This window comes from Haloarcula halophila, assembly GCF_029278565.1.
GTDB classification, from domain to species: domain Archaea; phylum Halobacteriota; class Halobacteria; order Halobacteriales; family Haloarculaceae; genus Haloarcula; species Haloarcula halophila.
In genome coordinates this window covers 614,277-1,068,326 of the sequence record NZ_CP119559.1, presented here as the reverse complement: position 1 = coordinate 1,068,326, position 454,050 = coordinate 614,277, and the positions used below count along the sequence as shown (strand labels likewise).

Here is a 454,050-nt window from a genome sequence, read left to right as displayed (position 1 = left end):
CAACTCCGCGAGCGTCTTCCGACCCTCAGATCGCTCCTCCTGGCCCCCGTTCGTCCCCGACCGTACCTCCGAGCACTGTATCTCTTCGTCGCCTTTCCGCTGGGAACCGTCTACTTCGTCGTGCTGGTGACGGGCGTGACGGCGGCCGTCCCGACGGTGCTCGTTCTCGTCGGCGTCCCGTTGTGCGTTGGCGTCCTGTTGCTCGCCCGCGGACTCGGACTGGTCGAGCGACACCTCGTCACCGCACTCCTCGGTGTCGACGTTCCGGCCCCGGCCTACGGCTTCCTGGATGGGTCGGTCCGCGAACGCGTGGTCGCACTCGTGGTCGATCGGTTTACCTGGACCGAACTGCTCTACCTGTTCAGCGTGTTCGCGTTCGGGATGGGATCGTTCGTCTTCTTGGTCAGCTCCCTCGCGATGTCCCTGACCTTCGTGGCGACGCCGCTGTACTACGACAGCGCTCCGGGACGGGTCGGTATCTTTCCCGGGGAGCCGATCGGACTCACACAGTCGCTGTATATCCCCTGGGGTGACCTCCTGGTCGGTGCGGAAGTCGGGCTCACGATGAGCGAGTGGGCTGTCGACTCGCTTCCCGACGCGATGGCGATGTCGCTCGTCGGGTTCGCCCTGTTGTTCGTGACGCTCACCCTCGTCGATGGGATCGGGTGGCTCTGGGGACAGTACGCACGGCTGATGCTCTCGGACGATCTCCGGCCGCTCGCCCGGCTCCGTGATCACCTCGACGACGTTGGAAACACAACAAATAGGTGAGGAGACGCCGATATCTCGACCCATGAGCCCTCCTACCAACAGCCCAGCGGTCCCCAGCGACGCACGCGCAGTCGCCGATCGGTACCTCCGGCGCGAACGCCTGCTCAGTGGGACGATGGCGATCTCGGTCGGCCTCCTCGGGGCCGTCGCAGTGTTGTTGTTGCCGTTGCTCCGGGCGCTCGGCGTCGTCGTCCTCCTGCTCGTAGTGTTTCGGTTCCCGGTGTTCCGGACCGCGGGGACGGCCACGCTGTCGACCGAGGCTGAGCCGGCCGCTGTGCGTGCGGCGTTCGCCGGTCCGACACCGCCCGTGCTCCCCTTCCAGTGGGGGATCGCCGACACCGTCCGGACGATCGACGGCGGGGCCGCCTACGACGTCTCCTATCTCTTCGGACTCCGGTCAGTAACGATGACCGTCGAGACGGCGGTGACGGGCGAGGACACGCTCGAACTCGTGGTTACCGCCGGGGAGCAGGATTGGGCGACCTACGACGTCACGATCCACGAGACCGAGGACGGGACGACCGTCGACGTCGAGTGGTCGGCGGACAGACGGTTCGCCCTCCGACGGCTTCCGCAGACACTGCTTGCGGGCCGATACCGCGAGCAGGCCCTGGCCGCACAGGGGTACACGACCGTCGAGTGGGACACGTCGCTGTCCCTGTGATCGACGGGCGGTTTTTGTCCACCGAGAAGTTCGATCCGGCCTGAGCCGGCCGAAGACTTTTGCGCCGACGTGTGGTAACCGCGGATATGGTCCGCCTCCCGTGGCGCGACGACCCGGACGAACCCACCGAGAGCGGTGGTCCCGGCGGGTCCGTCGGGAGCCACGACGCTCACCCCGATGCGGTCGTCGTCTGCTCGTTTCAGGACGGGACACTGGCCGTCTACGAAGACGATGTAGTGATCGAGCGCGTCGAGCGCTCGCGGTTCGACGACACGACGGTTCCGCTGGCGGACATCCGGGGTGTCGACCACGAGCGTGGCATCACCATCGGCTACGTCCAACTCGAAGTCGTCGGCGTCGAACCGGACGCGGGCGGCCTGTTCAGCGACCCGGTCAACGCGTACACGGTCCACTTCGGTCGGGATGGCCGGGACTGCGCACAGCAGGCCCGGGACGCGATTCTCGAACGGATGTCGGGCTGACCGTCACAGCGACTTCTCGAAGTGGAGGAGTTCGTACTCGCCCTCGATCGATTCGCTGACGTTCTCGTACCCCTCTTCGTGGTAGAACTCGACCGCTGCGGCCTGTCGCCGTGCCGTCGTCGCCAGGAGCAACTCGTACCCGTCCTCGGCGGCGCGGGCCTCCAGTCGGTGGAGGAGTTCCCGGCCGACGCCGCGTCGCTGACAGGGGGGAGCGACCCGCATCCGGTGGAGTTCGACGGCACCGGGGACCCTCCGCTCGTCTGGGTGACCGACCTCGTTGGGGAGGTAGCCGCCGATGGCGGCGACCCGGCCGTCGACTGTCCGCGGGAGGTCCGACTCGGCGGTCTCGCCTGTGAGAACACCGACCAGAAACTCGCCGCCGGTGTCGAGATACCGGCCCTCGACGTCTCTGAGGTCGTCGGTCCCGGGTACGTCTGCCGGCTCGGTCCCCGCGGCCCGCATCGCCCACTCGTGGAGCTTCCACACGGCGTCGGCGTCTTCACGGCGATACCGGCGGAACTGGACGGCTGCCATCTGCCGGGGTTCGGACTGGCAACGGCTTCAGGGTGTCGGCTTCCCGCCGATCCGTCGGCCACACCGGTCACGCCCGCCGGACACACTCCCGAACGATGTTGTAGACGCGTTCGGGGTTCTCGACGTTCTCCAGTCGGATGCTCCCGAGGCCGAGGTTCATCGTGATGGTCCCGAACCCCAGGGCATTCTGGAAGCGGTTCTGGTTCAGCCGGTGGCTCCGGACCTGCTCGAAACGGACACCCTTCGTCCGGGTCCGGAAGAGGAACTGGTACTCCCGTTCGACCCGGTCGCGGGTCACGACGTAGGTCGTCTTGACGAGGACGACAGTCCGGACCAGCAGTCTGAGCGCGACCAACACGGTCACGAGCAGGACCACGAGCCCGACGGTGTTCGTCACCTCCGGATCGCCGAGCAGTTCCGGCCGTTGCTGGAGGGCGACAACGACTGCGAGCCCCAGTAGCAGAAACACCGCTAGCCTGAGCAGCGTCGGTTTCGTGGTCGGGTTCGTCCGCAGTAGCTCCCCGTCCCCGCTCTGTTCTCCGCCGTCGGTTCTGATAGCAGTTCGTTGCATGTCAGATCAGCCCCATCGTCGTCGCGACGACCGATCCGGCGACGTACAGCACCGGCGAGAGCGCCACGGCGACGACCGTGGTCGCCGCGTCGGTTCTGCCGGTCCGGTGGTTGATTCGCGCACCGAGATACAGCGACAGGAGGTAATACAGCGTCGTGACACACAGCAGTGCCAGTACCCACCGACCCTGTGTCGTCAGCGGCCCGGCGACCAGCGAATCGGGCCGGCCCCCGGGCAGTTCCAGGCTCGACCCCAGCAGGTCGATGACCCAGTAGACGAACGCCGCCTGGACGTTCCGGACGAGCGCGCGCGCCGCCGCCAGCCCGTCGGTGTTGGTGAGATACCAGACGCCGGAGAACAGCGCTACGAGGTACGCGCTGGTCGTATAGACAACGGTGTGGACACTCTGGACGAGGCCGCGTGCACCGCCTGTCGCGACGACGCCCAGGTGGAAGGTCAACAGCGTGATCCCCGTCGCGACGGTGATAAACGCACAGTTCTGGACGAACGCCACGGCGATCGCCCAGCCCGCGGCCGGATCACCGAGCAGTGGTGCCGCGACCGCGACGAAGACAGCGGGAGGCGACCCCGCTTGCTGAAGCCCGACACCGGCGACGGTCAGCGGCAGGGCGTACAACACGAGGTTGACGAGATAGACGACCACCAGTGACGCCAGCTGTCGGGCGGTCGCGGTCAGCGAGTCGCCGTAGGCACTCTGCTGGAACGCGACGAACCGGCGGGGTCGAACCACCGCGTCGAAGGCCGCCCGGACGACCGGTCCCACACCCCTCGCGACCATACGTGGTTGTTTTCGAAGACGTATTTAGCCGTTTGTGTCGCGGCATCGTGGGGCGCTTTTTTATCGGAACGGGGCAAACAGTCCCGACAGTCGTCACTATGGCAGATCGATCAGACACGCCGCTCGTTGCCGTGACCGTGCTGTCGACGCTGTGGCTGGACGGACTCGCCGTCGGCTTTCTCCTCGACCTCGCGACCCCGATACAACTGCTGGCCGCCTGCTGGACGCTCTCCTTTCCGCTCGTCCCGCTCGTCGTCGCGGACGGCGAGGGGACAGGCGCGCTCTCCTGGCCGTTGATCGTCGCCCTGGAACTCCCGGTGGTGAACGTCCTGGCGGGGCTCGGCTACGCGATCGGCCGTCATCGGGCAGTCAGACCCTCGAAAGACGGGTTGTTGGGACACGGTGGCTTGTACGGGCTGGGCATCGCCGCCGCCGCCCTCTCGCTGGTCGTGGCCCCGTTTCTGACGGGACCGATCGCGCTGGGCTGTGGCTACCGGGTCCGGTCGGCGTATCACCGCCGGCAGGGCTCGCTACTGCTCGCCGTCGCCGGCGTGTTGATGCTGGCGGGGCTCGTCGTGAACGTGGTGATCTTCCTGTTTCTCCGCCCTGGACCGATCCTCTGAGTGGACTGATCGACAGCAGGCGCAACCGTCGTCCCTGGCTCGCTCGCCCGCGACCGCGACCAGAACGTTCAGTACTGTGTGTCCCCACGTGCGGGTATGTACGATCGGCTCTCCGGGACAGTGCGGCCGCCGCCAGCGGCCCTCGTCCCGTCACAGTCGACGTGGGACGGTGAGCGATGACCGACCCGTCGAACGTCGTCCTCGTCACGGTGGACTCGCTGCGGGCGGACGCACTGAATGCGGGGGCGTCACCGACCCTCGATCGCCTGGCCGACGACGGCGTCGTCTTCGAAGACGCTATCGCACACGGGAACTGGACGCCGTTTTCCTTCCCGTCGATCCTCGGCTCACGGCCGGTGTTCGACGAGGGACCCTCGATCGGGGTCGCGTCGTCCCCGACCCTGGCCGAGCGGCTCTCCGACGCCGGGTTCGCTACGGGGGGGTTCAACGCCGCCAACGGCTTTCTCACCGACCACTGGGGGTACGACCGCGGGTTCGACGAGTTCGAACCGTTCGTCGACAGTAGCGGGTACAGCAAGTACCTGGCAGCACATCCGACCGTCCAGGCGTGGGTCCAACTCGGCCTCTCACCGTTCCGGCGGGCGGCGACGAAACTCCGGGGCGGTGACGACGACCGCCCCTTCGCCGACGTGTCGCGACTGACCGACGTTGAGGACCACGCCAAGTCGTTCGTCGGACGGACGGACGACCGCTTCTTCCTGTGGGTCCACTACATGGACACCCACACGCCGTACGTCCCGGCACCACGGCACCTCCGTGAAGTCTCGGACAACCGACTCGGCGTCGCACGGATGCTCGGCTCACACCTCCGGACCGGGCTGGGCTGGGACGTCGACGAGGGCCGGCTCGCGACGCTGCGGACGCTGTACGACGGCACCGTTCGCCAGGTCGACGAGAGCGTCAGCCGCATCCTCGACGCGCTGGCGGCCGAGGGAGTCGCCGACGAGACGGCCATCGTCGTCGCGGGGGACCACGGCGAGGAGTTCCTCGAACACGGGCACCTCGCTCACTACCCGAAACTCTATCGCGAACTCCTCGAAGTCCCGTACTTCGTCTCCGTCCCCGGCGGACCGAGCCGTCGGGTGAGGGAACCGGTCGGACTCGACACCGTTGCGCCGACAGTGTGTGACCTCCTCGGTGTCGATCCCGCACCGGAGTGGGCGGGCCAGTCAGTCGTTCCTGCCTTCGAGGGCGAGCCGATCGACGACAGTCCCGTCGTCTCGGTCGCCGTGCGGGGCGAGTCGGTCACGAGCCAGCCGATCCCGCGCCGCCGTGACGACGGGGAGCTACTCGTCGGCGTCCGGGACGAGCGCTGGACTTACATCGAGCACACGGAGTCGGATCACCACGAGTTGTACGACCGTCGGACCGACCCCGGCGAACAGACCGATATCTCCGAGGCCGAACACGACGGGGTGGATACCACCGACGTCGTCGACCGCCTCTCGGCCGTCGTCTCGGACCACGTCGGGGCGCTCGGCGACGGTTCGACCGACGACGAACTGGAAGAGAGCGACGAGATAGCGGCACGCTTACAAGCCTTGGGCTACCAATAGTCTCCGATGGCGCTCGCCGAAGGATCGCTCGTCCGGAACCCACGGCTGATCCGGTTTTTTCTCGTCGGCCTCACCGCGGCGTCGATCCAGACGGTCCTGCTGTGGTTGTTCATCGAGTTCGGCGGCCTGAACTACCTCGTGGGTGCGGCTATCGCGATCGAGATCACGATCCTGCTCCAGTACGTCCTCAACAACGCCTGGACGTTCAGCCACGACAGGCACACGTCCCGCTGGGAGTATCTGGTCGGGATGAGCAAGACCAACCTGGTCCGCGGGTCGGCGATCCCGCTCCAGCTCGGACTCCTGTATGCCTTCGTCAACTGGGCCGCTGCGGTCCCGCTCCTCGCAAACGGCGGTGCGATCGCGCTGACGGGCATCTACCGGTACGTCCTCGATGCCCGGTGGACCTGGGGCTGAGCCGAGCACGACCGTTTTAAGAGTCGGCGCCCTCGACTGTCGGTATGAACGAGACGGTCCGGCTGGGCGTCGACGTCGGCGGGACCTTCACCGATGTCGTCCTCGCCACGGATCGCGGTCTCACGACGGCGAAAGTTCCTTCGACGGTCCCACAACACGAAGGCGTTCTCGACGGTATCAGCGTAGCGCTGGACGCCGCTGACACTGATCCGGCGGACGTGGGTCAGTTCCGGCACGCGACGACGGTCGCGACGAACGCGTTGCTGGAGGGGACGGGCGCAGAGACGGCGCTCGTCACGACCGAGGGGTTCGCCGACGCGCTGGCGATCGGCCGACAGGACCGGCCGTCGCTGTACGACCAGCGTGCCGAGCGTCCCGACCCCCTCGTCCCGGCCGAGCGGCGATACGAGGTGGACGAGCGAGCGACTACCGGAGGGATCGAGCGGGACATCGACACGGCGGAGATCCGGGCGTTGGCCGAGTCGATCGAGGCGGAGGCCGTCGCGGTCGCGTTCCTCCACGCCTACGCACACCCGGAGAACGAGCGAACGGCGGCGGAAACGTTGCGGGCGGAACTGGACGTGCCGGTGTCGGCGAGTCACGAGGTGCTGGGGGAGTTCCGCGAGTACGAGCGGACCGCGACGACCGTCGCCGACGCCGTCCTGACACCGGTCATCGACGACTACGTCGGGCGACTGGTAGCCGGTGCGACCGAGCGCGGACTGCCGGCCCCGCGGATCATGCAGTCAAACGGCGGGATCACCGACGCCGAGACCGTCCGGGACAACGCCGTGACGACGGCGCTGTCGGGACCGGCGGCGGGCGTCGTCGGGGCCAGTGCGTTCGAACCCGACGGCGTCGACGGCCTGATCACCTTCGACATGGGTGGGACCTCCAGTGACGTTTCGCTGGTTCGGGAGGGGACGGTCGAGCGGACGACCGAGGCTGACGTGGGCAGCCGGCCGGTCCGCGTGCCGATGGTCGACGTGGAGACGGTCGGAGCCGGCGGCGGATCGATCGCGTGGGTCGACGCCGGCGGCGCGCTCCGGGTCGGCCCCCGGTCGGCCGGTGCGGAGCCGGGTCCGGCCTGTTACGGCAAGGGTGGGGCCGACCCGACGGTGACCGACGCCGCGTTGGTACTGGGCTATCTCGGGGCCGACACCACACTGGGCGAGGACCTGGCCCTCGACGTCGACGCGGCGACCGACGCGCTCGCGGCGCTGGCCGAGGAGGCGGCCCTGGACGGTCCGGTCGAGGCCGCTCAGGGTGTCTACGAGGTCGCTAACGCGGCGATGACACGGGCGGTCCGGAGCGTGACTGTCGAGCGGGGCCACGACCCTCGCGAGTTCGCGCTTGCTGCCTTCGGTGGCGCGGGGCCGATGCACGCCGCCGCGCTCGCCGACGGACTCGACGTCTCGACGGTCGTCGTCCCCCGAGCGAGTGGTGTCCTCTCGGCGCGCGGACTGCTGGCTGCCGACGAGCGCCACGACGCTGCCCGGACGTACCGGGCCGAACTGGGGACGGTCGATCCGGACGCGGTCCGCGACGTGCTCGCGGACCTCGAATCGACGGTGCTCGCGGACACGAGCGACCCCGAGGCAGCGACGGTCACGTTCCGGGCGGACTGTCGCTACGCCGGCCAGAGCTACGAACTCGGTGTCGGCCTGGCGGAGTTCGACCGAGCCAGCGTAGCCGCCCGGTTCCACGCCGTCCACGATCAGGCTCGTGGGTACAACCTGCCCGAACAGCCGGTGGAACTGGTGACGCTCAGAGCGACGGCGACGGTCTCCCACGAGATGCCGACCGCGAGACACCACGCCGAGGGCGACCCCGTCAGCGGCCGTCGGGAGGTCCATTTCGACTCTCCCCGGGAGACGCCAGTTCTGGACTGGGACGCGCTCGGCCCCGGACACAGCAGGTCGGGACCGGCGATCGTCGAGGGCGGCGAGAGCACCGTCGTCGTCCCGCCCGCGTGGCGACTGACGGTCGACGCCCAGGGGACGCTCACGATGGAGGCAGATCGATGACAGACGGGGACACACGGACGGCGGACGCCGATCTCGACGCCGTCGAACTGGAGATACTGCGGACCCAACTGGAGAGCGTCGCCGAGGAGATGGGACAGGTCCTGATCCGCGGGGCGTTCTCGCCGAACATCACCGAGCGCCGGGACTGCTCGACGGCGCTGTTCGACGCCGACGGCGACCTCGTCGCACAGGCCGAACACATCCCGGTCCACCTGGGGGCGATGCCGGAGGCCGTCGACGCGGTGCTGGCACACGATCCACGACCGGGCGACGTGTTCGTCCTGAACGACCCCTTCGAGGGTGGGACCCACCTCCCGGACGTAACGCTGGTCTCGCCGATCACCGACGACGGCGACATCGTCGGCTACACCGTCTCGCGGGCACACCACGCCGATGTCGGTGGGATGGCACCGGGAAGTATGCCGGCCGGTGCCCGGGAGATCCACCAGGAGGGCGTCCGTATCCCGCCGACGCGACTCGTCTCCGACGGCGAGATACGCGATGATATCCTGGAGCTGTTGCTGGCGAACGTCCGCAACCCGGCACAGCGACGCGCCGACCTCCGTGCCCAGCGAGGGGCGAACCAGCGCGGACGGGAGCGTGTGGGCGACCTCCTCTCGGACCACGGCGACCGCCTGCTCGGGGCCTTCGAGGCCGTCCAGAACTACTCGCGCAAGCGTGTCGAGGCGGAGCTGACGGCGATGCCGGACGGCACCTACACCGCCCGCGATCTCATGGAGGGCGACGGCGTCGTCGATACGGACATCCCGATCGAGGTTTCCGTCACGATCGACGGGGCTCATCTGGACGTGGACTTCGCCGGGACCGCGCCCCAGGTCGACGGCAACGTCAACGCGCCGCTGTCGGTCGCCAAGAGCGCCGTCTACTTCGTCGTCCGGTCGGTCACCGATCCCGACGTACCGCCCAACGAGGGCTGTTACGACCCCGTCTCGGTCCACGCACCGCCCGGATCGCTGGTCAACCCCGAACCGCCGGCCGCGGTCGTCGGCGGCAACGTCGAGACGAGCCAGCGGATCGCCGACGTGGTCTTCCGTGCGCTGGCGGAGGCGGTCCCCGAACGGGTGCCGGCGGCCGGCCAGGGGACGATGAACAACGTCGTCGTCGGTGCGCCCGACTTCAGCTACTACGAGACGGTCGGCGGCGGGATGGGCGCGAGCAGCGACACCGACGGTCTCTCGGGTGTCCAGGTCGGGATGACGAACACGCTGAACACCCCTGTCGAGGCCCTGGAGGCGGCCTATCCGATCCGGGTCGACGAGTACAGCCTGCGGGCCGACAGCGGTGGCGTCGGCCGACACCGCGGCGGTGACGGACTGGTCCGCGCGTTCACCGTCGAGACCGACGCAACCGTCTCACTGGTGACCGAACGGCGACGCCACGCTCCCTGGGGGCTCGACGGCGGCGGGGACGGGTCAACGGGTCACAACTACATCGACGGCGAGTCGGTTCCGGCGAAGGTCACACGCGACGTTCCGGCGGGGACGACCGTCCGTATCGAGACGCCGGGCGGTGGCGGTCACGGCGAACCGGAGCAGTGAGGAGGGTTCTCTCCAGAACAGGCCACACCGGTTGGACGTATGGTATCATATATCAAATGATTGGTCTAAATTCTGAAATCCGGAATCTGAATGGTCCGAGACCAACGATAACGATTTATATGGATTAATACAGTGAAAAATCTTTAGTCACGGCCCCCCATTTGCCACAGTACGGCACCACTGCTGGGGCCGAGGATTTCACTATGACAGATAACGAATTAATCTGGCGAATCGCAGGTGGTTCCGGTGACGGGATCGACTCGACGAGCCAGAACTTCGCGAAGGCCCTGATGCGATCGGGACTTCACGTGTTCACACATCGCCACTACCCGTCGCGCATCCGGGGCGGCCACACCTACGTAGAGGTACGGGCGAAAGACGAACCGGTACAGTCACGCGGTGACGGCTACAACTTCCTGCTCGCGCTGGGGGACTCGTTCGCACGGAACCCACAGGAAGAAGCCTACTACGGTAAAGAAGAGCTGAAACCGCTGTACGAGAACTTCGACGACCTCCGTGAGGGCGGCGTTCTGCTGTACGACGAGGGCCTGCTCGATCAGGAAGACGTCGACGAGACGGATCTCGAAGCCGCCGCCGAGGAGAACGGCTGGCACGTCGTTCCGATGGACCTGCGTGGTATCGCCAAGGAACACGGCCGCGAGATCATGCGCAACACCGCCGGGATCGGTGCGACCGCTGCTATCCTCGACATCGGGACCGAGGAGTTCGAGGAACTGATCAAGCAGAACATGTCCGGGGACATGCAGGAGGCAAACCTCAACGTCCTGCAGGACGCTTACGACGCGGCCGCCGAACTCGACATCGACCACGACATCGAGGTCCCAGAGAGTTCCCACGAGGAAGAGCAGGTCATCCTCTCGGGGTCGAACGCGATCTCCTACGGTGCGCTCGACGAGGGTTGTCGGTTCATCTCCGGGTATCCGATGACGCCTTGGACCGACGTCTTCACGATCATGTCCCAACACCTGCCGGAGTTCGGCGGGATCTCCGAGCAGGTCGAGGACGAGATCGCCGCGGCGGCGCTGGCGCTGGGGGCGTCCCACGCCGGAGTGAAGGCCATGTCCGGTTCCTCCGGCGGTGGCTTCGCGCTGATGTCCGAACCGCTCGGTCTGGCCGAGATGACCGAGACGCCGCTCGTGCTGGTCGAAGCGATGCGTGCCGGCCCGTCGACCGGGATGCCGACCAAACCCGAGCAGGCCGACCTCGAACACGTCCTGTACACCTCACAGGGGGACTCGGCCCGCGTCGTCTTCGCTCCGGCGAACATCCGCGAGTGTTACACCCAGACCCGGGCCGCCTTCCGGATCGCCTACGAGTACCAGATCCCGGCGATCGTCGTCTACGACCAGAAGATCCAGGGCGAACTCCGGAACCTGCCGGCCAGCCACTTCGACGAGGAGCCAAACGCCGACCCCGGTTCGGTGCTGACCGAAGACGAGATCCAGGACGCGGCCCACCACTCCTCGGGCAAGTTCCAGCGGTTCCTCCACGAACCGGAGGACGGCTCGAACGTCAGCCCGCGGTCGGTGCCCGGCCAGAAGGACGGTCGCTACCTCGCGACCGGGAACGAGCACAACCCTTCGGGACACATCAGCGAGGACCCACAGAACCGCATCGCACAGATGAACCGTCGGCTCGGCAAGCTCGACGACATCCGTGCGGACTTAGACGAGAACGCGAGCCACCAGACCTACTACGGCCCGGAAGACGCCGACTACGGTATCCTCGTCTGGGGGAGCCAGCAGGACACCGTCTTCGAGGCCGTCGACCGGCTCAACGAGAACGGGCATAGCGTCAAAGCCCTGGGCGTCTCGGATATGATGCCCTACCCCGTCGAAGCCGTCAGCGAGTGGCTCGACTCCGTCGACGAGGCACTGGTCGTCGAGATGAACGCGACGGCCCAGTTCCGCGGGCTGACCCAGAAGGAGATCGGCAAGTACGGCGACAAGCTGTCGAGCCTCCTGAAGTACAACGGCAACCCCTTCGAACCCGCCGAGATCGTCGACGGGTTCGAATCCAGTATCAACGGCGAGGACCTCGCCGCTTCCAACATGAAATTCCTCCCCGCAGCAGGTGACTAACCATGAGTGCATTCAGTGCAATCGGCGACGACCGCGAGATCGACCGAGACGAGTTCACACCCGGGATCGAACCCCAGGCGACCTGGTGTCCCGGCTGTGGTGACTTCGGCGTCCTCAAGGCGCTGAAACAGGCCATGCCGGAAGTCGGGCGCAACCCCGACGAAGTCGCGCTGTTTACCGGGATCGGCTGTTCCGGCAAGCTCAACAGCTACTTCAACAGCTACGGCTTCCACACCATCCACGGCCGCTCGCTGCCCGTCGCCCGGGCCGCGAAGCTGGCCAACCCCGAACTGGAAGTCATCGCCGCCGGCGGCGACGGCGACGGCTACGGGATCGGTGGGAACCATCTGATCCACACGGCTCGTGAGAACCACGACATGACCTACATCGTGTTCAACAACGAGATCTTCGGGCTCACCAAGGGCCAGACGTCGCCGACCTCGCCGAAGGGCCACAAGTCCAAGACGCAACCTCACGGCTCGGCGAAGTCGCCGATCCGTCCGCTGAGCCAGTCGCTCAACGCGGGCGCGACCTACGTCGCCCGGACCGCGGCGGTCAACCCCAACCAGGCGAAGGAGATCATCGCCGAAGCGATCGAGCACGACGGCTTCGCGCACATCGACTTCCTGACCCAGTGTCCGACCTGGAACAAGGACGCGAAACACTACGTCCCGTACACGGACGTCCAGCAGTCCGACGACTACGACTTCGACGTCTCGGACCGCAAAGAGGCGGCCGAGATGATGCGACAGACCGAGGAGAAGCTCTACGAGGGTGAGGTGCTCACCGGTCGTATGTACGTCGAGGACGCCCGTCCCTCCTACGGCGAGGAGAAGCGCCAGATCGGCGAGATGCCCGACGAACCGCTGGCCGAGCGGTACTTCGACGAAGACGCCGAGTGGGAGCGGACCTACGACAAGCTGCTCCAGCATCACAAGTAAGCTCCCGACAACGCCGACAGGGCCTAACTCGGGTTTGTGGTTCGGAAGATATTTTTTTATGCACCCGAAACAATCATCTATGAGCGCTGAGTCTACGGAGCGTCGAATCCTCTCGGTTCTGGAGGACGACGCACAGGCCTCCTACGCCGAGATCGCACAACGGGCAGACGTCTCGAAGCCCACTGTGCGAAAGTATATCAAGAAACTCGAAGAAGAGGGTGTCATCGTCGGCTATTCGGCGGACATCGACCCGAAGAAACTCGCCGGGCAGTCGATCGCGATGGTCGGGATCGACGTCGCCAGCGACTGCTACGTCGAGGCGACTCGGCAACTCAAAGAGATCCCCGGCTTGGAGGAGCTCTACACCTCAAGCGGGGACCACATGCTGATGGCGGAACTCCGCGCGAGCGACGGGGACTCGCTGGCTGCCGCTATCGAGGACGAGATTCTCAGTATCGACGGTGTCACGGCCGCACACCCCTCGTTCCTCCAGGAACGGTTGAAGTGATCGACATAGCGGGTTTTTAGACGCTCCGGTGCCGACAGACTGCTATGCGTTCTCGGCTGGTGTTGGGCTCCGGGTCGATCGGTCTCCCGCTTCTCGCGGAGATTCGATCCGACAGTGACGAGTTAGTTGTCGTTACCGACAACGACCACCAGGCGTCGGCACTCCGGGAGGACGGGATCGCAGTCGAGATCCAGGACCCGACCGATCGGTCGATGCTGGACGGACTGGACATCGATCCCGATACCGTCGCAGTTACCAGCGACGATCCGGCTCGGAACCTCGCGGCGACGATCGCAGCAGTCGAGCGGTTCCCGGCCGCGTTCGTACTGGCGTACGCGGGAGCCGATCCCACAGCGGCACAGCTACGCGAACTCTCGTCGGTCGCAGATCGGGTCGTCGATCCGGCCGCCGCGATCACCGATCGGCTCACACAGGTCGTCGGCGGCGAGAGTTCGCGGGTCCGACAGCTCCAGCGTGTCCTGCGTGACCTGGAGACGATGGCGATCGTCACCCACGACAATCCGGACCCGGACGCGATCGCCAGCGCCGTCGCGCTGGGGCTGCTCGCCGAGCGGGCGGGCTGTGAGACCACGTTGTGCTACTACGGATCGATCTCCCACCAAGAGAACCGCGCGTTCGTCAACTTACTCGACTACGATCTCGTCGAACTCGATCCCGACGAGCCGGCCGCCCTCGACGCCTTCGAGGGCTTCGCACTGGTCGATCACTCCCGACCCGGCGTCAACGATCAGCTTCCGTCGGACCTAGATATCGACATCGTGATCGACCACCATCCACCGCGAGCCCCCGTGGAAGCCCGGTTCGTCGACCTCCGGAGTGGAGTCGGCGCGACCAGTACCCTCCTCGTGGACTATCTCCGGCAGTTCGGCGTCGACATTCCGGAAGCAGTCGCGACGGGGCTTCTGTTCGGAATCCGGGTCGATACCAAGGATTTCCAGCGGGAAGTCTCTGCTGCGGATTTCGAGGCGGCGGCACATCTCGTTTCGCGAACCGACATGGATCTCCTGCAGCGGATCGAGGACCCCAGCATCAGCGCCGAGACGTTCTCGGTGATCGCCCGCGCGATCAGCAACCGGACGATGGAGGGGTCGGTCCTGTTAAGCTGTGTGGGTAAACTCTCCGACCGGGACGCGTTGGCCCAGGCTGCCGATCGGCTACTGGATATGGAGGACGTCCACGCGACACTCGTTTACGGCGTCCTCGATGGCACCATCTACGCCTCCGCACGCGCTCGGGGAACCGACATCGATCTCGGGGAAGTGCTCCGGGACGCGTTCGGCCAGATCGGCTCGGCCGGCGGCCACGCGGACATGGCCGGCGCACAGATCGCGTTGGGCGTGTTGGATTCGATCGACGACCGCGAGGAATCGCTCCACGACATCGTCACCTCGGTCGTCACCGATCGTTTCCTCGATGCCATCGAGTCCCGCTCGCATCGGTTGCTCGGGACGGTCTACGGCGATTCGGCGTACGGCCCGGAGGCGCTCGTCGGCCCGCTCGTCGAATCGTCGGAGGGTGATGACCCGACCGGTGACGACGTGGACGCGACGTCCGGGACCGACTCCACGTAGGCGAGAGTTTTAGTCCACGCGTGGCTAGCGTCCGGTGAATGGGAAACTCCGGTAAGCCCACCGTCCGGGAGTACATGACACGTGACGTCTCGACGGTCGAGTTAGACGATACCGTCGAGACTGTCTCCCGCCGGATCGCCGAGAGCGACGGGTTCAGCGGGTTCCCGGTCACCGACGGTCGCCACGTCGAGGGGTTCGTCAGCGCCAGGGACCTCCTGCTCGCCGAGGAGTACGAGCCGATGTTCCGCGTGATGAGCGAGGACATCGTCGTCGCACACCCGGACATGGCGATCCAGGACGCGGCGCGCGTGATCCTCCGGTCGGGACTCCAGAAACTCCCCGTCGTCGACGACGCCGGCCACCTGGTCGGGATCATCTCGAACGCCGACGTGGTCCGCTCACAGATCGAGCGGGCGACTCCCGACAAGGTCGACAACCTCACACAGACCCTCGAACGAATCCACGGCGTCGACGCCCACGAGGAACGCCGCGAGGTTTCCCTCGCCGATCTGACTCCCACACAGACGACGGTGTACGCCGACGAACTCGAAGGTAGGAAGTACGAACTGGAACGCGGGCTGGCGGAACCACTGGTCGTCATCGACAACCACGGCCAACTCCTGCTGGCGGACGGACACCACCGTGTGAAGGCCGCCCAGCGGGCCGGTATCGAGGAGATGGACGCCTACGTCATCGTCCTCGATGAGCCAGTCTCGCTGGGGATGGCGGAGACGGCCGCCGAGTCCGGACTGGAGCGGATCGACGACATCGACGTGGTCGACTACGCCCATCACCCGCTCGTCGAGACGACCCACCGGCTCCAAGAGGAGTGATCAGGGCAGGTCGACCGATCGGAACAGCGAGTAGCCCAGCCAGGGGGCGACGACAAACCATCCCACCAGAGCCAGCACCGCGAACAGCGCTGTCGTCGTCGCGTACCCGAGCGGCTCGTTCGGAGCCGCGAGCGGGATGACCGTCCCTTCCCCGAACGTCCCGAACACGAGCCGTGTGTAGGCCACCCCGGGGTTCAACTGCCCGATCGCGTAGTACCACGAGGGTTTGGGCGGCCGGGGGTACTCCAGGAACTCGGTCGGGTGGACGATCAGCGCGAAGTGCTGTGCCAGCGGCCAGAGGATTCCGAACAGCAGCATGCTCGCGGCGATACCGGCGACGGCCCGGGTCTCGGTCTTGACACTCGCCGAGATCGTCAGCCCGATCCCGACGGCGATGACGGTGTAGACCAGCGACCAGCCCAACACGGCGAGAAACCCGACGAGTTCGAGGCCGTCGAAGACGGCGACCGAGAACAGCCACGCGGCGGCCAGACAGATCGTGAAGGGCGCTGCGACCAGTAGCGTCCGACTGACCAGTTTCCCGAGGTAGGCGTCGAACCGGGAGTTGGGCAGTCCCAACAGGAACCGGACGCTCCCGGTCTTGCGCTCGGTGACGATGGCACCGTAGCTCCCGACCAGCGCCACCAGCGGGAGCAAGACGACCTGGATCGCCGCGATGAACAGCAGGACGACCCGCACCTCGGGGATCGAGCCCCCACCCAGCGTCATGAGAAACGCCGTCACGGCGACGCCGACGGTCGAGAGTAGCATGAGTCCGGCGACGGTCCAGCCCATCTTCGAGCGCCGCAGGTGCAACAGGTCCCCGCGGGCCACGTCGCGCCAGGTCACGCCGACCCCTCCGTGGCCGCCGAGAAGACGTCTCCCAGGGAGGGCTCCCTGACGGCGAAGTCGTCGAACCCGACGCCGCCACGGGCCACGCGGTCGAGCACCGAGACCTTCGTCTGGCCGCCGCTGCAGGTGACGGTCAGTTCACCCTCGCCGGCAGTCACCGCCGAGACGCCGTCGATCGTCCGGAGATCGCCGACCAACTCCTCGGGAGTCGCCTCGACGTAGATGCTCAGCGTCGTGTCGGCGTCGAGTTCCTGCCGGAGCTGCGAGACGGGACCTTCCTGGACGAGCCGACCGTGCTGGAGGATCCCGACGCGGTCGGCGACGGCCTCGACCTGTGCCATGATGTGACTGGAGAACAGCACCGTCGCGCCGCGGTCGGCCTCCTCGCGGACGACCCGGCGCAACATCCGGGCGCCGTTGGGGTCCAGCCCGGTCGTCGGTTCGTCCAGCACGAGCAGCCGTGGGTCGCCGACGAGTGCCATCGCCAGCGCCAGGCGCTGACGGAGTCCCTTCGAGAGGTCGCCCGCCGCGCGGTCGCGGGCCTCGACCTCCAGTTCGACTCTGTCGAGCAACCGCTCCGGATCGTCGGTCGCTTCCTTGGTCCGTATCGCCTGGTTCAGGTGCTCGTAGGGGGTGAGCTGTTCGTAGACGCCGTAGCCTTCCAGCAGCGTCCCGGTCTCCTGACGGATCGCGACGCTGTGTTCCTGTGCGTCTAGATCGAACACGGAGACGGTCCCGCTGGTTGGCCGCATGAACCCCAGGAGCATGTTGATCGTCGTCGATTTCCCCGCGCCGTTGGGGCCGAGGAAGCCGTACACTTCGCCGTCGTCGACCGAGAGGGTGAGGCCGTCGACGGCGGTCACGTCGTCGAACTGTTTGGTCAGGTCGTGGAGCTGTAGGAGGGTCATACCGACAGGGCGTTACTCACAACTATCCTGTCCGCCGAATTAAAGCTACTGACGCGGACCGGTGTCACGGACCTCGGTCTCCGTCCGCCGGGAGACGAACACGACCAGTCCCAGCAGGACACCCAGTCCTACCCCGATGGTCACGACGCCGTAGATGGCGACACCCAGCGGCGTCGGCGGGAGCGCGATCACACCGAACAGCTCGGGTTCGAGGTCCTCCGGACGGATCGACCCCAGGACGAAGCCCATGAGGCCGGCCAGAGCGACGATGGCGACGTACAACCACACGACGACCCGTTCCCCGGACCGGCCGGCCGGCTCCTCTGTCATGCTCGTGTGTAGGAAACCAGGACGATTAGCCTTTTTCACTTCCGTCCCGTAGGCGTGGTATGTCCCAGAAGGAACTGTTGTTCGTCGTACTCTCGGGCATCGCGGTGATGATGTTTCTGACTGCGATCGTCCTGGTCGCCGGGGCCGGATAACGGAGCGCCGCGAACACGAACCGGATCGCCGCGAAAACAGTACCGAGCTTACTCTTCGGCGTCGTCGACGGGTTCGCCGCCGTCGGTCCGCACGTCGCCCTGTTCCTGGCCGCCGTCCATGATCGCCGTGTCGAGCTGGTCGTCGAACCACTGGAACTCGCGGTCGAGCATGCCGTCACGTTCGAGGTTCCAGGGGTCGCCGTCGGTGACCCGCGGCCCTTCGAGCCAGGACTGGACGAGGTTCCAGACGAAGATGAGCTGTCCGACCATCAGGATCACGGCGCCGACCGTCGCCAGCAGGTGGAACGTCTCGACCTGCGCGAGCGGCGCGATGGCACCGTTGAACTCGTAGGTCGCGTACCGGCGGGGCATGCCGAGATAGCCCAGCGCCAGCATCGCGAAGAACGTCAGGTTGGTCCCGACCATCGAGAGCCAGAAGTGTGCCTTCCCGAGGGTCCGCTGGTACATCCGGCCGGTGAAGATCGGGAACCAGTAGTAGATCCCGGCGAAGACCGCAAAGCCGATCGCACCCATCACGACGTAGTGGAAGTGCCCGACGACGTAGTAGGTGTCGTGGAGGATCAGGTCGACCGGCACTGCGGCGAGGAAGACGCCGGTGACACCGCCGATGATGAAGTTCGAGACGAAGCCGATACAGAACAGCATCGGGGCCGTCAGCCGCAGACGGCCGTTCCACATCGTCGTGATCCAGTTGAACGTCTTGACCGCACTGGGGATCGCGATAGCCAGCGAGACGGCCATGAAGGAGGCCCGCAGTCGTGGGTCCATGCCCGTCGAGAACATGTGGTGGGCCCAGACGCCAAAGGAGAGGACCCCGATGGCGAGCGTGGAGTAGACGACGAACTTGAACCCGAACAGTTTCCGACCCGAGAACTTCGGCAAGATCAGACTCACCAGCCCCATCGGCGGGAGGACGAGGATGTACACTTCGGGGTGACCGAAGAACCAGAAGAGGTGTTGCCACAGCAGCGGGCCACCGCCCTCGACGGCGAAGAACGTCGTCGCGAGGTTCCGATCGAGCAGGAGCATGATGAGTGCGCTCCCCAGCAGCGGGAACGCGAACAGGATGAGCGCCGACTGAGTGAGGATCGTCCACGAGAAGATGTCGAGGTTCGCCCAGGAGACGTCCTCGTCACGCTCGGTGAAGATGGTCGCGATGAAGTTGATCGCCCCCATCGTCGTCGCGACCCCGGAAAGGTGCAGACCGAGCAACATCAGGTCCACGCCGGGGTTGGTCTGCTCGACTGACAGCGGCGCGTACATCGTCCAGGCCGTCTGTGCCGGTTCGATCATGTTCTCGGTGACCGGCGCGAGGAAGAAGCCCGCCCAGATGAGCAAGGCAGCGGGAGGAAGCAGCCAGAACGCGATCGCGTTGATCCGCGGGAACGCCATGTCGTCGGCGCCGATCAACAGCGGGATGAAGTAGTTCGCGAAGGCCGCGATGATCGGCGTCCCGAACAGGAACAGCATCGTGATACCGTGACTCGTCAGGATGGAGTTGTAGGCGCTCGCCCCCAGCAAAGCGCCCGACGGCGTCACGAGCTGGAGCCGGATGAGCATCGCCATGATGCCACCGACCGCGAAGGCGATGATCGCGAACAGCCCGTAGAGGATGCCGATATCCTTGTGGTCGACTGTCGTCAGCCAGCGGATGATGCCGGCCGGTTTCTCTCGGCGAACGACACTGATATCCTCGCCGGTGGCTGTCCCCCCGGCCAGTGGCGTGTACGAGCGCCAGTTTTCGATGCGCGTCAAGAGCGCGGCGATGCCGACGAGGAGGACGGCCATCATCCCCGTCAGCACTAGATCTCCTGCTGCCATACTGGCCCCTCAGGACTGGGTGCTAATGAAAGGGACGATTCCTTTCAAAGTCTACCCGAATATGTCGGGGACAGGGCGGCAACGGGGACCGATATCTCTCCGGACGAGGACGGGAGAAACGGCCTGCCGTCGCTGGGCAGCGACCGACGACCGGGACGTGTGAGAAGTGAGACCGAGAGCTACGCCTCTTCCTCGCCGGCCTGTTCGGCCTTCTCGGCGTCCTCGACGGCTTTGCCGGCGTAGTAGGTCAGTACCGCCAGGAGGAGGAACATCGTGATCATCAGCGCGAACTGGAGTCCCGAGAACACCGGGTCGGTGCCGAAGGCCGGCACGACGGCGAACGCGACGATGAAGAACCCGAGGATGCCCAGCGGGATGACGTTGACCGTGAGATCGAGTAGGGTGTCCTTTTCGAACCCGAACAATGCCATATCTGGATGGAGATTAGCGAAGGCCGGTAAATAGACTGTTGGTTTCGCTCAAACGGTGCTCTGTTCCATGATCGAGCCGACGCCGCCCATCGCGGCCATCACGCCACCCGCGATGACGACGGCGACGAGTCGGGTGAACAACGGTCCCTCGCCGATGTTCGAGACGACCAGTTCTGCGGCCGGGAGCTGGAGGACGGCGATAGCGGCCGCGATAGCTGCGAGGGTCACGCCGACGCCGACCAGCGTCGGCCACGGCCGCTCGACGTAGCCTGATTCGGTGAGGATACCGGCGACACTCCCGCCAAAGAGGATGAGGCCGAAGACGGCGACCGGGAACAGGCCGACGAACACCCCGACCTCCGAGAGCGCCAGCCCGAGTGCGACGAACAGTGGCCACGGACTCGCGGTCGGATACTGGTCGCTCAACCCTGGTTCCTCGTCCATACCCGGAGTTACGGCTCACAGGACATATGTGCATCGGACCTCGCGTGCGTGGGAGCGCGAGCCATCCCGCCACGGCCGTCCGGGAACGGGGGCACAAACTATTTGTCGGTAATGTGGCTTGGTAGGGTAATGAGTAGCCGTACTGTCGACCAGGTCGACGAGTGGGAGCCGGTCTCCGTTCGCGGTGGGTACGAGGGGCTCCGAACGCTCGCCGACCGGGAGTTCTCCGGCGCCGTCGTCGCTGGGCCGGCCCGTCTGTTCATGCTCAACGGGACTGTCATCGGGATCGTCGACGGCGACATCGAGGACTACGAGGACGCCGAGGGAACCGCCCGCGAGGCACCCCACGAATCCCTCCCGTTGCTGGCAGTGATGCAGGCACAGGGCCAGGAGTCACAGGGGCAGTACTACACCGAAGACACCTCGATCTCGGATGTCGATGCGACGCTCTCCGACGGCAACTTCACCGGCTACGTCGAACTCTCCGAGAACGTCCTCTCGGGGGACTACTACGTCGTCTATCACCAGGGGCGATCGATGAGCGTCGCCTGGGTCGGGACATCCGAACAGTTGGTCACCGGTGACGAGGCCTTCCAGCAGGCCGACGACGAGGTCGGCATCTACGAGGTGTTCCCCGCCGACATCGAGCCGATCGAGATACCCGGATCGCCGACGACGCAGGGGGCGCCGGGTGGCGACACCTCCCACGGTGGTGGGGACCCGCAGCCGACGAGCGACGCCGCCTCCGAGGGGGCCGACGACGCCACGAGCGGTGCCAGGACCGATCGGTCCGCGGGCCAGGGAAGAGAGACGCGCGGGGACCCGTCGACGACCGCCGGCGCGGAGTCACGCGACCAGTCGCGGACGACGGTCGAACAGTCCCCGGACGAGTGGGCACGGTCGGCGGGCGAGCGGACTGAAGCGCCCTCAGACGAGGCCGGAACAGCCGCCAGCGACGAGCCCTCGGATGCAGGACAGCGTGGCTCCCGTTCTACAGGCGGCCCGCCAGGATCGAAGAGCGTCGGCGGTCGGGAGCCAGTCTCCAACGAACCCGAGCCGCGGCAGTCCGACGCCGGCCGAGGGGACTCCCCGGAGACAGCCGACGAGCGAGAGGATACCGAGCGGACACCGTCCGCCGAGGACTCGTCGTCGGATCTCGACGACACCCCGACCGCCCGTAGGACTTCCGAGGACACGGATGAAGATCGGTCGACACGGTCCGACGAGCCACAGTCTCCGACGACCGCTGAGTCCCAGGCCAGCGATCCCGAACCGGGCGACTCGTCACGACAGCAGTCCACCGGGTCAGCCGCTCCGGAACCAAGCCAGGAACGGTCGGAGCCGTCGGCGACCCGCTCCGAGAGCGACACGGCGATCCCGGACTTCGAGACGCGATCGATCCCGTCGCTCGACCCGGAGCGGTCCACCCAACTAAGCGATTCGACGCCCGACGAGGACGGCCCCGGAGCCGGCGACGAGCAGGCAGAGACGACAGCCCGTTCGACGCCGCATCGGGACGCGGATCCATCGGACACGACGGGTACCCGAGGAACACAGCGCCGGGAGTCGACACAGACCCCACAGCGACACGACCAGGAGTCGCAGCCACGACAGTCCGAGTCAGCATCCACGCGGGCTGGGGGAACCCACGGCGAACCGTCTGCCTCGTCCACAGAGCCGACGCAGTCGACACCGGACGCTTCACAGTCAGGACGTGCCGACGAGCGCGTCAGGGAACTGCGTGCCGAACTCGACGAACGGACGGCGACAGTCGATCAACTAGAGACGGAGATCGCAGACCTGGAGGCAGAAAACACTGATCTCAGAGGAGAAAACGAGGATCTCAGGGCCGAGCGCGAGCGGCTGGAAGCACAACTCCGCGAAGCGAACCAGCAGGTCGCACAGCTGGAAGACCGGGTGTCGTCGCTGCGAAACCAGCTTCCCGAGCACGTGACTGGCACCGACCCAAGCCAACGGCTCGCTCCGGAGGAGGCACTGGACGGGACGAACCTCTTCGTCAGATACAACTCCAAGAGCGACCCGACGTTGGCCGACGCACGGGACGGCAGTGCCGCTCCCGAGGACGTCGACGCGAACCTCCGCATCCAGTATCACACCCAGTTCGAGGCCGAGTCGGTCACCGTCGACGGTCGTCCCTTCCACGAGTTCCTGACGGACTGTCTGCCGTATCGGTTCGTCAGTTGGCTCGTCACGAAACTGCTCTACGAGATCCGCGACACGGGTCACGCGACCGAGATGGAGGTCCTGTACGACGCGCTCCCGGAGATCGACCGGGTCGAACTCAACGGACAGGTGTCGATCACCTACGTCGAAAACGGTGACGAACACCGCGAGCAGGAGCGATACGACGTGGTCGTGCGCGACCGGATGGGTAATCCGCTCATCGTCGCCAACATCAACGACCGCAAGGAGCCAGCCACCGAGGAGCAGATGAGCGATCTGCTCACGACCACCGAACGGCTCGGCAACACCAGTTCGTCGCTGGCGGCCGCGTTCCTGGTGACCGAGAGCTTCTTCGCTCCCGAGGCGCTCGAAACGGCCGAAGAGGCGACGGCGAGCGGACTGTTCAGCAGGAGCAAGCGGGCGAGTTTCGTCAGCCTCTCCCGGTCCGACGGCTACCACCTCTGTCTGCTCGAAGCGCGGGAAGGAGAGTTCAATATGGCCGTCCCGGAACTGTAGTTCGAGAACCGGACAGAACGCGTTTCGGCGTGTATCGAAGCTATCCTTCGATCTCGGCCGCGTCTTCGATCTTCATCCCTTCGAGCTTCTCGATGATCTCGTCGATCTTCTCGTCTAAGTCGTCGACGAACTCACCGGTCTGCTCGGTCGTGATCGCTCCCTGACTGGAGGGCTCGATGAGGTTCTCCTCTTCGAGAACCCGCAGCGAGTAGCGAACCTTGTGGTGGGGGTAGCCGGTCTCGTTGGACATCTTCACGATCCCGATAGGCTCGTTCTCGATGACCATCCGGAGCACCTGTAAGTGGCGCTCCAGCATGTCGACTTCCTTCTCAAGCCTGTCTATCATGGCAATTGTTAACTTGTGGTAGCGGGATTTAAAAGTTACCCTCGGACGGCCTGCTTTGCCGGGTTTTCCGCTTCACACGCCCCTGTCTTAAACCCGTCGTAACGGTTCACATGGGAGACGCCACCATTTCGGGGACGGGCCACACGGATCGGGAGGGACCGTAATCGGTTTATCACGGAGGATAAAACGTCCGAGCGATGACCGTAACCATCGTCGGCTCGCAACTCGGCGACGAGGGGAAAGGCGGCATCGTCGACCTGTACGGTGACGACGCGGACGTCGTCGCGCGCTACCAGGGCGGCGACAACGCCGGCCACACCGTCGTCCACGAGGGCGAGGAGTACAAGCTCTCGCTCGTGCCGAGTGGAGCCATCCGCGGCAAGGTCGGCGTACTCGGCAACGGGTGCGTCGTCAACCCGCGGACGCTGTTCGACGAGATCGACACGCTACAGGACCGCGGCCTCGACCCCGACGTGCGCGTCGCCGAACGTGCTCACGTCATCCTCCCCTACCACCGTATCCTCGACGGTATCGAGGAGGAGATCAAGAGCGAAGACGACGACGAGATCGGGACGACCGGCCGCGGGATCGGCCCGACCTACGAGGACAAGGCCGGCCGGCGCGGGGTCCGGGTGGGCGACCTGCTCGATCCCGACGTGCTCCGTGAACGACTGGAGTACGTCGTCCCGCAGAAACGCGCGGTCGTCGAGGACGTCTACGGGCTCGACATCGAGGAGTTAGAGGACCCCGACGCGTTCGACGTCGACGCGCTGTTCGAGGAGTTCCGCGAGTTCGGCCGTCGCTTCGAGGCGGAGGAGATGACTGTCAACGCCGGGGCCTTCCTCGCTGCGGCCAGAGAGGAGGGTCAGAACGTCATGATCGAAGGCGCACAGGGGACCATCATCGACATCGACCACGGCAACTACCCCTACGTCACCTCCTCGAACCCGACCGCGGGCGGCGCGGCGACCGGGACGGGCCTGAGCCCCGGCGTCGTCGGTGGCGGGGAAGTCGTCGGTATCGTCAAGGCCTACCTCACCCGCGTCGGGAGCGGCCCGCTTCCGACTGAACTGGGCGGTGTCGCCGGCGACACGCCCGGCTACGACGAACAGGGCGAGGGCGAGAACGAGGAGCTGGCGACCTACATCCGCGAGGAGGGCGGCGAGTACGGCACCGTCACCGGCCGACCGCGCCGTGTCGGCTGGCTCGACATGCCGATGTTGCGCCACGCCGCGAGAGTCTCCGGGTTCACCGGGCTCGCACTCAACCACCTGGACGTACTCGCCGGACTGGACGAGGTGAAGGTCGGGCACACGTACACGCTCGACGGCGAGGAACTCGCCGCGATGCCCGCCACTACCGAGCAATGGAGTCGCTGTGAGGCGAACTTCCGGACCTTCGAGGGGTGGCCCGAGGTCGACTGGGCCGGGGTCGCCGCCGAGGGGTACGAAGCGCTTCCCGAGAACGCGAAGGGCTACGTCGAATACATCGAGGCCGAACTCGACACGCCGGTGTACGCGATCGGTGTCGGCCCCGGTCGTGGCGAGACCATCGTCCGCGAACACCCCTTCTGATTCTCAGCGGTTCAACACGTCGTCTTCGAGGTCGGCGACCGCCGATAGCACCGCCTCTCTGTCCTCGTCCGCGACGCCCGCTGCCGCCAGCGCGTCGTCGAGGTGGCCGGCGACGGCCGCGAAGTCGGCTCCGTCGAGGTCGAGGTGCGCGTGTGCGGTTCGCATGTCCGCGCCGTCGTACTCGGTCGGGCCGCCGGTTACCATCGTGATGAACTCCCGCTGGTGCTCGCGGAGTTCGGCCATGTCGGTGTCCGCGAAGTACTCGACGAGCGAGTCGTCGTCGAGCACCCGGTCGTAGAAGTCCTCGACGACGGCTTCGATCCCATCGGCACCGCCGAGTCGGTCGTAGAGCGTCTCGCTCATACGTTGTGAGGGCTGGCCCGGCGACAAAAAGCCCGCGGTCGTCGGGGTAGCGGCACGCTTTTGGGGCCGCCGGACCGACCCGATACCATGAAAGAGGATCTGATGGAGATCATCTGCTGTCCGCTCGACAAGCACGACCTCGAACTCGATGTCGACGAGCGGGACGGCGAGGAGATCCTGGCCGGGACGCTGGTCTGTACCGAGTGTGGCGAGCGGTTCCCGATCGAGGACGGTATCCCGAACCTGCTGCCGCCGGATATGCGCGACGAAGCACCGGCCTGAACCTTTTTCTTGCGTCCGCGCGCAGTCGTAACTGTGCCCGATCCGTTGCCGATCCACATCAACCGCGAGGAGATCCACGGGCTGGAGGTCCCGGCGGACTACGAGTCGACGGGTGGGTTCGACATCCGGCTGATCAACCACGGCGAGCCAACCCACGTCCATCTCCACCTCGACAGTGACCTCTCGTCGGTTGCGTCGCTGGCCGCGACGAACCACTACGTCGACCGCGAGGGGGACCGGCTCGTTCGCGTCGAGGTGACCGGCGACGGGTCGGTTCGGGGGAACCTCAAGGTCGTCAGTGGCTACGGCGCACAGACCCGTCTGGTCGATGTCGCGCTCGTCGAGCCCGACGAGACGGAGGAGACCGTCGAGGTGGGGGACGACCTCTCGACACCGGCACCGAAACCCGAGCCGGACTCCCCGGAGCTCCCGGGCTCGATCGGGACGCTCCCGGTGATGGTGCTGGCGACGGTCGCGTTGCTCACTGCGCTGGGTGCCGTCGCCGTGTTCCAGAACACCGCCGTCTTCGTCGGCGCCGCGGTCGTCGTCGTCGGCGTGTTGGTCGCGCTGTACAGCCTGCTGGCTTAGTCCTCGGTCGGGACGCCGTCGAAGTTACCTTCGTCGTCGAACAGCTTCGCACGAAGGAACCTGGCTCGGTACCGGTTCGCCCCGTCGTAGATGTCGGCCTCGCGGATGTCGTCGACCCGGCCGTCGGCGACGGCGTCGACGATCTCCTCGACCTGCTCTTTCTCGCTGGGCGTCAACTCGAACTCGTAGGTCCGGGGCTGTTCGGACTCGATCTTCGTCCACTGGCGGGCGGCCGTGATGACGACCGAGCACGGTTCCCGGCAGGGGAACTCGCCGTCGCCCCCGTCGACGTCGAGGTCGGTCTCCCCGTCGTACTCCCACTCGCGGCGCTTGAGACACTGGGAGTCGTCACAGCAGGCCTCGGCGACCCAGTTGACGTGTTCGTACCCCTCGCCGCGGTCCCAGGTCTTGACGACGCCGTAGATCCCGGTCTGGCGCTGGGTGGTCTCGTGCCAGTGGGTCACGTCGAGGTCACCCTGCCGTTCCCGGTACCAGTTCTGGACGGTCGCCGGGTAGAACGCGTGGACGGTCTCGACCAGCGCGGCGGGGTCCAGTTCGGGGAACACCCATCCCGTCTGTAGGGTCGGGGCCGTCTTGAGCGGCCGATACCGGTCCCGCTCGTCGTGTTTCGCGAGTTCGCGGGCGGCGACAGGGTCGTCGTAGCGGTCCAGGTCGTCGGCGTCGACACCGCGGTCGGCCTCGTGGCGCAGGTCGTAGACGCGGTCGCCGTCCGCATCGAGTTCGACGGTGACGGCCAGTTCCCCCCAGGTGGTCGTCACCCCGCCGTCGAGGCGGTCGTACCGCTCGGGGACCGCGTGCTCGTCGGCGCCTTCGAGCCACCGGAGAAACGCCCACCGCGGTTCGGCTTGTGGGGCCGTCGCGTGCCAGAAGTACCAGTTCGTCACGTAGCGCTCGACGGCGGGGTCCACGTCGGCGAGGGCCGCGACCGACCCCTCGGCAGTGGTCCCGTCGGCCGTCGAGAGCGTGTAGCTGTCGCCCTCGACCTGCGCCTCGATGCCGTCGAAGTCGACGCCGTCGGCGGCGGCGTCGGCGAACGCCTCGACGCGGGTGTCGTCCATGCCTCCGGGTTGGAGGCCGATCGCAAAAAGCCGCCCGTTCCACTGCGATACCGGTGCCCGACGCGCTCTTTCAGTCCCCGGTCGCGGGGTCGGCACCGCGGGTCCGGTCCCGGACCTGATCGATCGCGCCCGAGACGTCCGCGCCGGCGTCGGCGGCCCGCTCCAACACTACGTCCGCCATCAGCGGTTCGGTGCCGACGGCACCGGCGTACCAGATATCGTGGCCGTCGACCTCGGTCGGCACGTCGTACCCCTCGCGGTAGTCCTCACAGAGCCCCATGTCCTCGGGGATGTCCTCTTGGGTGTGGTAGCCGTCGGCGATGAACAGCGGGACCACGACGATATCCTCCGATTCGAAGAAGTCGGTCACGTCGTCGACCTCGGGGTCCTCGTCCATGAACAGCGCCTGCACCTCGTCGAAACGGTCCATCTCCCGGATGCGGTCGGCGTGGTATTCGATCGCCTTCGCGGAGTTCTCGTTGCGTTCGGTGCCGTGGCCGACCACCGCGAGGCCGAACCCCTCGCCCACGTCCGGGTCGCCGGTGACGGACTTGGCGCGCTGGACGATGACATCGCTCATCGAGTCGTGGGTCCCGACCGGACCACAGTAGTGGACCGTCTGCCCGGTGTCGCCGGCGGTCAGGCTCGCGTCGCTCGCGCTGGTGCCGTCCGACTCCCAGAGGTCGGGGTCCCACCCCTCCAGGCGGAACTCCCGGGGGATGACCTGCTCGGTGAAATACCCCTCCGAGACGAACAGGGGAACCAGATACACTTCCTCGGCGTCGACGGTCCGCAGCCCCTCCCGGAAGGCCGGTTCCTCCTTCCAGAAGGACTCGCGGACCTCGCTGAACGCGCCGGTCGCGCGGATCGTATCGGCGTGGCTGAACGTCGGGGTGCTCGACTCGGCGTTGAGATGCGACCCGTGGGCCGCGATGACGAGCGCTGGCTTCATAGTTCGGCGTTAGGTCGAACCGGTCTTAGGAGCTTCGCCACGACGGCGAGACACGCTTTTGACTGTCCGGAACGGCGACGTAGGTATGTCACTCGCAGCTCAGACACGTGACGCAGCCAGGGCGCGGCCGTTCCTCTACGACGCGCTCCGGGCGGGTGTGGTCAACTACACCGCCGCCGCGCGAACCCTCGACGTCGACGGCGACACGGAGGCCGTCGCGACGGCGCTTCGCCGCTTCGCCGAGGAGTTGGACGACTACGACCCTCCGTCCGGGGACGCCCGTGTCTCCATGCGGAGCGGACTCGGCCCGGCCGACGGCGACCCGCTCGTGACGGTCGGCGACCGGTCGCTGGCTGCTGGCGGTGGCTCGCTCACCGGCATCGTCGCCACGGGCGATGTCTCCCCCCGGCTGTTGGGCGACGTACTCGGCCGTCTCCGGGCGACCGATATCGAGGTCGAGGTGGCGGCTGCCGACAGGGACTCCTTGATCGTCGCCGTCGGGCGGCGGGACGGCCCGGACGCACTCAGAGTGGTCGAAGCGGTCGTGAGCTAACCCGACCACTCGGCCAGTGTGACGTTCGTCCCCGCCTTTTGCCACCGGAGTTCGACGCTGTCGTCGGCCAGCGCGGCGACGGTGAACGAGTCCCCCGCGCTCAACTGGCTCCCCAGTCCCGTACAACGGTCGGTCAACGCGAGGCCCCCACCGGTTGGCGTCGCGCCGGTCAGGCGGAGTTCGTCGGTCGGGACGGTGCTCCCGGCCTCGTGGCTGATCCGCAACAACGTCGTCTCCATCGTCGGGTGACAGTCCGCACTCCGACTGGGCTCTGTCGCCGTGGTGATCGTCACCGACGCGGTCGGCTCGCTGCCGTCGAGCGACTCCCCGATGTCGAAGGCGAACATCGAAAGCCCGGCGGCGAAGACGATCACGACCACGACGAGCAGCAGGTTTCCCAGTACTGGCGCGGACGCTCTCCCGGTTCTCCCACGGTTCACGGCAGTCTGTTTGTCGATGTCGTACATATCGGTTGGGCAATCGAGCCGTTCCGACGGCTTGAAACGAACGGGCGGAGTGGACACGGGTAATGACGCTTCGCGTGACGAACACGCTGACCGGCGAGAAAGAACGCTTCGAACCGTCGGACCCCGACTCTGTCTTGCTCTACTACTGCGGACTGACGACTTCGGACCCACCTCACCTGGGCCACGCCCGCGGCTGGGTCCACGTCGACGTGATGTGTCGCTGGCTGGAGCAGGTCGGCTACGACGTCCGCCACGTCGAGAACTTCACCGACGTCAACGAGAAGATCGTCGCCCGAGTCGGCGAGGACGGCGACAGCGAGGCCGACGTGGCACGCCACTACGTCCGGCAGGTCATCGAGGACATGCGCTCGCTGAACCTCGACCGGGCCGAGGTCTACCCGCGCGTCTCCGAACACGTCCCCGAGATCGTCGACCTGGTCGAACGCCTCGTCGAGGGCGGCCACGCCTACGAGGCCAACGGGTCGGTGTACTTCGACGTGACGAGTTTCGAGGCGTACGGCGAACTCTCGAACCAGACTGTCGAGGACATCGAGGCACAGGGGACCGACGCCGAGTCCGAGAAGCGCCACCCGGCGGATTTCGCCCTCTGGAAGGCCGGCGGCGTCGGCCCCGAGGATATCGCCGAGCACCGACACCCCGAAGCCGACCCCGCCGAGGAGGCCTGCGAGACCGCCCAGACGTGGGATTCCCCCTGGGGCGAAGGGCGTCCAGGCTGGCACATCGAGTGTTCGGCGATGTCGATGACCCACCTCGACGAGACCATCGACGTCCACGTCGGGGGCCAGGACCTCGTCTTCCCCCACCACGAGAACGAGATCGCCCAGAGCGAGGCCGCGACCGGCCAGCAGTTCGCCAACTACTGGCTCCACGTCCGCCTGCTGGAGACCGACGACGAGAAGATGTCCTCCTCGCTGGGGAACTATTTCACCGTCAGCGAGGCCGTCGCGGAGTTCGGTCCCGACGTACTCCGGACCTTCCTGCTGTCGACGGCGTACACCTCGCGGGCCACCTACAGCGACGAGACTATCACGGAGGCCCAGGAACGCTGGGACCGACTGGAACGGGGCTACGAGCGGGCCGTCGAGGCCTGTGACAGCGTCGACGCCTACGCGACGGTCACCGACGAGACGCTGCGGTCGGCGGTCGAGACGGCTACCGACGCGTTCGCCGCGGCGATGAACGACGACTTCAACACCCGGGAGGCGACGACTGCCCTGCTGGACCTGACGGCGGCGGTCAACACTCACGTCGACGACCACGAGGCATACGACTACCGGGGACTCCGGCAAGCTATCGCGGCCTTTGAGACGTTCGGCGGCGAGGTGCTTGGACTCGGGTTCGGGACCGAGCAGGACAGCGACGTCACTGTCGCCGGCGACCTCGTGGAACTCGTCTTGAACGTCCGCGAACAGGAGCGGGCGGCCGGCAACTACGAGCGCGCCGACGAACTCCGTGACGAACTCGAAGCAATCGGTGTGGAAGTTCAGGACACCGACGACGGACCGACCTACCGGCTGTAAGCGGCCTGTGGTCGGTGGTCTCTCGTCGTGTCCGGGACCGATGGACGCCTGTTACAGACCACCGGATCTCCGCGCCGGGGGTACGTTTTTTTTACGGGCGGCGCGAGGTGTGGCCCATGCATCCCGCCGCCATCGCCGGGGCCGTGCTGACGCTCGTGGGCGTCGCCGGATACGTCGCGGGCGTGGTCGTCCCCTACCCCGGCCGTGCGTTCTCGATAACTGCCGTCATGGTCGGACTCACGGTCCTCTCGATCGGGCGAGTCCCGGGCGAGGAGGAAGCGTGATCTCCGCGGTCGTCTACGCCGACGGCCAGCCCGTCGAGTACGACGACCTCACGGCGGCGCGACAAGCGACCGGGACGACCTGGGTTCACGCCGCCGAGGCGACGGTCGAGGAACTCGACAGCGTCCGGTCGGCGTTCGATCTGCACCCGCTCACCATCGAGGACATCCAGAGCCAGGTCCGGGCCAAGACCGAGGAGTTCCCGACCTACACCTTCGTGTTGCTGAAGACCGCGACGCTCACGCCTGGGGAGACGACCTTCGAGAAGGAGGTCGCGACCAGTCCCGTCGGGGTGTTCATCGGGAACGATTGGGTCGTCACCGTCGCGACAGGACCGGCCCAGCCAGTCCAGCGAGTCCTCGACGCCGTCGCCCGCGGCGACGAACGCCTCCTCCACCGCGGGCCGGATTTCACCGCCTACCGGGTCATCGACCTCATCGTCGACGGCTACTTCGATCTGCTCGACGGCATCGAGACCGACATCGAGGAGATCGAGGAGGAGGTGACCGTCTCGACGGAGATCGAGACCTTAGAGAAGATCAACGACGTCCGCCGGGACCTCCTCTCGTTCCGGAAGGTCGCCTGGCCGACACGGGAGGCCGTGGGAGTCCTGGCCCGCGGTGATCCGGACCAGATCCAGCAGGAGACGGAGAAGTACTTCCGTGACGTCTACGACCACCTCGTCCAGGTGGTCGATCTCACCGAGACCTACCGCGACCTGGTCGCGGCGCTCGGGACATCTACCTCAACACGCTCTCGCAGTCGACCAACGAGGTGATGAAGGTGTTGACGGTGGTCGCGACGATCTTCATCCCGCTGACGTTCGTCGTCGGGGTCTACGGTATGAACTTCGCCGATAGCCCGTACAACATGCCCGAACTGAGCTGGACGTTCGGCTACCCGGCGACGATGGTCGGCATGGTGTTCATCGTCGTCGTCATGCTCGTCCACTTCCGCCAGCGGGGCTACTTATAACGCCAACGGGACGAGCAACACCCCCATGAGCGTCGCGCGCCGAGCGCCGAAATACGGCGGGAGGTGACCGACAGCCGTGGCCAGCCCGAACGCGCCGACGCCGACCCCACCGGCGAAGACGTACGACAGCACGAGCAGGCCGACGAGTACCGACACCGAGAGGGCGGCCGGATCGAGCCGGCCGACCGTCCGCAGGTAGCGGTCCCCGAGGAGGGGGACGAGGACGGCACCGGAGAGCGCGGCGACGGCGACGGCCGTGAGCAGCCAGGGCAGCGCCAGCGGCGGACCGACCTGGTCGAGCGCGACCAGCACGCCGGTTCTGGGAGTCCCGAGCGCGACGAGGGCGAACAGGGCGAAGACGGCCGTCGCCGTGTTGACGCCGCTGGTCGTCACGGTGAACGCCCGCGGGCCGCGCCCGCTCGTCAGTCCGAGCGCCAGGGTCGCCGCGACGGCGCTGGAGACTCCCGGGAGATAGCCGACGACGGCGCCACAGAGCGTCCCGACGGCCGCCAGTCGTGCTACCGTGTTCCGCGGGACGGTCACCGTGGTCCCCGACTGTGGCGGGACGCCGTCCCCGTCGATGGCCGAGAGCAACACCGGCGCACCGAACAGCCCCGAGAACAGCGGGACGAGCACGTCTGCCACCGGGAGCACCGCCGAGACGGACGCATCGAGCAGCCAGCCGCCCAGCGCGCCGCTCGCGGCGAGCGAACAGCAGGCGCCGACCGCTGCTCGCCGGTCCTGTTCGGTCACGACCAGCAGTGCCGCGATAGCGCCCAGCACCAGCGGGAGCCGTTCCGCGACGAGCGGGTACGCTCGCTGCATCACGAGCGTCACTGGGACGGCGAGGGGCACTGCAAACGCCACGGCCAGTCCACTGCCCAGCGCCGAGAGCCGCAACGCCTCCCGGCCGCGACCCTGGATCACCAGCCGGTGTCCGGGAAGGGCGTTGGCCGCCATCGCCGGATCGGGGACGCCCAGTGCCAGCGCCGGGACGATATCGAGGAAGGTGTGTGTCACGCCGGCGGCCAGCATCGCCGCGCCGACGGCGACCGCCGAACCAGGGACCGCTCCCGCGACCGCTGCCAGCAGCAGCGCGAACGTGTTGGCGTGCAGCCCCGGGACGAGGCCGCTGACGGTCCCGAGGCCGACACCGGCCACGATGGCGACGAGCAACGGCAGGGTCGGCGTCGACAGCCCGACGGCGGGAAGCCCGAACACGCCCGGGCCTGGCCCCGTGCCGGTACTTGAACGTCAGGGCGGCCCGGTGTCGGGAACGCAGTCGCTACCCGGTCGCGTCGCGCAAAGAAAGGTGTGTGTCGTCGTCGACTTAGCCGAAGAGTTCGCCGAGACCTTCACCGCTGGCCTCGTCGTCCTCGTCGTCGTCGCCGTCGTCGCCGCCCTCGTCGGCAGCTTCTTCGGCCTCGTCGTCACCGTCGTCGGCGTCGTCGTCGGTGTCGTCAGCAGCGGGTGCCGCGGCGCCACCGCTTGCCGGGACCGGTGCGGCCGACGCCTGCTCGACGGCCTCCTCGATATCGACGTCTTCCAGCGCGGCGATGAGTGCCTTGACGCGGGATTCCTCGACGTCGACACCGGCGGCTTCGAGCACGTCGGTGAGGTTGCTCTGGTTGATCTCTTCGCCCGATTCGTTCAGGATGAGTGCAGCGTAAACGTATTCCATTGTTGTCGTTGTGAGTTAGAACATCGCTCCGAGCGCGTCGCCGGCGTCTTCGTCGTCGTCATCATCGTCGTCCTCGGCCTCCTCGGCCGCGGCGTCCTCGTCGGCGGGCTCGTCGGATGCGGTGTCGTCTTGGTCGTCAGCCGGTTCCTCTGTGGCTGCCTCGGCCTCCACGTCCTGGAGTTCCTCGGGCAGCGCCTCCGGATCGTCGATCTGCGCGGCGAGCGAGCGGACCTGTGCGTCGGCCTTGCTCACGAGGTCGGGGACGACCTCGGGGTCCTCGATGGCTGCCTGGAGCGCGAGGCTCTTGGCGTCGGCGCGGGCCGACTGCAGCAGCGTCGGGGCCGTCGTCGCGGTCGGGTACTCGGCGTTGACCGAGAGGTTGAACGCCCGCCCGGCGGCCGCCTTGATGTCGCTCTCGTAGGCCTCGACGTCCAGTTCGAGTTCGTCGGGTTCGAACAGGACGCCGTCGGCGAACACCGCACGGAGATCGAGCCCGACTTCCTTGGGCTCGATCCCGAGCTCGTTCAGTACGTTCGCGAGCTCCTGGGAGACCTCCTCGCCGGCGTCGAGCACGGTCGAGTCCGAGAGGACCTGGATCGATCCTTCCTGGATGCGTGCGTCGGCACCGACACTCTGGAGTTCACCGACGAACGGACCCGGATCGACGCCCGTGTCCCCTTCGGGGATCACGATGTCGTTGGGCGCGATCTCGCCGGCACCGATCGGTGCGGGCGTCTTCGACGCTTCGAGAGACTGGAACAGCGAGAACGGGTTGTCGTTCGTCCCGATGAGACCGACCTGTCCGGCCACGTAGTCGGTGAGCTGTTCGAGACCGTCGTCGACCTCCTCGACCGCACGCGAGAGGAGCGTGTTCCGGGCGACCCGAAGCTCCGCGGTGCCGTGCAGGTCACGACGCATGTCCTGGAGCTGGCGGGACGGAATCCCCGCGATGTTGACGACGCCGACGCTCTCGTAGGATTCGATCATCCCGACGATGTCGTCGACCTCGTCCTGTTTCCACTGCGGGATCGTCTCGGTCTTTCGCTCTCCTTCGGCGCTCATCTCAGGCCACCTCCACGGCGGGGCCCATCGTGGTCTTGACGAAGACCGTGTCGATGTTCATCGGCCCCTTTTCGAGGTCCGCGTGCAGACGGCGCAGGATGACGTCGATGTTGTCGGCGATGTCCTCGGCGGACATGTCCTGTGCACCGACGCGCGTGTGGAACGTTCGCCGCTCCCCGCTGCGCAGCTGGACGGTGTTTTTCATGCGGTTGATGACCTCGACGACGTCGTCGTCGGGATCGAGTGGTTCCGGCATCTTCCCGCGTGGGCCCAGGACGGTCCCGAGGTATCGGCCGATGTCCTGCATGAGTCCCTTCTCCGCGATGAAGAAGTCGGTGTCATCGGCGAGGTCCTTGGCGGCGTCGTCGTCGTCGCCAAGCTCTTCGAGATCGTCGTGGTCGAGTACGTCGTCGGCTGCCTCCTCGGCACGGAGGGCTGTCTCACCCTCGGCGAAGACCACAATCGTGGTCTCCTGACCGGTGCCGGAAGGCAGAACGACGGACTCGTCGACGCGGTTCGACGGGTCGTTAAGATCTAGGTCGCGCAGGTTGATCGCGAGGTCCACCGTTTCACGGAAATTCCGCTGGGGTGCGTCCTCGAGTGCGCGAGAGACTGCTTGCTCTATTTCTTGATCTGCCATTGTTCACCTCCGTAGTACGCCAAGTGGCTTCTACGGGTCAGTGAAACAGGCGGATGCCTGTCTCGTCCGAGTAGATGCCAATGCGACACTTAAAAGCGTCGAACCCACCTTCCCGATCGATTTATGCTTCGATGGCTTCACTACACGACAATGCACCTGCGGACGACGTTTCTCCTGACGCTCGCCGCAGTCGCGCTTGTCCTCTCCGGGGTCGTCTTCGCCGGGTTTTCCCTCCACAAACAGGAGGTCACACAACAGGAGCGAACGAGGCTCAACACGTCCGCAGAGACAGTCGCCCACGATATCGACACGAGACTGGGGGAGAAACAGTCGACGGTCGCACTCTGGGCCACCAACGACGACATCGCGGCCCACGGAGCACCCGCACAGCGAGGAGCTCTCGCCACCTTTCGAGCCCAGACGGCGTTCGAGGGGGTGTCGGTCGTCGCCGCAAACGGGACGATGGTCGCGATCGACTCGGCGGGGCTCTCCGCCGAGCGACGGGACGAACTAACCGGGACCGACTTCAGTACCAGACCGTACGTCCAGGAAGCGCTCGACGGGAAGCAGTACATTAGCGCCCCGTTCGAAGCCGAAAGCGGACATTTCATCGTCACGATCTCGGCACCGATCAGACAACAGGGGACCGTCGTCGGGACGCTCAACGGCGCGTTCCACCTCACGGCGACGAACTTCTTCGAGTCCTCGACGACGCTACTGCCCCCGGAACAGGCGTTGACCGTCCGCTCGGTCGACGACACGCGACTCTACTCGGACCCGCCCCCGAGCGGTGAGCGGTTCACTGCGACCGCCCCCGTCGATCGGACTGGCTGGACGGTCACCGTCGCCGTCGACAGGGCGGCCGTCGCACAACCGATCCGGCGGGCGAGCACCTACCAGTTCGGTGCGCTCGCTCTGACACTGTTTGCCGTTGCCGTCCTTGGAATCTGGGCGTCGCGGTTGACGATCCGACAGATCGACGAACTCGTCGCTGGTTTCGACGCGCTCGAGTCGGGGAACTACGGGACGACCGTCGATCTGGGGACGACGACGGAGTGGCAACGGATCTCACACCGGTTCAGCGAACTGGCCGCGACACTGGACCGCCGGACATCCCAGATGCTCGTGTTCAATCGCGTGTTCCGCCACAACCTCCGGAACGATATGTCCGTGATCCTGTTGTCCGCCGAGCGGATCCTCGACACCGACGGCGTCCCCGAGCCGGTCGAGCGCTCGGCGGAACGCATCCAGGCCAGGGCCGAGTCGTTCATGGAGATGAGCGAGCACGCACGCACGATCCAAAACGAACTGTGGAGCGGCAACCCGACCGGGATCGACCGTATCGACGCGACACGTGCGATCGACGAGATCGCCGAGACGCTCCGTGAAGAGTACCCCGAGGCGGCGATCGAAACCGACCTCGGCGAGGCGGTCCCGGTCTACGCGGCCCGGGTCCTCTTCCCACTCGTCACGGAACTCGGACGGAACGCGCTCGAACACAACGACCTGCCCGCTTCGGACCGCAGCGTGACGTTTCGCGTGTCCTGCCAGGCCGACACTGCGGCCATCACCGTCGCCGACAACGGCCCGGGCATTCCGGACCTCGAAACGGAACTGCTCGCCGGAACCCGCGACGAGACACCGACCTCACACGGGAACGGACTGGGGCTGTGGCTCGTGAAGTGGTTGGTCGACTCACTCGGCGGCGAGATATCAGTCGCTACCGGGACACAGCGCGGAACGGCGATCACGATCACGCTGCCCGGGGCCGAGGCTACCGAGGAGCGCGCCTAAAGAACCGCAGTACAGACGGGTTATGCCGACGCTTCCGCCGCGAACACGTCGTCGTACTCGCCGGCGTCGATCTTCGCTTTGAACTCGCGAGGGTTCTCGCCCTCGATGGTGACGCCCAGCGAAGTACAGGTCCCGACGACCTCCTTCGCTGCGTTCTTCAGGTCGTAGGAGAGCAGGTCGGGGTGTTTCTGCTCCGCGATCTGCTTGATCTGATCGACGGAGAGGTCGGCGACGAACTCCTCGTGGGGTTCGCCGCTTCCGGTGTCGAAGCCGGCCTCGTCTTTGATGAGTTCGGCCGTCGGCGGGACACCGACTTCGATGGTGAACGAGCCGTCGTCCTCGTATTCGATCGTGACCGGGACCTCGGTCCCGTCGAACGCTTCCGTCTGGTCGTTGATCTCCTGGACGACTGCCTGTACGTCCACCGGTGTCGGGCCGAGTTCCGGACCGAGCGGCGGGCCGGGATTGGCCTCTCCACCGGGAACGAGTACTTCGATAGTTCCAGCCATGTATGGGTCATTTCTCCCGGCGGCTTAAAGGATTGCGCTTCACCGGCACCCGCGTGACCGCCACACATGGCTGTTTTCGTCGGTACCGCCGGCTTCCAGCAAACCGCTCGATCCGGCACGGCGTCGCGATCACGCGAAGGCCACGCCGTTCATCGCGAGGAAGTCGCCGGCGTCCTTGATCTCGACTGGCGAACCGATGATCCGGACCTGGTTCCCCTCCTCCCGGACCGTGAGGGTGAACTGTTGTTCGAGTTCCTCGCGGACGCCGTCGAGTGCACCCGCTGGCAACAGGATCTGCGTACTGTCGCGGAACCGGTTCGCGTCTGCCATTGTCGGTTTTTGATGGTGGGCGCCGTATAGGTGTATCGAATTACATGTGTGATTGTTCGGGATAGTCCGCCGTCGCCACGCGTCGCGACCCAGGGAAGAAAGTCTTATTCGGTGTGAGGGGCCGACGTACACACGATGGGGCTCGAAGAGGAGATCCAGGAACTGGAGGACGAAATCGCCAGTACGCCCTACAACAAGTCCACGGAGGCACACATCGGCCGGTTGAAGTCGAAACTCGCCGAAAAAAAGGAGAAACTCGAACAACAGCAGTCCTCCTCCGGTGGCGGTGGTGGCTACGGTGTCGAGAAACACGGGGACGCGACCGTCGCGCTCGTGGGCTTTCCCAGCGTCGGGAAATCGACGCTGTTGAACGCGTTGACCAACGCCGACTCAGAGACGGGCGCCTACGAGTTCACGACTCTCGACGTGTACCCGGGAATGCTCAAACACAAGGGTGCCAACATCCAGATTCTCGACGTTCCGGGACTCATCGAGGGGGCCGCCGGCGGCCGCGGGGACGGGCAGGAAGTCCTCTCGGTGGTTCGGACTGCGGATCTCATCGTCTTCCTGGTCTCCGTCTTCGAGATCGACCAGTACGACCGACTCTCCGAGGAACTCTACAAGAACAAGATCCGTCTCGACCAAGAGCCCCCGCGGGTCAACATCCGCAAGAAAGCCAAAGACGGGCTCAGAGTCAACAGCTCGGTCGATCTGGACCTCGACGAGGAGACGATCAAGTCCGTGTTGCGCGAACACGGCTACGTCAACGCCGACGTGACGATCGGTGAGCAGGTCGATCTCGACCGGCTGATCGACGGCGTGATGGACAACCGCGTCTATCTGCCCTCGATCACCGTCGTGAACAAGGCCGACCTCATCGAGCCCGACTACCTCCCGACGGTCGAGAGCGAACTAGAGGACCGCGACATCGACCCCGACGATGCGATCTTCATCAGCGCCGAGGAGGAGCGGGGACTCGACGGACTCACCGAACGGATCTGGGACGAACTCGGCCTGATCCGGATCTACATGGACAAACCCGGCCGCGGCGTCGACTACGAGGAGCCACTGATCCTCCGCGAGGGCGATACCGTCGGTGCGGCCTGCGAGAAGCTGGGCGGGAGTTTCGACGACCGGTTCCGCTTCGCCCGTGTCTCCGGTCCCAGTGCGAAACACGACGAACAACAGGTCGGCCGCGACCACGAACTCGCCGACGAGGACGTGCTCCGGATCATCGCCAGGAAGTGAGCGGCCGATTACCCTCACTTCGTCCGAGCTATCTGTGTCTTCTCTTGCGGTCTCGCGTGCACCCGCGAGCGCGCGTCCGTGAGTGATATACCGCTCCACCACTGGCTACCGGTATGGGACAGGGTCCGCGCCGACGCCTGATCGCCGTCCTCGCCGTCGGGGTTCTCCCGTGGACGGTTCTGGTTATCGGCGGTGAGTTGACGGTGCTGTTCACCTTCGGGCTGTTCAACACGAACCCGCCGGCCGTGGTCTCGATCTACGACTACTTCTATCGGTTCACTCAGGGACTCCCTGCGTTCATCGAAGCCTGGCGGAGCGGCGTCGTCCTCTATCTCCTCGCGCTCGCGAGCGCGGTGTCGGGTGTCGTCTGGCGCGAGGACGAGCGGATCACTGCGCTCGCACTCGTCGGTGCCGGACTCACACAGGTGAGCGTGTTCCTGGGATTCAACCGCCGGATCGGCTACGTCGCGCTCCCGGTCGGGACCGTTCTGTTGTTGGCCGTCGCGTGGTGGTACTACTGGCCGCTCGTCGCCCCTGCCAGCGGTGGCCGCTCCCGGTAGTCTTTTCGCCCCGCCGGCCTTCGATCCGGATATGCTGACACTGGATCATACGATGATGCGCGTCGAGGATCTGGACGCCGCGCTCGACTGGTACCAGACCTTCCTCGACTACGAGGAGAAGGGACGCTGGGAGGCGGAGACGTTCACGAACGTCTTCCTCGGCCCCGAGGACGTCCACGATCAGGGGGCGCTTCTGGAGCTGACGTACAATCACGACGGGCGCACGTACACGATGGGGGACGCCTGGGGGCACATCGCCGTCCGCTGTGAGGACGTCTACGAGGCCTACGAGGAACTGATGGACGCCGGCGTGGAGGACTACCGCGATCCGGACTCCTGTGGTGGCTCCTACGCCTTCGTCAAAGATCCCGACGGCCACGAGGTCGAGATCGTCGAGCGCGACCACGGCGCGAAGTGGTCGCTGGATCACACGATGCTCCGTGTCGAGGACGCCGACGAGGCGATCGGCTGGTACGTCCGCAAACTGGACTACGACCTCACCCGGCGGGAGGAGTTCGACGACTTCGCGCTGTACTTCGTCGAGCCCGGCGACGCACCGCCGGAGGCGATGTCGGTCGAGTTGACCTACAACTACGACGGGCGGTCCTACGAGTTGGGCGACGCCTGGGGACACCTCGCGGTCCGGACCGACGACCTCCACGAGACGTGGGGGACACTCATGGATCGCCACGCCGAGGAGTACCGCGACCCGGCGAGTTGCGACGACCGGTACGCGTTCACCAAAGACCTCGACGGCCACGAGATCGAGGTCGTGACCAACTGAGTCCCGACTAGCTCGGGCAAAGTACCACGAGCAGGCCGAAATTTACACTTTTTCTACAGGTGTCTGACGAAGCGATGACACGCGGCTGATACAAAATCGAACCGGCGTTGAACGCGGCCGTATCGTCTCTACTGCCCGTTTTCTGGTGTGTTACACTCTCTCATCCCTGTTCACTGACCACAAAGCATTTATAACATCCAACGTTGGTTTAGACCGTACCCCTACCCATGGTGATGGCAGTGAGTACGATCGTTCAGACCGGTACGCGGGTCGCGTCTGCGATCGAGGAAAGCTCCCGTCGCCGACTGAAATAACATACAACCAAACATGACAGACACAAACGAAAAACTCCGTAGTCTGTTCCTCGCGGCGCTGATGGTATTCTCCGTATTCGGAGGGACCGTCGCGCTCTCAGGGAACGCGGCTGCGGCAAACCAGAACCTGGACTCGGGTGGCGTATCCACCAGTTCAGCTGCAGCTGGTAATACTGGGACATATACGTTCCAGGTTTCACCAACGTCCGATGAGGACGCACAGGATTATCGAATAGAATTCGGAAGTGAGTTTGACCTCAGCAACGTCGACGAGAGCTCCATAGCCACACTTGGTACGGGCTCGGAGAACTTCCTCGACTCTGGGTCAAACGCACAGGGTATCGACTCATCGACTTTCACCGTTGACAACAACAACGGTGTAGTGGAGTTCAGTACCGAAAGCTCCGCCACGGTCGATGGTGGTCAAGATACTCTCACACTGGAAATCGAGGATGTCGGAAACCCGACTAGTGCGGGTGAATACCCGGTTAGCTTCATAGTTAACCCGGGTAGTACGACCCAACTCGATACTACCGTCACCATCACTGCTGCGGACGCGGACCTTGAAGCCCGTGCTCCGGGGCTTGCCACCGAGGGAACGAGTATCACCGTTACCGGTGAACTCACGAACAACGGTGCGAGTGAGATCACGCGTGACGTGTCGTACAGTGATACCGGCTCCGTTGGAGCGACCGCAGCCACCAGTACGAAGAGCGTGACTGTGCCAGCGGGTGAGAGTCGGAACGTCTCGTTCTCGGTCTCCATCCCTAACGGTGTAGCTCCGGACACGGTTGAGTCTGAGCTCACTACCACGGACGCCAACGGCAACACCGAGGACACTGCCACTGTCGACACTGATGTCACAGCCGAAGACGATACGGCGTTCATTACTGGTGACCTCCGTGACCAGAACGGTAACCGGATTGACAACGCCAGTGATGTCGAGCTGATCGTCGAAACCGACGGCGATGCAGACGGCACTATCAGTGGTGACGTTCGTGAGGTCGAAGCCTCGCCGGCATTCGTCAGCGGTTCGAACGACGAATACACCGTTGAAGTCCCGGTCCCTGATCCTGGTACTTTCCCCGACGGCATCGACTACCGGGTTCGGATCGATACGAGTCAGGTCGAAAACGCAACTGGCACCCAGTATGAGTCGTTCGCCCGTACGGCCTTGGTCGAAGCAGGCTCTACTGAACGCTTCGACGTCCGTCTCCAGCGTGTCGTGAACGCGGACGACATCGAGATTGTCGCTAGTGACGGTACCGCAATCGCCGATTCGACTGACGAAGCTAGCTTCACGGCTCAGGTCACGACTAACGATCTTGCTAGTCCTGACCAGCCCCTTGAGGGTGAGGACGTGACAGTGAGCTTCGCTAACCCCAGTGATGTCGATGGCACTGTTGACCTGGATCCGGATACGGCTGGTACCCAGACCAGTGTCACTACCTCGACCAACGCAGATGGTGAGGTCACGTTCACGGCTACCTCGGACACAGTGCAGGACGTCCTGCTCGAATTCGAGACCTCGAACGGCCTCACGACCCAGGCGACGGCCTCCTTCATCCCCGAAGACGGTGAAGGCGTCTTCGTCGCACAGGTCAAGGACAAGGACACCGCCGCTGAGCTTGAGGGTGCCACTGTTTACGCAGTGGAAACGGATCGGTTCCTCAACAACCAGATCGACGCGAACAACGAAACCAACGTGGATACCGGCGATCAGGCACTATTCCGTGTCATCAACGAAGACACCGGTGCTGTCGTCGACAATGATGACTACGACATCACGTACGACGACAGTTCGGACTTCGTCCGCAACGACACGCTGAACCAGTCCGACGACAGTGTCGGATCTGGATTCCTTGCTACCGCCGGTGACGGTGGCAACACGGCACTGGGCCCCAGCTTCCAGTTCAACATCGTCCCGATCGAACCTGGCAACTACACCGTCCAGTCGACGGAAACCGGTGACATCGACAACCCCGGCAACGCTAACTTCACGAACGTTAGCGGCGCCGTGGATGTCGAAGTCACTGAGAACCTGACCGCTGCCGGTGTCGAAGACCGCGCGAGCAATACGGATGCTAACCCGGTTGCGACCACCAACGAAAACGGGCAGGCAACCCTGACCAACCTGCGTGCTGACGGCAAAAACGGTGTCGACTACACCGTGATGGCCGAGCGTGCTGACTACGCACGACAGTACCAGGATGCCACTATCACGTCCTACGATACGGATCGTGACGTGGTCGAGCGGACCTTCCTGCTCGAAGAGAAGGAAGTCGAACCTGACTCGGTGAACATCACGCAGGTCGGTGTCCACCCGGCGATCGACGACCTCAGTGATGTCAGCACTGACGATATCACTGCGTTCGACGATCAGAGCGACGACACCTACCAGCCGGTCGCACGTGACGGAACCATCGACGTGATCGAAGTTAACGCGACCGCGACTAACTTCCAGGGCGAAGTCGTTGACGACCTTGACACCAACGTCACGGTCGGCCTCAACGACGACTTCGACGGACAGTTCCTCCCGACTGCGATCGGTGGGACTGTCGTCAACGTTGACAACTCGTCGTCCTCGCCGACTGTCACCGTCTCCACGGACGGCGACAGCGAGGCGACTGTCCTGCTGGAAACCGTCCAGAACGACACGACGCTTCGGACCAACAAGACGGCGACGCTCGAAGCCGACTCGTCGATCACCGACGAGTCGAACGTCACCTTCGTTGGAACGACCGTGTTCGAAACTGGCTCGGTCTCCGGTATCGTGACCAACGAGGACAACGAGCCGATCATCGGCTCCGTTGTCTACACTGAAGAGTTCGTCTCGCAGAACGGGACGGTCTTCACTATCGAAGCGGAAGACGATCTGACCGACCGGACCCGATCTGAGGTCCTCGACGCGGAGTTCACTGTCACCAACACTGACAGCGGCGAAAACGTCACTGTCACTGGTGAGACGCTCCAAGCGTACGAGATCGCTAACGGAACCGGGAACGGCTTCGACACCGTCACGCTCCAGAACGCGACGTCGGTGACGCTGCTGACCTTCCCGTCCGAGCAGCAGGGTCAGGCTCAGTACACGCTCCCGCGTGTGCCGGCCCAAGACCCTGACGGCGTCGACTACACGCGTGTCGCCGGTATCGAGCTCGACTCCGGAACCGAGGGTGTCGGTGACACCGACAGCCCGGTCAAGATCGACTTCACCCAGGAAGCGAACGTTGTCATCGTCGGCGCGGAGCCGACCGACGGCAACTTCGAGGTGAGCGGCCTGTCCGCACCGACGACTGTCGGTGCCGAAGAGGAATTCACCGCTAGCGCCACGATCGAGAACACCGCTCCGGTCTCGGACACGAAGACTGTCGAGTTCCGCGTTGGAACCGGTCTTCTCACCGAGAACACGACGGTCGCCAGCCAGGAAGTCACGCTGGAAGCTGGCGAATCGCAGACTGTGGAATTCGACGGCCTCAGCCTCGCTAACACCGGCAACTACACGCACGGTGTCTTCACGGACGACGGCAGCCAAACGGCTGAGATCACTGTCACCAACGACACCAGCAGTGGTGGCGTTGAGCGGTTCGACACCAACAACAACGGCGAGATCGACTTCCCGGAAGTCATCGCTGCGATTCAGGCGAGTAACGACGACTCGCAGATCGGCGGTCAGCCTGTTGGCTTCCAGGATGTCCTCGCCGTCATCGAAGCGTACAACCAAGCTAACTGATCGAATCACAAAACAAGCTAACAACACATGACACGTAACCACAATTCAGTAAAGGCACTGGGCCTGGCAGCGCTTATGGTGCTGTCCGTCGTTGCCCTGTCGATGCCTGTTGCTGCAGCCCCGCAGGCCGATCTGTCGGCCTCCGATCCGGGGACGGCGACGCAGGGATCGACATTCGACGTGACGTATACACTGACGAACGATGGAGACGAGACTGCATCCGCCGGCGGTCTTGAACTCGGTGACCTGCCTGACGGCGTTACCGCAGTCTCGGCTTCAGGAGACGGCCAAACCGGCAACTTCGGCGGGGATGCTGTCTTCTACACCAGCCAGCTCGCTGCTGGTGACTCCTTCGAGACCACTATCACCTACGAGGTCGCGGACGACGCATCGACTGGTGACAGTGGACCGATCGAGGTCTCTGGCTTCGTCGGATCGGAAAGCTCGTCGACCGTGACCTCCTCGGTCACGATCGAGGAAGCTGGAACCGAACCGCCGAACGAAGGTGACTCCGAGCCCGGAGCACCTGAGCTGCGCAAAGCAACGCACTACGTCGACTCCGAAGAGGGTACCATCCTCGAACTGGCGTTCAACGAGGACGTCTTCGAGGACAACCCTGAAGTCACGATCCACCTCAGCAACGACGACGACATCTCCGTCGACGACTCGCAGATCCAGTCGCCCGACAACGGGCGCGTCGTGGTGGACACTGACCAGACCTACAACCGCATCGACGAGGTCACCGTCTCCGGCTACGAAGATACGGACGGTAACAGCCTCGACGAAGTCACGGAAGAAGCGAAGTTCGCACCGGCTACGGTCAACACGCTCACGAACGACGACGTTGAAGCCTACCAGGGCTCCAACGTCACGTTCGAGGGCAACGTCGGTGACCAGTTCCAGATCAACACGGACGGCGACGATGACCTGACGTTCTCCGCCACGCGTGGTACTGGCGCGAACAGCCAGGTCTACGTCTTCGACACCGACAACCGCGACGTTGGCGACTACAACATCGAGAACGACAACGCGGGCACCAACAGCTCGCTGCAGCTCGAAGACCTCGGCCTCTCGGTCGAGGCTGACGAGGACACGTTCGAGGACGACGAGAACGTGACTGCGACTGTCGAGTCCAACGACATCGACCGCGAGGTCGACGCCGATCTCCTCGACTCCAACGGTGACGAGGAAGTCGAGCGAACGGTCACGATCGACAACGACGGTGAGGCCGAGGTCGACTTCGGTGAAGTCGACACCGGCAACTACACCGTCGAAATCTCCGACGTCAACACGCAGGTCAGCGCAAACAGCGACGAGTTCGAAGTCGTCGAAGCTGGCGACGCTGAAGCCGGCTTCGAAGCCGACGGTGTCTTCATCGAGGAACGCGGTGACGTTGTGAACGTCACGGTCAACCTCGAAAACACCGACACTGCGATGCTGAACATCGGTGACGAGTCCGACGACAACTACAACCTGCTGCTGAACCTGACGGACGACAGTGACGACGGGCAGGTCACTGTTCAGTTCAACAGCTACTCCGCGGGCGCGGTCCCGATGGACGAGGTCAACCCCGGCGTCGTCACCGTCGCTGACGACGACGACGAGCTGGAAGTCATCGAGCGGAACGGTGGCTTCGTCGACACCGACCGTGAAGTCGGAGAGGATCTCCTCGACTCCACGGACTACACGATGAACATCACCGGTGAGAACGACAACGATGTCACCGGCGACAACGAGCAGGACGTCGGAACGATCTCCCTGCAGGACCGGTCGACCGAGAACCTGCAGAACTGGGTCGCTCCGGAAGACAGCTTCAGTGACATCGAGGACCTCGACAACGACGAGGTCGGCGATGTCTACCAGCTGATCCAGGACGGCGAGCTGACGCAGTCCGAAGAGCTCGCGACGCAGGACACGCTCGTCGCTCAGGTCGAGGCCTCCGGCCTCGAAGGTCTGTACACGTACCACTCGGAAGTGAACGATCTCTCCGAGGCCGAAGCGCTGCAGACGCACACGGAGAACTTCCAGGACGCGGACACGGGCCACATCTCGTTCCTCTTCGAGGACGAGGACCCCGGCGCTAACGTCGAGGAATCCGACATCTCCATCGACGACCTCGGCACCAGCAACGTCCACGTCCTCGTCGACGAGGACAACAACACGCAGTTCGTTGCCGTCGACAGTCAGGCACTCCTCGACGAGGGTGCCGAAGACGGTGACGCGTACACGACCAACTTCAGTGTTGCCGGCGACGATGCCACTGAACTGGGTACTGACGAAGACGCGCAGGACGTCAACGGTACCTTCGATGTCCTGGACCGCGACGACGGTACCAGCCTGAACAACGATGACGATGTCGTTGTTCGCGCTGCCGAAGGCCAGAACATCTCTGGCGAGAGTGTCGTCGCACCTGGTACGGAACTCACGGTGTTCCTCCGGAGTTCCGACTCCAGCGCTCCGTTCCTGAAGCAGCCGACCGCGATCGTCCAGCCGGACGGGACCTTCACGGCCACGGCTGACTTCAGCGACGAGCAGCCCGGTGCCAACTTCACTGGTCAGGTTCGCCTGAGCGGTGACGAACTGGGCGAAGAGATTGACGGTCGCGTCGCAGCCGCACCGGTTGCATCCGTCAATATCAGCGACCAGGAATCCGACGGCGAGACTGTCACTGTTGACAGCGCGTCGCTGTCCGACGGTGGCTTCGTCGTCATCCACGATGGCACGCTCCTCGACGGCGAAGTCGCGGGCAGTGTCATCGGGAACTCCGACTACCTCGACTCCGGTAGCCACGAGGACATCGAGGTCTCCGTGGACGCCCAGGAAGAGGACTTCACGGCGATCGCGATGCCGCACCTCGACACTAACGGAAACGAGGAGTACGACTTCCCGGACGCTGACGGTCCCTACACCGAGGACGGCTCGGCAGTGACCGACAGCGCGAACGTGACGGTCGTCACCTCGACGCCGACGCCGACGCCGACGCCGACGGACGAGCCGACGGCAACGCCGACGCCGACGCCGACCGAGGAGCCGACCGAGATGAGCACGCCGACTGACGCACCGACCACCACGTCCGGAGACGGTCCCGGCTTCACCGCTGTGATCGCTCTGGTCGCGCTGGTCGCCGCGGCGCTGCTCGCAGTCCGCCGTAACAACTAACCGGAGTAACTCCGGTCCCTGAAACTCGCCTTTTTTATGCGCTAGCCCGGTAGCGACAGCTGTCGCCGTCGGTCTCGCTCGACCGCTGCACGCGGGCGTAACGGCAAAGCATATACGCCGGATTTGCCAATATACGACCAATGATGGCGACAGTCCTGCAGTCCCGTGTCACGTTCGCTGGACTGTCGTTTGACCCGCTCGTTCTCTCGGAGCCGCTGATGTGGCTCGTCCTCGCGAGCTTTCTCGGAAGTGCGCTCCTCCACCACAGAGACGAGCAGTGGGCCAGAATCACGGCAGTCACGGGGTGGGGACTGTTCGGCGCGTTCTGGTTCGTGCTGATCCCCCATTTCGTCCTGACACAGAAGAGTTTCGTCGAGGGGATCGGCAGCGTGGCCGCGGTCCCGCTGTCGCTGTATGCCGGCTACCTGTTGTGGAACGGGCGGGACTCGCTGTTCGTCTTGACCCGAGCGGTCGGGACGATGGGAATCGTCTACGTCCCCTTCCTCACGATCGAGCCGCTCCGGCAGTTCCTGGTCGAGGTTGTCACCGACCAGACCGGCTTTCTGATGGCGCTTTTGGGCGTCGATCCCGTCGTCGTCGACGGCTTCTCACACAACGGGATCGAGATCGTCACCAAGCAGTACCCCTACGAGAGCACGTTCTGGTTCGACCACGAGGAGGGGCCGGTCACCTACAACATCCTGCTTGCCTGTACCGGGATCGGGAGTATCTCGATCTTCGCCGGTGCCATCCTGGCGGTGTCGGCCCCGTGGCGGCGCAAGCTCAGGGCGCTGGCGGCGACGGCGGCGGTGATCTACGTCCTGAACCTGTTCCGGAACGTCTTCATCGCCATCTCGTTTGGCCGCCAGCGGATGCAGGTCTTCGAGGGGCCAATCATGTCGCTGTTCGGGATCTCGGACCCACGGATGGTGTCGTACTATCTCGCGGATCGGATTCTCGCACAGGTCGGCTCGGTCGTCGTCCTCGTCGGACTCACGTGGATACTGGTCCGGGAGCTTCCGGAGATGACGGTACTGGTCGAGGACCTGCTGTTCATGCTGACCGGCAACGAGTACGATCTCGAAGCGGCGTTTCACACGCCCGACGCCGAGACGAGCGCGACACCCGGTGACGACTAACGCTTCTCGGGGAGTCCGGCGAGTTCGGTTAGCGCGTCTTCTTCGATCGGGTGGAGGTCGGCTGGAACGACGAGCAGATGCAGCGGTGCCCCGAACTCCCGTTCTGAGAGCGCTGTGAGCGTGTCGGCGACGACGGTCGGGTCCGGGCTTCCGGCGCGGGCGACGACGACACCGAGTTGCTCGGGGAAGCGATCGGCGAGCTGCTCGGCGGCGTGGTCCGCGGTCATGTAGGTGTCGTCGCTGTCGTCCCAGTGGGGATCGTCGACCTTGATATCGAGGTAGACCAGCGTATGCAGGTCGCGGGCCTGGTTGGCTTCGATCGTCGAGACGACGCTGTCGGGGACGCCGTCACCACCGTGGGCGTCCTCGAACGGGAGAGTCGTGGCCTTCCCGAAGCGGTAGTTCTGGAGTCCGGTCAGCGACCCGGCGGCGGTCTGTGCCGTCGTCCCGTGGATCACGCGCGTCTCGATCCCACGGTTCTCGGCCCGGAGGCGCAGATCGGTGTGTGTCGTCGAGACCATCGTATCGCCCGCGGTCAGGAAGGCGACGGCTTCGGTCTCGGCGGCGGCCAGAACCGGTTCGGGGTCCCGTTCGACGCCAGCGCGGTCACGGACTTCGATGTCGGTACCGTGGGTGGCTTCCAGGGATTCGAGGTCGGTTCCGACGAGCCGACTGGTGTAGAACTCCGCGAACACGCGGTCGGCCGCCTCGATCGCGTCCCGACCGGCCAGTGTGACAGAGCGCTCGTCGTAGAGTCCGAGGCCGACGAAGGTGAGCATATCGCCACTCGGTCGCGGGAGTGGATAAAGGGCGCGAAGCGTCAGGCTTACCGCAGACGGCCGGCGAACGGTTGTATGGGCGTTCCCTGCGTTCGCGTGGCACGCGAGGACGGTGAGGCCACCCGCGGCCGGCTGGCCGAGGCCGGACTCGTCGACGACGGCTACGACATCACCGTTCAGGACGGCTCACTGTACATCCCGGTGACCGATCCGGAAGCGGTCCCCGACGCGTTCACTGTCGTCGAGTTCGACACGCCGGCCCGCGAGGGACAGACGATGCCGGCCGACCTGCTGTCGTTCGACCCCAGCTACGAACGGATCGGGGAGACCGTCATCGTCGACGAGGACGACCCCGACCGAGCAGAGGAGATCGCCGACGCCATCATCGAATCCGATCTCCCCGTGACGACAGTCCTCAACCGTGCTTCGAAGATCAAGGGAACACAACGGGTCAGAGACTGGGATCTCCTGGCCGGCGAGAACACGGAGGTGCTCCACCGGGAGTACGGCTCGGAGTTCCTGCTCGATCTGGCCGAGGTGTATTTCTCCCCCCGGCTGGCCACCGAGCGCCACCGGGTCGTCGAACAGGTCCGGTCGGGCGAACACGCCTTCGATATGTTCGCCGGTGTCGGTCCGTTCGTGATCCCGTTCGCGCGACGGGGTGCCGTCTGTGTGGGGACGGACATCAACGAGACGGCGATCGAGTACCTCCGGGAGAACGCCCGCCGGAACGGTGTCGAGGAACGGGTCACCGCGATCAGTGGCGACGTCCGGGACGCCGCGACAGAGTACGCGGGATGGGCCGATCGGATCGTGATGAACCTCCCCCACAGCGCCGACGAGTTCCTGGAGACGGCCGTGACACTCGCCGGCGAGGACTGTTGGCTCCACTACTACGACATCCAACACGAGGACGATCCGTACGGGCCGGGCGAGCGGGCGATCAGGGACGCGGCACAACCGACCTACGACGTCAGCGTCGAGACGCGCCATACGGTCCGCTCGTACGCACCGCACGAGCACAACGTCGTTCTGGACGTTCACCTGACGAGGTGAGCCCAACAATTATGATGACCCGCGTGATGGTCGAAACCACCGACGGATGGGTGTGAGCGTGGCCGACGACATCGACGTACGCGACATCTCGCCGACCGCGTGGCGGTTGTTGCGGGTCGCGGCCGGGTTCGGACAGCGGGAGGTCGAGTCGGAGGTGGAAGACATCATGCAAGCGCACATCTCGATGCTGGAAAGCGACACACGGGGCCTCTCGGAGGCGCGACTGGAAGAGCTGTTCAGCCTCTACCGGGACGAACTGGACGACGAACAGGTCTGCGTGCTCGTCGAGCACTTCTAACATGGCACCGAACCAACTCCGGAGGCGATCGGGATGACCTGGGGCGGCCTGCAGACACCACGCCGAACCGCCGGCGCTCTCGTCGTCGCGGTCACGCTGACCGCCGTCGTCGCCGCCGTCCCGACGCCGTCGGGGCTCGCTCTGGCCGGACAGTACGCCCTGGCGACGATGGTGTTGGCCGCGACGCTGTGGGTCACGACGGCGCTTCCGCTCCCCGTGACTGCGCTGCTCATCCCGGTCGCACTGACGGTATTTGGCGTCTACGACGAGATGCAGGCCGCACTGTCCGGCTTTGCGGACCCGTTGATCTTCCTGTTTATCGCGGGGTTCATGCTCGCCGAGACGCTGCAGACCCACAACATCGATCGGCGACTCGCGCTCTATCTCATCAACCGACTCGGCCGATCCCCTCGATTGCTCATTCTGGCGATCATGATCGCGACGGCGGGACTCTCGATGTGGGTCTCGAACACCGCGACGACGGCGATGATGACGCCGGTCGCACTCGGCGTCCTCGCGGAGGTAGTCGGTCGGGAAGCGACCGAGGACGGCGTCTCGAACATGCGGGTCGCGACGTTGCTGGGGACGGCGTACGCGGCAAGTGTCGGCGGCGTCGGGACGCTGATCGGGACCCCACCCAACGTCGTCGCCGTGGCCTTTCTCGACCGGCTCGTCGGCGTCGAGATCTCCTTCGCACAGTGGCTCGCGGTCGGCGTTCCGATCGTCGTCGTCACGCTCCCGCTGACCTGGTACGTCCTGACGTTCTGGCTGTACCCGCCAGAGATCGACGACGTCGACGACGCGCGAGCCCAGGCTGGCGAGTACCTCCAGGAGGAGGGACCGCTCTCGCCGGCCGGTCGCCGGGCGGCCTACATCTTCGCCGGGACCGCCGGACTGTGGATTCTCGGGGGGCTGGGTGTCCTCTTCCAGGGCGTGCTTCCCGACCCGTGGTTCGTGACGCTGTTCGGTGGCGAGGGCCAGACGATATTCGGACTGACTGGCCACCGTGGCGTCCTCTACTTCGTCGTCGTCGGCTTGCTTGCGATCCCGGCGCTGGTCCTTTCGGGTGCCGACGAGTGGGAGAACCTCGTCGACATCGACTGGGGGACGATCATCCTCTTCGGCGGTGGCATCTCCCTCGCCGACGCGCTGGCCGACACCGACGCGACTGAGTGGCTCGCTCGCTCGGTGTTCGACGCCGTGGTCGGCGCGCCGCTCGTGCTCGTGGTGTTGGCCGTCATCGTCTTCACCGTCCTCGTGACGGAGTTGTCCTCGAACACGGCGACGACGACGATTCTCGCGCCAGTGCTCATCGGGCTCGGGAGCGTCCTGGCGGGGACACTCGGGGTCGATCCGGTCCCGGCCGCCGTCTTCCTCACTGTCACCGGCGCGCTCGCGGCGAGTTTCGCCTTCGCGCTGCCGGTGGCGACCCCACCCAACGCCATCGTCTTCGGGAGCGGCCACCTCCGCCAGCGGGACATGATCCGTGCTGGAGTCGTGTTGAACGTCTTGATGACGCTCGTGCTCACCGCGCTGGTGGTCGTCTTCTTCGCGACGATCTGGCCAGCGGTTCTTTGGTGAGGCACTCGTCCCCGGCTGTCGTATTAGTGCCCTGGTAGGACAGAACTATCCTCAATGTTTATTAATGTGGATCACAACGTCCCGTATAGGGCGTGTATCACTGATACACGCACGTACCGAAGCTATGACCCGAGAACACGACCGACGGAAGTTCCTCAAGATTGCTGGTAGCACAGGCGTGATCGGACTGACTGGCCTCTCCGGCTGCTCCGGGGACGGCGGTAGTGGCGGCGATGGCGGGAGTGGCGACGGCAGTAGCGGCGACGGCGGAAGCGGTGACGGCGGCGACGGCGGTGACGGTGGATCGACAGACGGGAGCGGTAGCGGTTCGGACGTGCTCACGCTGGGCGGATCGATGAGTCTGTCCGGGGACAACGCCGATCTCGGCCAGTTGTACAAGGACGCTTACGAACTCACGATCCAGCGGATCAACGAGAACGGCGGCGTCGAGGCCGGTGACGGCAACACCTACGAACTGGAGATGATCCTCCGGGACGACGGGACCGACGCGTCGACCTCGAAATCCATCTATCAGGAGTTGATCGACCGTGAGAACGTCGACTACCTCCTCGGACCGTACTCCAGTACGGTGACGCTTCCGGCCAGTGCTGTCGCCGCACAGAACCAGAAGCCGATGGTCGAGGGCGGCGGTGCGAGCCCGGAGATCTTCGCGCAGGGTAACGAGTGGATCTTCGGCCTCCTGCCGACGGCCAACAAGTACGCCAAGTCGTTCATCGACATGTGTCTCGCGCAGGACGAGACGCCCGAATCCATCGCGATCCTCGCGGAGGACGGGACGTTCAGCCAGTCCACGGCGGAAGGCGCCAGACAGAAGATCGACCAGACCGACCTCGAACTGGTCGTCGACCAGACGTTCCCCTCGAACACCTCGGACCTCTCGACGAACCTCGGGCGGGTCCGGGACAACGACGCCGATATCCTGCTGTTGTGTGCCCACCAGAAACACAACATCATCCTGGCCAACCAGATGGAGACCCAGAGTGTCAACGTCGACGCCGCGATGGGCACCGTCGGCAGCCTCAACGACTCGTTCAAGGAGGAGGTCGGCGCCAACGGGGACTACATGTACGGCCCGTCCTCGTGGGCAGTCAACGCGAACTTCGACGATCCGGTGTACGGCAAGACCGGCGACTTCGTCTCCGCCATCGAGGAGAACTACGGCTACACGCCGGACTACCACAGCGCCGCCGGCGAGGCCGTCATCCTGACGTTCATGAACGCGTTCCAGAACGTCGACGAGGTCGCGCCGACCCCGGTCCGCGACGAGATCCGCAACTCCGACTTCTCGTCGGTGTACGGCGGCATCGCCTTCGACGACAGCGGAGTCATCGACAAGAACATGCTGGTCTACCAGTGGCAGCCCGACCCCGGCCTCCAGATCACCTATCCCGAGAACGTCGCGCAGTCCGACCCCGTCTACCCGATGCCGGACTGGAGTGAACGCTAAGACGATGGCGGCGACACAGTTTGTCGTCAACGGCCTGCTCGTCGGGGCGCTGTTCGCGGCGGTCGCCGTCGGCTTCGCCCTCATCTGGGGCGTCGTCGACATCATCAACCTCGCCCACGGCGAGATGGTGATGCTGGGGGGGTACACCTCCTACTGGGTCCTCTCGCTGGTGACCGGCAACGCCGAGGGCTCGCCGTTGCTGTTCCTGGCGACGGTCCCGGTCGCGATCGGCGTGCTGTTCGTCGTCGGCTACGCGCTCCAGCGGACGCTCGTCTCCCGGGTCATCGGGACGGACATCTTCCTGACGCTGCTCGTGACCTTCGGAGCGAGCATCGCCATCCAGCAACTGGCGTTGCAGGCCTGGTCGGCCAACCCGCGGTCGATCCAGGTCTCCTTCGCCGACCCCTCTCTGGCGATCGCGGGCGTCGTCGTCCCGAAGATGAAACTCGTCGCCTTCGCCGGGGCGCTGGTCCTGACGGCGGTGCTGTTCGTCTTCCTCAAACGGACCCGGACTGGACGTGCGATCCGCGCGGTCGCACAGAACCCGGAGGCTGCTGCCCTCGTGGGTATCGACGTCGAACACACCCGCGCGGTGACGTTCGGGCTCTCGTCGGCCATCGCGGGCGGCGTGGGGTCGTTCATCGCCGTCATCCTCAACATCCAGCCACAGATGGGACTGATCTACACGCTGAAGAGCTTCGTCATCGTCGTCTTCGGCGGCGTCGGCTCGATCCCCGGCGCGCTCGTCGGTGGCCTGTTGCTCGGCTCCGTCGAGGAGTTGGTCGCCGGATTCATCTCCTCGCAGTGGACGCTGGCGGTGAGTTTCTCGCTGCTGATCGTCCTGCTGGTCGTCAAGCCAAAGGGCCTGTTCGGTGAGGGGGTGGGAGAATGAGCACGGAGACGGACGACTCCGGAACGCTCAAGTCGATCTTCCCGCCGGATCAGGTCGATCGCGTGTTTCGGACCTGTGACGACCACGGCTGGAAGCTTCTGATCGCCAGTGCCGTCGTCGGTGCACTCCCGCCGGTGCTGGGCCTCCAGTCGGGGTACTACATGACGGTCCTGACCGAGATGTACCTCTTTGCCATCCTGGCACTGTCCTGGGACATCGTCGGCGGCCAGACCGGCTACCCGAGCTTCGGGAACATGGCCTTCTTCGGGATCGGCGCGTATACGACGGCGATCCTGGTCAAGGACTTCGCGGTCGCGTTCCCGGCGGCGTTTCTCGTCGCCGGACTGGTCGCGACGGTGTTCGCGCTGGTCATCGGGATCATCGTCCTGCGCCTGCGGGGCCACTACTTCGCCATCGCGACGCTGGGCGTCCTGCTCGCGGCCCAGCAGGTCTCGCGGAACCTCGACATCACCGGCGGTGCCAGCGGGAAGATCCTGCTGGAGACGCCCTCGGGAACGGAGTTCTACTACCTGTTCCTGGGCGTGCTGGTCGCCGAGGCAGCGGTCGTCTACTACCTCTCCAGTACCCGCTTCGGGTTCGTCCTCAACGCCATCCGGGACGACGAGGGGAAGGCTACCGCGATGGGGTTCAACACGACCTACTACAAGACCGCCGCGTGGATGCTGGCGGCGCTGTTTACCGGCTTCGCCGGCGGTGCCTACAGCCTGTTCAACACGTTTATCGATCCCCAGACTGCCTACAACGGTGCCTGGAACGTGGAACTGATCGCGATGGCGCTGCTGGGCGGTTCCGGCACTGTCGCCGGGCCGATCATCGGTGCGTTCGGCCTCCATACGGTCATCGAGATCGTCGAGTCCTACGCGGTCGGCTGGCAGCTCGTCTTGCTGGGCCTGGCGGTTATCGTGACTGTCATCGCTATCCCGGAGGGGCTTGTCGGCTCGCTACGGCAGTATGCCAGTCAGATGGAGTACTACAAACACGGCGGGATGGCCGCCGCCGACGGTGAGGCAGATGCGGACGAAGAGAACCCGCCTTCGGGAGGTGACTCTCCGTGAGTCGAGCCACTGACACGCCGGCGACCGACACCCAGGGAGATCGTGCAGTCCTGCGGACCGACGGTGTCACCAAGCGGTTCGGCGGGCTGACTGCCGTCGACAGCGTCGATATCGAGGTCAACCAGGGCGAGATCGTCGGCCTCATCGGTCCCAACGGTGCCGGGAAGTCGACGCTGTTCAACTGCATCACGGGCTCTCTCGATGCCGACGAAGGCAACGTCTACCTCCAGGGTGAGGACGTCACGGACTGGCCCGAGTACAAGATCGCTCGGGCCGGGTTGGGACGGATGTTTCAGGAGACGCGCATCTTCGGGGATATGACCGTCAGGAAGAACCTCCTGATCGCCGCACAGGAAGGGGGTGCCGACGTGGGGAACCTGCTGCGACGGCCCGACGACTCGTTGCTGGGGCGTGCCAACGAACTGCTGGAGTACGTCGACCTCGGTGGACTGGCGGACGTGCGGGCCGGCCGACTGAGCTTCGGCCAGCAGAAGCTCATCGAATTCAGCATGGCACTCATGGCTGAACCCGAGATTCTGCTGATGGACGAACCGGCCGGCGGGATCAACCCCTCGATGATCGGAAAGCTCATCGAGTACATCCGTACGGCAAACACCGACGAGGAGGCGACGATCTTCCTGATCGAACACAATATGGACTTCGTCATGGAGATCGCTGACCGGATCTACGTACTGGCCCACGGTGAGCGCATCGCCGAGGGAACGCCAGAAGCGATCCAGAACGACCAGCGCGTCCTCGACGCGTACCTTGGGAGGGAATGAGATGGCAACGACAGACACATCCACGACGACTGACGACGCGTTGTTGTCGATGACCGACGTGACGTCGGGCTACGGCAACACGACCGTCCTCCACGACGTGAACATCAGCGTTCGGGAGGGTGAGATCGGCTGCCTCATCGGCCCGAACGGGTCGGGGAAGTCGACACTGATGAAGAGCATCTACGGCTTCGCCGACGTCCAGTCGGGGACCGTCCAGTTCCGTGGGGAGGAGATCACCGGCCGCTCGCCCCAGGAGAACCTCGCCGGCGGGATGAGCTACGTCCTCCAGGACGCCAGCGTCTTCCCCCGGATGAGCGTCCACGAGAACATGCTGATGGGCGGGTACGTCTTCGACGACGACGACCGCGCCGCCGAGCGCGCCGAGGAACTGTACGACGAGTTCCCGATACTCGGTGACATCAGGGGCCAGAAGGCCGGGACGCTCTCGGGCGGCCAGCGGCGCCTGCTCGAACTGGCCCGTGCGCTGATGGTCGATCCCGACGTGATGATGCTCGACGAGCCCTCGATCGGACTCGAACCGCGGTTCATCGACGACGTCTTCGAGCGGATCGAACAGCTCAACGACCTCGGGACGACGATCCTCCTGGTCGAACAGAACGCCGAGAAGGGGCTCTCCGTCGCCGACCGCGGGTTCGTCCTGGCAAGCGGCGAGATCAAGTTCACCGGCTCCGGGACCGAACTCCTCAACAACGAGGAGGTCGGCCGGCTCTACCTGGGGGGATAAGATGTACCGTGTACTCGTTCCCGTCGACGACGACCCGGATCGCGCCCGCGGACAGGCCGCCTTCGTCGCGGACCTCCCTGGCGGAACCGACGAGGTCGAAGCGATCGTCACCCACGCCCTGACGCCCGAACAGGCAGAGGCACCCGAGGATCTCAAATCCGTCGACCGCGTCGAGACGGTCCGCTTGGTTCGGGACACCCTCGACGAACGCGGTATCGACTACCAACTCGCCGAGGCCCGGACACCACCCGCCGACGGTATTCTCGACCTGGCCGCCGAGTTCGATGTCGACCAGATCGTCATGGGGTCGCGCAAGCGCTCCCCGACCGGGAAGGTCGTCTTCGGCAGCGTCGCCCAGCAGGTTCTCCTGGAGGGCGACGTTCCGGTCACGGTCGTCGGTGCTCACGAGGCGTGAGAACCCCTCGCGGGCCGGCACCGATTCGCAATCCTTATTGCGGTTATCGGCACAACACAGAGTGTACACGGACGGCGTGTGCCGGTGTAGCTCAGACTGGCAGAGCGAATCCTTCGTAAGGATTAGGCCGAGGGTTCAAATCCCTCCACCGGCTTACACCCTCTCTTCTACAATCCCACCGTATAACGCTTTCTGGGGGTTCGAAAACTGTCGAGTCCACGGGCGACCGCTCACCCGCGCTTGAGGCGTTCGCGGGTGCGGTCGAGTTCGGGCGGCTACGCGGTTCGGCCGCGACGGGACCGGAACCGTCGTCTATATCCGTACCGACACGCTCCCCGAGTGGGTGCCCGTCGCCGGTGAGGGCCGCGTTCTCACGACGTGGTCGCCGGGGACGCGTGAAGTCATCGAGGCCACGGCCGATCTTGAGGCATGGCGCACGGACGAGATCGCCGATAGTGTTTCCATCACCGAACGGCAGGTACGTGAGCACCTTCATACGCTCCAGAACCGAGGTCACCACGAGGGGCGCGGGGTCACCTGGCGTGTGCCGGACGCCACCGTGTGAGCGATCACGGGGACGTCCATTTGGAGCCTGTCGGTGTCGCGGATCTGAGCAGGACGGAAGTTGCGGAAGCGGCGCGTCATAGTACCGATACGTGGGAAGTCCGCAACTCTCAATCCGAGCATGATGGCGATACCCGTAGCAGTCACCCGAACGGGAGTGGTGCTGTCGTGGGAGTTGGTCGAGAGCCCGAAAGGGGTGAGCTACCCCCTGCAACAGCGTGAGAACAGCGTCTATCCGCAGCCTCAATGCGCGACTGCGCTCTCACATCCTAGAGTCGGTGGATCTCGTTGGGCGTGACGTACCGGCTCCCCTTCGAGACCGGCAGCAACGAGAGGACCGTTCCCACCGCTTGGGAAAATGTTATATAGATAACACCAAAAAGAATCAAATAATTAAAACAACCGATGCCCCAGGGAGTCCAACCCGAGAACCCGACCGAGGGCGGTCGGGTGTACAAACACCTCTCGATCAGCGAGCTACAGAACCGGGCCAGCGACACGCCCAGCGGGTACCAGGTCGCGGAGGCCATCCGCGCTCAGGTCGAAAGCACGCTCACGGACGCAGCCGTCACGCAGCTTGCGAACGCGGAGATAGACGGCTTCGGGTTCGAGGTAGAGGTGGACGCTCAGGCCGGTAACAGCGCCCCGTTCGGATCACTGAACGGCGCTATCGGCATCTCCCTGGTCTGGCTGGTCGGGGCCGACGACGGGGCAGACCGGGGGCCACACGTCACGCTCTTCGCGAACTACAGCGAGGACGGGGCCGGTACCGGCGGGGCCGAGCCCATCGCCGACGCGCCGAACCCCGCCCAGACCGTCGAGGGGTCGTTCTTCGTGGCGCACTTCGGCGACGGCTCGGTCTCGCTCGACCGCTCGCAGTTCGACCGCGCCATGGGCACGGTCGGCGTCGACGCTGGCGGCGGAAGTGGCATCCTCTCCGGCGAGACCACCATGTACGGTGCCGACGGCTCGGTGTTCGTGTGGGACGACCGCGACGTCTGGCACACGTTCGCGGCCGACCTCTCCCTCGGGAGCGACGCGCTGGCCCCGACCATCACGGCGTCGCGCTACCGGCACGACGAGTGGCTGCTCGGCCAGCTCGGGTTCGTCGACGGGATATCCGGTAGCTCGTGGAATCCGCCCGAGCACCCCTTCTGGCAGAACGGCGACACGCTCGTCCCCGAGTGGGGTGGCGAGGGTGGCAGTGGGGGCGGCGGGGGCGGTGGGGACCCCCTCAGCGACGTCGCCGGCCTGGGCGAGTACGGGGGCTCGGAGCTCTACTACGAGGTCACCGTCGGCAACGCCGGTCGCGAGGACCACGTGAAACAGCTCCAGTCGGACCTCTGGGAACTCGGGTTCTGGTTCCGTGGGATGGTCGCGTCCGGCCAGCGGAGCAACTACAGCTTCGAGCCCGGCAGCCAGTCGACCCTCACGACCGGGGACGCGAGCGGGGACTTCCGTGCCGTGACCGAGTGGGCCGTTCGGGAGTTCCAGATACACGCACAGCGCGAGACGGTCGCCCACCACACCGGCAGCGGCAACGACCGCTACGTCGAGAACCTCGAAGCGGTCGCGAACGACGCCACCTACGACGGGGACGTTTCGGGGGTCCTGAACGAGGAGACGGCCAAACGCATCCAGTACTGGCTCGACAACGACTGGCGGTGTCCGGTGGTGATGGAGAAGATAACGGACGAGGACACCGTGCGGACCGAGACCCACAACGCGGTGAGCAACGGCAACGAGACGGACTACCAAAACGCCTTCACCGACTCCAGCGGCAACAGCAGGGTCGTCTTCCAGAACTTCTGGCAGCGGCTCGACCTGGAGCACGCGTCGAACCCCACCGACGACTCGGTGTTCGTGACCGACTTCTCGGAGTACTACGGCGCATCGGCGACCGCGGTCGACGTCCCGGCCATCGACACCGGGAACCTGACCCGCCCGGCGGCGTACGTGGTCGGGCACTACGAGCGGGACACGATGGCGAACACCTCCAGCGGTTACAGGGAGACGTACGGCGGGCCTTACGCCGACCCCGACTACGACCAGACGTGGCCCCGGACCGGGGAGGTGCTGCCGGAGAACATCGTCGGCACCAACGTCAACCTGACGCCACTCGAAACTGGCGGCTCCGGGACCGACACGCTCTCGACGTTCAAGATCGTCCGCGCCTCCTCCGAACTGGAGTGTGAAGGGTACCTCGACGACGTCAACTCCTGGGACACGGCCATCGTGTCCATCGGTCCGTGTCACTGGACCCTGGCACTCAGGGCGGCCGGCCGGAACCCCAGTCAGGAGTTCGGTAGTTGGGGCTACAACCGATGGCGGAACGAGATCAAGCGACCGACCCAGGAGCTCTACGGGCAGGGCGGGCCGGCCTCGGGCCACGCCGACGACGAGCTGCGGGAGGGCGAGCTACCGGCGTACATCAGCTACCTCGAATCGAGCAACCAGAACGCCTTCGACGAGGCGTTCGGCCACTTCGGCGTCGAGACCGACACCGCGTGGGGGAACAACGGGAGCGACCTGTTCAACCACGGCCTCCGGAACTACACCGACAAGCTGACGTTGGCCTACCGCGGGAGCGGGGGCAACGTGAGCCGGGAGCCGGTCCACCGCCGGGACGGCGACTACTTCCGGGGCTGGCACTGGTTTTCCCGGTTCGTGATGGCCGGTCGAACCGTCGACGGGTACCGAGAGGGGATGTGGGACATGACCCGTTTCCGCATCCGCGACATCCGGAACACGCTGTGGCCACCGGGGGTCTCCCACCTCCCGAACGACGGCGGCGATCCGGCAACTATCGGCGACGTGGTCACCTCCGAGCGGGGCATCGCGCTCGTCCTGCGGTGGCACATCAAGAGCCCAGCCCACGTCATCGACACCGGCGGCAACACGCTCGGGGACGCCGTCGACAACGCGTGGAACGGGTGGAACCAGGACCTCTCGACCAACGACTGGAGTGGCAACAGCGGCGACCAGCACGAGGCGGACATGGTCGACGACATCGCGACCGAGATGACGAACGACGGTATCGGCCGGATCGACGTCGTCAGGTACTGGCCCCACTGGATCGGGTGGCAGACCGACCCGAACCACGAGAGCCGCTATCGGCTGTTCTCGGCGACCGATCTCGCCGACGGCGTCACGCCGGATCGGAGCGGCGCCGCCGACGACCTCCTCTCGGAGGACCGCGACTCCTTCGACTTCGACGCGCCCCAGTCGAGCACGCCGACTCACGTGATACAGAGCAGTCAGGCGTGGCTTCGGGACCCCAACAACGGGTACGCGCCCGTCACGGGGGCGAACCCGCTGCACAACAACTGGAACACCCTCGCGTACGTCAACCAAGGCCCCAACACGTGGGAGGTAGACCAGGGAACGCCGGTCACGGTCACCGATCGTGACAGCTACACGTCTGGTGGGAACCGCGTCGCTATCATCGAGATAGAGCACGCCAGCGACGGAACCCGCATCGGCTGGACCAACATGGGGAACCTCTACTGACCCGGGCGAAGCGCCCCTGGACGACGAACCTCTCGACCCTCGTGTTCGACTGCGGGGGGAGGGCCGACTCGTCGTCTGCCCAACGCTTAAGTTGTCAACGCTCCAACACCAGGAGTGATTACCTCCACTCATGGCTCAGGACACGAAACCCGAGACGCCGACCGAAGGGGGGAGGGTCTTCCGGGAGTTCCCCGTCGGACGGCTCGAGGGCGAGTCTGCCGTCGGCCCCGCCGGATACCAGAACGCGAACGCGATACGGAAGCAAGTCGAGAACGTGGTCGACGCCGACGCGTTCGGGAAGCTGGCGGACGCTGGCATCAGCGCCTTCGGCTTCGAGCTGGAGGTCAGCACGACGGCGAATCACCTCCTGCCGCCGTTCATGGACCTCAGCGGCGCCATCGGCCTCTCGATGATCTGGATCACGAAGGTCGAAAGCGTGCCGGCCCACGGCCCCCACATGTACATCTTCGCCAGGCAAGGCGAGAACGGCCCGGAACCACTCGGCGACGAGCCGACCTCGGGGAAGACGGCCGGGTGCTTCTTCGCCGCGCACTTCGCCACCGAGGAGCCGCTGACGCCCAAGCAGTGGGAGAAGGCGTTCGGTAATATCGGCGTCGACGCGGGCGGGGGCCGGGGGCTGCTCTCCGGCGAGGTCACCCTCCACCCGACGAGCGACGCGGCGCTGGTGTGGAAAAAGAACGATGTGCTCTGGCGAGCATTCGTCGTTGACCTCCTGATCAACGGCACGAGCGGGAACATCGCCGTCGAGCAGACGAGCTACGAGCACTACGAGTGGCTGCTGGGCCAGCTTGGGTTCGTATCGACGACGGGCGGCGCGTCATGGGAGCCACCCGAGCACTCCTTCTGGCAGAAGGGGAGCTTGCGTATCCCCGAGTGGGGTGGCGGGAGTGCGGGCGGCGGTGGCGGGACGGCCGAGGAGGTCACGTTCCCGAGCGGGGCGACGCTGCCCGTGGTAGGGGGGGCCGACGCGCGGGACGACAACCAGTGGCCACTGAGCGAACAGCACTGGGACCCCAATTACAGCGGCAACCCCCTGCTGGATACGAGTGGGGACCACCGCGAGAAGCAACTGTCCGAGCACTTCACCGTCGGCGAGTACGCACAGAGCGGCAACACCGAGTTCACACGGGCCCGCATCGACCCCGCGTTCGTCCGCTACCTGGAGCAGCTACGCGAGCACGTCAACGACGAACAAGCCGCCGCCGACGAAGAGTACTCACTCAGGATCGGATCGGGGTACCGGCACTGGGAGTACAACCGGGAGGGCGACACGTACGACTGGCCGGACGACGAGAGCACCATCGACAGCATGGAGCCCGGGCCACACAGCGTCGACACGGACGGCGACGGCGACACAGAGGACTACGAGTGGAAACTGACCCTCTCGGACCAGTCGGACCCGGTCTACAAGGACCTGACGCGGAGCGAGCACTGCTCCGGGCGCGGGGCGGACATCGACTTCGCGTCGACGACGTACCAGGTGATCGATAACGACAAGGCGTACCTCCGGGACCCCGACGCGGACCCCGCGTACGACACGTTCACCCAGGACATCGTGAACGTTTCGGCGTACAGTAACTGGTACGGGGACAGCCCTCCCGGATCGGTCACCCAACACACTGATACCGACATCTGGAAGATAACGAAGGGGACCGAGGTCGAGGAGACAGGGGACAGCGCCACGAACCCGGACGGGGACTCGGTGGTCAAGGTCCAGGACCGGAGCGGCAACGTGCTCGGGTGGACGAACGAGGCCAACCTCTCCCCGGACCGGAATCCGGGGTTCGACCAGGTCGAGCTGGCGAAGATGGCGCTTCACGCCCTCGTCGACGAGAACTACAACGACATCAGCCCCGAAGGCGTCAACCCCTGCGACCCCCGGACCGGTGTGGGCGGCCAGTGGAACAACTTCCACGTCGACATCAAGCCGTACCCGTGGATCGGAGACGCCGGGGACGCGTGGGCGTACAGCGACGCACCGGAGGACGCGAAAGCGGACGCGAACGAACACCACAACGACTTCCGGGGACTGAGTCCGGACGACGAGCAGCCAGCCGAGTACTTCGAGAACTGTCCAACCGCCCCGGCTGAAGCCGGGACCGAGGTCGAGGGTGGCATCTACGGCGTGGACAGCCGCGCCGCGTGGCTCCGGGAGCCGAAGCCGGACACGCCGGATGAGGACCTGCAGCCCGCGACTGACGAGAGCAACCCGCTGCGGTCCTTCTGGGAGGACAGCGTGGACGTTCATTACGCGGAGAGTGACGACGACGACGTAGACGGGTACTGGGAGCTGAGCTGGGGCATATACGTCCAGTACAAGGAGGCGCGGAACGGTCCCGACGGGTCCAAGATAGCCAAGGTCGCCACGCCGGGCGATCAGCTCATCGGCTGGACCTCCTTCAGTAACCTCGTGTACACCGGTACCTCCGTGTGACGACGGCGGTGCCCCTCCCTGCCTTGGACTCACCGTTCGGACGGGGAAGCGGTGGCCCGGGGCCCGCCACAACCCCCCAGTTCCGACGATATTCCGATGAATCGGACCGTCTTCCGGACTAAACTCAACGACGCGCCGTTGCTCAACGGACCGGGATCAACCTTGGAAAGAATTAAGTTCATTCTCTTTGAGTAACAGGTATGCCAGTCGATAACGTCGAACGGGCGTGGTGGTCGCCAGGGAGGACGGACGTTTTCGGCTTCGGTGCCGAGCAGTCGGCCGATTCTCGATCCGACCACCGGCCCTCCGAGGGGCAGCGAGGAGGGACCCGTGACCGATTCTACTGAGCGGAACCGGCGAGGTCCCGGACGGAGGTTCGACGGCCCCCGACGTCGACGGGGGCCAGCATGAGCGGCTCCGACGGCGAGCAGCCGGACACCACCGAACTGCTCGCGCGGGAACTCGGACGGACGGTCGAACCCATCGCGAACGCGGCCGAGGAGGGGCCCGAAGGGGTCGCCGACTTCCTCTCCGAGGCGGGGTTCGACGAGGCCGTCGCGGGCGAGGAGGCCGACAAGCTGGCTTCCGCGCTCGATTCGGCCATCGCCGAACCGGCGGGAGTCCTCGCGAAGACAGTGCTGGCCGACGAGCCGTCCGTCGACGACCTCCCGGCGGTCATCGAGGCCGTCGCGAGCGTCTTCGAGGGCCTGCGGACCCTCGACGACATCCAGTTCCAGAACGTCGAGGTCGAGGTCGACAAGCTGGGCAAGCTACTGCTGGACCACCTGCTGGTCACCTACCTCCAGAACTACCACCGGAGCGTCCACAGCTACATGTCGCTCCTCGGGGTCATCGAGCAGAGCGACGGACCCGGCGCGGGCGACCTCGATCTCTCTATCTTCCCCATGGCGGCGAAGAACCCCGCGAAGGTACCCAAGGAGGTCTTCAACTGGGGTTCGGACCAGGAGGACTTCCTCGCGTTCGTGGTGCTGTACTACCTCAAGGAGGCGTTCTGGGACCTCGGCGTGCCGGCGTCCATCGAGGGGCCGCCGTCCGGGCAGGTCGAACAGCTCACCGGCGTGAACGACATCGCGAACCTGTCGGTCGAGAGTGAGGCGGACCTCGACCCGCAGCTGCGGGTGCCCATCATCTCATACTCGGAGAACGGGACCCGCATCGTCGCGGGGTTCAAGCTCGTGCCGCTGCCGGCGAAGACCGACGCGCTCCCGGGGGTGGCCATCGTCCCGTTCGGTCGCGTCGGCTCCGGCACGGAAGTACCACTCGGGAGTTTCACGTTCAACGTCTCCGGCTCGGGCGAGATCGGCAACCGCGGGTTCGGCGTCCAGCCCACGAGCGGCGGCTCGCTGAACACCCGCATGGTGAACCTCGACTCGGGCTCCCCGCCCGCGAAGCTCCACGGTGAGGCCGGGCTGGAGTACACCGGCTCGGGCGACGGCTCGACGACCCTCCTGGGCAAGCCCGACGGGACGCGCCTCGACATGCTGTCGGCGGGGGCGAACGCCGTCGTCGACTACAAGGGCGAGGACGTGATCTTCAAGGTGGAGCTGCCGACCTCCGGGCGGTTCGTCGTCTCGCCGTCCGGGGGCTTCCTCGAGAAGGTTCTCACGGACGATGTCGAGTTCGACTTCGGCGCGACGGTCGGGTACTCGACGAAGGACAGCCTGTACTTCGAGGGTGGGGGGGCCATCGAGGCGACTATCCCGATGCAGTTGGACCTCGGGTTCGCGAGCATCTCGGAGCTGTACCTCGCGGTCGACCCGACGAGCGAGGACAGCGACGTCGCCGTCGAGGCGGCCACCTCGCCGTCGATCACGCTGGGCCCGCTTGCGGGCAACGTCAAGCGGATGGGCGTCCAGGCCGACCTCTCCTTCCCGGAGGGCCAGGACGGCAACCTCGGCCCAGTCGACGTCGAACTCGGCTTCCGCCCGCCGGACGGTATCGGCCTCTCGATCGACGCCGGGCCGGTCTCGGGCGGCGGCTTCCTGCTATTCGAGCCCGAGAAGCACCGCTACGCCGGCGGCCTCGAACTCCAGTTCAGCAACTGGGGGCTGAAGGTCATCGGCCTGCTGAAGACGAAGGTCCCCGGGACCGACGGTTACTCGCTGCTGTTGCTCGTGACGGCGGACTTACCGCCCGTCCAGCTCGGCTTCGGCTTCGTGATGACGGGTATCGGCGGGCTGGCCGGCGTCCACCGGGGGTTCAAGAAGAAGCCACTCGGCAAGGCGGTCCGGTCGGGCAATCTCGACTCGGTACTGTTCCCGGAGAACGTCGTCGAGAACTCCGACCAGATCATCACGGACCTGCGGACCATCTTCCCGCCGAAGGCCGACCGCCACGTCTTCGGCCCGATGATCCGCCTCGGCTGGGGCACGCCGGTCATCGTGAAGGCTGAACTCGGGGTCCTCGTCGCCGTCCCGTCGTGGAAGATCGCACTGCTCGGGAAGTTCATGCTCGACCTGCCCGACGAGGAGGTCGCGCTCATCGACATCAACCTCGCCGTCGTGGGCGTTCTCGACATCCCGAACAAGCAACTGGCCATCGACGCCTCCCTCTACGACTCCCGGCTGGTGATGTGGACGCTGTCCGGCGACATGGCCATGCGGGCCTCGTGGGGCGACGACTCGCGGTTCATGCTCTCGGTCGGCGGGTTCCACCCGCGGTACTCGCCGCCGAAGGGGTTCCCGAAACTCGACCGCGTGAAGGCGTCGCTGTCGCCACCCGGCGGCAACCCCCGGCTGGAGTACACCGGCTACGTCGCGGTGACGCCGAACACCTTCCAGGTCGGCGCCGGCGCACTGCTCCACGGCGAGTTCGGGCCGGCGACGGTCCACGGGGAGCTGAGCTTCGACGCGCTGTTCAAGTTCAACCCCTTCAAGTTCGTCGTCGACTTCTACGCGAAGATCTCGGTGACGATCAAGGGCAAGGGGCTGGGACTCGAACTCGACGGGACCCTCAAAGGGCCACAGCCCTACCGCGTCCGGGGCAAACTCAGCATCGACATCCTGTTCATCTCGGTCACGGTAACGGTCGACGCCAAGTTCGGCTCCTCGGGTGGCTCGGAGGAGCTCCCGACTGCCGACGTCCTGACCGAACTCGCGGACGAACTGGAGAAGCCGGCGAACTGGAGCGTCCAGAAACCCGAGGGCGGTCGCCACCTCGTGACCCTGCGCGACCCGAACGCCGGGAGCGACGACGGCGGCGGTCCCCAGGGCTCCGGGCCCCTGCTCGCTCACCCCCTCGGGAAGATGGGCGTTCGACAGCAGGTCGTCCCGCTCGGGGTGCCCATCGAGAAGTACGGCAACGCGAAGCCCAAGCACCAGCGGTTCGCCCTCTCGGACCTCGATGTCACGGGCTCGGGGGAGAACCTGTCGAGCCAGACGGAACTCAGGGAGAAGTTCGCGCCGGCGAAGTTCGAGAAGATGTCGGATTCGGAGAAGCTGGAGTCGAAAGCCTTCGAGATGCTCCCGGCGGGCCGGACCGTCGAGAACGGCATCGTCCACTACGCCGGGTCGGACGACGGCTCGCTGCTGTCGTGGGCGACCCTCGAGTACGAGGCGTCGGTGGTCGACGAGGAGAACGAGGACTACTGGACCGACATCGACGCGATAGACGACTCCTGGGACACCCGGCTGGATCTCGCGGTCAGCAACGAACTCGCCGAGCAGAGCGCGGTGGCGACGGCTCCAACCCGCACCAGCGGCGAGGCGGCCTACAGGACCGACGACACGTCCAAGCAGGTCGGCGTCGACGACCAGCAGTTCGTCGTCGTCAAGCGGTCCGATCTGAGCCGCGTCGACTTCGACGGCAACCCCGAGTCGGGGCAGACGCGGGTCGAGGCGAGAGACGCCATGCGCCAGTACGCCGCCACCACCAACGACGTCGCCCGCGACGACCTGCAGGTGGTCGGCGTCCAGGAAGTCGGCGGCACCGGGGGAGGTGGGTCCTGATGCCCGAGGACTTCGACCCCCAGGACGCCTCGACGGACTCGGACACAAAGTACCGGTTCTTCCCGGTGGTCCGGCGTGGCTACCCGCCCACCCAGAACTACTCGGCCGACGACGCACAGGGCAAGCCGGCGATCACGGCTGGCGGGTCGCTGACGGTGAACTTCGACGTGGAGACCCCCGACGCCCCGGGGACGCCGGCCGAGGAGCGAAACGTCTCCATCGACATGTACGGCCCCGAGCACGTCGACGGCATCGACCAGAACCAGGTCGTGCGCCGCGAGCCCGAGGAGGACACCACGAACTACCCGCCGAACTACCTCGCGACGGTGGAGTTCGACGCCCCGGATCTCCCGTGGGTGTTCAGCCCGGTGGCCGACGACACCCAGACCACCCAGAACGGCGGCGGCAGCAGTTCGGACCCGAAGGGTCGTGGCCTGCCCTGGCTCTGTCTGGTCGTCGTCGAGCGGACCGAGGAGACCCGCATCGAACCCGCCGGCCAGAAGCCCCTGCCGTCCATCGAGGCGCCGGTGGCGGAGCTCCCGCCCCTCGACGAGGCGTGGGCGTGGGCTCACGCCCAGACGGTCGGCAGCCCGGACGCGAAGGCCAGGGCGGAGTCCGAGGAGAGCGACGGTCGGACACTGGAGGAGGCGTTCGGCTCGGAGTCGACGCTCACGCGCTCGCGGCTCGTCTCGCCCCGGAACCTGCAGGGGAGCACGAAGTACGTCGCGGCCGTCGTCCCCGTCTTCGAGGCCGGTCGGATGGCGGGCCTCGGCAAGGAGGTCCCGGAACGGGACGACGGGAAGATGGCGCTCTCGTGGGATCCCACGAAGACGAGCGTCAACGGCGGCAGTGGCGACGAGACCGTCACGCTGCCGGTGTACCACCATTGGACGTTCACGACGGGGCAGACGGGCGACTTCGAGTCCCTCGCCCGCAAGCTGGAGCCCCGGAACCTGAACGACGGCGAGGAGTACGACATCGGGTTCGAGAAGGTCGACGCCACCGACCCCGGCCCCGACTCGCTGGGGCTCTGGGGCCTGCCCGACGACGACCGGACGGTCAGGCTCGGCGGGGCGCTCCGTCAGGAGGACAGCTCCGCCGGCAGCTACGCCACCGAAGAGACGCGGGCGAAGCTCCGGGAGCTCCTCAACGCGCCCGCAGCCCTCCAGGAGTTCACGGACGAGGACTACGACGTGGTCGGCCCACAGATCTACGGCGGTCGACACGCCGAGACGACGACGCTGCCCGACACCCCGCCGAGCAACGAGCAGTGGCTCTCGACGCTCAACCTCCACCCCGGCCACCGGCTCGCGGCGGCCGTGGGCACCTCCATCGTACGGGACAACCAGGAGCAGCTGATGGCCTCCGCCTGGGACCAGGTCGGCGAGATTCGCGAGGCTAACCGGCTGCTCGCGGCGGCCCAGCTCTCGCGGGCGGCGATGGAGACCAAGGTCCGCAGCCTCGAGAACACCCCGGCGGGGTGGACCGCGCAGTTCACCGGCCCGGCTCACGACCGCGTGCTGGCCCCCGACGGCCGGACGGTCGGCGCCTACCTCGAGGACTCGTCGGTCCCCCGCGCGCTGACCTCGGCCCCGTTCCGGCGGCTCACCAGCGGGTCCGGCCGGCTCGCCGGGCGCCTCGACAGGACCGTCGACGCGGGGCGCATCCTCGAAACCGTCGTGAACGGCCGGACGTCCGTCGTGTCGTCCGACGACGGTCCCGGCGGAATCACCGCCCAGAAGGACGACGTCGAACTCGCGGAACTCTGTGCCAGCCTGGAGAGCCAGCGCGACGACGACGACCAGCAGGACGACGAGGACCGGCCGCAGGTGGACGAGGTCCTGAAACGGCTCTCGAAGACGGAGGGCGTCTGCGAGGACATCCTCAACCTGCTCGCCAAGCTACTCGGCGGGGAACTCGACCGGGACGAGGCCGCCGAACTCGCTTCGAGGGCGGAGAACAGGTGGAACGACGTCTGGATCTTCCTTGACGCGCTGGAACCCCTGATGGTGGCGGTAGCCGAGGCGGAAGCCGACCACAACCTGCCGGGTGTCTCGGACGAGTTCACGGAACAGCTGGCTCAGCAGCTGTACGAGCGCCTCGCGGCCATCGCGGAGCGGGACCTCATCGACCCCGGCGAGGACGACCGGTACGGTCCGGACGACGCACGGGAGGCCCAGACGGACGTCCTCGACCTGCTCGTCGCCATCGCCGACGTCAGGGACTACCTCGACGTCGCCACGGGGTCGGACGACGACTACAGTGCCGGCCTCGTCTGCGATCCCGACGTCGGGACCGGCGACGCCCAGCGACCGGACCTCGGGTCGGTCGCCGACGCCGTCGACCCGGTCACGTCCCTGCGGGAGCGGGCCGAGAGCCGCCTCGGTGGCCTCACCTTGGCGGGCCGGCGTGATCCCTTCGACCGGGTCATGGCCTACCCCGAGTTCCCGGACCCGATGTTCCGGGACCTGAAGGAGGTCTCCGAGGACTACCTGCTGCCGGGAGTCGAGGAGATTCCGCGGGAGACGTTCGGCGCTCTCTCGACCAACCCGCAGTTCATCGAGTCGTTCATGACCGGCCTCAACCACGAGATGGCCGACGAACTGCTCTGGCGGGGCTTCCCCACCGACCGCCGGGGGTCGTACTTCCGCCAGTTCTGGGACCCCAGCGCGCGCATCCCCAAGCCCGACGACCCCGACGACCTCAAGGACATCACCGAGATACACACGTGGGACGAGAAGCCCACGAGCAAGCTGGGGTCGAACATCATGACCGGTGCCGGCGGGGGTGGCTCACAGCATCCCGGGCAGGGCTCCGAGCCGACCACAAACGTGGTCGTCGTGATTCGCGGGGAACTGCTGCGGCGGTACCCCCAGACGACCATCTACGCCACGAAGGCGAAGTGCGTCGACCGGACGAACGGGAGCGGCAGCGAGCGGGTACCCGAGTGGGCGTCCCAGCAGGAGACCGACGACGCGGTCGACACCGACTATCACCGGTTCCCCGTCTTCCGCGGCGAACTCGACCCGGACGTGAACTTCCTCGGGTTCGACCTCACGCCGGACGAGGCGAAGGGGGCAGAGCCCACGAAGTCGCTCGGCGAGTCGGGCGACAGCTGGGTCACCGGGACCGAGAACGGCGACCCCGTCGACGAACTCGGCTGGTTCTTCGTGATGGAGGAGGCCCCCGGCGAGGTCCGGTTCGGACTGGACGTCAACCAGGGCGACATCGGCGAGCGGCCAAACGGCGTCTCGTACGACGATCCGGACGACGGCTCCGGGGTCGCGGACACCGACAAGCCGAACGAGAACCCCGAACACGGCTGGAGCGGCATGTCGTGGGGCCACCTCGTGGAGAGCAAGTCGGCCCTCGACAGCAAGGACAACATCTCCGTCTACAAGGACGTGCCCGGTCAGGAGGGCTGGGAGACGAAGAAGACCAACCAGTGGGTCACCGACAGCGCGACGGATGCGGTCCAGGATCCAACGCTCGACAAGGAGGACGAGGCCACCTGGGGCCTGAACAGCGCGCACATGGCGTACATCACGTGGCAGCGCCCGGTGCGAATCGCCATCCACGCCGACGACCTGCTCCCCGGTACCGGGGGAGTCCACTGTAACGACTCGACGTCCGGTAACGGGGTGAGCAACTGACGATGTCCAGCGAACCCGATCTCACACAGACGCGAACGGAAGTACAGAAGCTCCGCGACGAACTCGACCGTCGCGAACGGACTGCCGTGGACCTGCGGATGGTGCAGTCGACCTTGCGGACCCGTGTCGAGCGTGTGGTCCGGGGGGCCGAGCGCGAGCGGTCCGACGAACAGCTCGAATCCCACCTCGCGCGGCTCCTGCGCCGTCACACCCAGGGCCGCCGCAGCCTCGCCTACCTCGGGCGGGCGTACGACGGGGCCGATGTCGAGGCGCTCCTGCGAGAGCGCCTCCGACAGCTCGAACTGCCGGACGTCGACGTGACGTCTCCCGATCAGCTCCAGTTCGAGGACGGCGGCCTGCCCGACGAACTCCTGTCGTTCGTCGAGGAGGCGGTCGACGGAACCGCGGACGAGGAGGAGGCCGATGGGGTCGTCCGGGCGTACGACGAGCTGCTCGACGACGACGATCGACAGGCCCACGTCCGGGCGCTCATCGTCGTCGGCGTGCTGGTCGACCTCGCCCACCTCGCGGTCGCCGGGACCCGGGAGCTCGAACGACCGGAGGACGAGGACCAGCCGCTGTCGGCCATCGTCGACGTCGACGGCACGAAGCAGAAGCTAGAGCAGTCGGTCGGTCGGCACGTCGCGGCCCTCGCGGACGCCGACGCCGCGCTGGTCGACGACGGCGAGACCGATGCCCTCGTCGAGCTCGACTGGAGTGCCCCCATCGCGATGCTCCCCGTCCGCCTCGAGACGCGGTTCGACGGCGACGAGCTACTGGTGCGGGTCTACCCCGAGCAGCTGCACGTCGACACCCACGAGGACCAGCTCACCGAGGACGAGTACGCGTGGGGACGGGAGTACTGGGTCAAGCTCTGGGTCGCCGGCATCGTCCCCGCCGAGGCCCTCGTGGACGCGGACGGGAGCTTCGAGTCCCCGAGTGCCCTCCCGGACGAGCACTCCGTCGAGGCGGCGGAGTCGATCGTCGAGCAGTTCGAAGCCGGCGAGTTCTCCGAAGACCCGGGCCAGCGGTACGAGGAGGTCCGCGAGCGCGTCTGGGCACAGGGCGTCGAGCGGTTCGGCGAGGAGCGGGCTGCCTACGTCGTCGAGGCGCTGTCGCCTCACAAGGTCGGCGACGACGAGGACCTCGAGCGGGCGCTCCGCGAGGGATTCGACGAGGGTGACCCGCCCCTCAAGACCGTCGACCCAATCGACTTTCCCGACGTGGACCTCCGGCCCGAATCGTGGACGAGGACGCCACGCGCTGAGCTGCTCCCCGACCGGTTCGTCGCGCTCGCCTACTGGGAGGCCGACGACGACCAGGAGGTCGAGACAGGGTGGAGCGACTCCGGGAACGGGTATCTCGAGCGCCGGGCCGGAACCGAGCACGTCCGGCGCGTGACGGGCCCGCCCGTCACGGAGCCACTCGCCGTCGGCCCGAGCCCCGAGACGGTGGCCCGGGACGGCGACGCCACCCGGGAGATGGAGTGGATGACCGAGTTCCCCGAGGCCGAGCGGGCCGGGATGGGGCTACGGGTCCCGCTGCCGGACGAGGACTTCGAGGCGACCGGCGACGGCTTCTCGAAGCTGGTCGTCCTCGGGCTCAAGACGTCGATGGACGGCGAGGCGGCTACGGAGGCGCTGTCGGACCTCCTCGCCGCCACCAACCACACCGACGGCCTCGAACTGCTCGATCCAGGGACGCCGACGAACAACGCCGACGAGCCTTCGGCACGGTCGGAGACCCGGGACCCGGCCGCGAGCCTCGACACTGCGACCGGGCCGGGACTGGCCGGGTCGGGCACCGACGGGTGGCGGCTGGCGGAGGCGCTCGGCGTCGACCCGGCGACGTTCGACCACGTCGGCGGCGCGGGCGACACCCGCGACACCGACGCCCGGGCGATGAACCGGGCGCTCTGGCCCGCCACCATCGGCTACTACGTCCGGAACCTGCTGGTGCCACTGGGCGGCGAGAACGACGACGAGCACGACGAGGACGAGGACGAACACGCCACACCGCCGATGCTCGGGACCGGCCGGAGCGACTCGGTCGAGGGGCCGCCACGGCTGCTCCGGTGGCTGGAGACCTACCGGGACCACTTCGTCGAGTACGTGCGCGCTGGCGGGCCGTACAAGACCCTCCGGGCGGGGGCCCAGCCCTATGGCCTGCTGCCGGTTTCGCCCGTCGACGTCGGGAGTGACGACCGCTCGCCCCTCGAATGGGAGGAGTCCGAGACGGGCACCGACGGGTCGAGTGCCGGCTACACCCCGCCGGAGGTGAAACACATTCCCGACGAGACGTTCGGTCCGGAGCTGTTGACCCGGTTGTGGTGGCTGCGCGACGACTGGCTTGACTGGGCCGGGGACGTTCCCGCGGTGACCGACGACGCCGCGCTGTCCGACGACCGGCTGCTGGACATGCTGTCGATGGAGGCGACGGCCGCGACCTACCGGCGGCGGCTGTGGCTGCTCGGGGAGGACAACCCCTTGAACGACCCGGACGCCCCGCAGCTCCGCCAGCAACTGGTACAGGACACCAGCACTGCCCTTGACGACGCCGGGCTGTCGGGCTTTCTCCCCCGCATGGCGCGGCTCCTGTTCCTCGGCGCGTCGCTGACCGCCGAGGACCTGCCCGTCACCGATGCGGACGTGACGACGTTCCTCGACACCGTCGGCGACGTGTTCGAGTCGCCGTGGCCGGACGTCGCGCTACGCATCCTCGGCACGGACCCCGACGAGGACGTCTCGCTGTCGCCGTCGTCCTCGGCGTCCATCCCCCGGAGCGTCATCGCGGCGCTCGACCCGACGACCGACTCCGCGGACTACGACCCGACGGCGTCGCTACTGCGACAGGCAATCCTGTTCGCGGGGTTCCAGGCCGCCGTGGCGTCGCGTGTCCGTCTCGGCGCCATCTACTACCACGACAAGCCCGACGTGCCCGCCGAGCCGACCTCCTACGACCCCGGTGACGGGACGATTTTCGACCGGTTCACCGACACGGTCCCGTCCGGATCGGCGGCACACGTCGGTGACCCGTACGCCGACCACCCGAAGCTGACCGGGAACTCGGACTTCAGGGACGTCGTCGAGACGACTGCCCTGTCCGCCTCGAACAGCTACCCGCCGGTCGACCCGGCGCTCGCCGGCTTCCTCGACTCGGTGTCGCACCTCGCGACGGTCGACTCCGAGCGGCTGGGCCGGCTGACGAGGGAGACGATGGACCTCGCAAGCCACCGCCTCGACGCGTGGTGGACCTCGGTCGCGACTCGTCGGCTGGAGGAGCTCCGGGGCGCCGGCGTCGACGCGTCCGACGAGGTCCACGTCGGCGCCTTCGGCTTCGTCGAGAACCTCGCGAAGGAGTCTGGTCCCGACGCCGAGTACCTGCTCGCGCCGTCGCTGGACCAGGCGACTACCGCCTCGGTGCTGCGCAGTGCCCACAAGGCCCGCACCGACGACAGCGCCGGGGGCGGGACCAGCCCGGCGGACGCTCTCGCGGTCGACTGCTCGCCCGAGCAGGTCCGGCTGGCCCGCCCGCTGTTGGCGGGGATCCGCGCCGGCCTGGACCTCCCGGAGATGCTGGGCTACCGCTTCGAGCGGGGCCTCCGCGAGGTCGGCACCCAGGCCTCGACGCCCGACCTCGAGACGTACATCGCGGACTTCCGGGCGCTCGCGCCGGCCGTCGAGGGGAAACTCGACCGCGGCGGGACGTCCGACGAGTCGAAGCAGAGTGACGTCGTGGACGGCATGCGCGTCTACCGGCTCTGGAAGAAGGGGACGCTGTGGTCGGACCTGCAGTCCGAGGTGGGCACGACTTTCCCCCAGGGCGAGGAGTCGGCCATCAAGGACGCCATCGGCGGGTCGGGGCCCGACGACCCGGCGGCGCCGGGCAGCATCCTGGGCGATATCGACGCCGCGATGGAGGCCGTCCACGACCTGCTGCTCGCGGAGGGTGTCCACCACCTCGCCCACGGCCGGCCCGAGCGCGCGGCTGCGGCCCTCGAAGGCCTCTCGCGGGTCGAGGCGCCGCCCGAGCCGACGGCCCTCGACACACCGCGCTCCGAGACCGGCGTCAGCCACCGACTGTTGCTGGCCTTCGGCAACGCGACGTCCTACGAGCCCCCGAACGTGTGGGACCCGTCCGAGCGGGACCTCCTCGACCCCGAAGATCTGCCGGGCGTGTCCGACACCGGCAACTCGACCGGGGAAGAGCGCATCCAGGTGCGCCACGAGGCAGAGCCCAACCTCGACGCGTGGGCCGGCGACCTGCTGCCCGACCCCGCCCGTATCGGCGGGACCGGCCGGTTCATCTGGGAGCGCGACCGGGAGTTCGCCGTCGGGAGCTTCGAGACCCCGCCGACGGCGGGGCCGGTCACCGTCGACGTCGGGTTCAAGCCCGACGTCGTCCTGTTCGCGGCCGTCACCGGGGCGACCGGCGACGGCGCGGCGGCGACCGACACGACCGGTTGGAGCCACGGCGTCTTCCGCCGGGCAGCCGGGGGCTCCTACCCCGAGGTCCAGCGCGCGACGACGGCCAGCGTCACCGCCGCGGGCGATGTGACCCGGGCCACGTCGACGACACGGGCCGTTGACGTCGACTTCGCCGGCTCGCAGGCCACCATCGAGGGCCAGGTCGTCGCGACCACCGAGGACGGCTTCGAGGTGTCGTTCACCGACGTGTCGCCCCCGAGTGACGGCCCGGATCAGGTCACCGTCACCTACCGGGCGCTGAAGCTGGCCGACCCGACCAGCGTCCGCGTCGGCGAGTACACGACGCCCCAGCAGGCCGGCGACCTCGACCAGGTGGACCTCACCGGCGACGGCGCGCCGGCCGACGACTTCGTTCCGGACCACGTGCTGTTCTCCGCGGCGCTCCCCGTCGACGCGGACGGCGACGGGACGCCGGACGCGCTCGGGTTCGCCCGCGGCGAGGCCCTCGCGCGGTCGGACGACCGCGACGCGTTCGACCAGCACGCGGTCGGCGTGACGGTCGCGCCCGGGGGCGACCATCGCGTCTCGGCGCGCGACGACGCCGCACTCGACATCGACGCGGGCGACGGCGACGCCGGCCTCCGCCTCGACGTCGAGTCCGTCGACGCCTCCGGTGCGAGCGTCCACGTCGGTGCCCCGAGTGACACCACCTACGCGGGCGCGGTGCCCGTCACCTACGTCGCGGTCGAGTCCCCCCGGCCGGAGACCCCGACCGGCCACCACACCCACCGCCCGGCCGTCGGCCACGTCGCGTCGACGTCCGGGACCGAGACGGCCGTCGACGTTGGCTTCCGGCCCGGGCTGGTCGAGGTCGAGGTCGTGGCGGGCGTGACCGGCGAGTCCGACGGGTTGCCGGTCTCGTCGTCGGTGTCGGCGGTCGACACCGTGCTCTCGCTCGGCGCCGCCACCAGCACCGGGATCCAGCGGTCGCTGGCGACCGGCGCGACCGCGAGCGGCGGCGCAACGAACGCGACCGACGACGTCGCGCAATTGGTGACCGCCGGCACCGACGGACCGACGGCGGGCGCGACCGTCTCGGTCGCGGCCGTCACCGACGACGGGTTCGATCTGGAGTTCTCCGACCTCCCGTCCGGGGGCGGGCCGGTCGTGTTCTACCGCGCGTGGCCCGCCCGCCCGGACTCCCAGGAGTTCTCGGCGGCCTTCGAGGACGGATTGGCCCTCGAGGACCTCGATCTGACGCCCCTCGACGCCGTCTGGCTCACGCAGGGCGTCGAGGCGGCCGGCGACTCTCAGATCGAGCGTCGCTTCGGCTACTGGGCGTTCCGCAACCGACCGTCGAACCGACCGCCGGTCCCCGACGACGCGACGCTCGACATCGAGTTCGGGGAGACGACGGCGGCCCACGACGTCAGTCTCGCCGAGTACATCGAGGTGTCCCGATCGATCCGTGACCTCGTGGGCGAGGCCCGCCCGGCGAACGCCACGGATTTCACCCACCCCGGCGACGCCGCCGGGGAGGGCTTCCTCCCAGCCAGCGGCCGGCTCCAGACCGACGCCGAGTTGCTGGAGAAGCGGCTGACCGACGTGCGGGACCTCCTGAAGCACCGCACGGACGTCCTCGCCGCCGACCCGAACGTCTGTGACCGGATGGCGGCCGTCGACGACGCGCTCGGGCGCTTCCGGCGGACCGCACCGGTCCAGCAGGTCCTCGACGTCACCGACCGCCTCGACAGCCAGGTGGCGAGCGACGTCTACGACGAGTTGCGGACCGTCACCGACCACGTCGCGGTCGGGCCGGCGAAGTCCGCCGGCGTCGACGTCGTCTTCGACGACGCGACCGGCCAGACGGTCGCCGGGCAGGCCGACGTCGACCGCGCGACCGACCTGGCGGTCACCGCGTACCCACACTCCGACGCGGTCCGGTTCGCGCCGAAGACGGACGACGACGTCACGACCGACGCCGACGGGACCTTCACCGCGACCTTCGACTTCTCGGACGTGGAGCCGGGGACGGCGTTCGCACTCGCCGCGACCCCGGACGAGTCGGAGACGAGCACCGAGGGCGAGGAGCTGCTGGCGCGATCCTTCGAGGACCCCGAGCCAGACGACTGGGAGTTCGTCGACGAACCCCCGCTGTCGAAGCGATCCTCGAACTGGGTGTTCGACGACGAGACGGGCGTACTCCGCCAGACGAGCAACCTCTACGGCTTCGAGGGGCCGCCCATCAACGCGCCGGGGGCCGTCGCGGTGATCGGCGACGAGGAGTGGGCCGACTACCGGACGACGGTCGAGCTCTCCGCCGAGGACGACGACGCCATCGGCGTCCTCGTCCGGGCGCAGGACCCGGACAACTTCTACCGGTTCTCGATGGACGCCCAGCGGGAGTACCGCCGGCTGGTCCGCAAGGTCGAGGGCGAGCCCGAACTGCTCTGGGCGGACGAGACGGGCTACGAGGTCGGCGAGACCTACGAGGTCACCGTCGAGGCCGCCGGGGACCGCATCCGGGGCTTCCTCGACGGCGACCTGCTGTTCGACGTGGAAGACGGGGCCATCGGGGAAGGTGCAGTCGGGCTGTACTGCCGGGCCAACCGCGGCGCCGTCTTCCACGGCATCCGCGTAACCTCTATCGAGGGGCCGCTGACCGGCATCCCGGGCGGGACCGTCTACGCGGCGAACGGTCGGGTCGTCGACGCCGCCGAGTCCGCCGGCGGCCCCGGCCTCGCGTCGGTGGTCGCCGACCAGACCTACCTGCCGCTGTTGCTGTGGCTCGATCAGGTCGCGCCGACGCTCGACCCGGGAGCGGAGCCGTGGCCCGAACCGCCGGCCGACCCGGAGACGACGCCGCCGGCCCGGGCGCTGATGGCCGCCGTCGACCCGCCCGACTGGTCGCCGTGGGACGCGGCCAGCGACGAGAAGGCGCTGATGGACCACGTGTCGACCCTCCTCGGCGGGTCGAGTCCCCAGCCGTTCACGAGCGACGACCGCGACGCCGTGGAGGCCCTGCTCGACCTCCAGTCTCTCGACCTCGCCTCCCTCGTGACGTTCGTCCGGGAGGCCGTCGGCCCGGTCGCGTGGACCGGGCTGACCGAACTGCTCGGGACGACCGGCGACCGGGGCCGCCCCGACGAGCAGGACGTCTGGCGGTCGAACCCGACCGACTTGGAGACTGTCGTCGACAAGCACCGCGAGGGCGAGGTCCGGGCGCGCCTGGAGCGCCTCGACGAGCTGCCCGACATCCGCGCCCCGTCGGCGTTCGGGGCCTACAGCCCGCCGATCCGGACCCTCGTCCGCGAGGACGAGTTGGACGCCGAGGATCTCGCCGCGATCGAGGAGTTCCTCGCAGATCCCGCGGCGATCATGGGTGCCTTCGGCCACCTCGTCCCGGACCTCGACCAACTACTCGTGGACCTCCACGACCTGTTGCACCACGTCGACGAGTTCGTGGCCGACCGGACCGTCGCCGACCTCCGGACCGAGGTGACCGACCTTCGGCAGGCCATCGCGGCAGCCGACAGGGAGGGAACCGTCGAGAACCTCCTCGGGGAGCCCGACCACGTCTGGGACGTCTTCGCCGACCACGGCGACGACATCGAGGGGGCCGTGAGCGACTACCGGTCGAACCCCTCGTCGGCGGCCGACGCGGAGGACCGGTACGAGACGGCGCTCGACGCCGTCGGACCGGCCGCGGCTCTCAATCTCGACGAGTACGTCCTCGACGCCACGGCCTACCCGGACCTGTCGGCCTCGTTCCGCGCGGGCGCGCTCGAGTCGGTCCGGCGCGCGCTCTTGCAGGCCTCGTATTTCGGCATCTACGGGAGCGTCCCGGCTTCGGCTGCCGGCGGCGCGCCCGAGGACCAGTCGACTCTGGTCGACCAGGCGACGCGGGTCCGCGAGGAGGCACAGGCCCGCATCGACGCCGCGGACGGCCACGCACCGGACCCGTCGAACGACGAGCCCACGGTCGACGGACAAACCGAGCGCATCCAGGCGATGCTCGGCGACGAGTTCGTCGTGCTACCGCCCTTCGCCCCGGACAACGTCGCGGAGCTCCGGGCGACCCTCGCGGACGACGACCTGTTAGACGACCCCTACGCGACCGACACGTGGCTCCAGCGCGCCGCCCGGTTGCGCGAGCTACCGGCGTCGTTCCGGCAGGTCCGCACCTACGCCGACGCTCTGGGGATGGGCCACGGCACCGGTCCCGGGCTGCGACGGACGCTCACGGTCGGACAGCTGCCACACGTGTCGGGCCAGGACTGGCTCGGTCGGGACGGGATAACGCCCGACGGCGGCGAGCTGTCACTCGCCGTCGACTTCGCGAGCGAGGCCCCCGCCGGCCCGACCCTCGACGCGCCCATCGCGCCCGACCCGTCGAACTCCGGCCCACCGGTGGCGGGCCTGCTGGTCGACGAGTGGGTCGAGCGCGTCCCCGACGAGGAGGAGTCCATCGGGCTCGGCCTGCAGTACGACGATCCGAGCACCCGGGCGCCACAGACCATCCTGCTGGCGACGCCGCCGGACTGGCAACGGGCGAGTGGTTCCGAGGCGTTCGGTTTCGACGCCGAGCACGCCGGGCCGACGAAGTGGACGGACGCGCTGGTCCGCCAGTCGGTCGCGGAGACGATGGACCTCGTGTCGATGCGGTCGGTCGACCTCGAGGCGATGGACGCGTACGGCCACCTGCTACCCATGCTCTGCTTCGCGTACAACCGCACGACGCTGTTCGACACGAGCAACGCTCTTGAGGACGCTCCGTCCGTCGACTTCAACGAGCTCCCGGGGTGGTTCTGAGATGGCCGACGAGCGCTCGCACACGGTGTGGGAACGGCTCGAACCGGTCGCCCGGAACGAGGACCTCCAGGGGACACTCCGCGGGGAGCTTGCCGACCCGCTCTGGCTGCTTTCCCGCCAGCGCCAGTTCGGCGAGTTCGCCGGCGAGGACGCCGGGTCGCCGGTCGAGGTGGCCGTCGAGTACTACCACGACCACGTCGACCACGTCGAGGTCGGCTCTGCCACGGACCCCTACGACCCGAAGACCGACCCGCCGGTGGAGACACTGGTCGAGCGCGAGCCTGTGGCCGCCGAGGCCGACGACGGCCGGGAGGCCCCGAACCACGCGCTCCGCGCCGAGGCCGGGATGAACGTCCTCGACCGCCTCCGGCGGGCCGTCGACGCCGACTCGGGTCCCCCGCTCCCGGAGCCCGACTGGTTCGAGGCGGCGTACCACCTGGACAGACCCGACGTGGCGGACGGCCCGGCCCGCCGGTTCGCGGACGTCTTCGACGGCGAGGACGACCCCGCGACGCCCCGCGGCCTCGACGGCCACGCTGTGTACGGGAAGCTGACCGAGGCGGCACCCGGTGTCGCGGACTCCGGGACGACGACCGACTGGTTGGGCGTGTCTGACCCGGTCGACGTCCTTTTCACCGACGGCGCACCCGACGTTGCGAAGTCCCTCTTCAAGGGCGTGGCGAAGGGGTTCGCGGAGTGGTACGCGGGGCTCTTCGACGAGCCGAGCGAGACCGAGGACGCGTGGGACCCCGCGCGGATGGAGTACTCGGCGGCCGTGTCGGCGGGCACCGGCACCGGCCGGACCACCCTCGAAGCACGCGAGTACGAGGGCGGCCGCCTCGACTGGTACGACTTCGAGTCCACGAACCGGAGCCTCGTGGACGAGGACGGCGACTCGACTGACTCGGGGAGCGAGAACCCCCACAGCCTCTCGGAGCTCCCGACGAACACCCGGTTCCGGGGGATGCCGGCCAGCCGCCTGTGGGAGATGGAGGACGCGGACGTCGACCTCGCGTCGATGACCGCCGCCGGCGACGACCTCTCGCGGCTGTTCATGCTGGAGTTCGCCCTCATCGCCGGCGACGACTGGTTCTCGCTGCCAATCGAGGCACCCGTCGGGTCGGTCACCCGCGTCTCGACCCTGTCGGTCACGGACACGTTCGACAAGACGACGGCGGACATCCCGGCGACGGTCAACCGGTCGGACGCCGCCGAGTGGGACATGTTCACCTTCGACTTACCGAACCACGACGAGCCCGGGCTGTTCCTCCCGCCGGTGCTTGGCACCTCCCAGTCCGGCGAGGTGATCGAGGAGGTGCTGTACGGTCGCGACGAGATGGCGAACCTCGTATTCGGCCTGGAGTCCACCGTCGAGGGGGCGCTGGGCGACCCGCTGGACCGCGAGGAGTTCCGCGCCCCGTCGCTGGGCATCGAAGAGCTACACACCGCCGACGACGCGCTCTCCGGTCAGGCGGCCGCCGACGATGAGGCCGTCGTCCTCGCCAACGAGGGCGACGACGTCCTCGTGGTCGGGACCGGGGGCGACGCCGACTCCCACTGGGAGCTCCGGGTCGAGGACCCCGACGCCGCGAACGGCACCACGACGGTCGATATCCCGCCGCTCACCATCCCGGCGGAGGGGTCGGTGCGCGTGGTGAGCGGGACCGGCGTCGACACCGACGAGGAGGTCCACCTCGACCGCTCGGCACCTCTCCTCGGCGACGGCGACGTCGTCTCCGTCTACAAGCCCGTTCCCGCCGACGAGGGGTCGTCCTCGAACGGCGACTCCGGCCCGGAGATGGGCCTCGTGGCCGTCGAGCCGGTCGACCCGGAGACGCTGGGCGATCTCAGGCAGTACAAGCTCGCCAACGAGGTGGCCGACCACTGGTTCCCGTACCTGCCGGTGAACGATGGCCTCCCTCAGCGGCTCGAGCTGGGTCTGCTGCTCGACGCAGACGCCCTCTCAGGGACCCTCGACATGGTCCCCGAGCCGATGGGTCGCATCCTCAACCCCGAGGCGTCCATCTACGCCGAGGAGGTCTCGCGGACCGGTCGCCGGGTGACGCGGTCGTTCCAGGCCAGCGCGTGGCTAGACGGCAGGAGTCACGTCTGGTCCAGCCGGGAAGTGGGACCGGGCCGCGGCGAGGTGTCGAGCGGGTTGCGGTTCGACTTCCTCGAGGACGAGGAGGCGTAGCCGTTCGCGTTACGGAACCCCCCGTTCTTCGAACGATCGAACGCGGAGGGGGAACGGTTCTTTCGCTCTCTCATTCCGAGAGGGTACAGCGCGTGATCGACGGATCGAAGCCGTTCATGAAGTCGAGAAGCGGCTCACCTCCTGGAACCCAGGAAGTAGCTGACCGTGTCGGACTGAGCCACCAGCCGGTCGACCACCGGCTTCAGCAGACTGGGGACCGTAACGCGAATCCGTGGGTGTAGTCGAAGAAAACCGGGCCGACGAGGGATTTGAATCAGGGGAGAGCTGTGCTCCGACCGTGGTTCATACTCCTCTCAACCGGCGCTTTCCTGCAGAACCCAGCAAACGAGCAGATAGCGCTATGTCCGCTTACTGATCCAGACACGATTGATGTTACTCCCCGTCTGGGTCGTCGGAATCGGCGATGGCCTCCAGTACCGTCCCGCGTTCCTCGAAGTACGCCGGGGCGTCCCGGTCGCGTTCGAACTCGGCGATGCGGGTGAGCACGGCCTGGATGTCCTCACGCGTTGCGTCGAGATCGTCGGCCAGGTCGGCGTAGGCCGTCGCCAGGTCTTCGAAGGCGTCCCGGCGTGCCCGTTTCGCTTCCGCGAGGGCCTGTTTCTCTTCGAGGTCACGCTCCCGTGCTTCCAGATCGGCGACGCTCTGGTCGGGAGCCGTCGGGGAGGGCGTGTCGGCCGACTCCGCAACCGGTCGCTCGTGTGCGGCGACGCTGTCCTGGAGATCGGTGAGTTCGTCGTCGAGTTCGTCAAGCAGCGTCTCGGTCTCCTCGGTGAGTGTTTCGACGCGGCCCCAGAGGAACCGCGCTTGGGTTCGACAGTAGTCGGCCAGCTCTTGGACTGTGAGGCTGTCGTCGTTCATTGTCGGTCTATCGTCGCCCCGGCAGAAGACAGTTGGCACACTCAGGGGGTAACCAGCGTCCGTGCCTGTTCGACCAGTTCCGACTGCGCGATGTCACCGTGGTCGGTGATCGCCACGTGATCCTGTGGCTGGTCGTACTCGACGAGGTCGGCGGCGACCAGACACGGGACGTGGCTGTGATAGAGGTCGAAGTACAACTCGGTGACGGACTCGGGATCGATCTCGGTGAGTGGACGCCCGTACTCGATCTCCGCGAGTTCGTCCGCGAGGTCCGGGAGCGCCAACTCCCCGTGGGTCGCCAGACACGACAGCGCCGCACGGCGACGGCTGTCTGCCAGCGCCCGGAATAACTCGTCGACGGAACCCGCGTCGGCCATACACGCGGGAAGTGAGGGCCGAGATATAGAACCTTCCGGTACGGACTCAGTGGGTCAACAGGAGGAGCTCTTGTTCGGTCCTGGCGAGACAGAACCTGCTCCCGGGATCGCCGAAGGTGTTGGTCCGTCGCTCGCTGACGAACAGACGTTCGAAGGGGTCGCCACAGGCCGGACAGGCGAACCCGTCGCGGTTGGCGAGCGTCATCGTCCCCCGGTCCTGTTTGAGGAGCTTCAGCCCGTGGCGGTAGTCGTGGACGTCGAAGCCGTCGCTGATATCGAGCTGTTCCATACGGCAACGAGGTGACTGGTGGTAAAAAGCGTTAGACTAGGTTCGCGCCCATGTACAGGACGACGACCAGGAACACCCACACGACGTCGACGAAGTGCCAGTACATCGAAGCCGTCGAGACGGAGGTATGGCGTTCCGCGGAGTACTGGCCGTAGTAGCCCCGGACGAAGACGATCCCCAGCAACACCGCACCGAGCGAGACGTGCAGGCCGTGGAGGCCGGTCAGCCCGTAGAAGGCCGAGGCGTACGCGCCGCCGGTGATGGTAAAGCCCTCGTGGACGATGAACTCGTAGTACTCGTAGATCTGGCCGCCGATGAAGACGACGCCCAAGAGAAGCGTCACGGCGAGCCACTGGAGGAACCGTTCGTGGTTGCCCTTCCGGAGCGCGACGTGGCTGAAGTGGAGCGTCCCGGAACTGATCAGCAGGATGACGGTGTTGACGATGACCAGTGAGCCGAACACTTCCGGAATCGCCATCGACGTCCAGACGTCGGTCCCGCGGACGATGAAGTAGTAGACGAAGCCGGCGCCGAAGGTCGCGACCTCCGACCCGAGGAACAACAGCATCGCGAACTTCAGCGTCCGCCCGGAGTGGTGATTGGTTCCGCGGTCCCAGAAGTCCGAGACGAACGCGTGGTACAGCCAGCCGTAGATGCCGGCCAGGAAGAGGCCGACGCTGCCGACCGTCGCGGCGGCACCGATCGTCGTACTGATGAGCGGTTCATCGCCGAGCGAGAGGACGAACAGCGCGGCGCCGACGTAGATGCCGGCGGCGCCGATGGCCGTGACGAACGGCCACCAGCTGGCCTCACCGAAGCCCCGGGGCCAGTCCTCCGTCGCCGGGAGGTGGTGGTCCCCGTGCCCGTGGCCACCGTCCGTCTGTTCATCGGATAAGCTCATACTGGCCCCTTACGAGTCGATTACTAAAAGCCCATCCACTTCGCCGTGCGATGTCGGAAGCCATAGGGGGCCCAACGACCAACGGCCGGTGATGAGTGTGTCCCGACACCGGGCACTCGCTGTCGTCGCGACGGGGCTGGCCGCGCTCTCGATCGCTGGCACTGCGAGCGCACACGGCGGGAGTCTGGCAGCCGGCGGGCGCGAGTCGCTGACGATCCCGACCTGGCTGTTCCTTTCGACCGGCGGCGCTGCCGTCGGCGCGTCGTTCCTGCTCGCGTCGTTCGTCACCGATCGCGTCTTCGTCGAGCGACTCCACGACTGGGGGATCGATCTCGCGGGTGGCGGGGACCGATCCCTCCGGACGATCGGGCGGGTGATCGGCCTCCTCGGGCTCCTCGCGGTCCTCGTGGTCGGGTTCGTCGGCCCCGAGACGCCGCGGACGAACCTCGCGATCCTGCTCGTCTGGGCCGGCTGGTGGGCCGGGCTGGTGATCGTGACCTATCTGTTGGGCAACGTCTGGAGCGGACTGAACCCGTTCAAGACCCTCGCGTCGCTGCTTCCCTCGCTTGAGTCGGCCTATCCCGAGCGGCTGGGTGCCTGGCCCAGCGTCGTCGGCTTGCTTCTGTTGATCTGGGTCGAGGTGGTGAGTCCGCTGGCCGACCAGTCACGGTTGCTGGCGACGGTCGTCGCGGTCTACGGGGTCGTCACACTGGCCGGCGCTGTCGTCTTCGGCTCCGAGACGTGGTTCCAGCGCGTCGACCCCGTCGAGCGGGTCTTCCGGTACTACGGTCGGTTCGCACCGATCACCCACGGTCCGGACGGGTTCCGGCTCCGGCTCCCGGCGATGGACCTCTCGACGCCGCGGCTCGTCGACGGCCCCGACGAGGTGGCCTTCGTCGTTGCCCTGTTGTGGGGGACGACCTACGACGGGTTCGTGACGACGGCACTGTGGCGGGACCTCTCGACGCCGATCGTCTCCGCAGGGGTCCCCGCACACGTGCTCTACCCCGTCGCGCTCGCGCTCGGTTTCGCGCTGTTTCTCGGGGCGTACTGGGTCGCCGCTCGGTTGGCCCGCCGGAGCGCGAAGACGTATCTCGGGACCGACGCCCTCGCGGTCCGGTTCGCACCGCCGTTGCTCGCCATCGCGGTCGGCTACCACTTCGCGCACTATCTGGGCTATTTCCTCTTTCTGGCTCCGGCGCTGGCCGTCGCCGTCCTCTCGCCGCTGTCCTCGCCGGCGGCGGTTCCGGTGTATCAGCTCCCGGACTGGTTCGGCGCGGTCGGCATCATCTCGGTCGTCGTCGGCCACCTGCTGGCGATCTGGGTGGCCCACGCGGCGGCCTACGAACTCTTCCCCAGCCGTCTGCAGGCGGTCCGCTCGCAGTACCCCTTTATCGCCGTGATGGTCGCATACACGATGATCAGCCTCTGGATCGTCTCCCGACCGGAGGTGCCACTCCCACACCTATGACCGACGCGACACGGACCCAGCGTGACGGACAGTCCCTCTCGTTCGACGTCCCCGAGGGCGACGAGCCGGTGATCTGTGACTACTGCGGGCAACCCTACGCCCGCGAGAAGTGGCTGGCACTCCACCACGGCCGCGCACATCCGGCCGAACTCACCGACGAGGAGATCGAGGCGTTCCGTGCGGCCCACGGGAGCGAGGAGACGGAGATCCGCGAGTTCCGCTTGCGCGCGCTGGGCGGGCTCGTGGCGATCTACTTCGTCCTCCTCATGATCTACGCGCTGGTGTGAGGCCGGTCTCCGGCGGGAAGCGACACGTTGATGGGTGCCAGTCGACCAAACAACCCTATGGACCTCCGCGTCATCGACAAGTCCGACACGGAACTCTCTATCGAGATCGCCGGCGAGGATCACACGTTCATGAACGTCCTCAAGGGGGCGCTGCTGGAGACCGAGGGCGTCACCGCGGCGACCTACGACATGAACCCCGAACAGTCCGGTGGGCAGACCGACCCGGTCCTGACCATCAAGTCCGAGGCGGGTGTCGACGCGCTGGATGCCCTCGAAGACGGGACCGACCGCGTCGTCGCGAAAGCCGACGGCTTCACCGAGGCGTTCGAAGCGGCCTAACAGAGGACGTGGGTGACGAACACGCGCCCGTCGGGGGCGACGTGGATATCGACGCCGATCGTTCCGGCCGTCGCACTCCGGTAGGGTGCGCCACGCTCGACGTATCTATCCGCGAGCGCCGAGCCCAGCGCGCTTTCGTCCGCGAACGACGACAGGGCGGTCCCCGTCCGGTCGTAGGCGACCTGGTAGCCGACGACGGTCGGCCGCTCACAGGCCAGCGGGAACCGATCGAACGCCTCCCTGCTCGGCGGATCGCCGTCGCCGTACCGTGCGTCGACGGTCGCCTTGTTGTAGTACGCCGCGGCACGGTCGACGCTTCCGTTGCGCGTGAGTTCGCCAGCCCCGCCGCCGACTCGTCGCTCGTTGTACGTCGCGGTGTAGGCGTCCTCGACGGCCGCGATGTCCAGCCCGTCGACACTGTCACCGGCTCCCGGCGCGTCGGGGATCGCCGGCGGCGGCCCGTCCGCCGTCTGTCCGCCGGCCCCCGGCAGGGAGACGACGCCGAGAAACCCGAGGACGAGGACGCCGACGAGCAGCGCCACGACGGCGTAGCCGACGACGTACTTCGGTTCGACGACGTCGCGCCACCCCGTCCCGATCTCGTCTAACGGGTCGGTGTCGGCGACGGCCTCCCGCTCGAAGTCCGCGCCGCCACAGCGCCGGCAGGGCGGGGAGTTACGCTGGTGTTGGCGACCACAGTCCTGACAGACCCAGACCGATCCCCCCGGCGTCGACTCCTCGTCGGTCCGTTCGGGACCCATCGGCTTGACGGCTTTCTCGAAGGTCCCGTGACCGCAGTTGTCACAGGGCGGATCGTTCTCCTCTTGGGGTTTGCCACACCACTCACACCGCCATTTCATCGGGGAAGCTAGGTCGTGGAGCTACAAAGGCTGCGCGGACTCGGCCGGTGTCTCCGGGTTCGACCTACAGCCGAACGGGGATGCCCTTGCTGTCGAGGTACTCCTTCGTCTCCTCGATGGAGTACTCGCCGAAGTGGAAGATCGAGGCCGCCAGCCCGGCGTCGGCGCCGGCCTCGACGAACACCTCCTCCATGTCCTCCGGACCGCCACAGCCCGAGGAGGCGATAACTGGGGTCGAGACGCTGTCACAGACGGCTTTCATCAGCGGGATGTCGTAGCCGTCCTTGGTCCCGTCGGCGTCGATGGAGTTGACGAAGATCTCGCCGGCCCCACGCTCTTCGGCTTCCATGGCCCACTCGACGGCGTCCAGGCCGGTCCCCTCGCGGCCGCCTTTGACCGTACACTCGAACCAACAGGACTCCCCGTCGACCCGTGCGTAGTGTTCGCCCGCCTCGTCGAAGCGCCGCCGGGCATCCAGCGAGATGACGATACACTGGCTGCCGAAAGCTGCGGCGCCCTCGCCGATGAGATCGGGCTCGGCGATGGCCCCGGAGTTGATCGAGACCTTGTCGGCGCCGGCCCGCAGCGTCTCCTTGATGTCCTCGCGAGTCCGGATGCCGCCACCGACCGTCAGCGGGATGAACACCTCGTCGGCGACCGCGGAGACGGTTTCGAGCATCGTCTCCCGGCCCTCGGCGGAGGCGGTGATGTCCAGGAAGACGAACTCGTCGGCCCCGGACTCGTTGTAGGCTTTGGCCATCTCGACGGGGTCACCGGTGTACTCCAGATCCTCGAAGTTGACACCGGTGTAGACGGCGGCGTCCCCGTTCTCGTCGACGTCGACGTCGATACAGGGGATGATGCGCTTCGTGAGTGTCATTCGATACCCGACGGTTCGCCACAGGGCCGTTTGATCGTTTCGGCTGGCGCAACTACCCCATCGCGGTCGAGATCACGCGGATCTCCTCCTCGCCGAAGGCAGTGTAGTAGAGCCGGATCTCGTAGATCTCGCCGTCCAGTGTCTGTGAGTTGCCGTTGGGAGCGTCCGCGCCGATCACCAGATCACCCATATTGACAGCCGAATCGTAGCTATCACTCCCGACACGGTCTCCGTCGACGTACAACTCGTAGGTCGAGCCGTCGAAGGTCCCGACGGCGACGTGGCGCTGGCCGGTGGTGTAGGTCGATCCGGAACTGATGGAAGTGCTGGGGAAGTTGACCGCGAACTCCGTCCTGTACTGGTTCCCACTCGCTCCCGGGTTCTCCAGGAACCACTCGTTGCCCCCGTTGTAGTGTTCGACGAGCTGGTTGACACGGTCGGAGGAGCCGTCCTGTCGGTACGCGACGGCGACGGTAAACTCCGAAACCGTCCGTCCTGGCACTGCGAGGTTCCTGACGTCGACGTGGTCGTTGCCGCCGAACTGCAGCGAGTTCCCGGTCCACGTTGGCGATCCCGACAGCGTCCCGTCGTTGCCGTTCCCCGATCGATCGACGAGTTCGGAGCCACTCGTCGAGTCGAACGTGTAGTACGCGATGAAGTCACCGACCTCCGAACGATCGTCGACTGTCGTGTCGACCAACACCGTCTGTTCGCCGTCCCGGGAGACGGCGGTGATCCGATCTCCCGGTGCCGTCGGGAGCAACACCGTCCGCCCGGCGGCGTCCTCACTGAACGTCGCAACGCGTTTGCCGTTGAGCTGAACGTCGACGGCCGTCGAGAGCGCCTTGGGCGTCATCTCTAGACCAGCCGGCGTCCGTTCGTAGGTGAAATCCGCGGTCGCTGTCGGCGCACCGACCCCATCGAGATAGGCAAACGAGCCGATCGCAAGGACCGCTCCGAGAAAGACGACTGTTGCCACCAGCAAGAGATTGCCGACGATACTCGTCATTCCACGACTGTCCCTCCCACCACCTGACTCCCCAACCATACGCCGGGATTCTCGCTACACGGGGAAAACGCTACTGTCAGTATCGACAACTGAGGGCTGCAGTATCGACCCGCGACACCTCGTGGCCCCACGTCTCCTCCGAAGACGATTGGACCGCTCGAATCCGACAGCTACAGGTAGTCCCTGACAGAACGCACGGGTATGTCCGACGATCACCACGAGGAGGACCGTCCGGAGTTCGATCCCCAGAACGTCGACCTCCCCGCCAAGGAGCCGCCGCTGCGATCGACGGCCCCCCAGAGCGACTTCACGATGTCGCAGGTTTCGACCGGGGCTGTCGTGGCGCTTGTCGGTCTCGCGCTCACGTTCGGTATCGCGTTCGCGCTCGTCTGAGAGGCTGTCCTCAGAGGTGTCGTGCCAGTGTCGGTGCCTTCCAGAGATCGGCAAGCCGGAACGGGTATAGCTCCAGCAGGTCCGGGATCGTCAGCTCGTAGCGTTGGAGCCGGTCGAGTTGTGTCGGCGACATCCCACCGGCTGCACGGACGAACCGGTCTTGCTGGGTGGCCGTGAAGTCGTACAGTAACTCGCCGACGGCCCGCTGGAGCTTCCAGGCGCCGCCCTTCTCGTCGTTCCACTGTCGTTCGTAGGCAGCCAGCCGTGAACGAGCGGTATCACCGGCCCGCAGCGCGTCGATCGCCACGTCGGCGGCCATCTCCGCCGACTCCATCCCCGGTCGGATCCCTTCGCCGAACAGAGGGTTGATGCTGGAGACGGCGTCGCCGACGGCGAGCAGGCCGTCGATCGCCCGCGTGTTGATCGAGTTGTTCGAGTACACCCGCCCGGCGTGGGTTTCGCGGACGGAGTCGACGGTCCATCGATCGTCGTGCTCGGCCCAGCGCTCGACGTAGTCGTCGATCTGGCGGCTCGCGTCGGTCCGATGACGCTCGTAGAAATCGTCGATCCAGCAGAGACCGACCTTGAACACGCCGTCACCGGCGGGGAACGTCCAGGCGTACCCGCCGGGGGCGTCGAAGTGATCGAACCGGAACAGCATCTCGTCTCGCTCGAACTCGCCGACGGCCTCGTACTCCTTGCCGATCCCCCGCTGTGCGCTGTCGCGGTCGAACATCCCGAGTTGCTCTGTCAACACGGCCGAGTCGCCGGTCGCGTCGACGACGAGGTCGGCCGAGACCGTCCGTTCGGCCCCGTCACGCAGACAGTTGACGCCGGCGATACTGCCACGTTCGGACACCGGCTCTGTGACCCGAACGCCGGTGTGGACTTCGCCGCCGTTGGCTTCGATATCCTCCCCGAGAAACTCCAGGAACGCCGGGAAATCGAGGACGTAGCCCGGGATATCGAGCCGCTCGGAGGTGCTCGGTCCCTCGAAGATCACACCCGAACTGTCGGCCATCACGACCGAGTCGGGAACGTCGTACCCCTGGATGACCTGCTCGAAGGTCCCACCGGTCGATTTGTCGTTGTCGGCCAGTTCCGCGTGGGCTTCGAGGACGGCGACCGAGAACTCCGTACGGTCGGTGAGTTCGCGTGCGAACTGGAGACCGGAGGGCCCGCCGCCGGCGACGACCACGTCGTACGTCTCCTGCATGGGTCGGTCTCCGAACGGCGCGTAAAAAACCCTTCCGCGCTCGGCCAGCACGTCGGGACACTCCGCTCGGTTGGACCGTCGCAAAACGGCTCTGTGGGTGTTGTCCGACGTGGCGGCACGCTCGACGCGATACCGACGCCAGTATATAAGTTCCTGTAGCGGGATGGTTCGAGCGTGTCGTCCGAACAGTCTCCGGGAACGGTCGTCGCGACCGGAACGTCGATAGCCGACGCGGGTGAGCAGGCCGGCCGTGAGGCTACGAGCGCGGCACGCACCGCGCTAGACGCGGACCGGGTCGACTTCTGTCAAGTGTTCGCTGATGCCGCGTTCGACCCCGAACGCGTTCTCGCCGGCGTCAGGGCGGCCGTCGACGAGGACACCGCCGTCGTCGGCTGTACCGCCGCGGGAACGTTCACCGAGGAGCGGACCATGGATCGGGGTGTCGCGGTCGGCGTCGTCACCAGCGATTCCTTCCAGTTCGACACCGCTATCGCGAGCGGACTCGGCGAGAATATCCAGGGAACGGTCAGAGAGGCCGCACGGTCGTTGCCCGACGACGTCGACTATCCCTACCAGTCCGCGCTCGTTCTCCACGACGGACTCTCCGGCATCGGCGAGCGGTTGTCCCTCGCGATCCAGCGCCGACTCGGCCCACACGTCGGGTTCGCCGGCGGGGCCGCCTCGGACAACTTCCGGATGGAGTCGACGCCCGTCTTCTGTGGCGAGACCGTCGCCGAGGACGCGCTCGTGTTGGTCCTGGTCTCCGGGGAGGACCGGGCGGTCATCTCCGTCGACCACGGGCACGAACCGATCTCGGAACCACACGAAGTGACCGACGTGGACGGCAACCTGGTCAGGGAAATCGACGGCGAGCCCGCCTTCGAGGTCTGGAAAGACACGGTCCGGGACCACGTCTCGGAGACGTTCGGGCTCGACGTCGATTCCTCCCAAGTCGACGCGCCGCAACTGCAGCGGCTGATGGGTGCATACGAGTTCGGTATCGACCAGGGGGACGGCTACAAGATCCGGTGGCCACGGACCGCCGTCGGCGAAAGCGGCAGTCTCCGGTTCGCCGTCGACATCCCCGAAGGGACGGTCCTCCGTGTGATGCACGGGAGCCCGGAGAGCCAGATCGAGTCGGCCGGCCGGGCCGCCAGCGAGGCCGTCGAGTTGGCTGACGGCGAAATCGCGGGCGGGTTCGTCTACGACTGTGCCTGTCGGGAGATCATCCTCCAGGACGAGTATCCGGCCGCCGTCGACGCCCTGGCCGAGGTGTTCGACACGCCGTTTGCCGGCTTCGAGACGTACGGTGAACTGTGTATGCAGATGGGGCAACTCAGTGGCTTCCACAACACGACGACAGTCGTGTTCGTCTTCCCGGAGTGACCGATGGACAGGAACGAACTCGTCTCGAAGTTCGCGGAGACGGTCGGCGTCGAGAAAGCCCAGTCCGTCGTCGGTGCCGCGATCGACGCCGTCGGTATCGAGGACGATACGTCGATGACGAACACCGACGCACGCGACGTCTGTGAGGTCATCCAGCACGAACACGACGGATACCTCGCGCTCGTGGCGGGCGAACTTCGCGTCCACCTCGAAGCACAGGAGCGGTTCGGCGCGCTCCTGGGGAACATCCCGGACCCCGCCGTCGTCGTCGAGTTCGACAAACGGGAGCCACGAGTCACGTCGGTCAACGAGGCCTTCGAGACAGCGTTCGGCTACGACCGTAGCGAAGCAGTCGGGAGCCTCCTTTCGGAGCTCGTCGCCGCTCCGGGACAGACGGCAGGAGATATCGCCGAGAACTGGTTACAGGACAGCGCACACTCCGAACAGGAAGTCGAACGGGCGACCGCGAGCGGGGCGGTTCGGACCTTCCTCTTCCGGAGCGTCGTCGTCACGCGAGAGGGCGGCGGTGTCGAAGGGTACGGTGTCTATACGGATATCACGGAGCGCAAACGCCGCGAACAGCAACTCGAACACCAAAACGAGCGACTCGACGAGTTCGTCAGCATCGTCAGCCACGACCTCCGGAACCCGCTGAGTGTCGCCGCCGGCCACACCGAACAGTTGCGCGCTGTCGTCGACGATCCGGCGGCGAACGACCACCTCGACGCGCTGGACCGGGCACACGACCGGATGGGCGCGCTCCTCGAAGACCTGCTGGAACTGGCCAGACAGGGGCAGGTCGTCGGCCAGCCGGAGCCTGTCGACCTCCGATCGCTCGCGACCGAGGCCTGGGAGCAGGTCGATACCGACGGAGTGACACTCTCGGTCGACGCGACGACGACCGTCGAGGCCGATCCCGAGCGCCTCCAACAGCTCTTCGAGAACCTGTTTCGCAACGCCGTCGAACACGGCGTTCCCGACGAGTCCACCGAACCGGACGGGCCGGAGATAACGGTCACGGTCGGGACGCTGGGACCGACCGGCACTGACGGGTTCTACGTCGCCGACGACGGTCCGGGTCTGCCGGAGGGAGATCACGAGCAGGTGTTCGAACACGGCTACTCGACCAATCCCGACGGGACGGGCTTCGGGCTCTCCATCGTCCAGAACATCGCGGAGGCACACGGCTGGCACGTCACCGCGACCGAGAGCGAGCGCGGCGGCGCTCGGTTCGAGATCCGCTGGTAGTCAGGCCAGTTCGTCCTCGATCGTCGACCGGAGGTCGGTGATCTCCTCGGCGTGGTACTGTAGCCGCTCGTCGTTGACCGTCAGGTCGAGGTGGTTCGAGCCGTTCGCCTCGCCCAGTTCCGTCACCGGGGCGATACCGTCGAAGGCCTCCCGTACCGCCGCCGGATCGGTCGTCTCGAAGACGACGCGGCCGGGCTGTTCGCCGAACAGGAGGCGCTTGCGGGTCCCGCGCTCGACGGTCTCGATCTCGACGTCGGCACCGGCGTCCTCGTGGACCATCTCGGCAAGCGTCACGGCCAGTCCGCCGTGGCTCACGTCGTGGGACGCCAGAACGTGCTCCTCGTCGGCCACGTCGGCGATGGTGCTGATCAGACTCTCGGGGTCGGCCGGCAGTTCGGGGAACCGGTCGGTGCCGCCGAAGACGGCGGTGTACTCCGAGCCGCCCAGCCGCGGGTCGGACTCCCCTTCGAGGGCACGGTCGCCGACGACGACCAGGGTGCCCTCGCCGGATAGCGACAGCGGTGGGGCGTCGTACCCCTCCTTCACGCCGACGAGCGCGAGCGTCGGCGTCGGGGGGATGGGACCGGCCGCCGAGTCGTTGTACAGCGAGACGTTGCCGCCGACGACCGGCACGTCTAGGTCGCGACACATGTCGGCCAGACCGTCGACGATACCCTTGAAGCCGCCGTAGACGGCGGGATTCTCCGGATTGCCGCCGTTCAGGCAGTCGACGGCGGCGTGGGGTGTCGCACCTTTGGCGGCGACGTTGGTCGCGTTCTCTAACGCGACAGCGCGAGCCCCTTCGTACGGGGCGGCGTCGGTCCAGTTGGGGTCGGCGCCGGCCGAGAACGCCAGGCCGGTGCCGGCCTCGCGGATCGCCAGCAGCGCGGCGTCGTCGCCCGGCAGGACGCTCGTCCGGACCTGGACCTCGTGGTCGTACTGGCGGTAGACCCACCGCTTGGAGGCGGTGTTGGGGCTGGCGACGACCTGCCGGAACGCCTCCTCCATGTTGACCGTCGGGAGGTCCCGTTCCTGCTCGGGCGGGGCCGTGCTCGGGAGGTCGTTCATCGGCGCGCCCTCCCCGAGGAAGTGGGCGTCGACGTCGACGACGGTCTCGCCGTCTCGCGGGCCTTGCCCGCTCGACTCGTCCGAGGCTGTCGCCTCGCCCTCGAACGTACAGACGTAGTTCGTGCCGGGTTCGGTGAGTTCGCCGATGACCGAACAGCCCAGGTCGTACCGGTCGGCCAGTTCGGCCACCCGATCGACGTTCTCCGGGCGGACCTCGTAGACCATCCGCTCCTGGCTCTCGGCCAGCAGGATCTCCATGGCGTTCATGTTCGGTTCGCGCTGGTGGACCCGGTCGAGTTCGATGCGTGCGCCCAGGCCGCCCTTGGCGACCAGTTCCGAGGAGGCCCCACCCAGTCCCGCAGCGCCGAGGTCCCGCGCGGACTCGATCAGGTCCTCGTCCAGCAGCGCCTCGTTGCACTCGATGAGCAACTTCTCCGTGTAGGGGTCCCCGACCTGGACGGCCGGTCGGTCCTCGGTCTCGGCGTCCTCCGCGAGGTCCTCGCTGGCGAAGGAGGCCCCGCCCAGGCCGTCACGGCCCGTCGAGTTCCCGACGAGGACGAGTTTGTTCCCGGGTTCCTGTGCCTCTGCGGTGATGGTCCGTTCGGGTTCCAGCAGGCCGATACAGGAGACGTTGACCAGTGGGTTCCCCTCGTAGTCGTCGTGGAAGGCGACCGATCCCGCCACAGTCGGGACGCCGATACAGTTCCCGTAGTGGGAGATGCCCTCGACGACGCCCTCGAAGAGGTACCGGGAGTGTTCCCGGTCGAAGTCCCCGAAGTACAGGGAATCCGCCAGCGCGATGGGGTAGGCGCCCATCGAGAGGGTGTCGCGGACGATCCCGCCGACGCCGGTGGCGGCGCCGTCGAAGGGGTCGACGTAGGAGGGGTGGTTGTGGGATTCGACGCCCATCGTGATGTACATCTCCTCGCCGTCGCCGTGAGTCGGGAGCGAGACGACGGCGGCGTCGTCGCCGGGGCCGATGACGACCTGGTCGCCCTCGGAGTCGAAGGCCGACAGGAGCGGTCGGGAGGAGCGGTACGCGCAGTGCTCGCTCCAGAGGTTCTCGAAGAGAGCGGCCTCTGCGCGTGTCGGCTCCCGACCGATCTCGTCGACCACGATGTCGTGGTCCGCGTCGGACAGGCTCATTACCTCCCCGTGGCTCCCCGCCGGCTAAATCGCTTTCCATGCGCCCCCGAGGCGGCCGTCGCTCCGTGCGTGTGACCCGCCCTCGCGCCGACGCAGCGATCGGGCCTTACTAGTTTGGGAACTAGTCTACGCTCTCGGAAGGTAACGATAGATGTACGATGACGCGACTGACGGTCGACACCCTCACGGACGAGACGAACAGCGAACTCAAGCGTGCGGTCGACGGGACACCCAGCGTCGAACTGGCCGACGGCTCCGGGACCTCGCTGACGATCAGCGGCGACGACGCCGGTGTCGAACAACTGGAACGGACACTGTGGACCCGTGAACTCTCGGCGCGTCAACACGGACAGGACTCGCTGGCCGACGCGGATCAGACGGCACGGGAGTGTCTTCGGGCGGCCCGCTGACTCAGACGACGTACGAGCGGTGTTGGCCGCGACTCTCGGTGTCGACGAACCGGTAGCGCTGGCAGTCCTCGAACTGCCCCGCGAAGGCGGCGTCCGCGGCACCGTCGACGTCGTACACCTCGTCGGCACCGGCGAAGCCGTCGGCCGTCAGCCGCTCCCGAACCGCAGTCGGAATCGGTTCTCCGGGGGCCGTCTCGACGACGAGCAACTGATCGGTGAAGCTCTTTGCCGTCCAGGCGTCGCGGACGCCGTCGTGTGTGGCTACGTCCGCTGCTAGCTCTCGGGCGGTCTGTGCGCGCTCACTCATCCCCTAGTCGTACGCTCCCCGCCTCGAAGGGCCTGACCGCGAAGGTGTTCGGTTACTCCTCCTCGCCGCCGTCGGTCAGCGCCGGGAGCTTCTCGTCGGCGAACCAGGCGAACTCGCGGGTGTACTGGTCCGTCTCCGCGAGATCCCAGGGGTCCCGGTCGGTGACTCGGGGACCTTCGAGCCAGGACTGGACGATGTTCCAGAGGAAGATCAGTTGGCCGACGACCAGCAGGACGACCCCGAGGGTCGCGAGCTGGTGCAACAGGGTAAACAGGTCGACCGGCCCGGCGGTGACGCTGTAGGTCGCATAGCGACGGGGCATCCCCGCGTAGCCGAGCAACACCATGGGGAAGAACGTGACGTTGGTGCCCAGCATCGTCAGCCAGAAGTGCCACTTCGCGAGGCTGCGCTGGTACCACCGGCCGGTGTACAGCGGGAACCAGTAGTAGATGCCGGCGAAGACGGCGAAGGCGATGCCACCCATGATGACGTAGTGGAAGTGCGCGACGACGTGGTAGGTGTCGTGGAGGATCAGGTCGACGGGGATGGCCGCCTCGAAGACGCCGGTGACCCCGCCGATGATGAAGTTCCCGACGAAGCCGACACAGAACAGGAACGGTGCGGTGAGCCGCAGGCTCCCGTTCCACATCGTCGCCATCCAGTTGAACGTCTTGACCGCACTAGGGATCGCGATGGCGATGGAGACCGCCATGAAAGAGGCCCGGAGCCGCGGGTCCATCCCGGTCGCGAACATGTGGTGGGCCCAGACGCCGAAGGAGAGGACTCCCAGCGCGAGCGTGGAGTAGACGACGAACTTGAAGCCGAACAGCTTCCGGCCGGTGAACTTCGGCAGGATGTAGCTGATCAGCCCCATCGGCGGGAGCACGAGGATGTACACCTCGGGGTGGCCGAAGAACCAGAAGAGGTGTTGCCACAGCAGCGGACCGCCGCCGTCGGTCGTGAAGAACGTCGTCCCGAGGTTCCGATCCAGCAGGAGCATGACGAGTGCGCTCCCCAGCAGCGGGAACGCGAAGAGGATCTGGCCGGACTGGACCAGCACCGTCCAGGAGAAGATGTCGAGGTTCGCCCAGGTGACGTCGTCGCCGCGTTCGGTGAAGATGGTCGCGATGAAGTTGATCGCCCCCATCGTCGCGGCGACCCCCGAGAGATGCAGTCCCAGCAACATGAGGTCGACGCCGGGGTTGGTCTGCTCGACAGATAGCGGCGCGTACATCGTCCAGGCAGTCTGTGCGGGTTCGACGCCTTCCAGGAACGGTGCGCCGATGAGTCCGCCCCAGATGAGCAGGGCGGCTGGGGGGAGCAACCAGAACGCGATGGCGTTGATCCGTGGGAACGCCATGTCGTCGGCCCCGATCAGCAGCGGGATGAAGTAGTTCGAGAACGCCGCCAGGATCGGCGTCCCGAACAGGAACAGCATCGTGATGCCGTGGGTCGTCAATAGACCGTTGTAGAGGTTCGCACCGATGAAATCCTCCGCGGGGAAGAGCAACTCGAAGCGCATGAGGACGACGGCGACGCCGCCCCAGGCGAACGCCAGGACCGCGAACGCCCCGTAGAGGATGCCGATGTCCTTGTGATCGACCGTCGTCAGCCAGCGGACGATCCCACCAGGTTTCTCGTGTGTCGTCTCGGAGACGGTCCCCCCGCCCCCGACCGTCGGGGCGTAGGACCGCCAGTTCTCGACGCGGGTGAGCGCGGCCATCACGCCCACCAGCAGCGCCGCCATCAGTACCGTCGTGACGAGTGTACCGACTACCATTTGGCTGCCGTTCCGGCTCTCGCTACCTGGGTCTTGGCGGGAATATGTTCGCCCGCCGTTTCTACCGGATGCGAGCGGTCAGAACGGCGTCTCGACGTCCGTCTCGGGCTGGCGATCCTTGTCGTCGCTCGCTCCGATCTGTTCGGGGATCTCACCGGTCTCCCGATAGGTCTCCGCCAGCTGTTCGAGTTTCCCGTTGATAGCGACGCTCTCGTGGTGCATCGGGCCGACACGCACCCGGACCAGGTCGTACTCGTGGCGTTGGGAGAGCCCGTTCCAGGCCCGAAAAGCGCCGACGGTGAGCGTATCGCTCTGTGGGCAAAACTCGGTCGTCGGGGTAAATTCGGCCCGCAGGACCGCCGGATCGTCCGGCTCGCGGGCGTACCGGAAGCCCGCCTCGGGGTGGCGGTGGTCGAGGTTCAACCGTGCGAGGTTGTAGCCGAAGGTCATGTCGTAGACGCCCCGCTCGGCGAACAACGCCATCGTCAGCCGGTGGAAGGCGGCGTGGTCCGCCCCGGTCAACACCGCACAGCCGTCGAGGAACTGCCCCGGTTCGGGGACGTGTTCGGGCGCGAACGTGTCGTAGTCGTCGAAGCCGGCGTCCGTCTTCTGGCCGCGGAGTTCGGAGAGAAAGCCCATACACGACGTTCGTGGCGCCGTCACACAGGGGGTTGTCCCGAATATGTTCGTCCGAACCCCCACCGTCGGTCGGCCCCGATCGTCCGACGATGGTCGCGACCAGTTTCGACGACGAGCGAGCCTACGACGACGCACAGTTCTCGGCACAGACGATCCACGAGACCGACCGCCAGAAAGTGGTGTTGGGCTACTTCGAGCCCGGACAGTTCATCCCCGTCCACGCGCCGGGCAGCGACGTGGCGATCACGGTCCGCTCCGGGACCGGCGTCGTCCGCGACGGCGACGAGGAACACGAGGTCGAACCGGGCGACGTGATCGCGGTCCCCGCCGACCAGGACCGCGGCGTCCGGGCGGCCGGGGAGCGCCTCGAAGCGACGCTGGTGACCGCACCGCCGCCGACCGACGCCGAACACGACCCCGTCCGCCGTGGCCTCCGCGAGGGGACGTTCGATCCGGAGTGAGCCGAACATATTCGGCGACATACCCTGGCCTGTCGGCAGCGAAGGTCGAAGTGATGCCAGCAACCGAACTCGATCTCCGAGAGATGCCGCCGCCGGAACGCCACCCGAAGATCCACTCGGCCTTCGACGATCTGGATGCCGGCGAGGTGTTACGGATCGTCAACGATCACGAGCCCAAACCGTTGTTCTACGAGATGCAAGCCGAAGTCGAGACCTTCGACGCGGAGGGCTACGACTGCCGGAAAGTCGAGGACGGGAAATACGTCGCGGACCTCCCGAAGGAAGCATGACCCAGTCTGGCGACACCACGACCGAAACCGAGCGTATCGCGCTGTCAGAACTCGACGGGGACGGCCGGACACCGCTGTTCGAGGGCGAGCCCCGGACCGTCAGGCTGGCCCTCGACGCCGGGGAGTCGGTCCCGGCACACCAACACCCCGGTCGACAGATCGTCTTCCAGGTCCTCGACGGGGAGTTCGAGCTCGAACTGGGGGCGGAGACGCTGTCGCTGTCGGCGGGGGAGATCGCCCGGTTCGACGGCGCACAGGACATCTCGCCGACGGCGGTCACCGACGCCGAGGCGCTGCTCGTGCTCGCAGCGGCCGAGTAGTCAACCGAACAACTCCATCGCCGTCTCGACCGCGTCTTCCTCACCGCGGTTCGCTGCCTCACGCAGCGTCTCTTCGGGGAGTGCAAGCAGCCGATCGACCAGTCGCTCGCTCAACTGTTCGAGGGCGGCGACCTGTTCCGCCGAGAGCTCCCCGTCCGCCCGTAGTCGGGTGAGTGCTCGGTTGAGTTGCTCGGCCCGGACTTCCGCACCGCGGGCGGCGAGCTGTCCGAGCGCCTGTTCTACGTCCGGTGTCGGTTCCGTCGTGTCGTCGTTCACGCTCATGGCGTCCAGATGATCGTCACGGTCGCGTCGTCGGTCTCGACGGTCTCGTAGTCGTAGCCACGGTCGTCGAGTTTCGGATAGAGGTGCTGGGGTGCGCGGTCGTTCGCCTGGACGAGGACGGTCCCGTCGTCCAGTTCCGCGAGCGTCTCCAGTGTCTGTCGGAGCGGTTCCGGCGGCCCGAGTTCACGCACGTCCAGCCGTTCGGTCGGGGCGTCGGTCGGTGCGTCCGTCTCGGAACGCAGTGACGCGGGTTCCATGTTCGACGGTACGGTCCCACCCTCGCCGTCGGTTTCCCCGAACATGTTCGGAGACAGCGCCAGCAGGACGTGGACCGAACGTCCCGGATATGAGCGCGCTCCCCGGAGATATCGACGCTGAGGCCGGCCCGCCGATGACGGTTCCGCTGCGACACTTCGCCGTCGCGCTGGGGTTTCTCGTCGCCGGCGTCGTCGTCGGCGTCGTCAGCGGTCGCGCGGGTCATCTCGCACAGATCCACCTCCTGCTCGCGGGCTGGGTCTGTCTCACTATCCTCGGTGCGATGACGCAGTTCGTCCCGGTCTGGGCGGGCGTCGAGTTGCACTCCCGTCGGCTCGCAGCCCTGCAGTTGCCCCTGGCCGCGGTCGGGTTCGCCGGACTGGCTGTCGGATTCCTGAGCCGTGCGGAGGCGCTCCTGCCGGTCGCCGGCGGACTCGCAGTGCTGGGCGTCTGGGTGTTCTGTTACAACCTCGCCCGAACGCTGTGGCACGCCGACCTGGACGTGACCACCGGGCTGTTCGGAGTCGCGCTCGGTTTCTTCTTCCTCGTCACGGTCGCGGGCGTGGGACTGGCGCTCGATCGGACCGTCGGCCTGTTGCCCGTCGCCGGTGTCTCCCGGACGACGCTGCTCACCGGGCACGCGACGCTTGCGGTCTTCGGCGCCGTGTTGACTACCGTCGTCGGCGCGCTCGCACAGCTCGTCCCGATGTTCACCCAGGCCGATACCGGTCGTCTGGTGACCGTCACGGAGCGAGCCGCCGCGGTCGGCTATCCCGTCGGTGTCGTGTTGCTCGCCGGCGGACGGCTGTCCGCCCACCCGACCGTCGCACGCGCGGGCGGACTGCTCGTCGTGGCCGGTCTGGCGACCGTCGGACTCGTCCTGGCCCGGCGACTGCTCGGTGCGACCGTCGACTGGTCGCCGATGCTGACCCGGTACGCCGTCGTCGCCGTCTCGGTCGTCTGCTGGGCGCCCCTGGCCGCGCTCACGTGGTGGCGTGACCCGCTGGGCTACGCCGGACTGTTCGGCCACTCCACGACCGGGAGCCTGCTGCTGGTCGGCGTCGTCGGTTTCGTCGTCCTCGGGACGCTGTATCACGTCGTCCCCTTCATCGTCTGGGTCCACCGCTACAGCGACCGGCTGGGTTTCGAGGATGTCCCGATGATCGACGACCTCTACGACGGCCGGGTGGCGGCCGGCGACGCGACCGCGCTCGCGGCCGCTGGTAGCCTCGCTCTCGGTCACGAGACGGGTGTACTGCCGGGGATTGCGGCGACTGCTGCGGGAACGGTGGCGGCCGTCGGTGCAGTCCTGTTCGCGGCGAACCTCGTCTCGGTGCTGCTCACTCACGGTCCACAGTCGATGCCGGAACTCCTCGGTGGACGCCTCGCTCACGCGTGGGACCGATAGCGGAACCATCAGTCCGACGGCTGTTCGGTGTACAGCGAGTACGTGAGGACGGCGAAGCCGGCTGCGGTGAACGTGCTCTCGACGGTGATGCTGGTCGCGACCGGGAAATCCAGCATCTGGTGGAGGCTCCCGGCGAAGATACTGCCGACAGTTACGAGTCCGATCCCGACGAACAGGGCACGCATCGCGGGGGAATCGGTCCGTCGGTACGCACGATAGGTCAACGCCGTCAACACCGCGCCACACACCAGTGTCACCGTCTTGGCGGCGATCAGCAGGACTGCACTGAGCCCGATCATGGTACCGACTCCTGGAACGGAACGTCCAATATAAATTACAGGGTGTTTTCAGGGCGCGGGAAGCCCCGTCGGTGAGAGCGCTACCGAACGTATAGCGAGTACAGGATGATTCCCAGCCCGATAGCGGTCAGCCCGCTGGAGACGAACACGCTCGTATAGATGAGGTCGACGCTGTAGATCCTGCTGATGACGATGTCCAACACGCCACCCAATACCGCTCCCAACGTGACCACCCCGAACCCGTAGGTCAGCCACTTGTGCTGTGGGGCCTCGGTCCGCCGGTAGGCTTGATACGAGTAGTAGGTGATCAACCCCCCGATGATGAGGATGAGCGTCTTCGAGACGACGATACCGATCTGTGAGCTTGGGATGTGTGGCATGGTACTACGTCTCCTTGCGGACCTCCGACCAGAGGTTCTCCAGGCGCTGGTCCGGCGAGCGCGCACGGTGTGAGATGTCGACCGCGAGGTTGCGGTCCTCGTCCAGGGCGATGACGACCTCCTCGAAGTCGACCGCGTACCGGCTGGCGTGCTGGCCGTCCGGTCGCACTTCGACACCTTCGTACAGCAGCGACGACTCGGTCAGTAGTTCCAGCTTACGGTACGCCGTCGACAGCGGAACCCCGCTCTCGTCCGATATCTCGCTGGCCGTCATCGGCTCGTCGAGGACACTGACGATGGCTCGACAGTCCTCGTCGTCGAGCGCGTCGAGTACCGTCTCCAACTCCGGTGTCTCGTCGTCAGCGAACGGGTCCCGGACCATCTTGCTCTGACGTGCTCTCTCGACACGGTTAAGATTCCCGAATCCAGCCGAAACCTACCGAGGGCGGCGGGTTTCTGGCCGAATCGACCCCTGAAACTTGGGGTAGTCTTATGAAAGCCGCTCGGGCGTTCTCACTGGCCGGGAACGGTTCTACTCTCTCGGGAACACGCTCAAGGGGGTTTATACAGAGGGTCCATCTTCCGAATTGCACATGACTGATCCAATCGGTGCACCCGGCTCGGGAATCTCTCGTCGCGACTTCGTGAAGGCATCCGGCGTCGGCGGGGCGCTCGCTATCGCGGGCTGTTCTGCACCGGGTGACCCAAAGGAGACGGTCGAGACGGCCACGGACACGGCGGCCACGGCCGCGAACCAGTCGAGCGACCTCCCGACGACCTCGCCGCCGGAGGTCGTCAACGTCGACGAACAGGGCGGCGAGGTCACGCTCTCGTCGGTCCCTGCTCGCCACGACGCCCACCCCGGCGAGACGATGGGCGGTCCGGTCGAACTCCCGCAGGTCTGGGCGTTCAAGGCCGACGACGGCGAGCCGAGCGTCCCCGGGCCGATCCTCCGGACGACCGAGGGATCGCCCATGGAAGTCACGTTCGACAACTCCGACGGCATGCGCCCGCACACGGTCCACTTCCACGCCGTCCAGAAGCAGTGGGAGGACGACGGGGTTCCGACCACGACGGGCATCCGGATCGACCCCGGCGAGTCACACACGTACACGATTCCGGCGAACGTCCCGGGCACCCACCTCTACCACTGCCACTACCAGACCCATCGGCACATCGACATGGGGATGTACGGCATCTTCCGCGTCGACCCGGAGGGGTACGAGCCGGCCGACAAGGAGTACTTCATGACGCTGAAGGAGTGGGACTCCCGACTCAACCGCCAGATGGCCGGGATGGACGCCACCTACGACGTTCGGAACCGTCGCCCGGACACGTTCACGATCAACGGCAAGTCCGCGCCGCGGACGCTCCACCCCGAAGATGGCTCGCCGATCATCGTCGAACAGGGCGATACGGTTCGCATCCACATGTGTAACAACGGGTACATGGACCACCCGATGCACATCCACAACCACCGGTTCCAGGTCACCCACAAGGACGGCGGGAAGATCCCGGAAGCCGCCCGCCACGACCAGGACATCACCAGTATCCCACCGGCTGGACGACACACCATCGAATTCGAGGCCGACGCCGATCCCGGCATCTACCTCGCGCACTGTCACAAGGTGAGCCACGCGATGAACGGGACCTCCTATCCCGGTGGGATGGTCACCGGCGTCGTCTACAAGGACGCGATGGACACCGATATCTTCAAGCAGCTGATGGAGTACGCGGGGTATGAGGGGTGAGCAACGCGAAGCCCTCATACAAAAACGAACGGGGAGCGTAGCGACCCGTGAGTCACGAAGCCTGAGCGAAGCCTTCGAACCGAGCGAGCGGGCAGAGCGAGGCGCGGAGCGCCTCGCTATCGAGCGGTAGAACCGCAAGTCGACGCCACCCGCGAGCAGTGGGGGTTGAGCGAAGCGAGACTCTCGTGGTAGGCGAACGGCAAACAGCGTGCGCCGTCCTTTGGATATCACCCGACGGGAATCGCTCGGGGGACACCGTGACCGCCGTCGCTCACTCCTGAAACCGAACGGCAACCGTCGTCCCGCCGTCCTCGTGTTCCACGACGCGGATCGACGGGAGCGACAGCCGTCCGGGCGCGATCGCCGCCAGGAGCCGGGACAGCTCCCCGAGCCGCTTTCGCGACAGCGTGTACACCGCCGAAAACGCTAGCACGCCCCACAGCACCGACGCCACAGCCCCCGGTGTCGCCGGTGCGGCGATGGCGACCAGGCCCGCGCCGAGACCGAGCAGGAAGTCCTCCGGTGCCCCAGAGTACCTGACGTATCGACGGGGGCGATGCCAGCGGCCGAGTAGGTGATTGAACACCGCCCGTTCGACCGTCGGGTTCCACGGCTCTGGCTCCGGACTGCCGCCGAAGACGTCCGAGAGGGCGTGCAGTGCGGCAGTGCCGAGTCCGGCGGCCACCAGGACCGTCGTCGTCGACGGCGCGAGGGCGACGCCAGCGGTAGCAGCCGCTGCCAGTCCCGTGTAGCCGACCGGGAAGTGCATCGTCTTCCGGTGGTGGCCGAAAACGTCGATATCAGGTGCCAGCCCGCCACAGAACGCCGCAGCGAGGACCAGCGGGGCTCCGACGTGCTCGCCCACCAGCGGGTACGAGAGGGCAGCCACCGCGACGCCCAACAGGGCGTGTGTCGTCGCCATCATCCCGAGTCCGTTCCTCTCGGTACGGCTCAATAGGAATAAAGAGTCGGGTCCGACCGGGGAGTCAGGACCCCTGTCCCACCTGGCGGAGGATGCGGTCTTTCAGCAGCAGGACGACCACCGAGACCACTGTCAACCCCGCAAGCATGACGGCGAAGGTTCCGAGCCGGCCCGCAGCGAACTCCTCTCCGGCGTAGGCGACTGCGAGGAACGAGGGTGCGCGACCGACCACCACGAGCACGAGAAACGTCCGCAGGCGGAGTTCCGAGAGCCCGGCGACGAGACAGAGGAGGTCGTCGGGGAACGTCGGGAGGAGAAAGAGGACGAAGAGGCCGGCCACGCCCCCTCGCTCGACGAAGCCGTCCCAGCGGTCGAGCGCGGCCGGATCGAGCACTCGCTCGACGTACGGGCGACCGTAGCGCCGTGCGAGGCCGAACACGATCGCGCTCCCGACGGTCACGCCGAGGAGACTGTAGGCGGTGCCCGCGAGCGTTCCGAAGAGGTACCCGCCGACGCCGCCCAGGACCTGGCCGGGGATCGGTGCCAGGATCACCTGGACCGTCTGGAGCGTGACGAACGCCAGCGGAGCGTAGATGCCCAACCCGGACAACCGCTGTCGGAGCCAGATCGGGTCGGTGAGTTCGGGGACCAGGACGTAGAGCGCCGCCGTGATCCCGAGGAGAGCGAGCAACAGCACGACCGAACGGAGGGCGGCGTCACGTCGCGCCCGCCGCGAGTCGAACACCCTGGGGCCGTCATCTGCAGTCTCTGTCGCGTTGTCGTCCGCCACGGTCACAGGAGCGAGAACGTCTTTCGTTTGGCGTTCTCGACGACCTTCGTGAGGAACTGCCAGCGGGAGGAGCGCCGCCAGACGGCGGCCGTCCGTCCGGCACGCATCCCCGCCAGTATCGTCTCGGCCGAGAGGGTGGCCTCCGGAAGTTCGACGGCCGTCGCCGCGTGGCCGATCCCGGCCACACGGTGAGCGTCGCTCCCGCCGTAGGCCGGATACTCCCGGACGGACGCGAACCGTTCGGCCTGTCGGTTCCGGATGTTGGTCAGCGTGTGGGCGTTGTACACTTCGATACCGTCGACGGCCGTGATCGCGTCGGCACTCGCACCGTGGCGGGACCGCTGGAACGGGTGAGGAACCACGGCAACACCGCCCTCCTGCTGGACTGCTCTCGCTGTCTCGGCCAACGGTCGGCCCGGGTCAGGTGGGTCGTCGACGCCGATCGCCAGGAGGTGACCGCCGGCCGTCGAGATCTCACAGCCGACGACCCCGACGAGATCGTACTCGGGAGCCAGATCGGCGACGATGCGTGCGCCTTCGACGGTGTCGTGGTCGGTAACGACGACCGCGTCCAGCCCGACCTCACGGGCACGGGCTAGCAGCGTCTCGGGCATCGTCTGTGCGTCGTAGGACGCGACAGTGTGGAGGTGCGGATCGACGCGGACGGTCCGGCTACTGCCCTCCGGTCCGGGACCGCTCATACGTACCCGAATTCCAGCGCCAGCGCGAGTCCGGCCGCGATCCCGGCCCCGAGTGCGGCCAGCAGATGGCTCACGTCGGTCTTGTAGGCCTTGTAGTCGGAGACCATCAGCGGGCAGACGGCGGTGACGACGAGTCCGGCGAGCCAGCCGTTCCAACCGGGGACCAGCGCCCAGAGGAAGTAGTTCGTGACGACGACGAGGTTCGTGTGGACCACCGTCGTCCCGTGGTAGTAACTCGCATCACCGTCCGAACCAAAGCCCTCGCTGTTGTGCCGGACGAGACGGAGGCCGCCGAAGGCGAACACGAGGAACCCGACGAGCAGGCTGGCTACGTCGTTCGGTGCCAACACCGTATGATACAGCAGGACGGCGGGCACCAGGTAGGCGAAGATGTCGATGAAGGAGTCGACCTGTCGGCCGAACGGCGAGGAGGTGCCAGTTCGTCTGGCGTACCAGCCGTCGGCCTTGTCGAGCGCGAAGGCCCCGAACATGGCGAGCAACGCCAGGTTCGGCTCGTCCCGGACGAACAGGAGCGCGCTCCCCCAGCCGACCAGCAGCGCGGCCAGGCTGATGTAGTCGGCCCCGGTGAGTTGGTCGACGACGTTCGTTCGATCCGCCGTGTTCGTCACGCGACGGTCGGCCCAGACGCCCCGGATCGCCTCTCTGAGTTCCCCGGTCATCCGCTCGTGTGGAGTCACGCCGCCTCAAAGTATAAATCTGGCCCGTCAATTATTTACTCAATTCTAATCTATATAGCTACCGACCACTCGGTAGCCGTCCGGACCGCTTTTCAGACCTCGGTGACCGCTCGATGGGAGAACGGGCCGATCCTGACGTACCGTCGCTTGTGGGTCGGTTCGAACCCGTGGCGCTCGAACAGCGACCGGGAGGGGACGTTGTCTATGGCGACGAGAGCCGTCACGCTGTCGACACCCGCCGAACGCGCCCGTCGGAGTGCGGTCTCGACCATCGCCGTCGCGACCCCGCGGTTCCGATGGGCGGGATCGACGAACACCCGCCGGACGTACCCTCCACCGAACGCCAGCGTCCGCTCTAGAGGACGGATGTTATGGCGTGTATCGACCGAGAGGAAGAGGTAGCCGACGGGAGTATTCCCGTCGAGGGCGGCGATGACGGTCTCGTCGCCGAGCAGTTCCGTCGTCGGGGCATCGAGCGACGCGACACGGTCTGGCTGAACCTGCTCGACTGTGAGTTCGTTCCCGTCCCTGGGTGTCTCGTCCTGTTCGCCCTCCAACGTGGCGACGTACTCGATCATCGACGTCGCAGTGACACCCAGCCGTCCCAGTGCCTCGTAGGCCGCGCGCCCGTACCGGTTCCGGGTGAGCCGCCAGAGTTGCATCCGTCCGGTTCTCCGCGAGGAGTCGGCATAAATGACCGTGTGTCGGCCGTTCCCACCGGCTGGGAACGGGCTGGACCCGTTTTTTGTGGGGACACCAAGGCACAGATATGGGACAACTGGACCACGAGGTCGACGCTCCGCGGGGCGCGACGAGCCGGGAGTGGGAGGTGTTCGTCCGCGAGGACGCCACGGAGCCACTCACCCACGCCGGCAGTGTCAGTGCGCCTGCTGAGGAGGTCGCCCACGAGCAGGCGACGAAACTGTTCGGCCACGCCGCCGTGGCGCTGTGGCTGTGTCCGGCCGACGAGACCCGGCGGTATCAGGACGAGTCGCTGGCGCTGGACCCTGGGGAAAGCGACGGGGACGCCACGATGGACGAGTCCGAGATGCGCGCCGAGACGCTGCGGGGTGAGGACGCGTGATCTCCGTTTCGAAGTTGCTCTGTGACTTAGACGCAGAGGGCGACGGCCTGCGCTACGACGCGGCCGACGACTCGACGAAGGCCCAGATCCGCGAGGAAAAGCAACGCCGCCCCGTCGTCGTCTGGAATGTCACCAAGCAGTGTAATCTCTACTGTGATCACTGTTACGCGGCCGCTGACACCGACATCGCCGACGGCGAACTCTCGACGGCCGAGGGGAAAGCGCTACTCTCTGATCTCGCCGACTACGGCGCACCGGTCGTCCTCTTTTCCGGTGGCGAACCGCTCGTGCGCCAGGACCTCGAAGAGCTGGTCGCCTACGCCAACGAGGTCGGAGTCCGGCCGGTGCTCTCGACCAACGGGACGCTCATCACCGAGGAACGGGCGGAGTCGCTGAAAGCCGCCGGACTGAAGTACGCCGGCGTCTCCGTCGACGGCCTCCCCGAAGCCAACGACGACTTCCGCGGGATGGAGGGTGCTTTCGACGGGGCGATCCAGGGCATCGAGCACTGTCTCGACGCCGGCCTCAAGACCGGCCTCCGGTACACGATCACCGACCGGAACGCGCCGGATCTGGAGGGAGTCGTCGACCTCTTGACCGACGTGGGTGTCGACCGGTTCTGTTTCTATCACCTGGACTACGGCGGTCGCGGGACCGAGATCGTCGACGCCGACCTCACGCCCGTCGAGCGCCGGGACGCCGTCGAGCGCGTCTGTGACATGACTCGCGACTACCACGACCGGGGCGAGGAGATCGAGACGCTGCTCGTCGGCAACTACACCGACGCCGCGTACCTCGTCGAGTACGCCCGCGAACACCTCGGGGAGGCACAGGCCCGCCGTGTCTACGAGTACCTCCAGATAAACGGCGGCGATCCCACCGGCGAACGGGTCGCGGACGTCGACTACCAGGGTAACGTCCATCCCACCCAGTTCTGGCAGGGGTACACGCTCGGGAACGTCCGTGACCGACCCTTCGGTGCGATCTGGGAGGACGAGTCCAACCCGCTACTTCGGGGACTGCGAGAGCGTGAAGAGCACCTCACCGGGAACTGTGCGGACTGCCGATACGCGGAGATCTGTCGTGGAGCCTCTCGACTCCGTGCGCTCACCGTCGAAAACGACCTGTTCGCACCGGACCCGCAGTGTTACCTCGAAGACAGCGAGATCCACGGTCCGGAACCGTTCGCCGACACCGGTCCCACGGGGACGGCGGACTGAGCGAGTCCCCTCCCCCTACTTCAATGGCCTCTGCAAGAAGGGCTGGGACGTAGTAGGTTTCGTCCCGAACATCTACGTGCGGCCGTGAGAGACCGGCCGTGCAGGTAGCTGTCGTGCTCCGGCATGGGAGCACCGACTCGCTCATACGGGTCGCGGTCGTCCGGTGGGCTCGGACGACCCGATCGGATGACACCAGTGGACCACCTGCGTCATGGGGCACCCGTCTCGGGCGCCGGGATCGCTCGTCTCACCTCGTTTCCCGGCTTTCACTGTCGGATCGACCCGGCAGAACGGTCTGTCGACTGCGTACCGAGGTGTTTTTGCCCTGTCCTCGTCTACTCACGAGCGTGCTGTCGGTCGAGCTTCATACACACTCGTCGCTCTCCTACGACGGTCGGGACCCCGTCGAGTTGCTCCTAGAGCAGGCCGCGGCCGTCGGGTTGGACGCGCTCGCGGTCACTGATCACGACGAGATCGACGCGAGCCTCCGGGCGGCCGAACTCGCCCCCGAGTACGGTCTGGTCGGGATCACCGGCATGGAGGTGACCTGCGCCGCCGGTCACGTGTTGGCGCTGGGTATCACCGAGGCGATCCCCAAGGGGTTACCGTTCGACGAGACGCTCGACCGCATCCGCGACCAGGGTGGGACCGCCGTCGTTCCCCACCCCTTCCAGGAGTCCCGACACGGGGTACTCGAACACATCTCGAAGGACGAACTCGCGACGGCCGACGCCATCGAGGTGTACAACTCCCGGCTGCTGACCGGTCGGTCGAACCGACAGGCAGAGCGCTTTGCCAGACGCCGTGGCCTGCCGATGACCGCCGGTAGCGACGCCCATATCGCCGAGATGGTCGGCCAGGCGGTCACCAACGTCGACGCCGACGACCGCACACAGGAGGCGATTCTCGCAGCGATCAAGGAGGGTCGAACGACCGTCGAGGGCGAGCGGACCCCCTGGCGGATCAGCTTCCGGCAGGCCGCCGGTGGGGCGAAACGCCGCGTGAAGAACCGTCTCCGAGGATTCTTGAGCTGATGGCTCTCCAAGGTGCATCACGGGCAGCGGTCGCGGCGGCACTCGACAGCGGCGACCCACTGCCGGGCACCGCCGGGTTCGCTGGCGAGATCGACGGCCGACTCGTTCGGGACGTCCTCGGTCGGTACCCGCTGTTCGTCGAGAGAGACGGCGACGGAGGGGGAGAGTGGAGCGCCGACCCGGCCGACCTCGTCGATCCGGTGTCGTTCCCGGCCGGTCACGTCCGCACCGAGGCGGGCACACGCCAGGTCTTCTCGCTGCCGGACCCGACACCGATCGACGACGACGAGCGGGCCGTCGCGACCGTCCGTGAAGCCGTCGAGACGAGCGTCGACGCCGTCGGGACCGACGGCCTCGCGATCGCCTTCTCGGGTGGCGTCGACTCGGCGCTGCTTGCGGCCCGACTCGACGCGCCGCTGTACGTCGCCGGCTTCCCCGACAGCCACGACGTCGAGGCGGCCCGCTCGGCGGCCGACCTGCTCGGTCGGGACCTGCGCGTCGTCGAACTGACTCACGACGCCATCGAGCGGGCAGTCCCCGAAATCGTCGCCGCGACCGGGCGGACCAACGCGATGGCCGTCCAGATCGCACTTCCGTTGTCTCTCACGGCCGAGCGCGTCGCCGCGGACGGCTTCGATCGGCTCGCGGTCGGACAGGGTGCCGACGAACTGTTCGGCGGCTACGCGAAGGTCGCGAAGGCACCCGAGGACCCCCGCGTCGAAGCCGAGACGGTCCGGCGCGCCCAGCGGGAGGTCGTCGCCACCCTCGCCGATCAACTCGAACGGGACGTGTTGGCCCTGCGAGCGGCCGGCGTCGAACCGGTCGCGCCGCTGTTGCACGACCGCGTGGTCGAGGCGGCGCTTCGCCTGGACGACCACCACCTCGTCGACGGCGAGACCCGCAAGTGGGCGCTCCGGCAGGCCGCTACCGACTCGCTGCCCGAGGCCATCGCGACGCGGGACAAGAAGGCCGCACAGTACGGCTCGCTGGCCGCTCGGGAACTCGACCGGCTGGCCAGACAGGCCGGCTACAAGCGCCGGATGGACGACCACGTCACCCAGTACGTCGAGTCCCTGGTCGAGTGACCGTCACGGCTCGGCGACCCGCTCGATGGCTCGCAGACCGATCTCGGCGACGTCTGCCGGAAGCCGGTCGGCACTCGCTTCGATGTCCGCGGCGGTGAACCACTCCCAGTCGTCGGCCGGCTGTTCGCCCGGTCCGGGGTCGATCTCGCGGCTGTCGGCGGCCCCGTAGAAGATGAAGTCGATGTGCTGGTGGCCGACCGCGCCGTCGGCGTCGACGTTGATGTCCTCCAGCAGGAAGTGCTGTGGCTGTGGGATCGACTCGACCGTCTCGCTCTCGATGGACTCCTGGGGCGCGACCAGGTCGACGTCGAGCCCGAGTTCCTCGCGGGTCTCCCGGAGCGCGGCTTCGTGGGGGAGTTCGTCGCGGTCGACGTGACCACCGGCGGGGAGCCACATCCCCAGTTTGTCGTGTTCGTGTAGCGCGACAGCGCCGTCGCTGACGACGTAGACGGTCGCGACGAAGTGCCGGGTCGTCTCCATATCGCCTGCGAGGAGACGGACGGTGCTCTAGGTTACGGTCGAGAAGTCAGGGGTGAACTTCGTCCTCGGCTTCCAGCAGTTCGTGGTAGCGGTTGCGGATGGTGACTTCCGAGATGTTCGCCACTTCGCTGACCTCGCTCTGGGTGACCTTCTCGTTGGTCAGCAGCGAGGCCGCGTAGACGGCCGCGGCCGCCAGTCCGACCGGGGACTTCCCGGAATGGACGCCCTGCTGTTTGGCGTTCTGCAGCAGTTGCCGGGCTCGGCGCTCGACCTCCTCGGAGAGTTCGAGGTCCGAGGCGAACCGTGGGACGTAGCTCTCGGGGTCGGCGGGCTGGATCTCCAGGTTGAGTTCCCGGACGACGTAGCGGTAGGTGCGGGCGATCTCGTCTTTGTCGACGCGGGAGACGTTGGCGATCTCGTCCAGCGACCGGGGGGTCCCGGCCTGGCGGGCCGCGGCGTACAGCGACGCCGTCGAGACGCCCTCGATGGACCGTCCCGGGAGGAGGTCCTCGTCGAGCGCCCGGCGGTAGATCACACTGGCAGTCTCGCGGACGTTCTCGGGCAGGCCAAGCGCGGAGGCCATCCGATCGATCTCGCCCAGTGCCTGCTTGAGGTTGCGTTCCTTGGAGTCCCGTGTCCGGAACCGCTCGTTCCAGGTTCGCAGCCGCTGCATCTTCTCACGCTGGCGCGAGGACAGGGAGTTGCCGTAGGCGTCCTTGTCCTGCCAGCCGATGTTCGTCGAGAGCCCCTTGTCGTGCATCATGTTCGTCGTCGGCGCACCGACGCGGGACTTCTCGTCTTTCTCCTTGGAGTCGAACGCACGCCACTCGGGGCCGGGGTCGATCTCGTCCTCCTCGACGACCAGGCCGCAGTCTTCGCAGACGGTCTCTCCGCGTTCGCTGTCCGAAAGCAGGGAGCCACCACATTCTGGACAGACGAGCGACTCCTCTTGCTCGTCTGTCTGCTCGTCTTCTGTGTCGCGTTCACTCGTGTATCGGCGGATGGTGGTGTCGGTCATTGGTTACGTACAGACGGGTCTGAATACCCGGAAAACGTATGATTCATCTCATTATTATGGACGGAGAAACTTAAATCCTCTGCCTACTCTGTAAGCATTCCTTTCGGAATCCAAAAGAGAGTTTTACGATTCGGATACTCCCTCCGGTCTCGTCGACGGCGAACGGACGCTGGTTTCGAAACGCTTACCGACGGGCCAGTACTCCCAGCGGACATGAGCGACAGCGCCGTCGACCCCGAGGAAGTCCGCCACGTCGCGGACCTCGCTCGTGTCGACCTCGGCGACGAGGAAGTCGAGCGGTTCACCGAGCAGTTCGGCGATATCCTCGACGCGTTCGAGGCCCTCGACGAGGTACCGGAGACGGACCGAGAACCGGAGTTGGCGAACGTGATGCGCCCCGACGAGGTCCGTGAGAGCCTGAGCCAACAGGACGCGCTCCAGAACGCCCCCGAATCGGAGGAGGGGCAGTTCAAGGGGCCGAAGGTATCCTGAGATGACCGAGTACAACGGGTACATCACCACGGAGACGATCGAGGGGGCCGACGACGGCCCGCTCGCGGGCAGGACCGTCGCCGTCAAGGACAACATCTCGACCGAGGGCGTCCAGACGACGGCCGGCTCGGCCATGCTGGAGGGGTACGTCCCGCCCTACGACGCGACGGTCGTCCGGCGGCTGAAAGAGGCCGGCGCGACCGTCCCCGGGAAGACCAACATGGACGAGTTCGGGATGGGGACGACGACCGAGACCTCCGCGTACGGCGCCGTCGAGAACCCGGTCGCCGAGGGTCACGTCCCCGGTGGCTCCTCCGGTGGCTCGGCAGCGGTCGTCGCCGCCGGCGACGCCGACATGGCGCTGGGCTCGGACACCGGCGGTTCGATCCGCTGTCCGGCCGCGTTCTGTGGCGTCGTCGGCATCAAGCCGACCTACGGACTGGTCTCCCGGTACGGGCTCATCGCCTACGCCAACAGCCTCGAACAGATCGGGCCGATCGCCCCTTCCGTCGAGGAGGCCGCCGAACTGCTGGAGGTGCTTGCCGGGCCGGACGAACACGACGCGACGACACGCGAAGCGCCCGACGCCGCGGAATCCTACGCCGACGCCGCCGACGGCGACGTCGACGGGCTCTCGATCGGCGTCCCGACGGAACTGTTAGACGGGGCCGACGAGGCCGTCGTCGAGACGTTCTGGGACGCCATGGACGACCTGGAAGCACAGGGCGCGAGCTACCACGAGGTCGACCTCCCAAGTGTCGAACACGCCGTCGAGGCCTACTACGTCATCGCGATGTCGGAAGCCTCCTCGAACCTCGCGCGGTTCGACGGCGTCCGCTACGGACAGTCGGGCGGCTTCGAGGGCAACTGGAACGAGAGTTTCGCCAACGCCCGCGAGGAGGGGTTCGGCGAGGAGGTCAAACGCCGCATCCTCCTGGGAACCTACGCCCTCTCCGCTGGCTATCACGACAAGTACTACAAGAAGGCACAGGACGCCCGGGCCTGGGTCAAACAGGACTTCGACGAGGCGCTTACCGACGCCGACGTACTGGCCTCGCCGACCATGCCCGTCCCGCCGATGGAACGCGGCGAGAGCCTCGACGATCCGCTGACGATGTACCTCGCCGACGCGAACACGACGCCGGTGAACCTCGCGAACCTCCCGGCGATCTCCGTGCCCGCCGGCGAGACCGACGACGGCCTCCCGGTCGGCCTCCAGATCGTCGGTCCCGCCTTCGGCGAGCGGGCGATCATCCGGGCCGGATCGGCGCTGGCGTAGCGGCGACAGTCGACCCGACGATACGTTTTTCCACCGTCGGACCGACTTCGAGACGATGGGAGTGACGGGACCTCACACCTGGCGACTGCGGGCACGACTTCTGGTGCTCGGCGTCGTCCTCGTCGCCTTCGACGCCGTCGCGGTCGCCGTCGCCTACGGACTGGCGCATCTCGCTGTCGGCCTGGCACCGTTGCTCTGGAGCGATCCCGGCGGGCTGTTCTCGGTCGGATTCGGGACCGGGCTTCTGGTGCCGGTCGTAGTCGTCGGGACGCCGCTGGTGTTGGTCGCGCAGTCGGTGTTCGGCTACCGGATGACACTTCGGGAGGGACTGTCCGGAGCCACCGATCCGAGCGAGACGACCCCCGACAGTATCGCGGCGATGCGCCGGAAGATCGACCGGCAGGACGCTGTCCAGTCGGTCCGAAAGCGGGTCGACCGCCTCGCCCATACCGCCGACATGGCACCACCGGACGTCTCGATCGTCGAGTCGGCGACGCCCAACAGTTTCGTCGCCAGCAGGCCCGGCGAGCGGACGCTCGTCGTGACGACGGCGCTGGTCGAGGCCCTCGCCGACGAGGAACTCGACGCGGTGCTCGCCCACGAACTCGCCCACCTCAAACACGGGGACTCGGTCGTGATGACCGCCGCCGCCTTCCTCCCGACGGTGACCGACCGCTGCCGGGCGATCGCCGTCGGAGTGTTGCGCCGCTCGTTCCTGACGGCGTGGCTCTTCGACACCGACGGCAGTGCCGACGCCAGGACGCTCATCGCCGGGCAGTTCGAGATCGCTCTCGTGGTGTTCGCGGTGGCCGTGCTGCCGGTCGTCGCGGTGCTGTCGCTGGCCAGCACCGCCTGCTATCGGTTGCTCTCCCGGATCAGGGAGTACGCTGCCGACGCGGGTGCGGTCGCGATCTGTGGCTCGCCGGCGGCGATGGCCAGCGCCCTGGAGACGCTGACGACCGACCACCGACCCGACGGTGACCTCCGGGCCGCCGAAACCGGCGTCCGGGAACTGTGTGTTCTTCCCCACTCCATCGAGGACGATCCCGGTGACAGCGGTGGCTCCGGCGGCGTGGCCGGGCGGATCGGCGGTGGCTGGGCGAACCTCCACGCTCGGTTGCTTCCGGGGTCCCATCCCGATATCGACGACCGACTCCACGCTCTGCGGGACCGCCAGGCGGCCGTCGACGACGCCGACGAGTCGACGTTCTAATCCGCGGCAGCGGTTAGCCAGTGGGGTCCGACCGAGTCGTATGGCACTCGACGATCCGTCCTGGCTCCACTGGCCGACGATGACGAAGGCGCTCACACTGGGTGTCGGTGTCGGACTCGTCGTCGCCGTCGGTATCGGCGATCTCTACGTCGGTCTCCTCCTCGGCGTGGTCAACGGACTCGCGTTCGGCGTCGGGCTCTCGCGGACGCGAGACGCCGATTGATACGACAGCCGACACGTTTTAGTTCCGCCGGCTGGAACTGACGAATATGGCCCCCGACGCACGTTCCTCCATCGCCCGATACGGTCGGCTGTTCGGGTTACTCCTCGTCCTAGTCGCCTTCGACGTCGTCGCCGTCGCCGCGGCGTACGTCCTGGGACACGTCTTCTTCGCCATCGTCACGACGTTGCAGTTCAACCCCGACATGGCAGCGATGATCCTGCGGTTCGACGTCGTCCCGCTGGTCCCGTTCCTGCTGGTCGGAACGCCGCTGACGTTGGTCGCACAGTCGGTGTTCGGCTACCGGATGACCCTCCGGGATATCGACACCGTCCCGACCGAGGCCGATGGGACTGACCTGGCGGCCGACGACCTCGCCGGCCGGGTCGCCAAACTGGCACACACCGCCGGGATGACGCCGCCCGACGTCCGGTTGGTCGATTCGGAGACGCCCAACAGCTTCGTCGCCAGCCGACCCGGCGAGCGGACGCTGTTCGTGACGACGGCGCTGGTCGAGGCCCTCGATAGCGACGAACTCGACGCGGTGCTCGCCCACGAACTCGCCCACCTCGACAACGGGGATTCGTTCGTGATGACTGCCGCTGGGTTCCTTCCGACGATGACGACCCGGTTCGTCGAGCGACTCTTCGAGGACGCCGACGACTCGCCGCTGTTCAGACGGCTCCGGGGCGAGGCCGTCGACTGGGACTTCACCGCAGTGGCGAAGTCCTACAACCCGCTGATGGTGCTGCTGTTCCTCCCGGCCGCACTCCCGGCCGCGGGTGGACTGTATCTCGCCAGCACCGCCTGTTATCGGTTGCTCTCCCGGATCAGGGAGTACGCGGCCGACGCGGGCGGGGTCGCGATCTGTGGCTCGCCGGCGGCGATGGCCAGCGCCCTGGAGACGCTTACGACCGACCACCGGCCCGACAGTGATCTCCGAGCCGCCGAAACCGGCCTCCGGGAGCTGTGTGTCCTCCCTTACACGATCGAGCCGGAACCGGCGGACGGGACCGACGATCCCGACCGGTTCGACCGCATCGCACGGCGCTGGGACGCCGTCTGTACCGCCGTGTTGCCCGGCTCGCATCCTGACCCGCAGGACCGGATCGCCGCACTCCGCGAGCGCCAGGCGTCCCTGGAGCGCACGGGGTGAGCGCCCGACCGGTTTTGTCCCTGGCGCGCTAACGGTTCGCCGTGACGACCATCCTCGTCTGGCACCGGAGCGACCTCCGAACGGTCGACAGCCCGGCCCTTGCGGCCGCACACGAGGACGGTGACCGCATCGCCCCCGCCTTCGTCGTCGACCCGCGCTACTACGGGGCCGACGGGCTAGCCTGTGACGCCCGCCTCCAGTTCCTCCAGGAGTGTCTGGAGGACCTCCGGGACCAGTACCGTGACCTCGGGAGCGACCTGGCACTGCTCGACGGGGACCCGCGCCGCCGACTCCGGGCGCTGCTCGATTCCGGGGCCGTCGACGCTGTCTACTACAACCGCCACCCGACGGCACGCCACGGCAGACGAGTCGCCGAGACGGTCCGGTCGTGGGCGGAGACGACCGCCGTCGCCGCCGACGGCCTGCGGTATCCAGACAGCCGCCACCACGACGGAACCGTCGCCGTGGACACGCGCGAGGGATGGGACGACCACTGCGAGGCGTACTTCGAGAGCGACCCTGTTCCCCGTCCGGAGGCGCTGTCGGCCAACCCGGTCGACAGCGACGTGACACTCGACGCCGTCGCCGACCGGTTCGCGGACCCGGACAAGCGCGACCTCCCCCGCGGTGGGACGGTCGCGGCAAACGCCCGCCTGGAGGGGTTCTGTGACCGGATCGGTTCCTACCCCTCGGTCGTCTCCCCGCCAGCGGCCGCACAGGACCGATCCTCGCGGCTCTCGGCCGATCTGGCCTTCGGGACGCTCTCGCCGCGACAGGTCTACCGGCGGGTCCAGCAGTGTCCGGACGGGCGCGGTCGGTCGATGTACGTCTCCCGGCTCTACTGGAACCGCCACTACCACCAGAAACTGGCCGACTGGCCGGGCTGGACCGACCGGGCGGTGAATCCCGTCTTTCGGGGGCTGTTCCGGGAGGAACACGATCCCGAACTCGACGAGGCCTGGCAGACCGGAGGGACCGGCTTCCCGATGGTCGACGCGGCGATGCGGGCGCTGACCGAGACCGGCTACATCAACTTCCGGATGCGGGCGATGGTCGCGGCGGTGTACGTCTACGTCCTCAAGCAGTGGTGGAAACGCGGCGCCGATTTCATGTACGCCCACCTGCTGGACGCCGACGCGGCGATCAACTACACGCAGTGGCAGTCACAGTGTAACCTCACCGGCGTCCATCCGGTCCGGGTGTACGATCCGGCCAAACAGCAACGGGAGTACGACCCCGACGGCGAGTTCGTCCGCGAGTACGTCCCCGAGTTGGCCCCGCTCCCGGACGAGCACTTGGCCGAGCCGGCACAGGCCCCGGTCCACGTCCAGCGGGAGTGTGGCGTCGACATCGGCGAGGACTACCCCTATCCCGTCGTCGACTACGACCACGAGGCCGACCGCGCCCGGGAGATCTACGCCGACCTGGCCGACCGGGCACGGGAGGCACTCTCGGACCCGCGTCTCCGGCGGCGCTGCTCGTTCTCGAACCGCGGGCGAGACAGAACCGACGGGGACGACGGGCACGGCACGCGTGGACAGGCGACGCTCAGTGACTTCTGACGGGTGACAACACGCCCTCGTAGACCGACGCGAGCCGATCGATCGCGTGCCCGACCCCGACCCGCTCCCGGCGGGCCAGACAGTTCTCCCGGAGCCGAGTGGACTCAGCGAGGGTCCGTTCGATCGCCCGGCGGAACCCGTCGATATCCCCTTCGTCGTAGCTGTAGCCCGTCTCGCCGTCCTCGATCGTGTCGCTGAGCGCGCCCGCGTCGACGCCGGCGACGGGGGTCCCACAGCAGTTGGCCTCCAGGGCGACGAGCCCCTGGGTTTCGACCGGGCTGGGGAACGCGAAGACGTCGAGCGCGCTGTACAGTCCCGGCAGTTCCTCCCGGTCGAGAAAGCCCAGGAACCGCACGTCGACGGCGCTCTCGGCGGCAGTCGCCTCCAGCTCCTCTCGGGCCGGGCCGTCCCCGCCGAAGACGACGGTCACGTCCAGCCCCTCGCAGGCGGCGACGATGTCCTCCAGGCACTTCTCGTACCCGTGTCGGCCCGTATAGCCCACGAGCGGGCCGTCCGGGAGGTCGTGGCGTTCGCGGAAGGCGTCCCGATCTTTCGGTTCGAAGAAGTCGGTGTCGACGCCGTTCGAGATAACCGCGACCTCGACGTCGACGCCCAGGTCCCGGATGTAGTCGGCGGTGCGATCGCTGGGGGCGACGACCACGTCGGCCCGGTCCAGGTACCACCGCTCGTAGCTCTCGGCGCTCGATCGAACCGCGGCCTCGACGGCCCCGTTGAACGAGACGTACTCGGCGTACTCCGCGGTCGGCGTGTGATAGGAGGCGACGAGTGGGACGTCGAGTTTCCGGGCGAGCCGCTGGCCGGCCATCCCGAGACTGAACGGAGTATGAGCGTGGACCAGGTCGGCGTTCCGGACCCCTCCCGGGATCTGTGGCATCCCCAGGCGGTACCCCTCGTAGAACGGGAACGGGAGGCTACGGACGGGGTGTTCGCCCGCAGTCGGCTCGTGTGCACTGCGCGGGTAGACGACGTCCATCCGGCCACCACGGGCCTGCCAGTGGTCCCGCCAGGTCTTGACCGTGTAGGTGACCCCGTTGACCGTCGGGAGGTAGGTGTCCGTGAACGTCGCGACGTGTGGCAGTGCCATCGCAGCGGCGTAACACGACCAGCGGTTAAATCGTTGCCATCCGTGACCGTCGAGCCAAACCGTTTTGGGGGCGGTCCCGGATAACACAGCAATGGCTTCGGACCGCTGGTTGTACGCGTGGGCGGTCGGCTCCGTCGCGCTGGGTGCGGCATCGTTGCTCGTCCCGCTGTATTTCGTGAGTATCGGCGGCGGGACGCTGATGCTCGGTGTCCTGGCGGGTGTCGCGGCCGCCGCGGGCGCACCCGGTGCGCTCATCTTCGGCCGAATCGCCGATCGGACCGGGCGCCGCCGCGTGCTCGTGTTGGCCGCACTCGGGATGGCTGTGGCCGGAATCGTCGGGGTGTCGCTGACCGAGTCCGAACTGCTCGTCGTCGCCGGTAACGGACTGTTGTGGTTCGCGGCGGGGGCCGCCGCACCTGTACTGACACTGCTTGTCACTGTCGGCCACCTCGAACGAGAGTGGTCGGCACGGTTCGCCACACTGAACCGCTACCAAGGGTGGGGCTGGGCGGGGGGACTCGTCCTCGGGTTGGTCTGGACGACGGCGCTCTCGGGTCCGCTGGACCCACAGACCGCACAGCGAACACTTCTGTGGGTCTGTGCCGGGACGGCCGGGATCGCCGGACTCCTGGCTGGCGGCTGGCTTCCCGCCGATCGCGGCGAGTTGGAGGGGCCACGGCCGAGTCGGGTCGCCCGCGCGCTCGCGCGCTCCCGCCGGCTCCCCGTCAGGTCGGCGACGTTTCCGGTCGGACCGGGGCGGCTCTACTGGCTCACCCGACGGATCAGCGTGAGCGATCTGCTGGCACGACTAACCCCGTCGCTGTCGCTGTACTTCGTGGCCATCGTCGCGACGTTCGTCGGCTTCGGGATCTTCTGGGGGCCGCTACCGCTGTATCTCTCCCGCTCACTCTCGTATGGCTCCGGGACGGTCTTCGCCCTGTATCTGGTCTCCAGTGTCGGGTCCGCGCTGTGTTACGGCGGGGCCGGCCGGCTCGCAGACCGCTACGACGCCAGCGCGCTCCAGGCGGCCGCCCTGCTCTCCCGAGCGGTGTTGCACCCGCTGGTCGCCGTCGTCGGCCTCTCGGTGGCGGCGACGACCCTGTCGCTCGTGACCAACGGCGTCGTGTTCGTGCTCATCGGGGTCGCCTGGGCCGTCATCGCGGTCACGGCAGCGAGTATCGTCACGCGGCTCGCGCCGCCGTCGATCCGCGGGGTCGCGCTCGGACTCTACACCGCCGTCTCGGGACTCGCCAACGGACTCGGCTCCGTGCTGGGCGGCTGGCTCGGCGCTCGCGGCTTCCTGCTGGCGTTCGGTGTCGCCGGCGCGTTCGTCTTCGTCGGGACAGTGCTGGTGGCCGTCGTCTGGCGGCGCGCCCCCCAGAACAGCGGCGAGCAGTCGCCGCTGGCAGGGTGATCACTCCGTCGGTGTCGCCGGGTTGCGGAGCGAACGGTGGTCCAGTCGACCCCGCCGTCCTACCGGCCGAGGTACGCGCCACCGGCGTCGTCACTGAATGGGTCGGCAGACTCCGAACAGCCGGCAGCGACGGCCGCAACGACGGCGAGAACCGAACGACGATCCGTCCTGGACCATGCCGCGCCACCGGCAAGTATCGGCCGGTGGGCACAACGGCCGTTTGAACCTCTCAGGCCAGTTCCTCGTAGGTCTCGGTCAGTCGGCCGGCGACCCGATCCAGCCCGTGTTCGCGGGCGGTCGCTCTGGCGTTCTCGCCGAGCCGCCGGCGCAGGTCGGGGTTCTCCGCCAGGCGGTCCAGCGCCTCCCGAAACTCCGACTCGTCGGCGCAGATGAGACAGTCGTGGCCGTCCTCGTAGTACTCCCGGAAGACGGGGATATCCGAGAGGACGACCGCCTTCCCGCAGGCCATCGCCTCCAGGACGGCGATCCCCTGGTTCTCGGCCTTCGTCGGGAACAGGTAGACGTCGCCGGCGCCGAACGCGCCGCGGATGTCGTCGATCCACCCGGTGAACGTGACGTTCTCGGGCGGGTCGTTGACCCACCGTTTTACCGCCTTCGAGGCCTGCGGGCCGTCGTCGTAGGGGCCAAACCACGCGAAGTCGTACTCGGTCGCCTGGGCGAGTTCACAGAACGTCGTCAGTCCTTTCCGCTCGAAGACGTTTCCGACGGCGAAGACGACCATCCCGTCGAGGTCGTACCGGTCGCGGTAGGACTCTCGGGTCCCCTCGAACCCCTCCAGTGCGTCGATGTCGACGCCGTTCGTGATCGGTCGGATCGGGGTGTCGACGGGGTACGACTCCAGGACGCCCTTGGTGTACTCGGAGGGACAGAGCACCAGATCGGCGGTCGAGTAGAACCACTTGAGATACTTCCCCAGCGCCGGTGCGACGAGGTTCGACCCTCTGAAGCTGTCCCGGAAGTCTTCCCGGGTCACGTGGGCGTGGAGGACCAGTGGAATGTCGTTTCGCCGGGCGTGTCGGGCGACCGCCACCGACCCGGGGCCGATCATGTTGCAGTGTGCCAGATCGTACTCGCGGAAGACCGGGTCGTCGAACGCCAGGTTTCCGCCGATGGCCCACCCGGGATGGCCGTCGTGCCACGGCTCGGTCACCACGTCGACGTCGGCGTCTGCCTGTGCCAGCGCCGCCCGCTGCTGATCGACGGCGGTACCGATCCCCGACCGGTCGAGGTGGCCGTCGAGTTCGAGGTAGTTCAGGACGCGCACGGCTGGGAGATGCCCGGCCGCCACCAAATTCCTACCGACTCTCCGGAAGGCATTTTCCCGGCGCCGGCGAACCACCGACGATGACAGACGAGACGGCCATCGCCAGCGAACGGATCGACCGGCTCGCGTCGCTGGCTCGCGACGCCGTCCGCGATGGCTACCCCGACCGGGCTCGGGCATACGTCCGGCGAGCGCGCCGGGTCGCCGAACGCCACCGGCTCCGGCTCCCCAGACCGTTCGAGCGGTCGACGTGTGGGAATTGTGATGTATTTCTCGTCCACGGGGTCAACGCACGGTCCCGCACGCAGTCCGGTCACGTCGTTGTCACCTGTGACTGTGGCGCACAGTTCCGCTATCCGTATGATTGAGCATCCGCTCCGACGACTGGTTTTATACGTCTGTCCCCGATATACGTGACACATGTCAGATGCGAGTCGACGACAGGAGATACACGAACTCGATGCGACACTCCGCGTCGGGAAACACGGCGTCGAATCGGTCGCCGACGAACTCGACGACCAACTGTCCGACCGATCGCTCGTGAAGGTAAAATTCCTCCGTGCCGCCCGCGGGGGGACGACCACGGAAGAGCTGGCAGCCGACCTCGCTGAACTGGCCGGCGCCGACGTCGTCCAGACTCGCGGGCACACAGCGGTGTTCGAACGATGATACAGACCACGCCGACGGGTGGGGCCGCGAGCGGCGGTGCGGTCGCTGGACTGCTGGACTCCGCCGGCGTTCCGTATGCCGGCCCCATCGGTGCCGCGATCTCGTTTATTATCGCCTTCGCTGTCGTCTACGTCCTCGGCCGTCTGCTGATTCTGCCGGTCGTCGATCGTACGCTCAAGACTCGTGAGCTCGACGAACACGCACGGAAACCGCTGAAGAAGGTCACGAGCATCCTGATCGTCTTCGTCGCGATCTCGGTCGCCTTCGGCTTTGCCGGCTACGGGAACTTCCTGCAGTCGCTCGCCACGGTCGCGGCCGCCGCCACGCTGGCGATCGGGTTCGCGATGCAGGACGTTCTCAAGAACTTCGTCGCCGGTGTGTTCATCTACACGGACAAGCCGTTCCGGATCGGCGACTGGATCGAGTGGGACGGCAACTCCGGCATCGTTGAGGACATCAGTCTGCGCGTCTCCCGCGTCCGGACGTTCGACAACGAACTGCTGACGGTTCCCAACTCCAACCTCACCGACGGCGTCATCAAGAACCCCGTCGCCAAGGGACAGCTCCGCCTGCAGTTCCTCTTTGGCATCGGCTACGACGACGACATCGACAAGGCGACCGAGATCATCATCGAGGAAGCCGAGAGCCACCCGGAGATCCTCGACGAACCCGCACCCACGGTCCGGCTGACCGAACTGGGTGACTCCTCGGTCGGGCTGAAGTCCCGAATCTGGATCGACGATCCGAGCCGGAGTGACTTCGTGAAGACCCGCAGCGAGTACGTCCAGACGGTCAAACAGCGCTTCGACGAGGAGGACATCAACATCCCCTACCCGAACCGCACGCTCGGAGGCAGCCTCGACATCGCCGGCTACGAGGCCGTCGCGGAAACCGCCGACGACTAGCGACCACTTTTTACGGAAAAAGACAGGACCTCACTCCGTTCGGTCCTGTGAACCGCCTCGCTTCGCTCGGCGGATGCTCCGTGGCCTGCCCTTCTCCGTCTTCGCGGCACGGAGGCCGCGAGCGGCTAGCGTGGTCGTCTCTCCGGCAGTCTCGGCTACTAACCACTTTGTCTGGCAGGCTGTGGCTCGGATATGGCTCGTGAGTACGACAAACTCGTCCGTGACGCCATCCCCGCGACCATCGAGGCCGTAGGCCGAGATTCCGGCCTTTTTCGCCCACGTTTTGCTCGTCGGGTGCCCGCAGCGAGCCGACGGCTCGTGAGGACACCCAACGAGCAAAAAGGTGGTCAGGTATGAATGGAATGGACCCCGAGATTGCCCGGCGTTCGGCCGTGGGTAATCCCGTTTGCCTCCTCCACCCCGCGACCCCACGAGCGACGGGTGTCCGATGGTCCGCTGCTCACTTCCGTGCCTGGCGGGGTGCCATCGATCAACCACGCGGGCGCATCCCTGCAGATGCGACCGCGTGGACCGCCGTCCCCGCGGGACGAGGCTTCCACGTTGGCTCACGGGGTCCACGTCCGTCGGACCGGACGCCCCCGGGCTTCGGTCCCCGCTGATGACCGTAGTGCGGGTTGTGAGGGGGGCCAAACCCCCCGACCTAGTCCACCAGCAAATCCACCGGCGTGGCATAAGGGCCTTTCGGATGCCAGACCGCGAGAGGGCGATCAGTTACAGCAGATCCAGTGCGTTCGCGAACCACGTGGCACCGAGCGGAACCGGAACTGCGGCGACGACGACCACCCAGCGGTGGTACTCCATGAGCGTCGACTCGGTCAACCCGAGGACGAGGCTCTCGGGGACGGTCACCGCCCACACAAGCGAGAGGCCGACGAGGAAGAGCCCCAGGACGAGGCCTGCACCGGCGACCACGCTGGGGTCGGACCGGCCTTCCCGGCCCGCAGCGAAGACGATCACGCCGATGATCGCGAAGGTGGCCGGCACCAGTGGCGTCAGCGCGCCCGATCCGTAGTACGCGCCGACGGCACTCGTCGTCTCGACGAGCGCATACGGAACAGCCAGCGCGACGAGGTACAGCAGACACCCGGCGATGCCCACGGTGGGCGCGACACGGAGGTCGTTCATACCGGCGCTGGGGCGGGCGTCGTCTTAACACCGACGCTCGAACGAAACCGGCAAATGAACGCTCCCGGTATAGCGGCGTATGGGACTGGGCTCGACCGCCAAGAAGATCCAGAAGGTCGCGGACATCGCCGAAGACCTCTACGCGAAGGTCACCGAACTGAAGACACAGCTCCAAGAGTTGCGGGGGACTGTCGAGGAGACCAACGACCGCGTCGACGACCTCGACCGGGAACTGGCCGAACAGCGAGCGCTGCTGGAAGCTATCGCCGACGAGCAGGGGATCGACGTCGAGACGGTCCAGACCGAAGCGCTCATCGACGACGCCGAAACGGAGCCCGACACGGACGACACCACCCGCTAATCGGCCGGGTCGGCCTGTGCCGGGTCGGCATCGAGTTCGACCGTGAACTCCCCGTCGCGGTCGACCCGGACGACGCCGTCGAACAACTGCGTGAGCGTGTTCATCGTTTCGCATCCGTGGGCGGTCGATTCGATCGTATAGACCCCGACGGCGTCAGCGTTCTCGACACGGGAGGTGAACACGTGCATGAATCGGAAGACGGTCTGAAGATTCGCGTAGAGCAGCAACGTCGTCAGCGAGTCGACGACTACGCGGGTCCGGTCGATCCCCGGCTGCTCGTCGTAGGACTCGACGATCTCGGAGAACTTGATCCCCATCTCGGTCATCTCAGTCGGCGACGCGGCGTAACTGATGCGCTCGGTCTCCTCGACGGACTGGGCCACATGCTTGGTGACTGCATCGATGACGGTTACCGGCGCCGTCGGATCAGCTAGCTGTTCGTACACTGGCAGGATTCGGTCAGCGCCGTCCCGGGTCGTGAGTAAAATACCGCCGTCACCGTCTTCGGTACCGCTAGCGAGTGTCTCCAGTGCGAGCCGACGCTTCCCCGTCAACGGTGGACCTGTAATGAGGAGATTCGTCCCAGGCGGCACCGAAACCCCCGATAGCTGATATCCAAATTCGTACATATGACCCGTATCTTGGCAGTAGTACCGACGTCTCCGAACGTCGCCGACGCTATGTCTACCTGTTCTTGAAGCCGACATTTATTGTTTGTGTGTCGTTCAGATGACGGATCTCCGGTCACGGCGAACCGGTTGGTTTAACAGTGGGTCCGAGAATACATGATACTGTAGGGCGCTTAGCTCAGCCTGGACAGAGTGCTTGGCTTCGGACCAAACCGTCGGGGGTTCAAATCCCTCAGCGCCCGTGACTTCTGTGCGAACGATAGTGAGCGCTGAGGAGCGTCGGCTGAGGGATTTGCATCAGGGAGGAGCTTGCTCCGACCGTGGTTCAAATCCCTCGGCGCCCGTGTTCTGCCGCGAGCAGATTCGTGAGCCCACGGTAACCTGTGAGGCTTGAACCACGGTCGTCGCTCCTCGAAGCCTGTCTTGGTGGGCCAGGACTGCACGATTATACTCAGGTCCCACAAACGACGGTCAGTAGGTAAGGCTCATCCCACCTTCGTGGGTCATATCGCCGCCGTTGAGATGCCGACTGTGATGAGAACAGCCCATGACGAACAGGTTCGCGACCTCGTAGGGTTCCATCATCTCCTTCACTCGGGTTCGTTCGAGCATCACCTTCTCGACGACTTCGTCGACTGTCATCCCGCGCCGGTCGGCGGTGTCGGGGAGCTGTTTGGCGACGAGTGCCGTCTTGACGTACGCGGTGCTGACAGTGAAGGCACGGACCTTTCCGTCGCCTTCGGCGGCGGTCGATTGAGTCAGCCCGCGCAACCCGAACTTCGTCGTGTTGTACGCGACCTTGTCCTTCGTCACGATATGGCCGTGGACAGAGCACATGTTGCCGACCACGCCACGGCCGTCCTCGTTGGCCCGGAAATGGGGGAGACAGTGTTTGGTGAGAACGAGCGGTGCTCGCTGCATGACGTCGTGCATCAGATCGTACTTCTCGATGGGGAACGACTCGATCGGCGCGACGGTCTGGATGCCGGCGTTGTTGATCAGATAGCGGAGCGACCCCTGCTCGGCGGCGGTGTCCACGATGCGTTCGAGGCCGTCGTCGTCCGTCAGGTTCGCCGTCACCGTAACGACCTCGCCGGGGAGGGAAAGCTCCGCGGCCTCGGTTTGGACGGCGTCGAGCCCGTCGTCGTCGCGGTCGGTCGCAACGACCGTGAGGCCGTTCGCAGCGAACGCCAGTGCCGTTGCACGGCCGATCCCTGCACCGCCGCCCGTGACGATCACGACGTTGTCAGCGGTGTAGTTCGGGTCGTCGATCGTCAATAGATCGTCGCGTGTCACCTCACTGGGACCGTACTTGGCCATCGCCTCGTCGACAGTCATGTCAGCCATGGTCCGACCGTCGTACCACTACTGGGAATAGTTGTCGGGGAACCTCGGCACAGGTCGCCAGCTGGACTGCTGCTCCGTCGCTCGGAAAAGAGTCGACATGTTGATACGGTTCGGTAGTGTTTCACCTGCATGCTGACACTACCTGACGGTTTGGAGAACTCTGTTCCGACCTCTCGGAGGAGTACATCCCCGACCCGTACGTCATCGCGATTCTGCTCACGTTCATCGCCTCAGGCGCGGCGCTGTTGACCGGCGCCGGACCACAGGAGACGCTGGTTGCCTGGAACAGGGGCGTCTGGACGTTACTCCCGTTTATGGCTTCGATCGCGGTGTTACTGATGGCGGGGGACGCGATCGCCAAGTCACCGAAGTTCACCAGTCAACTCGAAAAGCTGGCACGACCTCCGAACTCCCAGTTCACGGCCGTCTGGTTCGTCGGCTTCGTGGCGATGGCCGCCGCACTCGTCTCGTGGGCGATCGGCCTCATCGTCGGCGCGATCATGGCCAAACGTGTCGCGTACGAGTGCCGAGAGAGGGGAATCGCGGTCCACTACCCCTTGCTCGCCGCGGCGGGATACACGAGCCTGATGATCTATCACGGCGGCCTCACGTCGTTGGTGAGCCTGATGATGGCCGACTCGACGCTCATCCCCGCCGCGTGGGCCCCGGAGTTCCGCCAGACGATCCCGCTCTCGGAGACCATCGGTTCGACGGCCAACGTCGTCACGACCGGCACACTGCTCGTAGTTATCCCGGTGGTGATGGGGTTCCTTCACCCCAAAGACGGGATCACACAGCTCCCTCGCCCGGAGTTCAAAGAGATCGACGCAATTGTCCACGTGGCAGACGGGGAGCCAGCACCCGAAGCGACGACCGACGGCGGGAGACGACGGTTCGCCGACAGGCTGAACGATTCTCGGCTCATCGGGCTCTCTATCGCCCTCTTTCCCGCGTACTTCGTGGTCGACGCGTGGGTGCTGACGCCCGGTGGGATCTCGAACCTGACGCTCAACAGCATCAACGCGCTGTTCGTCACGTTGGCCGTCCTGCTGTGGGTTCGCCCGATGGCGTTGATCGACCAGATGAAACAGAGCGTCAGCAACATCTCGGGTGTCATCTTCCAGTTCCCGTTCTACGCCGGTATCGCCGGCATCCTCACGGGAACGGGACTCGCGACGCTCATCGTCGAGTTCGTCGGTGGGTTCGCCACGCCAGCCACCTGGCCGGTCATCGGCGTGCTCGTCGCCGGCTTCGTCAACATCTTCATCCCGTCCGGTGGTGGGCAGTGGGTCGCGATGGGGCCGATCATGCTCGAACTCACCGCCGAGATGGGGATGACACCGCGAGACGCGATACTCATCGAGATGTTGGGCGACCAACTGACGAACATGATCCAGCCGTTCTGGGCGATTCCACTGCTGGCGATCGCGAACCTGCGTGCCCGTGACATCATCGGCTACACGACCGTCGCGATGGTCGTCGGGCTCGTCATCGTCTGTGGCTGGCTCACGCTGTTCCTGGCCGTCCTCTGATCGGGCAAACTGTTTTTGACGACGCTCGATAAGCGACGGATCGTGATAAAGACCAATAGCGCATACCTCCGTCTTCAGGCGGAGGTCAAGCGGTAGGCACAGTGCTTCGAATCACGAATCCCGCCAGTACCGGATTTCCCACGTTTTCACTTTCACTCTGGTTGGCTTAGGTATTTGTCGGTCAGACCCGAAAACTGTCTTACGGGGACGATGACCGAACTCACGAAGACAGTTGAACTGAAGCTTGTGGACCCAAACGTCCACAAGCAACAGAAGCTTCGTGAGACGCGGGACGCATATCAACAAGCCCTTGGGGATGCGTTCGACGCCGGTTGTACCACCCAGGCCGAAGCGAACGACGTGGTGGTCAACTACGACTTATCGGGGTACGCAAAGAACGCCCTCAAGAAGTACGTCCCACAACTCACAACGACGTACAACGCGGGCGACTTACACGACGACCACCCTGTTCGGTTCACGAACGAGGGACTACGACTCGACCACCAGCCCGACAACGCTATTGAATGGTACGTCAAAATCCCGCACCACGAAGACTACCACCTCTGGCTGCCAGCACAGTCCAATCCCGACCAACGAGACTGGTTGGAAGCGTTACACGCTGGTGACGCGGTGATGGGTGAGAGTCGGCTATTCCAGCGGGACGGGACGTGGTATCTCCACGTCACTGCCACCCGCGAGGTGGAGGACTGTTCCGAAGCGTCCGACGACGAACGGACGCCTATCGGAGTAGACATCGGGGAAGCGTCACTCGTCACGGTGTGTCACCGCGACGACCACGGTTCTCCGACCCGCCCCAAACTGTGGGCCGACGAGGGCAAAACCGTTCGTCGGCTCCGCAAGACCTACTTCACCGCTACCCGACGGCTTCAAGAACGGGAAAGCGACCGTATCGCCGAATCGTTCGGCGACTCGCTGTGGAACCAGATAGACGACGTGTTCCACCGCGTCACCCGCGACGTCGTGGAGTACGCTGAGTCCGTCGAGAATCCCGTGCTGGTGCTAGAAGACCTGACGTACATACGGGAGTCGATGGACTACGGCGAGTACATGAATCGCCGTCTCCACGGCTGGGGGTTCGCGAAACTCCACGCGCAGATACGTTACAAAGCCGTCGAGAGGGGTATTTCTGTTGAGACGGTGAATCCGCGCAACACCTCGAAAGAATGCCATGCGTGTGGTGAGGTCGGATACCGTCCGAGACAGGCGGCGTTCAAATGCAGGAACGACGACTGCTGGGTGGGCGAGTACCAAGCCGACGTGAACGGGGCGATAAACATCGCAGACCGCTACCTCAGCGGAGAGAGTCGTTTTAGAGAACACGAAAACGACGATGACTCGGCTGAGGATGGGGCGCGTTTGACCGCGCCACAAGACAGCCACGCCGATGCTGAAACCCAGCAGGAGACGCGTGGAACGTATGCGTCTTGAAACCACAGGGCCGCACTCGGCCTGAAATCCCATGGCGGGATTCCCGCGTCTTCAGGCGCGGGAGGAGGTCAAACGCTGGCTGTTCGTCGGTGCGGTCGTCATCGCCGCCGCGCTACTCGGTGGGATCGCGGGATCGGCGTCGGTTCACAGCGCCGGGACTGCCGACTGTGTGGACCCCGGCGCGACCACGCCAGAACCCTCCCACGGGACTCACGAGAGCGCGATGTACGCTGCCGAGAACGGAACCGCCGGTGAGTGCCCGATCGACGACGGGGCGCGGATGGGCCACGTGACGACGTGATCGGCTACAGCGCGTCGAGGAACGTCTTGGCCTGCTTCTCGCCGTCCTTGACCAGTCGTTCGATGAACTCGGGGTCGCGGTCGAGTTTCGTCCGCCAGTCGAGCTTGCGACTCTTCGGGAAACGAATCCGTCGGATCTCCGTATGCGTGTACCGTTCGGGGAGATAGCCCTTCTCGATGAAGCCGTTGATGCGTTCGATGAATCGTATCTCGGCGGTCATCGAGAGGTTTCCGGAGAGTTCGTTCCGGCGGTTGTGGATCCCTTCCATGCTCCGTGGGACCTCCGGTCGTTCCTGTGGGTTGATTTTGATGAGCCAGATCTCGTCGGGGTCCGGATTGTCCGTCGCTTCCATGAAATCCTGCATCGGGGGATTCTTCGAGAACAGGCCGTCCCAGTAGTGTTTGCCGTCGATCTCGACCGCTTCGAACAGGTGTGGTTCGGCGGCCGAGGCGATGATCGCATCGCTGGAGAGGTCGTCTTCACGGAAGATCTCGAAGGTGCCACCGCAGACGTCGATGGCACTGAGAAACAGGCCGGGCTCGGTGCCGTCGAGCAACTCGGGAACCGCGTCGAAATCGACGTACGATTCGAGCAGTTTCTGGAACTCGTCTTTCCCCCATTTCGAACCCGGCGAGTCGGCCGGACTGATATCGGGTAAGGGGACGCCGGCCCGTTCGAGAGCGATACCCCATCGGATGACGTTGTTCGCAACCCGATGGAGCGGCGAGGACGCCGAGAGGTCCGTCCAGAACCCGGTCAGTAGTTCGCCCGGGTCCGCTTCGGGATGGACGTGGCCGTACCAGGCCAGTGTCGCACAGGCAGCGCCGCCAGACGTGCCGCTAAAGCCGACGATATTGTACTTCTCGGGGAGATCCCGTAGCAGCTCTCGGAGGACACCTGCGGTGAACGCAGTGTGACTACCGCCCCCTTGACAGGCGATAGCGACGTTTGTCTGGTCGGTGGGCATCGACAAGTGGTCGTCGGCGAATCCCATTAAGCGAACCGGCTTCGCCGCTGTCGGCCCACTACGGCCACGTCAGTGTGTCCCCGCGCCTGTGGTGGATCGACGCCGGTCCGTGGCACTGTCCCGGACCGTACCAGTTATGTCGTTCCCGGCAGAGAATCCGGTGTGATAGAGTGGCCACCGGTCGACCCCGCCGACGCGACGGCGGTCGCCGACAGACGGGACGAACTGGTCGCGGCGGTTCGGGACCACGCCGGCCGTGTCGCCTACCAGCTCGCACGGCTGGAGGGCGGTGACTACGGACAGACGACGATCGAGACCGACCGCGGGGAGTGGACCGTCAAGTACGAGGGCGGGGACTTGGAGTACCTGCGGTTCGACCCCGGACGCGGCTCGGAGGTGTACGTCGTCTCGACGAAACACCCGCCCGAACCGGACCCGCTGGCCGACGCGATGGCCGACTACGACGCCTTCGTCGCCGGTTTCAACGACTACGTCGCTTCGCTGGACGGCGTCCTCGACGACGTTTCGACGGAGTTCCCCGCGGTGGCGACGACCGACGGCGTCGTCGCCCAGCGGGACCGCGTCCTCGACCGTGTACGGGAGGTGTGTGACCGGATCGCCGGCGAACTGCACCGCTACGAGGGCGGCGACTACGGGAGCTTCACTACTCGGGTCGAGGGGACACGCTGGGAACTGAAGTGGGAGGAGTCCCGGGCGTCGTATCTCCGCGTCGGCGGAACCGGCGGGCTCTACCTCCTCTCACAGTACGAACAGCCTTCGGCGGCCGACATCCGCGAGTACGCCCCGCGGTTCCGCGGGTTCGTCGAAGCGTACAACGACCACGTCGGGGAGCTGGAGGCGGAGCTGGGAACTGTCGAACTGTGACGGGGCACCGGACGCTGTCGCTCGCCAGTGAGTCGGATCGGAAGAAGTCAGGCGGTGAGCGTCGCGTCTGCGACGGCTGCGACCTGCTTATGCGCGGACGACGTTCGTCGCGCGCGGGCCCTTGGGGGCGTCTTCAATGTCGAATTCGATGTCCTGTCCCTCTTCGAGGTCCGCGCCGCCGACATCCTCCATGTGGAAGAAGACGTCATCGTCCGCATCCTCAGTCGAGATGAAACCGTAGCCGCCGTTGTCGTGGAAGAAATCCACAGTACCGTTTACCATTGCGGTTGACAGTCGGAGTCAGACACTCATAAACCAACCGGTGTTCGTCTACTATAATTTCGATATATTGGACAAACATCCAGCCTGTGCGGAGACCAGCCGAGCCGACCGTCGGTTACGGTTCTGTGGCCAGTTGGTTCGGGAACGGCTCCGTCCCGTCGGATCGCCGCTGGTTCCGTCCCCGCCCACTCGTTCGCGTATGAGCAGGGTTATTCGTCATGGTCTCGATGATCGAACGTGGATTCTCACGAGGTTCGGCGACAGTGGGCGGACCGCTCGGGCGAGTATTCGCCGACGTACTACGCCCACTACGGGTCGGACGCGACGAGCGAGTTGGTCCGTTCGCTACTGGAACGACACGTCGAGTTCGACGCCAGCGTCCTCGAAGTGGGCTGTAACGCCGGGCGACACCTGGCGGAACTGGCAGCCGCCGGCTTCACCGATCTCACCGGCGTCGACCTCAACGCCGACGCACTTGACGTGTTGGCCGAGACGTATCCCGATCTGGCGGCCGACGGCACCTTCCATGCCGCATCGATCGAGGAGTTCGTCACCGACCTCGACGACGACGCGTTCGACGTGGTCTTCTCCGTCGAGACACTCCAGCACATCCATCCTGATTCGACGTGGGTGTTCGACGACATCGCACGGATCGCCGGCGAACTTCTGGTCACCGTCGAGAACGAGAGCGGCGAGGCCGGGACGGTCAACTACGTCGACGACGATTTACCGCTGTACTATCGGGACTGGAACGAGGTGTTCTCCGAGCGGGGGATGACCGAGGTCGAATCGACGACCGGAAAACGCGATACGATACGGGTATTCCGGCCCCCGGAGTGAACCAGTCTCTCTGGCACCCGCTCAACGCAGCACCGCGTAGGCCACGCCCAGGACCCCGCCGTAGACGACGTGCCAGAGGAGGCTCGGAATCGCGAAGTTGGGGACCGGTGGTGCCTGGGGGAACCCGACTGCACGCAGCCAGAGCGGCATCACGAGCGCCGCCAGACCGATCCAGGTCGCGACGCCCCAGGCGATGCCGAGACCGACGGTTCTCCCGGTCGATCCCCCGCCGATCGACCTGATCAGCGCCGCGAAGACGACTCCGAGGACGGCACCGTGTGAGAGGTGTACCGTCCAGCCAGCGACGCCACCGGAGAGTCCGTACAGCCCCGGGATCGCTCCGTTCAGAACGGCCGCGTTCATGACCGAGACGAGGACGGCCATGACCGCTGCTCCCGCGATTCCACCGACGACACCGGCCTGCCAGTCGTCCAGCAATACCTCCGTCTCTGCCGTAGTCTGTGTGTTCGTTGCCATGCACGCTGTACTGCCGGTGGCTGTGGCATGAAGGCGACTTGAGACCGCACCGATCCCGCATTTCTCCCGAAGAGTAAAATACGAGAACAGATCAACTCGCGAACAGGCGTCGCTCGGCACGCTCGTGTTCGGCCGCGAGAACGTCGACAAGTGGCGCGAACGGGGCCATCTCGTCGAGGTCGGTATCGTCGCTGTCGTCGACGGCTTCGACCATCACCGGCCGGAGGTCGTCCAGCACGCGCTGGGCGTCGGTATGCCCCAGCGAGAGCAACCGCTGGGCGGCCCCGAGCAGGCCGGTAACGAACCCGTGACAGCACAGCAGACAGGCTCGCCGGACCTCGATCCCGGCCAGTGCGGTGGTCACGCCCAGAACGACAGCGTAGTTGCCGGGTGCGTCCCCGGCCGCGACGCGCTCGGCGTACCGCTCCAGCGTGTCCTCGTCCTGTAGTTCACGCTGGAGGGAGAGCAGTCGGTCGCCGGACTGCTGGGCGCTCTCGCGGAACTCCGCGGAGAGCGTCACCGCGCTCAGCCGGCGGTCGGCCTCGCAGATGCCGTCGAGGTCGCCGGTAGTGGCTGTGGCGTGTGCGGCCCGCAGCGCGACCAGTTCGGCAGGTCCGACCTGGCGACGGAGGTAGGTTCCGAGCAGTTCACGGAGATCGTCGGCGTCGTCGATCCGGTCGTCCTGGGTGAACTGTTCGAGGCCGTAGGAGACGGTGTAGGTCCCGACCGGCAGGAACGAGTCGGCGAGACGGAAGGCACTGAGGGTGGCGTCGTCGCTCACGTGTCTCCCTCCCGGTCGTCGATGGTGTGGACGCCGTGGTCGTGGCTATGCTCGTGGCTGTGATCGTCGTCGTGTCCATGCTCGTGCCCGTGGCTGTGCTCGTGTCGATGGTCGTCCGGCGAGTCGCCGTCGTCGAACAGCGTCGGCCGAACGGTCTCGTAGCGGTAGTCGACATCCGCCGGGAGTTCCCCCTCGACGATGGCGTCCATCCGCTCGCGGCTGTCGGGGACCGGAAAGAGCGCCTCCCCGTCCCGGAGGGCGAGATCCCAGTGGCGGTTCCCGAGGGTGTGGCCCAACTCCAGTGCGGCCGTCGGCGTGATGTCGCTCCCGGCCAGATCGAGGACCAGCGCGTCGATCGACGCCAGTTCGACGACGACGAGAGTCCCGTCGTCGGCGGCCAGTACGTCGCCGTCGCCCAAGTCCTGCGGGACGACGATCCCGAGATCGCGGCCGTCGTCGGTTCGGGTCCGGACCCGCGAGCGCTGTCGCTCCGTGTCCGAGAGGACGACGGTCACCGGATCGGCCTCGGCCAGTCGTTCCTGGACGGCGGTGTCCTCGCGGTGGCCGAGGTAGCTGTCGGCGATGCGCATCAGTACTTCCTCCCGCTGGGTGCGGGTGCCCCCAGCAATTCCTGTCGTGCGTGGTTCCAGGCCGCCCGGAGCGTGGCCGTCACCGTCTCCGCTCGGTGGCCCAGCGCACGGACTGAGACGCCCGCGTCGTTCGGGAGGGCACTCGCGCCCGCCCGGGCCTCACGGTCGGCGACGACCTCGTGGATAGCGTCGCTCAGACCGTCGATATCCGCATCGGGGGCGACGACGAACGCCGTCCCGTAGACGGCGAACTCACCGAGCATCCCCGGTACCGTCGGGTCGTCCTCCTCGGGAGCTAGGTGCGTGGTGTCGGTAAACAGCAGCCCGTCGGGGCCTGCTGCCTCCACGGTTGAGCGGTACCGCTCGAAGGCGAACGCCTCGCCGCGGGCGAGTCGCCCGGGGACGACCACGTCGCTGAGGACGGCCGTCGCGTCCGCCGCCAACTCCAGCCGGAGGTCCTGACAGTACCGTGCGTTCTCGTGGAGGATGGTCGGCTCCGGGACGTAGTCTAAGTGGCCGCCGGCCTCGACCGAGAGGGTGGTGTCGGCGGCCGCGTAGTTACACTCCATCGACTGGACTTTCGTCGAACTCTGTGTCGAGACGTTGGCGACGGCGCCCTCGCGGACGGTCACCGTGATATCGTGGCGGTCGCCCTGAGCGATCCCGCCGGTCGGCGACTGGACGAACACCGTCTCGGCGTCGGGATGCGGGTCGTGGCCCAGCGTCCCGGAGATGTGGAACGGCACCGTCGCGTAGTCCTCGACGAGCGCGGTTCCGCCCGCGGTGTCGGCGAAGGTCAGTTCGAGGACGCCGTCTTTCCCCGGCGCGCCGACGGCGGCCTGTGGAACCGGCTCGGCGGCGTACTCGGCGAAGGTCGGGTGGGGAGCGTCCGTCTCCTCCGGCAGCGGCTCACCGTCCGTTGCCATCAGGCGAACAGCACCCCTTCGTCGATGTGGGCCATCACCTCGTCGACGCCCTCGCCGGCCTTGCAGTTGGTGAAGACGGTGGGTCCCTCCCGGACCTCGTGGGCATCCGATTCGAGCACGTCGACGTCGACGCCGACGTGGGGCGCCAGGTCCGTCTTGTTGATCACGAGCAGGTCACAGTCGACGACGCCGGGGCCGCGCTTGCGGGGGATGTCCTCGCCCTCGGCGACCGAGATGACGTACAGCGAGAAGTCCGCGAGTTCGGGGTTGAACGTCGCCGCGAGGTTGTCCCCGCCGCTCTCGACGAGGACCACGTCCAGTTCAGGGTGCTCCTCGACGAAGGAATCGATCTGCTGGAGGTTCATCGATGGGTCCTCGCGGATGCCCGTGTGCGGGCAGGCACCGGTCTCGACGCCGGCGACGAGGTCTTCGGGGACCACGTCGGCGAACCGCTCGCGCAGTCGGTCGGCGTCTTCCTGTGTGAGGATGTCGTTGGCGATGACGCCGACGTCCAGCCCCGCATCGCGGAGTTTCGGGACGAGTTCCGACAGCAGCGCCGTCTTGCCCGAGCCGACGGGGCCGCCGACGCCGACGGTCGCCACGTCGCGGTGTGTCTTGCTCATGTGTCCGTGCTCTCGTCGTCGCCCTGATCGGCGGTCCCGACGCTATCTGAACGGATCGGGTCGTGGACGGTCACCAGCTTCGTCCCGTCGGGAAAGACCGGCTCGACCTGGATCATGTCGATCATCTCCGGGACGCCGTCCATGACGTCGTCGCGGCCCAGCAGTTGGGACGCACCCGCCCGGATCTCCGCGACCGACTGGCCCTCCCGTCCGCGCTCGATACACCAGTCGCTGATGTACGCGACCGCTTCGGGGTGGTTCAGCAGGACGCCGCGCTCCTTGCGACGCCGTGCGACCTCTGCCGCAGTGAAGACCGTGAGCCGTTCTTGCTCTTTGGCTGTGAGTTTCATAGCAGGTACCGCTGTGCGAGTGGCAGTTCGGAGGACGGTTCACAGGTGACGTTCTCGCCGTCGACCTCGACCTCGAAGGTCTCGGGATCGACCTCGATGTCGTCGGGACAGTAGTCGTTGTACACCATGTCGCCTTTCCCGGGCGTGCGAGCGCCCTCGATCGGGACGACCGTCGAATCGAGGCCGTACTCCTCGCCGACGCCGCGTTCGGCGGCGGCAGGCGAGACGAACGACAGCGAGAGCGCGTGTTTGGCCTTGCCGACGGCGCCGGCCCGCTCGCGCTGGAGGATCGGCTCGCAGGTCATCAGCGAACCGTTGGCCTCGCCCATCTCGGAGTGGACCGGGAAGCCGCCCTTGAACGTCATCGCCGGCTTCACCCCGAAGAAGGCGGGGTCCCACAGGCAGATATCGGCGATCTTCCCCGGTTCCAGGGTCCCGACGTACTCGTCGATTCCCGCCGAGATGGCCGGGTTGATCGTGTACTTCGAGATGTAGCGTTTGATCCGGAAGTTGTCGGCACCGGACCCTTCGTCCTCGGGCAGCGGCCCCCGCTGGGACTTCATCTTCGAGGCCGTCTGCCAGGTCCGTGAGATGACCTCGGCCATCCGGCCCATCGCCTGGGAGTCCGAGGTCATCATCGAGATGGCGCCCATGTCGTGGAGGACGTCTTCGGCGGCGATGGTCTCGGCCCGGACCCGGGATTCGGCGAAGGCGACGTCCTCGGGGACGTCCGGGTTGAGGTGGTGGCAGACCATCACCATGTCCAGGTGCTCGTCGAACGTGTTGTCCGTGTAGGGCATCGAGGGGTTCGTCGACGAGGGGAGCATGTTGGGCTGGCCGACCATCTCCATGATGTCCGGGGCGTGGCCCCCGCCGGCCCCCTCGATGTGGAACAGGTGCATCGTCCGGCCGTCGACGGCGCTGAAGGTGTTCTCGACGAAGCCGGCTTCGTTGAGCGTGTCGGTGTGCATACACACCTGGATGTCCTCGTCCTCGGCGACGGAAAGCGCCGTGTCGATGGCGGCGGGCATCGAGCCCCAGTCCTCGTGGAGTTTCAGCGCACAGGCGCCGGCCTCGACCTGTTCGCGTAGCGGTTCCGGATCGGAGGCGTTGCCCTTCCCGTAGAAGCCGACGTTGACCGGCCAGGCCTCGGCGGCCTGGAGGAACCGCTTGATGTTCTCGGGGCCGGTCGTACAGGTCGTCGCGCCGCCGCCGTAGCCGCCGCCGAGCATCGTCGTGATCCCCGAGGAGAGCGCGTGTTCGTGCAACTGTGCGGAGTTCCAGTGGATGTGGATGTCCAGACCGCCGGTTGTCGCGATCTTCCCCTCGGCGGGATAGGCGTCCGTCGACGGGCCGACGACCATGTCGACGCCGTCCATCGTGTCCGGATTGCCGGCCTTCCCGATACCGGCGATCTCGCCGTTCCGGATGCCGATGTCGCCTGCGACGATCCCGAGTTTCGGGTCGATGATCGTCGCGTTGGTGATGACCCAGTCGAGTGCGCCCTCCTCCTGGGTGACGCCGGGGGCCTGTCCGAGGCCGTCACGGAGCGTCTTCCCGCCGCCGAAGACGGCTTCGTCGCCGTGGGTCCGGAGGTCTCTCTCGACCTCGGCGAACAGTTCGGTGTCGCCGAGACGGACCTTGTCGCCCTCGGTCGGCCCGTACAGTTCGGCGTAGTTGTCACGGTCGATCTCTCGTGTCATTCCTCTCCCTCCTCGTCGTTTCGCGGTCCGCTCTCGTCGGTCCCCGTGTCGCCGAAGCCGGCCGCCCGGAGCCGTTCGAGCGCGTCACTCGGGTCGGTGTCGACGCTGCCGTCGACCATCCCGTTCATCCCGCGGGCGACCCGCTTGCCGCCGATATCGACGAGTTCGACGGTCTGTTCGTCGCCCGGCTCGAACCGGACGGCTGTTCCGGCCGGGATATTCAGCCGCATTCCGAAGGCCGCCTCGCGGTCGAACTCTAGGGCGGCGTTGGCCTCGAAGAAGTGGAAGTGCGAGCCCACCTGGACCGGTCGGTCGCCGGTATTGCCGACGGTTACCTCGGCGGTGTCCCGGCCCTCGTTCAGCGTTACTGTCCCCTCGCCGGGGATGATCTCGCCCGGGACGAACCCGTCAGACACGGTCGATCACACCTGTGACTCCGTCCGATTGTTTGGCAAACATATACCCCTGTGTTCAACCACACTGGATAAACCGATTCCTGTCGGTGCAATTAGCGCCTGTCCTTCCCACAGAAGTTGAAGTTGTCGTGCCAGACCGTGAAAAACCGACGAAGTTCAACCATACGCTGCCGGCTATCTCTCGTCGAGACGATCAGCGGCTTCCGCGACGGTCAGCGGGGGCCGATCGAACCGGCTCTCGAACAGCCGAACGACCTGTGGCGGACGGAGCCGACAGTCGGCCAGCAGCGCCGTATCGGTCAGGAGTTGGCGGGTCGGGCCGACGGCCGCGATCTCCCCGGCGGCGTCCAGCAGAATCACCCGGTCGGCGACCTGTGGAACGAGTTCGGTATCGGGGGTCGAGATCACGAGCGTCGCCCCGTCGTCGGCGAGTTCGTCGAGCAACTCCAGGATCGTCGCCCGGTTCGCGGCGTCGACGTTACTCAGTGGCTCGTCGAGTAGCAGGACCTCCGGCTCGACGGTGAGCGCGCTCGCCAGTGCTGCCCGTCGCTGCTGGCCCCCGCTCAGCCGGAACGGCGGCTTCGACAGCAGGCCGTCGAGGTCCAGTCGATCGGCGATCCGCTCGACGCGGCGATCGACCTCGTCCTCTGTGAGGGCCAACTGGTTTGGACCGTACGCCAGATCCTCCCTGACTGTTGGGTTGAAGAGGTAGTCGGCGGGGTTCTGCGTGAGGACACTCAGCCGGTCCCGAACGGTGTCGGCGTCAGTCGTCTCTCCGAAGTACCGGACAGTTCCGGCGTCCGGGTCCAACAGTCCACCGAGCAACTGCAACAGCGTGCTCTTGCCGGCGCCGTTCGGCCCCAGTAACGCGACTCGCTCGCCCGCCTCGACGGTCACGTCGACGCCGTCGACGGCCAGCGTCCCGTCGGGGTAGCTGTACCGGACGCCGCTGGCGTCGATCACAGCCACACGACCACCACCGCTGTGAGGACGACCATACCGAAGACCAGATCGACCGCGCCGGCGGACTCGGTTCGCTGGGTCTGTGCCGTCCCGGTCCCGCCGCGGGCACGGGCGGCTCGCTGGACTCGCTCGCCCCGTTCGACGCTCCGCAGGAGGAAGGCCCCGAGGAAGTTCCCCGAGTCCCGCCAGGTCCGGGCCAGAGATGTCTCGGCCAGCGTCCGTCCGCGGCGTGCACGGACCATCCGTTCGAGTTCGGCGAAAAACAACAGCAGATACCGATAGGTGATCGACAGCAGCGAGACGGCGATCGACGGCGCTCGCAGGCGGGACAGCGCTCCGAGGATATCGCTGAACCGGGTCGTCAACAGTAATACCGAGAGAAAGCCGACACAGGCGGCCACCCGGACGGCAAAGAGCAGGACGTACTCGACGCCTGCTGCTGACAGCGGGAGTCCACTCAGCCGTGGCCCGCCCATCAGGACGGCCTGCGGAGAGACGACGAGCATGGCAACGACCGGTGGCCCGCCCAGCCGTCCGAGAAAGGTTCCGGCGGGGACCCGAGACAGGAACGCCAGCACGCCCGAGAGTGTCGCGAGGGCAGCGACGGTCGGGAGCGCCCGCTGTGTCACGGTGAGAGCAACGAGGACGAGGACGCCGAGGAGCTTGACGGTCGGTGTCGTCGCCTGCATGAACCCCCGGCGTTCGGGCACGTCCTCGGTGAGCAGAAACCACTGTGCGCGGGCGGCAACCGATTCGACGGTCCGGGCGACCAGATCAGTGTTGCCCATCGGTCCCGGTTCCGAGCAATCGGCCGATCCCCGTCGCGACCAACAGGGTCAGTGCGGTTCCGACGACCGCGGCGACGAAGGTTCCGGTCGCTCCGCCGAGACCGGGGATAGCGTAGTCGGGGAAGGGAGCGATCCCGGTCGCACTCGCGTGATCGGTCGCGCCCGTCTCCTCGGCGGCGTTCTCCAGGGGTTCGGCGTAGCCGACAGCGCCGGCTGCCCAGCCGAACACCGGGGCGAGTACCGTCAGGACCACCAAGACCGCCAGCGCACGCGGGAGCCAATCCGGGGCCATCACGCGGTCACCTCCGTTGCGGTCGGTCGGAGGTCCGGCCGCGCCCGTGCGAGATAGCGATAGACCACGGCGGTGATCGCGCCCTCGACGAGCCCCAGAACCAGGTGGCCCACGCCCATGATGGCGAGCGTCGTCACCACCTGGAACTCGAAGGCGGAGGAGAGGCCGAGCTGGAGGCCGGCGGTGAGCGCCCCGGCGGTGATTCCGAGCCACCCGGCCGCGAAGGCGGCCCGGAACTCACCGTAGGGGGCCACCAACCGATAGACCGCGTAGCCGACGTACACCTCGACGACGGCCATGTTGAAGACGTTCGCTCCCAGCACCACGAGCCCGCCGTCGCCGAAGATCAGTGCCTGGATCGTCACGACCGTGGCGACACAGAGTGCGCCCAGGTGGGGTCCCAGCAGGATCGCGGCGAAGGCACCGCCGACGAAGTGTGCGCTCGTCCCGCCCGGGATCGGCCAGTTGAGCATCTGTGCGGCGAACACGCCGGCGGCGACGACGCCCACGAGCGGGGCGCGCCGTTCGGGGATGTCACCCCCGACTCGCCTGGCAGCGAGGCTCAGGACTCCCACACTGAGCGCGCCGAACAGCAACGCGAGCGGCAGATCGATGTAGCCGTCGGGAATGTGCATGCTACCCGTTTCAGTCGGGGCCGACAATAATACTTTGTCATAGCGCAGTATTACCGGCGGCGAGTGGCCAGTCATATACCGGCCATCTGCGTACACGCCGGTATGAGCGACGAGTTCGACCGGATCAGTCTCACGCTGCCGTCGTCGATGGTCGACCGACTCGACGGGATCGTCGACGACTGGGAGTACCCCAGTCGATCGGCCGCCGTCCGTGACTCGCTACGGGACTTCTTCGGGGCCTACGAGTGGGAGTCCGACGGTGACCACCACCACCACGGAACGATCGTCGTCGTCCACGACCACCACGCGGCCGGTATCGCCGACGAACTCCAGACGATCCAACACGAGATGGCCGAGACGATCGTGTCCGTCCAGCATATCCACCTCTCACACGACACCTGCATGGAGACGCTCGTCGTCGAGGGTGCGGCCAGTGATATCACCGCACTGGCGAACCAACTCCGATCGGTCACCGGCGTCCAGCAGGTCAAGGTCGTCGTGGTCGACGAGTAGTTCGGCCAGTAGCGGCAACCGATCCGACTCTCTCGCTGGCAGAACCGAATTCTACGGACTTCATCTATTTTCCGCAGATATTGTTTGAATATCCGGTAACTTGCGAACGTCCTTCTATATCCTTATACACAACCCGCGTTCTCAAGGAGAGTATAAGATTCGATCAGTAACCCTTATTTACTTCCTGTGGATGTCCAACGATGTGAGCCAAACGATGGACGGACGTACTAATTTGGGCGATAAGTCGCTTGATACGTTCAGTAACAGTGTGTATAAGGTTGTAGATGATGATGGATTCTCGGTGGTGGGCGCATGAGCGACCGACTCGTCAGTCGCCGTGGCTTCCTCGGATCGTCGGCTGTTCTGGCCGGGACCGCACTCGCCGGTTGTTCCGGCGGATCGGCCTCCGGTGACGATACGATCAAGCTCGGCGTCCTGGAGGACCGCTCGGGCAACTTCGCGCTGGTTGGCGATCCGAAACACAAGGCGTCGCTGCTGGCCATCGAGGAGATCAACAACAACGGCGGGATCGACGGGAAACAGATCGAGGTGTTCGACCCCGATCCGCAGTCGGACAACCAGCGGTACCAGGAACTCACCCGGCGGATGATCAACCAGAACAACGTCGACGCGTTGTGGGCCGGCTACTCCTCGGCAACTCGCGAGGCTATCCGCCCGATCATCGACCGCGAGGATCAGCTGTACTTCTACACCACTCAGTACGAGGGCGGTGTCTGTGACAAGAACGTCTTCGCTGTCGGGCCGACCGCCCGCCAGCAACTCGGGAGCGTTCTCCCCTACCTCGTCGAGGAATACGGTTCAGATATCTACACCATCGCCGCCGACTACAACTTCGGGCAACTCTCGGCGGACTGGGTGAAGGTCCTGGCAAACGAGAACAACGCCAACGTCATCGGCGAGGAGTTCATCCCGCTGTCGAACTCCCAGTTCGGCTCGACGATCAACCGCATCCAGGAAGCCGACCCGGACTTCGTGATGTCGATGCTCGTCGGCGCGAACCACACCTCCTTCTACGAGCAGAAGGCCTCGGCCGGGCTGGAGGTCCCGATCGGCACGTCGACGGCGATGGCCCAGGGATACGAACACCGTCGGCTAGACCCGCCTGCGATGGCCAACATCTACGCTGGGGTCAACTACATGGAAGAGATCCCGACCCAGCGCAACACCGAAGAGGGCGGGTTCGTCGACCGCTACTACGAGAAGTTCCCCGACGCTCCCTACCTCAACGAGGAGGCCGAGAACAACTACTTCTCGATCTACATGTACAAGCAGGCCGTCGAGCAGGCCGGCACGACCGAACAAGGCGAAGTCAAGGCGGCCCTGGAGTCGGGGATCACCTACGGTGCGCCCGAGGCCCCCGAGGACGAGGAGATACGGCTGGTCCCCGAAACCCACCACGTCGACCACCACATGTGGGTCATGCGTGCCGACGAGGAACACAACATCGAGGCGGTCGACGACCGGGTCATCCCCGAGACGTTCCTCAAGGACACGGTCGGCTGTGATCTGACGCAGGAAGACGAGGAAACCCAGTACACCCCACAGGACTACTACGAGGAGGCTGGGTAGGGATGGTCAACGGCCTGAACCTCCTGTTCCAGTTCCTCGATAGCTTTGCGTTCATCGTGCTGGCAGCCGCGGGGTTGGCCATCATCTTCGGCATCATGGGCGTCATCAATCTCGCACACGGCGAGTTCATCATGGTCGGGGCGTACGCGACGACCCTGGCGAACATCCGCCTCGGACTGCCGCTGCCGGCCGCGATGCTCGCTGGGGTCGTCGTCTCGGCGGTGTTCGGCCTGGTCGTCGAACGGGTCATCATCTCCGGGTGGCTCCCGAACCTGATCAGCCAACTCGCCGTCGGACGCGACGTCATCGAACCGCTGTACGACCGACTCGCGGACTCGATGGTCGCGACCTGGGGGCTCTCGCTCATCATGGTCCAGGGTGTACGCATCACGCTGGGCAACTCGCTGGACCAGATCGGGACGCCGCTGGGTAACATCGCCTACGGCGGCTTCTCGTACTCGACGTATCGGGTCCTGCTTGCCGGCGTCGCGCTGGCTGTCCTGGCGGTCACGTACTACGTGTTCACCCGGACCGAGTATGGGATGCGCGCCCGGGCGACCATCCAGGACGAGGACACGGCCCGCGCGATGGGTGTCGACACCGAGCGGACCTACATGACCACGTTCGCCTTCGGGTCGGCCCTGGCGGGACTAACCGGTGCGCTGTACGCGCCGACGATCACGATGGTCCCAGGCCTAGGGAGTTCGTTCCTCGTCGAGGCGTTCGTCGCCGTCGTCGTCGGCGGCCCCAGCGTCGTGCTGGGGACGACCCTCGCGGGCGGCCTGCTGGGAATGATCAACGCCGTCTTCTCGAACCTCATCGGGACGTTCTTCGGACGGATCATGCTGCTGTTGACCGCGATCGTGATGATCCGGTTCCTCCCGGAGGGCATCACGGGCTACGTCGAGCGCCTGCGTGAACGGCGCCAGGAGGGCGCGTAGATGGCGACCACGCACTCGGGAGGCGCGGACTCGAACGCCTCCGAGGGGTTTCTCGATCGACTCGTCGGTCGATTCGAAGGGCCAAACACCGTCGGGAACTCCCGGCGGTTCTGGGCCGGCTTTGCCGTCGCCGTCCTGGCCCTCGCGGCGTACCCGCTCGCGGTCGGCTCCTACCAGGCCTCGCGGTTCTCGCTGTTCCTGGTGTACGCCTTCCTCGGCCTCTCGCTGTCGGTCGTCTGGGGCTACGCCGGGATCCTCTCCTTTGGCCAGGTCGTCTTCTTCGGCTTCGCCGGCTACACCTTCGGCGTCGTCTCGGTCAACTTCGCAACGCCGGCGGGGATCACGGCGGCGTTCGTCGTCGCCGTCGCCGGGGGAGCGCTCCTGGCTGCGGTCCTGGGCTATTTCATGTTCTACGGGGGCGTTCGGAACGTCTACGTCACTATCATCACGCTGGTGTCGACGCTCGTGTTGCACACGTTCATGGCCCAGACCGCCGGTGACGCCTGGACGATCGGCGAGGCCGCGCTGGGCGGGTTCAACGGGATGCCGACGATCCCGAACCTCGCGCTCGGCGTCGGTGGCGCGGCGTTCACCTTCGACAGCATGACGTTCTACTACTTCGTGCTGGCGCTGTTGATCGCGACCTATCTCGGTCTGCGGGCGCTCGTCAACTCCGACTACGGCCGCGTGATGGTCGCCGTCCGGGAAGACGAAGACCGGACCCGGATGTTCGGCTACGACGTCAAACGCGTGAAACTGGCCGTCTTCACCCTCGGTGGGGCGCTGGCCGGTCTCTCGGGCGTGCTGTACGCCTCCTGGGGCAACTACATGAGCCCCGGGGTCTTCGAGTTGACCTTCGCCTCGCTGCCGGTCATCTGGGTGAGCGTCGGCGGCCGGAAGACGCTGCTCGGTGCGGTGATCGCCACCGTCGGCATCGAGTTCTTCCGGAACTCCTTGGGCGGGGAACTCGCGTTCGTCCTCGTCGGCACGCTCCTGTTGGTTTTCATCCTCGGCCTGCCAGGCGGGATCGTCCCGTGGGTCCAAGAGGTCTACTCGAAGCGACGCGGTGAAACGGCGACCTCGGAACCGACCGAGGCGTCGACGGAGGTAGTCGACTCATGAGCACGAACGACGCGGCGGGCAACCCGAACGTCCGCCAGACGGCCGCGGAACTCGCAACGGGTGATCGAACGGATACGCTGTTGGCGACCGACGGACTGGAGAAGCAGTTCGGCGGGTTCACCGCCATCGACGAGGTAGATTTCAGCGTCGAAGCCGGCGAACTCCGGTGTCTTATCGGCCCGAACGGCGCCGGCAAGTCGACGCTGCTGAAACTGATCACCGGCACGTACGCGCCGACCGACGGGGACCTCTACTACGACGGCCACGAGATTACCGACGAGGAACCACAGGACCGCGTGAAACGCGGCATCAGCATGAAGTTCCAGGTGCCGTCGGTGTACGGCGAACTCACCGTCCGTGAGAACGCCCGGCTGCCGATCCAGCGGTTCGCCGACGGCGACGAGCGGCGACGGCGTGTCGACGAGGCCATCGAAGCGGCCGGACTCGCCGGCTACGAGGAGGTCGACGCCAGCGCGCTCTCACACGGCCAGCAACAGCAACTGGAGATCGGAATGGCCGCGTCCCTGGAGCCCGACCTCCTCTTGCTCGACGAACCCGTCGCCGGCCTCGACGTTGCCGAACGCGAGGCCATCGCCGAGCGGGTCACCCGACTCAACGAGGAGGAGGGGATCGCCTTCGTCGTCATCGAACACGACACCGACTTCGTCGCGGAGATCGCCGACGAAGTGACCGTCCTGCACAACGGCGAGGTGTTCCGCGAGGGGCCGATCGAGGAGATCGAGTCCGATCCGGCTGTCCAACGGATCTACCTGGGGGAGAGCGACCGATGACCGATCCGATCCTCGAACTCCAGGGCGTGACCGCCGCCTACGACTCGACGCCGATCCTCCGGGAGGTCGACCTCTCGGTCCAGTCTGGCGAGATCGTCGGCGTCATGGGGAAAAACGGCGTCGGCAAGACGACCCTGATGAAGACGGTAATCGGCCTGCTCGAACCCGTCTACGGCACCGTCAGCTACGACGGCACCGACGTGACCGGTCACGACGCCGACGAGCGCGCCCGTGCTGGCATCGGCTACATCCCGCAGGGCCGGGACGTCTTCCCGAAACTCACCGTCGAGCAGAACATCAAGATGGGCGAGACCGTCAACGCCGACAGCTCGGAGACGCTGTACGACGAAATCTACGACTACTTCCCGATCCTCGAAGAGCGAGCCAGCCAACAAGCCGGGACGCTCTCGGGGGGCCAACAGCAGATGCTCGCCATCGCGCGGGCGCTGGTCTCGAACCCCGACCTGCTGTTGCTCGACGAGCCGAGCGAGGGAATTCAACCCTCGATCGTCGATCAGATCAGCCAGGACATGCAGACGATCAACGAGGAACTCGGGACGACGATCCTCTTCGTCGAACAGAACCTCGGCGTCATCCGCGAGATGGCAGACCGCTGTTACGCGATGGAACGGGGCGAGATCGTCGACGAGGTCGGCTCCGCGACGCTGGCCGACGAGGACGCGATCGCCGAGTATCTGGCCGTCTGAGCAGTCCGCTTTTTTGCGGATCGCCGACCGGTCGAAACGGTTCTATGCCTGCGTCGCCTACGTCGGGCACTGTGCTGTTCGCCCGGACGCCCGGTTCGCTGACGATCCCCGACGAGTTGCAGGACTCGATCGCGGCCACCATTGCGGCGAGTCACCCTCACGAGGCGGGCGGGTATCTCGCCTGTACTCGACGGGACGATCGGCTGCACGCGACCGACCACGTCCCGCTTGAAAACGTCGCCGCGGAGCCACGGTGGCGGTTCGTCGCCACGGCGACCGACCGCGTCCCGTCGGAGCCGCGCGTGTTCTATCACTCGCATACGTCGCCGTCGACGCCGTCCGGTCTGACGGGCGTCGACCGCCGGAACATCCACGACCCGCTCGCGCTCGTCGTCTTCGCCCCTCACGGAGAGCCCTACAGCTATCGGCTGTTCCAGCTCGGGCTGTTCGGCTGGCGGGAAGTTCCCGTCACGACGGTCGGGGAAGGCGACGCCGAGTCGGAGAAACTGCCGCGGCTCATGTAACTCCTCGACGCGGACACGGTTCTGTTCCCGGCCGTCGATCGGACAATGCGTTCTCATTCGAACGGGACAGCCTGTCAGTTCGATACCCTCCGACGAGACAGTTCCACCCGACCAGTCGAAACAGCGACCGAGAACCTGTCGAAACCCGGATTCTATGTGCTCACGACTGTGGCGGTCTCAGTCCTCTTCGCCGCCGGCCACGATGTTGGGGGTCTCCTGGGGTTCCAGGCTGTGGATCGGGTAGTCGTCCTTGGTGAGGTAGGCGACCACGAGGAAGGTCCCGAGGCTCACCACGGCGGCGATGAACGTCGGCAGGCCATCGAACGCCGAGGTGAAGATGTCGTTTTGGATGTACAGGAGCGTGTTCTCGTAGGCGTACGTCGTCGGCACCAGTACGAAGAGGACGAGGCGGGTCCCGGAACCGGCAAGCATCGAACTGAGTGCCGCGGGCGTGGTCGAGATTTCGGACCAGTACAGCCCCATCACCAGTGGGACGAGCGCCCCGGCGAGCATGATGTCGAACGCCAGCACGAGCAACATTCCGGTCGCGGACACCCGTATCGCGAAGAACACGCCCAGCAGGGTGATCGGGACGGACATCAGGCGCGTAACAGTGAGCAGCTTGTCGCTCTCGGTTCCAAGGAGCCCCTCCTCACCGCCGTCGGCGACAGTGGCCGGGCCGTCGTCGGTGCCTTCCTCGACGCGGATTCCGACGACGTTCCGGGCCATGACTGCCGAGGTCCCCAGTATCGCGCCGTCGCTCGTTGAGAACGAGGCCGCGACGATGCCGGCGAGGACGAGCGCGGCGAGCCACGGCGGCACGGCGTTTTGTAACAGCGCGTACAGCACGGCCTGGTTACCGGCTTCGACGCCGAGCGAGGAGAGAATCGGATTCGCGGATAGTGCGACGATAGAGAACGGGACGCCGATGACGAGCGTGCCGGCAGCCCCGATGAAACACGCTTTCCGGGCGGTCTCGGGGTCCTTGGCTGCGAACACGCGTTCCATGAAGTCGATCGCGACGATGTCGCCGAGCCCGAGGGCGACGATGGTCGCGAGGTTGACGTACGCCCCCTGACTCGGGTCAGTGAGCTGTCCCAGGTTCGTCGGTCCCATCCCGGTTGGGATTGTGAACCCGTAGTTCGTCGCGATGTAGACGATCAGCGCCATGGAGCCGACGAAGGCGATTCCGGCCTGTATCACGTCGGTGTAGGCGACCGAGAACAGGCCGCCGGCGACGGTGTACGCCAGCACGAGTCCGGCGATGATGAATACGCCGACTTGGAAGCTCGTCCCGACGAAGATCTGGAAGAGGAAGCCGCCGGCGACCAGGTTCCCCGCCAAGAGGAACGCGTAGGCGATCGACATGATGAAACTGGCGACGATCTCGACGGTGCGGCCGTACTTCCGGCGGAAGAAGTCCGGCAGCGTCGTGAGATTCAGCCGGTTCATCGGTTTCGCGAAGAACAGTCCGGTGATGAACAGACACAACGCCAGGCCGACGGGTAGCGACGCGCCGGCCCAGAAACCGAAGTTCGCCGTGAGATCAGTGTTACCAAGCGTCGCGTTCGAGTCCAGCGACTGGGCCATCAAGGTCGCCGCGGCCAGCGGGAGGATGAGTCCCCGCCCGGCGACGATGTAGTTAATGCTGTCGCCGTTGACCTTCTTGGCGACGTAGAATCCGATCGCCATCATCGCGATGATCGTGGCGGCGAGACCGTAGATAACGACGCTCACAGGACAGCACCTCGGTTGACACTCGGGTGGGAATATGGGTACTTATCAAACGGTTCGATAGTTTTCTCCCGAAACAGGGTCGGGATCAGACAGGATTGTTGCACACAACTTCCGAATCAATCACTACACAAAGGGATTTTCCAGGTATTGTTTACAGAGTGGTACCATCCCGTGAGGGACATCCACTGTACGGGTACAGTGGTGGACATCCAAACAATACGAATCCACTCCAGTCTCCTAGTAGTATTCAGATAATATAGCCACGACTTCGGAACGGCATCTGTTTATCTGTATACGTATTAGTAGAATTTGTCTCAATCGAAAGCACAAATAGGTGAGTGATTAGACAGTATATAAGAAGAAAAATGGACATACAGGAATTCAGCGGGGGACGCGAACGTGGCCCCTGATCCCGTCCGTATGAAACGGAAGGTCCAGCAGCTCGGGTCGTCGACACTGGCCGTGACCGTCCCTGCCGAGTGGGCGCGTTATCACGACATCGAAAAGGGCGACGAGATCATCGTCCAGCGCGACGAGAACGGAGGGTCGCTCCTGCTGGTCCCCGAACAGCCGACGATCGAGGACACGGAAGCGACCATCGACGCGGACACGCTCACCGACGAGGCTCTCGAACGCGCGGTCGTGACCCAGTACGTACTCGGGCGCCAGCTCATCCGGATCGAGTCGACGACGCCACTGTCGATCGATCACCAGGACGCTATCAGACGTGCCGAGCGACGCCTCATGGGACTTGGCGTCGTCGAACAGGGCGACAGCCACGTCATGGTCAGGTGTTCGGTCGCACCCGGTGACTTCGATCTCCCGACGCTGCTTGGCCGGCTCAGCCGTACCGAGGCGATGATGCGAACCGAAGCGGTGACGGCCATCGCTGAAGGCGATATCGAGCGTGCACGGGGCATCGACGCCCGGTACGAGCAGGCCGAAAAGTTGTTCTACCTGTTTCTCCGGCTCGTGTTCGCGACGTACCGGAATCCGCGGCTCAACCGGGCTGTCGGACTCGAAACCGGGTTCCCGCTCATCGGCTACCGCTCGGTCGCTCAGGACGTGATGTTGATGGCCGACATCGCCCGCGAGATCGGGACATTGGTCCCGACGGGTGACGGGACTGCGACCGACGCTGTCACCGCCGAACAGCTACGTGAACTGGGGAGCGCACTCGACGACGCTGCATCGACGACGGTCGCTGCCGTCACGACGGCTGACTACGAAGCCACAGAGGAGGCACGCGAGCGGTTCAGTATCGTCGACGACCGTATCGACGCCCTGAACGATCACTTGATGGCCGAACGCCCCGAGCCACTGCTTGCACTCCAACGAGCGGTCGTCCTCCTCGAACGGAGTACGAGACACGCGCGGGACAGTCTCGCGGTCGCGACCCACCTGGCGTTCCGTGCTGACCCCGATCTCGTCACGAGCGAGTGAGCGTTCGGTTTTCCACTCCGTATCCGACAACAGTTCCGCTACTGGAAACAGGACTCAGTCACCGTCGATTCGGTTGCGAGCGACTTCGGTCCGGACAGGTACAACACACCAGTCCCGACAGCGGGGAGGACCCGACCGGACACCTCCGTCTCCCTACTCAGTCCATCTCTGGATCGTCCGTCTCCTGCTCGTGGACCCGGACCGTCGAAATTCGCGTCCCCTGGACGCCCGTCACTTCAACGACGTACCCGGCGACCTCGACGCGATCGCCACGTTCCGGCACACGGTCGAGGTGTTCGAGTACCAGTCCACCGATCGTTTCGACCTCTTCACTCGTGAACTCTCCCTGGATCAGCTCGTTGATCCGGGACAACGGGACGCCACCGTCAACGTCGTACCCGTCGTCGTCACGCCGGCGAATCGATGGTTCACGTTCGTCCACATCAAACTCGTCCCGGAGGTCGCCGACGAGCGCCTCGACGACGTCTTCAACCGTCGCAATCCCTTCGAACGCCCCCCACTCGTCGATCACTGCGGCCATCTGTTGTTGGTCCTCTCTGAACTGTCTCAGGAGGTCGCTCAGCGCCATCGTCTCGGGGACGACGACGATATCCCGGGCGATATCACCGGCCGACTCGGCGTCACCGTCCTCTACCTCCGCTCGGAGTACGTCCTTGACATCGACGAATCCGATCACCTGATCGCTGTCGTCGGCAGCAAGCACTGGATACCGCGTATGCCCGGTTTCGAGGACGATCGACTGGAGGTCGGCGAGCGAGGTAGCAGCCGAGACACTCACCACGTCCGGTCGTGGAACCATGACCTCCCGTACGACGACGTCGTCGAGGTCGAAGACCCGCTCGATCATCGTCACTTCTTCGAGATCGATGTCCCCTTCCTCGCCCGAGCGCGTCAGCACCCGGAGGAGTTCCCGCTCGCCGAGCGTCTCGTCCGTCTCGGACGCGGGGGGAACGCCGAGCGCCCGTGTGAACGCGTTGGCAGCCCCGTTGAAGACGACGATCCCCGGATAGAGGACGTAGTAGAAGAGTTTCATCGGCGGGGCGAGGAACAGAGAGAGTCGCTCTGTTCGGGCGATTGCGAGGGTCTTCGGCGCGAGTTCACCGAAGACGACGTGGAGGAACGTGATGACACTGAACCCGATCGCGAACGCGACGAGGTGAACGAGACTCATCGGGAGAACCGGCGCCAGCACGGGCTCGATGAGCGACGCAACGGCTGGTTCGCCGACCCACCCCAACCCGAGCGAGGCGATGGTGATGCCGAGTTGCGTCGTCGCGAGGTAGTCGTCGAGGTTCGCCATCACTTCTTGGAGTGTCCCCGCGCCGGTCCGACCCTCCTCGGCGAGTTGCTCGACCGATGTTCCCCGTATCCGTACGAAGGCGAACTCCGCGGCGACGAAGAAGCCGTTGAGTACCACGAGTACCAGCGCAACGACGACCTGCGCCAGCGAGAGTGCGACGTTTACCATCGGCGGGTTCGGAAGCGACGAGCGTTCGATTGTCGTGTGTCCATATCCCGATGTCTCGTTCCATCTACTAAAGTCATTTAAAATAACTCCGGAGCAGATTAGCTGTTAGGAGTTCCCGGGAATCGGTGTATACACCGGTTCTTCTCGACCATTTGCCGATGAACGTCCGCTGTCATTTCATACCTTAAGGAAACTCGAACGGTATATGCCCGCTCCAGTTCATCGGGGTGGGTATTACACATTCGAAGGAACGCTTTTCAGTATTGTCTTTCCATCCACTATTGTCGACAAAAACGGGCGATATAGCCCGAAATCCGGACGAAAATACTACGATCACAATGTCAGACGAACGCACCGGCGAAGATATCTACGGCGAGAAGCACAAACACGCGAACGAACCGATCTTCAGTGGTATTCCGACGTTCCTCAAACTCCCCGAAGCAGACCGGGACGAACTCGACGAGGAGGACGTCGATATCAGCATCCTGGGAGCGCCACTGGACACCGCAACCACGATCCGACCCGGTACCCGGTACGGACCCCGTGCCGTCCGTGCCGCCTCGACGGTCCCGTCACCGCCCTACCAACATTTCAACATCGAGACCGGCGTCGACCCCTTCGATACGTTCAGCGTCGCTGACACCGGTGATGCTCAGGTCTCCCCCGGCGATACGCGCCAGAGTCAGCTCAACATCGAGGACGCCGTCTACGAGATCAGCGAGCAGGCGACTCCCATCGTCATCGGGGGTGACCACTCCATCTCGTACCCCGACATCAAGGGCTGGGCCGAGGCCAACGGCTACGAGGACATCGGGCTGATCCACTTCGACTGTCACGCCGACACAGGTGAGGACGGTCTGACCGGTTTCGAGTACGACCACGGCGCCTGGGTCAAACGCGTCTACGACGAGGGGATCATGGACGGCGAGAACTACACGCTGATCGGCCCGCGGGGCTTCTGGCCCGGTCCGGATACCTACGAGGACATGCGCGAGGCCGACATGAAGTGGTACACCGCGATGGAGGTCGGTGGGATGGACCTCGACGAGATCGTCCAGGACGCGGTCGAACGCGCGACCGACGGGACCGACGCCGTCTGGGTCTCCTTCGACGTGGACGTGATGGAACCGGCCTACGCCCCGGGAACCGGCGAACCCGAACCCGGCGGACTCACTCCGCGCGAGGCCATCTACATGATCCGGGAGACCGTCAAGGCGCTTGACCCCGAGAACTTCGGGTTCGACGTGGTCGAGGTCTCGCCGGCCTACGACGTCAGCGACTCCAGTTCTTACAACGGCGGTATCACGAGCGGGCTCGCCAACCGCCTCATCATCGAAGTGATGGGAAGTATGGCGCTCGCCAGCAAGGGCCTCGAAGAGGGGTCGCCGATCAAACCGAAGGAACCGCTCGGGCCGACCGGCCAGGCCGAGACACCGGCCGACGACTGAGAGTCAACCGGTCCTTTTCATACGGGCCACGCGGGACCGCTCTCTTGCCAACCACCGCGTCGGCCCCGGGGTGGCTACCCGCCGTCCCACCTGTTTCGGTCGTCGACCAGCCGACGACGGCCGGGCCGACGCGAGACACCGTCCGACCCGATAACGAACCGGGTCCCATACTATATCCCGATCCCGCCCCGAGTCGGGACATGGCCGATGTCAACGAGCTCCAGTCGCTGCTCGGGGCGAGCGAGGAACTGACGATCGTCTGCCACAACAACCCGGACCCCGATTGTCTGGCCAGCGCGCTCGCCCTGGGCCGGCTCGCGGCGTCGGCGGGCATCGACGAGCGCCGAATCCTCTACAGCGGCGATATCACCCACCAGCAAAACAGGGCCTTCGTCAACCTCCTCGACGTGGAGCTGAAGTCGTTCGACCAAGGACTGATCGTCGACCGACCCGAGGGATCGCTGCTCGCCTTCGTCGATCATTCGATCCCGGGCGCGAACAACGCGGTGCCCGAGGGAACTGCGGTCGACATCGTCATCGACCACCACCAGGCGGAGGACGTCACGGGCCGATACGTCGACCATCGGGAGGACGTGGGTGCGACGGCGACGATCCTCACGGAGTACGTCCGGGATACCGGACACGATATCGACGCGACATTGGCGACGGCACTGCTGTTTGCCATCCGCCGGGAGACGTTGGGGTTCCTCCGCGGGGTCACGACCGCCGAGTACGAGGCCGCCGGGTTCCTGCACGCACACGCCGACGACGCACTTCTGAACAAACTCTCGACGCCGTCGATCAGCGGGGCGACCGTCGACGCGATCGCCGACGCGATCGACAACCGGTCGGTCAACGGATCGGTGTTGATCACTCACGTCGGGCGGACGAGTGAGCGCGACGCGCTCCCACAGGCTGCGGACTACCTCGCCACGCTGGAGGGCGTCCAGACGGCAATCGTCTTCGGGATCGTCGAGGATACGATCCAGATGAGCGGCCGGTCGACGGACGCACGGATCAACATCGGGACGGTGCTCGACTCGGCGTTCAGTGATGTCGGCAGTGCGGGGGGCCACCGGGAGATGGCCGGGGGCGAGATCCCGCTCGGTATCTTCGCGGACTACACGACGGACGAGGACCAGTTGGTCACGATCGTCGAACAGGTGGTCCGTGCCCGACTCCTCGCGGAGTTGAAACTGGACGGCAAGGGCGATACGGAGGACGCGTAACGTCAGACGAACCGGAACGTCTCCAGGTTCTTGGGGTTGAACGTCCGCATGTTGAAGTTCTGGTACAGTGCCGATGACAACTGATTCGTCGAGGTCTCGTCGCCGTGGACACAGAGGACCTTCTCCGGTCGGGGGTGCATCGTCTCGACGAACGTCTCCAGGCCCTGGCGGTCGGCGTGACCGGAGAAGCCGTCGACCGTCTCGATGTCCATCTCTAGGCTCACCCGCTCGGCCCGTGGTCCCGAGCGGTCCGACATCGTGATCTCGTCCTGGCCGCGCTGGATCTGCCGGCCCAGAGTCCCCTCGGCCTGGTAGCCGACGAAGACCATCGTGTTGTCCGGATCGCCACCGAGCAGGCGGAGCCAGGACATCACGGGACCGCCGGTGACCATCCCGGAGGTCGTCAGCACGATACACGGCTCGTCGTCGGCGATGTCCTGGCGCATCTCCTCGCCGCCGTCGACCTGCTGGAACTGGTCGGCCAGGAACGGGTTCTCGTCGTCGTAGAGGATGCGCTGGCGGAGATCACCACGGAGGTATTCGGGGTAGGCCGTGTGGATCGCGGTCGCCTCGCGGATCATCCCGTCGAGGTAGACGGGCATCGTCGGGATGTCGCCTTTCCGCATGGCCTCCTCCAGGACGAGCATCAGTTCCTGGGAGCGGCCCACGGCGAAGGCGGGGATGAGGATCTTCCCGTCCTTCTCGGTCGCCTCGTTGATGACCCGCTTGAGGACCCGTTCGGAGTCCTCCTGGTCGGTCTGGTAGTCGTTTTTCCCGCCGTAGGTGGATTCGAGGACGAGCGTCTCGACCCGGGGGAAGTCGTTGACGGCGCCGTCCAGCAGGCGGGTGTCCTTGTAGTGGATGTCACCGGAGAAGGCGACGTTGTACCGCCCCTCGCCGATGTGGAAGTGACAGACTGCCGACCCGAGGATGTGGCCGGCGTTGTGCATGGTGAGTTTGATGTCCGGCGCGATGTCGGTGACGTTGCCGAACTCCAGGGGAATCGTGTGTTTCAGCGCGTCACGGACCTGCTGGCTCTCGTAGGGCGGTGTCCGGCCCTCTTTGGCCGCCACGTCCAGATAGTCCAACTGGAGTAGGCCCATCAAGTCACGCGTGGGCGCGGTGGTGTAGATCGGCCCGTCGTACCCGTACTTGAACAGGATCGGGATGAGCGCGGAGTGGTCGAGGTGGGCGTGGGTCAGGACGACGGCGTCGATGGAGTTCGGACCGGCGGCCAGCGCCTCTGGCACCTGGAGGTACGGGACCTCCCCCTCGGCGCCGGGTTTGTCACCACAGTCGATCAGGATGCGCGACTCGGGCGTCGAGAGGATGAACGAGGCGCGGCCGACTTCGCGACAGCAGCCAAGGGTCGTCAGTCGAACCCAGTCGTCGTCGGAGGTGGTGGGCCGGTTGATCTTCCGACCGACCCGTTCCAGGATGTCCCGGCGCTCGTCGCGTTCCTGTTTCAGGAAGTTCCGGACGTTCGAGACCGTCGAGGACTCCATCGGCGGGGTCCTGACGACCTCGGGCGTCCAGCCGACGCTCGCGGAGATCTGATCTAGCGTTTCGCCGTGGCGACCGATCACCCGGCCGGGTTTCTCGGCTTCGATGAACACCTCGCCGGTCTCGGAGTCGAAATCCAGGTTCTGGACGCCGGCTCCTTCCGGGATCAGTTCCGTGATGCGCTCGCGGGCCCGCTTGGGCGGGACCAGCGCGTCCTGTGTCGGCCGGACGTTGATGCGCTTGCGGAGTGTCTGTGCGAGGTTGCGGACGATGCCGTCACGGTTCGCGACGGTCTGGGCGTCTGGCGTGTAGATGACCAGCTCGGGTCCCTCGAACGTCACCGCTTCGATGGTGATGTCGTTCGGTGTCTCGTCCTCGACCTGTGCCTTGATCTTCTCTAAGGTCTCGTCTGCTGAACTCATATGTCGGGAAATCTACCGTTGAAGCGCTCGATCGCCGTCGCAAGAACCACGGCTCTCGGGTATCCGTTACGTATCGAAAAACAGAGCACGAATAAGAACCTTTGCTTCCGGAGCCGTTCGTTCCCTGGTTTCGCGGTCGTGCGAGTCGCCGGCAGGTGCGGTCCCGTCCGGTCGGTGGCTGAGATACGGTACCACGCGCCTCCGAGCGACCCGACCGACCAACTTTAGTGTCGCTCTCCCCTTTCGTCATATATGGGCTTTGGTAGCTACGACGAATCCGAACAGAAGGACCAGGACGTCGACGCGGACGACAGCGAGGGCGTCGCTGTCCACGAGAACGACCACGACGGCGACGTCTCCTTCGAGACGGAGGCCTCGACCTCCGACCTCGTCGACAAGCTCGGCGAGATGAAAGACGAGGACGACTAACCGGCCGATCCGACCCCCGGTCTCGGACCGATCGCAGTTTCTTGTGGACCGAACGCACCACTCGGAGTGACCGCTCTCTCAGGCGTTCAGCGTCTCCGCCAGGTCACCGTTCTCGTCGAGCTGTTCGAGAATGTCGCTGCCGCCGACGAACTCACCGTCGACGAACGTCTGGGGGATCGTCTCGCGACCGCTGTACTCCGACAGCGACTCGCGAAACGCGTCTGTGGCCTGGAGGACGTTGACGGTCGCGACGTCCTCGTGGTGTTGCTGGATGAGTCCCAGCGCCTTCCGGGAGTAACCACACTGTGGCATCAGCGCCGTCCCCTTCATGAACAGCGCGACCTCGTTGTCCTCGATGGTCTCCTGGACAGTCGATTCGACTTCTGCCGGCGAGAGTTCCTCGGGTTCGAACGACATGGCAGGGTCTACCGTCTCGGCGGGCAAATGGGTATCGGCGTCAGTTCGCGTCGGCGGGTGTCTCGGTCGTCAACTCGATCGCGTGGATCTCGGTGGTCAGATGCTCGCCCAAGGCGTCGTGGACGAGTTGGTGCTGGTCGACCAGGGACTTCCCTTCGAAGGCGGGTGAGACGACTTCGACGGCGTAGTGTTTGTCGTCGTCGGGGTCACGCGGTGTGGTCACGGTCGCTACCGCCTCCGGAAGCTCCCCCTCGATGAGGGCCTTGACTTGGCTTTCGTCCATGTCTTCGTCCAAGTCCCGGGCGGGGAAAACGGTTGCTGGCTCACTCCGGCGGGCGAAGCGTCACTTCGGCCGCCTCGTAGTCCTCGAGGAAGGCGCCGACGCCACCGACGGTCACCGTCTCCTCGCCAGTATCGAGGGTCAGCGATCCCTCCATGCTGAACTCCGCGTCCGTCGGCTCGATGAAGTTCTGTCTCACGTCGACGACGTCCCCGGTGAGCGACGAGAACGCGTCGTTCGTCCCCGTCGGGCGGGCGGATACCCTTGCCCGGATCGGCGTTCCCTTGCGGATGTAGACGGCCGTGTCGTAGATCGACGCGCGGAACCCCCGGTAGGTCCGGGGAAGCGACGACGGCCGGCGGACGGCGAGTTCCGCCGAGGCCGACCAGATCGTCCCGAGGAACGCGCTCTCGACGGCGACGGCGACCGACTGGTTGTGGAAACTGATCGCCTCGGCGTCGCCGTGTTTCCAGTCCAGCAGCGCGGACGGCGAGATGATCCCGGTCGACTGATCGACCGTGAGATAGACCGTCATCCCGCGTTCCCAAGAGGCGACGACCGTCGCGACGCGTTCGAGCATCGACGCCGGGAGGTCGGCCGTCGACCCCGCCACGGCGAGCAACACGAGGGCACCGCGGTCGACGGCGGCCGCGAGTTCGTCGGCAATCTCCGGTAGCACCCCCGCAGGGACCGTGATGAAGATTTCGGACTCACCGTTGTCGATGAACTGCCGAAATCGGTCGTACAGCGTCTGTCGAGACTGAACCACGGACAGTGCGTCGAACTCCTCGGAGGGCTGTTCGAACCGCCGGTCGACCGCCGAGATGGTCTCGCGCATCGTCTCGACGCGGTCGCCCAGCACCGCGTCCGGCGGACGTGCGCGGATCGTCGTCGGCGACTGGTGTCGGTCCACCCTGACGACCCCGTGTTGTTCGAGCGTGTCGGCGATGTCGTAGACGTAACTCGTCGACACGTCGGCCGCCGTCGCGATCGTCGACGGCGTGGCCTGCCCCCGCTCGACGACGGCGAGATAGACGCTCGCCTCCGTCTCCGAGAAGCCGAACTGTTGGAGCCGTTCGACGAGCTCGGTGTCGCTGGGCATAGCCCGTTTTCCGTATCGACTCTCATAAGCGTTGCCGGCCGCGCGCCCGGCGTTGTTTCCGTGGAACGGACAGAGAACGAAAAGATTCGAGAATATTAAAAAATATATTCCACTTTTACACTGAATTATTGGGCAAATGTTTAGGTCGTGGGCCGTTTTGTCTACTATCGATGGTGGACAATACTGGCGATCGCACCGACGACGGCACACGAACGACGACGCGACGTGAGTTCATGCGGGGGACAGGTGCCCTCGCTACCGCGGCGCTGTTGGGCGCTGGCGGCACGGCCAGCGCCGAGCACGGGGGCGAGCCCGACCTTGCCGCACTCGTCGACGAGATGACCCTCGAAGAGAAGGTCACACGGACCCGCGGCGGCTCCGGTGGGCCGAGCGGGATCGCGGGGCATCTGCCGGGGATCCCACGGCTCGACGTTCCGGGGATGGGAATGGCCGACGGGCCGCCCGGCGCGTCGCTCGGGTCGCCCACGACGGACTTCCCGCACCCGATCGGCGCCGCCGCGACGTTCGATCCGGAACTCGCGACACGGCAAGGCCGTGTCATCGCCCGCGAGGCCAAATCCGGCGGCGTGACGATCCTGCTGGCGCCGTCGATGGACACGTTCCGCGTCCCGGTACACGCGCGGGCCGGGGAGACCTTCGGGGAAGACCCACACCTCGCAAGCGAACTAGCACGGGAGTACACCACCGGGGTCCAGTCGGAGGGCGTCGTCGCGACGCTGAAACACTTCGCCGCGTACAACCAGACGAGCACGACTGGCTCGGTCTACGACTACTTCTCGACCTCCGAGCACAACGTCGTCACCGACGAACGGGCGCTTCGGGAGATCTATCTCCCGCCGTTCCGCGAGGCGATCACCGAGGGCGATGCGGGCGCGGTGATGCCGGCGTACAACCGGATCAACGGCATCTTCTGCTCGGAGCACGACGACCTGCTCGACGATATCCTCAGGGACGATTGGGAGTTCGACGGGATGGTCATCTCGGACTGGGGCGGTACGCACAGCACGGTCCACGCGTCGGTCAACGGCCTGGACGTCGAGATGCCATCCGGGAACTACTTCGGGAGCACGCTGGCCGACGCCGTCGAGAACGACCGGATCGACGAGGAGACGGTCGTCGATCAGATGGTCGAACACGGACTCCAGGCTCAACACGAGGTCGGCGCACTCTCGGGCGATCGGATCGGCAGCGAGCCCGCACGCGGGACGTCGGAACACTTCGATCTCGCCCAGCGGATGGCCGAGGAGGCTTCGGTCCTGCTACAAAACGACGACGACACGCTTCCGCTGGACGAGGAGACGGGCGAGATCGCTATCGTCGGGCCCGACCCCGAGTCGTTCAAACAGAGCGTCGGCGGGAGCGACTCGGTCACGGCGATCCGACGGATTCCGCTCCACCAGGGCATCGAGGAGGTCACCGACGACACGACGGTCACGGCAGTCGCCACGCGGCGCCCAGAAGCCGTCGGACCGGACGAAATCCGACCGTCCGACGACGTCGGGAGAGGGTTCACTGCGGAGTACTTCGACAACGCCGACTGGTCGGGCACCCCCGTCCGGACCCGGACCGAGGAGACCGTCGACCTCACGCAGGCGGACCTGGACTCGCTCGGCAGCGAGACCGTCTCCGTCCGGTGGAGCGGAACCCTCGTCGCACCGGAGTCAGGTACCTACGCGCTCGAACTCACCAGTCAGGGCAGCGGCCGGGTCGTCGTCGACGGGGACCCGGTCGTCCGCAGCGAGGGCGGCGGCTTCTTCGGCCCCAAGACCGAGGAGGCGACGCTGGAACTCCAGTCGGGGACGGAGCACGAGATCGTCGTCGAAGCCGCCGGGTCGCCGCCGGTCACGCTGGAGTGGACGACGCCGTCGGCCATCGCCGACGCCGAGGCGGCCGCGGCCGACGCCGACGCTACCGTCGTCCTCGCACAGACCGACACCTTCTACGGCGACGATCGACACGAGTTCGGCCTCCCGTGGAACCAGAAGGCGGTGATCGACGCCGTCGCCGCCGAGTCGGACAACAGCGTCGTCCTGCTCAACACGGAGGCGCCGGTCGCGATGCCGTGGGTCGACGACGTCGACGCGATCATGGCGGTGTGGTTCCCCGGCCAAGAGGGCGGGACCGCGGTCGCGAACCTGCTGTTCGGGGAGACGAACCCGTCGGGGAAGAGTCCGGTGACCTTCGGGGAGTCGCTGTCCGACTACCTCCCTGGCGAGGTCGAGACGCTACCCGACGAGGGGCGAGCGTACCCAGGAGTCGACGGGACGGTCCACTACGACGAGGGCGTGTTCGTGGGCTACCGGCACTTCGACGAGCCGGGATCGAGCCGCTGTTCCCGTTCGGTCACGGCGAGTCGTACACCTCCTTCGATTACAGTTCGGTCAGGACGACATCCTCGTCGATCGAGGCCGGTGAGAACGTCACCGTCCGGGTCGACGTCGAGAACACGGGCGGGCGCCGGGGCAAAGAGGCCGTCCAGGTGTACGTGGCGCCACAGGACCCGGGAATCGAACGCCCGCCGAAGGAACTCGCGGGCGTCCACAAGATCTCGGTGACGCCCGGCGAGACCGGGACCGCACAGATCACCGTCGATCCCGAGGCCTTCCAGTACTGGGACCCGGAGACCGAACAGTGGACCGTCGACACCGGTGCGTACGACCTGCTGGTCGGCTCCTCCTCGCGTGACATCCGCGGGCAGACCACCGTTCAACTACGGGAGTAACGGCCAGGAGACGCGTTCGGGGTGACGTCGGGGCGGTAGCCCGGGCAGCGGTTGGACAGCCGTTCGTCACGGCCCCTCCTGAGCGGTTGTCGTCGGTTCGGGACCGTTGCGGCGACCGGCCAGTTCGAGGGCGTCGTCTCCCTACGAACTGTTATGCTCTCTCCTACGTCCCGGACCTATGAATCCCGAGAGACGCGTGGCTACCGAGGTACCGGACCGACACCGGCGTCGGTTCCTGCGAGCGCTCGCGACCGCCGGTGTGGCGGGTGTCGCGGGCTGTCTCGGTAGCGGGTCCGGCGACGGCGACAGCGTCGTCGACACCGAACTCGCCGCGTTGAACGAAGCGATACAGGACGGCGAGGTGGGCTGGGACGCCCACCTGGGGTTCGAGGCCAGCCGGATCAACGAGCGGTTCACCGCGAGCGGTGACCGATCGATCGCGTCGCCGGAGACGGGGCCCTCGTCGGTGACCAACGCCGCGGTCGTCGGCGTCACCGCGTTAGACGAGGCGGGGAACGCACTCGGCCGACCCGAGGTGGTCCAGCAGGCTAACCGGGAGGTACTGGAACTCGCCTTTACCCAGGGCAACACCGACTACGTGCTCGGGCTGACGCCGATGGGCGACTCCGTCCGGCTGAAAGCCGAGATGACCGCTCTGTCGGGCGGGCCAGCGAAATGCGGTTTACCGGCACCGGTGAAGTCAAGACGGTCAGGGCCGGCGGACGGGCCGGCTACGCCGGCGGGCAACTCCAGCGGGCCGACATCGACGCCGACGGGCTGGAGGGCGAGATCGTCATCGACATCGCTGCCGCCCGAACCGGCGTCGAGGGATCGACGGAGATCTCGCTCCCGGGCGGGTTCGCGTTCAAGCACGTCTTCATGACCGGGCCGGTCCCGATCACCGTCGAGACGTCGATCCACCTCAAGGCGAATATCGACGTCGTCTTGGAGGCCTCCACGACCGCTCGGTCGCGGTTCACGTTCGCCGGTGACACCGGGTTCGCCTACGACGGCACGACCGTAACCCCACGGCGACTCTCGGGACACTGAAGATCGACCCCGAGAGCGCCGATTCGGCCGGTGTGTTCGGCCAGTCCGTCAGCGCGGGCTTCGGCGTGGCGTTCCCGCGGGTCTCGATCAGCATCTTCGAACAGGGACTCATTCCCTACATCGGGGTCGGGATGGCGGTCAACTCCTCGCTGACGTGGGGGTCGGTCTGTAAGAGTACCTCCATCCAGTTGGTCGTCAACCGCGGCTCCGACCTGACGGTCCTCGGGGTCGAACTCGCGACGGCGAAGACGACGCTCGCGGAGGAGACGCGACGCGGCGGCGAGGCATGTGCCACCTAGCCCAACAACTGCTGGTGAGTCGGCTTCATACAGCGGTCCTGGACGACACGGAGTCCGGCCGCCTCGGCGCGCTCGACGGCTTCGTCGTCGTGGATGCCCAACTGCAGCCAGACGACCTCGACGTCGTCCCGGTCCAGCACCTCGTCGACGATTCCGCTGACCTCCTCGCTGGGCCGGAACACGTCGACGATGTCGATCTCACCCGGTACGTCGGCCAGCGAGTCGTAGGCCTCCCGGCCGAAGATCTCGTCGGCGAAGGGGTTGACGGGGACGACGTCGTACCCCTGCTCGATGAGGTACTTCGGGATCTCGTGGGCGTCCTTGCCCGGCGTCGTCGAACAGCCGACGACGGCCACGCGATCCAGTTCGAGTATCTCCCGGAGTCCCGCCTCGTCAGTGACTGGCATACCTCGGTGTACGGCAGTGGGGCGTAAAACAGATGCGGCGGTCTGCCATCCGTGTCGCGGACCGACGTAACCGAACGAGCTACCGGATATCGTCGTCCTCCGGCGGGCGGAGGTGTTGTTGCCCCCACTCCGCCATCGACGTGATGACCGGTTCCAGGGACGCACCGCGGTCGGTCAGGGAGTACTGGACCCGGAACGGCTGTTCGTTGACGACCGTCCGGTCGACGAGGCCGTGCTCCTGGAGGTCTTCGAGACTGTCCGAGAGTACCTTTGAGGAGATACCGTCGACCTCCGTCTTCAGGTCGTTGAATCCCGAGGGACCCGACTTCAGTAGCCGGTGGATGATGACCGGATGCCACTTCTTTCCGATGAGTGTCGCGGTCGTCGTGATCGGACACCATTCCTCGCCGGCACACCACACTTCGAGTTGCTCCGGTGTGTCGCTCATACGAGCGGTCTCGGCGGCCAGTGCCATGTAGTTACGTGTCGTAAGTCGCTTCGGTGCTGTACCCGATACGTGTCCTCTGTCTCGGTGGGTCAGTCGGGGCGGAAAACGGGTTCCACTCCGACGGACCCGGACCCGTGGAGCAGGTGCTTACCCTGGGGTAACTCAACAGTTACGTGTGGGGCCGCCGACACCGCTCGTATGTCGGACCCGTTCGTCGTCGTCGGCGGCGACGCCGCCGGCCTGAGCGCCGCCAGCAAGTTCGCCCGGGAGCGTCCCGACGGGGACGTGATCGTCTACGAGAAAGGGCGGTGGATCTCCTACGCTCACTGCGGGACACCGTACTACGTGAAAGGCGAGGTCGAACACGTCACGGACCTCCTGTCGCTCTCTCCGTCGGAGGTCGAGGATCGGGGGATCGCCCTCCGGCGGAACCACGAGGTCGTCGCCGTCGATACCGACGACCGGACCGTCACCGTTGCCCACGACGGCGACCGCTCGGTCCAGTCCTACAGCGACCTTCTCGTCGCGACGGGCGCACGCGCGGTCAGCGATCCGATCGACGGGAGTTCGCTCGACGGTGTGTTCACGCTCCACGGGATCGACGCCGCGTGTGCGATCAGGGCCGTTCTTGGGGAGCCGGGCACCGATCCGGTCGACACCAGCGTCGAGGCCGTCGACCGCGAGACGGTCGAGCGATACACCGCCTGGGAACCGCCCGAGACGGTCGCGGTCGTCGGCGGCGGCTACGTCGGTATCGAGATGGCCGAAGCCTTCCGGGCACACGGACTGGAGACACACGTCTTCCAGCGATCCGGCCACCTCATCCCGCCGTTCGGCGAGGCAGCGGGCCAGCGGGTAGCCGAGCACGTCCGCGAGCAAGGCGTCACGCTCCACACCGACTGTGCCGTCGAGGAGTTGGCCGGTGACGATCGGGTCGAGGCCGTCGTCCACGAGGACGGCCGGCTGGCTGTCGACCTCGTGTTGGTCGGTATCGGCATCCGACCGAACACCGAACTGCTCTCGGGGACGCCGGTCGAACTCGGCGAGTCCGGAGCCGTCACGACCGACGACCACGGCCGGACGACTGTCGAGGGCGTCTACGCGGCCGGCGACTGCGCGGAGACCCGCCACGCAGTGACCGGCGAGCCGGCGTGGGTTCCGCTGGGACTGACGGCGAACCGTGCGGGACGTGCTATCGGCCAGACCGTCGCCGGAACCCCGAGTCCGGTCGGGGACATCGCCGGAACGGCCGTCGTCAAAGCATTCGACATGGAGTGTGGACGGGTCGGGCTCATCGACCACGAAGCGGCCGAAGCCGCAGGGTTCGACCCCGTCTCGGAGACGGTCACGGCCGGCTCACGGTCGGGCTACTACCCCGGTGGCGACGAGACGACGGTGACGCTGACCGCGGACCGTGACAGCGGGCGCGTCCTCGGCGGTGCGATATCGGGACGGGATCGGGCGGCGATCCGGATCGACACGCTGGCGACCGCTATCGAGCGCGACACGACGGTCGCGCAACTCGAACGGCTGGATCTGGCCTACGCACCGCCCTTCAGCCCGGTGTGGGACCCGGTCTTGGTCGCCGCCAAGGTGTTGAACGGCAGACTGGAGTGACTGACGGTCGGACACTCCCTCCGGCACTACCACGCCGCTTCGAGAATCGCCTCGATGTCCGCCTGTGTCGGGTCGAGACCGTTCGGTGCGTTCCTGACGAAGACGTCGTCGAGGATCGCCCTGGCGACGGCCGGGAATTCGCTCTGCTCGGGGCCGTCGACGTCACGGAGTCGGGTTGGAAGCGACAGCGCACCTGCAACCTCCTTGACAGCACCGACGACCGCTTCGGCGCTGTCGTCGGCGTCCCCAACGCCCAGCGCGTCGGCCAACAGCTCCCGGCGGCCGTCGACGGCGTCGAAGAGGTACCGGAGGACGTGTGGCGCGACGACCCCGTGTGCGGCACCCTGCTGGACCGGATACGTCCGGGTGAGGCCGTGCCCGAACGCGTGGATCAGCGAGAGGGTGGTCACCGCGGGCCGGGAGATCCCGTACTGGACGAGCATGATTCCCTGTGTCAGCGCCTGATACACCCATTCGTCGGAGTTCGTCTCACTGTCCGCCGAGCCGAGCGCGAGTAGCCCGCGCTGAAGGAGGTCGAGTCCCCGGCTGGCCGTCGCGTCGGTCACCGGCGTCGCGGTGCTCGCGTACAGCGTCTCGATCCCTTTGTCGAAGCCGTTCATCGCCGAACCAGCGAGGACTGTCTCAGGTGTCGTCGCGATCAGCGAGGGATCGTACCAGACTGCCGCGGGCATCAGTCCGCGAGCGGAGATCCCGCCGCTGACGGGGCTTTCGACCGGACACGTAGCCGGGTCGGCAGTGAGGCCGGCGACCTGCGTGAGGTCCGCCCCGGCCAGCGTCGTCGGGACCGCCACGATCGGAGGCAGGCCCGATTCGGGAACGCTGATGCTCCCGGTTTCGGCGAACTCCGCGCCGATCTCCGCCGGGGACGCGTCACTGGCGACGAGCACGGCGGTGACTTTCGCCAGGTCCAGGCTGCTGCCGCCTCCGACAGCGACGATACTGTCCGCGCTGCTCTCCGTGAACGCCCGATACGCGTCGATGGCGGTCCCGAGCCGCTTCTCCGGCGTCGTCCGGGCGAAGAGTTCCGTCAGGTGCGTATCGAGGCCACGCCTGATCGGGTCCATGACTGCCGGGGTCGAACCGACGGTCTCACCACAGACGACCAGTGCACGCTCACAGTCGTGGGCGGTGAGTTCGGCACCCAGGTCGCCGAGGCCTTCGGGGTCGTACCGCAGGACTGCGCTCTCGTAATCGAACCGGAACGGCTCCCCGAGGCGGTCGAAGTCGGTCGACATCGGTTCTCAGTCCTCCTCCCCGAGCAGGTCCGCTAGCTGCTCGACGCTCGGCTTCGCCGTCCGGTCGGGGTTTGCCAGTACCGTCACGGTCTCGGTACCCAGCGATCGGAACGACAGATCGAGTGTTTCGGCCGTCGACGCGAGTCCGAGGCCCGCGTCGGCAGCACCGGAACGCACCCGACGTGGGGGACTCTCGTGGGCCTTCGTCGTCAGTTCGTAGCCGTCGATGGCGCTCCTGACCGCTGCCGGCTCCTCCCCGCGGTCCGCTGCCAGTGCGTCCAGAGCCTCGTCGAAGCTCGCACGCAGGCCCGAGCCGCGCTCTCTGTTGACGAACGTGGCTTCTCCATCGACGAGGTCGGCGAGTCCGGCGACTGAGGCTTCGGGAGCCACGACGAGGCCCCACTCCCGCTCCCAGGAACCCAGGATCGTCGCGTCTTCGGGGACGGCCTCGGGACCGCTGACGACCGCGACGTCGGGGACGCCGTCCGCCAGGCGACGAGTCGCTTCGCGGGTTCCCACGGGGAGATACCGCGGCCGTTCCAGACGATCGAGGAGCCCCGACAGCGTCGGATCGTCCTCACCGACCCCAAGCAGCGTCGGCGGACGGACTGACGGGGAGAACAGTGTGACGGTGACGCGCTCGTCGGCGGCCAGGTACTCCGTGTCGGCGTCGACGGTCACGGTCCCGTCGGCCTCGACGAGACTCGTCGTCGCGCCGCTCCCCTTGTCGACCGGGTACACCAGCGTCTCGCCCGCCGTGGTCTCGACCAGTCCGACGGGGACCAACCGGTGGCGCCCCTCCTGGCTGCGCTCCCGGACGGCCATCGTCCCGGTGACCGTCGCCGTCCGGGGCTCGGCCAGCCCGGCCGCCGAACGCAGTCGCGGTGCGACGAACGTCCGGAAGATCGTCAGTGCCGACACCGGATACCCCGGGAGACCGACGTACGCTGCGTCCCCGATAGTTCCGACCAGCATCGGCTTCCCGGGTTTGATCGCGACCCCGTGGAGACGGAGGTCGCCGCGCTCCTCGATGACGCGATAGATCACGTCGACGGCGCTGGCGCTCGTCGACCCCGAGGAGAGCACGAGGTCACACTCGTCTGCGGCCTCGTGGAGCAACCGCTCCATCTCCGTGAAGTCGTCGCCAGCGTGGGGATAGACCACTGGCTCACCGCCGGCCTCCTCGACGCCGGCCGCGATCGTGTAACTGTTGACGTCGTAGATCTCTCCCACGGCACTGTCGACAGTCTCACCCGGACGGACGAGTTCGTCGCCGGTCGAGATGATCCCGACCCGCGGGCGGCCACGGACCGGTACCGCGTCGACGCCCAGCGCCGACAGCAGTCCGATCTCGCGAGCAGTGAGTTCAGTACCAGGGCCGAGCGCACGCGCACCGGCCGCGATGTCCGCCCCGGCGACCATCACGTTCTCGCCCGGCGTGACGGCCGTCCGTACGGCGACGCCGTTGTCCGTCTCGTCGGTCCGCTCGACGACCACGACAGCGTCGGCCCCCGGCGGCATCACGGCACCGGTCGAGATCTCGGCGGCCGTCCCCTCCTGGACAGTGACTGCTGGCTCCTCCCCCGCGTGGACGGTCCCGGCCACGGGGAGTTCGACCGGATCGGCCTCGCTCGCACCGATCGTATCGCTCGCCTGCACTGCGTAGCCATCCATACTCGCCCGGTCGAAGCCGGGGACGTCGAGCGTCGCGTCGACGCGCTCGGCGAGGACCCGTCCCCGTGCCTCCGATAGCGGGACCGTCTCCGGTTCGGGATCGATCGATAGGTTCTCGACGACCTCGCGTGCGCGCTCGGGCGAAGCCAGATCCCGGAACTCCCGACGGTCGCTCATCGCGACCACTCCCAGTGTTCGACCGTGACCGTCTCGCCTTCGGCGTAGCCCTCCGTCGACTCCGGGACGACGACCCAGCCGTCCGCGAGCGCGACACTAGAGAGGACGCCCGCACCGCCGCTCCGGACCGGGGTCGCGGTCGCTCCCTCGTCAGTCTCGTCGAGGGTCACACGGGCGTAGCTCCGTGTCCCGGGTTCGCTCGTGATCTTCCGCGTCAGCCGCGCTGTCGTCGTGGGCGGTCCGCGAACCGGCATGTGACCGACCCGCCTGAGTGCCGGCCGGAGGAACTGGACGGCGGTGACGATACAGGCGACCGGATAGCCCGGGAGGTTCAGAACCGGCGTCCCGTCGACGACGCCCAGCGCGACCGGGTGGCCGGGTTTCAGTGCGACACCGTGGACGATCACGTCGCCGAGGCCGTCGACGACTTCCGGAAGGAGGTCGCGTTCGCCGACCGAGGAACCGCCGGTCGTCACCACGATGTCGTGGTCGGTATCGCGGCTGATCGCCGCCCGGAGCGCGTCGAGGTCGTCGGTGACGATCGACCTGTCCGTCGCGACGCCGCCCCAGCGCTCGACGTACTGTGCGACGGTCTGTCCGTTCGTCTCGACGATCTCGCCGGGTTCGGGGTCGGTCTGGACGAGTTCCTCGCCCGTCGGGATCACGCTCACGCGCGGTCGTTCGTAGACCGCCACGTCGTCGTAGCCGGTCCCTTTCACCAGCCCCAGATCCGACGGACGGAGTTGTGTTCCCTCGTCGTAGAGCCGCTGGCCGGCCTCGATGTCTTCGCCGACTGGACCGACGTTGGTCCCGCTCGCGACCGAACTGAACACGTCGATGTCCCCCTCACGTCGGTCCGTCTCCTCGACTTTGATTACGGCATCGGCCCCGTCGGGAAGGACGCTGCCGGTGTGGACTTTGGTAGCCTGTCCGGTGCCGGGCTGGTCCCCGACTGTGAGCCGCACCGGGGACCGCTCGCTCGCGTCGTGGGTGTCGGCCGCTCTGAGCGCGTAGCCGTCCATCGCCGCCCGCGCGTAGTGTGGGATCGGACGGTCCGCATCGATCCCGGTCGCCAGTACCCGCTCGTCGGCCTGTCTCACGGGGACCCGCTCGGTTCGGGAGAGTGGAGTAATCTCCCCGTGAAACGCCGTTCGTGCCGCCTCGACGCGGGTCTTCCGTTTGAAGCCCGCAGTCCGCCGATCCTCGTCGTGCATACCCGTCTCTGCGGGACCCAGATACAAACGCTCTCGGGACCGTCGTGTATTCGTCGACGGTGGCGAGCGACGACCCCGTCTGTCGGCGCTGTGGCCGGCCGGACTCATCGCCAGACGGATTCGTCACTGCTGTCCGGACTCGACGCCGGTCATCGGCACCCGGAACACGGCTCGTTCGGGCTACACGCCCTTCTCATGGACTCCGACCGTTTCTCACGAGTTCTGATATCGGCCACACCATTCATTTGTGCCAGTGACAACTGATGCACAAACTGTCCTTGGTGTGGTAACACGTAGCGAGACACTACTATAAGCCCTCGTGTTTTATCTCTTCGCATCCATGCGTAAACAGGAGCTCATTCACCTGCACAGCCTTCTTGCACAGGTACAGGTCCACTACGAGGAAGAGAGCGAAACCGAGGTCCAGCACGACGAGTACGCCACACTGGGTGTCAAGCCGACATCGATCCACAAGTCCAAGACGGACCACAAGGACGCCGTGTTTGCTCTCGCCGACGGGATCATCAACGATATGGCAGCCGAAAGCGACGAGACCCGGACTCTGGCCGCCGACTGAGCGCTTTTCGCGGCCCGTACACTCATTCACTCAGCTGAGAGCGCGAGCTCTATGGACACCGCCCGGCATGGGACTCGTTATCGGGACTCTCAGTCGACTTATACGGTAGGCCCCCCTACTAATGGTATGAGCGAAACTTCTGGGCGACGGAACCTCCGGATGCCCTCGACAGACGAGCTGTTCGCAGTCGTAACCGAACACAACGGCGGCAACCACGTTAGAATCCAGTGCGAAGACGGTGAGAACCGTATGGGTCGAATTCCTGGCCGGATGAAGTTCCGGACCTGGATCAACGAGGGCGACATCGTGATCGCCGAACCGTGGGACTGGCAGGACGAGAAGGCAAACATCGAGTGGCGCTACGAGGGGCAGGACGCCGACCAGCTCCGTGCCGAAGGCCACATCGACTCCCTGACTGCATAATCGGACCGCGGTTCTCACTGTTTTCTCACCGGCGAGCGATAGCTCCGTTCCCCGTCCCGGACACCGACCGGCTGGTGCGCCCGCGGATTCGGGCGCACTCCGGTCGGCTATTGACCGCTCAATAGGGCCAGACGGGACACCACTCGCCCTCGTATTCCGACGAGTGGTATAATAGATATTATATTACCGGGAGACAAGACGCCGCTGTCTTGCGATTCGGTGTGTGACGGAGTCACGTCACGCATGTGCTGTGTGGGGTCGACTCAGGGCGGCTCCGAGACGAGTCATTTATATGTACCCCTCCCATCGGATGGAATGCGAAGGTCGCACCGGGGCGCCCGGGGCGACACGGTCCGTGGTCACTCTCGGACCGCTCGCAGAGAGCGCAAATGCGTTCGCCTCGCGAACGCGATCGCTCTCGAAAGTATGAGGATTCCACCCCTGCGGTCCGCCGTCAAGATGGAATCTGATGTGAGCCCACGGACCCATACAGTCAACACTGGATTCTTCCAGTGTGTTACGCTTCCGACGGAGTGATACCACACTCATACGTTGCATCGCGCAACGCCCGCCGCTGACTCAGTCAGCACATTCCGGTTGATCCTGCCGGAGGCCATTGCTATCGGAGTCCGATTTAGCCATGCTAGTCGCGCGGGTTTAGACCCGCGGCATATAGCTCAGTAACACGTGGCCAAACTACCCTACAGGCCGCCATAACCTCGGGAAACTGAGGCTAATAGCGGATACAGCTCTCATGTTGGAGTTACAGAGAGCTGGAAACGTTCCGGCGCTGTAGGATGTGGCTGCGGCCGATTAGGTAGATGGTGGGGTAACGGCCCACCATGCCCATAATCGGTACAGGTTGTGACAGCAAGAGCCTGGAGACGGTATCTGAGACAAGATACCGGGCCCTACGGGGCGCAGCAGGCGCGAAACCTTTACACTGCACGACAGTGCGATAAGGGGACTCCGAGTGCGAGGGCATATAGCCCTCGCTTTTCTGAACCCTAGGGTGGTTCAGGAACAAGGACTGGGCAAGACCGGTGCCAGCCGCCGCGGTAATACCGGCAGTCCGAGTGATGGCCGATATTATTGGGCCTAAAGCGTCCGTAGCCTGCTGTGTAAGTCCGTTGGGAAATCGACGCGCTCAACGCGTCGGCGTCCAGCGGAAACTACACGGCTTGGGGCCGAGAGACTTGACGGGTACGTCCGGGGTAGGAGTGAAATCCTGTAATCCTGGACGGACCACCAATGGCGAAAGCACGTCAAGAGACCGGACCCGACGGTGAGGGACGAAAGCTAGGGTCTCGAACCGGATTAGATACCCGGGTAGTCCTAGCTGTAAACGATGCTTGCTAGGTATGTCACGCGCCATGAGCGCGTGATGTGCCGTAGTGAAGACGATAAGCAAGCCGCCTGGGAAGTACGTCCGCAAGGATGAAACTTAAAGGAATTGGCGGGGGAGCACCACAACCGGAGGAGCCTGCGGTTTAATTGGACTCAACGCCGGAAATCTCACCGGTCCCGACAGTAGTAATGACGGTCAGGTTGACGACTTTACCCGACGCTACTGAGAGGAGGTGCATGGCCGCCGTCAGCTCGTACCGTGAGGCGTCCTGTTAAGTCAGGCAACGAGCGAGACCCGCATCCGTAGTTGCCAGCGATACCCCTGAGGTAGTCGGGTACACTACGGAGACTGCCGCTGCTAAAGCGGAGGAAGGAACGGGCAACGGTAGGTCAGTATGCCCCGAATGGACCGGGCAACACGCGGGCTACAATGGTCAGGACAGTGGGATGCCACGCCGAGAGGCGGAGCTAATCTCCAAACCTGGTCGTAGTTCGGATTGCGGGCTGAAACTCGCCCGCATGAAGCTGGATTCGGTAGTAATCGCGTGTCATAAGCGCGCGGTGAATACGTCCCTGCTCCTTGCACACACCGCCCGTCAAAGCACCCGAGTGGGGTCCGGATGAGGCCTGGATACCCAGGTCAAATCTGGGCTCCGCAAGGGGGCTTAAGTCGTAACAAGGTAGCCGTAGAGGAATCTGCGGCTGGATCACCTCCTACAGAACGGGACTGGGGCCTTGCCCCAGCCCACGTAGTTGGTGGCTTTGCCACCGCTTGTCGGCAAGCGCCGACTGTATGGGCCCGCTGGGCTCACGAGACCTATCCGAGGCGGATACCCCTCGCGGGGTGTCGGGTGCAACTCCCGACAGGTCCGTACGACGTACCGGGTTCGAACCGTGCCCCTTAAGTGGGACACAGTGTTCGAACGTGGTACGACGACTGATGCACCAATCCGGGTGAAACCGCGATTGGGAAGGGTCGATTCGCCTACCATCTCCACCTTGGGGGCGAGTATGAAACCGTGTGTACGTGCGATCCAGGCGTCCACTGGACTCGTTCAGTTCTAACTAACGAGTCACAACGACGTTGGCTACTATGCCAGCTGATGGATAGCTCGGCTTGAGAGCTGAAGAAGGACGTGCCAAGCTGCGATAAGCCTGAGGGAGCCGCACGGAGGCCAAGAACTCAGGATTTCCGAATGAGAATCTCTTCAACAATTGCTTCGCGCAATGAGGAACCCCGAGAACTGAAACATCTCAGTATCGGGAGGAACAGAAAACGCAACGTGATGTCGTCAGTAACCGCGAGTGAACGCGATACAGCCCAAACCGAAGCCCTCACGGGCAATGTGGTGTGTGGGCCGACACGCAGCATCCGACCATCTCACAGAAGTCCCTTGGAACAGGGCGTGATACAGGGTGACAACCCCGTACGTGAGACCAGTACGATGTGCGTCGGTTCCAGAGTAGCGGGGGTTGGAAATCCCTCGCGAATCTCGCAGGCATCGACTGCGAAGGCTAAACACTCCTCAAGACCGATAGCGGACAAGTAGTGTGAACGAACGCTGCAAAGTATCCTCCGAAGGGAGGTGAAATAGAGCTTGAACCCAGTTGGCGATCGAGCGATGGGGCATACAAGGTCCTGTCCAGAATGACCGTGGGGCGACCCACCAGTAAGACGGACAGGAAGCCGGTGTTCCATCGTACGTTTTGAAAAACGAGCCAGGGAGTGTGTCTGTATGGCGAGTCTAACCCGAGTATCGGGGGAGGCATAGGGAAACCGACATGGCCGCAGCTTACGCGAGGGCCGCCGTCTTCAAGGGCGGGGAGCCACACGGACACGACCCGAATCCGGACGATCTACGCATGGACAAGGTGAAGCGTGCCGAAAGGCACGTGGAAGCCTGTTAGAGTTGGTGTCCTACAATACCCTCTCGTGATCTATGTGTAGGGGTGAAAGGCCCATCGAGTCCGGCAACAGCTGGTTCCAATCGAAACATGTCGAAGCATGACCTTCACCGAGGTAGTCGGTGGGGTAGAGCGACCGATTGGCGTGCTCCACTCCGAGAGGAGTGGACGCGCCTGTCAAACTCCAAACCCACTGACGCTGTTGACGTGAGGATTCCGGTGCGCGGGGTAAGCCTGTGTACCAGGAGGGGAACAACCCAGAGATAGGTTAAGGTCCCCAAGTGTGGATTAAGTGTAATCCTCTGAAGGTGGTCTCGAGCCCTAGACAGCCGGGAGGTGAGCTTAGAAGCAGCTACCCTCTAAGAAAAGCGTAACAGCTTACCGGCCGAGGTTTGAGGCGCCCAAAATGATCGGGACTCAAATCCACCACCGAGACCTGTCCGTGCCTTTCACAAGGCAATCGAGTAGATTGGCGCTCTATTTGGATGGAAGCGGGGGCGAGAGCTCCTGTGGACCGAATAGTGACGAAAATCCTGGCCATAGTAGCAGCGATAGTCGGGTGTGAACCCCGACGGCCTAATGGATAAGGGTTCCTCAGCACTGCTGATCAGCTGAGGGTTAGCCGGTCCTAAGTCATCCCGTAATTCGACGATGACAACATGGGAAACGGGTTAATATTCCCGTGCCACCACACAGTGAAACCGACGCCCTGGGGTCGACCACGCTGGGCTTTCGCCCAGTCGAACCGTCAAACTCCGTGGAAGCCGTAACGGCACGAAGCGGACGAACGGCGGGATAGAGTAATGTGGTTCAACCTGGGGCCCGTGAAAAGGGAGTGTGGTGTCCGTACCGAGAACCGACACAGGTGTCCATGGCGGCGAAAGCCAAGGCCTGTCGGGATCAACCGACGTTAGGGAATTCGGCAAGTTAGTCCCGTAAGTTCGCGATAAGGGATACCTGCTCGGGAAACGAGCAGGTCGCAGTGACTCGGAAGCTCGGACTGTCTAGTAACAACACAGGTGACTGCAAATCCGCAAGGACTCGTACAGTCACTGAATCCTGCCCAGTGCGGGTATCTGAACACCTCGTACAAGAGGACGAAGGACCCGTCAACGGCGGGGGTAACTATGACCCTCTTAAGGTAGCGTAGTACCTTGCCGCATCAGTAGCGGCTTGCATGAATGGATTAACCAGAGCTTCACTGTCCCAACGTTGGGCCCGGTGAACTGTACATTCCAGTGCGGAGTCTGGAGACACCCAGGGGGAAGCGAAGACCCTATGGAGCTTTACTGCAGGCTGTCGCTGGGACGTGGTCGCCGATGTGCAGCATAGGTAGGAGTCGCTACACAGGTACTTGCGCTAGCAAGCCACCGAGACATCAGTGAAATACTACCCGTCGGTGACTGCGACCCTCACTCCGGGAGGAGGACACCGGTAGCCGGGCAGTTTGACTGGGGCGGTACGCGCTCGAAAAGATATCGAGCGCGCCCTAAGATCATCTCAGCCGGGACAGAGACCCGGCGAAGAGTGCAAGAGCAAAAGATGATTTGACAGTGTTCTTCCTAACGAGGAACGCTGACGCGAAAGCGTGGTCTAGCGAACCAATTAGCCTGCTTGATGCGGGCAATTGATGACAGAAAAGCTACCCTTAGGGATAACAGAGTCGTCACTCGCAAGAGCACATATCGACCGAGTGGCTTGCTACCTCGATGTCGGTTCCCCTCCATCCTGCCCGTGCAGAAGCGGGCAAGGGTGAGGTTGTTCGCCTATTAAAGGAGGTCGTGAGCTGGGTTTAGACCGTCGTGAGACAGGTCGGCTGCTATCTACTGGGTGTGTTATGGTGTCTGACAGGAACGATCGTATAGTACGAGAGGAACTACGATTGGTGGCCACTGGTGTACCGGTTGTTCGAGAGAGCACCGCCGGGCAGCCACGCCACACGGGGTAAGAGCTGAACGCATCTAAGCTCGAAACCCACCTGGAAAAGAGACACCGCAGAGAGTCCTCGTAGAAGACGAGGTAGATAGACTCGGGGTGTACGCGTCGAGGTAACGAGACGTTGAGCCCGCGAGCACTAATCACTCGAAGCCATAATCATACGCACTGTGACTCGAAAGTCACCAATCGTTGGTAGACTGAACGAGTCCAGGCGCAATCTGGATCGCACGGACACACACGATCGACCCCGACCGACAGCGGTACATCATCGTGGTTCGACTCCACGAGTCGGCGTTAGGCGGCCATAGCGGTGAGGTTGCCTCCCGTACCCATCCCGAACACGGAAGATAAGCTCACCAGCGTTCCGGGGAGTACTGGAGTGCGCGAGCCTCTGGGAAACGCGGTTCGCCGCCACCATTCATACCTATTCATAACCCACCGAAGAGAGGAATTGCTCTCGCCGGTGGGTTTTTCGTCGTTTTTCGGGGAGTGGCAACGCTTCTCCTGAGAGACATACGGGAAGCCACTGGATTCGACCGAGAACGGGCGCTCGAAGTCGCGTTGGAAGCGGGGTCGTCGATTACCCGTCGTACTCGACGGTGAGCCGAACGTCCCGTGCCGATCGGCCGATCTCGACAGTGTGTGGGCCGTCGTCGACGACCCATCCGTCGTCGGGATCGTAGTAGGAGCGTGCGAGTTCGTCGAGCGACAGCGACAGCGATCTCGATTCGCCGGCGTCGAGTTCGATCGACTCGAAGGCGGCCAGCTCTCGGAGTGGCCGCTCGACGGGCGAGGCCGGGGGTCGCACGTACGCCTGGACGACCTCGCGTCCGGGTCGATCCGACGTGTTCTCGACGGTGACTTCGATACCGTCGTCAGTTTCGGTCACACTCCGGTACTCGAAGGTCGCGTAGGAGTGGCCGTGGCCGAACGGATAGGTGGGAGCGGTGTCGGTCCGGTCGAAGTGGCGGTAGCCGACGAAGACCCCTTCGTCGTAGTGGGCCGATCCGTCGACGCCCGGGAACTGCCGCTCGTCGGTCGCCGGATAGTCTTCGGCTGGCGCGAACGTCACGGGGAGACGGCCGCCGGGGTCGGAATCGCCGTAGAGGACTGCCGCGGCTGCGTCGCCGTCGGCCTGGCCGGGATACCACGCTTCGAGGATCGCGGCGACGTCGTCGCGCCAGGGCAGCTCGACGGGGCCGCCCGAGCGGACGACGACGACCGTCCGATCGTTGGCGGCCGCGACGGCCTCGATCAGTTCGTCCTGTTGACCCGGGAGCGACAGCGAATCTCGGTCCTTCCCCTCGGTCGTCGCGTCGCGGACGAACACCACGGCTACGTCGGCTGCCGCGGCCGCTTCGACGGCGGTGTCCATGGAGCGGTCGTGGTCCTCGTCGTTCCATTCGCCCTCGTCGTGGCCGCCTTCGACGAACGGGAGCAAATCGAACAGCGAGACGCTCTCGATCTCCGGAATCCCGTGGGTGACGGTGACAGTGCCGTCGGCCCGTTCTGAGAGGCCCTCGGCAGGGGTCGTCGCCTCGAACGGAGTCGTCTCGGAGGAGCCACCGCCACCGAGTTTCGGTTCGGTGACGTGTGGACCGATGACCGCGATGTCCGTACCGTCCGCAAGTGGTAGGACGCCGTCGTTCTCCAGAAGGACGGTTCCACGAGTCGCCACGCGGGTCGCGAGGGCACGGTGGGCAGGCGTATCGAGTGCGCCGTCGGCACGCACGGAACCGTCACCGAGCAGGCCGGTCCGGGCCATCCCGCCGAGGACGCGTCGGACCATGTCGTCGAGACGGTCTGGCGGAACGGCCCCCTCGTCGATCGCTGCCGATAGCGGCTCACCGAACAGACCGGCGTGGGTCGCGTCGGGGATTCCGTCGGGCCATTCGAACTCGTCGAGCGAGCCGTCGTCGTTGCTGGTCTCCGTATCGAGCGCGACGCCGGGCATCTCCAGATCGAGGCCGGCGGTCGCGGCGCCGACGGTGGTCGCCAGCCCGTACCAGTCCGAGACGACGTAACCGTCGAAACCCCATTCATCTTTCAGGACGTCGCCGACGAGTTCGGCGTGGTCGCTCATGTAGCTCCCGTTGACTCTGTTGTATCCGGTCATCACCGATCCGACACCGGCGTCGACGGCTGCCCGGAACGGCGGCAGGTACAACTCACGGAGTGTCCGTTCGTCGACCTCCGCACTGACGCTCGTGCGCGCGGACTCCTGATTGTTGGCGACGAAGTGTTTGACCGTCGCGAGGACGCCGGTAGATTCGATCCCGGAGACGAGTGCCGCACCGACATCTCCCGCGAGGACGGGGTCTTCTGAGAGATATTCGAAGTTCCGGCCACACTGTGGCACCCGGACGATGTTCACGCCGGGCGCGAGCAGGGCGTCCTGCCCGAGCGCGGTCGCCTCACGGGCCATCGCCCGTCCCTGGTCGTGGCCGAGGTCCGGATCGAACGAGGCAGCGGTCGCGATCGAGGCCGGAAACGCCGTCGCACGCTCGCCCTCCGCACGGACGCCCAGTGGTCCGTCGACGAGGTGGAACGGCGGGATATCGAGACGGTCGACACCGGCGAGGTAGCCCGTCGCCGTCCCCTCGGGGTCGACAGTCCCACAGACGAGCGAGAGCTTTTCGCTCCGGGTGAGAGCTGATACGAGCGCGTCGATATCGCGAGACGACTGCATTGGTCGCGGTTCGGACTGCTGTGGAATAACAGTTCTGTCGGGCGGCAGCTTCACCCGGCTGGACGGCATAGCGGAGGGTATGGCTGCCGACAGCCCGCAACTCCCGTCGGAGACAGCAGTCGGTCGGGTTGCCCTCACCGTGACCGACTGTGACCGAGTGTCGGCGTTCTACACCGAGACGGTCGGGTTGACGGTCCAAACACGGGACGACGGCCGCGTCGTCCTCGGTGACAGTGAGACGCCACTGCTCGAACTCCACGCGGACCCCGACGCCCCCGAGCGAGGGGCAACCGAGACCGGGTTGTACCACTTCGCCGTTCGGGTCCCGTCACGGACGGCGTTGGGTGCTGCACTCGAACGGATCGAACGGACGGCACGGCTCGACGGGGCGTCGGACCACCACGTGAGCGAGGCGTTGTATCTCACCGATCCCGAGGGAAACGGTGTCGAGATCTACTGTGATCGTCCGCGAACACAGTGGGAGGAACACGACGACGGGACCGTCCGGATGGGGACCGATCGGTTGGACCGCGCGGGCGTCGAGGGTGCGAGCGACGGCGCTTCCTCGGTCCCCGTCGGAACGGATATCGGACACGTTCACCTCGAAGTCGCCGACCTCGACGCGACGCGGTCGTTCTACGCCGACGGCCTCGGGATGAATCTCCGCGCGAGCGCCCCCGGGGCCTGTTTTCTGGCAGCCGGATCGTATCACCACCACGTCGGAGCCAACGTCTGGCACGCGCGGTCGGGACCGGGCGGGGGACGCGGGGTCGCGTGGTACGAACTCCGTGTTCCCGAGGGGGCGCTTGCGGAGGTCCGTCGACGGCTCTCCGAGTCTGGATACGACAGCGAGTCCGCTGAGGAGGGGTTCGTGGCGACCGACCCCGCTGGGATACGGGTCCGGATACGGCCGTCCCGATAGCGGTGCTGAAGTACGTCGAGTGACTACTGGGGGTATGGAGAGAGACGACTGGTTCTGTACGGTAGACGGCGCGGTCTCGGGAGGTCGACGATGAGCGGTCCACACCAGGGCCAACAGCTCGTGACGGCGGGGACAGCACTGTCGGACGCGCAAGCGGCGGCCGTCCTGGTCCACGGCCGGGGTGCGACGGCTCGGAGCATCGTCCAGATGGGACTCGACATCCACCAAGAGGGGCTCGCGATCCTGGCGCCACAGGCCGCGGGGAACACCTGGTATCCCAACTCCTTCCTGGCACCCGTCGAGGAGAACGAACCGGGCCGTAGCTCCGGGCTCCAGGCGGTCGAGGACGCGGTCGACCAAGCGGTCGACGCCGGTATCCCGCGCGAGTCGGTGCTCGTCGGCGGCTTCTCACAGGGCGCGTGTCTGGCCAGCGAGTACGTCGCCAGGAACCCACGGCGTTACGGTGGCTTGGCGGCTCTGAGCGGTGGGCTGATCGGTGAGACGGTCGATCCCGACTCCTACGACGGTGAGATCGAAGGGACGCCGGTGTTCATCGGCTGTAGCGACGTCGACCCGCACATCCCGATCGAACGGGTCCACGCGACAACCGAGACGTTCGAACTGCTCGGCGGCGACGTCGACGAGCGCATCTACGAGGGGATGGGCCACGGCGTCAACCAGGACGAACTCGACGCTGTCGCCGATCTCGTCGTGGACCTACTCGAGACGTAGGTTACCAGCCCCTCACCGCGAGATTTTGTGTCTGCCGGCACCAGTACGAGTATGCACACACGACGGTCGTTCCTGCGTGGTGTCGGCGTGGCCGGCGTGGTCGGGGTGGCGGGGTGTCTCGGCGGTGACGAGCCGTCGGCTGAAGAGTCGTCGAACGAACCGACAGCGACCAGTGACGCGACTGGGACACCCCCACCGACTGCCGAGCGATCGTTGCATCTGGCTCAGGACATCGGGACGCTCGACGGAGAGGTGATCAGCGGCGGCGTCCCGAAAGACGGCATCCCGGCCATCGACGAACCGACGTTCCAAGCGGCCGAGAGAGCGTCGCTCGACGACGGCGAACCAGTGTTCGGTCTCGTCCGTGGCGGGGACACCAGAGCGTACCCACAGCGGATCCTCGTCCACCACGAGATCGTCAACGACACCGTCGATGGCGACCCGGTAGCGGTCACGTACTGTCCGCTGACCGGCACCGCACAGGGGTTCGAGCGTGGACCGGTGGAGTTCGGCGTCTCGGGCGACCTGGTCAACTCGAACCTCGTGATGTACGATCGGGGCACGGATAGCCGGTGGCCACAGATCCTGGCGACGGCGATCGACGGGCCGCTTGCCGGCGAAACGCTCCGGGAGTTCCGCGTCGTCTGGACGACCTGGGGGAAGTGGCGGGCCGTCCATCCCGGAACGGAGGTGCTGACCGAAGATACCGGCTACACCAGGCGGTACGGCGACGACCCGTACGGTCAGTACAACCCCCCAGGTGGCTACTACGCCAGTGATCGGACGTTGTTCGAACCGCTGTCCCGGGACGACCGAGCGCACCCGAAGTCCGTCGTCGTCGGGACCCGGACGGCCGACGGCGCACTCGCGTTCGACAAGGAGTCGTTGCTCGCTGCCGGCGTCCTGACCGGTGCCATCCAGGGCCGGCAGTACGTCGCCGTTGCCGACGACACCCTGTCGACCGGGTACGTCTACGCGAACCCCGACGGCCGCACGGTCGAGAACCGGGCCGACGGCTACAGCCTCGACGGGGAACCGGTCGCGGCCGACTCGCTCCCGCTGGAGCGCGCACTCGCGTTCGACGCGATGTGGTTCGCGTGGGCGGGGTTCTACCCCGGGACCGGCTATGTCAACTGACGCCGAACGACGGCCCGTCGCCGATCGGGTCGGGAGACTGGTCAGGCAGACGCTCGTCGCGACCCGCGGTGCCCTCACCCGGCGGGACGGGAAGGCGGTGTTCGTCGTGGCTTCGGCCGCGTACTTCCTGTTGTACACGGCCGGCCTCCGCAACCTCGGTTTCGGTCCGTGGGGGTACGAGCTCTCGATAGTTTCGGACCCGCTGGCGCGGGCCGTCCAGCCGGTCGGTCCATTCCAGTGGGAGTCGGTCGCGCTCGTCGTCGTCGGCCCGGTCGAACTGCTCGTCTCGCCGTTGAACGTCCTGCTCGGCGCGGGACTGGCGACGCTGGTCGGGCTGAACCTAGCCGTATCGGTCGTCGCCTGGCGCGGGCCGACCGCCTGCCGACTCGGGTCGGGTGCGAGCGCTGCTGCCGGAGTCCCCGGGTTGCTCTCGGGGGTTGCCTGCTGTGGGCCGACGATAGTACTGGTTGTCGGGGTGCAGGCGAGTGCCGGGGTCCTGACCGTGTTCCAGTGGCTCCTCCCGCTGGCTGTGGTGGCGCTCGTCGGGACGTTGTTGTGGGTCGGCCGGAAGGTCGAACCGGCGGCGCTGTGAGGTCCTCCGAACCGGTCAGTGTCCCGAACTCGTCGATCCGTTCCAGCAGCAGCTCCGGCATCGGACCACCGACCACAGCCGGCTATCATTCGCACGCAACTCCTGGTAATTATCGTCGAACGACACTCTCCCTGCCAGGGGAAAAGCTATATCTGGCGTGTCGGAGCAGATAGGTGTATGACTGCGAACGTCCTGACGGACGTGAACCGGCCGTACGTTCCGCGGGGTGGGACGACGGTCACGGCCGAAATCGAGGTGGAGCCGGGGAGACAGGAACGACCACCGACTCGACAGATCGCGCTCTGTCTCGACGCGAGCGGATCGATGGCGGGGGAGTTGATCGAACAGGCACGTGAGGGAGCCGAGTGGATCTTCGGTCTCCTGGAACCGACCGACTACCTCTCGATCGTCGCGTTCGACAACGAGGTCGAGACGGTACTCGAAGCCACCCGCTGGGGGACGATCGATCGGACGGCGGCAGTCGACCTCGTTACGGAGATCAGTGCTGGGGGTGGAACGGACATGTACAGTGGACTGCTCGAAGCGAACGCCAGTCTGGACGGACTCCCGAGTGACGAGGACACCGTCCGACGGATCCTGTTGCTCTCGGACGGGAAGGACAACCGCAAGGACGCCGACGACTTCGCCGAACTAGCCCGGGAGATCGACCGTGAGGGCATCCGTATCGAAGCCGCCGGTATCGGGACGGAGTACCGGGAAGCGACGATCAGGAGCCTCGGGACGGCTGCTCGGGGCGAGTGGACCCACTTGGCACGGCCCGGCGACATCGAGACGTTCTTCGGCGAGGCCGTCGAGGACGCGGGCTCGGTCGTCGCGCCGGACGCGGAGTTGGAGTTGGTCGTCGACAACGGCGTGGACATCAGCGAGGTCTACCGGGCGATTCCCCAGGCTCAGACTGTCGACCCGGAGTGGGAACGGAACCAGGCGACGATCCGCCTGCCGGACCTGCTCGACCGGGAGACCCAGTGTGTAGTCCTGAAGCTACGGGTCCCGGAGCGGGCGACGACCGGAACCGTCGTCCTGGCGGACGTGACACTGACTGCCCGTGGGGAGACGGCTAGCGGCGAGATCACCGTCGAGTACACCGACGACAACGATCTGCTGGCCGAACACGTCGAGACGGTCGACATCGACCACCGGGAGACGGTCGTCAGGACGGAACTGGGGCGTGGCAACGTGGCGGCAGCACAGACCGAGATCGAGAAGATGACCGAGATCCACGGCGACGGGACCGAGGCGGTCGAGGCGGCCAAACGACAGACACAGATCGTGAGCGAGGGCGGGCGAGCCGAACAGAGCGAGGCGACCAGAGTCGTCACGGACGAGGGTGTCCAGGAGTGAGTGCCTCGGTAGCACGTGGCGTGAGGAGTGACTGATGCCCTGGGAACCACAGACCGGTGACGTCGTCGCCGACCGGTACAGACTGACCGAGTTCCTCGGACAGGGGGGATTCGCCCGCGTCCACCGGGCCGTCGACGGCGAGACGAACGAGTCGGTCGTGTTGAAACACCCGAACTACACCGACTCGAAGAACGATCCGGAACTCATCGACGAGTACTTCCAGAAGGAAGTCGAGTCGCTCCGGCGTGTCAGCGCCGCGGGCGGCCACGAGAACGTTATGGACCTCTATGACTGTGTCGAGGACCGGGAGGTCACCTTTCTCGTGGCGCAACTCGTCGAGGACGGGCTGGATCTCAACGAGGTCATCGACCGGCACGGCCCGATCGAGGATACCGAACAGGTCCGCCAGATCGGGATCGACCTCTGTGACGCGATGGGCTTTCTCCACGAGAACGAGATCGTCTACCGGGACCTGAAACCGGAGAACGTCCTGTTGACGCCGGACATCACGCCGACGCTGATCGATTTCAACACTGCGACGGGGTTCGATCCGACGAGCGATCCGGTCTCGGGGGACAACGGGACGACGATCCTCGGGCCGTACAAGCCACGCGAGGTCGCCGACGCCACCCGGACTGACGTTCGACAGGGACCCTGGTCGGACGTCTATTCGGTGGGAAAGACGCTGCTCTTTCTGTTGAAAGGGAGCGTTCCGGAGAAAGACGGCATCAATCCACAGCAGTTCGGGGCCGACTGTGAGGCGTACCTCGCGGAGATCGTCGAGCGTGCCACCCAGACCGATCATCGCGACCGCTACAGCAACGCGACGGTACTGAAAGCCGTTCTGGAGGCAAGAGATCCCACGCCGCCGGAGACGGCATCGGTCGTCTATCGCCAGCAGAACAAGCGGTTCACCGTCGGTCCGGGCGATACCATCGGCCGGGCCGGAGCCACGGGGCCGCCCGCGTCGATCACGATCGAGGACCCGAAAGACGAGTATATCTCTTCGGTACAGATCCAGTTCGATATCGAGGGCGACGACTGGTATCTCCAGGACCGAAGCCTCAACGGAACGTTCGTCCAGCAGGGCGGTGGCTGGCAACGGGTGCTGTGTGAATCGGGACGGGAACGGCTCCGGGAGGTCGGTGAGGACCCGACAGACAGACACGGACACGTGCCACCCGAGTCCGTCCCGATCCACGAGGGCGACCTCGTCGCCCTGGTCCATCCCACCTACGGCGTCACCTTCGAGTTCCATACGGAGTAACCATGCGATACAGCACACACTACGACACTGGCGACGCCAAACGGGGGGACGGAATCAACGAGGACAGCCTCTCGATGACGGTCTTCGAGGACGGGCATCGGGAGGGGCACGGGATCGGGAGCGAACGGGGGACCGACGAGCCGACACCGTCGTCGACGCGCTCGGTCGGCGTGTTCGTCCTCGCCGACGGCGCTGGGGGCCACGACGCCGGTGACGTCGCCTCGTATCTCGCGACGACCGGGATCGCGGAACGACTGGCTCCGGTCGCGATCCGTGCGGCCCGCGGACGGCCGGAGCGGTTCGACATCGAGATCGACGACGGGGTTCTACCCGAGGAGTCGACCGCCGTGAGCCTGCGATCGGCGATAACCGACGCCGTGGTCGAGACCCACCGCGACATCCTGCGGTACGTCGGGTCCGCGGGGACTCGCTCGTATACAACCGCAGTCGCGGGGATCTGTCTAGACGGGCGGCTCCATCTGGGATGGGTCGGCGACAGTCGAACCTACGTCGTCAACGAGGCGACAGGGCGGATCGCCCGGCTGACGAAAGACCACGCGCTGGTCCAGCGCTGGGCTGAGGCGGGCGAGATCGACGAACTCGAATCGCAGGTCCACCCGCGGGGAAACGAGATCACCCGCGCACTCGGTGGAGCGGGCGGGGGGGACGCCGCGACGGCGACCGTCGAGGTCGACACGCGGACGGTGGATCTCTACGCGGAGGACACCGTGTTGGTCACCAGCGACGGACTCGTGGACGCACAGACCGACGCGCCGGCGCTGTACCGTCACTACGTCGATTCCGGGAAGTCCGAGGCCGCCGCCGAACGCATCCGTGATAAGGCGGTGACGGACGAAAATCTCCGTGACGTGGTCCTGTCGGCGGATTCGCTCCCGGCGGCCGGGGAGACGTTCATCGAGATGGCAAACGAACGAGGTGGGAAAGACAATCTCTCGGTGCTGCTGTTCGGCGACGACGGACTCCCGGAGACGCCGGCCGAGGACTCGGTGCCGGTTCGGGACATCGATCCGAGCCGTCGACCGCTCGACCGAGACACGGCCCTGTTGTCCGACGAGTGACCCCTAACCGGGGCGGACTCGTCCGTGAGTAACTGTTTTCTTGCTGTACTGAGAACACGCGAGACGAGAACCAATGCCGGGTACGGGGGAGACAGTCGAGTGTCCGATCTGTGGGGTCCGGTTCGATCCGACGACAGCCGGTGGGTGGTGTACGAACCCCGGATGCGGCGAGTGGCAGTCCGACACCGGAGACGAGCGTTCCGGGGGAGCGGTCGTCTACTCGCCGACCGGTGACCCGGACCGGCTCGGACTCCTCGAACAGGCCGCGGCACAAGCGGACGCCGACAGCGCTGGCGAGTCGGTCGAGTCGACCGTCGACGAATCCGACGGAGCAGCCCAACCGGCTGCTGAGGACCCGTCTCTGACGTGTCCGGACTGTGGGGCGACCCACGACGACGCGAACTTCTGTATCGAGTGTGGCAGCCGACTCGACAGCGACCGGAACGATACGCCGGAGTCACTCCGCCTAGCTGTCTGTGGCCGACAGGTCGCCGTTACCGACGGTGACTGTGTCGGCCGCGACATCCGTGCTGCGATGCTCGACGCCGGACGGTCGGACGACGAGGCCGTGCGAGTCCATCGGGAGCATGTCCGGTTTCGAAAGGAAGCCGACGGGTTCTACCTCGTCGACCTGGGTGACAACCCGACGCGCCTCAACGACCGTCTCCTGGAGCGGGGCGACCGCGAGCCGGTGGCACCGGGCGACGAACTGGGCCTCTCGGAGGTCGTCACCGCGAGGGTTCGCCATCCGGAGAACCCCACAGATTAAGCATCCGGTTCCAGTACACCAATCCAATGTCCGGGGGTGAGTTGCGTGAATCCGTCGCCTTGCTCGCCGAAGAGTGGCGAGTGCTGGCACTCGGCCTCTGTGGTCCACTGGTCTACGCTACCTGGGTCGTCGCGAGCGGGCTCGTTCTGGAGGCCGGGACACCGGCGCTGAAACGGGCAGTAGCGACGACGGTCGCCGGGACACCCGTCCGCGGGCTGGAACTGTTCGCGCTGCTGGCGTGGATCGTCCTCCCGTCGCTGGCTGCCATCGCGCTCGTCCAGCGGCAACTGTTCAACCGCCACGACAACCTCGCGAACTCCTATCGGATGGCCGAACCCGGCGTGTTGCTGGTCGTTCCGAGCCTGGCGCTCGTCGGCTGTCTGGCAGCGCTGGTCGTCTCCGGCTGGTCGCTTCCGTTGGTCGCCGCATTGCTCGTCGTCACGGTCCACTTTCTCGTTCGGACGGTCGCGTTCGGACACCGCGTGTACACGCTCTCGCTCACGCGGACCCTCCTCGGAATGATCGCCGTCTCTGCCGTCTCGGTCGTCGTCGGACTCCTGGTCCGACTATCGACCGTCACCGGCCTCGATCCACGCCTCGCGAGCCGGGTCGCGACGGCCGGTGTCGCCGATGCGGTCCAGACGTGGACGGCACTGATCGGGATCGAGTCGGCGCTCCTCCTCCGCGGGACGCTGTTCGTCCCGATCGCTCTCTCCGTGTGTTATCTCCTCGCACAGACGACTGTGGCCTCGATCGCGAAGCGTCGGGGGCTCCCCTCGGCACCCAAGCGACGGCCCGGACAGCGCGTTCCGGAGTCGGCCCAGCCGTCGGCGGCGTCCTCGGCCACGCGTGTGGTCTCGAACGCCGATACTGCCACCGAGGCCACCGGTGACGCGGACGGAACCGCCGTGACTGACCCCGAATCCGATCCGACGCCGGATTCGGCAGGCGACGCTGACGGTACCGGTCCGACCACCACCCCCTCCGAGACAGCCGATGGGGACGACGAGCACAGCGGGACCAGAGTGTTCACGCCCACCGAACCCGTACCGTCTGCCGACGACCCCGGTGAGCAGCCGACCGAGACGGACGGGCGATCCGGCGGTGCTGAGGCCGCAAGAACGTCACGCAACCGCGTCCTGCCGATAATCGAGACCACCGAGGCGTATCGTCGATCCGGTGACGGCACACACCGGAGGAGCGACGCAGGCGATACCATCCCGCGGTTCGAGCCAGCGGCCGACACCGATTCGACCAACAGTGGCAACCAGACCGACGAACAGTCGGACAGCAATGCCGTGCTACCGGAGTTCGACTCCGATCCGACCGCTAGCGGTCCCGTAGACCGCGACGAGCGTGCCGAGATCCCAGTGTCCGACACCGGCACGGAGAACGGAGCCGACGACTCCGTCAGGGCAGCTACTGCTGTCGTGCCGAGGTTCGAGGCGGCTCACGAGTACGCTGCCGTCTCCGAGTTCGATCAGTCGGCGACGCCAGTGAACGCCGAGACGATCATCGCCGACACGGGGAGTAGCCCCGACGAGAGCCTGGCGGCTCCCGGGACGAGCGAGTCCGAACCGTCGGCAGCGACGAACGGACCGGCCGAGATCGACTGTCCGAGTTGTGGACGCCGCGTCGAAAACAGTGCGGAAGTCTGCTACTGTCCGGGCTGTGGAACGGCCCTGGACACTGGAGCCGGCCGCTGAGACACGGTCCTCAGTCGTCTGTCCGTCGCCGTAACAGGGCAGCGAACGCAAGCGGTGAGAGGAACGCTATCGCGATCACCGCGGCGAACGTTCCCAGCGGGCCGGTGACGGCTCCGCCGGACTGTTGCTGGTCTGTCTCTCCGCCGCTGTTCGTGTCGGTGGACGCAGCCGTCTCGCTAGCGGTCGACGCCGTCGTCTCCGTCTCGCTTGCCGACTGGCTCCCGCTGTCGGCAGTGCCACCGCTTGGTTCTCCGGGCCGGACGACGACAGCGCCTTTCATACCCAAACCGGCGTGTGGCGTACAGACGTACTTGTAGATCCCTTCGCTCTCGAAGGTGTGGCTGTAGGTCGTGTCGGCTTCGGAGACGATCGATCCCGAATCCAGTGGCCCGTCGCCGTCGGAGACCACGTTGTGGCCGCCACCCTCGCCGGTCCAGGTCCACACCACTTCCGTCCCGGGGTTGACCATCACCGCGGGCGGATCGAACGCGAACGCGCCGTTGTTGCCCTGTGCGCCGACGGTAACCTCGACGGTGTCCTGGCCGCGCTTGTCGACGGTGCCCTCGAAGTTCGAGACGTCACTGAACCAGCCGCCGTAGTCGGGCGATTCCTGGGCCGATACTGTCGCCGTAGCGCCCAGCGCGGCCATTCCGGCCGTCGCCTGGGCGAACTGTCGTCGGGTCATCGAGTGCATGGTAGCTGTCCTGGTGGCTGTCGCCCGCACGACCGAGGCGGGGAGCCGACATGCGTCTGTAGACGACCAGCCTATCTATACTACTACGTCAGTTCCCAGTCCGCAGGAACGCGGCCGAACGTGTCCGACCCACTGTGGGACTCGTTGACTAGCGTGAAACAGTTTTAATATCTCACCACCTCACGGTGGAAATACGTCACTCTCACCGACGTGGTGATCCAATGCTCCGGACTACTCCGACTCCGTCGCCGACGATCCCGCTCCGCTGGCACGCCAGTGGACCGGGTGCCATCGAGTGTGGGCTCGTAGCCCCACTCGGGGCCGCGCCTCTTGGCACGGGTCGGAACGGTCCGATGGACACCCGGACGGTGACCATTCCGCTCGGCGCCACGTAGGCGCACTCCGCCGCCGTGGGACGGAGGCCGTGTCGCGCCGGCCTCCCACTGCGGCGCCGGGTCGGTCCGTTACCGACACTCGGCCGTTCACTGACGGTCTGGTCCTGGCCGCGGTCGGCGCATCCGATCGTCTCGGTCGGACCCGCTCTCGCCATTCGGAGCGCCGTCGGTAGAGTACTCGCCAGAGCCATCGCCGCCCAGCGGGTTTCCGCCGTTCGACGGGAATCCCGAGTCCGCTGACTCGAAGCACGCCCCCGCCGCCCGGAGACGCCCCGACGTGCTCGGTTGGCGAGCCCCGTTCGGGCCGGTTCGACTCCGGCCGTCGGCATTATGTCGCTCTCTGCGACTGTTCCGGTCGACGCATCGGCTGACATCTCAGTACGCGTCCCGCGTGGCGGGTCCGACGACCTCGAAACCGGCGTCGCCGGCGTCATCGACGGTGTCGACGACGTCGTCGACGTCTCGGTCGAGCGTGTGACACGGGTCCGTCCGACCTGGACGGACATCCGGGTCGACGCCGACGTGGCACTGACCGTCACCGTTCCGGAGGCCGAGGCCGCCGCCGACGCCTGCGTGACCCGTCTCGAAGACGGCTTCGGGATCACCGACGTGAACGCCGTCGTCGTCGACGGAGCGTGATCGGCGCACCGTCTCACTGCCTCCGCTGTCCTGGTGGACACCCCCGCGGGTTCGATTCCCGACCGGAGGACTCATGCATCGTATGCATCTCGCTGCCGTACTCGACCGGCAGCGCCGACAGAAGCACAGTTCGAACGATCGCCGGCGCCGAAGGCGCCGGTAACCGTGTGGCGAGGGCACGTTCACAGTTTCCGGCCGACCCACCCATCGCTGTGGGACCGCCTTCGAATCACATCCCCGCCGGCGCGTCCCTAACTTAAAGAACCGCACAATTACGGCCCACTAACGACTGACTCTCCGAAATCCTAAACCTGTTCTCCCGGATACGTTCGCCCCCCTTCCCGGCCGCCTGGAATGTGAACCCCGATACAAACGGTCCCGTTCCACAGGTGGTGGTGCATGGACCGACACCGCTGGCAGTCCACGGACAGGGGTGAGAACGAGTGACACTCTCCAGACGCGACTTCCTGAGCGCCGCCGGCGCCGGTGCAGTCGGCGCGCTCGTCGGGAGCGGCTGGGGCGCATCACAGGCGACCGACCCGGTCACGGATGTCGACAACCCGTTGCAGTCCTATCCCAACCGGGACTGGGAACAGGTGTATCACGACATCTACGCCTACGACGACGTCGACTGGACGGTCTGTCACCCAAACTGTACGCAGTCGTGTGCGCTGAACTTCTACATGAAAAACGGCGTCCCGATCCGGGCCGAGCAGGTCTACCACAACGAGGAGCCCTCGGTCGGCCCTTCGGGGTACGAGGACGCCGGCGTCAGCCAGGCCTGGAACCCGAGGGGGTGTATGAAGGGGCTGACGCTGCACCGTCGCACCTACGAGCCCTCCCGGATCAAGTATCCGATGGTCCGGAAAGGGTGGTCTCCCGACGACCCCAATCCCGAAGGACGTGGCGAGGACGAGTTCGAGCGGGTCTCCTGGGACGAGGCGCTCGACCTGCTGGCCGAGAAGATGGCCAGTCTGGAGGACAACAAGCAGTTCCACATCTTCAACGCGATCAAGGCCGACGGGTTGTTCACCCGCCACGGTGCGGGTCGACGGCTCGCCTCGATCTTCGGCGGCTGTGAGTGGACCGAGTACGACTGGTACGCCGACCTCCCGCCGGGCCACGTCATCACGACGGGATACCAGACCAGCGACGCCGACGCCTCGGCCTGGCGGCAGGCCGACTACACGATCATCCAGGGGAAGAACCTCATCCACAACAAACTCGCGGACAACCACTTCCTCCAGGAGACCCGCGAACGGGGCGGAAAGATGGTCGGCATCTACCCCGACTACTCGCCGACCGTCCAGAAGTGCGACCGCTGGCTCCCGGTTCGACCGGGCAGCGACCCCGCGGTCCCGCTGGGGATGGCCCACGTCATCATCGACGAGGAACTGTACGACCGCGAGTTCATGCGGGGGTACACGAGCCTCCCGCTGCTCGTTCGGGAGGACGACGGGAAGTATCTCCGCGCCCACGAGGTGTTCGCGGACCACGACCCGCCGGCAGAGGAGGACGAACACGACTGGGGGGAGTTCGTCGTCCTCGATCAGTCGGGCTCGCCGGTCGCGGTCGACCGGGAGACGGTCGGCGACGAGATGCCGGTCGCGCCGCAACTGGACGTCGACACTGACATCTCGCTTGCCGACGGCGGGAGCGTCGCCGTCCGGAGCGACTTCGCCCGCCAGCGGGACAACGTGATGGAGAACTACGACCCCGAGACGGTCGCGGAGATCACCACGATCCCGGCCGACGCGCTCCGGAAGACTGCCCGGGAGTTCGCCGACGCCGAGCGCGCCCAGTGGTTCACCGGCGAGGGGACCAACCACTGGTTCCACGCCAACGACTCGCTCCAGCGGTCGATCTTCTTCGTCCAGTCGATGCTGGGCAACATCGGCAGTCCGGGGCAGGGCTACTACAACTACTCGGGCCAGTACAAGATCGAACTCCTGGACGGCTACCCCCACTACGTGAACCCCGACGGCCACTCGGCCCACGGGATGTACCCCGGCTACGCGTTCGCCTTCTTCGGCGGCGAGCAACTGGACCCGCATGCCATCCGCGGGGACTTCGACGAAGAACTCGACCTCGTGCCACAGGGCGACGCCGACCAACCGGTGATGCCGACCGGCGCGGAGTCGTACACGATGTCGAAGCCGACGGTCCTGTGGACGATGAACTGTAACCTCCTGAACCAGACCAAACACCAGGAGCACGTCGTCGAGAACTTCGTCAAACATCCCGAGACAGGCAACGACCTGTTCGTCGTCTCGGACATGCACATGACCTACTCGGCCCGCCACGCCGACATCGTGCTCCCGGTCCCGTCCTGGCTGGAGTGTGACTACCCCGACATCACGGTCGGCCCGGAGAACCCCTTCGTCCACATGGACCACGGGATCATGGACCCGATCTATGACACGAAACAGGACGGGGAGGCCATCGCCCTCCTGGCCGAGAAACTCGACGAGAAGCTGCCGCCCGAGGAACGCAACGTCGACTCCTACCGGTCGTACTTCGACAAGTTCCTCGACGACGACAAGGACCCCGTCGACTACATCCGGGAGACGTTCGACAAGGGGATGACCACCCGGAGCATCGACGTCGACGATCTCCGGGACGGCCCCGAACGGCTGGATTTGAAGACCTATCCACGGATTCCCTTCTACTCGCAGATCCACGAGGACCGTCCGTTCTACACGAAGACCGGCCGGATGGAGTTCCACAAGGAGGAAGACCGGTTCCTCGAACTCGGACGGGACGACCTCGACCACATCGAGAGCGTCGAGGGGACGCCCTACGGCGTGAACCAGCGCTGGGACGAAGCCAAAGACGAGGAGAACCCCCTCTACCACGAGGAGGGCAACCAGTTCTACTACAACACGCCCCACCCCAAGTACCGGACCCACTCTTCCTGGGGGATGACCGACTGGAACCTCATCTGGTCGGCCCGTGACTTCGGCAGCGTCAGCGCCGACCCGGAGGGGACCGACCGGCTGGTCGAGGACTTCTCGTTCCCGCAGGGCGACGGTGAGACGGCCGACGCGCCGCCGCTGGGCGAACCGTTCGTCGAGATCCATCCCGAGGACGCGGCCGATATCGACGTCGAGAACGGCGACTACGTCCGGATCACCGGAAAACGCGGCGATCTGGTGGTCCGCGCGATGGTCAGCGAGCGCCAGCGGCCTCGCTCGGCCGGCGACATGGGCCAACTGACCCTCTGGCACGGCTGGTGGCCCCAGCAGTTCCCGGACGACGAGGCCGACGACGACAGCATCAAGGGGTACAACACCATGACGAACATCTGGCTCGACCCGCTCCAGGAGACTGACGACCTGGTCCACAAGGCCGTGTTCGGCGACCCGAACGTCGCCGAGGAGATCGACGAGGAGATCGTCTGGCACGGCGCCGAACTGGAACACGGCTACGAGGAGACCGTCTGGGCACCGACCGGAACCAACCGTGACGATCTCGTCGACGTCGAGAAGTACAAAGAAGCGGACTGGTGGCCCGGTGACGCCCGCCGGGACGACCTGGTCCAGGACTACATCGGCGGCAGCCTCCAGGGGGGTGACAGCTGATGCCGGACGTGTACAACCCGCAACTCGGCCGGGAACAGCCCTATCCCTACGAACACCGCGAGGAGGAGCGGGACTACCACTGGGGGATGGTCATCAACACGAACCGGTGTATCAACTGCAACACCTGCTCGTTCGCCTGTAAGTCTACCTGGACCAGCGGCGAGGGCGAGGAGTACATGTGGTGGATGAACGTCGAGACCGAGCCCTACGGCGGCTACCCGATGGGCTGGGACATGAAACTACTCCCGGAACTCGACGAAGACGAGACGATCTTCGAGGCCGCCGACAGCGGCGAACAGGCCAAAGGGTACATCGCCGCCAAACAGGAGTGGGAGTACCCCGCGCTGGGTGACGATCAAGTCCACGGGGAGTACCCGACCGGCGAGACCGTCGAGTCCGACCTGGAGAACGACGAGTACCACGACATCTGGCAGTTCTACCTCCCGCGGCTCTGTAACCACTGTAAGAACCCGGCGTGTCTCGCGGGCTGTCCGCGCCAGGCCATCTACAAGCGCGAGGAGGACGGCATCGTCCTGCTCGACCAGGAGCGCTGTCGGGGCTACCGCCGGTGTGTCAAGGCCTGTCCGTACCACAAGCCGATGTACAATCCGGAGACGGGGATCACCGAGAAGCCGGTCGGCTGTTACCCCCGTATCGAGGAGGGGAACGTCCCCCGGTGTGTCTCCTCGTGTATCGGCAAGACCCGCCTCCACGGCAACATCAACCGCGGACCGGACGCCGGCCACGCCGGCGGGAAGCGCTCGGCGGCCGACGGTCGTTCGCCGATCAACTACCTGGTCCACTCCGACGAGAAGGTGGCGCTGCCGCTGTACCCGCAGTTCGGGACCCAGCCCCAGGTGTTCTACATGCCGCCGTATCACGTCCCGCCGGAGTTCCTGACCCAGATGTTCACCCCCAACACCGAACAGAAGCGCAACGACTGGCCGGGATCGACCTACGAGGAGTCGATCCGGATCGTCCAGGAACGGGCCAGAGACCCGAGCCACCACGTCCTGGGCATCCTCCAGTTGTTCGGCGCGACGACCCGGCTCATCGAGACCTACACCGTCAAGGAGAACAAAGTGAAGGGCTGGGACCAGAACGGCGAGAAGGTCGTCGACATGCCCATCTACGAGGACATCGAGGTCCGCGAGGGCGAACAGTGGACGAACCAGCCATGATAGATCACATGAACGAGACAGACACGCCAGCGTTCCACGCCGCCCGTGCCGGACTCTACGCCGCCGTCGCGGGTGCGTTCGTCTATCCCGACGAGGAGACGGTCACGGAGCTTATCGATCCCGATGCCGTCGAAGGGATCGTCCGGGCGGGGGAGCGAACCGGACTCGAAGAGGAGGCGGAGGCACTCGCCGGCGCACTCGTCGACGTGTCGCTCCCAGCCCTCCAGCGCGAGTACAACGACCTGTTCGGGGTCCCCTCAGCGGACGGGACCTACTCCGTCGTTCCCTACGAGGGCAACTACACCGTCGGCTCCGAGGTCGACGACGAACAGCGCCGGATCGCAGCCGTGGTCGGGTTGTTGGAGACCGTCGGGCTCGAACCGAGCGACGGGTTCGACGAACGCCAGGACCACGTCGCGACGGAACTGGAACTCATGCAGGTCGCCGCCGGGCAACGCGCGGTGGTCCACGAGCGCGCCAGCGACCCCGACGACAACGAGGTACTCGACGAGATCGTCGGTGTCGAGTCGGCGATGCTCTCGAACCACCTGATCGACTTTGTCCCGGCCTTCGCCCACGATATCCGTGAGGCGACCGACTCCGCGGTATACTTGGCCGCGGCCGATCTCGCACAATCGCTGGTCGAGTACGACGAGTCGCTCCATCCGCCGGCACCGACCGACCCGGACGACGTCTCGGCAACGGGGGTGGTCGGGCGATGAGCGTCGGCGGTCTCAGGGAGACCGCCCGTTCGGTGGCCCTGTTCGACGCCGACGCCGCCGTCCGCGCGACGGTCGTCTCGGCGGTCGTCGTGCTCGCTCTCCTGCTCGTTCAGGGAGCCGTCGCCGCAGCGGTGACCGGGCCGAGCCAGCCGACCGCGCAGGTCCAGCGGGCACCGCTGTCCCCGACCGCGACGACCTGGAACGACGTACCGACCCAGACCGTCTCGCTGCAGAAACAGCAGATGGCGGTCCCCTACGGCGGCGGCTCGGTCGACGAGATGGACGTCCAGGTCGCCACCAACGACTCCCACGTCGCCTTCCGGTTGTCCTGGGACGACCCGACCCGTGACGCGGCCATCCAGTCGCCGCGGAACTTCAGCGACGCCGTGGCGGTTATGGCTCGCACCGGGAGCCAGCCCCCGATCACGATGGGTGCGACCGGCGATCCGGTCAACATCTGGTACTGGCGGGCCAGCTGGCAGTTCCGTAACGCCAGCGCCCCCTGGAGCAACGACATGTACGCCTACCCACACCCCGACGCCGAGACCAAACCCGGACAGGCGGCGGGGAACCCGCTCTCGAAGGCGACCTACGAGCAGTACGCCCAGAACTACTACGCGAAGGGGTACGGATCGCTGAGCGACGCACCGACCCAACCAGTGCGGGCTCGTGGGAGTCGAACGGACGACGGCTGGGCAGTGTCGTTCGTTCGGGAGCGGTCGACCGACGGCCAGTTCGACGCTACCTTCGACGGCTCCGAGACGGTGTATCTGGCCTTCGGTGTCTGGAACGGCAGCGCCGACGAGGTCAACGGGAAGAAGTCGATCACGATGCAGTACTCGACGCTCGATCTCGCCTCGGGGACGTTCTCCCCGCCGGAGCAGTCAAGCGGCGGTGACGGCGGTGCCGGATCGAGCGACGGCACCGCTGGTGGCGGATCCAGCGGGAGCGACGGCGGCGGTACCGGCGGCTTCCTCGGCGGCTTCGGCGGCCTGATGGGGACCGCGCTCGCGGCGATCGCGGCGTCCTGGACGGTCGCGTACTGGAGGCTCGCACGATGACGCTCGACGACTATCACAGCGCCCGCAACGGCGCACCGGCGACGGACGAACCGACGCTCCGGAACTTCCTCGACGACAGCGACCGGCGACGGGACGCAGCACTGGCACTGATCGACGTCGCCGACCGACAGGGGCTCGACGACCCGACCGTCGACGCCCTCGACCGTGTGCTGCGGGACGCGTCCGATCCCGAGGCAAGGCAGTACGCCGTCGAAGCGCTGGGGACTGCCGGCGTCAGTGCAGAGGCCGTCCGGCGGGCGCTCGACGACGACCACGAGTGGGTACGTGCAGAGGCCGTCGTCGCGCTCTCGCGGACGGACCCGGACGACACCGACCGCCTAGAGACGATGCTGGACGACGACAGCGGCTGGGTCCGGCGTAACACCGTGATCGCGCTCGGAAAGCTCGGCGCGGTCGACCAGCCGCTCCTGATCGACCGGATCAAGTCCGACGGGCACCCCGCTGTTCGGGAGTACGCGGCGCAGTTCCTCGGCGAGGCCGCCGAAGACGCCGAGACCGCCGTCCGTATCCTCGCGGCGGTGCTGGCACGGGAACCCAACGCCTACGTCCGGGCGAAAGCCGCCGACAGCCTCGGCGAACTGGGAACCGACCGCGCGGAGGAGGCCCTGGAGTCACAGGGGTTACACGACCGCAGCGAGGACGTGCGCCGGACGGCAAGGGTCGCACTGGCAAGCGCCCGCGGGACCGATCCCGAGGAGATCGAACTGCCGGACAGACAGGATGGCGACAGCTCGCCCCCGATGACACGGCCACCGGGCGGGTCCGACGCGCACAGTCCCGCCGATCCGCGTGGGTCCGATACGGGCGCACAACCCAGCGGTCCCGGACCAGCGCCGAGCAGGGAGTACGATTCCAGCGGGGGTGAGCATCGATGAGCGACACACACCAGACCGATCCCGAGCGGTCGGTCGGGCTGTCGATCCCCGCGGAGTACGCCGGCGAGTTCGTCGCAGAGGTGTTCGAGGACGCCGAGCGCTCGACCGACTGGCCGGGCGTCGTCGACGCCTTCGTCCCGCCGAACCAGCGTGAGAAGTGGGAGCAACTGGACCCGACGGCACAGGTCTGCCAGGTGCTCGAACGGGCACGGAGCTACGACCAGTCGGCCGTCGAGACGCTGGAGGGGATCGACGCCGACGCCGAGCGCGAGACGGCCCGCGCCGCGTTCGACGAGGCGCTGCGCTGTCGGCGCAACGCCGACGGCTTCCGCAACGCCGTCGCGGACGCCTACGCCAGCGGCCGGATCGACGACGACGGGCTCGTCGCGGCCGTCGAGCGGACGGGTTTCGAGACCGACGCGATCGCTCGTCGCGAGGAACTCGTCGAACTGATCGCGGAGAAACACGGGTTCGAGTTCCGGCCCTACGGCGGGACCTTGCTCGACGGCGACCGGTTTCAGACCGACTCGTCGGACTCGGCGACCTGGTGATCGTCGTCGTCGTCGTCAGCGAGCGGTTCCGGTAGCTTCTCGTCCGCGTCCGCGACGAGATCGCCCGCGAGGAGCCCGGTCAGCCCGGTGACGAGCATCCCGACGCCGGCGATCCGCGTCGAGCGGACGTACCACGCTTTGGGTTCGAGGTCGCCGGGGTTCTCGTAGCCACGCAACAGGAGCTTCGCGTTCAGTTTGATCGCCTGGCGAGGCAGGAAGACGGCGAGCAGTCCCTGTACCACCATATACGCGTAGCCGGCGGGGAGGAGTCGTCGTATCATCGATCGAATGTACGCTCTCCACCACCGTCAACGCTCCCCTCGAAATAACGGCCGACGACGTGGCCGACCGCATAACAGTCTGGAGACTGTAGCCGATCGTATGGCAGTCGAGACGGCCGACGACGTCTGGATCGACGCGCCGGTCGATCGGGTCTTCGCGTTCATGGACGAACCGGCCAACCAGGCCGCCGTGACCCCGAGCCTGGCGGTCGCCGAGCGCGTCGAACGACTGGACAACGGCGGCAACCGAGCCCGGTACGTCTATCGGCTGTTCGGGATCTCCTTCGAGGGCGAGGTCCGTGCCAGCCGGTACGAACCGCCCGAACGGATCGTCTACGACCTCGTCGGTGACCTCACCGGGACGATCACGCTGACCTTCGCGGCCGAGGACGGCGGGACGCGGCTCACGTACGCGGCCAGCTACGGGATTCCCGGGCCGGTCCCCGAGTGGCTCCTGGCGCCGCTGGTCCGGTGGTACAACGCACGGGAGGTACGGCGGCTGCTGGCGACAGTTCGGGATCGGCTGGCGACCGAGTGACTGGCCCGCGGCCGTCAGCCGTCGCCCTCGTTCCAGCGTGCGTCCGAGAGAGTCCGCTGGACCGCTTCCTCGCCGATCGCCGTCGCCAGCGTCTCGAAGCCCGACCGTTCGACGGGGTCGCCGGCGTTGGCGACCAGGCGGGAGACGATGAACTCCGGCGTGGACTTGCCGACAGTGCCAAAGCGGGGCTGGTAGTCCACCTGGAGTTCCAGATCGGGACTCAGCCCCTCCGCGAAGATACCGTCGGTCCGGGCGGTCTCTGGCAGCGGTTCCAGGTCCGCTGCGAGGTGGGTGACGAATACCCCCAGCGCCCCGCGGTCGACGGTCAGCGTCACGAGCCCGTGCAACAGGTCGGCCGCCGAGCCTGGTTCGGTGATCGCCTCGAACTCGTCGACGAGCATCAGTGTCCGGTCGCTCCCGGTCAACGGTGGGACGACGGAGCGCAGCGTCGATTCGAGGACGCCGGCGTTGAACGAAGCGTGCCGTCGGTGGAAGACCACGGTGTCGACCAGCCCGACTTCGGCGGCGTCGGCGGGCACCGGCAGCCCCATCTGTGCGAGCAACTGGACCTGACACAGCGTCTCAAGCAGCGTCGTCTTCCCGCCGGAGTTGGCTCCGGTGAGGATCGCGACCCGGTCGCCGCTGGGGGGCTCGTTCGCGCCCTGGACTGGGAGGGTGTGATCGCCGACGGCGTAGGTGATCGGCTGTGGATCGTCGGCGTCGGCCAGCGTGAGGTTCCGTGCGTTCCGGACGGCGATCGTCTCCCGGTCCTCGACGAGCGTGGGCCTGACCAGATCGAACGCGATCGCGAACCGGGCGAGCGAGACCGACAGCGCGATGTCGTCGACGGCCGCGACCGCGTCGTCGATCGTCCCGCGTGCGGCTTCGAGGTCCGCTTCCAGCCGATCGGCGACGGCCGATTCCCGCTCCTGGAGGTCCGCCCGGAGCGAACTCCGGAGGTCCCGGAGGGCGGTCTCGACGAAGTCCCGCGCGTCGGTCGCTTCGCTCGGCATCGCCGCCTGGATTCTCGCCCGGCCCAGCCCGGTCTCGTCGATGACGTACCGGGCCAGGGCGTCCTGGAACTCCGCCGGCCGTCTCGCGCCGTCCTGGACGGCTTCGACGACTTCCGCCGAGCCAGCAGCGAGGTCTTCGACGTGGCCCAACTGATCCCGGAGCCGGTCGAGTTCCTCGTCGGCGCCTCGGCCGACGCCGTCACCGTCGCCAGCGAGGCCGGCCAGGGCTGCCCTGGCCGACGCGAGGTGGTCGCTGTCCAGCGTCGCGATGGGCTCGAACACGCCCTCCGAGACGCCGACTTTCTGGAGTTCGATCGCCGTCCCGACGGCCGAACGCTCGCCGCCGTTCCCGTATCCCTCGAAGGCAGCGACGACCGACTCCCGTGTCGACTCCGAGAGCGCGGCCCACGACTCCCGCGCGGAGAGCACGTCGTCGAGGCGCTCCTCCATTCGTTCTTTCGAGGGCAACGGCGTCAGGACGCGGATCCGATCCGCGGCGTCGGACGTGACGGCGTACTCCTCGGCCAGGTCGAGCAGTTCCTTGTAAACGTCGCGAGTGTCCCGGGTGGCCAGCAGGTCCATCGACTCGGCGCCGCTGGCCCGTCGGAGGATCCGCGTCGCTCGGCCCCGCGAGAGCCCGGCCGCGGTCAGTGTCCGCGTGTCGGCCGACTCGATCGCCTCGATGGCCCGTTCGACGCCCAGTTCCTCGGAGAGCAGTGCCGACGTCTTCGGGCCGATCCCCCAGTACTCCTCCAGTCGCATGGACGGGGAGTCGACCGGTGGCCGCTTAGTCGTTGTTCTTGCGTGTGGTGAGTCGAGCGACAGCAACGGCCGTCCGCTGTGGGAGTAGCCGGACGACTCAAGCCCCCGGAGGCGCAAGCGGCCGGTATGGACTCCTGGCGCACGGCCGACGAACCGGCCTGTCCGGCTTGCGGCGAGCCACTGGACCCGGCGGTTATGGACTGTCCACACTGTGGCGAGCAGTTCCTCTCGGAGGAAGAGGCCGCGGCACTCACCGAGCACCTGGCCGAAGCGCTGGAAACGGAACCGCAGGCGGCACCCCGCTGGGCGGTTCTCCTGACCGGGCTCGCGCTGGGGATCGCCATCGCGCCGCTGGTGACCTACGCCGGCGTCATCGCGACCGGTGTCCGGTCGCTGGGGGTCGTCGTCACGCTCTTGCTCGCCGGCTGGTTGCTCCCCGGGATCTATCTCGCCCGGTTCCGGAACCCCAGCGAGGTGCTCTCGCGTGGTCTCTATCTCGTCGTCGCCGGGATCGGTGCCGTCGTCGTCGCCGTCGGGTACGACACGGTCGCGGCCGGCGAGTCTACTGTCTCACAGGGGACCGCACTGTTGCTGGCACTGCTTGCCGTCCCGGCCGTCGTCGCCGCCATGCTCGCCAGACGGGCGTCGAACCGTGCGGCCCGACAGCTCCGTGGCGAGCCCGGCCGACTCCACGAGCGGGCCGGTGTCGAACCCGACGACGAGGAGTGAGCGTCCCTCGTACCAACTCTCGGGAGGGAACCGATCTGCTCACGACGAGATCCGCGGCGATGGCGTGCTAGTCCCAGAACGACTGGGTCCGTGCGTACTCCCGTTCCTGACGGAGGATGTCCCGGTAGAACTCGTCTTCGTCCTCGCGCAGGCGGTTGATGATCCGTGCGGCGTTGTGCGGGCCGACGCCGCGAGCCGCCAGCGCGAGGACGGCCCGTTTGCCGTGGCTCTGAACGAGGGACGCCGATCGGTAGGCGCGTTCGGTCATCTTCTCTTGCTCTTCGTCTCTCTCGCTTGCCCGAACTGCGGTCAGCACTTCGTCGGCCCACGGGTTCAGCGCCGCGATGCGGGTCGACCCACACTGTGGACACTCCGGCTGATCGCGGACCCGCTTGACCTGCTGTCTGCGGTCCCACTCCTTGCAGTGGAGACAGGCGAGGATGACGCGGTCCTCCTGGATGCGCTCTCTGACCGTCTGGATGACGCTCGCGTCGGCGTTCTCCGGCGAGAGCAGTTCCCGGCCGGCCGAACGGCCGCCGAGTCCGATCGGCGTCCGCTCGCCCACCGTCTCCAGGGCCACCTCGCCGGACTGCAGCGCCGCCAGCAGGTCGGCCGTCTCCGCGAGGGCCAGGTCCTCGTGACGGACCTCGCGAAGCGCCTCCTCGTACATCGGCGTGTCCTCCAGTGCCGCCAGCAGGCGGTCACGGCCGAACTCCGTCGATCCTCGGCCTCGCCAGCGTTTGAGCGAGCCGAACTTCGTCGCGACCTGCGCGAGCTTGAACTTCAGCGCGTCGGCGTTCTTGAGACTCAACTCGACGAGTGCGGTCAGGTGGTCGGGGTCGGTCTCCTCGACGACCTCGATCACGTCGCCGGCGGTGATCTGTCGTGGCACCTCCAGTTCGATCCGGTAGGGATCGACCTCCATGGCGACCGAGGAGCCGGCCCGCTGGCCGAGTAGTGCCGACAGAACCCGGCCCAGCGTCTCGTTGACCTTGTGACCGTAACAGGCGTTGACGACGACCTCCCGGCCCTGGAACTCCACGAGGACGGTGCCGTCGTCCGGCAGCGGTGCCTCGTGGCCGTCCAGTTGTTCGAGGCCGGTCTCGACCGTCGCCCTGCCGGCGTCGTAGCGGTTCGCGACGTGGGACGCGACGGCGTCGATCGGTGCGCCGTCCTGGAGTTGCTGGCCGGCGACACGCCGGAGTTCGCCGACCTCCTGTGCGACGGCCTTCGGAACGGGGATCTCCGACCCGGTCCAGGAGGGGACCTCGCCGGCCGGGTCCTCGATCGGCGAGACGGTCACGACCTCCTCCTCCTCGTCGATGTTCGTGATCCGCCACATCTCGCCACGTTGGACGAACACCTCTCCGGGGGTCGCGAAGTTGACGACGAATCGCTCGTCCAGGGTCCCGACCTGGTCGCCCGAAGCCACGTCCTCGACGTCGTAGGTCGCCTCGTCGGGGATCATCGAGAGGTTCTGGTAGAAGTACTGCCAGGTTCCTCGGCGCTTCTCCAGGGTGTCCCGTTCCTCGTCGAGCCAGACGACGTTGTTCTCGGCCAGTTCCTGGACGACCGCCTTGAACTGCTGTTCGGGGAGGTCACGGAACGGATAGGCACGGGTGAGGACCCGATAGGCCTCCATCGCGCGGATCTCGCCGGTGTCCATCACGAGACCGGCGATCTGGTTGGCGACGGTGTCGAGGCTCCCGTCGTGGATCTCGGCGGGTTCCACGTCGCCGTTGCGGGCCTGTCGGGCGATCGCCAGCGCTTCGAGGGTGTCGTCGGCGTGGGTCGTCACGACCGTCCCCGAAGAGACCTGGTCGCGGCGGTGGCCGGCGCGGCCGACCCGCTGGACCAGCCGCGAGACCTGCCGCGGGCTGCCGTACTGGACGACGTGGTCGACGTGGCCCACGTCGATGCCCAGTTCCATCGAGGAGGTACACAGCAGGGCGTCCAGTTCGCCCCGCTTGAATCCGTCCTCGACGTCGATGCGGGCCTCCTTCGAGAGCGACCCGTGGTGGACGCCGAGGTTCGTCCCCAGTTCCTTGAACCGCGAGCCCAGCGCCTCCGCGGTCTGTCGGGTGTTGACGAACACCAGGACCGACTCGTGGTCGGCGATCAGGTCGTCGATGAACCGGACGTGACTTGCGGTCTCGGCGTCAGTGACCAGTTCGCTGGAGAGTCGCTCGTCGCGGTCGGTCACCTCGGGATGGACCACGTCGATCGAGAGCCGGCTCCCGATGTCGACCTCGACGACCCGACAGCCCCGCCCAGCCGTCAGGAACCGCCCGACCTCCTGTGGGTCGCCGACCGTCGCCGAGAGCCCGATACGTTGGAACGACCCCGACAGTTCCCGGAGTCGTTCGAGGCCGACGGTCAACTGTGCGCCCCGCTTGGCCGCCGCGAGTTCGTGGACCTCGTCGACGACGACGTGGTCGACGTCTTCCAGTGCGGTCCGGAGTTTCGACCCCGTCAGCATCGCCTGTAACGTCTCGGGTGTTGTCACCAGCACGTCCGGCGGGTCGTTCGCCTGCTTCTGGCGCTGGTAGTCGGTAGTGTCGCCGTGTCGTACGTCGACATCCAGCCCCAGCGTCTCGCCCCACCACTCCAGGCGCTCGCGCATGTCGCGGTTCAGTGCCCGTAGCGGGGTGATATACAGCGCACCGATCCCGAACCGGTCGTCGGACTCGACCAGGGAGTCGAGCACCGGCAACATTGCGGTCTCGGTCTTCCCGGTCCCCGTCGGCGCGACGACGAGCGCGTCACGACCGTCGGACAGCGGTGGGATCGCCTCGCGCTGTGGCTCGGTCGGCGTCGAGAACCCCCGCTCGGAGAGGGCAGTCCGGACCTGGTCGCCCAGCGCCGAGAACGCGGCGACACCCGTCTCGCTCATCGTCTCTCGTTACGGCTGGGCGAGGTTAAGCGCGTCGCGTCCGACTCGCGGTTTCCCCGCGCCGGTGGCACTCAGTCCGTGGCGTCACGCCACCGGAGAACGAGGTAGCCGATCCCGCTCCCCACACACAGGACCACACCGACGACGGCCAGCCCCATCCCAGCGATGAAGCCGAAAAAGCCCAGGCCAAGCGTGGTCCCGCCGTCCTGCCTGATCGTGTACACCGTCCCGTTTCGCTCGACCGGGAACGGGGTCTCTCGATCGACGATCGGGTTGTCCAGACGGGGCTCGTAGTCCCCGTACTCGCTTCCACTGCTGTTCTCGACGATGCGGTCGATGGCCCGCCGCTCGGCCGTCGGCATCGAGTCGTACTCGATCACCCTTCTGTCGGCGACCACGTCCGAACGACCTCGGTCGGCGTAGTACCCGTTATCGACGCGGTTCTGTGTCAGTTCCCCGACCGCGGCCGCACCGTATCCGAGATACAGCGGTGCGGGCAGACAGAGGAGACCGACGAAAAAGAGACGGAGGGCGAGCGTCCGGTAGTCGATGTCCATCCTCGATCGCAGGTTCTCGAATCGAACGTATCAGTTTTGTGTTGTGACTGTCGCCTTCTCGTCCCAGTCTCAATGTTGAAGGGGCTGGTCGCCTATCTCATCGTATGTACCTCGCCGACGAGGCCTGGCCGGACCTCGAATCGTACTTCGAGTCGGAGTCGCTGGCGCTGGTTCCCCTCGGTTCGACCGAGCAGCACGGCCCCCACCTCCCGGAGGGGACCGACCACATCATCGCCGAGGCCTTCGCCCGGCGGGCCGCCGAAGAGACGGGTTATCTCTGTACGCCCACGATCACGGTCGGCGTCAGTCCCCACCACCGGCAGTTCCACGGGACGATGTCGGTCACGGCACCGGTGTTCCGTGACTACGTCGAGAGTCTGACCCGGAGCCTGGCCGAGCACGGCATCGACCGGGTGATCTACGTCAACGCCCACGGCGGCAACGTCGAACACCTCCGGGAGGTCGGTCGCCGCCTGCGGGACGCCGAGGTGATGTACGCCATCGAGTGGATGTGGGACGAGTCGATCACCGACCGTATCCAGGAGGTCTTCGAAACGCCCGGTCCCCACGGCGGCCCGAAGGAGACCTCGCTGATCCAGTATCTCGCCGGCGAGTTGGTCCACGAGGACCGCATCGAGGACGCCCGCGACGGCGGCCTCCGCGAGTTCGACGAGTCCTCCGGGCGGGTTCACGGTGCCCGTACTTTCTACGACGCCATCGACAACACGGACAACGGTGTCCTGGGCGACCAGACCGACGCCTCCGCGGCCGTCGGCGAAGAACTGTTCGAGGCCGCGCTGGACCAGCTCTGTCAGCTCTGTGAGTGGCTCGCTGCTCAGCCGTTCGAGGACCTAATGCCGAACGAGCACCTCTGAGATGAGACGGAAGCGCGTCTACGCGGTGTTGTTCGCCTGCTTTGGCTTCCTGGCGGTCACGAACGCTGCCGTGGGCTTCCAGGACGGGACGTGGTCGACGGCCGCCGTGGCGCTGACCGCCCTCGGTGGTGCCGTGACCTTCCTCACGGCGCTGGCGGTCGCAGTGCGGCCGGCCGTCTTCACCGACCAGACTCGGGCCGGAACGATCGTCGCACTGGCCGCGGGCGTCGCCGCCTTCGCCGCCGGGACCGTCCTCGGCCTCCTCTAGACCCGTCGGTACTCGCCCAGTCGCGTCCCGTCCAGCAGGAACGCCTCAGCCTCGGAGAATCCGGCCGGAAGGAACGGTGAGAGGAACGACTGTCCCTCGACGTTGACCCAGGTACCGCCCGAGCGATCGTTGAACGCCGGACAGAGGACGAGGTCGGCGTCGGTTTCGACGGGTTCGCCGAACTGCTCGGTGAACGGCGAGGGATCGAGTGTGCCCCGGAGCCACGCACGCTCTTTCCGCGCGCCGCCGACGGTGTCTTCGAGCCTGACGACGGGATGCTCGTGGCCGATACAGACGACATCGGCCGCCAGCACTTCGGGAGCGGGCCAGGTGTGACCATGGGCGAACCCGACCGCCCCGATCCGGGTCCCGTGTGCCGGCGTCACGGTCACGTCGGCGTCCAGATCGGCAAGCACCGGTTCCAGATCTCCGTCGTGGTTGCCCTTCACGAGCGTCACCGGGACCGACAGCGCCTCGAACAGCGTGGCGAGTTCGGTCCGTTCGTCCTCGAAGGGGTCCCCGATGGCGTGGCCGAGGTCGCCGACGACGACGAGTCGGTCGGCGTCGGTCCGGTCGAGCAGAGCCAACAGGTGCTCCCGGCGGTCGCGTGCGGCCGACTGGAGTTCCACGCCCTCGTAGCGCAGTCCCGCCTCGATGCCGGCGTGGTAGTCGGCGACGACGAGGAGTCGCTGGCCGTCGGTCTCGGCAGTCGCGGCCGGCGCTCCCGGGACCGGTTCGAGGTGCATCGACGCGGGGTAGGTCGCCGGGACGCAAAAGGGGCGCGGCTCGACCGAGACCGCTCAGATCGGCGTCAGTTTCCCGTCGTCGGGTTCGTAACACCGTCCGCCCATCAGCGCGTCCTGGATCGCGTCCTCGACGGCGTCGGGATCGGCGCCGTAGCGGTCCACGACGGTCGCGAGTACTGCCTCGCGGTCGGCGCCGCCACCGTCGTTGAGTTCCTCCATGACCTCCATGACCGCGTCTTCGAGGTCGATGTCGTCGGCCGGCTCCTCGACGGCCTCGGCGCTACTGTCTGTGGCCTCCGTGGTCGCCTCGACTTCACCAGCGGTCTCGTCCGCTCCGGCGTCGGTCGCCGTCTCGGGCGTCTCTGTCTGTCCGTCTCCGGTCGCCGCGTCGCTATCGGGGGCCGGCGATTCGCTTCCGGCCGGCGCACCGGGCGACTCGGGGGCGGACTCGGCATCGGCCGCGCCGGCGGGCGCTCCCTGCTGAGCGGCGTCGGCGAGTTCCTCGGGATCGGGCGTCTCGATGTCCGCTTCGCCCGGTTCCTGAACCTCCGAGCCGCTCTGGAAGTCCGTCCCGAACTCGTCTTCGATCTCCTCACGCTCGTCCTCGTCGAGGTCGAACTCGGGCTCGAACTCGCCGATGTCGTCGTCCGATTCGTCGCTTTCGACGGTCGTGGTTTCGCCGATCGAGTCGGCACCGATCGGTGTCTCGCTGGCCTCGTCCGCTGGAGCGTCGTCGGCTTCTGTCCCCTCGTCGGAGGCGTCCACGGTCGTCGACGCCGGTTGCTCGGCATCGTCGGCCGACCCAGTCGCTCGCTCGCTTTGCTCGTCGGTATCCGGTTCGTCCGCCGTGCCGGCAGCCGGTTCGGCATCGGACTCCGCCGTAGTCGCCGGCTGCTCGGTGCCCGTGTCCGGCGCTGTGGTCCCGGGCTGTTCCGTCCCTTCGTCGAGTGCTGCCTCCTCCGTGTCTGTACCGACGGCCGGGGCCGACTCGGTTCCGCTCGCGTCGGTCGGATCGGGTCCGTCCCTCGCTTCGCTGTCGGGCGTCTCATGGTCCGTCGCCGCGAGGACCGGAACGGGGTCGTCGCCGCCGTCGTCCGGCGACAGCGACAGCGTCCCGGCCTCGTCTCGCTCGCCCGCCACGACGCGTGTCGCGTCCAGCGCGAGGTCCCGAAGCGCCTCGAGGTAGTCGCCGGTCGTCCCGTAGTGGTCCAGTGCGAGCGCGATCCCGGCGGCGTCGGCCTCGGCGACATCCCGGTCGAGCAGTGCCTGCCGGAGGTCGTCGCCGGCCAGGCCGGTCTCCTTGGCGCCCGCCATCCGACCGATCCGATCGAGCGTCTGTTCGGCGGCCTGGACGACCCAGCGGTCCCGCGTGTCGGCGTCGACCTCGCTGATACTCTCGGGCCGGACCGAGGTGAACACGCGGTCGCCGTCCTCCGGCTCGAACGTCCGCGCCTTGCCGGTGATGGCGACGAACAGCGGCGGCGTCGCACCCTCTAAGAAGGCCAACTCGTCGGGCTGGTACTGGCCGGCGTAGACGACGAACGCGCCCGTCGGATCGACGATCCGGGCCCGCAGGACCTCCTCGTTGACCTGTTCGATCTCCGTGAGGACGCCGACGACGAACAGGCGATTCACCCGTGCGCCGGTGGGCGTGACGACGTAGTTCGGTGCCCGCTCCTCGTCGGATTCGGAGTACGAGAAGTCGGCGTCGTCGAACTCGGCAGCGAACAACCGGTGGGCGACCTCTCGGGTCCCGGCGCCGCTGTCGTCCTCGGATTCGCTCACGTGTCCACCTCCGCCAGCAGCGCACCCGCACGTTCGACGGGATCGTCGTCGGCCTCGGCGAACGTCTCGGCGTTGAGGTTGGCACCGTACTCGTCGACCGATAGCGAGCCGCGGACGACGTACTCGTGTCCGACGACTTGCTCGGCGATCCGCTCGGCGACGACCTCCTTGTCCATGGCGTCCCGGGCGTGCTCGCGGGCGTCGTCGAGGTCACCGCCGTACACCCGTGCAGTCAACTCGTCGCCGAGGATGACGGTCACCGTGCCTGTCCCGTCGTCGAGGATCGCCTTCGTCCGGAGGTCGTCCTCGCCCTCGACGGCGCCGTGGGAGCGACACTGGCCGTTCTGGACGACGCGGCCACACTCCGGACAGCGTTCGATGAGTCCCGAACCGTCGCGGATCTCGATGACGTTCCCGGACAGTTCCACGTCGAAGAGCCCACCGCTCTCGACGGCCTCGCGGACCGTCAGTCGCGGGGCGTCCTCGGTCACTTCGACGGGGGTCGACAGCGCCGTCACCGCCGAGAATTCCGAGACGTTGACCGACGGCGCGCCGCGGAACTCCCGGACGAACGTCTCCTCGATGCGGACCGACGCCCCTTCCTCGATGGCGTCGTGTGGCTCCCAGTCGGTAAAGGGGAGACGGCCGCTCTCGTCACCGAGTACGCCGCTGAGGATCGTCGTCTCCCCGTCGCGGCCGTCGATGATCTTCCGTTCACACTCGATGACCTGGACCTCGACGGTGACACCGCGGTCGCCCGGTTCCAGGGACGCCAGCGTCGACTCGCCGCCGATCTCGGCGTCGATATCGAGGGGCTCGTCGACGACGCTGGCGTCGGTGCTGTCCCCGAGATTGAGTTCGGGGTGGCCGTCCCACTCGCGGACGCCGGCGTTGCCGAACTGGACGGTCTGGCCGGGTTCGAGGTCGCCGTCGAACCCGTCCCAGGCCGTATACGAGATCCGGCCCGTCTCGTCGGCCAGTTCCCCCTCGCGGATGACGTGCTGTTCGCCGTTGTACTGGATCGACCGGCGACCCGACGTGAGGACGACGGCGGTCACGGTGACGTTCGAGTCGTCGGTCGTGACCTCGCCGATAGACTTGCTCGACGGACCACTCCCGCCGGTCTCGCCGTCCCCGTACTTCCGTCTGAGGCTCTGTTTGGCCTCGTCTACCGGGACCGAGTAGTTCACCAGGTTCTCCAGGTCGCTTTTGACCTCCTCTTTGTCGACGCCGAGGTCGGAGGCGAGTTCCTCGGCATGAGCTTCGAGAGACATCGCCCGAGGGTTCGACGGGGCCGGTGAAAAGGGTTTGTGGCACCGTCCGCGTCGGATGTCCGTCCAGTCACACGTGGCCAGAATTTTTATCTGTGATACTGAGAACCCTCTGTCATGGAACTCGGTCGCGTACAGCATGGGCGGCGTAGCCGATTCGCCCAGGGACCGACCGGTTTGTCGGCACTCCGGTCGGCGCTCGCAGTCGAGACCGAACGCCTAACCCGGGTGTGTTGACGTGGGTGGTGTCTTCGGATCGAAGCCGTCTGATTCCCACGTGATCTGGCGCAGCGGGCGAGACGACGACGGGGCCAAGCAGTTCGACTTCGAGTACCTCCGGCTGTGGGCGGCACACTTCGGAATCGACTACGAGGAGTGGGAGCGGGTCGACCACGAGCGCGGCGATGAGTCCCGGACACAACACGCCTGTGTGTTCTGCTGGGCCGAGACCGGCGGCCAGGAGTTGTCGCTGGGCGAACGCGACTGGAGCATGGGGTCCCAGGAGAAACCGCGGACGTTCATCGAGATCGACGAGGCCGGGATCGCCCGGTTCAAAGGCTGGACGAGCGAGGCCGTCCTCGACCTCGACGAGTTGCTCTTGGACGGGACCACCTGCCGGCTCAGGACCGCCGACGGCACGCAGAAGTCACTCGACGTGACCAAACTGGCGACCAGACCGAAACAGACGTAACCGAAACCCGTTTTCCGCCGTACCGTCTCCTGCTCGGTATGCACGTCGTCGTCAACGCCGCGATGAGCGCCGACGGGAAACTCTCGACCCGGCGACGCGAACAGATCGCTATCTCGGGGACCGAGGACTTCGACCGCGTCGACCAGCTCCGGGCCGACAGCGACGCGGTCATGGTCGGCGTCGGAACCGTCCTGGCGGACGACCCGTCTCTGACTGTCGACGACCCCGACCGTCGGGCCGCACGGACGAACGCGGGCAAACCCGCAAACCCGGCCCGGGTCGTCGCCGACTCGCGGATCAGGACGCCGCCGGACGCGACGGTCCTCGACGACCAGGCCGCGACGTACCTGTTGGTCAGCGAGGCCGCGCCGACCGACTTCATCGAGGAGATGGAAGAGGCCGGTGCCTACGTGATCGCGACCGGGCAGGATCGGGTAGACCTCACCACGGCGCTCGCGAAACTCGAAGGCGAGGGGGTCGACCAACTCATGGTCGAAGGCGGCGGCGAACTCATCGCCGGACTGTTCGAGGAGGGGCTGGTCGACGAACTATCGGTGTTCGTCGGGCCGACGATCATCGGCGGCCGTGACGCGCCGACGTTGGTCGACGGCGAGGGGTTCGTCGAGGAGTTCCCCGAGCTTTCACTCCAGGGCGTCGAGCGACTCGGCGACGGCGTCGTGCTCCGCTGGACGCTCTGATCGCCGGGAAACCTGTTTGACCCCGCCGTTCCTACCCCTGTCCATGCGGAACGACACCACACAACTGGACGAAGCGGGGAAACGAGCGGCCTACATCACCGACGAGTGGTCACAGGACCCGGCGATCATGCAGACCCAGGCCCTGTGTTACGTCGGACTCCAGTTAGAACGGATCGCCGATGCGCTGGAAGAAGAGAGCTAGTGGTCGTGCCCGGTCATCTCGCTGAAGGAGGCGCCAAAGCGCTCCTCGAACAGCGCTAGCGTACTCTCCTCCAGTGCGGCGATCTCGTCGTCGACCTCGCCCTGGCTGTGGTGGACGGCACCGTGGATTCGCTGTGCCAGGCCGAACATCGCGATGTCGCCGACGACCTGCGGGTCCGTCTCGTCGGGTTGTTCGCGAAGGATCTCCAACAGGCCGCTCGGGACGGTCAGTTCGTCGGTCGAATCGGCTGTCTCGATCGTCAGCGTGACAGTGTCGGATGCCATGCAACCCCGTTGGCAGACCGTACGGAAGGGTCTATCGGGTCCGTGTCCTCCCGGTACCGACCCGCCCGAACGGACTGGTTCCCCGACCCGATCAGTCGTCGGCTTCCGCGGGGGCCTCGGCTTTCTCGTCGACCTCGTCTTCGAGATAGTCGTCGGCGTCGAGGGCTGCCTTCGTCCCCATCCCGGCGGCGGTGACCGCCTGCTGGTAGTGGAAGTCGACGACGTCGCCGGCCCCGAACAGCCCCTCGACGCCCGTCCTCGTCTGCCCGCCGCCCTCGCCGCCCTCGGTGACGATGTAGCCGGTCTCGTCGAGTTCGACGCCCGTCTCTTCGAGATACGCCGTGTTCGGGGTGTGGCCGATGGCCATGAACACGGCACCGACGTCGAAGTCGAAGGTTTCGGTGTCAGGGTCGTCGAGGTTCTCGGAGGGGTAACCCGCCTCGTTCCGGGCCAGCGTGACGTGGTCGACGCCGTCCTCGGCGGAGCCGTGGATCTCCAGTAGTTCCGTGTTGCGCATGATCTCGATCTCGCCGGCGTCGACCTTCTTCTGGACCTTGTCGATCCAGTAGTCTTCCGCGCGGAACTCCTCGCGGCGGTGGGCCAGGTAGACGGTGTCGGCGAACTTCGTCAGGAAGTGCGCTTCCTCGAAGGCGGCGTCGCCGCCGCCGACGACGAGCATGTCCTCGTCACGGAAGAACGCGCCGTCACAGGTCGCACACGTCGAGACGCCGTAGCCCATCAGTTCGTCCTCCCCCGGAACTCCCAGTGTCCGGGCGCTGGCACCCGACGCCGCGAGGAACGCGTCACAGGTGTAGACGGTCCCGTCGCGCAGTTCCACCCGGAACGGACGGTCGCTGTCGTCGACCTCGGTGACGATCCCGTGGTCGATCTCGGTCCCGAACCGCTCGGCCTGCTCTTTCATCCTGTTGATGAGGTCCGGTCCCGACAGCCCCTCCGGGAAACCGGGGTAGTTCTCGACTTCGCTGGTCAGCGTGAGCTGTCCACCCGGTTCGTCCCCCTCCAGAACGAGGGGCTCGTTGTTCGACCGCGCGGCGTAGATGGCGGCGCTCAGTCCCGCGATGCCCGAGCCGGCGATAATGAGGCGCCGGTGCTCCGGTGTCTCTGTCATTACCAGAGTTACTGTCGGCCGGCGTATTTAGTTTGTGCTGTCGTGCGCGGATCACTCGCGATACCGTGTCTACCGGTCACGAGCCACGAAAGGAGGCGAGTATCACCGACACACACGACGAGGTCGGAACGCCCACATCGACGGGCTCCGAAGGGTGGGTATGGCTGCCGATCTGGACGAGAAGACCGACCGCTACGAGGGACTGCTCGCCGAGGCTGTCGACGCCGCAGAGATCGCACCGCCCGAAGGGACACCGATGCACGACGGTGCCGTAGACTGTGCAGAGATGGCACGGTCCTACCTGGAGGACGGGCGTCACTTCCGGGAGAACGACGACCCGGTCAACGCCCTGGCAGCGTTCTCCTACGGGCACGCGTGGCTCGACGCCGGTGCCCGTATCGGTCTGTTCGACGTTCCCGAAGCGGGGCACCTGTTCACGCAGTGACTCGTACCCGGGTGGTGTCCGTGCGGCGATCGCCGCGCCGAACCGCGATACCGGTACAGCAGAGTATGCACAAAACTGGCACCGTCGATGCTTCGGAATTTCCCGCCTTCTCCGGCGAGAGTAACGGCAATCGGCCGTCCTGAACGGTATCAATTGACACACTGGCGGCCGTAAAGGGGCGAGAAACGCCGTTTACCGTCATCTCACTGCCGACTGCCCGAGGGATCGGCTGGGACTGCCGTACGGGTGCTATATTGCTGATTGTTCGCACAACAGCGAAAGCTTTATATACTTTTCTACCTAACTAAAGGTAACGAGAACTCGCCGAAGGGTTCTTCAGCGTTCTGCACCCGGCAGAACGGGACCACCACTATGAGCGAAACAACGACAACAACCAACGCACGAACCAGAGAACGGCTAGAGAGCGACCAGCAAGAGCAAGAACAGACGGACACCTGCCCGGAGTGTGGCGGGAGCCTGGTCAACGACACCGAACACGGAGAGACCGTCTGTGGGGACTGTGGCCTGGTCGTCGAGGAAGACGAGATCGACCACGGCCCGGAGTGGCGTGCCTTCGACTCCTCGGAGAAAGACCAGAAGTCCCGCGTGGGTGCCCCGACGACGAACATGATGCACGACAAGGGGCTCTCGACGAACATCGGCTGGCAGAACAAGGACGCCTACGGCCGGTCGCTGTCGGCCCAGCAGCGCCAGAAGATGCAGCGATTGCGCACCTGGAACGAACGGTTCCGTACTCGCGATTCCAAAGAGCGCAACCTCAAGCAGGCCCTCGGTGAGATCGACCGTATGGCCTCGGCGCTTGGCCTGCCCCAGAGTGTCCGTGAGACTGCCAGTGTCATCTATCGGCGCGCCCTCGGCGAGGACCTCCTCCCCGGTCGTTCGATCGAAGGGGTCGCTACCGCCGCGCTGTATGCCTCTGCCCGCATGGCTGGGAGCCCACGCTCGCTCGACGAGATGGCCAGAGTCTCCAGGGTCGAGAAGATGGAACTCACGCGGACCTACCGATACATCGTCCGCGAACTGAACCTGGAGGTCAAGCCCGCCGACCCCGAACACTACCTGCCCCGGTTCGTCTCCGATCTGAACCTCAGTGACGAGACCGAACGCCGCGCCCGGACGCTCGTCGAGAACGCGCGGAAAGACGGACTGCTCTCGGGGAAGTCGCCGGTCGGCCTCGCGGCCGCTGCCGTCTACGCCGCGGCACTGTTGACCAACGAGAAGGTCACCCAGAGCGAGGTCAGCGAGGTGGCGAACATCTCCGAAGTCACGATCCGGAACCGCTACAAGGAACTCCTCGAAGCCGAGGATCTCTCGGCCTGATTCGCCGTAGGTGGTCCACGGCAACCTTTTTCACCCTTCCAGATGTGTGTGACTAACACACATGGAGGAAGCGTATGTCCGTCTGCTCTGCCCGGAGTGTACGAAAGACTGGGAGTCGACGCCGAACGACCTTCCACGCCACGACACCGTCTTTCACTGTCCGAACTGCCACGCTAGCAGACGGCTCGCCGAATTCACCCGGACAGAGCGTGATCTCGGGACGTTGAAGCGACTCCAATAACGGTCAGTTCTCGACTGGGGAGCGTGCACCACACGCTTCACAACGCCGGATTATCGCGCCTTGCTCGCGTTCGAGCCGTGTGTCCGGCAGTCCACACTCGGGACAGAGGACGTACTGCTCGACGTACTCGTCGATTCCGTTCCCGATACGGGCGGCATCGAACGCGCCAGTCAGTCGTGCTCGCCCGCTCTCGTCGATGTGTCCGCTCGTCCCGACGTCGTTTTGCAGGAACTGCATCACGTGGTCGGGCTCCCGATCCAGTCGTCGACAGACAGCCTGGAAGTTCTCGAAGACGGTGGTGTTGCCCTCCTGGCGGACCTCCGGGTCGGGGACTTCGAACCGTTCGGAGGTCCCGTCGATCTCCGGTGTCTCCTCGATCGCCCGGTCGAGCATGCTGTCGTACTCCATACATGCGTGTGGTTACTCCCTCGATAAAAACTTTTCAGAGAACCCCAAACAGATGCCGACACGACTGTCGCAGATGCCGCGGACGTGTCCAGATAGCACGGATTTCAGCACTGGACACCGAGACGTATGGTAACCCCCGTCAAAGTAATACTATATCCTTCCAGTTGCAAGCATGTGGTGACCATGAAAAAGCAGGAGCTCATTCATCTCCACGGCCTGCTTGCACAGGTACAGAACCACTACGAACGCGAAACAGGCGACGAAGTCGAACACGACGAATACGAAACGCTGGGCGTCAAACCTACTTCTATCCACAAATCGAAGACGGACCACAAGGCTGCCGTCTCCGCCATCGCGACGGGGATCACCTCGGAGATGACTGCCGACGAGAAAGAGCCGGTTTCTGCTGCTGCGGACTGACTGGCCGTTGCGTTTTCACTCTCTCAGTTGTTCCCGTAGCTTCGCTACTCGTCGATGAGCTCCTCGAACTCCGGGAGGACGTCCTCGTCGTCCGTCTCCTCGTCACCCGTCTCGTCGGTCGCGTCGGTGTCATCGGCTTCGTCGGACTCGATCTCCTCGATTTCCAGTACTTCGAGCGGAATGTTTTCGAGCCGTTGTCCGATCTCTTTTCGGGCGATCCGTGCGGCGTGTTCGTCACGCTCGACGTTGAACACGGTCATCTCTAGTTCGAGGGCGACGAGACTCTCGTCGGCAGCGATGAACGCGGGTTCGATCGCCTCGTCACAGTGGGGACAACTCCGCCCGCCCATGTTGATCTCCACGTAGTTGAGGTCCGGGTTCAGCATCTCGCCAGTCTTGGAGATGGCGATCCGGACGGCCTCGTCACTTGTCGCCACGTCGTAGACGGGGACCGCGGCTTCGACGACAACTCTGCAGTCCATGGTGTGGTATTAGTTAGCGGACATAATGAAGGTTAGCCCGGTGACACGCACGGGGACCGTCGACTCGAAACCCCGAAGAGCGTTCGTCCCGTCCGTCCGCCCGATGGAAGAGGGACACATCGACGTGGCGTCGCTGTCGGGCGGGCTGGATCTACAGGCCACCGTCGAAAGCGGGCAGTCGTATCTGTGGGACCGCGAGGACGGCCAGATGTACGAACGGGAGGCGGCAAGCGGTGGCGACGCGTGGTACTGGACGACGGTACGCGTCGACGGCGAGCCAGTGGTCGTCCAGGCCCGCCAGACCGACGGCCGACTGGAGTGGAGGTCGACGATCGACGCCGAACCGATCCTCCGGGAACTGCTCGGACTGGGCGACGACCTCGTGGCGATCCGGGAGACGGCGACCGACGAGGCCGTCGTCGAGGAGGCCTACGACGCCTACTGGGGGATGCGCATCGTCCGGGAACCGGTCTTCCCGACGCTGATCTCGTTTATCTGCTCGGCGCAGATGCGCGTCGGCCGCATCCACGGCATGCAGCAGGCGCTCCGCCGGGAGTTCGGCGACGCCGTTACCTTCGACGGGGAGACGTACAACGCCTTTCCGACGCCCGAAACGCTGGCGGCCGCGACCGAGGGCGAACTCCGGGACCTGAGCCTCGGCTACCGCGCTCCGTACGTCCGGCGGACGGCCGAGATGGTCGCGACCGGCGAGGCCGACCCCGCCGACGCGACGGGGCGAGAGTACGAGGCCGCCCGCGAGTTCCTGACACAGTTCGTCGGCGTCGGTGAGAAGGTCGCCGACTGCGTCCTGCTGTTCTCGCTGGAGTTCCTGGAGGCGGTCCCGCTGGACACCTGGATTCGGACCACGATCGAGGAGTACTATCCCGACTGCGAGCGGGGCAACTACGCCGAAACCTCCCGAGCGATCCGGGCGGCACTGGGCGGGGAGTACGCCGGTTACACACAGACGTACCTGTTCCACTACCTCCGCTCGGGCGGCCGGGACCACTGAAGCTAACTGGGAGCCGCCGATACTGACGGCCATGTCCCGCACTCGCGCACACGTGTTCGTCTCCGGACGCGTTCAGGGCGTCTACTACCGGGCGACCACCAGAGACACCGCACGGGAACAGGGCGTCGACGGCTGGGTGAAGAACTTGGACGACGGCCGGGTCGAGGCCGTCTTCGAGGGGAACGAGGAGGTCGTCGAGGCGATGATCGACTTCTGTCACGAGGGGAGTAAACGGGCCGACGTCACGGACGTCGAGGTCACCTACGAGGACCCCGAGGGACTCGACGGGTTCGAGGTCCGCTGGTAGGTCCCCCACAGTTACGAGCGTGGCCGGCGAACGCCCGTCCATGCTCACCGGTTCCGAGATGGCCGTCGTCGACGCCAACGCGGAGGCGCTCGGCGTTCCGCGCAAACAGTTGATGGAGTCCTCGGGCCACGCACTCGCACGCGAGGTCCGTACCCACGCAGCGCCCGGCGACCGGATTACCGTCGTCGCCGGACGAGGGAACAACGGCGGGGACGCGCTGGTCGCGGCCCGGTTCCTCGACGAGTACGATCTGCGGCTCTGTCTGCTTGGGCGGCCCGAGACGATCACGACCGACATCGCACGGGAGAACTGGGAGGCACTCCAGCGCGCCGAGTACTCGACAACACAGGTCAGGGACTCCGCGGCGTTCTCGCTGTCGGACCCCGACCTCGTGGTCGACGCGATGCTCGGGACGGGTATCGCCGGCGACCTCCGGGAACCGGCGGCGACGGCGGCCCGAGCGATGAACGAAAGCGACGCGACGGTCCTCGCCGTCGACGTTCCCTCCGGACTGGACGCCGAGAGCGGGACCCTCGCCGCGAGTGCGGTCGAGGCCGATCACGTCGTGACCTTCCACGATACCAAACCGGGGCTGGACGATCTGGACGCGACGGTGACGGTCGCCGACATCGGCATCCCCGAGGCCGCCGAACTGTTCGTCGAGCGCGGCGATCTCCTCCGGCTCGACCGGGACCCCGCCAGTCACAAAGGCGACAACGGGGAAGTGCTGGTGGTCGGTGGTGGCCCCTACACCGGTGCGCCGGCACTGGCCGCCCAGTCGGCGCTCCGAGGCGGCGCCGATCTCGTCCGGGTAGTCTGTCCGGCCTCGGTCGCACGGGAGGTCCAGGGGTACAGTGAGAACCTCATCGTCCTTCCGTACGACGACGACCGCCTCGCGCCCACACACGTGGATCGGATCGCGGACCACGCCGCGTCTCACGACACGCTCGTCCTCGGTCCCGGACTCGGTGACGCCGACGAGACGCTGGACGCGGTCGCGGACCTGCTGGCGCGGTTCGACGGGACCGCCGTCGTCGACGCCGACGCGTTGCAGGTCGTTCCCGAGGTCGAGACCGACGCGGACCTGCTCTGTACGCCACACCAGGGCGAACTCCGGGCGATGGGTGGCGAGACGAGCGAGGACTGGCGTGAACGGCTGTCGCTCGTCGAATCGTTCGCCGCGGAGATCGGCGCGACGCTGCTCGTGAAGGGTCCGTACGATATCGTCTCCGACGGGAACCGGACGCGCGTCGGCCGGACCGGGAACGCGGGGATGACCGTCGGCGGGACCGGCGACGTGCTGGCGGGACTCTCCGGCGCGCTGGCCTGCGTGCAGGCTCCCATCGACGCCGCGGCGTTGGCTGCCTACGCGAACGGTGCAGCGGGGGATCGGGTCGTCGACGAACGCGGGAACGGCCTCGTCGCGACCGATCTCCTCGAAGAGATTCCGACAGTCCTCTGGGCGTAACCGCGACGACTACGCCGAGGCCCCGACGAGGTCGCCGGCCCGTGCGCGTGATTGCTCGACGATGGCGGGTCGGGCCTCGAACTCGATGACGACCTCGTCGCCGTAGTCGACGGACTCGACGTTGGCGTGGTCGTGGATCCAGGAGACGAGACTCATCGTGTCGTCGGTCATCGGGAGGACGAGCCGTTCTTCCTCGTAGTCCGGGAGTTCGTCGTCGATACGCTGGGACAACCGGTCGACGTTCGTCCCCTCGGCGGCGCTGACGGCGACGGGGTTCGGGGCCAGCGCCGAGAGTGCGGCTTTCTTGCGGTCGACTTCGTCGTCGTCGACCGCATCGGTCTTGTTCAGGACGGTGACGATCGGGGCTTCGTTGCGCTCGTAGAGCGTGTCGTGGCTCGTCACCAGTTTCTCCCGGATCTCCTCGACCGACTCGGAGACGTCGACGACGAGCAACACGAGGTCGGCCCGGTAGACCGAGTCGAGCGTCGACTTGAACGACTCGACGAGCCAGTGGGGGAGGTTCTGGATGAAGCCGACGGTGTCGGTGACCAGGACCTCCCGTTTCCCGACTTCGGCGCGTCTGGTCGTCGTCCCGAGGGTCGTGAACAGGCGGTCCTCGCTCTCGGCCGTCGTGTCCAAGTCGGGGTGTCGGTCTTCGTTCTCGTCGATGTCCAGGTCGGCGGCGAGCCGCCGCAACAGCGTCGACTTCCCGGCGTTAGTGTAGCCGGCGAGCGCGACCAGATCGAAGCCCGACTCCCGGCGCTGTTCGCGCCGGTGTTGTTCGGTCTCCTCGATGGATTCGAGTTCGTCGTTGATGCGGGCGATCTGTTTCTTGATGTCCTCTTCGCGACCCTCGTCGTACTCGCCCAGGCCCATGAAGCCCGGCCGCTCGTCGCGTTTGGCCAGGCTCGCCTTCGCCTCGGCCCGCGGGAGTTCGTAGCGCAACTCCGCCAGTTCGACCTGGAGCTGTGCTTTCCGGGTCTGTGCCCGCTGACCGAAGATCTCGATGATGAGACGGAAGCGGTCGATCACCCTGACGCCGGTCGGGAGCTTGTTCCCGATGTTGTAGGTCTGGTAGGGACCGAGCTGGTTGTCGAAGATGACGACCGTCGCCTCCTCGCGTGCGACGACGTTGCTCAGCCGGACGATCTTCCCCTCGCCCATGTGGTAGGCCGGGTCCTCCGTCCGGGTCTGGGTGATCTCGCCGGCGATCTCGTAGCCGGCTGCCCGTGTAAGCTCTCTGATCTCTGTCGTCGCTGCGGTCCCACTGTCGACCCGTTTTGCGACCACAGCGCGTTCGGTGGACTGTCTTGCTGTCACTTACCGAGGAGTATGGCCCGGGAGTATTTAAATTCAATTCGACTGTCGGATTCGAGGGGACACAAAGGTCTTAACGTGTGCCCGTCTGCTCTGGTCTATGGTCGAGTTCAACCTCCAACAGATGGGGCTCGAAGCGGGGGGCGGCGCGCTCATCGGTGGGATAATCGGGTTCGCCGCGAAGAAGATCGCGAAGCTCATCGCGATCCTCGTCGGCCTAGAACTGGCCCTGTTCAAGTTCCTCGAAACCCGTGGTATCCTCGAAGTCAACTGGTCGGCCATCGGCGGGGCCGCACAGAACGCGACGAGTTCGGCGGGTGGTGCGACGACCGGCACGCCACCGTCCTGGATCACCTCGCTGCTCTCGGCATTGCCGGTCAGTGCCGGCTTCGCGACCGGCTTCTTCGTCGGGTTCAAGAAGGGGTGACGCTACCGAGTACTGAGTTCGTCCTCGTCTTTGATTATCTGTGTCTCGGCCTGGCCGCTCGTGTGTTCGTTGACGAGGTCGTAGAAGTCGTTTTGCAGTCCCGCCGGGAAGGTCAGCACACCCACCCAGGAGCCGTCAGATTGCCACTCCTCGCGTTCGAGGTCGCCGAACTGGCGGATCTGTGCCTGCGCGCTACCCGCGTAGTCCGCCGGCACTTGGACCGCGACGGTGATCTCGTCGAACCGAATCGGGATGACGGGACGCAACGCGTCCAACGCGTCGTCGACCTGGCTCTCGACCGGTTCCATCGGATCGACCCGGAAGTCCGTCTCCTCTAGGGCCGACTCGATCCGCTCGGGCGGGTGGGGTGCGTCGTCCATCTGCGGGTTGACGGCGTTTCGCGTGATACGCTGGACGAGCTGTTTGTGCTTCTGTTCTTGCATCTCGCGGCGTTGCTCGGCCGTGATCTGGATCTCCCCTTGCTTGATGACCTCGGGGATGATCTCCAGGGGGTCCGTCGTGTCGAAGACCTCCTCTAGACTGCTCTCCGGCGGCCGGTCACCGCGAGACGCGTCCTCGAAGATGTCCTCGGCCGCGATCACGTCTTCCAGGTCCCCCTCGAACTCGTCGCGCTTGATGGCGAGGGCTGCGTCCGGGTCGACGAGTACCTCGAACCGCTGGCCGTGGGATTCGAGGCGCGCCGTCACCGCCTCTTCGAGTGATATCATACCCGGCGGTAGCGGTGGCCCATGTAAAGACCTTACTGCGATCGGCGGGGGAACGTTTTTACGGAACTCGATATATAGCTGTCATATGACAACAGGAGACGACCTGCACTGTCTGTCGTGTGGAGCCACCTTAGACCAGCGCCGGGAACACGGAGTCACCGTCGATTACTGTCCGGACTGTGGCGGGGTCTGGCTCGACCCTGGTGAACTCGAACAGCTGACGGACCACAGCAGTCACCACCACAAAGACAGGGACATCGACATCGAGATGGAGGCAGAAGAGGAAGAAGAGGAGGAAGAGGGTGGTATCCTCGGGACAATCGCCGGCGCACTCGGCGGCGAGGAAGACGAATTCGAGGAAGACGGGTTCGAGGAAGAAGGGTTCGAGGAGGAGTTCGGCGGCGAAGAAGAATTCGGCGGGGAAGAGGAGTTCTGAGCTGACCCGAGTCCCGTTTGGACCCCGTCTCCAGTGGCGTTCTTCGAGGCTACTTTTATGAGTGAGTCGGGCAAAGACAGTGACGAATGCGGTCGCTGGAACTCACCGTCGACGACGAGACCGCCAGGTCACTCGCTGTCGAGGCCGACCTGCTGGATTTCGACGAGATCGAGAGCTACCTCGGGTGGCTCGTCGCCAACCGATTCGCGGTCGAGGACGACAGCCAGCGAGGGCGCCGTCTCGGCGCGTACGCGCGCCGACGTGACGACATCGATGCCGATGCGGATGTCGCCGCTGTTGCCAGTGCCGCCGCCGGCGAGGGTGGGTTGACGATCGCCGGCGAGGAAGACACCGTCGCACGTATCGAAGACAGGGAACTGGAAGCCGCTGCGGACGCCCTGTCGTCGGTCGAGGGACAGCGCTTCGACGAGTTCGTCCAGCGAGCGGTGACCCAGACACGGGAACAGCTCGGTGACGGTCTCGGAAGTGGGATCGACTACAGCTCACGGGAGACACTCTCGGACGATAGACGACTGGGCGAGGACATCACCGACCTCGACGAACTCGACGTACCCGGCTGGGACGATGACCTCCAGGCCCGCCGCCGCCGTGCCGTCGGAGCCGCACTCGCCTATCTCAAAGACGTCGAGGAGGCGACCCGGAGCGACTTCGTCGACGAACTGTACGACGATTATCCGGCCGGCTACGCCAGCCAGCAGAGCTGGTGGTCCTGTATCAAACAGGGGCTTCGACAGGTCGACCGCGTCGATCCGGCCCGCGAGGAGAGCCGGACCTGGCGGTTCCGGACGACGCCGGGACGTGTCACACGGATCTCCTACGTATGAGCGGACTCCGGGAAAGACTGATTACACAGCCCTTGGAATCGTTTAGCAACTCCCGTGACTGAAATAACCGATCTACCATGACCGACGAGACCGACGACGGACGACTCTTCGAGTGGTATCGAACGTACATTGGGGAGCCGAACCGAGAGATCGACGTGTATCTCGGGTTCGCCCTCTTTTTCGGCGGGATCGGACTCGGGATCGGCGCGTTCGTTATCGGTGCCGCCGGGCAGTTCACCGGTGCCGGCGGCCCGCAGTCGAACTTCGTCTTCCGGGAAGCGGCCATCGCAGTGGGGATGCTCGCGCTCCCGGCGACCTTATCGAGTGTCGTCGTCTTGCTCCCGGTCGGCAAGCGCGCGATCTACGGTGCCGTCGCCGGGTCGGCGATCAGTCTCGTCGGTCTGGGACTGTTCGTCTGGGCGTACCCGTACAGCTGGGCGACCGGCTCGGGCCCGCAGTACAGCATCCACGTCCTGTTCGTCTACGGGCTCGGGCTGGCGTCGCTGCTGGCCGCGACCGGCGGTGCGCTCGTCGCGTACCACATCGACCGTGCGAAGCCACGACCCGGCGACATCCAGGCCCCGGAAGAGGAGGCAGAGGAATCCTACACCGACGAGGAGATCGAACAGGACATCGAATCCGCGATGGAAAGCGTCGATCTCACGTGGGGCGGCGTCGAACGCCACGAGGGAAGCGACCTGAAGATCACTCCCAGCGAGGGAGAAGTGGAGATGGACGTCTCCGGGATGGATGCCAGCGTCGACCGCGTCCACCGGAGTAGTGTCGACGAACAGGTCGCCGGCCTCAAGACTGTCAAAGGCGGCGAGAAAGCGACGGACCGCTCGAACTCGACCGTCGACGAACAGACGGATCAGCTGAAGAAGCTCCGGGAGCGCAAGCAGGAGGAAGCAGCCAGCGAGAGCGACGAGACTGTTCTGGAAGGTGTCCTCGGCCGGGCCGCTCGGCTACTGGGCCGATCGTAGTACATGTCAGCTTTGATCATACGCGAGTCCCGATAGCAGTTCCCGTGGCGACCCCGTATCGGGTTCGACTGCGGAAGTTCCGCGAACACCCCTCGTCAGTCGACCGATGTCCAGTCATTATCTTGGCAGATACGTACTTTTATTACACGATGTTACGCAGGTATTTGTGAGCTACTTATGGCAAAAGGCCTCGACGTCGGTACGATGAATATCATCTCCGCACAGCAAGAAGGGAACGAGACGGTCTTCGTCCAACAGCGAAACTCCTTCGTAGAAATCGAGTACAGCGACATGGCGGAGCAGATGCTCTCCCGGTCGGACGTACTCCACATCCGCAAGGACGACGACGTCTACGTGCTTGGCGACGACGCCCTGAACTTCGCGAACATCTTCAACCAGGAGACACGCCGCCCGATGTCACAGGGGATCCTCTCCTCTGACGAGAAGTCCGCGATCCCGATGATGAAGCTCATCATCGAACAGGTCGTCGGTTCGCCGGAGTACCCCAACGAGAAGCTGTTCTTCTCCTCGCCGGCCGACCCGATGGACTCGGACCTGTCGACGCTGTACCACCAGAAGACCATCGAGTCGTTCCTCGACGACATGGGGTACGACGCCGAACCCATCAACGAGGGGATGGCGGTCATCTACTCCGACCTCGCCGACAACGACTTCACCGGGCTGGGGATCAGCTTCGGTGCCGGGATGACCAACGTCTGCCTGTCGTACTACGCCGTTCCCGTGATGAAGTTCTCCGTCGCCCGCGGTGGCGACTGGGTCGACGAACAGGCCGCCCAGGCGACCGGGACACAGGTCGACAAGGTCACTTCGATCAAAGAGGACGACTTCGAACTCGACTTCGAGACCGATGTCGGCGGTGTCGAAGGCGCCCTCTCGATCTACTACGAGAACCTGTTGGACTACGTCATCGAAAAGATCGCACAGGAAGTCGACGAGGAAGACATCGAGGAGGGACTCGACGTCCCCGTTGTCGTCACCGGCGGGACCTCCTCACCGAATGGCTTCACGAAACTGTTCAAACAGCACCTCGACGACGCCGACATTCCGTTCTCGATCAGCGAAGTCCGTCACGCCGACGAACCGATGTACAGCGTCTCGCGCGGTGCCCTCGTCGCCGCTCGCTCGGACGAAGAAGAGCAACGCGACTCGGGCAACGCTGCCGACGAAGAGGAAGTCGAAGCCCAATCTGACGACTGAGGCGAGTCGAGGCCCGCCCGGGTTCGGGTGGCCGCCTGTTTTCCCCGCCCACCATCCCCCTCGCAGAAAAGCGTTCGACCGGAACACGAGGGACTGATCGCGGTGGAGGGTTCAGTTGCCTGCGTCGGCAGACGCCGGCTCCCTGCTCTCGTCGGACGGTGGGTCCTCGGCGGAGTCGTCGTCGACAGTGTCGCCGGTCTCTGTCGTCTCACGGTCGGCTGCCATGTCGTCAGTGTCGTCACCGGCTTCGGATTCTCCCGTCTCCCGATCCGGCTCTTCCGCTGTCGTCTCTGCCCCGTCCGTCACCGTCGAAAACACGTCGGTATCCGAGATCTCCGTGACCTTCTTGACCGTCTGTTTCTGGTCGTTGAACCGGTCCAGTGCGTCGTCCCAGGACTCACGTCGACGGCTCTCGCTCTTGTGGTCGACGGGGACCCCCAGGTACGAACAGTTCCCACACGCTACCGTCTCCGAATCGCCGAGTCGATAGGATTCGAGCGGGTCCCCACACCGTGGACAGTCCATACCCGACGGTTTGCGACCCGGCGGTTTAATTCTAGCGCCGGTGTCGGTTGAACGATTGGTTACTCGGGCTGGTCCTCGTCTTCGTCCTCGCTATCGGAGCCCGCCAGGTCGCCCGATTCGATGTGGGCCGCTTTCTCGTCGTCGGTCAGTTCGTGGAAGGTCTCCGTTTCGACGTCGATCGTCGCGACGCCGATCCCCTCCGGCGAGAGTCCGTCTTCGGCGACCGAGGCCAGCGCTTCGAGCGCGAGGTCGACGCCGGCGTCCAGTTCCATCCCCTCGTCGTAGTGTTCTTCGAGGTAGTCGCGGATGTCACCCCGGTCGGCACCGACAGCCAGTGCCTTCCACTCGTAGGGCGTCCCCGACGGATCGGTCTCGTAGAGCCGGGGTTCGCCGTCGGCGATCCCGCCGATGATGAGCGCGACGCCGAACGGTCTGGCGCCGCCGACCTGCGTGTACTGCTGGATGTAGTCGGTGATCTCTTTGGTGAGTGTCTCGACGCCGACCGGCTCGCCGTACCGGAGCTGGTTGACCTGTGCCTGTCGTCGAGCGAGATCGATCAGTTGTCGAGCGTCGGCGACGTGGCCGGCCGAGGCGATCCCGATGTGGTCGTCTGCCTTGTGGATCTTCTCGACCGAGGACCGCTCCATCAGTGGCGAGCGGATACGCTTGTCGACGGCGAGTACGACGCCGTCGGCCGTCCGGACACCGATGCTCGCGGTGCCGCGCTTGACGGCTTCGCGTGCGTATTCGACTTGATAGAGACGGCCGTCCGGAGAGAAGATTGTGATCCCGCGGTCGTACGCCTGCTGTTGGTTTTGTCCCTGCATAGTTATTTGAGATCGAGTTCGGTCGCCCCCGCGAACGCGTCGTCCGTCCGGACATCGATCCGACGACCCCGAACGACTGCGTTCCGTGTCACGTCCTCGAACACGACCTGTCTCTGGGCGGAAGGTTCCGCCGGCCCGCGTATATACTTTTCTTCACAGGCACGCATCGTCCCGCTGATTCCACGGACTCGGATACCGACGTGTTCCCCGTCGATGCCTCCGAGCGCTGTGAGCGCGGAGCGCGCCTCGTCGACCCGGCCCCTGCGGACACGGACGATCGCGTGACCCGCCCCCTCGGCGAAGGCAAAGTCGACGACGTTCATGTCCGTCTTTGCGCTCCCGATATCACCGAGGAGGTTCTGTGCTGCGTACCACACCGAGCGCTGGAACGACCGCCTGTCGATCTCGGTGTCGGGCCAGCTCTCGATGGCGACGGCTAGATACCGCCAGCGCGGACGGAGGTGCTTGGGGAGGTGTTTCATCGGCCACACCCCTCCGAGAAACCGACCCAGTATGCCATACCCGGCACTGGGGACAGCGGGCACAAGAACACGTCGGTGTCGACCGTTACGGGAGTCCGACGGTCTGTGAGTTGTCCGTGTCGTCGATGTCGGGTCGCCCCTCGTCGATGGCCGACCGGCCGGAGAAGAGGTAGCCGGCGACCAGGAAGTCCAAGACGGCCTCGACGACGAACAGCAGGTCACTCGTCAGCAACATCCAGCCGAGCGACAGGAGTCCAACCAGGACGAGTCCACCCCCACCGAGGCCCCGCCCCCAGTTGCCGTTTGTAAATATCCCGTACGCTGCGACCATGAGGATGCCACCCAGTACGACACTGAGTCCGGCAAAGACCAGCGCCAGCAGAACCGGACTGCTGGTGCCGGTGAGAAGACCGTGGTAGACCATGGTCCCGTGCACCAGCTGTCGGCCCCCCTCAAGGGCCATGAATCCCCCTGCGACCGTTACCCCGAACGGTCGACTCACCTTTTGCACCATGGACTCGTGTATTCGTCGCGCGGATAAAAATCCTTTCGCCCGTTGTCTGGAATTTACGGACAGCGAAGGCCGCATAGCCCGCGTTTCGACTGTTCGGGGAACCCAACGAACTACTCGTCGATACTGACACCTGGCTCGATGAACCGGTCCGAGCGGCGCTCGCGGTTCCGGTCGACGAGACGGCCCCATTCGGCGAGGCCGTCCTCCATCTCCGTCGGCTCGAAGCCGATGCGTTCACCGAGTGTGACGAGATCTCGCGGAGCCCGGAGTTCGAGGTGATTCGACGGGTCGACAGAGACGACGTAGGGTGCGTCGGCGTCCTCGACGAGGTCCCGGAGTTTGCGCAGCCCCTGGATCGCACGGACCCGGCTCCCGCCGGACTGGCCGACGACCGCCCCGAGCGAGAATTCGACTCTGACACCGTTGTCGGCGGCGGCCGTCGCGAGCACGTGGTTGAAATCGCCGCTTCCCCGCATCGGATGGGCCAACACGTCCACTGCGGGTTGCTCGACCGCGAACCGGTTCATCGCGGTCGTCCCACCGTGGACGGCGACGATCGTCCGGTCGGGTCGGTAGTTCCCGAGGAACCCGCTCGCACGGGAGGGATCGTCGGCCCTGATCTCGATCCCGGTCGCCACGTCGATGTCGTAGGCGTCGGCGATCCGTCCGGGATCGTAGGACGCCTGATTGTCGCCGTGGTTCCGGACGACGATGCCGTCGTAGCCGTACTCGCTGGCTGTCAGCGCCTGTCGGGCGACCGTACTCTCACCGTCCGGGCGGGCGTGGATGGCCTCGTACATCACAGTTCCTCGAACAGTTCGCGGGCGTTGGCCACGGCGTGTTCCCGTTTCGCCGGGTACGCCTCGACCTTTGCCCGGAGTGTGATGCCGTCACCGCGGGTGACCTCCCCGCGGAAAGCGGCCTGCTTGTCGAACGTGAGGAAAAACGAGCAGTTGTCGTCGACCCGGTCGTCGAGTTCCGCTTTCACCGCGTCGATGTCCGAAAGCGTCGCGACCTGTGAGAGCACGTGACGGATCTCGTCGGCGTTCTCAACGCGAGCCGAGAGGACGACGATTCGGTCGCCGTAGTGACCCTCGCTCTGGGATCGCTCGATCGGGTACTCTTCGGGGAGAAACGTCCGAAGCGCGTCCTCGACCCGCCGGTCGTCCTCGGTCGCATAACAGAACGTCCGGAGATCGACGTAGTGGAACGGAACCGACGACATCGAGCCTTACTCCGCTGCTTCGAGGTTGTCTTCGGGAACGCCCTGTTCCTGACCGTCCTCGAAGGAGACCGTGTAGTTGGCGTCGCCGAACATGGTCTCGACGACCTGTGTGACGGTTCCCTCCTGGCCGTCGTAGTCACTGTGCTCGTCGTGCAGAATCACGGTATCGTCCTCTTCGAATGCCATGGGCGGCGGTACTCGGTGACTGCTCAAAAAGGGACTGATTCGCGCCGGTGAGGGTGTCGAAGACTTATAACGGCCTCCGCCGTACCCCCTCGTATGACCTGCTCTTCGCTCCCTCTCGGACAGTCGTTGGGACCGCCATGCCAGCCAGTCCGTGACGACCACTGATGACCGTCGACAACCTCTGGTATCTCTCGGACGTGGCCAGCCAGGAGGCCGAACAGACGTACCACCACCTGCTGGAGGAGTACGATCCAGCCGTCGAGTTCAGCCGCCACCGGCGCGTCTCCAGGCCGCGCTTCCGGACGGTCGCGGAAGCCGCCCGCGACCACGGGGCACCGTACGGGGCACACACGCTGGTCTACCGACCCGACGGTGCCCTCCTGTTGGTCCGTCACGAGGGCGTCGACAAGTGGGTGCTCCCGGGTGGCGAACTCGACGGGAGCGAGTCGTTCCGGGAGGCCGCGCTGCGGGAACTCTCCGAGGAGGGCGGTATCGAAGGGACGATCGAGGGACTCGGACTCCTGGGCCGCGTCGAGTTCTACTACGACGACAACATGGCCTGGGGCGTCCTCCCCGTCTTCGAGACCCGTGCGGAGACGACGACCCCACGAGTGGCGGACCCGGACCAGGAGATCAGCGACGCCCAGTGGTTCGACGAACTCCCGGACGACACCCGCGATCGCGAGGAGATCCAGCAGTGGCGTGATCGTCGGTTCCGCTGATCGTCCGAATACCACCGTCGTCCCCTACTCGGGGCCGAAGGACTGCCCCTCGCGGGCGTCGGCGTCGAGTCGTCGGACCGTCGCCCGGGCGTTGCTGGCGTCGTAGCCGAACAGCACGGTCTCGGCGTACTCGCCGGCCACCTCGGCTGCTTTGCTCAGGTCGTCGATGTCGACGTCGACGGCGTACAACTCGATGCTGAACGGACCGCCGAGTTCGTCGCGGAACCCCTTCGCGAGGATCTCCAGCCAGTAGGTCGTCGAGTAGGCCATATCGTAAATCGGAACGACGAACTCGTCGACGAACTCGCCGACGGCGTCGACGTCGAGGCCGCTCCGGGCTTCGAGGTGGCCGGGGTACGGGTCGGGATACAGCGTGAGATAGAGGTCACCGGGGACCCGCTCGCGGGCGTCGGCGACGAACTCGGTGATGACGTTCGTCCGCCAGGCCGACCATTCCTCGAAGTCGCTCTCCGCGAAGAGTCGCTCACACCGGTCGCAGTAGCAGTACTCCTCGCGTGGAAAGCCGACATCGTCGAGACGGACGTCACCGTTTACCTCGGCGGCGTCGGCGATGATATCGAGGAGGCCGTCCCGATAGCGCTCGTGGGTCGGACAGACGTAGGTCCAGTCGAAGTACGGTTCGTTCCGGGTGGCTGCAGTCCCTTCGTCGTCGAAGGCCAGCAACTCATCCTCGCCTTCGACGGCGTTGTCCCCGAAACACGATACCATGTTGACCGCGCCCGCGATGGGTTCGGCCGCCCGGCCGGTCACGTCCTTGACCTCGTAGAAGGCTCGGTCGAACTCCGACCACGCTGTCTCCTCTTCGTTTCGCGTGACGACGCCGTACATGGCGACGCATAGGTCACTCACCCCGGTAAGGGTTCGGAAACGTGTTTGGGAGCGATACTGCTGTCAACGACTGTAGGCGTACGCGAGGCCGATGACCCCGACGAGGGCGATGAGCCCGAGTAGTTTCTTCGACATCGTTCCACCGTACACGACCTGTATATAAAGAACTATCGGCTGAGTGGGGGATCTCGCTCAGTCGTCGGCTCCGGGACTGTCTGTCGGACCCGCCGCTGTGTCGTGGGTCCCGACCGGTGGCCGGTTCACGGCCGCTGCCTGGGAGGTCTCCGGGTCGGTCCCGTCCGTGTCGTCGATCTCGATCTCGTCCATCCCGCCCTCGTCGCGAGCGTCCTGGTCGATCCGCATCGAACAGAACTCGACACCACACATCGAACAGAACCGGGCCGTCTCGTAGTTGTCCCCCGGGAGCGTCTGATCGTGGAACGCCCGCGCTCGCTCCGGGTCCAGCGCCAGTTCGAACTGTCGCTGCCAGTCGAAGGCGTACCGTGCTTCCGAGAGCGCGTCGTCCCACTCGCGGGCACCCTCGCGGCCGTTCGCCACGTCGGCGGCGTGGGCAGCGATCCGATACGCTGCGAGTCCGTCGCGGACGTCCTCGGCGTCGGGGAGACCGAGGTGTTCTTTCGGGGTGACGTAACACAGCATCGCCGCGCCGGCCCGTGCCGCTTCCGTGGCACCGATGGCACTGGTGATGTGGTCGTACCCGGGCGCGATGTCGGTCACGAGCGGCCCGAGGACGTAGAACGGTGCGCCGTCACAGACTGACTGCTGACGTTCGACCTGCCCGGCGATCTCGTCCATCGGAACGTGACCCGGCCCCTCGACCATGACCTGGACGCCGTGGTCCCAGGCCCGCCGTGTGAGTTCGCCCAGCGTCTCCAGTTCCGCGTACTGTGCCGGATCGCCGGCGTCGGCCAACGAACCCGGACGCAGTCCGTCACCGAGACTGATCGTCACGTCGTACTCGGACAGGATCGCACAGATCTCGTCGAACGCCGTGTACAGCGGGTTCTCGGCCTGGTTGTCCTCCATCCACTTCGCCAGGATCGACCCGCCACGGGAGACGATCCCGGTGGTACGGCCGTCGGTCAGCGGCAGGTGTTCCAGTCGGACGCCGGCGTGGATCGTCATGTAGTCGACCCCCTGCTGGGCCTGCTTCTCGATCACCGACAGCAACCGCTCTGTCGTCAACTCGGTCGGGTCCTCGACCCGTGTGACCGCCTCGTAGATCGGGACGGTCCCGATCGGGACCGGTGAGTGGGCCAGGTTCGCGGTCCGGATCTCGTCGAGATCGCTGCCCGTCGAGAGGTCCATCACGGTGTCGGCCCCGTGGTGGACGGCCGTGTGGAGTTTCTCCAGTTCGGTCTCCGAATCGCCCGACTCCTCGCTGTTTCCGATGTTCGCGTTCACTTTCGTGGCGAACTCACGGCCGATCACCATCGGGTCCAGACGATCGTGGTTGACGTTCGTGGGGATCACGGCCTGCCCGTCGGCGACCTGTTGCCGGACGAACTCGGGATCGACCCGCTCGCGTTCGGCGACCCGTTCCATCGCGTCGGTGATCGTTCCCGCCCTGGCGGCATCGAGTTGCGTCATGTACCACTAGGTAATATCACTAGGTAATAAATGTACCGTCGGCTGACACTCCGTCCACGCGCGATACGACGAGACGCCCATCGAAGCTACCGGTCGTGTGCCCAGAACTCGTCTTCGACCGTCACTTCCTTCTTGAACAGCGGGACCTCCTCCTTGAGGCGGTTGATCCCGTCTTCGACGGCGCGGAACGCCTCCCCCCGGTGGCCCGCCAGCACGACCACGAAGACGATGTCCTCGCCGGCCTTGACGACACCGGTCTTGTGGTGGAGGGCAACGGCGTAGACGCCGTCGCGGTCCTCTAGTGAACGCTGTAACTCTGCCATCCGGTCGGCGGCGACCTCGTCGTAGCGCTCGAACTCCAGGAACTCCGTCGGCGGGTCGTCGGGACTGTCCCGTGCTCGAACCCGCCCGGTGAACGTGGCGATCGCTCCGGCGCGATCCTCGTCCGCGGAGCGCTTTACTTCCCCGACTAGCGCCTCCAGCGTAACGTACGGGTCGCGGTCCAGCATGGCGTCGACGACAGCATCGAGATCGGCCGCGCCACCGCTGTCGGCGCGGTGGACGACCGGGTCGGCCGCCTCGCGGTCGCCCAGGACGACCTTCGGGATCGACGCGTCGCTGTACCCTTCGACCAGCGCGTAGTCGTACTCCGGGGCCAGTTCGTCCAGTGTCTCGGTCAGCGACCGCTGCTCGCCGGTCGCGAACCACGCCCCGTCGTCGGTCAGCGCGACGGTCTCGCTGGCACCAGCACCGCGGTGGCGGGCGGTGTCTTTCCCCTCCGTGTCGACGTCCGGCGGATGGGTACAGTGTTTGACCGTCGCGACCCGCCCGCGCTCGGAGAGTCGCTCGGTCAGCCGCTCGACGAGGGTGGTCTTCCCGGCGTCGGAGTGGCCGACGATTCCCAGGACCTGCATGTGACCGTCTATCGGACGCGAACAGGTATGTGTTTCCGAACGCGGTCAGGGCCGTTCGACCGACTTCTCGACGACCTCGACCCCCTCGATGGCTGTCCCGGGGTACTGGCCGTCGTCGTCTTTCTCGTTCGCCTTCACCATATCCCAGACGACGTTCAGTCCCGTCGTGACGCCTTCGAGAGCCTCCATCTCACAGCCGGTCTTGCCGACCGTCTCGACGGCGACGGTGAGTTCTACCCGGTCGTCGCCGACCGAGAACTCCGTCTCGACGTTCGTGATGGGGATCTGGTGGCACATCGGGATCGTCTCCCAGGTGTGTTTGACCGCCTGGATGGCACCGATCCGGGCGGTCGTCAACACGTCACCCTTCTCCACGTCGTCGGCCTCGATAGCTGCGAGCGTCCCGTCGGTCAGTCGAATCGCGCCCCGGGCGACGGCCCGGCGCTCGCTTTCGGCTTTCTCACCGACATCGACCATCTGGGCGTCGCCGTCCTCGTCGACGTGTGTGAACTCCTCGGTCATGGTCGCCGCTAGCGCGACTGGCCTCAAAACCGTGCGGGTCTGGTCACTGCCGGACGAGGCCGAGCAGGTGCCCGACCGCCGGCGCGATCAGTTCTTCCGTCCCAGTCCGGGCAGCGTTCTCGCTGCCGGGGAGGCAGAACACGAGTCGGTCCCCGACGACACCGGCGGTCGCACGGGATGCCATCGCCATCGGGCCGACCTCCTCGTAGGACAGCCAGCGGAACAGCTCCCCGAAACCGGGGATCGAGCGATCGAAGAGGTCCCCGACCGCGTCGACGGTCACGTCGTCGGCGGTGAGGCCGGTCCCGCCGGTCGTGACCACTACGTCGGCGCCGTCGTCGAGCAACCCGGCGACGGCCTCGGCGATGGCGTCCGCGTCGTCGGTGACGAGCCGACGATCGGTGACCTCGTGGCCTGCGTCTCCACAGACGGTCTCGACTGTGTCACCGCTGGGATCGTCCGCTAGTGTCCGCGAGGACGAGACAGTCAGGACGCCGATATCGACCGTTTCACGGTCGTCTCCGTGGTGGTCGTGATTGTCGTGGTCGGTGTGCTCGTGGCGGTTTTGCGTGTGATCGTGATCGCCGTGGTCGTCTCCCATACCGTGTTGTGGGGCCGAGAGACGGAAAACTGTCGGCGGTCACGGCTCGTCCAGGAGGTCGCCGAACACCTTCCGCTGGGCGGCCGCGAGGTGTTCGGTGAACGTCGCCGTCGTGATCCCCAGGTCGTCCGCGACCTCGCCCGCGTTGGCCGTCCGCGGGTGTTCGAAGTAGCCCATCTCGTGGGCGCGTTCCAGGACCTCCCGCTGGCGGCCGGTCAGTTTCTCCCGGTCGAGGACGACGGGTCGGCTCCGGTCCAGCGAGTCGTCGGTCTCGACAAGCCGCCGGAGGCTGACGCACTCGCCCGTCGACTGGAGGTCGCCGATCACGTCCCTGAGCGTGGCCACGTCCTCGACCAGGAAGGTCACCGTCAGGGACCGCTCGGTGGCGCTTAACTCCTGGACGACACAGCCCGCTCGCTCGATCCGCTCACAGACACACCCCTGTCCAGCCTGTCGATGGAGGCGGTAGATCCGTCCCTGGTCGTAATCGAACACCTCCTGGACGTTCGCGTGGTCGTCCGGTGATGGTGGGGAATCGCCGTCGGCGACCAGCGTGAACTCCTCGACGACCTCACCCTCGTCACCGCCAAGCGCGCTCCGGGAGACAGAAGCGACGTGCCGCTCCTCGCTGGCGTGGGGCTGGACCTGGCACGCCTGTGGGTCGACCACTTCTACCTCCGCGAGCACCCGCCGGGACATCTGTCGGGATATCGACCGGTTCGAGTGAAATAATCCAGTGCGAACATGTTCGGCGCGGAATTCCCCTTAAAAAATACCCGAGATGTTTGGTCTGACGTTCACCGTCGTCGTCTTGCAAGAGCCGGATACGAGGGACCGGACCGAACAGTCAGCGGACTATCATACCAGCCCTCACCCAACCCATGAGACGGAACACGATACTCATCGTCCTGCTGGTGACCACGGTGTTGCTTCCGATGTGGTACGTCGCCTTACACGGCGAACCACCCTCCGAGGAGATCGCGATCGACGAGAGCGTCACTGACCTCCGACCGCTGGAGGGGCCGATCGACACGCCGAACAAGCTCTCGCCCAGCCAGGTCGGGGTCGTCGTCTGGGTCGCGCTCTTCGGCCTCGTCGGCGTCCTGGCCGGCGCTCACCAGTTCATGAACCGGGCCGTCCGACCACCGGAGGAAGCGCCCGTGGCCGACGGCGGGCAACTCACGGCGAGCCTGCCGTGGCTCGAATCGGACAACCGCTGGGTCGTCGAGTACCACGACGCCTCGGACGCCATCGAGGGGCTGGTCGCGATGGGCGGGTTGACCGTCCTCTCGATCGTCTTCGCGGCGCTGTTCACCGGCGAGTACCTGACTCTGGCCCGGACCCAGTACTTCGGGCTGTACGCCACGGGGATGTTCGTCTCGCTGGCGCTGTCGACGGTCGCGTACTACGCCTGGTTCATGCCACACGTCGAGGTCGCGGAATACAGGAGGCACGACTGATGGACTACCCGAAACCCGACGACGAGACCGAGGACTGCGGCTGTAGCGAGACCCCGGCGACCCGCCAGAGCCTCTACAGCGACGCGCGGGCCGAACTCCGGCGGCGTGACTTCGCGAAGTTCCTCGCGACCGTCGGCGGCCTGACGGCCGTCGCGAGCCTGACGGCACCGCTCGCGAGCACCACCCAGGTGTTCGAGCGCAGCTACGAGGGACCGATCTACTCCGACGGCGTCACCCTGGTCGACGGCGAGGGCGAACCCATCCAGGAGGGCCGTCTCTCGGAGGGCGAACACATGACGGTCTTCCCCGAACCCCGGCCCGGGATCGAGGACGCGCCGACGCTGCTGGTCCGCTACTCGGAATCGGCCTACAGCAACGTCAAGGAGGGCTTTACGGTCAGCGGCTACGCGGCGTTCTCGAAGGTGTGTACCCACGCCGGCTGTATGGTCGGGAACCGGGACGGGGATCTGCTGGTCTGCCCGTGTCACTTCGGGAAGTTCGATCCGCTCTCCGGCGCGAGCGTCGAGGGCGGACCGCCGGGGCGGGCGCTCCCGCAGCTCCCGATCACGATCTCCAGCGACGGCACCCTGATCGCGACCGGCGACTTCGAGGGCCCAGTCGGCCCGGGGGGTGAGTGATGTCTCGCGCCGACCGGATCTACGACTGGTTCGACACCCGACTCGACGTCGAGCGGGGCCAGCAGTTCCTCGGGAAGGCCTTCCCCGCCGAGGACTCGTTCCTGCTGGGCGAGGTCGCGCTGTTCTGTTTCCTCCTGTTGGTCCTGTCGGGGATCTTCCTCGGGTTCTTCTTCGAGCCCTCGACCTCGGCGGTCGAGTACGACGGCAGCGTCGAGAAGTTCCAGGGCCAGGAGATGCCCGAGGCGTTCGTCTCGGTGTTACACATCACCTACGACGTGCCCTTCGGCATGTTCATCCGCCGGCTCCACCACTGGGCGGCCCATCTTTTCGTCGCCTCGATCGGGTTGCACATGCTCAGGGTGTTCTTCACCGGGGCCTACCGAAACCCGCGGGAACCGAACTGGATCGTCGGCACGGGACTGGCGGCGCTGTCGATGGGTGCGGCCTACACCGGCTACGCCCTGCCGTTCGACGAGTTCGCCGCGACCGCGACCAGCATCGGCTACAACCTCACGATCTCCGTGCCGCTACTGGGGGATTTCCTCGGGCAGGTGGTCTTCGGCGGGGAGTTCCCCTCCAGCGCGACGATCCCCCGGCTGTATTTCCTGCACGTGCTGGTCATTCCCATGGCGATCGCCGGCGGGTTGGCGCTGCACATGTGGATTCTGATACGCCAGAAACACACCGAAGCACCCCGTGAGGACGACGTCGTCGCCGGCGATCGGGAGATCGACAAGGACGACGACAGCGTCATCGTCGGCCTGCCGGCGGTCCCCAACCAGGCGGCCGTCTCGGCGGTCGTGTTCTTCCTGACGGCCGCGACGCTGTCGGCGCTTGCCGGCCTGTTGCCGGTCCACAACGTCGCCGAGTACGGTCCCAACGATCCGGCGAGTACCCCGGCGCTGATCATGCCCGACTGGTTCCTGATGTGGGTCTACGGCTTCCTGAAGCTGCTGCCCCAGATCGGGTTCTCAGTCGGGCCGGCCCACATCAACGGCGAGTTCGTCGGCGGCGTCCTGCTTCCGGGGCTCGTCTTCCTGGCGATCGCCGCCTGGCCCTTCATCGATCGGACGCCCGAGCCGACCCACTTCACTGCCGATCCCCTACAGCGGCCCTGGCAGACCGGCGTCGGCGTGGCCGCCGTCGCCTTCGTCATGATCGCCTCCATCGCGGGGATGAACAATATCCTCGCCGACCAGGTGCTAGGGACGACCACCGAGGTCGTCAACCCGATCCTGACCGCGGCGCTTCTGGGGGTTCCGCCGGTGCTCGGTGGGATCACCTACCTCCTGTTGCGCGGCGGGGACACGTCGGCCCCGCCCGACGACGAGGGGGTCGCCGCCGACGGTGGCGCTGCCGACAGCGGTACCGCCGACGGCAAAGTTACGGACGGGGGGACGAGCGATGACTGAGATCGCGCTCTCTCGACGCCAGTATCGGCTGTTAGACACGGCGAGCAAACTGGTCGGGCTCGGCCTCGTCGCTGCCGGCCTGGAGGCCGGCGGTTCGACGCCGACCGGCATCGCCCTCGCGCTCGTCGGTACCGCCTGTGCGACCGTGACGGTGTTCCTGAGCCATGAGTAGACAGACTCCCGACGACGACCGCTGGACGGACAGTTCCCTGAGTCGACGCGACTTCGTGCGAGGGTTGGGTGCGGCCTCGTTGCTCGGTGCGACGGGGCTCTCCTTCGCCGACGACGGCATGCAGGGGCTGGAGGCCGTCGACGACCCGATCGGTAACTATCCCTACCGCGACTGGGAGGACCTCTACCGCGACGAGTGGGACTGGGACTCCGTCGCCCGCTCGACCCACAGCGTCAACTGCACCGGGTCCTGCTCCTGGAACGTCTTCGTCAAGGACGGCCAGGTCTGGCGCGAGGAGCAGGCCGGCGACTACCCGACCTTCGACGAGAGCCTCCCGGACCCGAACCCGCGGGGCTGTCAGAAGGGGGCCTGTTACACCGACTACGTCAACGCCGACCAGCGCGTGCTCCACCCGCTTCGACGAACCGGTGAACGCGGCGAGGGCCAGTGGGAGCGCATCTCCTGGGACGAGGCCCTGACCGAGATCGCCGACCACGTCATCGACGAGGTCCAGGCGGGGCGGTACGACGCGATCTCCGGCTTCACCCCGATCCCGGCGATGAGCCCAGTTTCCTTCGCCTCCGGGAGCCGGCTCGTCAACCTGCTCGGCGGGGTCTCCCACTCCTTTTACGACTGGTACTCGGACCTGCCGCCGGGCCAGCCGATCACCTGGGGGACCCAGACAGACAACGCCGAGAGCGCCGACTGGCACAACGCCGACTACATCATCGCCTGGGGGTCGAACATCAACGTCACGCGCATCCCCGACGCGAAGTACTTCCTCGACGCCGGCTACGAGGGGGCCAAACGGGTCGGGATCTTCACCGACTACTCCCAGACGGCGATCCACACCGACGAGTGGCTCTCCCCGGAGGGCGGCACCGACACCGCCCTGGCCCTTGGGATGGCCCGGACCATCGTCGACGAGGGGTTGTACGACGAGGCCCACCTCAAGGAACAGACCGACATGCCCCTGTTGGTCCGGGAAGACACCGGCAAGTTCCTCCGAGCGAGCGAAGTCGGCCTCGCGGGGGACGCCGACGACCCCGAGAAGGTGTTCGTGATGGTCGACGCCGACGGCACCCTGCGGCGTGCGCCGGGGTCGCTGGGCGAGCGCGACGGCCAGAACGACCCCGACTCCAGCATCGAACTGGACTTCGATCCGCAGTTGAGCGTCGAACGGGAGGTCGAGGTCGACGACGGCGAGGTCCCGGTCCGGTCGGTCTGGGAGAACCTGCGGGACGAACTCTCCCAGTACACGCCGGAGTTCGTCCACGGGGAGACCGGCGTCGGCGAGAACACCTACCAGCGGGTCGCCCGTGAGTTCGCCGAGGCCGACGCCGCGAAGATCATCCACGGCAAGGGCGTCAACGACTGGTACCACAACGACCTGGGCAACCGTGCGATCCAGTTGCTCGTGACGCTGACCGGTAACCTCGGGGACCCGGGGACCGGGCTGGACCACTACGTCGGCCAGGAGAAGATCTGGACGTTCCACGGCTGGAAGGTCCTCTCGTTCCCGACCGGGTCGGTCCGCGGGGTGCCGACGACGCTGTGGACGTACTTCCACGGCGGCATCCTCGACAACACCGACCCCGACACCGCCGAGAAGATCCGGGAGTCCATCGACAAAGGGTGGATGCCGCTGTACCCGGAGGAGCGCGAGGACGGCTTCCGGCCCGACCCCTCGACGATGTTCGTCTGGCGGGGCAACTACTTCAACCAGGCCAAGGGCAACGTCGCCGTCGAGGAGCAACTGTGGCCGAAACTCGACCTCGTCGTCGACATCAACTTCCGGATGGACTCGACGGCGATGTACTCCGATATCGTCCTTCCGGCGGCGAGCCACTACGAGAAGTACGACCTCTCGGAGACGGACATGCACACCTACGTGCATCCGTTCACGCCGGCGGTCGAACCGCTGGGGGAGGCAAAGACCGACTGGGAGATCTTCCGTCTGCTCGCCGAGACGATCCAGGAACGTGCCCGAGAACGCGGCGTCGACCCCGTCGAGGACCGAAAGTTCGACCGGACGATCGATCTGACGACGATCTACGACGACTTCGTCCGGGACTGGGAGACCGGCGAGGAGGGAGCACTGGAGGAAGACCGCGCGGCCGCGGAGTTCATCCTCGAACACTCCGAGGAGTCCAACCCCAGCGACACCGACGAACAGATCACCTTCGCCGACACCGAGGACCAGCCCCAGCGCCTGCTCGCGGCCGGCCCCCACTGGACCTCCGACATCAAAGACGACGAGGCCTACGTCCCCTGGCAGAACTACGTCCACGACAAGGAGCCCTGGCCGACGTTCACCGGCCGCCAGCAGTACTACGTCGACCACGACTGGTTCCTCGAACTCGACGAGGAACTGCCGACCCACAAGCGCGGCCCGCAGGACACCGGCGGGGACTACCCGCTGACCTACAACACGCCCCACGGCCGCTGGTCGATCCACTCGACGTGGCGCGACAGCGAGAAGATGCTCCGGCTCCAGCGGGGTGAACCCGTCGTCTACCTCAACCCCGAGGACGCCGCCGAACGCGGCATCGAGGACGGCGACACCGTCGAGGTGTTCAACGACATGGGCAGCGTCGAGGTCCAGGCGAAGATCTACCCCTCCAGCGAACCGGGGACCGCCCGGCAGTACTTCGCCTGGGAGAAGTTCCAGTACCCCGACCGGGACAACTTCAACACGCTCGTCCCGATGTACATGAAGCCGACCCAGTTGGTCCAGTACCCCGAGGACACCGGCGAGCACCTCTACTTCTTCCCGAACTACTGGGGGCCGACCGGCGTCAACAGCGACGTGAACGTAGAGGTGCGGCCCGCGGGAGGTGAGTCCGATGAGTAGCCAGAACGGGGAGGACACCCACGTCAACGTCGCCGACGGCGTCGACCACCAGGTCGCGATGGTGATGGACCTGAACAAGTGCATCGGCTGCCAGACCTGCACCATCGCGTGTAAATCCCTCTGGACGGAGGGCGGCGGGACCGACTACATGTACTGGAACAACGTCGAGACCAAGCCCGGCGAGGGGTACCCGCGGGGCTGGGAGGACTCCGGCGGGGGCTGGCAGTCCGCGGACCACTCGGACCGCGAGACCGGCGACATCCCCTCCCGCGAGGAGTACGGCCGCTCCTGGGAGTTCAACCACGAGGAGATCATGTACGAGGGCAGCGACGAGCCACTCCGTCCGCGGGAGGGCGCCGAGTGGGGACCGAACTGGGACGAGGACCAGGGCGCCGGCGAGTACCCCAACAGCTACTACTTCTACCTCCCGCGGATCTGCAACCACTGCACCCACCCCTCCTGTGTCGAGGCCTGCCCGCGCTCGGCCATCTACAAGCGCAGCGAGGACGGTATCGTCCTCGTCGACCAGGATCGCTGTCGGGGCTACCGCTACTGCGTCGAGGGCTGCCCCTACAAGAAGGTGTACTACAACACCGTCTCGAAGAAATCCGAGAAGTGCATCTTCTGTTACCCGCGTCTGGAGGGCGAAGGTCCGGACGGGGAGACCTACGCGCCGGCCTGTGCCGAGGAGTGTCCGCCACAGCTGCGCCTCGTTGGCTTCCTCGACGACGAGGACGGCCCCATCTACAAACTCGTCGAGGAGTACGAGGTCGCGCTCCCCTTGCATCCGGAGTTCCGGACCCAGCCCAACGTCTACTACATCCCGCCGTACGCGCCCGGCCAGCACACCGAGGACGGCGAGACGGTCGACGTCGACCGCATCCCGCGCCAGTACCTCCGTGAGCTGTTCGGCGACCGCGTCGACGACGCCTTGGACACCATCGAACGCGAGCGCCAGCGCGCTCGCCAGGGGGCCGACAGCGAACTGATGGAACTGCTCCAGCACAAGAACCCCGCGAAACAGTACCGACTGGAGGTCTTCGATGACTGACGACAGGCGCACGCTCGGCACGGCACTGCTGCTGGGTCTGATCGTGGTGGCAGCGACGGCCGCGGCGCCGCTCGCGACCGCCCGCCCGGCCCACGAGATACCGGTCTCGCCGGCGACCGGGGACCTCTCGACGCCGGCCGCCGACGGCTGGGAGTCGGTCCCGGCCGCCGACGTCCCGCTGACCAGCGCACCGAGTAGCGTCCCGAACGCCGACGACACGACCGTCGAACGGGTCCACGTCCAGGCGGCACGGGGCGACGGCACGCTCTACCTGCGGCTGCAGTGGGCCGACGCGACCCGGGACCGAAACGCTACCAGTCCGGCGGCGTTCGCCGATCAGGTCGCGGTCCAGTTCCCGGCCAACGCCAGTTCCCGGCCGCCGATCGCGATGGGCGGTCCCGGGAACATGGTCAACGTCTGGTACTGGAGTGCCGACGCCGGGACCCAGGAACTGCTGGCCGGCGGCGTCGGTTCGACGACGGCGTTCGACCAGCCCGCGGTCAACACCGAGGCCAGCTACGACGACGGTACCTGGTCGGTGGTCTACGCCCGCTCTGTCGACGCCAGCGGGGACAACCGGACGACGATCACCGACGACGGCGACCTCGACGTGGCCTTCGCGGTCTGGAACGGCTCGAACGGCGAGCGGGCCGGTCAGAAGTCCGTCTCGGAGTGGCACTACTTCCCGTTCGGCGAGGGGCCGCAGGGACCGCCATACGAGGCGCTGCTGTGGTCGGTCGCCGGCGTCGCCATCGTCGCGGTCGTCGGCGTGACTGCCTTCGGAGTTCACCGCGCCAGAGGGGGGATGGAGTGATGGCGACGACGCCCGCCGACGCGCCCGAGGATATCGACCGGGACGCGGCCGCCCGCGGGACCGTCTACCGGACGCTGGCGGCGGTGTTCCGGTACCCCGACGAGGAGTTCCACACCGCGGCCGCCTCCGGTGCCCTGGCGCGTGACTTACGACGGTGTCTCGATCAGACCGCGCTCGCCGTCGAGGCCCCGACGCTGGCGACCGACGACGACTACGAGACCATGGCCGCGCGGTACAACGACCTGTTCGAACTGGGCTACAGCGAGTACACGGACCGGACGGACGGCTCGCTGGACAGTTCCGGCCCGCCGGTGCCGCTGTACGAGTCCAAATACCGGCCCGACCAGTCCTGGAACGACGTGAACCTCGACCTGGCGCGGGCCTACGACCACTACGGGCTGGAGATCGACCAGGACAGGCGGGACAACCACGACGCGCTCCGGTACGAACTGGAGTTCGCGGGCTACCTCGCACGACGGGAGGCCGTGGCCGGCGAGGACGCGGCGCTGGCTCGCCTCGACTTCCAGGACCGCCACCTCGGTCACGCCGCCGCCGGCGTCGCCGACCGGCTGGCCGACGAACCCGGAACCGACGTCTACGGTTCGCTCGGGGAGTTCATGGAGGTGTTCGTCCGCGCCGACCGGAACGACCTCGCCGATCGACTGGAGGGGAGACGATGAGCACCCACAAGACTGTCCTCGGACACCTGCCCGCACTCCCCGAGGAACACCGACAGTCGCTCCCGATCGCCGTCGTCGGGATCGCTGCCGTCGCCGTCGCGGCCCGGTTCGTCGCCGCACTGGCCGTCAACGCGCCCGGCGCCCCGTCGACCGTCGCCGTCGAGTCCCTCGGGTGGATCGCGACGGCGATCCCGGCACTCGCGGCCGTCGTCGCCGGGGTGTTCGCCCGCCGTCCCACGGTCGGGGTCGGATTGCTGTTCGTCGGCGTCTTCGGCCTCCTATCGCTCGTGTCCGGGGCAGCCGCCGCGCCCGCCGCCGTCGCAGTGGTCGCCGGGACGGTCGCCGTCGTCGTCGCCGCCCGCGACCGGCTGTCGACCGGCGAACGAGCCGCTGGGGCCGTCCTCCTGACGGCGCTCACTGTCGGGCTGGCGAGCGGCGTCGGTGGGTTCGTCGGCCTCCGGTCGGTCGGCTCGACGCTTACACTGGCCGGAATGGGACTGTCGCTGGTGTTTACGGCCACCGACGGCCGCGCGCTGATCGGCGGCGGACTCGCCTTCGGTGCGGTGGTCGCCGTCGGGCTCTCGGTGCCGTTCGTCACCGGCGCCGTGACGCTGGTGGGGGGTGGCGTCGTCGGGACGCCCCTCCCCGTCGTCGCGCTCGCGGCCGCCGGGACGGTCTCGACGGCCAGTGCGGCGGGCCGGACGCGCAACTGGCCGTTGCTGGCCGGCGTCGTCCTCCTGGCCCTGGCCGGCGTCCCGGCCACAGTGGCTCGGGCCGTCCCCTTCGCGCTGGGGATCGCCACCCTCGTCTCCCTGGAGGGGTCGCGATGACCGACGACCGCAGCGAGTACGAGAAACAACTCGACGCCGACCCGGACCCGCAACTGGACCCCGAGCGCAGTCCGGGGATGCACACCGACATCGAAGCGCTGGAAGACATCGAGGTGAGCCGCGAGGACGTGACCATCGGGGAGGCAACGCCCGAGGAGCTGGCGGCCGCCGACACCGAACCCGTCGGGGACGCCGATCTGGCGGCGTTGCTGTCGGACCTCCGTGACGGGACCGATATCGATCGACGGCGGGCGGCCCTGGCGTTGAAGGACGAGCCGACCGACGACGCGGTCGTGACCGCACTCGCCCGGGCCGCGACGACCGACGCTGACAGTGACGTCCGCCAGTTCGCCGTCGAGGCCTTGACCGCACACAGCGACGAGCGGACGGCCGCCGTCGCCGTCGAACTGCTCGACGACGCCGACCCGTGGGTCCGGGCCGAGGCCGTCGTCGCCCTGGACAACCTCGACCGCCAAGCCCACGAGGACGACATCGCGGCGGTCCTGGCCGGGGATGACCACCACGCCGTCCGCCGGAACGCGGCGATCTCGCTGTTCAAGCTCCGCGGCGAAGCGATGGCCGAGGAACTGCTGGAGTTGAGCCACGCGGACAGCGAACGCCTCCGGGAGTGGGCCGCCCACATGCTGGCCGGGGTCGACGACGACCGGGTCCGCGAGCGACTGCGCGAGTTGACCGACGACCCGGCCTCCGTCGTCCGACAGACTGCGGAGCGGTCCCTGGAGGCCGATACCGGACAGTTTCGCCGCCAGTTCGGCGGTGCTTTGGAGAACGACGCCCGACTACTCCCCGGTGAGGACCGACTCAACAGGATGCCCGATCTATGACAGCACAAACGACGCTGACCGATCGTGTCGAGGCACAGCTCCGCGCAGTGCGTGACCCACAGGCCGACCTCTCCGTCTTCGAGGCGGGGTTCGTCCAAGACATCGCTGTCGAGGCCGGCGACGTGACGATCGAGACCGATCTGACGGCCGTCGACGGCGACACCGCCGACGAGATCGTCGAAGCGACGTTGCGGGCCGTCGACGACGTCGACGGTGTCGAGAGCGTCCACGTCGAGAGTACGAGCCCGTCGAGCGAGGGCCGGTCGGCGGTCGAGGCGTTCGACCACGTGATCGCCGTCGCCAGCGCGAAAGGCGGCGTCGGCAAATCCACGACCGCGACCCACCTCGCCTGCGGGCTGGCGGCCGACAACGACGTGGCCTTGTTCGACGCCGACATCCACGGACCGAACGTTCCCGGGTTGCTGGACATCTCGGGACCGGTCCACTCCAGCGACGAGGGGGACCCGCTGCCGGTCCGGACCGGCGGGATGGACGTGATGAGCGTCGGCCTGATGGAGGACGGCGCGCCGCTGGCCTGGCGCGGTGCGATGGCCCACGACGCGCTGGAGGACCTCTTCTCGAACACGGCCTGGCGCAACGACGACGTGCTCGTGATCGACCTCCCGCCGGGGACCGGCGACGTGGTGTTGACGACGCTGCAGGAGGTCCCCGTCGACGGCGTCGTCGTCGTCACGACCCCCTTCCACGCCAGCGTCAGCGACACGAGCAGGACCGTCGAACTGTTCCGGGACAACGACGTGCCGGTCCTGGGAACCGTCGTCAACATGGCGGAGTACGTCTGTGACTGCTGTGGCGAGGCCAACGACCTCTTCGCGGAAGCCGCGGGGCCGTCGGGGATCGGGGACCTGGATGCGCGGGTTCTGGCCAGACTCCCGTTCACCCACGACCTACAGGGGACGCCCACACCCGGCGACGTTCCCGGCCCGATCGTGGACCTGACGGACGCGGTCGCCGACGCCGCCGAGACGGCCGGCGAAGTCGACGTTCCCGACGGGGCCATCGACATCCGCGGCCTCCCGGCCCAGGAGCGAAAGGACTGCGTGCGCGAACGGTTCGGCGAACTCTCCTCCGGCGAGGCGTTCGTCCTCGTCAGCGACCGGGACCCGACGCCGGTCGGTCCGTTCCTCGGGCAACTGGCCGAGGCCCCGCGCGAGGCCTTTGACCCCTTCGAGGTCAGCCGGGAGACGCCCGACGACTGGCTCCTTCGGACCGTGAAACCGTGAGCGCGGCTACTGGGGTCGTCCTCGCGGGCGGCCGGTCGCGCCGGTTCGACGACGGCGACAAGGCGCTGGCGACGCTCGACGGCGATCCGTTGCTGGTTCACGTCGTCCGGACGCTGGCGGCGGTGACCGACGCAGTCGTCGTGAACTGCCGGGCCGACCAGCGCCCGGCGTTCGAGACAGCCCTCGCCGACGCCGACCTCGGGGTCACGTTCGCCGTCGACGACCGGCCCGACGAGGGGCCGCTGGCCGGTCTCACCCGTGCGCTGGCGTCCGTCGAGACCGAGTACGCCGTCGTCCTCGCCTGCGACATGCCGCTGGTGCCGTCCGCGTCGTTGGCGTCGCTGCTGGAGCGTGCGGCCGACGCCGGGACGACTGTCGTCCCTCGAACGGCCGGTGGATTCGAACCGACCTGTGCTGTCTACCGGGTCGACCGGGCGGTCGCCGCTGCCGACGACGCCTACGACGACGGCGAGCGGAGCCTCCACGCACTGCTGGAGCGGTTGTCTCCGACTGTCGTCGATAGCGACGCCATCGGGCTCGACGACCGGGCGCTGACGAGCGTCGACACCGTCGCGGTTCTCGAACGGTTCCGGGAACAGAACGGGCGGGACCGTTAGCTCACGGGTGGGTGAAGTAGGCGACCGATTCGCCGTCGGCGTCGAGGTCGTCGAGTCGGGCAAACCCGATCCGCTCGAACTGGACCAGATCGTCGGCGTCGTACTCCGTCAGTCCCGGCTCGCCGATCCCGGTCACGTCGCCGTCCATCGTCCGAAGCCGGAACGACGGTCCGTCGGCGGGTGCCCAGTGGACGACGTCGACGCCCTCCTCGCGGACGGCGCTGATGTCGTCGCCGGCGTACTCGAAGGCGTCCCGCGTGTGTCGCACGCAGCCGTAGCCTTTCAGCCAGACCCGCTCGCCGTGGGCCGGCAGGTCGTCGCCCTCGACGACGACGCCGCCCGCGACGGGAATCTCCCGGCGGCCGCGGTCCTCGTGATCGGGGTGGAACGGTGGCTGCCCGGTGTCGGGGCCGCCGACGATCTGGCGCTCGACCAGGCCGCCGTACTCGTCGCCCTCGCGGACGAAGAACGCCCGGTCCGTCCCGTCGTCGATCAACTCGCGGTTGTTCGCGTACACCGAGGACATCGCCAGGTCGACGTTGGAGGTCGAGGTGCCCAACTCGACCATCGCGTCGACGAGGGCCTCGCCCCGGATGCCGCGCCGTTCGAGGCTGGCGACCGTCGGCGCTCTGGGGTCGTCCCAGCCGTCGAGGTCGCCCTCTTCGATCAGTTCCGCGATGGTCGAGGTCGACAGCGAGACGTCGTACTCGTCGACCTGGACGTGACCCCAGTGGACGACCTCGGGGTACTCCCAGCCGAAGTAGTCGTAGACGAACTGCTGGCGCTTCGCGGAGTCCTGGAGGTCGATCCCGCGGATGATGTGGGTGATATCCAGCAAGTGGTCGTCGATCCCACTCTGGAAGTCGAGCATCGGCCAGCAACGGTAGTCGGCGGCCGCCTCGCGGGGATGTGGCGTGTCGATGATCCGGAAGGCGACGAAGTCCCGCAGCGCCGGGTTCTTGTGCGTGATGTCGGTCCGTACGCGGAGGACCATCTCGCCGCTCTCGTACTCGCCGTCGACCATCGCCTCGAACTCCTCGTGGACCGTCCCGGCGTCTTTCTCACGGTGTGGACAGGCCTCGGCGTTGTTCTTCAGATCGGAGAACTCGCCCTGGGGACACGAGCAGGTGTAGGCCCCGCCGGCGTCGATGAGGTCCCGGGCGTGGTCGTAGTAGCTCTCGACCCGGTCGCTGGCTTTCACGACCGAGTCCGGCTCGAAACCCAGATAGTCGATGGCGTCGAGGATCTGGTCGTAGGCGTCCAGGTCCGGCCGCTTTGTCTCGGGGTCGGTGTCGTCGAACCGGCAGACGAACGCGCCGTCGTAGCGCTCCTTGTAGGTGCCTACGACGGCAGCCATTCGCGCGTGGCCGATATGCCAGGGGCCGTTCGGGTTGGGGGCGACACGCATCCGGACGCCCTCCTCTTCGTCGACGTTGGGAAGGTCGGGCAGTGGGTGGTCCTCGCCCTCGTCTTCGCTTTCGATCTCTTCGAGACGGTCGGGGGCCAGTTCGGCGATCCGATCGCGTCGTTCCTGGCCGTCCATCCCGTTGACTCGATCGACGACCGGAGCGATGATCCCCGGAATCTCGTCGCCGTACTCGCGGAACTCGGGGTTCTCGCCCATGAGTGGCCCCATGATCGCCCCGACCTGTGCCTCGCTGTCGTGTTTGACCGCGTTGAGGAGGGCGTCGACTTCGGCGGCCTCCTCGATACGGGCACGAAGCTCGTCGTCCATGCACGACCCTGGCACCGCCCCGGTCAAAACGGCGTCGGGTTGGCTCGGGGCCTGTCACAGCCGTCCGAAGACGGGGGACGCAACGCTCACCGTCACAGGCCCGAAACCCCGTCAGTCACTGCCCTGGTTCGACTACGATTTCGTTCCTAGGTGTGTACTAATTCCCTCGAGCGCGTCGATGCCGGTCACCTCCCCGGATTCGTCCGGAACGGTCCACAGATCGAGGTCGGGCAACGATCGCCGAAGCGTCTCGATCGCCTCGGTCTGGACCGCTTTCTTCCCGCGACACCGCTCGCAGTCCCCCGGGTCATCGATGACCTTGTTCACGACGAGGGTGGTCACGGGCACCTCGAAGGAGCGTAACTGTTCGACGAGGCGTTCGGTCTCCCGGACGGCCATGGTCTCCGGTATCGTGACGGCCCGGAACGCGGTCCGGTCCGGGTCCCGGAGGACGGTCCCGACCCGTTCCATCCGATCGCGCATCTCCGAGAGATCGTCCGGACCGTCGTCGCTCCGCCGGCCGGCCATCGGGCCGAACATCATAGTTCGGGCGGTGTCGACCTTCCGTCGAACCTGGTCGCGCAGGTCGAGTGCCGTAGCCATCCCCCGGTCAATGACTTCGGGGAGATCGAGGAGCCGGAGCGTGTGGCCCGTCGGGGCCGTGTCGAAGACGACCCTGTCCCAGCGGTCGTTTCCCACGTAGGTTTCAATCCCTTCGAGCGCAGCGAGTTCGTCGCTTCCGGGCATGATACCGCTCGTGAACAGCGCCGAGACCTCCGCTTCGTCGAGGTCGATGCCGGCCTCGCTGAACTCCGCGGCCAGCGTCTCGAACAGTGACTGGTAGCGGTCGATCCCGGTCTGTGGGTCGACCTCGACGCCCCAGAACCCGTCGCGAATCTCGGTCGGATTCCCGCCCAGATTCGCCTCGACGGCGTCGGCCAGCGAGTGGGCCGGATCGGTCGAGACGACCAAGGTCTCGAACCCTTCGCGGGCCAGTGACAGCCCCGTCGCCGTCGCTACTGTCGTCTTTCCCACACCACCTTTGCCACCGTAGAGGACGAACTCCGTCACAGCGGCTCTAGGTGACACTGGCGTATAACTGGTGTCCCCGCGATAGCGGGGTCAGTACTCGCGTTCGACGAGATAGTCCGCGATCCCTTCCAGCAGGAAGCGCGCCTCGTTGTCCGGGAGGACTTCCAGGTTCTCCTTCCCGCTGGCGATGAGGTCGTGGGCCGTCTCGCGCGCGTACTCGATCGAACCGACCTCGTGGAGGCGGTCGACGGCCGCGTCGATCTCGGCCTCCGAGACCGCATCGACGGATTCTGTCGTGACGAGTGACTCTAGATCGACACCCTGTTGGCGAGCGTGCAGCGTCACCAGCGTCTGCTTGTTCTCGACGAGATCCGACCCGCGCTGTTTGCCCAGTTTCTCCGAGGGCGTCGTCAGATCCAACAGGTCGTCCTGGATCTGGAAGGCTCGCCCGACGTCGAGTCCGTAGTTGTACAGCGCCTCGACCGTCCCGTCGTCGGCCCCCAGCAGCGTCGCCGGGATGGCCGCCGCCGCGCCGTAGAGCACGGCAGTCTTGAGTTCGACCATCTCCAGGTACTCGTCAGGAGTGACCGACTCACGCTGTTCGAACTCGATGTCCAGTGACTGTCCCTCACAGATTCGGGTACAGGTGGTCGCGAGCCGTGTGGTAGCGTCGACCGACCGCTCGGGGGCAGCACCGGTCGAGAGCAGGAACTCGAAGGCTTTCGAGTACAGCGTATCACCGGCAAGGATCGCCGTCGAGAGATCGTACTCCTCGTGGACGGCTGGCACACCACGACGCAGTGGATCGTCGTCCATGATGTCGTCGTGGATCAGCGTGAACGTCTGGATGACTTCGATGGCGAGTGCCGCCGAGAGCACGTCGGCTTTGCCACCGTCCAGCGTCGGGAACGCCCGGTAGTCCACAGCCGAGGGCTCGATATCGAGCAACGATTCGGCGACGAGCAACAGCACCGTCGGCCGAAGCCGCTTGCCACCAGCGTCTAGCAGGTATCGCGACGCCTCGTAGAGGTGGTCCGGCCGTTTGACCGGCAGGTCCTCCGGGAGCGCGCTGTTGACCCGCTCTCGCCGGGCGACGATGGCGTCTTCGACTTGCTGATGGCGTTCGGACATACTCTCACTCGGTGAGCTTGATCATGTTGCCGTTGCGGGTCACGTGGAGGTCCCGGCCCATCTGGTACCCCATGTCTTCACAGAGATCGACGTACGGCGCGAACCCTTTGAGGTCCTGGTGGGCGGGGATGACGTTCCGCGGCTGGAGCGCGTCGAGCATCTCGTAGTGGCCTTCCGACCGGAGGTGACCGGAGACGTGGATGTCGTCGTAGATGCGGGCACCCTGCATCCCCAGCAGTTTCTCGGACTGGTAGCGCTGGCCCTCGTTGGTCGGCTCCGGGATGACCCGGGCCGAGAAGATGACCTTGTCGCCGTCGTCCAGTTCGTAGGGTGTCTCGCCCCGTCCCATCCGGGTGAGCATCGCGCGCGGCTCGCCCTGGTGGCCGGTGACGATCGGCAGGAAGTTCTCCTTGCCCTCGTTCATGATCCGCTTGAACGTCCGGTCGACGGACTTGCGGTGGCCGTACATCCCCAGGTCCTCGGGGAAGTCCACGAAGTCAAGCCGTTCTGCGGTCCCGGAGTACTTCTCCATCGAGCGGCCCAGCAGGACCGGCTGGCGGCCGATGTCGTCCGCGAACTCGACCAGCGAACTCACGCGGGCGATGTGGCTGGAGAACGTCGTGGCGACGATCCCGCCGTCGTAGTCCTCGATGCTGTCCATGACGTCCTTGAGGTGGCGACGGGCGACCGACTCGGACGGGGTCCGTCCCTTCTTGCCGGCGTTCGTACAGTCCTCGATGTAGGCCAGGACGCCCTCGCCCTCGCGGCCGATCTCGCGGAACCGCTTCATGTCGATCGGGTCGCCGATGACCGGCGTGTGGTCCATCCGCTTGTCGAGCCCGTAGACGACCGCTCCCTCGGGCGTGTGGAGGACCGGGTTGATCGCGTCGATGATCGAGTGGGTGACGTTGACGAACTCGAGTTCGTTCCGTTCGCCGATCTGCATCGTCTCGCCGGCTTCCATCTTGACCAGGTCGTTCTGGACGCCGAACTTCTCCTCGCCCTTGATCTGCTGTTTGACGAGTTCGATCGTAAACGGCGTCGCGACGATCGGTGCGTCGTAGCGATGCGCGAGCTTCGAGATCGCCCCGATGTGGTCCAGGTGACCGTGTGTCGGGACGATCGCCTTCACGTCGCCCTCCAGATCGGACATGACCCGGTCGTCCGGGATCGCGCCCATGTCGATGAGATCGAGCGAGTGCATCCGCTCGGTCTCGACGTTGTCGTGAATCAGTACCTTCGAGAGGTTCAGGCCCATGTCGAAGATGACGACGTCGTCACCCGCACGGACTGCCGTCATCTGACGGCCGACCTCTTCGTATCCGCCGATTGTTGCGATTTCGACTTCCATGGTTGTAGCTCCGAGTGGAAGCCGTCCGCGTGCACGCGGTCGGCAGTGGCGACGACGGTAACGGCTGTGAAACGGCGTCTCGATTCCGTGGCGACTCCGAGGCCAGTCGGGAAACCCGTAGCCCCCGAGCCGGAAGGGTGGACTCTCGTCCGGACGACATACACCCGTCGTCTGCCGGCCGCCGATCCGCGCCCTGCGGGCGGCCGTACGCTCGGTTACTCGGCCCTACAACACGCCGTCTTAAAACGATGTGGGTTCATTTCGACTGCTCGTCGTCGAGTTGGTCCGACAACGGGTCGTCGTCTCCGCTGACGGTGAAGCCACCGACATCGTCGGGTTCCTCGTCGTCACTCTCGCCGTCGGCCTGTTCGGGCTCGTCGTTCGTCGAACCGTCGGGGTTGGAGACGAACGGCTCTGTCTCCCCGGCGTCGAACGACTCCGTGTCGTCGATCGGTTCCGGTTCGAGGGTATCCGTCCCGGTTTCGTCCGGCGGATTCGGGTCGGGTGTTCCCGTCTCGGTCCTGTCGTCGGCGTCCGTCTCGAACATCTCGGACTCGTCGTCGGTCGCCGTCGGGTCGCCGTTCGGCGGTGCCTCGAAGCGGTCGTCGGCCGACTCGTCGGTTCCGGAGTCACGCTCAGCGGTATCGAACGGATCGTCGTTCCCATCGTCGGCAGTCGGTGGATCGGCCACCGGTTCCGACTCTTGCTGTGTCTCCTCTCGCGGGGTCGCCTCGCCGTCGTCGAACGCTGTCGGGTCCGGTGGCGACCATTCCTCGGGCGGTGCGGACGGATCGGTCTCCGTCGTCGGCTCCGGTGACTCCCGGTCCCGGTCGTCACCGTCCGGGCTCTCGGCCGCCGGGTCGCTGCCAGCACCAGCCGTCGTATCGGTATCGGCTCCTGCCTCCGTGGGGTCCGGCTCGCTTGCCGGGGACGTGTCGGGACCGCTGTCACCGCCGGCGAGGGGGTCGGTCCGAGAAGCCGTGGTCCCGTCCTCTTCTGGAGAGTCCGGACTCGTCTTGGGCTCACTATCGCCCGCTGAGAGCCCGGCGGCCGACGACTCGGAGGGCTCCCTGGCAGCCGTCCCGGACTGGGCTGTTTGGTCCGTCGGCTGTGATCTCGGTGCGGAGGTGTCTGTCGCGGTTCTCGGTTCCGCCGACGACTGTTCCCGGCTGGCTGCGGCACCACTAGGGGCGGCCTGATCGGTCTGGGCGAGCGGCGCTTCCTCCGACGCGTCGTGACCCGACCCACTGTCGTCCGGTTCACCGGTGGCGGCGACCGCGCCGACCATCGCCGCGTCCGCGATGAGCTTGTGTAGCAGGCCGAACACGCCGGAGAGACTCAGGAGGAGGCCCACGACGGTCACGACGATACCCAGTATCGCGCGGGCACCGGCGTCGCCGGTCGCTTCGAAGGAACCGTACTCGACGAGGACGTTACCGACGGCGATGAGACCGCCGCCGATCAGGGCGACCACGAGCAGATACCCGAGGAACTTCGTCCCGTATCGGTAGACGTCGGGCAATCCAACAGCAGACATAGTTCGACCATCGACAACAGCCGGCAAATAGGTTACGACGGTTTTACCCGCCGTCCCCGACCGTCGTCCCGGGGGTTCCGCCCGCGAGGAACTCCGCCAGTGCGTCCGGACCGAAGATCTGGGCAGGTGCCGATAGAGCCAGTAGCGTCCGGACTTTGCCGGCCATCCCACCGGAGACGTCCGTCGCGTCGCTGGCACCGAGCGCGTCGGCCACGTCCCGGATGTCGTCGATCCGCTCGATCACCGCGCCGTCGCCGTCGAGGACGCCCGGAACGGTCGAACAAACTCCGATCCGGTCCGCGCCCAGTGCGGACGCGAGTTCGACGACGAGTTCGTCACCGGAGAGGACGGTCGCGCCTTCGCCGGCCTGGACCACGAGATCGCCGTGCAGGACGGGGACGAACCCCTCGCCGAGCGCCGTCCGGATCTGCTCGGGCGGGAACTTCAGCGTGCCGTCCCCGGTACGTGCTCCGGCGGAGAACGGATGGATCGGGACCGCGGGGACGCCCCGCTCGGTCAACTCGGCGACGATGCGGGCGTTGAGCCTGGCCATCGCGCCGTGGATGGCCTGAACCGCCCCGGCGTCGTGGGTCCCGTCGGTCGTGCTGACGCCGTGTTCGGCCGCGTGGTGGTGGCCGAAACTACCGCCGCCGTGGATCACGACCAGATCGTCCTCGGCTGCCACGACCGCGTCGGCCGCGGCGGCCAGTCGCTCGTCGTCGACCGTCTCCGGTTCGTCTTTCACCGTGACGACGCTCCCGCCGAGTTTCAGGACGGTCGTCATTCCCGGCGAACCCCGTCGGTGTCCAGTTCCGCACGGAACGCGTCCTCACAGCCTGGCGTGTAGCGCAACGCGGTGAGCGCGCCGTCGGTCTCGTCCAGGGCGACGATACAGCCACCGCCACCGGCGCCGGTCAGTTTCGCACCCGCGGCACCGCCCTCGCGTGCCGCCCAGACCATCGCGTCCAGCGACCGAGAGGAGACGCCGAGCGCCGCGAGCAACCCGTGGTTGAAGTTCAGCAACTTCCCCAGCGCCTCGTAGTCGTCCGTCCCCAGCACGGACTCGCCTTCCCGGACGATATCCCCGATCGCACCGACGGTATCTGCGGCGAACTCGTACTCCTCCCGGAGTTGCCGGACGCCCGCGACGAGTTCGCCGGTGTCCCCGGCCCCGCCGTCGTAGCCGATGACGAAAGGGAGGGTCCCGACGCCCTCGATCCGCCGGCAGTCGTCGCCCTCGACCCGGACCGCCCCGCCCATCGCCGAGCAGAACGTATCCGCTCGCGAGGCTTGCCCGTCTTGGACCTCGTACTCGACTCGGTAGGCGCGGTCCGCGATCTCTTCAGGTGTCAACTCGACCCCCAACTCACGTGTGGCGGCGTCGATCGCCGCGACGACGACCGCCGCCGACGAGCCCAACCCGGCACCCAGCGGGATGTCGCTCTCGACGACGATCTCGAAGCCGGCGTCGGGCCTGTCGGCGACCTCACGGGCCTGTGAGACGGCTTCGTTGATGTAGCCGACGCCCGCCCGAACGAGTGATTCGTCGACTTCCAGATCGGGGTGTCCGTCGCCGTCACTGTACTCGACGGTGTAGCCGTCGAGCGTGAGGTCGTCGACGTGGACCCGCAACCCCTCGTCGATCTCTCTGGCGGTGACGCGTGCCCGCTTCTCGATGGCACACGGGACCGCCGGCTCGCCGTAGACGACTGCGTGCTCCCCGAACAGGTACACCTTCCCGGGAGCGCTCGACGTGACCATACCCGCCCGTGGTCACCGAGGGGGTTAGGCGTTTTCGGAGCGGTCCCGCCCGTGGACCCGCATCGACATCTCCTGACGCGGGTGGGCGGTCAGCGAGGGCAACAGCTCCAGCGGCGTCTCTCCGAGGAACTCCAGGCGATACTCGCGTGCGGTCGTCGCCGTGATGAGTTGGGCTTCGAGCATCGCCAGGTGCTTGCCGATGCAGTGGCGCGGCCCGCCGCCGAAGGGGAAGTAGGCGAACCGCGGCCGCTCCTTGGCGCGCTCGGGTCGCCAGCGCTCGGGGTCGAACGTCTCCGGGTCGTCGTAGAACCGCTCGGAGCGGTGGACACCCCACTGGGGGAGCATCAGCGTCGTCCCGGCCGGCACCGAGTACCCAGCCAGTTCCACGTCGACGGTGGGCTCCCGGAAGATCGTGTAGACCGGCGGATACAGCCGCATCGCCTCCTGGATCACCCATTCGAGATACTCCAGCTCACGGACGTGTTCCATCCCGGGCCGGTCGTCGCCGACGACCTCGTCTAGTTCCTCGTGGACACGTCGCTCCGCTTCGGGGTGTTCCGAGAGGAGGAACCAGGTGTAGGTCAGCGTCAACGCCGTCGTGTCGTGGCCGGCAAGCAGCATCGTCATCATCTCGTCCCGGAGCTGTTCCGGCGACTGCTGACCGTCGTCGCGGGCCCGCAACAGTACCGACAGGAAGTCCATTGGTCCGTCCTCGTCGCTGCCGACCGTTCCCTCGCGCGTCTCGATGATGTCGTCGAGGACGCCGTCGAGAGTCTCGACCGCCCGGTCGAACTTCGCGTCGTCTGGCATCGGCATCCACTGGGGGGCCGCGAACCTGATGGGGTCGGGCTCGAACCGCTCGCCCAGCGGCATCAGTTGTTCCTCGATCGTTTGGACCGTCTCTTCCTCCAGTTCGACGCCCATCATCAGATCGAGGATGACGTCGAGAGTCACCCGCGTCATCGCCTGCTCGGCGTCGATCACGTCGCCGTCTGTCCAGCCGGCGATGCGGTCCTCGGCGTGGCCGGTGATCCGGTCGGCCATCCCGGACAGCCGGCTCATCGAGAACGCGGGGTTCGCGAGTTGGCGCTGACTCTCCCAGGTATCGCCCTCGCTCAACAACAGCCCGTCACCCAGGAGATCCCCGAGCGCGTCGCCCTGGAAGTCCGGCTTGCGGAAGTCGTCGGCCTCCGAGACCAGAACCCGTTCGAGGGCCGTGGGGTCACAGACCATGAACGTGTCCATCGGCCCCATGTCGAAGCGGGCGACGTCGCCGTAGGCCCGTTCTAACGCGGTGATAAACCGGAACGGGTTCCGTGCGTACGTGCGGCTGCTCCCGAACAGCGGTTCGCCCTTCGGTCCCGGCGGCGTCCCTGACATTGGCCGGGGTTAGGACTGGACACGTTTGAATCGTGTGCCAACATCGTTAGCGCCACCGACCCGGATCGAGGTTCCAGTCCCTGTTCCGTCGCACCCAGACCCCACAGACGCCGCCGACCGCGCTGATCCCGACGGTGTACGCCAGGAAGAACCCGAACACGAGTCCGAGAAAGAGATCGTAGGCGGGTGCCGACGGCGGAATCCCGAACCCCAGCAGGCCGGCGATGTACAGCGCGGGCACGAACAACACGAGCAGTGGGAGCATCGCCGCGACACCGGCGAGCGTTCCGACCCAGAGCCCGCGAGTGTATCCACCACCGTCCCGATGAGCCGCGACGGCGCCGCCGGCGATCGACGAGAACGGGAGAAAGGAGAGCACGATCGTCACGAGCGCACCCGTCCCGGCGTCGGCTAGTGTCTCACGCATCTCGCTCGTCCGGTTCGGCGGGGGAGGTCATGTAGCTTCCGAGCACGCCGTCGGTGACTGTCTCACGAGCTTGTACCGATCAGTTCCCGATATCTGTCTCGTATCTGACGTAGTTGCCGAGCCACCCGCCCGCGGCACTCAGACCGACGATGTAGAGCAACCCACCGACGATCGCGACCAGGAAGACCACGATACCGAGTGCCCCGAACGCGAGGGGTGCTTCGAGCGCGAACAGCCCGAACATAACGAAGAACAGCCCGAACAAGACCATCACGACGAGGAGTCCAAGCACACCGGAGATCGTCCCGACTCTGAGCCCGTCGTTCCGGTCGCCGCCTTCCAGATAGCCCGCGATCGCGCCGCCGAACAGCGGGGAGACGAAGGGGAGGAACGAACTCAGGACGACCGTCGCGACCGCACCGATCACCGCGTTGAGGAGGGTGTCTCCTTCTGCCATCGCCCGTCCGTTCTCTCGGCCCGCTGGTAATCCTTGCGTTCGCTCCGGGACGACAGACCCGCCACTCGTAGCGTCGGCAGGAAACAGAAGACTGCGCGAAAACGAGCCTCAGATACCGGATTCGAAGTCGTCGAGCCCGTAGGCGGGCTCGGCACCGCGGCGGTCGAGCGTCTCGTTGGCGAGCAGCCAGTAGACGACCGACAGGGCCTTGCGCCCCTTGTTGTTGGTGGGGACCACGAGATCCACGTTGGACGTGGTGTTGTTGGAGTCACACATCGCGATGACCGGGATACCGACCGTGATGGCCTCCTTGACGGCCTGGGCGTCACCGATCGGGTCGGTGACGACCACGACGTCGGGCTCGATGTAGCCGTCGTAGTCGGGGTTGGTCAGCGTGCCGGGGATGAACCGGCCCGTCCGGGCGCGTGCCCCGACGGCCTCGGCGAACTTCTCGGCCGGGAACCGGCCGTACTGGCGTGAGGAAGCCACGAGGATCTGCTCGGGCTCGTAGTTGGCCAGGAAGTCCGCGGCGGTGCGGATACGCTGGTCGGTCATCGAGACGTCCAGCACGTAGAGCCCGTCGGTCCGGACGCGGTGGATGAACCGGTCCATGTCCTTGGTCTTTTGCTGGGTCCCGATGTGGACGCCGGCCCCGAGGTAGTCGTCGACGGGGATCAGCAGGTCCGCTTCGGCCTGCTCGTCGGGCATGACGTCCTCGTCGAGCTGGGGCTCGTCGTCTGTTGCTTCGGCCTCGGCCGCCTCGTCGGCGGCGTCAGCGGGCTGTTCGGCTTCCGTCTCGGCCTCGGTATTGGCGTCGGCGTCGACTTCCTCCTCGTCCTCTGACGGGTCGAAGTCGGACTCTGACGCGTCGAGACCCTCTTTTTCGTTGCCGCTCATACTGCGTTGTCCTCGATACGGATCAGTTCGTTCAGCTTGGCTGTTCGCTCGCCGCCGACCGCGCCCGTCTTGATGAACGGTGCGGCGGTCGCGACGGCGAGGTGTGCGATGGTTGTGTCCTCCGTCTCGCCGCTGCGGTGGGAGACGACCGACTCGTAGCCGTTCTCGACGCCGAGTTCGATGGCGTCGACGGCGTCGGTCAGCGTCCCGATCTGGTTCGGCTTGATGAGGATGCTGTTTGCGGCACCGGCCTTGATGCCCGCCTGCAGCCGCTCGACGTTCGTGACGAACAGGTCGTCACCACAGACCAGCGTCTGGTCTCCGACCTGGTCGGTCAGGTCGGCGAAGGCCTCGTAGTCGTTCTCGTCGAGGGGGTCCTCGACGTAGACGAGGTCGTACTCCTCGACCTTCCCGGCGATGTAGTCGATCTGCTCTTCGGTGGATTTGACGCCGTCGTCGTAGACGTAGCCGTCCGACTCGTCGTCGTACAGCTCGGCACCGGCGACGTCGAGGCCGAAGGTGATCGCGAAGCCGAAGTCGTCCGCGATGGTCTCGACGGCTTCGTCCATGATCTCGAACGCCTCGTCGTCCGAGATGGAGGGTGCCCACGCACCCTCGTCGCCCTTGCCCGCGGGCAGGTCGCGGTCGGCCAGGATGTCGTGGACCTCCTGGTGGACCGCGGCGTTGGCGAAGACGGCCTCCTCGACGCTGGGTGCGCCGACGGGGGCCGCGAGGAACTCCTGGATGTTGGTGGCGTCCGCGGCGTGTTCGCCGCCGCCGATGATGTTACCCAGCGGCGTCGGGTACTCGTTGCCGCGGAAGGTACCACCGAGGTGCTGGAAGAGTGGTGCACCCAGCACGTCGGCACCGGCTTTCGCGGCCGCCATCGAGATGGCGACCGCCGAGTTCGCACCGATCCCGGAGAAGTCGTCCGTACCGTCGGCAGCGTGCAGCGCCGCGTCGACGTCACGCTGGTTGCCGGCGTGGACCTCGCCGATGAGGCGGGGGAGTGCCTCCTCGCGAGCGTTCGCGATGGCCTCCTGGGCCGGGAGTTCGATCGCCTCGTACTCGCCGGTGCTTGCACCGCTCGGTGCTTTGCCGCGGCCGAATCCCCCACTCTCCGTGAGGACGTCAGCCTCGACGGTCGCGTTCCCACGCGAGTCGAGGACGCGGCGGAGTCGTACGTCTGTGATGAGCGTCATTTGTGGTCACCTCGCCTGACTGTGAACGGAAGCACCCCGGCGTCGTACTCCTCGGCAGCGATGAGGATCGGCTGGGTCTGCTCCGTCTCGATGAGCACGGGGGCACCGTGGGCCAACTGCAGCGCTCGTGCGCCCAGTTTGCGGGCCTTCTCGTAGCGGCTTTCCTGTGCGTTCATTGGTAGGGTGCGACGATGTCGACGAGGTCCTTGTGCGAGACGAGCATCCGGCGACAGCAGTGCCGCTCGACGCCGAGTTCGTCGAGGACCATCTCGGGGTCCTCGGGCTCTTCGGCTTCACGGGTACGGGCCTTGAACTCCTCCCAGTGCTCGCCGACGACGTTACCGCAGGTGAAACACCGGACCGGTACCATCATACTTTGATCACCTCAGCGGTAGGATTTCTGGTAGCGGGCCCGTGCGCCGGGGCCGCCCCACTTTTTCGGTTCGGACTGGCGCACGTCGTTGACCAGCAGCGATCGATCGAACTCCATGAACGCGTCGCGGAGTTCTGCGTCGTTCGTGAAGTCGACGAGGCCGCGAGCGATGGCGGTCCGGGCGGCGTCTGCCTGCCCCATGACACCGCCACCTTCGACGGACACTTCGACGTCGATGTCGTCGCGGATGTTCTCCTCCGCGATGCGGAACGGCTCCAGCATCTTCAGCTGTGCCAGCTCCGGTTCGACCAGTTCCACCGGCTGGGAGTCGATACGCACGCGTCCCTCGCCCTCACGGATCGTCGCGCGGGCGACGGCGGTCTTCTTCTTTCCGGACGTGTTCGTTACCATGTCTTGTTTCCTCCAAGCTGCTCGCTGACAGCGGCCAGCGAGACGAACTTGATGTTCGACAGTCGGTCCAGCGACGTGCCGTCGAGCACGTCGCCGTCGTCGTCGTACGGGTTCCCGACGTAGACACGGACGTTCTCGAAGGCCTCCTGGCCACGCTTTCGCTTGTGGGGGAGCATCCCGCGGATCGACCGCTTGAGGATACCGTCCGGTCGTTTCGGGTAGAAGTACCCGTTGTCGTTCCCGATGTCGACGCGTTTCTTGTACTTCTCGACGATCTGGTTCTCGCGGCCGGTGATGACGGCCTGTTCGGCGTTGACCACAGCGACGGTCTCGCCGTCCAGGGCCTTCTCGGCGACCTGCGAGGCGACACGGCCCATGATACAGTCGCGGGCGTCGACGATCACGTCAGCGTCGAACTCTGCGACGCTCATCGGATCACCCGGACCTGAGAGCCGTTGGGATTGTTTTCGATTGCCTGTTCGAGTGATACAGCCTCTCCGACCTGGTCGATCTTCTTCTCGGCGGTTCCGGAGAAGTCGACGGCGGCGACGGTGACGTCCTTCTGCAGGACACCGGAACCGAGCACCTTGCCCGGCACAACCACGGTTTCGTCTTCCCGGGCGTACCGCTCGATGCGGCCCAGGTTGACTTCCGCGTGTGTGCGCCGTGGCTTCTGTAAGCGCTCGGCGACGTCGCCCCAGACAGCACCGCCCGAACGGGCGGCGGACTTCAGATCGGCGATGAGACTACTGAGTCTCGGGTTCGTCTTGCTCATATGATTCCTCCGTTGTAGGAAAAGTGCAGGGAGCAGGATTTGAACCTGCGGACCCCTACGGGACAGCGCCCTGAACGCTGCGCCGTTGGCCTGACTTGGCTATCCCTGCTCGCATCAGTTCGTTCTGCGTGCCCCGTAAAACCCCTTTCGGTCCTCGCGCTTCGGGGGCGTGCGGTCATCGGTGCCGTGGGTGTGTTTCGGGGCATGGTCTTCGTTACAGTTGGACTGCGTCTTTCAGTTCTGTCGCGCGGTTCCGGATCGTCTCCACACCGCTGACGACGAGGTCGTCTGCGGTCAGCGATCCGTCGGTCTCGACGTGGAACACGAACGCGTTCTCGACGTCGGTTACCTCGACTTCCTTGCCGGGGTACCGCTTCGAGAGGTCGTTGTCGAACGTCTCTGTCGCGACGAGTTCTCCGTTCGTGGCGTCGCCGGCAGCGTGTTCGGCCGCCTGTTCCTCGATGACGCCACGCAGGATGTTCGGTTCGTCGTCCTCGAACTCGCTTTTGTCACCGACGACTTCTACCTGCTGGAGGTGTCGGTAGCCGACGGCGACGCCGCCCTGGTGTTTGGCGTGTTCCTTCCCGGTATCGAGGACGGCATCGGCCTCGACTTCGAGGCGCTGGTCGTCTTTCAGCTCGATGATCGGGATGTTGTCGTCCGCGGGTTCGACCAGGGGGTCGCTGGACACGAGGTCGCCCGAGTAGGCGGTCCCGGGTCCATCGACGGACAGCGACAGCGTGACCTCATCGCCGAGTTCGAAGTCGTCGATATCCGTGGTCAACGGAATCAGTCCGAGCCGGAGCCCGATCTGCTCGTTGAACATCACGCTCGTGTTCTCGATCACCCGGACAGTGTCGATACTGAACGTGGGCACGTCTGCGACCATCGCACGGCGGATGCCGTTTGCGAACGCCGGCGTGATCCCACGGACGAGAAAGCGCGATTCCCGTTCACCGCGGTCGACGAACTCAACCTCGTAATCCTGTGTCATTGGTTAGAACCCGGAGTTCTTCGGCGCGCGTGTGCCGTCGTGAGGCGTCGGGGTGACGTCCTCGATACGGCCGATTTCGAGGCCGGCACGTGCCAGCGCACGGATCGTCGCCTGTGCGCCCGGCCCGGGGGAAGTCTGCTGGTTCCCACCGGGACCACGGACGCGGACGTGGACTTCCTCGACACCGCGGTCGATAGCCTTCTCCGCGACGACCTCCGCCATCTGCATCGCGGCGTAGGGCGAGGCCTCGTCGCGGTTCTGCTTGACGACCGTCCCGCCGGAGCTCTTCGCGAGCGTCTCCGCGCCGGTCTGGTCGGTGATGGTGATGATCGTGTTGTTGAACGATGCGTGCACGTGGGCGATGCCCGTGATGCCGTCTTTCTCTTCGCTCATTCTTGTGCCTCCGCGCGCTCAGGGTGGAGTTCGTCCGCCAGCGAGCTGTTCTCGTCGAACCCGAGCGTGCTCTCGACGCCGGCTTCGACCTTCATCGACGGGCGCGTGACACGCTGGCCGTCCAGCGTGATGTGCCCGTGGACGATGAACTGTCGGGCCTGTTCGGCCGTGTTCGCGTAGCCCTTGCGGTAGACGACGGTCTGGAGTCGGCGTTCCAGGACGTCCGTTACGTCGAGCGACAGGACGTCGTCGAGCGTGTCCTGTTCGTTGAGTGTGCCGTAGCGCTTGAGCCGTGCCAGGAACTCCTCGGCTTCGGTTTCGTGCTCGCCGGCACTGCCCAGCAGCTTCCGGGCCTCACGGCGGTAGCCTCGGAGTTCGGACTGTGCACGCCACAGTTCCTCTTTGTTCTTCAGGCCGTAGCGGCTGACGAGGTTCGACTCGTCGGCGATGCGCTCGCCCTGGAAGGGATGGTTGGGCGTCTCGTAGAACTTCGTGTTCGAACCGAGCGCCATTATTCGTCATCCTCCGCGGCGGCTTCCTCGGCCTGTTCTTCCTTGATGGCCTCGACGTTGACGCCGATGGTGCCCTCGGTACGCCCCGTGGACTTCGTCCGCTGGCCGCGGACTTTCTGGCCACGCTGGTGGCGGATACCACGGTAGGAGTCGATCATCTTCATGCGGTTGATGTCCTGACGGCGGGTGAGATTCAGGTCGTTCCCGGTCTCGTGGGTGGTCTCACCGGTGAAGTAGTCCTTCTGGTGATTGGTCATCCAGTCGGGAACGTCGTCGGCGAAACTCTCGACGTGCTCGACGACGTTGTCGATGACGTCGTCGTCGAGCTTGCCGAAGACTGCTCGCCGGTCGACCTCCGCCTTCTGGGCGATGAGGCGAGCGGCACGCGTCCCGATGCCGTTCAGTTCTGTCAGTGCTCGTTCGACGGACTTGGTGCCGTCGAGGTCTGTCTGTCCGATGCGGACGAAGTAGCGGATGTCCTCTTCTTCCTCGTCCGCCTCGTCCGCGTTGGGGTCTTCTGCACTCATATGTGGGTAGTCGGTTAGGGGTGAGCGTCGTGGCTGGGATTCGAACCCAGGAGGCTGTACGCCACAGAGTTAGCAACCCTGCGCCTTGGGCCAGGCTTGGCTACCACGACACGCTTTGCTGAGACTCGCGCCCGCAGCACGCGGACTCGGGAGCCGGTCCCCCTACACGAGTGTGTCCCAGTCTATTCCGGGGTTGTATTTAAACGCAACGGAAGGGAGTTCCCGCGTGAGAGCGGGACATACGCCGCCGTGTGGCAGGTTCACAACAACGACGTGTCTGGGACGCTATCGTCCCGTATGGAACGACGACGGAGAGCAGACGGCGGAACCGCCGTCGACCCGACCGACAGCGCCACGGTCCGTGACCACCTCAGCCGGTTCGCCGGGGTCGACGTGGAGAGAGACGACGACGGGACGCTCCGGGCCACCTTCGGGCGCTCGACGTTCGTCGCCGTCGGCCCCGACGGCACTGTGACGACGGGGATGCCCCTCCACGGGTTCGACGGGTCGGCCGAACGGCTGATATTCGACCACGAGGCGGGAGAACTACACGTCGAGGCAGACGGGATCAGCTACACGTTCCGGCGGCCGTGACTCAGTCGTCGTCTGTCGGCGCCGGTGTCGACTCGACGGCCGGGCCGCGGTCGATGTACTCTTCGTTGACGACCCACTCGCCGTCCTCCTTGACCATGTATTCGCCGTAGTACGGGACCCGGTTGGCGACGGTCTCGCGGAACGTCTCGCGGATCTCCTCGCGGTTCATCTCGCCCATCGACCGCAGGTCGTCGGTTCGGTTGAGACAGCCCTTCAGCTTCCCGTCGTGTGTCACGCGCACGCGATGGCAGTTGTCACAGAAGGTCGTGTTCTCGACGGGATCGACGATCTCGACCATCCCCTCGCCCGCTCCCTCGTCGTCCTGCACCCAGTAGCGCTTGCGGTCGTGCATCTCTCGGACCTCGATACGGTGGGCTTGGTCGGCGAGCCAGTCGTGGACTCGCTGGATGTCGATCGCCCACTCGGGTCGACCGACCAGTTCCGGCATGTACTCGATCAACTGCAGCCGGAGCCCGTCGTTCCGTGCGACGTGATCGACCATCTCCGGCACGTAGCCTGCCGTCGGTTCGAACACGACCATGTTCAGCTTCACCGGGTTCAAGCCCGCGTCGAGGGCGGCCTCGACGCCCTCGATAACCTTCTCGTAGGCACCGCTCTGTGTGATCTCGGCGAAGGCCTCGGGTTCGATGGCGTCCTGTGAGACGTTGACGCGCTCCAACCCGGCATCGACGAGGTCCCCTGCGCGCCCGGGAAGGAAGGTTCCATTGGTGGTCATCGACACCTCCATCCCCTCGGGGGTCCGGCGGATGATCTCTTCGAGGTCGCCCCGGAGCATCGGCTCGCCGCCGGTGAACTTCACCGCCTCGACGTCGAATTCCCGGGCCACCTCCAGGAAACGGACCACGTCGTCGGCGTCCATCTCGTCGTCCTGTGGCTCCATCGGACCGCGAGTATCGCCCAGCCCCTCGTTGTGACAGTAGACGCAGTCGAAGTTACACCGGTCGGTCAGGGACACGCGGACTTGCGAGACCTCACGACCGTGGTCGTCCTCCAGCACGTCACGCCCTTGCAGAGCCACGGGTATAAACTACCTGCCCGATGCCGGATTTGGGACTGGCCGCCGGGGGACACAATCCTTATCGGCGCTGCGGGGCCTACCCGGTGGCATGGACGACTCCGACGTACGTGACCGTCTCCGGGCTGTCGAGGACGACGACCTCGGGGACGACATCGTCTCACTGGGCCTGATCAACAGTATCGAGGTCGACGACGAGATACGGATCGACCTCGCGCTGGGTGCCCCCTACTCGCCGGCCGAGACCGCGATGGCAAACGAGGTCCGCGAAGCCCTCGCAGATACTGGCTACGATATCGACCTCTCGGCGAGCGTCGACCGCGGTGTCCCGGCCGAGGAGGACCCGCTGCCCGACGTCAAGAACGTCATCGCCGTGGCCTCGGGAAAAGGCGGGGTCGGCAAGTCGACGGTCGCCGTGAACCTCGCGGCCGGGCTCTCCCGGCTGGGCGCCCGCGTTGGCCTGTTCGACGCCGACATCTACGGCCCGAACGTCCCGCGGATGCTCGACGCCGACGAATCACCGCGCGCCACCGAGGACGAACAGATCATCCCCGTCGAGAAACACGGGATGAAGCTGATGAGCATGGACTTCCTCGTCGGCAAGGACGACCCGGTCATCTTCCGTGGCCCGATGGTCGACAGCGTCCTTACCCAGCTCTGGGACGACGTGGTCTGGGGCAGCCTGGACTACATGATCGTGGACCTGCCGCCGGGGACCGGGGACACACAACTGACGATGCTCCAGCAGGTCCCCGTCTCCGGGGCGGTCATCGTGACCACGCCACAGGAGGTCGCACTCGACGACGCCCGGAAGGGGCTGCGGATGTTCGGTCGCCACGAGACGCCCGTACTCGGCATCGTCGAAAACATGTCGACGTTCGTCTGCCCCGACTGTGGCGGCGACCACGACATCTTCGGGAGCGGCGGTGGCCGCGAGTTCGCCGAGGATACCGATATGCCGTTCCTGGGCGAGGTCCCGCTGGACCCGGGCGTCCGCGAGGGTGGCGACAGCGGGCAGCCCCTGGTGCTGGACGAGGACAGCGACACGGGCGACGCCTTCCGCCGAATCACGGCCCGGACGGCGGACATGCAGGGGATCATCCACCGGAAGCGCCAGGCGGACGCACAGCTGGCCGAACCCGAGCAGTAGCGCGGAGAACAGAGAAGACGTTACGCTTCGACGGCGGTATTCTGCTTGCGAGTGACGTAGCCTGCGATGCGGTTACGGACGCCCTTTGACTCGATGTTGGTCAGTTCCTCGACGACATCCTTGTTGTGCTCGAAGTCGGCCCCGAAGGCGTTGGGGTATCGCTCCATCAGGAGTCGCCCTGTCTTCTTGACGTAGGCGGGTTTGATTGCCATGGGCGTTGATTGCCTGGTGGGCCTCAAAAAGGGTTCGAATCACGGCCCCACGCGCGAAGCTTTATCATCCGGGACGGAACCAGGGTCGCCGTGTCCTGACGAGCGAACCGACGTGTCAAGCGGGAGCGTGACACACCACGTCGGTCCCTGCGCGTGTCACCTGTTCGCTACCACTCGGCGTCGACCAGGTCTCGGACCCGTTCGAAGGCTGCCCGTTCGCGTTCGCCGCCGGCAGTCTCGACGACGGACTCGAAGTACGCGAGCCGGTCCAGCAGCGTCTCCCGGTCGTAGGCGTCGACACCCAGCCGCGAGGCGGCGACTGTCGCCTCGACGACGGCGGCGTGGCCCCTGTTCGTCGTCGGCACCACGCGCCGCCAGACAGCCGACTCGACGGGAGTCAACTCCCACTCGACCCACTGCGTGCCGCCGTTCGTCCCCTCGTCCTGCTGTTCGACTGTCACCTGAACCCACGCGTCCGCGCTGTCGATAACTGGCTCCTCGTGTTCACGGATCGACAGTGCCGCCTCGGCGAAGTCGACCGGATCGCGGGTGAACTGGACGTAGCCCGAGCCACGCTCCCGGAAGTTCCGCCAGGTCCGGGTCCGGCCCCAGGTCGTCGCTGTCGCGAGAGCGCGGTCGTCCGGCACGTGGATCCCAAGCGCCGCCAGGTTCCACAGCCCGTTTGGCCCTTTCGTCGTCACAACCGACTCCGTGACGCCGTCTAGTTCGACCGGCCACCCGTCGTCAGACGCCCCGCTCACAGTTCGACCCCCCGACGGAGTGTGACGAACAGCGCACCGGCCACCAGATCGGCGGTCGTCCCGGGGTTGATGCCTTCCTCGACGAGTGTATCTGCCAAATCTGCAGCTTCCTCGTTGCCGTCGAGGACAGCCTGTGCCCGTCGCTGGACCGTCTCGGCGGTCTCGCGGTCCGACTGTTTCACCACGAACGTGTCCGGCTCTTCGGCCAGTAGTTCGAGGAACACTGTCGCCGCTCTGTCGGGAACGGGACCGTCTCCGTCGATGATCCGCTCGGCGGCCCCGAACACGCGCTCGAACCCGCCGACCCATTCAGCGGCAACCCCGTCCACGTCGGCACTGCGCTCCATTACGTCGTACAGCGTCAACTCGCGTTCCTCGATCGCCGGTATCGCCGCCGAGCCACGTCTGACGTCCAGTGGCTCCAGGCCCGCTGGCGGGTCGCCGACTGCAACGTCGACGTGCTCGAATGAACGATAGAAGTCCGCCGCGTCCGCGACGGTCGTCGCCCTCACCACTTCGTCCGTGCCGGCCGGTGTCAGCGCGTCGTCGTGGGCCGCCGCGACAAGCGGCGACAAGAGTAACAACGCACCGAACTGCGTGTTCCCGGCCGATTGCTGGACCATCCCGGCGACGGCGCGCTCGAAGACACGACCGACCCGTTCGCCGTCGGCCGCCCGTTCCAGACCCGGACGCGCGCCGACAGCGCCGGCCATGAAGTGCTCGAACCGCAGATCGTCGTGGTCGTGGTTCCGGTCGACGTTGCCCGGTTTCGGGGTCCCGGTGACCTCCAACAGGAGCGCGAGCTCGGCGTCCTGGGCGATGGATCGCACCGTCATCGGACGACTCCTCGCTGCTGTGCGTCGACGGCTGCGCGCACGTCCCGAAGGATCTCAGGGTCGTCACTGGCGCGCCCGACGCTGACGGCGTCGGCACCGTAACCGAGATACTCCTGGACGCTTTCCGCGTCTCGGACGCCGTTGTTGGCGATCACGAACAGGTCGGTCGCGTCCGTGACCGGTGCCACGACCCCCTCGGAGTCCATCGCGTCGACGTGGAGGACGTCACCGCCGGCGCGTTCGACCGCCCCGGCCACAGAGACCAGATCGACGCCGTCGACCTCGGCCCGGACCTTCACGGAGACCGTCGCCCCCGACGCAGTGGCTCCCGAGACCTGCTCTTCGAGGCGGTCGGTGTCCCGGAGAAGCGATTCGCCGGCGCCGGCCGCACACATCTCGCTTTGCCGGCAGTGGGCGTTCAGTTCGAGGATCGCGTCGTGGTCGCGACAGACGGCCCCGACCCGACGGACGGGCTCGACCGACGCGCTCCGGACGTTGAATCCCGGTCGGATCGGTACCGGTTCGAGCGCCCCGAGCTGTTCGTCGACGAACGAGACCGGATCGTCCGGGAGAAACTCCCTCCGGTCGCGATCGACCAACTGACGGGCGGCATCCCGTGTCGGCCCGTCGAGGGCGATGCCGCCCAGGAACGCACAGCCGACGTGGTCGGCGACGCTACGGGCCCACCCGGTGTCGGACTCGCCGCTCAGGCTCGCCAGCGCGACGCGTGGCCGGAACATCAGATCACCCCCAGTGCCCGGTCGACGGCGCGTGCCACGCGGGCCGCGTCTGCGGGGCCATCGAGCGTCGTGTCCGTCCGGACGACCGGCCGATCGAGTTCCGTCGGATCGGCCTCGTCGAGGACGAAGGCGTCGGCAAACGAATAGGAGGCGGCGACGCCGGCGGTACTTGGTTCGACCCCGGTCCCTGCCATCAGGTCAGCGGCTGGGCCGGAGAACACTTCGTCGCCGACGAACGGCGAGACGGCGACGACGGTCGTCCCGTTGAGTGCCCGCTCGACGGCATCGATTGCCAGCATCGGGCCGATTGAGGTGACCGGATTCGACGGGCCGATCACTACTGGGCCGTCCAGGGCAGCCAAGACGGCGTCGGTCGGATCGGCCTCCGCGGAACCACGGAACTCGACGTCCTCGACCGGTGGATCGCCGTTCCGTGCGACCCACCACTCCTGGAAGTGCATTGGTCCCGACGGCGTGTGGACGATAGTTGCGACCGGATCGTCGCTCATCGGCAGGAGCGTCCGGTCGAGATCGAACGCGTCGGCGAGCGTTCGTGTGACTGCGGTCAACGGCTCCCCTTCGTCCAGCAGCGAGGTCCGCGTGAGGTGGACCGCTCGATCACGATCACCGATGAGCATGAATTCAGCGATCCCGGAGAAGCGTCGCCAGCGGGCGATAGGACGGCCCGCGGTCTGTCGATCGGCCGGGAGGTAACGCGGACCGGTCTCCAGGTCGGCGGCGTCGGCGAGTCGGTGGAGCTCGTCGTGTGTCTCGGTCGTGTCATCGGCACGGCCCCACCAGGTCTCACGGTCCAGGTCGTCGCCGCCCAGGAACAACACAGTGTCGAGGTCCGGGCAGATCAGGTGGCCACCGAGTTCGATGTCGTCGCCGGTGTTGGCGATTACGGTCGTCTCCTGCGGTGGGAAGACGCCGTCGGCACCGGCCAGCAGTTTCGGTGTCCCTGTCCCGCCGGCGAGGAACGTCACCATACGCCGACGTAGGGGATAGTGTCGGTATAAACGTGGTCCTCCGCCACGTCGGTCGAAGAATCAGCCCTGAGAACCGGGTGGGCAGCTTCAAGTTAGCGCCCTCACATATCTCGTATAGTAGCGAAACCGACCGATGAACGCACACCGTTTCGCACCGGCGGCGCCCGACGAAGAGTTCGTCTACGGGGCCTGCGCCCCCGGTTGGCACTCCGCGGGTTCACACGCCGACGCCCTCGACGACTGGATCGAGACGCTCCGCGACCGGGAGGTAACGCGGATCTGCTGTCTGCTTCCCGGCCGACAACTCGATACGGGTGGCTCGAATCTCGACCGGTACCGGTCGGCGTTCGGGGCCGAGAACGTCTGTCATAGCCCGGTCCCGGATCACCATCTGGTTCCACAACAGCAACTCAGCGCGGAGATACTGCCGTTCCTGGCCGACGCACGGAGAGACGAGGAGCGAGTCGTCGTCCACTGCCTCGCCGGTATCGGACGGACGGGCCAGGTACTTGCCGCCTGGCTCGTCTACAACCGTGACTACGGGCCACACCGAGCTATCGAGACGGTCGAGTCGATGGGACGGGAACCACTCGACGCGGTCCGTGCCGGCAACGCCGAGAAGGCCGATCTCGTGGAGGTACTGGCCGACATCGCTCGCGTGGCCTAGCCGAATTGTTTTCACCGGAGCCGGCGTATGCGCGCACGATGACAACGATCAAGGACAGCGTCCACGACCACATCGCGGTCGAGGGCGTTGCCGAAGCGTTGCTGGAGACGCCGCCCGTCCAGCGCCTCCGTCACATCTCCCAGCTCGGCACGGTCACACTGGTCTACCCGTCGGCCAACCACACCCGGTTCGAGCACTCACTGGGGGTGTACCATCTCGCCGACCAGGCACTCGGTCATCTCGGGATCGAGGGTCGGCAGGCCGAACGCGTCCGGGCCGCGGCGCTGCTCCATGACATCGGCCATTCCCCGTACAGCCACAACGTCGAACACGTCGTCCACCGGCACACGGGAAAATACCACGACGACGTCCACGAACTCATCGACAGCGGCCCGGTCGCACGGGTCCTCAGCGAACACGGGCTCAATCCCGACCGGGTCGCCGACCTCGTCGCTGGCGACGGCGACCTCGGGCAACTGGTCTCGGGTGAACTCGACGTCGACCGGATGGACTATCTGGTCCGTGACGCCCACCACACCGGCGTTCCCTACGGGACCATCGACCACGAGCGGCTGATCCGGGAGCTCCGACTGGTCGACGGCGAACTCGTCCTCGACGAGGGCAACGTCCAGGCCGCCGAATCGCTGTTGCTCGCCCGGGCACTGATGAACCCGACCGTCTATCAGCACCACGTCGCCCGCATCGCCAAGACGATGTTGCGCCGCGGGACCGAACGCTTGCTGACAGCGACCAACTGGACGGCACACGACCTCCGGCGATGGGACGACAACGATCTGTTGGTGCGGCTCCGACAGTGTGACGAGACCGAGGCGTACGCCGATCGGTTGAGCTGCCGAAATTTGTACAAACGGGCCGTCTGGGCGGAGTATTCTTCCGTCCCACAGGACTTACTCGAAGCCGACCACCGGGACATCCGCGCCCTCGAAGACAAGATCGCGGCGGTGGCGGGCGTCGATACCGACGCGGTCCTGATCGACGTGGCCGCCGAACCCTCGATGACGGAGTCGACGAGTCGCGTCCTCGTCAACGGCGAAGTCCGGCAGTTAGGCGAGCAATCGACGCTGGTCGGTGCGCTCCGGGCGGCACAGCGCGACCAGTGGCGACTCGGCGTCTACGCCCCCCCGTCGTCGAACGAACGTGTCGGCGAAGCCGCGATCCGCGAACTCGGACTAGATATCGACGGCGCTCGTGTCAGGGACGTCCGTACCGGAATCCACGCGACCCTCGACGAGTTTAACTGACTGTCGGACACACCAGTAGCCGTGATTCTGGAAGGAACGATCCTCCGCGGGCGGGACTTCGAACCCATCGAGGGGCGTGTCGTCGTCGAGGCCGGCGAGATCGAAGCGGTCGAGGAAGCCGCCGTCGATAGCGACGCCATCGTCTGTCCGGCGTTCGTCAACGCCCACACGCACATCGGCGACTCCATCGCGAAGGAAGCCGGCGAGGGACTGACGCTCGAAGAACTCGTCGCGCCGCCGGACGGACTGAAACACCGGCTTCTCCGGGCCGCGAGCACGGACGAGTTGATCGCCGGGATGGACCGAACGCTCTCGTTCATGGAGCGGTCCGGAACGGGAGCGTTCGTCGAGTTCCGAGAGGGCGGTGTCGAAGGGGTGAGCGCGATCAAGGCGGCGCTGACGGACTCGTCGCTCCGGAGCGTTCTCCTCGGCCGGGAGACCGTCGACGCGATGGAAGCGGCCGACGGGTTCGGCGCCAGCGGTGCCAACGACGACGAGTTCGGCGCCGAGCGTCGAGCGACCCGGCAGGCGGGGAAACTCTTCGGCATCCACGCCGGCGAGGTCGACGCCTCCGACATCAATCCGGCACTCGATCTCGATCCGGACTTTCTCGTCCACATGGTCCACGCAACGGAGTTGCACCTGGATCGGGTCGCCGATAGCGATATCCCGATCGTCGTCTGCCCGCGGTCGAACCTCTCGACTGGGGTCGGGAAACCGCCGGTCGAAGCGCTGACCGAACGGACGACGGTCGCGCTGGGGACCGACAACGTGATGCTCAACAGCCCCTCGATGTTCCGCGAGATGGCGGTCACCGAGATGCTGTACGACCTCTCCGCCCGTGAAGTGCTCCGGATGGCGACGGTCAACGGCGCCGAGATCGCCGGCCTCGATTGTGGTGTGATCGAGCCTGGCCGGCCAGCACGCCTGTTCACCCTCGACGGTGACACCGACAATCTCACGGGCGCGCGAAACCCCGTCCGCGCGCTGGTTCGCCGGGCCGGCGTCGACGACATCGACCGCGTCGTCCTCGCGGACGCGTAGCCGAGTTTATCCGGCCGGCACCCGTATACCGGCGTGAGATGCCCTCGACAGACCGCGGAGTCGGAACGCTCGGAAAACTGGCCCTCGGGGCGGTCGTGGTGGTCGCTGCACTCGTCGTCGCCACGGTCGTCCTCGCGTTCCTCCAGAACCTCCTGGCAGCGCTGCTCGGACTGCTCGTCACTGTCCTCCTGTTCGGCGGTGGGGCGTACCTGGTCTACAGGCTCGTCTCGTCGATCGCCAGCGACGGGACGGACTCGGCAGACCGGATCGAGAGCGCCGGCGGAGCACCTACGGAGCCGACAGATTCGGTGGACCGACTCACCGAGCAGTACAAACGCGGCGAACTCACCGACGAGGAGTTCGAACGCCGTCTCGAAGCCGAAATGAGCGACACCGACCAAGCGGTCGCGGACCTCGAAGCCGAACTGGAATAGGTAATGGTATTCGGTACCGAGTACCAAACTCCTAAGCAGTAGTATTACTAACTATTCCTCATGTACGACAGGATTCTCCTCCCGACTGACGGGACCGCGGGGATGGACGGGGTCGTCCGTCACGCCGTGGCGCTGGCGGAGACACACGACGCCGAGATCCACGCGCTGTACGTCGCCGACACCGGCCGGTTCTCCACGCTGCCGGCGGACATGACCTGGGAAGGCGTCACCGAACTGTTCCAGACGGAAGGGACGCGTGCGATCGACGCCGTCGAGCGGGTGGCTGGTGACGTTCCGGTCGAACGGGCTATCGTCGATGGGCGGCCCGGTACCCGGATCGGCGAGTACGCGAGCACCCACGACTGTGACGTGATCGTCATGGGAACCCACGGTCGGGCCGGGATCGACCGCCTGTTGCTCGGCTCGGTCGCCGAGACCGTGATCCGTGGCTCCCGGATTCCCGTCGTCACCGTTCCCGTCGGGACGACAAGTCCGGAGCCACCGTCCCAACCCCGTGAAATCGCTATCGAGTGACCTCAAACCGGACGCAGATGGTCGCAGTCCCCGGCGGTGACGGTCACCTCACCGTCGTCGGTGTCGACGACGAGTGCCCCGGGAAACCGGATGTCGACGGCTTCGCCTTCGACCGGTCCGTCGGCTGTCTCGACGCGGACACGCTTGCCCAGCGTCGTCGCGTGCTCGCGCCAGGCCGGGAGCACGCTGTCGATGTCGCTCCGGAGGTCGTGAAACGCTTCGAGCACTCGCTGTGTGAACACCCGGCGGTCGACCGGTTCGCCGCGCTCGTGCCGGAGACTCGTCGGGTCGGCGTCCGTCGGGAGGGAGTCAGGGTCGACGTTAGCGTTGATCCCCATCCCGACGACGACCCAGGAGACGCGGTCGGCTTCGCCCTCCATCTCGGTGAGGATGCCGACCAGCTTCCGCCCGTCGACGAGTACGTCGTTGGGCCACTTGATACGGGCGTCGACGCCGGCCTCGCGGGCTGCGCGGGTGACCGCCACTGCCGCAGCGAGCGTGAACACCGGCGCGTGGGCCATCGGCACGTCCGGCCGGCAGAGGACCGAGAGCCAGATACCCCCGCTGGGTGAGGTCCACTCGCGGTCCAGACGGCCACGACCGCCGGTCTGTTCGTCGGCCAGCACGACCACGTCCTCGGCGCCGTCGGCCGCGAGATCGCGTGCCCGTGCGTTCGTACTCGGGATGCTGCCGTGGGGGTCGATCTCGAAGGGCGCGTCGAGCCCGTACTCGACGGCTGCCCCACCGAACTCGGGGACGCCAGCCAGTTCGTACCCGTCGTCGACGCTCTCGATCTCGAACCCCTCCTCGCGGAGCGCCTCGACGTGTTTCCAGACCGCAGCGCGTGAGATATCCAACTCGTCGGCCAGCGCCGGTCCCGAGGCCGGACCCGCTGCGAGGGCGTCGAGGACCCGATGGCGCGTCTCCTGCATGGACCCGGATACGACAGCCGACAGTAAAAAGCAGACGGGAGCCGGCTCTCACCCGATGACGAACAGCAGATCGCCCATGTCGACGGAGTCGCCCTCGCCGACGGCGATCTCGTTGATCGTCCCGCCGCGTTCGGCGACGATGTCGTTCTCCATCTTCATCGCTTCGAGCACACAGAGGACGTCGCCGGCCTCGACCTCGTCGCCGGTCTCGACCTCGACCGAGAGGATCGTCCCCTGCATCTCGGCGGTGACCTCCTGTCCCTCGGCGCTTGCGCCACCGCCGTCGCCGTCCGAGTCGCTGCCGGCCTGCGGGCGCTGGGGCTGGTCGCCGCCGTCTTCCAGATCGACGTCGCCGACCTGGATCGGCTGAGCGCCCCGCTCTTCGAGTTCGACCTCGAAGCGCTTCCCGTTGACCTCCAGCGTGAACTCGCGCTCGACGACCTCTTCGTCCTCCTCGGCCTCGCTGTCGGTCGTCGTCCCCCACTTCTCCTGGGCTTCCTCGATGCGCGACCGGTCGAGGTGGTTGTCGAGATACTTCGTCGTGTGTGTCGAGGCGACGAACTCCTCGTCGGTGAGCATCAGCCGGTGGAACGGGATCACCGTCGGGAACCCCTCGACATCGAACTCCGCCAGCGCGCGTTTCCCGCGCTCGATGACCTCCTGGCGGTCCGAGCCGTGGACGATGAGCTTCCCGATCATCGAGTCGTAGTCGGTCACCAGGTCGTCGCCCTGTCGGAGCGCGTCGTCCATCCGGACGCCGATCCCGCCCGGCGGGTCGTAGGTCTCCAGTGAGCCGCTGTTGGCCGGCGCGAAGTCCTCGGCGGCGTTCTCGGCGTTGATGCGGAACTCCATCGCGTGGCCGTCGATCTCGACGTCGTCCTGGGCGAAGGGGATCGCCTCTTCCTGTGCGACCTTGATCTGCCACTTCACGATGTCGATGCCGGTGATCTCCTCGGTGACGCAGTGCTCGACCTGGATGCGGGTGTTGACCTCCAGGAAGTAGAAGTTCGTCTCCGGGCCGAGCACCTCGTCGGCCTCGCGCTCGGTGTCTTCCTCGACGAGGAACTCGACGGTCCCCGCGTTGTAGTAGTCGGCCTGCCGGACCCCGCGGCGGGCTGATTCGCCGATTTTCTCCCGAAGCTCCTCGGAGAGAGCGGCCGACGGCCCTTCTTCGATGACTTTCTGGTGTCGTCGCTGGAGCGAACAGTCACGCTCGCCGAGATGTCTGACGTTGCCGTGGTGGTCCGCGAGGATCTGGATCTCGATGTGACGGGGGTTCTCCAGGAACCGTTCGAGATAGACGGAGTCGTTCGAGAAGTAGGCCTCGCCTTCGCGTTTCGCAGATTCGAGCTGTTCTTCGGCCTCTTCGGGATCGTGGACGATCTTCATCCCGCGGCCGCCGCCGCCGCCCTCGGCCTTGATCGCGACCGGGAAGCCGTACTCCTCGCCGAACTCGACGACCTCCTCGGGGTCGTCGACGGGATCCGTCGTCCCGGGGACGATCGGGACATCCGCCGACTGCATGATCTTGCGGGCCTTCGTCTTCTCGCCCAGGGACTCCATGGCGTCGCCCGTCGGCCCGATCCACTTCACGCCCTCGGTGTCCTCGACCCTCCGGGCGAAGGAGGCGTTCTCGGCGAGAAACCCGTAGCCGGGGTGGATCGCGTCGGCACCGGACTGTTTCGCGGCGTCGACGATCGCCTCCTGATCGAGATACGAGTCGGCGGCCCGAGCCGGCCCGACGTTGTACGCCTCGTCGGCATACCGCACGTGCCCCGACTCCTTGTCTGCCTCGGAGTACACCGCCACTGTCCCGATGCCCAGCTCCTCGCACGCACGCATGACGCGTACCGCGATCTCCCCGCGGTTGGCGACGAGCACCTTGTCGAACATGTCCCGTCATACTGAGAGTCGGCCCATAAAACTATGCGGACTCCGGAACTCGGTCGTCTGGTACGACAGCAGCGAACGGATAGATAAATCTGTCGAACGGTTGGCAGGCCTGCAACGGGCAGCCGGTGTTGAAGGGGCGATGCCGACAACGACTACGTGTGACCAGCGACGTAACGCGCCGGCGGTTCCTCGCCGGCACTGCCCTCACCGCCCTGACCGCCGCTGCCGGCTGTAGCGGGACGACCCCGTTCGTCGGGAAACGGACGGAGTCGACAGAGACGATCACAGTCCGTGACGCGACCACCCTGACAGTCGAAACCGAGACCGGGGACGTGACGCTGCGCGGCACCGACCGCGAGGACCTCCACGTCCGCGCCGTCAAGCAAGCCAGTTCCGTCGGCACGGACGTCACGCAGTTGACCCTGGAGACGACCCGGGAGAACGGTCGGATCTCCCTCTCGTCCCAGTGGAGCGGGACCACCGGGTTCTTCACCAGTCGGCCGTCGCTAGACATCGACGCCGAAGTCCCCGCTTCACTGACCGTCGGCGAGGTGACGACCTCCGTCGGGGATATCGAAGCGACCGATGTCGCCGGTGATCTGCGGGCCGAGGCGAACACCGGCGACGTCCGGGTACGCCGCGGCGGCGGTACTGTCAGCGCCGAGTCCGACACCGGCGACGTCGAGGTTCGAACGCCGGAGGTCCTGGCCGGAGCGTCGACGAACACCGGTGATGTCTCTGTCGACGTCCCCGCGATCGACGGCGAGACGACCGTCGACGCCAACACCGGCGACGTGACCGCACACGTGGCTCCGGACCTGGACGCGACGCTCGTCGTCCAGTCCTCGACCGGCGACGTGGAACTGACCGGACTCCCGCTGTCGGACGGCGAAACCGAGCAAGACGACCCCGGAGAGTCGTTCCGTGGCGTCCTCGGGGAGGGCGGGCCGACGCTTCGCATCGAGTCCTCGACCGGCGACGTGACCGTCCACTCGCTGTGACGGGGGTCGGTCGGATGGTCGAGAGACACACAGTCGAACGCCGGATTCGCGTCGGCACTCGCGACACGACCGTCGAGATTTATGTTCGTTCGGTGACCAGGGAGAACGGATGGCTCCCGCTGTCGATCTCGCGACCCTCTCCCGCGGAGCGCGACGGTTCGTCGGCGCACCGGTCCGGCCACAGACGTACCGGAACCTCCTGTACCTGCTGCTGGCGTTCCCCGCCGGGTTCGTGTACGTCTTCGTCGTCAGTTTCGGCGTGGGGTTCGGGCTCGGTCTGTCGGTCGTTTTAATCGGTGTGGTCGTCCTGGCGGCGACCGCGGTCGTCTGTCTGGCCCTCGCCGGCATCGAGCGCCGTCTCACGACGACGCTGCTCGGCCGTGATATCGAGGCCCGGACCGCTCTGTCGGGCGAGACAGCCCGCGAACGTGTGGCCTCGCTGTTCATCGACCACCGGACGTGGACGCCGCTCGCGTACTTGGTACTGAAGTTCGGCGTCGGAATCGTGACGCTGCTACTGCTGACCTCGGCGCTGTCGACCGGGCTTGCGATGGTGCTCGTCCCGCTGCACTACGGTGACCCGGCGGTGTACGTCGGTATCCCGACCGACCGTCCGGTGGAGTTTCACCCGGCGCTGTACGTCGTCTGGAACAACCTGTTGGTCGGTGTCAACGCGGTCGTCAGCGTCGACTACTGGCGGGTCCGGACGCTGCCGGAGGCACTGGTGGTGGCTGTCGCCGGGCTCCTCCTCTCGCTGGCGACGCTGAACGCCCTCAACGGACTCGCACGCGCGACGGGGTGGGTCACCGAACGGCTCCTGGCCGGGGCCTACGACCCTCTCGGTGCGATCCTCGGTGGCTCCGAACCGGAGTGACTACATCCGGTCGGTCCGGCCCGCCGCGGTCCAGGGATCGGTCGGCGTCTCCCCGGGGACCCGAACGTGGCGTTGCTGGGTCGCGCTGACCCGCTCGGAGAAGGCCCACTCCTCCCCGTCCCAGCTCTCCTCGGACTGCGCTGTGGCGGCGGCCGCGGCCGCTGCGGCCCGTTCCCGGTCGGCCAGGTGAGCGCCGATGGCGACCGCGATCGCGGCGGCCTCCTCGGTGGAGGCGTCCGGAACCTGGTTCGTGACGGACTCGACCAGATCGTCGTCGACTGCCGTCTCGGCCGATACCTCGCCGTCGGTGTCTGTCTCTGTCGCCATGGTTACAGTGGGATGTTACCGTGTTTGCGGTCGGGCTGGTCCGCTCGCTTCCCCCGGAGTAGCTCCAGATCGGCGATCAGCCGCGGCCGTGTCTCCTGTGGTTCGAGGACGTCGTCGACGAACCCGCGTTTGGCCGCGATGTAGGGGGTCGCGAACGCGTCGCGGTACTCGTCGATGAGTTCCTGCCGCCGGGCCTCGACGTCCTCGGCGGATTCGAGTTCGTCGTCGTAGAGGACGTTGACCGCGCCCTGTGGCCCCATCACCGCGATCTCGGCGGTCGGCCAGGCGTAGTTGACGTCCGCGCCGATGTGTTTCGAAGCCATCACGTCGTAGGCGCCGCCGTAGGCCTTGCGCGTGATGACCGTCAGCAACGGGACCGTCGCCTCCGAGAACGCGTAGAGGAGTTTCGCGCCGTGGTTGATGATGGCGTTACGTTCCTGGTCCTTGCCGGGCATGAACCCGGGCACGTCGACGAAGGTGAGGATCGGGATGTTGAACGCGTCACAGAAGCGGACGAACCGTGCCGCCTTCCGGGAGGCGTCGATGTCCAGGGTCCCGGCGTTGACACGGGGCTGGTTGGCGACGACGCCGACGGCGTGGCCGTCCAGGCGGGCGAACCCGGTGAGGATGTTGCGGGCGAAGGCCTCCGCGACCTCGAAGAAGGAGTCCTGGTCGAGGACGCCGCCGATCACGTCGTGCATGTCGTAGGGTTTCTGTGGGGCGTCGGGGACCGTCTCGACCAGCGAGTCGTCCCGCCGGTCGGGGTCGTCCCAGGAGTCGACGCTGGGCGGGTCCTCGACGTTGTTCTGGGGGAGAAAGGAGAGCAGATAGCGGATCTCGTCCATCGCGGCCTTCTCGTCAGCGGCCGTGAAGTGGGCGACGCCGGACTCGCTGGCGTGGGTCTTCGCGCCGCCGAGTTCGTCGAAGCCGACCTCCTCGCCGGTGACCGTCTCGATCACGTCCGGGCCGGTGATGAACATGTGGCTGGTCTCCTCGACCATGTAGACGAAGTCGGTGATCGCCGGCGAGTACACCGCACCCCCGGCACACGGCCCCATGATCGCCGAGATCTGCGGGACGACGCCGCTGGCCTGCTGGTTCCGGTGGAAGATGTCGGCGTAACCCGCCAGCGAGTCGATCCCTTCCTGGATGCGCGCGCCGGCCGAGTCGTTCAGCCCGACGATGGGCGCGCCGTTCTCGATGGCCTGGTCCATCACCTTACAGACCTTCTGTGCGAACGCCTCGCCCAGTGATCCGCCGAAGACTGTGAAGTCGTGGGCGAAGACGTACACCCGGCGGCCGTTGACCTGGCCGTAGCCGACGACGACGCCGTCGCCCGGGACGTGGTTGTCCTCCATGTCGAAGTTCGTCGAGCGGTGCTCGCGCAGCGCGTCGATCTCGACGAACGTGTCGTCGTCCAGGAAGTAGTCGATCCGCTCGCGGGCGGTGAGTTTTCCCCGGTCGTGCTGTGCCTCGATGCGCTCCTCGCCGCCGCCCCGTTCGGCGGCCCCCTTGCGCTCGCGGAGGTCCTCGACGCGGTCGTCGTGGCTCATTCGACATCACGGCTCGTGGACCCGAACATATCCGCGCTGTCGGGGGCCGGTGAGAAAAGCGTTACCCGCGCCGCCGGGATCGAAGTCCCACCGGAACGACCGTGAGCGTTCGAACCGCCGGAGTTTTGAGGGGGTACGACCTTCCACCCCGTGTGAAAAACATCACGGCAACGCAGCACAACCCGTTCGGTTTCGACGCGCCGTGTGAGCCGTTCGTCCCGGGCTACGGCGACGCCAACGCCGATTTCCACGTCGTCGGCGACAACCCCCGGGTCCACGGCGGCAGCGAGTCGGGGATCCCCTTCACCGGGACCCCTGCCGCCGAGCGACTCCAGCGGGCGCTGCTGGCCGGTGGGCTCCTGACGGAGGTGGGTACCCCGCCGACCGTCGACAAGACGTACCTCTCCTATCTGTTCCTCTGTGGCGACCGCGACCCGACCGCGGACGATTACGCGGACCACGAACCGATGTTCGACACCGAGGTTCGGGCGATCACCTCTCACGTCCTGCTCCCCGTCGGCGAGCGCGCGACCAGGCACGTCTTCGCGAATATGACCGCCGAACCGGCCGATTCCGTCGACATGGAGGCCCTGCACGCGACGGAGGTCCGTGGCAGTGGCTGGCTCGTCTACCCGATCAAAGACCCCAGCGAGTGGACCGACGCCGACGAGGACGCCCTCGTCGCCGCCCTCACCGCGCTGCTCGCGACCGACTACCGACAGGAAGCCGAACTCGGCCGGTTCCTCCCGGGAGACGACGTCTGGCGGGTCCGGTAGTCCGACGGGACGCCGTTCTCGGGTCCGGTCACGACTCCAGATCGCTCGCCGCCAGTGGCGTCGCCGTCGCCCAGTAGTGCTCGAAGGTGTCGTCGGCCCACGCTCGGACGGCCGCGGCGTCGGTGTCGATGCCGGCCCGCAGGATGCCGTCCGCGTCACGCAAGAGGAGGAAGACGGTGTCGTCGGCCACCATCGCTGCCAGCGGAATCCGCTCGTCTCGAATCCTGATCGTAGCGCTGTCTGCACTCAACAGCGTCCGGAGGCGGTCCCGGAGTCGGGGGTCGTCGGCGAGTGCTTCGATCGCCGTCCGCGAGAAGACACCGCGGAAGCCCTGGCCGTGTTCGACGACCTGCTCCTGGACGGCTCCGAGGCTCTGATCGTTGAACGTATGCGAGAACGCGTAGACGGTGTCGGCGTCCGCGAGCATCCCGAGCAGCCGCTGGAGGGGCGCGTTCGGTCGGGTCTCTGTCGGCGTCGTGATCGTCGCGTCGGCCAGTTCCCGCAGATCGAAGTCGATCGCCGCTGTCGGCAGATAGTCGACGATTCCCCGGAGGTCCTGTTCGGTCTCGACGATCCCGACCAGCTCCTCGACCCCGTCGGCGACCAGTCGGCCGGTCGCGGTCGCGACGTACCCCCCGTCCCGGCGGCGGACCCACGCTCTGTCCTCGAAGTCGGCGAGAATGCGACCGAGTGTCGCCTGTGAGGCCCCCGTGCGGTCCGCGAGTTCGCTCCGAGTGTGGTGTCCCGTAGCCAGGGCCGACAGCACCGTCACCCGGTTGGGCGACAGCGCCAAGAACTCGATCTCCTCCAGCGCGGATTCCATGGGCGCTCGTTGCGCCCCGACGGGCAAAGGGTTTTTCGTACCGTGAAAGGATTTCACACCGTGTCGGACTGGGAACCCCGAGTCGGCGTTTCCCGGCGCGTAAGGGTTTCTGGACGCCCTTATGCCCATAGAGACCCTCTTATGGAATGTGATGAGCATGGTCTACGGTATGCTGTTTTGGTTCTTCTCTCCGGGCGTGCCCGGAGACTCCCTGCTGGAGGTGTCCGGATGATCTCACGCCGTGTCCCCGGACTCGCTATCGCCGCGAGCGTGCTGTTCGGCGGGACCTTCGTCGCCGTGAAGGCGGGCCTCGACTACTTCCCGCCGCTGCTGTTCGTCGCGTTGCGGTTCGACATCGCCGCGCTGGCACTGGCGGTGTACGTCCTCGCGACGCGGTCCCGGGCCGACCTGCTCCCGCGGACTCGCGGTGACCTCCTCGGGATCGGTGTCACCGGACTGCTCGCGATCGGGTTGACCAACGCGCTCCTGTTCGTCGGCCAGCAGTCCGCGACCAGTGCCGTCGCCGCGATCGTCTTCAGCCTGAACCCGATCCTGACGCCGGTGTTCGCCGCACTCCTGCTCTCGACCGAACGGCTCTCGCGTCGCGGGACGGTCGGGATGGTCGTCGGCCTGCTCGGGGTCGCACTGGTCGTCGACCCGGACCCGGCGATGCTCGCCAACGGCGGCCTGGGGCAACTCGTCCTGTTCGCCGCCGCCGTGGCCGCTGCGCTCGGGAGCGTCCTCATCCGCTGGGCAGACAGCGGCCTCTCCAGTACCGTCCGGGTCGCCTGGGCACTCCCGCTGGCGTCGGCGCTGACCCACGGCCTGAGCGTCGCGGCCGGCGAGTCGATCGCGGCCGTGGCCTGGACGGCCCCCGGCCTACTGGCGCTTGGCTACGTCGGCGTGTTCGCCGGCGCTGTCGCCTACATCGCCTACTTCGGACTGCTGGACGAGGTCGGCGCCATCCGGGCGAACCTGGTGTTCTACGTCGTCCCGGCGGTCTCGACGCTGGGCGGGTGGGCGCTGCTCGACGAGACCATCCCCCCGACGGCCGTCGTCGGCTTCCTCACCATCTTCGTCGGCTTCGCCGTCATCGGGAGCGACTCCGTCGACCGCCGGCGGCTCCGCCCGGGCTACGAACCCGACGTGAACCACTTCGAGATCGACGGCGAGGTCCGGGCGTTCGAGGCCGACTGAGCTACGCTCGGCTCCGCCGCGAGAACAGCGCGATACAGCCCCCGACGACGGCGACGGCGATCGCACTGGACTGTCCAGCGGTCGGCGTGACACCGACGACACCGCCGATCCCCGTGACGAACGTAAACGCCAGAAAGAGTGGCAGAATCACTGCGATCGCGACGAACCACGGGCGCCCCGCGAGCGTCGCGATGCGACCCGCTCCCAGTTCGTACTCCTCCAGGGCGAGCCGTCCCAGCACCCAGCCGTCGAACAGCAAGAACCCGAGCAGCCCCGCGGTGAGCGCGAGGTTGGCGATCGTGTCGGCCAACAGTGTAAACAGGGACGGCGACAGTGCCGCACCGGTCCCCGTGACGAGAAACAGCGTGCCGACGGCGGCGGTCGCTCCTCCCCGGGACGCTCCGTGCTCGTCGACCAGATACGAGACCAGCACCTCGTAGATGCTGATCGACGAGGACAGCGCAGCCAGCAACACGACGCCGAAGAACGCGATCCCGACGAGCCGGCTGTAGGGAAGGCTGGCGAACGCACCGGCGAGGCTGATAAACAGCGCGCCGGGGCCGCCGGCACCCGGATCGACGCCCAGCGAGAACAACAGCGGGAAGATGACGAGCCCGGCCAACACCCCGATACCGGTGTTGAGTCCGGCGATGAGGGTGCCGTCGGCGGCCAGTGAACGGTCCTCACCCAAATACGAAGCGTAGGTCAACATCGCGCCTGCGCCCACCGAGAGGGTAAACAGCGCCTGTCCCGCCGCGGCTCCGAGCACGTCGAAGAAGTTCGCCCGCAGATAGGCCAGATCCAGCGAGAGGTAGAACTCGTAGCCGCCCGTGGCCCCGTCGAGAGTTCCCGCCCAGACGGCCAGCCCACCGAGCATGAGGACGATCCCCGGGACCATCACGGTCGTGGCTACCTCGATGCCGCGGTCGACGCCGACGTAGACGACTGCCGCCGTCGCCAGCAGGAACAGGGCGTGAAAGCCCGCGGCACCGACGCCGTAATCGATCGCCGCGAAGTACTCTTGTGGGGCCGGGAAGTACGCGCCGGTCGCGCTGGCGACGGTGTACCGCAGAATCCAGCCGCCGACCACGGAGTAAAACGAGAGGACGACGACCGACGCGAACAGGGCCAGCCCGCCCAGCGGGCGCCAGCGGTCCCCGCCCAGCGTTCCGAAGGCACCGACGGGGTTCCGCCCGCTCCGCCGGCCGATCACCATCTCGCCCAGCAGTCCCGGGACGCCGACGAGGACGACGACGAGCAGATACAACAACAGGAACGCCCCGCCGCCGTTCTGTGCGGTCAGCCAGGGGAACCGCCAGATGTTCCCCAGACCGACGGCGCTGCCGACGGCGGCGAGCACGAAGCCCACTCTGGTCCGCCAGGTCGCTCTGGTCATTGTCCCCCGGTCCGTACGGACGACGAAAAGACTGACGGGACGAGAATTGTCAGAACGGCTGGACGACGGCGGGGTCCTCGCCCAGGAACATCGTCTCGACGCCCAGCCCGAGTGTCGCGAGGATACCGGCGACGACGACCAGTCGAAGTGCCCACAGCCACACCGGGCCGAACCAGCCCAGCCCGCCGGTCCCCTGTCGGAGTTCGGCGACGGCGTCCTCGCCCAGCACCCAGCCGACGAAGACGACGACCAGCAGCGCCGACAGCGGGAGGAACAGCTGGTAAGCGAAGTTGTCGAACCAGGTCAGCCAGGCGGTGTCCCACGCCGAGGGCAGGCCCAGGACGAACAGGCCGACGCCGATCCCGGTCGCCAGCACGGGCCGGGAGACGCCGAAGTTGTCGTTGGCCCAGGCGACGCTGACTTCGAGGAGACTGATCGCAGAGGACAGCGCCGCGATGAGTACGACGCCGAAGAAGACGACCCCGAACAGCCGGCCGAACGGGACGGAGCTAAAGCCCGAGGCGGTGGCGACGAACAACGCTCCGGGGCCGCCGGTGGTCGTCGTGATCTGGTAGTCGATGGTCAGCAGGATCGGGAACACGACCAGGCCGGCCAGCACGCCGACGAGCGTGTTCATCACGACGATGATCCCGCCGTCGAAGACGAGGTTGTCGTCCTCGCCGACGTACGAGGAGTAGGTGATCATGATCGCCATCCCCAGCGAGAGGGTGAAAAACGCCTGCCCGACGGCGAAGGGGATGATGCTCCCGGCGTTGTCGACCATCGTCCCCAGGTCCGGGGAGAGGAAGAAGGCGTAGCCGGCGCCGGCACCGGGCAGCGTCGCCACCCAGGCCGCCAGCGCGATCATCAACACGACGATGCTGGGGACCATCACCGTCGTCGCTTTCTCGATGCCGTCCTCGATGCCCAGCGCGACGATGCCGACGACCAGCGCCAGGAAGACCGCCTGTGCCAGCACCGCCTCGGGACCTGCGGAGACAGCGCCGAAGTAGCCGCCGGGATCGCCGAAGTACGCGCCGGTCGCACTGCCCAGGATGTACCGGAGGACCCACCCGCCGACGACGTTGTAGTACGAGAGGATCCAGAAGCCGGTGAGGATGCCGATCCCGCCGACGAGACGCCAGCCGTGGTGCCCGAGTTCCCCGAAGGCGTCGACGGCGTTGACGTTCGTCCGCCGGCCGAGGACGAACTCGGCCAGCATCGCGGGGAAGCCGATAAACAGCACGGCGATCAGGTAGAACACGACGAACGCCGCACCGCCGTTGGCACCCGTCTTGAACGGGAACTGCCAGAGGTTGCCCAGTCCCACTGCGCTCCCCACTGCCGCGAGGATGAATCCGAGTCGGGTCGTCCAGGTCTCTCTGTCGCTCATATCTGCTGGCGCTTTCCCGCTGTCGGTGTTAACGCCTGTGATTCAGTTCGGTCCGGACGACCGACACTGTCTCGACTGCTCTCAGGCCTCGCCGTATACCGGAACGGCCGCGCCGCTGGTCACGCTCGCCGCGTCCGAGCAGAGGAACAACATCACAGCGCCGATCTGTTCGGGATCGACCCACTCCTCGAAGTCGGCGTCTGGCATCATCTCGCGGTTCATCGGCGTGTCGATGACGCTGGGCATCACGGAGTTGGCCCGGACGGTGCCGAGGTTCTCCTCGGCGATACTCTCGGTCAGGAGTCGCACGCCGGCTTTCGTCGCCCGGTAGAGGCCGTCGCCGCTCCCGCCCTCCAGCGAGGAGCGGGCCGACACGGAGACGATGGCGCCTTCCGTCTCCTGTAGGTGTGGGATGGCGTGTTTCGAGGCCAGGAACATGGTCTTGAGGTTGACGCCGAAGAGGAAATCGAACGTGTCGGCGTCGGTCTCGTGGAGTGGGTCGCCACCACGCCAGGTACCGGCGACGTTCAGGAGATAGTCCAGGCGGCCGTGGTCGTCGACCACGCGCTCGACGACGGTGGCGACGTCGTCCTCGTCGGTGAAATCGCCCTGGTGGAACTCGATCCGGCCCGGATCGGACAGCAGGAAGTCCTCGCTGTCGGGCTCGACCACGTCGGCCCCACAGACGGTCGCACCGGCCTCCAGAAACGCGTTCGCGACAGCACTGCCCAGCGCGCCACCGACGCCGGTTACCAGGGCTACTTCGCCGCCGAAGTCAAATTCGACTGACATACACTCGGTGAAGGACGGCAGCCCGATAAATCAGGGGGTGACCGGGAGGGGAGTTCCCGGAAACAGCCGAGCGAGCGTGGTGAGCGTCCCACACCCCGCCGACGGCTCGATCGCGATGACGGCCAGGCAGCCGGGACCCTACCCTTCGGTGGCTCACAGCGTCGCGAGGTTCTGTCGGAGCTTGATCGTCGCCGTCATCAACGTCGTCGCGGTCATGATGACGAACACCACCTGGACGTGGAGGACGACGGCTCGATCCAGCCCGGCCAGCGTCGCCAGGTCGACAATCGGGACCAGCGCACCGAACAGCAAGACCGGGAGCAGGTGGCGCAACAGCGTGTCGATGACGGTGCCCTGGACGCGGGTCTCGGCGGCCCCGCGGTGGCCGAAGGAGACGCCTGCCGCCGCGAACGTGCCGGCGCTGATACCCATGACGGCGACGACGAACGGGTGTCGGCCGACGAGCGCCGATCCGATCCCGACGACCGCGACCGCGACGACTGCGGCCCGTGTCAGCACCCTCTCGTAGGTCCCCAGATCCTCCTCGCCGGCTGGGACGATGCTCCGGTAGAGGACCCGCATCGCTGTCGCCAACACGAGGACGTGGGCGAGGACGAGACTGCCCTTGATCGGAAGCTGAAGCGTCGTCACGATCTCGACGATGCCGAGCAGGGCGAACCCGACAGCGAAGACGCCGACGGCGACGAGATAGTCCCACAGACGTGCGTCCGTCGCCAGGTCACTCGCCTGTCTGTTCCGATACGCGTAGAAACTGAAGCGGGCACCGAGGACGGTCAGAAGTGTAAGTGCAATGAAAAATATGAACGTGAGGTTGGGGTTGTCCGCGACGAACTGTAACTCGACCCTGAACCCCCCTATCTGCACCGGCTAATCACCACTACCTGTGTCTGGGTTACCCAGGGCACGTAGCTCTTGTGTGAGTTGGCTGGTAGTTTCGTACCGCGCCAGTTTCTCCCGGGCCAGCGCTTTCCCCACGATGTCGTCGACCGGTTCGGGCACGTCAGCGACCTCGCTGGGTGCGGGGACATCGCCATCGAGTACCTGGTCGCGGATGGTGCTGAACGATCCCGTGAAGGGGGCGCGCCCGGTGAACAGCCGGAAACAGACGGCGCCGAGTTGGTAGATGTCGGTCGCGTGGTCGACCCGACCGAACCGCCGGTCGTAATATTCGGGTGCGGCATAGCGCGGGTCGAGGTAGGTCGCGGGATCGAAGTGATACCGGTAGACCCCCAACAGCCCGACGTTGTCCAGCAGGGGCGGCTGGCGCTCGTCCTCGGTGAGGACGTTCCCGTAGTACGCCACGTTCTCGGGGTCGATACCGCCGTGGACGGTCCCCCGTTCGTGGAGTTCCGTCACCGCTCCGGCCAACTGGCTGGCGTGCCAGACGGCGTCGGCAGGCTCAAACTCCCCGCGGTCTTCGAGCGTCTCCGCGGTGTACTCCGTCGCGATCCACGGTCCCGGCTCCCGGTGCCAGCCGTACAGCGCCAGGACGTTCTCGATGTCGCTGACGCTCTCCCACTCGTCGAGCCGTGACGCGAGATCGGCGAGGAACTCCGTCTCGCCGGCCGGATGGTCGAGCAACTGGATCGCGAGCGCGTATTCGTCGTCGTCGCGTATTCCGAGCGTGCGGTAGCTGTCACCGTAGCGGCGGCTGTCACGCGGCGCGAGGATCGAGAGCCGGTCGAAGGGGCTCTCGTACTCGACGATCGGGAGCCAGTCGGAGTCGGCGACCAGCGGCGCGGCGTCGGGCTCTCCGTCCAGATCCTGCTCCTGACCTCCGGCTCCGCCACCGTGGTCCGTCTCGTCGTCTTCGGTGTACACCCTCCGTGGCCCGTAGCCGTCGCCCTGATCCGGCAGCGTCGTCCGCCCGAGGTCGCGGTTCGACAGCGGCGACCGGTCCAGTATCGCGTTCCCTCGCCCGACGGCGGTTTGGCGGCGGATGTACGCTTGCTTTTCGTCGGTGAGGTCGCCGACGCCCTCCGCGACCGCCTCGGGATAGCTGACAGCCAGATACGACAGCGCCAGTTCCGTCGCCGGCCCCTCGTCGAGCCGGTCGGCGAGCCGTCGGACGAGGACCGGCACTGCGTCGGGATGCTCCTCGGCGACGAGACAGAGCGCCGTCGCCGCACCGAGTCGGACCTGCCGGTCGCCGACGTCGAGCAGACCGAGCAGCGGCGGAATCGTGCCGCGACCGGTATCCCCACCCGTGATCACGTCGGCGATGAGCTGTCGGGGGTCCCGAGACCCGGGGGCGTCTGATGACATACCGGTCGTTCGTCGGAACTAGGACGCTCGTCATGTATTATGCTATTGGGTAGCACGCTGTGCCACGGCTATCCCGACCCCGGTCCCGGTCCGATCAGACAGCACGACGACACCCGCTTATCAGTGGTGAGAATAGGGGACCAACGTTTTAGAACGGTTTTTGCCTAGATGCACCAGATGACCGAAGAGAGGGACACACTGCTCCCGAGCGTCGTCGGTGACAGTTACGCCACGCGTCTCGGTGTCGCGCTCGCGTTCGCGATCGTCGTCGTCGTTGCGTTCGGTGCCGTCATCAGCGTTCAGGCTTCGGCCACGCTGGAAGACGACGTGGCCACCGACATGACGGCGCTATCGGGGACACAAGCGGGACAGTTAGACGCCTGGCTGACCACGACCCAGCGGGACGTACGGACGACATCACGCCTCCCCGTCTTCGCCGACGGGTCCGCCACAGAACGACAGGACAGGCTCGAAGCACTGATCGAAACCGACTCCGTTCCACCGGATGTCGTCGCGGTCCACTACGTCAACACCGAGACAGGAGTGATCACCGAGAGTTCGAACCAGGAGTTCGTCGGCGTCAACGCCGCCGAGCAGGGCGCGCCGTTCGCGACCGATCCTCCGGAGTTCGAGAGCCCGGACGATACGCACGTGACGGAACCGTTCAGCGTCTCGGTCGTCGACCACCCGATCATCGCCGTCGTCTCGCCGGTCCCTGGCGCGGAGAACCGGGCACTGGTCTACATGACCGATCTCGGTGCCAAGGCCGACGAGATCTCGAACCAGCGCGACGGATCGTTCACGACGGTGGTCAACACCGACGGGCAGTTCGTCTCGCATCCGAACCACTCGATGATCGGGACGACCGCGCCGGTCGCCACGGGGGGCGAGAACCCGCTCCAGTCGCTGGAGGGCGGACAGAGCGACTTCGTCGAGACCGACTCGATGCTCATGGGACTGAGCCGACTGGACTCTCACGACTGGGTCGTGATGGTCCACGCGAACCCACAACAGGCCTACGCGCTCAGCAGCCAGATCAACTCCGACCTCGTCGGCCTGATCCTCATCGCGATCGTGAACCTGGGACTGGTCGGGGTCACGATCGGCAGCAACACCATCGTCTCGCTGCGGCGCCTCTCGACGAAGGCACAGGCGATGGCCGACGGTGACCTGGACGTCACCCTCGAAACGTCCCGGACAGACGAGTTCGGGACGCTGTACTCGGCGTTCGACAACATGCGGACGAACCTCGACGAGCAGATATCGGCCGCCGAGCGCGCACGCGAGGAAGCCGAGGAAGCGAAACAGGACGCCGAGCAGGCCCGTTCGGAGGTCGAACAGGAGCGCAACGAGATGGAGGCCCTCAGCAGTCACCTCGAACTGAAGGCCCAGGAGTACAGTCAGGCCCTGGAGGCGGCCGCCAACGGGGACCTGACCGCCCGTGTCGACACCGAAAGCATGAGCGACGCGATGGCCGAGGTCGGCGAGGAGATAAACACGACCCTCGACGCGCTGGAAGCCCTCCTCTCGGACGTGCGCTCGTTCACGGGCAGCGTGATGCAGTCCAGCGAGCGCGTCGAGTCCAACGCCAAGCGGGTCGACCAGGCGAGCCAGCAGGTCTCGAAGTCCATCCAGGAGATCTTCGAGGGGACGACCGAACAGAACGAGGGGCTGGAGTCCGCCGCCGGCGAGATGGAGAACCTCTCGGCGACGGCACAGCAAGTCGCCTCCTCCGCCCAGCAGGTCGCTGACACCTCTCAATCGGCTGCCGAGGTCGGTGAAGACGGTCGAGAGGCCGCCCAGGAGGCGATCACCGAGATGAACGCCATCGAAGACCAGACCGAGGCGACCGTCGAAGAGATCACCGCGCTCGACGACGAGTTGGATGAGATCGGTGAGATCGTCGGCGTCATCACTTCGATCGTCGAGCAGACGAACATGCTGGCACTGAACGCGTCGATCGAGGCGGCTCACGCCGACGGTCAGGGCGAGGGCTTCGCCGTCGTCGCGGACGAGATCAAGTCCCTCGCCGAGGAGACCAAGGAAGCCGCCGGCGACATCGAGGGCCGGATCGAACGCATCCAGTCACAGGCCGGCGAGACCGTCGAGACGATGGAGTCGACCAGCGAGCGGATCACCGAAGGCGTCGAGACCGTCGAGGAGACCGTCGACGCCCTGGAGACGATCGTCCAGTACACCGAGGAGGTCGACACCGGCATCCAGGAGATCGACCGGGCGACCGAGGAACAGGCCCGTACGGCACAGGAAGTCATGGGGACGATCGACGACCTGGCGGACATCAGCCAACAGACTGCGACCGAGGCCGATACCGTCGCGGGTGCGGCCGAAGACCAGGCCGCATCGATCGCGCAGGTCTCGGAATCCGCCGGTGAACTCCAGGCCCGCGCGGAGGAACTGGAATCGCTGCTCGAACGCTTCGAGGTCGACGCCGCATCCGGCACCGGCAACGGCCAGACGACCGCTGCGACCGACGACTAACAATGGACACGATAACGACCTGGTTCATGCTGGGACTGCTCGGTGAACTGCTCGGGACGGCCGTACTGGCATACGGCTACACGCTCGTCCCGAAGAGCGACAGACGACGGTATCTCCTGCTCGTCGCGATCCCGGGGATCGCCGTCGTGGCCTACGCACTGCTCTTTCTGGGGATCGGGACGGTCCAGAGCGACGGGCATACCGTCTACGTGGTCCGGTACGTCGACTGGCTGTTGACGACCCCGATCAACGTCCTCTATCTCGGCCTGCTGGCACACGCCTCCCGGCAGGACCTCGCCAAACTCGTCGCCCTGCAGGCGTTGACGATCGTCTTCGGCTTCGCCGGAGCAGTGACGTCGTCTCCGGTGAGCTACGGGCTGTTCGCGCTCGGCGGCCTGGCTTTCGCCGGCGTCGTCTATCTGCTCTACCGTGACGTCGCGGCCACGGCGACAGCTTCACTCTCGGACATCGAAGCGGGACTCTACCGGACGCTGCGGAACTTCGTCGTCGTCCTGTGGCTGGTCTATCCAGTCGTCTGGGTGCTCGGTCAGGCGGGGATCGCTCTCATGGACGTCGAGACGACCGCGCTGGTGATCACCTACCTGGACGTGGTGACGAAAGTCGGCTTCGGCCTGATCGCCCTCTACGGCCGGACGACGCTCGTCTCGATCGCCGAGAGCGAGGGCGCTGTCGCTGCCGGCGACTGAGCCGCAACTTCCGGATCTACGGCGAAAAAACCACCACCCACTCCCCACGATCGACCGGCGCGTCAGTGGATGCCCATCGCTTCGATCTGTTCCTGGTACCGGTTCCGGATGGTGACCTCTGTCACCTGTGCCACGTCGGCGACCTCCCGCTGGGTCTTCTTCTCGTTACAGAGCAGCGAGGCCGCGTAGATCGCTGCGGCGGCATAGCCCGTCGGGGACTTCCCGGAGAGGAGTCCCTGCTCGGCGGTCTTGTCGATGATCTCGTTGGCCTTGGACTGGACCTCCTCGGAGAGTTCCAGTTCCGAGGCGAACCGGGGGACGTACTGTTTGGGATCGACCGGTTCCATCTTGAGTTCGAGTTCCTGGGCCACGTACCGATAGGTCCGTCCGATCTCCTTCTGTTCGACCCGGGAGACGTCCGAGACCTCCTCTAAGCTCCGGGGGATGCCCTCCTGTCGACACGCCGCGTAGAGACAGGCCGTCGCGACGCCCTCGATAGAGCGGCCCCGGATCAGGTCCTCGTCCAGTGCCCGTCGATAGATGACCGAGGCGACTTCCCGTACCGAGCGCGGGACGCCCAGTGCCGAGGCCATACGGTCGATCTCCGAGAGCGCGAACTGGAGGTTTCGCTCGCCGGCGTCCTTGGTCCGGATACGCTCCTGCCACTTTCGCAGTCGGTGCATCTGGCTGCGCTTCTCCGAGGAGAGTGAGCGTCCGTACGCGTCCTTGTCCTTCCAGTCGATCTGGGTCGTCAGTCCCTTGTCGTGCATCGTCTGGGTCGTCGGCGCTCCGACCCGGGACTTGGACTGTCGCTCCGAGTGGTTGAACGCCCGCCACTCGGGACCCCTGTCGATGTTTTCGTCCTCGATGACGAGGCCACAGTCCTCACAGACGAGTTCTCCACCCCCGTCGCTAGAGATGGACTCCGACTCACATTCCGGACACGTCTGCTGGCCCGTGTCTTCGGACTCCTGCTCGCGCTCCTCCTGGTCCGTGTCCCGCTGGCGCGTCGGCCGTTCCATGTGTTCTTTTAAGGAGAACGTTCTGACCTATATAAATGTTGTGCTGAAAGCAAAAACGCCCTTCGATAGGGGGTGATAGTCGGCCACAAGGGCTATATACGATCTTCCGACCGGGAAAATTATCGTCGAGTGTTCCCGTCACCCGACCAGAACTGGCATTAGCGAGTCGCCGAAAGTGGAAATACTGCCAGGTCATGACTCAGGAGTCCCAGACGGACGACGAGGACGGGATCGGAACCCTGTTCGACGAACTGGAGGAACTGGAAGCGCTCGTCGACAGTCCCACGGAGCGCGAACAGGTCCGAGAGGCCATGCGGGCCGCCGCAGACTCCCAGGACGACGACCCGCTCGTCTTCGGGCGTGTCGTCTGGGGATTCGACCGGAGTGACCTCGCAGAGGCGGTGCTGGGATCGCTGTTGTTCGGCATCCCGATGGCAGTCGAGGGAGGAACGGTCGACGCCGGACGACACATCGCACAGCACCCGCTGTACCTCCTCGGGACGCTGGTCGCCGCTATCGGCATCGTCATCAGCATCCTCTACGTCGCCGACATCCAGGACGTGCGTGTCGCGAACGCGTATCTCGGGCTCGTCCCACGGCGCTTGGTCGGGGTGACGGGGACCGCGTTCGTCGTCTCGGTCGCGTTGCTCACTTCGTGGGGGATGGTCGAGTGGTCGACGGCGCCGGCGGCGCTCGTCGAATCGCTCTCGATCTGTACCGTCGCGTTCGTCCCGATGTCTATCGGCGCCGCGCTGGGCGACATCCTGCCCGGAAGCTGACGCCTGGCCACAGTGTGGTACCGGCTCACGGTGTCGGGGGCGTTTGGCAATCGTTAAAAGCCGCGGTCGGATACGGGATGGTATGAGCGAGAGCCAACAGAAGCGGACGCAAAAGTGCGTCTCGTGTGGCATCAACATCGCCGGCACGAACGCCGCTGCGTTCAAGTGCCCAGACTGCGGGCACCAGATCTACCGGTGTGCGACCTGCCGGAAGCAGAGTAACCTGTACAAGTGTCCTGACTGCGGTTTCACGGGGCCATAACGATGGGGAAAGTCGCTGCCAAGATCAAGGTCATGCCACAGAGCCCGGAAGTCGACCTCGACGACCTCCAGGAACGCCTGGAAGGTTCGCTTCCGGAAGGTGCCAAAATCAAAGGCTTCGAGCGTGACGACGTGGCCTTCGGACTCGTCGCACTGTTCCCGACGGTCATCATCCCCGACGAGTCCGGCGGGACCGACGCAGTCGAGGAAGCGTTCGCCGACGTCGACGACGTCGAGTCCGTCGATGTCGACACTGTCGGCCGACTGTAACGCCGAACTCTCTCGTTTCCGTCCGTTCGCGTAGTCACAACGCCACCTCGTAGCCCCACTCACTCGTGGCCGCGGAACGCACGTTTTATTAGGGCGACCGGACAAGCGATGTTCAAGAATGCCCAGTTCCAACGGACCCCTCGAAGGGACACGTGACAAGCTCAAGAACAAGCCACGCGACCGCGGCACCTCGCCGCCCCAGCGCTCCGTCGCACAGTTCGAGACCGACGAGAAGGTCCACCTGAAGATCGATCCGTCAGTGCCCGACGGCCGGTTCCACCCCCGATTTAGCGGTCTGACCGGCACTGTCGTCGGCGAACAGGGGACTGCGTACAAGGTCGAGATCGTCGACGGCGGAAAGACGAAGACCGTCATCACCAAGCCCGCTCACCTCCGCAGTCAGGAGTAACCGATGACCATCTTCAAAGAGAAGCTCGACGAGGAGTACCTCACCAACGCCGAGACGAAGGCGATCCTCGAAGAGCTGGAGATGGAGCGGGCCGCCGACGAGGACCGCGAGATGCGCTACGAACTCAAACGCGCTATCGAACACGTCAACCGGTTCGCGCTCCTCGATCCCGAGGAGTCCCGCGAGTTCGTCGACAAACTCCAGGAACTGGAGAAAGTCGACGAGGCCACGGCCTACAAGATCGCCAACCTCCGCCCGCTTGACCGAGACGAACTCCGCTCGGTGTTCGCCCAGGAGCGGTACTCGCTGTCCGGGGACGAACTCGACGAGGTTCTCGGTATCGTCAAACAGTACGCCTGACCGAAAGCCGTCGAAAAATTCTGTTTCTCACGCCCGTTTACTCCGCAGCTGTGTGTCTCCGGTCGATCATCGGACGCCCGAGCGGGAGTGAGGGTCGCCACACGGAACGGCTAGCCAGGCGTCCCGATCGACCAGTCACCGCCCGGCGAGAAGCCGACTGCGGTGTGGCCTGGCGCTTCTGATACTCTGTATCCCTCGCCATTAAGTATGCTCTGGTCGTACCGCAGTCTATGAGTGATACGGAGAGCGATGACGGTGCGACCATGACTGGTGTCGTCATCGATGTCCTCCCCCACGGGCGGGCGTCAGACGACCGTCCACAGCACCAGAAAGATCCGCTCGCGTTCGTCCTCGGGATCGAGGAGTTCTATATCTACGAACTCGTTCTGGACGCCGATTCGGACGTCTCGATCGGTGACCGAGTCGACCTGACTGCTTTCGGCCGTATCGACGAGGTCGAGTTCGACGACCTCCCGAGCGGGGCTCGCTCCGAACTGGAGTACGTCGTCGAGGAGGTCGTCGAGGACAACGAACAGCGGTTCGTCGACTTCTACAACGACGCCCAACCGATCACCCTCCGGCTCCACCAGTTGAACCTCCTACCGGGGATCGGCAAGAAACTGCGCAACTCGATCCTCGACCAGCGAAAGCGAAAGCCGTTTCAGAGCTTCGAGGACCTCCAAGACCGAGTGAGCGGGCTCCACAACCCCCAGGAAGTGCTCATCGAGCGTATCCTGGAAGAACTGCGCGAGGACGATCTGAAGTACCGGACGTTCGTGCGCCGGTCCGAGCAAGGCGAGGGCGAGTGAAGCGAGGCCTCGAAGTAGAGCGGGGAGAACGACCCGTGGCACAGGGCGAGGGCGAGTGAAGCGAGGCCTCGAAGTAGAGCGGGGAGAACGACCCGTGGCACAGGGCGAGGGCGAGTGAAGCGAGGCCTCGAGGTAGAGCGGGGAGGAACGACCCGTGGCACAGGCCGGGGACGGCTGAGAGGGAGTCCTCGACGGAGCGGGAAGTGACCGTAGTACAGGGCGAGTAAGCGACTTTTTCAATCGCGGCCCGTCTACGGGGGATAATGACCGACACAGCGACAGACACGAGAGACCCGGATTCGCTCGTCCGCCGTGCCGGAAAGCGCGCCGACACCCGCAAGGACCAGCACTTCCTCGTCGACGACCGCGTCCTCGACCGGATTCCGGAGTACGCGACCGAGGTGGGGATGGACTGCTCACACGTTCTCGAAGTCGGTGCGGGTCCGGGTGCCCTGACAGACCGACTGCTCGCTGTCGCCGACCGGGTGACTGCCGTCGAGCGCGACCCCGATTTCGCGGCTCACCTCCGCGAGGAGTTCGCCGACGAGATCGAGGCCGGCCGGCTGACCGTCCGCCAGGGAGACGCGCTGGCGGTCGATCTCCCCGACTACACGGCCAGCGTCTCGAACCTGCCCTACGGTGCGTCATCGGAGATCGCCTTCCGCCTGTTGCCGCGCCAGCGACCGATGGTCCTGATGTTCCAACAGGAGTTCGCCGAGCGGATGGCCGCCGATCCTGGAACCGACGACTACGGGCGGCTGTCGGTGACGGCGGGCCACTACGCCGACGTCGAAGTCGTCGAGACGGTCCCAAAGGAGGCGTTCGACCCACAGCCCCGCGTGACCAGCGCGCTGGTCCGGACGACACCCCGGGAGCCGGACTACTCTGTCCCGGACGACGACTTCTTCATGGACTTCCTCCGTGCGGTGTTCACCCAGCGCCGGAAGACGATGCGCAACGCCGTCCGGAACACGGTCCACATCTCGGGGCTGGGGGACGCCGACGCGGTCGTAGAGGCGGCCGACGAGGAACTGATGAGCGCCCGTGCGGGGGACCTGTCGCCGTCGGCGTTCGCCGACCTGGCGACACTCGCCTACGAGGTCGGCCAGCCGGAGGCCTGAGATGGACGAAGACCGGGAGTGCGGGCGACCGTCGCTGGCCGACGAGCGGGGCGTCGAATCGGTCTACCAGCCCGCGGAGGACTCGGCGCTCCTGGCACGGGCCGCTCGGGAAGCCGTCGAACCCGGGATGCGGGCACTGGACGTCGGTACCGGCTCGGGCTACGTCGCGGCAGAACTGGCCGAGGCCGGTGCCGACGCCGTCGGTGTCGACCTCAGTCCACTGGCCTGTCGGCAGGCCCGGCAAAACGGGGTCCAGACTGTCCGGGGCGACCTCGTCGCGCCGTTCCAGTCGCTGAGCTTCGACCTCGTCGTCTTCAATCCGCCGTATCTCCCGACGCCCTCCGAGACGGAGTGGGACGACTGGATGGAACACGCCCTCTCCGGCGGCGAGGACGGTCGCAGACTCGTCGATCCGTTCCTGTCGTCGGTCGGCCGGGTGCTCGAGACGGACGGCGAGGTGTTGCTCCTGGTCAGCAGCCTCACCGATCCCGATGCCGTCCTCGCGTTCGGGGGGGAGCACGGCCTCGACGGCGAACGGCTCGTCAGCGAGAAACATCCGTACGAGGAACTCGTCGTCCTGCGGTTCTCGCAGACGTGATTACCGTAGGGCATTTCTCCGAATAGGAAATATTAAAGCCCGTCATTTCGTACGCGGGAGTAATGACACAGATAGTTGCCACGACACCTGGCCTGTTCCCGTTACCGGACTGGGCCAAAGACGAACTGGCCGACCTGAAGGGTCACCAGAAGACAGACCTCATCTCGGGCGACGAGAGCGCGGCCGTCGAGGACGCCTACGACCGTGTCCGGACCGAACTGATCGAGACACAGGCCGACGCTGGTCTCGATCGAACTGTCGAGGGACAGGGCCGCTGGGACGACATGCTCGCACACCCGCTGGCCGTCCACGACGAGGTCGAGACCCGCGGGATCGTCCGCTACTACGACAACAACAACTTCTACCGGGAGCCGGTCGTGCAGGGCGACCTCGGCGCGGACGGCGGGGACGTGGCTGCGGACCTCGATGCCGCGGCCGACCACGTCGACGAGGGGCTCCAGGCGGTCCTGCCGGGCCCGTATTCGCTCGCCGACCTGGCGACAGACGAACACTACGGTGACGACGCCGAGTTCCTCTCGGCGGTCGCCGACTTCCTCGCCGAGGAGGTCCGCTCGTTCCCCGAAGTCGAGACGCTGTTCCTGCTGGAACCGTCGCTGGTCGAGAACGCACCCGAAGGCGGTGCCGACGAACGCGCGAGCGCCGCGATCGACACCGTCGCGAACGCCGTGGACGCCCAGGTCGTCACCCACACCTACTGGGGTGCCCTCGAAGAGAAGGTCTACGCACACCTGATGGACGCTGACGTCGACGCCATCGGCTTCGATCTGATCGCCAACCACGACAAGAACGTCTACAACGTCCAGGAGTACGGGACGAAAGACGACGTCGCCCTGGGTGTCGTCGACGGGCAGAACACGCTCGTCGAGGCTCCCGAGACCATCCGGGACCGGATCGACTGGTTCGAACAGCAGACCAACACGACCTACGAGACCGTCTACGCGACCGCGAACACGGAGCTGTTCTACCTCCCGGTCAACAAGTTCACGGACAAGCTGGAAGCGCTCGCAAACGCCGCCGACCTCGAGGAGGTCGAAGCATGACAGGACCACGAGAGCGGTTCCGACCGGCGGACCACCCCAACGACCACTTCCTGCTGACGACCGTCGTCGGCTCCTACCCCAAGCCCAAGTGGCACGACCGTGCCCGCGAACAGTTCGAAGACGAGGACGCCGACTTCGGCCAGGAGGAGTGGGAGGAATCGAAAGACGACGCTTCGCGACTCATCACCCACGAACACGAACGTTGCGGCATCGACGTGGTCTGTGACGGTGAGATGCGGCGCAACGAGATGGTCGAGTACTTCGCCCACCGGATCGACGGCTACGAGTTCAACGGCCGCGTGAAGGTTTGGGGACACAACTACTTCGACAAGCCCAGCGTCGCCGACGAGGTCGAGTACGGCGAGCAGTGGCTCGTCGAGGAGTTCGAGTTCACCGACGAGGTCGCTGAGCGCCCGGTCAAGGTCCCGATCACGGGGCCGTACACGCTGGCGAACTGGTCGTTCAACGAAGTCTACGACAGCGAGGAGGCCCTGGCCTACGAACTGGCCGACCTCGTCAACGAGGAGATCGAGGCCCTGGTCGACGCCGGCGCTCGCTACATCCAGATCGACGAGCCGGCCCTCGCCACCACCCCCGACGACCACGCCATCGTCGGCGAATGTCTCGAACGCATCGTCGACGACGTACCCGAGGACGTCCGCCTGGGACTGCACGTCTGTTACGGCGACTACTCCCGGATCTATCCGGAGATCCTCGACTACCCCGTCCACGAGTACGACCTCGAACTCGCAAACGGCGACTACGAACAACTGGACGTGTTCAAAGACCACGAGTTCACCAAGGACTTCGCGATGGGTGTTCTGGACGCCCACACCGCGGAAGTCGAGTCCGTCGAGGAGATCAAGGACAACATCAAGAAGGGACTGGAGGTCGTCCCGCCGGAACGGCTCACCGTCTCGCCGGACTGTGGCGTGAAGCTGCTCCCCCGTGAGGTCGCTCGCGGCAAGATGGAGAACATGGTGCAGGCGGCCCGCGAGATCGAACAGGAACTGGACGCCGGAGAGATCGACGTCGTCGCCAGCGGTGCGGAAGCCAGCGCGGACGACTGACGTAGCCGGCGCGGACGAGTAGTTTGGTTCTCGCGAATCGCCGCGCGATTCGCGGCGTTTTTCGCCGTCTTTACGAGGAGAGGTGCCTGTAGCGAGCGACGACACGGCCCGCGAGGACAGCCCGACCGCAGAGCGACGACCCCGCGGCTCATCTCTAGACGAATTACTGTTCGACAGTAGTCGAACGCTATTACGTCGTCAGCCGGCTCGAACGCGCCGAAACGTCCAGCAGAATCGATACGAACTATATACCAAATGTAGGATATGTCGCTCCTTAGTTGGAACGCGAAAGCCGGTAAATACGGGATCTTAGGGGCTAATAAGGCTGGTATATCCGTGTCGGTGGTTGTTCATAAGAATGCGAACATAATCCTGGGAAAGAGTTTAGTTGTCGTCAGTTGAACGTCGAACTGAGAGCTATGACCGACGACACACACCTCCGGGCGGAACTGTATCTCCGCGGCGATACGTACGGTACGTTCGACGCGCAACAGCAGGTCCTGAACCGTGTCAAGCGACTCGAAGCCAACGGGGTCTTCAGCGAGTCGATGCTCGCCGGCGAATGGCAACGTATCCGGACGATGGCCGAGGACAAGCGGTCCGGTGCGCTGGCGACCTACGAGGAGTTCCGCGACTGGGCCGACCGGAACAGTCATTCACTGGAGCCGGCCTTCGAGCGCCGGACCCGCAGTTACGTCGGTCTCGACCGGGTCGAGGACGTGGTCGTTTTCCCCGTCGTCTCCCTCGCGATGTACGACGGAAGCCAGCTACAGGGTGTGTTCCCGTGTACCGACGAGGACAGGACCTACACTGTCGGTGACGCACTGGAGGCCTTCGAACGCGGTGACGCCGACTGGTTGGCACAGTTCGATTCGGTGACGGTGGGCCGGACCCACCCGTGGCTCGAACCGGGCGTCGATGTGACGCCCTAGCCGCGCAACGCTTCGACCGGTTCCTCGCTGGCTGCTTTCCAGGCCGGATAGAGCCCGCTGAGGATGCTCGTCACCACGCCGAAGGAGAACGCTGCACCGACGTACCAGGCGTTAGCTACCCTGAACACTGCCGTCGCGTCGCCGACGGTGTAGTGGTTGATCGCCAGCCCGGCCCCGATACTCAACACCACGCCGATGAGGCCGCCGACGATCCCGAGCAACGCTGCTTCCATCAACATGACCTTCAACACGTCACGCTTCTGGTAGCCGACCGCGCGGAGGACACCGATCTCCTCGCGGCGCTCGACGGTCGACATCAACATCACGTTCAGGATAGAGATCCCGGCGACCAGTAGCGATATCGAGGCGATACCGACCAGGATGGTGTTGATGATCTGGAACGTCTGCCGGATCTGATCGACCAGCGACCCCAGTTCGCTCACCTCGACACGTTGCTCCCGGTCGTTGAGTGCGTCCCGAATGCGCATCGCCGTCGCGTTGGCCTCGGCACCCGACGGAGCGGTGATATAGACCTGTGAGTAGCCCGGCTCGTCGATCTGGCTCGCCGGGACGATGACCCGGTTCGAGGGATTGAGTTGGGAGAACGACTCGCCGTCCTCCAGAACCGCTCGGACCCGGAGGGAGGTCCCGTTGACGGTGATCGTACTTCCGCTGTCGATGTCGTACTCCTCGGCGACCGAGCTGCCTATGAGGGCACCTGACCGGTACGGCTCCGGGACCCGCCCGTCGCTCGCGGTGTACACCTCTGCCGGGTTCTCGATGCCGTATATGAACTCCTGTGAGGATCGCCCCCGTGTAAACTGTACCTCGACGATGTCGGTTCTGACCGGCGTGACGGTCGTTCGGGCACCGACGACACGCTGGATGTCCCGGATGTCCCGGTCGTTCAGGTATTCGACACCCTCGTTGGCGTTGGGTGAGACCGTCACCTGGTTCCCGATATCGCCGAGGTTCTGGGTGATCGAGTACCGCAGCGAGACGCCGAACATCCCCAGTGAGGCGATCGCGACGACGCCGATTACGATCCCCAGTGCCGCAAGCAGCGACCGCATCTTCGTCCGCGTGAGGTTCCGGCGTGCCATCAGGGCGGCGGGGAACCGCCGGTAGATCGGTTCAAGCATCGATTTCCTCCCGACCGATGGTTCCATCGACGAGGTGGACCGTTCGGTCGACGTACTGGTTGACCAGTTCGTCGTGTGTGACGGCGACGATGGCGACGTCTTCGTCGTCGGCGATCCGCCTGAACTCGTCGAGGATCTGCCGGCCGGTCTTCCGGTCGAGGTTCCCCGTCGGTTCGTCCGCGAGGACGATCCGCGGGTCGTTGATCAGCGACCGGGCGATGGCGACGCGTTGTTTCTGGCCACCGGAGAGTTCGTCCGGTCGGTGATCGAGCCGATCGCCCAGTCCCATCCGTTCGAGCAGGTCGATGGCTCGCCGACGTGTTCCCGGGTTCCGATCGAACAGTTGCGGAACCTCGACGTTCTCGACGGCGTTCAGTGTCGGCAGCAGGTAGAAGTGTTGGAAGACGAACCCGATCTTCCGTTTCCGGAGTGTGGTCCGCTTTCGGTCACCGAGGTTCGTCACGTCGTTCCCGTCCAACAGGACCTTCCCCTCCGTGGGTGTCGAGAGGAGACCGAGGATGTTCAACAGCGTCGTCTTGCCACTCCCGCTTGGACCCATGATCGAGACGAACTCGCCGGAGTCGAGCGTGAAGTCGATGCCGCCGAGCGCCTCCAGCACTTGGCCACCGGTCCGATACCGCTTGACGAGCCCCTGTGCGTCGATGACGTTCATATCTCCTCGTCGCCGCGGCGGTACCACCTGACGAGGACGACGACGATGACGAGCGCGGCCACTGCGCCGACCCCGATGACCGGGAGGAGGCCGCCGAAGATCCCGCCACCGCCGCCGTTGTTCGCGTTCTGGTTCGGTCGCACCGGCACCGCTGGCTCGGCCGCCGTGACGTCGACCTGGAAGCGCTGTGTCTCCCGCTCGTCGTCGACGAGATAGCTCACTTCGATCGGGACCGACGAGACGTTCCCGGTGGTCCGTGCGTAGAGATCGAAGGAGACGAAGTCACTGGAGGGGACCGTCCCGACGAAGTACTCCTTGTTCGGGAACGCGGGCGTGACCCGCTCCGTATCGACGACCGAGACGAGGACGCTGCTTGCCTCGGTCGTCCCGAGGTTGCTCGCGCTCCCCGAGATCTGGAGCCGCCCGCCCTCGCGGACGACGTCGAGGCCGGTCAGCGTGATCGCTCCCGGCGCGGAACGGAGTTCGGTCGCCGTGGTCGCGGTCCGCTGGCGCGTTCCGATCTCGTACTCCGCGGTCACGTCGACGTTCGCCATCGGCTCCGAGAGGGTGGCGTTGAGTCGGACCGACTCCGACGTTCCCGCGGGGATGTCCTGGACGATCGCACGCCGGAACGTCGCGTTGTCCGAGGTGGCGGTGACGACGACGCTCTCGACGGGGGTGTTGCCCTGATTGATCACGTCGACCGACAGCGCGCGGTCCTCGCCGCTTCCGACCGCCGAGGCGTCCAACGAGACCCCTTCACGCAACTCGTCGGGGCGGATCGTCTTCGACCGGGTCACCGTCCGTTCGGTGTCCCCGTTGATCGTGTAGTGGAGCGTCGCAGTCACGGGCTGTGTCCCGGCACGTTCCGGCCGGAAGCTGAAGGAGGCGGTTTCGACCTCGTTGCTCCCGATCGAGGCGAAGACGGTCCGGTCGTTGAGCATCTCGACGGTCCGTCCGTCGACCACCAGTTCGACGTTCGCGATCGGTGTATTCAATCCGTTAGCGATGGTGACTGTCCCGTTGGATTCGACGCCGACGACGGACTCGTTGGCCCTGATATCCAACTGGGGATGGCGCTCGCGGACGTCGACTGTCACGGGGTATCGAAGCTGGACTGCTTCACCCGTTTTGGTGTTGACGCCGTAGACGAACACACGGAGGTCACGCTCCCCCTCGTCGTCGAACGTGTATGTCAGTGGGATATCGAGCTCCGTGCCCGGTGAGATCGTCCCCACACTGTCGATCCGCTTGAGCTCGTTGATGCCGTATCCAGTCCCTCGAAGCACGACCGATCGGATCTCCAGCGAGCTGTTACTGCTCGCCAGGTTCCTGATCGTCGGCGTGATCGTCACTGTCTCATCCGGAGCGGGAGAGTCCGGCGAGATCGTCACTTCCGCGACGGAGGCGTTGACGCCGTTGGCCGTTACTGCTATCGGGAGCGTCCCCATCACTACCAGCAGTCCGACCAGGAAGGCGGTCAGTCGACGCATCCGACACCTCCCTTCGTCACGCTTCGTTGGAGGCGCAATTCGACACCGGGGACAGGGACCACTGTCATAGTCGCCCCTGCGGCTACACGTCGTATAAAATTTGGCTCTTTCGGGAGCGAACGATACCGCCGAATCAGGTCGGGAGTGCGTCGATCAACCGTTCGAACTGCTCGCGGTATTTGGCCTCGGCACGGGCCGTCGCCAGGCCGGATTCGTCGGCGAAGACGGCCTCAAATCCGGCCATCCGCCAGAGCAGCGTCGAGAGCTGGTACAGCGGCCGGCGCTCCTCGTAGCCGTCCGCGAAGTCCATCGGCCGGAACTCCCTGTAACCGGTGTGGAACCGCTGACGTAGCGTCTCCTTGATCTGTGGATCGTCGAACGACGAGTCGATGAAGAGAAACTCCGTCTGTGCGAGGTTGTACTCGGGGAGCGCGGCCAGGACGTCCTGCCAGTCCAGCACCGCCGTGATCGGTCGTTCGGTGCCGCGCTCGAACAGGAGGTTCGCCGGCCGGAAGTCGTCGTGGACCAGCCGCGGGACCCCGTCTTCGGGGACGATATCCAACGCCGGTTCGATCCGGTCCCGGGCACGGGTCGCCAGTCCCTCGAAGGGCGTCCCGTCGAGCCGGGTGAGGTGTGCTCGGGTGAGCTGTTCGAAGTAGTCCCGCCAGCTTCCCATCCAGTCCCGGACGATGATCCGGTCGTTGTGCAGGTCGAGACGACCGAACGCTTCGAATCCGATCTCGGAGTGCATATCCCCCAGCACCCGCCCGGCCTGTGTCATCACACGTTGGCGCTCGTCCTGTGTGAGTTGGCCGAACTCGGTCGCGAGGTTGTGTCCGTGAACTCGCTCGGTGACAAAATACGGCGGGACGTCGACCGTCGGCTCCTGTTTGAAGACGAGAATCCGTGGCACCGGGATGTCGGTCCGGTCGGCGACGTATTCGTGGAGTCGGGGTTCGACTTCGAAGGGGACGTTACCCTCGGGTTTGAACTTCACAACCACCTCGTACTCTTCGCCGCCGTGGGCCATCGTCACGATGTAGACATCGCTCTGATGACCGCCACCAGGCGTCTCAAAGGTGAACCCGTCGTGGTCGGGACCGGACTCCCGAAGGACCGCTGCGATATCTGCTTCCGGCGTCGACACTACGACCCGGTATGGGGGTGGGGCAAATAAAGCTGTCAGTCATAGCCCCAACACGACGCCGATAGGAGAGACAGTGATTTGCCGGCCCGGTCCCCATGTGATCGTATGCCAGAACTCGTGTTGGTCGCGGGCGTCGCCCGGACTGGGGCTATCGGCGACGGCGAGACGATCCCGTGGCACTACGAGCAGGACGAGCGCCAGTACAAGACCCGCGTCGCCGGGCACCCGGTGATCGTCGGGCGTCGCACCTGGGCGAGCATGACGGACGTCGAGGGGACACATCCCGTCGTCGTCACGAGCACGCCCGGGGAGTACGACGCAGTTGAGACGACGTTCGTCTCCTCCGTGCCCGACGCGATCGACGCGGTCGACGAGCGTAGCGAGAGGGGCTATGTCATCGGCGGCCAGTCGATCTACTCGATGTTCCTTCCCTACGCCGACCGGGCACTCGTCTCCGAACTCCCGGAGTACGAGACCGGTGCGGCGGTGTTTCCGTATCTGGGAACCGACTGGAGCGTCACCGACCGCGAGCGCTACGACGAGTTCACCGTCGTGGCGTACACGAACGAGGACCCACAGCCACCGTCGACCGCCCGACGGTAGCGACGCGAGCCGCCGCAACCGCCAACGCTTACCCTGCGCAGTCCTACCGATCGATCATGCGCACGGTAGACGCGGCGGGACTGGCGATCGGCGACGAGCAGCCACCGCGCATCATGGGTGTGCTGAACGTCAGCAAGGAATCCCCGTACGATCCCTCCGTCTACGACGAGCCCGACGAGGCGGCCGCTTACGTCGACGAGGAACTGATCGGGGAGGGCGCCCACATCGTCGACGTGGGCTTGGAGTCGGCGAACAAGCGCCTCGACGTTCTCTCGGCCGAGCAGGAACTCGACCGGCTCGATACGGCGATCGAGACGCTCCAGTCGGTCGGCGGTGACGCGGTTTTCTCCATCGAAACCCGGTACGCCGAGGTCGCCGAGGCGGCACTGGACGCCGGCTTCGACATGGTCAACGACATCTGTGGGTTCGCCGATCCGGAGATGCCCGAGGTCTGCCGGGAGTACGACGTCGCGGTCGGCAAGATGGCGAGTCCGCCGGACCTGGAACGACCCGGCGCTGTCGACGATGTCGACTGGGCGACTGCTCGCTCACCTGACTGGGTCCAGCAGGCCGACTACGTCGACCGGGTCTACGAGGCACTCAAACAGCACGGGATGACGGACAAGACCATCGTCGACCCCGCCTTCGGCGGGTGGAGCGAGCGCAAGACCCTCGAAGACGACCGGGCGACGTTTCGTCGGCTGCGGGAGTTCCGCGGGTTCGGCCAGCCGATCCTCGTCTCGATCAACCGGAAGAACTTCCTCCGATCGCTGGCGGACCGCTCGACCGAGGCGGCACTGCCGGTGAGTCTCGCGGCGACCTCGATGGCGATCGAACGGGGGGCACACGTCGTCCGGACTCACGACGTCGCCGAGACGCTGGACGCCGCGAAGATCGGCGGTGCGTTCGCCGAACGCGGTCGGACGATCGAGGGTGATGTGACCGTCAGCGAACTCGACGTTCGAAGCGCCGGCGACGTCGCCCGGCACCTCGAGCGGATCGGGGCTAGCGAGGGGAAGGGGGAGCCGTTCGTCGGCCGTGTCTTCGAACTCTCGGGGCTCGATCCGTCCGGGGTCGACGAGTTGGTGACGGCGGCCGCCGACACGGGTGTCGTGGTCCGCGGGGGCTCGGACGGCGCGCTCGTCGGTGGCTCGCTCGCCGAACTCTCCGCGCTGGCAGGTGCCCTCGAAGGCACGTCCGCTGGGGCCGCACTCACACGAGCGATCGAGGGGTAAGATGGACTACTCACAAGAGCGGATCACGACGCTGCACGACCTGACCGATCCTCTCCCCGACGCACCCGTCGCCGACAGCGCCGTCGTCGTCCCCATCGCCGGCGAATCCATCGCGGCCGTTACGCCCGAGCACGTTTTCGAGTCGCTGGAGACGGTCGGCCCGGGTGAGATCGTCGTCCCACTTCGAGCACCAGCCGAGGTCGCCGAGGGGTTCCGGGAGTGGGTCGCCGACTACGCCGTCGACGTGACGACGCTGTGGTGTGATGCGCCGGCGCTGGAGACGCGACTCGAACGGCACGGGATCGGCGGCCAGCGCGGGAAAGGACGGGACGTCTGGCTCGGCCTGGGCGTCGCCGCCGACCGAGCCGACTACGTGGTGGTCCACGACGCCGACGCCCGCACCTACTCTCCGGCGGTGGTCAAGCGTCTCCTCGCGCCCCTCGCGATGGAGTACGACTTCGTCAAGGGCTACTACGCCCGCGTCGAGGACGGACGCCTCTACGGGCGGCTGGTTCGGCTGTTCATCGCACCGTTGTTGCGAACACTGGAGGATCGACACGACGCCGGGATCGTGCGCTATCTCTCGGCCTTTCGCTACCCGCTTGCCGGGGAGTTCGCCTTTAGCGCCGACGTTGCCCGTCGGCTTCGGGCACAGCGTGCTTGGGGCCTGGAGATCGGGCTGCTCGGGGAGACCTTCGACGCTGTCGGCACCGACCGCTCCGCACAGGCGGACCTCGGCGTCCACCGCCACGATCACAAACCGGTCGGCGGCCGGGGCGGGCTCTCCGGGATGGCCGATCAGGTCGGACAGGCGCTGTTTCGGGCCATCGAGGACGGCGGGATCGACCCGGAGTACGGGACGCTGCCCGACGCCTACCGGGACGCGGCGAGCCGGCTAGTGTCACAGTACGCGGCCGATGCGGCGTTCAACGGGCTGGAGTACGACCGGTCCGCGGAGCGCGAACAGGTCGAGGAGTACGTCTCCGGTGTCCGGCCCCCGGGTCCCGACACCCGCCTTCCGGCCTGGGACGAAACCGACCTCTCATCCCGTGTCGTCCTCGACGCTGGTCGGGTCGAGCACTCGCTGCCGAGCGATTCACGGACCGATTGACGGGGCTCACCCATCGATGGGTTCGATATCGTCACGCCGACCGTCCAGCACCGCAAACCGTTCGTCACGGCGTCGTTCGAGCCAGTGGAGGAGCCGCTCGGCCCACCGCAATTTCTCCCGTTTCTCCCGGTCGACATCGGGATCGTCGAAGTCCCAGCCGACGAAAACCAGTTCGGCCGCACCGAAGTGATCCGCGAGAAACGCCGCGCGGTCCCCGTCGGTGAACCCGCCGAAGTTCATCACGGGAGGCGTCGGTTCGGCCTGCGTCGTCGGGACGACGGCGGAGAGTTCGAGCGACGGGACGTGACGCTCGACGGCCGGGACGTTGTCGCCGTGGGCGTGGACGGCGACGGGGGTACCGGATTCGCTCAACGCCCGGGTCGTCTCGGGGGTCTTGTCCAGGTCGGTCACCTGACAGTCGACGCCGACACCGACCGCTTCCAGCCGATCGGCCGCCGTCGAAGCGGCGAACACCAGACCCGCCGCCGCGGCCCGGTCGGCCTCGGCTTCCAGTGACGGACCCGCACCGGCGATCGCGACGGTCGCACCGTTTCCGGCCAGGTCAGTCGGGTCGTACGTCTCGGCGGTACCGACCAGTTCGGCGAGTCTGTCCCGTGCCCGTTCGTCGCCGTCACGGCCGTAGCCGAACTCCTCTAGCAGTGCGGCGTAGACCGGTTCCCACGTGTTGTAGTCCATAGCTATCGCTGTCCCGTCAGTTCCGAGATAAAGCGGATTTAGCCGAAATGGCACGTCCGTGTACCCCTACCCGGGTGCCCTTTCGGCTTTCACCCTCTCGTTCTGACGCATCCGGTATAAGTTTTCTCTTACCCACCACTTTGTCACGGACCGAGCAGACGTGTGTCTGACGGTGTTACGGGTTCACAGGGGAATCTGTGCTGTTCGACCCGGCCGACCGACCAGTTGTCTGACGCGGGCGCACCCGACACGACGCCACACCGCGCTCTTTTAGTCTCGGAGCCGACTACGGCGCGATATGAAGGTCAACATCGGGCTTCGAGGGTGGCGGTTCGACGACGATATCCTCGACGAGAACGGCCGCATCCGGCCGCTCGGGACGCTAGACCCGGAGACACGACAGCGTCTGCTGATCCTCGCGCGGCGGGTCGTCGACCCCTGTGACGCCTGCCGGATGGTCGAAGGCGCCGCGACGGAGGCGTGTAACGTCGCGGAAGTCATCTACGGCGAACCGAACGGGGAGGTGGTTCTCTGTTCGGCCCACGAACCCGATTTCATCTACTGGTTCCGTGAACTCGGCGGCGAGGAATACGCCGGAGAGACGGAGATGCGCCGGGCCTTCCACGAGTGGTTCGTCGAGGGCGGTCGTGCGCCCGACGACTACGAGGGGCTCGAACACGTCGACGAGGACCCGACTGCCGTTCCCGACGCACCACCGCGATCGGAGGCGATCCCCGGCATCGAGGAGGAACTGGACCAGGTCGACGAGGACGACCTCGACTCGATCGACATCGACCTGGACGATCTGGACGTATGATCGCCGTCGCCGTCGTCGACGCCGAGACGCCGGGTAACGTCGGCACCATCGCCCGGTCGATGAAGAACTTCGGCCTCTCGGAGTTGTTGCTCGTCGACCCGCCGGAGTTGGACCCCGACGGGGAGGCCTACGGGTTCGCTGGGCAAGCACGCGAGGACATCCTTCCGGCGGCCCGGACCGTCTCCTTCGATCATCTCGTCGAGCATTACCACACCGTCGCCTGTACAGCCGTCCCGAACGAGGACGCGAACAACCACGTCCGGTATCCCGCGGTGACCCCCAGCGACCTGGCGGCGTCGCTCCAGGATGTCGACGGTGACGTCTGTGTCGTCTTCGGCCGCGAGCGGGTCGGCCTCTACAACGACGAACTGGCCCGCTGTGACGAGATCTGTTCGATCCCCGCGAGCGCCGACTATCCGGTGTTGAACCTCGGCCAGGCCGCGACGATCGTCCTCTACGAGCTTCGGGAACTGACCGTCGAGCGCAACCAACACCCCGACTCGCTGCATACGACTGCGGAGGCTGCAGCCGTCGAGGGGCTTCACGACGAGTTCGGACGGTTCCTGGACGCTATCGAGCATACCGAGGAAAAACAGGCGAAGACACGCCGGATGTTCCGTCGGCTGCTCGGCCGCGCTCGGCCGACCGGACGGGAGACCCGCACGATGCGCGGACTGCTCCGGCAAGCCAGACAGCGGATCGAACGTGGTTCCGATTGAGACACTCGATACGCCGTGGAGAGTCGGGACGACGAGTATCCGGACGTTCAGCGGAACTCAGACCCGTTGCTGGATCTCCTGGCGCAACACGTCGCTGACCGTGTCCCCGTCGGCCTTCCCACGGAGCGCGCCCATACACTCGCCCATGAGCGCCGAGAACGCGCCCATCCCCTCGGCCTCGATCTGGTCGCCGTTCCGTTCGACGACTTCGACGACAGCTTCGCGGACCTCGTCCTCGCTGACACCACCGAGGTCCTCCTGCTCGACGGCCGCTTCGGCGGTCAGATCGGGGTTCTCCGCCAGTGCGGTCAGCAGGTCCTCGATCCCCTCGCGGGGAACGTCCCCGCCGTCGACCAACAGTAACGTCGCCCGCAGGTGCTCGTCGGTCAGGTTCCCGACGGGCACGTCGTCACGGCGCAGTTCAGTCAGCGTCGACTCCAGCACCCCGGCCGCGAGCGTCGGATCGACGCCCTCGTCGACGACGGCCTCGAACAGCGGCCAGCGCTGGCCGTAGGCGACCTGTTCGGCCAGTCCGGCGTCGAGTCCGTGGTCGGCCTCGTAGCGCTGGACTTTCTCGGTCAGCAGTTCCGGCGTCTCGACGTCGGTCACGTCGGGTTCGACGGGGGGAACGTCGGTCTCCGGGTACATCCGCGCCGCGCCCGGGAGCGGACGGAGGTACCGGGAGGTGGCGTCGTCGTTGGCGTCACGGGTCTCCTCGGGGACCCCCTCCATCGCCGTCTCGGCGCGCTCTGCGACGGCGTCGATGGCGAGGTCGGCGGTCTCCGGATCGTCGGCGACGATGGCGACGGCGTCCTCCGGGTCGGCACCGACGGCCTCCCGGAGGGATTCGACCTCGGCCTCGGTGACGCCGTAGGCCGGCAGTTCGTCGGTGTGGAAGATGCCGCCGGCGCCGTGGCGTTTCGCGTGGTCCGAGAACTCTGTGCCGAGCCGTCGGTCGGGCTGGATCTCCCGGCCGACCAGGCCGTCGAACCCCGAGAGCAGGACCGCCGTCACCGCGCCGCCGTCGTCCAGCGCACCGCGGACGACGCCGGAGTCGGTGTCCTCGAAGACCTCGGTTACGTCTTCGGGGTCCCCGACTGCCGCGCCGCGTTCGTCGAGTTCGTCGGCGATATCCAGCAGTTCGACCTGCCGGCGGACCTCGTTGCGGACGATGTCGTCGATGTCGTCGAGGCTCTGGACGCCTTTCAGTTCGATACGAGCGCCCTCGGCGATGGAGACGTTGACGTCCTGGCGGATGGTCCCCAGCCCCCGCTTGACCTGGCCGGTCGAGCGTAGCAACATCCCGATCCGCTCGGCGGCCTCGCGGGCCTGCTCGGGCGAGCGGATGTCCGGTTTCGTCCCGATCTCGACCAGCGGGATGCCGAGCCGATCCAGCGAGAATCGGACCCCCTCCTCGGTTTCCTCGATCCGCTGGCAGGACTCCTCTTCCAGAAGCATGTCTTCGATGCCGACATCCCCCTCGCTGGTCTCGATCGTGCCGTCGTTGGCGACCAGCATCGACCGCTGGAACCCGGTGGTGTTGGAGCCGTCGACGACGATCTTGCGCATGACGTGGACCTGGTCGACGACGTTCATCTCCAGTAGCTGTGCGATCTCCAGCGTCGTCTCCATGGCTTCACGGTCGACCCGGTGTGGCGGTTCGTCGTCCTCCTCGACGAGGCAGGTCGAGTCGTAGGCCAGATACTCGAACTCGCGGTCGACCATGCTCTCTTCGAGGGCCGCCTCGTCGATCTCGCCGAGTTCGCTCTTCGTCGGGTGGAGGTAGCGGCTGAACTGCCGGTCGGACTCCTCGGGCTCGCGGATCCGGGTCGGACAGTTACAGAACAGCTTCGTGGCCGTATCGAGCTGCTGGTGGATCTCCAGCCCCGCGACCAGGCCGAGCGCCTCGTAGTCGTAGTCCTCGGTCATTGGAGTCCAGTCCGTGACCGGGGGCAAAAAAACGCACCCTTCGACGGTCGCGACCGGGGGCTTTTGTCCGCCCAGGCCGACGTTGTCGTGTGCGCTGGCCGCTCTTGACCGTCGTCTGTCTCTCGTTGCTGGCCGGGTGTGGCGGCATCACCGGTCTCGGTGTGAGCGACGCCCCGGAGACGACGCCCGCGCCTGTCCCGGCCGCCACAGAGCAGGCCACGACGCCCAGTGCCCCGCCGGGACTCGACGATTCCGGGCTCGACGGCGTCAGTGTCCTCTCGAACGGCCACGAGCGGGCGCTGGAAAACCGGTCCTACACGTTTGTCGAACGGTACACGATGACGACGATCCGCGACACCGGCCGACTCAGCGTCTCGCGCAACGAGACGACCTACGTCGAGGACGGGCGCAACTACCGCCACGACCTCGAACGGAGGCGTCTCCTCCCGAACCGGACCGTCGAGCGCTACGAGCAATCGATGTACGGCGACGGCGGAACCTGGTTCGAACGCCGCGACGACGGGACCGTGACCTACTACCGGGGTGAGCTGCGGTTCTACCGGGACGAGTTCGCCGGCGAGGCCGCGTTCTACGTCGACCAGTACGTCAGCGCGACCCGGAGTTGGACCCGACGAGTCCGACGGAACGGGTCGCTGTACTACCGCGTCACCGGCGTCGGCGGGACCCCACCCGGAATAAGCCAGGCGGAGTCGTACCGGTTCAGCCTGCTGGTCGCTCCCGACGGCTTGGTCAGGGAACTCCGCGTCCGCTACACGACGACGATCGGGTCACAGCGAGAAACGGTCGGCTACCAGTTCTGGTACGAGGATGTCGGCTCGACCACCGTTCCGGCCCCCTCCTGGCTCGACGAGGCCCGACACCAGGCCCGCAATCGATCGACCGGGTCGGGGACCTGACGGTCGAACTACCCGGGCCGCCTACTCGTCGCCGAGGATACCGCGCTCGGTCATCTTCGCTGGGTCGAGCACGTCGTCGACCTCGTCCTCGTCCAGATACCCCTCCTCCAAGACGACCTCTCGGATCGTCTTGTCTTCAGCGAGGGCCTTCTTCGCGACCTTGCTGGCCTTGTCGTAGCCGATCGCGGGGTTGAGCGCGGTCGCCAGCGCCATCGACTGTTCGACCCGTTCCGCGCAGTGGTCGGCGTCGGCCTCCAGTTTGGCGACGAACTTCTCGGCGAAGATCTCGCTCCCGTTTGCGATCAGCCGGGCCGACTGCAGGAAGTTCGAGGCCAGGACGGGCTTGTAGAGGTTGAGGTCGATCTGGCCCTCGGCGGCGCCGGCCGAGACCGCGGCGTCGTTCCCGACGACCTGCTTGTGGACCTGGTTGACCGCTTCGGCGACGACGGGGTTGATCTTGCCGGGCATGATCGAGGAGCCGGGCTGGTTCTCGGGCTGGTCGATCTCGCCCAGGCCGTTCCGTGGTCCCGAGGCCAGCAGCCGGAGGTCGTTCGCGATCTTGTTCAGCGAACCCGCGACCGTCCGGAGCGCGCCGTGGGCCTCCGACATCGCGTCGTGGGCGGCCTGTGCCTCGAAGTGGTTGTCCGCTTCGTGGAACTTGAGGTTGGTCTCCTCGCTGATGTACTCGGCCGCCAACCCGGGGAAATCGGGATGGGTGTTGAGGCCGGTCCCGACCGCGGTGCCGCCGAGCGCGAGTTCGGAGAGGCGACTGCGGGTGTCCTGGATCCGCGAGATCCCCTTCTCGACCTGGGTGCGGTAGCCAGAGAACTCCTGGCCGAGCGTGATCGGGGTCGCGTCCTGCAGATGCGTCCGCCCCGTCTTGACGACGTGTTCGAACTCGGACTCCTTCGCTTCCAGTGCGTCTCGAAGGCTCTTCAGTCCCGGAAGCACGTCCTTCTCGACGGCCTCCAGTGCGGCGACGTGCATCGCCGTCGGGATGACGTCGTTGCTCGACTGACCGAAGTTGACGTGGTCGTTGGGGTGGATCTCGCGGGTCCCGATCTCGCCGCCGTACAGCTCCGTCGCGCGGTTCGAGATGACCTCGTTGGCGTTCATGTTCGAGGACGTTCCGGAGCCGGTCTGGAACACGTCGACGGGGAACTGGTCGTCGTGGTCACCGGCGATCACTTCGTCGGCCGCCTCGACGATGCAGTCGGCTTTGTCCTCGGGGATCAGCTCCAGGTCGCGGTTCGCCTGTGCGGCGGCCTTCTTGACCACGCCCAGCGCCCGGACGAACCGCCGGCCGAACGTCGTCTGGCTGATCGGGAAGTTCTCGACCGCGCGCTGTGTCTGTGCGCCCCAGTAGGCGTCCGCCGGGACCTCCATCTCACCGAGACTGTCCTGTTCGGTCCTGAAATCGTCGCTCATACGCCTAGGCGGTCCGCGCCCCCGGTCGTAAAAGCCTCCGGTAGCCGTCGATCGATCCGGCGTGAGTAGCTGGGAGCTGGTCCACACGGACGCTGTTTCGGCCGGCTGCTCCGTCACGGAGTCCACCCGCCGAGGTCCTGCCGGCGAAATCGGGCGGTTCGCCGGCCCGAACGGGCTCCCAACCGGTAGTGTTTGTTTATATACGCCCTCCCGATGACGATAACGATTTATCCACACAAACTGCCGTATTCGTGCTCGACAGCCGTTCTACGGCCGATAGACGTGCATGAATATTCGGAAGCATTAAGTGACACGTCTATCCAGCTAGGGTGAGTTCGACTCCACGGTGACGACCATGACCGACGCTCCGTCTTCGTGCCTGTCTCCGGCCTCGCCAGTCCTCCTGTCGAGGCAACCGGGCAGTACCCGACCGGAGCGCGTGATGGGACCGACGGACTTGGCAGAACTCACGATCGCACCCTGGTGGACTGACGGCGATGGCAACGGTGCGGTCACGCCCGAACCTGGCAACGACCGGGCAGTTCACGCACGTCTCGCAGGCCGCCCGAATACGGTCGGCGGGTCGTTCGACGGGACAGCGGGCACGAGATCGGCCACGGATGGCAACGGGGACTGTGTGGCCGTCTGCGCTGTTTCCCACACCTGCTCCGCTCCGCCGACGCCGGATACACCGGCTTCCGGAGCGTTGCCTGTTGGGGCGGGCGAGTCGAGACGTGCGGCGAGACACGACTGACACAACCAAACCATGCGCGAGATACTCAGCAGACTCACAAGCGCCGGAGAGCGGCTCCGGTCGGTGGTACAGGGCGACGAATCGAACGGCAAACAGGTGGCGACCGACGGTGGGAAAACGGCGACACAACAGGGACAGGACATGCTGCGCAACCGGCTGCCCGTCCAGTGGGAACTCATCGAGTCGTCCCCCTTCTGGCTCCCGCCGCTCTTTCTAGCCGGACTGTTCGTCTACGGTGCGATCTTCTGGAACCTCATCATCTCGCTGACCGAATGGGGTGGACTGGGGGACGCGGACTACTCCCAGCTCGATTTCAGCATGTACTCGCGGATGGCGAGCGATCCGACGTTCTGGCAAGCGACCCAGAACACGCTGGTGTTGCTCGTCGTCTTCACGGTGCTCTGTCTGGTCTTGGGACTGCTCATCGCGATCCTCATCGACCAGAACATCCGGTTCGAGAACACGTTCCGGACGATCTATCTCCTGCCGATGAGCCTCTCCTTTGTCGTCACGGCGACGCTGTGGGCGTGGATGTTCAACGCATCCAACGGGGTTCTCAACACGTTCCTCAGGGCACTGAACCTCGAAGGGTTAGTCATCTCACTGTTGAAACCGGCGGCGGTCCAGGCGACGACGATCCAGTGGCTCTCCTGGTCGACGACGGCGCTGGGCGCGGTGATCTTCGCACTGCTGTGGCAGTTCAGCGGTTACGCGATGGTCGTCTTCCTCGCGGGCCTCCGTGCGATCCCGGACGAACACTACGAGGCCGCACGCGTCGACGGTGCGTCGACGGTCCGGATGTACATGCGGGTCATCATCCCGCAACTGCGTGCACCGGCGGTCTCGGCGTCGGTCGTGCTGATGGTGTTCGCATTGAAGGCGTTCGACTTCATCTACGCACTGCGCGGTGACCAGCCAGGGGCGAACATCGACATCCTGGCGACGATGATGTACCGCGAGGCGTTCACGGGCGGCAACGAGTGGGCCTACGGGTCCGCGATCGCGATCGTCCTGTTCGTCCTCGCATTGCTGGTGATCGCACCGTACCTCTACAGCGAGTACCAGCGGGGTGAACTATGAGTACACAGGACGCAAGCCCGCTCGATTCGATACAGGAGTATCTGAGCAGACGCACCGCGCTGTACGCCGTCCTGCTGACCGGCGTCGTCTTCTACCTCGTTCCGGTCGAGGCCGCGGTGATGACGATGTTCAAAACCGACGCGTTCGTCAACACCGAGCCGTACCTTCCACCGGCCCCGAGCCAGTTCTCGCTGGACTCGACGATGACCGCGATCGACACCATCGCGCCCGGGATCTGGAACTCGATCCTGATGGCCGTTCCGGCGACGGTGCTGTCGGCCGTGTTCGGGAGCCTCGCGGCTTACGGCTTGACGACCATCGACTGGAAGGGTCAGGTCGGCGTCGTCGTCCTGATCATCGCCGGGATCTTCATCCCGTACCAGGCCGTCCTGGTGCCGATCAGCACGTTCTGGTACCAGGTCGTCCCGAACCTCGCAGAGGGAATCGTCGGGGTTGTCCTGAGCGAATGGGAGTACCCGGTCGGCAACGGTGGATTACAGCTGATCCAGTTGACGATCACACACGTCGCGTACGGGATTCCGATCTGTACGCTGCTGTTCCGTGGCTACTACCAGGCCATCTCCGACGAGATGATCGAGGCCGCGCGCCTCGACGGCGCGAGCGCGTTCAGCATCTACAAGAACATCATCTTCCCGCTGTCGTACCCGATGTTCGCGGTGACGCTCATCTACCAGTTCACCCAGGTCTACAACGACCTGCTGTTCGCGCTCGTGTTGCTGAACGATCCGAACACCCAGGTCGCGACGCAGCGACTCGTTCGGCTGACCGGCGGTGTCCAGCAGGACTTCACGCTCACGATGGCCGGGGCGATCGTCGCGGCGTTCCCGACGCTGGTCGTGTACATCTTCTTCGGTGATCGGTTCGCGAAAGGTGTCGCATCATAGGAGGTCCAACTAATGTCACATCTCACACTCGACGACGTAACGAAGATCTTCCACGACGACGACGAAGGCGAGATCGTCGCGGTCGACGACGTCTCGATCGACATCGAGGACGGCGAGTTCGTCTGTGTCGTCGGCCCGTCCGGTTGCGGGAAATCGACGACACTCCGGATGATCGCCGGCCTGGAGGACATCACCTCCGGCGAGATCAGTCTCCAGGGCAAGATTATCAACGACCTGCCCCCGGCGCGGCGCGGTGTCGCCATGGTGTTCCAGTCCTACGCGTTGTACCCGCACATGACCGTCCGGGAGAACATGGCCTTCGGGCTGGAGCAGTCGACGGATCTCTCCGACGGGGAGATCGACGACCGGGTTACCGAGGCGACCGACATCCTCGGAATCCACGATCTCATCGACCGGAAGCCAAACGAACTCTCGGGCGGCCAGCAACAGCGTGTCGCGCTGGGTCGGGCGATCGTCCGCGATCCGGAGGTGTTCCTGATGGACGAACCCCTGGCGAACTTAGACGCGAAGCTCCGGGCGGAGATGCGGACCGAACTCCAGCACCTCCAGGAGGAACTGGACGTCACGACCGTCTACGTGACCCACGACCAGACGGAGGCGATGACGATGTCCGACCGGATCGCGATCCTCAACGACGGGAAACTCCAGCAGTGTGCGACCCCGCTGGAGTGTTACCACGAGCCCGGCAACCTCTTCGTCGCGGGCTTCATCGGCGAGCCCTCGATGAACTTCTTCGACGCCGAGCGCCAGGGCTCGACGCTGGTCGCCGACCGGTTCGAGTACGAACTGAGCGAGCAGACGGTCGATACCTTGCCCGACACGACGTCCCTGACGCTGGGAATACGCCCCGAAGACGTCGAGATCGTCGACACGAAACTCGACGACCACGACTACGACGCCGTCGTCGACGTCGTCGAACCACGCGGGAACGAGAACACGGTTCACCTGTCCTTCGAGGAGGGCCAGGTGGACACGTTCACCGCCACCATCGACGGGATGCACCAGGTCGAGTGGGGCGAAGACGTCACTGTTCGGTTCCCCGAGGAGGCGATTCACCTCTTCGATACCGTCACCGGTGAGGCAGTCAAAAACCGGGACCTCAGCTCCGTCGAGAAGATCGAGTCGGCGGTCTGAGGCGCTATCACGGCTGATATTTCCGTCCGCATTCTTTTCACCGCCGATACGATAGCACGCGTGAGCGAAACGAATGACACAGCAAGAGACGGTACTCGTGGTCGGTGGGGTCGACCCGACAGCCTACGGATTCGACCCGTCGACGTGTCGTCTCCGCAGCGTCGACGGTCCGGAGGCGGCACTCGACGCCGTCGAGAACGGCACCGTCGACCGGCTGCTCGTTCCCTACGAAACGGGCTCGGTCTCGGGAGCCGAACTCGCGGCCGTCGCCGCCCGGCGGGCCGGCGTCGGGAGCATCGTCGTCGGGAGCGACGTTCCGGACCACGTCACGGCGGTCCCGGGGGTCGAGGCAGTGTCCACGCCGGCCGAGCACAGTCCGGAACGGACCGGTGACCGGGCGACACCGAACGGGCATTCCGACGGCCCGTCTTCTGTCGAGGGGGCGGACGACTCGTTGACAGAGCGACTCCAGACCGTCCTTTCGACGGGCTGTGATCGGCTCGGACTCCCGTCCGGGTACGTCACTAGATGCGTGGACGGGACGGTGGAGGTAGTCGCCGCTGTCGGGGAACACGACTTCGGGACCGATCCGGTGGCGGCATCGGAGCTGCCCGGGCCGACAGACGGTGTCGTCGCGAACAGCGACCTCGACGCGAGCGATCGGGAAGGCGGGGTCACTATCGTGGAATCGGAACTCGCCTGTTATATCGGGACGGCGCTCGATGTCGACGACTGGCACGGGGCGCTGTGGTTCGGCGACTCGACGCCACGTGAAGCGGCGTTCGGACAGCGAGACCGACAGTTCGTTCGTCTGGCGGGACGTTGGGTATGCGCCGAGATCAGCCGCCACCGACAGGCTGTCGAACTGCGACGCAGCCAGTCCCTCCTCGACCGTGTCGAGGAACTGGCGGTGGTCGGTGCCTGGGAGTACGACAGTCGCGAGGAGACCATCTCCTGGACCGACGGGACACGCCGGATATACGGCGTCGACGAGTCCTTCGAACCGACGCGTGCGTTCGTCGAGGACGCCTACGACCCGGCGGACAGGGATCGCGTCGTCGGACGGTTCGAACGCGCACTCCGGACCGGCGAGCCGTACGATATCGAGACGCGGATACGGACGGTCGAGGGCGAACGGAAGTGGGTCCGCTTGCGGGGAGCCACAGCCTCTGATCGGTACCTCCGTGGGACGATCCAGGACATCACCGAGCAGAAAACGCGCGAACACGAACTCGAAACCGCCGCACGAGCGATCGCGACCGCGGCCGACGCCATCTACGAACTCGACAGTGAGGGGTACATCGAGATGGTCAACGAAGCGGTCGTCGAGATCACGGGCTACGACCGGGCAGAGCTGCTCGGTGAACACGTCTCGAAGATCCTCCCCGAATCCGACATCGAACGCGCCGAGGAACTGATCGACGAGCAACTGGCCCGTGATTCGCCCGACGTGGTCACGCTGGACGTGCGTGTCCGCCGGGCGGACGGTTCGACGCTGCCGGCACAGAGCCGTATCGCGTTGCTCGTCGAGGACGGCGAGTTACGCGGGACGGTTGGCGTGACCCGGGACATCAGCGCGCAGCGAGCATACGAGCGGACGCTCACCGAACTCCACGACGTGAGTCGTACGCTGTTGTCGGCACAGAGCAATCAGGAGATCAGTCGGACAGTCGCGGACGCCGCCGACGAGATTCTCGACATCGAGGCGGTCGGTATCTATCGGTTCGACGAGGCTGATAACGCCCTTCGCCCCGAGGTGGTTCCCGAGACGGCCCGCGATATCGTCGGTGAGCCGCCGGTGTTCGGGCCGGGTGACGGCCTCGCCTGGGAGGTGTTCGTCCAGGGCGAACCCAGAGTCTACGACGACATCTCCCGGGAGTCGGGCGTCCACAACGAGGCGACCCCGATCCGGTCCGAGTTGCTGTTGCCGATCGGGGAGTACGGTGTCTTGCTCTGTGGATCGACTGCGGTCGCCGTCTACGACGACCGGACGGTCGAACTGGCCGACCTCCTCGTGGCCAACGCCGAAGCGGCCTACGAACGGATGCAACGTGAACACCGGCTCAGGGAGCGTGACCAGGAACTCAGGGAGCAGAACCGACGGCTCCGGCAGGTCGTCGATATCAACGACCGCATCCGACGGATCGGGACCGCCCTCGTCGGGGCGACCAGCTTCGAGGAGGTCTACCGAACCGTCTGTGACGGGCTGGCCGAGAGCGACCGGTTCGACTTCGTCTGGGTGGGCGAGTTCTCGACGATCGATACGGCGGTGACCCCACAGTACCAGGCCGGACCGAAACGCGGCTACCTGGACGTGGTCGGGCTCGACGGAGGAACCGCTCCGGAACCCGCGGTCCGTGCGGCAACCGAGCGCGAGCCGGTCTTTCTCAACCAGGTCGCGGACCACCTCCGGGAGGGGGAGTGGCAACGCGAGGCGCTCTCCCGTGACTACCGGTCGGTCGCCAGCCTGCCCCTGACATACGAGGACGTCCCCTACGGAACGCTCTCGGTGTACTCGAACGAGGTCGACACCTTCGGGGCGGAGACACAGACGGTGCTCACGGAGTTGGCTCGGACCGTCGCGCACACGCTCTCGACGGTCGAGCAACGGCGCGCGCTACTGGACGACCAGGCGGTCGAACTGACACTCGGGCTCGACAGCCAGCCGACGGTCCTCTTTACGCTCGCGGCGGCACTCGGGGGGAGAATGGAATTGAAGCGTCTCCGTCCGACGGCGGACGGAACCGTCCTTTACGGGACAGTGACTGGCGTGACTCCTGACCGGTTCGAGGCGGCCTGTGCGGGGCGACGCGGGATCGACCGGGTACGGGTGGTGGGAGCCGACGGCGATACCCTCCGGGTCGAACTCACGCTCGATGGCCCCTGTATCGGGACACTTGTCGCCGATCACGGCGGTGTCTTCGATACGCTGCGAATTCAGGACGACCACGCCATCCTCTCGGCGACGTTCCCGACCTCGGCGGGAGTCAGCGAGTTCGTCCGGATGTTCACCGACCGGTACCCCAGCGCCGAACTCCTCGCTCGCCGTGAGCGCCAAGAGCAAACGGTCGCTACGGAACCAGTCCTCTCGGAATTGACCGACCGACAGCGGGAGGTGCTCGAAGTCGCCAGACGAGCGGGCTTCTACAGCTGGCCCAGGGAGAGCACCGCCGAGGAGGTAGCGGCGTCGATGGATATCTCGGGACCGACCTTCCTGGAACACCTCCGCCGGGCAGAAGCGAAGATCGTCGACTCGCTGCTGGACCGTCCGGTCCCGTCGGAGGAGCGATAAGCCGTGGCAGTCGGTACGCCGTGCGGTCGTTTTCACCGTTGAGAACCTCACCCCTCGTATGGTAGGCTCCGACGTGTCGTCCCCCTCGATAGCTTGGGACAGCTGATATGGTACCATCTACCAATGTACCCACGTATGTGGTCGCTACTGGCGTCGGCCGTCGATCAACCGCGTTCTGAACAGGAAGATGTCCAGTCGCCTGAACAGACTGGGACCGACGACCGTGACGGCGATGCGGAGGCATTGGTCCGGAGTGTCCTCGACGGACTCACGGATCCGACACTCGTCACCGACGCGAGCGGGACGATAACCCACAGCAACAGGCAGGCACAGTCGCTGTTCGACGTTGCCGAGGCCGACGTTGTCGGTCGCCATCCCGAGGAGTTGTACGACGAGGGAAGCACGGTCGAGGCGATCGTCTCGACGGCGCTCGACGAGGAACGGGACATCCAGGACCGGACTGGAACGCTCGTCGTCGACGGCTCGGAGGTCCCGGTCAGCCAGACGGTGACAGTGCTGTACGACGATGACGGGGACTGTTCGGGGGCTATGTTGGTCGTGACCGATATCACCAAAAAACGCCGCGAACAGCGCCGGAAAGAGCAACTCGAGACGTATCAACAGCAGGTCCTGACGGACCTCCAAGGGAAACTCGAACGCCTCGCCGAGGGGGACCTGACGATCGATCCGACAGTCCCGGACCCCGATGCCGAGTTCGAGGAGATCCGGACCATCCACGAGGAGTTCGAGTCGATGAACAGCAACCTCGGGATGGCGGTCTACAACATCCGCGAGGTCGTCGAGACGCTGACCGACCAGTCAGAGTCCCTGGCATCGACCGGCGAGGAGCTCTCGGCCTCTGCAGAGGAGGTGACCGCCTCCATCCAGCAGATCGACGCGTCGTCGAGCGAACTCAGCGAGGGGGCTGAGGACCTGGCCGACCAGACTCAGCGGGCAAACGAGCACGTGGACGACCTCTCGGCCTCAATCGAGGAGATCACCGCCTCCACCCAGCAGATCGACGCCCGGGCTTCCGAGGCCGAGGAACTGGCCGGGGACGGTGTCGAAGAGGTCGAGACCGCCGTCGGGCAGATCCGCAACGCCACGGACGCGACCTCGGAGGTCACTACCGAGATCGACTCCCTGGAGACCAAGATGGACGAGGTCGGGGAGATCGTCGAGATGATCGCCGATATCGCCGAGCAGACGAACATGCTGGCGCTGAACGCCAACATCGAGGCCGCACGCGCCGGCGAGGCGGGCAGCGGGTTCGCGGTCGTCGCCGACGAGGTCAAGAGCCTCGCCGAGGAGTCCCAGGCGATGGCCGACGACATCGCAAGCATCATCGCCGAGGTCCAGGACCAGACCGACGAGGTCGTCGGTAGTATCCGGGAGGCCAACGCCGAAGTCGAGGACGGCGCCGACGCGGTGGAGACGGTCGGGTCACACCTCCATGAGATCCAGGGTCGCGTCGAGCAGACCAGCGCCGGCGTCGGCGAGATCACGGACGCGGTCGAGAAGCAGGCGGACAACGCCGAGGAGGTCGCGAGCGTCGTCGAGGACAGCTCCGCGCTGGCAGAGGAGATCACCGCCTCCGTCCAGCAGATCTCTGCTGGTCTGGACGAACAGGCAAACGCTACAGACCACATCGCCGATCGCTCACAGCATCTCAACGTGACCAGCGAGGAACTGTTCGAGTTGGTTGATCAGTTCCGTCTGGCGGCCGACGAGGACGCAGAGGTCGACGACATCTGAGCCGTCGGCTCCGCAGCTACAGCCGGCTCAGCTCCAGCGATCCAGCCCGGTTTGGACGACCGACTCCTCGATACGCTCGAATCCGCGCCGGACCTCGTCGGGGTCGACTGCCCATTCCTCGGTGACGAACTGCCGGGCGGCGTCGAGGTCGGGCGTGATCTCCAGATCGAGGTCGTACTCGTCGGTGACAGCCGGGTCCAGAAACAGGTTCCTGATCCGGTCGGCGTGTTCGATGTGTTCCGCACGGGCGTCGAGCACGGCATAGAGGTCGCCGTGTTCCTGCAGCTCCGAGACCGCCGTTTTCGGGCCGATCCCGGAGATCCCCTCGTTGAAGTCCGTTCCCATCAGGATCGCAGCGTCGACCAGTTGTTCCCAGGTCAGGTCGTGGCGCTCCAGCGTCGCGTCCAGATCCATCAACTCGGGGTCGCCCTTCGAGGTGAGTTGCCTGAGTGTCAGGGGGGCACCGAACAGCAAGGCGTCGTAGTCCTCTGTCCCAGCGTAGTCGACCACACCGGTGCGTGCCATGTAGGCAGCCTGTCCCTCCCCCTCTGCGGGTGCGTCGACGACCGGCACGTCAAGCAGCGCCAGCAGCTCTCGCGTCGTCTCGACGATGGTGTCGGTGAGTCTCTGGGTCCGGGATTCGAGCGTCGCAACCCGGGCCGTGTCACCGCTTTCTCGGGCGTCTTCGAGCTGGTCTTCGTAGCGTTCGCGCTGCTCGCGTCGTTTCTCGACCTCGTCGTCTTTGAGATCGGTCACCGCGCCGTCGAAGACAAACACCGGCGTGATGTCGTGTTCGAAGAACTTCGGTAGCCCCTGGACGACGCCGATGAGGTTTGCGACCTCCGTCCCGTCCTCGGTCGTGTACTTGTGATCGCTCGTGAACTTGACCGTCGTCGTGAGATACCGGTAGAGCCAGTTGTGGGCGTCGACGGCGACGGTACTCCCACCCAGTTCGTCGAACGACACCTCCTCGATGGCTGCAAGCGACCGGAGATCAGCGTTTCCCATTGGCGGCGGTACGGGTGACAGCGGTTTGAATCCCCCGTCCTGGCCGTGGCTCTCGATCGGTCACCGGTCGACCAGTTCCGGCGGGTCCGATCCGGCCTTCTCGCTGAGAAACGCCACCTCGGCCTCCGAGAGGTCGCGTTCACGGAACAGGTCGAGCCCCGCCTGGTAGCCGTCGACACAGCGATCGCCGGGCCATTCGAGTTCCAGTTCGCCCAAGCCCTGCTCGGTCCCGGTGAAACAGAAGCCAGCACGATAGGCTGCCTGGTAGGAGAAGGGGTTGTTGACGCCGATCGTGACGCGGTCGAATCCCCGGTCGATCGCCCGCTCACGGACGAACGCGAGGAGTTGTGCCCCGATTCCCGCGCCCTGTCGATCCGTGCGGACAGTGACATAGCGGATACAGAGCGTCCCCGGATCGGTCCGGTCCGGGTCGAACGCGGCGGCACCGATCACCGACTCGTCCCGGCAGACGGCCTTCCCCGTCGAACTCATCACGAACTTCCCGGCGTAGGCGAACTGCTCGTGGTCTAACCGAAGCGTCGGCCCGTCCTCGGGCCATCCGAGCAGTTCGTACTCCATACGCGCATCTCGCCGGCGTGTGGTTTGTATCCTGGGAAACGGGAGAGAGAAGTGCGTGGCTCACGAACGTCGCGTATGAGCGTCTCGACGGCCGGTGAGCGTCGTATCGAGTTCTCGATGACGACGGCCATGTTGGCCCTCGGCGATATCGTGGCAATCACGCTGTTTGTCGCCGCTGGCGAGTATACGCACGGGTTCAATCCCCTCGTCGACGTCGGTCGGGTCGCCGGGACTCTCGCCCCGTTTTTGATAGGATGGGTCCTGATCGCCGGCGTCAGTGGACTCTACGCGGAGTCGTCGATCGACTCCATCCGCGGGGCGCTCGGATGGACGTTTCTCGGCTGGGTCCTGGCGGTCGTGATCGCACAGGCGCTTCGAGCGACGACGGTGTTCCACGGGAATGCGGCCGTGACGTTTGCACTCGTCTCGATCGGTGTCGGCGGGTGCTTGCTCTGTCTGTGGCGTGGGATCGCGTCGCTACTCCTCGGTCGATAAGCGTCTTCTAGAGTGGATGTCACGGTCCGAACGGCTACGGGAGTCCGGAGTTCGCTGGCTCCCGCAGACTGTTCAGGATTATCGGAGTTCGGCTACGTCCAGCGACACTGTCGACTGGACCCAGGCCTGGTGGTTCTCCCGGTCGTAGACGACGAACTCCTCGTCGCCGATGTGTAGCTCCGCGTACCGGCGGCTCTCCTCCTCGGAAGTAGCCTCACTCGTGTCGTCCGTGGCGTTCGTACTCATAGGTCTGCGGGGGGGCTTGACTCCGGCCCCTCCATTCTTTGGTTGGTCTTCCTGCATAATAAGCCTCTTCCCCCAGTTATCATCTCGAAAAACAGTACGATGCCAGAACGGTTAAAACGGGTGTGGCGTTTTCACAACCTGAAAACGACACAGAGTAGCTCCGAGACGCCTGTTCTGGTACCCCCTCTCGGATAATCCGGTTTCCGTGCTGATGGATCACCGAACGTGAGCGGAACGTAGCCGCGAGAGCACCTCTCTATTCGGTTTCCGTGGAATAAGCACTCCATAAGTTATAGAAAACCCTTCAGGACCAATCTCAAATCGTACAATGTAGGTATCTGAAATGTTATTCAGTGCCTATGGGAAACAGTTATATACCTATGATCCATAGAATAATTCACAATCATGACGGGTTACTACGATCTTATCCTCGGTCTCATCCCGCTTGCGATGGCTGGAATCACCGGTGGGCTCATGATTTCCGGCGTCGCGCTGACTACTGCGATCCCGATGGCGTCTGTCGTGGCCGTCGCGCTCATCGGGCACGCGATGTTCGTCCGTGCGCCGGTCGACCCGACGCCCACCGACCCCGAACCGTCACCGGCCGACCCGGTTCAGTCGGCAGACTGATCCGTTCTTTCCCGATTTCCTCCACGCTGCTCCGTCCCGTGGCATTAAGACGCTCTCGGGTAAACGTCGCTGTATGACTTCTCACTCCAGCGCACTCTCTCTGACGAGCGAGGAGACCCGTGACCTGGCCACACCGGCGGCATACGTCGACGCCGTCCGGGAGGGCTACCGCCAACGTGGAGAGGGGGCTCCGGCGGAACCCCGAACCACGCTGTTCAACGACGACCCGACCGGGATGTTGACGGGGTATCTGGCGATTCTTCCCGACACCGGAGCGATGGGTGGATACACGTACGCCGCCGGGTTCGGCCAGCGTGACGCCCACTTCGCGCTCCCGATCTTCGACGCCGACAGTGGCGAACCCCTCGCAGTGATCGACGGCGCCGCGATGAACCCGCTCAAGACTGGGGCGGCCGGTGCCGTCGGCGTGGACGCGCTGGCACGACGGGACATCTCGGACCTGGCGGTCATCGGAAGTGGTTCACAGGCCCGCGGACAACTGTTGGCGACGGCGACAGTCAGGGATTTCGACCGCGTCGAAGTCTACTCGCCGACCTCCAAACACCGTGAGGCGTTCGCAGCCGAGATGAACGAGCGACTCGACGCGACCGTCGCTGCCGTCGCTAGTTCCGCCGCGGCGATCGAAGGCGCCGACGCCGTCGTCACTGCCACTGACGCGTCAGAACCGGTGTTCGACGGCGACCTGCTCGAACCCGGTACCCACGTTACAGCGATGGGATCGTACCACCCGGAGAAGCGCGAACTGGATACGACGACGATCGAACGCGCAGTCTACGTCCCGGATCTCGAGGCTCGCATCGACCAGGACGCCGGTGCGTTCATCGCTGCTCGTGAAGCGGGGGTCGTCGACGACGACCACGTCCACGCCGAACTGGGCGACGTCGTCGCCGGGTCCGCCGTCGGCAGATCGTCACCAGACGACATCACCGTCTTCGATTCCGGAGGAACAGCTATCGAGACGGTTGCTGCCGGCAAGTTACTCTACGACCGCGCCCGTGAGGCGGGACTGGGGACGGAGATCGAGTTCACGCCCGCCAGCGCCGCGTTCCAGGCCCTCTAGAGGTACGGACCGAGTCCGAGTGCCTCGACCAGGCCGATCCCGACTGCCGTGGCACCGAGGACGTAGCCGGCGATCGTCCCGCCGTTCAACAACGGGAGGCCGGCGTGTGCCCGTCCTTTCAGTACCATCCAGAGCAGAATCGCCAGCCCGACGAAGGTCCCGAGCATCGCTGTCATGGCCGGCAACGGGATTCCCAGCACGGTCCGGACACCCGTCGGTGCGAAGAAGGCTGCACTGGCGACCAACACTGTCGGAATCACCGCGTCGCCCAGCCCGATGAACAGCGCGTCCCGGTCCAGGGGCGCTGTCCCGTCGTCCGCGTCGGCAGCCTCGTCGCTCTCGGTCACATCGGCGACGGACTCGTCGGTCGCTGCCTCGCTGTCCCCGTCTGCCGTCGGATCGGGTGTCGACGCCTCCAGGAACGAGTACGACAGCGTCAGCGGGATGACCAGCACCACCGGGACTTTGAGATCCATCACGCCCGAGGCCAGGGTCAGCATGTGTTCGGTCCCGTAGACGCTGATCGCGTCGTAGACCGCGAGGACCGTCAGCAACACCAGCGCCGGGAAGACTCCGAAACTGATTCCGAACAGGCCAGCCGCTGCCGCCCCCATCACGGCCCCCGCGGCGTCGACGACGTACCACTCCGGATAGAACAGCAGGCCCAACCCCAACAGCGCCGAACAGCCGACTGCCAGGACGTTGACGCCGCCTGCGGTCACGAACGGGGGGACGAGTTCACGGAAGACGTACAGCGACAGCCACGCGCCCGAGAGGATGATGAGGCTGCGGATGAACTGGTCAGCGTCGTACCGAAACGCCAGCAGCATCACCGCCGTCGCGATCAGGATGCCGCCGATGTAGAGGACACTATTGGCCGGGTCGGACGGGTCTTCGACCGCCTGATAGCCGGCCGACTTGAACGGCTCGACCAGTGCCAGCGATCCGAGTTGGACGAACAGGAAGATGAGGGCGATGAGTCCACAGCCAGCGGCGACACGCCAGCGCGTATCCATGGGCCGTACTCCGGCGGCGTTCGGTTTGAGGGTTACGAACCCGCTCGTCAGCGGGCGTACACTGCCGTTCCGACCAGGCCGGGAACGTGGGTCCCCTCGGTGGGCGAGACCGCGACGAACGGCCGCTCGACCGGGCCGAAGACGTCCACGACGGTTCCGACCACCGTCAGCTGTTCGTCGAGAACCTCCGTCCCGAGGGCGGCGTGGCTGTCGTCGGGCGAACGCACGATGGCGAGCCCCTGTGCGACCCGGACGACCTCGCCGAGGCGTCTCATTCTCGGAGGACCTGGAGGTAAGCCGCGACCGCGCCGAGCAGATCGCTCTTGGTGGCGTCGTCGGCGTTCTTGACCAGGACGTAGCCGCGCTGCTCGTGCTCGCGGGGATACGACTTCTCCCGTTCGATCACCGCGTCGTACCCGACTTGCTGGACTGCCTTCGCTATCTCGTCGACAGTCGGGTCCTCGATGGCGAGATCCAGCGAGACGCGACGACCGTCGCTCCGGGAGCACCGGGCGTCGAACGCCGCCGGCCAGATGACGTTTTCGACCATATTTGGTGTGATCTCCGGGGCCTTATGTGCTTTTCCGACGGCCACTGACCGGTTGGATCGCCTCGTCCGAATCGGAAATAAAGTATGTAGACTTACAATGCATGGTATCAAACAGAGCAGGAGAATGGTGAACAAAGCTGCGTTCGGGGTGGGTATCATCGTCCTCCTGGCTGCAGTCGGTATCGGTGTCCTCATCGGGATGCAAATCGGCGGTGCGTCCGGATCGGGTGTCGTCTCGCCCGGTGAGGAGACGCCGACACCGACGAGCGAGCCCACGGAGAGCCCCACGGCGATGCCATCGACAGCGACCGGAACGCCGACGCCGACCATGACGGCACAGTATACGACCGTTCCTGCGCGGTCGTTCAACGAACAGAACATTACCGATCACGTCCTCCAGTACATCAACGCCGAACGACAGGCGGCGGGGCTCGACAACCTCTCCGCCAGCGGTGCCACGTCGGACCAACTCCGCCGAATGGCCGACAGCCACAGTGAGGCCATGGCCCGCGAGGGGCGGGTCGTCCATACGATCGACGGCCAGTCAAGCGCCGATCGGTACCGGAACAACAACCTCTACGGGCGCTGTGAGATGCGATCGGATGGCGGCGGCTACATCGAGTCTGCGGACAACAACCGATTCGAGGCAATCGGCAAGACGGTCGCCGGACAGCCCTACACGGACAAGGGCCAGCGTCGGTTCCACGGCAACGACACGCAGGTCGCCCACGCATTGGTCGAGGATTGGAACAACTCGGACATCTACCGCGATCGGTTGACCCTGGAGAACGCGAACCGCGTGGGGATCGGGATCCAGGTCACGAACACGGGCAACGTTTACGCGACGGTCAACGTCTGTAGCTGATCGGCCTGTCTTCTCCGGGCCATCGCTACGCCTCTCGTAGTGCTACCCTCCGACGGTCGTCCGGTCGGCTTCCCGGAAGCGCGTGGCCATCGTCAGCTGTCACACGAGGCGGCGCTGGACTGTCCCTGGCGTCGTCCGGTTCCGGACCGTCGACCGTCATCAGGTTCTCCGACGACCGGTCCGGGCTGATCGCGGCCGTCGACTTCGGGGGTGGCGTCTCGGAGCGAGGGGTCGACAAGTGGCCCATCGCCGTAGGCGTCCTATCGTAACAATTGAACCGATTTCCACACCGATCGAACTGCCGTCGTGCGGGCGGGTGTGCAGTGGTTTTCACTGGCTGCTGTATTGGTGCGTGGCCGCTGACGTGAGTCGGTCGCCGCCTCGGTGATATAAACCGGCGAGAGCGTATGGTCAGCGAACTCCCAACTCGCTTCTGTGTACCGAAACCGAGGTCTAGCCGGTTCGATTCCTTCAGAAGAGTCGTATACCTCGGCGGTGAAAACGGGAGGAGTCGGGCCGGATTAGCTACCGCTGGAGCCGTTCTGTTGGTCCGCAACCCACTGGTCGTATTCGTCCTGTGGCATCACGACGATCTCGCCGAGCATCTGTGAGTGGCCCGAGCCACAGTATTCGGCACAGTAGAGCTGGTAGGTTCCGGGGTTGTTCACGTGTGTCCTGATCCGGTTGTGCTGTCCGGGGAAGGCGTCGGCTTTCAGTCCGAGCCCGGGCGCGTGGAACGCGTGGAGCCAGTCCCTGGAGGTGACATGTAATACCACGTCCTGATTGGCAGGCATCCGGAGGGTCGTCGCCGAGTTCACGTCGGCCTCGCTCTGGTAACTCGACCCGTTGTAGTAGAACGACCAGCCGTACCGGTAGGCCTGGACCTCGATGTGTTCGGTCTGTTCAGGGAGGTCGGCCCCACTGCCCGCCTCAGCAGTGACGTACGGACTCGCCATCACTTGATACGAGGCAACGCCGACGAACAGCAGGATGACGGCCGTCGCGACGGTCCAAGTGATCTCCAGCCGGCGGTTCTCCATCGTCGGGAGCGGTTCTTCCTTGTTGCGGAACCGCCAGACGGTGTAGATCAGGATACCCTCGACCAGAACCGTGATCGGGAGAGCGACGTACAGGAGGTTCTGGTTCAGTCCCCAGATGAGGTTTTCCGTCGTCGAGTCCGCAGTCTGGGCAGCGGCCGGCTCGGCGATCAGCGCGAGCAACGCGACCCCGAACAGGGCGGCCAGACCTGCGCGTTTCCGAGTCATATCGCCGGCTTAGGATTGTCCATGTAAATAACTGCTGACTCACGCCAACGAGGGGGCCGCCGGCGAAAGCGCATGGTCTAAGTGCGCCCCGTCGTAATCTCGACCAATGGCAGAGAGCCGTACGTTCTCCGGAATGTTGGCGGCCAGTGCGGTCGGCGTGTACCTACTGGTCGTCGCCGGGGGAACGGCCTCGATCACCGACGCAGCCGCGGCCTGTTCGACCTGGCCGCTGTGTCGAGGGTCGTTATCGCTGACCGACCCGGGGCTGTTGGTCGCCTGGGGGCACCGTCTCACGGCGGCGGTGGTCGGCATCCTCGTGCTGGCGACGGCAGTTGTCGGCCTCCGTACCGAGGCCCGACGCCGGGTGAAGGCGATGGTTCTCCTGGGACTGGCGCTGTACCCCGTCCAGGTCGCGCTCGGCGCGTTCGTCGCGACTTCGGGGGCGGCCGGACAGCTCCCCGGTGCACACCTCGGAACCGGGATGGCACTGTTCGTGGCGCTCGTCCTGGGACTGGCCTGGCACCTCGAAGCAACGACCGGGAACGAGGACGAGACGACCGTCTCGGACCCGGAACTGGCACCGGAACCGACCGACACGGACGAAGAGCCGGCGACACAGGAGTTGACGACGAAGGAACGTCTCGTCGGGACGGCGTTCGCGTACTTCCGGCTGATGAAACCCAGGCTCATGTGGCTCCTGTGTCTGGTGGCCGCGGCTGGGATGGCGCTTGGCGCGGGCGACTCCCTGACCGTCCGGACCGTCCTCCTGACGCTCGGCGGCGGCGTCCTCTCGATCGGTGCCTCGGGGACGTTCAATCACGTGCTCGAACGGGACATTGACAAACGCATGGACCGGACCGCCGATCGCCCGGTCGCGACCCACCAGATTCCCGTCCGGAACGCTCTGGCGTTCGGCGTCGCACTCGCGGCGGCGGCGATGGCGCTGTTCTGGCAGGTCAACGTTCTCGTCGCGGCGCTGGGACTGACGGCGATCCTGTTCTACAGCGTCATCTACACGCTCGTGTTGAAGCCGAACACCGTCCAGAACACCGTTCTCGGCGGTGCAGCCGGTGCGTTGCCGGCCCTGATCGGCTGGGCGGCCGTCGAGGGGTCGATCGGACTGCCGGGGCTCGCCCTCGCTGGCCTGATCTTCCTCTGGACGCCGGCACACTTCTACAACCTCGCGCTGGCGTACCGGGACGACTACGAGCAGGGGGGGTTCCCGATGATGCCGGTCGTCCGGGGCGGGACCGAGACGCGAAAACACATCGTCTACTACCTCGGTGCGACGCTCGTCGCCGCCGGCATACTCGGTTCCATGACGGTTCTCGGGCCGCTGTACGCGGTCACGTCGGTCGTGCTCGGCGCCGTCTTCCTCTGGACGGTGGTACAGCTACACCGGGAACAGACCGAGGCGGCCGCGTTCAGAGCGTTCCACGCCTCGAACGCCTATCTCGGGGCGGTACTGGTGGCTATCGTCGTCGACACGCTCGCCATATGAGTACACAGACCTCCGGTTTCGGCCGGTTCGTCCCCGAGCCGCGGTCGCTCCTGTTGGGCGCGGTGGTGTTGAACGCGGAGTTGTTGCTCGTCTTCCTGTACGTCGCACTGGTCGACGGGCCGGCCACCGACCCCGTGTTGCTCGGGTTCCCGTTCGTCTGGCTCAACGTCGCCGCGCTTGTCCTCCTGAAGGTCCGCCCGGCGTCAGCCCCGTCCCGACGTCGAGCGATCGCCGCTGCCGTCGCCGTCGGGTACGCGCTCCTCCTGGGCTACGTCGGCGGCGTCTTCGGGCTCGGTGGGCAGGGAACGGGGCTCCGGACAGTGCTGGTGGCACCGCCGGGGTTCTCACCGACGCTGATCTACAGCGGCGCGACCCTCGGGATCGTCCTGATCCCCTGGAAGGTCGCCGGCTACCTCGCCCTGTCGTATCTGGTGTACGTCACGGTCGTCGACGCCAGCGGCGGCGCCGCGGGGAGCATTCTCGGGTTGTTCTCCTGTGTGAGCTGTGTGCTTCCGATCGTCGCGTCTGCCCTCGGTGGGGTCGCCGGGGTCGGGGCCACCCTCTATCAGGCCGCACTCCTCCAGTCGTACAGCGCCTCGACGGCCGTGTTTCTGACATCCGTCGGGCTCCTCTATGCGGTCCACCGGTTCGACGTCACGATCCTCGGATGGCTCCGGAGCGGCTGACGGGACAGCCATTTATCCACGCCGGCCCAGGAACGACCATGAGTACTGTCGCTATCGAGTACTGCGTTCCGTGTGGCTTCCGTGACCGCGCACTGGCCGTTCAGAAGGCGATTCTCAACGGTCTGGAGGGGGAAATCGACGAACTCCGGCTGGTCATGGGCGACCACGGCGTGTTTCGGGTAAGCGTCGACGGCGACCCCGTCTACGACAAGGACGAGGACGGGGACTACGACGTCGACGACCTCGTCCGCTCGGTCCGGGACGCGCTCTGAGAACGGAACGGCTTTCGGCGCGGCGACCGCACCAGACGGCATGGACGAGGTACTGGTCGCAGAGGACGTTGGACGGCGGTACGGCGAGACCGTCGCTGTCGACGGCGTCTCGCTGTCGGTCCGTGCCGGCGAGGTCCTCGCCCTGGTCGGACCGAACGGGGCCGGCAAGACGACGCTGGTTCGGGCACTCACCGGGACGACCGACGCGACGGGACGGGTGGAACTGTTCGGACAGTCCCCACGGACGGTCGATCGGGACCGGATCGGGCTGTTACCACAGGCGTTTACCCCTCACGAACGGCTGAGCGCCCGCGAACTGGTCGGCTACTACGCCGGGCTGTACGACGAGACCAGATCTACCGAGGCGGTCCTCGACGACGTGGGGCTCGCAGACGACGCCGACACCGCCTTCGAGAACCTCTCGGGTGGCCAACAGCGCCGTACCTGTGTCGCGGTCACGCTCGTCAACGACCCCGATCTGTTGATCCTCGACGAACCCACGACCGGGATCGATCCCGCCGGTCGACGGGAGCTGTGGGGACTTCTCGAAGGGCTGGCCGACCGTGGTGTGACGATCGTCGTGACGACCCACTACATGGAGGAGGCACAGCGACTCGCCGATCGAGTCGGGCTGTTGGAGGACGGCCGTCTCGTCACCGTCGGGCCACCGGACCAACTGATCGCGGACCACGGCGGTGACAGCCAGTTGGTCGTCGACGGCACTTTCGACGAGGCAGCCGTCGCGTCGATCGACTACCCGGCACGGATGCGCCGCCTCAATGGGAGTCTCGTCTTCTACGGCGTCCGGCCGGAGTCGATCGGTCGCGTCGTCGACGAACTCGACACGGTCGGTGTCGCCTACGACAGCCTCACGTGGGAACAGCCCGACCTCGAAGACGTCTATCTGGAACTGACCGGGACGACGGTCACGGACAGCGGCGACGCGCGTGGGACGACGGAGTCTGTCGCGGGTGAGTCGGCATGAGCCGGCTCGGTCGACTTCGGTCGGAGATCCGTGCTGCGACCCTTGCGTTCTTGCGGCGGCGAACGGCCGTCTTCTTCACGTTTTTCTTCCCGGTCATCATCGTCGTCATCTTCGGCGTCCTCGTCCAGACTCGGCCCGGCGGTGGCGGACTGTTCACCGAACCGCCGAGTTACTACGTCCCTGGCTATCTCGCGGTCGTGGTGTTGTTCACGCCGCTGTCCCGGGTCGGCAGCGAGGTCGCGCGCCACCGGGACGGCAACCGCTTCGAGAAGCTGGCGACGACGCCGCTGACACGGACCGAGTGGCTGCTGGCACAGACGGCCGTCAACGTCGTCGTCATCGGCCTGGCCGGCCTGCTCTTGCTGTTCCTGATGGTCGGTGTGACCGGCGCGTCGATCCGTCCGTCCCCGCTGTTGCTCCCCTTCGTCGTTCTCGGCGTCGGGCTGTTCTGTGGAATCGGCGCTGCCATCGGTAGCCTGGCGAGTTCACAGGACGGCGTCATCTCGGCGAGCAACGGGATCGCACTCCCGCTGTTGTTCCTCTCGGAGACGTTTGTTCCCCCGACGATGTTGCCGGCGTGGCTCCCGACGTGGCTCTCGCCGTTGACGTATTTCTCGCGAGGGGTTCGGGCAGCCACGACGGGCAGCGGTGACGCGATTGCGCCGCTCGTGATCCTAACCGGCTGTTCGATTGTCGCGCTCGTCGTCGCCGCCGGACTCCTTCCGCGGACTGACTGACCTCTCGGCCGAAGACGGTCTCTCTCCCGAGCGGTACCCGTCACCACCGACGTTGTCACACTCTGTGGAACGAGTCGGGGCGACTCGAAGCCCGACTCGCTAATCGAGGCGGCGCTGATCCGGTCCGTTCGGTGAGCCCGGAGGCCAGCGTCTCCCCCCGGGGATACAGCGATCCGGAACGCGCGAAGCTCTCCCGCGATCGTCAGTTCTGTCGCCGTGAGTGCCCGCTCACTGCCGTCGGAGCGGCCCGGCGAGCACGAGCAAGAGCGCGGCTTCGCCGCCACGGGGCACCCAGCCGTAGACGTGGTTCAACATCACGTAGGTGACCAGGCCAAGAAAGAGACTGAGACTCCAGGCCGCTGCGGCGATACGGCCGACCCGGGCGTGCGCGGTCTCGCGCAGTTCCGCGGGTGTATGCGTCAGCCCCAACACGACGGCGTGGACCACGACCGGGACGGAGATGGCGGACAACAGGATGTGGATCGCCAGCATCACGATGTAGGCCGTCCAGACCGCGCCGCTGGCGAGGATCTCCTTCTCGAAGCCGCCGCCGACCTTCACCAGATACAGCACGAGAAACGCGAGGATGAGGGTAAACGCCGTCAGCATCGCAGCCCGGTGGCGCTTGACCTGTCCGCTCTTGATGAAGTAGACGCCGACGAGGATCGCGGCCAGCGCGCCGGCGTTGACGACCGCGATCGCGTCACTCAGGAGGATGACCGCTTGGTTGGAGATGTCCGGGAGCGGCAAGAGATCGCCGAAGGCACCGAACACGAGTGCGTACCCGACTATCGAGACGACGGCCGTGAGCGCGGCGGGGCGCGAGCGGGCGCTCGTCCGGAGGTGATCCGTGACTGCCATACCTGTCCCTTAGAGCGAACGGATTTCCGTGTTCTGGAACGAAGGGAGAAGTTCCCCGGCGATTAGACGGCCCGATCAGGCGAAGGTTCGCGAGACGTCCTCTTCTTCGCTCTCGTCCTGCTGGATTTTCTCCCAGGCGTCGTAGAAGTCCGTCATCTGGACCTCGGTACGTCCGTCACGGATGGCGAACATTCCGGCCTCGGTACAGATCGCCTTGACGTCGGCACCGGAGGCCTCGTCGATCTCCTCGGCGAGTTCGTCGAACTCGACGCCGTCGGCGAGGTTCATGTCGCGGGTGTGGATCTGGAAGATCTGGCGCCGTCCGTCGGCGTCGGGCTTGGGCACTTCGATGAGGCGGTCGAAGCGGCCGGGCCGGAGGATCGCCCGGTCGAGCATGTCGAAGCGGTTGGTGGCGGCGATGATGCGGATCTCGCCGCGGTCGTCGAAGCCGTCCATCTCCGAGAGCAGTTGCATCATCGTCCGCTGGACCTCGGCGTCGCCGGAGGTCTTCGACTCCGTCCGTTTGGCGGCGATGGCGTCGATCTCGTCGATGAAGACGACAGCGGGCTCTTCCTGGCGAGCCAGATCGAAGAGGTCGCGGACGAGCTTCGATCCCTCGCCGATGAACTTGTGGACGAGTTCGGAGCCGGCCATCTTGATGAACGTCGCGTCGGTCTCGTTGGCGACGGCTTTCGCGAGCATCGTCTTCCCCGTCCCGGGCGGCCCGTGCAAGAGGACACCGCTCGGTGGGTCGATACCCACGTCCTCGAACATCTCCGGGGACTTCAGGGGCATCTCGACGGTCTCGCGGACCTCGTCCATCTGCTCCTCGATGCCACCGATGTCCTGATAGGTGACCGACGGCGACTGGTCGACCTGCATCACGCGAGCGCGGACGTCAGTCTCGTCGTTGAGTTGCTTGACGATCGAGAGGGAGTTGTTGACGGCGACGCGGTCGTCCGGCGAGAGATCCTCGCGCATCTCGTCGGTGACCTCGGTCAGGGCCTCCTGGTTGTTGCCGTGCTGTTTGATGATGACACCCTCGTCGGCCAGCTCCTGGACGGTCGCGACGAACAGCGGCGACTGTTTGAGCTTCTTGTTCTCGTGGGTGAGCCGTTCGAGCTTCTGTTGGTACTTGTTGTTCTCCGCGTTCGCGTCGAGCAGCTTGTCCCGCATCTCCTCGTTCTGGGATTCGAGGACTTCGAGCCGTTCCTGCAGTGCCTCGATCTTCTTCTGTTGTGAGGCATTCTCGTCGTACGGTAAGTCGACATCGTCGACGGTGTCGGTCATTACGCCCGGTATAGTAGATGAACGGTTATGAGGCTTCGGGTCAGTTGAGCGGACAGTCGCGTCGCCTCGACGGGAAATCGGTAGGTTTCTTCTGTCCGGGTGGCTACGCCGGCGTATGTCCTCGGAACGTGAAGACGTTATCGTCATCGGCGGCGGCGTCGCCGGGCTTTCGGCGGCGATTTTCACCGCCCGTGCCGGTCTCTCGACTCGGATCGTCTCGATCGGCGAATCGATCCTCGAACGGAACGCACATCTGGAGAACTACCCGGGGTTCCCCGCGGGTATCAACCCACGTCTCCTGCTGGAACTGATGCAGGCACAGGCTCGGCGGGCCGGCGTCTGGTTCATCGACGGGGAGGCGACCGACGTGGAGCGGGACGACGGTCGGTTCGTCGTCACGCTGGCCGACGAGGAGACCTACGACGCCCAGTATCTCGTCGCGGCCTCGTGGTCCGACCCCTCCTACCTGGCCGCCCTCGATATCGAGACCGTCGATCGGGGCTCGAAGGAGTTCGTCGGTGTCGACGACTGTGGCCGGACGGACGTGGACGGCCTCTATGCCGCCGGTCGGCTGGCCGAGCAACACCATCAGGCGATCGTCGCCGCGGGGCACGGCGCACAGGTCGGGCTCACGCTGGTCGAGGACTCGGATGTCGAGTTCTACCACGACTGGACCGCGCCGGAGGGGTACTTCACGGACCGCGGACGCGAGATCCCACCGGGGTGTGAGGAGATCGACGAGGACGAACGGCAACAACGCGAACAGGAGTCACTGGAGATCATGCGGCGGTACTTCGAACAGCCGATGCCCGGTGAGCCGACGATGCATCCCAGCGTCGCGGACGACGAGTAGGTTATCCGTCGGAGTCGTCGGTCTCCGTCGGATACTCGAACGTGGTGGCCGAGCCACCGCCTTGCTCCTGCTCGCGCATGCTCTGGCGGGTGAACTGTGGTTTCGCCCGAACGCCTCTCTTCGAGCGGAACGACCACCACAGCGCCCCGGTCAGCAGGACCGCACCGACGCCGGCGACACCCGTTCCGATCAGTGAGGCCTCGGCGTACAACAGTGCCGTCGAGAACAGCGTACTGGCGAGCAACATCCCGAGGATGAGCCGCTTCGTCATCGCGGCGAGCAGGCGGTCCGAGTCCTCTAGATCGGCCCTGACGTGGAGGTCTTCGCGCTCGACCCGGTCCAACACCGATTCGAGTTTCGGCGGAATCCGAACCGCAGATCGGGTCGCGTCCTGGATCTCCTGCTGTCGGTCCTCGATGTAGTTCCGGACACCTTCCGCGAGATGCCCCTCCTGACGGAGGTAGTCCGTCGCGACGGAGATGAAGTCGAACTCCGGATCGAGCGTGACACAGACGCCCTCGACGACGGTCGCGACCCGGAGCACCAGCGCCAGGTTCGCCGGGAGCCGCAGCGGGAACTCGTAGATCGTATCCTCGACCTGCTGGATGATCTGCTGGACGCGGTACTGTTCGATATCTTCTCCGCGCGCGTCCGCGATTGCCAGTTCCATCACGTCACCCATCACCTGCCGGTCGGCCTCCGGCGAAAGGGTGCCCATCTCGATCAGGGCGTCGAGGATCGCGTCGATGTTCTGGTCGGCGACCGCAGCGTAGAAGTCGATGATCTTGTCCTGGACGAACGGGTCCACTCGGCCCGACATCCCGAAGTCGTAGAAGACGAGCTTCCCGTCGTCCTGGACGGCTAGATTCCCCGGATGCGGGTCCGCGTGGAAGACGCCGTCGTCGATGATCATCTGGAGGTACGCCCGCTGGAGGGTCTCGGCCAGTTGCGTCCGGTCGAATCCCCGTTCGTCCAAGTCGTCGAGGTCGTTGATCTTCGTCCCCGGGACGTACTCCATCGTGAGCACCCGCTCGGTGGAGTGGCTCTCCGTGACTCTCGGGATGCGGATGCGGTCGTTGTCCGCGAAGTTCCCCCGGATCTCGGTGAGCATCCGGGCCTCCCGCTCGTAGTTCATCTCCTCGCGGATCGTCTTGGAGAACTCGTCGGCGAGCGTCTCAAGCGAGAACGACCGCGCCTCGCCGACGAAGTACATCAGTATCGGGAGTGACCACTTGATGACCCGGAGGTCTGCCTCGACGAGGTCCTCGATCCCCGGCCGTCTGATCTTCACGGCGACCCGTTCGCCGTCGATCTCGGCACGGTAGACCTGGCCGAGCGAGGCCCCGCTGATGGCCTCGTTCTCGAACTCGTCGAAGGCGTCGTCGACCGGCCCCAGTTCCGACTCCAGCACGCCCTTCGCGGCCTCCCACTCGGCCGGCGGGACCCGGTCCTGGAGCTTCGAGAACTCCTCGATGTACTCCGGCGGGAGGATATCCGGGCGCGTCGAGAGCAACTGCCCGAGTTTGATGAACGTCGGGCCGAGGGTCAGTAACGAATCCAACAGCGCCTGTGCCCGTTGCCGGCGCTGCTTACCGGTGACGCGACGGGAACGACCGACGACGAGGAAGCGCTTTCGGTCCCGGGCGTACGCGACCAACAGGGGCAGGAAGTGGCGTGCGACGACGAAGAACCGCCAGTACGCGCGAAAGTTCACCAGCAGGGCACCCCAGGATCAGTCCTCGTCGATGGGAATCGTCGTACTCGGTGCGGCTGTGGCCTTCGGGAGCCGGAGTTCCAGGACGCCCTTCCGAACCGTCCCCTCCGCGCCCTGCCCGGTCGCGTCCGGTGGCATGGGGAGTTCGGCGTCGAGAAACACCGACCGGTCCTCTTCGACGAACCGGAACTCCCGGGGGACGTCCTTGCTGCGTTGGCCCTCGATGACGAGTCGGCCGTTCTCGACACGGACGTCGATGGTGTCGCTGGTGACGCCCGGAAGGTCCAGAACGAGTAGATACGCGTCGTCGGATTCGAGTACGTCCGCGAACACGGCGTCGGGGAGGTCACGTAACGCCTCACGCAGCGCTGACATACACGGCGGTAAGGGGCGACCCTCGTTAAACCCGACGGTCCCGTCAGAACAGGACTCCGATCCCGAAACCCACCACGATCGCCAGTCCCACGACACCGAGGCCGGCTTTGAGCAACCCATCGCGAGCGATGCGCCAGGCCGTCCCACGTTCGTCCGTATCCGAGATGACGAAGACGGGCGTCCCGTCGCCTGCGCCGACAACTGCGTCCACGAGACTGCTCCCCCACTCGGCGGCCGGTCCACGCCGTGCGAGTCCGTAGACGTAGACGTGTTCGCCGGGATCGAGTCGGCGCTCGATGAACCGTTGTTTGTTCCCGACCGAGAGCTCCGTCACCACTAGATTCAGCGTCCCGTCCTGCTCGTCGACCGCATCGGAGGCGGCGACGTACTGTGCGAGGCTTTCGGGTAGTTCCGTCCCGGGCGGAACCGTCACGGAGTGGGATTCGAACCGGATGTCGGCTCCCTCCGGATCGACGCGGACCCGGTCTGTACCGTCGTCGACGAGGAAGTTGACGCCACCCATCCCCTCGTCGAGCGTCTCCCAGTTGGAGTGTTTCCCCGACGACCGGAGTTCCTGGACCTCGTAGGTGTAGGCGAGACAGTCACTCCCGGTTAGTGGCGACGTGACGGTCCCGGACTCTTCGTCGACGACTGCCGTCCCCTCGATCTCGACGGGACCCGTATGCCCGTCCAACGTTCTGATCGGGACGGGATCGTTCCGGAGGATATGATAGACGGTGGACAGTTCTCGACCGCCGGTAAGGAGCAAGTATCCCGCGACGGCGGTGATTCCCAGGAGGACCAACTGCGGGACGACCATACACGCAGTGGCGGCGTGGAGGCAGATAAGCGTACACGCTCTCGCGGTCGACGGCGGATGCTTTTGCAGGTCGGACCCCAAGACGCCGTATGGCCCATTCCCCGGAACCGGACGACGACGCGCTCACGCTGGAGACGGCACGACGAGAGATCGGTAGTTACGCCGTCCCGGTCGACCGGACCGATCGCATCCCGCTGTCGGTCGCCGTCGGACGGGTCCTGGCGACGGACGCGACGGCCGCCGAAGCAGTCCCGGAGGCCGGGATCGACCACGAATCGACGGTGTTCGAACGCGGTCACCAGGTTCGGCCCGTCGACGTCGGCCTGTTGAAGGCGGCCGGCGTCAACGAGTTGCTCGTCTATCAGCGGCCCCAGGTCGGGATCGTCCCGACCGGCGACGAACTCGTCCAGCGGGACGCTGGGCGGGACGAACGTGTCGAGACGGCCGGATTCACCCTCTCACAGTACGCCGACCGCTGGGGTGGGAAGGTGACCTACCGCGACCCCGTCGCCGACGACAGGCCGGCGCTCCGGATGGCCGTCCAGCGCGACCTCACGCGGGACGTTCTCGTGGTCACGGGGACGACGCCCGGTGACACTCTCCGGGAGGTCGTCGCCGATCTCGGGACAGTCCTGACCGACGAACTCCGTCTCGATCCCGGACACCAGACGGGGCTGGCGATCGTCGAGGACCGCCCGGTGCTGTTGCTCCCCGAGGAACCCGTCCCGGCTCACGTCGCCGCGGTCCAACTGTTGCGGCCGCTGCTCAAGAGCTTCGCCGCTGCCCCCTTGACAGCACATCCGGAACGCAGAGCGACCCTCGCCGAGGACGTCCCAGTCCGAGGTGACGCACAGTCTTTCGTTCCGGTCACCGTCGAGGACGGAACGGCGACGCCGCTGGCCGGAACTGATCTGGGAACGGTCACCCGTGCCGACGGGTGGCTCACGGTTCCTGCTGGGGCCGAGCCCCCGGCCGCTGGCGAGACCTGTCGGGTCGAGAACTGGGACTATCTCCCCTGATCAGCGCAGGTCGAGCAACGAGTCGACCCGCCGATCGCCCCAGACACAGCGGCCATCGACCGCCGGTGGCCGGCGCTGGACGTGGATGCCGTCCAGGCCGGCGTTGCGCGCCGCACCGATGTCGTCGGGGTCGTCGCCGACGAGCGCACCGGCGGGTTCGGTCCCGCCGTCGGTCATCGGTCGCCCCGTCCCGTCGACCAACCCCAGGTCCCGCATCGCCCGCTCGACGGGCGTCGGATCGGGCTTCCAGCCGATGTCGTCGTCACAGCAGACCACCGTGTCGAACCAGTCCGCGATGTTCAACTCCGCCAGGACCGGGCCGGTGAGGTAGTCCTGGCAGTGTGTGACCAGTCCGACCGGAACCTCACACGACGCCAGGAACCGCTCGGCGTCGTCGTAGAGATACGTCGCGTTCGCCCGGTCGGTCGGGTTCTCGACCTCGTGAAACGTCTCCCAGAACCGCTCGGGATCGACTTCCCTTCGGGCGAGGAACTCGTCGCGTGCGCCGCCGATCCCGTACCACAGGACTCTGGCCTCCTCCTCGGAGAACCCGACGCCGAGGCGATCCCCGACTTCGCTCATCACCGCCGTCGGGTACGACGGCTCGATGTCGACGAGCGTCCCGTCGAGGTCGAACAGCCAGAAGTCGTAGTGGTCGGTTGTCATGGGGGACAATTAGTAGGTGAGTATCCGGTAAAGCTCTTCGGGCCTTATGGCGGATGATCGGGTGACGTCGGCCCTAGCTGGCCGCTAACCGGTACGGGACCGGTCGATTGTGGGGCGGTGTCACGCTACGCGGATCGAGCTTCCGAGATACTTCGAGAGCACTTCGGAGACCGAGTCCGCGTTGAACGGGTCCAGATCGGCGGCGATGGCCGCCTTCAGTTCTGCGAAGGCGTCCTCGTCGATCCGGAGTTCGCTGAACGAGACGGACTCGACAGGGACGCCCAGTTCCGATTCGACGACGCCCCGGAAGTGGGACTTGTCGGCCAGTTCCCCGCGCCAGCAGTTGTCCCGGAAGAACAGCCAGCCCGGCTCGCCCGGCGGGTCGGCTCGCCGGAAGACGGTCGTCTCGAACCGCTCCGGATCGGTCGCCACGCCGCCGGACGTATCGAGGCGGAACCGCACCCGGAAGACGTAGCATGCCGGGGCCTCACGAGGGTCCGAGGGGGGCACGGCTCAGTCGTAGATGCCGTCGAACCGTTCGGCGAGGTCGATATCCTTCTGGGTGATCCCACCGGCGTCGTGGGTGGTCAGTCGGACCTCCACTTCGCCCCACGTGATCGTCATCTCGGGGTGGTGCCAGGCGTCTTCGGCCAGTCCCGCAGCGGCGCCGAGAAACCCCGACGCGTCCAGGTAGCCGTCGAACTCGAAGGCACGGACGATCTCGTCTCCCTCCCGGTTCCAGCCCTCGGGGAGTCGCTGTTCGATCTCGTCGTCGGAAAGCAGGTCTGCCATGGGCGAACGCTGGAGTGCCACGCCGAAAACCGTTGTGCCGGTCACCCGCTGGTGTCGATCGCCCGTCGAAGCTTCCACTGCGTCCCCAGAACGCCGACCGTGACGACGGCCAGTGCGACGACCGCCCACGTCGGCAGGATACCACTCGTCGCACCGGTCCAGACCGCGAAGCCGCCGAGTCCGAGCATCAGGAGACAGCCGTAGGTGAACACCTGTGCTAGCCGTCGGTGGTCGCGGCGCCGGTCCTCGTCGTAGCCGGTCACCTCCAGTAACCCACCGATCGCGACGGCGACGAAGCCGGCACCGACGACCAGTGGGGTGATGCTCACCATCGGCTCAGTCGTCGGCGAGTTCGTCTAAGACGGCGCTGGGGATCTCCTCGCGCATCCCCTCGGGGATGTCGTCGGGGTTCATCTCCTCGACGAATTCAGGCGGTTCGGACTGGTCGTCCCCGCCGAAATCCGGGTCGAACAGTTCCAGTGCGGTGTGGATCGTCGACCAGTCGTCTTCCTCGGCGGCGTCTCTGAGACTCCGGGTCGGCGCGGCGAGCAACTGTGAGACGATCGCGTCGGCCATCGACTCGACGACTTCGCGCTGGTCCTCGTCGAACGCTGCCGCGGAGAGCGCGGTGTTGAGTTCGGCGGCCTTGATCTGCTCGGCGCTCTCGTACATCGTCGAGATGACCCGGTCGGCCCGCTTGCGCTTGTACTGGGTCAGCAGGTGGTCGAACTCCTCGTCGACGAGCCGTTCGACTGCCTCCGCGGCCTCGCGACGCTGTGTCCGGGTCTCCTCGGTGACCGATTCGAGCGCGTCCAGATCGTAGACGGTCACCGACTCCAGATCGCCGGCCTCGGCTGGAACGTCACGGGGTTGAGCGATGTCGACGACGGCGGTCTCGCCGGCGTCCTCGAACGCCGCCGTCTCGAAGACCTTGTCGTTGCTCCCCGTCGCGGAGACGACGACGGCCGCTTCTTCGACGGCGGCTTCGAGGGCGTCCAGTGCGACCGCGCTCGCGTCGGTGTTGATCGAGTCGGCCAGATGCTCCGCGTGTGGAACGGTCCTGTTCGCGACGATGACGTGGTCGACCTGTTCGGCGAGTGCGACCGCTGCGAGCCGCCCCATCTCGCCGGCGCCGACCACGAGCGCGCTCTCACCGTCGAGATCCCGATCGGAGCCGACGAGTCGGACCGCCGCTGAGGCCAGCGAGACGACCCCCTCGTTGATCCGCGTCTCCGAGCGGGCCTGTTCGCCGACGTGGATCGCCTTCGTGATCCCGTCTTCCAGGACCGGTCCGATACCGCCGACACCGCGGGCCTCCTCGTAGGCGGTCCTGAGTTGGCCGAGGATCTGGTCCTCGCCGAGGACGATCGACTCCAACCCTGCAGCGACGCGGAGGAGGTGGCGAAGGCTCTCCTCGTGGTCCATCACCACGGCCGCGTCGTCGTCGATATCGCGTGTGAACAGCTCCAGGGCCGACACCCCGGCCTCGTGTGACGGGGCGACGACGTAGCCCTCCGTCCGGTTACACGTCTGGAGCGAGAGCGCTTCCTCGACACCGGGCCGGGACAGCAGCGTCTCGACCGCGTGGCGCTGGCTGTCCGCGGCCGCAGTCTCTAGTTGGTCGACGGTCGCGTGCTCGTGCGAGACGCTCACGCCGACGATGACTCCGTGCTGGTCTCTCACGCCGTCTCACCCGGTAGATCCTCGATCACGTCTGCTAGTACTTGGTCGGGATTGGGTTCGCCCCTATCTAAAGCCTTCCAAAGCTCCCGGTTTCTGACAACGGTCCGGACGATCTCACGCCGGCGCTCGGGATCGACCCCCTGGGACTGGAGGTCGTCGCGCAGATCGCCGACGAGCGTGGCCATCGCCCCGGCCGACCCGAACTGGGCTTCGAACTCCTCCCGGAGGTACTTCGACAGCGCGGGGGCACGACCACCGGTGGCGAACGCCAGCGTGACGGGGTCGTCCCTGACAGTCGCCGGCACCGCCACGTCGTCGACCGCGCGCTCGCCGTGGTCGTCCGCCCGGTTGACGAGCGCGCCGGCCTCGCGTGCCGCGGCCGCGGCCGCGTCGTTGAGGTCGCTATCGTCCGTCGCGGCGACGACGAGTGCGGGGTCGGTCCGTTCGACCCACGCCACGATCCCGTCCGCGTCCGGCGCCGCACGGACCTGCTGGGCGTCGCCGAACTCCCTTTCGGCGAACTCCGGACTGACGACCACGACGGTCGCCTCGGCCGCGAACCGGCGGGCCTTCCGTGCACCGACCGGCCCGCCGCCGACGACCAGGACTGTCTCGTCGGTGAAGTCGTGCAGGAGCGGAATCACGGTTCGGTGGCGGCCTCGGTGTTGGCTCGTGCCCGCTCGTCCAGTCTGATCCCCGTCTTCTTGAGGATGCGCGTCGAGAACAGCGTGTCCCAGTCGTCCTCGCCGACGTCCCAGTACTGGCTCATCCGGTCGTGGACCTGCTGGATGCGCTGCTGGCTCTCTTCCTCGCTGCGTCCGTGGGTCATCGCGAAGAAGTTGTACGGCCAGACCCCCTCGTGGCGTGGTCGCTCGTAGCAGTGCGTGACGAAGTCGAACTCGGCGATCGCCGGCCCGACCTCGTCGACCACGTCGTCGGGAACGTCCCAGACGGTCATCCCGTTCTCGCTGTAGCCCAGCGCGTAGTGGTTCGGGATCGCGCCGACCCGCCGGACCTTCCCCTCCTCGTCGAACCGCTTGATCGTCTCGACGACCCACTCGGTCTCGGCACCGATCTCCGCGGCCACGTCGGCGTAGGGCGTCGCAGTGATCGGCAGGCCGTCCTGGATCGCCAACACGAGGTCCAGTTCCGCGGCCGTCAGCGACCGCCGATCGGTCGGCGTCACCTCCGGGCCGGCGTCCGAACAGTCGACGGCCTGGGTCTGTGGTCCCTCGACGGGGAACTTCGCGCCGACGTGGAACTCCTGTTGTTTGGGGAGGTTGTACGTCTCCTCGCCGGTCTCGGCCTCGATATCGGCCAGCACCGCCTCGACGCGGGCCTCGTCGGCGACCGAGAGGACGAACCACATGTTGAGATGCGGGTGTTCCCGCTCGTAGTTGTGCGCGACTTCCGGGTGGTCGTTGATCAGTTCCGCGTGGTCGTCGTAGCGCTCGGGCGGCGCGTGTGTCGCCACCAGCGTCGCCGTCCCGCCGATCGCCTCGGCGTCGATGAGTGCGCCAAAGCGGGTGAGGACCCCGTCGTCGTCGAGTCGCTGTACCCTATCGAGGAGTTCCTCGGCGGTAACGTCGATGCCGTGGTCGGCCAGCGCGTCGGCGGCCGGCTCGAAGGGGCGTTCGACGACAGGAAACCCCCCCTGGAAGGCGTTGAGGACCGCGCGGTCGACTGATTCGAGGTCCGCTGTCATACGATAGGCTCGGGTCTGGGCGGACATAAACAGCCCGGACGAGACAGCCGCTGGGTGGCGGCAGAGCGCTTTACTGGTTCGGGACCTAACAGGAACCGTGTCGATCTCCACGCTCGAACTGGGGTTCAGACTGTTCGTCTTCCTCTGCGTACTGGTCGCTGTCCCCGGCTCGTTCCTCCTCATGTTCCGAGTGTTGGATTACGCGGCCAAGGAGACGCTGATCGAGCAGTTCTCGGGCGGGCAACAGCCCGATACCGGCCAACTGAACGCCTACTTCGAGCAGGCGGCCGTCGAGGCGGTCACGTGCCGGATCTGTGGTTCCGCCAACGGCACTGACTACACCTACTGTCACAACTGTCAGGAGCGCTTGCAGCACTGAGCGCCCGCGGTCAGCCTTCGACGCCGCTCACTTCGTAGCCACGGTCTTCGAGATCGGCCAGCAGGCCCTCGTGGTCGGCGCTGGCCTCGTAATAAAACACCAGATCGAACGATCCCTCACGGAGGAGTTGCTGGCACTCCCAGACGAACGACTCGTCGTCGAGTGTCAGCCCCTGGTGCTGGTTGGACGCGAACTCCGGGTCGTCGCTGCCCGAGTAGACGAACGTGTCTGCGGGGTCGTGTCCCGCTGCGGCGGCGATCCGTTCGCCGACCTCGATCGTCGCCTGCATCATCTCGATCTCGTCGCTGCCGTCGTACTCCGTGTGGACGATGGTCCCGTTGAGTTCGATCTCGCCGGGTTCGAGTAACTGCTTGGTCCGTCGGTAGAGGTCCTCGTCGAGCGTATCTGCGTCAGCCATGGCTGGACGTGGGTCCTGGCTCCCCTAATGCACTTCGCATTCGCAGTCGCTCGAAAAATGCCGCACAGAATCGGTCCGCCGACGGTCCGCTACCGTCGGGTATCGGTGCCAGTGGACGCGGGTACAGTACCCGTCTTACAGGCGCGTCAGATTGGTTGCCCGAGGGCCCTTATCTGCCTGCTCGATGTCGAACTCGACTTCCTGTCCCTCTTCGAGGTCAGGACCGCCGACGTCTTCCATGTGGAAGAACACGTCTTCGTCAGCGTCGTCAGTTTCGATGAATCCGTAACCGCCAGTGTCGTTGAAGAAGTCAACCGTACCGGTCGCCATTACACACCTACATACAACCCCGGGGATATATAAAATATGCGCACGGTTCACGGTCGCGATCCGAGTGGGCGACCGATCCGTTCCACAAAGTCCTTATCGGCGCGTTGATATCAATTCAGTAATGCTGGACAGGGTGCGTACCGTCGGCTATGCGGCGTACGAACGGCTGTTGCGGTCGGAGATCGGTGGCGCACCTGATCACGTCGCTGTCATCATGGACGGCAACCGCCGCTACGCCCGCAAGGAGGGCGAGGAAACGACCGAAGGCCACCGGGAAGGCGCTCAGACCACCGAACAGCTGTTGGACTGGTGTGACGAACTGGGTGTCCGGGAGGTGACGCTGTACACCTTTTCGACGGAGAACTTCGACCGGCCGGCCGAACAACGGGAGTTCATCTTCGACCTCGTCGAGGAGAAACTCCGGACGTTCGCGGACGCGGATCGGGTCCACGACGCCGGAGTGTGCATTCGTGCGATCGGCGAGCGTGAGATGCTCCCGGACCGGGTCCTCGACGCCATCGACTACGCCGAAGCGAAAACGGCGGGGTACGACGCCCTCAACCTCAACATCGCCCTGGCCTACGGCGGCCGAGCGGAGCTTCTGGGGGCTGCTCGGGACGTGGCCCGTAGCGTCCAGGCCGGCGAACTCGAACCGGACGACGTGGACGTCGATACCGTCGCGGAGTCCCTCTATCAGGGGCCGACCCGAGACGTCGATCTGATCGTCCGGACCGGCGGCGACGAGCGGACGTCGAACTTCCTGCCCTGGCACGCCAACGGCAACGAGGCGGCGACGTTCTTCTGTACGCCCTACTGGCCGGAGTTCCGCAAGATCGACTTCCTCCGGGCGATCCGGACCTACCAGAACCGCCAGGAGTCCTGGCGGACGACCCGGGCCCGGCGCGCGCTCGCACTCGTTCGCGCAGTCGGTGACCGGGACGTGTCGCAGGCAATGGCGACGCTCCGCCGGTTCCGTGACGCGCTCCCGAGCGCCGAGCGCGAGCAGGCGGACGAGGAGTACGAACTCGCCGACTAGCGGACCGAACCGAACGGGACCCGACGGATCCGCAGGTCCCCGACGGGCGTCACCAACACCGTCAGCGGGCGATCCGGGTCCGGTGGCCCGCCGAGACGCCAGTCGGTGTCCGTGACCGAGCCGTCTGCCGTCTCTACCCGGACTCGGTAGGTTCCCCGACGGTAGGTGACACTCTCCTGTTGGATGCCGCCGGTCGGCTCGACGGCGTACTCACGCTCTAGCACCGTCGTCGAGTCGCTGTCGGTCCCATACTCCACTGTGACACTGATCTCGTGGGCCTCTGTGTGGAGGTTGTGGACGCGATAGGAGGCCCACCGTCCGTCACACGGTGTCGCGAAGTTCTCCGCGCTGTCCTCGCTGGCGAAGACATCCGAACAGTCGAAGTATCGATCCCTGTAGTCACCGGCTCTGACGACCAGCCCGGGACTGACAAAGTACAGCGCCGGGAGCTGTCCCCAGTCGGCGTGGACGTCGTCGGCGTAGTTTGCGTACCCAGTCGACGTCGCGAGGACGTAGTGCCCGCCGTGTGCGGGTCGGTCGTGTCGCGCGGTGCCCTGTGCGCTGATCTCCTCGACGTTGTCCGCGTGCAGCCGGTTGTACGCCCGCGTGCGCTCGAAGGTCCTGGCGAACTCGACGGCAGCCTCGCGTGTCGGTTCGGCCGGCCGATCCGGGTACGACTTCGGTCCTGTCGGCGTCGGGGCGTAGGTCCCCGTCCCGTCGGGAGTCGGAACCGGTGTCGGCGAGCGGTCGGTCGTCGAGCGACTGGTACGGCCGCCACCGTCCGTGGCCGAGCGACAGCCAGCCAGGGAGAGGGCGGCTCCGACCGCCCCAGCCTGGAGGTACCTGCGGCGGGTCAGCAGCGTGTCCATACTCGCCGTTCCGATGGCCGTGGCAAGGGTCTTCTGTGCGGTCAAACGCTGGCTTGAGCGTCCGAGCGACGCCGATCGCGACATCGGCTTACTGGCCGAACCGCCGCTGTCGCTCCTGGTAGTCCCTGAGTGCCCGCAGATAGTCCCGCTGGCGGAAGTTCCGCCAGTTCACGTCGGTGAAGTACAGTTCGGAGTAGACCGACTGCCAGATCATGAAATCCGAGAGGCGCTCGGCGCCGGTCTTGATGACGAGATCGGGGTCGGTCGGGAAGACCAGCTGCTCCTCGACGGCGTCCTCGTCGATCTCTGCCGGTGTCAGTTCGCCGTCGGCCACGTCTTCGGCGAGCTTTGCCACCGCCGTCGCGAACTCCGATTGGCCGCCCAGTCCGATCGAGATCTGGATCGGTGCGTCGGCTTGGCGTTCGTCGTCCGGTCCTCGCACCGCGACTGTCTTCGGCGCGCGAATGGCCGAGAGTTCCTGTCGGAGCGTCGGGACGACCTCTTCGTCGAGGACGCTCACGTAGACGACGATCGTCTCCGCACCGTACCGGACTGCCCAGTCGAGGAACCGCTCGACGGTCGTGTAGGCACCGTCGGTCAGCAGGTCCCGCTCGGTGATGACGAGGGCGACGCGGTCGGGGAGGGCGGCGTCACTCATGCGGACGCGGGTCGCGAGGTAGCGGTCGTACAGGCCCACAGTGGCGGGTACACCGAGGGGATGCCTAAAATTCACGACTCGGCGTCTCACCGGGACACGGACGGGACCCTCTCGGAGTTCGGAAACGGTAAGTGGCTCTCCGGGGTACCGGAGAGACGTGACTTCGACCGTACGGCGAGCGGCCGGGTTCGCGCTCGTCGGGGCGTTCGCACTGATCGTCCCGCTCGCGACGGGTATCCAGTCGCCCGCGGTGGCGACTGTCGTCGCTACCGGTCCGTTCGTCCTCGTCGCAGCCCTCGTCCTGACTGTCGTCGATCCGGGGTCCCGTCTCTTCGAACTGTTCGCTCGCCCGGGGGACTACGAGGACGGGAAGCTCCACGGGTTGGCCGCGTTCTCGCTCGCTGTCGCCGGGTTGGCGCTGCTTGCCGTCCAGTTCGGGATGGCCGCCTGGGTGTTCGTCGGGACCGTCTTCGTCGTCGCCTTCGGCAACCTCGGACAGCGACTCGTCGCCTCGGTCAGGAGCGACCAGTTCGTCGCCACGGGGGCGTTCATCGTCGCCGGGTTCCTCGCGGGCTTGGCCGGGCACGTCGCCGGTGCGCGGCTTCAGTCGGCAGCGGTAGCGCCTCCGGTCGTCGTGTTCCTGGCGGCGACCGGGGCGTTGGTGGCCGCGCTACTGCGGTCGGTCCTGTTCGAACGGGACGATCCGCTGGTGTTGCTCACCGTCGGACTCTTACTGTGGTTGCTCGTCGTGCTCGACCCATCGGTTGCGACACAGCGGATCGGCGTCGCACTGGCCGTGACGGCAGTGTTGGGATACGTCTCCTACGCGCTCGATACGGCCTCCCTCCCCGGGATGTTGACCGGTATCCTGCTCGCACTGCTGACGATCGTCCTCGGTGGCTACGGCTGGTTCGCGATGCTCGTGACGTTTTTCGGGCTCGGTGGGCTCTCCTCGAAGTACCGCTACGAGGAGAAACTCCAGCGGGGGATCGCCGAGGAAAACGAGGGTGCCAGGGGTAGCGGGAACGTCCTCGCGAACTCGATCGTCGCGCTCGTGGCCGTCCTGGCGACCGCCGCGAGCCCGTCCCATATCGCCGTCGACCCCGTGCTCTTCCTCTATGCCTTCGCCGGGGCGGTCGCCGCGGCGATGACCGACACCTTCTCCAGCGAGTTCGGCGGGCTCTACGACAACCCCCGGCTCATCACGACTCTCCGCCGGGTCGAACCAGGGACGGACGGCGCGGTCACCTGGCAGGGAGTTGTCGCCGGCCTGGTCGGTGCGGGAATCATCGCCGGCATCGCGTCGGCGCTGCTCGCTGCCGTCGGCACGACTGGTGCTCTCGTCGTCGTCGTCTGTGGGCTGATCGGGATGACCGTCGATAGCCTGCTCGGTGCGACTGTCGAGGGCACTATCGTCGGCAACCAGGGCGTCAACATGTTGGCCACGCTGGCAGCGGCGATCACCGGTGTCGTCCTGGCGCTCGGTGGCGGCCTCGTATGAGTCCGATCCGCGAGGCCCGTCCTGAAGATCGCACCCGGTTACGGGCGATCCAGACGGCCGCGCTCGACCACCCGTGGCCGGATCTCCTGACGGTCGCCGTCGACGGGCCGCCGGAACTGCTCGTCTACGACGACGACCGGCCGGACGGGTACGCTCTGGTGGTTCCGGATCACCCGGTCGCGTACCTCGCGGAACTGGCCGTCGACCCGCCGGTACAGGGACAGGGGATCGGGACGCTGTTGCTCTCGACGTTGTTGGAACGGCTTCGAGATCGGGGGTTCGAGACCGTCCGGCTCACCGCTCGGGCCGACGACGAGCGCGTCCGGAGCTTCTACGAGCGGTTCGGCTTCACCCTCGAAAGTCACCTCCCGGACCACTACGACGACGGCGACGGTGTCCTGTTGTGCCGTCAGCTCTGATCGCCGCTCTCGATCCGGACGTGGACGCTCGTGGGCTGTTTGACGTACTCGCCGTGGTCGGTGGCGACGACAACGTCGACACCACGCTGTGCAGCGACGTCGAGCACTCTCTGTGAGCACGGCCCGTCGAGGACGACCGTCTCGGGCACACGCTCGTTCTCGGCGACGAGCGAGACCGCCTCTTCTGCGTCCCCCTCCGCGAGAACCGTCAGATCAGCACCGAGAAGCCGGACCTGTCCAGTGGTCGCGCCGATGACGGCCTCGATATGGTCCGAGAGCGTCTCCGGCGGCCGCTGGGTCGATTCCTCCGGATCTGTCTCGGTTTCGGACGGTTCGACTGCTTCCGTGACGGTGACCGTCCCACTTTCGTCGGCGTCTTCGATGGTCTGTGTGGCTCGCTCGGTGGCGACGGACCCGTCGGCTCTGGCCGGCTCGTTCGGGTCCGATTCGTCCTCGCTCTCGACGAACTCGTCGTAGGGGATCTTGTCCCGCAGTGCCGCCATCGCGTCGGCTCGGGACAGATCCTCGACCGACTGGCCCCGTGGTGCGAACGCGACGTAGTCGATCTCGCCGACCTGTGCCAGTTCCTTCAAGATGAGGTCGCCGCCGCGGTCGCCGTCGAGGAAAGCGGTGACGGTCCGGTCGGCTGTCAGGGCCGCGACGGCGTCGGGAACGTCGGTTCCCTCGACGGCGATCGCGTTCTTGACGCCGTATTTCAACAGCTGGACCACGTCGGAACGACCCTCCACGACGACGATCGCGTCGGAATCGACGACCCGCGGGCCTGCAGGGAGTCCCTCGTACTCCGTGACGTCTGCGACGCGGACCCGCTGGCGAACCGTCTCGACGATGTCTTCGGTGGTCACGGAGTCGGCCTCGAACTCGGTCAGGAGCTCCGTCGCCCGATCGACGACCTCCCGGCGTTTGGCGCTTCGGATGTCCTCGATGTCGGTGACGGTGATCTCCGCGCCGCAGGGACCGACCTGCTCGATGGTCTCCAAGGCCGCTGCGAGGATCGCGGTCTCGACCTTGTCGAGGCCGCTCGCGACGGTCACTTCGCCACGGGATCGGCCACCCTCCGCGGTGATCTCGACGTCGATCCGCCCGACCTTCTTCGAGTCCTGGAGGTCCCGCAGGTCCATGTCGTCGCCGAGCAACCCCTCGGTCTGTCCGAACACCGCACCGACCACGTCGCTTCGCTCGACGACGCCGGCGGCGGTGATGTCAGCGTGTATCAGATATTTTGCCGTGTCTTGCATCGTTGTACTCCGCGTGGCTGGCCCACCGCGGACAGCAGGGCCGACCGTTTGTTACTAGGGCGTAGGCAGGGTGGACTCAAATAAGCTGTCCACCTGGCCGCTCACTCCGTCGAGAGCGACGAGAGCACGTCGCCGGCTGTCTCCATCGACGCCATCGGATCGCTCGGGTCGTCGTGTTCGAAGACGAGCCACTCGGTGCCGGCCGCCCGTGCGGCGTCGACGACGGCCTGGAGGTCGACGACGCCGTCGCCCAGGTCCGTCGGCTCCCCGTCGGCGGTGACGTCTTTCAGGTGGACGACCGGGACGCGACCCGACAGCGTCTCCAGCAGGGCAGCGGGGTCACGGCCCGCCGCTCGTGCCCAACCGGCATCGAGTTCGATCCCGACGGTCGTCTCAGCGAGCAACCGGTCGAAGGCGGTCTCGGTTCCGACCGGAACGAACTCGTGAGTGTGGTTGTGATACAGCAGCGGTTTCTCGACGCTCCCGGCCAACTCGTCCAGTTTCCTCGCGGTCTCGGTGACCGCCGCCGCGTCAACGAAGTGGTCGTCGTCGAGATACGGGACGACGACGTAGGGGGCACCCAGCGTGGCGAGTTCGTCGGTGACACCGGCAGGGTCGGACTGGATCGTCTCGGCGTCGACGTGGGCACCGGCAGCGAGCAACCCCGTCGATTGCAGGCGCTCCGCCGTCTCGACTGGGTCCGACAGGCCCGCGAACTCGACCCCGTCGTATCCCGCCGCGGCGATACGCTCGAACAGTTCGTCCTGCGGACCCGGATGCTCACGCAGGGTCCACAGTTGGATCGCGGTGCGCATACCCGCTGCTGAGACCGCGAGCGTGATATAACCGGCCCCACAAACCCCGGCCATGGGACTCACGGAGGAGCGGATCGACCCCGCACGGTTCCTCGAAGACGTAGAGATGCGCGTCGGTGAAGTCGTCGATGTCACGGACTTCCCGGCCGCACGGAAGGACGTCTACAAGCTCACGGTCGACTTCGGCGACGAACAGCTCCAGTCCGCCGCAGGGCTGACCGACGTGTACGACCACGAGGACCTGTTGGGTGCGCAGGTCATCGCCGTCGTGAACCTCGGGACCGTGACTATCGCCGGCTTCGAGAGCGAGTGTCTCGTGACCGGTGTCGACGGTGCGGACGGCGTGGTCCACCTGACCACGGAGCGGGACGTGGAACCGGGGACCCGCGTGTATTGAAGACAAATTCTCTTCGGATAGGACGACCGAAGGAACGAAATTGATTTGTACGGGAGATAACTAGCTTCGTTCAACAATCATGAGACACGTGCGCACCGCCGGGTGGGCAGTCGTCGCGTTCGCACTGATGGCGCTTGCTGTCCCGTGGTTCCTCTGGGACAGTTCGCTGGTCGCCGCCGGCCTCCCGGTCTGGCTGTGGTGGCACATCGGGTGGATGGGGCTCGCCAGTGTCGTCTTCGCCGTCTTCGCACGCACCGCCTGGGGCTTGGGTATCGAGGAGGTGCCCGCCGATGGCTGAGACCACGCTCCAGTTGGGCATCGTCGGCGCGTACATGGTGGTGGCGCTGGCGGTCGGGGTCGTCGCCTACCGGCTGACCGACCGCAACGCAGAGGACTACTATCTCGCCAGCCGGACCCTCGGGACCGTCGTCCTCCTCTTTACCACCTTCGCGACGCTGCTGTCGGCGTTTACCTTCTTCGGCGGGCCGAACCTCGCGTTCTCGGCCGGCCCCGAGTGGATCCTGGTGATGGGACTGATGGACGGGATCATCTTCGCGATCCTCTGGTACGTCCTGGGCTACAAACAGTGGCTCGTCGGCAAGCGACACGGCTACGTCACGCTGGGGGAGATGCTGGGCGATCGGTTCGGCTCGACCCCGCTGCGGGTCCTCGTCGCCGGTGTGAGTCTCCTCTGGCTGTTCCCGTACGTGATGCTCCAGCAGAAAGGTGCCGGCCAGGCCCTGGTCGGACTGACCGACGGGGCGGTCCCGTTCTGGGTCGGTGCGGGCGGGATCACCCTCTTCATGATCCTCTACGTCGCCGTCTCGGGGATGCGCGGCGTCGCCTGGACCGACACGCTCCAGGGGTTGTTCATGCTCTCGCTGGTCTGGATCGCCGTCGCGTGGGTCCTCTCGTCGGTCGGTGGTGCCGGCCGGGCGACGGCACTACTCGCCGAGACCAATCCCGAGTTCCTGGCGCTGGGCGGCGGCCTCTACACCCGGCAGTACATCGTCTCGACGGCGGTCAGCATCGCCTTCGGCGTGACGATGTTCCCCCAGATCAACCAGCGCTTTTTCGCCGCCGGCTCCAAGACGGTCCTCAAGCGGACGTTCGCGCTCTGGCCCGTGCTCGTCCTGTTGTTGTTCGTCCCGGCGTTCATGCTCGGTGCCTGGGCCGCGGGACTGGGCGTCGAGGTGGCCGAGGGGAGCAACGTCGTCCCGGCCCTGCTCGCGGAGTACACGCCGACGTGGTTCGCGGCGCTGGTCATCGCCGGCGCGATGGCCGCGATGATGTCCTCCAGTGACTCGATGTTGCTGTCCGGCTCGTCGTATCTCGCCCGCGATATCTACCGGCCGCTGACCCGCTCCTCCGGTGGAACCGACGGCGAGCGAGCCGCGACCGGTGCTGGACACGAGACCCTCGTCGCCCGCGTGGGCGTGGTCGTCTTCGCGACGCTGTCGTTCGTCGCGAGCCTCTACACCCCCGGAACGCTCGTCCAGATCGGCGACACGGCCTTCAGCGGGTTCGCACAGCTGACGATGCCGGTCGCGTTGGCACTGTACTGGCGCGGGACGACCCGACGCGGGATGTACGCGGGTATCCTCGGGAGTCAGGTCTTCTACATCCTGCACGTCTTCCCGGTGGTCGAGGCGAGCGCCGGATTGGTCGACCTCTCGCTCTCGCTGCCCGGAACGTATCTCGGGTGGACGCCGGGAATCGTCGGAATCCTCCTGGGGACGGTCCTGACTATCGGTATCTCGCTCGTGACGACGCCGGCGTCCACCGAGAACCGGGCCGCCTATCGCGTCGACGGTGTCGAAGCCGACTGACGGCCTCACGTCGTCGGTCACTTCTCCGTCCGGATGGGTGAAACTAAAGAGCGTGGGGCTCCCGAACTCAGGTATGGACACTGAGACCGCTGGCGACCGAAGTCGCCTCGTCCGCGTACTGCTCGCCGTGGGGCTGGGAATCCTCGCGCTCCGATCGCTCCGTGGCGGGAAGCGACTCCGCGGCGTTCTGACCGGGGTCGGTGCCGTCGCTCTGGGCGTCTCCGCGGCCGGGAACAGCGGCCCCGCGGTCGAACCGCTCCACGAGACCGACGACACCGACTTCGAGACGGACGCGAGCGTCGACGTCGGCACCGATAGTTCGGACACGGCTACGGCGTCCGACGACACCGACGAGACCATCGCCGTCGTGGCCGACGACACGGCGGGCTCCCTGACCTGTGTCGAGTGTGGCGAACCGATCGTCGCGGGCCAGCGCCGGCGACCGAACGGTGACGGCGAGACCGCTCACGATTCCTGTCTGTGAGTCGCCGGGGCTGAGCCGACGACGGCATCTGCCACGGACAAACTACGCCCTTTTTTGTTCGGCGCGTCGACCGACACGTATGCACACACACATCGTCCCGGTCGGCTTCGACTACGACCGGCTCATCGCGCCGCTGGTGCGCGAGCAACTCGACGTCGATCGGGTCATCCTGCTCGAAGGCGCCGTCGGGAGCGAGGCCAACGTCGAGTACTCGCGCAACCTCGCGCGGAAACTGGAGAAAGACTACCAGAACCTCCTGGGGGCCGAGACCGAGCGGTTCGTCATCGCCGACGTCTACGACTACGACGACGCCTTCGAACAGGCCTTCGAACTCATCAACGCGGAACTCGACTCGGGCAGCGAAGTGTGGGTCAACGTCTCCGCGATGCCCCGGACGGTCTCCTTTGCCTTCGCGACGGCGGCCCACTCCATCATGGTCGAGCGCGAGGGTGACCGGGACCGCATCCACACCTACTACACGGTTCCCGAGAAGTACTTAGAGACGGAACTGGCCGAGGAACTCCGCCGGCAGGCCGATCTCCTCCAGGATATCCAGGCCGGCGAAACGGTCGACGACCGTGTCGACGAGCGACTCGAAACCGCGCTGGATCTGCTCGACGAGTTCGACGAGCGCGGGACGACCATCGGTGCCAAGGAGATCGACGGCTCCCACATCGTCGAACTCCCCGTCGCCTCGTTCTCGAACGTCAAACCGTTCGAGGAGGTCATCCTCTTTACGCTGGGCGAACACGGCGAGTTCGAATCGGTCTCCGAACTCGCCCAAGAACTGGCCCGGGATCTCGGTGAGGAGTACACCGACTCCTTTCGCTCGAAGGTCATCTACAACGTCGACCGCCTCGGTCCCGGCGGGAAAGGCTACATCGAACAGGAGGATCACGGCAAGTCCTACCGGACGCGACTCTCACGGATCGGCGAACTGTGGGTGCGGGCACACTCCGCCGAGGACCGCGCCGAGACGGATCTGAGCTAGTCGGTCTCGACGCCCGTGATCTCGAACCGTGCTCCGCCGTCGGCCCCGTCTGTCACGGACAGGTCCCAGCCGTGGGCTTGGGCCACCCGGTTGGCGATTGCGAGCCCGAACCCGGTGCCGTCCGTCGCGGTCGAGTAGCCCGGTTCGAACACGTCTTCACGCTCGCTTGCCGGGATTCCCGGCCCATCGTCGGCTAGATAAAAGCCGGACTGATCCGGCAGCGTCCCGACGGTGACTGTCACCTGTTCGTCCCCGTGCTCGACGCTGTTTCGGATGAGGTTCTCCAGGAGTTGTCGCAGTCTGGTCCGGTCTGCACGAACGGATAGTGCCGTCTCCACGTCGAGCGTGGCCGCCGCCGTCTCGACGGTCCGCCAGCAGCGTTCGACAGTCTCAGCCAGCGAGACCGTCTCGATCTCCGAGAGTTGCCGGGCTTCCTGTGCCAGCGTCAGCAAGTTGTCGATGAGTTCCTCCATCCGGTCGTGGGCGTTCGCCACCTCGGCCAGGTGGTCGCTGTCGTTGTCCCGTCGTGCCAGTTCGAGGCGACCGGTCGCGACGTTCAGGGGGTTCCGGAGGTCGTGGCTGACGACGCTGGCGAACTCCTCCAGTCGCTCGTTCTGCTGTTCGAGTTCGGCAGCCTGTTGGCGCAGTCGCTGTTCGGTCTCGATCCGGTTCAGCCTGGCCTGTGCCTGCGTACACAACAACTCGACGAGTTCGAGGCTGGCCTCGTCGAACGCACCCGACTCCTGTGAGACGCTCTGAAAGACGAACTCGTCCCCGAACGGAACTGTCAGCGAGGATACGAACGCCGTGTCAGCCGGCCTGACGTCCCGGGTCCTGATATCGTCGACGACGATCGCCTCTCCAGTCCGATAGGCCATCGCCGCGTCGCTCTGTTCCGTGTCGACCGGGATACGGCCGTAGTACTTATCAGAGTCCAGATGAGACGAAACGGCCTGCGGAACGAGACAGTCCTCTTGAACCTCGTTGACGATCGCGACATCGAACTCCAGTATCTCCTCGGCAGCAGTGACGATCTTCTCGTGGACGCGACTCGCGGTCTCACAGTTCTCGATTGTCGTCCCGACCCGGTGGAGGGCCGTGATCTTCTCCTTCTGCCCGTGGAGTTCACGCTCCCGGGCCTTCCGGTCGGAGATGTCCCGCGAGAACCCGACGATGCGCTCGACACAGGTGCCGTCGGTGACTGGATGTCCTTTCACCCAGACCCACCGTTCGTAGGACTCCTGGGGGTTGACCCGCAGTTCGATATCGATCGGCGAGCCGGCCGATAGCTGCTCCATCGCCTCGCTGGCACGTTCTCTGTCCGCCGGATGAACGGCGTCGAGCACACTGCTTTCACCGGCGTCGAGTGCCGCCGTCGATACGCCCCACAGTTCTTCGAACGCCTCGTTCATGAGGTATACGTCGTCCCAGTCGGCCGAGACCATCCAGAGGATGTCGTCGCTTTGGGCGACGAGTTCCTCCAGTGTCTGTTCCCGCCAGCGGTGCCGGCGGCAGGCCTGTGTGCTCTCCAAGACATCGACGACGCGGTCACGCAGTACTTCCTGACCACCGTCGGGACCGCCCTGGGGGACGTAGTCGTCCGCGCCGGCGGCCAGGACTCGCGTGGCCAGGGACTCGTCGCCGTCGGCGGGGTAGACGACGACTGGTGGCGGCCGTTCGACAGCCCCGACGCGTTCGGTCAGCGACACGGCGTCGACCTCGGGCGGGTGGTGTTCGCTGACGACACAGTCGATGGACTCGGTCCGGATGCGGTCACACACTTCCGCTGTGGACCTCGCCTGAACCACGGTGATATCCTCCTGCGCGCTCCCGAGCGCGTTCGGTACCGCTCGGTCCTCCGCTGTGGTGACGTAGCAAACCCGCGGCTGCCCACACTCCGGCGGCGACCAGAACGGCCCATCAGCCATACGAACATCTCGCAACGACGGCTCAAATCGATTTCGGAATGGGCGATACCCGTTCGTGAAACTGCACGTTTCCGTGTAACGGAGGGCCGCCGGGCCACAGTGACCACACTCGCTCCCGATAGAAACCGAAGTCGTTAATCCGTGGGTGGGCTACCGTACACCTAATGGCGCGTCGAGGCACCATCCCGTCCGTTCTCGTACCCGTAGTAGGGGCGTCCAGCCCCAACTAACTCCACCGCTCGACGCCCGCACCGTTTTCGACCGACCGCCGCCACAGCTAAGAATGAGTGACACACAGGACCCACCGACCGACGAATCGACGACCGAACAGTCAGACGGCCTCGACGGGGAGTACGACCCGGGAGCCGTCGAACCCGCCTGGCAGGACCAGTGGGTCACAGACGAGACGTACGCCTACGACGGCGACGCCGACACCCGCTTCAGTATCGATACGCCGCCGCCGACGGTCTCGGGCAACCTCCACATGGGGCATCTGTATCAGTTCACGCTCCAGGACTTCGTCGCCCGGTACCACCGGATGGCCGACGATACGGTCTACTTCCCCTTCGGCTACGACGACAACGGTATCGCCTCTGAGCGGCTGACCGAGCGGGAACTCGACATCCGTCACCAGGACTTCGAGCGCCGGGAGTTCCAGGAGAAGTGCCGCGAGATCTGCACCCGGTACGAGAACGAGTTCACCGAGGACGTCCAGTCGCTCGCGATCTCTGTCGACTGGGACAACACCTACAAGACCATCGCACCGAACGTCCAGCGCGTCTCGCAGCTTTCCTTCCTCGACCTCTACGAGAAGGGGCGCGAGTACCGCCAGCGCGCGCCGACCATCTGGTGTCCGGACTGCGAGACGGCGATCTCTCAGGTCGAACAGGAAGACGAGGACAAACACACCAAGTTCAACGACATCGCCTTCGACCTCCTCGAAGACGCCGACGGCCCGGTCGAGGACGAGACGTTCACTATCTCGACGACTCGCCCCGAACTGCTGCCGGCCTGCGTGTCGGTGTTCGTCCACCCCGACGACGACGAGAACCAACATCTCGTCGGCGGCACCGCGCGGGTCCCCCTGTTCGACCAGGAGGTCCCGATCATCGCCGACGAACGCGTCGACATGGAGACCGGTAGCGGGCTGGTCATGTGCTGTACCTTCGGCGACCAGAACGACATCGAGTGGTACCAGGCCCACGACCTGGACCTCCGCTTGGCCATCGACGAGTCCGCGACGATGACCGAGGTGGCCGGCGACTACGAGGGGATGCATACCACCGAGGCCCGCGAGGCGATCATCGAGGACCTCGACGAGGCCGGCTACCTGCTGGAATCACGCGACCACGACCACACCGTCCAGGTCCACGAGCGCTGTGGCGTCGAGGTCGAGTACCTCGTCACCGAGCAGTGGTACATCGAACTGCTGGACAAGAAAGACGAGTATCTGCAGGCGGGTCGGGACATGGAGTGGTTCCCCGAGAAGATGTTCAGCCGCTACCAGCACTGGATCGAGGGGCTGGAGTGGGACTGGTGTATCTCCCGCCAGCGTGACTCCGGTATCCCGATCCCGGTCTGGTACTGCGACGACTGTGGCGACCCGGTGCTCGCCGATCCCGAACAACTGCCAGTCGACCCGCTCTCGGACGACCCACCGGTCGATCGCTGTCCGGACTGTGGTCACGACACGCTCACCCCCGAAGAGGACGTCTTCGACACGTGGGCGACCTCCTCGCTGACGCCGCTCGTGAACGCCGGCTGGGACTGGCACGCCGACGGGTCGACGGGCGACGGCGCACTCGCGGTCACTGACGGGACCTTCGAGATGGAGATGTCGGAGCTGTACCCCTTCGATCTGCGCCCGCAGGGCCACGACATCATCTCATTCTGGCTGTTCCACACCGTCGTCAAGTGTTACGAACACACCGGCGAGGTCCCCTTCGAGAACGTCATGATCAACGGGATGGTCTTAGACGAGAACCGCGAGGCAATGTCCAAATCGAAGGGCAACGTCATCCCGCCAAGCGAGGTCTTGGAGAACTTCCCGGTCGACGCCGCCCGCTACTGGGCCGCCGGAACCTCCATCGGGGACGACTTCCCGTACAAGGAGGGCGATCTGGAGGCCGGCGAACGTCTCCTCCAGAAACTCTGGAACGCCTCCCGACTGGTCGATCAACTGACCCCGGCCGCCGAGTCGGTCGACGACGTCGACCAGACCGAACTCTCGGCGGTCGACCGCTGGCTCCTGGCCGAACTGGACGCGACCGTCGAGTCGGTCACCGAGAAGTTCGAGGACTACGCCTTCTCGAAGGCCCGCAACGAACTGCGGTCGTTCTTCTGGAACACGTTCTGTGACGACTACCTGGAGATCGCCAAACAGCGCCTCTCGGGCGGCGGTGACCCCTCGACGGAGTACACGCTGGCCCGCGCACACCGGACCTTCCTGAAACTGTTCGCGCCGTTCCTGCCCCACATCACCGAGGAACTGTGGAACCGCCTCTACGCCGAGGACGACGGGTCGGTCCACACGACCGACTGGCCGGTCGCCGCCGGCTACGAGGCCGATCTGGCGGCCGGCGAGACGGCGATGGAGGTCGTCTCGGCGCTGCGGCGCTACAAGACCGAACACGGGCTGGCGCTGAACGCGGACCTCGGCACCGTCGAGGTGTACGGCCACGTCGCCGGCTTCGAGGACGCCATCGCCGAGGCCATGCACGTCGATCGGTTAGAGACCTACGACGAGGCCCCGGAGATCACGACCGAGATCAGCGGGATCGACCTGGACTACTCGCTGGTCGGGCCGGAGTTCGGCAGCAGCGTCGGCGACATCGACGCGGGCATCGAGTCCGGCGATTACGAGATCGACGGCGACCGACTCGTCGTCGCCGGGGAGTTCGAACTCGGCGCAGAGATGTTCGATATCGAGGAGTCCCGGACCTACTCCGGCGAGGGCGAGATGACCGAGACCGAGTCGGCGGTCGTCGTCGTCCAGTAGGGAGTCGGCGGCCGGCTGTCCCCGGGATGGGCGGGTCGTCGGCACCGGGACCGTGGTTCTACCGCCGAAAAGGCTAATCCGAGGGCGCTGGAGGTGTACCCACTGTGTCACCCTCGGTCTTCGATCCCGGTCTGGAGTCGATCACCGTCGCGGAGACGGAACTGAGCGATGTCGACGGTGAGGCCGGTGAAATCGTCGTCCGTGGCTACCCGATCGAAGAACTCGCCGCCAACGCGACCTACGAAGAGAGCGTCGCACTGCTGCTGGACGGGGACCTCCCGACGGCCGACCGACTGGCGACGATCCAGCCGACCCTTGTCGACTACCGGGCTATCGACGACGCCGTTCGAGCACTCCTCGACGCAGCAGCGGGGGTCGGCGTGGCACCGATGGACGCGCTCCGGATGGGCGTCGCGGCCGCCAGTCTCGGCACCGACGCGGACGACTCCCGCGAAGCCGCCAAACGCGTCGTTGCCGTCGTCCCCACGATCGTCGCCGCCTACTGGCGCTACCGGCAGGACGAGTCGCCCGTCGCTCCCGACCCGGAACTGTCCCACGCCGCGAACTACCTGTACATGCTGACGGGCGAGCGGCCGAGCGACGACGCGGTCCGGGGTATAGAGACGTATCTCACGACCGTGATCGACCACGGCCTCAACGCGTCGACGTTCACCGCACGGACGGTCGTCTCGACGGAGTCGGACCTCGTCTCGGCGGCGACAGCCGCGGTCGGAGCGCTCAAGGGACCGCTTCACGGTGGCGCTCCCGGTCCCGTGCTGGACATGCTCCAGTCCGTCCACGACTCCGGCGATCCCGAGGGGTACGTCCGTGACCGTCTCGACGCCGGCGAGCGACTGATGGGCTTTGGCCACCGTGTCTACCGCGTCCGCGATCCGCGTGCCGCGGTCCTCTCGGCGGCAGCCCGACAGTTCTACGCCGGGACCGACGACGACGGGTTCTACGACACCGTCGAAGCGTTCGAGTCGGTCGCTCTCGACGCGTTGGCCGACCACAAGCCCGACCACCGGTTGGCGACCAACGTCGAGTTCTACACTGCGGCACTGCTCCACGGCGTCGGGATTCCCCGCGACCTGTTCACGGCGACGTTCGCCATCGGCCGTGCCGGCGGCTGGATGGCCCACTGTCTGGAACAACTCGCCGACAACCGGTTGATCCGGCCGGTCTCGACGTACGTCGGCGAGACCGACCGGACGTGGACGCCGGTCGACAAGCGGTGATTCACCCGCGGCGCTTGAGCTTCTCGGCGCGGGTCGCCAGTGCGAGAAACGTCGCAACCAGCGTCAACACGACGGCCCAACCGGCCGCCAGATCGTGGGCTGGCAGCGTGTGATCGAGCCCGCCAGCGACGATCTCCGCGCGCAGGACGGTGTGGTGTGGCCCCTCCAGGACGGGGACGAAGTAGTCGACGACGTCGTTGAAGCCGTACCAGCCGGCCGCGACCGCGACAGCCGGGACCGAGAACGACGCGTACCGGTGGATGAGAAACGCTTCGACGGCCATCGCCAGGTGCGAGAGGATCAGGAACCAGTAGAGCCAGGTGGCGATGCCGGCCGGCCCGTTGACGACCAACTGGACGTAGGGGGTCCACAGCCCGAGCTTGATACAGCCGAAAAAGGCCAGGGCGTGGAGCCACTCAGTGTCCCAGTCCAGCCGCCAGGCGGCAAACGAGAGCCCGATGAACAATGTCGCGACCGGCGAGTCGGGGATCAACGGATACGCGAGCGGCGGTGCGGCCCCGAGTTGGCCCTCGACGAGTGGCGGTGCCAGATCCGTCGGCCGGCCGGCGTAGTACCAGAAGCCGAACAGCGTCCCGACGAGGTTGACCAGCGCGATCGGCCAGGCCAGCCTGAGGCCGACGTTCTCCAGCCACTCCGGGAGCGGTGCGACGTACCGCGGAAGCCCCTCGGTCTCCGGGAGCGGTCCGTCGAACCCGCGTGCGACGACTGCCTCGATGCGCCCGCCGAGTGAGACCATGTGGGGTCGGTCGGGAGCGGGCGGCAAAACGGTAGCGGTCAGAACCGGAGTTCGAAGCGCGCACCGCCCGTGTCGCTCTCTGTGGTGACGACCTCCCAGCCGTGCCGGTCGGCGATGGTCTCGACGATCGATAGGCCGAGTCCGGTGCCGTCACTCGCCGTCGTGTAGCCCGCTTCGAACACCTGCCCGGGATCGTCGCTCGGTAGTCCCGGGCCGTCGTCTTCGACGAAGATCCCGCCGTCCTCCGCGTCGTCGAGGGGGCCGACGGTGATCCGGACCCCGGGAGCGGTGTGGTCGACGGCGTTGTCGACGAGGTTCGTCAGGAGTCGTCGGACGTCTGTCCGATCGACCACGACCGCCGGGAGCGAACCGACGCTGAGCGTCGCGTCGGCGGATTCGTGGCGTTCCCAGATCTGCTCGACGAGTCCTTCGAGGTCCACTAGTTCCGGGTCGGGTTCCATCTCGCCGTGTCGCGCGAACCGGCTCAGGTCGTCGACCAGCGCTCCGATCTCTCCGTGTGCTCGCTCGATCGAATCCAGCCGGTCGGTGTCCAGCCCCTCCTCACGGAGCAACGCCAGGTTCGAATCGGCCACCTGCAGCGGTGACCGGATGTCGTGGACGACCTGTGCGAGGAACTCTTCGAGACGCTCGGAGTGCCGTTCGAGGGACTCCTCGTAGTGTTTCCGATCGCTGATGTCGAGCGTGATCCCGATGAGGCCGATGATCTCGCCGTCGTCGTCGCGCCAGGGCACTTTCGAGGTCAACGCCCACTCGTCGTACCGCTGTTTGTCGGTGACCGGTTCCAGTTCGTACTGCTCGTAGACCCTATCGAAGCTATGGGTCTCGGCCTTGCTCTCGTTCGTGTGTTCTTCCTTGTGGATGATCGGCTCCCCGTCCCTGATGACCCGCATGTCGTCCTCGTAGGTATCGGCAGCGTGGCCCTCGGGATAGAGTTCCCTGTCGGTCTTGCCGAGCAACTGTTCGGGCTCGTCGATGTGGGCGTGGCTCACACGGAGGTGCCGGCCCTCCTCGTCCTTGACGTAGAGGTGATGCGGGACGCGTTCGAAGAGCGTATCGAGCAGGCTGCTCTCGTAGGCCAGCCGCTCTTCGGTGCGGGCGTGTTCGACGGCGTTCTCGATTCGGTTGCACAGCATCTCGACCGTCTCGCTGTCGCCAGTCTTCCGGACGTAGTCGGTGACGCCGGCCGAGATCGCCTCGCTGGCGACCGCTTCGTTCCCCTTGCCGGTAAAGAGGATAAACGGGAGGTCGGGGAACCGCTCGCGGACGGCACGGAGGAGTTCCAGTCCGTCCATCTCGGGCATATCGTAGTCCGAGACCACGCAGTCGACGGTCTCGTTTTCCACGTGTGAGAGAACCGCCGTGGGGTCGTCGAGGGAGGTCACGCGGAGCTGCCCGGACTCGCGTTCGATCATCGCCGCTGTCTCGTCGAGGAACGTCCGGTTGTCGTCGACGTGGAGGACGGACACTTCGCCCCGACGTTCCGAGGGCGGCCATTCCGGTCGCATTACGAGTGATTCGACGCCGCCGGACAAAACACCATTGGCAGTCGGGCGGTCGAATCTGCTGTCGCGGGTCCACGTGAGGCCAGTAGCCACCCCACGTGAGTCCGCCAAGGGCACGCGTTAAGTAAATCCAGACCTAACCCGCTATCAATGTCTGAAGCGACCGATCTGGAGGACCTTCGCCGCGGTACCGACCTCGTGAAACGCGGCTTCGCGAAGATGCAGAAAGGGGGCGTCATCATGGACGTCGTCGACCGCCAGCAGGCCCGCATCGCCGAGGACGTCGGTGCGGTCGCGGTGATGAACCTCGAAGCGGTCCCGGCCGACATCCGCAAGCGCGGCGGCGTCGCCCGGATGGCCGACCCGGCTTCGCTGGAGTCGATCATCGACGAAGTGTCGATCCCCGTGATGGGCAAGGCCCGTATCGGTCACACGAAGGAGGCCCAGATCCTCGAAGCGGCCGGCGCCGACATGGTCGACGAGAGCGAGGTGCTCACGCCCGCCGACGACCGCTATCACATCGACAAACGGGACTTCACTGCACCGTTCGTCTGTGGGGCGCGGAACCTCCAGGAGGCGCTGCGTCGCATCGACGAGGGCGCGGCGATGATCCGGACGAAAGGCGAGGCCGGCACCGGCGACGTGAACCAGGCCGTCCACCACCAGCGCAACATCAAGGGTTCGATCCGCAAACTCGAAGGGATGAGCCACGAGGAACGCGAGAAGTGGGCCCGCGAACACGAGGCACCGGCCGATCTGGTCCACGAGACCGCCGAGATGGGACGGCTCCCGGTCGTCAACTTCGCGGCCGGCGGTATCGCGACGCCCGCCGACGCCGCCCTGATGATGCACCACGGCTGTGACGGCATCTTCGTCGGCTCGGGCATCTTCGGCGCGGAGGACCCCGAGGCCATGGGGACCGCGATCGTCGAGGCCGTCAACAACTGGGACGACCCCGAGACACTGAAAACGATCGCGACCAACGTCGGCAAGGGAATGTCCGGCGACGCGAACGCCGACCTGCCCGAAGAGGAGAAGATGCAGGGCCGCGGCGTCTAAGCCGCTTTTTCACCCCCGTCGATCGCGCTCGGTCCACGTCTCGTGTCCCTCCAGCGCCAGCCCCGGCGGGTCGAGTTCGGAGTAGCCCCCAGAAAGGAGTCACCGCGACGACGCTGGGTCCTCGACGGCGAGTCGATAAGTCCGCCTACGTCTGTGATCCCACACCGGGTTCTCGGGGCGGCCCGTCGTCCCGACGACGGAGATAGCCCAGTCCGAGACCAGTCGCTGCCGTGACGAGGATGGGTGTCCCGACCGTGAGAGCGAACGCGACGACCGTTCCGACGAGTCCCCAGGCGATCGCGTTGATCAGGTAGCCGGCGATCAGAATCGGTGTGATGAGCGAAACGCGCTCTTGAAAGAGCGACGGGATCGTCATCCCGAATAGCGCCAGCGGCGGTGCGAGGAGGAGCGTCAACGCACCGACGACCATCCCCAAGAGCGCGTGACTGCGATAGCTCCGCGCGACCGATATCGGGAGCAGATATCGCCAGACCAGCCATCCGGCACAGACTGCCGCGACCGTCGCCGAACTGATCAGCACCACCGCCGGGACGAAGAACAGTCCCCGCGGATTCACGAACTGGACGTACGCGGCCGTATAGAGGAACACCGACGTTCCGAACGCGAGTCCTGCCCCGATCGGACGACTCGCGAATACTTCCAATCGAGTTACAGTATTCATGCGATACCATCGACCGGCGGAGGTATGTACGTTCCCCGTCTCAGACCGTTGAACGGTCGTCGGGGGCGTCAACAGCGGGACGATCCCAGGATACTGACGGGATCGCGACCAACGCCGGCAAGGGGATGTCCGGCGACGCCAACGCCGACCTGCCCGAAGCGGAGAAGACGCAGGGCTGCGGTGTCTGATCGTAACGACAACACACAAAAACGAGCGCCTGTTCTACGGAGGTATGCAAGGCTCCGGGGTAGTCCAGGCAGTGCTGGACTTCCTCGAACAGCTCTCGGCGGTGTACGGGCGGACAGCCATCACCTTCGGTGTCCTCCTCTCGGCGTTCGCCCTCGTGGTCATCGTGTTCCCCGTAGCCGTTCGGGCCGCCAGACAGGTCGTCTTCTCGCGATACCTCACTGATCACTTCGACGGCGCGTACGGGATCGTCGAGCGGTTGGCACCGACCTCTTCCTCGGGTATCCTTCTGCGGACGGTCCAGTTGACCGTCGTCGCAGTGGCGGTCGTCGCGACTCTCGTCCTCTGGGGGGTCATCGATCCCAGCGGGCGTCTGAGCCAGATTGCCACGAGCGACCTGACCAAGGTCGGGATCACGGTCGTTCTGGCGGCGATCGGCTTCGCGGCCTCGGACCAACTGAAGCGGCTCGTCGACCGCCTCGGTGACGGCTCCGACCGGATCACCGACCACCAGGAAGAGATCGTCCTCCGGGTCGGACAGGTCGTGATCCTGTTGACCGTCCTCTCCGGTGCGTTGACCCTCTGGGGTGAGAATCTCAGCGGCCTCCTCGTCGGAGCCGGGTTCCTCGGCATCGTCGTCGGCCTGGCGGCCCGCCAGACGCTGGGGTCGCTGATCGCCGGGTTCGTCCTCATGTTCTCCCGGCCGTTCACCATCGGGGACTGGGTGGAACTGGGCGAAGAGGAGGGGATCGTCACCGACATCACGATCTTCAACACCCGGCTAGAGAACTTCGACGGGGAGTTCGTCGTCATCCCGAACGATCAGGTCGCCGACCGTGCGATCACCAACCGCAGCCAGAAGGGACGGCTCCGGCTGACCCTCGACGTCGGCGTCGACTACGACACCGACATCGAGCGCGCCCGCGAAGTCGCACACGATGCCATCGCGAGCGTCGAGGGTGTCGTCGACTCCCCCTCGCCACAGATCGTCCCGAAGTCCTTCGGCGATTCGGCCATCGTCCTGGAACTGCGGTTCTGGATCGACCACCCGACGCCGCCACGGAAGTGGCGCGCGGTCTCGCAGGTGGTCACAGCGGTGAAGGCGGCCTTCGACGAGGCCGGGATCGTCGTCCCGTTCCCCCAGCGGCGTTTCTCGGTCCGGGACGACGGCGAGGACGCACCGCCCGAGGAGCTTTCCTCACTCGCCGAGGGGACGGACACCGACGATTAGGCCCACAGTTCCTCGACGACGAGGCCGAACCCGAGAATCCAGCTTCCCGCAAGCACGCCCAGCACTCCGATCCTGAACAGCCGGGCGGCCCCGCTTGCGGCTGGCGGGTCCGTCACCGCCGTCGTTGCCGTCGACAGCGCCGCCGTCATCGTCGCCCCGGATACGAGTCCGAGAAACGCGCCGGCCGCGAGCGGGATGGCGACGAGCAAGAGTCCCGTCCCGATGCGTGTGGCGACCTCACCGACCGGGCGTCTGTGCCGGTTCGGTTCCGGACGCCACTGTGACATGTGGTATCGTAACACGCTATCGTTCTTAAAACCGGCGTCGACTCCGTCCGGGGATCTGTGTCGTGGCTCGCATTCGATCCGGTTGCAGTCCGGCGATTTCCCGCCAAGGTCGGGGAAATCTCCGGTCGAAACTACTATCCCGGGCCACGCGTAGGGAGTGATATGAGCACTCCGCCGGGGGAGTATTACACTGACGAACGCTGGCAGAACTGGATCGACCGTATCGACGACGAAGACGTAGATCCCGAGAACGAAGACTCGGCACGCCTGCTGTTGAATTTGCAGGACGATACAGCGATCGCGGTCGTCAAGATCCTCGCCGACTACGACGACGGGACACTCGACGAGGAGGCCGCGCTGGAGGAACTGCGCGGTGTCCGCGAGATCGTCCTCGAAGAGGTCGCACTCGACGACGAGGAGACGGTCATGCTGATCGATGGCGTCCAGACCTCGCTGGTCTGTGTGTTCTACGCCGCCGAGGAGTACGTGGCGGAGGGCGTCGCCGACGAGGGGACGGTCGCCGACTACATCGCGGCCGCCGCCGACGCGGAAGCCGAGGAGGACCTCGACGCCGCGCTGGGCTACTGTGTCCAGGCCGGGACCCGCATCATCGACGGCGACGAACTGGCCATGGAAGTGGCGGAAGACCTCGACTACGGCCTGGTTTCGGAATGGGTCAACGGCCTCGACAGCCTCCAGACCGCGATGGAAGACCCCGAGGTCGTCGAGGAAGAGGACGAAGCGAGCTGATACTGGGGCGGACAGGTTTTTATCTGCCTACGGAAAAAGATCTGCATGGAGTTCCTGGGCGAGGAGCGCGCACAGTCGGTGCAGGTCGGTGCTGTCCTGTTGTTCGGCATCCTCATCATCGCGTTTTCGACCTACCAGGCGTTCGTCGTCCCGGACCAGAACCGCGAAGTGGAGTTCAACCACAACCAGGAGGTCCAGCAACAGCTCCAGGATCTCCGGAACTCGATCGTCTCCGTCCCCGGAACGTCCAGTACCGAGGCGGTGAGCGTTCAGCTCGGGACGCGCTATCCCAGCCGGCTGCTGGCGCTGAATCCGGGACCGTCGTCGGGAACGTTGCGGACCGACGGGACCGAGACGGACGACATCAACGTCACGATCGACAACGCTTCCGCGACCGGCGAAACCGGCGACTACTGGACCGGGACTCAGCCACGGCGGTACAACACCGGCACGGTCGTCTATTCGCCCAACTACAATCTCTACGACGCACCCGACACGTTCTACGAGAACTCGGTCGCGTTCAATCAGTTCCGGACCGGCAACATCACCCTCTCGGAGCAGACCGTCGTCAACGGCCGCTCGATCTCGCTGGTCGCGCTCAACGGCACTCTCAGCCGGAGTTCCAGCGGCTCGACGACGGTCGACGTGCGTCCGGTGAGCCACTCCGAGCGCACCATCACCGTCACCAACGATTCGGCGACGACGAACGTCTCGGTCTCGTTTCTGACCCGAATCCCCGAATCCACGTGGGAGACGGAGCTGCTGGCTGCGGAGATCGACTCCACGCCGGACAACGGTGACGACGACCGGTACGTTGCCGACGTCAGTTCGACGGACGGGCCGGGTCCGTACAGGCAGCTGACGATCACCTTCGAACGCGGCGTCGACTATCGGCTCCAACTGGCCAAAGCCGGCGTCGGTGCCGGAGCCACGGACACCTCGGCTGCGTACCTGACCAACGTGAGCGGCGACGGTGCCCAACTCACCCGCGGAGAGAGCACGGAGCTCGTTCTGGAGGTGCGGGACAGCTACAACAATCCCGTCCAGGGGACCACGGTGTCGGCGTCGGTTCGGGGGACGAACAACGGCGTCATCGAACCGGTCCAGCCGGTCTCGGACACCGACGGGCGCGTCCGGTTTCGCTACGATTCGTTCCCCGCCAACGACACGGGTACCCACCAGATCAACATCAGCTACGTCGGGCTGGACGACACCTTCGACGAGGAGACTCCTGAAAACGTCTCGATGAACGTCGAGGTGGTGTCCGGGAGCAGCAGTGGTGGCGGAACGACGGACGGCTTCTCCAGCCTCTCGGTGAGCGACCTCCCGACCGACACCACGACCGGCCGACAGACCGTCTCTTTCTCCCCTGAGGGACAGGCAATCCTCGCCGGGGAGACCATCCAATTTGACTTCTCGTCGGCACAAGGGTCGACGAGCACGCCGGACCCGGTGAACTACGCCAACGGAGGGCTTCAGAACCTTCCCCCGTCGGTCAGCGAGAACAACTACAACACCAACACCGGCTCGTTCACTTTCGAACTGACTGCGAACCGCGACCTCTCTCCGGGCGAGACGATCACTTTCGATATCGCGAACGTCGACACGCAATCCACCACGGCGGGTCCGCTAGAGGTATTCGCTACGCGGAGCGACACCGGCGGCTCGACCAGTGACCCGTTCTCGCTCACGCAGTCGACAACGATGTCGGTCAACATCGTCCGTGCGGAGACGAGTCCCGCAGGGAAAGGTAGTAGCAATAAACAAACAGTCACTGTGGAGTTCGACGCATCTGACAGTAGTGGACTGGACGGGACCAGCTACACAGTTACTGTCTACGAGTCTAGCAGCAAGCAGTCGACGAATAAATTGCCGTCGAGGACAGGCACATTCGCGAACAGCGACGGAACATCGACGACCGTGACGGTGTCACAGGACAGCGACGGGCAACCTCCCTCGCCACCGTACTACGTCGTCGTCGAACTGGACAAGGGCGGAACGACCGTTAGCGACGAGCAACTGACGACCTCGAACTAACTTACTCGGTCGGCTCGGTTTCGTCCCACACCCACGATAGCGCGAGCGGCTCGTCCCAGCCGTCGGCACGGTGGACGAACGGGCGGCGTGCAACGCCGGCCACGAGGAGATGGCGTCCGACCCGGCGGAACGCGCCGCTCCAGAGTTCGCTTCGATAAGGGTAATAGAACGGTGTCCAGGGCTCGCTGTCGGCCCCGCCCAGACGGACCGTCACGCCGCCGGCACGGGAGATTCCGGACCGGCTCAGGATCGTCTCGCGGGCGACCTGGGCGGCCTCGGCACTGGTGTAGCGCTGGACGAACAGCGGCTGGGAGGGGAGCTCGCCGCTGTAGTAGCCCTCAGCGGGTCGGGTCCACTCGTTGACGACGACGTAACACCGATCGATCCGGTCCGAATCGACTGACAGTGGTTTCGTGACTTCCTGGAGCCGGACAGAGTCGGTTGCGACTGCGGCGCCGTCGATCGTCGACACCGGCTGGGCGCGATACAGCTCCTGTACCCGGGCCTCGGCGATATCGTCGCTGTAGACGAACGCTCGGTGGGTGGTATCACGGAATCCGGCCCGCCGATAGTCGATCTCGAACAGCGGGATCTGCTCGGGGGAGTCGGCGACGAACGTCTCTGCCAGCGTCGACCGGATCGGATCACGCGAGAGCGTCGAGTCGACGAACCGCTCGCTCGCGACGGCCTCGTAGTGTCGGTACAGGCGCACCAGTCCGGCGACGACCATCACTGCGTCGCCGCGCTCGTTGAACCGCTCGATACTGTCGAGCGTGGTGCGGCCGAACCGTCGTTCCCGTTCGGCCCCGCGGAAATACTCGCCCAGTTCGCGCTCGTAGGTGTCGGCAAACGCCGTCGTCACCGACCGGAGTGCCTGGATTCCCTCGCTGTCCAGCGGTGTCGCACCGGCGGTTGCTGGCTGCGGTCGGCGCCAGTCGATCGGGACGTACCGCCAGAGCCGCTCGTCCTCGCTCCACCAGACGTCGTAGGGCCAGCCGATATCGATACGTGGGCTCCGGAGCTCCCTGTCGAGGCGCGCGACGTCACGCTCGGTCAGCGGCACCGACTCCCCCTGCTCCCGGACGGCATTCAGCACGTCGGCCGCGGCCGCACGGTAGGTCGCTATCGCCGCCGGGTACTCCTCGGCGAACCACGACAGTCCGTCCATGATCCGGCCTGTGCGGGCCGCCAGCCGTGCGGACGGGTCTTCCTCGTCGCTCTCCGTCTCCTGGGCCGCTGCCCGCCCCGTTCCGACGGCTGCTGCGCCCGTCAGACCGGCCAGCGAACGCAACACGGACCGCCTCGTCGGGGTCATCTATGGACACTCCTCGCTCATGTAGTGCTGTTCGTCCATCTGTCCTGGGGCACCGAATAGCTTTCCGCCATCGCTATCGCTCCCGGAGGTAGATGACGACGCCGGCACCGACTACCAGGAGTACGACCACGCCACCGACGAGCCACGGGAGCGCCCCTCCGCCACCGCTGTCGGTCGGGATCGGCGTGAGCGTGTTCGGTTCGGGGGACGGCTCCGGTGTCGGCGTCGGGCTCGGGGTGGGTGTGGGTGTCGCCGTCGGAGAGGGTGTGGGCGTCGGCGTCGACGCCGCCTCGAACGTGATCGTCGCCTGCCGGCTCGTGTCCTGGCTGCTGGCCACGATGTCGACGTCTCCCTCACCCTCGATGGTACGGTTCAAACGCTCTGCTTCGCCGGGCTGGAGGTCGAACACGCCACGGATCACCGTATCGCCGTCGACGGTTATCGAGAGGTCGGCCGTGCCGGCAACCCGTCCGGTGTTCGTGACCGTTGCGGTGACGTTCGCGCTCCCGTTCGGGCCGACCCTCCGGGGCGCGTCGAGTTCCGTCTCGAAGAACGGCTGACGGACCGTGTCGACGTCTTTGAACACCGCATCGGCGGTTTCCAGGCGGTCGTTATCGTGCGAAAACCGGACGGTGGCGTTCTCACCGACTGTCCGCCCGCTCAGATCGAACTGTGCCCTGAAGGTCCCGTCCTCGCGAACGACGATCTCGTCTTCCGCGTAGAAGCTCGGGTCCTCGTCCGGGAGTGTATCCGACGGTGGCGTCAGCCGGACGACGACGGTCGCGTTCGATCCCGGCGCGAGGTTCGTTCGCCCGGTGATGTTGGCGGCCGTTGACGGGGTGAGTTCGACCGTCCCATTGTCGGACGCATCGAAGGTGACGTTCGGTTCCGCGAAGGTGATCCGCTCGTTTCGCGTGACGTTGGTGGTGAACTCGCTGGCGTAGTAGGGGTAAGCAGGCTCGTCGATGTCCCCGTTTGCCCCGCCCTGGGGGCCACTCGGTGTCGCAAACAGGAACCGGTCGTCACGCGCCTCGTATGTAAACTCGGCATCGAAGCTGTCCCCGTCGTCGATCACGTCCTCGAACCGGTCCGAACCGCTATCGACGATCAGCGAGAGGCTCCCACTGTCGTCCTCTGCGACCTGCTGGTCGAGACGGAGATAAGCATCAGCGGTACCCGGCTGCTGTAACGGGAACGTCTCTGACGGTGCGTTGACCCGTTCGGGTCCCTCGAACCGGAAGGTTATCCCCTCGCCCTCCCAGTCTGTCCCCTCGTTGTCGACGGCGAGCCCGTAGAGGACGTTTGTCCGGTATCCCTCTTCGAGTCCTTCGTTGATGTCGTTGTTGTTCTGGGCGTAGTCGACCGTCGCCAGCGCGCCGGACAGTCCCGTGGTCTCGAACCGGACGACGACTCTGTCGTCGATGGCGACGGTGTCTCGCTCGGTCAGCGTCGTCCCGTTCCCGAGCGGTTCGTTTGCAGCGTCACTGGGAGCGACGTGTACTTGCGAGTCGCTCAGCGTCGGCTGGACGAGATCCAGTTCGGAGACGCCGACGGCGTTCTCGGCAACCGGCTCGCCGTCCTCGATCAGGAAGCGCCCGCGCTGGTCGAGTATCAGCTCGTAGCTCGTCGGCTGGAGGGGACGCGGGAGTTGTGTCGTCGGGGTGTTCCCGTTGACCTCCTGGACGTACTCCGTGAAATTGACCTCGGCGGAGTCGTTGATCGTCTCGCCGGCGTAGAACTGCGCGTCCGAGACATCCGTGACCGCGTCGGACTGGACCGCCTCGTGGTGGATGTAGCTCTCGACGGTGTCCTCCTCGGAGAAGTACACTACCTCCGTGTCCCCGGGGCTGATGCCCTCCAGCGAGGAGTGGTCGCTCCCCATCAATCGGGTGTTCGCGTAGAACGTGACTTCACCGTCGTCGTCGTCGTCTTCGAGGTAGAGCACGTCGACGAACGCGTCGTTCCGGTCGCGGAGCTGGACCCAGGCCGTGTCGGCTGCGTCGAGTTCGACGGTCATGGCGACGATTTCACCGGCGGCACGGGTGTAGAGATCACGATCGAACTCGGCGTCCGAGCCGCCGATATCGATCGTGGCCGTGTCTTCCGCGGTGGTGTCGCTGACGAGCACGTCGAACTCGTACTCCCCGTTATCGGGGAGTTCCGACCGGGCGTCGAGGTTCGAGAAGTTCGCGACGATCTCCTCTCGGTTCTGGAAGTCGATGGAGTTCCGCAGGTTCAGCGTGATATAGCCGTCCTCACGGAGGTCGGTCACGTCGTCACCGCTGTCGCGGTCGTAGCCGAGCCTATCTAGTGGCAGGTGCTCCTGGTCGGTAACCTCGGTGACGCTGCTGCCTGGATGAACGAACAGCGCCCGGAGTTGTTCGTAGCTGAAGTCGTCGGCACGGATCGTGACGTTGTAACTACCGGCGACCCGGTTGCTGTCGGTGACCTCCAGGGAGACCGCGTCGCTGGTGGTCGAGACACTGTCGCGCTCCCAGTCGACGGCGAACTCCTGTGGTTCCAGCGTGAAGTTGACCGCCGTGTCTGTGACCCGGTTGACGGTGTTGAGCGCGAACGTCCGTCTCCCGTCGATGTCGATCGAGTCGGTTTCGAGCCGAATCTCACCGTTTCGGACCTGTAGCGCCTGCACCGTCCGGTTGACCGTGTCGTCCTCCGGGTCGACCTCCATGAGATAGACGGTCTCACCGTTCCCGGCCTGGAACTCGTCGGGACGGTTCTGCGTGACGTCGATGCGATAGTCCTGCCCCAGATAGTTGGGGCCGTCGGTCAGCGTCGCCGTGGTGCCCGAAACCAGCGTCGCTGACACGGGACCGGACACTGTCGACGCGACGACCAGCGTGGCAACGACCACCAGTGTCAGCCCCACCGCACGGACCCGGGGTGTCGTCCCTGTCATCGGGGCTCCCGCACGGGTCGATATCGGCTCGGTTCGGGACAGAACGCGACTGGTTCTCGCACGTTTGATGCCAGTTGGGTGGTCTTCATATATTACTTTGGCTCTCTGCAGGAGGGATCTTCCGTCCGAAAGCGCCGATTCCCGTCTCAGTTGACAGTCTCCCGGCCTCGTCGGTCGCGTGTCGGTCCACCGGCCGTCGTTCCGACCGCTCGAAAGCTGCGGCCATCCACAACTATCTTATTCCGTGTTCGTCGAGTACAGATAATGAGGGGGCGCGCACAGTCGGAAGTCGTCGGTGTCGCCCTGTTGACAGCGGTCATCATCCTAGTGGTGGGCAGTGTGGGGCTCGTAATCCTGGACGGCCAGGACCGGTCCGACAGCGTCCTCGTGGACGTCGGGGCCGAGTTCGACGGCGGGGCTCTCATTCTGAGCCACCGGGGCGGCGACTCGGTCGCGGCCGCCGACGTTGATGTCGTCCTCGACAACGGGACACGCACCAGGTACTCACTGACGGCGTTTAGGCCGGTTGGGAGCACAGACGCGACGTTCGATCCGAGCGAGCAGTGGGTACATCCGTACAGCTCACCCGGCGACCGCGTTGAACTGCTCGTCGTCCACACCGCCTCGAACACCGTATTACTGGACGAGGTCGTCCAGCTCCCGGCGGGGACTCCCGGTCCGACGCCGACAGCAACTCCGACCGCGACGCCGACGGCAACAGCCACGCCGACCGCGACGCCCACTGCGACAGCAACTCCGACCGCGACACCAACACCAACGCCAACTGCGACACCAACCCCGACGGCTACGCCAACCCCGACACCAACACCAGGCCCGACGCCGGAACCGAACTCGCCTCCGACGGCGACGTTCAGCTACGACCCGTCCGGGCCAACGACTGGCGAACCGATTACCTTCGATGCGGGTAGCTCGGCCGACGATGACGGGACGATCGACTCGTACGAATGGGACTTTGACGGAGACGGTAGTTACGAGCGGACAACGAACGATCCCACGACTACCGAGAGTTACGCGACCGAAGGAACCCGGTCTGTCACGCTCCGTGTCACCGACGACGATGGTGCGGCGAACACGACGACCCGCTCTGTGGTCGTGGACGATCCCCCGACCATCGAGACGTTTGCGGTGACCGATCAGAGTTGGTCTTTCTTTATATTCTCTCAGGCAAGATACGACATCGAATGGAATGTCACCGATCCGAACCTCCAATCGACGACGGTCTACGTCAACCAGAGCGGTAGTAGTACCAATCCACAAGGGAGCTATACGACTGACTCGCCTCAGACGTTTACTGAATTCTACGGCTATTCACAGGAGTACACGTTCACCATCGTCGCCGTCGACGATGCCGGGAATCGGCGGTGCCGACGGATCACCGATACCGCTGACGGCTCGCCGGACAGCCCGATCACGTCGAGTACGTCGTGTAACTGACGATAGTTACGACAATTGTCGATAAGGCAGTCGACAGTAACTTACGTTCCGGTACCGACTCCCCGAGTATGACAGCCGTCGGTATCGACGCCATCGAGATCTGGACGGGGAAGCTCAAACTCGACCTCGCGGAGACGTTCGCGCCCGCGCAGGGCGACGACCCCGGGAAGTACACGAAGGGCTTGGGACTCCACGCGTCGTCGTTCCCCGACGTCTACGAGGACATCGTCACCATGGGGGCCAACGCGGCCTACCGGCTGATGGACCGGAAGGGGCTGGAACCCGACGACATCGGTCGGATCGACGTCGCAACGGAGAGTTCCTTCGACAACTCGAAGCCAGTCTCGACGTACATCGCGGGTTGTCTCGAACAGGTGTTCGACGACGACTTCCACCACGCAAACAAAGGTGAACGGAAGTTCGCCTGTATCTCCGGGACACAGAGCGTCGACGACGCGTACAACTGGATTCGTGCCGGCCGGAATCGGGGTCGGGCAGCCATCGTCATCGCGACCGACACTGCTCTCTATGCCCGCGACGACCCAGGCGAGGCGACGCAGGGTGCTGGCGCGGTCGCGATGCTCATCGACGAGGAGCCGGCCATCGTCGAACTCTCGACGGAACAGGGCTACGGGAGCGCCGACGAGACCGACTTCCTCAAGCCCAACCAGCAGTTCCCGTCGGTCGACGGCAAGCGCTCGGTGAAGGTCTATCTGGCACGGATGCGCGAGGCACTGGACGACTTCGCGACGGTTTCGGGATCGATCCACCCCGACGACTATCACATGATCCCGTTTCACACGCCGTTCCCGGGGATGGTCCGAAAAGCCGCAGCCCTCGGCTACCGACACATCGTCCGCGGGACAGATGTCGAGGACGTACTCGCCGAGGAGATCGGTCACCAACCCGTCCGGGAGGCGTTTGACTCCGAGGACGCGTTCAACGACGCCATCCGGGAGTATACCGACGCGCTCACCGAGACAGAACGGTACCGGGACTGGTACAACCAGGCCATCGAGCCGACACTCGAAATCTCCCGGCACGTCGGGAACTGGTACACCGGCTCCGTTCATCTCGCCCGTGCGTCCGGACTGAAAGTAGCCATGGAACAGGATATCGACCTCGCCGGCGAGAAACTGCTGGTGGCGTCGTACGGCTCCGGTGCACAGGCCGAGGTTCACGCCGAGACGATCGTTCCGGGGTGGGAAGACGAGATCGCGGCCCTGGACATCGACGACCAGATCCAGCGCCGTTACGACCTCTCCTTCGAGGAGTACGAAGAGGTCCACGATGTCCACAACCACGCCATGGACGCACACATCGAGGAAGACGCGGAGGAGTTGACCCCACCCGAAGCGGAGTTCGTCTTCGACGGCTGGGGTCGTATGGGCGAACGAAAGTACCGATACGTCGAGTAGTCGGCACGCCTCTGCTCGGAGCGGACTCGAAGCGACGCATTGGCCGACAGTTTCGCCGACTCCGGTCCGGAGCCGTCCGATACAGTTTGTGACAGTTCTCTAGTAGTAACCGAAGCCGTTTTGTCCGCAACTGTGGCACAACTGTGCATGACACGTTGGTCGTACGGACCACAGCCGACCGCGGCTCTCGCGGGTGCCGTCGTCGGCGTCTGCGGGGCGTTATTTCTCCTCGAACCGAAGGTTGTGGCGACCCCGGACGGCGGCCCGACAGTCCCGGGGGTCCCGAGCGGGTCTGTCGGCCTGGGTGAGATCCCCCTCGTCGCCGTCTACGTCGGGGCGATCCTCGGGACCGTGTTGACGGGGTTTCTCCTCGTCGTCCTCGTCACCAAGGGGATCACGCTGTTTTTTACCCGTGGTGGCCCGCTCGTCAGGGCGTATCGGTTCGTCGTCCCGAACTCGCCGTTGGTCAAGATGGCCACGGGAATCATGCTGTTGATGGGCGTGATGTTGCTCGGGGTCGCGATGTTGCCTGGCGCGATCGGTGATCTCGGTGAGAGTGGCGCGGTCAGCGGGGCCGACGATATCGCCGGCGACCCGAACGCTGGCGTGTTCGCCGGGGACGTGGTCGCGACGCGACCGGCGGCACCGGGCACGAACGACACCGACGGCGACGGAATCCCGGACGCCTGGGAACGAGCCGGTGAGACGCCCTCCGGCGCAGCGTTACCGGGAGCCGATCCACAGCGGAAGGACCTCTACGTTGTCGTCGGCCACGACGAGGAGTCCTCGCCGCTCAGCGACTCGGAACGACAGCAACTCCGGTCTATCTGGGACCGGATGCCAGTCGCGAACCCCGACGGATCGACCGGGATCAGGCTCCATCTCACGACAGAACAGAGACCGGTTTCGGGGGCGACTGTCGGCGTCAACGGCACCGAATATCGGAGGCTGTACAGCGCTGACCGGTTGGGTCCACGCCGGTGTACGTACCGCTACGTGGCGCTGGGGAGCGTATCCAGTGATCGGACCGCGGTCCGGGTCGACGCCCCTGGCTACGCTGGCGTCGTCGACGGACAGCCACGGTCGGAGTACACCGGCTCGGTGTCGTTCCGGGTGGCTGCGACGACCCATGCGCTGTTACATATGGTCGCCGGGGAGCTGTCGGGGGGCTACCACACTTCCGACGGCTGGCTGACGACCGGTTCCCCGACCGAACAGCTCTCAGGGACCACCGCGGACCATCTGAACGCGACCGGTTTCCGGAGCTCGTCGGCCTACGCCGGCTGTTAGGGGATCGTCCGGAGTCCGGCGAGCAGATCGTCCAGATCGGTGTCAGTGACCGCGAGCGAGAAATCGTCGATGCGGGCCAGATCGGCCGCGTGTTCCCAGACGTCGTCCTCGGCGATTCCGTGGAGGACGACGGCGTTCGGGGTCGGGGAGACGACGCGGAGCGCGACCAGCGGTGATTCGCCGCGGGTCACGCCGGTGAACACCAGCGCCCGGTTCGTCGACTGGCCGTACAGCTGGTAGAACTCGTCCGAGGAGAGCCGTCTGATCGCCTCGATCGAGTTGATGACGGTGTGGCCCGAGACCGTGTCGGTGCTCCCTCGGGCTAGCTCGACGGCGTCGGTCGCCTCGTAGACGCTCTCGACGCCGACGTTTGCGGTGTACTCCCGGAGATCGTGGACCACGTCGCTGTCGAACCCCGCCGAGATCACCCGGGCGTGCTGGCGGATGTGCTCGCCGCCGCGGGCCTCGTCGATGTCGAGCAGCCCGCTCACGAGCCGTCGGAGGACGCCGATCCCCGGGTTGTCGCGGCGCCCGCTCTCGTAATCCGAGATCACCGACGGCGAGACGTCGAGGTGGTCGGCGAGCTCCGTCTGTGCGACGTCGAAGTCGGTCCGCCACTTGCGGAGCGTCGCACCCGGCTCGCCACTCAGTGCCACCTCGCCGGCGATCTTCTCCGCGAGATCGGCTCGGGCTCCGCCTGTCATTAGTCCACAAGCTGGATAGACGCGAACAAAAGGGTACCGGAACACGGCCCTCCGCAATCCCTAAACGCAAGTCGGGCCAACTACGACCTAATGGACTGGACGGAGAAACACCGACCGAGCACGCTCTCGGAGGTCCGGGGCAACGACAAGGCCCGGGACGCTTTCGAGGAGTGGGCTCGAACCTGGGACGACCACCGCGAGGCGGTCATCGTCCACGGCTCGCCCGGCGTGGGCAAGACTTCCGCTGCCCACGCACTGGCGGCGGACATGGGCTGGCCGACCATCGAACTCAACGCCAGCGACTCCCGCACCAAAGACGTCATCGAACGTGTCGCCGGCGAGGCCGCCAAATCCGGGACGCTGACCGGCGGTGGCGGGGGTCGTCGGCTCGTCATCATGGACGAGGCCGACAACATCCACGGCAACGCCGACCGCGGGGGCGCTCGCGCGATCACCTCTCTGGTCAAGGAAGCCAGCCAGCCGATGGTGTTGATCGCAAACGAGTTCTACGAGATGTCCAAGGGCCTGCGCAACAACTGCCAGGAGATCGAGTTCCGGGACATCTCGCCGCGGTCGATCGTCCCCGTCCTCCGGGACATCTGTCGCCGGGAGGACATCGACTACGAGGACGAGGCCTTGGAGACGATCGCCGAGAAGAACAGCGGTGATCTCCGTGGCGCGGTCAAGGACCTCCAGGCGATCGCCGAGACGACCGACCGGCTCACGGCCGAGGACGTGGTCACCGGTGACCGGGATACGACGGAGGGGATCTTCGACTACCTGGACGTGGTCATCAAGGAGGCCGACGCCGAGACGGCACTGAAAACCAGCTACGACGTCGACGAGACGCCCGACGACCTCATCAACTGGATCGAGGACAACATGCCCAAAGACTACGAGGGGGCCGAACTCGCCCGGGCCTACGGTGCGCTCTCGAACGCCGACCGGTGGCTCGGCCGGGTCCGGGCGACACAGAACTACTCGTTCTGGAAATACGCCACCGACAACATGACTGCCGGGGTCGCGGCCGCACGCGACGGGACCAAGGGCGGCTGGACCCGCTACGGCCCGCCGAGCTACTGGTCGAAGCTGGGCCGGTCGAAAGGGACCAGAGAGACCCGAGACGACATCGCCCAGCAGATCGCCGCCATCGACGGTGTCTCGATGCGGACCGCCCGTCGGGAGATCATGCCGTTCCTCGCGTCGATGACCCACCACTGCAAGAACCGCGAGTTGACCGTCGCGATGGCCGCGACCTACGAGATGGAGGCCGAGCACGTCTCTTTTATTACCGGGTCGGGAACGGACACGAACAAGGTCCAATCGATCGTCGAGGACGCACAACAGCGACAGGCAGAGGCCGCGGTCGAACACTCGGGCGGTGCCTTCGAGGGCGCGACGGCCAGTGGTGGGGCCGACGACACCGACACGGAGACCGACGACGGGGCCGAACCGACCGATCAGCAGGTGACACTCGGTGAGGGTGGAGACGCCGACGGCGAGTCGGCCACGGGCGAGGAGCCGGACACGCCCGACAGCGACGAGGCCGAGGAGGACGACACACAGTCCGGGCTCTCGGATTTCATGTGATTACCGGCCGCGGCCGCCGATCCCCGGCACCGCGGTCCGTTCCTCGACGCGGTTCATCAGCATCGACGCCGAGACGACCAAGGCGAGATAGAACAGCGCGGCGAGTACGAACAGCTCCGTGTACCGGAACGTAGCGTTGGCGATCTCCTCGGTCCGGAAGAACAGCTCCCGGACGGTGATAAACGCCGCCAGCGAGGAGTACTTGATGAGGTAGACGAGTTCGTTGGACCATCCTGGGATTGCGTATCGAAGCCCTTGGGGGAGGACGACGTAACGGATGCCATCGACCTTCGAGAGCCCGATCGCGCGGGCCGCGGTCAACTGCCCGGTGTCGACTGATTCGAGCGCCGACCGGATGTACTCGGCCTGGTAGGCGGCGCTGTTGAGCGTAAACCCGAGGATGGCGACGATCACTGCCGACCCGGGGACGAAGCCCTGGCCGACGCCGGGTAGCACGCGGACGACGCCGGTCAGGCTGGTCCCGAAGTAGAGGACGAACAGCTGTGCCAGCAGCGGCGTGCCGCGGATGAGTTCGGTGTAGGACAGCGAGAGCCAGCGCAGCCCCCGCCCGCCGTAGACGCGTGCGACCGAGAGCGGGACCGCCAACACGAACCCGAACGCGATCCCGGCCACGGTCAGGACGATCGTCAGCCACGCGCCCCGTGCCAGCGACGGCAGCGACGGGATGGCGCCGGCGGCGAACCCGAACGCGCCGGCCAGCAGGTCGAACGGGAGCCCGAACAGCCCGAAGTCGCTGGCCAGCCCGCGCAACCCCTCGGCGGTCGCGGTGAACGGCCCGGCGGGGACGAACGGTTGGTCCTGCGGGACCGCCAGTGAATCGGGGAGCAGATAGTCGTTCGTCCACCGGAGCAGGAGCCAGCCCCAGAAGACGGCGACCGCAGCCAGTGCCCACGGTCTGTCCACGTCGACCGTCGTGTGAACCTCCTCGACGGCCGACTGTTCTGCCCCCATGGTTACTCGTGGCCCTGGAGGCCGGTCAGGAACGCCTCCGTCCGTTCGTGTTCCGGCCGCTCGAACAGTTTCTCGGGGCTGCCCGACTCGACGATGTGCCCGTCGTCGAGGAAGACGATGTTGTCGGCCGCCGAACGGGCAAAGCCCATCTCGTGGCTCACGACCAACATCGTCATCCCCTCCTCGGCGAGATCACGCATCACGTCGACCACTTCGCCGATCAGTTCGGGGTCGAGCGCGCTCGTGGGCTCGTCGAACAGCATCAGTTTCGGTTCCATCGCTAGCGCGCGGGCGATCCCCACGCGCTGTTGCTGGCCCCCGGAGAGTTCCGCGGGGTAGGAGTCGGCCTGTTCGGCCAGGCCGACGCGAGCGAGGTGTTCGGCCCCACGCTCGCGGGCCACCTCGGCCGACATCCCCCGGACCCGCTTGAGGCCGAGCGTGATGTTCTCTAAGGCGGTGAGGTGGGCGAAGAGGTTGAACCCCTGGAACACCATCCCGACCTCCTGGCGGAGCGCGTTCACGTCCGTGTCGGCGCCGGTGACCAGCGTGTCGTCCAGCCAGATCTCGCCGTCGTCGATCTCGGTCAGGCGGTTGATACAGCGCAACATCGTCGACTTCCCACTGCCGCTTGGCCCCATCAGGACGTCGACGTCCCCGCGTTCCATCCGGAAACTGACTCCGTTCAGTACCTCCTCGTCACCGTAGGACTTGTCGACGTCCTCGACTCGTAACAGACTCATGCGTTCTCACCGGTCGGAATCGCGTAGTAGTCGCTCAGACGGTCCAGCGCCCGGTTCGTGCCGAAGGTCAACACGAAGTAGATCGCGCTGATGACCAGGAACACCTCCAGGACAGCCGTCGAGCGGCCCGATTGCGTGAACAGGTCGTACCCCCGGGTCAACAGCTCTGCCAGCCCGATGGCGAAGGCGATGGAGGTGTCTTTCAGGACGATCGTGAACTCGTTTTGGAACCCCGGCATGCTGCGCCGCAGCGCCTGTGGCACCACGACGTGGCGGATCGCCTCCAGTCGGCTCATCCCGATCGAGCGGGCGGCTTCCATCTGCCCCTCGTCGACGCTCTGGAGTGCCCCGCGGAAGATCTGTGACTGGTAGGCCGCGCTCCGCAGTCCCAGTCCCACTGTCGCGGTGATAAACGCCGACTGCGAGATCGAGACGACGAAAAAGAGGACGAGCATGATGACGACGATCGGTGTCCCTCTGAGGATCACACCGGCTGTCCCGACCACCCGCTTGGAGAGCGGGTTCCCGTACACCTCGATCGCCCCGGCCGGGAAGCCGACGAGAAACCCCAGCAACAGGCTCGCCAGCGTCAGGCCGACGGTGACGGCTGCCCCGGCCAGCAGGTAATCGAGGTTCCCGAAGACGAACGCCCAGTCGGTCGCCTGGAGCATCCGCTTACTCGCCGAACCACGTCTGGGTCAGTTCTTCGTAGGTACCGTTCTCCCGAACTGTCGACAGCCCGTCGTTAAGTGCCGACTGGCGGTCGCTGTCGCCCTCGCGGATACCGAAGCCGTAGCGCTCGCCGGTCTCGTAGACGAACGCGACGGAGACGGGTCGGTTCGCGGCGAAGGTCTCGGCGACCGGCTGGTCCAGCACCACGGCGTCGATGTTGCCGTTCTCCAGGTCCTGGACCGCCAGCACGTAGTTGTCGTAGGCGTTGTACTGGCCCTCGGTGATCCGTGAGCCGACGAGTTCCTCGTTGACGACGCCCTCCCCGGTTGTCCCCTTCTGTGCGCCGATCGGACGGTCGCTGAGGTCGTCGAGACTGCCCGGCGAGAAGTCGCCGTCCGCGCGGACGATGATCGACTGGTCGGCGCTGTAGTAGGGATCGCTGAAGTCGATGTTCTCGTCGCGATCGTCGGTGATCGTCATGGCAGCAGCGATGACGTCGATGTTGTCGTTGTTGAGCGCGGGGATCAGCGAGTCGAACTCGAACTCCTCCCAGCCCTCGAAGGAGTAGTCGGTCTCCTCGACGACGGCTTCGAGCAGGTCGACGTCGAAGCCGACGAGGTCGCCGCCCTCTTTCATCTCGAACGGCGGGAACCCGGGGGCGGTCCCGGCCGTGATCGTCGGTTCGCTGCCACCGCTGCCGCCGCTACCGCCGTCACCCATACAACCGGCGACGCTGAATGCGACGGCCGAACCGCCGACCGTGGTGAGATACTGCCGTCGTGAAAGCCCTTCGTCTGACATACTCGGGTACACAGCATAGACCGGGATTAGTGTTACGAAGGGACCAATACTGGTGTTGTAAACGGTTCCCTCGGACGACCGGTCTTCGGACCGATCAGTCGTCGGCGTGGGAGGTCGCCGTCTCGGATTGCGGATCGGCGTCGAGACCGCCGGCCGGCGGTTCGACGTAGGCCCAGGCGGTCGCGGCGACGAGCGAGACGAGGATCGCGAGCGCCGCGGCGTGATGTAGGACCTGTGCCACCGCACCGAAGTTGAAGATGGTGTTCGCACCGAGCAGTACCTGGACCGGCAGCACTGCCAGCGCAGCGCCGGTCGCGTACCTGATCCGTCGCGTGTAGTCACCACGCCAGGCCGCGACGGCCGATCCGAGGATGAAGAAGCCGGTTATCATCGCCACGAAGCGGTGGAACCACTCGATGAAGCTCATCCAGTTCGCCGGGAACAGTCCGAGCCAGCCGTCACAGAACGGCCAGCGGCCGGCACAGGTCAACCCTGCACCGACTGCTCCCGTGTACACTCCGAGCAGGATGAGTGCGAACGTGAGCCCGGTCGTCGCCGCCACCAGTCGCCGAAAACGGGTGGTCATATCCGTGTCTCTGGGCTGTAAGTATATATTCTCGGTCCTTTCGGCTGGTACGAACCCCGGAAAACTGCGGGTCAGTTCAGCGTTTGATACCGAGGCCCGAACTTATATGATTATTCGACAAAGATCCTGGTATCGATAGAGATGATACGCTCTCGGCTCCGCGATTGGTTCGGCAGCACGACGGACACCACCGGTTCCGCCGAGACTGACGGGGGAACGCGGGCTTCCCGCGGGGAGGCGGCGGGACGGCTCGGATCAGCGTACGACCCGGACCCGGAGCGATTGACACCGCTTGTCGGCGACGAAGCAACTCTGTCGACGGCACAGCACCAACTTACGGCACAACTGACTCTCGGTGGGGACGACGTGGAGACACTCGTCGAGGAGTACCGCGGGGCAGGTGTCGGGCGGGACCCCTTCGTCGAGACACAGGCTGTCGCCAGGGACGCGCTCGTTGAGGCGGCCTTCGACACCCTACGGGACACGCTCGATACTGATGCCCAGGACACGATCGACGCCGTGCAGGCGGAACTCCGACGCGAACTCGACGCCCTCACCCAGCGGAGCCGGACGGGACTTGCCGCCTTCGATTCGGGGACGACGGCCACCGAACCGACGCCAGCGGAGTCGTCCGGTGAGACGGGCTTCTCGATTGACTTCCACGATGTCCTCCATCACATCGGCACGCCGCTTTTCGTCCTCGATGCGGACGGCGATATTCTCACCTGGAACAGCTCGCTGGCCGAACTCACCGGCGTCGACGAGACGGAGGCGAAATCGATGGAGATGGCGAGCATGGCGTTCTACCCGGACGGCCGCCGAGCGAAGACCCTCGCCGACAAGGTCCTCGACGCGCCCGAACAGACCCACACCGAGTACGACGTTCCAAAGGTCGACTCGGCCGATTTCACCCTCTACCGGGATACGAGCGTCATGCAGGACCAGTACGGCGAGGACCGACACATCTCGTTCAGTGCGGCGCCCATCTACGAGGACGGCGAGGTGGTCGCAGTCGTCGAGATGGTCCAGGATCGGACCGCCGAGGCCGAGCGACACAGCGAGATCACGGCGCTCGTCGAGGAACTGAGCACGACGATGCAGGCGCTCGAACGGGGCGACCTCGACGCTCGTGCGTCCGTCGACTCGACCGAATACATCGACGAGGCGCTGCTTGACGTGGTCGACTCACTCAATAACATGGCGGAGAACCACGAGGCGCTGACCAAACAGGTGGACGCCCAGACGGCCGAACTGGCGAGCGCGATCGACCAGACCGCGTCGGCCGCACGAACGGTCGAGCAACAGGTCGAGCAACAGGCCGAGAGCCTCGCGACGGCGGCCGACAACGTCCAGGACGTGAGCGCAGGGATGCAAGAGGTCGCGGCGACCTCGAACGAGGTCGCGTCGTCCGCCGACCGCGCCCTCTCGGCAGCCGAGGACGGTGCGGCGGCGAGCGAAACCGTCCAGGAGGTGACGGATACGCTGACCGAGACGAGCGAGGACCTCGTCGAGAGCGTCACCGATCTGGAATCGCGGATGGACGAGGTGGGCGAGATCGTCGACGTCATCGCCGACGTCGCCGAACAGACCAACATGCTCGCGTTGAACGCCAACATCGAGGCGGCACGGGCGGGCGAGAGCGGGAGCGGCTTCGCCGTCGTCGCCGACGAGGTCAAGAGCCTGGCCAACGAGACCAGCGACCACGCGGCCGAGATCTCCAACAGCATCGACGCGATCCAGGCACAGGCGACCGAGACCGCCGACATGGTCGAGACCTCGCACGAACAGGTCCAGCGTGCCGAGTCCGAGATCGGGGAGGCGCTCTCGGCGCTGGACGAGATCAGCGACGCGGTCGAGTCCGCGGCGACCGGTATCCAGGAGGTCGCCGAAGCGAACGACGATCAGGCCGGGGCGATCGAAGACATCACCTCGACGATCGAAGACGCCCGTGAACACGCCAGAGAAGCCGAGGACGCGACCGACCAGATCGTCGCCGCGACGGACCAACAGACTGCCGCCGTCGAGGAACTCGTCGCTCGGGTCGAGGAACTCTCCGACGAGGGGGCTGGTACGCAGTGAGGCCCCCCGGCCGTCGAATACGACAACCGTCGATGTACCGTTCGATGTTTGACGCGAAACGGGGCTTTTTCTTGATGCGGAGACACCTCCGGACATGGGACTTGACGAGGACGCACTGGACTATCACAGCCAGGACCCGCCAGGGAAGATCGAGATCGCGACGACGAAACCGACCAATACACAGCGAGACCTCTCGCTGGCGTACTCGCCGGGTGTCGCCGCCCCCTGCGAGGAGATCGCGGCCGACCGGGAACAAGCCTACACGTACACGGCGAAAGGGAATCTCGTCGCTGTCGTCTCCAACGGCTCGGCGGTGCTGGGGCTGGGCGACATCGGCCCCGAGGCCGGCAAGCCGGTCATGGAAGGGAAAGGGGTGTTGTTCAAGCGGTTCGCCGATATCGACGTCTTCGACGTCGAACTAGACACCCACGACGCCGATACGATGGTCCAGACCATCAGCACGATGGGGCCGACCTTCGGGGGGATCAACCTCGAAGATATCAAGGCACCCGAATGTTTCGAGATCGAGCGCCGACTCCGGGAACAGATGGACATCCCGGTGTTCCACGACGACCAGCACGGGACGGCGATCATCTCCGGGGCAGCGTTGTTGAACGCGGCTGAGATCGCCGGCAAGGACCTCTCGGACCTCGATATCGTCTTCTCCGGTGCGGGGGCGTCGGCCATCGCAACCGCTCGGTTCTACGTCTCGCTCGGGGCCCGGAAGGACAACATCACGATGTGTGACTCCTCGGGGATCATCACGACCGACCGCGCCGAGACCGAGGAACTCAACGAGTTCAAACGGGAGTTCGCCAGCGACGTGTCCGACGGCGACCTGGCGGACGCGATGGCCGGTGCGGACGTCTTCGTCGGCCTCTCGGTGGGCGGTATCGTCGACGAGACGATGGTCCAGTCGATGGCCGCCGATCCGATCGTCTTCGCGATGGCCAATCCCGACCCCGAGATCGACTACGAGACCGCCAAACAGGCCAGAGACGACACGGTGATCATGGCTACCGGACGCTCCGATTACCCCAACCAGGTCAACAACGTCCTCGGGTTCCCGTTCATCTTCCGTGGCGCGCTGGACGTCCGGGCGACCGAGATCAACGAGGCGATGAAAGTCGCTGCTGCCGAAGCACTGGCCGATCTGGCCCGTCAGGACGTCCCCGACGCCGTCGTCAAGGCCTACGGCGACCAACCGCTCCAGTTCGGGCCGGACTACATCATCCCCAAACCGCTCGATCCCCGCGTCCTCTTCGAGATCACCCCGGCCGTCGCTCGCGCTGCCATGGACAGCGGTGCCGCGCGCAAGGAACTCGATCTGGACGCCTACGTCGAGCGACTGGAAGCCCGGCTGGGCAAGTCCAGAGAGATGATGCGGGTCGTCCTCAACAAGGCAAAGAGCGACCCCAAGCGGGTGGTGCTGGCCGAGGGCCACGACGAGAAGATGATCCGGGCGGCCTACCAGCTCGTCGAGCAGGGGATCGCCGAGCCGATCCTGTTGGGCGACGCCGACGAGATCGAGGCCACTCGCCGCCGGTTCGGCCTAGAGTTCGACCCCGTCGTCGTCGACCCCGAGAGCGCCGACGTCGACGCTTACGCCGACCGGCTCTACGAACTCCGTCAGCGCAAGGGGATCACCCGGCGGGAGGCGGAAGACCTGATCCGGGACAGCAACTATCTGGGGAGCGTAATGGTCGAGATGGGCGACGCGGACGCGATGCTGACCGGACTGACCCACCACTACCCGTCGGCGCTCCGGCCGCCGCTGCAGGTCATCGGAACCGCGGACGACGCCGACTACGCCGCTGGCGTCTACATGCTGACGTTCAAGAACCGCGTCGTGTTCTGTGCCGATACGACGGTCAATCAGGACCCCGACGCCGCCGTCCTCTCGGAAGTGACCAAACACACCGCGGATCTGGCCCGACGGTTCAACGTCGAACCGCGTGCGGCGATGTTGTCGTACTCCAACTTCGGCAGCGTCGACAACCCCGGGACGCGAAAGCCCCGACGCGCGGTCGAACGGCTCCGCAGTGACGAGACGGTCGACTTCCCGGTCGACGGCGAGATGCAGGCCGACACCGCAGTCGTCGAGGAGATCCTCGAAGACACCTACGAGTTCGCCGAACTCGATGGCCCGGCCAACGTCCTCGTGTTCCCGAACCTCGAAGCGGGGAACATCGGCTACAAACTCCTCCAGCGACTGGGCGGCGCGGAAGCTATCGGTCCGATGCTGGTCGGGATGGACAAACCCGTTCACGTCCTCCAGCGCGGTGACGAGGTCAAAGACATCGTGAACCTCGCCGGCGTCGCGGTCGTCGACGCACAGCAGGAGTAGCGTCGCAGCGCGGCGTAGTTACCCCTGGCGTCGCGTTCGGACGGCGACAGCGGTGATCACCGTCCCGATCAGCCCCTGCGTGTGGGCGGGTTCAGAAAGAGCGCATCGGCGACGGCCACAGTACCCACGAGCGAGGCACCGATCAGTGCCGTCCGCAGCGGGATACCGACCAGTTCTGCCAACAGTACGGTCGTCAAGAAGACCACTGGAATGAGTGCGAGGACCAGATCGTCTCTGGTCGGTCCCGGATTGGCCACTCGGTCGCCTGGCTGTTCGCGTTGTCGACCAGTTTTACCACTACGGGTACTCATACGCACTCACCACCTCGTTATCAATACGTGGCTGCTCCGTCTTAATTGTTACTCGTATGCAGTTTTCCGAACGTACCATGAGTGGTCACAAAGGTAGCTGATAAGTTATGAGTGACTTTCACCCTGATACTGGGCCGTACGAACGCAACGGAACCGACTGTTCGGCACTTTTCAGCCCGTCACTTACGATCGGAGACAGAAGCCGTCGGTAAACGGTGATCGAGGACGCGGGTAGAATCGAGGGAAACGCTGTGGAGCAACGGCGACCGGCGTGGTGTTAGTCCGATGCGCCACCGCGCTCGGATCGGGACGGCGGGGGTACCCGGTCGTCGGTGGTGGTCGTCCGCGGGAGGACACAGCGGTCGGGTTCGCCGTTGACGTGTGCGTACTGGTCCGGTGCGTTGGCCAACGGATGGGCTGGATTCCGGTCGCCCGAGATCCGGGCGGCTCTCACCTCCGTGAAGCCGTTCAGTCGAGCCTGGATGCCACGCCAGTGCAGTCCCGTCCTGCGGGGGACAGTGACGGCGTGTGGCGGGTCGTAGACGGAGCCGTGTGTCGCGAGGACTTCGGCGTTGACGTTGCCCGCCAGCTGGTCGTGGTCGATGAGGAGGCCGACACGGGCGTCGCGGGGTGCGCGTGCCGCCAGAACGTCCAGTCCCAGATGGAGCGCGCGGTACTCCGCGACGTTGTTGTCCGGGGCCGTGTCGGGTACCGACAGCCGTGTCACTCGCTGGCCGTCGAACGTCTCGATGACGACGCCCAGCCCGCCACCGTGGTCGGCTGTCTCGCCACTGTGGGGTCTGAAGGAACCGTCTGTAGCGAGATAGAAGTCCCGATGGTGGCTTCGGGGTGGGTGTGCGATGTGGGGCGTCGGTGATTCATCGAACAGGTCTCGAAGGGTCGGCCGGCCGTATGCGGCCATACCCGACATTGGCGGTACGGGGTATTAAATATGCACCCTCGAACGGGCGGATGGAACCCCAGAGACGGACTGAAACCGGCTCGCGCGGAGCGGTCGTGTGGCTGTCAGGCAACGACTGCGATACTCGTCCGTCCCTCGCTCGTCACGACAGACGAGCCACCGGTCGGGGGGAAGGCGCTCGTGGTGGCGCGCTCAGAGATCGGCGCGCCGAAGCCACAGTCCGAGTCCGATCAACACGGTCCCAACGACTGCCCGCCAGAGGAACCGTGTTGCTGTGCCGATCAACGGCTCCGTGCTTCCTTGTGCTCCGTTCCAGTACAGTTCGAGCAGAAATAGCCCGATCGGCAACACTCCGACCCCGTAGGCACTGGCTGCTATCGTCTCCCGGGCCGTCGATCGGGTGTACAGAACCGCGGCTAACCCCACGGCGAGGAGGACGACGAACGATCCGTAGTTCGCGACGGATCCGAACAGCAGTACGAACAAGACCGGGACCCGGATAACGACCAGCAGACGGCGGCGCTCGGTGAGTGCGACGAACTCGACAGCACGACCGACACCAGTCCCTGGGCCATCGTTCATACACTGCTAAGGTCGCTGTCGGGGATATATTTTCCCACATTGACAGCTCTGCAGAGGGCTAAACCGAGTGCCACAGGACGTGATCACGAGGCGGGTCACCGAGACGATTCGTCTCTCCGCATCTCGCGGCCGGTCGGATCGCGAACCGATCCAGCCACTCCGGTCACTTGTGCGTGAACAGGACGACGGCGTCGTCGTGGATCGTCGTACAGAGGTCCATCTCGAAGTCCAGGTTCAACGAGGTGAACTCCTGTTTGCAGACGACCATGTCGTCGAAGGGCTCCTCGCAGGAGGGACAGGCGACGGCGGTGGTGTTCTGGTACGATTTGATCGCCTCGTTGTCCTCGCGAGGGGTCAGCGAGGAGACGAGTTCGTCGAACTCTTCCATACCCTGGCTCGCGGTTGCTGTGGGTATAAATCACACGCCATGTTCCGGTGCGTTAATCACCGCCCGCGAGCGTGGTCTTTCCCATGCACGACACACGGTTCGTTCTGGCGGCGGGCACGACGGCGACGGCCGAGCGGGCCGGTCTCAGCGCCGCCGGCGCAGATCCGTCCCTCGCGTCGACGACGCCGTCGGCCGACGCGGAACTCCTCACGTACGGACAGCCGGTCAGAACCGGAACGGTCCCGGTCAGCCCCGATGGCTGTCCGACGCCGGCTTTGGTTACGCGGGCAGTACGGGACTGTCTCGGTTTCGATGTCACCGTCGTCGACGCCGGCCTGAGCGAGCCGACGGCCGCACCGACGGTGTCGGTCGGGGCGAAACCCGGCCGGGACATCACCGAGCAGGACACGGTGCCGACGGCCTACGGTGCCTTCGAGGCGGCCAGACAGTTCGGCCACGCGCTCCCCAACGACGAGTTGTGGCTCGCGGAGACGGTTCCGGGTGGGACCACGACCGCACTGGGCGTGTTGCGGGCACTGGGCGAAGACGTGATGGTCTCCTCGTCGCTCCCGGAGAACCCCATCGAACAGAAGCGGGACCTCGTCGAGGAGGGGTTAGCGGCGAGTTCACTGGACCCCGGCGACGCTGCCGGACAGCCAAAGCGGGCGCTCCGTCGGATGGGGGACCCGGTGCTCGCGACGCTATCGGGCCTCACCGCTGGCGCCGTCGAGACCGACACCGCGGTGACGCTCGCGGGCGGGAGTCAGCAACTCGCCGTCGCCGCGCTGGTCCGTCACGGCGGCTACGAGGGGCCGCTATCGCTGGCGACGACCAGTTACGTCGCCGACGATCCGACAGCGGATCTCCGGGCCGGTGCCGAGGGTCTCGACCTCGACCTGACGGTGACCGACCCCGGCTTCGATCAGAGGGACCACGTCGGGATGAACCGCTTCGTCGCCGGTGAAGCCAAGGAAGGTGTCGGGATGGGCGGCGCGCTCGCGCTGGCCGAGCGGGCCGGTGTCCCGATGGCCGAGGTCCGTGCTGCGTTCGCGGACAGCTACGGGGAGTTGCTCGACCGATGAACGGCGTCGTCCTCGCCGGCACGCAGTCGGGCGTCGGCAAGACGGTTGCGACGCTTTCGACGCTCGTCGCTCTCGAAGCGGCTGGCACGGACGTCCAGCCGGCGAAAGCCGGTCCGGACTTCATCGATCCGAGCCACCACCGCGCCGTGACCGACACGCCTTCGCGGAGCCTCGATCCGTGGCTGTCGGGTCCGGACGGCACCCGCCGGACCTACTGGCGCGGCGACGGCGACGTCTGTGTCGTCGAGGGAATGATGGGGTTGTACGACGGGAGCGTCTGCTCGACGGCCCGGGTCGCGGACTGTCTGGACCTCCCCGTGGTCCTCGTGGTCGACGCCAGCGCCGGCATGCAAAGCGTCGCCGCGACGGCACTCGGGTTCCGGGCGTACGCCGACCGCGTCGACGCCGACATCGACGTGGCCGGCGTCCTCGCCCAGCAGGCCCACGGCGGTCGCCACGCCGAGGGTATCCGGGACGCCCTTCCCGAGGAGTTGACCTACTTCGGCCGGATTCCGCCACAGTCGGATCTGGAGATTCCCGACCGACACCTCGGGCTTGTGATGGGTGCAGAGTCCCCGGTCGACCGGAAGGCACTGACGGCCGCTGCCGAGCACATCCGCACTGATCGGCTGCTAGCGGCGATGGAGCCGGCACAGCGGCCGGCCGACGCCGAGACCACGACGCCGACGGACGACGATACCGTCGTCGCCGTCGCCCGCGACGACGCGTTCTGTTTCGTCTACCCCTCGACTGTCGAACGGCTCCGAGCGGGTGCGACGGTCGAGCAGTTCTCCCCAGTCGCCGGCGACCCGCTGCCCGACGCCGACGCCGTCTACCTCCCCGGCGGCTACCCCGAGCGGTTCGGCCCCGAACTCGCCGACTCGTCGACGCTGGCCGAACTGGCCGATCGAGCGGCCGAGGGCCTCCCGGTTTACGGGGAGTGTGGCGGGCTGATGGCACTCTCGGAGTCGCTGACGACCGTCGAGGGCGACCGCTACGGGATGGCCGGGGTCCTCCCGGCACAGGTCCGGATGCGCGAACGGTACCAGGCGCTCGATCACGTCGAACTCAGCGCCCGGCGGGAGACGGTGACGGCTGGGAACGGTGAACGGCGCCGCGGCCACGAGTTCCACTACTCGGAGGCGTCGGTGGCCGACGACGCAACCTTCGCGTTCGATGTCGTCCGGGGCGAGGGAATCGACGGCGATCACGATGGACTGACCGAGTACCGGACGGTGGGAACGTACGCCCACTGCCACGCCGAGAGCGGGGCGTTCGACGCGTTCCTATCAGCGAGCTTCGACTCCATGCGTGGGCGTTGACCACCGGCTCGGACCGTCAGACGCCCGCAACCTTTTTTCGTGTCTAGATGCGTGATAGGTACAATGAACGAGTTGCAGGAGTTGTTAGGCGATGTCGTCGCCGACGTCGATGCGGTGTTCCTCTTCTCGCCGACGGCCGCGTTCTTCGAGCGGTTCGCGGACGTGACGGAGGTCTCGGTGGTCGTCGTCGCGAGCGAGAACACCGTCGGAGCCGAGGAGTTCGTCGGACTCCCCATCGAGTTCATCGACCTCGAAGGCCGGGTCCGGTTCGGGATCGAAGGGGCGCTGGAACTGGGGGTCGTCGAAGAAGGCGACGAGATCGTCTGTATCGCGGATATCTTCGGCGGGACGACGAACTCCGTCGTCCGCGTCCAGACGGACACGTTCTCGCCGTCGGGCGTCTACGATCTGTTCACCAACTCCCGGGCCGAACCGGATGTTGTCCGGGATGTCCTGGAAGTCGCAATCGAACTGGGCAAGAAAGGCCAGAAAGGCAAGCCGGTCGGTGCCCTGTTCGTCGTCGGGGACGCCGGGAAGGTGATGAACAAGTCCCGGCCGCTGTCGTACAACCCCTTCGAGAAGTCCCACGTCCACGTCGGCGACCCCATCGTCAACGTGATGCTCAAGGAGTTCTCGCGGCTCGACGGTGCCTTCATCATCTCGGACTCGGGGAAGATCGTCTCGGCGTACCGGTACCTCGAACCGTCCGCCGAAGGAGTCGACATCCCGAAAGGGCTCGGTGCCCGGCACATGGCTGGCGGTGCTATCACCCGGGACACGAACGCGACGGCGATCGTGCTCTCGGAGAGCGATGGGATGGTTCGGGCGTTCAAAGGCGGTGAACTCGTCCTGGAGATCGATCCAGAGGAGTACTGACGATGCAGTCTGGATTCAACTGGCCAAACGCCATCCGGACGATATTCTCCCCGGAGGGGACGTTGATCATCGCTATCGCGATCCTCCTCCTCGGGATCATCGTCGGGTATCTGGTCTGGCGTGCTTCACGGCGGTTCATGGACGAACTCGGCGTCCAGGAGGCCGTCGAGGGGACGCCGTTCGAGCGGACCGCACGGAGTCTGGGGACATCGACAGTCGGGATCATCTCGAACCTGGCTGCGCTTTTCATCTACGTCATCGCGATCACGGTCGCACTCAACATCGCCCAGTTGGTCAGCCCCGAGGCCTACTGGACGCGATTGACCGGGTTCCTCCCGGACCTCTTCATCGCTGCCTTCGCCGTCATCGTCGGGCTCATCGCCGCCGACAAAGCGAAACTCGTCGTCTCTGAACGCCTCCGGAGCGTCAAGATGCCGGAGGCGACGGTGCTGCCGGAACTCGTCAAGTACAGCATCTTCTACCTCGCGCTGTTGATCGCACTCGGGCAACTCGGCGTCGACACCCTCGCCTTGCTCATCCTGCTCGCCGCCTACGCGTTCGGGTTGGTCTTCCTCTGTGGATTGGCGTTCCGTGATCTGTTGTCGGCCGGCGCTGCCGGGATCTATCTCCTGTTGACTGAACCGTACAGTATCGGCGACGAGGTCATCATCGACGAGCACGAGGGGATCGTCCAGGAAGTCGACATGTTCGTCACACACGTCGAGAGCGACGGTCGGGAGTACATCATCCCGAACCAGCAGGTCCTCCAGTCGGGTATCGTCCGCGTGCGGAACTAATCCGGAGACTGTTGGCCGCCGACTGGCGTGGCCGGGACGCCGGCGACGGTCGTCCCGGACGGCACGTCTTCGGTGACCAGGGAGTTGGCGGCGACCTGTGCGTCGGCACCGATCCTGACGCCGGGGAGGACGACGGCACCGGCGCCGATCATCGCGCGCTCGCCGACGACGACCTCGCCGGTCCGGTACTCGTCCTGGAGGAACTCGTGACAGAGGATCGTCGCGTCGTAGCCGACGATGGCGTCGTCCTCGATCGTCGCCAGCTCCGGGAAGAACACGTCCACCGTCGCCGTCAGGCCCAGCGAGACCCCCTTCCCGACCGTCGCTCCCAGTCGCCGGAGCAGCCAGTTCTTGAACTGGAGGCTCGGCGAGTACCGAACGATCCAGATCAGGACGGCGTTGACGAGCAGCCCCAGCGGCGACTTCGCCTCCGGCCAGTGCATCAGCGAATTTCGCGGCCCCGGGGTCGGCGTCCGGGTGAGTCGGTCGTGACGGCTCTGGCCGTCTCGGGTGTCGGGTCCGGAACGCTGGGCGTCACTCACGGCTTCCAGTAGGGCGGCCGCTCCCTTGAACGCCTCGCTACCGTCGCCAGAACGTCGGCGTCAGCAACACCAGTACCGGGACGATCTCGATGCGTCCGATCCACATCAGCAGGAACATCACGACCTTGCTCGATCGGGCGAACCCGTCGTAGGTCCCGTACGGTCCCGCCCGGCCGAAGGCCGGCCCGATGTTGAAGAACATCGACGCGGCCGCCGACAGCGCCTCGAATTCCGTCAGCGGGGCGTTCGCCCGTTCGCCGTCCGCGACTAGCACGACCGTCCCGACCAGGAAGAAGACGAAGGCCACCAGCGTGTAGGCGTAGACGTCCCGGATCGTCGACTCGTCGACCACTTCCGCGCCGAGTCTGACGGGGACGATACTCTGTGGGTGGCCGGCGACGTTGAGGTCCCGCCAGAACGACTTCGTGACGATCAGCCACCGGAGCGCTTTCACCGAGCAGGTCGTCGAGCCCGCCATCCCGCCGATGAACATACAGCTGAACAGGACGTGTTTCGCGGCCGCGGACCAGGTGTTGAAATCGGTCGAGGCGTATCCCGTCGTGGTTACGATCGAGGCTGTCTGGAAGACCGCGTGTCGGACGGTCGGTTCGAGTCCGCCAGCGATCGTCCGGTTGCTGAACAGCAACCCGGTCACGAGGAGGCTGACGGTGAGCAGGATACCGACGTAGAACCGGAACTCCGGACTGTTCCGCAGGCGGCCGATATCACCCCGAAGGACGGCGTAGATGAGCGCGAAGTTCGTCGCGCCGACGATCATGAACACGACAGTCGCCCACTGGACCGCCGGCGAGAACGCACCGAGACTCTCGGCTTCGGGTGAGAACCCGGCTGTAGCAATCGCGGTGAGCGCGTGGGCGACGGCGTTGTAGAGCGTCATCTTCGGGGCCACCCCGATCGCGCCGAGTCCGAGCAACACCAGCGCCGCCCCGGCGGTCAGCCCGAGATAGAGCCGTCCCAGGATCTTCGCCGTGTCTCCGATGCCGGGCGTGAGCTTCGTGACGGTTTCCGTCCGCGACTCTGTCTCCATCAACTGTGCGCCGGCAACCGAGAGACGGGACAACACCGCTGTCGCGAGCAACAAGACCCCTAACCCACCGAGCCACTGGAGCACCTGCCGCCACATCAGCAGTGCTTGGGAGTGCGCCTCGAAATCCCGTATGACTGTCGCGCCGGTCGTCGTGATCCCGCTCATTCCCTCGAAGGCTGCGTTTATCGGACTCGCGAAGACGCCGGTCCCTTCGATGGCCATCGGGAGCGCGCCGACGAGTGCGATCGACAGCCAGGCGAGTGACACCGTCAGGAACGCCTCGCGGTCGTAGATCCGTCGCCGGGGCAGTTGTGCCAGGGCCGTCCCGACACCGACGGAGACCGCGATGGCCGCGAGATACGGCGTCGGTGACTCGCCGTAGACGAGAGCGACGACTACGGGGACGGTCAGTGGAATCGCGAGGTACTGGAGAATCGATCCGAGGACGTTGAGAGACGACCGGACGTCGACGGTCGTCAGTACCACTCTGGCCCACCACCGGTTGCCTGATAGCGGGGACGGCTCACGGCGAGTCCTGCCACGGGGTGATCTACTCGGAGGGCCTCCTTGAAAGTTCCCGCGACGGGTCAGCGCTCGCCGCGGATCTCCGCCATGTGATCGAGACGCTGCTGGACGAGATCGGCCGTCCCGATGTCGTGACGGACTCGGAGACCGTCAGTGCCCGCCCGGTCGAGCGCGCGCTCGGCGATCTCCTCCGCTTCGCCGATGCTGTCGGCGACACCCACGACAGCATAGGAACGCGAGGTCGTGGTGTAGATGCCGTCCGCCCGCTCGTCGACGCTGGCGTAGAACAACAGCGCGTCGCCGGCGTTCTCCTCGTCGATGGTCACCCGAGCGCCCGCCTCCGGATTGGTCGGGTAGCCCTCGGGAACCGCGTACTTACAGACCGTCGCCTTGGGCTGGAAGGAGAGTTGGGGCAGCGACTCCTCGTCCCGTGCGGCCGTCAGTACGTCGAGGAACGGCGTGTTCAGCACCGGGAGGGTGTTCATCGCCTCGGGGTCGCCGAAGCGAGCGTTGAACTCGACGACCTTCGGCCCCTCGCTGGTGAGCATGAACTGCCCGTAGAGGACGCCCTTGTACCCCTCCAGGGCGTCGACGGTCGCCTCGATCACGTCGACGGCGGCCATGTAGTCGTCCTCGTCCATGAACGGCAGTTCGAGGCCGGCGTCGGAGTAACTGCCCATCCCACCGGTGTTCGGTCCCTCGTCGCCCTCGTAGGCACGCTTGTGGTCCTGGACGGCGGGGGTGACGCGGACCTCGCCGTTGGCGACGAACGCCTGGACCGTGAACTCCTCGCCGACGAGTCGCTCTTCGAGGACGATCCGGTCGTAGTTCGACTCCCGGATGTACTCCTTGGCTTCGGCTTTGCTGATCTGGTCGCCGGTCACGCGGACGCCTTTTCCGCCGGTGAGTCCCGCCGGCTTGACGGCGAGGTCGCCGTCGTAGTCGTCGACGTACGCACAGGCGGCCTCCATGTCGTCGAACGTCTCGAAGTCCGGACAGCCCGGGATGTCGTTGTCCCGCATGAACCGGCGCTGGAACGCCTTGTCCGTCTCGATGCGGGCTTCGGCCTCCTGGGGGCCGAACGCGTAGACGCCGGCGTCGTCCAGTGCGTCGGCGACCCCTGCTGCCAGCGGTGCTTCGGGACCGACGACGGCCAGCGTCGCATCCACCTCGCGGGCGTAGGTCGTCACCGCCGTCGGGTTCGTCGTGTCCAGCGTCTCGAACCCCTCGGCCAGCGCGGCGATGCCGGGGTTGCGGTTGCCGGCACAGGCGTAGAGGTCGGCGTCCGACTCCCCGAGCGCACGGGCGACGGCGTGTTCGCGGCCCCCGCCACCCACGAGCAGCACTGTCTCTGTCATGTCCGAATTCGCGACGGGGACCGACGTAAGTATTGCTCTCTCTGCCCGTCGCCCGCGCGTCGCTCACCCGAACTAGCCCCCTCACTCCGGTGTCGTCGCGTCCCTTTTCCCCGCGGCACTCCGATACCGGGGCATGAGCGACGACCCCACGTCACGGAACCGCCTCGACGAGGCACAGAGCCCGTACCTCCGTCAGCACGCCGACAACCCGGTCAACTGGCAGCCCTGGGACGAGCAGGCCCTGGCGGCCGCCCGTGAGCAGGACAAACCCATCTTCCTCTCGATCGGCTACGCTGCCTGCCACTGGTGTCACGTCATGGAGGAGGAGAGCTTCCAGGACGAGGCGACGGCGGCGCTGCTCAACGAGCACTTCGTCCCGATCAAGGTCGACCGGGAGGAACGGCCCGACATCGACTCCGTCTACATGAGCATCTGCCAGCAGGTGACCGGTGGCGGCGGGTGGCCGCTGTCGGCCTGGCTCACACCGGAGGGGGAACCGTTCTACGTGGGGACCTACTTCCCGCCCGAAGAGAAGCGCGGCCAACCGGGCTTCGGGGACCTGCTGGAGCGACTGGCCGAATCGTGGGCCGACCCGGAGGACCGCGCGGAGATGGAGAACCGCGCTCAGCAGTGGACCGACGCTATCGAGAGCGACCTGGAGGCGACGCCGGCCGACCCCGAGGACCCGGCCGACGATCTGATCCAGACCGCGGCGACCATCGCCCACCGTGGTGCCGACCGACAGAACGGCGGCTGGGGCTCGGGCGGCCCGAAGTTCCCCCAGACCGGCCGGCTCCACGCGCTGTTACGTGCTCACGCCGACGGGGGGTCACCGGCCGATTCGGGGACGGCCCCTACGGGATCGGGCGACGGCGGCGCGGACGACAGCTATCTGGCCGTCGTCGAGGAGACGCTGGACGTGATGGCCGACCGGGGACTGTACGATCACGTCGGCGGCGGCTTCCACCGCTACTCGACCGACCAGCAGTGGGCGGTACCCCACTTCGAGAAGATGCTGTACGACAACGCGGAGATCCCCCGGGCGTTCCTGGCCGGCTATCAGGCGATCGGCTCCGAACGGTACGCCAGCGTCGTCCGGGAGACGTTCGCGTTTGTCCAGCGCGAACTGCAACACGACGAGGGCGGCTTCTTCAGCACGCTGGACGCGGTGAGCCCTCCGCCGAGTGATCCCGACGGGGACAGCGAGGAGGGCGCGTTCTACGTCTGGACGCCCGACCAGGCCCACGACGCCATCGACGACGAGACCACCGCGGACCTGTTCTGTGAGTACTACGGCGTCACGGGCCGTGGTAACTTCGAGGGTGCGGCCGTACTGGGCGTGCGGAAACCGCTCTCGGTGCTCGCCGAGGAGTACGAACTGAGCGAGAGCGAGGTCACGGAGCGCTTGGAGTCGGCACTGGACCAGGCCTTCGATGCCCGCCAGGACCGCCCGCGCCCGGCCAGGGACGAGAAGGTCCTCGCCGGGTGGAACGGGCTGATGATCCGCGCGCTCGCGGAGGGCGCGCTGGTCCTCGACGACGTCTACGCCGACGTGGCCGCCGACGCGCTGTCGTTCGTCCGCGAACACCTCTGGGACGCCGACGAGGGCCGACTCGCCCGACGGTACAAGGACGGCGACGTCGGGATCGACGGCTACCTCGAAGACTACGCGTTCCTCGGCCGTGGTGCGCTGGCGCTGTTCGAGGCGACCGGCGACGTCGACCACCTGGCGTTCGCGATGGACCTGGCGGAGGCGATCACCGAGGCGTTCTGGGACGACGGCGAGGAGACGCTGTACTTCACGCCGACCGGCGGGGAGGCGCTGGTCGCCCGGCCCCAGGAACTCACCGACCACTCGACGCCGTCCAGCACCGGCGTGGCCGTCGACCTCCTGCTCGCGCTCGATCACTTCCGGGCCGACGACCGCTTCGAGACGGTCGCCGAGGGGGTCGTCCGGACCCACGCGAACCGGACCTCGTCGGACCCGCTCCAGCACGCTTCGCTCACGCTGGCGACAGATACCTACGAGCAGGGGTCGCTGGAACTGACGCTCGTCTGTGACCCCGAGAACCCACCGGAGGCATGGACGGAGACGCTCGCCGAGACGTACGTCCCGCGACGGCTTCTGGCGTGGCGGCCCGCCGCCGACGATATCGTCGACGAGTGGCTCGCGGATCTCGGTCTCACGGAGATGCCGCCGATCTGGGCCGGCCGCGGCCTGACAGCGGGCAATCCGACGGTCTACGCCTGTCGGAACTTCGCCTGCTCACCGCCACAGACGGACCTGACGACGGCCTTGGAGTGGGGTCAGGAGTAACTACTCCAGCGCGGCCCCGATCTCGTCTGCGAGGTACACGAGGATCGGAACCGGCTCCTCCTCGACGAAGCGGGCGATCTCCTCGCCGTCGTGTTCGACGACGACAGTCGGGATGTACTCGATCCCGTACGCCTCGACGGCTTCGCCGGTCTTGGAGCCGTCGTCCTCCTTCTCGACGGGGTAGTGATAGATCTGCGTGTCCGGGATTCCGGCTGCGTCCAGCGCGGCCCCGAAATCGGGGAGCTGGGCGCGACAGTCCTTACACCAGTCTCCGCCCCAGATCTTGAAGATCAGGTCGTCGCTGTAGCGTTTCAGTACGTCGACCGAATCGGTGTAGGCGTCCTCGACCCACACCGGGTTCGGTTCCATGGTCTCCAGTCGCTCCGAGTCGCTCATGCCAGCAGATAGCGGAGCCACCGGCTTGAAGTTCCCGGCTCACCCGACGGGCTCTGGGGCCGTCAACCGCTCTCGGAGGAGCGTGCGGTGACACCGCTTGGATTCGCCCTCGAAGCAGACGAGCAGGACCGATTCGCCGTCGTCGACGCGGCCACGGAGATCGGCCAGTGCTGCCCGTGCCGCGGCCTCGCTCGCCAGAGCCGTTCGGTACCGATCAGCGAAGTCGATCTCCTCCCAGGCGGCGTTGTGAGCGCCCTCGTCGCACATCCCTCGGCGTTTGAACTCCTCGGTCACCTGTTTCGCCTCGGCGAGTAGGTCGGGAGGCGGACCGAGTTCCGGGATGTTCTCGTCGACCGCAGCGTGGAACCAGCTCGTCGGTTCCCGGACGACACCGACCAGCGTCTCGTCGCCCGATCGGTCCGCGAGGCCGTGCTGGAGTGCGGCGACGTAGGTGTCCCCGACGCGGCCGTCCATACTGGACGATCGGCCAGCCGCCGGAAAAGCCTGCCGGGACCCGCGATCACCCACACGGTATGGGGGGCTCCAGTAGGGGTTTAGGTCTCCCTGGCGTATCCGGAGGCATGCACGACGATATTCTCGATACCGTGGGCTCTCCGCTGGTGTCGGTCGATGCGCCGGCGGGGGCGACAGTCGCCGCCAAGGTCGAGTCGTTCAACCCAGGGGGCTCCGCGAAAGATCGGCCGGCGGCGTTCATGATCGAACGGGCCGAGCGAGAGGGGGACCTCGCGTCGGGTGACACGCTGGTCGAACCGACGAGCGGCAACACCGGAATCGGGTTGGCGATGGTCGGCGCGGTCAAGGGCTACGACGTGGTGCTCGTGATGCCGTCCTCGAAGTCCCCCGAGCGCCGTGAGATCATGCGAGCCTACGGCGCGGAGATCGAACTCGTCGAGGGTGACATCTCGACGGCGAAAGATCGGGCCGACGAACTCACGGATCAGGCTGGGTACATCCAGTTGCGCCAGTTCGACAACCCGGCAAATCCGCGGGCACACTACGAGACGACCGGCGCGGAGGTCATCGAGCAGGTCGGCGACCGGACCGTCGACGCGCTGGTCGCCGGCGTCGGGACCGGCGGGACGATCAGTGGCACCGGGAAGCGGCTCCGCGAGGCGTTCCCCGAGATGGATATCGTCGCCGTCGAACCCGCGGACAACGCCGTCCTCTCCGGAATGGAACCGGGGACCGGCCAGGACAGCTTCCAGGGGATGGGACCGGGGTTCGTCAGCCCGAACACCGACGTCGATCTCATCGACGACGTCCTCACCGTCGAACTCGACGACGCCGAAGCGGAGTGCCGCCGCCTCGCCCGGGAGGAAGGCATCCTCGTCGGCCAGTCCTCCGGCGCTTCGAACCTCGCCGCACGCGAGTGGGCACAGCGACTCCTCGACGACGGCGTCGAGGACCCGCTCGTCGTCACCGTCTACTGGGACAGCGGCGAGCGGTACATGTCGACCGGGATGTTCGACTAATCGAGTGGTCGCGCGCTCGCCAGATAGGATTCGTACTCGGCTCGCGCCCAGTCGTTCATCGCGTCCGCGTCGTTCGTGACGACCCCACTGATTCCCGAGTCGGTGTAGACGACGAGCCCGCTAACCGGGCCATCCGGCGTCTGTGCAGTCCAGACCGCATAGGGCATCGGCTCCGCTGTCACTGACAGCGAGAGATCGGCGGCGGCGCGTAACTGTTCGTAGTCCTCGGTGTAGTTCTCGCGGAGCGCGTCGACGGCCCCGTCGGTCAACACTAGTTCGACGGTCGCTCCGTCCTCGACGAGGGCGGTTATCTGCTCGGTGTACTGCGGGATAACTGTCGGTCCGGTGCCCCGAAACTCGCTGGCCTCGGCGATCCGTTCGGCGTTGTGCTGGACGGGTGCCAGGGGTGCTTCCGGGGTCGTCTCGATGACCGTCGCGCTATCGAGAGCGGCCGCCGGGATCGAGATATCGGGCGGTAACGGATCGAGGACGGGCTGGGCGGCCCGGAGTGCCCGGGTCCGGGAGACGAACCGGTCGTAGGCGTCACCGGCGTGTCGGCCTGCGTAGGTCGCCGTGTACGTGCTTCCCTCGCGGCTGACCAGTTCGTCCGCCCGGAGCGATTCGATCGCTCTGTCGACCGTCGAGCGGGCGACGTCGGTGGCTTCGACGAGTTCCGGTTTGGTTCTGGGTTCCACGAGCAGCGTGAGTAACTCCCGTCGCCGAGCGATCGTATCGACGAATTCCGGTGGGCCTCCCATCGGCAGTGACATCTAACTGACTGGATATGAATGCACCGGCTCCCACAGAAACTGAGCAACGAATCCGATCCACTGGGCAACTGTCCAGCGGTTTTTCGCACTGTGGGAATGTTCCCGGACAATCGGTATAAGTACCCCCGACGTACTCTATCTCTGATGGGTCCGGCACGCTTCCGGACCGGACGAGTGGTCACGTCCGTTCCCGGACTTGCCTCTGACACACCGACCACTCGTCACGCGTCCTACGCTCCGAACTCGTCTTCCGTCACCCGCACGACCAGCGTCTCGTCGACCTCACGGAGGTCGTATTCGGGGATGACCTCGCCCGTCCGCGTGACCAGCATCGGTTCGACGAGCCGGGGCGGCCCCGTCGACTCGGGTCCGGCCTGCTCCGTCTCGACAGCCTGCTGCTCGACGCCGTAGACCATCAGGAACCGGTCGGTCTGGTCGGGTGTGACGCGGTCGTCCCTGACTGCCGCAGCAAGGTCCCGCGAGAGCCACTCGGTCTCACTGACCGAGGGCTCTTTGACGAGCGCGGCGTCGACAAAACGGACCAGATACCAGTTGAGGTCGTTCAGCAGTGCGACTGCCGCACCCAGGCTCACCGTCTCGACCGCGACGGTGTTTTCGAACGGTTCACGCAGGTCGTACGTCATCAACGCGTCTCTGGCCGTCTCGCGGGAGAGAAGTTCGTACCCGAGGTTCACCTCGTCGTCGCCGACGAGACAGACCTGTGTCATTGTCGGGGACAGACGCCGTGTGTGGATTTAGCTTTCGGTGCGTCCGTTCGGCGCTCTTGCGGGGGCCGTCGCCGGGAGTCAGAACGTCGTCACGTCGCCCTCGATGACCTGCCGAGTGATCTCAGTCACGTCCGCGAGTTCGTCGTCGACGGCCGCACGGACCTCCGCCTCGATGTCGCCGACCGAGACGCCGTCTTCGGTGACCAGCATCGCGTCGGCGACGTGTGGGTCGTCGATGGGTGAGCCGATCTGTGAGAGCAACCGGAGCTGGAGCTGACGGATCCCGTCGACCTCCTCGACGACGGACTCGGCGATCGACGTCGAGAGGAGGTTGTAGATCTTCCCGATGTGGTTGACCGGGTTCTTTCCGGAGGTGGCTTCCATGCTCATCGGGCGGTTGGGCGTGATGAGGCCGTTGGCGCGGTTCCCCCGGCCGACCGAGCCGTCGTCGCCCTGCTCGGCGCTGGTCCCGGTCGTCGTCAGGTAGATCGACTCGTTCTCGTAGTCGTCCGCGGTGTTGACGTGGACGGAGATGTCCCGGTCTGTGTACCCCTCGGCCAACCCGGAGACGTATTCGCGGACGTCGGCGACGGCGTCCTTGTACTCCTCCAGGCCGGCGACGTACTCGTCGACCATCGCCACGGCGACGGTCACATCGATGTGGTCGCCCTCGCGTTTGCCCATCACTTTCACGTCCTCACCGACCACGGGGTTGTCGGCAGCGTACTCCCCGGTCAGTCGGCGCTCGGTGTTGTAGACGATCCGTTCGGTCTCCGAGAGGGGCGCGTGGCCGACACCGTAGCTCGTGTCGTTTGCCATCGGGATGGCGGCTTCCTCGCCGAAGACCGTCTGGAGGTCGCCCGAGCCTTCGCCCAGTTGTACGTCGACGATGACGTCCGAGCCGACGTCGAGGTTGGGGAACTGCTCGTCGAGGTACTCGCGGGCGGCCTCCAGTGCGAGCCGCTCGGCCGGGATTCGGGTCCCTTCGTAGGTCTTGGTCGCCCGGCCGACGATCAGCAGATAGATCGGTTCGAGGACTTCGCCGCCGCCGTAGGCCGGCGCAGCCGTCCCGGCGACGAGTTGCGTCTCGTCGGTGTTGTAGTGGAGGACCTTCCCGACGCGGTCGATGTACGCGGTCGCCAGCCGGCGGGAGACGCTCTCGGCGACGCCGTCACAGATGGAGTCCGGATGACCGATCCCCTTTCGCTCGACGATCTCGACTTCCTGGTCTTCGACTGCGACCCCGCTCTCGGGCTTGACGTGGATGTTCCGGTCGGTCATTGCCGCGTAGTTGGCAGGGGTGGGTTCTATAACTTACGAGAAGTGTTCGGCGTCGAAAAATAACTCTCAAGAATCGTCGAGCAACATCCCGAGATACGACGTCCGGCGTTGGTCCGCCGGGTCGAGTCCGAGGTCCCTGAGTACGCCATATGCCCCCTCGCGTGCCGCCTCGACGGCGTCTTCGGACTCGACTTCCGTCTCGACTTCGACGTACTCGCCGACGCCCTCGACGGCGTCGAGCGTGACCGTGTAGCCGTCGTAGCTGTAGAACCGGCGGTCCTTCTCGACGGTGGCGACGGGGTCGAATCCGAGATTCCGAAAGAGCACATCCGCGTCATCCCCGTCGTCGACGCCCGTCTCGACCTCCGTTCGCGTCTTGGATTCGTCGTCGACGAGCGGTCCCTTGTAGGTCATCCGGGCCGTCGTCGTCCCCTCGCGGGTCTCCCGACGGACGCGTAACGCCTCGTCGGTCTCGGCGAAGTCCCGATGGGGTGCGTCGTAGTAGGTGTCTTCCTGGACGACCGTTCTGGTCCGTTCCGCTCCGAGGTCGGCGAGGCGGTCCGCAACCGTCGCGAGGTGGGCCGGAACCTTCACCTCCACTTCGTACATGTGACCCGGGACGACGGACACGGTGAAAAAGCGCTTGTTTCGACCGCGGGGTTTACTGTCCCCCGGACCACGTGAGGGTGTATGGACGGTCAGTACGAACCCGTAGAGTCGCCCGACGAGACGACCGTCTTCCCGTATCATGACCTCACACCGCCGACGCCCGCTGACGTCGAAGCCGCCGGAGAAGTCGTCAGCGAGTACCTCCCGACGACACCGCTGGTCCGTAGCGAACCCCTCTCGGCGGCGCTGGAGGCGGATGTCTATCTCAAGCGCGAGGACACGCTCCCGACTGGGGCGTTCAAAGTACGGGGGGGTGTCAACCTCGTCGCCACGCTGCCCGAGGAGTTCCGCGACCGGGGCCTCGTCGCCGCAAGCTCCGGAAACCACGGCCAGTCCGTCGCCTGGGCCGGCCGCGAGTTCGACGTTCCGGTCACGATCGGCGTCCCCGAAGCGGCAAACGACGACAAGGTCCGGGAGATGCGCCGACTCGGCGCCGAGGTGATCCGCCACGGTGACGATTACGACGACGCCCGGGAGTACATCGAGGAGTTGGCCGTCGAGCGCCAGGCCCGCTACGTCCACTCGGGCAACGAGCCGAAGCTGCTCGCCGGCGTCGGGACCGCCGGCCTGGAGATCCTCGACGAACTCGGCGAGATCGACTACCTGTTCAGCCCCATCGGCGGCGGCTCCTCCGCCGCCGGCTACTGTCTCACGGTGGGAGCCGAGACGGATGCGAAGATCATCGGCGCACAGTCGGAGGCGGCTCCCGCGATGTATCGGGCCTGGCAGGAGGACACGCTCGCCGCCCACGAGCGCATGGAGACGATGGCCGAGGGTGTCGCGACGCGGGTCCCGTTCGCGCTCACGATGGAGGTCCTGCGCGAGGACCTCGCGGACTTCCGGCTCGTCTCCGAGGACGCTATCAGGGACGGCGTCGCCCGCGTCTTCTGTGAGGACCGCATCGTGCTGGAGGGTGCCTGTGCCACTGCCGTCGCGGCCGCGTTCCAGATGCGCGAGGAACTCGCCGGTCAGACGGTCGTGATCCCCGTTTCCGGCCGAAATATCGAGCAATCGAAGCTCGAACGCATCCTCGCGGAGAGCGACTACCCCGGCTGACCGACGGGAAACGTTGTTCTTAAGAGTGCCACGACAGTCGAACACGGTATGAGCAACGAGTCCGAGGCCGACGCCGACGACGTTGAGGAAGGAGCAGACGAAGCAACCGAGGCAGGCCTGCAGGATGGCGACGTCATCAAACTCGCCTACACCGCACGCACCGTCGAGGACGGCTCGCTCGTCGACACGACCGACGAGGAAGTCGCCGAAGACGAGGGTGTCGACACCGAACAGCAGGAGTTCGGCCCCCGCACGATCGTTCTGGGTGAGGGCCACATCTTCCCGGACGTCGAGGAAGACATCACCGGCAAGGAAGTCGGTGACGAGGGCACCGTCAGGATCGCGGCCGCCGACGCCTTCGGCGAGTACGACGAAGAGCAGGTCCGGACGATCTCGAAGGACAAGATCCCGGAGGACGACCGCTACCCCGGCGCGCACGTCCAGATCGAGAACGAGCAGGGCCACGTCGAGACGATCATCGGCGGACGCGCCCGCGTCGACTTCAACCACCCGCTGGCCGGCGAGGACGTCGAGTACGAGTACGAGATCGTCGCCGAGGTCACCGACCGCGAGGAGAAGGCCCAGGGCATCATCCAGATGATGCTGGACATGGAGCTCGACCTCTGGTTCGAGACCGAGACGGTCGAAGAGGAACAGCTCGTCGAGAGCGACGACGAGGACGACGAGGAGTCCGAACCCGAGTACGAGACCGTCGAGGTCGAGAAGGACACCCTCTACATCGAGGCGACGCCCCAGCTGACGATGAACCAGCAGTGGATGATGGGCAAACAGCAGATCGCCCAGCAGCTCACCCAGCTACTCGGCGTCGACCGCATCATTGTCCAGGAGGAGATCGGTGGCGGCGGCATGGGCATGCCCGGCATGATGGGCGGCATGGGCGGCGGCCCCGGCGGTGCCGACCTCGAAGAAGCGCTGGAAGACGCCGACGTCGACGCCGAGGAGATCGTCGACGAGATCGACGGCGCGGAGGAGTAACGCCGACCACGCTTCTCGCGTTTTTCACCGATCAGCGACGCGTATCGCACTCACCACAGACTGCGTGGCCGGGAGGCCGCTCCGTCGGCCGACCCGGGGAAGGGCAGGGATGGCGGAGAGCATCCGGCGGCGGAGCCGCCGGTTCACCGGACGCGAGGCTCTGCCGAGCGTCCGGCGTTTTTGGCTTCTAAAGTTTTTGCGCGAGTGGTTCGCGCCAGCGAACCCGAGCGGAAAAAGTTTAGTCAGGCGATATCCCGGGAGGTGTCGATGCTGACCTCCTCGACGAGGTCGAGTTTGATCACGTCGTTGGGCGCACGGCCGCCACGGAACTTCGGGATCGCCAGCCGGTTGGCGATCTCGTCGCCCTCGATCTGGGTGTTGAGTTGGAAGACGACGTCGGCGAAGTGCTCGGTGGTGTCACGCAGCGGCGGGACGTCCCGGCCGTTGAGACAGTGGAGGATGCCCAGACTGTTCGTGTTGACGATGTGGTTCTGGAGGTCGTTCATGAACGCGCGAAAGCGGGAGTGTGGCTCCTGGGATTCGAGGACGTCCAGCGGATCGACGATCAGGTTCGAGGTCTCGGGCAGCGCCGAGACGAGTTTGCCCGCGTTGTCCAGCGGGGCCTCGCCGGAGATGTGCCGGACCGTTGGGTCGCCGGTGTTGGCGGGCGTCTGTTCGATGCTGGCGACGACGGACTCGGCGGTCCGGTCCAGCGAGAGCCACAGGGTCCCGCGCGTGGCGGTGAGTTCGTAGAGGAACAGCTCCGCCTGGCTCGCCGGGTGTGCGGACAGGGTGACGATACTCCCGGCGGGGATCCCGCCGTCGAGTTTCCTGTCGAGGACGTCGATGCCCGTCCGTAACCGGTTCACCATACCAGTGAGGAGTACAGAACACACGGGATTAAATATTCCGCTTATCCAGGCGTTTTGCGACTGCTGCGTACCGAACGGCGACACCCCTCGCTTCGAGTGGAGGTTCTGATACCTCGGGGACGTGTACCACGTCCCGACACCCCAGGAGATCGCCCGGTTGGGTCGATCCGTCGCTGCGGGTGAGGACGGCCAGCGAGGGAGGGGAATCGAGTTCACGGGCCATCGCCGCGGTCTTAGCGGCGTCTCGGAGGCTCTGTTCGGTCGGTGTCGCCACGACGACACTCCGGTCGGCGCGGCGAAGCGGGACGGCAGCGTCGGGACCGGCGCCGGCGGGACAATCGACCAGAACCGGTCGGTCACGTCCCCGAAGTTGTTCGAGGGCGCTCGCGAGCGTCGACCGATCGGCGGTACCACACGGGAGCACGTCGAGACGTGGGAACCGATCCGATCGGCGGGTGAGCGGTGAGAGTCCGGTCCGACGGAGTCGTTCGATTCCCGGGGTCCGATCGATCCCGACGCGGTGGTGGATATCGGGCATCTGTCTGTCCGCGTCGACGACGAGCGGCCGGTGGCCGCGAGCGCCCAGCGCGCTGGCGATCCCGAGCGCACTCGTCGTCTTCCCACAGCCACCTTTCCCGCCTGCGATAGCGAGCATACCGGCGTTCCCTTCGGCACCCGATTTCAACCTTCGCCGTGTCGGGAGATTCAAGAGCGTCGGGGGCGCCCTTCCGAGTACGATGCGGCACGACCACATCATCAGCGCCAAACAACTCTCACGGGCCGATATCGAGGAGGTGCTCGATCACGCCGCTACGATCGCGGAGGACCCGGCTGCCTTCGCCGACCGGCACAGCGACACGCTGTTGGGACTGCTCTTCTTCGAGCCCAGCACGCGCACGAAGATGAGCTTCGCGACGGCGATGAAGCGTCTGGGTGGCGACATCGTCGACATGGGGTCGGTCGAATCATCCAGTGTCAAGAAAGGGGAGTCGCTGGCCGATACGGTCCGGGTCGTCGAGGGCTACGCGGACGCGCTCGTCCTCCGCCACCCGATGGAGGGATCGGCGAAGATGGCCAGCGAGTTCGTCGACGTGCCGCTTGTCAACGCGGGCGACGGGGCCGGCCAGCACCCGACACAGACGCTGCTCGACCTCTATACGATCCGAGAGAACGCCGGGTTCGACGACCTCACGATCGGGATTATGGGTGATCTGAAGTACGGACGGACAGTCCACTCACTGGCTCACGCGCTGACGACGGTCGACGCCCACCAACATTTCATCAGCCCCGAGTCACTGCAACTGCCCCGGTCGGTCCGGTACGACCTCCACGAACAGGGAGCAGGCGTCCGGGAACATACCGACCTCGACGAGATCCTCCCAGCACTCGACGTGCTGTACGTGACCCGAATCCAGCGCGAGCGGTTCCCCGACGAGAGCGAGTACCGCGAGGTAGCCGGCCAGTACCAGATCGACGGGGAGACACTCGACGTTGCGAAGGACGATCTCACGGTGATGCATCCCCTCCCCCGCGTCGACGAGATCGCCCACGAGATCGATCAGACGGACCACGCGAAGTACTTCGAGCAGGCCCACAACGGCGTTCCGGTCCGGATGGCACTGCTCGATCTGATACTCGGAGGTGAACCACGATGACCGACGACCAGCAACTCCGCGTCTCGAAGATCAAGAACGGCACCGTCATCGATCACATCACTGGCGGCCAGGCGCTGAACGTGCTTGCGATCCTGGGGATCGACGGGAGCGGCGACGCACTCTCCGTGGCGATGAACGTCCCCTCGGACCGCCTGGGCAAGAAAGACATCGTGAAAGTCGAAGGGCGCGAACTCTCCCAGGCCGAGGTCGACGTCCTCTCGTTGATCGCCCCGGCAGCCTCGATCAACATCGTCCGGGAGTACGACGTCGTCGAGAAACACCGCGTCGAACGCCCGGAAGTCGTCGAGGGCGTCCTCGAATGTCCGAACCACAATTGCATCTCGACGAAGGACGAACCTGTCGACTCACGCTTTGCCGTCACCGACGACGGTGTCCGGTGTGAGTACTGCGAGACGATTATCCGGGACGACCTGCCGGCGCACATCCTCGTCGAGTGAGTCAGTGCAGATCGATCTGGTTTCGGAGCCCGTCCCAGGACCCGGTTTCACGGGCTCGTTCGACGTTTTCGGCGACGATATCGGCTAGTCGATCGTAGTACGATGGCGTGTGTCCGGCGTTGTGTGGTGTTATCAGGACGTTCTCGAAGTTCCACAGCGGATGGTCCTCGGGGAGCGGTTCCGGGTCGGTCACGTCCAGGACGGCACCGCCGATGTGGTTCCGACGGAGCGCCGAGACCAGCGCGTCGGTCTCGACGACCGGACCGCGGGCGACGTTGACCAGCACGGTCTCGGCGTGCAGCGTCCTGAACACGTCGGCGTCGAGCAGTCCGTTTGTCTCTTCTGTCAGTGGGCAGGCCAGTGCGACGTAGCGGGCGTCCGCCAGCGCGGTGTGGAGGTCGTCGTAGCCGTACACCTCGTCGGCCGGGCCGCCCTTCTCCGGACTGTGTCGCACCCCGACGGTCTCGATATCGAACCCGTCCAGTCGGTCCAGCACCGCCGTTCCGATCGCACCCATCCCGACGACACAGACCCGACTGCCCGCGAAATCGTCGGCCTGGAACGACTGCCAGACACGGTCACGCTGCTGTCGTCGGGCGGTGAGGAACCCGCGCGCCATCGAGAGCCAGGCACCCAGGACGTACTCGGCGATGTTCGGGCCGTGGACGCCGGAGGCGGTCGTCAGCGCGATGCCGTTGTCGCGGAACTCCGACAGCGGGAGATGGTCGTAGCCGGCGTAGGTGCTGGCGAACAGTTCGAGGTCCTCGGCGTGATCGAACAGCGCCGGCGCGAACGAACTCCCGGTGACGACGGTCGCGTCGGTCACGAGGTCCCGTTCCTGGTCGGGAGTCCGGGCCAACCGAACTGGTGTGTCGGGGAGCCGTTCCCTGAGCGCGTCGGCGTATCGGTCGGCGACCATCCCGTGGATCTTGTGGCGTAATACCAGAATCTCCGTCATCGAATCTCACCCTGGGAGCGCATGCGTTGGCTGCAAACGGCTCCGGCAAAACCCTGTCGACGAACGAAACTGACTATCCAGACTGGCGGTTTCAATGGTTTTAACGTCCGGTTTGTCGGTATTAAACGGTCGTAAACGGTCTCAACAGTCGGGGGTGTATATCAGATCCCGGATCGAGAGATGAATACGAATGAGCGATACTGTGGGGCGTGTCATGGTCGCCGATGACGACCCCGATCTCCGTGAGTGTTACCGGCTCTGGTTGGGGGAGAGCTACGACGTAGTCACCGTTGCCGACGGTGACACCGCTCTGGATCGGCTCGACGAGACGGTCGATGTCCTCGTGCTCGATCGGGAGATGCCGGGGTCGAACGGCGAGACGGTGGCGCGGAACGTCGCGGCCGGGCCGTTTGAGCCCGCAGTCCTGATGATCAGTGGCGTCGAACCCGACGTGGATCTACTCGATATTCCGGTCGACGAGTACCTCACCAAACCAGTCGATCGGGACGCGGTGCTGAGTGCCGTCGAACGCGTCGGCGTCGTCACACAGTTCCAGTCGGAACTCCAGGAACTGTTTGCACTGGCCTCCCGGGCGGCGACACTCGAATCCGCCGTCGATCAGGCCCGACTCGACGACTGTGGGGAGTACGCGCGCTTGCTCTCCCGGCTCCGGGAGAAACGCTCGGCCGTCGACGACGCGCTCGACCGAGCAACCAACGTCGAGAGCTGGCAGACGACGTTCGAGGCCACCCTGACGGGACCGGAGTCGGATCCCTCCCAGTCGTCGGCTGCGAGACAGTAGGTTTTAGCCGCCCGGGTGGCACCGTAGTCGGTATGGAACACGTAGATGTCGCTATCGTCGGGGGTGGACCTGCCGGTTCCTCGGCGGCAGCGGCCGCCGCCGACCACGGCGCGGACGCGGTGGTCCTGGAGAAGGGGGTACCCAGGGCCGACCGCGACCGGACGGGGCCGGACTCGACGGACGCGGCCGGGCTGTTGGACTACTGGATCGACCTCATGGAGTTCTCCGTCGACGAGATTCCCGATCACGTCATCCTCAGCGAACTCGACGGGGCGAAGTTCTACGGCCCGAACAACGACCTCGTCATGACAGAGACGGGCATCGACGCCAGTTACGACGGATTCGGCCTCACCTTCCACCGCGCCCGGTTCGACGACTGGCTCCGGGAGCGGGCCACGGCGGCAGGTGCCGACTATCGCGTCGGCGTCAGCGTCCGCTCTGTCGAGACCGACGTCCACGGCGACCCCCGACACACCCTCCGGCTGGCCGACGGCGACGATCTCAGCGCCGACTACGTCGTCCTCGCGGACGGACCACAGCGGACGGTCACGGGGGGAGTCCTCGATCAGTTCCTCCCGGCGGGCCAGCAGATGAGCGACGTCCTGCCGTCGACGACGGCCAACCACATCGCCTACCAGGAACACCGCCGGATGCCCGAGGAACTGTTCGATCCCGATCACATCGAGTTCTGGTGGGGGATCATGCCCGGCCACACGGCCTATCCGTGGATCTTCCCCAACGACCCCCCGGTCGCTCGGATCGGGCTGACGATGCCGATCGGGCTCGATATCGACGACTACGACGTCGCCGAGTGGGACCTGCTCGAAGAGAGCGACGAGGGAATCCCGCGGGGCAACGAGTACATCCGCCGACTGCTTCGCCGGCAGTTCCCCGACTACGAACTCGCGGACTTCCCGCTCGTCGAGGACCGCGGGAAGTCCGGCGGCACCGAGACCTATCCGATCTCCTCGACGCGACCGATCGAGTCCCCGGTCGGGGCCGGAATCGCCGTCACTGGCGGTGCGATGGGGGGGACCTCGGCCTTCCACGAGGGCGGGGACCACGTCGCCGTCCGAACGGGGAAGATCGCCGGTCGACTGGCCGCACAGGACAGCCTGGAACGGTACAACGACGAGTGGCAGGCCGCCCTCGACGACGAGATCCGACGGAACGTCACCTTCGCGGATCTCGTCCGTGACTGGGGGCCGAGCGACTGGGACCGCGCGTTCGAGACCGCAACTGCCCTGCAGGACGTTCGGGGGATCAAGGCCGACGCGGCACTGCGTGGCGGACTCCACGGCGTCGAACTGGTCGCCCGCTACAAGTGGGGGAAGTTCGGCTACCGGGGCAGCCGCTACGCCCAGTTGCACGAGGACGACTACACGGTCTGAGGGCGAACGCTTAGGTACGCCTATCTGTTAGGACGAGTGCGCGCCTTCAATCCCCGGCGGAGGCCCGTCTTCGGGACGATGAAGGTCCGGAGAACCCGGGCGCGCGACAGTTGCAGTTCGGAGACGCTTTCTGCGTCTCCCGCGCTCGCGGCTGACGCCGCTCGCGCAACTGGTCGTCCAGTGGACGACCCGCCCGGCACGAGGGTTTGCCGGCTGACCTGGCACGCCGCCCAGGATGATGCCGGACGTTAGTGTTCCGGGCGACACACGTATTACTCGTATAGCACGGCTGAGCCTCCTGGTCGTTGTGTGAGTCGGTTCGGTGTGTGGTAATTGTCGGAGCACACTCCACAGAGACTGCTTCAGCCGCCAGTCACTGCTTACGAGTTCTAGCCCGCTATCGTCGTGTCCGTTGGCGGTTTGAAGAAATTACGAGGGGGAAACCTACGACGGGAGCCGCGGAACCATCAACCGTGTACAGCCAACTGCTCGACGGATTGTTTGAGCTGTGAGACGCCGGCACGCCAGAGTGCGAACCCGGAGCGGACCTGGTCGCGGCTGTGGTCCCAGGCGTCGGTCGGGGGCTCGGCTGGGCGTCGGGTGACGAGAGCGAAACAGCGAGGACACCGCTTGTGACGCTGATCCGAGAGCGTGTACTCCAGCCACCCACTCGGGGCGGGACTCTCGTATCCGCAGTCCGAACAGAACAGCGTCGATTTCTGTCGCGGTGCGTCTGGCTGGCTCATAGTCGAAGCGAACAGGTACCCATATAAATTCCTTCTGGCCCGGGCGGTTAGTCACTGTACAACCGTTAGTATCCATTAATGGTCCTAGAGTTCCGCTGGGGCCGCCTGTCACGACTATCCCGGCACCAGCCTACCGTCGCGACGCTACCATCGATGGGCCGGGCACCCGGTCTCAATGCTTGAATTGGGGCCGAGAGGTTCATACGACTCGATGTGGTTTACTGTTCCATGGCGAGGGGAAGCTCCCCCGTGACGGTCCTCTGCCTGGTCGTACTCCTGGCTGTGGCACCGGCACAGGGAACCGCGTTCGGCGGAGCGGGACAGCAGAGTGCCGACGACCAACCGACCGGTTCGGTAGCGGACGCCCTGGAGACGGCAGCCCCAGCGTCTGACGGTGCGGCTGGCGAGCGCGTCCGTGTCGTCGTCCGGTTCGTGAGCGACGATGCCCGGGACGACGCGTCGCTGCGGGAGACCCACCCCGAAATCGATATCACGGGTGGGAGATCGGTCGACTTCATGCCGGTACTGTTCGTCGACGCACCCCGGTCGGCACTACCGGGACTCCGTGCGCGTCCGGATGTCGAGTCCGCGGTCATCGATACCAAGATCGAGGGACCCGACCCCGTCACTCCGGCGAGTACGGTCGATGCTCAGTCAGGGACGACGCAAAGTCAGCGGACACCCTGGGGAGTGGACCGCATCGGTGCCTCCACCGCCCAACAGCAGATCGACGACGAGGCCGTTGCAGAGGTTGACGTGGCTGTCCTCGACAGCGGGATCGACTACCAACACCCCGACCTTGACGAGAAAGTCGTCTGGGGAGCGAACTTCTCCGGGTGGGCGAACGAACGGACGCTCGCGAGCGCAGACGACGATAACGGGCACGGAACGCGTGCCGCCGGGATCGTCGCTGCCGAAGACAACAACCGGGACGTCGTCGGCGTCGCCCCGAACGCTGATCTCTACGCGATCAAGGTGATGAACGCGAGTAGCATCGGGTACTACAGCTGGTGGGTCAGCGGAATCGACGCGGCACTGAAAGGCCCCGACGGGACGATGGGGACTGCCGACGACGCCGACGTACTCTCGATGAGTATCGGCGGCAGGAGCGACACGAGCACTCTCCGGAACGCGATCGCGGACGCCAGCGACCATACGATCGTTGTTGCGGCTGCCGGCAACAACGGCGACGGTGACCCGTCGACAAACGAGGTTATGTACCCGGCGAAGTACGACGATGCCATCGCGGTCGCAGCGACCGACCGCGACGACCAGACGACGGAGTTCAGCGCTGAAGGCTCGGAGGTCGAACTCGCCGCACCTGGTTCCGGACAGTACACCACGGACATCGGCGGTGGGACCTCCTACTTTGGCGGGACCTCCGCGGCAGCGCCCCACGTCGCCGGCGCGGCGGCGCTGATAATCGGTGAAGACGTAGAAGACGGTACCAGGGATCTCTCGAACGACGATGTCCGTCAGCGTCTCCGCGAGACGGCGACCGACATCGAGTCGCCGGGACGGGACAACAAAGCCGGGTACGGACTCGTCCAGGTCGATACGGCGCTATCGACCCCGAACGCGGCCCCGACGGCAGATGCCGGATCGGACACGTCGGTGACTGCCGGGGCCACGGTGACCCTGGACGCGACCGGTTCGACAGATCCGGATGGGGATGCGCTGGAGTACTCCTGGGACCAGATCGATAGCCCCTCGGTCTCTCTGCGTGACGCGAACACGGCGACACCGGAGTTTACCGCACCCACTGTCGACAGCCGAACGACGCTGACGTTCGAGCTGAGAGTCGACGACGGAAACGGTGGCTCGGCGACGGATACGGTGGACGTGACGGTCTCGCCGTCGAACTCGGCACCGACTGCCGACGCCGGCCCGGATTCCTCGGTGGCCAGTGACGCGACGGTCACACTGGACGCGACTGGATCGACGGATCCGGACGGGGACAGTTTAGCGTATGCCTGGAGCCAGACCGGCGGGCCGGCGGTTTCGTTGTCGGGAGCGGCGACTGCACAGCCTACGTTCACGGCCCCGAGTGTTCGCACTCAGACGACGTTGAGGTTCGAGGTCACGGTTCAGGACGGATCGGCGGCCAGCACCGATACGGTCGCGATCACCGTCGAACCGCCAGCGAACAGCAGTCGGTTCGACGTCGACGGTGACGGAACCGTCGACAGGGAGGACGTGATGGCGGTCATTACCGCGTACAACTCCGGATCGTCGATCGGCGGGAAACCCGTCGACGTAACCGACGTCATGACGGCCATCTCCGAGTTGAACTCCTGAGTTCGAGACCGCGAGCACGACTCGAACGCTCTTGTACGCCTATCACATACCGGTCCACATGATCCGTGACCGGGAGCGGGCAGCGGAGGAGCCGGCGACAACTGTCGCACTCGACTGTCTCGAACGTGGGATCGAGAGCGCTCGACCCGGGACCGTGATACCGTCCGCGGTCTCCGTCGACGGGACGACGATCACGGTCGCCGGCGAACAGTTCGACCGTCGCGAGTACGACGAAGTGGTCGTCCTGGGTGGGGGAAACGGCGCCGGGCACATCGCGGCAGCACTCGAACGCGAACTCGGATCGGCGCTAGACGGCGGTGTCGTCGTGACCGACGCTTCAGTCGACACCGACCGAGTTCGTGTCCTGCCAGCGGATCACCCGCTCCCCAGCGAGCGCGGCGTCGAGTCGACACGGGAGTTGCTCGCAGCGGCCGACGACGCCGACGAACGGACCCTCGTTCTTGCAGTGGTAACCGGCGGCGGGAGCGCCTGCATGGTCGCCCCCGACGGAATCCCGCTGGCCGACTTGCGATCGACGACGACGGCCCTGCTCGACAGCGGCGTTCCCATCGAGTCGATCAACGCCGTCCGCAAGCACCTCTCGGCAGTCAAAGGCGGGCACCTGGCACGGCGACTGACGCCGGCCCGTGTCTGTGGAGTCGTCTTCAGCGACGTCGTCGGCGACGATCTGTCGGTGATCGCCAGTGGCCCGCTCACACCGGACGGTTCGACGTTTCAGGACGCGCTGGAGGTCCTCGACGGGATCGACGCGGCCGTCCCCGACAGCGTCCGTCGTCGGCTGGACCGCGGCGCTCGTGGCGAGGTGGCCGAGACCCCGCGGGCGGGCGATCCGGCCTTCGACCGGGTCTCGACGCACGTCGTCGCTACCAACATGACGGCGCTGCGTGCGGCGAGGGACCGAGCGGCGGCGGCCGGCTACGAGCCGGTGATCCTCTCGTCGCGCGTTCGCGGCGAGGCACGGACTGCAGCGGGGATACACGCGGCTATCGCCGCCGAGATCCGTGCGACCGGCACGCCGATCGAACCGCCTGCCGTCCTCCTCTCGGGTGGCGAGACGACAGTTACGGTTTCGGGCGACGGCCACGGTGGGCCGAACCAGGAGTTCGTCCTCGGTGGCCTCGCGGACCTGCCCGAAGACAGCGTCCTCGCGGCGGTCGACACCGACGGTATCGACGGAGCGACCGACGCAGCCGGGGCGATCCTCGGGCCGGGGAACCGTCCGGATCGGGAAGCGGTCCGTGGGGCGCTGGACCGAAACGACGCCTATCCGCTGTTGGCCGACCACGATGGGCTCGTCGTGACGGGACCGACCGGGACGAACGTCAACGACCTCCGCGTACTGGTCGTTCCGTAGCTCACAGCGCGAGCAACGCGCTCTGGACAGTCTGGTCGGCGTAGACCACGGAGAAGTAGAGACCGGTGAACAGCGTCGCGTTGTAGAAGCCGTGGATCAGCGAGGGGACCACGATGTTGTCGGTGTATTCGTAGCTGACACCGAAGACCAGCGCCGGCAGGACCAGCAGGCTCACGACGAAGAGGTTGCCCGCCGTCGAGCCACCCGAGAGCGCGAACCAGTGGAGGCCGGCGAACGCGACGCTGGGGACGAGAATCCCGACGACGGGGTTGAACACCGTCCGGATTCGGCCCTGGACGACGCCACGGAAGAGCAGTTCCTCGCCGGGGCCGACGAGCAACAGCGAGGCGGGGATCAACAGGAGGATGATCTCCGGGTTCTCCATACCGACCTCCGCCGCGGAGTTGGTTCCGGTGTCGACCGCCAGTTGGGAGGCCAGTAGCGAGCCACCGATCGCGGCGGCGAGCGCGAGGAAATAGCCCACGACGACGACGGCGACGTCCTTGAACGACGGGACCGACGCGTGGATGTCGAACTGGACGAGCGGCCCGTCGATACCCAGGAGGTCGCGGATGGCCGGAGCGATCCGGGGTCTGAACCGGACGTACGCCAGTGCGACGCCGGCACAGCCGACGCCTTGGACGAAGATCAGCCCGAGGACGAGGAGGTGGGCTGTCGTCAGGTCGATTCCCGCACCGAACTGGAGGACGAGGAACGCGAGGACTGTCAGTGCCGTTCCGAAGAGGAGACCACCGGCGCCGATTCCCAGTGCCGAGACGACGGCGACGACGGTCTGCAGGAGGGACTGTTGGCGTTCGTCGGCTGCACGTGCCATGATACTCACGGGTAGTGGCGTGGGCCTGATAACAGTTCGTCTACGGGAACCTACCGCGACCGTTCGCCGGCTTCGACGGCGATCTCCAGCCAGTTCTCCTCGGGCGGGAGCGGACAGGAGAAGGTCTCGCTGTAGGCACAGAAGGGCGCGTACGCCAGGTTGAAATCCAGCGGGATCTCCTGACCGTCTGTCAGCGAACCGCCGAGTTCGAGTTCGATGTAGCGGCCGTTGCCGTAGGTCTGTTGCCCGGTCGTCTTGTCTCTGAAGGGCACAAACAGCGTCGCCGTATCCTCGTCGGGCTGTCGGTAGCCCGCCAGTTCGCAGTCGGTTCCGTCGAGGGTGAACGAGAGCGTCGCGACGCGCTCGTAGCGGCTCGGTGGCCCGTTCGTCGTCTCCAGATCGAGTGTCTCCGGATCGTCGTGGACAGTGATCGTCGCCGTGACGCGATACGTCGGGTCCGGGGCAAAATAGGCTAGACCGTCGAACTCGTCGCGTTCGGCCGGCGGGATCGGCGACTGGCGGTGGTCGGCGAAGAACCGATCCTTCTCGGCGCGGTTCTCACGTACTTGCTCGGCCCACCCGTCAGGGACATCGTTCATACTACCGCTTGGCCGAGCGACCGTTTCAGTCCGGCGACTCGGTCCTGGAACGGACCCCTCGCTGGACGGGCGCGGAGCTACGACCTCAGACGACACCGGAAAACGAAACCAAACTCGACAGCGGTTTCTTCACCGTGAAACAGCCCGTACAATTATATATTCGGCCACAAGATTAATGTACCAATGGGGTCCCCCGAGGCGAAGACGTTCTACAGCATCTTGGGTGTGAGTCCGGACGCTGACGCCGCCCAGATTCGTGAGGCGTATCGAGACCTGGTCAAACAACACCATCCGGACGTCAGCGAGGCCGCCGACGCACCCAGGCAGTTCAAGCGGCTCACGACGGCGAAGGAGGTCCTCACCGACGAGGACGAGCGGGCGCTATACGACCGGCTGGGTCACGACTCCTATCTGCGCCGGCAGCCCACCACCGCGGGCTGGGAGATCGAGACCGCCCGTACTGCAAGCGAGGCCGCCGGCGAGTACGCTGACGGCTCACCCGATCGGAGTGGACCGACTGCACGGACCGAGACACCGAACCAACAGACCAGAGGGGGGACGACGGCCTACGGAACCGCAGCGAGCTACTACACGCCGGGTCAGCGTCTCGGGGCGGATCAGTCGGACGGCGTCCGCTCGCTTCTGGGAAGTCTCCGACGATCCGACACTGCCCTCCTGGTCCACGCGCTGTTGCTCGTCGGTTCGATCGTCATCGGGTCGATCTTCCTGACCGCCGGCGTCGTCGGTGCCGTCTCGCCCTTCGTGAGCGCGGTTCTCGGCGTGTCGATGGTCGGGATCACGCTTTTCGTCGCCGCACTCCACGTCGCCTCGCGACTGTAGCCCCGCCCCGAAGGGAAACCCGTTTTCCGTCCCGTCCCGAACGCGGGGTATGAACGTACGTTCCGTCCAAGCCCTCGGTCCGGACGAGCGCGCGGCACTGTTCGACCGGGACGCGGGTGTCGATGCCGTCCGTGACGACGTCAGCGATATCGTCGCACAGGTCCGCCAGGAAGGCGACGTGGCACTCCGCCGGTTCGCCAGCGAGTTCGACGACGTGGAGGTCGGCAACGTCGACATCACCGACGCCGCCGAACGCGCTTACGAGGAGTTAGACGGAGACGTCCGCGACGCCATCGAACACGCGGCCGACAACATCCGGTCGTTCCACGAGCGCCAGGTCCCCGAAGACTGGCGCGAGACCGTCGACGGGCGGGAGCTGGGCCGTCGGTTCAGACCCCTCGACAGCGCCGGCGTCTACGCACCCGGCGGGACCGCCGCGTACCCGTCGAGCGCCCTGATGGGTGTGATCCCGGCCAAGGTCGCGGGCGTCGACCACGTGGCCGTCGCCACGCCGCCCGCGGAGACGATCAATCCCGTCACGCTGGCGGCTATCCACGTCGCCGGAGCCGACGCGGTCTACCAGGTCGGGGGCGCACAGGCCATCGCGGCGCTGGCCTACGGGACCGAGACGGTCAGCGCCACCGACATCGTCGTCGGACCGGGGAATCGGTGGGTGACCGCCGCCAAAGCCGAGGTCAGGGGTGACGTCGCCATCGACTTCCTGGCTGGCCCCTCCGAGATCCTCGTCGTCGCTGACGAGACGGCGGACCCGGACCTCGTCGCGGCGGACCTCGTCGCCCAGGCCGAACACGACGAGAACGCCTCCGTCGTCGCCGTGACCGACGACGAGACTCTGGCCGAAGCCGTCGTCGAGGCCGTCGACGAACAGGCCGCCGGGCGGGAGCGGGAGGCGGTCGTCCGGTCGGCGCTGGACAACGACGCGTCGGCGGTCCTGCACGCCCGTTCGATGAGCGAGGCCGTCCTGTTCGCCGAAGAGTACGCCGCCGAACACCTCTCGATCCAGGCCGACGACGACGAGGAACTGCTCGAACGGATTCCGTCGGCTGGCTCCGTGTTTCTGGGGCCGGACAGTCCCGTCGCCGCCGGCGACTACGCGACCGGGACGAACCACGTGTTGCCCACCGGCGGCGGCGCTCGCGTGACCGGAGGGCTCTCCGTCGACACCTTCGTCCGGTCGACGACTGTCCAGCGACTCTCCCACGACGCACTCGCCGATCTCTCGGAGACGATCACGACCTTAGCCGAGGCGGAAGGACTCGAAGCCCACGCCGAGAGCGTCCGCAAGCGCTTCGAGGACTGAAACTCCCGCGCCGTCAGGGTTAACAGGATCGGGCGCGCAACTGGTTGTATGAGCAGCACAGCCGAGGACGGCGAGCCGGAACCGAACCCGGACCGGACGGCGGTCGCCGTCAGCGAGCACGCAGCCGAGGAGGCACTGGACCTGCTGGCCAGCGAAGGGATGGACACCGACATCGCTGGACTCAGACTGTTCGTCCAGCAAGGGGGGTGCGCGGGGCTCTCCTACGGGATGCGCTTCGAACATGAACCCGAAGACGACGATACGGTCTACGAACGCAACGGACTCCGGGTGTTCGTCGACGGCGCCAGTCTGGACTACATCTCGGGGTCGGTCCTCGACTACGAGGGCGGACTCCAGGGGGCCGGTTTCCACGTCGAGAACCCGAACATCGTCAGCGAGTGCGGGTGTGGCGAGTCGTTCCGGACGTAGGGAGTCTATTCTATCTTCGTGGATCGTAGAACGGTTCACGGACCGTGATATCCGGGTATCCGATCGGTCAGTACAGAGGGTATAGTCGGTAGAATGGTGATGCTTCGGGGTCGATTCGGGTTGCTGGGTTCACTGACTCACGGATACGTCCATCAGTCTCCTCTACAGGGGCGAGAGACGAACATGTCCGACCCCCGGACATACTGCCGAGTAAGTTTAATCGGCCGCTTGGCCGCCATCGACCGGGATAGTGACGCCAGTCACGAAGGAAGCGTCGTCAGAGCACAGGAATGCCACGACACCGGCCATCTCTTTTGGGTCCGCCCGACGCCCCATCGGCACCTCAGCCATGGCAGTTGTATCGAAGGGCAGTTCACGGGGATCCGAACCACCTGTCATCGTTTCTTGGATGTTCGTCTCCGTTGGACCGGGCGCGATCGCGTTGACGCGGATACCCCGCTCGGCGTATTCGAGAGCGGCTGTCTTTGTCAGTCCCACGACGCCGTGTTTGCTAGCGACGTAGCTGCCGAGCCCCCCCATTCCGACAAGCCCTGCTTCGGATGCTGTGTTCACGATCACTCCTTCGCCCTGTTCTTCCATCACGGACAACTCCGCCTTCATTCCTGCCCACACTCCTTTCAAATTCACGTCAATGAGTTTCTCCCAATCATCCTCGGTGATGTCGGTGATGTCGGTGAAACCGGTGAGAATACCAGCATTATTGACGGCAATATCAAGACTTCCGTATGTATCGACAGTGGCCTCAACCAATCGTTGGACCTCTTCAGAGTCAGCAACGTTGGCTGAGACAAAGGTGGCAGATCCACCGTCATCCTCGATGGCTGTAACCACGTCCTCACCGCGATCTTCGTCTACGTCAGAGACCACTACGGTAGCTCCCTCGTTTGCGAGGCGTTGGGCTGTTGCACGGCCAATTCCGGAGCCAGCTCCAGTGACGAGCGCTGTCTCGTCTGAAAATCGTTCCATAATTGAACCTCGGTTGATCTGTTTGTTAGGAACACATTTATACACGGGGGATGGTATCGTGGCTCACTTCTTGAGACGGTGTTGAAGAACTTCCAGCGGATCGTCTTTTTCCAAACGACGCAAGATCAACGATCCCGTCCCTCTGTTCAGATGGGATTGCCCGGGCATAGACTCCTAACTCGGTGCTGTATATGCACGTCTACTGAACAGTCGACCCGTCGCAATACCTCTGAAGACAACGCTCTTGTGAACAGTTCTGTGACCCCTGTTATTCTGCGAAACGAGCGGTGATTCACCCGAAAACTGTCGGTGCCAGCGGTGAGTGGCTCTGCCCGACGGGCTATCGATGGGTTAGTACCGGATGACACCGAGACCCAGTAACGACGTTACTCTTCGAGTTCGAACGCGACGACGACTTCGGCCTGGTACTCTCGCCCGTCGACGCTGCCGATCTCGACGCCCAACTCCTCGACTTCGACCCATTTGAGATTGTCGAGTGTCCGTTCTGCGCGCTCGATAGCGTCGTCCGCGGCGGCGTCGAAGCTCTCCGAACTGGTTCCGATCAGCGTGATCTTCTTGAACACCATGGCATGGTACCATGCCACACGGTAGGGGATAAAACTACTGGGGCGGTTTGGGTGGACGCGGTTCAGGAGTCCTCCTGTCGGGCCTTCCGGTCGAGCCACCCCTCCACGTGTCCGACGACATCGGTGAGGTGGGCTGTGCCCCACGTGGCGACGACGATGGCGCCGATGGTGTCGAACACGAGATCGAGCATCGTGTCTTCGAGCCCGAACTGGGTGAGGATGTTACCGCTGCCCAGCGTCGTCGCCAACAACCCGAGCGAGAACTCGATGACTTCCCACAACACGCCGAAGGCCATCACGAACAGCAGGATGAACACGAAGGTAAAGCGCGGCGGGAGAACGAGGTCCGGGGAGTGTTCTTCGAGCGCCCTGACGGTCGTGTAGCCGACGGCGGCGACCACCGACGACGAGAGCGTGTGTGTGACATGGTCCCACCCCGGGACCGTGACGTAGAAGTTCTGCTCAGCCCCCGGGAGCCCGACGACTCCGACGGCGTGAAGGAACACGGCAGCGGAGATCCACAGCGTCAACGCGGGGTCGAGCGTGATGTTGTAGTCCCGTTCCAGCACCGACGGGAGTTGTGCGACCAGCAGGCCGATGCCCGTGTTGACGATGATTCCGGTACTCCCCCGCTCGATTCCGATGGCGAACAGGCCGATCATCGCGAATATCATCCCTCGCGAGATCCGTTTCTGCCACCGCTCGCTGATCCCGATACGGTCGCGTAGTCTCATTGTTCGACCCTCACGTCTTCCGGGACGCGGTTCAGGCCGACCTGTCGACTGACGTAGACTGCGAAGACCAGTCCGGCGCCGACGCCCGCGGCCGTCGAGGCGACGAACTCCCACATCAGCGCCTCTTCGATGGCGTGTTCGGAGAGCGCGGGATCGAGCAGGAACGTCGTCCCCAGCAGCAGGTCCGCACCCCACCGGACGACCGCCCAGATGCCCGCCGTGGCCATGGTGGTGACGACGACGAACGCGGCGGCGAACCGGGGTGTCATACGGACCGGCGTGAACACGTGGAGTTCGACGGCGACGATGAGTGCGACCGCCGCCACGGAGAGGTACTTCGCGAGGTTACCGGTCATCTGTACGGTGGCGAACACCCGGCCGACGACCGGGAGCGCGGCGAGCAGGAGCACCTCCCAGGGGAGCATCGCGTTCCGGTGGCGTAACAAAACGGGCGGCAACACGGCGATAGCGACGAGCCCTGCCGCGAACCCTGCCCACAGGAGATCACCGCTGAGGAGACTCGTCACCACCACAGCGGCGACGACGACGACGACGCTCCAGGCCGCGAGGGCGTTGGTTCGCTGGTCCCGGAGCAACCGACGGACGTCGCGGTTCATACCAGGGGGTGCGGTCGGACGAGGAAAGGTCTATCGCAAACGGGAATCCTCAGAGCGCACCTAGCGCGAGGGCGTACGCGAGCGCCGCGATCGTCACGGCAGTGAGTCCGGTTACGAGCGTCGAGAGCCAGTCGACATCCCGACTGAACGGTCTGACCGGCGTCGCGACGGCGCCCAGCGCGAGGACGCTGAACACGAAGTGGGCCGACTGTTCCAGCGTCGGTGCCGGGATGACGAGCGCGGCGGCCGCGTACCCGACTCCCAGCGAGGCACGGGGGTGGACGAGCCGCGTGAGCGACTGGCCCTGGCTGTGGACGTAGGCGTACACCGCCAGCCACACCGTCCCCAGTTCGATGGCGAACGCTCCGAGGAGGTGCATCGTCGGGTCGGGATGCAGCACTACCAGGTCGGTGATCAACTGTCCGTCGAACGGGAACAGTAACGGTGGCGGCGACCCGGTAAACAGGTCACCGAAGGGGTGTGAGAGCAAGCCGACGAGTGCCAGCGGCAGGAGGGTCAACGGCTCGATGTCCAGACGCCCGGCGACTATCGCGACGGCGATCCCGCTCGTGACGAACACGAGCGTGACGATACCGCCGACAGGGCCACTGAACAGCGTCGCGACGACGATCAACGCCGTGGCGATTCCAACGGCAACCGGCCGCCCCGGCCACGTCGACAGTCGCCAGCAGACGGCTGTGACGGCCAGGGCGGCCCCCATGACGAGCGAGTGTGTCGGCCCGCGGTGGATGACGTTGGCCGTCTCCCAGAACACGTCCGGCCCGACAGTCTCGGCCGACTGCAAGAGGAGTCCGATCGGTGCGTAGACGATGTCGACGTCCGGAACAGCGGCGAACAGGCCGGCCACCGCACCGAACTGCAGCGCTCGTCGTGGTGCCACCCCGAGTCGCTGGGCGACCAGGACGACGACGGCAAACGCTAGCAGCGCGTGACCGACGAACATAACACACAGTTCTCGGTCCAGTAGCTTAACTGTCGCGTGTCAGACGATATCAGGGGAGCCACCCCTCGATATCCGGGAGCTACCGAGACAGCGGCACCGTACCCGCCGGGAACGCATCACTCACCCCGCAAATCTCCGTCTGTTCCGGTGCGTTATTTAGGCCCGACCACCGAACGGCCTACAACAGATGGCTATCGCAGAGTCGGTCAGAGAACGAGGACGCCTTGTCGTCGAGCGACCCGGTGGAATCGCCGTCGGCGCCGTCATCGGGTACCTCTTGCTCGACCTCCTCGTGAAACTGAGTGGGACGAACCTCTATTTCGGGGGAATCAAACTGATCGGTGGATCGCTCACTATCCCCTCGCTGGGGACGATGGTGTTAGACGGAATCCTGGTCGGGCTGGCCGTCGGGTTGGCCGGAATCGGTCTCTCGATGACGTACAGTATCCTCGACTTCGCGAACTTCGCACACGGGGATACCGTCACCGCCGGCGCATTTTTCGGCTGGGTCGTCGCCTATATCCTCGCCGGCGTCGGGACGGGCGCGTCGCTCGATCAACTGTTCCTGTTTAACTCCGGGGAGCAACTGAGTGCCGTCACGACGCTCCTTCCGGTCTTGGCCGGTCTCGTCGTGGCCAGCGTTGGCTCGATCGTACTCGTCTTGCTCCTCGATCGGTTGACCTACCGACCGATGCGTGATTCGGGGAGCATCTCCCTGCTGATCGCGTCGATCGGGGTCGCGCTCGCGCTCCGGTACGGGATCGCGTTCGTCTTCGGGACACAGACCAGCGGTGTCGCGACCAGTGGCCTCCAGGTCACGCTGTTGGCGCTTCCCAGCGGGACCGTCACGATCACGGACAACGAACTGACGCTGCTGGTGGTCTCGGTCGTCGCGATGCTGGGCGTCCACGTCTTGCTCCAGCGGACCAAACTGGGGAAGGCCATGCGTGCGATGGCCGACAACGAGGATCTGGCTCGCGTGACGGGTATCCCGACCGAGCGAGTCGTTCGCCTGACCTGGATCCTTGGCGGCGGACTCGCGGGGATGAGCGGCTATCTCCTGGTCCTGGAGAGCGGGACCATCTCCTTCAACTTCGGCTGGCTCCTCCTGTTGCTCATCTTCTCGGCGGTCATCCTCGGGGGGATCGGTTCGATCTACGGGGCGATGGCCGGGGGCGTCGTCATCGGCCTGGTCGACAGCATGGCGCTGATCTGGCTTCCCTCGGGACTGACGAAGGCCTCCGCGTTCTTCGTGCTCATCGTCGTGCTCCTGTTGCGGCCGTCCGGGATCTTCTCGGGGGTGACGACTGCATGAGCACTGCTGGCGTCCGGGCACGCATGGACGGCCTGCCCGATGCGGTGCTGGTCGTCGGCTTCCTGGCCGGGATCTGGCTGCTGTTGACCGCCCTCGCGTTCCTCGTGGGCGGCCAGCAGTGGCCGAACCTCGCGGCCGGCTTCATCGGCAGCGTCACCATCCTCGTCGCGGCCTACGCGATCCTCGTGTTGGCGCTGAACCTCCAGTGGGGGTACACCGGGCTGTTCAACATCGGCGTCGCCGGGTTCATGGCAGTCGGTGCCTACACCACGGCGATCCTGACCGCACCGGTTGACCCCGGTGCCGGCGGGGTTCCCGGGTTCGGCCTCCCGCTGTGGGTCGGACTGCTGGGTGGGATGGTGATGGCCGCCGTCGTCGGCGCGGTCGCCGCGTTGCCGGCACTGCGGCTCAAGGCCGACTACCTCGCTATCGTCACGGTCGCGCTCTCGGAGATCATCCGGCTGTTCGTCAACTGGGGCGGGATCGCCGAGATCCAGCTGTTCGGTGCCCGCTTCGGGACCGGCGGTGGGACCGGCATCTCCTTTGCCTCTCCGAGTGGTGTCGTCTCCGGAGTGATCAACGGACCGGGCCAGCCCCTGGTCGCTGCGGCCGAGGGCGTGGGAGTCTCCGGCCCGAACGTGGCCAACATCGCGTACGGGCTGGTCCTGCTCGCGGTGGTCGGCGGGTCCTACTGGCTGCTCACCCGCGTGGCGAACTCGCCGTTCGGCCGCGTCCTGAAGGCGATCCGGGAAGACGAGACGGTCACCCAGTCGCTGGGTAAGGACACCCGGCTGTTCAAGATCAAGGCGTTCATGATCGGCTGTGCGCTGATGGGGCTGGCCGGTGCCCTGTTCCGCGGGCAGGCCGGCTACATCAGCCCACAGCAGTTCCGGCCGGCGATCACGTTCTACGTCTTCGCCGCGCTCATCATCGGCGGCTCGGGATCGAACACGGGGAGTATTCTCGGTGCGGCGACCTTCTCCGCCCTGCTGTTCTACGTGCCGGCACGTCTCGGCGAGTACGCGCCCGTGGCCGGCAGCGGGACGCCGGGTAACATCGTCGAAGCGGTCGCGGCGTTGTCGTCGCTCGACCCGGTCCCGCTGGTCGCCTATACGGCGGCCAACATCTCGACGCTGCGGTTCGTCCTCATCGGCGTCGTCTTGATCCTCATCATCCAGCGCCAACCCGATGGGTTGCTGGGCCACCGAACCGAACCGGCAAGCAGCGTCCCGCTGGACCGACCCGAGGGAGGTGAGACCGATGAGTGAGACCGTCCCCGACGCCGAGACCGATACCGAGGAGGGGCCGGCGGTCGAGAGTGCGGCGATCGACGCGCCGCTGCTGGAGGTCGACGGACTGCGCAAGGAGTTCGGCGGGGTGACCGCCGTCGACGGCGCCAGTTTCGCCGTCGGGCCGGGCGCACTGACCGGTCTCATCGGGCCTAACGGTGCCGGCAAGTCGACGACGTTCAACTGTATCACCGGCGCACACGCGCCGACCGACGGCACGGTCCGGTTCGACGGCCAGGACATCACGGGCCTCCCGCCGTACGCCATCGCCCAGCGCGGCCTCGTCCGGACCTTCCAGATCGCCCGCGAACTCTCCGAGATGACCGTCCTGGAGAACGTCATGCTCGCCCCGCCCGATCAGGCCGGCGAGTCCGCGCTACGGGCAGTGGTGCCGGGACTTCGTGACGGGGTCAGACGCGACGAGACCGAGGTCGTCGAACGGGCCTGGGAGACCCTGGAGTTCTTCGAGATCGACCACCTCGCCCACGAGAACGCCGGGAACCTCTCGGGCGGCCAGCGGAAACTGCTAGAGATGGCCCGCGTGCTGATGACCGAACCCGACATGGTCCTGCTGGACGAACCGCTGGCCGGCGTCAACCCGACGCTGGAGGAGAAACTGCTCGAACGCATCCACGACCTCCGTGAGGACGGGCTGACCTTCCTGCTGGTCGAACACGACATGGACGTCATCATGAACCACTGTGAACACATCATCGTCATGCACCAGGGGAGCGTACTGGCCGAGGGCGACGCCGAGACGATCCGCAACGACGACCGTGTTCTCGATGCCTACCTGGGGGGTGACGTATGAGCCCGACCGCACAGCGCTCGGCGGCGGTCGAGCTCCCCGACCCGGCCGAGAGCCTGCTCTCGGTCCGTGATCTCGACGCCGGCTACGGCGACCTCCAGGTCCTCTCGGACGTGGACATGGACGTCGCCGACGACGAGTACGTCGTCATCGTCGGCCCCAACGGCGCTGGCAAGTCGACGGTGATGAAGTCGGTGTTCGGGCTCACGACCTACATGGGGGGACAGGTCGTCTTCGACGGGCTCAACATCGAACAGCTCCGGCCCGACCAGATCATCCACGAGGGGATCGGCTACGTTCCACAGAGCGACAACGTCTTCGAGACCCTCTCGATCCGCGAGAACCTGGAGATGGGCGCGTACATCCTCGACTCGGTCCCCGAGGACCGCATCCAGGCCGTCTACGACCGGTTCCCGATCCTCCGGGAGCGATCGGGGAAGAAGGCGGGGACGCTCTCGGGCGGCCAGCGACAGATGCTCGCGATGGGGCGGGCGCTGATGCTCGACCCCGATCTGCTCCTGTTGGACGAGCCGTCGGCCGGACTGGCACCCGACCTCGTCGAGGAGATGTTCGACCGCATCGACGAGATCAACGCCGACGGGACGGCGGTGCTGATGGTCGAGCAGAACGCGAAGGAGGCGCTGCGCCGCTGTGACCGGGGGTACGTCCTCGTGCAGGGAGAGAACCGGTATCAGGACACCGGCGAGACGTTACTCTCCGACGAGCAGGTCCGCCGGGAGTTCCTCGGTGGCTGATCGGCGGAGCAAAAAAACGGCTGCGTGCGGAGCTACTGGCTCAGCGCGCTGTTGAGTTGCGAGGTGTACGAGGACTGCTGGGACTCGAAGCCGACCTGGCTGACGATCGAACCGCCGGCCTCCTCGAACGCGGAGACGAAGCTCTCCTGGAGCGCCTGGCCGTAGCTGTTGTTGAGATACAGCGTCGAGGCCGTCGAGGCGCCGAGTTCCTCGGTGGAGACTTGGGCGAGCACCTGGCCCTGGAGCGCGTCGCTCGGCGGCGTCCGGAAGAGGTAGTCGTCGTCCTCCAGGGAGGTGATCGCCGGCGAAGTCGAGGCCGGCGAGCAGGCGACGACGCCGTTGTTCGTCAGGACGTTGTTGGCGACCTGGATCGTCGACTCGGAACTCGCCGCACCGGTGATCATCGGGTAACCGGCGCTGACCAGCGAGTTCGCCGCGTCGATGGCCGCCTGGGCCTGTGACTGGGTGTCACCGACCTGCGTGTCGAAGGTGAAGTCGACCTCCCCTTCGAGCTGCCGGGCCGGCAGGAGCGCGGCGTCCCGGATCGCGACACCGAGCGGACCGAGGTCGCCGGTCTCGGGCTGGAGGACGCCCAGCCGGACCGTCCGCCCGCTGTCGGAGCCACTCGCCGAGGGCTCGGGCTCCGGGATGCTCCCGGAGGCACCGAAGTCGATGGTCTGTTGGGTCTCGTAGCCGTCGCTGTTGAACCCGAAGACCTGGTAGCGCGCGGAGGTGATGTCGCCGTTTCCGTCGAAATTGACGTTGCTGGAGGCACCCTGGTAGTTGATGTTCTCGCCCGCTGCGGCCGCCTCGACGGCTTCGGGGAGCTCCGAGGGACCGTAGCTCGTTCCACCGGGGTTGGCGACCACACGCATGTGGTCACGGATGGCCTCGCCGTCGTTCTCGCCGGCCATGACGTTCGCGAGGATCTGGACCGCGCTGGCGTCGTAGGCCTGGGAGGTGAACACGCCGGGCTCGTCGTAGTCGAACTCGGAGGTGAACAGGTCGGCAAACGTCTCCCGGCCGGGGCCGGAGGAGGTCGGTGCCGTCCCCATCACGTTGGACATGTCGTTGCCGACGTTGCCCGGCAGATCCGAGGACTGGAGGCCGTCGGTGACGAGGATGTCGACATCGTCGTCGTCGTAGTCCGAGTAGTAGTCCTTGAACAGTTGGACGCCGCTCTGTGGGTAGCCGACCACGATGAGGACGTCGGGACCGACGGAGCTACCACCGTCACCACTGCCGCCGTCGCCACCGTCCCCGCTGCCGCCGTCACCGCCGTCACCGCTGCCGCCATCACTGCCGCCGTCACCACTTCCCCCGTCGGCCTGTTCGGTCGTACAACCCGACAGCCCCACGATACCGAGGGAACTGAGCGCGCCGGTTCGCTTCAGAAACGTTCGTCGACTGCTGTCACGAGACATAGTCACCCGTGATTGAACCCCAACGTAAAAATATGTTGTCTGTCGACCAACGGTGTCCCACGGCCGTACAACTCAGCACTCGCGGAGTCGTCGGTGGGTCCTCGTACTGCCGGCTGTAACAAACTCAAATAATTCACCACCCCGGGGCGGCGAACATTTTTACGAACTTACGGCCGGCAGTATCAGGGTGCCAGCCGGTTCTTCCGGTTTTTCATGTGTTCCTCGTAGTGAGCGAAGGTGATCGGACACCAGTCGGCCGCGATATCCAGGAGGTCTTCGGTCAGGTTTCGAATCTCCCACTGGGCATCGGCCGCCGCGCGCATGTCGGCGACGTGCATCAACATCCGCGCGTTCATCGACATGACGATGTTGACTTTCGTCCCGATCGGGAGGACGAAGCGGGCGTCCTCGGGTGGCATCCCCAGGTCGAGGAGTTCCTGGTAGGACTCGACGGCGTGTTCGATGGTGTCGTTGAACACTTCTGTCCGTCGCTCGACCGTCTCCTCGTCGATATCGCCGGTCTTCTGGTTGCGGCCAACCCAGTCGGGGTCGGTCGCCGACGGGGGGGTGACGACCAGTTCTCCCTCCCGGACCTTTGCGGGGTCGATGTCGTCGAAGGCGACGTACCGCATCGACTGGACGTCGAAGGAGACGTGTCGGTGACGCGTGATCTGTGCCATACACGAGCGGGAGACGCCTTTCACCGCGAACGTGATCTGTGGGTGTTCGAACGGGCCGAAGTGGCCGTGTTCGAGCAGGTGACCGATGAGCGTCTCCTTCTTTTCCTCCATGTCCGCACCTTCGACGGTCTCCATCGTCGCGTCGAAGGGCTGCCCGCCCACGAACTCCCCGCTGTAGTCGTTCCGGGCCGCCTTGCAGACGAGTTCCTCCGGGTCCGAAGTCGCTTCCAGTAACGTGACTTCCATACCGGAGGGGTACACCCGAGCGGGATAATTCTTTCCGGGTGGACTTTCGGGATGGGGCGTGTGGTGTCGGTATGGACACGTCGACGCTGTCGAGTTTGGGTACTATCGTCGTCTTGCTGGCTGCGAGTGCGTTCTTCTCCAGCAGCGAGACGGCGTTGTTCACGGTCTCGCGAGAGTCACTGACCGCCGCTGCCGAGTCCGATCCCCGCGGAGCGGCGGCCCTCGAAGTGCTTGCCGATCCACACCGCCTGTTGGTCACGATCCTGGTCGGGAACAACGTCGTCAACATCGCGATCTCCAGCCTACTGACGGCGTTGTTGGTCGATCACGTGCAGTCGAGTGTCGCGGTCCTGGTCACGACAGTCGTCGCAAGCAGCGTCATCCTCGTCGCGGGCGAGATCGTCCCGAAGTCCTACGGTCTCGGGCACGCCAACTCGTACGCGCTCCGGGTCGTCCGGCCGCTTCGGTACGTCGAACTGCTCCTCTATCCGGCCGTCGTCGCGTTCGATCTGCTGACCAGACAGATAACCAGACGGATCGGCGGCCAGCCGGACATCGAGCGCCCCTACGAGGACGAGGAGTGAACGCGATCAGTGGACGAACGTCGAGTTCGTCCGAGGATGCTGTGAACTTCTCGGCCCGCTCGTCGGGGGCGCCTGTGTGTCGGCCGCGGAGACGAGTGCCGTGGTGGTTCTCACGAGTGGCCGATCGAGACGACAGGATACGGGAGCAGGGAGGGGAGATACGCACGGACGATCCGGTGTCGACGGCTCGTCTACGCAATCGAACAGAGATCCACAGAACGGGCTTTCTGTCGCCTGGGAACGCGATCGGACCGTCTCACTCCCCGTCCCAGTCGGAACGACACTGTTCGTCACAGAAGTGGGCAGTCTGGACGGCTCCCTCTTCGATCCAGGTCAGGACGCGATGGGTGGTCTCGTTCGCGATGGGGTCGCCACACGTCGCACAGTTCGGCGCCTCGTCCTTGTCGATGTCCTCGTGGTGATCCGATGTCGGGTCGACCATCGTATCTGAGCGTCGGTGTCACCCTACTTAATCCCACATATCCGTCCCGAAGCCGAACCGATCACCGATCTCTGGTGACAGATTCGCCGGGGGTCGTCGTCGCCCCCGTCGAGAGCACGACGCCGGCGTTGAGGCTCGTGTTGATCGCCGTCTTGACCCGGTCGCCCGCGACGACACCGAACTTCCGGCGGCCGGTCGAGACCCGCTCACCTTTGACCGTCATGCGCACGTCCTCCCCGTCGTGACGGAGGTTCGCCACCTGCGTACTGGCACCGAAGTTGACCTCGGACCCTAGGATGCTGTCGCCCACGTAGGAGACGTGCGGGACGTTCGAGTCCCGCCCGACGACGGAGTTCTTGATCTCGACGCCGTGGCCGACGTGGGCGTCTTCCCCGAGTAGCGTCGCGCCGCGGACGTAGGCGTTGGGACCGACCGTCGCCCCCGATCGGACGAGTGCCGGTCCGTCGATCACGACGCCGGGTTCGACGACGGCTCCCTCCTCGACGACGACGGTCCCTCGGAGGTCGGCGTCCCCGCGGACGTCGCCGTCGAGTCGGCGGTCCATCTCGGCCAGTTTCCACTCGTTGGCTTCGAGCAGTTCCCACGGCCGGCCCACGTCGAGCCAGCGGTCGACTTCGACGGCGGTGACGGTCTGTTCCGCGATCACTCTCGCGAGTACGTCGGTGATCTCGCGCTCGCCGCGGTCGCTGAGTGGCACACTCAGCCACTCCCGGGCCGCCGCCGGGAACACGTACGCGCCGGCGTTGGCGAGTTCTGTCGGCGGGTCGGCGGGTTTCTCGACGATGTCGGTGACGGTATCGCCGTCCGTCGAGAGCACGCCGTAGTTGCTCGGGTCCTCGACGCGGTAGGCTGCGACCGACGGTGCGGCCTCGAACAGCGCGGTCAGGCTCGCCTCGTCGTAGAGGTTGTCGCCGTTGAGGACGGCGAAGGGACCGTCGATGTACTCGCTGGCCGCGTCGACGGCGTCGGCCGTCCCGAGTTGCTCGGCCTGGACGGCAAACGAGACCGGGACACCCCCGTAGCTGTCGCCGAAGTACGACCGGACGTCGTCGGCTTCGTATCCGACGACGAATATCAGCTCTTCGGCACCGGCGGCGATGGCCGTATCGACGGTGTGTGCCACGAGCGGCCGGTCGGCGACCGGGAGCATCGGCTTCGGTGTGTTGGCCGTCAGCGGTCGCATCCGCGTCCCTTCGCCCGCCGCCAGAATCACTGCTTGCATGGGCGGCCAGTCGTCCGGTCACCGAAAATAGCTGTCGCTCCCGGATCATCGGTGATGACGGTCGAACGCAACGCTCTCCGGGAGACACCTCGTGAGAATGTGCTCGGTAGGGGATTTGAACCCCTGTCCTCGGCTGTCTTCCTCGCGGAGGGTGACTCCGTGAGCCGAAAGGCCAAGATGATTGGCCGGACTACACCAACCGAGCGCATCCTACTGTACCGGGTGCTCCGTTTTAATCCCATCGAAACGCCGGCTCCCTGTGGCGTTGTCTCACCCCAATCGGTGGCGGCAACCGTCGATCAACGCCACTCGACGCCGAGGACGTCGATGCGAGCGCCCCCCTGTTCGCTCTGTCGTGCACGGACTGTCCAGCCGTGGGCTTCGGCGACGCTCTGGACGATCGCGAGTCCGAATCCTGTTCCCGTCTCACTCGTCGTGAAGCCCTCCTCGAACACCTCGTCGGGGTCGACGTCTTCGAACCCGACGCCGTCGTCGGCGACGAAGAATCCCCCGACCGACCCCTCGGGGTCGAACCGCCCGACGGTGATCGTGATATCTGCGCCGTCGACGCGGCCGTGTTCCACGGCGTCATCGGACGCCGTCCGATTGCCCGTCGAACCGTGTTCGACGGCGTTGCGAAACAGGTTCTCGAACAGTCGTTGGAGCCGACTCGCGTCGGCCCGGACCACCCCCAGTTCCTCGACAGAGAGTGTCGCTTGCTGGGTACCGACGGTCTTCCAGGCCGTCTCGGCGACTTGCGCGAGCTCGACCTGCTGTGGGTCCGTGATCTCTCTGCCCTCGCGTGCGAGCGTGAGCACGTCGCTGATGAGTGCGTCCATCCGGTCCAGCGCTCCCGAGATCACCGTCAGGTGCTCGCTGTCACACTCCTCACTGAGGACTGTCGTCCGCCCCATCGCCACGTCGAGGGGGTTCCGGAGGTCGTGGCTGATCACGCTGGCGAACTGTTCGAGTCGCTCGTTCTGTCGTTCGAGCTCAGTCCGATCGGCTAGCCGGTCGCTGATATCGGTTATCGTCCCGACGTGGTATCGGCGGTCGCCGACGGTGATCGCCGTGGTATGTGTCTCGACCGGGAGTACCGTCCCGTTCGACCGCCGGTGTGTCGTCTCTGCACGGCGTGTCTCGCCCACGTCGAACGAGTCCCAGTACTCCTCGAACTGATCGGGATCGATCTCCGGGTTGATCTCCCATATCGGAGTGTCGACGAGGGACTGACGGGAGCGGTCGAGCATCTCGACGTAGTTCGGGTTGACGTAGCGGTACCGACCGTCTGCGGCGTATAGCGCGACGCCGACGCCCACACCGTCGACGATCTTCGAAAACAGTGGCCCACCTTCGCCCGCGTCGGGATTCTGTAGCTCACCGACCCGCTCACGGAGGCGACGCCCGTACTCGGGGAGGTCCTGCGGGAGCAAGGCGGTCACGTCCGCGTCGACGGCACGGCTGGCGATCTCGCCGTCGCCGGTCTCGGGAACGAGTACGAACGAGACCGTGGGTCGCCGATCCCGGACGGCATCGAGCAGTTCGAGTCCGTCACGCTCGCCGAGGTCGTACTCGCTGACGATACAACCGACTCCATCGAGCGCTGAAAGCGCCTCGTCGAGGGAGCCGACAGTCGTCACATCGTCTCCCAGCGTCGCGGCCGTCTCGTGATCGTGCCCGACGTACAGGACCGGCGATTCGGTCACGTGTCAACCCACACGGTAACGGCTAGGGAGTTATCGGTTATAAAGAACGGGTGCCGGCGTCTCACTCCGTCCGGGTCGTTACTTCCCTTCGAACTCCGGTTCGCCGTCGCCCATGAACGCGGTGATCCCCTCCATCACGTCGTCGGTGCCGATGAGGTGGCCGAAGGCCTGGGATTCGACCTCCAGACCCGCCTCGGTGTCGTCGCGGCCCGCGTGCATCGCCCGTTTGGTGAACCGCTGTGCGACCGGTGGGCCGGCGGCGAGGTCGGCGGCCAGTTCGAACGCGCGGTCGTCGAGTTCGTCGTTTGCGACGACCTCGTTGACGAAGCCGTAGTCGGCCATCTCCGCGGCGTCGTAGCGCTCGGCGGTGAAGATGATCTCTTTCGCCCGGCCCTCGCCGACGATGTTGGCCAGCCGCTGGGTCCCGCCCCACCCCGGCAGGAGGCCGAGATTGTGTTCGGGCTGTCCCAGTTCCGAGCGTTCGGAGGCCACTCGCAGGTCCGCACAGGTCGCCAGTTCCATCCCGCCACCCAGCGCGTAGCCGTCGATCCCCGCGACGACGGGCATCGGGCACTCCTCCAGTTTCCCGAAGGTCTCCTGGCCCTTCTTCGAGAGTTCGACCGCCTCCAGTGGGGTCGCGTTCGAGGCCATCGACTGGACGTCGGCCCCGGCGGAGAACGCCTTGTCGCCGGCCCCCGTCAGCAGGATCGCACGCACGTCGTCGTCCTCGGCCAGCAGGTCGATCGCCTCACTCAGTTCGTCCATCAGGTCGGGACTGACCGTGTTCATCCGGTGGGGACGGTCGAGTTCGACGTGGCCGACCATCTCGCCGGGGTAGTCGACGACGATGTTCTCGAACTCGGTCGTCCCCTCGTCGTCGCTCCCGTAGAAGCCACCCTCCGTGGCCGCGTTCCGGAGCCCCCCGGAGACGGCAAACCGTTCCCCGCCGGTCTCCTCGTGGGCCGCCTCCAGGGTCTCGACGAGCGTCTCCAGTCCGGCCTTGTCGGCCAGCTTCGCGGGACCTTCGGGGAAGCCACCGCCCAGCATGACGGCGTCGTCGATGTCGCCGACCGGTGCGACGTCGTTCTCGACGAGTTTGCCGACCTCGTTCGCCATCACGGCCAGCAGGCGGTTCTCGACGTGGTCGCTCCCGGCGTCGGTCGGGATGTCGACGCCCCCGTTCTCGTAGTCGTAGAAGCCCTTGCCGGTCTTCTTTCCGAGTTCCTCGTTCTCGACTTTCTCTTCGAGGAGCGGACACGGCGCGTAGGGCTCGCCCAGAACCTCGTGCATGTATTCAAGCACGTGCAGGCCCACGTCGTTGCCCACCTGGTCGGAGAGTTCGAACGACCCCATCGGGAGGCCGATGTCGAACTTTGTCGTCGAGTCCACTTCGGCGATGGTGGCCTCGTCGTCGTGGACGAGCCAGCAGGCCTCGTTCATCAGCGGGACGAGGATGCGGTTGACGATGAAGCCGGGCGAGTCCTTGCGCACGCGGACCGGCGACTTGTCGAAGGCCTCGGCCAGTTGCTCGATGGTATCGAGGGTCTCCTCGCTGCTGTGAGCGCCGGAGATGACCTCGACCAACTGCATTCGGACCGGCGGGTTGAAGAAGTGCATCCCGCAGAACTGTTCGGGCCGCTCGGTCACTTCCGAGAGTTCGGTGATCGAGAGACTGGAGGTGTTCGTCGCGAAGATGGCCGCCTCGGGCGCGTACTCCTCGACCTCCTCGTAGACGTCTTTCTTGATCTCCATCTTCTCCGGGACTGCCTCGATGACCACGTCGGCGTCACTGACCGCCTCCTCGACGTCGACCAGCGGGGTGATCCGGTCGAGTGTCGCGTCGGCCTCGTCCTGTGTGAGTTGCTCTTTCTCGGCGAGTTTGTTCAACGACCACTCGATGTCGTCGTAGCCGTCCTGGACGAACTCGTCTTTGATGTCCCGCATCCGCACGTCGTAGCCGGCCAGCGCTGCGACTTCTGCGATGCCGTGGCCCATATTTCCGGCTCCCAGTACCGTGATCGTCTCGATCTCCTCGAAGTCCATGACGTGTACTCAGACTGTCGGCCCACGTTTCAACGTTTCTCTCGTTCAGGAACTCCAGGGGAGTTCATTCGACCCTAACCGCGTCATTTAACCGGTCGTCGCCGTTAAACCTGGATATGATGGGTGCCGTACTCCCGTCGCCCGAAGGCTCGGCGGTCGAACCACTCGCCCGCGGTTCAGTGGCGTGTCGCTGTTGTCGGTAGCGCCAGCGACAGTTGTTCTCCCACGCACGGCATCCAAGCGACCGTCCCGACACGACACACGCCACACCATGTTCGAGACACTCCGAGACGACGTTCGCACCGCACTCGCCAAAGACCCCGCTGCCAGGAACACCGTCGAGGTCATCCTCACGTATCCGGGGCTCCACGCCGTCTGGCTCTTCAGAGTCGCCCACGCGCTCTTCGAAGGGGGGTTCCCGTTCGCCGCACGGCTCCTCTCGCACGTGACTCGGCTGCTCACCGGTGTCGAGATCCACCCCGCCGCCGACGTCGGTGACCGGCTGTTCATCGATCACGGAATGGGAACTGTCGTCGGTGAGACCGCCGAGATCGGGGACGACGTCCTGTTGTACCACGGCGTCACGCTTGGCGGTGCATCGATGCGCCGCGAGAAGCGCCATCCGACGTTGGGCGACGACGTGACCGTCGGCGCGGACGCGACGCTTCTGGGTCCGATCACCGTCGGCGACGGCGCGACGGTCGGCGCCGGCTCCGTGGTCGTCGAGGACGTTCCACCGGGAACGACCGTCGCCGGGAACCCGGCGAAACCGATCGACGACCGCGCGACCGACGACACCTCCCGTCGGGCGGCTGACTGCTGAGCAGTCAGGTTCATCACCGCCGGCCCACTACGTCGGGATCATGACCGAGTCACCCCACGAGCAGTTGCGCTCCGACGAGTACCTCGGCCCGCTGGTCGACCATCACGGCGATCTCACGCTGGACCCGGCCGACGACCTCTTCCAGCGGTTGGTGACGTCGATCCTGCGCCAGCAGGTGTCGATGGCATCGGCAGCGGCGACCAGGGAACGGCTGTTCGAGGCCATCGAGGTGACCCCGGAGGGGGTACAGGCAGCCGACGATCAGCTACTGAAAGACGCCGGTCTCTCCCGGCAGAAGACCCGGTACGTCAACGCCGTCGCCGACGCCTTTCTGGAAGAGGGGTACTCGCGGGAGTCCCTCGCCGAGATGGACGACGACGCGGTCCGGGCGGAACTGACTGCGATCACCGGCGTCGGCGAGTGGACGGCGAACATGCAACTCCTCTTCTCGCTCGGGCGACCCGACGTCTTTCCCGTCGGGGATCTCGGGATCAGAAAGGGGTTCGAAACCGTCGTCGGCGAGGGGTACGACCGTGCGGAGATGGCGACGTTCGCCCAGCGATGGGCGCCCTACCGGAGCTACGCGAGCCTCTACCTCTGGCGGGCCGAGGAGGACATCGCCGACGGCGTCGCCGAGGTCGTCGAGGAGTAACTACTCCTCGGCTGTCTCTTCCTCTTCCTCCGTGTCGGGGTCCGTTTCGTCGTCGGCTCGACGGGTCACGTCGACTTGGTAGTGTTTGAGGATGTCTCGACCGAGCAACAGCGGATAGTCCATGTGTGAGCGGTCCTCGACGCTGGCCGTGACCGTGTGTTGTGTCCCGCCGACTCCGACCACGAGGTCGACGACCGGGCGCGAGCGCCCGCCCTTGACACTGCCGGATTTGACGTTGACGATGTCGAGGATGGGTCCGGTCCCGATCTCGGCGGCCAGCCGCGTGTCGATGCTGGTCCGGGTCGCGCCGGTGTCGGACTTCGCGAGGATGGTCTTCGTCCCGCGGGTGCCGGTGACGACGACCTCCTCGATGTAGCCGACGACGATCGTCTCGGAACTGCGCTCGGTCGTCTTCCGGGGCATACAGGTCGGCCGGGAGTCGTCCAGCGTCCCCTGAAGCCGTTGGAGTTCGCTGTCCGGGACGCTCCCACCGGCTCGCTCGATCGCCAGTTTGGCGATGTACGGCGCCGGACTGACGCCGGTGGCCTTGAACAACCCCCGGAACCCGGCGGTCGGGTTGACTTCCAGCACGTAGTAGCCGTCGTGGCCTTCGACGATGTCCACGCCGGCGTAATCGAGGCCGATCGCGTCGGTGGCCCGCCGGGCGATCGACCGGACCGCCTCGGGGAGCTGTCCAGTCATGTCCTCGACCGAGCCACCGAGTGCCACGTTCGTCCGCCACTCCCCGTCGGGTGCGTACCGGTTCATCGCGCCGACGATCTCGTCGCCGACGACGTAGACACGGAGGTCGTGGTGGCGCTGGGCGTCGTGGTCGACGAACCGCTGGAGGAAGGCGTGGCGGTTCCCGATCTTCGCGTTGACGGGGTCGTCCAACTCGACCATCCACGTTCCGCCGCCGTGGGTCCCGATCGCGGTCTTGTAGACCGCTCGGTCGCCGAACCGCGTGCGCGCTCTGTTGAGGTTGTCGTTCGACAGCGCCATCACGGCGTCGGGGACCGGGACGTTAGATTCGGCCAGCGCCGCGGCGCTTGCGAACTTGTGGAGTGCCGTCGTCGCCGCGATGGGTTCGTTCAGCATCGGCGCTTGCTTTGCGAGCGTCAGCGCGAGACCGATCCCTTCGGCCGGGTCCTCGTTGCTCGAGAGCAACAGTCGGTTCGCGATGACGTCGACCGACGGGGTGAGTTCCATCGTACCGTCGGTGACGTCGATCGTCGTGTTCTCGGCCCGGAGCCACTCCGTCCCGTATCCCAGCTCCTCGGCCGCGTTCAGGATCGCCTTCGTCTCCTTGCTCGAATGGAGACTCAGTACCCCGAGCGTGATGTCCGTATTCATAGCGACAGTTCTCGTCCTGCGGAGAAATCGTTGGTGGTCAGTTCGCTCGGTTGCCAGGTCCAGGCGGTGCCGGACACGCTTTTGTCACCGGCCACTCTCCGTAGTGGTATGGACGAAGCCGAGCCGTTCACCTACGACGGTGGCCGGGTCGACCCCGGCGAGACACAGAACGTCCGCTACACGGTCAGTGAGACGTACATGGGTGACCCGGTTCGGCTCCCGGTGACGATCGTCAACGGGCCACGTCCTGGCCCGACCGTCTTCCTCTCGGCTGCGGCCCACGGGGACGAACTCAACGGGATCGAGGTCGTGCGGGAAGTCGCCCACGAGTGGAACCACGACGACCTCGCGGGGACGCTGGTCTGTCTCCCCGTGTTGAACGTTCCCGCCTTCCTCGCACAGGAGCGGTACCTCCCGATCTACGACCGCGACCTCAACCGGTCGTTTCCCGGCAACCCGGACTCGACGAGCGCCAAGCGGATGGCCCACGAAGTGTTCCGGAACTTCCTGGCACCGTGTGATCTGGGACTGGACTTCCATACCTCGACCCGTGGCCGAACGAACATGCTCCACGTACGGGCGGACATGACCGACTCGGCTGTCGCCCGCGTCGCGAACGCCTTCGCGTCGAACCTGATCATCTCTTCGGAGGGGCCGTCGGGGTCGCTGCGCCGGGAGGCCAGCGCCGCCGGCGTCCCGTCGGTCACGATCGAGATGGGCGAGGCCCACCGGTTCCAGCGTTCGCTGATCGACAACGCCCTCGACAGTGTCCGATCGGTCCTGGCGGAGTTCGGCCTGCTCGAGAGCGAGGTCGTCCGGTGGCCGGGATGGCGGACCGTCGTCGAGAACGGAAGCGACGACAAGATCTGGATTCGTGCGGACGCCGGCGGGTTGGTCGACATGCACCACGAGCGAGGGGGGCTGGTCCACGCCGACGAGACGATCTGTACGATCACGAACCCGTTCAAGACCGACGCGATCGAAGTGAGCGCACCGTTTACCGGGTTGTTGGTCGGCGTCCTGGAGAACCCGCTGGTCTACCCCGGCAATCCACTGTGTCACCTCGTGAGTCTGGACCAGCGGACCCGACGGGCGATCGAACAGTCCGAGCGGGTGGAGCGGACGGCTCGGTGACCGCGGCCCGGACTGAACAGTCAGCCAGTTCGTCGCCGATACCGTCAATACGCGAACGTCTTCGGCACGACAGCCGGCGACCTGCGCGCGGGGTAGTAACTACTATTTGTCCCCGGACTAACCCCCCAGTGTATGAGTCAGTCTTACAATCGCGGCACCGTCGAGGACTTCGGACGGTGGCGGGAGTTCACAGCCGGGATGTGGGCGTGGATCTTCCACAAGTTCACCGGCTGGGTGCTCGTCGGGTACCTCTTTACCCACATCGCCGTCTTGAGCACCTCCCTGGGAGGGGCAGAACTCTATACGAACACGCTCCAGGGGCTGGAGGCCCTGCTCGTCGTTCGATTCCTGGAGATCGGATTGCTCGCCGTCGCCGTCTTCCACATCCTCAACGGCATCCGTCTGTTGATGGTCGACCTCGGCGTCGGACTAGAGGCACAGGACAAGAGCTTCTATCTCTCGCTGGTGTTGACGGGTGCGATCGTCGTCGCCAGCGTGCCGACCTTCCTCGGGGGGCCACTCGCATAATGGCCGAACACTACTCCTCGTTCGAGCGCGGTGGCCGCCGCTGGCTCTTCCAGCGGCTCACGGCGGTGTTCCTGGTCGGCGTCCTGGCGTTTCACTTCATGCTGTTGCACTTCGTCAACCACGCCGCAAACATCACCTTCGCCGGGACGCAGGTCCGGATGAGCCAGGTGGGCTACTTCGCGACGATGTGGCTGTTCCTCGTGACCGCGACGTTCCACGGCGTCAACGGCGTCTACAACGCACTCGTCAACCAGGGGCTCAAAGGCACCCAGCAGACCGCGATCAAGTACCTGCTCGCAGTTGCCGGCCTCCTGTTGATCGCACAGGGGACCCGCGTCGCAGTCGCTATGACAAACCTCGTCTAACCTATGAGTACACAGATCGAACAACAAGAGACCGAGTCAGAGAGCGAACAAGAGGCCGAATCGGCCGTCGAGTCACCCGGTGACCGGCGCCGTGCGGAGAAACAACAGCGCCTCGACGAACAGAAACAGGCCGAGCGCGAGGAGTCGACCCTCGACGACGAGGAGACGATCCGCCTGAAGGTGTTCCGCTACGACCCCGAGGTCGAGGGGAAACAGGAGCCACGCTTCGACGACTTCCTCGTCCCGTTCCACAAGGGGATGACCATCCTGGACGCGCTCATCTACGCGCGTGACCAGTACGACTCCTCGCTAACCTTCCGACACTCCTGTCGGCAGGCCGTCTGTGGCTCCGACGCGCTGTTCGTCAACGGCCGCCAGCGGCTGGGCTGTAAGACCCAGATCGCGGAACTGGAGACGCCGGTCCGGATCGAACCGCTCCCACACCAGGAGGTCGTCAAGGACCTCGTGGTCGATATGGAGCACTTCTACGATCAGATGGAAGCCGTCGAGCCGTACTTCGACGCCGACGAACTGCCCGAGGACGAACTCGAAGAACAGCGCCAGAGCCGGGAGAACCGGGAGAAGGTCAAGATGTCCACGCGGTGTATCTGGTGTGGCGCCTGCATGTCCTCGTGTAACATCGCGGCCGGCGACAACGAGTACCTGGGGCCGGCGGCGATCAACAAGGCCTACCGGTTTGCCATGGACGAACGCGAAGGCCCCGACCGCAAACAGGAACGGCTCCGGATCATCGAACAGGAACACGGCGTCTGGCGGTGCCAGACCCAGTTCTCCTGTACCGAGGTGTGTCCGAAGGACATCCCGCTCACCGAGCACATCCAGGAACTCAAACGCGAGGCAGTGAAGAACAACCTCAAGTTCTGGTAGTCCTAAGCACGCCTACGACACTACTTCCCATACTATGTACGAACACGACGTCATCGTGGTCGGCGCCGGCGGCGCCGGCCTCAGAGCGGCTATCGCAGCACACGAGGAAGGCGCGGACGTCGCCCTCGTGACGAAACTCCACCCGGTCCGGAGCCACACGGGCGCGGCCGAGGGTGGCATCAACGCGGCACTCCGGGAGGGCGACTCCTGGGACCTGCACGCCTACGACACCATGAAGGGGTCGGACTATCTGGGGGACGCCCCGGCGATCGACACCTTCGCCAAGGACGCCCCCGAGGAGGTCGTCCAGATCGAACACTGGGGGATGCCCTTCTCCCGTGAGGACGACGGTCGGGTCTCCCAGCGGCCGTTCGGCGGGATGTCGTTCCCGCGGACGACCTACGCCGGCGCAGAGACGGGCCACCACCTGCTGCATACGATGTACGAGCAGGCGGTCAAACGCGGCATCGAGGTCTATGACGAGTGGTACGTCACGAACCTCGCAGTCACCGACCACGAGGACCCAGAAGACCGTGTCTGTCACGGCTGTGTCGCCTACGACATCAAGTCGGGCGAGATCCACGGCTTCCGGGCGAAAAACGGCGTGATCCTGGCGACCGGCGGACTCGGACAGGCGTTCGACCACACCACCAACGCCGTCGCCAACACTGGCGACGGCTGTGCGATGGCCTACCGCGCCGGTGCCCCGATGGAGGACATGGAGATGATCCAGTTCCACCCGACGACGCTGCCGTCGACGGGTGTGCTCATCTCCGAGGGTGTCCGTGGCGAGGGTGGCATCCTCTACAACGAGGACGAGGAGCGGTTCATGTTCGAGCACGGCTACGCGAACAACGACGGCGAACTCGCCTCCCGTGACGTGGTCTCGCGTGCCGAACTGACCGAAGTCAACGAGGGCCGCGGGATCGAGGACGAGTTCGTCCACCTGGACATGCGTCACCTCGGCGAGGAGCGCATCCTCGACCGCCTGGAGAACATCCTCCACCTCGCGGAGGACTTCGAGGGCGTCGACGGCCTCGACGAACCGATGCCGGTCAAACCCGGCCAACACTACGCCATGGGGGGCATCGAGTGCGACGAGAACGGCGAGACCTGTATCGACGGCCTCTACGCGGCCGGCGAGACGGCCTGTGTCTCGCTGCACGGCGCGAACCGCCTCGGCGGGAACGCCCTGCCGGAACTCCTCGTGTTCGGCGCCCGCGCCGGCCACCACGCGGCCGGCAAGGACATGAAAGTCGCGGAGATCCAGACCGGGCCGTCGGCCAAAAGCGAGGACGGTGCCGTCGAGCCGCCAGTCGACCCCGGCGCGGTCGACGCCGGCACCGACGACGTCGTCGCCGACGGTGGGGCCGCAGCCACACCCAAAAGCGTCGTCAAGGGAGCCGTCGAGGAGGAGCGCCAGCGCATCGAGGAACTGCTGGAGGCCGACGGCATCAACCACGCCGAGGTCCGTGCGGACGTCCAAGAGACGATGACCCAGCGCGTCAACGTCTTCCGCGAGGAGGACGGTCTCAAGCAGGCGTTGCGGGAACTCAAGGACGCCCGCCGGGAGTACCAGAACGTCGCCGTCTCGGACCCCTCGCGCACCTACAACACCGATCTGATCCACACTATCGAGACTCGTAACATCCTCGACGTGGCCGAGGCCATCACCATCGGCGCGCTGGCCCGCG

Annotated in this window: 454 protein-coding genes, 5 tRNA genes, 3 rRNA genes, 1 other RNA gene and 3 pseudogenes (2 of these 466 running past the window's edge); 244 read left to right on the top strand and 222 right to left on the bottom strand. The window is 66.0% G+C overall.

The genetic code is table 11. The annotated features are described in order from the left end of the window. The 3 genes from P0204_RS05550 to P0204_RS05540 form a co-directional block, all read left to right on the top strand. A protein-coding gene (locus tag P0204_RS05550) for a sensor domain-containing protein (protein WP_276222412.1) crosses the window boundary here: on the top strand, positions 1-771 show its 3' portion. Its footprint begins 15 nt before the window's first position; only the last 771 of its 786 coding nucleotides appear in the window; its start codon lies beyond the left edge, outside the window; the stop codon is at positions 769-771. A gap of 22 nt (positions 772-793) precedes the next feature. Continuing rightward, a complete protein-coding gene (locus P0204_RS05545; RefSeq protein WP_276222411.1) occupies positions 794-1,435 on the top strand; it encodes a hypothetical protein in 642 nt (213 codons plus the stop codon). 86 nt (positions 1,436-1,521) lie between these two features. Continuing rightward, positions 1,522-1,917: a hypothetical protein gene (locus P0204_RS05540; RefSeq protein WP_276222409.1), complete on the top strand. Its 396-nt coding sequence runs from the start codon at positions 1,522-1,524 to the stop codon at positions 1,915-1,917. Positions 1,918-1,920: 3 nt separating this feature from the next. Here the strand turns inward: P0204_RS05540 and P0204_RS05535 are convergent, their stop codons facing one another. The 3 genes from P0204_RS05535 to P0204_RS05525 form a co-directional block, all read right to left on the bottom strand. Next, the gene (locus P0204_RS05535; protein WP_276222407.1) at positions 1,921-2,451 is read right to left on the bottom strand and encodes a GNAT family N-acetyltransferase; all 531 of its coding nucleotides are present in this window, start codon (positions 2,449-2,451) and stop codon (positions 1,921-1,923) included. A 67-nt stretch (positions 2,452-2,518) separates the two neighbouring features. Then, positions 2,519-3,022, bottom strand: coding sequence for a PH domain-containing protein (locus P0204_RS05530; RefSeq protein WP_276222405.1), 504 nt, complete (start codon positions 3,020-3,022; stop codon positions 2,519-2,521). Between the two features lies 1 nt (position 3,023). After that, entirely contained in the window at positions 3,024-3,821 is a 798-nt protein-coding gene (locus tag P0204_RS05525) for a hypothetical protein (protein ID WP_276222403.1), read from the bottom strand. Between the two features lie 98 nt (positions 3,822-3,919). Here P0204_RS05525 and P0204_RS05520 point away from each other — a divergent pair, with 98 nt between their 5' ends. The 10 genes from P0204_RS05520 (at position 3,920) to P0204_RS05475 (ending at position 16,000) form a co-directional block, all read left to right on the top strand. After that, positions 3,920-4,444: a hypothetical protein gene (locus tag P0204_RS05520; RefSeq protein ID WP_276222402.1), complete on the top strand. Its 525-nt coding sequence runs from the start codon at positions 3,920-3,922 to the stop codon at positions 4,442-4,444. A 176-nt stretch (positions 4,445-4,620) separates the two neighbouring features. Beyond that, positions 4,621-6,021 (top strand): sulfatase, encoded by a 1,401-nt coding sequence (locus P0204_RS05515; protein WP_276222400.1) that lies wholly within the window; start codon positions 4,621-4,623, stop codon positions 6,019-6,021. Between the two features lie 6 nt (positions 6,022-6,027). Beyond that, entirely contained in the window at positions 6,028-6,438 is a 411-nt protein-coding gene (locus P0204_RS05510; RefSeq protein WP_276222398.1) for a GtrA family protein, read from the top strand. A 44-nt stretch (positions 6,439-6,482) separates the two neighbouring features. After that, complete coding sequence (locus P0204_RS05505) at positions 6,483-8,465, top strand: hydantoinase/oxoprolinase family protein (protein WP_276222396.1); 1,983 nt, start codon at positions 6,483-6,485, stop codon at positions 8,463-8,465. Then, positions 8,462-10,024: a hydantoinase B/oxoprolinase family protein gene (locus P0204_RS05500; protein WP_276222394.1), complete on the top strand. Its 1,563-nt coding sequence runs from the start codon at positions 8,462-8,464 to the stop codon at positions 10,022-10,024. The genes P0204_RS05505 and P0204_RS05500 overlap by 4 nt, the downstream gene beginning before the upstream one ends. A 203-nt stretch (positions 10,025-10,227) precedes the next feature. After that, positions 10,228-12,126 carry a 2-oxoacid:acceptor oxidoreductase subunit alpha gene (locus P0204_RS05495; protein WP_276222392.1) on the top strand — a complete coding sequence of 633 codons (1,899 nt, stop codon included), beginning with the start codon at positions 10,228-10,230 and terminating at the stop codon, positions 12,124-12,126. 2 nt (positions 12,127-12,128) lie between these two features. Beyond that, positions 12,129-13,067, top strand: a complete 939-nt coding sequence (locus P0204_RS05490; protein WP_276222391.1) for a thiamine pyrophosphate-dependent enzyme — start codon at positions 12,129-12,131, stop codon at positions 13,065-13,067. 79 nt (positions 13,068-13,146) lie between these two features. Further along, positions 13,147-13,575, top strand: coding sequence for an HTH-type transcriptional regulator LrpA1 (gene lrpA1 / locus P0204_RS05485; RefSeq protein WP_276222389.1), 429 nt, complete (start codon positions 13,147-13,149; stop codon positions 13,573-13,575). Between the two features lie 44 nt (positions 13,576-13,619). Continuing rightward, positions 13,620-15,167, top strand: coding sequence for a DHH family phosphoesterase (locus tag P0204_RS05480; protein WP_276222387.1), 1,548 nt, complete (start codon positions 13,620-13,622; stop codon positions 15,165-15,167). A 38-nt stretch (positions 15,168-15,205) separates the two neighbouring features. Continuing rightward, entirely contained in the window at positions 15,206-16,000 is a 795-nt protein-coding gene (locus P0204_RS05475; RefSeq protein WP_276222385.1) for a CBS pair associated ParBc domain-containing protein, read from the top strand. Here the strand turns inward: P0204_RS05475 and P0204_RS05470 are convergent, their stop codons facing one another. The 6 genes from P0204_RS05470 to P0204_RS05445 all read right to left on the bottom strand — a co-directional run bounded on the left by P0204_RS05470 (position 16,001) and on the right by P0204_RS05445 (position 20,959). Continuing rightward, positions 16,001-16,849, bottom strand: coding sequence for an ABC transporter permease subunit (locus P0204_RS05470; RefSeq protein WP_276222384.1), 849 nt, complete (start codon positions 16,847-16,849; stop codon positions 16,001-16,003). Next, positions 16,846-17,760 carry an ABC transporter ATP-binding protein gene (locus P0204_RS05465; RefSeq protein WP_276222382.1) on the bottom strand — a complete coding sequence of 305 codons (915 nt, stop codon included), beginning with the start codon at positions 17,758-17,760 and terminating at the stop codon, positions 16,846-16,848. Before P0204_RS05465 ends, P0204_RS05470 begins: the two co-directional genes overlap by 4 nt. 45 nt (positions 17,761-17,805) lie before the next feature. Continuing rightward, the gene (locus P0204_RS05460) at positions 17,806-18,090 is read right to left on the bottom strand and encodes a DUF7520 family protein (RefSeq protein WP_276222381.1); all 285 of its coding nucleotides are present in this window, start codon (positions 18,088-18,090) and stop codon (positions 17,806-17,808) included. Positions 18,091-18,290: 200 nt separating this feature from the next. After that, on the bottom strand, positions 18,291-20,084 hold the full coding sequence (ctaD, locus tag P0204_RS05455) for a cytochrome c oxidase subunit I (protein ID WP_276222379.1): 1,794 nt from the start codon (positions 20,082-20,084) through the stop codon (positions 18,291-18,293). A gap of 179 nt (positions 20,085-20,263) precedes the next feature. After that, positions 20,264-20,515, bottom strand: a complete 252-nt coding sequence (locus P0204_RS05450; protein ID WP_276222377.1) for a DUF6684 family protein — start codon at positions 20,513-20,515, stop codon at positions 20,264-20,266. A gap of 48 nt (positions 20,516-20,563) precedes the next feature. Then, the gene (locus P0204_RS05445) at positions 20,564-20,959 is read right to left on the bottom strand and encodes a DUF7541 family protein (RefSeq protein WP_276222375.1); all 396 of its coding nucleotides are present in this window, start codon (positions 20,957-20,959) and stop codon (positions 20,564-20,566) included. Positions 20,960-21,088: 129 nt separating this feature from the next. Here P0204_RS05445 and P0204_RS05440 point away from each other — a divergent pair, with 129 nt between their 5' ends. Beyond that, on the top strand, positions 21,089-23,659 hold the full coding sequence (locus tag P0204_RS05440) for a DUF7527 domain-containing protein (RefSeq protein WP_276222373.1): 2,571 nt from the start codon (positions 21,089-21,091) through the stop codon (positions 23,657-23,659). Between the two features lie 40 nt (positions 23,660-23,699). Here the strand turns inward: P0204_RS05440 and P0204_RS05435 are convergent, their stop codons facing one another. Next, entirely contained in the window at positions 23,700-24,005 is a 306-nt protein-coding gene (locus P0204_RS05435) for a hypothetical protein (protein WP_135304560.1), read from the bottom strand. Between the two features lie 197 nt (positions 24,006-24,202). Between P0204_RS05435 and P0204_RS05430 the strand changes: the two genes are divergently transcribed. Further along, positions 24,203-25,579 (top strand): adenylosuccinate synthase, encoded by a 1,377-nt coding sequence (locus P0204_RS05430; protein ID WP_276222369.1) that lies wholly within the window; start codon positions 24,203-24,205, stop codon positions 25,577-25,579. Between the two features lie 3 nt (positions 25,580-25,582). Here P0204_RS05430 and P0204_RS05425 read toward each other — a convergent pair whose 3' ends face one another. Next, positions 25,583-25,942, bottom strand: coding sequence for a group I truncated hemoglobin (locus P0204_RS05425; protein WP_276222368.1), 360 nt, complete (start codon positions 25,940-25,942; stop codon positions 25,583-25,585). 87 nt (positions 25,943-26,029) lie between these two features. Here P0204_RS05425 and P0204_RS05420 point away from each other — a divergent pair, with 87 nt between their 5' ends. Further along, complete coding sequence (locus P0204_RS05420) at positions 26,030-26,224, top strand: methytransferase partner Trm112 (RefSeq protein ID WP_276222366.1); 195 nt, start codon at positions 26,030-26,032, stop codon at positions 26,222-26,224. Between the two features lie 33 nt (positions 26,225-26,257). Next, complete coding sequence (locus P0204_RS05415; RefSeq protein WP_276222365.1) at positions 26,258-26,812, top strand: DUF7524 family protein; 555 nt, start codon at positions 26,258-26,260, stop codon at positions 26,810-26,812. Here the strand turns inward: P0204_RS05415 and P0204_RS05410 are convergent. Next, complete coding sequence (locus P0204_RS05410; RefSeq protein WP_276222363.1) at positions 26,809-27,891, bottom strand: DR2241 family protein; 1,083 nt, start codon at positions 27,889-27,891, stop codon at positions 26,809-26,811. The genes P0204_RS05415 and P0204_RS05410 overlap by 4 nt on opposite strands. A gap of 70 nt (positions 27,892-27,961) precedes the next feature. Next, positions 27,962-28,843 carry a CbiX/SirB N-terminal domain-containing protein gene (locus P0204_RS05405; RefSeq protein ID WP_276222361.1) on the bottom strand — a complete coding sequence of 294 codons (882 nt, stop codon included), beginning with the start codon at positions 28,841-28,843 and terminating at the stop codon, positions 27,962-27,964. Positions 28,844-28,928: 85 nt separating this feature from the next. On the opposite strand from P0204_RS05405, the gene P0204_RS05400 reads away from it, so the two are divergent. Further along, a complete protein-coding gene (locus P0204_RS05400; protein WP_276222359.1) occupies positions 28,929-29,396 on the top strand; it encodes a DUF7523 family protein in 468 nt (155 codons plus the stop codon). Here the strand turns inward: P0204_RS05400 and P0204_RS05395 are convergent. After that, complete coding sequence (locus tag P0204_RS05395; protein ID WP_276222357.1) at positions 29,393-29,863, bottom strand: type IV pilin domain-containing protein; 471 nt, start codon at positions 29,861-29,863, stop codon at positions 29,393-29,395. The genes P0204_RS05400 and P0204_RS05395 overlap by 4 nt on opposite strands. 62 nt (positions 29,864-29,925) lie before the next feature. On the opposite strand from P0204_RS05395, the gene cysS reads away from it, so the two are divergent. The 3 genes and pseudogenes from cysS to corA all read left to right on the top strand — a co-directional run bounded on the left by cysS (position 29,926) and on the right by corA (position 32,661). Beyond that, a complete protein-coding gene (gene cysS / locus P0204_RS05390) occupies positions 29,926-31,404 on the top strand; it encodes a cysteine--tRNA ligase (protein WP_276222355.1) in 1,479 nt (492 codons plus the stop codon). A 116-nt stretch (positions 31,405-31,520) separates the two neighbouring features. Further along, positions 31,521-31,688, top strand: coding sequence for a hypothetical protein (locus P0204_RS05385; protein WP_276222353.1), 168 nt, complete (start codon positions 31,521-31,523; stop codon positions 31,686-31,688). Continuing rightward, positions 31,685-32,661, top strand: a pseudogene (gene corA, locus P0204_RS05380) (magnesium/cobalt transporter CorA). The gene P0204_RS05385 and the pseudogene corA overlap by 4 nt, the downstream one beginning before the upstream one ends. Here corA and P0204_RS05375 read toward each other — a convergent pair. From P0204_RS05375 to P0204_RS05360, 4 genes are all read right to left on the bottom strand, one after another. Further along, positions 32,656-33,882, bottom strand: a complete 1,227-nt coding sequence (locus P0204_RS05375) for a tripartite tricarboxylate transporter permease (protein ID WP_276222351.1) — start codon at positions 33,880-33,882, stop codon at positions 32,656-32,658. The pseudogene corA and the gene P0204_RS05375 overlap by 6 nt on opposite strands. 109 nt (positions 33,883-33,991) lie before the next feature. Next, complete coding sequence (rpl12p, locus tag P0204_RS05370) at positions 33,992-34,342, bottom strand: 50S ribosomal protein P1 (protein WP_276222350.1); 351 nt, start codon at positions 34,340-34,342, stop codon at positions 33,992-33,994. A 15-nt stretch (positions 34,343-34,357) separates the two neighbouring features. Beyond that, on the bottom strand, positions 34,358-35,404 hold the full coding sequence (locus P0204_RS05365) for a 50S ribosomal protein L10 (RefSeq protein ID WP_276222348.1): 1,047 nt from the start codon (positions 35,402-35,404) through the stop codon (positions 34,358-34,360). Between the two features lies 1 nt (position 35,405). Continuing rightward, positions 35,406-36,044: a 50S ribosomal protein L1 gene (locus P0204_RS05360; RefSeq protein ID WP_276222346.1), complete on the bottom strand. Its 639-nt coding sequence runs from the start codon at positions 36,042-36,044 to the stop codon at positions 35,406-35,408. A 150-nt stretch (positions 36,045-36,194) separates the two neighbouring features. On the opposite strand from P0204_RS05360, the gene P0204_RS05355 reads away from it, so the two are divergent. Next, complete coding sequence (locus P0204_RS05355; protein ID WP_276222345.1) at positions 36,195-37,838, top strand: sensor histidine kinase; 1,644 nt, start codon at positions 36,195-36,197, stop codon at positions 37,836-37,838. 20 nt (positions 37,839-37,858) lie between these two features. Here the strand turns inward: P0204_RS05355 and P0204_RS05350 are convergent, their stop codons facing one another. After that, the gene (locus P0204_RS05350; protein ID WP_276222343.1) at positions 37,859-38,347 is read right to left on the bottom strand and encodes a 50S ribosomal protein L11; all 489 of its coding nucleotides are present in this window, start codon (positions 38,345-38,347) and stop codon (positions 37,859-37,861) included. A 129-nt stretch (positions 38,348-38,476) separates the two neighbouring features. After that, on the bottom strand, positions 38,477-38,677 hold the full coding sequence (locus tag P0204_RS05345; RefSeq protein WP_276222341.1) for a VNG_1110C family protein: 201 nt from the start codon (positions 38,675-38,677) through the stop codon (positions 38,477-38,479). Between the two features lie 135 nt (positions 38,678-38,812). Here P0204_RS05345 and P0204_RS05340 point away from each other — a divergent pair, with 135 nt between their 5' ends. From P0204_RS05340 to artA, 7 genes and pseudogenes are all read left to right on the top strand, one after another. Next, complete coding sequence (locus tag P0204_RS05340) at positions 38,813-39,925, top strand: OBG GTPase family GTP-binding protein (protein WP_276222339.1); 1,113 nt, start codon at positions 38,813-38,815, stop codon at positions 39,923-39,925. A gap of 113 nt (positions 39,926-40,038) precedes the next feature. After that, positions 40,039-40,485, top strand: coding sequence for a TIGR04206 family protein (locus P0204_RS05335; protein ID WP_276222337.1), 447 nt, complete (start codon positions 40,039-40,041; stop codon positions 40,483-40,485). A gap of 31 nt (positions 40,486-40,516) precedes the next feature. Continuing rightward, positions 40,517-41,269 (top strand): VOC family protein, encoded by a 753-nt coding sequence (locus P0204_RS05330; RefSeq protein ID WP_276222336.1) that lies wholly within the window; start codon positions 40,517-40,519, stop codon positions 41,267-41,269. Positions 41,270-41,596: 327 nt separating this feature from the next. After that, positions 41,597-41,692: pseudogene (locus P0204_RS21050) on the top strand (surface glycoprotein); the annotation flags it as partial. A gap of 606 nt (positions 41,693-42,298) precedes the next feature. After that, the gene (locus P0204_RS05325) at positions 42,299-45,313 is read left to right on the top strand and encodes a hypothetical protein (RefSeq protein WP_276222334.1); all 3,015 of its coding nucleotides are present in this window, start codon (positions 42,299-42,301) and stop codon (positions 45,311-45,313) included. Between the two features lie 102 nt (positions 45,314-45,415). Further along, positions 45,416-48,472: a DUF7282 domain-containing protein gene (locus tag P0204_RS05320; RefSeq protein ID WP_276222333.1), complete on the top strand. Its 3,057-nt coding sequence runs from the start codon at positions 45,416-45,418 to the stop codon at positions 48,470-48,472. Between the two features lie 140 nt (positions 48,473-48,612). Next, a complete protein-coding gene (artA, locus tag P0204_RS05315; protein WP_276222317.1) occupies positions 48,613-49,611 on the top strand; it encodes an archaeosortase A in 999 nt (332 codons plus the stop codon). On the opposite strand, the gene dph5 is transcribed toward artA, so the two are convergent. Then, positions 49,608-50,390 carry a diphthine synthase gene (gene dph5 / locus P0204_RS05310; RefSeq protein WP_276222316.1) on the bottom strand — a complete coding sequence of 261 codons (783 nt, stop codon included), beginning with the start codon at positions 50,388-50,390 and terminating at the stop codon, positions 49,608-49,610. The two genes, artA and dph5, sit on opposite strands and share 4 nt — an antisense overlap. 75 nt (positions 50,391-50,465) lie before the next feature. Here dph5 and P0204_RS05305 point away from each other — a divergent pair, with 75 nt between their 5' ends. The 17 genes from P0204_RS05305 to P0204_RS05225 all read left to right on the top strand — a co-directional run bounded on the left by P0204_RS05305 (position 50,466) and on the right by P0204_RS05225 (position 84,286). Beyond that, positions 50,466-51,446, top strand: coding sequence for a class I SAM-dependent methyltransferase (locus P0204_RS05305; RefSeq protein WP_276222314.1), 981 nt, complete (start codon positions 50,466-50,468; stop codon positions 51,444-51,446). 46 nt (positions 51,447-51,492) lie between these two features. Further along, positions 51,493-51,744 (top strand): hypothetical protein, encoded by a 252-nt coding sequence (locus P0204_RS05300; protein WP_276222313.1) that lies wholly within the window; start codon positions 51,493-51,495, stop codon positions 51,742-51,744. 33 nt (positions 51,745-51,777) lie between these two features. Next, positions 51,778-53,325 (top strand): SLC13 family permease, encoded by a 1,548-nt coding sequence (locus P0204_RS05295; protein WP_276222311.1) that lies wholly within the window; start codon positions 51,778-51,780, stop codon positions 53,323-53,325. Between the two features lie 124 nt (positions 53,326-53,449). After that, entirely contained in the window at positions 53,450-54,793 is a 1,344-nt protein-coding gene (locus P0204_RS05290) for an amino acid ABC transporter substrate-binding protein (RefSeq protein ID WP_276222308.1), read from the top strand. A 4-nt stretch (positions 54,794-54,797) separates the two neighbouring features. Beyond that, complete coding sequence (locus tag P0204_RS05285) at positions 54,798-55,685, top strand: branched-chain amino acid ABC transporter permease (RefSeq protein ID WP_276222307.1); 888 nt, start codon at positions 54,798-54,800, stop codon at positions 55,683-55,685. Next, positions 55,682-56,761, top strand: coding sequence for a branched-chain amino acid ABC transporter permease (locus P0204_RS05280; protein WP_276222306.1), 1,080 nt, complete (start codon positions 55,682-55,684; stop codon positions 56,759-56,761). Before P0204_RS05285 ends, P0204_RS05280 begins: the two co-directional genes overlap by 4 nt. Next, entirely contained in the window at positions 56,758-57,543 is a 786-nt protein-coding gene (locus tag P0204_RS05275; protein ID WP_276222304.1) for an ABC transporter ATP-binding protein, read from the top strand. Before P0204_RS05280 ends, P0204_RS05275 begins: the two co-directional genes overlap by 4 nt. A 1-nt stretch (position 57,544) precedes the next feature. Then, positions 57,545-58,288 (top strand): ABC transporter ATP-binding protein, encoded by a 744-nt coding sequence (locus P0204_RS05270; protein ID WP_276222302.1) that lies wholly within the window; start codon positions 57,545-57,547, stop codon positions 58,286-58,288. Position 58,289: 1 nt separating this feature from the next. Then, positions 58,290-58,703: a universal stress protein gene (locus P0204_RS05265; RefSeq protein ID WP_276222300.1), complete on the top strand. Its 414-nt coding sequence runs from the start codon at positions 58,290-58,292 to the stop codon at positions 58,701-58,703. A gap of 80 nt (positions 58,704-58,783) precedes the next feature. Then, positions 58,784-58,857 (top strand) — tRNA-Thr (locus P0204_RS05260). Positions 58,858-59,672: 815 nt separating this feature from the next. Next, positions 59,673-62,777 carry a hypothetical protein gene (locus P0204_RS05255; RefSeq protein WP_276222299.1) on the top strand — a complete coding sequence of 1,035 codons (3,105 nt, stop codon included), beginning with the start codon at positions 59,673-59,675 and terminating at the stop codon, positions 62,775-62,777. Positions 62,778-62,907: 130 nt separating this feature from the next. Beyond that, a complete protein-coding gene (locus P0204_RS05250) occupies positions 62,908-65,232 on the top strand; it encodes a hypothetical protein (RefSeq protein WP_276222297.1) in 2,325 nt (774 codons plus the stop codon). Between the two features lie 200 nt (positions 65,233-65,432). Then, positions 65,433-65,579: a hypothetical protein gene (locus P0204_RS05245; RefSeq protein ID WP_276222295.1), complete on the top strand. Its 147-nt coding sequence runs from the start codon at positions 65,433-65,435 to the stop codon at positions 65,577-65,579. A gap of 60 nt (positions 65,580-65,639) precedes the next feature. Continuing rightward, positions 65,640-69,200 carry a DUF6603 domain-containing protein gene (locus P0204_RS05240; protein ID WP_276222293.1) on the top strand — a complete coding sequence of 1,187 codons (3,561 nt, stop codon included), beginning with the start codon at positions 65,640-65,642 and terminating at the stop codon, positions 69,198-69,200. Further along, the gene (locus tag P0204_RS05235) at positions 69,200-72,853 is read left to right on the top strand and encodes a hypothetical protein (RefSeq protein ID WP_276222291.1); all 3,654 of its coding nucleotides are present in this window, start codon (positions 69,200-69,202) and stop codon (positions 72,851-72,853) included. The genes P0204_RS05240 and P0204_RS05235 overlap by 1 nt, the downstream gene beginning before the upstream one ends. A gap of 2 nt (positions 72,854-72,855) precedes the next feature. Beyond that, positions 72,856-82,092, top strand: coding sequence for a BGTF surface domain-containing protein (locus P0204_RS05230; RefSeq protein ID WP_276222289.1), 9,237 nt, complete (start codon positions 72,856-72,858; stop codon positions 82,090-82,092). 1 nt (position 82,093) lies between these two features. Then, positions 82,094-84,286 carry a hypothetical protein gene (locus tag P0204_RS05225; protein ID WP_276222288.1) on the top strand — a complete coding sequence of 731 codons (2,193 nt, stop codon included), beginning with the start codon at positions 82,094-82,096 and terminating at the stop codon, positions 84,284-84,286. 393 nt (positions 84,287-84,679) lie between these two features. On the opposite strand, the gene P0204_RS05220 is transcribed toward P0204_RS05225, so the two are convergent. The 4 genes from P0204_RS05220 to P0204_RS05205 are packed head-to-tail and all read right to left on the bottom strand — an operon-like array spanning position 84,680 to position 86,732. Next, positions 84,680-85,165 (bottom strand): hypothetical protein, encoded by a 486-nt coding sequence (locus tag P0204_RS05220; protein ID WP_276222286.1) that lies wholly within the window; start codon positions 85,163-85,165, stop codon positions 84,680-84,682. 41 nt (positions 85,166-85,206) lie between these two features. Continuing rightward, positions 85,207-85,542 (bottom strand): DUF7344 domain-containing protein, encoded by a 336-nt coding sequence (locus tag P0204_RS05215; protein WP_276222284.1) that lies wholly within the window; start codon positions 85,540-85,542, stop codon positions 85,207-85,209. Between the two features lie 46 nt (positions 85,543-85,588). Next, on the bottom strand, positions 85,589-85,831 hold the full coding sequence (locus P0204_RS05210) for a DUF7385 family protein (RefSeq protein WP_276222282.1): 243 nt from the start codon (positions 85,829-85,831) through the stop codon (positions 85,589-85,591). A gap of 31 nt (positions 85,832-85,862) precedes the next feature. Next, positions 85,863-86,732 carry a cytochrome c oxidase subunit 3 gene (locus tag P0204_RS05205; RefSeq protein ID WP_276222280.1) on the bottom strand — a complete coding sequence of 290 codons (870 nt, stop codon included), beginning with the start codon at positions 86,730-86,732 and terminating at the stop codon, positions 85,863-85,865. A gap of 91 nt (positions 86,733-86,823) precedes the next feature. On the opposite strand from P0204_RS05205, the gene P0204_RS05200 reads away from it, so the two are divergent. Genes P0204_RS05200 through P0204_RS05190 form a run of 3 tightly spaced genes read left to right on the top strand, consistent with a single transcriptional unit; the run spans position 86,824 to position 88,829 of the window. Next, positions 86,824-88,203 (top strand): hypothetical protein, encoded by a 1,380-nt coding sequence (locus tag P0204_RS05200; protein WP_276222278.1) that lies wholly within the window; start codon positions 86,824-86,826, stop codon positions 88,201-88,203. Further along, positions 88,200-88,490, top strand: a complete 291-nt coding sequence (locus P0204_RS05195; protein ID WP_276222277.1) for a C2H2-type zinc finger protein — start codon at positions 88,200-88,202, stop codon at positions 88,488-88,490. The genes P0204_RS05200 and P0204_RS05195 overlap by 4 nt, the downstream gene beginning before the upstream one ends. Before the next feature lie 57 nt (positions 88,491-88,547). Next, positions 88,548-88,829 carry a DNA-directed RNA polymerase subunit L gene (locus P0204_RS05190; RefSeq protein WP_276222274.1) on the top strand — a complete coding sequence of 94 codons (282 nt, stop codon included), beginning with the start codon at positions 88,548-88,550 and terminating at the stop codon, positions 88,827-88,829. Here the strand turns inward: P0204_RS05190 and P0204_RS05185 are convergent. The 3 genes from P0204_RS05185 to P0204_RS05175 form a co-directional block, all read right to left on the bottom strand. Further along, positions 88,826-89,689, bottom strand: coding sequence for a hypothetical protein (locus tag P0204_RS05185; RefSeq protein WP_276222273.1), 864 nt, complete (start codon positions 89,687-89,689; stop codon positions 88,826-88,828). The two genes, P0204_RS05190 and P0204_RS05185, sit on opposite strands and share 4 nt — an antisense overlap. Positions 89,690-89,753: 64 nt before the next feature. Continuing rightward, positions 89,754-90,569, bottom strand: coding sequence for an imidazole glycerol phosphate synthase subunit HisF (hisF, locus tag P0204_RS05180; protein ID WP_276222271.1), 816 nt, complete (start codon positions 90,567-90,569; stop codon positions 89,754-89,756). 52 nt (positions 90,570-90,621) lie between these two features. Then, a complete protein-coding gene (locus P0204_RS05175) occupies positions 90,622-91,617 on the bottom strand; it encodes a LamG domain-containing protein (protein WP_276222269.1) in 996 nt (331 codons plus the stop codon). A gap of 162 nt (positions 91,618-91,779) precedes the next feature. Here P0204_RS05175 and P0204_RS05170 point away from each other — a divergent pair, with 162 nt between their 5' ends. Continuing rightward, positions 91,780-91,971 (top strand): DUF7550 family protein, encoded by a 192-nt coding sequence (locus P0204_RS05170; RefSeq protein ID WP_276222268.1) that lies wholly within the window; start codon positions 91,780-91,782, stop codon positions 91,969-91,971. 10 nt (positions 91,972-91,981) lie between these two features. Here the strand turns inward: P0204_RS05170 and P0204_RS05165 are convergent, their stop codons facing one another. Beyond that, positions 91,982-93,187, bottom strand: a complete 1,206-nt coding sequence (locus P0204_RS05165) for an NAD(P)/FAD-dependent oxidoreductase (RefSeq protein WP_276222267.1) — start codon at positions 93,185-93,187, stop codon at positions 91,982-91,984. A 174-nt stretch (positions 93,188-93,361) separates the two neighbouring features. On the opposite strand from P0204_RS05165, the gene P0204_RS05160 reads away from it, so the two are divergent. After that, positions 93,362-94,573, top strand: coding sequence for an FIST signal transduction protein (locus P0204_RS05160; protein WP_276222266.1), 1,212 nt, complete (start codon positions 93,362-93,364; stop codon positions 94,571-94,573). 3 nt (positions 94,574-94,576) lie between these two features. Continuing rightward, a complete protein-coding gene (locus P0204_RS05155) occupies positions 94,577-95,821 on the top strand; it encodes an ATP-binding protein (protein WP_276222265.1) in 1,245 nt (414 codons plus the stop codon). Here P0204_RS05155 and purL read toward each other — a convergent pair whose 3' ends face one another. Beyond that, entirely contained in the window at positions 95,822-98,035 is a 2,214-nt protein-coding gene (gene purL, locus P0204_RS05150) for a phosphoribosylformylglycinamidine synthase subunit PurL (RefSeq protein WP_276222263.1), read from the bottom strand. It lies immediately after the preceding gene. 158 nt (positions 98,036-98,193) lie between these two features. On the opposite strand from purL, the gene P0204_RS05145 reads away from it, so the two are divergent. Further along, positions 98,194-98,445 carry a hypothetical protein gene (locus P0204_RS05145; RefSeq protein ID WP_276222261.1) on the top strand — a complete coding sequence of 84 codons (252 nt, stop codon included), beginning with the start codon at positions 98,194-98,196 and terminating at the stop codon, positions 98,443-98,445. A gap of 1 nt (position 98,446) precedes the next feature. Here the strand turns inward: P0204_RS05145 and P0204_RS05140 are convergent, their stop codons facing one another. The 3 genes from P0204_RS05140 to P0204_RS05130 form a co-directional block, all read right to left on the bottom strand. Beyond that, on the bottom strand, positions 98,447-98,752 hold the full coding sequence (locus tag P0204_RS05140) for a hypothetical protein (RefSeq protein WP_276222259.1): 306 nt from the start codon (positions 98,750-98,752) through the stop codon (positions 98,447-98,449). Between the two features lie 52 nt (positions 98,753-98,804). After that, positions 98,805-100,532, bottom strand: coding sequence for a cbb3-type cytochrome c oxidase subunit I (locus P0204_RS05135; protein WP_276222257.1), 1,728 nt, complete (start codon positions 100,530-100,532; stop codon positions 98,805-98,807). Between the two features lie 78 nt (positions 100,533-100,610). After that, on the bottom strand, positions 100,611-101,171 hold the full coding sequence (locus tag P0204_RS05130; RefSeq protein ID WP_276222255.1) for a DUF7998 family protein: 561 nt from the start codon (positions 101,169-101,171) through the stop codon (positions 100,611-100,613). 89 nt (positions 101,172-101,260) lie between these two features. Between P0204_RS05130 and P0204_RS05125 the strand changes: the two genes are divergently transcribed. From P0204_RS05125 to P0204_RS05115, 3 genes are read left to right on the top strand one after another with little or no spacing between them, the layout of a single operon-like run. Next, on the top strand, positions 101,261-101,632 hold the full coding sequence (locus tag P0204_RS05125; RefSeq protein ID WP_276222253.1) for a cupin domain-containing protein: 372 nt from the start codon (positions 101,261-101,263) through the stop codon (positions 101,630-101,632). A 53-nt stretch (positions 101,633-101,685) separates the two neighbouring features. After that, positions 101,686-101,922, top strand: a complete 237-nt coding sequence (locus tag P0204_RS05120) for a DUF2249 domain-containing protein (protein ID WP_276222251.1) — start codon at positions 101,686-101,688, stop codon at positions 101,920-101,922. Further along, complete coding sequence (locus tag P0204_RS05115) at positions 101,919-102,242, top strand: cupin domain-containing protein (protein ID WP_276222250.1); 324 nt, start codon at positions 101,919-101,921, stop codon at positions 102,240-102,242. The genes P0204_RS05120 and P0204_RS05115 overlap by 4 nt, the downstream gene beginning before the upstream one ends. On the opposite strand, the gene P0204_RS05110 is transcribed toward P0204_RS05115, so the two are convergent. Together P0204_RS05110 and P0204_RS05105 are read right to left on the bottom strand one after the other, a co-directional pair. Then, positions 102,243-102,518, bottom strand: coding sequence for a glutamyl-tRNA reductase (locus P0204_RS05110; RefSeq protein WP_419181155.1), 276 nt, complete (start codon positions 102,516-102,518; stop codon positions 102,243-102,245). A gap of 2 nt (positions 102,519-102,520) precedes the next feature. Further along, positions 102,521-102,838 carry a DUF2249 domain-containing protein gene (locus tag P0204_RS05105; RefSeq protein WP_379801719.1) on the bottom strand — a complete coding sequence of 106 codons (318 nt, stop codon included), beginning with the start codon at positions 102,836-102,838 and terminating at the stop codon, positions 102,521-102,523. 32 nt (positions 102,839-102,870) lie between these two features. Between P0204_RS05105 and P0204_RS05100 the strand changes: the two genes are divergently transcribed. Further along, entirely contained in the window at positions 102,871-104,187 is a 1,317-nt protein-coding gene (locus P0204_RS05100; protein ID WP_276222247.1) for a hypothetical protein, read from the top strand. A gap of 8 nt (positions 104,188-104,195) precedes the next feature. On the opposite strand, the gene P0204_RS05095 is transcribed toward P0204_RS05100, so the two are convergent. The 3 genes from P0204_RS05095 to P0204_RS05085 form a co-directional block, all read right to left on the bottom strand. Next, the gene (locus tag P0204_RS05095) at positions 104,196-104,486 is read right to left on the bottom strand and encodes a DUF7521 family protein (protein WP_276222245.1); all 291 of its coding nucleotides are present in this window, start codon (positions 104,484-104,486) and stop codon (positions 104,196-104,198) included. An 80-nt stretch (positions 104,487-104,566) separates the two neighbouring features. Beyond that, entirely contained in the window at positions 104,567-104,866 is a 300-nt protein-coding gene (locus P0204_RS05090; protein WP_276222243.1) for a DUF7521 family protein, read from the bottom strand. A gap of 4 nt (positions 104,867-104,870) precedes the next feature. Next, positions 104,871-105,248 (bottom strand): winged helix-turn-helix domain-containing protein, encoded by a 378-nt coding sequence (locus tag P0204_RS05085; RefSeq protein ID WP_276222242.1) that lies wholly within the window; start codon positions 105,246-105,248, stop codon positions 104,871-104,873. A 211-nt stretch (positions 105,249-105,459) separates the two neighbouring features. On the opposite strand from P0204_RS05085, the gene P0204_RS05080 reads away from it, so the two are divergent. Beyond that, positions 105,460-106,617, top strand: a complete 1,158-nt coding sequence (locus tag P0204_RS05080) for a multicopper oxidase domain-containing protein (RefSeq protein ID WP_276222239.1) — start codon at positions 105,460-105,462, stop codon at positions 106,615-106,617. A 271-nt stretch (positions 106,618-106,888) separates the two neighbouring features. Here P0204_RS05080 and P0204_RS05075 read toward each other — a convergent pair whose 3' ends face one another. The 5 genes from P0204_RS05075 to P0204_RS05055 all read right to left on the bottom strand — a co-directional run bounded on the left by P0204_RS05075 (position 106,889) and on the right by P0204_RS05055 (position 110,390). Next, positions 106,889-107,539: a metal-dependent hydrolase gene (locus tag P0204_RS05075; RefSeq protein ID WP_276222237.1), complete on the bottom strand. Its 651-nt coding sequence runs from the start codon at positions 107,537-107,539 to the stop codon at positions 106,889-106,891. 64 nt (positions 107,540-107,603) lie between these two features. Next, positions 107,604-108,329 carry a TVP38/TMEM64 family protein gene (locus P0204_RS05070; protein WP_276222234.1) on the bottom strand — a complete coding sequence of 242 codons (726 nt, stop codon included), beginning with the start codon at positions 108,327-108,329 and terminating at the stop codon, positions 107,604-107,606. Between the two features lie 2 nt (positions 108,330-108,331). After that, positions 108,332-109,030: a PHP domain-containing protein gene (locus P0204_RS05065; RefSeq protein ID WP_276222233.1), complete on the bottom strand. Its 699-nt coding sequence runs from the start codon at positions 109,028-109,030 to the stop codon at positions 108,332-108,334. Continuing rightward, the gene (locus P0204_RS05060) at positions 109,027-109,710 is read right to left on the bottom strand and encodes a CDP-alcohol phosphatidyltransferase family protein (protein WP_276222231.1); all 684 of its coding nucleotides are present in this window, start codon (positions 109,708-109,710) and stop codon (positions 109,027-109,029) included. The genes P0204_RS05065 and P0204_RS05060 overlap by 4 nt, the downstream gene beginning before the upstream one ends. A gap of 110 nt (positions 109,711-109,820) precedes the next feature. After that, entirely contained in the window at positions 109,821-110,390 is a 570-nt protein-coding gene (locus P0204_RS05055; RefSeq protein ID WP_276222229.1) for a GNAT family N-acetyltransferase, read from the bottom strand. A gap of 107 nt (positions 110,391-110,497) precedes the next feature. Here P0204_RS05055 and P0204_RS05050 point away from each other — a divergent pair, with 107 nt between their 5' ends. The 4 genes from P0204_RS05050 (at position 110,498) to P0204_RS05035 (ending at position 114,151) form a co-directional block, all read left to right on the top strand. After that, positions 110,498-110,812 (top strand): Htur_1727 family rSAM-partnered candidate RiPP, encoded by a 315-nt coding sequence (locus P0204_RS05050; RefSeq protein WP_276222227.1) that lies wholly within the window; start codon positions 110,498-110,500, stop codon positions 110,810-110,812. Further along, positions 110,809-112,032 carry a TIGR04347 family pseudo-SAM/SPASM protein gene (locus tag P0204_RS05045; RefSeq protein WP_276222225.1) on the top strand — a complete coding sequence of 408 codons (1,224 nt, stop codon included), beginning with the start codon at positions 110,809-110,811 and terminating at the stop codon, positions 112,030-112,032. Before P0204_RS05050 ends, P0204_RS05045 begins: the two co-directional genes overlap by 4 nt. Before the next feature lie 347 nt (positions 112,033-112,379). Further along, positions 112,380-113,066 (top strand): PHP domain-containing protein, encoded by a 687-nt coding sequence (locus tag P0204_RS05040; RefSeq protein WP_276222223.1) that lies wholly within the window; start codon positions 112,380-112,382, stop codon positions 113,064-113,066. Further along, entirely contained in the window at positions 113,066-114,151 is a 1,086-nt protein-coding gene (locus P0204_RS05035) for an asparagine synthase C-terminal domain-containing protein (RefSeq protein ID WP_276222221.1), read from the top strand. Before P0204_RS05040 ends, P0204_RS05035 begins: the two co-directional genes overlap by 1 nt. A 3-nt stretch (positions 114,152-114,154) precedes the next feature. Here P0204_RS05035 and P0204_RS05030 read toward each other — a convergent pair whose 3' ends face one another. Further along, a complete protein-coding gene (locus P0204_RS05030; RefSeq protein WP_276222219.1) occupies positions 114,155-114,631 on the bottom strand; it encodes an NUDIX hydrolase in 477 nt (158 codons plus the stop codon). A 46-nt stretch (positions 114,632-114,677) separates the two neighbouring features. Further along, entirely contained in the window at positions 114,678-115,649 is a 972-nt protein-coding gene (locus tag P0204_RS05025) for a transcription initiation factor IIB (RefSeq protein WP_276222217.1), read from the bottom strand. A gap of 213 nt (positions 115,650-115,862) precedes the next feature. Between P0204_RS05025 and gatC the strand changes: the two genes are divergently transcribed. Genes gatC through P0204_RS04995 form a run of 6 tightly spaced genes read left to right on the top strand, consistent with a single transcriptional unit; the run spans position 115,863 to position 121,571 of the window. Then, entirely contained in the window at positions 115,863-116,141 is a 279-nt protein-coding gene (gene gatC, locus P0204_RS05020; protein WP_276222215.1) for an Asp-tRNA(Asn)/Glu-tRNA(Gln) amidotransferase subunit GatC, read from the top strand. A gap of 1 nt (position 116,142) precedes the next feature. Next, positions 116,143-117,420: an Asp-tRNA(Asn)/Glu-tRNA(Gln) amidotransferase subunit GatA gene (gene gatA, locus P0204_RS05015; RefSeq protein WP_276222213.1), complete on the top strand. Its 1,278-nt coding sequence runs from the start codon at positions 116,143-116,145 to the stop codon at positions 117,418-117,420. A gap of 55 nt (positions 117,421-117,475) precedes the next feature. Further along, complete coding sequence (locus P0204_RS05010) at positions 117,476-118,633, top strand: M48 family metallopeptidase (protein WP_276222211.1); 1,158 nt, start codon at positions 117,476-117,478, stop codon at positions 118,631-118,633. A 40-nt stretch (positions 118,634-118,673) separates the two neighbouring features. Further along, the gene (locus P0204_RS05005) at positions 118,674-118,856 is read left to right on the top strand and encodes a hypothetical protein (RefSeq protein WP_276222209.1); all 183 of its coding nucleotides are present in this window, start codon (positions 118,674-118,676) and stop codon (positions 118,854-118,856) included. A 46-nt stretch (positions 118,857-118,902) separates the two neighbouring features. Beyond that, on the top strand, positions 118,903-120,009 hold the full coding sequence (locus P0204_RS05000) for a M48 family metallopeptidase (RefSeq protein WP_276222207.1): 1,107 nt from the start codon (positions 118,903-118,905) through the stop codon (positions 120,007-120,009). Positions 120,010-120,050: 41 nt separating this feature from the next. Then, the gene (locus P0204_RS04995) at positions 120,051-121,571 is read left to right on the top strand and encodes an FAD-binding domain-containing protein (protein ID WP_276222204.1); all 1,521 of its coding nucleotides are present in this window, start codon (positions 120,051-120,053) and stop codon (positions 121,569-121,571) included. Here P0204_RS04995 and P0204_RS04990 read toward each other — a convergent pair. Then, on the bottom strand, positions 121,558-122,676 hold the full coding sequence (locus tag P0204_RS04990; RefSeq protein WP_276222203.1) for a glycosyltransferase family 4 protein: 1,119 nt from the start codon (positions 122,674-122,676) through the stop codon (positions 121,558-121,560). The genes P0204_RS04995 and P0204_RS04990 overlap by 14 nt on opposite strands. A 91-nt stretch (positions 122,677-122,767) precedes the next feature. On the opposite strand from P0204_RS04990, the gene P0204_RS04985 reads away from it, so the two are divergent. After that, positions 122,768-124,090, top strand: coding sequence for an MFS transporter (locus tag P0204_RS04985; RefSeq protein WP_276222201.1), 1,323 nt, complete (start codon positions 122,768-122,770; stop codon positions 124,088-124,090). A 229-nt stretch (positions 124,091-124,319) separates the two neighbouring features. Here P0204_RS04985 and P0204_RS04980 read toward each other — a convergent pair whose 3' ends face one another. Continuing rightward, a complete protein-coding gene (locus P0204_RS04980) occupies positions 124,320-125,375 on the bottom strand; it encodes a glycosyltransferase family 4 protein (protein WP_276222199.1) in 1,056 nt (351 codons plus the stop codon). A gap of 80 nt (positions 125,376-125,455) precedes the next feature. Between P0204_RS04980 and P0204_RS04975 the strand changes: the two genes are divergently transcribed. Genes P0204_RS04975 through P0204_RS04965 form a run of 3 tightly spaced genes read left to right on the top strand, consistent with a single transcriptional unit; the run spans position 125,456 to position 126,949 of the window. Further along, positions 125,456-125,743, top strand: coding sequence for a ribonuclease P protein component 4 (locus tag P0204_RS04975; protein WP_276222197.1), 288 nt, complete (start codon positions 125,456-125,458; stop codon positions 125,741-125,743). A 52-nt stretch (positions 125,744-125,795) separates the two neighbouring features. Next, positions 125,796-126,044, top strand: coding sequence for a YhbY family RNA-binding protein (locus P0204_RS04970; protein WP_276222195.1), 249 nt, complete (start codon positions 125,796-125,798; stop codon positions 126,042-126,044). After that, the gene (locus P0204_RS04965; protein WP_276222193.1) at positions 126,041-126,949 is read left to right on the top strand and encodes a mechanosensitive ion channel family protein; all 909 of its coding nucleotides are present in this window, start codon (positions 126,041-126,043) and stop codon (positions 126,947-126,949) included. Before P0204_RS04970 ends, P0204_RS04965 begins: the two co-directional genes overlap by 4 nt. Before the next feature lie 360 nt (positions 126,950-127,309). Here P0204_RS04965 and ffs read toward each other — a convergent pair. Continuing rightward, an RNA gene (gene ffs / locus P0204_RS04960) (signal recognition particle sRNA) lies at positions 127,310-127,621 on the bottom strand. A gap of 60 nt (positions 127,622-127,681) precedes the next feature. Continuing rightward, positions 127,682-128,095: a DUF7548 family protein gene (locus P0204_RS04955; protein WP_276222191.1), complete on the bottom strand. Its 414-nt coding sequence runs from the start codon at positions 128,093-128,095 to the stop codon at positions 127,682-127,684. Between the two features lie 79 nt (positions 128,096-128,174). Here P0204_RS04955 and P0204_RS04950 point away from each other — a divergent pair, with 79 nt between their 5' ends. Further along, positions 128,175-128,456: a DUF5798 family protein gene (locus tag P0204_RS04950; RefSeq protein WP_276222189.1), complete on the top strand. Its 282-nt coding sequence runs from the start codon at positions 128,175-128,177 to the stop codon at positions 128,454-128,456. Here P0204_RS04950 and P0204_RS04945 read toward each other — a convergent pair. Next, complete coding sequence (locus tag P0204_RS04945) at positions 128,453-129,085, bottom strand: RAD55 family ATPase (RefSeq protein ID WP_379801710.1); 633 nt, start codon at positions 129,083-129,085, stop codon at positions 128,453-128,455. The two genes, P0204_RS04950 and P0204_RS04945, sit on opposite strands and share 4 nt — an antisense overlap. Before the next feature lie 167 nt (positions 129,086-129,252). On the opposite strand from P0204_RS04945, the gene P0204_RS04940 reads away from it, so the two are divergent. Continuing rightward, positions 129,253-129,327 (top strand) — tRNA-Arg (locus P0204_RS04940). A 229-nt stretch (positions 129,328-129,556) separates the two neighbouring features. Here the strand turns inward: P0204_RS04940 and P0204_RS04935 are convergent. Next, entirely contained in the window at positions 129,557-130,423 is an 867-nt protein-coding gene (locus P0204_RS04935) for an SDR family NAD(P)-dependent oxidoreductase (RefSeq protein ID WP_276223246.1), read from the bottom strand. Between the two features lie 170 nt (positions 130,424-130,593). Here P0204_RS04935 and P0204_RS04930 point away from each other — a divergent pair. From P0204_RS04930 to P0204_RS04920, 3 genes and pseudogenes are all read left to right on the top strand, one after another. Then, positions 130,594-131,964 (top strand): annotated as a pseudogene (locus tag P0204_RS04930) (TIGR00366 family protein); the annotation flags it as partial. A gap of 210 nt (positions 131,965-132,174) precedes the next feature. Continuing rightward, positions 132,175-133,413: a transposase gene (locus P0204_RS04925; protein WP_276222185.1), complete on the top strand. Its 1,239-nt coding sequence runs from the start codon at positions 132,175-132,177 to the stop codon at positions 133,411-133,413. Between the two features lie 31 nt (positions 133,414-133,444). After that, a complete protein-coding gene (locus P0204_RS04920; protein ID WP_276222184.1) occupies positions 133,445-133,714 on the top strand; it encodes a hypothetical protein in 270 nt (89 codons plus the stop codon). Between the two features lie 4 nt (positions 133,715-133,718). Here the strand turns inward: P0204_RS04920 and P0204_RS04915 are convergent, their stop codons facing one another. Continuing rightward, positions 133,719-134,681: a patatin-like phospholipase family protein gene (locus P0204_RS04915; protein WP_276222183.1), complete on the bottom strand. Its 963-nt coding sequence runs from the start codon at positions 134,679-134,681 to the stop codon at positions 133,719-133,721. A 162-nt stretch (positions 134,682-134,843) separates the two neighbouring features. On the opposite strand from P0204_RS04915, the gene P0204_RS04910 reads away from it, so the two are divergent. Continuing rightward, positions 134,844-135,566, top strand: a complete 723-nt coding sequence (locus P0204_RS04910) for a profilin-fold protein (protein ID WP_276222181.1) — start codon at positions 134,844-134,846, stop codon at positions 135,564-135,566. A gap of 87 nt (positions 135,567-135,653) precedes the next feature. Here the strand turns inward: P0204_RS04910 and P0204_RS04905 are convergent, their stop codons facing one another. Beyond that, on the bottom strand, positions 135,654-135,848 hold the full coding sequence (locus P0204_RS04905; protein ID WP_276222180.1) for a cold-shock protein: 195 nt from the start codon (positions 135,846-135,848) through the stop codon (positions 135,654-135,656). 237 nt (positions 135,849-136,085) lie between these two features. On the opposite strand from P0204_RS04905, the gene P0204_RS04900 reads away from it, so the two are divergent. Then, positions 136,086-136,688, top strand: a complete 603-nt coding sequence (locus P0204_RS04900) for a class I SAM-dependent methyltransferase (protein WP_276222179.1) — start codon at positions 136,086-136,088, stop codon at positions 136,686-136,688. A 21-nt stretch (positions 136,689-136,709) separates the two neighbouring features. On the opposite strand, the gene P0204_RS04895 is transcribed toward P0204_RS04900, so the two are convergent. The 12 genes from P0204_RS04895 to P0204_RS04840 all read right to left on the bottom strand — a co-directional run bounded on the left by P0204_RS04895 (position 136,710) and on the right by P0204_RS04840 (position 145,232). Then, positions 136,710-137,165, bottom strand: a complete 456-nt coding sequence (locus P0204_RS04895) for a histidine kinase (protein ID WP_276222177.1) — start codon at positions 137,163-137,165, stop codon at positions 136,710-136,712. 91 nt (positions 137,166-137,256) lie between these two features. Then, positions 137,257-137,946 carry an urease accessory protein UreF gene (locus P0204_RS04890; protein WP_276222175.1) on the bottom strand — a complete coding sequence of 230 codons (690 nt, stop codon included), beginning with the start codon at positions 137,944-137,946 and terminating at the stop codon, positions 137,257-137,259. Further along, complete coding sequence (locus P0204_RS04885; RefSeq protein ID WP_276222173.1) at positions 137,943-138,536, bottom strand: urease accessory protein UreE; 594 nt, start codon at positions 138,534-138,536, stop codon at positions 137,943-137,945. Before P0204_RS04885 ends, P0204_RS04890 begins: the two co-directional genes overlap by 4 nt. Then, complete coding sequence (ureD, locus tag P0204_RS04880) at positions 138,536-139,462, bottom strand: urease accessory protein UreD (RefSeq protein ID WP_276222172.1); 927 nt, start codon at positions 139,460-139,462, stop codon at positions 138,536-138,538. The genes P0204_RS04885 and ureD overlap by 1 nt, the downstream gene beginning before the upstream one ends. Beyond that, positions 139,462-140,085: an urease accessory protein UreG gene (ureG, locus tag P0204_RS04875; RefSeq protein WP_276222170.1), complete on the bottom strand. Its 624-nt coding sequence runs from the start codon at positions 140,083-140,085 to the stop codon at positions 139,462-139,464. The genes ureD and ureG overlap by 1 nt, the downstream gene beginning before the upstream one ends. After that, positions 140,082-140,435, bottom strand: a complete 354-nt coding sequence (locus tag P0204_RS04870; protein WP_276222168.1) for an urease subunit gamma — start codon at positions 140,433-140,435, stop codon at positions 140,082-140,084. The genes ureG and P0204_RS04870 overlap by 4 nt, the downstream gene beginning before the upstream one ends. Further along, positions 140,432-142,138, bottom strand: a complete 1,707-nt coding sequence (gene ureC / locus P0204_RS04865; RefSeq protein WP_276222167.1) for an urease subunit alpha — start codon at positions 142,136-142,138, stop codon at positions 140,432-140,434. Before ureC ends, P0204_RS04870 begins: the two co-directional genes overlap by 4 nt. Continuing rightward, entirely contained in the window at positions 142,135-142,554 is a 420-nt protein-coding gene (locus tag P0204_RS04860; RefSeq protein ID WP_276222165.1) for an urease subunit beta, read from the bottom strand. Before P0204_RS04860 ends, ureC begins: the two co-directional genes overlap by 4 nt. A 174-nt stretch (positions 142,555-142,728) precedes the next feature. Beyond that, positions 142,729-143,523, bottom strand: a complete 795-nt coding sequence (locus tag P0204_RS04855; RefSeq protein WP_276222163.1) for an energy-coupling factor ABC transporter ATP-binding protein — start codon at positions 143,521-143,523, stop codon at positions 142,729-142,731. Next, positions 143,514-144,305 (bottom strand): cobalt ECF transporter T component CbiQ, encoded by a 792-nt coding sequence (cbiQ, locus tag P0204_RS04850; RefSeq protein WP_276222161.1) that lies wholly within the window; start codon positions 144,303-144,305, stop codon positions 143,514-143,516. The genes P0204_RS04855 and cbiQ overlap by 10 nt, the downstream gene beginning before the upstream one ends. Continuing rightward, on the bottom strand, positions 144,292-144,597 hold the full coding sequence (locus tag P0204_RS04845; RefSeq protein WP_276222159.1) for a PDGLE domain-containing protein: 306 nt from the start codon (positions 144,595-144,597) through the stop codon (positions 144,292-144,294). The genes cbiQ and P0204_RS04845 overlap by 14 nt, the downstream gene beginning before the upstream one ends. Further along, positions 144,597-145,232 carry an energy-coupling factor ABC transporter permease gene (locus P0204_RS04840; protein ID WP_276222157.1) on the bottom strand — a complete coding sequence of 212 codons (636 nt, stop codon included), beginning with the start codon at positions 145,230-145,232 and terminating at the stop codon, positions 144,597-144,599. Before P0204_RS04840 ends, P0204_RS04845 begins: the two co-directional genes overlap by 1 nt. Positions 145,233-145,334: 102 nt before the next feature. Between P0204_RS04840 and nikR the strand changes: the two genes are divergently transcribed. From nikR to P0204_RS04805, 7 genes are all read left to right on the top strand, one after another. After that, positions 145,335-145,745 carry a nickel-responsive transcriptional regulator NikR gene (nikR, locus tag P0204_RS04835; protein ID WP_276222154.1) on the top strand — a complete coding sequence of 137 codons (411 nt, stop codon included), beginning with the start codon at positions 145,335-145,337 and terminating at the stop codon, positions 145,743-145,745. A gap of 312 nt (positions 145,746-146,057) precedes the next feature. Beyond that, a complete protein-coding gene (locus tag P0204_RS04830) occupies positions 146,058-147,335 on the top strand; it encodes an urea ABC transporter substrate-binding protein (protein ID WP_276222152.1) in 1,278 nt (425 codons plus the stop codon). A 2-nt stretch (positions 147,336-147,337) separates the two neighbouring features. Beyond that, positions 147,338-148,276, top strand: a complete 939-nt coding sequence (gene urtB / locus P0204_RS04825) for an urea ABC transporter, permease protein UrtB (RefSeq protein WP_276222150.1) — start codon at positions 147,338-147,340, stop codon at positions 148,274-148,276. Further along, positions 148,277-149,398, top strand: coding sequence for an ABC transporter permease subunit (locus P0204_RS04820; RefSeq protein WP_276222148.1), 1,122 nt, complete (start codon positions 148,277-148,279; stop codon positions 149,396-149,398). Continuing rightward, positions 149,395-150,189: an ABC transporter ATP-binding protein gene (locus P0204_RS04815; RefSeq protein ID WP_276222147.1), complete on the top strand. Its 795-nt coding sequence runs from the start codon at positions 149,395-149,397 to the stop codon at positions 150,187-150,189. The genes P0204_RS04820 and P0204_RS04815 overlap by 4 nt, the downstream gene beginning before the upstream one ends. After that, positions 150,186-150,896 carry an ABC transporter ATP-binding protein gene (locus tag P0204_RS04810; RefSeq protein WP_379801711.1) on the top strand — a complete coding sequence of 237 codons (711 nt, stop codon included), beginning with the start codon at positions 150,186-150,188 and terminating at the stop codon, positions 150,894-150,896. Before P0204_RS04815 ends, P0204_RS04810 begins: the two co-directional genes overlap by 4 nt. A gap of 44 nt (positions 150,897-150,940) precedes the next feature. Beyond that, entirely contained in the window at positions 150,941-151,420 is a 480-nt protein-coding gene (locus P0204_RS04805; protein WP_276222145.1) for a M67 family metallopeptidase, read from the top strand. 177 nt (positions 151,421-151,597) lie between these two features. Here the strand turns inward: P0204_RS04805 and P0204_RS04800 are convergent, their stop codons facing one another. Beyond that, positions 151,598-153,157 carry a high affinity choline transporter 1 gene (locus P0204_RS04800; RefSeq protein ID WP_276222144.1) on the bottom strand — a complete coding sequence of 520 codons (1,560 nt, stop codon included), beginning with the start codon at positions 153,155-153,157 and terminating at the stop codon, positions 151,598-151,600. A 420-nt stretch (positions 153,158-153,577) separates the two neighbouring features. On the opposite strand from P0204_RS04800, the gene P0204_RS04795 reads away from it, so the two are divergent. Continuing rightward, complete coding sequence (locus P0204_RS04795; RefSeq protein ID WP_276222142.1) at positions 153,578-154,600, top strand: AbrB/MazE/SpoVT family DNA-binding domain-containing protein; 1,023 nt, start codon at positions 153,578-153,580, stop codon at positions 154,598-154,600. A gap of 157 nt (positions 154,601-154,757) precedes the next feature. Here the strand turns inward: P0204_RS04795 and P0204_RS04790 are convergent, their stop codons facing one another. Next, the gene (locus P0204_RS04790) at positions 154,758-156,089 is read right to left on the bottom strand and encodes a hemolysin family protein (protein ID WP_276222140.1); all 1,332 of its coding nucleotides are present in this window, start codon (positions 156,087-156,089) and stop codon (positions 154,758-154,760) included. 338 nt (positions 156,090-156,427) lie between these two features. On the opposite strand from P0204_RS04790, the gene P0204_RS04785 reads away from it, so the two are divergent. Next, on the top strand, positions 156,428-157,537 hold the full coding sequence (locus P0204_RS04785) for an agmatinase family protein (protein ID WP_276222138.1): 1,110 nt from the start codon (positions 156,428-156,430) through the stop codon (positions 157,535-157,537). Positions 157,538-157,737: 200 nt separating this feature from the next. Further along, positions 157,738-158,766: a DHH family phosphoesterase gene (locus P0204_RS04780; protein WP_276222136.1), complete on the top strand. Its 1,029-nt coding sequence runs from the start codon at positions 157,738-157,740 to the stop codon at positions 158,764-158,766. A gap of 2 nt (positions 158,767-158,768) precedes the next feature. Here P0204_RS04780 and P0204_RS04775 read toward each other — a convergent pair whose 3' ends face one another. Beyond that, the gene (locus P0204_RS04775) at positions 158,769-160,691 is read right to left on the bottom strand and encodes a beta-CASP ribonuclease aCPSF1 (protein ID WP_276222134.1); all 1,923 of its coding nucleotides are present in this window, start codon (positions 160,689-160,691) and stop codon (positions 158,769-158,771) included. Positions 160,692-160,943: 252 nt separating this feature from the next. Between P0204_RS04775 and P0204_RS04770 the strand changes: the two genes are divergently transcribed. After that, positions 160,944-161,120, top strand: coding sequence for a DUF5786 family protein (locus P0204_RS04770; RefSeq protein WP_276222133.1), 177 nt, complete (start codon positions 160,944-160,946; stop codon positions 161,118-161,120). A gap of 78 nt (positions 161,121-161,198) precedes the next feature. On the opposite strand, the gene P0204_RS04765 is transcribed toward P0204_RS04770, so the two are convergent. Genes P0204_RS04765 through P0204_RS04755 form a run of 3 tightly spaced genes read right to left on the bottom strand, consistent with a single transcriptional unit; the run spans position 161,199 to position 162,919 of the window. Continuing rightward, a complete protein-coding gene (locus P0204_RS04765) occupies positions 161,199-161,537 on the bottom strand; it encodes a glutaredoxin family protein (RefSeq protein ID WP_276222131.1) in 339 nt (112 codons plus the stop codon). A 40-nt stretch (positions 161,538-161,577) separates the two neighbouring features. Next, positions 161,578-161,820 carry a BolA/IbaG family iron-sulfur metabolism protein gene (locus tag P0204_RS04760; protein WP_276222129.1) on the bottom strand — a complete coding sequence of 81 codons (243 nt, stop codon included), beginning with the start codon at positions 161,818-161,820 and terminating at the stop codon, positions 161,578-161,580. 40 nt (positions 161,821-161,860) lie between these two features. Then, positions 161,861-162,919 carry a TrmB family transcriptional regulator gene (locus P0204_RS04755; protein ID WP_276222127.1) on the bottom strand — a complete coding sequence of 353 codons (1,059 nt, stop codon included), beginning with the start codon at positions 162,917-162,919 and terminating at the stop codon, positions 161,861-161,863. A 170-nt stretch (positions 162,920-163,089) separates the two neighbouring features. Here P0204_RS04755 and P0204_RS04750 point away from each other — a divergent pair, with 170 nt between their 5' ends. Both P0204_RS04750 and P0204_RS04745 read left to right on the top strand, forming a co-directional pair. Then, positions 163,090-165,495, top strand: a complete 2,406-nt coding sequence (locus P0204_RS04750; RefSeq protein WP_276222126.1) for a glycoside hydrolase family 3 C-terminal domain-containing protein — start codon at positions 163,090-163,092, stop codon at positions 165,493-165,495. Next, positions 165,426-165,662: a fibronectin type III-like domain-contianing protein gene (locus P0204_RS04745; RefSeq protein WP_276222125.1), complete on the top strand. Its 237-nt coding sequence runs from the start codon at positions 165,426-165,428 to the stop codon at positions 165,660-165,662. Before P0204_RS04750 ends, P0204_RS04745 begins: the two co-directional genes overlap by 70 nt. 163 nt (positions 165,663-165,825) lie before the next feature. Here P0204_RS04745 and P0204_RS04740 read toward each other — a convergent pair whose 3' ends face one another. Continuing rightward, complete coding sequence (locus P0204_RS04740) at positions 165,826-166,041, bottom strand: hypothetical protein (RefSeq protein ID WP_276222122.1); 216 nt, start codon at positions 166,039-166,041, stop codon at positions 165,826-165,828. A 296-nt stretch (positions 166,042-166,337) separates the two neighbouring features. Between P0204_RS04740 and P0204_RS04735 the strand changes: the two genes are divergently transcribed. Both P0204_RS04735 and P0204_RS04730 read left to right on the top strand, forming a co-directional pair. Continuing rightward, entirely contained in the window at positions 166,338-166,712 is a 375-nt protein-coding gene (locus tag P0204_RS04735; RefSeq protein ID WP_276222120.1) for a hypothetical protein, read from the top strand. A 32-nt stretch (positions 166,713-166,744) separates the two neighbouring features. Further along, on the top strand, positions 166,745-167,011 hold the full coding sequence (locus tag P0204_RS04730; protein WP_276222118.1) for a hypothetical protein: 267 nt from the start codon (positions 166,745-166,747) through the stop codon (positions 167,009-167,011). On the opposite strand, the gene P0204_RS04725 is transcribed toward P0204_RS04730, so the two are convergent. Together P0204_RS04725 and P0204_RS04720 are read right to left on the bottom strand one after the other, a co-directional pair. Continuing rightward, positions 167,008-167,418, bottom strand: a complete 411-nt coding sequence (locus P0204_RS04725) for a CoA-binding protein (protein WP_276222116.1) — start codon at positions 167,416-167,418, stop codon at positions 167,008-167,010. The two genes, P0204_RS04730 and P0204_RS04725, sit on opposite strands and share 4 nt — an antisense overlap. A 79-nt stretch (positions 167,419-167,497) precedes the next feature. Then, the gene (locus tag P0204_RS04720; RefSeq protein ID WP_276222114.1) at positions 167,498-167,866 is read right to left on the bottom strand and encodes a winged helix-turn-helix transcriptional regulator; all 369 of its coding nucleotides are present in this window, start codon (positions 167,864-167,866) and stop codon (positions 167,498-167,500) included. A 198-nt stretch (positions 167,867-168,064) separates the two neighbouring features. On the opposite strand from P0204_RS04720, the gene P0204_RS04715 reads away from it, so the two are divergent. After that, positions 168,065-169,483, top strand: a complete 1,419-nt coding sequence (locus tag P0204_RS04715; RefSeq protein WP_276222111.1) for an FAD-dependent oxidoreductase — start codon at positions 168,065-168,067, stop codon at positions 169,481-169,483. A 26-nt stretch (positions 169,484-169,509) separates the two neighbouring features. Here the strand turns inward: P0204_RS04715 and P0204_RS04710 are convergent, their stop codons facing one another. The 3 genes from P0204_RS04710 to P0204_RS04700 are packed head-to-tail and all read right to left on the bottom strand — an operon-like array spanning position 169,510 to position 173,804. Next, positions 169,510-170,739 carry an iron-containing alcohol dehydrogenase family protein gene (locus tag P0204_RS04710; RefSeq protein WP_276222109.1) on the bottom strand — a complete coding sequence of 410 codons (1,230 nt, stop codon included), beginning with the start codon at positions 170,737-170,739 and terminating at the stop codon, positions 169,510-169,512. A gap of 6 nt (positions 170,740-170,745) precedes the next feature. Beyond that, positions 170,746-172,590: a molybdopterin biosynthesis protein gene (locus P0204_RS04705; RefSeq protein WP_276222108.1), complete on the bottom strand. Its 1,845-nt coding sequence runs from the start codon at positions 172,588-172,590 to the stop codon at positions 170,746-170,748. Next, positions 172,587-173,804 (bottom strand): molybdopterin molybdotransferase MoeA, encoded by a 1,218-nt coding sequence (locus P0204_RS04700; protein ID WP_276222106.1) that lies wholly within the window; start codon positions 173,802-173,804, stop codon positions 172,587-172,589. The genes P0204_RS04705 and P0204_RS04700 overlap by 4 nt, the downstream gene beginning before the upstream one ends. A 340-nt stretch (positions 173,805-174,144) precedes the next feature. On the opposite strand from P0204_RS04700, the gene P0204_RS04695 reads away from it, so the two are divergent. From P0204_RS04695 to rrf, 5 genes are all read left to right on the top strand, one after another. Further along, positions 174,145-174,381, top strand: a complete 237-nt coding sequence (locus tag P0204_RS04695; protein ID WP_276222104.1) for a UPF0058 family protein — start codon at positions 174,145-174,147, stop codon at positions 174,379-174,381. A gap of 126 nt (positions 174,382-174,507) precedes the next feature. Continuing rightward, the gene (locus P0204_RS04690) at positions 174,508-174,804 is read left to right on the top strand and encodes a translation initiation factor eIF-1A (RefSeq protein ID WP_324757401.1); all 297 of its coding nucleotides are present in this window, start codon (positions 174,508-174,510) and stop codon (positions 174,802-174,804) included. 590 nt (positions 174,805-175,394) lie between these two features. After that, positions 175,395-176,867 (top strand): 16S ribosomal RNA (locus tag P0204_RS04685). 363 nt (positions 176,868-177,230) lie between these two features. Beyond that, positions 177,231-180,153, top strand: a 23S ribosomal RNA gene (locus P0204_RS04680). 135 nt (positions 180,154-180,288) lie between these two features. After that, positions 180,289-180,411 (top strand): 5S ribosomal RNA (gene rrf, locus P0204_RS04675). The 16S, 23S and 5S rRNA genes sit together here, the layout of an rRNA operon. Before the next feature lie 163 nt (positions 180,412-180,574). Here rrf and P0204_RS04670 read toward each other — a convergent pair. Further along, complete coding sequence (locus P0204_RS04670; protein WP_276222103.1) at positions 180,575-182,683, bottom strand: beta-glucosidase; 2,109 nt, start codon at positions 182,681-182,683, stop codon at positions 180,575-180,577. 79 nt (positions 182,684-182,762) lie between these two features. Here P0204_RS04670 and P0204_RS04665 point away from each other — a divergent pair, with 79 nt between their 5' ends. The 9 genes from P0204_RS04665 (at position 182,763) to P0204_RS04625 (ending at position 192,249) form a co-directional block, all read left to right on the top strand. Continuing rightward, positions 182,763-183,605, top strand: coding sequence for a VOC family protein (locus tag P0204_RS04665; RefSeq protein WP_276222101.1), 843 nt, complete (start codon positions 182,763-182,765; stop codon positions 183,603-183,605). A gap of 90 nt (positions 183,606-183,695) precedes the next feature. Then, positions 183,696-184,337, top strand: coding sequence for an alpha/beta hydrolase (locus tag P0204_RS04660; RefSeq protein ID WP_276222099.1), 642 nt, complete (start codon positions 183,696-183,698; stop codon positions 184,335-184,337). 51 nt (positions 184,338-184,388) lie between these two features. Further along, entirely contained in the window at positions 184,389-185,474 is a 1,086-nt protein-coding gene (locus tag P0204_RS04655) for a DUF3179 domain-containing protein (RefSeq protein ID WP_276222097.1), read from the top strand. Beyond that, the gene (locus tag P0204_RS04650) at positions 185,464-186,066 is read left to right on the top strand and encodes a hypothetical protein (RefSeq protein ID WP_276222095.1); all 603 of its coding nucleotides are present in this window, start codon (positions 185,464-185,466) and stop codon (positions 186,064-186,066) included. Before P0204_RS04655 ends, P0204_RS04650 begins: the two co-directional genes overlap by 11 nt. A gap of 177 nt (positions 186,067-186,243) precedes the next feature. Beyond that, entirely contained in the window at positions 186,244-187,428 is a 1,185-nt protein-coding gene (locus P0204_RS04645) for a vWA domain-containing protein (protein ID WP_276222093.1), read from the top strand. Positions 187,429-187,462: 34 nt separating this feature from the next. Further along, positions 187,463-188,695: an FHA domain-containing serine/threonine-protein kinase gene (locus P0204_RS04640; protein WP_276222091.1), complete on the top strand. Its 1,233-nt coding sequence runs from the start codon at positions 187,463-187,465 to the stop codon at positions 188,693-188,695. A gap of 2 nt (positions 188,696-188,697) precedes the next feature. Next, positions 188,698-189,774: a protein phosphatase 2C domain-containing protein gene (locus P0204_RS04635; protein WP_276222089.1), complete on the top strand. Its 1,077-nt coding sequence runs from the start codon at positions 188,698-188,700 to the stop codon at positions 189,772-189,774. A gap of 73 nt (positions 189,775-189,847) precedes the next feature. Further along, entirely contained in the window at positions 189,848-190,543 is a 696-nt protein-coding gene (locus P0204_RS04630) for an FHA domain-containing protein (RefSeq protein WP_276222088.1), read from the top strand. Between the two features lie 26 nt (positions 190,544-190,569). After that, positions 190,570-192,249, top strand: a complete 1,680-nt coding sequence (locus P0204_RS04625; RefSeq protein WP_276222086.1) for a hypothetical protein — start codon at positions 190,570-190,572, stop codon at positions 192,247-192,249. A gap of 10 nt (positions 192,250-192,259) precedes the next feature. Here P0204_RS04625 and P0204_RS04620 read toward each other — a convergent pair whose 3' ends face one another. Then, complete coding sequence (locus tag P0204_RS04620; protein ID WP_276222085.1) at positions 192,260-192,934, bottom strand: halocyanin domain-containing protein; 675 nt, start codon at positions 192,932-192,934, stop codon at positions 192,260-192,262. Between the two features lie 734 nt (positions 192,935-193,668). On the opposite strand from P0204_RS04620, the gene P0204_RS04615 reads away from it, so the two are divergent. From P0204_RS04615 to P0204_RS04585, 7 genes are all read left to right on the top strand, one after another. Continuing rightward, positions 193,669-193,977: a hypothetical protein gene (locus P0204_RS04615; RefSeq protein ID WP_276222084.1), complete on the top strand. Its 309-nt coding sequence runs from the start codon at positions 193,669-193,671 to the stop codon at positions 193,975-193,977. A gap of 443 nt (positions 193,978-194,420) precedes the next feature. Beyond that, positions 194,421-197,558 (top strand): molybdopterin-containing oxidoreductase family protein, encoded by a 3,138-nt coding sequence (locus P0204_RS04610; RefSeq protein WP_276222083.1) that lies wholly within the window; start codon positions 194,421-194,423, stop codon positions 197,556-197,558. Then, complete coding sequence (locus P0204_RS04605; protein WP_276222081.1) at positions 197,558-198,739, top strand: 4Fe-4S dicluster domain-containing protein; 1,182 nt, start codon at positions 197,558-197,560, stop codon at positions 198,737-198,739. The genes P0204_RS04610 and P0204_RS04605 overlap by 1 nt, the downstream gene beginning before the upstream one ends. Continuing rightward, positions 198,721-199,461 (top strand): TorD/DmsD family molecular chaperone, encoded by a 741-nt coding sequence (locus P0204_RS04600; protein WP_276222080.1) that lies wholly within the window; start codon positions 198,721-198,723, stop codon positions 199,459-199,461. Before P0204_RS04605 ends, P0204_RS04600 begins: the two co-directional genes overlap by 19 nt. Then, positions 199,458-200,522 carry an ethylbenzene dehydrogenase-related protein gene (locus P0204_RS04595; protein WP_276222079.1) on the top strand — a complete coding sequence of 355 codons (1,065 nt, stop codon included), beginning with the start codon at positions 199,458-199,460 and terminating at the stop codon, positions 200,520-200,522. Before P0204_RS04600 ends, P0204_RS04595 begins: the two co-directional genes overlap by 4 nt. Continuing rightward, the gene (locus P0204_RS04590; RefSeq protein ID WP_276222078.1) at positions 200,519-201,418 is read left to right on the top strand and encodes a HEAT repeat domain-containing protein; all 900 of its coding nucleotides are present in this window, start codon (positions 200,519-200,521) and stop codon (positions 201,416-201,418) included. The genes P0204_RS04595 and P0204_RS04590 overlap by 4 nt, the downstream gene beginning before the upstream one ends. Continuing rightward, on the top strand, positions 201,415-201,969 hold the full coding sequence (locus P0204_RS04585; RefSeq protein WP_276222076.1) for a hypothetical protein: 555 nt from the start codon (positions 201,415-201,417) through the stop codon (positions 201,967-201,969). The genes P0204_RS04590 and P0204_RS04585 overlap by 4 nt, the downstream gene beginning before the upstream one ends. Here the strand turns inward: P0204_RS04585 and P0204_RS04580 are convergent. Next, positions 201,936-202,250, bottom strand: a complete 315-nt coding sequence (locus P0204_RS04580; RefSeq protein WP_276222075.1) for a DUF6199 family natural product biosynthesis protein — start codon at positions 202,248-202,250, stop codon at positions 201,936-201,938. The genes P0204_RS04585 and P0204_RS04580 overlap by 34 nt on opposite strands. A 100-nt stretch (positions 202,251-202,350) precedes the next feature. Between P0204_RS04580 and P0204_RS04575 the strand changes: the two genes are divergently transcribed. Beyond that, the gene (locus tag P0204_RS04575) at positions 202,351-202,788 is read left to right on the top strand and encodes an SRPBCC family protein (protein WP_276222074.1); all 438 of its coding nucleotides are present in this window, start codon (positions 202,351-202,353) and stop codon (positions 202,786-202,788) included. A 14-nt stretch (positions 202,789-202,802) separates the two neighbouring features. Here P0204_RS04575 and P0204_RS04570 read toward each other — a convergent pair whose 3' ends face one another. Continuing rightward, entirely contained in the window at positions 202,803-204,563 is a 1,761-nt protein-coding gene (locus P0204_RS04570) for a MutS-related protein (protein ID WP_276222073.1), read from the bottom strand. A 126-nt stretch (positions 204,564-204,689) separates the two neighbouring features. Between P0204_RS04570 and P0204_RS04565 the strand changes: the two genes are divergently transcribed. Next, positions 204,690-205,292, top strand: a complete 603-nt coding sequence (locus P0204_RS04565; protein WP_276222071.1) for a zinc ribbon domain-containing protein — start codon at positions 204,690-204,692, stop codon at positions 205,290-205,292. A gap of 67 nt (positions 205,293-205,359) precedes the next feature. Here the strand turns inward: P0204_RS04565 and P0204_RS04560 are convergent, their stop codons facing one another. Both P0204_RS04560 and P0204_RS04555 read right to left on the bottom strand, forming a co-directional pair. Next, entirely contained in the window at positions 205,360-208,185 is a 2,826-nt protein-coding gene (locus P0204_RS04560) for a DEAD/DEAH box helicase (RefSeq protein ID WP_276222070.1), read from the bottom strand. Between the two features lie 71 nt (positions 208,186-208,256). Next, positions 208,257-208,742 carry a DUF7979 domain-containing protein gene (locus tag P0204_RS04555; RefSeq protein WP_276222069.1) on the bottom strand — a complete coding sequence of 162 codons (486 nt, stop codon included), beginning with the start codon at positions 208,740-208,742 and terminating at the stop codon, positions 208,257-208,259. Positions 208,743-208,846: 104 nt separating this feature from the next. Between P0204_RS04555 and P0204_RS04550 the strand changes: the two genes are divergently transcribed. Both P0204_RS04550 and P0204_RS04545 read left to right on the top strand, forming a co-directional pair. Continuing rightward, complete coding sequence (locus P0204_RS04550; RefSeq protein WP_276222068.1) at positions 208,847-209,617, top strand: creatininase family protein; 771 nt, start codon at positions 208,847-208,849, stop codon at positions 209,615-209,617. A 1-nt stretch (position 209,618) separates the two neighbouring features. Next, a complete protein-coding gene (locus tag P0204_RS04545) occupies positions 209,619-209,885 on the top strand; it encodes a hypothetical protein (protein WP_276222067.1) in 267 nt (88 codons plus the stop codon). On the opposite strand, the gene P0204_RS04540 is transcribed toward P0204_RS04545, so the two are convergent. The 3 genes from P0204_RS04540 to P0204_RS04530 are packed head-to-tail and all read right to left on the bottom strand — an operon-like array spanning position 209,882 to position 213,690. Continuing rightward, positions 209,882-210,631 carry a metallophosphoesterase gene (locus tag P0204_RS04540; protein ID WP_276222066.1) on the bottom strand — a complete coding sequence of 250 codons (750 nt, stop codon included), beginning with the start codon at positions 210,629-210,631 and terminating at the stop codon, positions 209,882-209,884. The genes P0204_RS04545 and P0204_RS04540 overlap by 4 nt on opposite strands. A gap of 54 nt (positions 210,632-210,685) precedes the next feature. Further along, positions 210,686-212,416 carry a hypothetical protein gene (locus P0204_RS04535; protein ID WP_276222065.1) on the bottom strand — a complete coding sequence of 577 codons (1,731 nt, stop codon included), beginning with the start codon at positions 212,414-212,416 and terminating at the stop codon, positions 210,686-210,688. Continuing rightward, positions 212,413-213,690 carry a Single-stranded DNA binding protein gene (locus tag P0204_RS04530; protein WP_276222063.1) on the bottom strand — a complete coding sequence of 426 codons (1,278 nt, stop codon included), beginning with the start codon at positions 213,688-213,690 and terminating at the stop codon, positions 212,413-212,415. The genes P0204_RS04535 and P0204_RS04530 overlap by 4 nt, the downstream gene beginning before the upstream one ends. 235 nt (positions 213,691-213,925) lie before the next feature. Here P0204_RS04530 and P0204_RS04525 point away from each other — a divergent pair, with 235 nt between their 5' ends. The 3 genes from P0204_RS04525 to P0204_RS04515 are packed head-to-tail and all read left to right on the top strand — an operon-like array spanning position 213,926 to position 215,278. Beyond that, a complete protein-coding gene (locus tag P0204_RS04525) occupies positions 213,926-214,378 on the top strand; it encodes a hypothetical protein (RefSeq protein WP_276222061.1) in 453 nt (150 codons plus the stop codon). 38 nt (positions 214,379-214,416) lie between these two features. Then, positions 214,417-215,076, top strand: coding sequence for a 2,5-diamino-6-(ribosylamino)-4(3H)-pyrimidinone 5'-phosphate reductase (locus P0204_RS04520; RefSeq protein ID WP_276222060.1), 660 nt, complete (start codon positions 214,417-214,419; stop codon positions 215,074-215,076). Between the two features lie 43 nt (positions 215,077-215,119). Beyond that, on the top strand, positions 215,120-215,278 hold the full coding sequence (locus P0204_RS04515; protein WP_276222059.1) for a hypothetical protein: 159 nt from the start codon (positions 215,120-215,122) through the stop codon (positions 215,276-215,278). Here the strand turns inward: P0204_RS04515 and P0204_RS04510 are convergent. Continuing rightward, positions 215,275-215,562, bottom strand: coding sequence for a DUF7545 family protein (locus P0204_RS04510; protein WP_276222058.1), 288 nt, complete (start codon positions 215,560-215,562; stop codon positions 215,275-215,277). The genes P0204_RS04515 and P0204_RS04510 overlap by 4 nt on opposite strands. A 91-nt stretch (positions 215,563-215,653) precedes the next feature. Beyond that, on the bottom strand, positions 215,654-216,691 hold the full coding sequence (locus P0204_RS04505) for an NAD(P)/FAD-dependent oxidoreductase (RefSeq protein WP_276222057.1): 1,038 nt from the start codon (positions 216,689-216,691) through the stop codon (positions 215,654-215,656). 160 nt (positions 216,692-216,851) lie between these two features. Here P0204_RS04505 and P0204_RS04500 point away from each other — a divergent pair, with 160 nt between their 5' ends. The 3 genes from P0204_RS04500 (at position 216,852) to P0204_RS04490 (ending at position 218,718) form a co-directional block, all read left to right on the top strand. Beyond that, positions 216,852-217,136: a DUF357 domain-containing protein gene (locus tag P0204_RS04500; RefSeq protein ID WP_276222056.1), complete on the top strand. Its 285-nt coding sequence runs from the start codon at positions 216,852-216,854 to the stop codon at positions 217,134-217,136. Positions 217,137-217,508: 372 nt separating this feature from the next. After that, positions 217,509-218,477, top strand: coding sequence for a transcription initiation factor IIB (locus tag P0204_RS04495; RefSeq protein WP_276222054.1), 969 nt, complete (start codon positions 217,509-217,511; stop codon positions 218,475-218,477). Between the two features lie 61 nt (positions 218,478-218,538). After that, on the top strand, positions 218,539-218,718 hold the full coding sequence (locus tag P0204_RS04490; protein WP_276222052.1) for a DUF7836 family putative zinc-binding protein: 180 nt from the start codon (positions 218,539-218,541) through the stop codon (positions 218,716-218,718). A gap of 3 nt (positions 218,719-218,721) precedes the next feature. On the opposite strand, the gene P0204_RS04485 is transcribed toward P0204_RS04490, so the two are convergent. Continuing rightward, positions 218,722-219,126: a translation initiation factor IF-2 subunit beta gene (locus P0204_RS04485; protein ID WP_276222050.1), complete on the bottom strand. Its 405-nt coding sequence runs from the start codon at positions 219,124-219,126 to the stop codon at positions 218,722-218,724. 183 nt (positions 219,127-219,309) lie between these two features. On the opposite strand from P0204_RS04485, the gene P0204_RS04480 reads away from it, so the two are divergent. Continuing rightward, on the top strand, positions 219,310-219,546 hold the full coding sequence (locus P0204_RS04480; protein WP_276222048.1) for a UPF0058 family protein: 237 nt from the start codon (positions 219,310-219,312) through the stop codon (positions 219,544-219,546). 44 nt (positions 219,547-219,590) lie between these two features. Here P0204_RS04480 and P0204_RS04475 read toward each other — a convergent pair whose 3' ends face one another. Further along, complete coding sequence (locus P0204_RS04475; protein ID WP_276222046.1) at positions 219,591-220,028, bottom strand: DUF555 domain-containing protein; 438 nt, start codon at positions 220,026-220,028, stop codon at positions 219,591-219,593. A gap of 103 nt (positions 220,029-220,131) precedes the next feature. Between P0204_RS04475 and P0204_RS04470 the strand changes: the two genes are divergently transcribed. Genes P0204_RS04470 through P0204_RS04460 form a run of 3 tightly spaced genes read left to right on the top strand, consistent with a single transcriptional unit; the run spans position 220,132 to position 222,815 of the window. After that, positions 220,132-221,040, top strand: coding sequence for a DNA-3-methyladenine glycosylase family protein (locus P0204_RS04470; protein ID WP_276222044.1), 909 nt, complete (start codon positions 220,132-220,134; stop codon positions 221,038-221,040). A 31-nt stretch (positions 221,041-221,071) separates the two neighbouring features. Next, the gene (locus P0204_RS04465) at positions 221,072-221,347 is read left to right on the top strand and encodes an acylphosphatase (RefSeq protein ID WP_276222042.1); all 276 of its coding nucleotides are present in this window, start codon (positions 221,072-221,074) and stop codon (positions 221,345-221,347) included. 40 nt (positions 221,348-221,387) lie between these two features. Then, positions 221,388-222,815, top strand: coding sequence for an NAD(P)H-hydrate dehydratase (locus P0204_RS04460; RefSeq protein ID WP_276222039.1), 1,428 nt, complete (start codon positions 221,388-221,390; stop codon positions 222,813-222,815). 9 nt (positions 222,816-222,824) lie between these two features. Here P0204_RS04460 and hflX read toward each other — a convergent pair whose 3' ends face one another. Next, the gene (gene hflX / locus P0204_RS04455) at positions 222,825-224,135 is read right to left on the bottom strand and encodes a GTPase HflX (protein ID WP_276222037.1); all 1,311 of its coding nucleotides are present in this window, start codon (positions 224,133-224,135) and stop codon (positions 222,825-222,827) included. Between the two features lie 97 nt (positions 224,136-224,232). Here hflX and P0204_RS04450 point away from each other — a divergent pair, with 97 nt between their 5' ends. After that, positions 224,233-224,559 (top strand): FUN14 domain-containing protein, encoded by a 327-nt coding sequence (locus P0204_RS04450; RefSeq protein ID WP_276222035.1) that lies wholly within the window; start codon positions 224,233-224,235, stop codon positions 224,557-224,559. A gap of 2 nt (positions 224,560-224,561) precedes the next feature. On the opposite strand, the gene P0204_RS04445 is transcribed toward P0204_RS04450, so the two are convergent. Further along, positions 224,562-225,287 (bottom strand): ribosome assembly factor SBDS, encoded by a 726-nt coding sequence (locus tag P0204_RS04445; protein WP_276222033.1) that lies wholly within the window; start codon positions 225,285-225,287, stop codon positions 224,562-224,564. A gap of 85 nt (positions 225,288-225,372) precedes the next feature. Here P0204_RS04445 and P0204_RS04440 point away from each other — a divergent pair, with 85 nt between their 5' ends. The 4 genes from P0204_RS04440 (at position 225,373) to P0204_RS04425 (ending at position 228,769) form a co-directional block, all read left to right on the top strand. After that, complete coding sequence (locus tag P0204_RS04440; protein WP_276222030.1) at positions 225,373-225,723, top strand: TFIIB-type zinc ribbon-containing protein; 351 nt, start codon at positions 225,373-225,375, stop codon at positions 225,721-225,723. A gap of 86 nt (positions 225,724-225,809) precedes the next feature. Continuing rightward, complete coding sequence (locus P0204_RS04435) at positions 225,810-226,568, top strand: hypothetical protein (RefSeq protein ID WP_276222029.1); 759 nt, start codon at positions 225,810-225,812, stop codon at positions 226,566-226,568. A 77-nt stretch (positions 226,569-226,645) separates the two neighbouring features. Next, a complete protein-coding gene (locus tag P0204_RS04430; RefSeq protein WP_276222027.1) occupies positions 226,646-227,551 on the top strand; it encodes a cell division protein CdpA domain-containing protein in 906 nt (301 codons plus the stop codon). 177 nt (positions 227,552-227,728) lie between these two features. After that, a complete protein-coding gene (locus P0204_RS04425; protein ID WP_276222025.1) occupies positions 227,729-228,769 on the top strand; it encodes a disk-shape morphogenesis protein volactin in 1,041 nt (346 codons plus the stop codon). Between the two features lie 111 nt (positions 228,770-228,880). Here P0204_RS04425 and P0204_RS04420 read toward each other — a convergent pair whose 3' ends face one another. The 7 genes from P0204_RS04420 to P0204_RS04390 form a co-directional block, all read right to left on the bottom strand. Next, complete coding sequence (locus tag P0204_RS04420) at positions 228,881-229,294, bottom strand: TFIIB-type zinc ribbon-containing protein (protein WP_276222023.1); 414 nt, start codon at positions 229,292-229,294, stop codon at positions 228,881-228,883. A gap of 59 nt (positions 229,295-229,353) precedes the next feature. After that, positions 229,354-230,121, bottom strand: coding sequence for an archaeal proteasome endopeptidase complex subunit alpha (gene psmA, locus P0204_RS04415; protein ID WP_276222021.1), 768 nt, complete (start codon positions 230,119-230,121; stop codon positions 229,354-229,356). 2 nt (positions 230,122-230,123) lie between these two features. After that, positions 230,124-230,603 (bottom strand): Rpp14/Pop5 family protein, encoded by a 480-nt coding sequence (locus P0204_RS04410; protein WP_276222020.1) that lies wholly within the window; start codon positions 230,601-230,603, stop codon positions 230,124-230,126. Between the two features lie 85 nt (positions 230,604-230,688). After that, positions 230,689-231,039, bottom strand: coding sequence for a hypothetical protein (locus P0204_RS04405; protein ID WP_276222018.1), 351 nt, complete (start codon positions 231,037-231,039; stop codon positions 230,689-230,691). 188 nt (positions 231,040-231,227) lie between these two features. Further along, complete coding sequence (locus P0204_RS04400; protein WP_276222017.1) at positions 231,228-231,917, bottom strand: RNase P subunit p30 family protein; 690 nt, start codon at positions 231,915-231,917, stop codon at positions 231,228-231,230. Continuing rightward, positions 231,917-232,342, bottom strand: a complete 426-nt coding sequence (locus P0204_RS04395; protein WP_276222015.1) for an RNA-binding protein — start codon at positions 232,340-232,342, stop codon at positions 231,917-231,919. The genes P0204_RS04400 and P0204_RS04395 overlap by 1 nt, the downstream gene beginning before the upstream one ends. Positions 232,343-232,348: 6 nt before the next feature. Further along, complete coding sequence (locus P0204_RS04390) at positions 232,349-232,528, bottom strand: DUF1918 domain-containing protein (protein ID WP_276222014.1); 180 nt, start codon at positions 232,526-232,528, stop codon at positions 232,349-232,351. A 161-nt stretch (positions 232,529-232,689) separates the two neighbouring features. On the opposite strand from P0204_RS04390, the gene P0204_RS04385 reads away from it, so the two are divergent. Beyond that, on the top strand, positions 232,690-233,250 hold the full coding sequence (locus tag P0204_RS04385) for an NUDIX hydrolase (protein WP_276223320.1): 561 nt from the start codon (positions 232,690-232,692) through the stop codon (positions 233,248-233,250). Positions 233,251-233,274: 24 nt separating this feature from the next. Here the strand turns inward: P0204_RS04385 and P0204_RS04380 are convergent, their stop codons facing one another. From P0204_RS04380 to P0204_RS04355, 6 genes are all read right to left on the bottom strand, one after another. Further along, positions 233,275-234,099, bottom strand: a complete 825-nt coding sequence (locus tag P0204_RS04380; protein ID WP_276222012.1) for a hypothetical protein — start codon at positions 234,097-234,099, stop codon at positions 233,275-233,277. A 192-nt stretch (positions 234,100-234,291) separates the two neighbouring features. After that, a complete protein-coding gene (gene thiC / locus P0204_RS04375) occupies positions 234,292-235,710 on the bottom strand; it encodes a phosphomethylpyrimidine synthase ThiC (protein ID WP_276222010.1) in 1,419 nt (472 codons plus the stop codon). Between the two features lie 86 nt (positions 235,711-235,796). Continuing rightward, the gene (locus tag P0204_RS04370) at positions 235,797-236,624 is read right to left on the bottom strand and encodes a molybdopterin synthase (protein ID WP_276222009.1); all 828 of its coding nucleotides are present in this window, start codon (positions 236,622-236,624) and stop codon (positions 235,797-235,799) included. A 45-nt stretch (positions 236,625-236,669) separates the two neighbouring features. After that, positions 236,670-237,146, bottom strand: a complete 477-nt coding sequence (gene moaC / locus P0204_RS04365; protein WP_276222007.1) for a cyclic pyranopterin monophosphate synthase MoaC — start codon at positions 237,144-237,146, stop codon at positions 236,670-236,672. Positions 237,147-237,189: 43 nt separating this feature from the next. Next, positions 237,190-237,747, bottom strand: coding sequence for a MogA/MoaB family molybdenum cofactor biosynthesis protein (locus P0204_RS04360; RefSeq protein ID WP_276222005.1), 558 nt, complete (start codon positions 237,745-237,747; stop codon positions 237,190-237,192). 39 nt (positions 237,748-237,786) lie between these two features. Then, the gene (locus P0204_RS04355; protein WP_276222004.1) at positions 237,787-238,446 is read right to left on the bottom strand and encodes a helix-turn-helix domain-containing protein; all 660 of its coding nucleotides are present in this window, start codon (positions 238,444-238,446) and stop codon (positions 237,787-237,789) included. A 182-nt stretch (positions 238,447-238,628) separates the two neighbouring features. On the opposite strand from P0204_RS04355, the gene P0204_RS04350 reads away from it, so the two are divergent. The 12 genes from P0204_RS04350 to mobA are packed head-to-tail and all read left to right on the top strand — an operon-like array spanning position 238,629 to position 250,364. Further along, a complete protein-coding gene (locus P0204_RS04350; protein WP_276222002.1) occupies positions 238,629-239,207 on the top strand; it encodes a hypothetical protein in 579 nt (192 codons plus the stop codon). Further along, positions 239,204-239,845 (top strand): QcrA and Rieske domain-containing protein, encoded by a 642-nt coding sequence (locus P0204_RS04345; RefSeq protein WP_276223318.1) that lies wholly within the window; start codon positions 239,204-239,206, stop codon positions 239,843-239,845. The genes P0204_RS04350 and P0204_RS04345 overlap by 4 nt, the downstream gene beginning before the upstream one ends. Continuing rightward, positions 239,845-241,257, top strand: coding sequence for a cytochrome b (locus P0204_RS04340; protein ID WP_276222000.1), 1,413 nt, complete (start codon positions 239,845-239,847; stop codon positions 241,255-241,257). The genes P0204_RS04345 and P0204_RS04340 overlap by 1 nt, the downstream gene beginning before the upstream one ends. Continuing rightward, positions 241,250-241,429, top strand: coding sequence for a DUF8120 family protein (locus P0204_RS04335; RefSeq protein WP_276221998.1), 180 nt, complete (start codon positions 241,250-241,252; stop codon positions 241,427-241,429). Before P0204_RS04340 ends, P0204_RS04335 begins: the two co-directional genes overlap by 8 nt. Further along, a complete protein-coding gene (gene narG / locus P0204_RS04330; RefSeq protein WP_276221996.1) occupies positions 241,422-244,283 on the top strand; it encodes a nitrate reductase subunit alpha in 2,862 nt (953 codons plus the stop codon). The genes P0204_RS04335 and narG overlap by 8 nt, the downstream gene beginning before the upstream one ends. Next, on the top strand, positions 244,276-245,334 hold the full coding sequence (gene narH, locus P0204_RS04325; RefSeq protein WP_276221995.1) for a nitrate reductase subunit beta: 1,059 nt from the start codon (positions 244,276-244,278) through the stop codon (positions 245,332-245,334). The genes narG and narH overlap by 8 nt, the downstream gene beginning before the upstream one ends. After that, positions 245,327-246,148, top strand: coding sequence for an ethylbenzene dehydrogenase-related protein (locus tag P0204_RS04320; protein WP_276221993.1), 822 nt, complete (start codon positions 245,327-245,329; stop codon positions 246,146-246,148). Before narH ends, P0204_RS04320 begins: the two co-directional genes overlap by 8 nt. Then, positions 246,148-246,828, top strand: coding sequence for a molecular chaperone TorD family protein (locus P0204_RS04315; protein ID WP_276221992.1), 681 nt, complete (start codon positions 246,148-246,150; stop codon positions 246,826-246,828). Before P0204_RS04320 ends, P0204_RS04315 begins: the two co-directional genes overlap by 1 nt. After that, complete coding sequence (locus tag P0204_RS04310) at positions 246,825-247,658, top strand: DUF8068 family protein (protein WP_276221990.1); 834 nt, start codon at positions 246,825-246,827, stop codon at positions 247,656-247,658. Before P0204_RS04315 ends, P0204_RS04310 begins: the two co-directional genes overlap by 4 nt. Next, the gene (locus P0204_RS04305; RefSeq protein WP_276221988.1) at positions 247,655-248,503 is read left to right on the top strand and encodes a HEAT repeat domain-containing protein; all 849 of its coding nucleotides are present in this window, start codon (positions 247,655-247,657) and stop codon (positions 248,501-248,503) included. Before P0204_RS04310 ends, P0204_RS04305 begins: the two co-directional genes overlap by 4 nt. Beyond that, a complete protein-coding gene (locus P0204_RS04300; RefSeq protein ID WP_276221986.1) occupies positions 248,500-249,747 on the top strand; it encodes a P-loop NTPase in 1,248 nt (415 codons plus the stop codon). The genes P0204_RS04305 and P0204_RS04300 overlap by 4 nt, the downstream gene beginning before the upstream one ends. Beyond that, positions 249,744-250,364 (top strand): molybdenum cofactor guanylyltransferase, encoded by a 621-nt coding sequence (gene mobA / locus P0204_RS04295; protein ID WP_276221984.1) that lies wholly within the window; start codon positions 249,744-249,746, stop codon positions 250,362-250,364. Before P0204_RS04300 ends, mobA begins: the two co-directional genes overlap by 4 nt. A gap of 1 nt (position 250,365) precedes the next feature. On the opposite strand, the gene P0204_RS04290 is transcribed toward mobA, so the two are convergent. The 23 genes from P0204_RS04290 to P0204_RS04180 form a co-directional block, all read right to left on the bottom strand. Beyond that, on the bottom strand, positions 250,366-252,099 hold the full coding sequence (locus P0204_RS04290) for a glutamate--tRNA ligase (protein ID WP_276221982.1): 1,734 nt from the start codon (positions 252,097-252,099) through the stop codon (positions 250,366-250,368). 132 nt (positions 252,100-252,231) lie between these two features. Then, complete coding sequence (locus P0204_RS04285) at positions 252,232-253,170, bottom strand: ArsA family ATPase (protein ID WP_276221980.1); 939 nt, start codon at positions 253,168-253,170, stop codon at positions 252,232-252,234. A gap of 51 nt (positions 253,171-253,221) precedes the next feature. After that, complete coding sequence (gene idsA3, locus P0204_RS04280; RefSeq protein WP_276221978.1) at positions 253,222-254,262, bottom strand: geranylfarnesyl diphosphate synthase; 1,041 nt, start codon at positions 254,260-254,262, stop codon at positions 253,222-253,224. Between the two features lie 4 nt (positions 254,263-254,266). After that, positions 254,267-255,613, bottom strand: a complete 1,347-nt coding sequence (locus P0204_RS04275) for a ribonuclease J (RefSeq protein ID WP_276221976.1) — start codon at positions 255,611-255,613, stop codon at positions 254,267-254,269. 256 nt (positions 255,614-255,869) lie between these two features. Next, the gene (locus P0204_RS04270) at positions 255,870-257,150 is read right to left on the bottom strand and encodes a hypothetical protein (RefSeq protein ID WP_276221974.1); all 1,281 of its coding nucleotides are present in this window, start codon (positions 257,148-257,150) and stop codon (positions 255,870-255,872) included. Between the two features lie 43 nt (positions 257,151-257,193). Further along, the gene (locus P0204_RS04265; protein WP_276221973.1) at positions 257,194-257,934 is read right to left on the bottom strand and encodes an isopentenyl phosphate kinase; all 741 of its coding nucleotides are present in this window, start codon (positions 257,932-257,934) and stop codon (positions 257,194-257,196) included. Continuing rightward, a complete protein-coding gene (gene mvk, locus P0204_RS04260) occupies positions 257,931-258,911 on the bottom strand; it encodes a mevalonate kinase (RefSeq protein WP_276221971.1) in 981 nt (326 codons plus the stop codon). The genes P0204_RS04265 and mvk overlap by 4 nt, the downstream gene beginning before the upstream one ends. Positions 258,912-258,935: 24 nt before the next feature. After that, positions 258,936-260,291, bottom strand: coding sequence for a cytochrome P450 (locus P0204_RS04255; protein WP_276221970.1), 1,356 nt, complete (start codon positions 260,289-260,291; stop codon positions 258,936-258,938). 46 nt (positions 260,292-260,337) lie between these two features. Beyond that, complete coding sequence (locus P0204_RS04250; protein WP_276221969.1) at positions 260,338-260,718, bottom strand: DUF5518 domain-containing protein; 381 nt, start codon at positions 260,716-260,718, stop codon at positions 260,338-260,340. A 79-nt stretch (positions 260,719-260,797) separates the two neighbouring features. After that, positions 260,798-261,175 carry a DUF5518 domain-containing protein gene (locus P0204_RS04245; protein WP_276221968.1) on the bottom strand — a complete coding sequence of 126 codons (378 nt, stop codon included), beginning with the start codon at positions 261,173-261,175 and terminating at the stop codon, positions 260,798-260,800. 108 nt (positions 261,176-261,283) lie between these two features. Continuing rightward, on the bottom strand, positions 261,284-262,072 hold the full coding sequence (rpsB, locus tag P0204_RS04240; RefSeq protein WP_276221966.1) for a 30S ribosomal protein S2: 789 nt from the start codon (positions 262,070-262,072) through the stop codon (positions 261,284-261,286). Beyond that, positions 262,069-263,274 (bottom strand): phosphopyruvate hydratase, encoded by a 1,206-nt coding sequence (gene eno, locus P0204_RS04235; protein ID WP_276221964.1) that lies wholly within the window; start codon positions 263,272-263,274, stop codon positions 262,069-262,071. The genes rpsB and eno overlap by 4 nt, the downstream gene beginning before the upstream one ends. Continuing rightward, a complete protein-coding gene (locus P0204_RS04230; protein WP_276221962.1) occupies positions 263,271-263,450 on the bottom strand; it encodes a DNA-directed RNA polymerase subunit K in 180 nt (59 codons plus the stop codon). The genes eno and P0204_RS04230 overlap by 4 nt, the downstream gene beginning before the upstream one ends. After that, positions 263,447-263,647 carry a DNA-directed RNA polymerase subunit N gene (locus P0204_RS04225; protein ID WP_166970841.1) on the bottom strand — a complete coding sequence of 67 codons (201 nt, stop codon included), beginning with the start codon at positions 263,645-263,647 and terminating at the stop codon, positions 263,447-263,449. Before P0204_RS04225 ends, P0204_RS04230 begins: the two co-directional genes overlap by 4 nt. Before the next feature lie 12 nt (positions 263,648-263,659). Beyond that, positions 263,660-264,058 carry a 30S ribosomal protein S9 gene (locus P0204_RS04220; protein WP_276221958.1) on the bottom strand — a complete coding sequence of 133 codons (399 nt, stop codon included), beginning with the start codon at positions 264,056-264,058 and terminating at the stop codon, positions 263,660-263,662. Next, complete coding sequence (locus P0204_RS04215; RefSeq protein ID WP_276221957.1) at positions 264,052-264,489, bottom strand: 50S ribosomal protein L13; 438 nt, start codon at positions 264,487-264,489, stop codon at positions 264,052-264,054. Before P0204_RS04215 ends, P0204_RS04220 begins: the two co-directional genes overlap by 7 nt. Then, positions 264,486-264,833, bottom strand: a complete 348-nt coding sequence (locus P0204_RS04210; RefSeq protein ID WP_276221954.1) for a 50S ribosomal protein L18e — start codon at positions 264,831-264,833, stop codon at positions 264,486-264,488. The genes P0204_RS04215 and P0204_RS04210 overlap by 4 nt, the downstream gene beginning before the upstream one ends. A 24-nt stretch (positions 264,834-264,857) precedes the next feature. Then, positions 264,858-264,942: transfer RNA gene (locus P0204_RS04205), tRNA-Leu, on the bottom strand. A 105-nt stretch (positions 264,943-265,047) separates the two neighbouring features. After that, positions 265,048-265,827, bottom strand: coding sequence for a DNA-directed RNA polymerase subunit D (locus P0204_RS04200; RefSeq protein WP_276221952.1), 780 nt, complete (start codon positions 265,825-265,827; stop codon positions 265,048-265,050). A 3-nt stretch (positions 265,828-265,830) separates the two neighbouring features. Continuing rightward, positions 265,831-266,220 (bottom strand): 30S ribosomal protein S11, encoded by a 390-nt coding sequence (locus tag P0204_RS04195; protein ID WP_276221951.1) that lies wholly within the window; start codon positions 266,218-266,220, stop codon positions 265,831-265,833. Continuing rightward, positions 266,217-266,732, bottom strand: coding sequence for a 30S ribosomal protein S4 (locus tag P0204_RS04190; protein ID WP_276221950.1), 516 nt, complete (start codon positions 266,730-266,732; stop codon positions 266,217-266,219). The genes P0204_RS04195 and P0204_RS04190 overlap by 4 nt, the downstream gene beginning before the upstream one ends. Further along, positions 266,732-267,259 carry a 30S ribosomal protein S13 gene (locus P0204_RS04185; RefSeq protein ID WP_276221948.1) on the bottom strand — a complete coding sequence of 176 codons (528 nt, stop codon included), beginning with the start codon at positions 267,257-267,259 and terminating at the stop codon, positions 266,732-266,734. The genes P0204_RS04190 and P0204_RS04185 overlap by 1 nt, the downstream gene beginning before the upstream one ends. A gap of 25 nt (positions 267,260-267,284) precedes the next feature. Next, a tRNA-Ser gene (locus tag P0204_RS04180) sits at positions 267,285-267,369 on the bottom strand. Between the two features lie 187 nt (positions 267,370-267,556). Between P0204_RS04180 and P0204_RS04175 the strand changes: the two genes are divergently transcribed. Next, positions 267,557-267,853: a hypothetical protein gene (locus tag P0204_RS04175; RefSeq protein WP_276221947.1), complete on the top strand. Its 297-nt coding sequence runs from the start codon at positions 267,557-267,559 to the stop codon at positions 267,851-267,853. A 1-nt stretch (position 267,854) separates the two neighbouring features. Here P0204_RS04175 and moaA read toward each other — a convergent pair whose 3' ends face one another. Further along, on the bottom strand, positions 267,855-268,871 hold the full coding sequence (gene moaA, locus P0204_RS04170) for a GTP 3',8-cyclase MoaA (protein ID WP_276223317.1): 1,017 nt from the start codon (positions 268,869-268,871) through the stop codon (positions 267,855-267,857). A gap of 109 nt (positions 268,872-268,980) precedes the next feature. On the opposite strand from moaA, the gene P0204_RS04165 reads away from it, so the two are divergent. Then, complete coding sequence (locus P0204_RS04165) at positions 268,981-270,039, top strand: Mrp/NBP35 family ATP-binding protein (protein WP_276221945.1); 1,059 nt, start codon at positions 268,981-268,983, stop codon at positions 270,037-270,039. A gap of 20 nt (positions 270,040-270,059) precedes the next feature. Here P0204_RS04165 and P0204_RS04160 read toward each other — a convergent pair whose 3' ends face one another. The 5 genes from P0204_RS04160 to cofD form a co-directional block, all read right to left on the bottom strand. Continuing rightward, positions 270,060-270,251: a 30S ribosomal protein S17e gene (locus P0204_RS04160; RefSeq protein WP_276221944.1), complete on the bottom strand. Its 192-nt coding sequence runs from the start codon at positions 270,249-270,251 to the stop codon at positions 270,060-270,062. A 167-nt stretch (positions 270,252-270,418) separates the two neighbouring features. Continuing rightward, the gene (locus P0204_RS04155; RefSeq protein WP_276221942.1) at positions 270,419-271,012 is read right to left on the bottom strand and encodes a DUF447 domain-containing protein; all 594 of its coding nucleotides are present in this window, start codon (positions 271,010-271,012) and stop codon (positions 270,419-270,421) included. Then, a complete protein-coding gene (locus P0204_RS04150; RefSeq protein ID WP_276221940.1) occupies positions 271,009-271,848 on the bottom strand; it encodes a triphosphoribosyl-dephospho-CoA synthase in 840 nt (279 codons plus the stop codon). Before P0204_RS04150 ends, P0204_RS04155 begins: the two co-directional genes overlap by 4 nt. Then, entirely contained in the window at positions 271,845-272,588 is a 744-nt protein-coding gene (locus P0204_RS04145) for a tRNA-dihydrouridine synthase (RefSeq protein ID WP_276221939.1), read from the bottom strand. The genes P0204_RS04150 and P0204_RS04145 overlap by 4 nt, the downstream gene beginning before the upstream one ends. Further along, positions 272,588-273,577 (bottom strand): 2-phospho-L-lactate transferase, encoded by a 990-nt coding sequence (gene cofD, locus P0204_RS04140; protein WP_276221937.1) that lies wholly within the window; start codon positions 273,575-273,577, stop codon positions 272,588-272,590. Before cofD ends, P0204_RS04145 begins: the two co-directional genes overlap by 1 nt. A 133-nt stretch (positions 273,578-273,710) precedes the next feature. On the opposite strand from cofD, the gene P0204_RS04135 reads away from it, so the two are divergent. Genes P0204_RS04135 through P0204_RS04115 form a run of 5 tightly spaced genes read left to right on the top strand, consistent with a single transcriptional unit; the run spans position 273,711 to position 277,518 of the window. Continuing rightward, positions 273,711-274,244, top strand: coding sequence for a protein-tyrosine phosphatase family protein (locus P0204_RS04135; protein WP_276221935.1), 534 nt, complete (start codon positions 273,711-273,713; stop codon positions 274,242-274,244). Positions 274,245-274,282: 38 nt separating this feature from the next. Beyond that, positions 274,283-275,506 (top strand): HD domain-containing protein, encoded by a 1,224-nt coding sequence (locus tag P0204_RS04130; protein ID WP_276221932.1) that lies wholly within the window; start codon positions 274,283-274,285, stop codon positions 275,504-275,506. Between the two features lie 21 nt (positions 275,507-275,527). After that, positions 275,528-276,550, top strand: coding sequence for an amidohydrolase family protein (locus tag P0204_RS04125; RefSeq protein ID WP_276221930.1), 1,023 nt, complete (start codon positions 275,528-275,530; stop codon positions 276,548-276,550). A 38-nt stretch (positions 276,551-276,588) separates the two neighbouring features. Further along, positions 276,589-276,984 carry an SHOCT domain-containing protein gene (locus P0204_RS04120; RefSeq protein ID WP_276221928.1) on the top strand — a complete coding sequence of 132 codons (396 nt, stop codon included), beginning with the start codon at positions 276,589-276,591 and terminating at the stop codon, positions 276,982-276,984. Positions 276,985-277,044: 60 nt separating this feature from the next. Further along, entirely contained in the window at positions 277,045-277,518 is a 474-nt protein-coding gene (locus tag P0204_RS04115; RefSeq protein WP_276221926.1) for a universal stress protein, read from the top strand. A 2-nt stretch (positions 277,519-277,520) separates the two neighbouring features. Here the strand turns inward: P0204_RS04115 and P0204_RS04110 are convergent, their stop codons facing one another. Together P0204_RS04110 and P0204_RS04105 are read right to left on the bottom strand one after the other, a co-directional pair. Next, positions 277,521-278,450, bottom strand: a complete 930-nt coding sequence (locus P0204_RS04110) for a biotin--[acetyl-CoA-carboxylase] ligase (RefSeq protein WP_276221923.1) — start codon at positions 278,448-278,450, stop codon at positions 277,521-277,523. Between the two features lie 48 nt (positions 278,451-278,498). Next, positions 278,499-280,343: an acetyl-CoA carboxylase biotin carboxylase subunit gene (locus tag P0204_RS04105; RefSeq protein WP_276221921.1), complete on the bottom strand. Its 1,845-nt coding sequence runs from the start codon at positions 280,341-280,343 to the stop codon at positions 278,499-278,501. Between the two features lie 158 nt (positions 280,344-280,501). Between P0204_RS04105 and P0204_RS04100 the strand changes: the two genes are divergently transcribed. Both P0204_RS04100 and P0204_RS04095 read left to right on the top strand, forming a co-directional pair. Then, on the top strand, positions 280,502-281,344 hold the full coding sequence (locus tag P0204_RS04100; protein WP_276221919.1) for a DUF4097 family beta strand repeat-containing protein: 843 nt from the start codon (positions 280,502-280,504) through the stop codon (positions 281,342-281,344). A 109-nt stretch (positions 281,345-281,453) separates the two neighbouring features. Next, positions 281,454-282,218: a sensor domain-containing protein gene (locus P0204_RS04095; RefSeq protein ID WP_276221917.1), complete on the top strand. Its 765-nt coding sequence runs from the start codon at positions 281,454-281,456 to the stop codon at positions 282,216-282,218. Here the strand turns inward: P0204_RS04095 and P0204_RS04090 are convergent, their stop codons facing one another. Both P0204_RS04090 and P0204_RS04085 read right to left on the bottom strand, forming a co-directional pair. Then, positions 282,219-282,545 (bottom strand): DUF8022 family protein, encoded by a 327-nt coding sequence (locus tag P0204_RS04090; protein ID WP_276221915.1) that lies wholly within the window; start codon positions 282,543-282,545, stop codon positions 282,219-282,221. A 2-nt stretch (positions 282,546-282,547) separates the two neighbouring features. Continuing rightward, positions 282,548-284,098, bottom strand: a complete 1,551-nt coding sequence (locus P0204_RS04085; RefSeq protein ID WP_276221914.1) for an acyl-CoA carboxylase subunit beta — start codon at positions 284,096-284,098, stop codon at positions 282,548-282,550. A gap of 152 nt (positions 284,099-284,250) precedes the next feature. On the opposite strand from P0204_RS04085, the gene P0204_RS04080 reads away from it, so the two are divergent. After that, positions 284,251-284,874 (top strand): uracil-DNA glycosylase family protein, encoded by a 624-nt coding sequence (locus tag P0204_RS04080; protein ID WP_276221913.1) that lies wholly within the window; start codon positions 284,251-284,253, stop codon positions 284,872-284,874. Positions 284,875-284,902: 28 nt separating this feature from the next. Here the strand turns inward: P0204_RS04080 and P0204_RS04075 are convergent, their stop codons facing one another. Further along, a complete protein-coding gene (locus P0204_RS04075; protein ID WP_276221911.1) occupies positions 284,903-285,697 on the bottom strand; it encodes a helix-turn-helix transcriptional regulator in 795 nt (264 codons plus the stop codon). 228 nt (positions 285,698-285,925) lie between these two features. Here P0204_RS04075 and P0204_RS04070 point away from each other — a divergent pair, with 228 nt between their 5' ends. Beyond that, complete coding sequence (locus tag P0204_RS04070; protein ID WP_276221909.1) at positions 285,926-286,894, top strand: DMT family transporter; 969 nt, start codon at positions 285,926-285,928, stop codon at positions 286,892-286,894. Between the two features lies 1 nt (position 286,895). Here the strand turns inward: P0204_RS04070 and P0204_RS04065 are convergent, their stop codons facing one another. The 5 genes from P0204_RS04065 to P0204_RS04045 all read right to left on the bottom strand — a co-directional run bounded on the left by P0204_RS04065 (position 286,896) and on the right by P0204_RS04045 (position 292,761). Next, positions 286,896-288,290, bottom strand: coding sequence for a sodium-dependent transporter (locus P0204_RS04065; protein WP_276221907.1), 1,395 nt, complete (start codon positions 288,288-288,290; stop codon positions 286,896-286,898). A 49-nt stretch (positions 288,291-288,339) separates the two neighbouring features. Further along, a complete protein-coding gene (locus P0204_RS04060) occupies positions 288,340-289,683 on the bottom strand; it encodes a sodium-dependent transporter (protein WP_276221906.1) in 1,344 nt (447 codons plus the stop codon). An 81-nt stretch (positions 289,684-289,764) separates the two neighbouring features. Then, positions 289,765-290,475, bottom strand: coding sequence for an SDR family oxidoreductase (locus P0204_RS04055; RefSeq protein WP_276221904.1), 711 nt, complete (start codon positions 290,473-290,475; stop codon positions 289,765-289,767). Positions 290,476-290,628: 153 nt separating this feature from the next. Beyond that, positions 290,629-291,360 (bottom strand): hypothetical protein, encoded by a 732-nt coding sequence (locus P0204_RS04050; protein WP_276221903.1) that lies wholly within the window; start codon positions 291,358-291,360, stop codon positions 290,629-290,631. Positions 291,361-291,363: 3 nt separating this feature from the next. Then, complete coding sequence (locus tag P0204_RS04045; protein WP_276221901.1) at positions 291,364-292,761, bottom strand: serine/threonine protein kinase; 1,398 nt, start codon at positions 292,759-292,761, stop codon at positions 291,364-291,366. Positions 292,762-292,938: 177 nt separating this feature from the next. On the opposite strand from P0204_RS04045, the gene P0204_RS04040 reads away from it, so the two are divergent. After that, positions 292,939-295,260, top strand: a complete 2,322-nt coding sequence (locus P0204_RS04040; RefSeq protein ID WP_276221899.1) for a methyl-accepting chemotaxis protein — start codon at positions 292,939-292,941, stop codon at positions 295,258-295,260. Positions 295,261-295,262: 2 nt separating this feature from the next. Continuing rightward, the gene (locus tag P0204_RS04035) at positions 295,263-295,967 is read left to right on the top strand and encodes a bacteriorhodopsin (protein ID WP_336406466.1); all 705 of its coding nucleotides are present in this window, start codon (positions 295,263-295,265) and stop codon (positions 295,965-295,967) included. Between the two features lie 62 nt (positions 295,968-296,029). On the opposite strand, the gene P0204_RS04030 is transcribed toward P0204_RS04035, so the two are convergent. Continuing rightward, complete coding sequence (locus P0204_RS04030) at positions 296,030-296,989, bottom strand: transcription initiation factor IIB (RefSeq protein WP_276221898.1); 960 nt, start codon at positions 296,987-296,989, stop codon at positions 296,030-296,032. 194 nt (positions 296,990-297,183) lie between these two features. Here P0204_RS04030 and P0204_RS04025 point away from each other — a divergent pair, with 194 nt between their 5' ends. The 11 genes from P0204_RS04025 (at position 297,184) to P0204_RS03975 (ending at position 304,659) form a co-directional block, all read left to right on the top strand. After that, complete coding sequence (locus tag P0204_RS04025; protein ID WP_276221896.1) at positions 297,184-297,768, top strand: DUF2391 family protein; 585 nt, start codon at positions 297,184-297,186, stop codon at positions 297,766-297,768. 82 nt (positions 297,769-297,850) lie between these two features. After that, positions 297,851-298,030, top strand: coding sequence for an HVO_2753 family zinc finger protein (locus P0204_RS04020; protein WP_276221895.1), 180 nt, complete (start codon positions 297,851-297,853; stop codon positions 298,028-298,030). A gap of 2 nt (positions 298,031-298,032) precedes the next feature. Continuing rightward, positions 298,033-298,299 carry an elongation factor 1-beta gene (locus P0204_RS04015; protein ID WP_276221893.1) on the top strand — a complete coding sequence of 89 codons (267 nt, stop codon included), beginning with the start codon at positions 298,033-298,035 and terminating at the stop codon, positions 298,297-298,299. 118 nt (positions 298,300-298,417) lie between these two features. Continuing rightward, positions 298,418-298,708 carry a 50S ribosomal protein L21e gene (locus P0204_RS04010; protein ID WP_276221890.1) on the top strand — a complete coding sequence of 97 codons (291 nt, stop codon included), beginning with the start codon at positions 298,418-298,420 and terminating at the stop codon, positions 298,706-298,708. A 3-nt stretch (positions 298,709-298,711) separates the two neighbouring features. Further along, the gene (locus tag P0204_RS04005; protein ID WP_276221889.1) at positions 298,712-299,068 is read left to right on the top strand and encodes an RNA polymerase Rpb4 family protein; all 357 of its coding nucleotides are present in this window, start codon (positions 298,712-298,714) and stop codon (positions 299,066-299,068) included. 230 nt (positions 299,069-299,298) lie between these two features. Continuing rightward, entirely contained in the window at positions 299,299-299,877 is a 579-nt protein-coding gene (locus P0204_RS04000; protein WP_276221887.1) for a DUF655 domain-containing protein, read from the top strand. A gap of 263 nt (positions 299,878-300,140) precedes the next feature. After that, on the top strand, positions 300,141-300,998 hold the full coding sequence (locus P0204_RS03995; RefSeq protein WP_276221885.1) for a 16S ribosomal RNA methyltransferase A: 858 nt from the start codon (positions 300,141-300,143) through the stop codon (positions 300,996-300,998). A 1-nt stretch (position 300,999) separates the two neighbouring features. Beyond that, entirely contained in the window at positions 301,000-301,596 is a 597-nt protein-coding gene (locus tag P0204_RS03990; protein ID WP_276221883.1) for a HemK2/MTQ2 family protein methyltransferase, read from the top strand. 62 nt (positions 301,597-301,658) lie between these two features. After that, positions 301,659-302,657 (top strand): 5-methyltetrahydropteroyltriglutamate--homocysteine methyltransferase, encoded by a 999-nt coding sequence (locus tag P0204_RS03985; protein WP_276221881.1) that lies wholly within the window; start codon positions 301,659-301,661, stop codon positions 302,655-302,657. Then, positions 302,654-303,727, top strand: coding sequence for a methionine synthase (locus P0204_RS03980; RefSeq protein WP_276221880.1), 1,074 nt, complete (start codon positions 302,654-302,656; stop codon positions 303,725-303,727). Before P0204_RS03985 ends, P0204_RS03980 begins: the two co-directional genes overlap by 4 nt. Before the next feature lie 419 nt (positions 303,728-304,146). Then, a complete protein-coding gene (locus P0204_RS03975) occupies positions 304,147-304,659 on the top strand; it encodes an HTH domain-containing protein (protein WP_276221878.1) in 513 nt (170 codons plus the stop codon). Here P0204_RS03975 and P0204_RS03970 read toward each other — a convergent pair. The 4 genes from P0204_RS03970 to P0204_RS03955 form a co-directional block, all read right to left on the bottom strand. Then, on the bottom strand, positions 304,656-305,801 hold the full coding sequence (locus P0204_RS03970; RefSeq protein WP_276221877.1) for an ABC transporter permease: 1,146 nt from the start codon (positions 305,799-305,801) through the stop codon (positions 304,656-304,658). The two genes, P0204_RS03975 and P0204_RS03970, sit on opposite strands and share 4 nt — an antisense overlap. After that, positions 305,794-306,474, bottom strand: a complete 681-nt coding sequence (locus P0204_RS03965; RefSeq protein WP_276221875.1) for an ABC transporter ATP-binding protein — start codon at positions 306,472-306,474, stop codon at positions 305,794-305,796. Before P0204_RS03965 ends, P0204_RS03970 begins: the two co-directional genes overlap by 8 nt. Then, entirely contained in the window at positions 306,471-307,967 is a 1,497-nt protein-coding gene (locus P0204_RS03960; protein ID WP_276221873.1) for a COG1361 family protein, read from the bottom strand. The genes P0204_RS03965 and P0204_RS03960 overlap by 4 nt, the downstream gene beginning before the upstream one ends. Positions 307,968-308,100: 133 nt before the next feature. After that, positions 308,101-309,114 (bottom strand): phosphotransferase family protein, encoded by a 1,014-nt coding sequence (locus P0204_RS03955; protein ID WP_276221872.1) that lies wholly within the window; start codon positions 309,112-309,114, stop codon positions 308,101-308,103. A gap of 105 nt (positions 309,115-309,219) precedes the next feature. On the opposite strand from P0204_RS03955, the gene P0204_RS03950 reads away from it, so the two are divergent. Genes P0204_RS03950 through P0204_RS03940 form a run of 3 tightly spaced genes read left to right on the top strand, consistent with a single transcriptional unit; the run spans position 309,220 to position 312,063 of the window. Next, positions 309,220-309,717, top strand: coding sequence for a dihydrofolate reductase (locus P0204_RS03950; RefSeq protein WP_276221871.1), 498 nt, complete (start codon positions 309,220-309,222; stop codon positions 309,715-309,717). A 56-nt stretch (positions 309,718-309,773) separates the two neighbouring features. Beyond that, the gene (gene folP / locus P0204_RS03945; protein ID WP_276221869.1) at positions 309,774-310,952 is read left to right on the top strand and encodes a dihydropteroate synthase; all 1,179 of its coding nucleotides are present in this window, start codon (positions 309,774-309,776) and stop codon (positions 310,950-310,952) included. 1 nt (position 310,953) lies between these two features. Further along, positions 310,954-312,063 carry a glycosyltransferase family protein gene (locus P0204_RS03940; protein ID WP_276221867.1) on the top strand — a complete coding sequence of 370 codons (1,110 nt, stop codon included), beginning with the start codon at positions 310,954-310,956 and terminating at the stop codon, positions 312,061-312,063. A gap of 6 nt (positions 312,064-312,069) precedes the next feature. On the opposite strand, the gene P0204_RS03935 is transcribed toward P0204_RS03940, so the two are convergent. Next, positions 312,070-312,759 carry a 6-hydroxymethylpterin diphosphokinase MptE-like protein gene (locus P0204_RS03935; protein ID WP_276221866.1) on the bottom strand — a complete coding sequence of 230 codons (690 nt, stop codon included), beginning with the start codon at positions 312,757-312,759 and terminating at the stop codon, positions 312,070-312,072. A gap of 298 nt (positions 312,760-313,057) precedes the next feature. Between P0204_RS03935 and P0204_RS03930 the strand changes: the two genes are divergently transcribed. Continuing rightward, complete coding sequence (locus tag P0204_RS03930) at positions 313,058-313,576, top strand: DUF8114 family protein (protein WP_276221864.1); 519 nt, start codon at positions 313,058-313,060, stop codon at positions 313,574-313,576. Next, positions 313,573-314,295 carry an RNA methyltransferase gene (locus P0204_RS03925; RefSeq protein WP_276221862.1) on the top strand — a complete coding sequence of 241 codons (723 nt, stop codon included), beginning with the start codon at positions 313,573-313,575 and terminating at the stop codon, positions 314,293-314,295. Before P0204_RS03930 ends, P0204_RS03925 begins: the two co-directional genes overlap by 4 nt. A gap of 57 nt (positions 314,296-314,352) precedes the next feature. Here P0204_RS03925 and gatE read toward each other — a convergent pair whose 3' ends face one another. Then, positions 314,353-316,224 (bottom strand): Glu-tRNA(Gln) amidotransferase subunit GatE, encoded by a 1,872-nt coding sequence (gene gatE / locus P0204_RS03920; protein ID WP_276221860.1) that lies wholly within the window; start codon positions 316,222-316,224, stop codon positions 314,353-314,355. Between the two features lie 89 nt (positions 316,225-316,313). On the opposite strand from gatE, the gene P0204_RS03915 reads away from it, so the two are divergent. Beyond that, complete coding sequence (locus P0204_RS03915) at positions 316,314-317,141, top strand: DUF7537 family lipoprotein (RefSeq protein WP_276221858.1); 828 nt, start codon at positions 316,314-316,316, stop codon at positions 317,139-317,141. A 21-nt stretch (positions 317,142-317,162) separates the two neighbouring features. Here the strand turns inward: P0204_RS03915 and P0204_RS03910 are convergent, their stop codons facing one another. Then, positions 317,163-318,569 (bottom strand): class II fumarate hydratase, encoded by a 1,407-nt coding sequence (locus P0204_RS03910; protein ID WP_276221856.1) that lies wholly within the window; start codon positions 318,567-318,569, stop codon positions 317,163-317,165. A gap of 766 nt (positions 318,570-319,335) precedes the next feature. Between P0204_RS03910 and P0204_RS03905 the strand changes: the two genes are divergently transcribed. The 5 genes from P0204_RS03905 to P0204_RS03885 all read left to right on the top strand — a co-directional run bounded on the left by P0204_RS03905 (position 319,336) and on the right by P0204_RS03885 (position 327,510). Further along, positions 319,336-320,403, top strand: a complete 1,068-nt coding sequence (locus P0204_RS03905; protein ID WP_276221855.1) for a carbohydrate ABC transporter permease — start codon at positions 319,336-319,338, stop codon at positions 320,401-320,403. Further along, a complete protein-coding gene (locus P0204_RS03900; protein WP_276221853.1) occupies positions 320,400-321,308 on the top strand; it encodes a carbohydrate ABC transporter permease in 909 nt (302 codons plus the stop codon). Before P0204_RS03905 ends, P0204_RS03900 begins: the two co-directional genes overlap by 4 nt. A 12-nt stretch (positions 321,309-321,320) precedes the next feature. Then, positions 321,321-322,463 carry an ABC transporter ATP-binding protein gene (locus P0204_RS03895; protein ID WP_276221851.1) on the top strand — a complete coding sequence of 381 codons (1,143 nt, stop codon included), beginning with the start codon at positions 321,321-321,323 and terminating at the stop codon, positions 322,461-322,463. A gap of 73 nt (positions 322,464-322,536) precedes the next feature. After that, positions 322,537-325,755, top strand: coding sequence for a bacterio-opsin activator domain-containing protein (locus P0204_RS03890; protein ID WP_276221850.1), 3,219 nt, complete (start codon positions 322,537-322,539; stop codon positions 325,753-325,755). A 123-nt stretch (positions 325,756-325,878) separates the two neighbouring features. After that, entirely contained in the window at positions 325,879-327,510 is a 1,632-nt protein-coding gene (locus P0204_RS03885; protein WP_276221848.1) for a methyl-accepting chemotaxis protein, read from the top strand. A 27-nt stretch (positions 327,511-327,537) separates the two neighbouring features. Here the strand turns inward: P0204_RS03885 and fen are convergent, their stop codons facing one another. After that, entirely contained in the window at positions 327,538-328,518 is a 981-nt protein-coding gene (fen, locus tag P0204_RS03880; protein ID WP_276221846.1) for a flap endonuclease-1, read from the bottom strand. A 60-nt stretch (positions 328,519-328,578) separates the two neighbouring features. After that, positions 328,579-329,097: a GNAT family N-acetyltransferase gene (locus P0204_RS03875; RefSeq protein WP_276221844.1), complete on the bottom strand. Its 519-nt coding sequence runs from the start codon at positions 329,095-329,097 to the stop codon at positions 328,579-328,581. Positions 329,098-329,172: 75 nt separating this feature from the next. Between P0204_RS03875 and P0204_RS03870 the strand changes: the two genes are divergently transcribed. Continuing rightward, positions 329,173-329,592: a DUF3054 domain-containing protein gene (locus P0204_RS03870; RefSeq protein ID WP_276221842.1), complete on the top strand. Its 420-nt coding sequence runs from the start codon at positions 329,173-329,175 to the stop codon at positions 329,590-329,592. A gap of 78 nt (positions 329,593-329,670) precedes the next feature. Here P0204_RS03870 and P0204_RS03865 read toward each other — a convergent pair whose 3' ends face one another. Further along, positions 329,671-329,838, bottom strand: coding sequence for a DUF7331 family protein (locus P0204_RS03865; protein ID WP_276221840.1), 168 nt, complete (start codon positions 329,836-329,838; stop codon positions 329,671-329,673). A gap of 405 nt (positions 329,839-330,243) precedes the next feature. Here P0204_RS03865 and P0204_RS03860 point away from each other — a divergent pair, with 405 nt between their 5' ends. Both P0204_RS03860 and P0204_RS03855 read left to right on the top strand, forming a co-directional pair. After that, positions 330,244-330,468 carry a DUF8015 family protein gene (locus P0204_RS03860; RefSeq protein WP_276221838.1) on the top strand — a complete coding sequence of 75 codons (225 nt, stop codon included), beginning with the start codon at positions 330,244-330,246 and terminating at the stop codon, positions 330,466-330,468. A 73-nt stretch (positions 330,469-330,541) separates the two neighbouring features. Next, a complete protein-coding gene (locus P0204_RS03855; RefSeq protein ID WP_276221837.1) occupies positions 330,542-331,549 on the top strand; it encodes an ornithine cyclodeaminase family protein in 1,008 nt (335 codons plus the stop codon). On the opposite strand, the gene P0204_RS03850 is transcribed toward P0204_RS03855, so the two are convergent. From P0204_RS03850 to srp19, 3 genes are read right to left on the bottom strand one after another with little or no spacing between them, the layout of a single operon-like run. Next, on the bottom strand, positions 331,546-332,565 hold the full coding sequence (locus P0204_RS03850) for a presenilin family intramembrane aspartyl protease PSH (protein ID WP_276221835.1): 1,020 nt from the start codon (positions 332,563-332,565) through the stop codon (positions 331,546-331,548). The two genes, P0204_RS03855 and P0204_RS03850, sit on opposite strands and share 4 nt — an antisense overlap. 47 nt (positions 332,566-332,612) lie before the next feature. Then, positions 332,613-332,840 carry an H/ACA ribonucleoprotein complex subunit GAR1 gene (locus P0204_RS03845; RefSeq protein WP_276221832.1) on the bottom strand — a complete coding sequence of 76 codons (228 nt, stop codon included), beginning with the start codon at positions 332,838-332,840 and terminating at the stop codon, positions 332,613-332,615. Further along, complete coding sequence (gene srp19, locus P0204_RS03840; RefSeq protein ID WP_276221831.1) at positions 332,837-333,115, bottom strand: signal recognition particle subunit SRP19; 279 nt, start codon at positions 333,113-333,115, stop codon at positions 332,837-332,839. The genes P0204_RS03845 and srp19 overlap by 4 nt, the downstream gene beginning before the upstream one ends. A 124-nt stretch (positions 333,116-333,239) precedes the next feature. On the opposite strand from srp19, the gene P0204_RS03835 reads away from it, so the two are divergent. Next, the gene (locus tag P0204_RS03835; RefSeq protein ID WP_276221828.1) at positions 333,240-333,980 is read left to right on the top strand and encodes a CAP domain-containing protein; all 741 of its coding nucleotides are present in this window, start codon (positions 333,240-333,242) and stop codon (positions 333,978-333,980) included. Positions 333,981-334,501: 521 nt separating this feature from the next. On the opposite strand, the gene coxB is transcribed toward P0204_RS03835, so the two are convergent. Continuing rightward, complete coding sequence (coxB, locus tag P0204_RS03830) at positions 334,502-335,245, bottom strand: cytochrome c oxidase subunit II (protein WP_276221827.1); 744 nt, start codon at positions 335,243-335,245, stop codon at positions 334,502-334,504. Between the two features lie 106 nt (positions 335,246-335,351). On the opposite strand from coxB, the gene P0204_RS03825 reads away from it, so the two are divergent. Genes P0204_RS03825 through P0204_RS03805 form a run of 5 tightly spaced genes read left to right on the top strand, consistent with a single transcriptional unit; the run spans position 335,352 to position 339,426 of the window. Next, complete coding sequence (locus tag P0204_RS03825) at positions 335,352-336,746, top strand: heme o synthase (protein WP_276221825.1); 1,395 nt, start codon at positions 335,352-335,354, stop codon at positions 336,744-336,746. Beyond that, on the top strand, positions 336,743-337,432 hold the full coding sequence (locus P0204_RS03820; RefSeq protein ID WP_276221822.1) for a DUF7546 family protein: 690 nt from the start codon (positions 336,743-336,745) through the stop codon (positions 337,430-337,432). Before P0204_RS03825 ends, P0204_RS03820 begins: the two co-directional genes overlap by 4 nt. Before the next feature lie 38 nt (positions 337,433-337,470). After that, positions 337,471-337,704, top strand: a complete 234-nt coding sequence (locus P0204_RS03815; RefSeq protein WP_276221820.1) for an Rdx family protein — start codon at positions 337,471-337,473, stop codon at positions 337,702-337,704. Between the two features lie 40 nt (positions 337,705-337,744). Continuing rightward, complete coding sequence (locus P0204_RS03810; RefSeq protein ID WP_276221819.1) at positions 337,745-338,689, top strand: ABC transporter ATP-binding protein; 945 nt, start codon at positions 337,745-337,747, stop codon at positions 338,687-338,689. Continuing rightward, a complete protein-coding gene (locus P0204_RS03805; protein ID WP_276221816.1) occupies positions 338,686-339,426 on the top strand; it encodes an ABC transporter permease in 741 nt (246 codons plus the stop codon). Before P0204_RS03810 ends, P0204_RS03805 begins: the two co-directional genes overlap by 4 nt. A 228-nt stretch (positions 339,427-339,654) precedes the next feature. Here P0204_RS03805 and P0204_RS03800 read toward each other — a convergent pair whose 3' ends face one another. Both P0204_RS03800 and pan1 read right to left on the bottom strand, forming a co-directional pair. After that, positions 339,655-340,287, bottom strand: a complete 633-nt coding sequence (locus P0204_RS03800; protein ID WP_276221814.1) for a DUF420 domain-containing protein — start codon at positions 340,285-340,287, stop codon at positions 339,655-339,657. Positions 340,288-340,362: 75 nt separating this feature from the next. Then, positions 340,363-341,577: a proteasome-activating nucleotidase Pan1 gene (pan1, locus tag P0204_RS03795; RefSeq protein ID WP_276221813.1), complete on the bottom strand. Its 1,215-nt coding sequence runs from the start codon at positions 341,575-341,577 to the stop codon at positions 340,363-340,365. 115 nt (positions 341,578-341,692) lie between these two features. On the opposite strand from pan1, the gene P0204_RS03790 reads away from it, so the two are divergent. Beyond that, the gene (locus P0204_RS03790; RefSeq protein ID WP_276221811.1) at positions 341,693-342,430 is read left to right on the top strand and encodes an NAD(P)/FAD-dependent oxidoreductase; all 738 of its coding nucleotides are present in this window, start codon (positions 341,693-341,695) and stop codon (positions 342,428-342,430) included. 1 nt (position 342,431) lies between these two features. Here the strand turns inward: P0204_RS03790 and P0204_RS03785 are convergent, their stop codons facing one another. From P0204_RS03785 to P0204_RS03775, 3 genes are read right to left on the bottom strand one after another with little or no spacing between them, the layout of a single operon-like run. Then, the gene (locus P0204_RS03785; RefSeq protein ID WP_276221809.1) at positions 342,432-344,144 is read right to left on the bottom strand and encodes an ABC1 kinase family protein; all 1,713 of its coding nucleotides are present in this window, start codon (positions 344,142-344,144) and stop codon (positions 342,432-342,434) included. A gap of 18 nt (positions 344,145-344,162) precedes the next feature. Beyond that, the gene (locus tag P0204_RS03780) at positions 344,163-344,519 is read right to left on the bottom strand and encodes an Hsp20/alpha crystallin family protein (RefSeq protein ID WP_276221808.1); all 357 of its coding nucleotides are present in this window, start codon (positions 344,517-344,519) and stop codon (positions 344,163-344,165) included. 43 nt (positions 344,520-344,562) lie between these two features. Next, positions 344,563-345,339, bottom strand: a complete 777-nt coding sequence (locus P0204_RS03775; RefSeq protein ID WP_276221806.1) for a GIDE domain-containing protein — start codon at positions 345,337-345,339, stop codon at positions 344,563-344,565. 89 nt (positions 345,340-345,428) lie between these two features. Between P0204_RS03775 and P0204_RS03770 the strand changes: the two genes are divergently transcribed. Beyond that, positions 345,429-346,358 (top strand): molybdopterin-binding protein, encoded by a 930-nt coding sequence (locus P0204_RS03770; protein ID WP_276221804.1) that lies wholly within the window; start codon positions 345,429-345,431, stop codon positions 346,356-346,358. On the opposite strand, the gene P0204_RS03765 is transcribed toward P0204_RS03770, so the two are convergent. From P0204_RS03765 to ahbB, 7 genes are all read right to left on the bottom strand, one after another. Continuing rightward, the gene (locus P0204_RS03765) at positions 346,359-347,024 is read right to left on the bottom strand and encodes an HAD family hydrolase (RefSeq protein ID WP_276221802.1); all 666 of its coding nucleotides are present in this window, start codon (positions 347,022-347,024) and stop codon (positions 346,359-346,361) included. 120 nt (positions 347,025-347,144) lie between these two features. Then, positions 347,145-347,534, bottom strand: a complete 390-nt coding sequence (gene lwrS / locus P0204_RS03760; RefSeq protein WP_379801816.1) for an LWR-salt protein — start codon at positions 347,532-347,534, stop codon at positions 347,145-347,147. Positions 347,535-347,537: 3 nt separating this feature from the next. Then, the gene (locus P0204_RS03755) at positions 347,538-347,816 is read right to left on the bottom strand and encodes a 4a-hydroxytetrahydrobiopterin dehydratase (protein ID WP_276221799.1); all 279 of its coding nucleotides are present in this window, start codon (positions 347,814-347,816) and stop codon (positions 347,538-347,540) included. Positions 347,817-347,857: 41 nt separating this feature from the next. After that, positions 347,858-348,148, bottom strand: a complete 291-nt coding sequence (locus P0204_RS03750) for a hypothetical protein (RefSeq protein WP_276221797.1) — start codon at positions 348,146-348,148, stop codon at positions 347,858-347,860. A 4-nt stretch (positions 348,149-348,152) separates the two neighbouring features. Further along, entirely contained in the window at positions 348,153-349,499 is a 1,347-nt protein-coding gene (gene hemA, locus P0204_RS03745; RefSeq protein ID WP_276221795.1) for a glutamyl-tRNA reductase, read from the bottom strand. After that, complete coding sequence (locus tag P0204_RS03740; RefSeq protein WP_276221794.1) at positions 349,496-350,143, bottom strand: precorrin-2 dehydrogenase/sirohydrochlorin ferrochelatase family protein; 648 nt, start codon at positions 350,141-350,143, stop codon at positions 349,496-349,498. The genes hemA and P0204_RS03740 overlap by 4 nt, the downstream gene beginning before the upstream one ends. Further along, positions 350,140-351,204 (bottom strand): siroheme decarboxylase subunit beta, encoded by a 1,065-nt coding sequence (gene ahbB, locus P0204_RS03735; RefSeq protein WP_276221793.1) that lies wholly within the window; start codon positions 351,202-351,204, stop codon positions 350,140-350,142. Before ahbB ends, P0204_RS03740 begins: the two co-directional genes overlap by 4 nt. A 97-nt stretch (positions 351,205-351,301) precedes the next feature. Between ahbB and P0204_RS03730 the strand changes: the two genes are divergently transcribed. Next, positions 351,302-351,583, top strand: coding sequence for a DUF7577 domain-containing protein (locus P0204_RS03730; RefSeq protein WP_276221791.1), 282 nt, complete (start codon positions 351,302-351,304; stop codon positions 351,581-351,583). Between the two features lie 10 nt (positions 351,584-351,593). On the opposite strand, the gene P0204_RS03725 is transcribed toward P0204_RS03730, so the two are convergent. Both P0204_RS03725 and P0204_RS03720 read right to left on the bottom strand, forming a co-directional pair. Further along, on the bottom strand, positions 351,594-352,001 hold the full coding sequence (locus tag P0204_RS03725; RefSeq protein WP_276221789.1) for a DUF5778 family protein: 408 nt from the start codon (positions 351,999-352,001) through the stop codon (positions 351,594-351,596). 135 nt (positions 352,002-352,136) lie between these two features. Continuing rightward, positions 352,137-352,331 (bottom strand): cold-shock protein, encoded by a 195-nt coding sequence (locus tag P0204_RS03720; RefSeq protein WP_053967073.1) that lies wholly within the window; start codon positions 352,329-352,331, stop codon positions 352,137-352,139. Positions 352,332-352,452: 121 nt separating this feature from the next. Between P0204_RS03720 and uppS the strand changes: the two genes are divergently transcribed. Further along, complete coding sequence (gene uppS, locus P0204_RS03715) at positions 352,453-353,367, top strand: polyprenyl diphosphate synthase (RefSeq protein WP_276221784.1); 915 nt, start codon at positions 352,453-352,455, stop codon at positions 353,365-353,367. On the opposite strand, the gene P0204_RS03710 is transcribed toward uppS, so the two are convergent. Then, entirely contained in the window at positions 353,364-354,281 is a 918-nt protein-coding gene (locus P0204_RS03710; RefSeq protein WP_276221782.1) for an Ig-like domain-containing protein, read from the bottom strand. The two genes, uppS and P0204_RS03710, sit on opposite strands and share 4 nt — an antisense overlap. Before the next feature lie 43 nt (positions 354,282-354,324). Then, positions 354,325-354,933 carry an undecaprenyl diphosphate synthase family protein gene (locus P0204_RS03705; protein WP_276221780.1) on the bottom strand — a complete coding sequence of 203 codons (609 nt, stop codon included), beginning with the start codon at positions 354,931-354,933 and terminating at the stop codon, positions 354,325-354,327. Between the two features lie 118 nt (positions 354,934-355,051). On the opposite strand from P0204_RS03705, the gene P0204_RS03700 reads away from it, so the two are divergent. Both P0204_RS03700 and P0204_RS03695 read left to right on the top strand, forming a co-directional pair. Continuing rightward, positions 355,052-356,395 carry a DUF92 domain-containing protein gene (locus P0204_RS03700; RefSeq protein ID WP_276221778.1) on the top strand — a complete coding sequence of 448 codons (1,344 nt, stop codon included), beginning with the start codon at positions 355,052-355,054 and terminating at the stop codon, positions 356,393-356,395. Then, on the top strand, positions 356,392-356,814 hold the full coding sequence (locus tag P0204_RS03695) for a GNAT family N-acetyltransferase (protein WP_276221776.1): 423 nt from the start codon (positions 356,392-356,394) through the stop codon (positions 356,812-356,814). Before P0204_RS03700 ends, P0204_RS03695 begins: the two co-directional genes overlap by 4 nt. Here the strand turns inward: P0204_RS03695 and dnaG are convergent. Together dnaG and P0204_RS03685 are read right to left on the bottom strand one after the other, a co-directional pair. Further along, on the bottom strand, positions 356,805-358,073 hold the full coding sequence (dnaG, locus tag P0204_RS03690) for a DNA primase DnaG (RefSeq protein WP_276221774.1): 1,269 nt from the start codon (positions 358,071-358,073) through the stop codon (positions 356,805-356,807). The genes P0204_RS03695 and dnaG overlap by 10 nt on opposite strands. A 101-nt stretch (positions 358,074-358,174) precedes the next feature. Continuing rightward, positions 358,175-358,888, bottom strand: a complete 714-nt coding sequence (locus P0204_RS03685) for a sugar phosphate isomerase/epimerase family protein (RefSeq protein ID WP_276221772.1) — start codon at positions 358,886-358,888, stop codon at positions 358,175-358,177. Positions 358,889-358,940: 52 nt separating this feature from the next. On the opposite strand from P0204_RS03685, the gene P0204_RS03680 reads away from it, so the two are divergent. The 5 genes from P0204_RS03680 (at position 358,941) to P0204_RS03660 (ending at position 362,589) form a co-directional block, all read left to right on the top strand. After that, a complete protein-coding gene (locus P0204_RS03680) occupies positions 358,941-359,285 on the top strand; it encodes a tRNA-binding protein (RefSeq protein WP_276221770.1) in 345 nt (114 codons plus the stop codon). Between the two features lie 79 nt (positions 359,286-359,364). After that, entirely contained in the window at positions 359,365-359,583 is a 219-nt protein-coding gene (locus tag P0204_RS03675; protein ID WP_276221768.1) for a DUF3311 domain-containing protein, read from the top strand. Beyond that, complete coding sequence (locus P0204_RS03670) at positions 359,576-361,114, top strand: sodium:solute symporter family protein (RefSeq protein ID WP_276221767.1); 1,539 nt, start codon at positions 359,576-359,578, stop codon at positions 361,112-361,114. The genes P0204_RS03675 and P0204_RS03670 overlap by 8 nt, the downstream gene beginning before the upstream one ends. A 73-nt stretch (positions 361,115-361,187) precedes the next feature. Then, the gene (locus tag P0204_RS03665) at positions 361,188-361,598 is read left to right on the top strand and encodes a DUF2892 domain-containing protein (RefSeq protein WP_276221765.1); all 411 of its coding nucleotides are present in this window, start codon (positions 361,188-361,190) and stop codon (positions 361,596-361,598) included. 79 nt (positions 361,599-361,677) lie between these two features. Continuing rightward, positions 361,678-362,589, top strand: coding sequence for an HFX_2341 family transcriptional regulator (locus tag P0204_RS03660; protein ID WP_276221763.1), 912 nt, complete (start codon positions 361,678-361,680; stop codon positions 362,587-362,589). Here P0204_RS03660 and P0204_RS03655 read toward each other — a convergent pair. Further along, complete coding sequence (locus P0204_RS03655; protein ID WP_276221761.1) at positions 362,586-364,517, bottom strand: receiver/sensor box histidine kinase; 1,932 nt, start codon at positions 364,515-364,517, stop codon at positions 362,586-362,588. The genes P0204_RS03660 and P0204_RS03655 overlap by 4 nt on opposite strands. Before the next feature lie 283 nt (positions 364,518-364,800). On the opposite strand from P0204_RS03655, the gene P0204_RS03650 reads away from it, so the two are divergent. Together P0204_RS03650 and P0204_RS03645 are read left to right on the top strand one after the other, a co-directional pair. Further along, positions 364,801-367,515 (top strand): valine--tRNA ligase, encoded by a 2,715-nt coding sequence (locus P0204_RS03650; protein ID WP_276221760.1) that lies wholly within the window; start codon positions 364,801-364,803, stop codon positions 367,513-367,515. 104 nt (positions 367,516-367,619) lie between these two features. Further along, positions 367,620-368,753 carry a citrate synthase/methylcitrate synthase gene (locus tag P0204_RS03645; RefSeq protein WP_276221759.1) on the top strand — a complete coding sequence of 378 codons (1,134 nt, stop codon included), beginning with the start codon at positions 367,620-367,622 and terminating at the stop codon, positions 368,751-368,753. Between the two features lies 1 nt (position 368,754). Here the strand turns inward: P0204_RS03645 and P0204_RS03640 are convergent, their stop codons facing one another. Next, positions 368,755-369,510: a DUF1405 domain-containing protein gene (locus P0204_RS03640; protein WP_276221758.1), complete on the bottom strand. Its 756-nt coding sequence runs from the start codon at positions 369,508-369,510 to the stop codon at positions 368,755-368,757. Positions 369,511-369,548: 38 nt separating this feature from the next. Continuing rightward, complete coding sequence (locus tag P0204_RS03635) at positions 369,549-371,036, bottom strand: hybrid sensor histidine kinase/response regulator (RefSeq protein WP_276221757.1); 1,488 nt, start codon at positions 371,034-371,036, stop codon at positions 369,549-369,551. Positions 371,037-371,183: 147 nt separating this feature from the next. Here P0204_RS03635 and pdxS point away from each other — a divergent pair, with 147 nt between their 5' ends. Beyond that, on the top strand, positions 371,184-372,092 hold the full coding sequence (gene pdxS / locus P0204_RS03630) for a pyridoxal 5'-phosphate synthase lyase subunit PdxS (protein ID WP_276221755.1): 909 nt from the start codon (positions 371,184-371,186) through the stop codon (positions 372,090-372,092). A gap of 145 nt (positions 372,093-372,237) precedes the next feature. On the opposite strand, the gene P0204_RS03625 is transcribed toward pdxS, so the two are convergent. Then, positions 372,238-372,774 carry a hypothetical protein gene (locus P0204_RS03625; protein ID WP_276221754.1) on the bottom strand — a complete coding sequence of 179 codons (537 nt, stop codon included), beginning with the start codon at positions 372,772-372,774 and terminating at the stop codon, positions 372,238-372,240. A gap of 232 nt (positions 372,775-373,006) precedes the next feature. Between P0204_RS03625 and P0204_RS03620 the strand changes: the two genes are divergently transcribed. Beyond that, on the top strand, positions 373,007-374,191 hold the full coding sequence (locus P0204_RS03620) for a mechanosensitive ion channel family protein (protein ID WP_276221752.1): 1,185 nt from the start codon (positions 373,007-373,009) through the stop codon (positions 374,189-374,191). Here the strand turns inward: P0204_RS03620 and P0204_RS03615 are convergent. Further along, complete coding sequence (locus P0204_RS03615) at positions 374,188-374,478, bottom strand: hypothetical protein (RefSeq protein WP_276221751.1); 291 nt, start codon at positions 374,476-374,478, stop codon at positions 374,188-374,190. The two genes, P0204_RS03620 and P0204_RS03615, sit on opposite strands and share 4 nt — an antisense overlap. A gap of 162 nt (positions 374,479-374,640) precedes the next feature. Between P0204_RS03615 and P0204_RS03610 the strand changes: the two genes are divergently transcribed. Together P0204_RS03610 and P0204_RS03605 are read left to right on the top strand one after the other, a co-directional pair. After that, the gene (locus P0204_RS03610; protein ID WP_276221749.1) at positions 374,641-375,228 is read left to right on the top strand and encodes a DUF2150 family protein; all 588 of its coding nucleotides are present in this window, start codon (positions 374,641-374,643) and stop codon (positions 375,226-375,228) included. Positions 375,229-375,273: 45 nt separating this feature from the next. Further along, positions 375,274-377,265, top strand: coding sequence for a hypothetical protein (locus P0204_RS03605; RefSeq protein ID WP_276221747.1), 1,992 nt, complete (start codon positions 375,274-375,276; stop codon positions 377,263-377,265). Position 377,266: 1 nt separating this feature from the next. Here the strand turns inward: P0204_RS03605 and P0204_RS03600 are convergent, their stop codons facing one another. Both P0204_RS03600 and P0204_RS03595 read right to left on the bottom strand, forming a co-directional pair. Beyond that, complete coding sequence (locus tag P0204_RS03600) at positions 377,267-378,580, bottom strand: hypothetical protein (protein WP_276221745.1); 1,314 nt, start codon at positions 378,578-378,580, stop codon at positions 377,267-377,269. 73 nt (positions 378,581-378,653) lie between these two features. Continuing rightward, positions 378,654-381,497 (bottom strand): BGTF surface domain-containing protein, encoded by a 2,844-nt coding sequence (locus P0204_RS03595; protein WP_276221743.1) that lies wholly within the window; start codon positions 381,495-381,497, stop codon positions 378,654-378,656. A gap of 264 nt (positions 381,498-381,761) precedes the next feature. On the opposite strand from P0204_RS03595, the gene P0204_RS03590 reads away from it, so the two are divergent. The 3 genes from P0204_RS03590 to P0204_RS03580 all read left to right on the top strand — a co-directional run bounded on the left by P0204_RS03590 (position 381,762) and on the right by P0204_RS03580 (position 385,660). Continuing rightward, complete coding sequence (locus P0204_RS03590) at positions 381,762-382,952, top strand: PKD domain-containing protein (protein ID WP_276221741.1); 1,191 nt, start codon at positions 381,762-381,764, stop codon at positions 382,950-382,952. A gap of 68 nt (positions 382,953-383,020) precedes the next feature. Further along, complete coding sequence (hmgB, locus tag P0204_RS03585; protein ID WP_276221740.1) at positions 383,021-384,370, top strand: hydroxymethylglutaryl-CoA synthase; 1,350 nt, start codon at positions 383,021-383,023, stop codon at positions 384,368-384,370. A 147-nt stretch (positions 384,371-384,517) separates the two neighbouring features. Further along, on the top strand, positions 384,518-385,660 hold the full coding sequence (locus tag P0204_RS03580) for a hypothetical protein (protein WP_276221739.1): 1,143 nt from the start codon (positions 384,518-384,520) through the stop codon (positions 385,658-385,660). Here the strand turns inward: P0204_RS03580 and P0204_RS03575 are convergent. Continuing rightward, on the bottom strand, positions 385,657-386,364 hold the full coding sequence (locus P0204_RS03575) for a helix-turn-helix domain-containing protein (protein WP_276221738.1): 708 nt from the start codon (positions 386,362-386,364) through the stop codon (positions 385,657-385,659). The two genes, P0204_RS03580 and P0204_RS03575, sit on opposite strands and share 4 nt — an antisense overlap. A gap of 90 nt (positions 386,365-386,454) precedes the next feature. Between P0204_RS03575 and P0204_RS03570 the strand changes: the two genes are divergently transcribed. Beyond that, entirely contained in the window at positions 386,455-387,954 is a 1,500-nt protein-coding gene (locus P0204_RS03570; protein WP_276221737.1) for a replication factor C large subunit, read from the top strand. On the opposite strand, the gene P0204_RS03565 is transcribed toward P0204_RS03570, so the two are convergent. The 5 genes from P0204_RS03565 to P0204_RS03545 form a co-directional block, all read right to left on the bottom strand. Continuing rightward, the gene (locus P0204_RS03565; protein WP_276221735.1) at positions 387,955-388,926 is read right to left on the bottom strand and encodes an amino acid ABC transporter permease; all 972 of its coding nucleotides are present in this window, start codon (positions 388,924-388,926) and stop codon (positions 387,955-387,957) included. It abuts the gene before it with no gap. 2 nt (positions 388,927-388,928) lie between these two features. Beyond that, complete coding sequence (locus tag P0204_RS03560) at positions 388,929-389,666, bottom strand: amino acid ABC transporter ATP-binding protein (RefSeq protein WP_276221733.1); 738 nt, start codon at positions 389,664-389,666, stop codon at positions 388,929-388,931. Then, positions 389,663-390,337, bottom strand: a complete 675-nt coding sequence (locus P0204_RS03555; protein WP_276221731.1) for an amino acid ABC transporter permease — start codon at positions 390,335-390,337, stop codon at positions 389,663-389,665. The genes P0204_RS03560 and P0204_RS03555 overlap by 4 nt, the downstream gene beginning before the upstream one ends. A 4-nt stretch (positions 390,338-390,341) precedes the next feature. After that, on the bottom strand, positions 390,342-391,139 hold the full coding sequence (locus P0204_RS03550; protein ID WP_276221729.1) for a basic amino acid ABC transporter substrate-binding protein: 798 nt from the start codon (positions 391,137-391,139) through the stop codon (positions 390,342-390,344). Between the two features lie 94 nt (positions 391,140-391,233). After that, entirely contained in the window at positions 391,234-391,752 is a 519-nt protein-coding gene (locus P0204_RS03545; protein WP_473092353.1) for a COX15/CtaA family protein, read from the bottom strand. Between the two features lie 114 nt (positions 391,753-391,866). Here P0204_RS03545 and P0204_RS03540 point away from each other — a divergent pair, with 114 nt between their 5' ends. Both P0204_RS03540 and P0204_RS03535 read left to right on the top strand, forming a co-directional pair. Then, the gene (locus P0204_RS03540; protein WP_276221726.1) at positions 391,867-393,804 is read left to right on the top strand and encodes a methyl-accepting chemotaxis protein; all 1,938 of its coding nucleotides are present in this window, start codon (positions 391,867-391,869) and stop codon (positions 393,802-393,804) included. Between the two features lie 94 nt (positions 393,805-393,898). Beyond that, positions 393,899-396,151 (top strand): NADP-dependent malic enzyme, encoded by a 2,253-nt coding sequence (locus P0204_RS03535; RefSeq protein WP_276221724.1) that lies wholly within the window; start codon positions 393,899-393,901, stop codon positions 396,149-396,151. A 68-nt stretch (positions 396,152-396,219) separates the two neighbouring features. Here P0204_RS03535 and P0204_RS03530 read toward each other — a convergent pair whose 3' ends face one another. The 4 genes from P0204_RS03530 to P0204_RS03515 form a co-directional block, all read right to left on the bottom strand. After that, entirely contained in the window at positions 396,220-396,462 is a 243-nt protein-coding gene (locus P0204_RS03530) for a DUF8015 family protein (RefSeq protein ID WP_276221722.1), read from the bottom strand. Between the two features lie 277 nt (positions 396,463-396,739). Continuing rightward, positions 396,740-397,384 carry a ribonuclease H family protein gene (locus P0204_RS03525; RefSeq protein ID WP_276221720.1) on the bottom strand — a complete coding sequence of 215 codons (645 nt, stop codon included), beginning with the start codon at positions 397,382-397,384 and terminating at the stop codon, positions 396,740-396,742. 192 nt (positions 397,385-397,576) lie between these two features. Further along, complete coding sequence (locus P0204_RS03520) at positions 397,577-397,966, bottom strand: hypothetical protein (RefSeq protein WP_276221718.1); 390 nt, start codon at positions 397,964-397,966, stop codon at positions 397,577-397,579. Positions 397,967-398,129: 163 nt separating this feature from the next. Next, entirely contained in the window at positions 398,130-398,354 is a 225-nt protein-coding gene (locus P0204_RS03515; protein ID WP_276221716.1) for a DUF7385 family protein, read from the bottom strand. An 83-nt stretch (positions 398,355-398,437) separates the two neighbouring features. Between P0204_RS03515 and P0204_RS03510 the strand changes: the two genes are divergently transcribed. From P0204_RS03510 to P0204_RS03495, 4 genes are all read left to right on the top strand, one after another. Further along, positions 398,438-399,436, top strand: coding sequence for a nicotinate-nucleotide--dimethylbenzimidazole phosphoribosyltransferase (locus P0204_RS03510; RefSeq protein WP_276221715.1), 999 nt, complete (start codon positions 398,438-398,440; stop codon positions 399,434-399,436). Next, complete coding sequence (locus P0204_RS03505; RefSeq protein WP_276221713.1) at positions 399,433-400,758, top strand: cobyrinic acid a,c-diamide synthase; 1,326 nt, start codon at positions 399,433-399,435, stop codon at positions 400,756-400,758. Before P0204_RS03510 ends, P0204_RS03505 begins: the two co-directional genes overlap by 4 nt. Positions 400,759-400,821: 63 nt before the next feature. Further along, complete coding sequence (gene dacZ, locus P0204_RS03500; protein ID WP_276221711.1) at positions 400,822-401,634, top strand: diadenylate cyclase DacZ; 813 nt, start codon at positions 400,822-400,824, stop codon at positions 401,632-401,634. A gap of 2 nt (positions 401,635-401,636) precedes the next feature. After that, entirely contained in the window at positions 401,637-402,431 is a 795-nt protein-coding gene (locus tag P0204_RS03495) for a mechanosensitive ion channel domain-containing protein (protein WP_276221709.1), read from the top strand. Here P0204_RS03495 and P0204_RS03490 read toward each other — a convergent pair. The 3 genes from P0204_RS03490 to purD form a co-directional block, all read right to left on the bottom strand. Beyond that, on the bottom strand, positions 402,428-402,973 hold the full coding sequence (locus P0204_RS03490; RefSeq protein WP_379801818.1) for an acyltransferase: 546 nt from the start codon (positions 402,971-402,973) through the stop codon (positions 402,428-402,430). The two genes, P0204_RS03495 and P0204_RS03490, sit on opposite strands and share 4 nt — an antisense overlap. A gap of 37 nt (positions 402,974-403,010) precedes the next feature. Next, on the bottom strand, positions 403,011-404,507 hold the full coding sequence (locus P0204_RS03485) for a TrkH family potassium uptake protein (RefSeq protein ID WP_276221708.1): 1,497 nt from the start codon (positions 404,505-404,507) through the stop codon (positions 403,011-403,013). A gap of 101 nt (positions 404,508-404,608) precedes the next feature. Further along, positions 404,609-405,904, bottom strand: coding sequence for a phosphoribosylamine--glycine ligase (purD, locus tag P0204_RS03480; RefSeq protein WP_276221706.1), 1,296 nt, complete (start codon positions 405,902-405,904; stop codon positions 404,609-404,611). 133 nt (positions 405,905-406,037) lie between these two features. Here purD and P0204_RS03475 point away from each other — a divergent pair, with 133 nt between their 5' ends. Beyond that, positions 406,038-408,221, top strand: a complete 2,184-nt coding sequence (locus P0204_RS03475; protein WP_276221704.1) for a thioredoxin domain-containing protein — start codon at positions 406,038-406,040, stop codon at positions 408,219-408,221. Here P0204_RS03475 and P0204_RS03470 read toward each other — a convergent pair whose 3' ends face one another. Together P0204_RS03470 and P0204_RS03465 are read right to left on the bottom strand one after the other, a co-directional pair. After that, positions 408,222-408,617 carry a thioredoxin family protein gene (locus tag P0204_RS03470; protein WP_276221702.1) on the bottom strand — a complete coding sequence of 132 codons (396 nt, stop codon included), beginning with the start codon at positions 408,615-408,617 and terminating at the stop codon, positions 408,222-408,224. 39 nt (positions 408,618-408,656) lie between these two features. Beyond that, the gene (locus tag P0204_RS03465; protein ID WP_276221700.1) at positions 408,657-409,091 is read right to left on the bottom strand and encodes a DUF488 family protein, N3 subclade; all 435 of its coding nucleotides are present in this window, start codon (positions 409,089-409,091) and stop codon (positions 408,657-408,659) included. A 107-nt stretch (positions 409,092-409,198) separates the two neighbouring features. Here P0204_RS03465 and P0204_RS03460 point away from each other — a divergent pair, with 107 nt between their 5' ends. After that, positions 409,199-410,110 carry a PLP-dependent cysteine synthase family protein gene (locus P0204_RS03460; RefSeq protein WP_276221698.1) on the top strand — a complete coding sequence of 304 codons (912 nt, stop codon included), beginning with the start codon at positions 409,199-409,201 and terminating at the stop codon, positions 410,108-410,110. On the opposite strand, the gene P0204_RS03455 is transcribed toward P0204_RS03460, so the two are convergent. From P0204_RS03455 to cyaB, 4 genes are all read right to left on the bottom strand, one after another. Further along, entirely contained in the window at positions 410,107-410,868 is a 762-nt protein-coding gene (locus P0204_RS03455; RefSeq protein WP_276221696.1) for a helix-turn-helix transcriptional regulator, read from the bottom strand. The genes P0204_RS03460 and P0204_RS03455 overlap by 4 nt on opposite strands. Positions 410,869-411,110: 242 nt before the next feature. Next, positions 411,111-411,608, bottom strand: a complete 498-nt coding sequence (locus P0204_RS03450) for a DUF5804 family protein (protein WP_276221694.1) — start codon at positions 411,606-411,608, stop codon at positions 411,111-411,113. 78 nt (positions 411,609-411,686) lie between these two features. Further along, positions 411,687-412,889, bottom strand: coding sequence for a methionine adenosyltransferase (locus tag P0204_RS03445; RefSeq protein ID WP_276221692.1), 1,203 nt, complete (start codon positions 412,887-412,889; stop codon positions 411,687-411,689). Positions 412,890-412,955: 66 nt separating this feature from the next. Continuing rightward, positions 412,956-413,498 carry a class IV adenylate cyclase gene (cyaB, locus tag P0204_RS03440; RefSeq protein ID WP_276221691.1) on the bottom strand — a complete coding sequence of 181 codons (543 nt, stop codon included), beginning with the start codon at positions 413,496-413,498 and terminating at the stop codon, positions 412,956-412,958. An 81-nt stretch (positions 413,499-413,579) separates the two neighbouring features. Here cyaB and P0204_RS03435 point away from each other — a divergent pair, with 81 nt between their 5' ends. Both P0204_RS03435 and P0204_RS03430 read left to right on the top strand, forming a co-directional pair. Then, positions 413,580-414,614 carry a threonine ammonia-lyase gene (locus P0204_RS03435; protein WP_276221688.1) on the top strand — a complete coding sequence of 345 codons (1,035 nt, stop codon included), beginning with the start codon at positions 413,580-413,582 and terminating at the stop codon, positions 414,612-414,614. 48 nt (positions 414,615-414,662) lie between these two features. Continuing rightward, on the top strand, positions 414,663-415,610 hold the full coding sequence (locus tag P0204_RS03430; protein ID WP_276221687.1) for an FKBP-type peptidyl-prolyl cis-trans isomerase: 948 nt from the start codon (positions 414,663-414,665) through the stop codon (positions 415,608-415,610). A gap of 242 nt (positions 415,611-415,852) precedes the next feature. Here the strand turns inward: P0204_RS03430 and P0204_RS03425 are convergent, their stop codons facing one another. Then, the gene (locus P0204_RS03425; protein ID WP_276221686.1) at positions 415,853-416,482 is read right to left on the bottom strand and encodes an RAD55 family ATPase; all 630 of its coding nucleotides are present in this window, start codon (positions 416,480-416,482) and stop codon (positions 415,853-415,855) included. Positions 416,483-416,510: 28 nt separating this feature from the next. Then, complete coding sequence (locus P0204_RS03420) at positions 416,511-417,137, bottom strand: MinD/ParA family ATP-binding protein (RefSeq protein ID WP_276221684.1); 627 nt, start codon at positions 417,135-417,137, stop codon at positions 416,511-416,513. Positions 417,138-417,219: 82 nt separating this feature from the next. On the opposite strand from P0204_RS03420, the gene pyrB reads away from it, so the two are divergent. Both pyrB and pyrI read left to right on the top strand, forming a co-directional pair. After that, positions 417,220-418,137 carry an aspartate carbamoyltransferase gene (gene pyrB / locus P0204_RS03415; RefSeq protein ID WP_276221682.1) on the top strand — a complete coding sequence of 306 codons (918 nt, stop codon included), beginning with the start codon at positions 417,220-417,222 and terminating at the stop codon, positions 418,135-418,137. Continuing rightward, positions 418,134-418,595 carry an aspartate carbamoyltransferase regulatory subunit gene (gene pyrI / locus P0204_RS03410; protein ID WP_276221680.1) on the top strand — a complete coding sequence of 154 codons (462 nt, stop codon included), beginning with the start codon at positions 418,134-418,136 and terminating at the stop codon, positions 418,593-418,595. The genes pyrB and pyrI overlap by 4 nt, the downstream gene beginning before the upstream one ends. Position 418,596: 1 nt before the next feature. On the opposite strand, the gene P0204_RS03405 is transcribed toward pyrI, so the two are convergent. Then, complete coding sequence (locus tag P0204_RS03405; protein WP_276221678.1) at positions 418,597-419,553, bottom strand: D-2-hydroxyacid dehydrogenase; 957 nt, start codon at positions 419,551-419,553, stop codon at positions 418,597-418,599. A 190-nt stretch (positions 419,554-419,743) separates the two neighbouring features. On the opposite strand from P0204_RS03405, the gene P0204_RS03400 reads away from it, so the two are divergent. Continuing rightward, complete coding sequence (locus P0204_RS03400) at positions 419,744-420,355, top strand: response regulator (protein WP_276221677.1); 612 nt, start codon at positions 419,744-419,746, stop codon at positions 420,353-420,355. A gap of 32 nt (positions 420,356-420,387) precedes the next feature. After that, positions 420,388-421,746 (top strand): NAD(P)/FAD-dependent oxidoreductase, encoded by a 1,359-nt coding sequence (locus P0204_RS03395; RefSeq protein WP_276221676.1) that lies wholly within the window; start codon positions 420,388-420,390, stop codon positions 421,744-421,746. A gap of 467 nt (positions 421,747-422,213) precedes the next feature. Here the strand turns inward: P0204_RS03395 and P0204_RS03390 are convergent, their stop codons facing one another. Beyond that, positions 422,214-422,492 carry a DUF8106 domain-containing protein gene (locus P0204_RS03390; protein WP_276221674.1) on the bottom strand — a complete coding sequence of 93 codons (279 nt, stop codon included), beginning with the start codon at positions 422,490-422,492 and terminating at the stop codon, positions 422,214-422,216. Between the two features lie 228 nt (positions 422,493-422,720). Between P0204_RS03390 and P0204_RS03385 the strand changes: the two genes are divergently transcribed. Continuing rightward, on the top strand, positions 422,721-424,790 hold the full coding sequence (locus tag P0204_RS03385; RefSeq protein ID WP_276221671.1) for a S8 family serine peptidase: 2,070 nt from the start codon (positions 422,721-422,723) through the stop codon (positions 424,788-424,790). Between the two features lie 58 nt (positions 424,791-424,848). Further along, entirely contained in the window at positions 424,849-426,165 is a 1,317-nt protein-coding gene (locus P0204_RS03380) for a glycerate kinase type-2 family protein (RefSeq protein WP_276221670.1), read from the top strand. A gap of 1 nt (position 426,166) precedes the next feature. Here P0204_RS03380 and P0204_RS03375 read toward each other — a convergent pair whose 3' ends face one another. Together P0204_RS03375 and P0204_RS03370 are read right to left on the bottom strand one after the other, a co-directional pair. After that, positions 426,167-427,000 carry a CPBP family intramembrane glutamic endopeptidase gene (locus tag P0204_RS03375; protein WP_276221668.1) on the bottom strand — a complete coding sequence of 278 codons (834 nt, stop codon included), beginning with the start codon at positions 426,998-427,000 and terminating at the stop codon, positions 426,167-426,169. A 50-nt stretch (positions 427,001-427,050) separates the two neighbouring features. Beyond that, positions 427,051-427,599, bottom strand: coding sequence for a DUF1684 domain-containing protein (locus tag P0204_RS03370; protein WP_276221666.1), 549 nt, complete (start codon positions 427,597-427,599; stop codon positions 427,051-427,053). Between the two features lie 183 nt (positions 427,600-427,782). Here P0204_RS03370 and P0204_RS03365 point away from each other — a divergent pair, with 183 nt between their 5' ends. From P0204_RS03365 to P0204_RS03355, 3 genes are read left to right on the top strand one after another with little or no spacing between them, the layout of a single operon-like run. After that, positions 427,783-428,439 carry a J domain-containing protein gene (locus P0204_RS03365; RefSeq protein WP_276221664.1) on the top strand — a complete coding sequence of 219 codons (657 nt, stop codon included), beginning with the start codon at positions 427,783-427,785 and terminating at the stop codon, positions 428,437-428,439. Between the two features lie 49 nt (positions 428,440-428,488). Next, positions 428,489-429,760: a histidinol dehydrogenase gene (hisD, locus tag P0204_RS03360; protein ID WP_276221662.1), complete on the top strand. Its 1,272-nt coding sequence runs from the start codon at positions 428,489-428,491 to the stop codon at positions 429,758-429,760. Positions 429,761-429,808: 48 nt separating this feature from the next. Further along, positions 429,809-430,189, top strand: a complete 381-nt coding sequence (locus P0204_RS03355) for a HesB/IscA family protein (protein WP_276221660.1) — start codon at positions 429,809-429,811, stop codon at positions 430,187-430,189. 216 nt (positions 430,190-430,405) lie between these two features. Here P0204_RS03355 and P0204_RS03350 read toward each other — a convergent pair whose 3' ends face one another. From P0204_RS03350 to P0204_RS03330, 5 genes are all read right to left on the bottom strand, one after another. Further along, entirely contained in the window at positions 430,406-431,176 is a 771-nt protein-coding gene (locus tag P0204_RS03350) for an SDR family NAD(P)-dependent oxidoreductase (RefSeq protein WP_276221658.1), read from the bottom strand. 386 nt (positions 431,177-431,562) lie between these two features. Next, entirely contained in the window at positions 431,563-431,763 is a 201-nt protein-coding gene (locus tag P0204_RS03345; RefSeq protein ID WP_276221656.1) for a dodecin, read from the bottom strand. Positions 431,764-431,825: 62 nt separating this feature from the next. Then, on the bottom strand, positions 431,826-432,497 hold the full coding sequence (locus P0204_RS03340) for a DUF2238 domain-containing protein (RefSeq protein WP_276221654.1): 672 nt from the start codon (positions 432,495-432,497) through the stop codon (positions 431,826-431,828). Next, positions 432,494-433,114 (bottom strand): hypothetical protein, encoded by a 621-nt coding sequence (locus P0204_RS03335; protein WP_276221653.1) that lies wholly within the window; start codon positions 433,112-433,114, stop codon positions 432,494-432,496. The genes P0204_RS03340 and P0204_RS03335 overlap by 4 nt, the downstream gene beginning before the upstream one ends. A gap of 49 nt (positions 433,115-433,163) precedes the next feature. Further along, positions 433,164-434,078 carry a metal-dependent hydrolase gene (locus P0204_RS03330; RefSeq protein WP_276221651.1) on the bottom strand — a complete coding sequence of 305 codons (915 nt, stop codon included), beginning with the start codon at positions 434,076-434,078 and terminating at the stop codon, positions 433,164-433,166. 187 nt (positions 434,079-434,265) lie between these two features. On the opposite strand from P0204_RS03330, the gene P0204_RS03325 reads away from it, so the two are divergent. The 4 genes from P0204_RS03325 to P0204_RS03310 are packed head-to-tail and all read left to right on the top strand — an operon-like array spanning position 434,266 to position 438,245. Then, positions 434,266-435,393, top strand: a complete 1,128-nt coding sequence (locus tag P0204_RS03325) for a branched-chain amino acid ABC transporter permease (RefSeq protein WP_276221649.1) — start codon at positions 434,266-434,268, stop codon at positions 435,391-435,393. Further along, complete coding sequence (locus P0204_RS03320; protein WP_276221647.1) at positions 435,390-436,661, top strand: branched-chain amino acid ABC transporter permease; 1,272 nt, start codon at positions 435,390-435,392, stop codon at positions 436,659-436,661. Before P0204_RS03325 ends, P0204_RS03320 begins: the two co-directional genes overlap by 4 nt. Then, positions 436,654-437,493, top strand: a complete 840-nt coding sequence (locus tag P0204_RS03315; RefSeq protein ID WP_276221645.1) for an ABC transporter ATP-binding protein — start codon at positions 436,654-436,656, stop codon at positions 437,491-437,493. The genes P0204_RS03320 and P0204_RS03315 overlap by 8 nt, the downstream gene beginning before the upstream one ends. Beyond that, positions 437,490-438,245, top strand: coding sequence for an ABC transporter ATP-binding protein (locus tag P0204_RS03310; RefSeq protein ID WP_276221644.1), 756 nt, complete (start codon positions 437,490-437,492; stop codon positions 438,243-438,245). Before P0204_RS03315 ends, P0204_RS03310 begins: the two co-directional genes overlap by 4 nt. A 32-nt stretch (positions 438,246-438,277) precedes the next feature. Here P0204_RS03310 and P0204_RS03305 read toward each other — a convergent pair whose 3' ends face one another. Then, positions 438,278-439,669, bottom strand: coding sequence for an ABC transporter substrate-binding protein (locus P0204_RS03305; protein WP_379801820.1), 1,392 nt, complete (start codon positions 439,667-439,669; stop codon positions 438,278-438,280). 182 nt (positions 439,670-439,851) lie between these two features. Continuing rightward, positions 439,852-440,595, bottom strand: a complete 744-nt coding sequence (gene thyX, locus P0204_RS03300) for an FAD-dependent thymidylate synthase (RefSeq protein ID WP_276221642.1) — start codon at positions 440,593-440,595, stop codon at positions 439,852-439,854. Positions 440,596-440,666: 71 nt separating this feature from the next. Here thyX and P0204_RS03295 point away from each other — a divergent pair, with 71 nt between their 5' ends. Beyond that, positions 440,667-441,179 carry a DUF21 domain-containing protein gene (locus tag P0204_RS03295; RefSeq protein WP_276221640.1) on the top strand — a complete coding sequence of 171 codons (513 nt, stop codon included), beginning with the start codon at positions 440,667-440,669 and terminating at the stop codon, positions 441,177-441,179. A 256-nt stretch (positions 441,180-441,435) separates the two neighbouring features. Here P0204_RS03295 and P0204_RS03290 read toward each other — a convergent pair whose 3' ends face one another. From P0204_RS03290 to P0204_RS03270, 5 genes are all read right to left on the bottom strand, one after another. Then, positions 441,436-441,621 (bottom strand): DUF7576 family protein, encoded by a 186-nt coding sequence (locus tag P0204_RS03290; protein WP_276221638.1) that lies wholly within the window; start codon positions 441,619-441,621, stop codon positions 441,436-441,438. Positions 441,622-441,682: 61 nt separating this feature from the next. Next, entirely contained in the window at positions 441,683-442,864 is a 1,182-nt protein-coding gene (gene glmU / locus P0204_RS03285) for a bifunctional sugar-1-phosphate nucleotidylyltransferase/acetyltransferase (RefSeq protein WP_276221636.1), read from the bottom strand. Between the two features lie 100 nt (positions 442,865-442,964). Beyond that, a tRNA-Glu gene (locus P0204_RS03280) sits at positions 442,965-443,069 on the bottom strand. A 94-nt stretch (positions 443,070-443,163) separates the two neighbouring features. Further along, positions 443,164-444,570, bottom strand: coding sequence for an ATP-binding protein (locus tag P0204_RS03275; protein ID WP_276221635.1), 1,407 nt, complete (start codon positions 444,568-444,570; stop codon positions 443,164-443,166). Between the two features lie 78 nt (positions 444,571-444,648). After that, positions 444,649-446,613, bottom strand: coding sequence for a 3-hydroxyacyl-CoA dehydrogenase/enoyl-CoA hydratase family protein (locus tag P0204_RS03270; protein WP_276221633.1), 1,965 nt, complete (start codon positions 446,611-446,613; stop codon positions 444,649-444,651). A 271-nt stretch (positions 446,614-446,884) separates the two neighbouring features. Here P0204_RS03270 and cysE point away from each other — a divergent pair, with 271 nt between their 5' ends. After that, positions 446,885-447,436, top strand: a complete 552-nt coding sequence (gene cysE / locus P0204_RS03265) for a serine O-acetyltransferase (protein ID WP_276221632.1) — start codon at positions 446,885-446,887, stop codon at positions 447,434-447,436. Positions 447,437-447,476: 40 nt separating this feature from the next. Further along, positions 447,477-448,088 (top strand): DNA-3-methyladenine glycosylase family protein, encoded by a 612-nt coding sequence (locus P0204_RS03260; protein ID WP_276221630.1) that lies wholly within the window; start codon positions 447,477-447,479, stop codon positions 448,086-448,088. Here P0204_RS03260 and P0204_RS03255 read toward each other — a convergent pair whose 3' ends face one another. Further along, positions 448,089-449,441 carry a RimK family alpha-L-glutamate ligase gene (locus P0204_RS03255; RefSeq protein WP_276221628.1) on the bottom strand — a complete coding sequence of 451 codons (1,353 nt, stop codon included), beginning with the start codon at positions 449,439-449,441 and terminating at the stop codon, positions 448,089-448,091. Positions 449,442-449,549: 108 nt separating this feature from the next. On the opposite strand from P0204_RS03255, the gene P0204_RS03250 reads away from it, so the two are divergent. The 5 genes from P0204_RS03250 to P0204_RS03230 form a co-directional block, all read left to right on the top strand. Next, positions 449,550-450,575: a succinylglutamate desuccinylase/aspartoacylase family protein gene (locus P0204_RS03250; RefSeq protein WP_276221627.1), complete on the top strand. Its 1,026-nt coding sequence runs from the start codon at positions 449,550-449,552 to the stop codon at positions 450,573-450,575. A 132-nt stretch (positions 450,576-450,707) separates the two neighbouring features. Beyond that, positions 450,708-451,103 (top strand): succinate dehydrogenase, cytochrome b556 subunit, encoded by a 396-nt coding sequence (gene sdhC / locus P0204_RS03245; RefSeq protein WP_276221625.1) that lies wholly within the window; start codon positions 450,708-450,710, stop codon positions 451,101-451,103. Then, on the top strand, positions 451,103-451,468 hold the full coding sequence (locus P0204_RS03240) for a succinate dehydrogenase hydrophobic membrane anchor subunit (protein WP_276221624.1): 366 nt from the start codon (positions 451,103-451,105) through the stop codon (positions 451,466-451,468). The genes sdhC and P0204_RS03240 overlap by 1 nt, the downstream gene beginning before the upstream one ends. Positions 451,469-451,471: 3 nt before the next feature. After that, complete coding sequence (locus P0204_RS03235; RefSeq protein WP_276221622.1) at positions 451,472-452,356, top strand: succinate dehydrogenase/fumarate reductase iron-sulfur subunit; 885 nt, start codon at positions 451,472-451,474, stop codon at positions 452,354-452,356. A gap of 34 nt (positions 452,357-452,390) precedes the next feature. Beyond that, positions 452,391-454,050, top strand: partial view of an FAD-binding protein gene (locus tag P0204_RS03230; RefSeq protein ID WP_276221621.1) — the 5' portion only. 170 nt of this gene lie beyond the right edge of the window; 1,660 of the gene's 1,830 nt are visible here — the first part of the coding sequence; the start codon lies at positions 452,391-452,393; its stop codon lies beyond the right edge, outside the window.

Coding starts and splice junctions, on each gene's coding strand:
- P0204_RS04435 (WP_276222029.1), top strand. CDS start 225,810: ATGCGGTCGCTGGAACTCACCGTCGACGACGAGACCGCCAGGTCACTC.
- gatE (WP_276221860.1), bottom strand. CDS start 316,224: ATGACCGAGGACTACGACTACGAGGCGCTCGGCCTGGTCGCGGGGCTG.
- P0204_RS04310 (WP_276221990.1), top strand. CDS start 246,825: ATGAGCACCCACAAGACTGTCCTCGGACACCTGCCCGCACTCCCCGAG.
- P0204_RS03970 (WP_276221877.1), bottom strand. CDS start 305,801: ATGCTTGAACCGATCTACCGGCGGTTCCCCGCCGCCCTGATGGCACGC.
- P0204_RS03560 (WP_276221733.1), bottom strand. CDS start 389,666: ATGAGTCTGTTACGAGTCGAGGACGTCGACAAGTCCTACGGTGACGAG.
- cysE (WP_276221632.1), top strand. CDS start 446,885: ATGTTCGAGACACTCCGAGACGACGTTCGCACCGCACTCGCCAAAGAC.
- P0204_RS05295 (WP_276222311.1), top strand. CDS start 51,778: ATGACCTGGGGCGGCCTGCAGACACCACGCCGAACCGCCGGCGCTCTC.
- P0204_RS04210 (WP_276221954.1), bottom strand. CDS start 264,833: ATGAGCAAGACGAACCCGAGACTCAGTAGTCTCATCGCCGATCTGAAG.
- P0204_RS04390 (WP_276222014.1), bottom strand. CDS start 232,528: ATGGCATTCGAAGAGGACGATACCGTGATTCTGCACGACGAGCACAGT.
- P0204_RS04425 (WP_276222025.1), top strand. CDS start 227,729: ATGGCAAAAGGCCTCGACGTCGGTACGATGAATATCATCTCCGCACAG.
- P0204_RS05155 (WP_276222265.1), top strand. CDS start 94,577: ATGGACAGGAACGAACTCGTCTCGAAGTTCGCGGAGACGGTCGGCGTC.
- P0204_RS03960 (WP_276221873.1), bottom strand. CDS start 307,967: ATGCGTCGACTGACCGCCTTCCTGGTCGGACTGCTGGTAGTGATGGGG.
- P0204_RS04950 (WP_276222189.1), top strand. CDS start 128,175: ATGGGACTGGGCTCGACCGCCAAGAAGATCCAGAAGGTCGCGGACATC.
- urtB (WP_276222150.1), top strand. CDS start 147,338: ATGGTCAACGGCCTGAACCTCCTGTTCCAGTTCCTCGATAGCTTTGCG.
- P0204_RS03510 (WP_276221715.1), top strand. CDS start 398,438: ATGCACGACACACGGTTCGTTCTGGCGGCGGGCACGACGGCGACGGCC.
- ahbB (WP_276221793.1), bottom strand. CDS start 351,204: ATGACAGCGGACCTCGAATCAGTCGACCGCGCGGTCCTCAACGCCTTC.
- P0204_RS04870 (WP_276222168.1), bottom strand. CDS start 140,435: ATGAAACTCACAGCCAAAGAGCAAGAACGGCTCACGGTCTTCACTGCG.
- P0204_RS03345 (WP_276221656.1), bottom strand. CDS start 431,763: ATGGTGTTCAAGAAGATCACGCTGATCGGAACCAGTTCGGAGAGCTTC.
- ureG (WP_276222170.1), bottom strand. CDS start 140,085: ATGAGCAAGACACACCGCGACGTGGCGACCGTCGGCGTCGGCGGCCCC.
- P0204_RS04725 (WP_276222116.1), bottom strand. CDS start 167,418: ATGCCAGTCACTGACGAGGCGGGACTCCGGGAGATACTCGAACTGGAT.
- P0204_RS04560 (WP_276222070.1), bottom strand. CDS start 208,185: ATGAGCGAGACGGGTGTCGCCGCGTTCTCGGCGCTGGGCGACCAGGTC.
- P0204_RS04065 (WP_276221907.1), bottom strand. CDS start 288,290: ATGACCAGAGCGACCTGGCGGACCAGAGTGGGCTTCGTGCTCGCCGCC.
- P0204_RS04015 (WP_276221893.1), top strand. CDS start 298,033: ATGGGGAAAGTCGCTGCCAAGATCAAGGTCATGCCACAGAGCCCGGAA.
- P0204_RS05055 (WP_276222229.1), bottom strand. CDS start 110,390: ATGCAACTCTGGCGGCTCACCCGGAACCGGTACGGGCGCGCGGCCTAC.
- P0204_RS04265 (WP_276221973.1), bottom strand. CDS start 257,934: ATGACGACCGTCCTGAAACTCGGCGGGAGCGTCGTCACGGTGAAAGAC.
- P0204_RS05545 (WP_276222411.1), top strand. CDS start 794: ATGAGCCCTCCTACCAACAGCCCAGCGGTCCCCAGCGACGCACGCGCA.
- narG (WP_276221996.1), top strand. CDS start 241,422: ATGAGTAGACAGACTCCCGACGACGACCGCTGGACGGACAGTTCCCTG.
- P0204_RS03600 (WP_276221745.1), bottom strand. CDS start 378,580: ATGACCCCGACGAGGCGGTCCGTGTTGCGTTCGCTGGCCGGTCTGACG.
- P0204_RS03790 (WP_276221811.1), top strand. CDS start 341,693: ATGTCCTCGGAACGTGAAGACGTTATCGTCATCGGCGGCGGCGTCGCC.
- P0204_RS05360 (WP_276222346.1), bottom strand. CDS start 36,044: ATGGCAGATCAAGAAATAGAGCAAGCAGTCTCTCGCGCACTCGAGGAC.
- P0204_RS04795 (WP_276222142.1), top strand. CDS start 153,578: ATGAAACGGAAGGTCCAGCAGCTCGGGTCGTCGACACTGGCCGTGACC.
- P0204_RS04215 (WP_276221957.1), bottom strand. CDS start 264,489: ATGAGCGTCGCAGAGTTCGACGCTGACGTGATCGTCGACGCCCGCGAC.
- P0204_RS04500 (WP_276222056.1), top strand. CDS start 216,852: ATGGCTGCCGATCTGGACGAGAAGACCGACCGCTACGAGGGACTGCTC.
- P0204_RS04150 (WP_276221940.1), bottom strand. CDS start 271,848: ATGACGGTGCGATCCATCGCCCAGGACGCCGAGCTCGCGCTCCTGTTG.
- pdxS (WP_276221755.1), top strand. CDS start 371,184: ATGTCTGAAGCGACCGATCTGGAGGACCTTCGCCGCGGTACCGACCTC.
- P0204_RS03975 (WP_276221878.1), top strand. CDS start 304,147: ATGACCGACGACACACACCTCCGGGCGGAACTGTATCTCCGCGGCGAT.
- cysS (WP_276222355.1), top strand. CDS start 29,926: ATGACGCTTCGCGTGACGAACACGCTGACCGGCGAGAAAGAACGCTTC.
- P0204_RS05320 (WP_276222333.1), top strand. CDS start 45,416: ATGCCTGTTGCTGCAGCCCCGCAGGCCGATCTGTCGGCCTCCGATCCG.
- P0204_RS03890 (WP_276221850.1), top strand. CDS start 322,537: ATGACACAGCAAGAGACGGTACTCGTGGTCGGTGGGGTCGACCCGACA.
- P0204_RS03805 (WP_276221816.1), top strand. CDS start 338,686: ATGAGCCGGCTCGGTCGACTTCGGTCGGAGATCCGTGCTGCGACCCTT.
- P0204_RS05025 (WP_276222217.1), bottom strand. CDS start 115,649: ATGACCGACACCACCATCCGCCGATACACGAGTGAACGCGACACAGAA.
- P0204_RS04005 (WP_276221889.1), top strand. CDS start 298,712: ATGACCATCTTCAAAGAGAAGCTCGACGAGGAGTACCTCACCAACGCC.
- P0204_RS03550 (WP_276221729.1), bottom strand. CDS start 391,139: ATGTCAGACGAAGGGCTTTCACGACGGCAGTATCTCACCACGGTCGGC.
- P0204_RS03455 (WP_276221696.1), bottom strand. CDS start 410,868: ATGGGAGGCCCACCGGAATTCGTCGATACGATCGCTCGGCGACGGGAG.
- P0204_RS04225 (WP_166970841.1), bottom strand. CDS start 263,647: ATGATGGTACCGGTCCGGTGTTTCACCTGCGGTAACGTCGTCGGCGAG.
- psmA (WP_276222021.1), bottom strand. CDS start 230,121: ATGCAGGGACAAAACCAACAGCAGGCGTACGACCGCGGGATCACAATC.
- P0204_RS04350 (WP_276222002.1), top strand. CDS start 238,629: ATGAGACGGAACACGATACTCATCGTCCTGCTGGTGACCACGGTGTTG.
- moaC (WP_276222007.1), bottom strand. CDS start 237,146: ATGACCGAGGAGTTCACACACGTCGACGAGGACGGCGACGCCCAGATG.
- P0204_RS05205 (WP_276222280.1), bottom strand. CDS start 86,732: ATGAGCTTATCCGATGAACAGACGGACGGTGGCCACGGGCACGGGGAC.
- P0204_RS03505 (WP_276221713.1), top strand. CDS start 399,433: ATGAACGGCGTCGTCCTCGCCGGCACGCAGTCGGGCGTCGGCAAGACG.
- P0204_RS03380 (WP_276221670.1), top strand. CDS start 424,849: ATGATCCGTGACCGGGAGCGGGCAGCGGAGGAGCCGGCGACAACTGTC.
- P0204_RS04545 (WP_276222067.1), top strand. CDS start 209,619: ATGAGACGGAAGCGCGTCTACGCGGTGTTGTTCGCCTGCTTTGGCTTC.
- P0204_RS04410 (WP_276222020.1), bottom strand. CDS start 230,603: ATGAAACACCTCCCCAAGCACCTCCGTCCGCGCTGGCGGTATCTAGCC.
- P0204_RS03895 (WP_276221851.1), top strand. CDS start 321,321: ATGTCACATCTCACACTCGACGACGTAACGAAGATCTTCCACGACGAC.
- P0204_RS05385 (WP_276222353.1), top strand. CDS start 31,521: ATGCATCCCGCCGCCATCGCCGGGGCCGTGCTGACGCTCGTGGGCGTC.
- P0204_RS04360 (WP_276222005.1), bottom strand. CDS start 237,747: ATGGGAGACGACCACGGCGATCACGATCACACGCAAAACCGCCACGAG.
- P0204_RS04775 (WP_276222134.1), bottom strand. CDS start 160,691: ATGAGTTCAGCAGACGAGACCTTAGAGAAGATCAAGGCACAGGTCGAG.
- P0204_RS04645 (WP_276222093.1), top strand. CDS start 186,244: ATGACTGCGAACGTCCTGACGGACGTGAACCGGCCGTACGTTCCGCGG.
- P0204_RS05475 (WP_276222385.1), top strand. CDS start 15,206: ATGGGAAACTCCGGTAAGCCCACCGTCCGGGAGTACATGACACGTGAC.
- P0204_RS04515 (WP_276222059.1), top strand. CDS start 215,120: ATGCGGAACGACACCACACAACTGGACGAAGCGGGGAAACGAGCGGCC.
- P0204_RS03995 (WP_276221885.1), top strand. CDS start 300,141: ATGACCGACACAGCGACAGACACGAGAGACCCGGATTCGCTCGTCCGC.
- P0204_RS04085 (WP_276221914.1), bottom strand. CDS start 284,098: ATGAGCCACGACGACCGCGTCGAGGACCTCCGCGAGCGCAAGGGGGCC.
- P0204_RS03365 (WP_276221664.1), top strand. CDS start 427,783: ATGGGGTCCCCCGAGGCGAAGACGTTCTACAGCATCTTGGGTGTGAGT.
- P0204_RS05305 (WP_276222314.1), top strand. CDS start 50,466: ATGGGCGTTCCCTGCGTTCGCGTGGCACGCGAGGACGGTGAGGCCACC.
- P0204_RS03770 (WP_276221804.1), top strand. CDS start 345,429: ATGGCCCATTCCCCGGAACCGGACGACGACGCGCTCACGCTGGAGACG.
- P0204_RS04935 (WP_276223246.1), bottom strand. CDS start 130,423: ATGACTGTCGACGAGGCGATGGCCAAGTACGGTCCCAGTGAGGTGACA.
- P0204_RS05165 (WP_276222267.1), bottom strand. CDS start 93,187: ATGCAGGAGACGTACGACGTGGTCGTCGCCGGCGGCGGGCCCTCCGGT.
- P0204_RS04630 (WP_276222088.1), top strand. CDS start 189,848: ATGCCGGGTACGGGGGAGACAGTCGAGTGTCCGATCTGTGGGGTCCGG.
- P0204_RS04320 (WP_276221993.1), top strand. CDS start 245,327: ATGACTGACGACAGGCGCACGCTCGGCACGGCACTGCTGCTGGGTCTG.
- P0204_RS04635 (WP_276222089.1), top strand. CDS start 188,698: ATGCGATACAGCACACACTACGACACTGGCGACGCCAAACGGGGGGAC.
- ctaD (WP_276222379.1), bottom strand. CDS start 20,084: ATGGCAGCAGGAGATCTAGTGCTGACGGGGATGATGGCCGTCCTCCTC.
- P0204_RS05130 (WP_276222255.1), bottom strand. CDS start 101,171: ATGGGCTTTCTCTCCGAACTCCGCGGCCAGAAGACGGACGCCGGCTTC.
- P0204_RS04270 (WP_276221974.1), bottom strand. CDS start 257,150: ATGTCTGCTGTTGGATTGCCCGACGTCTACCGATACGGGACGAAGTTC.
- P0204_RS03845 (WP_276221832.1), bottom strand. CDS start 332,840: ATGAGACGCCTCGGCGAGGTCGTCCGGGTCGCACAGGGGCTCGCCATC.
- P0204_RS05505 (WP_276222396.1), top strand. CDS start 6,483: ATGAACGAGACGGTCCGGCTGGGCGTCGACGTCGGCGGGACCTTCACC.
- hmgB (WP_276221740.1), top strand. CDS start 383,021: ATGACAGCCGTCGGTATCGACGCCATCGAGATCTGGACGGGGAAGCTC.
- P0204_RS03765 (WP_276221802.1), bottom strand. CDS start 347,024: ATGACAACCGACCACTACGACTTCTGGCTGTTCGACCTCGACGGGACG.
- P0204_RS04420 (WP_276222023.1), bottom strand. CDS start 229,294: ATGGACTGTCCACGGTGTGGGGACCCGCTCGAATCCTATCGACTCGGC.
- P0204_RS05080 (WP_276222239.1), top strand. CDS start 105,460: ATGACTGATCCAATCGGTGCACCCGGCTCGGGAATCTCTCGTCGCGAC.
- P0204_RS05345 (WP_276222341.1), bottom strand. CDS start 38,677: ATGGCAGACGCGAACCGGTTCCGCGACAGTACGCAGATCCTGTTGCCA.
- P0204_RS05240 (WP_276222293.1), top strand. CDS start 65,640: ATGAGCGGCTCCGACGGCGAGCAGCCGGACACCACCGAACTGCTCGCG.
- P0204_RS03335 (WP_276221653.1), bottom strand. CDS start 433,114: ATGAACCGCGACGTCCGTCGGTTGCTCCGGGACCAGCGAACCAACGCC.
- P0204_RS05075 (WP_276222237.1), bottom strand. CDS start 107,539: ATGGCGACGACACACGCCCTGTTGGGCGTCGCGGTGGCTGCCCTCTCG.
- P0204_RS03670 (WP_276221767.1), top strand. CDS start 359,576: ATGGCTGAGACCACGCTCCAGTTGGGCATCGTCGGCGCGTACATGGTG.
- P0204_RS04990 (WP_276222203.1), bottom strand. CDS start 122,676: ATGGCACTGCCACACGTCGCGACGTTCACGGACACCTACCTCCCGACG.
- P0204_RS04885 (WP_276222173.1), bottom strand. CDS start 138,536: ATGCGCATCGCCGACAGCTACCTCGGCCACCGCGAGGACACCGCCGTC.
- P0204_RS03680 (WP_276221770.1), top strand. CDS start 358,941: ATGGGACTCACGGAGGAGCGGATCGACCCCGCACGGTTCCTCGAAGAC.
- P0204_RS04115 (WP_276221926.1), top strand. CDS start 277,045: ATGTACGACAGGATTCTCCTCCCGACTGACGGGACCGCGGGGATGGAC.
- P0204_RS05535 (WP_276222407.1), bottom strand. CDS start 2,451: ATGGCAGCCGTCCAGTTCCGCCGGTATCGCCGTGAAGACGCCGACGCC.
- P0204_RS03675 (WP_276221768.1), top strand. CDS start 359,365: ATGAGACACGTGCGCACCGCCGGGTGGGCAGTCGTCGCGTTCGCACTG.
- P0204_RS03540 (WP_276221726.1), top strand. CDS start 391,867: ATGATACGCTCTCGGCTCCGCGATTGGTTCGGCAGCACGACGGACACC.
- P0204_RS05190 (WP_276222274.1), top strand. CDS start 88,548: ATGGACCTCCGCGTCATCGACAAGTCCGACACGGAACTCTCTATCGAG.
- P0204_RS04585 (WP_276222076.1), top strand. CDS start 201,415: ATGAGCGACACACACCAGACCGATCCCGAGCGGTCGGTCGGGCTGTCG.
- P0204_RS04250 (WP_276221969.1), bottom strand. CDS start 260,718: ATGCGTGAGACACTAGCCGACGCCGGGACGGGTGCGCTCGTGACGATC.
- P0204_RS05520 (WP_276222402.1), top strand. CDS start 3,920: ATGGCAGATCGATCAGACACGCCGCTCGTTGCCGTGACCGTGCTGTCG.
- P0204_RS03935 (WP_276221866.1), bottom strand. CDS start 312,759: ATGGACTACAACACGTGGGAACCGGTCTACGCCGCACTGCTAGAGGAG.
- P0204_RS05515 (WP_276222400.1), top strand. CDS start 4,621: ATGACCGACCCGTCGAACGTCGTCCTCGTCACGGTGGACTCGCTGCGG.
- P0204_RS03325 (WP_276221649.1), top strand. CDS start 434,266: ATGGCTATCGCAGAGTCGGTCAGAGAACGAGGACGCCTTGTCGTCGAG.
- P0204_RS03990 (WP_276221883.1), top strand. CDS start 301,000: ATGGACGAAGACCGGGAGTGCGGGCGACCGTCGCTGGCCGACGAGCGG.
- pyrB (WP_276221682.1), top strand. CDS start 417,220: ATGCGGCACGACCACATCATCAGCGCCAAACAACTCTCACGGGCCGAT.
- P0204_RS05270 (WP_276222302.1), top strand. CDS start 57,545: ATGGCAACGACAGACACATCCACGACGACTGACGACGCGTTGTTGTCG.
- P0204_RS04955 (WP_276222191.1), bottom strand. CDS start 128,095: ATGAACGACCTCCGTGTCGCGCCCACCGTGGGCATCGCCGGGTGTCTG.
- P0204_RS04220 (WP_276221958.1), bottom strand. CDS start 264,058: ATGGTAACGAACACGTCCGGAAAGAAGAAGACCGCCGTCGCCCGCGCG.
- P0204_RS04120 (WP_276221928.1), top strand. CDS start 276,589: ATGCCCTCGACAGACCGCGGAGTCGGAACGCTCGGAAAACTGGCCCTC.
- dph5 (WP_276222316.1), bottom strand. CDS start 50,390: ATGCTCACCTTCGTCGGCCTCGGACTCTACGACGAGCGCTCTGTCACA.
- P0204_RS04925 (WP_276222185.1), top strand. CDS start 132,175: ATGACCGAACTCACGAAGACAGTTGAACTGAAGCTTGTGGACCCAAAC.
- P0204_RS03875 (WP_276221844.1), bottom strand. CDS start 329,097: ATGGAGTACGAACTGCTCGGATGGCCCGAGGACGGGCCGACGCTTCGG.
- P0204_RS04625 (WP_276222086.1), top strand. CDS start 190,570: ATGTCCGGGGGTGAGTTGCGTGAATCCGTCGCCTTGCTCGCCGAAGAG.
- P0204_RS05200 (WP_276222278.1), top strand. CDS start 86,824: ATGAGTGTGTCCCGACACCGGGCACTCGCTGTCGTCGCGACGGGGCTG.
- rpl12p (WP_276222350.1), bottom strand. CDS start 34,342: ATGGAATACGTTTACGCTGCACTCATCCTGAACGAATCGGGCGAAGAG.
- P0204_RS04495 (WP_276222054.1), top strand. CDS start 217,509: ATGAGCGAAACAACGACAACAACCAACGCACGAACCAGAGAACGGCTA.
- P0204_RS04395 (WP_276222015.1), bottom strand. CDS start 232,342: ATGTCGTCGGTTCCGTTCCACTACGTCGATCTCCGGACGTTCTGTTAT.
- P0204_RS03810 (WP_276221819.1), top strand. CDS start 337,745: ATGGACGAGGTACTGGTCGCAGAGGACGTTGGACGGCGGTACGGCGAG.
- P0204_RS03450 (WP_276221694.1), bottom strand. CDS start 411,608: ATGACACAGGTCTGTCTCGTCGGCGACGACGAGGTGAACCTCGGGTAC.
- cofD (WP_276221937.1), bottom strand. CDS start 273,577: ATGGTGACGTTCCTCGCCGGCGGGACAGGGACACCGAAACTGCTGGCC.
- P0204_RS03885 (WP_276221848.1), top strand. CDS start 325,879: ATGTACCCACGTATGTGGTCGCTACTGGCGTCGGCCGTCGATCAACCG.
- P0204_RS04175 (WP_276221947.1), top strand. CDS start 267,557: ATGGAACGACGACGGAGAGCAGACGGCGGAACCGCCGTCGACCCGACC.
- P0204_RS04465 (WP_276222042.1), top strand. CDS start 221,072: ATGTCCCGCACTCGCGCACACGTGTTCGTCTCCGGACGCGTTCAGGGC.
- P0204_RS04770 (WP_276222133.1), top strand. CDS start 160,944: ATGGGCTTTGGTAGCTACGACGAATCCGAACAGAAGGACCAGGACGTC.
- P0204_RS03580 (WP_276221739.1), top strand. CDS start 384,518: ATGACACGTTGGTCGTACGGACCACAGCCGACCGCGGCTCTCGCGGGT.
- ureC (WP_276222167.1), bottom strand. CDS start 142,138: ATGACACGAGAGATCGACCGTGACAACTACGCCGAACTGTACGGGCCG.
- P0204_RS05340 (WP_276222339.1), top strand. CDS start 38,813: ATGGGGCTCGAAGAGGAGATCCAGGAACTGGAGGACGAAATCGCCAGT.
- P0204_RS05125 (WP_276222253.1), top strand. CDS start 101,261: ATGGTCGCGACCAGTTTCGACGACGAGCGAGCCTACGACGACGCACAG.
- P0204_RS04815 (WP_276222147.1), top strand. CDS start 149,395: ATGAGCACGAACGACGCGGCGGGCAACCCGAACGTCCGCCAGACGGCC.
- P0204_RS03405 (WP_276221678.1), bottom strand. CDS start 419,553: ATGACGGAGATTCTGGTATTACGCCACAAGATCCACGGGATGGTCGCC.
- dacZ (WP_276221711.1), top strand. CDS start 400,822: ATGAACGAGTTGCAGGAGTTGTTAGGCGATGTCGTCGCCGACGTCGAT.
- P0204_RS03375 (WP_276221668.1), bottom strand. CDS start 427,000: ATGGCACGTGCAGCCGACGAACGCCAACAGTCCCTCCTGCAGACCGTC.
- P0204_RS03385 (WP_276221671.1), top strand. CDS start 422,721: ATGGCGAGGGGAAGCTCCCCCGTGACGGTCCTCTGCCTGGTCGTACTC.
- P0204_RS05235 (WP_276222291.1), top strand. CDS start 69,200: ATGCCCGAGGACTTCGACCCCCAGGACGCCTCGACGGACTCGGACACA.
- P0204_RS03605 (WP_276221747.1), top strand. CDS start 375,274: ATGGAGTTCCTGGGCGAGGAGCGCGCACAGTCGGTGCAGGTCGGTGCT.
- P0204_RS04165 (WP_276221945.1), top strand. CDS start 268,981: ATGGACGACTCCGACGTACGTGACCGTCTCCGGGCTGTCGAGGACGAC.
- P0204_RS03620 (WP_276221752.1), top strand. CDS start 373,007: ATGCAAGGCTCCGGGGTAGTCCAGGCAGTGCTGGACTTCCTCGAACAG.
- P0204_RS05185 (WP_276222273.1), bottom strand. CDS start 89,689: ATGAAATGGCGGTGTGAGTGGTGTGGCAAACCCCAAGAGGAGAACGAT.
- P0204_RS03625 (WP_276221754.1), bottom strand. CDS start 372,774: ATGAATACTGTAACTCGATTGGAAGTATTCGCGAGTCGTCCGATCGGG.
- P0204_RS04650 (WP_276222095.1), top strand. CDS start 185,464: ATGTCAACTGACGCCGAACGACGGCCCGTCGCCGATCGGGTCGGGAGA.
- P0204_RS04555 (WP_276222069.1), bottom strand. CDS start 208,742: ATGGACATCGACTACCGGACGCTCGCCCTCCGTCTCTTTTTCGTCGGT.
- P0204_RS03465 (WP_276221700.1), bottom strand. CDS start 409,091: ATGGACGGCCGCGTCGGGGACACCTACGTCGCCGCACTCCAGCACGGC.
- P0204_RS05405 (WP_276222361.1), bottom strand. CDS start 28,843: ATGAAGCCAGCGCTCGTCATCGCGGCCCACGGGTCGCATCTCAACGCC.
- P0204_RS04840 (WP_276222157.1), bottom strand. CDS start 145,232: ATGCACATTCCCGACGGCTACATCGATCTGCCGCTCGCGTTGCTGTTC.
- P0204_RS03430 (WP_276221687.1), top strand. CDS start 414,663: ATGAGCAACGAGTCCGAGGCCGACGCCGACGACGTTGAGGAAGGAGCA.
- thiC (WP_276222010.1), bottom strand. CDS start 235,710: ATGACGCAACTCGATGCCGCCAGGGCGGGAACGATCACCGACGCGATG.
- P0204_RS04750 (WP_276222126.1), top strand. CDS start 163,090: ATGGTGGACAATACTGGCGATCGCACCGACGACGGCACACGAACGACG.
- P0204_RS03255 (WP_276221628.1), bottom strand. CDS start 449,441: ATGAATACGGACATCACGCTCGGGGTACTGAGTCTCCATTCGAGCAAG.
- P0204_RS04805 (WP_276222145.1), top strand. CDS start 150,941: ATGCCTGCGTCGCCTACGTCGGGCACTGTGCTGTTCGCCCGGACGCCC.
- P0204_RS03470 (WP_276221702.1), bottom strand. CDS start 408,617: ATGAGCGACTCGGAGCGACTGGAGACCATGGAACCGAACCCGGTGTGG.
- P0204_RS05395 (WP_276222357.1), bottom strand. CDS start 29,863: ATGTACGACATCGACAAACAGACTGCCGTGAACCGTGGGAGAACCGGG.
- P0204_RS03525 (WP_276221720.1), bottom strand. CDS start 397,384: ATGGCCGCATACGGCCGGCCGACCCTTCGAGACCTGTTCGATGAATCA.
- P0204_RS03750 (WP_276221797.1), bottom strand. CDS start 348,148: ATGGTGAGCATCACCCCACTGGTCGTCGGTGCCGGCTTCGTCGCCGTC.
- gatA (WP_276222213.1), top strand. CDS start 116,143: ATGACCGAGTACAACGGGTACATCACCACGGAGACGATCGAGGGGGCC.
- P0204_RS05540 (WP_276222409.1), top strand. CDS start 1,522: ATGGTCCGCCTCCCGTGGCGCGACGACCCGGACGAACCCACCGAGAGC.
- P0204_RS04475 (WP_276222046.1), bottom strand. CDS start 220,028: ATGGACTGCAGAGTTGTCGTCGAAGCCGCGGTCCCCGTCTACGACGTG.
- P0204_RS05255 (WP_276222299.1), top strand. CDS start 59,673: ATGCCCCAGGGAGTCCAACCCGAGAACCCGACCGAGGGCGGTCGGGTG.
- P0204_RS04460 (WP_276222039.1), top strand. CDS start 221,388: ATGCTCACCGGTTCCGAGATGGCCGTCGTCGACGCCAACGCGGAGGCG.
- P0204_RS05495 (WP_276222392.1), top strand. CDS start 10,228: ATGACAGATAACGAATTAATCTGGCGAATCGCAGGTGGTTCCGGTGAC.
- P0204_RS05100 (WP_276222247.1), top strand. CDS start 102,871: ATGAGCGCGCTCCCCGGAGATATCGACGCTGAGGCCGGCCCGCCGATG.
- P0204_RS04520 (WP_276222060.1), top strand. CDS start 214,417: ATGCACGTCGTCGTCAACGCCGCGATGAGCGCCGACGGGAAACTCTCG.
- P0204_RS04245 (WP_276221968.1), bottom strand. CDS start 261,175: ATGGCAGAAGGAGACACCCTCCTCAACGCGGTGATCGGTGCGGTCGCG.
- P0204_RS04380 (WP_276222012.1), bottom strand. CDS start 234,099: ATGTACGGCGTCGTCACGCGAAACGAAGAGGAGACAGCGTGGTCGGAG.
- P0204_RS05005 (WP_276222209.1), top strand. CDS start 118,674: ATGGCACTCGACGATCCGTCCTGGCTCCACTGGCCGACGATGACGAAG.
- P0204_RS04185 (WP_276221948.1), bottom strand. CDS start 267,259: ATGAGTGCAGAAGACCCCAACGCGGACGAGGCGGACGAGGAAGAAGAG.
- P0204_RS05530 (WP_276222405.1), bottom strand. CDS start 3,022: ATGCAACGAACTGCTATCAGAACCGACGGCGGAGAACAGAGCGGGGAC.
- P0204_RS03965 (WP_276221875.1), bottom strand. CDS start 306,474: ATGAACGTCATCGACGCACAGGGGCTCGTCAAGCGGTATCGGACCGGT.
- P0204_RS04720 (WP_276222114.1), bottom strand. CDS start 167,866: ATGAGCGACACACCGGAGCAACTCGAAGTGTGGTGTGCCGGCGAGGAA.
- P0204_RS03780 (WP_276221808.1), bottom strand. CDS start 344,519: ATGTCAGCGCTGCGTGAGGCGTTACGTGACCTCCCCGACGCCGTGTTC.
- P0204_RS05195 (WP_276222277.1), top strand. CDS start 88,200: ATGACCGACGCGACACGGACCCAGCGTGACGGACAGTCCCTCTCGTTC.
- P0204_RS03305 (WP_379801820.1), bottom strand. CDS start 439,669: ATGTCTCGTGACAGCAGTCGACGAACGTTTCTGAAGCGAACCGGCGCG.
- sdhC (WP_276221625.1), top strand. CDS start 450,708: ATGAGTCAGTCTTACAATCGCGGCACCGTCGAGGACTTCGGACGGTGG.
- P0204_RS03395 (WP_276221676.1), top strand. CDS start 420,388: ATGGAACACGTAGATGTCGCTATCGTCGGGGGTGGACCTGCCGGTTCC.
- P0204_RS03355 (WP_276221660.1), top strand. CDS start 429,809: ATGAGCAGCACAGCCGAGGACGGCGAGCCGGAACCGAACCCGGACCGG.
- ureD (WP_276222172.1), bottom strand. CDS start 139,462: ATGGCAACGGACGGTGAGCCGCTGCCGGAGGAGACGGACGCTCCCCAC.
- P0204_RS05335 (WP_276222337.1), top strand. CDS start 40,039: ATGGGACAGGGTCCGCGCCGACGCCTGATCGCCGTCCTCGCCGTCGGG.
- P0204_RS03650 (WP_276221760.1), top strand. CDS start 364,801: ATGAGTGACACACAGGACCCACCGACCGACGAATCGACGACCGAACAG.
- P0204_RS04045 (WP_276221901.1), bottom strand. CDS start 292,761: ATGTCATCAGACGCCCCCGGGTCTCGGGACCCCCGACAGCTCATCGCC.
- P0204_RS04305 (WP_276221988.1), top strand. CDS start 247,655: ATGACCGACGACCGCAGCGAGTACGAGAAACAACTCGACGCCGACCCG.
- P0204_RS04780 (WP_276222136.1), top strand. CDS start 157,738: ATGGCCGATGTCAACGAGCTCCAGTCGCTGCTCGGGGCGAGCGAGGAA.
- P0204_RS05450 (WP_276222377.1), bottom strand. CDS start 20,515: ATGGCATTGTTCGGGTTCGAAAAGGACACCCTACTCGATCTCACGGTC.
- P0204_RS03665 (WP_276221765.1), top strand. CDS start 361,188: ATGGACACTGAGACCGCTGGCGACCGAAGTCGCCTCGTCCGCGTACTG.
- mvk (WP_276221971.1), bottom strand. CDS start 258,911: ATGGTCACGTCGAGCGCTCCCGGGAAGGTGTACCTGTTCGGGGAGCAC.
- P0204_RS04895 (WP_276222177.1), bottom strand. CDS start 137,165: ATGGCAACGAACACACAGACTACGGCAGAGACGGAGGTATTGCTGGAC.
- P0204_RS04820 (WP_276222148.1), top strand. CDS start 148,277: ATGGCGACCACGCACTCGGGAGGCGCGGACTCGAACGCCTCCGAGGGG.
- P0204_RS04000 (WP_276221887.1), top strand. CDS start 299,299: ATGAGTGATACGGAGAGCGATGACGGTGCGACCATGACTGGTGTCGTC.
- P0204_RS05035 (WP_276222221.1), top strand. CDS start 113,066: ATGGCTCTCCAAGGTGCATCACGGGCAGCGGTCGCGGCGGCACTCGAC.
- P0204_RS03950 (WP_276221871.1), top strand. CDS start 309,220: ATGCCAGAACTCGTGTTGGTCGCGGGCGTCGCCCGGACTGGGGCTATC.
- P0204_RS04765 (WP_276222131.1), bottom strand. CDS start 161,537: ATGTCGTTCGAACCCGAGGAACTCTCGCCGGCAGAAGTCGAATCGACT.
- P0204_RS05410 (WP_276222363.1), bottom strand. CDS start 27,891: ATGGACGACACCCGCGTCGAGGCGTTCGCCGACGCCGCCGCCGACGGC.
- P0204_RS04790 (WP_276222140.1), bottom strand. CDS start 156,089: ATGGTAAACGTCGCACTCTCGCTGGCGCAGGTCGTCGTTGCGCTGGTA.
- P0204_RS04055 (WP_276221904.1), bottom strand. CDS start 290,475: ATGTCAGTCGAATTTGACTTCGGCGGCGAAGTAGCCCTGGTAACCGGC.
- glmU (WP_276221636.1), bottom strand. CDS start 442,864: ATGCAAGCAGTGATTCTGGCGGCGGGCGAAGGGACGCGGATGCGACCG.
- P0204_RS03865 (WP_276221840.1), bottom strand. CDS start 329,838: ATGAGTACGAACGCCACGGACGACACGAGTGAGGCTACTTCCGAGGAG.
- P0204_RS03565 (WP_276221735.1), bottom strand. CDS start 388,926: ATGGGGGCAGAACAGTCGGCCGTCGAGGAGGTTCACACGACGGTCGAC.
- P0204_RS05460 (WP_276222381.1), bottom strand. CDS start 18,090: ATGACAGAGGAGCCGGCCGGCCGGTCCGGGGAACGGGTCGTCGTGTGG.
- P0204_RS04010 (WP_276221890.1), top strand. CDS start 298,418: ATGCCCAGTTCCAACGGACCCCTCGAAGGGACACGTGACAAGCTCAAG.
- P0204_RS05170 (WP_276222268.1), top strand. CDS start 91,780: ATGTCCGACGATCACCACGAGGAGGACCGTCCGGAGTTCGATCCCCAG.
- P0204_RS04945 (WP_379801710.1), bottom strand. CDS start 129,085: ATGTACGAATTTGGATATCAGCTATCGGGGGTTTCGGTGCCGCCTGGG.
- P0204_RS05120 (WP_276222251.1), top strand. CDS start 101,686: ATGCCAGCAACCGAACTCGATCTCCGAGAGATGCCGCCGCCGGAACGC.
- P0204_RS05000 (WP_276222207.1), top strand. CDS start 118,903: ATGGCCCCCGACGCACGTTCCTCCATCGCCCGATACGGTCGGCTGTTC.
- P0204_RS03640 (WP_276221758.1), bottom strand. CDS start 369,510: ATGGTCTCACTCGGCGGGCGCATCGAGGCAGTCGTCGCACGCGGGTTC.
- P0204_RS04620 (WP_276222085.1), bottom strand. CDS start 192,934: ATGACCCGACGACAGTTCGCCCAGGCGACGGCCGGAATGGCCGCGCTG.
- P0204_RS04355 (WP_276222004.1), bottom strand. CDS start 238,446: ATGTCCCGGCGGGTGCTCGCGGAGGTAGAAGTGGTCGACCCACAGGCG.
- P0204_RS05290 (WP_276222308.1), top strand. CDS start 53,450: ATGACCCGAGAACACGACCGACGGAAGTTCCTCAAGATTGCTGGTAGC.
- P0204_RS03520 (WP_276221718.1), bottom strand. CDS start 397,966: ATGAACGATGGCCCAGGGACTGGTGTCGGTCGTGCTGTCGAGTTCGTC.
- P0204_RS03905 (WP_276221855.1), top strand. CDS start 319,336: ATGCGCGAGATACTCAGCAGACTCACAAGCGCCGGAGAGCGGCTCCGG.
- P0204_RS03910 (WP_276221856.1), bottom strand. CDS start 318,569: ATGAGCGACGATTTCAGGACCGAACAGGACAGTCTCGGTGAGATGGAG.
- P0204_RS03635 (WP_276221757.1), bottom strand. CDS start 371,036: ATGCGACCGGAATGGCCGCCCTCGGAACGTCGGGGCGAAGTGTCCGTC.
- P0204_RS05510 (WP_276222398.1), top strand. CDS start 6,028: ATGGCGCTCGCCGAAGGATCGCTCGTCCGGAACCCACGGCTGATCCGG.
- P0204_RS03420 (WP_276221684.1), bottom strand. CDS start 417,137: ATGCTCGCTATCGCAGGCGGGAAAGGTGGCTGTGGGAAGACGACGAGT.
- P0204_RS03835 (WP_276221828.1), top strand. CDS start 333,240: ATGGTGAACAAAGCTGCGTTCGGGGTGGGTATCATCGTCCTCCTGGCT.
- P0204_RS04830 (WP_276222152.1), top strand. CDS start 146,058: ATGAGCGACCGACTCGTCAGTCGCCGTGGCTTCCTCGGATCGTCGGCT.
- P0204_RS04090 (WP_276221915.1), bottom strand. CDS start 282,545: ATGGCGACAGAGACAGACACCGACGGCGAGGTATCGGCCGAGACGGCA.
- P0204_RS04710 (WP_276222109.1), bottom strand. CDS start 170,739: ATGTCGACCGACTTCGACCGCCTCGGGGAGCCGTTCCGGTTCGATTAC.
- P0204_RS04550 (WP_276222068.1), top strand. CDS start 208,847: ATGTACCTCGCCGACGAGGCCTGGCCGGACCTCGAATCGTACTTCGAG.
- P0204_RS03825 (WP_276221825.1), top strand. CDS start 335,352: ATGGCAGAGAGCCGTACGTTCTCCGGAATGTTGGCGGCCAGTGCGGTC.
- P0204_RS05490 (WP_276222391.1), top strand. CDS start 12,129: ATGAGTGCATTCAGTGCAATCGGCGACGACCGCGAGATCGACCGAGAC.
- P0204_RS04040 (WP_276221899.1), top strand. CDS start 292,939: ATGACCGAAGAGAGGGACACACTGCTCCCGAGCGTCGTCGGTGACAGT.
- P0204_RS04665 (WP_276222101.1), top strand. CDS start 182,763: ATGGCTGCCGACAGCCCGCAACTCCCGTCGGAGACAGCAGTCGGTCGG.
- P0204_RS05420 (WP_276222366.1), top strand. CDS start 26,030: ATGAAAGAGGATCTGATGGAGATCATCTGCTGTCCGCTCGACAAGCAC.
- P0204_RS03400 (WP_276221677.1), top strand. CDS start 419,744: ATGAGCGATACTGTGGGGCGTGTCATGGTCGCCGATGACGACCCCGAT.
- P0204_RS03435 (WP_276221688.1), top strand. CDS start 413,580: ATGGACGGTCAGTACGAACCCGTAGAGTCGCCCGACGAGACGACCGTC.
- P0204_RS04810 (WP_379801711.1), top strand. CDS start 150,186: ATGACCGATCCGATCCTCGAACTCCAGGGCGTGACCGCCGCCTACGAC.
- P0204_RS03685 (WP_276221772.1), bottom strand. CDS start 358,888: ATGCGCACCGCGATCCAACTGTGGACCCTGCGTGAGCATCCGGGTCCG.
- P0204_RS05425 (WP_276222368.1), bottom strand. CDS start 25,942: ATGAGCGAGACGCTCTACGACCGACTCGGCGGTGCCGATGGGATCGAA.
- purD (WP_276221706.1), bottom strand. CDS start 405,904: ATGACAGAGACAGTGCTGCTCGTGGGTGGCGGGGGCCGCGAACACGCC.
- lrpA1 (WP_276222389.1), top strand. CDS start 13,147: ATGAGCGCTGAGTCTACGGAGCGTCGAATCCTCTCGGTTCTGGAGGAC.
- P0204_RS03530 (WP_276221722.1), bottom strand. CDS start 396,462: ATGAGTACCCGTAGTGGTAAAACTGGTCGACAACGCGAACAGCCAGGC.
- P0204_RS04025 (WP_276221896.1), top strand. CDS start 297,184: ATGACTCAGGAGTCCCAGACGGACGACGAGGACGGGATCGGAACCCTG.
- P0204_RS04655 (WP_276222097.1), top strand. CDS start 184,389: ATGCACACACGACGGTCGTTCCTGCGTGGTGTCGGCGTGGCCGGCGTG.
- P0204_RS04070 (WP_276221909.1), top strand. CDS start 285,926: ATGATCTCACGCCGTGTCCCCGGACTCGCTATCGCCGCGAGCGTGCTG.
- P0204_RS03295 (WP_276221640.1), top strand. CDS start 440,667: ATGGACACGTCGACGCTGTCGAGTTTGGGTACTATCGTCGTCTTGCTG.
- P0204_RS04705 (WP_276222108.1), bottom strand. CDS start 172,590: ATGAGCGACCGTCGGGAGTTCCGGGATCTGGCTTCGCCCGAGCGCGCA.
- P0204_RS04020 (WP_276221895.1), top strand. CDS start 297,851: ATGAGCGAGAGCCAACAGAAGCGGACGCAAAAGTGCGTCTCGTGTGGC.
- nikR (WP_276222154.1), top strand. CDS start 145,335: ATGAGCGACGAGTTCGACCGGATCAGTCTCACGCTGCCGTCGTCGATG.
- P0204_RS05355 (WP_276222345.1), top strand. CDS start 36,195: ATGCACCTGCGGACGACGTTTCTCCTGACGCTCGCCGCAGTCGCGCTT.
- P0204_RS03555 (WP_276221731.1), bottom strand. CDS start 390,337: ATGCTCCAGGCGACCGACTGGGCGTTCGTCTTCGGGAACCTCGATTAC.
- P0204_RS05060 (WP_276222231.1), bottom strand. CDS start 109,710: ATGACCGGGGAACTCAGAGAGGCGATCCGGGGCGTCTGGGCCGACCGT.
- P0204_RS04145 (WP_276221939.1), bottom strand. CDS start 272,588: ATGTTCCGGCCACGCGTCGCGCTGGCGAGCCTGAGCGGCGAGTCCGAC.
- P0204_RS04760 (WP_276222129.1), bottom strand. CDS start 161,820: ATGGACGAAAGCCAAGTCAAGGCCCTCATCGAGGGGGAGCTTCCGGAG.
- P0204_RS03800 (WP_276221814.1), bottom strand. CDS start 340,287: ATGGCAGTCACGGATCACCTCCGGACGAGCGCCCGCTCGCGCCCCGCC.
- P0204_RS03820 (WP_276221822.1), top strand. CDS start 336,743: ATGAGTACACAGACCTCCGGTTTCGGCCGGTTCGTCCCCGAGCCGCGG.
- P0204_RS03575 (WP_276221738.1), bottom strand. CDS start 386,364: ATGACAGGCGGAGCCCGAGCCGATCTCGCGGAGAAGATCGCCGGCGAG.
- P0204_RS05215 (WP_276222284.1), bottom strand. CDS start 85,542: ATGGCCGACGCGGGTTCCGTCGACGAGTTATTCCGGGCGCTGGCAGAC.
- P0204_RS03610 (WP_276221749.1), top strand. CDS start 374,641: ATGAGCACTCCGCCGGGGGAGTATTACACTGACGAACGCTGGCAGAAC.
- P0204_RS03320 (WP_276221647.1), top strand. CDS start 435,390: ATGAGCACTGCTGGCGTCCGGGCACGCATGGACGGCCTGCCCGATGCG.
- P0204_RS04695 (WP_276222104.1), top strand. CDS start 174,145: ATGCGTAAACAGGAGCTCATTCACCTGCACAGCCTTCTTGCACAGGTA.
- P0204_RS03425 (WP_276221686.1), bottom strand. CDS start 416,482: ATGGTGAACCGGTTACGGACGGGCATCGACGTCCTCGACAGGAAACTC.
- P0204_RS04575 (WP_276222074.1), top strand. CDS start 202,351: ATGGCAGTCGAGACGGCCGACGACGTCTGGATCGACGCGCCGGTCGAT.
- P0204_RS03860 (WP_276221838.1), top strand. CDS start 330,244: ATGACGGGTTACTACGATCTTATCCTCGGTCTCATCCCGCTTGCGATG.
- P0204_RS04735 (WP_276222120.1), top strand. CDS start 166,338: ATGCGGTTTACCGGCACCGGTGAAGTCAAGACGGTCAGGGCCGGCGGA.
- P0204_RS04595 (WP_276222079.1), top strand. CDS start 199,458: ATGAGCGTCGGCGGTCTCAGGGAGACCGCCCGTTCGGTGGCCCTGTTC.
- P0204_RS03925 (WP_276221862.1), top strand. CDS start 313,573: ATGATCGCCGTCGCCGTCGTCGACGCCGAGACGCCGGGTAACGTCGGC.
- P0204_RS04985 (WP_276222201.1), top strand. CDS start 122,768: ATGGCTTCGGACCGCTGGTTGTACGCGTGGGCGGTCGGCTCCGTCGCG.
- P0204_RS04430 (WP_276222027.1), top strand. CDS start 226,646: ATGACCGACGAGACCGACGACGGACGACTCTTCGAGTGGTATCGAACG.
- P0204_RS04095 (WP_276221917.1), top strand. CDS start 281,454: ATGGCTCCCGCTGTCGATCTCGCGACCCTCTCCCGCGGAGCGCGACGG.
- coxB (WP_276221827.1), bottom strand. CDS start 335,245: ATGACTCGGAAACGCGCAGGTCTGGCCGCCCTGTTCGGGGTCGCGTTG.
- P0204_RS03595 (WP_276221743.1), bottom strand. CDS start 381,497: ATGACAGGGACGACACCCCGGGTCCGTGCGGTGGGGCTGACACTGGTG.
- P0204_RS04195 (WP_276221951.1), bottom strand. CDS start 266,220: ATGAGCGAAGAGAAAGACGGCATCACGGGCATCGCCCACGTGCACGCA.
- cyaB (WP_276221691.1), bottom strand. CDS start 413,498: ATGTACGAAGTGGAGGTGAAGGTTCCGGCCCACCTCGCGACGGTTGCG.
- P0204_RS04785 (WP_276222138.1), top strand. CDS start 156,428: ATGTCAGACGAACGCACCGGCGAAGATATCTACGGCGAGAAGCACAAA.
- P0204_RS03270 (WP_276221633.1), bottom strand. CDS start 446,613: ATGGACTTCGAGGAGATCGAGACGATCACGGTACTGGGAGCCGGAAAT.
- P0204_RS04530 (WP_276222063.1), bottom strand. CDS start 213,690: ATGTCTCTCGAAGCTCATGCCGAGGAACTCGCCTCCGACCTCGGCGTC.
- P0204_RS03855 (WP_276221837.1), top strand. CDS start 330,542: ATGACTTCTCACTCCAGCGCACTCTCTCTGACGAGCGAGGAGACCCGT.
- P0204_RS05500 (WP_276222394.1), top strand. CDS start 8,462: ATGACAGACGGGGACACACGGACGGCGGACGCCGATCTCGACGCCGTC.
- P0204_RS04615 (WP_276222084.1), top strand. CDS start 193,669: ATGTCGCTCTCTGCGACTGTTCCGGTCGACGCATCGGCTGACATCTCA.
- P0204_RS04905 (WP_276222180.1), bottom strand. CDS start 135,848: ATGGTAAACGGTACTGTGGATTTCTTCCACGACAACGGCGGCTACGGT.
- P0204_RS03475 (WP_276221704.1), top strand. CDS start 406,038: ATGAGCGACGACCCCACGTCACGGAACCGCCTCGACGAGGCACAGAGC.
- P0204_RS04440 (WP_276222030.1), top strand. CDS start 225,373: ATGACAACAGGAGACGACCTGCACTGTCTGTCGTGTGGAGCCACCTTA.
- srp19 (WP_276221831.1), bottom strand. CDS start 333,115: ATGGTCGAAAACGTCATCTGGCCGGCGGCGTTCGACGCCCGGTGCTCC.
- P0204_RS03515 (WP_276221716.1), bottom strand. CDS start 398,354: ATGGAAGAGTTCGACGAACTCGTCTCCTCGCTGACCCCTCGCGAGGAC.
- P0204_RS03330 (WP_276221651.1), bottom strand. CDS start 434,078: ATGTTCGTCGGTCACGCGCTGCTAGCGTTTGCCGTCGTCGTCCTGGTC.
- P0204_RS04190 (WP_276221950.1), bottom strand. CDS start 266,732: ATGGCGCTCGGTTCGAACACGAAGTTCTACGAGACGCCCAACCATCCC.
- P0204_RS03240 (WP_276221624.1), top strand. CDS start 451,103: ATGGCCGAACACTACTCCTCGTTCGAGCGCGGTGGCCGCCGCTGGCTC.
- P0204_RS04335 (WP_276221998.1), top strand. CDS start 241,250: ATGACTGAGATCGCGCTCTCTCGACGCCAGTATCGGCTGTTAGACACG.
- cbiQ (WP_276222161.1), bottom strand. CDS start 144,305: ATGGGCAACACTGATCTGGTCGCCCGGACCGTCGAATCGGTTGCCGCC.
- P0204_RS04580 (WP_276222075.1), bottom strand. CDS start 202,250: ATGATACGACGACTCCTCCCCGCCGGCTACGCGTATATGGTGGTACAG.
- P0204_RS05220 (WP_276222286.1), bottom strand. CDS start 85,165: ATGAACGACGACAGCCTCACAGTCCAAGAGCTGGCCGACTACTGTCGA.
- P0204_RS03390 (WP_276221674.1), bottom strand. CDS start 422,492: ATGAGCCAGCCAGACGCACCGCGACAGAAATCGACGCTGTTCTGTTCG.
- P0204_RS05465 (WP_276222382.1), bottom strand. CDS start 17,760: ATGACCCTCCTACAGCTCCACGACCTGACCAAACAGTTCGACGACGTG.
- P0204_RS03350 (WP_276221658.1), bottom strand. CDS start 431,176: ATGGAACGATTTTCAGACGAGACAGCGCTCGTCACTGGAGCTGGCTCC.
- P0204_RS04035 (WP_336406466.1), top strand. CDS start 295,263: ATGGACACGATAACGACCTGGTTCATGCTGGGACTGCTCGGTGAACTG.
- P0204_RS04965 (WP_276222193.1), top strand. CDS start 126,041: ATGATACAGACCACGCCGACGGGTGGGGCCGCGAGCGGCGGTGCGGTC.
- P0204_RS05245 (WP_276222295.1), top strand. CDS start 65,433: ATGCCAGTCGATAACGTCGAACGGGCGTGGTGGTCGCCAGGGAGGACG.
- P0204_RS04275 (WP_276221976.1), bottom strand. CDS start 255,613: ATGGAAGTCGAAATCGCAACAATCGGCGGATACGAAGAGGTCGGCCGT.
- P0204_RS03445 (WP_276221692.1), bottom strand. CDS start 412,889: ATGACCGACCGGAACATCCACGTCAAGCCCGAGAGCGGGGTCGCAGTC.
- P0204_RS03460 (WP_276221698.1), top strand. CDS start 409,199: ATGCACGACGATATTCTCGATACCGTGGGCTCTCCGCTGGTGTCGGTC.
- P0204_RS03655 (WP_276221761.1), bottom strand. CDS start 364,517: ATGGCTGATGGGCCGTTCTGGTCGCCGCCGGAGTGTGGGCAGCCGCGG.
- thyX (WP_276221642.1), bottom strand. CDS start 440,595: ATGGAAGTCACGTTACTGGAAGCGACTTCGGACCCGGAGGAACTCGTC.
- P0204_RS05300 (WP_276222313.1), top strand. CDS start 51,493: ATGGGTGTGAGCGTGGCCGACGACATCGACGTACGCGACATCTCGCCG.
- P0204_RS04370 (WP_276222009.1), bottom strand. CDS start 236,624: ATGCAGGTCCTGGGAATCGTCGGCCACTCCGACGCCGGGAAGACCACC.
- P0204_RS04110 (WP_276221923.1), bottom strand. CDS start 278,450: ATGCAGGAGACGCGCCATCGGGTCCTCGACGCCCTCGCAGCGGGTCCG.
- P0204_RS04505 (WP_276222057.1), bottom strand. CDS start 216,691: ATGACAGAGACACCGGAGCACCGGCGCCTCATTATCGCCGGCTCGGGC.
- P0204_RS03260 (WP_276221630.1), top strand. CDS start 447,477: ATGACCGAGTCACCCCACGAGCAGTTGCGCTCCGACGAGTACCTCGGC.
- P0204_RS03900 (WP_276221853.1), top strand. CDS start 320,400: ATGAGTACACAGGACGCAAGCCCGCTCGATTCGATACAGGAGTATCTG.
- P0204_RS04755 (WP_276222127.1), bottom strand. CDS start 162,919: ATGCCCAGCGACACCGAGCTCGTCGAACGGCTCCAACAGTTCGGCTTC.
- P0204_RS04445 (WP_276222033.1), bottom strand. CDS start 225,287: ATGATATCACTCGAAGAGGCGGTGACGGCGCGCCTCGAATCCCACGGC.
- P0204_RS05350 (WP_276222343.1), bottom strand. CDS start 38,347: ATGGCTGGAACTATCGAAGTACTCGTTCCCGGTGGAGAGGCCAATCCC.
- P0204_RS05365 (WP_276222348.1), bottom strand. CDS start 35,404: ATGAGCGCCGAAGGAGAGCGAAAGACCGAGACGATCCCGCAGTGGAAA.
- P0204_RS05440 (WP_276222373.1), top strand. CDS start 21,089: ATGAGTAGCCGTACTGTCGACCAGGTCGACGAGTGGGAGCCGGTCTCC.
- P0204_RS05065 (WP_276222233.1), bottom strand. CDS start 109,030: ATGAGCGGTCCCGGACCGGAGGGCAGTAGCCGGACCGTCCGCGTCGAT.
- P0204_RS04565 (WP_276222071.1), top strand. CDS start 204,690: ATGGACTCCTGGCGCACGGCCGACGAACCGGCCTGTCCGGCTTGCGGC.
- P0204_RS04920 (WP_276222184.1), top strand. CDS start 133,445: ATGGCGGGATTCCCGCGTCTTCAGGCGCGGGAGGAGGTCAAACGCTGG.
- P0204_RS05285 (WP_276222307.1), top strand. CDS start 54,798: ATGGCGGCGACACAGTTTGTCGTCAACGGCCTGCTCGTCGGGGCGCTG.
- P0204_RS05030 (WP_276222219.1), bottom strand. CDS start 114,631: ATGGAGACGACCCGGCACTTCGTCGCGACCGTCTACGTCGTCAGCGAC.
- P0204_RS04915 (WP_276222183.1), bottom strand. CDS start 134,681: ATGCCCACCGACCAGACAAACGTCGCTATCGCCTGTCAAGGGGGCGGT.
- P0204_RS05280 (WP_276222306.1), top strand. CDS start 55,682: ATGAGCACGGAGACGGACGACTCCGGAACGCTCAAGTCGATCTTCCCG.
- P0204_RS03495 (WP_276221709.1), top strand. CDS start 401,637: ATGCAGTCTGGATTCAACTGGCCAAACGCCATCCGGACGATATTCTCC.
- P0204_RS03755 (WP_276221799.1), bottom strand. CDS start 347,816: ATGGCAGACCTGCTTTCCGACGACGAGATCGAACAGCGACTCCCCGAG.
- eno (WP_276221964.1), bottom strand. CDS start 263,274: ATGACGCTCATCACAGACGTACGACTCCGCCGCGTCCTCGACTCGCGT.
- P0204_RS04400 (WP_276222017.1), bottom strand. CDS start 231,917: ATGTACGAGGCCATCCACGCCCGCCCGGACGGTGAGAGTACGGTCGCC.
- P0204_RS04975 (WP_276222197.1), top strand. CDS start 125,456: ATGACAGACGAGACGGCCATCGCCAGCGAACGGATCGACCGGCTCGCG.
- P0204_RS03535 (WP_276221724.1), top strand. CDS start 393,899: ATGGGACTTGACGAGGACGCACTGGACTATCACAGCCAGGACCCGCCA.
- P0204_RS03720 (WP_053967073.1), bottom strand. CDS start 352,331: ATGGCGACCGGTACGGTTGACTTCTTCAACGACACTGGCGGTTACGGA.
- P0204_RS03290 (WP_276221638.1), bottom strand. CDS start 441,621: ATGGTCGACCCGACATCGGATCACCACGAGGACATCGACAAGGACGAG.
- idsA3 (WP_276221978.1), bottom strand. CDS start 254,262: ATGTCCGAACGCCATCAGCAAGTCGAAGACGCCATCGTCGCCCGGCGA.
- P0204_RS05010 (WP_276222211.1), top strand. CDS start 117,476: ATGGGAGTGACGGGACCTCACACCTGGCGACTGCGGGCACGACTTCTG.
- P0204_RS04670 (WP_276222103.1), bottom strand. CDS start 182,683: ATGCAGTCGTCTCGCGATATCGACGCGCTCGTATCAGCTCTCACCCGG.
- P0204_RS04160 (WP_276221944.1), bottom strand. CDS start 270,251: ATGGCAATCAAACCCGCCTACGTCAAGAAGACAGGGCGACTCCTGATG.
- P0204_RS05115 (WP_276222250.1), top strand. CDS start 101,919: ATGACCCAGTCTGGCGACACCACGACCGAAACCGAGCGTATCGCGCTG.
- P0204_RS03980 (WP_276221880.1), top strand. CDS start 302,654: ATGACAGGACCACGAGAGCGGTTCCGACCGGCGGACCACCCCAACGAC.
- P0204_RS04230 (WP_276221962.1), bottom strand. CDS start 263,450: ATGAACGCACAGGAAAGCCGCTACGAGAAGGCCCGCAAACTGGGCGCA.
- rpsB (WP_276221966.1), bottom strand. CDS start 262,072: ATGAGCGGCAACGAAAAAGAGGGTCTCGACGCGTCAGAGTCCGACTTC.
- P0204_RS03695 (WP_276221776.1), top strand. CDS start 356,392: ATGAGTCCGATCCGCGAGGCCCGTCCTGAAGATCGCACCCGGTTACGG.
- P0204_RS03985 (WP_276221881.1), top strand. CDS start 301,659: ATGACACAGATAGTTGCCACGACACCTGGCCTGTTCCCGTTACCGGAC.
- P0204_RS04485 (WP_276222050.1), bottom strand. CDS start 219,126: ATGGAGTACGACAGCATGCTCGACCGGGCGATCGAGGAGACACCGGAG.
- P0204_RS04300 (WP_276221986.1), top strand. CDS start 248,500: ATGACAGCACAAACGACGCTGACCGATCGTGTCGAGGCACAGCTCCGC.
- folP (WP_276221869.1), top strand. CDS start 309,774: ATGCGCACGGTAGACGCGGCGGGACTGGCGATCGGCGACGAGCAGCCA.
- P0204_RS04130 (WP_276221932.1), top strand. CDS start 274,283: ATGACAACGATCAAGGACAGCGTCCACGACCACATCGCGGTCGAGGGC.
- P0204_RS03340 (WP_276221654.1), bottom strand. CDS start 432,497: ATGAGACTACGCGACCGTATCGGGATCAGCGAGCGGTGGCAGAAACGG.
- P0204_RS04450 (WP_276222035.1), top strand. CDS start 224,233: ATGGTCGAGTTCAACCTCCAACAGATGGGGCTCGAAGCGGGGGGCGGC.
- P0204_RS04135 (WP_276221935.1), top strand. CDS start 273,711: ATGAACGCACACCGTTTCGCACCGGCGGCGCCCGACGAAGAGTTCGTC.
- P0204_RS04590 (WP_276222078.1), top strand. CDS start 200,519: ATGACGCTCGACGACTATCACAGCGCCCGCAACGGCGCACCGGCGACG.
- P0204_RS04030 (WP_276221898.1), bottom strand. CDS start 296,989: ATGGAACGGCCGACGCGCCAGCGGGACACGGACCAGGAGGAGCGCGAG.
- P0204_RS04970 (WP_276222195.1), top strand. CDS start 125,796: ATGTCAGATGCGAGTCGACGACAGGAGATACACGAACTCGATGCGACA.
- P0204_RS03315 (WP_276221645.1), top strand. CDS start 436,654: ATGAGTGAGACCGTCCCCGACGCCGAGACCGATACCGAGGAGGGGCCG.
- P0204_RS04060 (WP_276221906.1), bottom strand. CDS start 289,683: ATGAGCGACAGAGAGACCTGGACGACCCGACTCGGATTCATCCTCGCG.
- P0204_RS05250 (WP_276222297.1), top strand. CDS start 62,908: ATGGCTCAGGACACGAAACCCGAGACGCCGACCGAAGGGGGGAGGGTC.
- P0204_RS05480 (WP_276222387.1), top strand. CDS start 13,620: ATGCGTTCTCGGCTGGTGTTGGGCTCCGGGTCGATCGGTCTCCCGCTT.
- P0204_RS04510 (WP_276222058.1), bottom strand. CDS start 215,562: ATGGCATCCGACACTGTCACGCTGACGATCGAGACAGCCGATTCGACC.
- P0204_RS05175 (WP_276222269.1), bottom strand. CDS start 91,617: ATGGTTGGGGAGTCAGGTGGTGGGAGGGACAGTCGTGGAATGACGAGT.
- P0204_RS04660 (WP_276222099.1), top strand. CDS start 183,696: ATGAGCGGTCCACACCAGGGCCAACAGCTCGTGACGGCGGGGACAGCA.
- P0204_RS05230 (WP_276222289.1), top strand. CDS start 72,856: ATGTCCAGCGAACCCGATCTCACACAGACGCGAACGGAAGTACAGAAG.
- P0204_RS04255 (WP_276221970.1), bottom strand. CDS start 260,291: ATGTCAGGGACGCCGCCGGGACCGAAGGGCGAACCGCTGTTCGGGAGC.
- dnaG (WP_276221774.1), bottom strand. CDS start 358,073: ATGCAAGACACGGCAAAATATCTGATACACGCTGACATCACCGCCGCC.
- P0204_RS04470 (WP_276222044.1), top strand. CDS start 220,132: ATGGAAGAGGGACACATCGACGTGGCGTCGCTGTCGGGCGGGCTGGAT.
- P0204_RS05225 (WP_276222288.1), top strand. CDS start 82,094: ATGGCCGACGAGCGCTCGCACACGGTGTGGGAACGGCTCGAACCGGTC.
- P0204_RS03930 (WP_276221864.1), top strand. CDS start 313,058: ATGAAGGTCAACATCGGGCTTCGAGGGTGGCGGTTCGACGACGATATC.
- P0204_RS04715 (WP_276222111.1), top strand. CDS start 168,065: ATGTCGGACCCGTTCGTCGTCGTCGGCGGCGACGCCGCCGGCCTGAGC.
- P0204_RS05095 (WP_276222245.1), bottom strand. CDS start 104,486: ATGATCGGGCTCAGTGCAGTCCTGCTGATCGCCGCCAAGACGGTGACA.
- P0204_RS03850 (WP_276221835.1), bottom strand. CDS start 332,565: ATGGATACGCGCTGGCGTGTCGCCGCTGGCTGTGGACTCATCGCCCTC.
- hisF (WP_276222271.1), bottom strand. CDS start 90,569: ATGACACTCACGAAGCGCATCATCCCCTGTATCGACGTCGACGTCGAC.
- P0204_RS05085 (WP_276222242.1), bottom strand. CDS start 105,248: ATGGTCCGGGACCCGTTCGCTGACGACGAGACACCGGAGTTGGAGACG.
- hisD (WP_276221662.1), top strand. CDS start 428,489: ATGAACGTACGTTCCGTCCAAGCCCTCGGTCCGGACGAGCGCGCGGCA.
- P0204_RS05445 (WP_276222375.1), bottom strand. CDS start 20,959: ATGGACGAGGAACCAGGGTTGAGCGACCAGTATCCGACCGCGAGTCCG.
- P0204_RS05525 (WP_276222403.1), bottom strand. CDS start 3,821: ATGGTCGCGAGGGGTGTGGGACCGGTCGTCCGGGCGGCCTTCGACGCG.
- P0204_RS05090 (WP_276222243.1), bottom strand. CDS start 104,866: ATGCCACACATCCCAAGCTCACAGATCGGTATCGTCGTCTCGAAGACG.
- P0204_RS03660 (WP_276221763.1), top strand. CDS start 361,678: ATGCACACACACATCGTCCCGGTCGGCTTCGACTACGACCGGCTCATC.
- gatC (WP_276222215.1), top strand. CDS start 115,863: ATGAGCGACAGCGCCGTCGACCCCGAGGAAGTCCGCCACGTCGCGGAC.
- P0204_RS04075 (WP_276221911.1), bottom strand. CDS start 285,697: ATGGAATCCGCGCTGGAGGAGATCGAGTTCTTGGCGCTGTCGCCCAAC.
- P0204_RS04340 (WP_276222000.1), top strand. CDS start 239,845: ATGTCTCGCGCCGACCGGATCTACGACTGGTTCGACACCCGACTCGAC.
- P0204_RS04570 (WP_276222073.1), bottom strand. CDS start 204,563: ATGCGACTGGAGGAGTACTGGGGGATCGGCCCGAAGACGTCGGCACTG.
- P0204_RS05140 (WP_276222259.1), bottom strand. CDS start 98,752: ATGAGTGAGCGCGCACAGACCGCCCGAGAGCTAGCAGCGGACGTAGCC.
- P0204_RS04490 (WP_276222052.1), top strand. CDS start 218,539: ATGGAGGAAGCGTATGTCCGTCTGCTCTGCCCGGAGTGTACGAAAGAC.
- P0204_RS03725 (WP_276221789.1), bottom strand. CDS start 352,001: ATGGCTGACGCAGATACGCTCGACGAGGACCTCTACCGACGGACCAAG.
- P0204_RS05145 (WP_276222261.1), top strand. CDS start 98,194: ATGACGCGACTGACGGTCGACACCCTCACGGACGAGACGAACAGCGAA.
- P0204_RS05435 (WP_135304560.1), bottom strand. CDS start 24,005: ATGATAGACAGGCTTGAGAAGGAAGTCGACATGCTGGAGCGCCACTTA.
- P0204_RS03940 (WP_276221867.1), top strand. CDS start 310,954: ATGGACTACTCACAAGAGCGGATCACGACGCTGCACGACCTGACCGAT.
- P0204_RS03235 (WP_276221622.1), top strand. CDS start 451,472: ATGAGTACACAGATCGAACAACAAGAGACCGAGTCAGAGAGCGAACAA.
- P0204_RS04315 (WP_276221992.1), top strand. CDS start 246,148: ATGGCGACGACGCCCGCCGACGCGCCCGAGGATATCGACCGGGACGCG.
- P0204_RS04605 (WP_276222081.1), top strand. CDS start 197,558: ATGCCGGACGTGTACAACCCGCAACTCGGCCGGGAACAGCCCTATCCC.
- P0204_RS04690 (WP_324757401.1), top strand. CDS start 174,508: ATGAGCGAAACTTCTGGGCGACGGAACCTCCGGATGCCCTCGACAGAC.
- P0204_RS04700 (WP_276222106.1), bottom strand. CDS start 173,804: ATGCACGACGAGGATCGGCGGACTGCGGGCTTCAAACGGAAGACCCGC.
- P0204_RS04540 (WP_276222066.1), bottom strand. CDS start 210,631: ATGCACCTCGAACCGGTCCCGGGAGCGCCGGCCGCGACTGCCGAGACC.
- P0204_RS04105 (WP_276221921.1), bottom strand. CDS start 280,343: ATGTTCGACAAGGTGCTCGTCGCCAACCGCGGGGAGATCGCGGTACGC.
- P0204_RS04480 (WP_276222048.1), top strand. CDS start 219,310: ATGAAAAAGCAGGAGCTCATTCATCTCCACGGCCTGCTTGCACAGGTA.
- pyrI (WP_276221680.1), top strand. CDS start 418,134: ATGACCGACGACCAGCAACTCCGCGTCTCGAAGATCAAGAACGGCACC.
- P0204_RS03570 (WP_276221737.1), top strand. CDS start 386,455: ATGGACTGGACGGAGAAACACCGACCGAGCACGCTCTCGGAGGTCCGG.
- P0204_RS05430 (WP_276222369.1), top strand. CDS start 24,203: ATGACCGTAACCATCGTCGGCTCGCAACTCGGCGACGAGGGGAAAGGC.
- P0204_RS05330 (WP_276222336.1), top strand. CDS start 40,517: ATGCTGACACTGGATCATACGATGATGCGCGTCGAGGATCTGGACGCC.
- P0204_RS03615 (WP_276221751.1), bottom strand. CDS start 374,478: ATGTCACAGTGGCGTCCGGAACCGAACCGGCACAGACGCCCGGTCGGT.
- P0204_RS04290 (WP_276221982.1), bottom strand. CDS start 252,099: ATGGACGACGAGCTTCGTGCCCGTATCGAGGAGGCCGCCGAAGTCGAC.
- P0204_RS05050 (WP_276222227.1), top strand. CDS start 110,498: ATGGGACAACTGGACCACGAGGTCGACGCTCCGCGGGGCGCGACGAGC.
- narH (WP_276221995.1), top strand. CDS start 244,276: ATGAGTAGCCAGAACGGGGAGGACACCCACGTCAACGTCGCCGACGGC.
- P0204_RS03590 (WP_276221741.1), top strand. CDS start 381,762: ATGAGGGGGCGCGCACAGTCGGAAGTCGTCGGTGTCGCCCTGTTGACA.
- P0204_RS03310 (WP_276221644.1), top strand. CDS start 437,490: ATGAGCCCGACCGCACAGCGCTCGGCGGCGGTCGAGCTCCCCGACCCG.
- P0204_RS05210 (WP_276222282.1), bottom strand. CDS start 85,831: ATGGAACAGCTCGATATCAGCGACGGCTTCGACGTCCACGACTACCGC.
- fen (WP_276221846.1), bottom strand. CDS start 328,518: ATGGGAAACGCTGATCTCCGGTCGCTTGCAGCCATCGAGGAGGTGTCG.
- P0204_RS05400 (WP_276222359.1), top strand. CDS start 28,929: ATGTCACTCGCAGCTCAGACACGTGACGCAGCCAGGGCGCGGCCGTTC.
- artA (WP_276222317.1), top strand. CDS start 48,613: ATGATGGCGACAGTCCTGCAGTCCCGTGTCACGTTCGCTGGACTGTCG.
- P0204_RS03370 (WP_276221666.1), bottom strand. CDS start 427,599: ATGAACGATGTCCCTGACGGGTGGGCCGAGCAAGTACGTGAGAACCGC.
- P0204_RS05265 (WP_276222300.1), top strand. CDS start 58,290: ATGTACCGTGTACTCGTTCCCGTCGACGACGACCCGGATCGCGCCCGC.
- purL (WP_276222263.1), bottom strand. CDS start 98,035: ATGAGCCTGTCCGACGCGGACCACGACATCGTGGTCGACGAGATCGGT.
- P0204_RS04845 (WP_276222159.1), bottom strand. CDS start 144,597: ATGGCCCCGGATTGGCTCCCGCGTGCGCTGGCGGTCTTGGTGGTCCTG.
- P0204_RS03775 (WP_276221806.1), bottom strand. CDS start 345,339: ATGGTCGTCCCGCAGTTGGTCCTCCTGGGAATCACCGCCGTCGCGGGA.
- P0204_RS05135 (WP_276222257.1), bottom strand. CDS start 100,532: ATGGTAGTCGGTACACTCGTCACGACGGTACTGATGGCGGCGCTGCTG.
- P0204_RS03870 (WP_276221842.1), top strand. CDS start 329,173: ATGAGCGTCTCGACGGCCGGTGAGCGTCGTATCGAGTTCTCGATGACG.
- P0204_RS04200 (WP_276221952.1), bottom strand. CDS start 265,827: ATGACACAGGATTACGAGGTTGAGTTCGTCGACCGCGGTGAACGGGAA.
- pan1 (WP_276221813.1), bottom strand. CDS start 341,577: ATGACCGACACCGTCGACGATGTCGACTTACCGTACGACGAGAATGCC.
- P0204_RS03250 (WP_276221627.1), top strand. CDS start 449,550: ATGGACGAAGCCGAGCCGTTCACCTACGACGGTGGCCGGGTCGACCCC.
- P0204_RS03815 (WP_276221820.1), top strand. CDS start 337,471: ATGAGTACTGTCGCTATCGAGTACTGCGTTCCGTGTGGCTTCCGTGAC.
- uppS (WP_276221784.1), top strand. CDS start 352,453: ATGCTGGACAGGGTGCGTACCGTCGGCTATGCGGCGTACGAACGGCTG.
- P0204_RS04640 (WP_276222091.1), top strand. CDS start 187,463: ATGCCCTGGGAACCACAGACCGGTGACGTCGTCGCCGACCGGTACAGA.